Origin of the sequence: Sphingomonas sp. 22R3R2A-7 (genome assembly GCF_036856055.1) — a bacterium.
GTDB lineage: Bacteria > Pseudomonadota > Alphaproteobacteria > Sphingomonadales > Sphingomonadaceae > Sphingomonas.
In genome coordinates, this window is record NZ_JASPFR010000001.1 from 57,703 (window position 1) to 519,075 (window position 461,373).

General features: G+C 66.4%; 369 protein-coding genes, 4 tRNA genes, 42 pseudogenes and 2 riboswitches (2 of these 417 cut by a window edge). Of the genes and pseudogenes, 206 read left to right on the forward strand and 209 right to left on the reverse strand.

Annotation, left to right across the window (positions count from 1 at the left end; all coding sequences use genetic code 11):
• Together QP165_RS00320 and QP165_RS00325 are read left to right on the forward strand one after the other, a co-directional pair.
• A protein-coding gene (locus tag QP165_RS00320; RefSeq protein WP_333993030.1) for a hypothetical protein crosses the window boundary here: on the forward strand, window positions 1–117 show its end. It extends 237 nt beyond the left edge of the window; the window shows 117 of its 354 coding nt (coding positions 238–354); its start codon lies off the left edge, out of view; it ends in the stop codon at window positions 115–117.
• A 44-nt stretch (window positions 118–161) separates the two neighbouring features.
• Window positions 162–392 (forward strand): hypothetical protein, encoded by a 231-nt coding sequence (locus QP165_RS00325; RefSeq protein WP_333993031.1) that lies wholly within the window; start codon window positions 162–164, stop codon window positions 390–392.
• 243 nt (window positions 393–635) lie between these two features.
• Here the strand turns inward: QP165_RS00325 and QP165_RS00330 are convergent, their stop codons facing one another.
• A complete protein-coding gene (locus QP165_RS00330; protein ID WP_333993033.1) occupies window positions 636–1,280 on the reverse strand; it encodes a peroxiredoxin-like family protein in 645 nt (214 codons plus the stop codon).
• 111 nt (window positions 1,281–1,391) lie between these two features.
• On the opposite strand from QP165_RS00330, the gene QP165_RS00335 reads away from it, so the two are divergent.
• Window positions 1,392–2,348 carry a YeeE/YedE thiosulfate transporter family protein gene (locus QP165_RS00335; RefSeq protein WP_333993035.1) on the forward strand — a complete coding sequence of 319 codons (957 nt, stop codon included), beginning with the start codon at window positions 1,392–1,394 and terminating at the stop codon, window positions 2,346–2,348.
• A gap of 59 nt (window positions 2,349–2,407) precedes the next feature.
• On the opposite strand, the gene QP165_RS00340 is transcribed toward QP165_RS00335, so the two are convergent.
• On the reverse strand, window positions 2,408–3,109 hold the full coding sequence (locus QP165_RS00340; RefSeq protein WP_333993036.1) for an FMN-binding negative transcriptional regulator: 702 nt from the start codon (window positions 3,107–3,109) through the stop codon (window positions 2,408–2,410).
• A 318-nt stretch (window positions 3,110–3,427) separates the two neighbouring features.
• Window positions 3,428–4,312, reverse strand: a complete 885-nt coding sequence (locus QP165_RS00345; RefSeq protein ID WP_333993038.1) for a LysR family transcriptional regulator — start codon at window positions 4,310–4,312, stop codon at window positions 3,428–3,430.
• Window positions 4,313–4,645: 333 nt separating this feature from the next.
• Here QP165_RS00345 and QP165_RS00350 point away from each other — a divergent pair, with 333 nt between their 5' ends.
• From QP165_RS00350 to QP165_RS00365, 4 genes are all read left to right on the forward strand, one after another.
• Entirely contained in the window at window positions 4,646–5,239 is a 594-nt protein-coding gene (locus QP165_RS00350; protein WP_333993040.1) for a sigma-70 family RNA polymerase sigma factor, read from the forward strand.
• Window positions 5,240–5,326: 87 nt separating this feature from the next.
• On the forward strand, window positions 5,327–5,998 hold the full coding sequence (locus tag QP165_RS00355) for a DUF1109 domain-containing protein (protein WP_333993041.1): 672 nt from the start codon (window positions 5,327–5,329) through the stop codon (window positions 5,996–5,998).
• A 387-nt stretch (window positions 5,999–6,385) separates the two neighbouring features.
• Entirely contained in the window at window positions 6,386–7,078 is a 693-nt protein-coding gene (locus QP165_RS00360) for a cytochrome P460 family protein (RefSeq protein ID WP_333993043.1), read from the forward strand.
• A gap of 220 nt (window positions 7,079–7,298) precedes the next feature.
• Window positions 7,299–7,745 (forward strand): hypothetical protein, encoded by a 447-nt coding sequence (locus QP165_RS00365; RefSeq protein ID WP_333993045.1) that lies wholly within the window; start codon window positions 7,299–7,301, stop codon window positions 7,743–7,745.
• A 585-nt stretch (window positions 7,746–8,330) separates the two neighbouring features.
• On the opposite strand, the gene QP165_RS00370 is transcribed toward QP165_RS00365, so the two are convergent.
• Both QP165_RS00370 and QP165_RS00375 read right to left on the reverse strand, forming a co-directional pair.
• Window positions 8,331–9,788, reverse strand: a complete 1,458-nt coding sequence (locus QP165_RS00370) for a TonB-dependent receptor domain-containing protein (RefSeq protein WP_333993047.1) — start codon at window positions 9,786–9,788, stop codon at window positions 8,331–8,333.
• A 730-nt stretch (window positions 9,789–10,518) separates the two neighbouring features.
• Window positions 10,519–11,415: pseudogene (locus QP165_RS00375) on the reverse strand (TonB-dependent receptor plug domain-containing protein); the annotation flags it as partial.
• 142 nt (window positions 11,416–11,557) lie between these two features.
• Between QP165_RS00375 and QP165_RS00380 the strand changes: the two are divergent.
• The 3 genes from QP165_RS00380 (at window position 11,558) to QP165_RS00390 (ending at window position 14,813) form a co-directional block, all read left to right on the forward strand.
• The gene (locus tag QP165_RS00380) at window positions 11,558–12,094 is read left to right on the forward strand and encodes an RNA polymerase sigma factor (protein ID WP_333993049.1); all 537 of its coding nucleotides are present in this window, start codon (window positions 11,558–11,560) and stop codon (window positions 12,092–12,094) included.
• Complete coding sequence (locus tag QP165_RS00385; protein WP_333993051.1) at window positions 12,091–13,065, forward strand: FecR family protein; 975 nt, start codon at window positions 12,091–12,093, stop codon at window positions 13,063–13,065. The genes QP165_RS00380 and QP165_RS00385 overlap by 4 nt, the downstream gene beginning before the upstream one ends.
• Window positions 13,066–13,259: 194 nt before the next feature.
• Window positions 13,260–14,813, forward strand: coding sequence for an alkaline phosphatase D family protein (locus QP165_RS00390; protein ID WP_333993053.1), 1,554 nt, complete (start codon window positions 13,260–13,262; stop codon window positions 14,811–14,813).
• Between the two features lie 149 nt (window positions 14,814–14,962).
• Here QP165_RS00390 and QP165_RS00395 read toward each other — a convergent pair whose 3' ends face one another.
• Window positions 14,963–16,678, reverse strand: coding sequence for an alpha/beta fold hydrolase (locus QP165_RS00395; RefSeq protein WP_333993054.1), 1,716 nt, complete (start codon window positions 16,676–16,678; stop codon window positions 14,963–14,965).
• A gap of 93 nt (window positions 16,679–16,771) precedes the next feature.
• Here QP165_RS00395 and QP165_RS00400 point away from each other — a divergent pair, with 93 nt between their 5' ends.
• Complete coding sequence (locus tag QP165_RS00400) at window positions 16,772–17,620, forward strand: helix-turn-helix transcriptional regulator (RefSeq protein WP_333993055.1); 849 nt, start codon at window positions 16,772–16,774, stop codon at window positions 17,618–17,620.
• Window positions 17,621–17,652: 32 nt separating this feature from the next.
• On the opposite strand, the gene QP165_RS00405 is transcribed toward QP165_RS00400, so the two are convergent.
• Both QP165_RS00405 and QP165_RS00410 read right to left on the reverse strand, forming a co-directional pair.
• Complete coding sequence (locus QP165_RS00405; protein ID WP_333993056.1) at window positions 17,653–18,957, reverse strand: cytochrome P450; 1,305 nt, start codon at window positions 18,955–18,957, stop codon at window positions 17,653–17,655.
• Between the two features lie 102 nt (window positions 18,958–19,059).
• A complete protein-coding gene (locus QP165_RS00410) occupies window positions 19,060–19,548 on the reverse strand; it encodes a cupin domain-containing protein (RefSeq protein WP_333993057.1) in 489 nt (162 codons plus the stop codon).
• A gap of 303 nt (window positions 19,549–19,851) precedes the next feature.
• On the opposite strand from QP165_RS00410, the gene QP165_RS00415 reads away from it, so the two are divergent.
• Window positions 19,852–21,546 carry a GMC family oxidoreductase gene (locus QP165_RS00415; RefSeq protein ID WP_333993058.1) on the forward strand — a complete coding sequence of 565 codons (1,695 nt, stop codon included), beginning with the start codon at window positions 19,852–19,854 and terminating at the stop codon, window positions 21,544–21,546.
• 63 nt (window positions 21,547–21,609) lie between these two features.
• On the opposite strand, the gene glsA is transcribed toward QP165_RS00415, so the two are convergent.
• The 3 genes from glsA to QP165_RS00430 form a co-directional block, all read right to left on the reverse strand.
• Complete coding sequence (gene glsA, locus QP165_RS00420; protein ID WP_333996887.1) at window positions 21,610–23,214, reverse strand: glutaminase A; 1,605 nt, start codon at window positions 23,212–23,214, stop codon at window positions 21,610–21,612.
• Between the two features lie 210 nt (window positions 23,215–23,424).
• Window positions 23,425–23,634, reverse strand: a complete 210-nt coding sequence (locus tag QP165_RS00425) for a hypothetical protein (protein WP_333993060.1) — start codon at window positions 23,632–23,634, stop codon at window positions 23,425–23,427.
• Window positions 23,635–23,830: 196 nt separating this feature from the next.
• Window positions 23,831–25,252 carry an 8'-apo-carotenoid 13,14-cleaving dioxygenase gene (locus QP165_RS00430; protein ID WP_443019245.1) on the reverse strand — a complete coding sequence of 474 codons (1,422 nt, stop codon included), beginning with the start codon at window positions 25,250–25,252 and terminating at the stop codon, window positions 23,831–23,833.
• A 29-nt stretch (window positions 25,253–25,281) separates the two neighbouring features.
• On the opposite strand from QP165_RS00430, the gene QP165_RS00435 reads away from it, so the two are divergent.
• Together QP165_RS00435 and QP165_RS00440 are read left to right on the forward strand one after the other, a co-directional pair.
• A complete protein-coding gene (locus QP165_RS00435; protein ID WP_333993064.1) occupies window positions 25,282–25,863 on the forward strand; it encodes a TetR/AcrR family transcriptional regulator in 582 nt (193 codons plus the stop codon).
• 3 nt (window positions 25,864–25,866) lie between these two features.
• A complete protein-coding gene (locus QP165_RS00440) occupies window positions 25,867–26,412 on the forward strand; it encodes a cupin domain-containing protein (protein WP_333993065.1) in 546 nt (181 codons plus the stop codon).
• 569 nt (window positions 26,413–26,981) lie between these two features.
• Here the strand turns inward: QP165_RS00440 and QP165_RS00445 are convergent.
• Window positions 26,982–27,617 carry a TetR/AcrR family transcriptional regulator gene (locus QP165_RS00445; RefSeq protein WP_333996888.1) on the reverse strand — a complete coding sequence of 212 codons (636 nt, stop codon included), beginning with the start codon at window positions 27,615–27,617 and terminating at the stop codon, window positions 26,982–26,984.
• Between the two features lie 70 nt (window positions 27,618–27,687).
• On the opposite strand from QP165_RS00445, the gene QP165_RS00450 reads away from it, so the two are divergent.
• The 6 genes from QP165_RS00450 (at window position 27,688) to QP165_RS00475 (ending at window position 36,795) form a co-directional block, all read left to right on the forward strand.
• Complete coding sequence (locus QP165_RS00450; protein ID WP_333993067.1) at window positions 27,688–30,174, forward strand: alpha/beta fold hydrolase; 2,487 nt, start codon at window positions 27,688–27,690, stop codon at window positions 30,172–30,174.
• A 22-nt stretch (window positions 30,175–30,196) separates the two neighbouring features.
• Entirely contained in the window at window positions 30,197–31,783 is a 1,587-nt protein-coding gene (locus QP165_RS00455; protein WP_333993069.1) for a GMC family oxidoreductase, read from the forward strand.
• A gap of 38 nt (window positions 31,784–31,821) precedes the next feature.
• Window positions 31,822–32,457, forward strand: a complete 636-nt coding sequence (locus tag QP165_RS00460) for a TetR/AcrR family transcriptional regulator (protein ID WP_056022419.1) — start codon at window positions 31,822–31,824, stop codon at window positions 32,455–32,457.
• A gap of 124 nt (window positions 32,458–32,581) precedes the next feature.
• A complete protein-coding gene (locus tag QP165_RS00465; RefSeq protein WP_333993072.1) occupies window positions 32,582–34,231 on the forward strand; it encodes a TonB-dependent receptor in 1,650 nt (549 codons plus the stop codon).
• Window position 34,232: 1 nt separating this feature from the next.
• The gene (locus QP165_RS00470) at window positions 34,233–35,390 is read left to right on the forward strand and encodes a TonB-dependent receptor domain-containing protein (RefSeq protein ID WP_333993073.1); all 1,158 of its coding nucleotides are present in this window, start codon (window positions 34,233–34,235) and stop codon (window positions 35,388–35,390) included.
• Entirely contained in the window at window positions 35,362–36,795 is a 1,434-nt protein-coding gene (locus tag QP165_RS00475) for a coniferyl aldehyde dehydrogenase (protein ID WP_333993075.1), read from the forward strand. Before QP165_RS00470 ends, QP165_RS00475 begins: the two co-directional genes overlap by 29 nt.
• Before the next feature lie 293 nt (window positions 36,796–37,088).
• Here the strand turns inward: QP165_RS00475 and QP165_RS00480 are convergent, their stop codons facing one another.
• The 5 genes from QP165_RS00480 to katG form a co-directional block, all read right to left on the reverse strand.
• Window positions 37,089–38,555, reverse strand: a complete 1,467-nt coding sequence (locus tag QP165_RS00480) for an 8'-apo-carotenoid 13,14-cleaving dioxygenase (protein ID WP_333993077.1) — start codon at window positions 38,553–38,555, stop codon at window positions 37,089–37,091.
• Window positions 38,552–38,869, reverse strand: a complete 318-nt coding sequence (locus QP165_RS00485; protein WP_333993079.1) for an antibiotic biosynthesis monooxygenase family protein — start codon at window positions 38,867–38,869, stop codon at window positions 38,552–38,554. The genes QP165_RS00480 and QP165_RS00485 overlap by 4 nt, the downstream gene beginning before the upstream one ends.
• A gap of 177 nt (window positions 38,870–39,046) precedes the next feature.
• Window positions 39,047–39,175, reverse strand: coding sequence for a hypothetical protein (locus tag QP165_RS00490; RefSeq protein WP_333993081.1), 129 nt, complete (start codon window positions 39,173–39,175; stop codon window positions 39,047–39,049).
• Window positions 39,176–39,417: 242 nt separating this feature from the next.
• Window positions 39,418–40,014: a hypothetical protein gene (locus QP165_RS00495; protein ID WP_333993083.1), complete on the reverse strand. Its 597-nt coding sequence runs from the start codon at window positions 40,012–40,014 to the stop codon at window positions 39,418–39,420.
• 950 nt (window positions 40,015–40,964) lie between these two features.
• Entirely contained in the window at window positions 40,965–43,190 is a 2,226-nt protein-coding gene (katG, locus tag QP165_RS00500) for a catalase/peroxidase HPI (RefSeq protein ID WP_443019247.1), read from the reverse strand.
• Window positions 43,191–43,468: 278 nt separating this feature from the next.
• Here katG and QP165_RS00505 point away from each other — a divergent pair, with 278 nt between their 5' ends.
• Both QP165_RS00505 and QP165_RS00510 read left to right on the forward strand, forming a co-directional pair.
• The gene (locus QP165_RS00505) at window positions 43,469–44,524 is read left to right on the forward strand and encodes a serine hydrolase domain-containing protein (RefSeq protein ID WP_333993085.1); all 1,056 of its coding nucleotides are present in this window, start codon (window positions 43,469–43,471) and stop codon (window positions 44,522–44,524) included.
• 385 nt (window positions 44,525–44,909) lie between these two features.
• Window positions 44,910–45,251, forward strand: a complete 342-nt coding sequence (locus tag QP165_RS00510; protein WP_333993087.1) for a hypothetical protein — start codon at window positions 44,910–44,912, stop codon at window positions 45,249–45,251.
• A 171-nt stretch (window positions 45,252–45,422) separates the two neighbouring features.
• On the opposite strand, the gene QP165_RS00515 is transcribed toward QP165_RS00510, so the two are convergent.
• Entirely contained in the window at window positions 45,423–45,992 is a 570-nt protein-coding gene (locus tag QP165_RS00515) for a TetR/AcrR family transcriptional regulator (RefSeq protein ID WP_333993088.1), read from the reverse strand.
• Between the two features lie 182 nt (window positions 45,993–46,174).
• Here QP165_RS00515 and QP165_RS00520 point away from each other — a divergent pair, with 182 nt between their 5' ends.
• Together QP165_RS00520 and QP165_RS00525 are read left to right on the forward strand one after the other, a co-directional pair.
• Window positions 46,175–46,573: a RidA family protein gene (locus QP165_RS00520; RefSeq protein WP_333993090.1), complete on the forward strand. Its 399-nt coding sequence runs from the start codon at window positions 46,175–46,177 to the stop codon at window positions 46,571–46,573.
• Between the two features lie 128 nt (window positions 46,574–46,701).
• Complete coding sequence (locus tag QP165_RS00525; RefSeq protein ID WP_333993091.1) at window positions 46,702–47,436, forward strand: metallophosphoesterase family protein; 735 nt, start codon at window positions 46,702–46,704, stop codon at window positions 47,434–47,436.
• A gap of 270 nt (window positions 47,437–47,706) precedes the next feature.
• Here QP165_RS00525 and QP165_RS00530 read toward each other — a convergent pair whose 3' ends face one another.
• Entirely contained in the window at window positions 47,707–51,294 is a 3,588-nt protein-coding gene (locus tag QP165_RS00530) for an ABC transporter permease/M1 family aminopeptidase (RefSeq protein ID WP_333993093.1), read from the reverse strand.
• Between the two features lie 5 nt (window positions 51,295–51,299).
• Entirely contained in the window at window positions 51,300–52,211 is a 912-nt protein-coding gene (locus QP165_RS00535) for an ABC transporter ATP-binding protein (protein ID WP_333993095.1), read from the reverse strand.
• Between the two features lie 552 nt (window positions 52,212–52,763).
• On the opposite strand from QP165_RS00535, the gene QP165_RS00540 reads away from it, so the two are divergent.
• Window positions 52,764–52,949, forward strand: a complete 186-nt coding sequence (locus tag QP165_RS00540) for a hypothetical protein (RefSeq protein ID WP_333993097.1) — start codon at window positions 52,764–52,766, stop codon at window positions 52,947–52,949.
• Between the two features lie 94 nt (window positions 52,950–53,043).
• On the opposite strand, the gene QP165_RS00545 is transcribed toward QP165_RS00540, so the two are convergent.
• The 6 genes and pseudogenes from QP165_RS00545 to QP165_RS00570 all read right to left on the reverse strand — a co-directional run bounded on the left by QP165_RS00545 (window position 53,044) and on the right by QP165_RS00570 (window position 59,466).
• On the reverse strand, window positions 53,044–53,346 hold the full coding sequence (locus QP165_RS00545; RefSeq protein ID WP_333993099.1) for a hypothetical protein: 303 nt from the start codon (window positions 53,344–53,346) through the stop codon (window positions 53,044–53,046).
• A 602-nt stretch (window positions 53,347–53,948) separates the two neighbouring features.
• Window positions 53,949–54,210: pseudogene (locus QP165_RS00550) on the reverse strand (DksA/TraR family C4-type zinc finger protein).
• 87 nt (window positions 54,211–54,297) lie between these two features.
• Complete coding sequence (locus QP165_RS00555) at window positions 54,298–55,617, reverse strand: TolC family protein (protein ID WP_333993101.1); 1,320 nt, start codon at window positions 55,615–55,617, stop codon at window positions 54,298–54,300.
• A gap of 94 nt (window positions 55,618–55,711) precedes the next feature.
• Complete coding sequence (locus QP165_RS00560) at window positions 55,712–56,803, reverse strand: efflux RND transporter periplasmic adaptor subunit (RefSeq protein WP_333993103.1); 1,092 nt, start codon at window positions 56,801–56,803, stop codon at window positions 55,712–55,714.
• Window positions 56,793–58,478, reverse strand: coding sequence for an ABC transporter ATP-binding protein (locus QP165_RS00565; protein ID WP_333993104.1), 1,686 nt, complete (start codon window positions 58,476–58,478; stop codon window positions 56,793–56,795). Before QP165_RS00565 ends, QP165_RS00560 begins: the two co-directional genes overlap by 11 nt.
• Window positions 58,479–58,566: 88 nt before the next feature.
• On the reverse strand, window positions 58,567–59,466 hold the full coding sequence (locus QP165_RS00570) for a hydrogen peroxide-inducible genes activator (RefSeq protein WP_333993105.1): 900 nt from the start codon (window positions 59,464–59,466) through the stop codon (window positions 58,567–58,569).
• Between the two features lie 303 nt (window positions 59,467–59,769).
• On the opposite strand from QP165_RS00570, the gene QP165_RS00575 reads away from it, so the two are divergent.
• The 3 genes from QP165_RS00575 to QP165_RS00585 all read left to right on the forward strand — a co-directional run bounded on the left by QP165_RS00575 (window position 59,770) and on the right by QP165_RS00585 (window position 63,044).
• Window positions 59,770–60,018 carry a hypothetical protein gene (locus QP165_RS00575; RefSeq protein ID WP_333993106.1) on the forward strand — a complete coding sequence of 83 codons (249 nt, stop codon included), beginning with the start codon at window positions 59,770–59,772 and terminating at the stop codon, window positions 60,016–60,018.
• Between the two features lie 192 nt (window positions 60,019–60,210).
• A complete protein-coding gene (locus QP165_RS00580) occupies window positions 60,211–61,545 on the forward strand; it encodes a chloride channel protein (protein ID WP_333993108.1) in 1,335 nt (444 codons plus the stop codon).
• Between the two features lie 47 nt (window positions 61,546–61,592).
• Window positions 61,593–63,044 (forward strand): DUF389 domain-containing protein, encoded by a 1,452-nt coding sequence (locus QP165_RS00585; RefSeq protein ID WP_333993109.1) that lies wholly within the window; start codon window positions 61,593–61,595, stop codon window positions 63,042–63,044.
• Here the strand turns inward: QP165_RS00585 and QP165_RS00590 are convergent.
• From QP165_RS00590 to QP165_RS00610, 5 genes and pseudogenes are all read right to left on the reverse strand, one after another.
• Window positions 63,024–64,277: a DUF2254 domain-containing protein gene (locus QP165_RS00590; RefSeq protein WP_333993111.1), complete on the reverse strand. Its 1,254-nt coding sequence runs from the start codon at window positions 64,275–64,277 to the stop codon at window positions 63,024–63,026. The two genes, QP165_RS00585 and QP165_RS00590, sit on opposite strands and share 21 nt — an antisense overlap.
• A gap of 369 nt (window positions 64,278–64,646) precedes the next feature.
• Entirely contained in the window at window positions 64,647–65,855 is a 1,209-nt protein-coding gene (locus QP165_RS00595; RefSeq protein ID WP_333993112.1) for an energy transducer TonB, read from the reverse strand.
• A 146-nt stretch (window positions 65,856–66,001) separates the two neighbouring features.
• Window positions 66,002–66,339: pseudogene (locus QP165_RS00600) on the reverse strand (HNH endonuclease signature motif containing protein).
• Between the two features lie 94 nt (window positions 66,340–66,433).
• Window positions 66,434–69,232: a cytochrome c oxidase subunit I gene (ctaD, locus tag QP165_RS00605; protein ID WP_333993113.1), complete on the reverse strand. Its 2,799-nt coding sequence runs from the start codon at window positions 69,230–69,232 to the stop codon at window positions 66,434–66,436.
• The gene (locus QP165_RS00610; protein WP_333993114.1) at window positions 69,229–69,831 is read right to left on the reverse strand and encodes a cytochrome c oxidase subunit II; all 603 of its coding nucleotides are present in this window, start codon (window positions 69,829–69,831) and stop codon (window positions 69,229–69,231) included. Before QP165_RS00610 ends, ctaD (QP165_RS00605) begins: the two co-directional genes overlap by 4 nt.
• A 78-nt stretch (window positions 69,832–69,909) precedes the next feature.
• On the opposite strand from QP165_RS00610, the gene QP165_RS00615 reads away from it, so the two are divergent.
• Complete coding sequence (locus tag QP165_RS00615; protein WP_333993115.1) at window positions 69,910–70,440, forward strand: DUF2231 domain-containing protein; 531 nt, start codon at window positions 69,910–69,912, stop codon at window positions 70,438–70,440.
• Here QP165_RS00615 and QP165_RS00620 read toward each other — a convergent pair.
• Together QP165_RS00620 and QP165_RS00625 are read right to left on the reverse strand one after the other, a co-directional pair.
• Window positions 70,410–70,901, reverse strand: coding sequence for a CopD family protein (locus QP165_RS00620; protein WP_333993116.1), 492 nt, complete (start codon window positions 70,899–70,901; stop codon window positions 70,410–70,412). The two genes, QP165_RS00615 and QP165_RS00620, sit on opposite strands and share 31 nt — an antisense overlap.
• The gene (locus QP165_RS00625) at window positions 70,898–71,578 is read right to left on the reverse strand and encodes a cytochrome c oxidase assembly protein (RefSeq protein WP_333993118.1); all 681 of its coding nucleotides are present in this window, start codon (window positions 71,576–71,578) and stop codon (window positions 70,898–70,900) included. The genes QP165_RS00620 and QP165_RS00625 overlap by 4 nt, the downstream gene beginning before the upstream one ends.
• A gap of 228 nt (window positions 71,579–71,806) precedes the next feature.
• Between QP165_RS00625 and QP165_RS00630 the strand changes: the two genes are divergently transcribed.
• Window positions 71,807–72,601, forward strand: coding sequence for a formate/nitrite transporter family protein (locus QP165_RS00630; protein WP_333993119.1), 795 nt, complete (start codon window positions 71,807–71,809; stop codon window positions 72,599–72,601).
• 84 nt (window positions 72,602–72,685) lie between these two features.
• Here QP165_RS00630 and QP165_RS00635 read toward each other — a convergent pair whose 3' ends face one another.
• Window positions 72,686–73,660: a glutathione S-transferase family protein gene (locus QP165_RS00635; protein ID WP_333993120.1), complete on the reverse strand. Its 975-nt coding sequence runs from the start codon at window positions 73,658–73,660 to the stop codon at window positions 72,686–72,688.
• Window positions 73,661–73,954: 294 nt separating this feature from the next.
• On the opposite strand from QP165_RS00635, the gene QP165_RS00640 reads away from it, so the two are divergent.
• On the forward strand, window positions 73,955–74,194 hold the full coding sequence (locus QP165_RS00640; protein WP_333993121.1) for a hypothetical protein: 240 nt from the start codon (window positions 73,955–73,957) through the stop codon (window positions 74,192–74,194).
• Window positions 74,195–74,296: 102 nt separating this feature from the next.
• Here QP165_RS00640 and QP165_RS00645 read toward each other — a convergent pair whose 3' ends face one another.
• Entirely contained in the window at window positions 74,297–75,112 is an 816-nt protein-coding gene (locus tag QP165_RS00645; RefSeq protein WP_333993123.1) for an IclR family transcriptional regulator, read from the reverse strand.
• A 102-nt stretch (window positions 75,113–75,214) separates the two neighbouring features.
• Complete coding sequence (locus QP165_RS00650) at window positions 75,215–76,228, reverse strand: zinc-binding alcohol dehydrogenase family protein (protein ID WP_333993125.1); 1,014 nt, start codon at window positions 76,226–76,228, stop codon at window positions 75,215–75,217.
• 172 nt (window positions 76,229–76,400) lie between these two features.
• Between QP165_RS00650 and QP165_RS00655 the strand changes: the two genes are divergently transcribed.
• From QP165_RS00655 to QP165_RS00695, 9 genes and pseudogenes are all read left to right on the forward strand, one after another.
• Entirely contained in the window at window positions 76,401–76,739 is a 339-nt protein-coding gene (locus tag QP165_RS00655; protein WP_333993126.1) for an L-rhamnose mutarotase, read from the forward strand.
• 222 nt (window positions 76,740–76,961) lie between these two features.
• On the forward strand, window positions 76,962–78,263 hold the full coding sequence (gene fucP, locus QP165_RS00660) for an L-fucose:H+ symporter permease (RefSeq protein WP_333993128.1): 1,302 nt from the start codon (window positions 76,962–76,964) through the stop codon (window positions 78,261–78,263).
• Between the two features lie 15 nt (window positions 78,264–78,278).
• A pseudogene (locus tag QP165_RS00665) lies at window positions 78,279–79,008 on the forward strand (SDR family oxidoreductase).
• A 7-nt stretch (window positions 79,009–79,015) separates the two neighbouring features.
• Window positions 79,016–80,164, forward strand: a complete 1,149-nt coding sequence (gene lldD, locus QP165_RS00670; RefSeq protein ID WP_333993129.1) for an FMN-dependent L-lactate dehydrogenase LldD — start codon at window positions 79,016–79,018, stop codon at window positions 80,162–80,164.
• Window positions 80,161–81,015: a fumarylacetoacetate hydrolase family protein gene (locus QP165_RS00675; RefSeq protein ID WP_333993130.1), complete on the forward strand. Its 855-nt coding sequence runs from the start codon at window positions 80,161–80,163 to the stop codon at window positions 81,013–81,015. The genes lldD and QP165_RS00675 overlap by 4 nt, the downstream gene beginning before the upstream one ends.
• A 1-nt stretch (window position 81,016) precedes the next feature.
• A complete protein-coding gene (locus tag QP165_RS00680; RefSeq protein ID WP_333993131.1) occupies window positions 81,017–81,895 on the forward strand; it encodes an amidohydrolase family protein in 879 nt (292 codons plus the stop codon).
• Window positions 81,892–83,055, forward strand: a complete 1,164-nt coding sequence (locus tag QP165_RS00685; RefSeq protein ID WP_333993133.1) for an aldo/keto reductase — start codon at window positions 81,892–81,894, stop codon at window positions 83,053–83,055. Before QP165_RS00680 ends, QP165_RS00685 begins: the two co-directional genes overlap by 4 nt.
• Window positions 83,015–83,221 (forward strand): hypothetical protein, encoded by a 207-nt coding sequence (locus QP165_RS00690; protein WP_333996890.1) that lies wholly within the window; start codon window positions 83,015–83,017, stop codon window positions 83,219–83,221. The genes QP165_RS00685 and QP165_RS00690 overlap by 41 nt, the downstream gene beginning before the upstream one ends.
• Window positions 83,218–84,435: a UxaA family hydrolase gene (locus QP165_RS00695; RefSeq protein ID WP_333993136.1), complete on the forward strand. Its 1,218-nt coding sequence runs from the start codon at window positions 83,218–83,220 to the stop codon at window positions 84,433–84,435. The genes QP165_RS00690 and QP165_RS00695 overlap by 4 nt, the downstream gene beginning before the upstream one ends.
• A 142-nt stretch (window positions 84,436–84,577) precedes the next feature.
• Here the strand turns inward: QP165_RS00695 and QP165_RS00700 are convergent, their stop codons facing one another.
• The 4 genes from QP165_RS00700 to QP165_RS00715 form a co-directional block, all read right to left on the reverse strand.
• A complete protein-coding gene (locus tag QP165_RS00700) occupies window positions 84,578–85,765 on the reverse strand; it encodes a DUF2252 family protein (protein ID WP_333993138.1) in 1,188 nt (395 codons plus the stop codon).
• 180 nt (window positions 85,766–85,945) lie between these two features.
• Complete coding sequence (locus tag QP165_RS00705) at window positions 85,946–86,221, reverse strand: hypothetical protein (RefSeq protein WP_333993140.1); 276 nt, start codon at window positions 86,219–86,221, stop codon at window positions 85,946–85,948.
• A gap of 66 nt (window positions 86,222–86,287) precedes the next feature.
• On the reverse strand, window positions 86,288–86,791 hold the full coding sequence (locus QP165_RS00710) for a YciE/YciF ferroxidase family protein (RefSeq protein WP_333993141.1): 504 nt from the start codon (window positions 86,789–86,791) through the stop codon (window positions 86,288–86,290).
• Between the two features lie 76 nt (window positions 86,792–86,867).
• Window positions 86,868–88,040, reverse strand: coding sequence for a zinc-dependent alcohol dehydrogenase (locus QP165_RS00715; protein WP_333993143.1), 1,173 nt, complete (start codon window positions 88,038–88,040; stop codon window positions 86,868–86,870).
• Window positions 88,041–88,597: 557 nt separating this feature from the next.
• Here QP165_RS00715 and QP165_RS00720 point away from each other — a divergent pair.
• Window positions 88,598–89,263: an HAD family hydrolase gene (locus QP165_RS00720; RefSeq protein WP_333993144.1), complete on the forward strand. Its 666-nt coding sequence runs from the start codon at window positions 88,598–88,600 to the stop codon at window positions 89,261–89,263.
• Here QP165_RS00720 and nhaA read toward each other — a convergent pair.
• From nhaA to QP165_RS00735, 3 genes are all read right to left on the reverse strand, one after another.
• Window positions 89,236–90,444: a Na+/H+ antiporter NhaA gene (gene nhaA, locus QP165_RS00725; RefSeq protein ID WP_333993145.1), complete on the reverse strand. Its 1,209-nt coding sequence runs from the start codon at window positions 90,442–90,444 to the stop codon at window positions 89,236–89,238. The genes QP165_RS00720 and nhaA overlap by 28 nt on opposite strands.
• A gap of 171 nt (window positions 90,445–90,615) precedes the next feature.
• Window positions 90,616–91,179, reverse strand: a complete 564-nt coding sequence (locus QP165_RS00730) for a peptide-methionine (S)-S-oxide reductase (RefSeq protein ID WP_443019249.1) — start codon at window positions 91,177–91,179, stop codon at window positions 90,616–90,618.
• Window positions 91,180–91,361: 182 nt separating this feature from the next.
• Entirely contained in the window at window positions 91,362–92,201 is an 840-nt protein-coding gene (locus tag QP165_RS00735) for a hydroxypyruvate isomerase family protein (protein ID WP_333993149.1), read from the reverse strand.
• Window positions 92,202–92,586: 385 nt separating this feature from the next.
• On the opposite strand from QP165_RS00735, the gene rsgA reads away from it, so the two are divergent.
• Window positions 92,587–93,624 carry a ribosome small subunit-dependent GTPase A gene (rsgA, locus tag QP165_RS00740; protein ID WP_333993150.1) on the forward strand — a complete coding sequence of 346 codons (1,038 nt, stop codon included), beginning with the start codon at window positions 92,587–92,589 and terminating at the stop codon, window positions 93,622–93,624.
• Between the two features lie 104 nt (window positions 93,625–93,728).
• Here rsgA and QP165_RS00745 read toward each other — a convergent pair whose 3' ends face one another.
• The 9 genes from QP165_RS00745 to QP165_RS00785 all read right to left on the reverse strand — a co-directional run bounded on the left by QP165_RS00745 (window position 93,729) and on the right by QP165_RS00785 (window position 103,054).
• Window positions 93,729–94,094, reverse strand: a complete 366-nt coding sequence (locus tag QP165_RS00745; RefSeq protein ID WP_443019250.1) for a hypothetical protein — start codon at window positions 94,092–94,094, stop codon at window positions 93,729–93,731.
• Window positions 94,095–94,205: 111 nt separating this feature from the next.
• The gene (locus tag QP165_RS00750) at window positions 94,206–95,162 is read right to left on the reverse strand and encodes a bifunctional methionine sulfoxide reductase B/A protein (RefSeq protein WP_333993151.1); all 957 of its coding nucleotides are present in this window, start codon (window positions 95,160–95,162) and stop codon (window positions 94,206–94,208) included.
• Between the two features lie 138 nt (window positions 95,163–95,300).
• Complete coding sequence (locus tag QP165_RS00755; protein WP_333993153.1) at window positions 95,301–95,927, reverse strand: alpha/beta hydrolase; 627 nt, start codon at window positions 95,925–95,927, stop codon at window positions 95,301–95,303.
• Between the two features lie 178 nt (window positions 95,928–96,105).
• Window positions 96,106–96,492 (reverse strand): hypothetical protein, encoded by a 387-nt coding sequence (locus QP165_RS00760; protein ID WP_333993154.1) that lies wholly within the window; start codon window positions 96,490–96,492, stop codon window positions 96,106–96,108.
• A 2-nt stretch (window positions 96,493–96,494) separates the two neighbouring features.
• Window positions 96,495–99,086, reverse strand: a complete 2,592-nt coding sequence (locus tag QP165_RS00765) for an ATP-binding protein (protein ID WP_333993155.1) — start codon at window positions 99,084–99,086, stop codon at window positions 96,495–96,497.
• Window positions 99,087–99,266: 180 nt separating this feature from the next.
• Window positions 99,267–99,704 carry a hypothetical protein gene (locus tag QP165_RS00770; RefSeq protein WP_333993157.1) on the reverse strand — a complete coding sequence of 146 codons (438 nt, stop codon included), beginning with the start codon at window positions 99,702–99,704 and terminating at the stop codon, window positions 99,267–99,269.
• A 78-nt stretch (window positions 99,705–99,782) separates the two neighbouring features.
• Window positions 99,783–100,415, reverse strand: coding sequence for a response regulator transcription factor (locus tag QP165_RS00775; protein ID WP_333993158.1), 633 nt, complete (start codon window positions 100,413–100,415; stop codon window positions 99,783–99,785).
• Window positions 100,408–101,973 carry a PAS domain-containing sensor histidine kinase gene (locus QP165_RS00780; protein WP_333993159.1) on the reverse strand — a complete coding sequence of 522 codons (1,566 nt, stop codon included), beginning with the start codon at window positions 101,971–101,973 and terminating at the stop codon, window positions 100,408–100,410. The genes QP165_RS00775 and QP165_RS00780 overlap by 8 nt, the downstream gene beginning before the upstream one ends.
• 262 nt (window positions 101,974–102,235) lie before the next feature.
• A complete protein-coding gene (locus QP165_RS00785; RefSeq protein ID WP_333993160.1) occupies window positions 102,236–103,054 on the reverse strand; it encodes a universal stress protein in 819 nt (272 codons plus the stop codon).
• Window positions 103,055–103,227: 173 nt separating this feature from the next.
• On the opposite strand from QP165_RS00785, the gene QP165_RS00790 reads away from it, so the two are divergent.
• Both QP165_RS00790 and QP165_RS00795 read left to right on the forward strand, forming a co-directional pair.
• Entirely contained in the window at window positions 103,228–103,878 is a 651-nt protein-coding gene (locus tag QP165_RS00790) for a BON domain-containing protein (RefSeq protein WP_333993162.1), read from the forward strand.
• A gap of 1 nt (window position 103,879) precedes the next feature.
• On the forward strand, window positions 103,880–104,593 hold the full coding sequence (locus tag QP165_RS00795; RefSeq protein ID WP_333993163.1) for a VIT1/CCC1 transporter family protein: 714 nt from the start codon (window positions 103,880–103,882) through the stop codon (window positions 104,591–104,593).
• Between the two features lie 21 nt (window positions 104,594–104,614).
• Here QP165_RS00795 and QP165_RS00800 read toward each other — a convergent pair whose 3' ends face one another.
• Entirely contained in the window at window positions 104,615–105,073 is a 459-nt protein-coding gene (locus QP165_RS00800) for a GNAT family N-acetyltransferase (protein ID WP_333993165.1), read from the reverse strand.
• A 229-nt stretch (window positions 105,074–105,302) separates the two neighbouring features.
• On the reverse strand, window positions 105,303–106,568 hold the full coding sequence (locus tag QP165_RS00805; RefSeq protein ID WP_333993166.1) for a PQQ-dependent sugar dehydrogenase: 1,266 nt from the start codon (window positions 106,566–106,568) through the stop codon (window positions 105,303–105,305).
• A 211-nt stretch (window positions 106,569–106,779) separates the two neighbouring features.
• Here QP165_RS00805 and QP165_RS00810 point away from each other — a divergent pair.
• Window positions 106,780–108,043, forward strand: a pseudogene (locus QP165_RS00810) (NAD(P)/FAD-dependent oxidoreductase).
• A 23-nt stretch (window positions 108,044–108,066) separates the two neighbouring features.
• Here QP165_RS00810 and QP165_RS00815 read toward each other — a convergent pair.
• The 4 genes and pseudogenes from QP165_RS00815 to QP165_RS00835 form a co-directional block, all read right to left on the reverse strand.
• Entirely contained in the window at window positions 108,067–109,719 is a 1,653-nt protein-coding gene (locus tag QP165_RS00815; protein ID WP_333993167.1) for a S10 family peptidase, read from the reverse strand.
• A gap of 91 nt (window positions 109,720–109,810) precedes the next feature.
• Window positions 109,811–111,230 (reverse strand): annotated as a pseudogene (locus tag QP165_RS19905) (glucoamylase family protein).
• 63 nt (window positions 111,231–111,293) lie between these two features.
• Window positions 111,294–114,293, reverse strand: a complete 3,000-nt coding sequence (locus tag QP165_RS00830) for a TonB-dependent receptor (protein WP_333993170.1) — start codon at window positions 114,291–114,293, stop codon at window positions 111,294–111,296.
• The gene (locus QP165_RS00835) at window positions 114,290–115,372 is read right to left on the reverse strand and encodes a LacI family DNA-binding transcriptional regulator (protein WP_333993171.1); all 1,083 of its coding nucleotides are present in this window, start codon (window positions 115,370–115,372) and stop codon (window positions 114,290–114,292) included. The genes QP165_RS00830 and QP165_RS00835 overlap by 4 nt, the downstream gene beginning before the upstream one ends.
• 140 nt (window positions 115,373–115,512) lie before the next feature.
• On the opposite strand from QP165_RS00835, the gene QP165_RS00840 reads away from it, so the two are divergent.
• Window positions 115,513–117,801 carry a glycoside hydrolase family 3 N-terminal domain-containing protein gene (locus QP165_RS00840; RefSeq protein WP_333993173.1) on the forward strand — a complete coding sequence of 763 codons (2,289 nt, stop codon included), beginning with the start codon at window positions 115,513–115,515 and terminating at the stop codon, window positions 117,799–117,801.
• Here the strand turns inward: QP165_RS00840 and QP165_RS00845 are convergent.
• Entirely contained in the window at window positions 117,788–119,113 is a 1,326-nt protein-coding gene (locus tag QP165_RS00845) for an MFS transporter (protein ID WP_333993175.1), read from the reverse strand. The genes QP165_RS00840 and QP165_RS00845 overlap by 14 nt on opposite strands.
• 236 nt (window positions 119,114–119,349) lie before the next feature.
• Here QP165_RS00845 and QP165_RS00850 point away from each other — a divergent pair, with 236 nt between their 5' ends.
• Window positions 119,350–121,083 (forward strand): DUF885 domain-containing protein, encoded by a 1,734-nt coding sequence (locus tag QP165_RS00850; protein WP_333996893.1) that lies wholly within the window; start codon window positions 119,350–119,352, stop codon window positions 121,081–121,083.
• Between the two features lie 36 nt (window positions 121,084–121,119).
• Here the strand turns inward: QP165_RS00850 and QP165_RS00855 are convergent, their stop codons facing one another.
• Together QP165_RS00855 and QP165_RS00860 are read right to left on the reverse strand one after the other, a co-directional pair.
• Window positions 121,120–121,881: a FadR/GntR family transcriptional regulator gene (locus QP165_RS00855; RefSeq protein ID WP_056022610.1), complete on the reverse strand. Its 762-nt coding sequence runs from the start codon at window positions 121,879–121,881 to the stop codon at window positions 121,120–121,122.
• Window positions 121,882–122,058: 177 nt separating this feature from the next.
• The gene (locus QP165_RS00860) at window positions 122,059–122,721 is read right to left on the reverse strand and encodes a Fe2+-dependent dioxygenase (RefSeq protein WP_333993178.1); all 663 of its coding nucleotides are present in this window, start codon (window positions 122,719–122,721) and stop codon (window positions 122,059–122,061) included.
• An 85-nt stretch (window positions 122,722–122,806) separates the two neighbouring features.
• On the opposite strand from QP165_RS00860, the gene QP165_RS00865 reads away from it, so the two are divergent.
• Window positions 122,807–123,133, forward strand: coding sequence for a hypothetical protein (locus QP165_RS00865; protein WP_333993179.1), 327 nt, complete (start codon window positions 122,807–122,809; stop codon window positions 123,131–123,133).
• A gap of 147 nt (window positions 123,134–123,280) precedes the next feature.
• On the opposite strand, the gene QP165_RS00870 is transcribed toward QP165_RS00865, so the two are convergent.
• Genes QP165_RS00870 through madL form a run of 3 tightly spaced genes read right to left on the reverse strand, consistent with a single transcriptional unit; the run spans window position 123,281 to window position 125,195 of the window.
• Complete coding sequence (locus QP165_RS00870; RefSeq protein ID WP_333993180.1) at window positions 123,281–123,970, reverse strand: GntR family transcriptional regulator; 690 nt, start codon at window positions 123,968–123,970, stop codon at window positions 123,281–123,283.
• Window positions 123,910–124,740, reverse strand: a complete 831-nt coding sequence (gene madM / locus QP165_RS00875) for a malonate transporter subunit MadM (RefSeq protein WP_333993181.1) — start codon at window positions 124,738–124,740, stop codon at window positions 123,910–123,912. Before madM ends, QP165_RS00870 begins: the two co-directional genes overlap by 61 nt.
• Before the next feature lie 11 nt (window positions 124,741–124,751).
• Window positions 124,752–125,195: a malonate transporter subunit MadL gene (gene madL / locus QP165_RS00880; protein WP_333993182.1), complete on the reverse strand. Its 444-nt coding sequence runs from the start codon at window positions 125,193–125,195 to the stop codon at window positions 124,752–124,754.
• A 165-nt stretch (window positions 125,196–125,360) separates the two neighbouring features.
• Between madL and mdcA the strand changes: the two genes are divergently transcribed.
• Genes mdcA through QP165_RS00915 form a run of 7 tightly spaced genes read left to right on the forward strand, consistent with a single transcriptional unit; the run spans window position 125,361 to window position 131,313 of the window.
• Window positions 125,361–127,007 (forward strand): malonate decarboxylase subunit alpha, encoded by a 1,647-nt coding sequence (mdcA, locus tag QP165_RS00885; RefSeq protein WP_333993184.1) that lies wholly within the window; start codon window positions 125,361–125,363, stop codon window positions 127,005–127,007.
• Window positions 127,008–127,017: 10 nt separating this feature from the next.
• Window positions 127,018–127,335, forward strand: coding sequence for a malonate decarboxylase acyl carrier protein (gene mdcC / locus QP165_RS00890; RefSeq protein WP_333993186.1), 318 nt, complete (start codon window positions 127,018–127,020; stop codon window positions 127,333–127,335).
• Window positions 127,332–128,234, forward strand: a complete 903-nt coding sequence (locus QP165_RS00895) for a biotin-independent malonate decarboxylase subunit beta (protein WP_333993187.1) — start codon at window positions 127,332–127,334, stop codon at window positions 128,232–128,234. The genes mdcC and QP165_RS00895 overlap by 4 nt, the downstream gene beginning before the upstream one ends.
• Window positions 128,221–128,937: a biotin-independent malonate decarboxylase subunit gamma gene (locus QP165_RS00900; protein WP_333993188.1), complete on the forward strand. Its 717-nt coding sequence runs from the start codon at window positions 128,221–128,223 to the stop codon at window positions 128,935–128,937. Before QP165_RS00895 ends, QP165_RS00900 begins: the two co-directional genes overlap by 14 nt.
• A complete protein-coding gene (mdcG, locus tag QP165_RS00905) occupies window positions 128,937–129,566 on the forward strand; it encodes a malonate decarboxylase holo-[acyl-carrier-protein] synthase (RefSeq protein WP_333993190.1) in 630 nt (209 codons plus the stop codon). Before QP165_RS00900 ends, mdcG begins: the two co-directional genes overlap by 1 nt.
• A complete protein-coding gene (gene mdcB, locus QP165_RS00910; RefSeq protein WP_333993192.1) occupies window positions 129,563–130,408 on the forward strand; it encodes a triphosphoribosyl-dephospho-CoA synthase MdcB in 846 nt (281 codons plus the stop codon). Before mdcG ends, mdcB begins: the two co-directional genes overlap by 4 nt.
• Window positions 130,405–131,313, forward strand: a complete 909-nt coding sequence (locus QP165_RS00915) for an ACP S-malonyltransferase (RefSeq protein WP_333993193.1) — start codon at window positions 130,405–130,407, stop codon at window positions 131,311–131,313. Before mdcB ends, QP165_RS00915 begins: the two co-directional genes overlap by 4 nt.
• 20 nt (window positions 131,314–131,333) lie before the next feature.
• Here QP165_RS00915 and QP165_RS00920 read toward each other — a convergent pair.
• Window positions 131,334–132,250: pseudogene (locus QP165_RS00920) on the reverse strand (alpha/beta hydrolase).
• A 261-nt stretch (window positions 132,251–132,511) separates the two neighbouring features.
• Between QP165_RS00920 and QP165_RS00925 the strand changes: the two are divergent.
• From QP165_RS00925 to QP165_RS00945, 5 genes and pseudogenes are all read left to right on the forward strand, one after another.
• A complete protein-coding gene (locus QP165_RS00925) occupies window positions 132,512–133,504 on the forward strand; it encodes an SDR family oxidoreductase (RefSeq protein WP_333993194.1) in 993 nt (330 codons plus the stop codon).
• A gap of 46 nt (window positions 133,505–133,550) precedes the next feature.
• Window positions 133,551–134,900, forward strand: a complete 1,350-nt coding sequence (locus tag QP165_RS00930; RefSeq protein ID WP_333993195.1) for an ABC1 kinase family protein — start codon at window positions 133,551–133,553, stop codon at window positions 134,898–134,900.
• 132 nt (window positions 134,901–135,032) lie between these two features.
• A pseudogene (locus QP165_RS00935) lies at window positions 135,033–137,392 on the forward strand (FdhF/YdeP family oxidoreductase).
• A complete protein-coding gene (locus QP165_RS00940) occupies window positions 137,389–138,183 on the forward strand; it encodes a formate/nitrite transporter family protein (protein ID WP_333993196.1) in 795 nt (264 codons plus the stop codon). Before QP165_RS00935 ends, QP165_RS00940 begins: the two are co-directional and overlap by 4 nt.
• A gap of 14 nt (window positions 138,184–138,197) precedes the next feature.
• Window positions 138,198–138,449: a hypothetical protein gene (locus QP165_RS00945; protein WP_056022661.1), complete on the forward strand. Its 252-nt coding sequence runs from the start codon at window positions 138,198–138,200 to the stop codon at window positions 138,447–138,449.
• 177 nt (window positions 138,450–138,626) lie between these two features.
• Here the strand turns inward: QP165_RS00945 and QP165_RS00950 are convergent, their stop codons facing one another.
• The 10 genes and pseudogenes from QP165_RS00950 to QP165_RS01000 all read right to left on the reverse strand — a co-directional run bounded on the left by QP165_RS00950 (window position 138,627) and on the right by QP165_RS01000 (window position 154,277).
• Complete coding sequence (locus QP165_RS00950; protein ID WP_333993198.1) at window positions 138,627–140,693, reverse strand: catalase; 2,067 nt, start codon at window positions 140,691–140,693, stop codon at window positions 138,627–138,629.
• Window positions 140,694–140,788: 95 nt separating this feature from the next.
• Window positions 140,789–141,028, reverse strand: coding sequence for a hypothetical protein (locus tag QP165_RS00955; RefSeq protein WP_333993199.1), 240 nt, complete (start codon window positions 141,026–141,028; stop codon window positions 140,789–140,791).
• A 101-nt stretch (window positions 141,029–141,129) separates the two neighbouring features.
• Window positions 141,130–143,067, reverse strand: a complete 1,938-nt coding sequence (locus QP165_RS00960) for an alpha-L-fucosidase (protein ID WP_333993201.1) — start codon at window positions 143,065–143,067, stop codon at window positions 141,130–141,132.
• A gap of 136 nt (window positions 143,068–143,203) precedes the next feature.
• A pseudogene (locus QP165_RS00965) lies at window positions 143,204–144,573 on the reverse strand (GH92 family glycosyl hydrolase); the annotation flags it as partial.
• A complete protein-coding gene (locus tag QP165_RS00975) occupies window positions 144,471–145,379 on the reverse strand; it encodes a hypothetical protein (protein WP_333993205.1) in 909 nt (302 codons plus the stop codon). The gene QP165_RS00975 and the pseudogene QP165_RS00965, both read right to left, overlap by 103 nt.
• Complete coding sequence (locus QP165_RS00980; RefSeq protein WP_333996894.1) at window positions 145,376–146,797, reverse strand: glycoside hydrolase family 125 protein; 1,422 nt, start codon at window positions 146,795–146,797, stop codon at window positions 145,376–145,378. Before QP165_RS00980 ends, QP165_RS00975 begins: the two co-directional genes overlap by 4 nt.
• A complete protein-coding gene (locus tag QP165_RS00985; protein ID WP_333996895.1) occupies window positions 146,794–147,585 on the reverse strand; it encodes a glycoside hydrolase family 3 C-terminal domain-containing protein in 792 nt (263 codons plus the stop codon). Before QP165_RS00985 ends, QP165_RS00980 begins: the two co-directional genes overlap by 4 nt.
• A gap of 40 nt (window positions 147,586–147,625) precedes the next feature.
• Window positions 147,626–149,332 (reverse strand): annotated as a pseudogene (locus QP165_RS00990) (glycoside hydrolase family 3 N-terminal domain-containing protein); the annotation flags it as partial.
• Window positions 149,329–151,914 (reverse strand): beta-mannosidase, encoded by a 2,586-nt coding sequence (locus QP165_RS00995; protein WP_333993206.1) that lies wholly within the window; start codon window positions 151,912–151,914, stop codon window positions 149,329–149,331. The gene QP165_RS00995 and the pseudogene QP165_RS00990, both read right to left, overlap by 4 nt.
• The gene (locus tag QP165_RS01000) at window positions 151,914–154,277 is read right to left on the reverse strand and encodes a beta-N-acetylhexosaminidase (RefSeq protein ID WP_333993207.1); all 2,364 of its coding nucleotides are present in this window, start codon (window positions 154,275–154,277) and stop codon (window positions 151,914–151,916) included. Before QP165_RS01000 ends, QP165_RS00995 begins: the two co-directional genes overlap by 1 nt.
• A gap of 264 nt (window positions 154,278–154,541) precedes the next feature.
• On the opposite strand from QP165_RS01000, the gene QP165_RS01005 reads away from it, so the two are divergent.
• Entirely contained in the window at window positions 154,542–155,279 is a 738-nt protein-coding gene (locus QP165_RS01005) for a GntR family transcriptional regulator (RefSeq protein WP_333993208.1), read from the forward strand.
• Window positions 155,280–155,301: 22 nt separating this feature from the next.
• Complete coding sequence (gene galA, locus QP165_RS01010) at window positions 155,302–158,223, forward strand: beta-galactosidase GalA (protein WP_333993210.1); 2,922 nt, start codon at window positions 155,302–155,304, stop codon at window positions 158,221–158,223.
• A gap of 60 nt (window positions 158,224–158,283) precedes the next feature.
• Here galA and nagE read toward each other — a convergent pair whose 3' ends face one another.
• From nagE to QP165_RS01050, 7 genes and pseudogenes are all read right to left on the reverse strand, one after another.
• Window positions 158,284–160,002 (reverse strand): N-acetylglucosamine-specific PTS transporter subunit IIBC, encoded by a 1,719-nt coding sequence (gene nagE / locus QP165_RS01015; RefSeq protein WP_333993212.1) that lies wholly within the window; start codon window positions 160,000–160,002, stop codon window positions 158,284–158,286.
• A complete protein-coding gene (gene ptsP / locus QP165_RS01020; RefSeq protein ID WP_333993214.1) occupies window positions 159,999–161,906 on the reverse strand; it encodes a phosphoenolpyruvate--protein phosphotransferase in 1,908 nt (635 codons plus the stop codon). Before ptsP ends, nagE begins: the two co-directional genes overlap by 4 nt.
• Window positions 161,875–162,492, reverse strand: coding sequence for a glucose PTS transporter subunit IIA (locus QP165_RS01025; protein ID WP_333993216.1), 618 nt, complete (start codon window positions 162,490–162,492; stop codon window positions 161,875–161,877). Before QP165_RS01025 ends, ptsP begins: the two co-directional genes overlap by 32 nt.
• 46 nt (window positions 162,493–162,538) lie before the next feature.
• Window positions 162,539–163,686: pseudogene (gene nagA, locus QP165_RS01030) on the reverse strand (N-acetylglucosamine-6-phosphate deacetylase).
• Window positions 163,683–164,698 (reverse strand): annotated as a pseudogene (locus tag QP165_RS01035) (SIS domain-containing protein). The pseudogenes nagA and QP165_RS01035 overlap by 4 nt, the downstream one beginning before the upstream one ends.
• 183 nt (window positions 164,699–164,881) lie before the next feature.
• Complete coding sequence (locus QP165_RS01040) at window positions 164,882–165,640, reverse strand: copper homeostasis protein CutC (protein ID WP_333993220.1); 759 nt, start codon at window positions 165,638–165,640, stop codon at window positions 164,882–164,884.
• Window positions 165,641–165,648: 8 nt separating this feature from the next.
• Window positions 165,649–166,664 (reverse strand): annotated as a pseudogene (locus tag QP165_RS01050) (N(4)-(beta-N-acetylglucosaminyl)-L-asparaginase).
• Window positions 166,665–166,867: 203 nt separating this feature from the next.
• Here QP165_RS01050 and QP165_RS01055 point away from each other — a divergent pair.
• Both QP165_RS01055 and QP165_RS01060 read left to right on the forward strand, forming a co-directional pair.
• Window positions 166,868–169,951 carry a TonB-dependent receptor domain-containing protein gene (locus tag QP165_RS01055; protein ID WP_333993225.1) on the forward strand — a complete coding sequence of 1,028 codons (3,084 nt, stop codon included), beginning with the start codon at window positions 166,868–166,870 and terminating at the stop codon, window positions 169,949–169,951.
• 144 nt (window positions 169,952–170,095) lie between these two features.
• Window positions 170,096–170,180: transfer RNA gene (locus tag QP165_RS01060), tRNA-Leu, on the forward strand.
• Window positions 170,181–170,221: 41 nt separating this feature from the next.
• Here the strand turns inward: QP165_RS01060 and QP165_RS01065 are convergent.
• The 12 genes and pseudogenes from QP165_RS01065 to QP165_RS01120 form a co-directional block, all read right to left on the reverse strand.
• Window positions 170,222–171,253 carry a sulfate/molybdate ABC transporter ATP-binding protein gene (locus tag QP165_RS01065; protein WP_333993226.1) on the reverse strand — a complete coding sequence of 344 codons (1,032 nt, stop codon included), beginning with the start codon at window positions 171,251–171,253 and terminating at the stop codon, window positions 170,222–170,224.
• Window positions 171,250–172,089, reverse strand: a complete 840-nt coding sequence (gene cysW, locus QP165_RS01070; protein ID WP_333993228.1) for a sulfate ABC transporter permease subunit CysW — start codon at window positions 172,087–172,089, stop codon at window positions 171,250–171,252. The genes QP165_RS01065 and cysW overlap by 4 nt, the downstream gene beginning before the upstream one ends.
• Window positions 172,086–172,940, reverse strand: coding sequence for a sulfate ABC transporter permease subunit CysT (cysT, locus tag QP165_RS01075; RefSeq protein WP_333993230.1), 855 nt, complete (start codon window positions 172,938–172,940; stop codon window positions 172,086–172,088). Before cysT ends, cysW begins: the two co-directional genes overlap by 4 nt.
• A gap of 30 nt (window positions 172,941–172,970) precedes the next feature.
• Window positions 172,971–173,993 (reverse strand): sulfate ABC transporter substrate-binding protein, encoded by a 1,023-nt coding sequence (locus tag QP165_RS01080; protein WP_333993232.1) that lies wholly within the window; start codon window positions 173,991–173,993, stop codon window positions 172,971–172,973.
• A 95-nt stretch (window positions 173,994–174,088) separates the two neighbouring features.
• Complete coding sequence (locus QP165_RS01085) at window positions 174,089–175,150, reverse strand: lipocalin-like domain-containing protein (protein WP_333993234.1); 1,062 nt, start codon at window positions 175,148–175,150, stop codon at window positions 174,089–174,091.
• Window positions 175,150–177,657 carry an FtsX-like permease family protein gene (locus QP165_RS01090; protein WP_333993235.1) on the reverse strand — a complete coding sequence of 836 codons (2,508 nt, stop codon included), beginning with the start codon at window positions 177,655–177,657 and terminating at the stop codon, window positions 175,150–175,152. The genes QP165_RS01085 and QP165_RS01090 overlap by 1 nt, the downstream gene beginning before the upstream one ends.
• Complete coding sequence (locus QP165_RS01095; protein WP_333993236.1) at window positions 177,654–178,331, reverse strand: ABC transporter ATP-binding protein; 678 nt, start codon at window positions 178,329–178,331, stop codon at window positions 177,654–177,656. Before QP165_RS01095 ends, QP165_RS01090 begins: the two co-directional genes overlap by 4 nt.
• 151 nt (window positions 178,332–178,482) lie before the next feature.
• Window positions 178,483–180,079 (reverse strand): annotated as a pseudogene (locus QP165_RS01100) (isocitrate lyase).
• Window positions 180,080–180,222: 143 nt separating this feature from the next.
• Window positions 180,223–181,530 (reverse strand): dicarboxylate/amino acid:cation symporter, encoded by a 1,308-nt coding sequence (locus QP165_RS01105; RefSeq protein ID WP_333993238.1) that lies wholly within the window; start codon window positions 181,528–181,530, stop codon window positions 180,223–180,225.
• A gap of 97 nt (window positions 181,531–181,627) precedes the next feature.
• Window positions 181,628–181,912 (reverse strand): hypothetical protein, encoded by a 285-nt coding sequence (locus QP165_RS01110; protein WP_333993240.1) that lies wholly within the window; start codon window positions 181,910–181,912, stop codon window positions 181,628–181,630.
• A gap of 45 nt (window positions 181,913–181,957) precedes the next feature.
• Window positions 181,958–182,923: a cell wall hydrolase gene (locus tag QP165_RS01115; RefSeq protein ID WP_333993241.1), complete on the reverse strand. Its 966-nt coding sequence runs from the start codon at window positions 182,921–182,923 to the stop codon at window positions 181,958–181,960.
• Window positions 182,924–182,983: 60 nt separating this feature from the next.
• Entirely contained in the window at window positions 182,984–184,618 is a 1,635-nt protein-coding gene (locus QP165_RS01120) for an NAD(P)/FAD-dependent oxidoreductase (protein WP_333993244.1), read from the reverse strand.
• Window positions 184,619–184,813: 195 nt separating this feature from the next.
• Here QP165_RS01120 and QP165_RS01125 point away from each other — a divergent pair, with 195 nt between their 5' ends.
• A complete protein-coding gene (locus tag QP165_RS01125; RefSeq protein ID WP_333993246.1) occupies window positions 184,814–188,137 on the forward strand; it encodes a PAS domain-containing hybrid sensor histidine kinase/response regulator in 3,324 nt (1,107 codons plus the stop codon).
• 4 nt (window positions 188,138–188,141) lie between these two features.
• Here the strand turns inward: QP165_RS01125 and QP165_RS01130 are convergent, their stop codons facing one another.
• The 3 genes and pseudogenes from QP165_RS01130 to acs form a co-directional block, all read right to left on the reverse strand.
• A complete protein-coding gene (locus QP165_RS01130) occupies window positions 188,142–188,930 on the reverse strand; it encodes a hypothetical protein (protein ID WP_333993247.1) in 789 nt (262 codons plus the stop codon).
• Window positions 188,931–189,031: 101 nt separating this feature from the next.
• A pseudogene (locus tag QP165_RS01135) lies at window positions 189,032–189,678 on the reverse strand (response regulator).
• Window positions 189,675–191,629: pseudogene (gene acs, locus QP165_RS01140) on the reverse strand (acetate--CoA ligase). The pseudogenes QP165_RS01135 and acs overlap by 4 nt, the downstream one beginning before the upstream one ends.
• A gap of 192 nt (window positions 191,630–191,821) precedes the next feature.
• Between acs and QP165_RS01145 the strand changes: the two are divergent.
• Both QP165_RS01145 and QP165_RS01150 read left to right on the forward strand, forming a co-directional pair.
• Window positions 191,822–193,219 (forward strand): DcaP family trimeric outer membrane transporter, encoded by a 1,398-nt coding sequence (locus QP165_RS01145; RefSeq protein WP_156350503.1) that lies wholly within the window; start codon window positions 191,822–191,824, stop codon window positions 193,217–193,219.
• A 103-nt stretch (window positions 193,220–193,322) separates the two neighbouring features.
• Window positions 193,323–194,990: an MFS transporter gene (locus tag QP165_RS01150; RefSeq protein WP_056022747.1), complete on the forward strand. Its 1,668-nt coding sequence runs from the start codon at window positions 193,323–193,325 to the stop codon at window positions 194,988–194,990.
• Between the two features lie 59 nt (window positions 194,991–195,049).
• Here QP165_RS01150 and poxB read toward each other — a convergent pair whose 3' ends face one another.
• Complete coding sequence (gene poxB, locus QP165_RS01155) at window positions 195,050–196,798, reverse strand: ubiquinone-dependent pyruvate dehydrogenase (RefSeq protein WP_333993249.1); 1,749 nt, start codon at window positions 196,796–196,798, stop codon at window positions 195,050–195,052.
• Between the two features lie 575 nt (window positions 196,799–197,373).
• Here poxB and QP165_RS01160 point away from each other — a divergent pair.
• Window positions 197,374–199,764 (forward strand): TonB-dependent receptor plug domain-containing protein, encoded by a 2,391-nt coding sequence (locus QP165_RS01160; RefSeq protein ID WP_333993251.1) that lies wholly within the window; start codon window positions 197,374–197,376, stop codon window positions 199,762–199,764.
• 60 nt (window positions 199,765–199,824) lie between these two features.
• Here the strand turns inward: QP165_RS01160 and QP165_RS01165 are convergent, their stop codons facing one another.
• Complete coding sequence (locus QP165_RS01165; RefSeq protein WP_333993252.1) at window positions 199,825–201,111, reverse strand: glycoside hydrolase family 130 protein; 1,287 nt, start codon at window positions 201,109–201,111, stop codon at window positions 199,825–199,827.
• Window positions 201,112–201,392: 281 nt separating this feature from the next.
• Here QP165_RS01165 and QP165_RS01170 point away from each other — a divergent pair, with 281 nt between their 5' ends.
• From QP165_RS01170 to QP165_RS01185, 4 genes are all read left to right on the forward strand, one after another.
• Entirely contained in the window at window positions 201,393–201,632 is a 240-nt protein-coding gene (locus QP165_RS01170; RefSeq protein ID WP_333993254.1) for an iron transporter, read from the forward strand.
• On the forward strand, window positions 201,629–203,185 hold the full coding sequence (locus tag QP165_RS01175) for a PepSY-associated TM helix domain-containing protein (RefSeq protein WP_333993256.1): 1,557 nt from the start codon (window positions 201,629–201,631) through the stop codon (window positions 203,183–203,185). The genes QP165_RS01170 and QP165_RS01175 overlap by 4 nt, the downstream gene beginning before the upstream one ends.
• On the forward strand, window positions 203,178–203,534 hold the full coding sequence (locus QP165_RS01180; RefSeq protein WP_333993258.1) for a hypothetical protein: 357 nt from the start codon (window positions 203,178–203,180) through the stop codon (window positions 203,532–203,534). Before QP165_RS01175 ends, QP165_RS01180 begins: the two co-directional genes overlap by 8 nt.
• A 104-nt stretch (window positions 203,535–203,638) precedes the next feature.
• Window positions 203,639–204,202: a transcriptional regulator gene (locus tag QP165_RS01185; RefSeq protein ID WP_333993260.1), complete on the forward strand. Its 564-nt coding sequence runs from the start codon at window positions 203,639–203,641 to the stop codon at window positions 204,200–204,202.
• Window positions 204,203–204,208: 6 nt separating this feature from the next.
• On the opposite strand, the gene QP165_RS01190 is transcribed toward QP165_RS01185, so the two are convergent.
• Both QP165_RS01190 and QP165_RS01195 read right to left on the reverse strand, forming a co-directional pair.
• Window positions 204,209–206,083, reverse strand: a complete 1,875-nt coding sequence (locus QP165_RS01190; RefSeq protein ID WP_333993261.1) for a CocE/NonD family hydrolase — start codon at window positions 206,081–206,083, stop codon at window positions 204,209–204,211.
• A 79-nt stretch (window positions 206,084–206,162) separates the two neighbouring features.
• Window positions 206,163–206,897 carry a hypothetical protein gene (locus QP165_RS01195; protein ID WP_333993262.1) on the reverse strand — a complete coding sequence of 245 codons (735 nt, stop codon included), beginning with the start codon at window positions 206,895–206,897 and terminating at the stop codon, window positions 206,163–206,165.
• A gap of 108 nt (window positions 206,898–207,005) precedes the next feature.
• Here QP165_RS01195 and QP165_RS01200 point away from each other — a divergent pair, with 108 nt between their 5' ends.
• From QP165_RS01200 to QP165_RS01215, 4 genes are read left to right on the forward strand one after another with little or no spacing between them, the layout of a single operon-like run.
• Complete coding sequence (locus tag QP165_RS01200; RefSeq protein WP_333993263.1) at window positions 207,006–207,680, forward strand: response regulator transcription factor; 675 nt, start codon at window positions 207,006–207,008, stop codon at window positions 207,678–207,680.
• Window positions 207,677–208,108 (forward strand): hypothetical protein, encoded by a 432-nt coding sequence (locus QP165_RS01205; RefSeq protein WP_333993264.1) that lies wholly within the window; start codon window positions 207,677–207,679, stop codon window positions 208,106–208,108. Before QP165_RS01200 ends, QP165_RS01205 begins: the two co-directional genes overlap by 4 nt.
• Before the next feature lie 17 nt (window positions 208,109–208,125).
• Window positions 208,126–208,896 (forward strand): hypothetical protein, encoded by a 771-nt coding sequence (locus tag QP165_RS01210; RefSeq protein ID WP_333997075.1) that lies wholly within the window; start codon window positions 208,126–208,128, stop codon window positions 208,894–208,896.
• The gene (locus QP165_RS01215) at window positions 208,784–209,026 is read left to right on the forward strand and encodes a sensor histidine kinase (protein ID WP_333996896.1); all 243 of its coding nucleotides are present in this window, start codon (window positions 208,784–208,786) and stop codon (window positions 209,024–209,026) included. Before QP165_RS01210 ends, QP165_RS01215 begins: the two co-directional genes overlap by 113 nt.
• On the opposite strand, the gene QP165_RS01220 is transcribed toward QP165_RS01215, so the two are convergent.
• The 8 genes from QP165_RS01220 to QP165_RS01255 all read right to left on the reverse strand — a co-directional run bounded on the left by QP165_RS01220 (window position 209,007) and on the right by QP165_RS01255 (window position 217,266).
• On the reverse strand, window positions 209,007–209,852 hold the full coding sequence (locus QP165_RS01220; protein WP_333993266.1) for a glycosyltransferase family 2 protein: 846 nt from the start codon (window positions 209,850–209,852) through the stop codon (window positions 209,007–209,009). The two genes, QP165_RS01215 and QP165_RS01220, sit on opposite strands and share 20 nt — an antisense overlap.
• Window positions 209,849–210,427: an SAM-dependent methyltransferase gene (locus QP165_RS01225; protein ID WP_333993267.1), complete on the reverse strand. Its 579-nt coding sequence runs from the start codon at window positions 210,425–210,427 to the stop codon at window positions 209,849–209,851. Before QP165_RS01225 ends, QP165_RS01220 begins: the two co-directional genes overlap by 4 nt.
• The gene (locus tag QP165_RS01230; RefSeq protein WP_333993268.1) at window positions 210,411–211,106 is read right to left on the reverse strand and encodes a PIG-L deacetylase family protein; all 696 of its coding nucleotides are present in this window, start codon (window positions 211,104–211,106) and stop codon (window positions 210,411–210,413) included. Before QP165_RS01230 ends, QP165_RS01225 begins: the two co-directional genes overlap by 17 nt.
• Window positions 211,100–212,089, reverse strand: a complete 990-nt coding sequence (locus QP165_RS01235) for an acyl-CoA dehydrogenase family protein (RefSeq protein ID WP_333993270.1) — start codon at window positions 212,087–212,089, stop codon at window positions 211,100–211,102. The genes QP165_RS01230 and QP165_RS01235 overlap by 7 nt, the downstream gene beginning before the upstream one ends.
• A gap of 101 nt (window positions 212,090–212,190) precedes the next feature.
• Entirely contained in the window at window positions 212,191–213,108 is a 918-nt protein-coding gene (locus tag QP165_RS01240; protein ID WP_333993272.1) for a glycosyltransferase, read from the reverse strand.
• Complete coding sequence (locus QP165_RS01245) at window positions 213,105–214,217, reverse strand: glycosyltransferase family 4 protein (protein WP_333993274.1); 1,113 nt, start codon at window positions 214,215–214,217, stop codon at window positions 213,105–213,107. Before QP165_RS01245 ends, QP165_RS01240 begins: the two co-directional genes overlap by 4 nt.
• A gap of 162 nt (window positions 214,218–214,379) precedes the next feature.
• On the reverse strand, window positions 214,380–215,036 hold the full coding sequence (gene maiA / locus QP165_RS01250) for a maleylacetoacetate isomerase (protein WP_333993276.1): 657 nt from the start codon (window positions 215,034–215,036) through the stop codon (window positions 214,380–214,382).
• Window positions 215,037–215,166: 130 nt separating this feature from the next.
• A complete protein-coding gene (locus tag QP165_RS01255) occupies window positions 215,167–217,266 on the reverse strand; it encodes a malate synthase G (protein ID WP_443019344.1) in 2,100 nt (699 codons plus the stop codon).
• Between the two features lie 116 nt (window positions 217,267–217,382).
• Between QP165_RS01255 and QP165_RS01260 the strand changes: the two are divergent.
• A pseudogene (locus tag QP165_RS01260) lies at window positions 217,383–218,240 on the forward strand (LysR family transcriptional regulator); the annotation flags it as partial.
• A gap of 15 nt (window positions 218,241–218,255) precedes the next feature.
• Here the strand turns inward: QP165_RS01260 and QP165_RS01265 are convergent.
• The gene (locus tag QP165_RS01265; RefSeq protein ID WP_333996897.1) at window positions 218,256–218,762 is read right to left on the reverse strand and encodes a MarR family winged helix-turn-helix transcriptional regulator; all 507 of its coding nucleotides are present in this window, start codon (window positions 218,760–218,762) and stop codon (window positions 218,256–218,258) included.
• A 120-nt stretch (window positions 218,763–218,882) separates the two neighbouring features.
• Between QP165_RS01265 and QP165_RS01270 the strand changes: the two genes are divergently transcribed.
• From QP165_RS01270 to cobO, 9 genes and pseudogenes are all read left to right on the forward strand, one after another.
• The gene (locus QP165_RS01270; RefSeq protein WP_333996898.1) at window positions 218,883–219,320 is read left to right on the forward strand and encodes a Rieske (2Fe-2S) protein; all 438 of its coding nucleotides are present in this window, start codon (window positions 218,883–218,885) and stop codon (window positions 219,318–219,320) included.
• Between the two features lie 99 nt (window positions 219,321–219,419).
• Window positions 219,420–220,544, forward strand: coding sequence for an isovaleryl-CoA dehydrogenase (locus QP165_RS01275; protein WP_443019345.1), 1,125 nt, complete (start codon window positions 219,420–219,422; stop codon window positions 220,542–220,544).
• A 31-nt stretch (window positions 220,545–220,575) separates the two neighbouring features.
• A complete protein-coding gene (locus tag QP165_RS01280; protein ID WP_333993280.1) occupies window positions 220,576–222,177 on the forward strand; it encodes a carboxyl transferase domain-containing protein in 1,602 nt (533 codons plus the stop codon).
• A 4-nt stretch (window positions 222,178–222,181) separates the two neighbouring features.
• Entirely contained in the window at window positions 222,182–222,667 is a 486-nt protein-coding gene (locus QP165_RS01285) for a nuclear transport factor 2 family protein (protein WP_333993281.1), read from the forward strand.
• Window positions 222,664–224,502 (forward strand): acetyl/propionyl/methylcrotonyl-CoA carboxylase subunit alpha, encoded by a 1,839-nt coding sequence (locus QP165_RS01290; RefSeq protein ID WP_333996899.1) that lies wholly within the window; start codon window positions 222,664–222,666, stop codon window positions 224,500–224,502. Before QP165_RS01285 ends, QP165_RS01290 begins: the two co-directional genes overlap by 4 nt.
• Window positions 224,502–224,954 (forward strand): MaoC family dehydratase, encoded by a 453-nt coding sequence (locus QP165_RS01295; RefSeq protein ID WP_333993283.1) that lies wholly within the window; start codon window positions 224,502–224,504, stop codon window positions 224,952–224,954. Before QP165_RS01290 ends, QP165_RS01295 begins: the two co-directional genes overlap by 1 nt.
• Window positions 224,951–225,774, forward strand: a pseudogene (locus tag QP165_RS01300) (HpcH/HpaI aldolase/citrate lyase family protein). The gene QP165_RS01295 and the pseudogene QP165_RS01300 overlap by 4 nt, the downstream one beginning before the upstream one ends.
• 61 nt (window positions 225,775–225,835) lie before the next feature.
• A riboswitch (cobalamin riboswitch) is annotated at window positions 225,836–226,068 on the forward strand.
• A gap of 183 nt (window positions 226,069–226,251) precedes the next feature.
• A complete protein-coding gene (locus QP165_RS01305; protein WP_333993285.1) occupies window positions 226,252–228,210 on the forward strand; it encodes a TonB-dependent receptor plug domain-containing protein in 1,959 nt (652 codons plus the stop codon).
• A complete protein-coding gene (gene cobO / locus QP165_RS01310) occupies window positions 228,210–228,809 on the forward strand; it encodes a cob(I)yrinic acid a,c-diamide adenosyltransferase (RefSeq protein ID WP_333993287.1) in 600 nt (199 codons plus the stop codon). Before QP165_RS01305 ends, cobO begins: the two co-directional genes overlap by 1 nt.
• 48 nt (window positions 228,810–228,857) lie before the next feature.
• Here cobO and QP165_RS01315 read toward each other — a convergent pair whose 3' ends face one another.
• Window positions 228,858–229,673 (reverse strand): ABC transporter substrate-binding protein, encoded by an 816-nt coding sequence (locus QP165_RS01315; RefSeq protein WP_333993288.1) that lies wholly within the window; start codon window positions 229,671–229,673, stop codon window positions 228,858–228,860.
• A 120-nt stretch (window positions 229,674–229,793) separates the two neighbouring features.
• Between QP165_RS01315 and QP165_RS01320 the strand changes: the two genes are divergently transcribed.
• From QP165_RS01320 to cobS, 6 genes and pseudogenes are all read left to right on the forward strand, one after another.
• Window positions 229,794–230,735: a FecCD family ABC transporter permease gene (locus tag QP165_RS01320; RefSeq protein WP_443019346.1), complete on the forward strand. Its 942-nt coding sequence runs from the start codon at window positions 229,794–229,796 to the stop codon at window positions 230,733–230,735.
• 37 nt (window positions 230,736–230,772) lie between these two features.
• The gene (locus QP165_RS01325; RefSeq protein WP_333993289.1) at window positions 230,773–231,513 is read left to right on the forward strand and encodes an ABC transporter ATP-binding protein; all 741 of its coding nucleotides are present in this window, start codon (window positions 230,773–230,775) and stop codon (window positions 231,511–231,513) included.
• 21 nt (window positions 231,514–231,534) lie between these two features.
• A riboswitch (cobalamin riboswitch) is annotated at window positions 231,535–231,721 on the forward strand.
• A 107-nt stretch (window positions 231,722–231,828) separates the two neighbouring features.
• Window positions 231,829–232,236, forward strand: coding sequence for a DUF1636 domain-containing protein (locus QP165_RS01330; RefSeq protein WP_333996901.1), 408 nt, complete (start codon window positions 231,829–231,831; stop codon window positions 232,234–232,236).
• Window positions 232,233–233,245: pseudogene (cobT, locus tag QP165_RS01335) on the forward strand (nicotinate-nucleotide--dimethylbenzimidazole phosphoribosyltransferase). The gene QP165_RS01330 and the pseudogene cobT overlap by 4 nt, the downstream one beginning before the upstream one ends.
• Window positions 233,242–233,820, forward strand: coding sequence for a histidine phosphatase family protein (locus tag QP165_RS01340; protein WP_333993291.1), 579 nt, complete (start codon window positions 233,242–233,244; stop codon window positions 233,818–233,820). The pseudogene cobT and the gene QP165_RS01340 overlap by 4 nt, the downstream one beginning before the upstream one ends.
• Window positions 233,817–234,533 (forward strand): adenosylcobinamide-GDP ribazoletransferase, encoded by a 717-nt coding sequence (cobS, locus tag QP165_RS01345; protein ID WP_333993293.1) that lies wholly within the window; start codon window positions 233,817–233,819, stop codon window positions 234,531–234,533. Before QP165_RS01340 ends, cobS begins: the two co-directional genes overlap by 4 nt.
• On the opposite strand, the gene QP165_RS01350 is transcribed toward cobS, so the two are convergent.
• From QP165_RS01350 to QP165_RS01360, 3 genes are read right to left on the reverse strand one after another with little or no spacing between them, the layout of a single operon-like run.
• Window positions 234,501–235,991 carry a cobyric acid synthase gene (locus tag QP165_RS01350; protein ID WP_333993294.1) on the reverse strand — a complete coding sequence of 497 codons (1,491 nt, stop codon included), beginning with the start codon at window positions 235,989–235,991 and terminating at the stop codon, window positions 234,501–234,503. The genes cobS and QP165_RS01350 overlap by 33 nt on opposite strands.
• Complete coding sequence (gene cbiB, locus QP165_RS01355; protein WP_333993296.1) at window positions 235,979–236,917, reverse strand: adenosylcobinamide-phosphate synthase CbiB; 939 nt, start codon at window positions 236,915–236,917, stop codon at window positions 235,979–235,981. The genes QP165_RS01350 and cbiB overlap by 13 nt, the downstream gene beginning before the upstream one ends.
• Window positions 236,910–237,884, reverse strand: a complete 975-nt coding sequence (locus tag QP165_RS01360; RefSeq protein WP_333996902.1) for an aminotransferase class I/II-fold pyridoxal phosphate-dependent enzyme — start codon at window positions 237,882–237,884, stop codon at window positions 236,910–236,912. Before QP165_RS01360 ends, cbiB begins: the two co-directional genes overlap by 8 nt.
• A gap of 87 nt (window positions 237,885–237,971) precedes the next feature.
• Here QP165_RS01360 and cobU point away from each other — a divergent pair, with 87 nt between their 5' ends.
• Window positions 237,972–238,523 (forward strand): bifunctional adenosylcobinamide kinase/adenosylcobinamide-phosphate guanylyltransferase, encoded by a 552-nt coding sequence (cobU, locus tag QP165_RS01365; RefSeq protein ID WP_333993297.1) that lies wholly within the window; start codon window positions 237,972–237,974, stop codon window positions 238,521–238,523.
• Between the two features lie 35 nt (window positions 238,524–238,558).
• Here the strand turns inward: cobU and QP165_RS01370 are convergent, their stop codons facing one another.
• From QP165_RS01370 to QP165_RS01385, 4 genes are all read right to left on the reverse strand, one after another.
• Window positions 238,559–239,851: an OmpP1/FadL family transporter gene (locus QP165_RS01370; protein ID WP_333993299.1), complete on the reverse strand. Its 1,293-nt coding sequence runs from the start codon at window positions 239,849–239,851 to the stop codon at window positions 238,559–238,561.
• Between the two features lie 53 nt (window positions 239,852–239,904).
• Window positions 239,905–240,315 carry a DUF2147 domain-containing protein gene (locus tag QP165_RS01375; protein WP_333993301.1) on the reverse strand — a complete coding sequence of 137 codons (411 nt, stop codon included), beginning with the start codon at window positions 240,313–240,315 and terminating at the stop codon, window positions 239,905–239,907.
• A 210-nt stretch (window positions 240,316–240,525) separates the two neighbouring features.
• Window positions 240,526–242,844: a 3-hydroxyacyl-CoA dehydrogenase/enoyl-CoA hydratase family protein gene (locus tag QP165_RS01380; protein ID WP_333996903.1), complete on the reverse strand. Its 2,319-nt coding sequence runs from the start codon at window positions 242,842–242,844 to the stop codon at window positions 240,526–240,528.
• Entirely contained in the window at window positions 242,844–243,980 is a 1,137-nt protein-coding gene (locus QP165_RS01385) for a thiolase family protein (RefSeq protein ID WP_192139056.1), read from the reverse strand. Before QP165_RS01385 ends, QP165_RS01380 begins: the two co-directional genes overlap by 1 nt.
• A gap of 133 nt (window positions 243,981–244,113) precedes the next feature.
• Between QP165_RS01385 and QP165_RS01390 the strand changes: the two genes are divergently transcribed.
• The 3 genes from QP165_RS01390 to QP165_RS01400 are packed head-to-tail and all read left to right on the forward strand — an operon-like array spanning window position 244,114 to window position 246,453.
• The gene (locus QP165_RS01390) at window positions 244,114–245,898 is read left to right on the forward strand and encodes a long-chain-fatty-acid--CoA ligase (protein ID WP_333993303.1); all 1,785 of its coding nucleotides are present in this window, start codon (window positions 244,114–244,116) and stop codon (window positions 245,896–245,898) included.
• Window positions 245,852–246,196: a MerR family transcriptional regulator gene (locus QP165_RS01395; protein WP_443019251.1), complete on the forward strand. Its 345-nt coding sequence runs from the start codon at window positions 245,852–245,854 to the stop codon at window positions 246,194–246,196. The genes QP165_RS01390 and QP165_RS01395 overlap by 47 nt, the downstream gene beginning before the upstream one ends.
• 56 nt (window positions 246,197–246,252) lie before the next feature.
• A complete protein-coding gene (locus QP165_RS01400) occupies window positions 246,253–246,453 on the forward strand; it encodes a hypothetical protein (protein WP_333993306.1) in 201 nt (66 codons plus the stop codon).
• Between the two features lie 3 nt (window positions 246,454–246,456).
• Here QP165_RS01400 and QP165_RS01405 read toward each other — a convergent pair whose 3' ends face one another.
• Window positions 246,457–247,884, reverse strand: a complete 1,428-nt coding sequence (locus QP165_RS01405; protein ID WP_333993307.1) for a dihydrolipoyl dehydrogenase — start codon at window positions 247,882–247,884, stop codon at window positions 246,457–246,459.
• Between the two features lie 106 nt (window positions 247,885–247,990).
• On the opposite strand from QP165_RS01405, the gene QP165_RS01410 reads away from it, so the two are divergent.
• On the forward strand, window positions 247,991–248,617 hold the full coding sequence (locus tag QP165_RS01410) for a glutathione S-transferase family protein (RefSeq protein ID WP_333993308.1): 627 nt from the start codon (window positions 247,991–247,993) through the stop codon (window positions 248,615–248,617).
• 48 nt (window positions 248,618–248,665) lie between these two features.
• Here QP165_RS01410 and QP165_RS01415 read toward each other — a convergent pair.
• From QP165_RS01415 to QP165_RS01430, 4 genes and pseudogenes are all read right to left on the reverse strand, one after another.
• Window positions 248,666–250,754, reverse strand: a pseudogene (locus QP165_RS01415) (glycoside hydrolase family 97 protein).
• Window positions 250,751–252,367, reverse strand: a complete 1,617-nt coding sequence (locus QP165_RS01420; protein WP_333993309.1) for an alpha-glucosidase — start codon at window positions 252,365–252,367, stop codon at window positions 250,751–250,753. The pseudogene QP165_RS01415 and the gene QP165_RS01420 overlap by 4 nt, the downstream one beginning before the upstream one ends.
• The gene (locus QP165_RS01425) at window positions 252,367–254,217 is read right to left on the reverse strand and encodes an alpha-amylase family glycosyl hydrolase (RefSeq protein WP_333993310.1); all 1,851 of its coding nucleotides are present in this window, start codon (window positions 254,215–254,217) and stop codon (window positions 252,367–252,369) included. Before QP165_RS01425 ends, QP165_RS01420 begins: the two co-directional genes overlap by 1 nt.
• Before the next feature lie 98 nt (window positions 254,218–254,315).
• Window positions 254,316–257,129 (reverse strand): TonB-dependent receptor, encoded by a 2,814-nt coding sequence (locus QP165_RS01430; RefSeq protein ID WP_056022868.1) that lies wholly within the window; start codon window positions 257,127–257,129, stop codon window positions 254,316–254,318.
• Window positions 257,130–257,362: 233 nt separating this feature from the next.
• Between QP165_RS01430 and QP165_RS01435 the strand changes: the two genes are divergently transcribed.
• Entirely contained in the window at window positions 257,363–258,442 is a 1,080-nt protein-coding gene (locus tag QP165_RS01435; RefSeq protein ID WP_333993313.1) for a LacI family DNA-binding transcriptional regulator, read from the forward strand.
• Window positions 258,439–259,916, forward strand: a pseudogene (locus tag QP165_RS01440) (MFS transporter). The gene QP165_RS01435 and the pseudogene QP165_RS01440 overlap by 4 nt, the downstream one beginning before the upstream one ends.
• 31 nt (window positions 259,917–259,947) lie before the next feature.
• On the opposite strand, the gene QP165_RS01445 reads toward QP165_RS01440, so the two are convergent.
• Genes QP165_RS01445 through QP165_RS01455 form a run of 3 tightly spaced genes read right to left on the reverse strand, consistent with a single transcriptional unit; the run spans window position 259,948 to window position 261,616 of the window.
• Window positions 259,948–260,520, reverse strand: a complete 573-nt coding sequence (locus QP165_RS01445; RefSeq protein ID WP_333993314.1) for a DUF1190 domain-containing protein — start codon at window positions 260,518–260,520, stop codon at window positions 259,948–259,950.
• 11 nt (window positions 260,521–260,531) lie between these two features.
• Window positions 260,532–260,945: a DUF350 domain-containing protein gene (locus tag QP165_RS01450; RefSeq protein WP_333993316.1), complete on the reverse strand. Its 414-nt coding sequence runs from the start codon at window positions 260,943–260,945 to the stop codon at window positions 260,532–260,534.
• A gap of 29 nt (window positions 260,946–260,974) precedes the next feature.
• Window positions 260,975–261,616 (reverse strand): DUF2491 family protein, encoded by a 642-nt coding sequence (locus QP165_RS01455; RefSeq protein WP_333993318.1) that lies wholly within the window; start codon window positions 261,614–261,616, stop codon window positions 260,975–260,977.
• Between the two features lie 338 nt (window positions 261,617–261,954).
• On the opposite strand from QP165_RS01455, the gene QP165_RS01460 reads away from it, so the two are divergent.
• The 4 genes from QP165_RS01460 to QP165_RS01475 are packed head-to-tail and all read left to right on the forward strand — an operon-like array spanning window position 261,955 to window position 264,885.
• Complete coding sequence (locus tag QP165_RS01460; RefSeq protein WP_056022889.1) at window positions 261,955–262,389, forward strand: YjfI family protein; 435 nt, start codon at window positions 261,955–261,957, stop codon at window positions 262,387–262,389.
• Between the two features lie 27 nt (window positions 262,390–262,416).
• A complete protein-coding gene (locus QP165_RS01465) occupies window positions 262,417–263,166 on the forward strand; it encodes a PspA/IM30 family protein (protein ID WP_333993321.1) in 750 nt (249 codons plus the stop codon).
• Window positions 263,166–264,353 (forward strand): glutathionylspermidine synthase family protein, encoded by a 1,188-nt coding sequence (locus QP165_RS01470; RefSeq protein ID WP_333993323.1) that lies wholly within the window; start codon window positions 263,166–263,168, stop codon window positions 264,351–264,353. The genes QP165_RS01465 and QP165_RS01470 overlap by 1 nt, the downstream gene beginning before the upstream one ends.
• A complete protein-coding gene (locus QP165_RS01475; RefSeq protein WP_333993325.1) occupies window positions 264,346–264,885 on the forward strand; it encodes an ankyrin repeat domain-containing protein in 540 nt (179 codons plus the stop codon). Before QP165_RS01470 ends, QP165_RS01475 begins: the two co-directional genes overlap by 8 nt.
• A 146-nt stretch (window positions 264,886–265,031) precedes the next feature.
• Here the strand turns inward: QP165_RS01475 and trhO are convergent, their stop codons facing one another.
• From trhO to QP165_RS01490, 3 genes are read right to left on the reverse strand one after another with little or no spacing between them, the layout of a single operon-like run.
• Complete coding sequence (gene trhO / locus QP165_RS01480) at window positions 265,032–266,048, reverse strand: oxygen-dependent tRNA uridine(34) hydroxylase TrhO (RefSeq protein ID WP_333993327.1); 1,017 nt, start codon at window positions 266,046–266,048, stop codon at window positions 265,032–265,034.
• Window positions 266,049–266,106: 58 nt separating this feature from the next.
• Complete coding sequence (locus QP165_RS01485) at window positions 266,107–266,853, reverse strand: PAS domain-containing protein (protein ID WP_333993328.1); 747 nt, start codon at window positions 266,851–266,853, stop codon at window positions 266,107–266,109.
• 4 nt (window positions 266,854–266,857) lie between these two features.
• The gene (locus QP165_RS01490) at window positions 266,858–268,015 is read right to left on the reverse strand and encodes a saccharopine dehydrogenase family protein (protein ID WP_333993330.1); all 1,158 of its coding nucleotides are present in this window, start codon (window positions 268,013–268,015) and stop codon (window positions 266,858–266,860) included.
• Between the two features lie 128 nt (window positions 268,016–268,143).
• Between QP165_RS01490 and QP165_RS01495 the strand changes: the two genes are divergently transcribed.
• The gene (locus QP165_RS01495) at window positions 268,144–268,527 is read left to right on the forward strand and encodes a TfoX/Sxy family protein (protein ID WP_333993332.1); all 384 of its coding nucleotides are present in this window, start codon (window positions 268,144–268,146) and stop codon (window positions 268,525–268,527) included.
• Here QP165_RS01495 and QP165_RS01500 read toward each other — a convergent pair.
• Complete coding sequence (locus tag QP165_RS01500; RefSeq protein ID WP_333993335.1) at window positions 268,511–270,286, reverse strand: ABC transporter transmembrane domain-containing protein; 1,776 nt, start codon at window positions 270,284–270,286, stop codon at window positions 268,511–268,513. The genes QP165_RS01495 and QP165_RS01500 overlap by 17 nt on opposite strands.
• Window positions 270,287–270,473: 187 nt before the next feature.
• Between QP165_RS01500 and QP165_RS01505 the strand changes: the two genes are divergently transcribed.
• Window positions 270,474–271,718 carry a polyhydroxyalkanoate depolymerase gene (locus tag QP165_RS01505; RefSeq protein WP_333993336.1) on the forward strand — a complete coding sequence of 415 codons (1,245 nt, stop codon included), beginning with the start codon at window positions 270,474–270,476 and terminating at the stop codon, window positions 271,716–271,718.
• 207 nt (window positions 271,719–271,925) lie between these two features.
• Here the strand turns inward: QP165_RS01505 and QP165_RS01510 are convergent, their stop codons facing one another.
• The 3 genes from QP165_RS01510 to QP165_RS01520 form a co-directional block, all read right to left on the reverse strand.
• Window positions 271,926–272,408 carry a pyridoxamine 5'-phosphate oxidase family protein gene (locus QP165_RS01510; protein WP_056024186.1) on the reverse strand — a complete coding sequence of 161 codons (483 nt, stop codon included), beginning with the start codon at window positions 272,406–272,408 and terminating at the stop codon, window positions 271,926–271,928.
• A 78-nt stretch (window positions 272,409–272,486) separates the two neighbouring features.
• Complete coding sequence (locus QP165_RS01515; protein WP_333993339.1) at window positions 272,487–273,665, reverse strand: acetyl-CoA C-acyltransferase; 1,179 nt, start codon at window positions 273,663–273,665, stop codon at window positions 272,487–272,489.
• A gap of 52 nt (window positions 273,666–273,717) precedes the next feature.
• A complete protein-coding gene (locus tag QP165_RS01520; protein ID WP_443019347.1) occupies window positions 273,718–274,152 on the reverse strand; it encodes a MaoC family dehydratase in 435 nt (144 codons plus the stop codon).
• A 156-nt stretch (window positions 274,153–274,308) separates the two neighbouring features.
• On the opposite strand from QP165_RS01520, the pseudogene putA reads away from it, so the two are divergent.
• A pseudogene (putA, locus tag QP165_RS19910) lies at window positions 274,309–277,326 on the forward strand (bifunctional proline dehydrogenase/L-glutamate gamma-semialdehyde dehydrogenase PutA).
• A 147-nt stretch (window positions 277,327–277,473) separates the two neighbouring features.
• Here the strand turns inward: putA and QP165_RS01535 are convergent.
• Both QP165_RS01535 and QP165_RS19915 read right to left on the reverse strand, forming a co-directional pair.
• The gene (locus QP165_RS01535) at window positions 277,474–277,926 is read right to left on the reverse strand and encodes a mechanosensitive ion channel family protein (protein ID WP_333996905.1); all 453 of its coding nucleotides are present in this window, start codon (window positions 277,924–277,926) and stop codon (window positions 277,474–277,476) included.
• Between the two features lie 184 nt (window positions 277,927–278,110).
• Window positions 278,111–278,194: pseudogene (locus tag QP165_RS19915) on the reverse strand (hypothetical protein); the annotation flags it as partial.
• 27 nt (window positions 278,195–278,221) lie between these two features.
• Here QP165_RS19915 and QP165_RS01545 point away from each other — a divergent pair.
• Entirely contained in the window at window positions 278,222–278,743 is a 522-nt protein-coding gene (locus QP165_RS01545; RefSeq protein WP_333993344.1) for a hypothetical protein, read from the forward strand.
• Here the strand turns inward: QP165_RS01545 and QP165_RS01550 are convergent.
• A complete protein-coding gene (locus QP165_RS01550; protein WP_333996906.1) occupies window positions 278,665–279,615 on the reverse strand; it encodes a DNA topoisomerase IB in 951 nt (316 codons plus the stop codon). The genes QP165_RS01545 and QP165_RS01550 overlap by 79 nt on opposite strands.
• Before the next feature lie 192 nt (window positions 279,616–279,807).
• Between QP165_RS01550 and QP165_RS01555 the strand changes: the two genes are divergently transcribed.
• Window positions 279,808–280,371 (forward strand): type 1 glutamine amidotransferase domain-containing protein, encoded by a 564-nt coding sequence (locus QP165_RS01555; protein ID WP_056022920.1) that lies wholly within the window; start codon window positions 279,808–279,810, stop codon window positions 280,369–280,371.
• Between the two features lie 40 nt (window positions 280,372–280,411).
• On the opposite strand, the gene QP165_RS01560 is transcribed toward QP165_RS01555, so the two are convergent.
• The 3 genes and pseudogenes from QP165_RS01560 to QP165_RS01570 form a co-directional block, all read right to left on the reverse strand.
• Entirely contained in the window at window positions 280,412–281,509 is a 1,098-nt protein-coding gene (locus QP165_RS01560) for an acyltransferase family protein (RefSeq protein ID WP_333993346.1), read from the reverse strand.
• Window positions 281,506–282,862 (reverse strand): annotated as a pseudogene (locus QP165_RS01565) (putative O-glycosylation ligase, exosortase A system-associated). The gene QP165_RS01560 and the pseudogene QP165_RS01565 overlap by 4 nt, the downstream one beginning before the upstream one ends.
• A complete protein-coding gene (locus QP165_RS01570; protein ID WP_200916308.1) occupies window positions 282,855–282,992 on the reverse strand; it encodes a hypothetical protein in 138 nt (45 codons plus the stop codon). The pseudogene QP165_RS01565 and the gene QP165_RS01570 overlap by 8 nt, the downstream one beginning before the upstream one ends.
• A 138-nt stretch (window positions 282,993–283,130) precedes the next feature.
• Between QP165_RS01570 and QP165_RS01575 the strand changes: the two genes are divergently transcribed.
• The 3 genes from QP165_RS01575 to QP165_RS01585 all read left to right on the forward strand — a co-directional run bounded on the left by QP165_RS01575 (window position 283,131) and on the right by QP165_RS01585 (window position 286,933).
• Window positions 283,131–284,351 carry a TIGR04063 family PEP-CTERM/XrtA system glycosyltransferase gene (locus QP165_RS01575; protein ID WP_333993349.1) on the forward strand — a complete coding sequence of 407 codons (1,221 nt, stop codon included), beginning with the start codon at window positions 283,131–283,133 and terminating at the stop codon, window positions 284,349–284,351.
• Window positions 284,338–285,222: a hypothetical protein gene (locus tag QP165_RS01580; protein ID WP_333993350.1), complete on the forward strand. Its 885-nt coding sequence runs from the start codon at window positions 284,338–284,340 to the stop codon at window positions 285,220–285,222. Before QP165_RS01575 ends, QP165_RS01580 begins: the two co-directional genes overlap by 14 nt.
• A gap of 166 nt (window positions 285,223–285,388) precedes the next feature.
• Complete coding sequence (locus tag QP165_RS01585; protein ID WP_333996907.1) at window positions 285,389–286,933, forward strand: spinster family MFS transporter; 1,545 nt, start codon at window positions 285,389–285,391, stop codon at window positions 286,931–286,933.
• Between the two features lie 50 nt (window positions 286,934–286,983).
• Here QP165_RS01585 and QP165_RS01590 read toward each other — a convergent pair whose 3' ends face one another.
• Window positions 286,984–287,520: a superoxide dismutase family protein gene (locus QP165_RS01590; protein ID WP_333993352.1), complete on the reverse strand. Its 537-nt coding sequence runs from the start codon at window positions 287,518–287,520 to the stop codon at window positions 286,984–286,986.
• A gap of 41 nt (window positions 287,521–287,561) precedes the next feature.
• Window positions 287,562–288,128, reverse strand: a complete 567-nt coding sequence (gene thpR / locus QP165_RS01595; protein WP_333993354.1) for an RNA 2',3'-cyclic phosphodiesterase — start codon at window positions 288,126–288,128, stop codon at window positions 287,562–287,564.
• Window positions 288,129–288,248: 120 nt separating this feature from the next.
• Here thpR and QP165_RS01600 point away from each other — a divergent pair, with 120 nt between their 5' ends.
• From QP165_RS01600 to QP165_RS01615, 4 genes are all read left to right on the forward strand, one after another.
• Entirely contained in the window at window positions 288,249–288,998 is a 750-nt protein-coding gene (locus tag QP165_RS01600) for a Bax inhibitor-1/YccA family protein (protein ID WP_333993356.1), read from the forward strand.
• An 83-nt stretch (window positions 288,999–289,081) separates the two neighbouring features.
• Window positions 289,082–289,888 (forward strand): transglutaminase-like domain-containing protein, encoded by an 807-nt coding sequence (locus tag QP165_RS01605; RefSeq protein WP_056022942.1) that lies wholly within the window; start codon window positions 289,082–289,084, stop codon window positions 289,886–289,888.
• Window positions 289,889–289,917: 29 nt separating this feature from the next.
• Window positions 289,918–290,214 carry a hypothetical protein gene (locus QP165_RS01610; protein ID WP_333993359.1) on the forward strand — a complete coding sequence of 99 codons (297 nt, stop codon included), beginning with the start codon at window positions 289,918–289,920 and terminating at the stop codon, window positions 290,212–290,214.
• Window positions 290,215–290,468: 254 nt separating this feature from the next.
• Window positions 290,469–291,011, forward strand: a complete 543-nt coding sequence (locus tag QP165_RS01615) for a hypothetical protein (RefSeq protein ID WP_333993360.1) — start codon at window positions 290,469–290,471, stop codon at window positions 291,009–291,011.
• A 12-nt stretch (window positions 291,012–291,023) separates the two neighbouring features.
• Here QP165_RS01615 and QP165_RS01620 read toward each other — a convergent pair whose 3' ends face one another.
• The 3 genes from QP165_RS01620 to QP165_RS01630 form a co-directional block, all read right to left on the reverse strand.
• Entirely contained in the window at window positions 291,024–291,755 is a 732-nt protein-coding gene (locus tag QP165_RS01620; RefSeq protein ID WP_333993361.1) for an extensin-like domain-containing protein, read from the reverse strand.
• Window positions 291,755–292,483, reverse strand: a complete 729-nt coding sequence (locus QP165_RS01625; RefSeq protein ID WP_333993362.1) for an NUDIX hydrolase — start codon at window positions 292,481–292,483, stop codon at window positions 291,755–291,757. The genes QP165_RS01620 and QP165_RS01625 overlap by 1 nt, the downstream gene beginning before the upstream one ends.
• A gap of 143 nt (window positions 292,484–292,626) precedes the next feature.
• On the reverse strand, window positions 292,627–293,142 hold the full coding sequence (locus QP165_RS01630; protein WP_333993364.1) for a MucR family transcriptional regulator: 516 nt from the start codon (window positions 293,140–293,142) through the stop codon (window positions 292,627–292,629).
• A gap of 398 nt (window positions 293,143–293,540) precedes the next feature.
• Between QP165_RS01630 and QP165_RS01635 the strand changes: the two genes are divergently transcribed.
• From QP165_RS01635 to QP165_RS01650, 4 genes and pseudogenes are all read left to right on the forward strand, one after another.
• A tRNA-Ser gene (locus QP165_RS01635) sits at window positions 293,541–293,627 on the forward strand.
• A 40-nt stretch (window positions 293,628–293,667) separates the two neighbouring features.
• Entirely contained in the window at window positions 293,668–293,976 is a 309-nt protein-coding gene (locus QP165_RS01640) for a hypothetical protein (RefSeq protein ID WP_333993366.1), read from the forward strand.
• Between the two features lie 100 nt (window positions 293,977–294,076).
• Window positions 294,077–294,868, forward strand: coding sequence for an SDR family oxidoreductase (locus QP165_RS01645; protein ID WP_333993367.1), 792 nt, complete (start codon window positions 294,077–294,079; stop codon window positions 294,866–294,868).
• A pseudogene (locus tag QP165_RS01650) lies at window positions 294,861–296,716 on the forward strand (glycoside hydrolase family 15 protein). The gene QP165_RS01645 and the pseudogene QP165_RS01650 overlap by 8 nt, the downstream one beginning before the upstream one ends.
• A 44-nt stretch (window positions 296,717–296,760) precedes the next feature.
• Here QP165_RS01650 and QP165_RS01655 read toward each other — a convergent pair.
• The gene (locus QP165_RS01655; protein ID WP_333993369.1) at window positions 296,761–297,864 is read right to left on the reverse strand and encodes an NADH:flavin oxidoreductase/NADH oxidase; all 1,104 of its coding nucleotides are present in this window, start codon (window positions 297,862–297,864) and stop codon (window positions 296,761–296,763) included.
• A gap of 264 nt (window positions 297,865–298,128) precedes the next feature.
• Between QP165_RS01655 and glgX the strand changes: the two genes are divergently transcribed.
• From glgX to QP165_RS01700, 9 genes and pseudogenes are all read left to right on the forward strand, one after another.
• A complete protein-coding gene (gene glgX, locus QP165_RS01660) occupies window positions 298,129–300,228 on the forward strand; it encodes a glycogen debranching protein GlgX (protein WP_333993371.1) in 2,100 nt (699 codons plus the stop codon).
• Window positions 300,225–301,937 (forward strand): malto-oligosyltrehalose trehalohydrolase, encoded by a 1,713-nt coding sequence (gene treZ, locus QP165_RS01665; protein WP_333993373.1) that lies wholly within the window; start codon window positions 300,225–300,227, stop codon window positions 301,935–301,937. Before glgX ends, treZ begins: the two co-directional genes overlap by 4 nt.
• A complete protein-coding gene (gene malQ / locus QP165_RS01670; RefSeq protein WP_333993375.1) occupies window positions 301,934–303,907 on the forward strand; it encodes a 4-alpha-glucanotransferase in 1,974 nt (657 codons plus the stop codon). Before treZ ends, malQ begins: the two co-directional genes overlap by 4 nt.
• Window positions 303,904–305,457, forward strand: coding sequence for a malto-oligosyltrehalose synthase (treY, locus tag QP165_RS01675; RefSeq protein ID WP_333993377.1), 1,554 nt, complete (start codon window positions 303,904–303,906; stop codon window positions 305,455–305,457). The genes malQ and treY overlap by 4 nt, the downstream gene beginning before the upstream one ends.
• Window positions 305,402–306,034, forward strand: coding sequence for a hypothetical protein (locus tag QP165_RS01680; protein WP_333993379.1), 633 nt, complete (start codon window positions 305,402–305,404; stop codon window positions 306,032–306,034). Before treY ends, QP165_RS01680 begins: the two co-directional genes overlap by 56 nt.
• 17 nt (window positions 306,035–306,051) lie before the next feature.
• The gene (locus QP165_RS01685) at window positions 306,052–306,318 is read left to right on the forward strand and encodes a hypothetical protein (RefSeq protein ID WP_333993381.1); all 267 of its coding nucleotides are present in this window, start codon (window positions 306,052–306,054) and stop codon (window positions 306,316–306,318) included.
• A 7-nt stretch (window positions 306,319–306,325) separates the two neighbouring features.
• Window positions 306,326–307,263 (forward strand): annotated as a pseudogene (locus tag QP165_RS01690) (histone deacetylase family protein).
• A complete protein-coding gene (locus tag QP165_RS01695; RefSeq protein WP_333993383.1) occupies window positions 307,260–308,621 on the forward strand; it encodes a cryptochrome/photolyase family protein in 1,362 nt (453 codons plus the stop codon). Before QP165_RS01690 ends, QP165_RS01695 begins: the two are co-directional and overlap by 4 nt.
• 41 nt (window positions 308,622–308,662) lie before the next feature.
• Entirely contained in the window at window positions 308,663–309,910 is a 1,248-nt protein-coding gene (locus QP165_RS01700) for a cyclopropane-fatty-acyl-phospholipid synthase family protein (RefSeq protein WP_333993385.1), read from the forward strand.
• A 26-nt stretch (window positions 309,911–309,936) separates the two neighbouring features.
• On the opposite strand, the gene QP165_RS01705 is transcribed toward QP165_RS01700, so the two are convergent.
• Both QP165_RS01705 and purF read right to left on the reverse strand, forming a co-directional pair.
• Window positions 309,937–310,647, reverse strand: coding sequence for an SDR family NAD(P)-dependent oxidoreductase (locus QP165_RS01705; RefSeq protein WP_333993387.1), 711 nt, complete (start codon window positions 310,645–310,647; stop codon window positions 309,937–309,939).
• Window positions 310,648–310,663: 16 nt separating this feature from the next.
• A pseudogene (purF, locus tag QP165_RS01710) lies at window positions 310,664–312,122 on the reverse strand (amidophosphoribosyltransferase).
• Window positions 312,123–312,254: 132 nt separating this feature from the next.
• Here purF and hisI point away from each other — a divergent pair.
• From hisI to QP165_RS01730, 4 genes are all read left to right on the forward strand, one after another.
• Entirely contained in the window at window positions 312,255–312,617 is a 363-nt protein-coding gene (gene hisI, locus QP165_RS01715; RefSeq protein WP_333996908.1) for a phosphoribosyl-AMP cyclohydrolase, read from the forward strand.
• 169 nt (window positions 312,618–312,786) lie between these two features.
• Window positions 312,787–313,098 (forward strand): hypothetical protein, encoded by a 312-nt coding sequence (locus tag QP165_RS01720; protein ID WP_333993390.1) that lies wholly within the window; start codon window positions 312,787–312,789, stop codon window positions 313,096–313,098.
• Window positions 313,099–313,130: 32 nt separating this feature from the next.
• Window positions 313,131–313,562 (forward strand): MerR family transcriptional regulator, encoded by a 432-nt coding sequence (locus QP165_RS01725; protein ID WP_056022988.1) that lies wholly within the window; start codon window positions 313,131–313,133, stop codon window positions 313,560–313,562.
• Window positions 313,563–313,565: 3 nt separating this feature from the next.
• A complete protein-coding gene (locus tag QP165_RS01730) occupies window positions 313,566–315,368 on the forward strand; it encodes an acyl-CoA dehydrogenase C-terminal domain-containing protein (protein ID WP_333993392.1) in 1,803 nt (600 codons plus the stop codon).
• Window positions 315,369–315,506: 138 nt separating this feature from the next.
• Here the strand turns inward: QP165_RS01730 and QP165_RS01735 are convergent, their stop codons facing one another.
• The gene (locus QP165_RS01735) at window positions 315,507–318,743 is read right to left on the reverse strand and encodes a TonB-dependent receptor domain-containing protein (RefSeq protein ID WP_333993394.1); all 3,237 of its coding nucleotides are present in this window, start codon (window positions 318,741–318,743) and stop codon (window positions 315,507–315,509) included.
• Between the two features lie 172 nt (window positions 318,744–318,915).
• On the opposite strand from QP165_RS01735, the pseudogene QP165_RS01740 reads away from it, so the two are divergent.
• The 7 genes and pseudogenes from QP165_RS01740 (at window position 318,916) to trxA (ending at window position 330,187) form a co-directional block, all read left to right on the forward strand.
• Window positions 318,916–321,272 (forward strand): annotated as a pseudogene (locus QP165_RS01740) (PAS-domain containing protein).
• The gene (tsaE, locus tag QP165_RS01745) at window positions 321,269–321,712 is read left to right on the forward strand and encodes a tRNA (adenosine(37)-N6)-threonylcarbamoyltransferase complex ATPase subunit type 1 TsaE (protein WP_333993396.1); all 444 of its coding nucleotides are present in this window, start codon (window positions 321,269–321,271) and stop codon (window positions 321,710–321,712) included. Before QP165_RS01740 ends, tsaE begins: the two are co-directional and overlap by 4 nt.
• Complete coding sequence (locus tag QP165_RS01750) at window positions 321,709–322,677, forward strand: aminoglycoside phosphotransferase family protein (RefSeq protein ID WP_333996909.1); 969 nt, start codon at window positions 321,709–321,711, stop codon at window positions 322,675–322,677. Before tsaE ends, QP165_RS01750 begins: the two co-directional genes overlap by 4 nt.
• Window positions 322,674–323,429 carry a nucleotidyltransferase family protein gene (locus QP165_RS01755; protein WP_333993398.1) on the forward strand — a complete coding sequence of 252 codons (756 nt, stop codon included), beginning with the start codon at window positions 322,674–322,676 and terminating at the stop codon, window positions 323,427–323,429. Before QP165_RS01750 ends, QP165_RS01755 begins: the two co-directional genes overlap by 4 nt.
• A 19-nt stretch (window positions 323,430–323,448) precedes the next feature.
• Window positions 323,449–326,384 (forward strand): annotated as a pseudogene (addB, locus tag QP165_RS01760) (double-strand break repair protein AddB).
• Window positions 326,371–329,799, forward strand: coding sequence for a double-strand break repair helicase AddA (addA, locus tag QP165_RS01765; RefSeq protein WP_443019252.1), 3,429 nt, complete (start codon window positions 326,371–326,373; stop codon window positions 329,797–329,799). Before addB ends, addA begins: the two are co-directional and overlap by 14 nt.
• Before the next feature lie 64 nt (window positions 329,800–329,863).
• A complete protein-coding gene (gene trxA, locus QP165_RS01770; RefSeq protein ID WP_056023011.1) occupies window positions 329,864–330,187 on the forward strand; it encodes a thioredoxin TrxA in 324 nt (107 codons plus the stop codon).
• A gap of 44 nt (window positions 330,188–330,231) precedes the next feature.
• On the opposite strand, the gene argJ is transcribed toward trxA, so the two are convergent.
• Window positions 330,232–331,452 (reverse strand): bifunctional glutamate N-acetyltransferase/amino-acid acetyltransferase ArgJ, encoded by a 1,221-nt coding sequence (gene argJ / locus QP165_RS01775; protein ID WP_333993402.1) that lies wholly within the window; start codon window positions 331,450–331,452, stop codon window positions 330,232–330,234.
• Window positions 331,453–331,579: 127 nt separating this feature from the next.
• On the opposite strand from argJ, the gene QP165_RS01780 reads away from it, so the two are divergent.
• Together QP165_RS01780 and secA are read left to right on the forward strand one after the other, a co-directional pair.
• Window positions 331,580–331,831 (forward strand): hypothetical protein, encoded by a 252-nt coding sequence (locus QP165_RS01780; protein WP_333993404.1) that lies wholly within the window; start codon window positions 331,580–331,582, stop codon window positions 331,829–331,831.
• Between the two features lie 97 nt (window positions 331,832–331,928).
• Window positions 331,929–334,667 carry a preprotein translocase subunit SecA gene (secA, locus tag QP165_RS01785; protein WP_333993405.1) on the forward strand — a complete coding sequence of 913 codons (2,739 nt, stop codon included), beginning with the start codon at window positions 331,929–331,931 and terminating at the stop codon, window positions 334,665–334,667.
• A gap of 111 nt (window positions 334,668–334,778) precedes the next feature.
• Here the strand turns inward: secA and QP165_RS01790 are convergent, their stop codons facing one another.
• From QP165_RS01790 to QP165_RS01800, 3 genes are all read right to left on the reverse strand, one after another.
• Window positions 334,779–335,393 (reverse strand): CC0125/CC1285 family lipoprotein, encoded by a 615-nt coding sequence (locus QP165_RS01790; RefSeq protein WP_333993408.1) that lies wholly within the window; start codon window positions 335,391–335,393, stop codon window positions 334,779–334,781.
• Between the two features lie 146 nt (window positions 335,394–335,539).
• Complete coding sequence (locus QP165_RS01795) at window positions 335,540–335,956, reverse strand: secondary thiamine-phosphate synthase enzyme YjbQ (protein WP_333993409.1); 417 nt, start codon at window positions 335,954–335,956, stop codon at window positions 335,540–335,542.
• Window positions 335,957–336,016: 60 nt separating this feature from the next.
• Window positions 336,017–336,406 carry a hypothetical protein gene (locus tag QP165_RS01800; protein ID WP_333993410.1) on the reverse strand — a complete coding sequence of 130 codons (390 nt, stop codon included), beginning with the start codon at window positions 336,404–336,406 and terminating at the stop codon, window positions 336,017–336,019.
• Between the two features lie 148 nt (window positions 336,407–336,554).
• Between QP165_RS01800 and QP165_RS01805 the strand changes: the two genes are divergently transcribed.
• Window positions 336,555–336,752: a hypothetical protein gene (locus QP165_RS01805; protein WP_056023026.1), complete on the forward strand. Its 198-nt coding sequence runs from the start codon at window positions 336,555–336,557 to the stop codon at window positions 336,750–336,752.
• A gap of 18 nt (window positions 336,753–336,770) precedes the next feature.
• Here QP165_RS01805 and QP165_RS01810 read toward each other — a convergent pair whose 3' ends face one another.
• Both QP165_RS01810 and QP165_RS01815 read right to left on the reverse strand, forming a co-directional pair.
• Window positions 336,771–337,058: a hypothetical protein gene (locus tag QP165_RS01810; RefSeq protein WP_333993412.1), complete on the reverse strand. Its 288-nt coding sequence runs from the start codon at window positions 337,056–337,058 to the stop codon at window positions 336,771–336,773.
• A gap of 143 nt (window positions 337,059–337,201) precedes the next feature.
• Window positions 337,202–339,577: a TonB-dependent siderophore receptor gene (locus QP165_RS01815; protein ID WP_333993413.1), complete on the reverse strand. Its 2,376-nt coding sequence runs from the start codon at window positions 339,575–339,577 to the stop codon at window positions 337,202–337,204.
• A 326-nt stretch (window positions 339,578–339,903) separates the two neighbouring features.
• Here QP165_RS01815 and QP165_RS01820 point away from each other — a divergent pair, with 326 nt between their 5' ends.
• Window positions 339,904–340,734, forward strand: coding sequence for a 23S rRNA (adenine(2030)-N(6))-methyltransferase RlmJ (locus QP165_RS01820; protein ID WP_333993414.1), 831 nt, complete (start codon window positions 339,904–339,906; stop codon window positions 340,732–340,734).
• 197 nt (window positions 340,735–340,931) lie between these two features.
• Here the strand turns inward: QP165_RS01820 and QP165_RS01825 are convergent, their stop codons facing one another.
• Together QP165_RS01825 and QP165_RS01830 are read right to left on the reverse strand one after the other, a co-directional pair.
• Window positions 340,932–341,825 carry an energy transducer TonB gene (locus QP165_RS01825; protein WP_333993416.1) on the reverse strand — a complete coding sequence of 298 codons (894 nt, stop codon included), beginning with the start codon at window positions 341,823–341,825 and terminating at the stop codon, window positions 340,932–340,934.
• Between the two features lie 134 nt (window positions 341,826–341,959).
• Window positions 341,960–342,745: a ThuA domain-containing protein gene (locus QP165_RS01830; protein WP_333993417.1), complete on the reverse strand. Its 786-nt coding sequence runs from the start codon at window positions 342,743–342,745 to the stop codon at window positions 341,960–341,962.
• 201 nt (window positions 342,746–342,946) lie between these two features.
• On the opposite strand from QP165_RS01830, the gene QP165_RS01835 reads away from it, so the two are divergent.
• The gene (locus tag QP165_RS01835) at window positions 342,947–343,894 is read left to right on the forward strand and encodes a 3-keto-disaccharide hydrolase (protein ID WP_333993419.1); all 948 of its coding nucleotides are present in this window, start codon (window positions 342,947–342,949) and stop codon (window positions 343,892–343,894) included.
• Window positions 343,895–343,918: 24 nt separating this feature from the next.
• Here the strand turns inward: QP165_RS01835 and QP165_RS01840 are convergent, their stop codons facing one another.
• The 3 genes from QP165_RS01840 to QP165_RS01850 form a co-directional block, all read right to left on the reverse strand.
• Entirely contained in the window at window positions 343,919–345,511 is a 1,593-nt protein-coding gene (locus QP165_RS01840) for an alkaline phosphatase D family protein (protein ID WP_333993420.1), read from the reverse strand.
• 19 nt (window positions 345,512–345,530) lie between these two features.
• Window positions 345,531–348,170: a TonB-dependent receptor gene (locus QP165_RS01845; RefSeq protein WP_333993422.1), complete on the reverse strand. Its 2,640-nt coding sequence runs from the start codon at window positions 348,168–348,170 to the stop codon at window positions 345,531–345,533.
• 240 nt (window positions 348,171–348,410) lie between these two features.
• Window positions 348,411–349,118, reverse strand: coding sequence for a glutaredoxin (locus tag QP165_RS01850; RefSeq protein WP_333996910.1), 708 nt, complete (start codon window positions 349,116–349,118; stop codon window positions 348,411–348,413).
• A 107-nt stretch (window positions 349,119–349,225) separates the two neighbouring features.
• On the opposite strand from QP165_RS01850, the gene QP165_RS01855 reads away from it, so the two are divergent.
• From QP165_RS01855 to QP165_RS01865, 3 genes are all read left to right on the forward strand, one after another.
• The gene (locus QP165_RS01855; protein ID WP_333993423.1) at window positions 349,226–349,618 is read left to right on the forward strand and encodes a MerR family transcriptional regulator; all 393 of its coding nucleotides are present in this window, start codon (window positions 349,226–349,228) and stop codon (window positions 349,616–349,618) included.
• A gap of 306 nt (window positions 349,619–349,924) precedes the next feature.
• Complete coding sequence (locus tag QP165_RS01860) at window positions 349,925–350,863, forward strand: DUF2971 domain-containing protein (protein WP_333993424.1); 939 nt, start codon at window positions 349,925–349,927, stop codon at window positions 350,861–350,863.
• A 339-nt stretch (window positions 350,864–351,202) separates the two neighbouring features.
• Entirely contained in the window at window positions 351,203–351,778 is a 576-nt protein-coding gene (locus QP165_RS01865) for a recombinase family protein (protein WP_333993426.1), read from the forward strand.
• Between the two features lie 22 nt (window positions 351,779–351,800).
• On the opposite strand, the gene QP165_RS19920 is transcribed toward QP165_RS01865, so the two are convergent.
• Window positions 351,801–351,992 (reverse strand): KTSC domain-containing protein, encoded by a 192-nt coding sequence (locus tag QP165_RS19920; RefSeq protein WP_443019253.1) that lies wholly within the window; start codon window positions 351,990–351,992, stop codon window positions 351,801–351,803.
• A gap of 929 nt (window positions 351,993–352,921) precedes the next feature.
• Here QP165_RS19920 and QP165_RS01870 point away from each other — a divergent pair.
• From QP165_RS01870 to QP165_RS01880, 3 genes are all read left to right on the forward strand, one after another.
• Entirely contained in the window at window positions 352,922–353,191 is a 270-nt protein-coding gene (locus tag QP165_RS01870) for a hypothetical protein (RefSeq protein WP_333993428.1), read from the forward strand.
• A 27-nt stretch (window positions 353,192–353,218) separates the two neighbouring features.
• Entirely contained in the window at window positions 353,219–353,722 is a 504-nt protein-coding gene (locus QP165_RS01875; RefSeq protein WP_333993429.1) for a hypothetical protein, read from the forward strand.
• A 726-nt stretch (window positions 353,723–354,448) separates the two neighbouring features.
• Window positions 354,449–355,282: a hypothetical protein gene (locus QP165_RS01880; RefSeq protein WP_333993430.1), complete on the forward strand. Its 834-nt coding sequence runs from the start codon at window positions 354,449–354,451 to the stop codon at window positions 355,280–355,282.
• Window positions 355,283–355,435: 153 nt separating this feature from the next.
• Here QP165_RS01880 and QP165_RS01885 read toward each other — a convergent pair whose 3' ends face one another.
• Entirely contained in the window at window positions 355,436–356,986 is a 1,551-nt protein-coding gene (locus QP165_RS01885; protein WP_333993432.1) for a site-specific integrase, read from the reverse strand.
• 90 nt (window positions 356,987–357,076) lie between these two features.
• A tRNA-Ala gene (locus QP165_RS01890) sits at window positions 357,077–357,152 on the reverse strand.
• Window positions 357,153–357,386: 234 nt separating this feature from the next.
• Here QP165_RS01890 and QP165_RS01895 point away from each other — a divergent pair.
• Together QP165_RS01895 and QP165_RS01900 are read left to right on the forward strand one after the other, a co-directional pair.
• Window positions 357,387–358,685, forward strand: a complete 1,299-nt coding sequence (locus QP165_RS01895) for a DUF2171 domain-containing protein (protein ID WP_333993433.1) — start codon at window positions 357,387–357,389, stop codon at window positions 358,683–358,685.
• A 143-nt stretch (window positions 358,686–358,828) separates the two neighbouring features.
• Window positions 358,829–359,818 (forward strand): NADP-dependent oxidoreductase, encoded by a 990-nt coding sequence (locus QP165_RS01900; protein ID WP_333993435.1) that lies wholly within the window; start codon window positions 358,829–358,831, stop codon window positions 359,816–359,818.
• A 52-nt stretch (window positions 359,819–359,870) separates the two neighbouring features.
• Here QP165_RS01900 and ypfJ read toward each other — a convergent pair whose 3' ends face one another.
• The gene (gene ypfJ, locus QP165_RS01905) at window positions 359,871–360,806 is read right to left on the reverse strand and encodes a KPN_02809 family neutral zinc metallopeptidase (RefSeq protein WP_333993436.1); all 936 of its coding nucleotides are present in this window, start codon (window positions 360,804–360,806) and stop codon (window positions 359,871–359,873) included.
• 150 nt (window positions 360,807–360,956) lie between these two features.
• On the opposite strand from ypfJ, the gene QP165_RS01910 reads away from it, so the two are divergent.
• From QP165_RS01910 to QP165_RS19925, 3 genes and pseudogenes are all read left to right on the forward strand, one after another.
• Window positions 360,957–361,742 (forward strand): 3-hydroxybutyrate dehydrogenase, encoded by a 786-nt coding sequence (locus tag QP165_RS01910; RefSeq protein WP_333993437.1) that lies wholly within the window; start codon window positions 360,957–360,959, stop codon window positions 361,740–361,742.
• On the forward strand, window positions 361,739–361,921 hold the full coding sequence (locus QP165_RS01915) for a hypothetical protein (RefSeq protein WP_333993439.1): 183 nt from the start codon (window positions 361,739–361,741) through the stop codon (window positions 361,919–361,921). The genes QP165_RS01910 and QP165_RS01915 overlap by 4 nt, the downstream gene beginning before the upstream one ends.
• Window positions 361,834–362,373: pseudogene (locus QP165_RS19925) on the forward strand (DUF4893 domain-containing protein); the annotation flags it as partial. The gene QP165_RS01915 and the pseudogene QP165_RS19925, both read left to right, overlap by 88 nt.
• A 184-nt stretch (window positions 362,374–362,557) precedes the next feature.
• Here QP165_RS19925 and QP165_RS01920 read toward each other — a convergent pair.
• Both QP165_RS01920 and QP165_RS01925 read right to left on the reverse strand, forming a co-directional pair.
• A complete protein-coding gene (locus QP165_RS01920; RefSeq protein WP_333993441.1) occupies window positions 362,558–363,742 on the reverse strand; it encodes a YdcF family protein in 1,185 nt (394 codons plus the stop codon).
• Window positions 363,739–366,258 (reverse strand): TonB-dependent receptor, encoded by a 2,520-nt coding sequence (locus QP165_RS01925; RefSeq protein WP_333993443.1) that lies wholly within the window; start codon window positions 366,256–366,258, stop codon window positions 363,739–363,741. The genes QP165_RS01920 and QP165_RS01925 overlap by 4 nt, the downstream gene beginning before the upstream one ends.
• Window positions 366,259–366,572: 314 nt before the next feature.
• Between QP165_RS01925 and QP165_RS01930 the strand changes: the two genes are divergently transcribed.
• The 3 genes from QP165_RS01930 to QP165_RS01940 are packed head-to-tail and all read left to right on the forward strand — an operon-like array spanning window position 366,573 to window position 369,026.
• Window positions 366,573–367,658, forward strand: coding sequence for a catalase family protein (locus tag QP165_RS01930; protein ID WP_333993445.1), 1,086 nt, complete (start codon window positions 366,573–366,575; stop codon window positions 367,656–367,658).
• A gap of 37 nt (window positions 367,659–367,695) precedes the next feature.
• Complete coding sequence (locus tag QP165_RS01935) at window positions 367,696–368,265, forward strand: type 1 glutamine amidotransferase domain-containing protein (RefSeq protein WP_333993447.1); 570 nt, start codon at window positions 367,696–367,698, stop codon at window positions 368,263–368,265.
• Complete coding sequence (locus tag QP165_RS01940) at window positions 368,265–369,026, forward strand: SDR family NAD(P)-dependent oxidoreductase (protein WP_333993449.1); 762 nt, start codon at window positions 368,265–368,267, stop codon at window positions 369,024–369,026. The genes QP165_RS01935 and QP165_RS01940 overlap by 1 nt, the downstream gene beginning before the upstream one ends.
• A gap of 96 nt (window positions 369,027–369,122) precedes the next feature.
• On the opposite strand, the gene QP165_RS01945 is transcribed toward QP165_RS01940, so the two are convergent.
• Entirely contained in the window at window positions 369,123–369,548 is a 426-nt protein-coding gene (locus tag QP165_RS01945) for an organic hydroperoxide resistance protein (RefSeq protein ID WP_333993451.1), read from the reverse strand.
• A gap of 116 nt (window positions 369,549–369,664) precedes the next feature.
• On the opposite strand from QP165_RS01945, the gene QP165_RS01950 reads away from it, so the two are divergent.
• Complete coding sequence (locus QP165_RS01950; protein ID WP_333993453.1) at window positions 369,665–370,120, forward strand: MarR family winged helix-turn-helix transcriptional regulator; 456 nt, start codon at window positions 369,665–369,667, stop codon at window positions 370,118–370,120.
• 219 nt (window positions 370,121–370,339) lie between these two features.
• Here QP165_RS01950 and QP165_RS01955 read toward each other — a convergent pair whose 3' ends face one another.
• From QP165_RS01955 to QP165_RS01975, 5 genes are all read right to left on the reverse strand, one after another.
• Window positions 370,340–371,272, reverse strand: a complete 933-nt coding sequence (locus tag QP165_RS01955; protein ID WP_333993455.1) for an AEC family transporter — start codon at window positions 371,270–371,272, stop codon at window positions 370,340–370,342.
• Window positions 371,269–372,198, reverse strand: coding sequence for an FAD/NAD(P)-binding protein (locus QP165_RS01960; RefSeq protein ID WP_333993456.1), 930 nt, complete (start codon window positions 372,196–372,198; stop codon window positions 371,269–371,271). The genes QP165_RS01955 and QP165_RS01960 overlap by 4 nt, the downstream gene beginning before the upstream one ends.
• A complete protein-coding gene (locus QP165_RS01965) occupies window positions 372,195–372,761 on the reverse strand; it encodes an FAD/NAD(P)-binding protein (RefSeq protein ID WP_333993457.1) in 567 nt (188 codons plus the stop codon). Before QP165_RS01965 ends, QP165_RS01960 begins: the two co-directional genes overlap by 4 nt.
• A 300-nt stretch (window positions 372,762–373,061) precedes the next feature.
• Window positions 373,062–373,138 (reverse strand) — tRNA-Pro (locus QP165_RS01970).
• A gap of 158 nt (window positions 373,139–373,296) precedes the next feature.
• The gene (locus QP165_RS01975; protein ID WP_333993458.1) at window positions 373,297–373,680 is read right to left on the reverse strand and encodes a hypothetical protein; all 384 of its coding nucleotides are present in this window, start codon (window positions 373,678–373,680) and stop codon (window positions 373,297–373,299) included.
• A 536-nt stretch (window positions 373,681–374,216) separates the two neighbouring features.
• Here QP165_RS01975 and QP165_RS01980 point away from each other — a divergent pair.
• The 7 genes from QP165_RS01980 to mazG all read left to right on the forward strand — a co-directional run bounded on the left by QP165_RS01980 (window position 374,217) and on the right by mazG (window position 381,735).
• Entirely contained in the window at window positions 374,217–375,275 is a 1,059-nt protein-coding gene (locus QP165_RS01980; RefSeq protein ID WP_333993461.1) for a lytic murein transglycosylase, read from the forward strand.
• 201 nt (window positions 375,276–375,476) lie between these two features.
• The gene (locus QP165_RS01985) at window positions 375,477–376,643 is read left to right on the forward strand and encodes a D-alanyl-D-alanine carboxypeptidase family protein (RefSeq protein WP_333996911.1); all 1,167 of its coding nucleotides are present in this window, start codon (window positions 375,477–375,479) and stop codon (window positions 376,641–376,643) included.
• 79 nt (window positions 376,644–376,722) lie between these two features.
• The gene (locus QP165_RS01990) at window positions 376,723–377,703 is read left to right on the forward strand and encodes an AAA family ATPase (RefSeq protein WP_333993462.1); all 981 of its coding nucleotides are present in this window, start codon (window positions 376,723–376,725) and stop codon (window positions 377,701–377,703) included.
• Window positions 377,704–377,776: 73 nt separating this feature from the next.
• Window positions 377,777–379,351, forward strand: coding sequence for a methionine--tRNA ligase (gene metG, locus QP165_RS01995; RefSeq protein WP_333993463.1), 1,575 nt, complete (start codon window positions 377,777–377,779; stop codon window positions 379,349–379,351).
• A complete protein-coding gene (locus tag QP165_RS02000) occupies window positions 379,351–380,139 on the forward strand; it encodes a TatD family hydrolase (protein ID WP_333993464.1) in 789 nt (262 codons plus the stop codon). The genes metG and QP165_RS02000 overlap by 1 nt, the downstream gene beginning before the upstream one ends.
• Entirely contained in the window at window positions 380,136–380,900 is a 765-nt protein-coding gene (locus QP165_RS02005; protein WP_333993466.1) for an MBL fold metallo-hydrolase, read from the forward strand. Before QP165_RS02000 ends, QP165_RS02005 begins: the two co-directional genes overlap by 4 nt.
• A gap of 88 nt (window positions 380,901–380,988) precedes the next feature.
• Window positions 380,989–381,735, forward strand: coding sequence for a nucleoside triphosphate pyrophosphohydrolase (gene mazG / locus QP165_RS02010; protein WP_333993468.1), 747 nt, complete (start codon window positions 380,989–380,991; stop codon window positions 381,733–381,735).
• Here the strand turns inward: mazG and hflX are convergent.
• The 7 genes and pseudogenes from hflX to dusB all read right to left on the reverse strand — a co-directional run bounded on the left by hflX (window position 381,716) and on the right by dusB (window position 390,895).
• Complete coding sequence (gene hflX / locus QP165_RS02015; protein WP_333993470.1) at window positions 381,716–383,008, reverse strand: GTPase HflX; 1,293 nt, start codon at window positions 383,006–383,008, stop codon at window positions 381,716–381,718. The genes mazG and hflX overlap by 20 nt on opposite strands.
• Before the next feature lie 25 nt (window positions 383,009–383,033).
• Window positions 383,034–383,627 carry an RNA chaperone Hfq gene (hfq, locus tag QP165_RS02020; RefSeq protein WP_333996912.1) on the reverse strand — a complete coding sequence of 198 codons (594 nt, stop codon included), beginning with the start codon at window positions 383,625–383,627 and terminating at the stop codon, window positions 383,034–383,036.
• A gap of 49 nt (window positions 383,628–383,676) precedes the next feature.
• Window positions 383,677–385,053, reverse strand: coding sequence for a nitrogen assimilation response regulator NtrX (gene ntrX, locus QP165_RS02025; protein ID WP_056023181.1), 1,377 nt, complete (start codon window positions 385,051–385,053; stop codon window positions 383,677–383,679).
• A 4-nt stretch (window positions 385,054–385,057) separates the two neighbouring features.
• Window positions 385,058–387,307, reverse strand: a complete 2,250-nt coding sequence (locus QP165_RS02030) for a sensor histidine kinase (RefSeq protein WP_333993474.1) — start codon at window positions 387,305–387,307, stop codon at window positions 385,058–385,060.
• A gap of 85 nt (window positions 387,308–387,392) precedes the next feature.
• Window positions 387,393–388,839, reverse strand: a pseudogene (ntrC, locus tag QP165_RS02035) (nitrogen regulation protein NR(I)).
• Window positions 388,840–388,849: 10 nt separating this feature from the next.
• Window positions 388,850–389,910: pseudogene (locus tag QP165_RS02040) on the reverse strand (two-component system sensor histidine kinase NtrB).
• Complete coding sequence (dusB, locus tag QP165_RS02045) at window positions 389,897–390,895, reverse strand: tRNA dihydrouridine synthase DusB (RefSeq protein WP_056023189.1); 999 nt, start codon at window positions 390,893–390,895, stop codon at window positions 389,897–389,899. Before dusB ends, QP165_RS02040 begins: the two are co-directional and overlap by 14 nt.
• Before the next feature lie 115 nt (window positions 390,896–391,010).
• Here dusB and QP165_RS02050 point away from each other — a divergent pair, with 115 nt between their 5' ends.
• Window positions 391,011–392,222: a bifunctional 2-C-methyl-D-erythritol 4-phosphate cytidylyltransferase/2-C-methyl-D-erythritol 2,4-cyclodiphosphate synthase gene (locus QP165_RS02050; protein ID WP_333993476.1), complete on the forward strand. Its 1,212-nt coding sequence runs from the start codon at window positions 391,011–391,013 to the stop codon at window positions 392,220–392,222.
• Window positions 392,223–392,743: 521 nt separating this feature from the next.
• Window positions 392,744–393,262 (forward strand): CinA family protein, encoded by a 519-nt coding sequence (locus QP165_RS02055; protein ID WP_333996913.1) that lies wholly within the window; start codon window positions 392,744–392,746, stop codon window positions 393,260–393,262.
• On the opposite strand, the gene QP165_RS02060 is transcribed toward QP165_RS02055, so the two are convergent.
• From QP165_RS02060 to aspS, 5 genes are all read right to left on the reverse strand, one after another.
• Window positions 393,205–393,681 carry a type II toxin-antitoxin system RatA family toxin gene (locus tag QP165_RS02060; protein ID WP_333993477.1) on the reverse strand — a complete coding sequence of 159 codons (477 nt, stop codon included), beginning with the start codon at window positions 393,679–393,681 and terminating at the stop codon, window positions 393,205–393,207. The two genes, QP165_RS02055 and QP165_RS02060, sit on opposite strands and share 58 nt — an antisense overlap.
• Entirely contained in the window at window positions 393,681–394,595 is a 915-nt protein-coding gene (lipA, locus tag QP165_RS02065) for a lipoyl synthase (protein WP_443019348.1), read from the reverse strand. Before lipA ends, QP165_RS02060 begins: the two co-directional genes overlap by 1 nt.
• A gap of 68 nt (window positions 394,596–394,663) precedes the next feature.
• Window positions 394,664–395,371, reverse strand: a complete 708-nt coding sequence (locus tag QP165_RS02070) for a PAS domain-containing protein (RefSeq protein ID WP_333993479.1) — start codon at window positions 395,369–395,371, stop codon at window positions 394,664–394,666.
• A gap of 156 nt (window positions 395,372–395,527) precedes the next feature.
• Window positions 395,528–396,301, reverse strand: a complete 774-nt coding sequence (locus tag QP165_RS02075; protein WP_333993481.1) for a polyphosphate kinase 2 family protein — start codon at window positions 396,299–396,301, stop codon at window positions 395,528–395,530.
• A 105-nt stretch (window positions 396,302–396,406) separates the two neighbouring features.
• The gene (gene aspS, locus QP165_RS02080) at window positions 396,407–398,230 is read right to left on the reverse strand and encodes an aspartate--tRNA ligase (RefSeq protein ID WP_333993483.1); all 1,824 of its coding nucleotides are present in this window, start codon (window positions 398,228–398,230) and stop codon (window positions 396,407–396,409) included.
• Window positions 398,231–398,321: 91 nt separating this feature from the next.
• On the opposite strand from aspS, the gene rnd reads away from it, so the two are divergent.
• The 7 genes and pseudogenes from rnd to QP165_RS02115 all read left to right on the forward strand — a co-directional run bounded on the left by rnd (window position 398,322) and on the right by QP165_RS02115 (window position 404,809).
• The gene (gene rnd / locus QP165_RS02085; RefSeq protein WP_056023209.1) at window positions 398,322–399,497 is read left to right on the forward strand and encodes a ribonuclease D; all 1,176 of its coding nucleotides are present in this window, start codon (window positions 398,322–398,324) and stop codon (window positions 399,495–399,497) included.
• Complete coding sequence (locus QP165_RS02090) at window positions 399,494–399,793, forward strand: I78 family peptidase inhibitor (protein WP_333993486.1); 300 nt, start codon at window positions 399,494–399,496, stop codon at window positions 399,791–399,793. Before rnd ends, QP165_RS02090 begins: the two co-directional genes overlap by 4 nt.
• On the forward strand, window positions 399,790–400,278 hold the full coding sequence (locus QP165_RS02095) for an RNA pyrophosphohydrolase (RefSeq protein WP_333993488.1): 489 nt from the start codon (window positions 399,790–399,792) through the stop codon (window positions 400,276–400,278). Before QP165_RS02090 ends, QP165_RS02095 begins: the two co-directional genes overlap by 4 nt.
• Before the next feature lie 50 nt (window positions 400,279–400,328).
• Window positions 400,329–401,246 carry a DUF481 domain-containing protein gene (locus tag QP165_RS02100; protein ID WP_333993489.1) on the forward strand — a complete coding sequence of 306 codons (918 nt, stop codon included), beginning with the start codon at window positions 400,329–400,331 and terminating at the stop codon, window positions 401,244–401,246.
• A 38-nt stretch (window positions 401,247–401,284) separates the two neighbouring features.
• A pseudogene (locus QP165_RS02105) lies at window positions 401,285–402,489 on the forward strand (hydrolase).
• On the forward strand, window positions 402,486–403,547 hold the full coding sequence (locus tag QP165_RS02110) for an arginine N-succinyltransferase (protein ID WP_333993490.1): 1,062 nt from the start codon (window positions 402,486–402,488) through the stop codon (window positions 403,545–403,547). Before QP165_RS02105 ends, QP165_RS02110 begins: the two are co-directional and overlap by 4 nt.
• Window positions 403,547–404,809 carry an N-succinylarginine dihydrolase gene (locus QP165_RS02115; RefSeq protein ID WP_333993491.1) on the forward strand — a complete coding sequence of 421 codons (1,263 nt, stop codon included), beginning with the start codon at window positions 403,547–403,549 and terminating at the stop codon, window positions 404,807–404,809. Before QP165_RS02110 ends, QP165_RS02115 begins: the two co-directional genes overlap by 1 nt.
• A 50-nt stretch (window positions 404,810–404,859) precedes the next feature.
• Here the strand turns inward: QP165_RS02115 and QP165_RS02120 are convergent, their stop codons facing one another.
• Window positions 404,860–405,054, reverse strand: a complete 195-nt coding sequence (locus QP165_RS02120) for a hypothetical protein (RefSeq protein ID WP_333993493.1) — start codon at window positions 405,052–405,054, stop codon at window positions 404,860–404,862.
• A 102-nt stretch (window positions 405,055–405,156) separates the two neighbouring features.
• Window positions 405,157–405,660 (reverse strand): hypothetical protein, encoded by a 504-nt coding sequence (locus QP165_RS02125; protein ID WP_333993495.1) that lies wholly within the window; start codon window positions 405,658–405,660, stop codon window positions 405,157–405,159.
• A gap of 351 nt (window positions 405,661–406,011) precedes the next feature.
• Between QP165_RS02125 and QP165_RS02130 the strand changes: the two genes are divergently transcribed.
• From QP165_RS02130 to QP165_RS02145, 4 genes and pseudogenes are all read left to right on the forward strand, one after another.
• Window positions 406,012–406,230, forward strand: a complete 219-nt coding sequence (locus QP165_RS02130; protein ID WP_333993497.1) for a hypothetical protein — start codon at window positions 406,012–406,014, stop codon at window positions 406,228–406,230.
• An 87-nt stretch (window positions 406,231–406,317) separates the two neighbouring features.
• A pseudogene (gene cysD, locus QP165_RS02135) lies at window positions 406,318–407,215 on the forward strand (sulfate adenylyltransferase subunit CysD).
• Window positions 407,215–409,129: pseudogene (gene cysN / locus QP165_RS02140) on the forward strand (sulfate adenylyltransferase subunit CysN). The pseudogenes cysD and cysN overlap by 1 nt, the downstream one beginning before the upstream one ends.
• A 5-nt stretch (window positions 409,130–409,134) precedes the next feature.
• The gene (locus tag QP165_RS02145; protein ID WP_333993499.1) at window positions 409,135–409,899 is read left to right on the forward strand and encodes a 3'(2'),5'-bisphosphate nucleotidase CysQ; all 765 of its coding nucleotides are present in this window, start codon (window positions 409,135–409,137) and stop codon (window positions 409,897–409,899) included.
• Here the strand turns inward: QP165_RS02145 and QP165_RS02150 are convergent.
• The 6 genes from QP165_RS02150 to QP165_RS02175 all read right to left on the reverse strand — a co-directional run bounded on the left by QP165_RS02150 (window position 409,896) and on the right by QP165_RS02175 (window position 415,679).
• On the reverse strand, window positions 409,896–410,630 hold the full coding sequence (locus tag QP165_RS02150) for a Crp/Fnr family transcriptional regulator (protein WP_333993501.1): 735 nt from the start codon (window positions 410,628–410,630) through the stop codon (window positions 409,896–409,898). The two genes, QP165_RS02145 and QP165_RS02150, sit on opposite strands and share 4 nt — an antisense overlap.
• A gap of 132 nt (window positions 410,631–410,762) precedes the next feature.
• Window positions 410,763–411,149, reverse strand: coding sequence for a ribonuclease HI family protein (locus QP165_RS02155; protein WP_333993503.1), 387 nt, complete (start codon window positions 411,147–411,149; stop codon window positions 410,763–410,765).
• A gap of 1 nt (window position 411,150) precedes the next feature.
• Entirely contained in the window at window positions 411,151–412,374 is a 1,224-nt protein-coding gene (locus tag QP165_RS02160) for a YihY/virulence factor BrkB family protein (protein WP_333993505.1), read from the reverse strand.
• A 112-nt stretch (window positions 412,375–412,486) separates the two neighbouring features.
• Window positions 412,487–413,779 (reverse strand): ABC transporter permease, encoded by a 1,293-nt coding sequence (locus tag QP165_RS02165; protein WP_333993507.1) that lies wholly within the window; start codon window positions 413,777–413,779, stop codon window positions 412,487–412,489.
• An 11-nt stretch (window positions 413,780–413,790) separates the two neighbouring features.
• A complete protein-coding gene (locus QP165_RS02170) occupies window positions 413,791–414,984 on the reverse strand; it encodes an ABC transporter permease (RefSeq protein WP_333993508.1) in 1,194 nt (397 codons plus the stop codon).
• A complete protein-coding gene (locus tag QP165_RS02175; protein ID WP_333993510.1) occupies window positions 414,981–415,679 on the reverse strand; it encodes an ABC transporter ATP-binding protein in 699 nt (232 codons plus the stop codon). Before QP165_RS02175 ends, QP165_RS02170 begins: the two co-directional genes overlap by 4 nt.
• Before the next feature lie 157 nt (window positions 415,680–415,836).
• Here QP165_RS02175 and QP165_RS02180 point away from each other — a divergent pair, with 157 nt between their 5' ends.
• On the forward strand, window positions 415,837–416,442 hold the full coding sequence (locus QP165_RS02180; protein WP_333993511.1) for an arylesterase: 606 nt from the start codon (window positions 415,837–415,839) through the stop codon (window positions 416,440–416,442).
• A gap of 90 nt (window positions 416,443–416,532) precedes the next feature.
• Complete coding sequence (locus tag QP165_RS02185; protein ID WP_333993513.1) at window positions 416,533–417,252, forward strand: Crp/Fnr family transcriptional regulator; 720 nt, start codon at window positions 416,533–416,535, stop codon at window positions 417,250–417,252.
• 16 nt (window positions 417,253–417,268) lie between these two features.
• On the opposite strand, the gene QP165_RS02190 is transcribed toward QP165_RS02185, so the two are convergent.
• From QP165_RS02190 to QP165_RS02200, 3 genes are all read right to left on the reverse strand, one after another.
• Entirely contained in the window at window positions 417,269–417,604 is a 336-nt protein-coding gene (locus tag QP165_RS02190) for a hypothetical protein (protein WP_333993515.1), read from the reverse strand.
• Window positions 417,605–417,691: 87 nt separating this feature from the next.
• The gene (locus QP165_RS02195; RefSeq protein WP_333993517.1) at window positions 417,692–418,507 is read right to left on the reverse strand and encodes a transglutaminase-like domain-containing protein; all 816 of its coding nucleotides are present in this window, start codon (window positions 418,505–418,507) and stop codon (window positions 417,692–417,694) included.
• 13 nt (window positions 418,508–418,520) lie between these two features.
• The gene (locus tag QP165_RS02200; protein ID WP_333993519.1) at window positions 418,521–419,483 is read right to left on the reverse strand and encodes a transglutaminase family protein; all 963 of its coding nucleotides are present in this window, start codon (window positions 419,481–419,483) and stop codon (window positions 418,521–418,523) included.
• On the opposite strand from QP165_RS02200, the gene QP165_RS02205 reads away from it, so the two are divergent.
• From QP165_RS02205 to QP165_RS02240, 8 genes are all read left to right on the forward strand, one after another.
• Window positions 419,482–420,285, forward strand: a complete 804-nt coding sequence (locus tag QP165_RS02205) for an N-formylglutamate amidohydrolase (protein ID WP_333993521.1) — start codon at window positions 419,482–419,484, stop codon at window positions 420,283–420,285. The genes QP165_RS02200 and QP165_RS02205 overlap by 2 nt on opposite strands.
• Window positions 420,286–420,479: 194 nt before the next feature.
• The gene (locus QP165_RS02210; protein ID WP_333993523.1) at window positions 420,480–423,386 is read left to right on the forward strand and encodes a PAS domain-containing protein; all 2,907 of its coding nucleotides are present in this window, start codon (window positions 420,480–420,482) and stop codon (window positions 423,384–423,386) included.
• Between the two features lie 112 nt (window positions 423,387–423,498).
• On the forward strand, window positions 423,499–423,726 hold the full coding sequence (locus QP165_RS02215; RefSeq protein WP_333993525.1) for a hypothetical protein: 228 nt from the start codon (window positions 423,499–423,501) through the stop codon (window positions 423,724–423,726).
• On the forward strand, window positions 423,723–424,469 hold the full coding sequence (locus tag QP165_RS02220; protein WP_333993527.1) for a cytochrome c oxidase subunit II: 747 nt from the start codon (window positions 423,723–423,725) through the stop codon (window positions 424,467–424,469). Before QP165_RS02215 ends, QP165_RS02220 begins: the two co-directional genes overlap by 4 nt.
• Window positions 424,466–427,012, forward strand: a complete 2,547-nt coding sequence (ctaD, locus tag QP165_RS02225) for a cytochrome c oxidase subunit I (RefSeq protein WP_333993529.1) — start codon at window positions 424,466–424,468, stop codon at window positions 427,010–427,012. Before QP165_RS02220 ends, ctaD (QP165_RS02225) begins: the two co-directional genes overlap by 4 nt.
• Complete coding sequence (locus QP165_RS02230; RefSeq protein WP_333993531.1) at window positions 427,009–427,410, forward strand: hypothetical protein; 402 nt, start codon at window positions 427,009–427,011, stop codon at window positions 427,408–427,410. Before ctaD (QP165_RS02225) ends, QP165_RS02230 begins: the two co-directional genes overlap by 4 nt.
• Window positions 427,407–428,027 (forward strand): cytochrome c oxidase assembly protein, encoded by a 621-nt coding sequence (locus QP165_RS02235; RefSeq protein WP_333993532.1) that lies wholly within the window; start codon window positions 427,407–427,409, stop codon window positions 428,025–428,027. The genes QP165_RS02230 and QP165_RS02235 overlap by 4 nt, the downstream gene beginning before the upstream one ends.
• Before the next feature lie 250 nt (window positions 428,028–428,277).
• Window positions 428,278–429,069, forward strand: coding sequence for a c-type cytochrome (locus QP165_RS02240; protein ID WP_333993534.1), 792 nt, complete (start codon window positions 428,278–428,280; stop codon window positions 429,067–429,069).
• A gap of 7 nt (window positions 429,070–429,076) precedes the next feature.
• Here the strand turns inward: QP165_RS02240 and QP165_RS02245 are convergent, their stop codons facing one another.
• The 4 genes and pseudogenes from QP165_RS02245 to QP165_RS02260 form a co-directional block, all read right to left on the reverse strand.
• Window positions 429,077–430,588 (reverse strand): Ppx/GppA family phosphatase, encoded by a 1,512-nt coding sequence (locus tag QP165_RS02245; protein ID WP_333993536.1) that lies wholly within the window; start codon window positions 430,586–430,588, stop codon window positions 429,077–429,079.
• Window positions 430,585–432,749: pseudogene (locus QP165_RS02250) on the reverse strand (RNA degradosome polyphosphate kinase). Before QP165_RS02250 ends, QP165_RS02245 begins: the two are co-directional and overlap by 4 nt.
• A gap of 28 nt (window positions 432,750–432,777) precedes the next feature.
• Window positions 432,778–433,422, reverse strand: coding sequence for an HdaA/DnaA family protein (locus tag QP165_RS02255; protein ID WP_333993538.1), 645 nt, complete (start codon window positions 433,420–433,422; stop codon window positions 432,778–432,780).
• An 11-nt stretch (window positions 433,423–433,433) separates the two neighbouring features.
• A pseudogene (locus QP165_RS02260) lies at window positions 433,434–434,677 on the reverse strand (heavy-metal-associated domain-containing protein).
• A gap of 64 nt (window positions 434,678–434,741) precedes the next feature.
• On the opposite strand from QP165_RS02260, the gene purM reads away from it, so the two are divergent.
• Genes purM through QP165_RS02275 form a run of 3 tightly spaced genes read left to right on the forward strand, consistent with a single transcriptional unit; the run spans window position 434,742 to window position 437,039 of the window.
• Window positions 434,742–435,869: a phosphoribosylformylglycinamidine cyclo-ligase gene (gene purM, locus QP165_RS02265; RefSeq protein ID WP_333993540.1), complete on the forward strand. Its 1,128-nt coding sequence runs from the start codon at window positions 434,742–434,744 to the stop codon at window positions 435,867–435,869.
• A complete protein-coding gene (gene purN, locus QP165_RS02270) occupies window positions 435,862–436,434 on the forward strand; it encodes a phosphoribosylglycinamide formyltransferase (protein WP_333993542.1) in 573 nt (190 codons plus the stop codon). Before purM ends, purN begins: the two co-directional genes overlap by 8 nt.
• Window positions 436,431–437,039: a hypothetical protein gene (locus QP165_RS02275; protein ID WP_333993544.1), complete on the forward strand. Its 609-nt coding sequence runs from the start codon at window positions 436,431–436,433 to the stop codon at window positions 437,037–437,039. The genes purN and QP165_RS02275 overlap by 4 nt, the downstream gene beginning before the upstream one ends.
• Before the next feature lie 41 nt (window positions 437,040–437,080).
• Here the strand turns inward: QP165_RS02275 and QP165_RS02280 are convergent, their stop codons facing one another.
• The 4 genes from QP165_RS02280 to QP165_RS02295 all read right to left on the reverse strand — a co-directional run bounded on the left by QP165_RS02280 (window position 437,081) and on the right by QP165_RS02295 (window position 440,115).
• Window positions 437,081–437,554, reverse strand: coding sequence for a GNAT family N-acetyltransferase (locus QP165_RS02280; protein ID WP_333993545.1), 474 nt, complete (start codon window positions 437,552–437,554; stop codon window positions 437,081–437,083).
• Window positions 437,555–437,598: 44 nt separating this feature from the next.
• The gene (gene ndk / locus QP165_RS02285) at window positions 437,599–438,021 is read right to left on the reverse strand and encodes a nucleoside-diphosphate kinase (RefSeq protein ID WP_056023302.1); all 423 of its coding nucleotides are present in this window, start codon (window positions 438,019–438,021) and stop codon (window positions 437,599–437,601) included.
• 104 nt (window positions 438,022–438,125) lie between these two features.
• On the reverse strand, window positions 438,126–438,563 hold the full coding sequence (locus QP165_RS02290) for a DNA polymerase III subunit chi (protein ID WP_333993548.1): 438 nt from the start codon (window positions 438,561–438,563) through the stop codon (window positions 438,126–438,128).
• 73 nt (window positions 438,564–438,636) lie between these two features.
• Window positions 438,637–440,115: a leucyl aminopeptidase gene (locus tag QP165_RS02295; protein ID WP_056023308.1), complete on the reverse strand. Its 1,479-nt coding sequence runs from the start codon at window positions 440,113–440,115 to the stop codon at window positions 438,637–438,639.
• Window positions 440,116–440,270: 155 nt separating this feature from the next.
• Between QP165_RS02295 and QP165_RS02300 the strand changes: the two are divergent.
• From QP165_RS02300 to rsmA, 4 genes and pseudogenes are all read left to right on the forward strand, one after another.
• Window positions 440,271–442,534 (forward strand): annotated as a pseudogene (locus QP165_RS02300) (LPS-assembly protein LptD).
• Between the two features lie 154 nt (window positions 442,535–442,688).
• Window positions 442,689–444,002 carry a peptidylprolyl isomerase gene (locus tag QP165_RS02305; RefSeq protein ID WP_443019254.1) on the forward strand — a complete coding sequence of 438 codons (1,314 nt, stop codon included), beginning with the start codon at window positions 442,689–442,691 and terminating at the stop codon, window positions 444,000–444,002.
• 13 nt (window positions 444,003–444,015) lie between these two features.
• Complete coding sequence (gene pdxA, locus QP165_RS02310; protein WP_333993553.1) at window positions 444,016–445,017, forward strand: 4-hydroxythreonine-4-phosphate dehydrogenase PdxA; 1,002 nt, start codon at window positions 444,016–444,018, stop codon at window positions 445,015–445,017.
• The gene (rsmA, locus tag QP165_RS02315) at window positions 445,014–445,862 is read left to right on the forward strand and encodes a 16S rRNA (adenine(1518)-N(6)/adenine(1519)-N(6))-dimethyltransferase RsmA (protein WP_333993555.1); all 849 of its coding nucleotides are present in this window, start codon (window positions 445,014–445,016) and stop codon (window positions 445,860–445,862) included. The genes pdxA and rsmA overlap by 4 nt, the downstream gene beginning before the upstream one ends.
• A 4-nt stretch (window positions 445,863–445,866) precedes the next feature.
• Here the strand turns inward: rsmA and QP165_RS02320 are convergent, their stop codons facing one another.
• From QP165_RS02320 to guaB, 3 genes and pseudogenes are all read right to left on the reverse strand, one after another.
• Complete coding sequence (locus QP165_RS02320; protein ID WP_156350535.1) at window positions 445,867–446,367, reverse strand: tetratricopeptide repeat protein; 501 nt, start codon at window positions 446,365–446,367, stop codon at window positions 445,867–445,869.
• A gap of 49 nt (window positions 446,368–446,416) precedes the next feature.
• Window positions 446,417–447,390: pseudogene (locus tag QP165_RS02325) on the reverse strand (RsmB/NOP family class I SAM-dependent RNA methyltransferase).
• A 327-nt stretch (window positions 447,391–447,717) separates the two neighbouring features.
• Window positions 447,718–449,175: an IMP dehydrogenase gene (gene guaB / locus QP165_RS02330; RefSeq protein WP_056023327.1), complete on the reverse strand. Its 1,458-nt coding sequence runs from the start codon at window positions 449,173–449,175 to the stop codon at window positions 447,718–447,720.
• A gap of 119 nt (window positions 449,176–449,294) precedes the next feature.
• Here guaB and QP165_RS02335 point away from each other — a divergent pair, with 119 nt between their 5' ends.
• Together QP165_RS02335 and QP165_RS02340 are read left to right on the forward strand one after the other, a co-directional pair.
• The gene (locus QP165_RS02335; protein ID WP_333993558.1) at window positions 449,295–450,281 is read left to right on the forward strand and encodes an SPFH domain-containing protein; all 987 of its coding nucleotides are present in this window, start codon (window positions 449,295–449,297) and stop codon (window positions 450,279–450,281) included.
• A 5-nt stretch (window positions 450,282–450,286) separates the two neighbouring features.
• Complete coding sequence (locus QP165_RS02340) at window positions 450,287–450,718, forward strand: NfeD family protein (protein ID WP_333993560.1); 432 nt, start codon at window positions 450,287–450,289, stop codon at window positions 450,716–450,718.
• Between the two features lie 94 nt (window positions 450,719–450,812).
• Here QP165_RS02340 and QP165_RS02345 read toward each other — a convergent pair whose 3' ends face one another.
• Entirely contained in the window at window positions 450,813–452,414 is a 1,602-nt protein-coding gene (locus tag QP165_RS02345; RefSeq protein WP_443019349.1) for a phosphoenolpyruvate carboxykinase, read from the reverse strand.
• 245 nt (window positions 452,415–452,659) lie between these two features.
• Here QP165_RS02345 and QP165_RS02350 point away from each other — a divergent pair, with 245 nt between their 5' ends.
• The 7 genes and pseudogenes from QP165_RS02350 to QP165_RS02380 all read left to right on the forward strand — a co-directional run bounded on the left by QP165_RS02350 (window position 452,660) and on the right by QP165_RS02380 (window position 457,912).
• On the forward strand, window positions 452,660–453,367 hold the full coding sequence (locus QP165_RS02350; RefSeq protein ID WP_056023338.1) for a response regulator transcription factor: 708 nt from the start codon (window positions 452,660–452,662) through the stop codon (window positions 453,365–453,367).
• 1 nt (window position 453,368) lies between these two features.
• Window positions 453,369–454,952 (forward strand): sensor histidine kinase, encoded by a 1,584-nt coding sequence (locus QP165_RS02355; protein ID WP_333993565.1) that lies wholly within the window; start codon window positions 453,369–453,371, stop codon window positions 454,950–454,952.
• A 12-nt stretch (window positions 454,953–454,964) separates the two neighbouring features.
• Window positions 454,965–455,396: an HPr kinase/phosphorylase gene (locus tag QP165_RS02360; RefSeq protein ID WP_333993567.1), complete on the forward strand. Its 432-nt coding sequence runs from the start codon at window positions 454,965–454,967 to the stop codon at window positions 455,394–455,396.
• A gap of 35 nt (window positions 455,397–455,431) precedes the next feature.
• Window positions 455,432–456,314: pseudogene (rapZ, locus tag QP165_RS02365) on the forward strand (RNase adapter RapZ).
• Window positions 456,315–456,330: 16 nt separating this feature from the next.
• Complete coding sequence (locus QP165_RS02370) at window positions 456,331–456,738, forward strand: PTS sugar transporter subunit IIA (RefSeq protein WP_056023348.1); 408 nt, start codon at window positions 456,331–456,333, stop codon at window positions 456,736–456,738.
• Window positions 456,735–457,007, forward strand: a complete 273-nt coding sequence (locus QP165_RS02375) for an HPr family phosphocarrier protein (RefSeq protein ID WP_333993570.1) — start codon at window positions 456,735–456,737, stop codon at window positions 457,005–457,007. Before QP165_RS02370 ends, QP165_RS02375 begins: the two co-directional genes overlap by 4 nt.
• A gap of 107 nt (window positions 457,008–457,114) precedes the next feature.
• Window positions 457,115–457,912 (forward strand): TrmH family RNA methyltransferase, encoded by a 798-nt coding sequence (locus QP165_RS02380; RefSeq protein ID WP_333993572.1) that lies wholly within the window; start codon window positions 457,115–457,117, stop codon window positions 457,910–457,912.
• A gap of 9 nt (window positions 457,913–457,921) precedes the next feature.
• Here the strand turns inward: QP165_RS02380 and rmuC are convergent, their stop codons facing one another.
• The 3 genes and pseudogenes from rmuC to recR all read right to left on the reverse strand — a co-directional run bounded on the left by rmuC (window position 457,922) and on the right by recR (window position 460,873).
• Entirely contained in the window at window positions 457,922–459,364 is a 1,443-nt protein-coding gene (gene rmuC, locus QP165_RS02385; protein WP_333993574.1) for a DNA recombination protein RmuC, read from the reverse strand.
• A 355-nt stretch (window positions 459,365–459,719) separates the two neighbouring features.
• A pseudogene (def, locus tag QP165_RS02390) lies at window positions 459,720–460,245 on the reverse strand (peptide deformylase).
• Window positions 460,246–460,276: 31 nt separating this feature from the next.
• Complete coding sequence (recR, locus tag QP165_RS02395; RefSeq protein ID WP_056023361.1) at window positions 460,277–460,873, reverse strand: recombination mediator RecR; 597 nt, start codon at window positions 460,871–460,873, stop codon at window positions 460,277–460,279.
• Between the two features lie 53 nt (window positions 460,874–460,926).
• On the opposite strand from recR, the pseudogene fmt reads away from it, so the two are divergent.
• Window positions 460,927–461,373: pseudogene (fmt, locus tag QP165_RS02400) on the forward strand (methionyl-tRNA formyltransferase); it runs 467 nt beyond the window's last position.

Consider the following 461,373-nt stretch of genomic DNA (forward strand, 5'->3'; position numbering starts at 1 on the left):
GCGTTGCATCACTGCGGCCGCGCTCGCCTGGAGGCAACCGCCACGGCGCTTCGCTCGGCCGGCTTCGACCCGCTTCAGGAATCCTGGATCAGATCGACTTTCGCCCGCTGCGTCTGAAGCAACACGTTGGCGGTCCGCCACCCCACTTTTCGGAGACGATCATGCCCCCTCTATTCTCGGCATCCTCCAATGCCCACTGTATCGATTGCACACCCAACGGCTCCTACCAGCGCATCGTCGTGGCATTGGTCGTTCTCGGCCTCACTGCCGCAGCGGTCCTGCTATGGCGATCTCTCCTCGACCATACCGGGGACGGGCTGATCGCCGCCATGCTGGTCGCACTCGCCGTCGTGATCCCCCTCGCTTCCGCAGCGAAGCTGTTCAGATTCTAAGCCATTCCAGGACGGAATGACGAATAAGCACTCTACTTTCAGACGCCGAACTCCGCCTTCGGCTGATAGGGGGCAGCATCGAGCGCTCGAAGAAACCTGGTGACGCCATTGTTCCGCAAGCTGGTTATGGATCATGACAACGACCACCCGACCCTTCATCAAGGTGATGGTCACGGGAGGAAGTCGGCTGAGAACCATGATCGTCGTGCAGGGCCTCGGAGCCTGACGAGGGAAATCTGGTGGCTACGGGAGCGCGACCGCGATAGCCGCTACGTCATGTGGATCGGCGCGTACCCGAAAATCGGCATCGGCGTGCGCGTATCGTACGATGCCGCCGGCATCGATCACGTAGGTCGCGGGCACGGGCAGGAACCACCCATCCGAGCCGTATATGACACCCAGGTCCAAGCCGGCGGCGCGGTAACGCCTCTTCATCTCGTCTGCGACGTGAAATGCCAACCCGGTTGCTAGCGCGGCACCATGATCGACGTCACAGAGCATGATCGCGTTGTCGCCGACAAGCTGCTGGAGGGTGATCGCGCGATCCGCCACTTCCCCCGCCACGATCACCAGCTTGATGCCAGCCTCGTGCAATGAGGGAAGCGCCTCCGCCCAAGTCGCTAGTTCGTGAGAGCAGTACGGGCACCAAAGCCCTCGCTGAAAACTGACGACGACCGTTCCATCCGCGCAGATGGAACGTAGCGACCGATAGCGGCCGGTCATATCCGGGAGCGAAAAATCCGGGAAGGGCTCCCCGACTTGAGGCGAGCCATCGGCTACGCCATGACGCTTCAGTGCCGGAACGACACGGTCGTAAAGCTCGGTCCACCCGTCCGCATCGTCGTTGGCGTTTGCGCCGGGGTTGGGCAGGGTGCGAACATGGGTCATGCAGCTTCGAGTACCGTCGAAACCGGACGAGATCATAGTGAACCGGCGCGCTTTGCCGCTCGGCGGTCGTGTCGGTCCATCGGCCGCGTCACAGAGCGATGGTTCCGATACATGACGACGCTCGTCGTCTGCGTGCTCGCATTCTGGATGGGCTACTCCGTCAATCAAGGCGGCACATGCGCCGTCGCGACTGCGTACGAGATCCTCCATCATCGTCGTCCCCGCCTGTTCATCGGCCTTCTGGCCGCGTCGGCGACCGCAGGTCTGGTCGCCGTGCCGTTGGTGTGGTCCGCTGCCGGATCGGCGATGCTTGCCGGCACCGTGGGTGTGAGCGGGACCTTGTTGATGGGAGCCGTGGTCTTCGGGATCGGCGCGACGATAAACGACGCCTGTCTGCTGGGATCGCTCGGCCGTCTTGGCGAAGGGGAGGTTCGGCTCGTCGTCCTTCCAGTCGGTCTCGCCGCCGGTTTCTTCGTCGCCGATGGCATCGGCATCGGCCGGACCCGACACATCCAGGAAAGCATACTGTCCGCGCCGGGCACGACGGGGTTCGTGGCTCTGGCAGCGTTTGCAGTGATACTCGTCTTGGCGATCGCAGTCGTTTCACGCGATCGCACCGCTCGCCAAGCGGGACAGTGGCCGCTCGCTCTATCTATGCTGGTTCTCGGCGCTACCGGAGGCACGCTTTATGCGACCGCGCCCGCCTGGACGTACGCGGATCTCGTTCACCGCAGTCTGCCCCTCGCGATGAGCCTGCAAAACGATGTGGCTGCGCTGACGGTGACGGCCACGATCGCGGGCGCGGTAGCTGCCGCTCACCGCCGCAAGCGGTGGCGGCCGCGGAGGTTGACGATCCGTGACGCCGCGAAGACGATCACCGGCGGTTGTCTCATGGGCCTGGGAGCGGCCGTGATCCCGGGCGGGAACGACGGGCTCATCCTCGCCGCCTTGCCCGCGCTCTCGGTCGGCGGCGCAGTCGCCTATGTCGCGATGCTCGCGACGATCATGTCTGTCCTGGCGGTGAAGCGTCCGTTGCGAAGCCGCCGACCGTCTGCGGACCAATCCTGAGAGGAGCAGGTTCGCATGCCATCCCGGAAGCGGATGCGCTCGGCCCTTAGCAGTGCGTGCTAGGCGCCGTTGGTCTTCAACGGCGAACGCAACGCGCGAAGTCCCGCTGCCAGGGAAGCGGAGCCTTCGGCGAAGCCATCGACGAGCATCGCCATCGCATGGTCGTCCTGGATCCCGCGCCTCGTGAGCCCGTCGACGACTCCGGGGCGATCCTCCGGCACATCGCCAAGGCTGAGCTTGGCCGTGAGGTCGAAGCGCCTGATCTCGATCCGGTAGAGTCGGATCACACCGCGCCAGGCCTTCCAGAGGTCGGGTGCCAGTTCATCGAGGCGCCAACCGTCCGCCCCCTCGTTGGCAAGCACAAGATCCCCTATCCGAACCTGCAGCGCATGGTCATCCATATGCTCGACCCGCCCGCTCATCACCAGGCTGACATAATTGTAGGTCGGTGCCGTCCGTGCCCGTTCTGAAGATGGGAGCGGAAAGGTGGCGGTGAACCATACCGGCGAGATATGCGCCCCCGGACCGTGGACCATGACGGTGATAGGTTCGTCGGATGCCAGAAGAGGCGTGATCGGGTTTGCCCCGGCCAGGTGGAATTCGACGGCTCCTGCTGGGCACCATCCGTCGCGGAACGTAATGGGGGCCTGTGCGGTCACGGGCCCTTCCAACCCGTTCACGATGATCGTGGCGAACGGGAACGATTCCACCATTTCCCGAACGAGCGCCGGATCGGAATGCTTGTACTCCGCATAATGCATCAGATTCGCTCCATTCTCTTGTCTGCGCCCTTGAGAGGCTGGCGCGGTGCGCGCGAACGGCTTTGTGCCTCAGGGGCGAACCAAACGCCTCAAGGCGTTATTCGAATGCTCGAGGCAGACGGTTACACGCTGCGGTGTTCCCGCCTAGCGCAGTGATCGCACGCGTTTCCGAGGGGGGCTCTCCTCTTCTCGGAGATGCGGCGTCCGGCGTCGTGCGGCCGTTGCGAGACGTCAGGTCGGGGCAGTTCACCTCACTCGGCTCCTCGATCGACATCGGACCAGGCATCGAATTGGGCGACGCCGACCCCGACGCGACTGCTATTCGGCGGACGCAGCGGACCAACTGCGCGCTCGCGACGCTCGCACGAAGGCGTCGGCCGCAATGCTTCGCTTCCGCCCGGCCACAGCTCCTAGAACGACTTCTCCGGTTACATCGGCGTCCGGAAACCGGATCACGCGCAGTCGTTCATCATGGCTAGGCCGAGGCATGAATGCGCTGCCGAGGCCGGCTACTACCAGCCGTTTGACATGCGCCATGTCGCTTGCCCGATGCCGGACAGAGGGTTCAAAGCCGAGCGCTGCTGCCGCAGTCCGCAGACGTGCGCAATTCCCGCCGTCATGGTCGATCCAGACTTCATCGCGCGCTGCGCCAAGCGATGTCGGCGGCTTCGCCGCGAGCGGGTGATCGGCCCGGACGACCATATGGTAGACGTGGTTGAACAACGACCAACGTTCCAGACGATCGGGGGCCGCATCCGGCAACTCCACGATCAGCAGATCAACGTGGCCATTCATCGCCGAATCCAGCAGCGCTTCGGACGTCCCGGTTATCAACGTGAGCTCGAACCCGGGCAGACCCTTGCCGAGCTCGCTCAATATTGCATCCAGCGTCTCGGTTTCGAGGCTCGCATCGACGCCTAGTACCAGGGGGGCGACGACCGCCTTGCCCACGTTCTTGGCAAGCTGCTTGGCGGCTTCCGCAGCCTCGAATGTCCGCTCGAGATGCGGCTGCATGAGGCGACCAAGATCCGTCAGGTGTGTGCGACTGCGCTCTCGGCGGAAGAGCTCACCACCGAGCTCATCCTCCAGCTTCTGTATGGCGCGCGTGAGCGATGGCTGAGTGACGTTGCACTCGTCCGCCGCCCGCGTGAAATTCAGTAGCCTGGCCATCGATAGAAAATATCGAACCTGATGCATCTCCATCGTCGAGGCTTAGCAAATATTCGGCATTATGGCGACTTCGCTTTCATGTCCCGGGATCCAAAGTGCGAAAGCACCCTAGACCCGTCGTGCACGAGCAGCCCGAACAATTCGGTAATCCGGCACAATCGACGTTCGTGGTGACGCAAGGGCCGATGCCCCAGCCGCCGACGAACCTTTTGCTAAGCGACAAGTCGCTACTTTGGCTCGACTTTATCGATGTACATAGCCGACGCGTATCAACTTCATACGTACTCGGTACGTTCCTCTACGCGGGGGATGGGGGGACAAGAGCCTCGCGGATCAAGAGTCCGCGGACGTTCGAGGAGATCCGCCATGACGCAGGCATTCGCACTGCCGGTCAGCCTTATGGATGCGCACGGAAAGGGACGGAGTGTCCCCGATGATCGCTGGGGTAACCTCATGACTGCTGCACAGGCAGGCAACGGGGGCGCATACAATCGCCTCCTCACCGAAGTTGCGGCGTGGCTTCAACGCTATTACGCGCGTCGCCTTCCGCCGTCGTATGTCGACGACGTGGTGCAAGAGGCGCTGGTCGCCATCCACCTGAAGCGCCATACTTATGAGCCCGAACGCCCCTTTCGAGCTTGGATGGCGGGGATTGCGCGGTACAAATGGATCGACAGGCTACGTAGCATTAACCGCGATCGCTTCGAACCAATCGGCGGGTTCGAGGCGCCCGTCGAAGACCATGGTCCGGCGGTGACCGGTAGGCTGGACGTTCAAAAGCTGCTCGCTCGGCTGAAGCCGGCACAGGCCAATGTGATCCGGTTGGTAAAGTTGGAAGGCTACAGCATTCAGGAAGCGTCTGCGGCCACCGGCCAGTCGATGGCGCTGGTGAAAGTCAACATACATCGCGGAATCGCACGGCTCGCGTCGGTGATCGATAGCGATGACGACGTTGCCTGACTGACGTCGGGGCTTTGTAACCGTGCGAGCATCCATAGCGAAATAATCGCTGTCGTCGCAGATCGCTGCAGCTCAGGAATTCCGCATATGTCCACCAAGGATCTAATTGAGCGTCTTTCGGCCGACGCAAGGCCTGTCCAACGTCACTCCCTTCGAACTATCATCTGGCCATCTCTCTCTGTCGGTACGTTCTGCGCCCTAGCGATTATGGTGATGTCGTTCGGCTTGAGACAAGATTTACAAAACGCCGACGTGATCACCCAACTCATAGCCAAGGCTGTATTAGGGTTGATCGCCATGATTGCCGGTCTGGCAGCATTGGTACCGTCGCTGCGCCCAGACATGGGCTCAGTTTTGCCAAAGCAGATCTTGGGAGCCACTTTGTTAGCGCTCGGCGCAATCGCGGTTGTTCATCTCGCTGCCCGTTGTCCGATGTGCTCGGTCCTGTACCTTAGCGCGAACGTCGCTCGCCCACCTTGCGTGATCACTTTATTGGCAATTGCGCCATTTGCTTGCCTCGCCTTCACTGTTCGATCAGAGGCGCCGACACATCTGAACGTGACAGGCGCAGCACTCGGATTGACATCCGGAGGTATTGGCGCAGTTCTCTACGCGTTCGCCCGCAACGAACCTTCGACATCCCTCGATCTTGCATGGTTCTCGGTCGGCATTGTTATGACGACCGTCCTAGGAATGATCGCAGCCCCCGAGTCCTTCGCTGGTGATCCGACCGCGCCGGTATCCAAGCAGGTACAATAGCAGAGAGTCCGCGATTCCGAAGTCTAAGCGGGCAATAAACTACGCAGAACGGATTAAAAGCAGTTGCCATAATCATACGGCTAAGACGCGGCTTGAACACCATCCGTAGCCCCCGCTTGCAGTGAGCACTCGGTCCCCGGCATCTGTCGGGCGGCCCTCGGAATACAATACCTCGCTGCCCCTTGCTGTTTAGGTGCAGAGCGGGGATTTCGTTCACACTCTGCCCAAGGGTTCAGCTGTGGCGACCTCGGCGATGCCTGCAGTTATGCGTTACCAAACCGAGGCCAGCGAAGCCTTCGAAATGCGCGTCGGCGTTGTAACCTTCCGTGACCGCCCAACGAAGAACAGAGCGAACGTTTGTCCGTCGGCACGATTCTAGGAGAATCTATGGCCCGTTTGATGTCCTGTGCTATCATGATGGCTGCGGCCGCATTGGTCGTGAGTTGCGCCTCGGAAGGCAGCGATGAAAAGCGGTCGGCTAGACCCGGGCTGCCTGCGCCGGCAGTCAAGCTCGTCTTCAACGAGCAGGGCGAAGCCGCGCTTCCAAAGGGGTACCGCAAATGGGTTCACACTTATACCGCGTGGGAGACCATCTCGAAGAGCTTCCTCAACGAAAAATTGACGAAGACGCCTGAGATGCACGCCGTCTACGTCGAGCCGAACACTTATCGGATATTCATGAAGACGGGAAAGTGGCCGGAAGGGGCGTTGATGGTCAAGGAATTCAGCACGACCAATACCGACCCGAAGGATTGCAGCGGCCCTCCGGCGTTCACGTGCAAGCTGGGGGACAGCACGGTCATCTTTCCCCAGGAGCGCACCGGCATCGCGGTGATGCTCAAAGACAACAAGCGCTACCCCAAGGAGCCGGGTGGCTGGGCCTTTTTCAGCTTCGGGCATCAGGCGCCCCCATATCAGAAGCTCTCGCCAGCGCGTGCCCGAGCCCAGTGCCACCAGTGCCACATCGACAACGTCGGCCCCAAGGATGACTATGTCTGGTCCGTCAAGCTGAACCAACCCGGTTTCCGCCGGAACGGCGACAACGTGAGGCTCAATCTCGAAGCTGCCTTGGCAGAGTAGTCGGGGCAGCGGCTATGCACACGCATGTGGATCGGCACCGGAAGTGTGACTCCAGCAAAGTCACGTTAAACTGTTGTATCGGCCTTGAACCTTTGCAAGCTGGGGTTCAGTGTATGGTAAATAAATTAAGTTTGTGCGCTGCAGCAGGATTTTCCGTCCTGCTGCAGTGTTATGTCAACGCGGCGGTATCGTAATCACTAATGTAGTTAGTCGCTCAGACGTGCGCTTTGAAATCTCTCGGCCAGATCGTGAAAAAGTTTGCGCCCAATTCGCAAGCATATCAAAAGTAGGAGGGGGTTCCGTCTGGGACGTTGTCCAAAGAGCTGAAGCAGTAAATATCTGCAATAATACTTTCCGCTTTCCTGAATATTCGTGTGATTTCCATGTAAAAACGAAGACTACCCAAGCCGGACATAACAAGGGCGAGGCACGCAATGCGCTCGGTTGGCGTTCAGAGTGCCCTTTAAATTACCACAGGAACCGAAACGCTGAGCTGCCAGCCACCCTCTATCAAAGCAAGCTCGACCAACTCAGCATTTCCGATCGCGGGAGGTTCGTCCTTGCGCTAAAACCGAAGCATCTTGCCCTCGTCGCTCAACTCGATATCCGTCACCACAACACGCAATGCTTGAATGAATTGTCCGTGGCTGAAAATAAAGCTTCATGATGGTGCGGGAGAACTACCCGAAGTGGGCTATGGCTGTCGCGCATCTCCATGCCCATTGAACGAAACAATCGATCACGCGCCAGCCTATCCGAAACCACATGTTTTTCTACGCGGCCTCGCTGCAAAGGCAGCAGAGATGAGGCGTACGTGGTGTCGCTAGTGCTCCATTTCTCCGGAGATTGTACGAAATACCCTGTCGGAATGAGAAAGTGTGCGACAACCACAGAGAGGGTTTTTCGTCAGGTGAGCGGCGACGCCTTTTCGGCATGAGTTCCAAACCGGCAACGTTGCTTGCTGGCAGGCTTGCTGAGCGATTTCTGAAGCTTTGCGAATGGCGTTCATAAGAAGCCAACAGTCACGACCGTCTATTTTAACGACGGCTTCGTCCCAATTTTCGTCATCCATGCGGCGCCGTCGGCGACGATATGCCTACATGAACAAACGGCCGAAGTTGGGAAGGCCGAAGGAGCCCGCGAGTGTCTGCTTGTGGGTCGAGCTGGCCGTCGATCATCGCCAACGGCACTCGTGCTTGAAGGGGCGAGCCTGCGCAAACCACGCCCGCCCCTCATGCCCTATCGTCTTCGACTAGAACCTCATGGTTCCGCCGAACGCGACGGTGCGGCCGCTCACCGTGTTGGTCATCACTCGCTTGGCGGCGCCGTCGGCATATTGGACGATCGGCTGGTCCGTGATGTTGATCGCGTCCAGAGTCAGCTTGAACTGGCGCGTCAGGTTGACATAGGCGGACGCGTCGAGGTTCGTCGTACCCTTGATATATTCGCCGATATTGCCGTTGCCACCGTCGCCCCAGCGATAGCGCGACCGCGTCGCCACCGAGCCGCGCACGCCCCAGCGATCGGTATCGTAATAGAGCGTCGCGTTGGACGAGAATTTCGACAGCGACGGCAAGGGCAGGCGGACCGCGACCCCCGAATAGAACACGTCGCTGGATCCCCTGGCGAGGGTTACGTTTCCGAGCACGCCAAGCTTGTCGAACGGCGCGGGCAGGAAGTCGAAGTCGCGCTTTCCGGCGATCTCGATGCCCTTGATCGACGCGCCGGGCCCGTTGATCGGGCGGGTGTAGTTCACCAGCACCGAGGGACTGACGCCGGGGGGCAGCAGCGCGGCCGGATACCCCGTGGTGTCGTACGCGACCAGCCGCGTCTCCGAGGTGATGTACGAGTCCATCTTCTTGTAGAAGGCGCCGATCGCCAGCGAGCCGCGCTGCCCGTCATAATATTCGAGCGAGGTCTCGACCGAGTCCGCCTTGAAGGGCGCGAGGTTGGGGTTGCCCGCGGCGACCGTGCCGCCGAACGTGGCGAGGTTGAGCGTGCCCGCCGCGCGCATGTCGTTCAGCGCGGGGCGGCTCAGATTGCGGTTGCCGCTCAGGCGGAACACGACCGACCGGCTGAGATCGAACGCCAGGTTCGCCGCGGGCAGGAAGCCGTCATAGCTGTTGGTCACGTCGACGGGCACGAGCACCCCGCCGACCAGCGCCGTCCCCGACGACCCGAGGGTGGTGTGGTAATAGCGCACGCCGACATTCGCGCGCAGACCGATACCGCCGAGCCGGGTATTGAGGTCATATTGTAGATAGGCGCCCGAGGTCTTCTCGAGCAGGTCGTAGGCGGTGCCCGTGACGGTGCTGCCCGCGCCGACGGTCGTGCTCTGGCCGAGCAGCGCATAGGTGCCCGCGACATCGCCGATGACGTACGGCGCGAGTGTGCTGTTCGCCAGCACGCTGGTCGGCACGGCAGGGCTGCCCGGCTTGTCCTCGTAGCTCAGGTTGACCTTGCGCTGCCAGCCGCTGTTCGTGAAGCGCTTGAACCCGGCGCCGGCCTTGATCGTCGAGCCTGCGCCGACGGTCCAGGCGAGCTCGGCCTTGCTGTTGTAAAACTCGCTGGTGATGCGGTCGGCGCGGGTTTCGAGGCCCTGCAGGTCCCATTGCGACGCGTCGGTCGTGTCGAAGCCGTAGGTGGTGCGCGGCGACCCCGTGTTCAGGCCTGAGAAGGCGTAGCTCTGGTCGACCGACTCCAGCAACACTTGGGCATAGGACGAGATCGAAGGTCGATTTCGACCAGCCGCCGAGAAAATTGACCGTCAGGTTGCTGCCGAGGTCGGTGTGGCCGTTGAGCGCGGCCTGCCAGAAGGTCGTCTGGTCATGCGTGACCTTCGATTCCGTGCGCATGTCGACATGATCGAACGACGCGCCGACGATGTCGTTGAAATCGTCGAAGGTCACGCCGGTCAGGACCTGCGTGCCGGTGACGTTGTTGGCGGCAATGCCGTTGGTGCCCGCCGCGCCGATCACGCCCGAGGTGCGATCGTTGTTGAGCTTGCCGTAGAGCAGGTCGAGCGACACGCCGGTGCGGTCGTCGGGGTGATATTGGAGCGCTGTGGTGAGCCCGAGCCGCTCCCGCCTGTTGAAGAAGGTCGCGTAGGTCTGCGCGCGGCTGTTCCAGACCCGGCCGGCGCCGGTCGCGCCGACCAGCAATGCCCGGTCCGCCGCCGAGACGCCCGGGCCGACATTGCGCGCGCCGAAATTGATCTGCGACCAGTTCCAGTTGCGATAGCCGAACTCGACCGTGTCCGCGGCGCTGTACGCGACCGACGCCAGGATGCCGAAATCACCCCAGCGATCCGATATCAGTCCGACCAGCCGCGGCGTGATATCCTTCGTATATTGGTTGGTCTGGCCCTTGGCCGATGCCACGACGGTGAGCCCGGCATAGTCGAACGGCTTGGCGGTATGCAGCCCGACGGTGCCGCCGATGCCGCCCTCGTCCTGCTCGGCCGCATAGGATTTCTCGACGACGACCTTGTTGAACAGTTCGGACGCGAAGATGCTGTAGTCGAACGACCGCGAGCGGCTGACCGACGACCGGCTGTCGAGGCCGGACGAGGTGTTGGTGAGCACTTCCATGCCGTTCAGCTGGGTGCGCGTGAAATCCGCGCCGAGCCCGCGCAGCGAGATCTGCCGGCCTTCGCCGCTGTCGCGGGTGATCGCGACGCCGGGGATGCGCTGCAGCGCTTCCGCCAGATTCTGGTCGGGAAATGCGGAGATGTCCTGCGCCAGGATCACGTCCTGCGATCCGGTCGCCGCCTTCTTGATCTGCTGCGCCTTGGCGATGCTCTCGCGATAGCCGGTGACGACGATGTCGGTCGCGCCGTCGGCAAGCTGAGCCGGCTGCACGTCCGACGCGTTCGTTACCTGTGCGGCCGCGCCGCCGAGTGCCACGGTAGGGGCGGACGCCTCCGCCGTGGCCAGGCGCATGTGGCGGACGACCGTCACGGTGCCGTCGACGATCCTGCCGTCGAGTTCGCTACCCGCGGTGAGCCGGGCGAGCGCTTCCGCGGCGGTCATCCGACCGCGCAGCCGCTGGCCGCGCGCACCCTTCAACAGCGACGGCGACGAGGCGAGCTGCAACCCGGTCCGCCGCGAGAAGGCGAGCAGTGCTTTGCTCAGGTCCTGCGCGGGCACGTCGAACATGAACTCGCGCGACGCCGGGGGCGTCGCCTGCGCCAGAACTGGCGTGCCGACGATGCCGGACAGGGTGACGGTGCCTAGCAGAAGATGCGACAGACGAAGTTTGCGGAACATGTTTTCCCCCGATGGTTCGAGACCAAGACGAGCCAGGCTCGCGAAACCCGACAAAGTATTTGGTTTCATTTATATGACGACAGCGTTGCAGTAATGTTGCTTGCCTGTGGGCCATCATCGGGATTGGTATACTTTCCGGATCCTGTGCCGATCTCACCGAGATTGTCACAAACGCAGCCTAGGTCGACAGGGCCAACAACCCGGATGCTCGATGCCCGCCACGCTGCACCAGATCGATACCCGTGCGGGCGCGCCTGAAGAGGATTGGCGCGCGATCGCTGCGACGCTGAGCCGGTACGTGCGGGCGCGGACGAACCGTACCGACGTGGTCGAGGACGTCGTACAGGAGACGCTGTCACGGCTGGTGCACCAGAGCCGCGTGCAGCAACTCGTCAGCGTCTATGCGCTGGGCTTCCGGATCGCGGCGAACCTGCTGGTCGACCATCATCGCCGCGACAGCCGTTATGCGGCCGAACCCGCGGAGGAGCCGGCCAGCCAGGTGCCCTTGCCCGATCGCGTGCTGGTCGGTCGGCAGGAGGTCGCCATCCTCGAGGACGCGTTGGCGGCGATGCCCCCGCTGCGCCGCGACGTCCTTGTCCGCCGGCGATTGCAGGGCCACAGTTGCGCGTCGATAGCGAGGGATCTGGGGTTGAGCCCGAAGGCAGTCGAAAAGCATATCACGCGGGGCCTCGCCGATCTTCACAAGGCGATGCCGGGAAAAGTGCGCGAGCCCGGGGATGTGCGATGACCCGCGAAAGCCAGATCGCCGAGGAGGCGGCGGCCTGGATCGACCGGCTCAACCAGCCGGCGTTCGACGCCGCGGCGGGGCCGGACTTCGACGCCTGGATGGCGGCATCCCCGCGTCACCGCGAGGTCTTCACCGATCTCCAGGCGCTCTGGCACTCCGAAGCACTGGTCGCCGCGCTCGGCGAGATCGAACGCGGACCGATCGTAGCGGCTGCGCCGCCCGTACCGATCGCGCGACCGCGCCGGATCTGGCGCACCCCGCCAAGGCTTGCGGCGGCCGCCTGCGCGATGCTGCTTGCGATCGTGCTGATCCTCCCGATCCTGTCGACGACCACCTATCGCACCGGTGCCGGCAAGAGTCGGTCCGTCGTCCTGGCGGACGGCTCGCGCGTCGACATGAGCGGCGATACCGAGTTGAGGGTCCAGATCCTGCCGTGGAAACGCAACGCCGAGTTGATGCGCGGCGAGGCGTATTTCGACGTCCGCCATGAGCGCGCGCGGATCTTCCGGGTCGCGAGCGGCACCACGACGGTGCGCGTCCTGGGCACGGCGTTCAACGTCGATCGCCAGGGTCCGACCCGCACCGCCGTCGCGGTGTATCGCGGCGCGGTCGAGGTCGGCGTCGCCGGTGAAGCCGACCTCGTGCTGCGCAAAGGCGACGGGGCGCGCATCGTCGACGGCCACGTCTCGGCGCAACCGCGTGTCGCGGACACCGCGCCCGAATGGAAGTCCGGCTGGTTTGAGGCGTCCGACGTTCCGCTCGGCGTGCTGATCGGCAAGGTGCAACGCTATTCGGCACGGCCGATCCTGTTGCGCGACGCCGCCTTGCAGACGCTGCCGATCAGCGGACGCTTCCATGTTTCGGATACCGATCGCGTCCTGCAGGCGGTGCAGGCGGCCTATCACGTCGACGTCGCGTACGGACCGAACGCGATCGCCATCCGCCCTGAGATACAACCCCGTTTGCCCTGAGCGACGTCGAAGGGCACCTTTCTAACCGTGCAACGCTCGTAAATGGAGCGCGGTGCTTAGACTTCGGTCCAGCCCGAACGGAATGGCTGCCGTTTCCACCTTGCCAGGTATTTTCCCTGTCGGGTTTCGCCCGTCTGATCCGTCTTCCCGGCATAGGTGGTCGCGACCCGCGCCTGTCGTAAGGGAGTGTCCTCGTGACCCAGTTCGATCGCCGCAATCTGGTCAAGGCCGGTCTCTCGCTCGCGCTGCTGGGAAGTGCGCCCCGGCTCCTCGCGCAAACGACGTTCACGCGTGACCCGTTCACGCTCGGTGTCGCCTCAGGGGACCCTTGGCCCGACGGGTTCGTGATCTGGACGCGCCTCGCGCCCGAGCCGCAGACGCCCGACGGCGGCATGCCGCCGCACGACGTGCCCGTCCGCTGGGAGGTCGCCGAGGACCCCGGTTTCCGCAAGATCGTCCGCTCGGGGCCCGCGGTGGCCGAAGCCGCGCTGGCGCACTCGGTCCATGTCGAGATCGACGGCCTCCGGCCGCATCGCCCCTATTGGTATCGCTTCCTGGTCGCGGGCACGGACGCGAGCCCGGTCGGCACCGCCCGCACCGCGCTCGCTGCGGGTGCATCGCTCGACCGGCTGCGGCTGGCGATGCTGGGCTGTCAGGATTTCGAGACGGGCTTCTTCACCGCCTATGCGCATGTCGCGCGCGAGCCCGATCTCGACGCCGTGTTCCATTATGGCGACTATATCTACGAGATGGCGCCCCGGGCCGAGCCTAGCCCTCGGAAACATCTCGGCGCCGAGACCTACACGCTCGACCAGTATCGCCGCCGTTATGCGCAGTACAAGGCGGACCCGGATCTTCAGGCGGCGCATGCCGCGGTGGCGTTCATCATGTCGTTCGACGATCACGAGATCGACGACAATTGGGCCGGCGAATTCGACAAGGACGGCAACCGGCCCGACATATTTGCGCTGCGCAAGGCGGCGGCGATGCAGGCCTGGTACGAGCATGTCCCTGTCCGCCGTGCGCAGCGGCCCGGGGCAGGAGTAGCCTATCGACGGCTCGACTACGGCAACTTGGCACGGATGCACGTCCTCGACACGCGCTCTTATCGCAGCGACCAGCTCTGCGAGCGTCCCGGGATCGGTCGCGCGGACCTCGACGCCTGCATCCCCGTCGACCGGCCGGAGCGCACGATGATGGGGGCAGCCCAGGAAACCTGGCTGGACCGCGGCCTCGCCAACGACGCCCGCTGGAACTTCATCGCGCAGCAAGTCCTGTTCATGCCGTACGACGCCCGCAAGGACGGCTCTACCGCGCCCATTATCGGCAAGGACAATTGGAACGGCTACCCGCAGTCGCGCCAGCGGCTGGTCGACGGCATCGCGCGCCGGGGCCTGACCAACGTCGTGATCGGCAGCGGGGACCTGCACCAGAATGTCGTCGGATCCGTGCCGCGGAACGCGGACGACGTCGGAGGGCCTGCGATCGCGACGGAGTTCCTCGCGACCTCAATTTCATCGGGCGGCACGGGCGGCGCGCATTATTCAGGGGAAAGCCGCACGTTGGACAACAACCCGAACGTTAAGCTGCTCAACAACCAGCGCGGCTACCAGCTCTTCACCGTGACGCCGGATCGCTGGCTCGCCGAGGTGAAGGTCATGGATCAGGTTGATCGGCCTGGCGGCAAGATCGCAACGATCGCCAAATTCGTCGTGGATCCCAAGCAGTCTGGGCCCCAGAGGACCTGACAATCTAAGGGGCTTAGCCGTCCTATCACGAGCGCCGCATTTCCGCGGCGTTCCGCCTTAATGCCTATGAACGAATGTCCGAAGCTGGGTTGGGCATATCTAGGTCGGAGCGGCGGCTTATGGGTCGTCGGCGCCGGCACTTACGAACCTTACTTTGTCAGAAATTCCCGCACATGGGCAACGAAGGCGTCTGAAGCAGGCTCGCGACCCAACAAAAGATGATTGTCGCTGTCGAGCGTCACGAACTCGGCACCCGGAATTCGCGCGGCGAGTTCGCCGCCTTGGCATAGCGGGATCCGTCTGTCCCCACGGGCATGCATGACGAGCGTCGGGGCCCGCACGTCGCCGAGAATGTCGCGAACATCGATATCGGCGAAGACCTCGAGATAGCGCGCGGCATTCTCGGGGGTGACCGTCTGACACTGGAACGCGTTGAACCAATCGAGTTCCTCCGGCGTGGCACTTGGCATGAAGGTCGTGGTGACCATCTGGCGATAGCTGGCGTCGGTGCGCCCCCAGCCTTGTCGGACCAGCGTTATGATCGCTTCGCGCTCCGCCGTCTCGTCTGGCGTGGCATTGATCCGCCAGCCGGCGGCATAGCCGCCCCACAGGATAAGGTGGCTCACACGCTCGGGATGGCGAACGGCATAAGCTATCGCGACCGCACAGCCCTGAGACAATCCGAGCAACGGGAAGCGGTCGATACCGGCCGCGTCGACGACTGTTTCCAGATCCTGGACGAAGGCCTCGAAGCTGATGTCGGATGCTGCCCCGTCCGACATGCCGTTGCCACGCTCGTCATAGCGCACGAACGTGTGATCGCGCGCCAGCTCGCGGAAGATCGGTGCCCAGATCGGCGCGTCCCAGTCGAGCTCGAGATGGTTGAGCCAGTTGGCCGCCTTGACGAGGGGCGGTCCCTGTCCGACGCAGCCATAAGCGAGGCGAACCCCGTCGGCCGCCTCGCAGAACCGGATCTTCTGCCGTTGCAGCAATGTCGGCGTCGCATCGTAGGCCAATGCGGCATCACCCGGTGGCGGGCTCGCAACCGTCGGCGCAGGGAGGCCGGCTGCGTGCATCGTCGCCGCAAAGCGTTGCTCCACGATCGTCGCGTCGGCGCTGCGGCCCAGTTGCGACAGGGTGGCATGAAGCGCATCGGCGGCGTCGCTGTTGAAGCGATCGACGTCGAGCCATTCGCGCGCCCATGGCAGCCGGTCTTCCGGGACCAGTGGCGCAGTCTTCACATACCGCGCGAGAAGCAAGCGGCGCAGACGCTCGGCCGCTTCGCGCTGCGCTGCAAGCCAGATGGTGAAGCGGTCTAGTCTCGGGAGATCGAGCCCGGCCAGAAACGGTTCGCGCAGCGCGACGAGCGCGTCGACCATGTCATCGGCGACAGCGATGTCCGCATGTAGCGCGCGCGATGCCCGCTGCAGGTCGGTTTCGAGTTCATCCTGTCGCAGGGCGACCGTTTCGCGGTCCGCGATGAGGCAGCGCCGATCGACGTCGATTACCGCGCGCAATTTGCTCAGCGACCAGCGCAACGCCCCCCGGGGATCGTCCGGACCATCATCCCATAGCAGATCGCACAGGTGCTCGCGAAGGTGCGGCCGATCCTCGACAATCAGATACGCGAGCAGCGCCCTGGTCTTGCGCGAGGGCGGCAGTTTCGCCGCCGTTGCAGCGGACACGACGGCAAGCGGGCCGAGGAGCGTGATTGCCAAGCCGGAGCCGGTCGGAAAGGTGGCTGGCGTGCTGGTGACGCGCGGTTTGGATGGCGCGGCGGTACGAAAGGTTGCGGAGCCAAGACCTTGCATCTGCCGGATGGCAAACGGTGGGGTCGCCTCTCGATCTGCGACACGGCTTGTCATGATGCGATCCTCGCCTTATGTTTACAATGTTCACATTGAAGAAGGTCAAAACGGTGCCGACATGAGCATTTTTGCCGAGGGATTGATGTGCCGATGCGCGAGCCTCGCAATTGGGCCGGCATTCGGCGCCAGCACAGCATGACCCGGTCCCTTGCCTTGCGCGAGGATGCCGGCGTACGTGGCATGGTTTCGCAGCGGCAATTCGCCAAGCAGACGCTCGTCTATTTTCCCGACGCGAGCCGGGTGGTTCATGGCAGCGACGATCGCCCGAACCAGCGTTATGAAGTGCCGCAGGGCACCGTCGTCATCGCGTTGCGGCACGAACCGGAAACGATCGAGTTGGTCGAGAACACCACGATGGTGACGCTCGAGCTCCAGGACGATCTGCTGTGTGACATGGCGCAAACGGTGCTGGGTCGGGTCGACACCGCATTGGTGGCGTCCAGTGGTATCGTCGACACCCGCCTGACCGCTCTGTTCGAGACGCTTCGGACCGAGCATCTTGCCGGGTATCCCACGGGCCAGGTTTTTGCCGAAGCCATCGAACGGTCGATCGTCGCGTTCTTGCTGACGCATCATGCGACCGAGGTGGGGCTCCCCGCCGACGCCAAGGGTGGGCTTGCCCCGTTCCAGGCCCGGCGGGTGTCGGAGTATATCGAGGACAGGCTGTCGGACACCATCACGATCCGCGATCTTGCGGCAACCTGCCAGCTCAGCATTTCCCATTTTTCCCGTAACTTCGCCGTTACCTTCCAGGAAACGCCGCGTCGCTATCTCATGCGTCGGCGTCTGCTCCGCGCGAAGGATCTGCTGCGCGGGGCCGACACGTCGCTGCTCGACGTCGCGCAGCTGACCGGGTTCCAGACCCAACAGCATTTCAGCCGTGTGTTCGCCCATGCCACCGGAACGACGCCGGGCACGTTCCGGCGGGCGAACGGCTGATCCGGCACGGTCGCTGGTTTCCGCGGCGCGGGTCATGACCGTGTCGGTATGCGAACCGGCAGGCTCTGATAGCCACGGATGAAGCTCGACGGGACCCGCGTCGGCGCGCCCACCACCTCGATCAGCGGCCAACGGGCGAGAATCTCTTCCCACAGGATGCGCAACTGCATCTCGGCCAAGCGGCTTCCCATGCAGACATGGATTCCCGAGCCATAGGCCAGATGCTGGTTCGGTTTGACCCGATCGATAAGGAACGAATCCGGTTGTTCGATCGCGCGTTCGTCGCGGTTGCCCGAGACGTACCACAGGATGACGCGGTCCCCCTTGCGGATCTGCTCGCCGCCAAACACGATATCGCTCCGCGCGGTGCGGCGCATGTGCGCGAGCGGAGTCTGATAGCGGATGATTTCGGGCACCATCGTGCCGATCAGGCCCGGATCGTGCCGAAGTTTTCGATATTGTGCGGGATTGTCGTTCAGGAACAGCAGACCGCCGGTGATCGAGTTGCGGGTCGTGTCGTTGCCACCAACAATCAGCAGCATCAGGTTGCCGAGATAGGTCATCGGCGACATGCCCTGTGTCGCCGGATTATGCGCCAGCATCGAAATCAGATCGTGTCGCGGCGGCAGCGCGATCCGGGCTTTCCAGAGGTCGGTGAAATAGCCGAGGCACTGCAGCAATACCGCCTGCCGTTCCGCCGGCGAAGGACCGCCAGCCTGCTCGTCGACCGCAACCGCCATGTCGGACCACGCCGACAGCTTCGCTCGATCGGCGAACGGAATGTCGAGCATGATCGCGAGCATCTGGATCGCGACCTCGCGCGACACCCGGTCGACCCAGTCGAAGGTCTCGCCGACTGGCAGATCGTCGAGGATGCGCGTGACACAATCTCGCAGGCGGCCTTCGAGAAGGTCGAGATTCTTGCGCGCGAACATTGGCGCGACGGCCGCGCGCTGGACGGCGTGTCCCGGCGGGTCCATCGCGATGAACATCGGCGTGGTGAACCCCGGTGGCTGGTCCCTGATCGTGATCCCGCCGAACAGCGCGTCCGACGAGAAGACGGTGGGGTTGGCTTCCACCGCCCTGATATCGGCATAGCGCGTGATCGACCAGAACGCCCCGAACCGGCCATTCGGACAATAATGGACCGGCGCCTCGTCTCTCAGGCGTGTGAAATAGGGCGCCTGGGTGTCGTTCAGATACAGATCCGTGTTCGACATATCGATCGCGGAGAGCGGCATTGCATAGGCGGCGGATCTGGCGTCCGCGCCAGCATTGCCGAACGCTTCCAGATCGGGGAGCGACGACGATGCCGTCTTGTGGGGGTGCTGGGTCAAGGGCTTTCCTTATTCGGATCGCGTCACGCGTGCGTCGGCATGCACATGACGATCGAGCGTCCATTCTATTGGCGCTGGGTGAGGGGCGTATGTGGGACCGCGTCAGCTGCCTGGCGGTGACAACATATCGATGCCGTATTCTTGTGTCAGCCGAACGATTCGCTCCATATCGTCGATGGACGGACGTATTTCCGCATCGGGCGACGGCGTGCCGTTGAGCGACACCGCCGCTTCGGCGATGAAGGAGGCGAATTCGCCCGGGGTCGCGATCAGCAGCGATCGCATCGCGCCCGGACCGGGATTGTGGAGCCGATGCGGCACGCCGCGTGGCGCAAAGTAGCTGTCGCCTTCGCCCAGTAGGCGCGTCTCCCCGCCGATCGTCACCTCGAGCGTCCCCTCGAGGATGGTCATGGATTCGTCATCGCGGTGATGGACATGCAGCCCACCATCGCCGTACGCGGGCATGATGCCCTCGACCAAGGCAAATTGACCGCCAGTCTGTGCCGGCGACAGCAGGATGCGCATGCCGACGCCAAAGAAGAGATAGTGCGGCGCCGCTGCCGTCGTGGTGAAAAATCCGTGATCAGCCATCGTCTGTTCCTTTTCGATGACCGTCTTCTTAGACGTCGCAAGGAACCGGGTTTGCCTATTGCCACCATGCTTTGTCTATTCCGGCTTATTTGTACCGAATGGCGTCCACGCGCCGCACTCAGTGCTCGTTTCGACTCAATCAGCCAAAAAACCACGGTTTCGACCACGGTCGTTTCGCCGCGTCGGGCGGACACAGGCAGCCAGAGCCGTCCATCCGGGCGAGCCGATCAAAGGATGCCGATGTGACAATCTTTCTCTTGGGTCACGCCGCCGCCGCGGCGACGTCATTGCAGGGTCGCCGCCATGACGCATGACGAAATACTGACTCCAGCCTTCGCCGCCGGCGTCGCCGCGAACCAGGCGGAGCGGCGCGCGGCCGGCCTTCGCGAATTCGATTACATCGTGTGCGGCGCAGGAACGTCGGGCTCGGTCGTCGCGCGGCGGCTGGCCGAGAACCCGGCCGTGACGGTGCTTTTGCTCGAAGCGGGCGGCAACGACGTCGCGGCAAGCGTTTCCGATCCGCTGCTCTGGCAGGCCAATCTTGGCGGTGCCCGCGATTGGGGATTTGTCGCGGAACCGTCCCCACACCTCAACGGGCGCGCCATGCCATTGTCGATGGGCAAGGGGCTCGGCGGCGGGTCGTCGATCAATGCGATGATGTGGTCGCGGGGGCACCAGACCGATTGGGACCATTTCGCGCAGGAAACGGGGGATCCCGGTTGGGGCTATGAATCGGTTCTCGGCATGTATCGCCGGATCGAGGATTGGCAGGGCGCGCCCGACCCGCTTCGTCGTGGACGTGGCGGATTGTTTCCGGTCGAGACCGCCCAGGATCCGCATCCGCTTGCTACCGCGATGCTGCACGGTGCGGCCGACGCCGGTGTTCCCACCTTTGCCGATCCCAACGGGGCGATGATGGAGGGCGCGGGAGGTGCCGCGCTGTGCAATGTCACGATCCGCGACGCGACGCGGTCATCGATCTTCCGGCGATACGTGTATCCCGTCATGGCGCAGCCGAACCTGACCGTGCTGACCCACGCACTGGTGACGCGAATCCTCATCGAGCGGCGCCAGGCAGTCGGGGTGGAGGTGCTGCTCGACAACCAGCGAATCCAGGTCCGCGCCCGCTGCGAGACGATCCTTTCGCTTGGGGCGATCAATACGCCCAAACTCCTGCTGCAGTCGGGGATCGGCGATGCGGCGCAGTTGCGGCCGCACGGCATCGCGCTGGCGGAGCATCTGCCCGGCGTGGGGCAGAACTTTCAGGACCACGTCATGGCAGCGGGATGCGGCTGGGCAAGTCCCGAACCTCTGGTGCCGCGCAACAACCAATGCGAGGCGACCTTCTTCTGGAAGAGCGATCCTCAGCTGGACACCCCCGACATCCAGGCGATCCTAGTCGAACTGCCGGGCGGCGTGCAGGACCCCGGCGCTCCCTTGGCCGAATCCTGGAAACTGCTCCCCGGGCTCGTCCGCCCGAAGAGCCGCGGCGCGATTACGCTGACCAGTCCCGATCCGTTGCAGCCCGTCCGCATCGAGGCGCAAGCGCTTGCCGACCCGGACGATGTTGCGGCGCTTGTGCGAGGCGTGACGCTGTGCCGGGAGATCGCGAACGGTGCCGCGATGGCGCCCTTCAACCGGGGCGAGGTGGCACCGGGCAATCTCACCGGGGCGGCGCTCGAGGCCTTTGTGCGGGAGTCGGCGGCGACCGTCTGGCACCAGGCAGGCACCGCGAAGATGGGGCGCGATGCGATGTCGGTCGTCGATGCCGAGTTGCGGGTCTATGGAATTGCGAACCTTAGGATCGCCGACGCCTCGATCATGCCGCGGGTCACCACGGGCAACACGATGGCACCGTGCGTCGTGATCGGCGAACGTCTCGCGACGTTCCTGACGGCGACACAGGGCGGGGCGCGACCTGGGGTGCATGCGTACGATGAACTGCCCGCCGACGAGGACCGTTCGCGACAGATCGAGGACGCTTTGGGCCGCTGTTAGGAACAGGCTTTTGCCGGTGCCGCAGTCAAAGCGCGGCACCGGCATGATCGTGGGATGAATGGCTCAGCCTTCCAAACTCAACACCTTGGTGCCCCTTCGAGCCTTGCTCGCGCTAACCGCCGATATCGCGCACGTCTGCAGCAGCGCAATGCTCTCCGCATCCTCGTTACGCTGCGCATCGACGAGCGCCGTGTTTCCCCAGCGATCACTCAGATCCCGGTCGGCACCGCGTGACAGGAGATAGCGCAAGACGTCGGCCCGGCCTTCGCCGGCGGCAAGATGGAGTGCCGTCCGGCCATCATAGTCAGCCAGATTGACGTCGATCGATCGTGCCATCAGCCGCCGCAATTCGGTGAGATCCCCTTTCGCCGCGGCGGCGCAAAAATAGGTCGCCTGATCGACGATCGTTTCGGCGGATCGCCGCCGCGGGTTTGTCTGTGCGCCGGCGTCGGGGCCATCGGCGAAGCTGTCGAAGTTGAAGGCCTTGGTCAGCCGCCGCGCGAATTCCACGCCGCGGACCGAATTGCCCAAGGCGTCGAGACGTGGGCTCCATAAGGCGATCCCGCAGACGCCCGGTATCGTGAGAAACAGCGCACCCGAAACCCCGGATTTTGCCGGTAGCCCGACCGTGAAGGCGAATTCGCCCGAAAAGTCATACAGGCCGCAGGACGCCATCAACGACAGGCAGTTCTTGGTCGTGTCGCCGCTAAAGACCCGCTCACTGGTCAGCGGGCACACCCCGCCACTCGCAAAGGTCGCGGCGACGGTCGCCAGGCCGGGCGCGTCGATCGTGATCGAGCAGCACTGGAAATACAGCTCCAGCGTCGCCTTCAGATCGGTGCCATCGGGGAACGCGCCGTTCTCGCGCATGAAATAGGCGAGCGCAAAATTGCGATCGGCAGTGTCGCGCTCGGACAGGAATACGGCGTTGTCGAAGCCGACGGCACCGGCTCCCGCCAGCGCTTTCCAGGTCTGAAAGACGCTGTCGAAGCGATCGGCCGCCGACAGGTCGGGCGCGATCAGCGAGGCGCACATGATCGCGCCTGCATTGATCATCGGATTGTGCGGCAGCCGCGCGGCGTTGAGCGTGATCTCGTTGAACGAATGTCCCGACGGTTCGCGACCGACATGGCGGTGGACCGCGTCGATGCCGAGACGATCGAGCGCCAGCGCGTAGTTGATCGGCTTGCAGGTCGACTGCACGCCGAAGCGCGCGTCTGTATCACCGATCGCGAAGCGTTGCCCGTCGACCGTGCAGACCGCCATAGCGAAGCCATCGGCATCCGCGCTGGCAAGTTGCGGGATATAGCTGGCGACGTCTCCTTCCCGACACTCGCGCACCGCGGCGAACAGGTGTTCGAGTTCGGCGCAGAACGCGGCAAAGTCCGGGATCACCAGATTGCCCGTGAGGGCGCGGCTGAGCAGCGTCTGATTGGTGCCCGACAACGCCGGGGCAATCGCCTCGAACGGAATCTCGATCGTCTGGGCATATCCCTGCATCAGCGTGCTTAGATACTGCAGACGCGGATCGTCGATCGCCAGGCCGTTCGTGCGCAGCATCTGCTCGATTGCATCACGCGCGCGGTCGGTACCGCCATCGGTCAGGTCCTCGTAGAGTTTGTGCGCAGTGGTGTCTTCTTTGAGGTTGCGGGCGACCGGGGCCATCATAGCCACAGCGGCATGCCGACTGACGATGGGCGGGTGTTTTCGGGTGTTCCAAAAGCGGTGGTTGAAGAGCTCGTCGCGATAAAGGAGATCGGTGCATGGGCCATGATGTGGTTCCAGCTAGATTGATGAATTTGCGGGGCGGGCCAGCAGCGAATTGGTTGCTGGCCGGCGGAACGTTCTACGTCTGATGATAGGACTGGTCGGCGAGCCCTAGAAGCCATTGCTCGCCGAGCTTTCGGCAAGCGTTGTCACGGTGGCAATGACGCAGATCGTGGTGCAGAATGCTGCGGCGGCAGTTGCCAGCATCTTTTCGGCAATAGTTGCACTGGGTGGTAAGATCATGAAGTATCCTGTCTGTGTTCGCAGTCCCGGCACCTGATGGCGAGGACGCGCGATACGGTCGGTATTGATGGGATCCATTGGCGTAGCGTCGTTGAAGCCTGCGGTGGATCACGCGTGGAAATCGCGTCGCAAGCCATGGTATCTGCCGTGGAATCGATCGGCGGGCCTTTCTCGCAGCGTGTCGGACGTATCGACGCCGACCCGGAGCACCCCGCCGCCGGCCGCGGACTCGCGTCGTACGATCCGGCTGGCGGCATGCCCCGACCCGCTTTCGTCAGGCGGGGAACCAGTTTCCGTGGAACCCCGGCGGTATGCGGTGCGGGATGCGGATGCTGGCAACCGGCGCTCCGGCAAAGTCGCGCGCGTCGAGCAGCACGAGGTCGGTCGTCTCCTCGGTCATGTCGACGACCAGGCCGATCAGCCACCCTTCGTCCTCGGCCGCGGTCGGGCTGGCCGGAACGAACACGAACTCGCCGGGATAGCGGTTCCGGCCGAAATCGTGGACGCTCCGCTTGCCCGTATCGAGATCGTGCTTGAGCAGGTAGGTTTCGCCGACCCATCCCGGCACCGTGTCGGGCAGGCCGATCGTATAGGCGTAGCGATAGGGTTGTCCTGCGCGCCGGTCATCCATCCGGGGAAACTCCTGCGGCGTCGCGTCGAGGGTCCGCCGCTCGACCGTCCGGGCCTCGGGATCGATCGTCCAGCGTTCGAGGCCGCGCCCGGAGCCGTCGGGGCCCTTGATGTCTCGTGCGAACATCGTGTCGTAGACGATCGCGTCCATCACGATGCGTCCGTCGGGAAGGTCATAGGCGTTGGCCAGGTGGAAGATGAAGCATGGAGCGATGGGGATCCAGATCGTTTCGTCGCCGCGGCCCAGGCGGGGAAGCAATCCGATCCGCGCCTGGTGCTCGGTGTTCCAGCGATAGGGGAAGCGATGCCCCGTCATCATCATATCCTGCGAAAAGGTGACCGGCAGGTCGAGGATCACGGCATAGCGTGCGGTGATGGCGCAATCGTGGATCGAGGGCCCGTGCTGCACCGCAACGGGCTCCTGACGAACGACACTGCCATCGTCGGAGACCACCACATGCCGGACGGTCGTCGGATCGGTCGCGTCATAGGTGATGGCGTGATGCTCGCGCAGCAGCGGATCGAAATGGGGATGGCCGCTGAACCCGTTTTCCAGCGTGCCGCCGAACGCGCTATACTGCTGTCCGTCAAGCGTATCGGAGAGTTCCACCGGGTAGCTGCCCGCCTCCACCACCGCGAACGTGCGCCCTGCAATCGAGACCATGTTGGTATTGACGGTGGCGAGCGCGCCGTCGCGGCCGCCGGACGCCGCGGGCTGATCGATGACCGCTGCCACCGCGTCGGAGCGCACCCAGCGATTGCGATACCAAAGCGCTTCGCCGCCCTGCAGCGCGATGCCGTGCACCATCCCGTCGCCGATAAACCAGTGATAGCCGGCCGGATCGGGCTTGGCCGGGTTCGGCCCGATCCGCAGATAGCGCCCGTCGAGGGCGACGGGAATCCGGCCCGCGACCGTCAGTCGATCGATCGTGATCTCATGCGACATCGGGGTGTGAATGCCCGTCAGGAACGGGTGGACGTCCATGCTCTTCGTGCTGGAGCGCGGGCTACCCGCCCCGGACGGGGGAGTACCGGATATCGTCGCAATGGCGCTTGTCATTATCATATCCTCGGGTAAGTGTTGACGATGTAAACATGGGCATCGAAGGTAACACTGTCAACATGCAAGAACGAAGCGGGAGCTATCATCACGGGGATCTGCGCGCGGCACTGGTCGAGGCGGGGCTGCGTCTTCTCGCCGAACGGTCCGGCGATGGTCTTGGGTTGCGCGAAGTCGCTCGGGCGGTGGGGGTCAGTGCCACGTCGGTGTATCGCCATTTCCCGGACAAGACGGCGCTCCTGGAGGCGCTCGCCGCCGAGGGGCTGGCGCGGCTCGCCGCGGCCCAACGCTCGGCATCCGAAGCAGCAGGCGGCGGGACCGCCGGGTTCAGTGCCAGCGGTACGGCCTATGTCAGGTTCGCCCTGGCAAACCCCGCCTTGTTTCGCATGATCTTTGCCAATCGGGGAGCCCGAACCGCCGCCGAGCGCGACGACGACGCGATCGCCATGCTGCGCGACAATGCGGCGACGCTTGCAGCTGGAAATGGTGGAAACGCCGAAGTCGTCATGCTAAAGGCCTGGGCTCTGGCGCACGGTCTTGCGATGCTGATGCTTGATCAACAGGTTCCGGCCGACGACAAGATTATCGATGACGTCGTCACCGCCGCTGGGCTTTAGCAGGTGGTCGATCCGATTGCGGTCGAGCGACCCGTCGTCCCCCTTGATCGAGCGACCAACACCCGTCCGGCGGGCCTCCGCGCGACATCGTCCGCCGGTAGCGAGCCTATTGCCGAGGTCTGCTATACCGGTCGAATGTCCTCAACCGAAGCCGCCGAAATCATCGAGACCCTGGCGCTCTTGCCCCATCCGGAAGGTGGCTGGTATCGCGAAACCTTTCGACAGCCCTCCACAGACGGTGGGCGGGATGCCTCGTCGGCGATCCTGTTCCTGCTGGATAAGGGTGAACGGTCGCATTGGCATCGCGTCGATGCGGTCGAAACATGGTTCTGGCATGCGGGATCGCCGCTGCGACTGACCGTCGATCATGATGAAATGCTGCTGGGTGGGAACGTGCTTCTCGATCAGATGCCGCAAGCGATCGTGCCGGCCTTTGCGTGGCAATGCGCTCGCGCCGACCAGGGTTGGGCGTTGGTCAGTTGTGTCGTTACGCCGGCCTTCGAGTTCGCTGGTTTCGAGTTGGCGGCGCCCGACTGGACATTTTCATGACGCCGCAGGAACCGGGCCCGTGCCGATCATAACGGCGCCCTGCTGAGAATTCGGAAGATTGCCGGGTGCCTGCGACCGGCATTTCGGCAACCGCCCGATCCGCTGCCTGACCTTGTTGAAACGGCTTGCCTGGGCACCCGGCAATCCCGTTGCCATGCCCGGTGTGTCTACGGTGATCGAGCAGCACTGGAAATACTGGTCGAGCGTCGCCTTCAGATCGGTGCCGTCAAGGAAGGCCCGTTCTCACGCATGAATTAGCCGAGTGCGAAATTGCGATCCGCGGTGTCGCCTTCGGACAGAAAGATGGCGAAAGCGGTCGGTTCAGTTTCATGCCGCGACCGGCATAACCGGACGTTCGTTCAGGAGATGCGGTAGAGGGCAGGTGGATCGGTTCGAAGCGGTTAGTGGCTGAGCCGCGATCGGTCCCCGCACCGTAGGCTCGGCGATCTGTCGAGCCGTATCGCGAAGGCCGTCACGCTTTCAAACATATGTTTTTAGCACGATTTTCGTTGATGGTTAGAGCCGTGATTCTGCCGATCGAATAGCTCGCGCTGCTGTGGATGTCGCTGCTAGACAACGCTGTTGCTGTCACTTTTTACGAGCATGCGACAAAGCGGCTCCGCGATGCGCACGACCTCCACGATCGGCTCTTTGCAGCCCCGTGCCACCCAGTCGCGCGCCACCGCCAAAAGGCCGTGCATCGCGCCCGCCTGACAAAGCGGCTCGGTTGCATCGCTGCCCCGCCCTGGCGCCAGCGTATCGGCGATCAGGTCGGCAAAGGCGGCCATCGATCCGGCGAACAGGGCGTCGACCCGCGGATCAATACCGGACAGCTCCAGCAAAAACACGCGGGCGCTTGCCGGATCGTCGCGCAGCAGGTCGTAATAGGCGGTGAGAAGTGCTGCCAGCCGGTCCTCTGGCGTGCCCCCTGCCGCGTCGGCGGCCGCCGCGACGCGCTGGGTCACGAAGTGCGTCACCTCGCCGAACGTCGCCAACAGCAGCGCCTCGCTGTTGTCGAACGCCTCGTAGAAATAGCGCGGCGTCAGCCCGGCTGCGCGGCAGACCGCGTTCACCGTCGTGCGGCGGTAGCCCTGTTCGCCATAGAGCATGATTGCCGCGCGGATCAAACGCTCGCGTCGATCGGCGTGGCGCTCGACCGCCGATGCGCCGCCATATCGCCGACCGTCGCGGCTTGCTGTCTCCACCTTCAAGTGATAACTTCCGTTTCCAGATCAGCGCGATCATCGTCGCGTCATTCTATCGGAGCATCCCCGCATGGCAACCAGTGCAGCGTCAACCCAGAGCGCGGTCGCAGCCGAGGCGTTCGACGTGCTCATTGTCGGCGCCGGCCTGTCGGGCGTCGACGCCGCCTACCGGATCCAGACCGACTGTCCGGGCAAGAGCTACGCAGTCCTTGAGGCACGCGACGCGATCGGTGGCACCTGGGACCTGTTCCGTTATCCCGGGATCCGCTCCGATTCCGACATGTACACGCTCGGCTTCCCCTTCCGCCCCTGGCCGGGCGACCAGGCGATCGCGGGGGGCGAGGCGATCCGCGACTATATCGTCGATACCGCAGCCGAGTTCGGCATCGACCGCCATATCCGCTTCCAGACCCGAGTCATCCGGGCCGCCTGGTCCTCCGCCGAGGCGCGCTGGACGGTTGAGGTCGAGCGCGCGGGGCGGGCCGAGCGGATGACCTGCCGCTTCCTGTACATGGGCAGCGGCTATTACGATTATGCAGCCGGCTTCACGCCCGCTTTTGCAGGGCTGGCGGATTTTACCGGCCGGGTCGTGCACCCGCAGCACTGGCCTGACGACCTCGACTGGACGGGCAAGCGCGTGGTGGTGATCGGCAGCGGCGCGACCGCGGTGACGCTCGTCCCGTCGCTGGCGGAGAAGGCGGCCCAGGTGACGATGCTGCAGCGCTCGCCCACGTACATCGTGTCGCGCCCGTCGCAGGACGGCTTCGCGCGGGCCGCGCATCGTGTGCTGCCCAAATCGCTCGCCGACGCCGCTACAAAGTGGAAGAGCGTCGGCTTGGGCATCGCCACCTACGCCTATGCCCGCAAGAAACCCGATCGGATGAAGGCGCTGATCCTGAAGGGCGTGCGGGCGCAGCTGCCCGACAATTACGAGATTGAACGCGACTTCGAGCCCCGCTACGCGCCGTGGGACCAGCGCATCTGCCTCGTCCCCGACGCCGACCTGTTCGAGGCGATGCGCGGCGGCAAGGCGGCGATCGTCACCGACCATATCGCGCGCTTCACCGAAGGCGGCATCGCGCTGGAATCGGGGCGGGAGCTGCCTGCGGACATCGTCGTCACTGCGACCGGCCTCGTCATGCGCCTGTTGGGCGGGGTCGAGCTGGTCGTCGACGGCAAGGTCGTCGATCCCGCCGACCGGCTGATCTACAAAGGCATGAGCCTCAGCGGCGTGCCAAATCTGGCGCTCGCCTTTGGCTATACCAACGCGTCGTGGACGCTGAAATGCGACCTGTCGGCGCGCTATTTCTGCCGGCTGATCCGCCACATGGACACGCACGGCTACACGGCCTGCACGCCGACGCTCGATGATCCGTCGGTCACTGCCGAGCCGATGCTCGGCTTCACCTCCGGCTACGTCCAGCGCGCCAATGCCATCCTGCCGAACCAAGGATCGAAGGCGCCGTGGAAGGTCCACCAGAACTACGCGCTGGACCTCGCCGCGCTGAAATTCGGCAAGCTCGAGGACGGCACGATGCACTTCGGCAGAGCGGGGCAGGGCGCTAGCGTGGACACCGTGGCCTTGCCGCTGCCAGCCTCCCCGGCGCCGCGTTCCGCCGTACGGGCGGGAACGGTGGCCGCGGCGGCGGCGGTCGCCACCGTCGGCGGCCTGGCGCTCTTCGCCAAGCTGACCGAACGGCGGATCGAGCGGATGGTGCCGGCCGACGGAAGCTTCGTCGACGTGGACGGGCGCCGGATGCACTATCTGGACCAGGGGCAGGGGCCGACGCTGCTGATGATCCACGGGCTGGCCGGACAGATGCGCAACTTCAGCTACGCGCTGCTCGAGCGGCTCGCGACCGATCACCGCGTGATCCTGCTCGACCGACCGGGCTCCGGCTATTCAGCCCCAGGCGCTACAGCAAACGTCCGCGCGCAGGCGGCGCAGGTCGCACGCTTCATCGAGGCGTTGGGGCTGGAGCGGCCACTGGTGGTCGGCCACTCGCTCGGTGGCGCCGTCGCGCTGGCGCTGGCGCTCGACCATCCGGAAGCCGTGAGCGGCCTGGCCTTGATCGCGCCGCTGACCCAGCCGATGGACACTGTGCCGTCCGCGTTCGATCCGCTCGCCATTATGTCCCCCGTCGCGCGCAGGGCCGTCGCCTGGACGCTCGCGACACCCGCTGCGCTCCTCGCTGGCGAGAAGGGGGCCAAGGCCGCCTTCTCGCCCGAGCCCGTCCCCGGCGACTTCGCGGTTCGCGGCGGTGGCGCGCTGGTCGCGCGGCCGGGCAACTTCGAGGCTGCCTCTGCCGACCTCGTCGCTGCCAATGACGACCTGCCCGCCATGGTTGCGCGCTATCCAAACCTGACCGTGCCGGTCGGCATCCTCTACGGCCGGGACGACCGGATCCTCGACCCGCAGGTCCATGGCCGGCGCTTCGCCGACGCGGTGCCGGCAGCGACGCTGACGCTGATCGACGGCGGCCATATGATCCCGGTGACGAGGCCCGACGAGACCGCCGCCTGGATCAGGACACAGGGCGCGACCGTCCGGCGCTGACCGGCTCACTGGAGAAAAGCGCATGGACGAGTTCGACGTGATCGTGGTCGGTGGCGGATCGGGGGGCAGCGCGGTCGCCGGCCGGTTGAGCGAGGACCCGGGTCTGACGGTCTGCCTGATCGAGGCGGGCGGCACCAATGCCGACTGGCGGATCACCACGCCCGGCATGATGGCGGCGGCGCCGAAAGCCTCGAACTGGGCGTTCGAGACCGTCGCGCAAGCCGGGCTCGGCGGGCGCCGCGGGTTCCAGCCGCGCGGCCGGGGCCTTGGCGGGTCGAGCGCGATCAACGCGATGCTCTACGTCCGCGGCAACCGCTGGGATTATGACAATTGGGCGGCGCTGGGCTGTACGGACTGGTCCTATGCGGACGTGCTGCCGTTCTTCCGCGCAACGGAGGACAATGAGGAGGGCACCGACGAGTATCACGGCGTGGGCGGGCCGCTGTCGGTATCGAACCAGCGCCACGTCAATCCGGCGAGCCGCGCCTTCGTCGCCGCGGCGGAAAGCCTGCAGATCGCCGCCAATGCCGACTTCAACGGCCCGCGGCAGGACGGCGTTGGCCTCTATCAGGTCACCCAGCGCGGCGGCGAACGGTGGAGCGCGGCGCGCGCCTTTCTCGATCCCGCCCGCAGCCGGCCGAACCTCGACATCCGCACCGGGGCAATGGTCGAGCGCCTCGTCGTCGAGCACGGCCGTGCCACCGGCGTCGTCGTGCGCGAACGTCGTGGTTCCCGCACCTTGCGCGCGCGGGGCGCGGTGGTGATGGCGGGCGGCGCGTTCGGTACGCCGCAGACACTGATGCTGTCGGGCATCGGCCCCGGCGCCCACCTGCGCGACCATGGTATCGACGTGGCGATCGATCGGCCCGCGGTCGGCAGCGACCTGCAGGACCATCCCGACTATGTCTCGACCTTCGCGTCCCCGCGGGGCGACCTGTTCGGCCGTTCGCTCGGCGGCTATTGGCGGACGCTGAAGGCGATTGTCGAGCATCGGCGCCGCCGGACCGGCGCCATGACGACGCCCTATGCCGAGGCCGGCGGCTTCTGGCGGATCGACCCGGACGCGCCGGCCGCTGACATCCAGTGGCATTTCGTCCCCGCCATCCTGGAGGATCACGGTCGCGTCGCGGTAAAGGGTCACGGCTTTTCGGCGCATGTCTGCGTGCTGCGGCCGGAGAGCCGCGGCACGGTGCGGCTGGCGAGCGCAAATGCCGGGGTCGCCCCGCTGATCGACCCCGCCTTCCTCCAAGATCCGCGCGACATCGCGACCCTGCGCGAAGGCGTACGCCTGACCCACCGCATCTGCACGGCGGCCGCGTTGTCGCCGTGGACGCCGGTGGATCGCACCCCCGTCGACCTGCGCGACGACGCGGCGCTCGACGCGCTGATCCGATCGCGGGCCGACACCGTCTACCATCCTGTCGGCACGTGCCGGATGGGTTCGGACACGGCCGCGGTGTGCGATCCCCGGCTTCGCGTGAACGGTGTCGCCGGCCTCTACGTCGCCGACGCTTCGGTGATGCCGCGGCTGGTATCGGGCAACACCAACGCGCCCACCATCATGATCGCCGAACGCTGCGCCCGCTTCATCGCCGAGGATCTGCGCTGAGGGCTGACATCGCCGAGGCATCGCGATAGTCTGCGGCGATGGATAGGAGCGAGCTGGTCCGACGCGGTAGTCATGCCGAACGCCGCGAGGCGACCCGCGCGCGCGTTTTCGCGGCCGCGACGGACGTCATCTACCGCCACGGCTACGCTGCGCTGACGACGACGCGCGCCGCCGAAGAGGCGGGGGTCAGCCGCGGCGCGCTGCAGCAGCAGTTTCCGACCAAGGAGGCCCTCGTCGTAGGCCTCATCGAACATCTCGCCGACGTCATCGACGCGCCGCGCACAGCGCGTCTGCTCGACATTCCCGCCGGCGTCGAGCGCTGGCTCGCGCTGCCCGACGTGGTGTGGGGCGACTCGCAGAGCCCTGCCGCGATCACCTTCCTGGAGATCCAGCTGGCGACGCGCAGCCATCCGTCGCTGGCCGAGCGCATCCAGCCGGTGGCGATGGCGTTGAAGCGCCGCCGCCACGACCTGATCTTCGCGATCGCGCAGGAGGCCGGGATCGACGATCGCGCGGCGGTGGAGGAGATCGTCGAGCACGATACTGCGGCTTTGAACGGTTTCGTCATCGAGTTGATGTTCACCGGCGATCGGCACAGCGTCCTGCGCGGCTTCGAACGCATGAAGCGGCTCTGCTCGGCTTCGGCGGCATCGCTGATCGCGCAGGATCGATGATCGGCAATCATGCTTGACCGCCGATTGTAAACAATGTCTGATCCCTCCCTCGGACAAGGAACCGCCCCACGGAGGCGATCCGCCGAGCGACCGGCCATGAAGGCCGCGACAGGAGAGGATCGACATGACACGCCAGAGCCACGCTTTCGTCAGCACCGCCAGCATCGTGGCGCTCGCCGCCGCTATGGCCTCGCCGGCGGCGGCCCAGACCACCGGCGCGGCGCAGGACGGAGCCCCGACCACCGCGCCCGCGTCGCCTGCGACAGCGCCTGACTCCACCGCGCCGGCACCCGCCGGCGTGCCCTCTGCCGATCCGACCGGTTATCCGGCGAGCAACGACATCATCGTCACCGCGCAGCGCCGCTCGGAGTCGCTCCAGCGTGTCCCGATCGCCGTCTCCGCCTTTTCAAACGAGGCACTGGAGCAGCAGCGCATCGACGGCGGCTACGACCTGCAGCGCGTGGTTCCCAACCTCTCGGTGTCTCGCGCAGGCTTCGGCGCCAACAATTTCCAGATCCGCGGCATCGGCTATCAGATCGTCTCGACCACGGGCGAGGCGGGAGTCAGCTTCCACGTCAACAACGCGCCAATCGCGGTGAACCGCCTGTCCGACGCCGAATTCTACGACATCGAGCGCGTCGAGGTGCTGCGCGGGCCACAGGGTACGCTGTACGGGCGCAACGCGACCGGCGGCGTCATCAACGTGCTGACGGCGCAACCCAAGTTCGACAACGTCGCCGGCTCGCTCAATGCCGAATATGGTAGCTACGATACTCGAAAGCTGAAGGGCTTCATCAACGTGCCGCTCGGTGACGTGGTCGCTGTGCGCGTTGCGGGCAGCTACCTGAAGCGCGACGGGTTCCAGCGCAACACGGTGTCCGGCGAGCGGACCGACGGTCGCGATCTCTATTCCCTGCGCGGCACGGTCGCGATCCGCCCCTCTGACGACTTCCGCATGACGGTGATGTACGAGCGGTTCCGCGAAGACAGCGACCGCACCGGCGGGCTGAAGCAATTGTGCATCAAGGACCGGAGCCCGACGTCGGTCGGCGGGGTGCCGACCACCGCGCTCCAGCAGCAACTGCTGTCACGTGGCTGCGGGCTCGGTTCGGTCTTCGACGCCAATGCCAACGGCGCGGTCAACAGCAGTGCGACCTTGCCAGGTACGTTGCTCCTGCTCTCCGGCGTGCTGCCCGGCGACGTCTATCCGCAGGGGACGACGGGTGGCCTGCGCGACGTCCAGTTTCGCCGCCGGCCACAGTACGAGGCGACCAACGACCTCGTGCAGTTGAACGTCGAGGGCGATCTGACGCCGACGCTCCAGCTGTCGTCGCTGTTTAGTTATGCGAACGACCGCGTGTTCAGCCGCATCGGCGATAGCGTCGCTTCGGTCGTGCCGTTCAATACCACGCCCTTCACCCCCGGTGGGGTCTTCACCGATCCGCAGCTGGGCGCGTCGCGCTTTTTCCAGGGCGAGCGGATCGATGACCTGTCGACCAAGCAGCTGAGTGAGGAGATTCGCCTCCAGTCGAGCTTCGCCGGCCCGGTCAACTTCAGCCTTGGTGGGATCTATCTCAACTCGAAACGCCTCAACGACGTCTACTTCCCGAGCAATGGCAACACGCTGTACGCGGTGATCCAGAACACGATCAACGCCGCCAATCCGGCCGCGCAGATCGGCATCGACCCCAATGCGGTGCCGACCGGCATCGGGCACAATTACTTCCTCAGCCGCAACCCCTACGTGCTCGACCTCGCTCGCCGCATTCGGTGAGGTGTACGTCCAGATCACACCCGACATTCGACTGACCGGCGGCGCGCGCTACACCAGCGACAACAAGAAGTTCGACGTGCTCTCGACGCAGCTGCTCTCGCCGGGGTCGGGCTTCCCTGCCCGCCTGCGCCAGCAGGCCACGTTCAACAAGCTGACGTGGCGCGCCACGGCCGACTGGCAGGTGACCCAGAGCTCATTACTCTACGCGTCCTATTCGCGCGGCTACAAGAGCGGCGGGTTCAATCCGCCCGATATCATCGCCACCACACCCACCTACGCGCCCGAAGTCGTGGACGCGTTCGAGATCGGCACCAAGAACCGGTTCTTCGGCAACGCATTGACGCTGAACGCGTCGGCCTTCCACTACGATTATAAGGGATATCAGATCAGCCAGATCAATGCGCTGACCTCGTCCACGACCAATACCGACGCCAAGATCTGGGGCGCCGAGCTGGAGACGGTGGTCGAGCCCGTCCGCAACCTGCGCTTCAACGGCACGGTCGGCTATCTCCACACCAAGATCACCGGTGGCAGCACGGTCGATCCGTTCGACCGGACGCAGGGCAATGCCGCCCTGACGCTGCTGAAGACGCCGCAAACCGCATGCGTTGGGGCCACCGCTGGCGTCGCCGCGCTGGTCCGGGCGACCCAGCTCGGCATCCCGGGTCTGGGGCCGCAGGCGTTGATCGGCGCCTGTCCGACAGCGACCGACGGCGACGGGCTGTTCGCGGGTGCAGGCAATCCGCTGGCGGCGCTTGGTATATCGGTGCCGACTTCGGCGGGCGTACCCGTCGATCTCGACGGCAAGGAACTGCCCAACTCGCCACACTGGACGTTCGGCGGCGGTGCAGAATACGGGATCGAGTTCTCGGCCGGTAATCGGTTGACGCTGCGAGGCGACTATTATCGCACCACGCGGTCGTTCGCGCGCTTCTTCAATTCGCCCTCCGACCGGCTGCGCGGATATGAGAACGTCAACGTCACGCTCACCTTCGACAGCGAGCCGCTCGGCCTCCAGGTGCAGGGATTCGCCAAGAACCTGACCAATCGCGACGTCATCACCGGCTTCTCCGTCCAGTCGGACGCGGTCGGCCTGACGCGAGAAGCGTTCATCAACGATCCGCGCGTCTATGGCGTATCCGTCACCAAGCGGTTCTGAGATGGAGGGCAAGGATCACGCCGCGCGCCTGCTCGATGTCCAGCGCGCGAGCTTCCGCCGGGACGGCGCGCCCGATCTTGCCAAGCGGCTGGATCGGCTGGCGCGGCTGGACAGCCTCGTCCTCGCGCACCACCGCGCGTTCGCCGCGGCGATCGACGAGGATTTCGGCGGCCGCTCGCGCATCGAGACGGGGCTGATGGAGGCAGCGCCCGTGCGCGGCGCGATCCGCCACGCGCGGCGCCACCTGAAGGGCTGGATGAAACCCGAAAAACGCCGGATCGCGCTGACTTTCCAGCCCGGCAGCGCCTGGGTTCGCTACCAGCCACTCGGCGTCGTCGGCATTGTCAGTCCCTGGAACTACCCGCTCCAGCTCGCGCTCTCGCCGCTCGTCGACATTCTCGCTGCGGGCAATCGCGCGATCCTGAAGCCGTCGGAGCTGACGCCGCACTTCTCCGAACTCCTAGCACGTGCGATCGCCGACGCATTCGCCGAAGAGGAGGTGGCGGTCGTCACCGGTGGCCCTGACGTTGCGGCCGCGTTCACACGGCTACGCTTCGACCATCTGCTGTTCACCGGCTCGACGCGCGTCGGCCGCGAGGTCGCGAAGGCGGCGGCGGCGTCGATGACGCCGGTAACGCTGGAGCTCGGCGGCAAGTCGCCGGCAATCCTGTGCCCCGTCGTTGACGTCGCGCGCGCTGCGCGCAGCATCGCCTACGGCAAGTTCGTCAATGCCGGCCAGACCTGCATCGCGCCCGACTACGTCCTCGCGCCCGAGCATCTCGCCCGCCCGCTTGCCGAGGCGGTGCTGGCGGAGGCGGTGCGCGCCTATCCGCGCATTGGCGACAATCCGGACTATACCGCGCTTCTGCCGCTCTCCGCCCGCAGCCGGCTGGACGACGCGGTGAAGCAGGCAGAGGCGGCCGGCGCGATCGTGCTCCGCCACCCCGACAGCGGTGCAGGAGGGCGCTACCCGCCGACGATCGTGCTGGCCACGCCCACCGCGGGCCTGCTCGCTGCCGACGAGATCTTCGGGCCCGTTTTGCCGATAATTCCTTATCGCACGCTTGATCAGGCGATCGCGCTGGTCGGCGACGGAGAGCACCCGCTGGCCCTGTACTGCTTCGGCGACGTCCGCGCGGAGATCGACGCGGTTCTGTCGCGGACCCAGTCGGGAGGCGTCACGATCAACGGCACGCTTCTCCATATCGCCCAGGAACAGCTGCCCTTCGGCGGCGTCGGGGAAAGCGGCGTCGGCGCCTATCACGGTCACGCCGGCTTCCAGCGGTTCAGTCACGCCCGCGCCTTCTTCCGCGCCGGTCGCTTCAACCTGCTGGAACGGCTCGGCCCGCCATATGGCCGCGGCGTCGCGCGCGTGCTGGCATCGCTGCTGCCACGGGGAAAATGACGTTGGCGTCCACGATCCGGGGTTGCACCGCGCTAATCACCGGCGCCGCGAGTGCCATCGGTCCCGCGCTGACGATCGGGCTGTGAGAACGCGAGCTCGGCGAGACGGCGGCGTTCTGCCGCGCTGGCCCGACGATCAGCGGACGCCCGCTCGACGTCGCCAATGCTCTCGGCGAGCAACAGCGCGCTGATAGCTAACGTCTCTAGCCTATTCGGCTTTGTAGCCCCACCCTGACAGCCGACTATGGGTCGAGTGTCAGGCGGGAAGAATGTGCGGCTGCTGCGTGAATCACGTTACCTCAGCCATGCGCCATGGATGCCGGGCGGCACGCGGTGTGGGATGCGGACAGATGCCACGGGCGGTGCCTCAAAGTTCCGGGCATCCAGTATCTCCAGCGCGGTGGTGTGCCCCCCGGCGTCGATCACGAGCCCGATGAGCCAGCCATCACCCTCGCCAGCATCCGGCGAACGCGGCACGAACACGAACTCACCCGCGATGCGTCCCAGTCCGAATTCGTGCAGCCGTCGCGTGTCATCTTTCAAATCGTGCCTGATGAGCGGCGCCTCTCCAACCAGCGTTTCCGTCATCTGTTCGGGCAGGCCGAGCGCATAGATATGGCGGTAGGGGCGGCCGGTGCGCCGCTCGTCTATCGTCGGCAGTTCCTGTGGCGAGGGGTCGATCGCGCGCTGATCCACCGACCCGGTCAAAGGGTCGATCGTCCATCGCTCGAGGCCGCGCGGCTGCTCGTCCGGTGCCAGATTGTCGCCGGCGAACATGCGATCGTACGCGACCACGTCGAGCGCCACGCTTCCGTCTGGCAGATCATGAGCGTTGGCGGTGTGGAACACGAAACAGGGATCGAGCGGGAACCACCGTATATCCTCCGCCTCGCCGTCGCGCGGCAGCAGCCCGATCCGGGCCGGATGCTTGTCGTTCCACCGATAGGGAAAGCCGTGCCCCGCCAGCACGGTGCGCATCGACAGGGTAAGGGGCAGGTCCATGACGACGACGTAGCGCTGCGTGATCGCGCAGTCGTGGATCAGCGGCCCGTGCGACACCGGGATCGTCACTGATCGTCGTACCCGGCCGGCGACATCGACGACGTTGTAGCGAATGCGCTTGGGATCGGTCGCCTCGTAACACAGTGCGTGCAACTCGCCGGTCGCCGGGTCGCGGCGCGGATGGGCGGTGAACGAGCCGGGCAGGGTGCCGCCGAAATCATCGTAGCGCTGCGTCTCCAGATGCTCGTCGAAGCGGACCGGCGTGCTGCCGGCTTCGACCAGCGCCCAGCCACTGCCGGCATGGTCCAGTACGCTAGTGTTGACGGTATCGAAGATGTGCCGTGGCCCTGGTGCCGCCGGCACATGCCTGGCTGCCGCGAGATCGGTCGATCGGATCCAGCGATTCCGATACCACCGGGCTCGCCCGTCCTGGAGGCGGATGCCGTGCAGCATCCCGTCACCGGTGAAGAAGTGGTAGGAGCGTGGGTCGGCGTCGGCGGGGTTTGGTCCGATGCGAACGTAGCGGCCGTCGAGCTCGGGCGGGATGATACCCTCGACATCGAGGTCTGTGAGGGTCAGCTCCTCAGTCATCGGCTCGTGGATGCCCGTAAGCAGCGGATGCGGCGCATCGCGGGGCGGCAGGCGGCTCTTGTTGAACGCGGCGATGCCGGTGACGATCGGCGAGGCGATTGCGCCGACGACCTTGTCGATCGACTGCTCGACCCGGCTGGCGAACGTCGGACGCCGAGTGACCGTCACGATGGCGTCACGGTCTGGATGACGTCGAAGCCTTCGAAGCGAGGCGGCGCCAGGTATAGCGGCTTGTGGTCGCCCGCGCCTCGATGAGCCGCGCGAAACGCCTCGGACTTGGTCCAATTCTCGAAGTCCCTGCGCGACAGCCACACGGTATGCGACGAATAGAGGACGTGATCGTCGGCCGCCGGCCCGCGCAGCATGTGGAACTCGACGAACCCCGGGACGCCGGCAAGGTACGAGTCGCGCGACAGCCAGACCTGCTCGAACGCCTCCTCGTTACCGGGAATTACCTGAAATCGGTTCATGGCGATGAACATGGGGGCAAGCTCCTGCGTCGACTGGGCAGCCCTAAGGTGGGGTAGAGTGGGAAGGGATGCGAGGGCGATGACTCCCTATAAAAAATGAACGCGTCATCTGAACGAATGTTCGAAAGCGGAAGGCGATGAAGGTGAGCTGAGCTTAAGGTTCCGGGTCCAGTTCGCGGAAGTGGTAATTCAGCGGGCGACGAGGAGGGGCGCGCCGCCGCCAAGCGAGACATGGGCGTCGATGTCGGTGTGCACCAGCACCAGCCCGGGCACCGCAAAGCTGATATGCACGCCATCGATCCGCTCGAACGTTGGCATCTTCTGAAACTTGATCGGGCGACCGGCGGTTATTGCGTAAAGGCCGTCTCCGCCCGCTCGCCATAAACCATTGGCAGTCGCTGTCAGAGTGTAGAAGGGCACTGTCTCAAAAGGCAGCGTCGGTGGATCGGCAGGCCAGCTCGTCTGCATAGCGTGCGGTTTGTAGTAGAGACGTCGGACCTTGTTGCCGCATGCCTCAACCACCTGTCCGCTGGGGAAGAAGTGAACTAGACCTACGATGGCTACGACGCCGCGGGACGGCCAGGGACGGGGCCCACGCCGTTGATTGGCCCGCCGAGCCCGGGCACTTCGTTTGCTATGCCCGTGATGGTATCGATGCGCTTGAGGCCGCCGCGCCACTCGCCGTTTGCGAGCCCCACGAATAGCGTCGTGCCGGTATCGAAGGGTGCCGTTCGCACGATGGGACCGGTGAGCGGCGTCGAGAGAGTGATGACGCGCTGTCGCCCGCCCGCGCTGACCATGAGGCGGTTCCGGCTGAGCGCGATCATCCGCTGTTCGGTGCAGCTCAGAGCCTGAACCGCTTCCCCGTTGAGATCCAGGCGTTCCATCGCGTACCAAAACCGTTGCTTGAGGCGGGACAGCTGGCCATCCGCGCCGAGAGTGTTTGGTGCGGTGCCCGCGACACAGATGTCGGCCACCGGTCCGGACGTTGCCTCGGTACGGCGGTTAATCTCCCCCGGTGCGACGCTCGAAAGCGTGCCGCTCTCCGTGAGCAGCCATAAGCGATCGGCGGCCCAGGCCGCGCGCTTAATGAAGCGGTCCTGTCCGAGCTGCCCTCCCTCTGAAGTTGGAGCTACAGAACTCGTCGCCGCACGCACTGCCGTCTGATCCTCGCGCAAGGGCGCCGGAGCCTCAAGCTCGGCTGGAACACGGAAGCGCGTCGATGGGATGGCGGTGGTGCTGATCGAGACCAGCTGTGAGCAAAAAGGTCGATTAGAGCGCCTTGCACGATCACTTCGCGGAAACTCACCCGTTTCGGACTGTCTGCGCCGGGAAAGCTGCTCTCTTGCATGGCCGCGAGGCGCTGGTGGCCGATGGCGAGCACCGGCGATGAACTAGCGAATGCCGTTCCGGCCGTTGATCGAGACTGTGTCGACCGGGAACCAGGGTTGCATGATCTCCGACGCGGGACGCATGCCGGCGCGAGCGGCAGCGGTGTCCGCCGTCCGGGCGACCGTCGGGCCACCCGGCCCGGGTCTGACCTTAGAACCCTAGCCGGTTGTCCAAAGATAGTAGCCGCGATCGTCGCTTTCAGCTCGAACGTCGCCGTTAGACGCAAGCTCTATTGTAAGCGCGCCCGCCGCGCCAGGCCTCTGGTAGATCGCCGTTGCGTCCGCGCCCGCTTGGGTGGGCGCGAGCGCGAGCAGCGCGACGCCTAAATTCGGTGAATATCGTACCATCTGACGGCCGCCTCTGTGTGAACCACCATAGTACGCGCTTGCCTTGCAGAAGGAGAGGGCAACAACGACCGAGCGTCTGGAACTGAGACTTATATACCCAGCTGTCGGATCCAGTGCACAGGTAGTAAATTTCGACCGGGATCGCCCTAGAATGCCATGCTGTGCAAGGGTCGAGGCATGAGAGCGGCGGTTACGCCTGGAACGACTCTATGACCGCATCAATAGCGGCCGCATACGCTGTTGAAGGCGATGGCCACCAGTAATGGACGGACCAGGGTCTGTCTCACAGCCAGGGTCAGTGGCAGATAAGCCGCGCAACGCTGGAAACCCATCCAGATCATCACGGCCTATCTGCCCACCAACGTAGCTTACGTCGCCTGGTTGGACGATACAGGCTTGGCCGTGACGTCAAAGCGGTCAGCGTTCATGACCTTGACCCAGGCACGGATGAAGTCGCGCACAAACTTCTTCTCGTGACCATTCTCCGCATAGACCTCGGCCGTCGCGCGCAACTGCGAGTTCGAGCCGAAGATCAGGTCGGTGCGGGTCGCCTGCCACTTCTTTTCGCGACCGCCACGATCATAGCCGATGAACTTTTCGTCGCTCGACGTATCGACCAGATCCCAGAACGTGTCGTTGTCGAGCAGGTTGACGAAGAAGTCGTTCGTCAGCTGCCCCGGACGGTTGGTCAATACGCCGTCGGGCGCATCGCCGAAGTTCGCGCCGAGCACGCGCAGGCCACCGACCAGCACCGTCATTTCCGGCGCGGACAAGCCGAGCAGCGAGGCCTTGTCGAGCAGCAGCTCCTCGGTCTTCACCGGGTGACGCGTCTTCAGGTAGTTGCGGAACCCGTCGGCCTGCGGCTCCATCCACACGAAGCTCTCGACATCGGTCCAGTCCTGCGTCGCATCGCCGCGGCCGCCGAGGAACGGGACCGTCACGTCGTGACCTGCGTCACGCGCCGCCTTCTCGACCGCTGCCGAACCCGCCAGCACGATTGCGTCGGCGAGCGACATTCTGCCCCGCAACGCGTTCAGCTTGGCCAATACCTGGCTGAGCTGCTCGGGCTCGTTGACCGGCCAGTCCTTCTGCGGCGCGAGCGCGATCCGTGCGCCGTTCGCACCACCGCGATGGTCCGACCGGCGATAGCTCGATGCCGACGCCCAGGCCGTCTTGACCAGCTGGCCGATCGTCAGCCCGCTCGACAGCACGGCGTCCTTGAACGCCGCGACGTCGGCGTCCGACGGTGCGGTGCCCTCGGGAACGGGATCCTGCCAGATCAGCGTCTCTTCGGGAACCTCGGGTCCCAGATAGCGGACCTTGGGCCCCATGTCGCGGTGCGTCAGCTTGAACCAAGCGCGCGCGAACGCGTCGTCGAGCGCGGACTGGTCGTCGCGGAACCGGAGCGCGATCTCGCGGAACTCGGGGTCGACCTTCAGCGCCATGTCCGCGGTGGTCATCATCGTCGGCACGCGCTTGTTGGGGTCGCGTGCGTCGGGTGCCATGTCCTCCGGCTCGGGGTTGACCGGCTGCCACTGCTTCGCACCGGCCGGGCTCTCGGTCAGCTCATACTCGTACTTGAACAGCAGACGGAGATAGTCGCCGGTCCACTTGGTCGGGTTGTTCGACCATGCGCCCTCGATCCCCGAGGTCGTGATATGGCCCTGGCCAATCTCCTCGCTGTCGGTCAGCCAGCCGAGGCCCTGCATATGAACCGACTCCGAGGACGGGCTCTTGAAATGCGGCGCGGGCTTGGCGCCGTGCGCCTTGCCGAAGGCGTGGCCGCCCGCGGTCAGCGCAACGGTCTCCTCGGAGTTCATCGCCATCCGCTGGAACGTCGCCTTCATGTCGCGTGCGGACTTGAGCGCGTCGGGCTCACCGCCCGGACCCTCGGGGTTGACGTAGATGAGGCCCATCTGGATCGCCGCCAGCGGCCCTTCGAGCTCGGGCATGTCCTCGCTGATGCGCGTCTGCGCACCCTCGTTGACCCAGAGTTCCTCTGCGCCCCAGAACGTATCGCCCTCGGACGCAAAGACGTCCTTGCGGCCACCGGCGAAGCCGAACACCGGGCCACCCATGCTCTCGATCGCGACGTTGCCGGCTAGGATGAAGAGGTCGGCCCAGCTGATGTTCTTGCCGTATTTCTGCTTGAGCGGCCACAAGAGGCGACGCGCCTTGTCGAGGTTGCCGTTGTCCGGCCATGAGTTGAGCGGCTCGAAGCGCTGCTGACCCGACGACGACCCGCCACGGCCGTCGGTCACCCGGTAGGTGCCGGCGGCGTGCCATGCCATGCGGATCATGAACGGGCCGTAATGGCCGTAATCGGCAGGCCACCAAGCCTTGCTGTCGGTCATCAGCGCCGTCAGGTCCGCCTTGAGCGCGGCATAGTCGAGCTGCTTGAACGACTCGGCATAGTCGAATTCCTCACCCATCGGGTCGGGAGAGACGCCGTGCTGATGCAGCATGTCGATCGGCAGCGCATCGGGCCACCAATCCTTGTTCGTGCGACCGAGAAGCGAGCGGGCCTTAACCTCGCCGCCACCCTGGGGGCCCATCGGGCAACCGCTTCCCTTAGGCTGTTCGTAATCGGCCATCTTGGCGTCCTCTCTCAATGAGTTTTACCATCGTGCTAAGAAGATGCCGGATCCGCCGTATATTTGTCCAATCGATTATTCGGGAGAGAGCCATCATCTGAGTCGATCACAGCCCGGAAGTTTGACCCCTGTGAGTCAGTCACAACGAACGTTGCGTTCGCGCAACGCGTTGCATCCCAATCGATCGTTCAAGTTCACCAGCGCTATGCATCGTTAATCCCGGCAGCGTGAGACCAGAGGAGCCTGGGGGTTGTAAGGTCAGCCTGACGTGCAACATGATGCCGATGCGCCTCATTCTTCCTCTGCTCATCGTCCTTGCGGCCTGCGACGGACCGGCATCGTCGGCGGGTTCAACTACCTCGAACCCTGTTGCGAGGTCGCGCACGGAAGGGCTCGATGCTGCGTTGATGCGCGACATGCAGGTCAAGGCGTCCGCGCTCCCGCGACTTCGTTCGCTCCTTGTCCTTCGTGACGGACAGACGTTGACGGCGCGTGTATTCAACGACGGTCCTTCGCTGGACCGGCCGGTCAACATAAAGTCCGCGTCGAAGTCTGTGATGTCCGCACTGATCGGGATCGCCATGCAACGCGGCGTTTTCGACGGCGTCGACCAGCCGGTTCTGCCGTTACTCAAACGTGACGCGCCGGCGGACCCCGACCCACGACTGGCCAGGGTGACCATCGGCAACCTCCTGTCGATGCAAGCCGGGCTCGAGCGAACTTCGGGCGAGAATTACGGCCGCTGGGTATCCAGCCCCAATTGGGTACGCTTCGCACTCGCCCGTCCGTTCGTCGCCGATCCGGGTACGGCGATGCTCTACTCCACCGGATCTACCCACCTGCTCTCGGCGATGCTGACGCGGGCGACCGGGAAGAGCACGCTGGCCAACGCGCGCGCGTGGCTTGGTGAGCCGCTTGGGATCGCGATCCCGGCCTGGCCGGGTGACCCGCAGGGCATCTACTTTGGTGGCAACGAAATGAAACTTTCGCCGCGCGCGCTTGCATGGTTCGGCGAGCTCTATCGGCTAGGTGGGATTGTCGATGGTCGGCGCATCCTCCCCGCTCAATGGATCGAGCAAAGCTGGACACCGCGCGCCGTCTCACCGTGGAGCGGGAAGGAATATGGCTATGGCTGGTTCCTCACCGAGATGAGGGGGCATCCCGTGCGGTTCGCCTGGGGCTATGGGGGCCAGATGGTCTATGTCATCCCCGATCTGAGACTGACGGTCGTCATGACGTCGGACGCGAATGGTGCAAGAGACACAGGCCATATCGATACGCTGCACAGCATCGTCGAGAACGCGGTCGTGCCCGCTGCCGAGCGGGGCGCATAGTGCGACAAAAGCCAGTTGGTTTACAGTGGTGTTCCGCAGCCAGTCCAGGTTTGATGATGGTCGGTCTATGCATAATGACGGGACAGCCCCTCCAGCGCGACCGCGACCTTGTCCGCCAGATCTAGAGGCCAGCGCCTCGAGCAAAGTCTGCTGAGCACGGGTCATGCTCTCGCCGGGAAGCAGCGGGTGATCGCCGGTCGACGTTCGGATCCAGCCGCGGTCACGGTATTTGCCGCCGAGGCACGGGAGTTGCTCGGTGGCATCGACCTGTGGTTCGCCTGCGAAGGCGCTGGCGGGCCCGGACCGCAACTGAAAAAGCCTTCATCACAGTCGTGGAGATTTATACCGCTTGTGCGTTGGTCACCGACAGCACTGAGAGGTTGCCATGACTGACGACAGCACGCCGAAGCCTAACGAAAATGTCCGGGTGAAATCTAGGGATGCAAACCCCGTCGACGACGGTTTCGGCAAAGGGGACGGGTATTCGGGCGACGAGTATGATAGCGTGAACCACGCCGCCGAGCGGCATCTGCAGAACAGGGACCGCGCGTCTGGCGCCGACCCGGCCGATACGGCTGACGGCAGGGACATTCCGCCCGAGGCTGGCAAGCGCGCATATATCGACAACAAGACCGGTGAAGTCCACGGCAGTGGAGCGGGCGCGGGTGGTGGCAATCCGGGGGAGGATATCGACCTCGACACGTCGCGGAGCGGACCTGAAGAATAGGTCGCAAAGGCGGATTATTGCGAGGACGCAGTGCCAAGATCTCGACTCGCAGAAACGGGTCGAGATCCTGGTTTAGGGGGCTCTGGGCGTGATCGCCCTGGCGACTTACCCGCCAAGTTTCCCAATCGGGGAGTTCTTGGAGACGATGCACAGGGCCGGATCATCGTCACGCTAGCCCCGCTTTGCCAGCAAGCCCTCCGCCATCAACCGGAACGCGGCGATCGCCTGCGGTAGGGCATTTTGCGGCGTCTCGCTGGAGGAGACCCAAAGCGCGGCATTGAACGCCGCGCCGCTCAGGAGGCGTGACGCGGCTTCGACATTGACCGTCTGCATGACCCCCTCGGCGATCAGTTTGGCGACCGCCTGCTCGGTGACGGCAAGGCACGCATTCTGGCTCGGCCATGTCGCGGGGTCGCCCAGGAAGGCCGGGCCGTCCAGCAGCACAATCCGTCGGACCTCCGGATCGAGCGCCATTTCGATATAGGCCTCGCCTTCGGCGATCAGCCGCTCCCAACCGGTCGCCGAGTCGGACCCCGCGCGTTGCGCGCGTGCCGCCATCTCGCCGTCGACTTGCGCAACGACGGCAGCCAGCAGCCCCTTCTTGTCGCCGAAGCCGTGATAGAGCGCACCCCGGGTCAACCCAACCTCTGCAGTCAGGTCGTCCATCGACGCACTTGCGAAACCCGAGGCGGCAAACGCCCTGCGTGCCGCACCGATGAGCTTGGCGCGGTTTTCTTCCATCGTTTGAGCGCGACGCTTTGCTGCCAATCGAATATCCTCTCACATACGCGGCGTATATGGATTGACGCAGCGTCTGATTGCTGCTTTCATATACGCGGCGTATCCGGATTATCCAGCTACGTTGAAAGGTCGAGCGGCCAGAGGCTGCCTTTGTTGCCCCCAATACCCGAAGGAATGATAGCATGGTCCAGCGCGAAGCAGTGTTTCCTGCCAGCCGGCACGCGCTCTACGAAGCCCACGGCTATTCGGCCGCGATACGGTCGGACGCTCTCCTGTTCGTCTCGGGTCAGGTCGGCAGTCGCGAGGATGGTTCGCCCGAACCCGACTTCGAGGCGCAGGTTCGCCGTGCGTTTGCCAATCTGGAAGCCACCCTGCTGGCCGCGGGATGCGGGTTTGACGACATTGTGGACGTCACGACGTTCCACACCGATCCCGAGCGGCAGTTCGACACGATCATGGCGGTCAAGGGCGAGTTGTTCGAACGCAAACCTTATCCGGCCTGGACGGCTCTCGGGGTCAATTGGCTTGCGGGGTTCGATTTCGAAATCAAGGTGATCGCTCGCATTCCGACGCACGATTGATCGACGGGGATCAGGGACCCCAGGGAAATGGCCGTTCGACAATTGCCTGAGCGGGAAGCCGGGCTGAGGTCTGTAGATGCCGGACCGCGGGGGTTACGATCGCACGGCTGGATCGTTATAGGTCCGTAATGAAGATCGCTGTGATTTCGGACATCCACGGGAATGTCGCGGCGCTTGATGCAGTTCTCGCCGACATCGCCTCTCGGGAAGTCGACGAGATCGTGAACCTCGGGGACATCTGCTCGGGGGGCCTATTCCCGCGTGAAACAGCCGACCGACTGATGCCTCTGGGATTGCCGACGATACGCGGGAATCACGAACGTCAGCTTTCGGATCAGCCTCGTGAGCGTATGAGATTGTCCGATCGCCACGCCTACGACCAGCTAAGCGCTGAACAGCTTGCGTGGCTAGCAGCGTTGCCCACGACCATGCGCCTGTCCAGGGATGTGCTGCTTGTTCATGGCACGCCGGACAGCGACCTGACCTACTTTCTCGAGACGGTGACAGAGGAGGGGCTTCGTGAGGCCACGCGCGAGGAAGTCCAACACCGTGCGGGAGCTACAGACGCGGCTGTGATCCTCTGCGGCCATACGCATATCCAACGAGTGATGACGCTCGACGACGGGCGCATGATCATGAATCCAGGAAGCGTCGGTCTTCCCGCATATGCCGATGATCGACCCCACGTTCACCGCGCAGAAAGCGGATCGCCGCACGCACGCTACGCCGTCCTGTCCAACGAGGGTGCTGGCTGGATGGTCGAGCTTCTATCCGTCGATTATGACTGGGAACAGGCTGCCCGTGACGCCGAGGCTAATGCCCGTGCCGACTGGTCCAGAGCTTTGCGGACGGGTCGGGTCTAGCCCGGGATATCCTATTTCTCGATGCGAAACGGGTTTCGGGAAGCCGTGTGGATCCTGGGAATTCGATCGTGTTCGGAAAAGGCGGTGCCGCGCTATGTCTTCTATAGCAATCGGCGTCTCGCGCAGCGGTGCTGTCGTCGGCGCATTCAGCATCTGCGGGCGGTAGCGGGGCGCTACTGTCAGCCTGTCAGGAGAGCGAGCCGCTGCGTCGCGCAGGTTGCTCTTTAGCAACGCCCGGGGGCAGGTTGGGACGACAACGGGCAGGCCGCGTCAGGAGGTGATGGCGACGACATTGTCGTCGCCGTTCCGGTCCACATACATGTTGTACGGATCGATCCCGGCAAAGGCCGGCTTCTTCCGTGTCACGATGCGGATGGTCTGTACGCCCGAGACGATCGGTCGACGGACCTTCGCGATCACGTCCGTCGCGGCGAAGCTGCCGAAGCCGGGGCGCTGGTCGAAGACGCCGACGTCGATCGTGTCGGAAAGCGGCGATGCCTTTTCGACGCCGGTGCCGTTGGCGTAGAACTTTGCGGCGTCGATCGTCAGTACGGTTTCGAAACGACCGTCGGGCAGCTTGCGCGTGACCGCATTGGTCGTTTTCAGATCGTACACCGTGATGCGATCCAGCAGGTCGAGCACGAACTGACGTTCGGCGGGCGTGCGGGCCAGCGACAGGAAGCCCGCTACCAGATCGAGCGAACGCGGATAGGGCTTTCCCTTGAAGCGATAGCGGGCGAGCAGACCGCGCAGCATGGCGTTGACGCGCGCTTCTCCGAGACGGTCCTGCAACAGGTACATGACCAGCGAACCCTTGCGGTAATGGATATATCCCTGGTTCTCGACCCGATCGAGCGGCACTTCCTCCACCACGTCGCCGCCGCGCGACCGCAGGTAGCTGTCGAGTTCGTATTTCAGGAAACGACGGATCTTGTCCTCGCCATATTGGTGCTTCATCACCATCAGCGCGGAATATTGCGCCATGGTTTCGACCAGCATCGACCCGCCCTGCATGTCGGCGCCGACCAGCTGATGGCCCCAATATTGATGCCCCAGTTCGTGCGCGGTGACATAGCTGACATAGTCGATCTTGTCGGGATCGCGCGTGTCGGCGACGAAGCCGATGCGTTCCGAATAGGGGATCGTGCCCGCGAACGCCTGCGCGTAGCTTGCATAGCCAGGGAATTCGAGGATGCGTGCATAGTCGAATTGATAAGGTCCGAGATTCGCGCGGTAATAGGCGAGCGAGCGCTGCATCGCGTCGAGCATGCGGTCGACGTTGAACGCATGGTGCGGGTCGTAGAACACCGTCAGATGCGTGCCGTCGACGGTCCGCGATCGTTCGGCATAGGCGGCGGACTGGACGGAGAAGAAGGCGAGGATCGGCGCGGTCGATACGAACCTCGCGGTTCTGCGTCCCCCCGTGGTCGTGTCGGCAACCTTGCGGCCCGGCGCCACCGGGACTTGGCCGGCGATCGTCGAGACGGTGATGTCGGAGCGGACCCACGGCGCATTGTTGATCAGGTTGCGCGCCTGCGCCGAACGATCCTCTAGCTTCGCAGGGCGCAGCTCCGGCGTCAGGCCGTATTTGCGCCTCTTGGCGCGGTCCTGCAGCAGGCCGTTCTGCCGCATGCCGATCTGCGGCGCGAATTCGTCGTTCTGCAGGAACGTCCCGTTGCCGACGACGCGCGTGTCGTCATTGTTGGCGACCAGCCCTCGCTGCCACCGCGTCGCCTGGAACGCCATGGTGCCGCGTGCGCCGGGTGCGAGCGGCGTCGCGAACCGGTAGATGCGGTAGTGAAGATCGCGGTCGTCCATCACCAGTCGCGCGCCGGGAATGACGATTTTGCCCAGCTTCGTCTGGTCGTCCATCAGCCGGACGTGCAGGTCGGACAGGGGTGCGCCGCTATCGTTGACGAAGGCATAGGTGCCGCTCGACTCCATCCGACGCTGATCGGGGTATAGCGCGACGTTGAGACGCATGTCGGTGACCGACGGCTGTTTAAGCGTGGCGTATCGGAGATATTTCTTCTCATATTCAGCCAGCCGGGCCTCGCCATCCTGCGTGGTGCGGTAACGGTTGATGACGTTCATGTCGTGATACAGATACGCACCGCTCGCCGCCGTCGCGAACAGCGCTCCGGCCAGCACGACACCGGGCGTTCCGAGCAACCGCCGGGGTAGCTGGGCGAGACGCACGCGGAGCCGGGTCTCCGTGCCGCGCCGCCAGAGCAGGTGCGCGACGACGCACAATGCCAGCGCGACCGAGCCCCAATACAGCCGGAGCCACCATGCGCGCGGTCCGCCGATTTGCGCCCCGTTCATGTCCGACAGCTGCACCGTGCCGGTGCTGCCATATTGATAGAGCGGGTGTTCGAATCCCATGTTGGTCAGCGTGATCGTGCCGACGAGATAGACGACCATGATCGCCCATCCGACATATTTGTTGGGGCTGAGCGCCTGTACCACGACCGCCAGGATCGCGAGGATGACCGCGTCCGCTGTCATCGGCAGCACCCACCAGGCGAGATACTGACCAAGCGCGAGGTCGGTCTGCCCGCGTGCGAGCTGGACGACGCACGCGGTCAGCGCCGCCATCACCGCGGTCGCGAACAGGACGCCGGTGATCGCGAGCACCTTCGGCACCAGATAGGCCCAGTTGGGCAGCGAGGTTGCATCGACGATCTCGTGCATCCCGCGTTCGCGGTCGCGCCACACCAGTTCGCCCGAATAATAGATCGCGATGATCAGCGGGATGATGCTGAACGTCCCCTCCAGCGTGGCGATCACGGCGAACGTCAGCTGGCGGATCGGCGCACCGAACATCTCGTTGGCGAACAGCATCCCCCCCAGCGTGTTGAACAACCCGATCAGCATCAACACGACGAACGCCGGGCTGCGGAACACCAACGCCATCTCGAACCGGCACCGCGCGGACATCCGCGTCCAGTTCGCTTCGGACGGTCTGGCAGCGGGCAAGCGATCGACCGTGAGCGGCGGCGTTGCGGCAAGCTTCGTCGTCGCGCGCTGCTGCTTGCGCAGTCTGCGCTTGGACACGCCGCGTTCGGCAAACGAGAAGCGTGCATAGGCGATGGCCATCGCCACCAGCCCGACGCCGATCGTGATCACGCGGTTCCACAGCAGCACCCCGGCAAAGGCAGGCAGCCCGTTATTGGCCTCGCTCGCGGTCCAATAGCGCGTCGTGGTGCTGAGCGCGCCGATGCCGAAGAGCTCGAAATAGCTTCCCGTCGCACGCCATTCCGGCTTGAAGCGCAGGATCGAGTTCAGCGCCAGATACAGCATCAGGAACACGACGACGCCGAGATAGGAATACATCATCGACCGCGTCATCGTCGCCACCGCGAAGAAGATCGCCGCGGTCAGGAAGACGTTGGGGAGTGCCAGCAGAAAATACGCATAGGCGAAGTCGTGCAGCCGGTTCGGCCCAAGCGTCTCCTGATCGACCCACGGCATCAGCGACCCAAGCCAGATTGCCAGCGGGATCGCGGCGAACGCCAGCGCCGCCGCGGCGAACGCGCCAAGGAAGCGCGCCATCAGATAGTCGAACTTGGCGACGCGGGTCGATCGCACCATCGGTCCGAACCCGCTCTCGTCGTCGCGAACGATCACGTTCGCGACGAACGCGGTCGTCACGAACATGAAGAAGATCGACATGATCTGGTGGACCTGCGCCACCGCCATCGGCGCATTCTTGTGGATGTTGGCGCCGCTGCCGATCTTGATCTGGTCGATCGTCATCGACCCGAAGGTCAGCAGGAAGAACAGGATCGCGACCGTCCAGAAGACCGGGTTGCGCAGCTGATAGCGAAGCTCGAAGCGGGCGATCTGGCCGAACATGGCGCTCAGGCCGCGATGGCGGAGGAGGGGGTGTCTGCCGCCGGTACGCGCCGCGACCGCGCGAGGGTCGAGAAATACACGTCTTCCAGACCACCCCGCGCGGCGGTGAAGCCGTCGCCCGGATCCTCGGGGGATAGGATGTGGATGATCGTCCGACCGGCAAACAACCGCGTCGAGATCACCTCGTACCGCAGGCGGCTTTCGTCGAGTTCGTCGCGTCCGATCGTCTTTGCCCACACGTTGCCGCGGGTGCGTTCGATCAGGTCGAGGGGCGCACCCTCGAGCTGGATCCGTCCCGCCGCCAGGACAGCCATGCGCGGGCACAGGTCGGCGACGTCCTCGACGATATGCGTCGACAGGATCACGACGACGTTCTCGCCGATCTCGGCCAGCAGGTTGAGAAAACGGTTCCGCTCTTCGGGATCGAGGCCTGCGGTCGGTTCGTCGACGATGATCAGCGCAGGGTTGCCGATCAGCGCCTGCGCGATGCCGAAGCGTTGGCGCATGCCGCCCGAAAACCCCGCGATCGCCTTCTTGCGGACGCTCCAGAGGTTGGTCTGGTTGAGCAGCGTCTCGACCGTTTCCTTGCGCTCGCGAGCCGAGGCGATGCCTTTCAGCACGGCCATGTGATCGAGCATGTCATAGGCGGATACCCGCGGGTACACGCCGAAATCCTGCGGCAGGTAACCCAGCGTTTCGCGCAAAGCCTCGGGATTGGCGATCACGTCGATCGTCCCGAACCGGATCGTGCCGGCGGTCGGCGTCTGCAACGTGGCGATCGTCCGCATCAGCGTCGACTTCCCCGCGCCGTTGGGCCCGAGCAGCCCGAACATCCCGTTGGGCACGCTAAGCGACATATCGTCGAGCGCCCGCGTGCCATTGGCATACACATGCGTGACATTGGTAAGTTCGAGCATCGTTCATCCCCCGTCGGGGACAAGCTATCAGGTGTGTTGCCGATGTAAAGCAGGCTGATCTTGTTTAATGTTGCGCACACTCGAGCGCCGACGTCGCAGTCGTGTGAGGCATTATCGGAACGGTCGACGGAAGGCCGCTCGGGATGAAGTGCAGGCTGGTTTGCGAGACGGCTGTTCGCCGCCCGGTCTGATCACGTTCAAGGAGCCCTAACATTTTGGATACTGGGGCTTCTTATTGGCATACGCCCTCGTGTACTGAACGCCAGAACTGGCAGCGTCGGGTAGAGCGGGCGTAAACTGGTAGGCCCGCATCTCGGCGCCATTTCTGATGCGAAATTCACGGACACTGCGTCAGCCAGCGAACGGCAAGTAGCCCGGGTATCCGCACGCACGAAGGGCAGATGTTGTTTGCGGGCGCATTCGATCGCAGTTTTCCCGGGGTGCCGCTTTGAAAGACGCCCGCCCGCATTCCTTTCCAAAGCCGCCCTTTCGCTTTCGCCCAATTGCAGACATTCGCTCGAGTTGGCAGGGTGAGCTACGAAGGGAAAATGGATGCCAATTTCGCTGGCTGACTTGGCCGTGGCCATCGTTGTCCTGTTTGGTGTGCCGCTGCTGCTGGTGCTGGTTTACAGGCGAAACAAGCGGTTGGCGGCGTGGTGCGGAGCCGGGATCGGTGTGTTCATCGTGGTCGGAGCCGCCGTGGAGAAGCTTGCGACCGGACAGTCAGGCCTGTTCTAACGAACGTCCGCTTCCCACCAATCTCGGTCATTCCGCTTCCGCCCAAAGTCGGACGTAACATGCCGGTATGCGTGCATCAGTAAGCTGCCGTTCCTTAATGCCCGAAGCGTTGCCGCAACTTCGTCGCGAGTGCGACGATCAGCGCAGCAGGAATGCCGCCAACGACGCATCCGGCCGCAACCCAAAGCGCGAGCATTACCAGCATAATCGCGAACATACCGAGTTCTTGCCATGCCGCGATCTTCCATGGCTCCATGAAGATCACGCCAAAGCCGTAGGATAGGAGAAATGGTGCTCGAAAGCCTGGACCATTCTTTGACAGGACTGCCGCGCCAACGATCCAGCAGGCAGTGATTAGCGCAGCGAGCGGAAGCACGATGAGGCCGGAAAGGTCCATCGGTTAGATTTAGCGGCAGGTTTGACTATGATCCAGCCGCAAACACGCTCGTCCGCCATCCACCAATTCCAGACGTTCCGGAGCTGATCGCATCGAACGGCCGCTTCCGCTCACTTCCAGACAAGCGAAGTGCCCGGGATATGGGCCACCCCAGAGAACCACGTGCCTGGACTGCGGACCCTCCGACGAGATCACCGGGTGCGCGCCGAAGCGGACGGACATCTGGCTGGTCGATGTAACCGGATCTGCCGGCAAGTCCGTACAGGCGGGATGCAAGGGGCCGCTGAATGCCGAGACGGCGATCCACGTCATCCAGGAATAAAACCTGGTCGCTACGACACCGGCTGCAGCCGTGACATTCAAATGGCGTCTTTGCGCGTCCGGCCGCTGGTGATCCCTATGTTCGACCATTGTCCAAGTCACACCGTAGCGTATCGTGCGCTGGCCGTTCAGCAGCATCACGCCATCGCACCGATCATGGTCGCCTCACATCGGTGAGGCGCTCACCCTCGGCAAATGGCTGAAGCTGGAAGGCGGCAATTGACGTGGGATTGTCCAGGTGTGGGTCTGGTCAGCCGACCTCCGCACCCATGCGGCGGTGATCACCGCAGCTGGCTGTCCTTGCTGCCGCGTCGATTGAATGCCGCGCCCAGTGGGCGGTCGCGGCCGCTCTGGCACGTGACGCACGTCCGCACGCCAGGCAGCGCCTCGCGTCGACCTTCGGGGATCTCATCGCCGCAGATTGCACAGAAGGGTTCACTCGTTCCGCTTGGCATGCTTGCCCGGGCGGCCAGCACTGCGTCTGCAACCGAGATCGTCGATCTGATCCTGAACCGCGCCATCGCGCGTCCAACCGCCGGCCATATGCCTCTCCTTACATGCGGCATATGGGGACCAGAAGAGCGTCAGCGCCAATGTCAGCGCGACCTTTCCTAGTCAGTGCAATTGCCGTCAGCGGACAAGCCGCAATGCGTCCCGATCTGCGGTAGCGGCGGCCAGTTCGGCACGCGCCGACGCGATCCGCGCCTGCGCGTCGACGAGGCGGACGCGTGCGTCGGTGTCGGTTTCCTCGCGTTGATTGACCAGGAAGAAATCGGCCGATCCGAGTTCGAAGCGCCGGCGCTCGGCGGCCGCGAGACGGTCGGCGAGTTGACGCTCTTCGTCGGCAATGGCGGCGAGCCGTTCGGCTGCGCCGACTGCGATGACGATGCCCTGGACCTCGACGCTGATCTGGTCGCGCAGGAAGCGGCTGCGCTGGCCGAGCGCGTCGATCTCGGCGCGTGCCTCGGCGACGCGGCCCTTGGCGGCGCGGTTCTGCAGCGGCACGCTGAACCGGAAACCGACCGCCGCCTCGAGCGGCGTCCGGTTGGGGCCGCCCAGGCCGACCGGCCCGACATCCTTGCCGACCTCGCCGCGAAGATCGAGCCGCGGCGACAGGTCGTTCTCCGCCAGGATCAGCCGCGACGTCGCCTGGTCGATCCGCGCGAGCACCGCACGATAGTCGGGACGCTCGACCGGCCCCGCCCGGATCGCGGCGACGGGAAGCGCGGCCAGCGCGCCGGCGTCCGCGGGCATGCGATCGTCCGACACCGTTACCGGTGCACCCGCCTCGTCGCGCAGATAGAGCGACAGCGCATTGGCGGCACCGGCGACATCCTGCTCGGCCCGTACCGCCAGCGCGCGACGCCGGACGAGGTTCTGGTCGTTCTCGACGAGCAGGATCTCGGGGCGTGCGCCGAGCGTCACCAGCCGGCCGATCGCGCTGCGGCGCCGCTCCGCGAGATTCAGCAGGTCGCGATAGGCGCGCAGGCGGAGGCCCGCCGCGACCCAGGCCTGATAGGCGTCGACCGCGCGCCGCTGCACGCCGACCGCGACCATCTCCGCCTCGAACCGCGCGACGTCGATCTCGGTACCGGCGATCGTCCGCCGCGTGCGGCGTTCGTCGATCACCCGGTCGCGCAGCAGCGCGAACAGCGCGCCGACCTTCGTCTCGCCAAGCTTGTTGGTATAGGCCTGGTCCTCATAGACCGGGAACGTCCCGCGCGATGCGCGATAGCCGCCATAGACATAGCCGCCATTGCCGGTGAGCGGGCGCGTCGCCCTCCCCTCGACGACGGTGCCGTCATAATAGCCCGCGACGCGGGACTTCGACTCGACGTCGAACACCGTGTCGAACGCCCCCTCCGCGGACAGCGCGCGGCCGTCCGCCTGCCGCACCTTGGCGAGCGCCTCGACGATCTGCGGCGCGGAGCGCGCGGACGAACGCAGCACCTCGTCGAGCGTCAGCGGCGTGCTTTGCGCGGACGCGGCGGCGGGTGCCAGCAGGACGAGCAGGAAAGCGACGCCAAGAAGAGGGGGACCCGCGTCATTTCTTGGCGTCCCCGTCCTTGCCGGATTCGTCCGCGCTGGCCTTTGCCGGCGGTTTGGGCTGCGCCTTGGCCGATGCCGCGCCGCGCTGGCCGAATTCGAGCGGGAAGTCGTTGAGCTGGCGCCATAGCTCGTAGCCGACCAGGACGGTTTCGCCCTGCACCCAGCCGCGCACCTTGCCGCCCGGGCGGACGAAGGTGGCGGTCGGCCAGCCCGGCTTGCCCGGCCGCGGTTCGACCAGTATGCGGAACGTGCCGTCGGGGGCGGCATTGGGGTCGATCATGCGAACGCGCCCGTCGAACATGCCCTGCGCAATCGAGGGCCAGCCGCTGAACTGGATCGCGGGCCAGCCCTCGAACTCGAGCCGCACCGGGCGACCGGGACGGATCAGCGGCATGTCGCGGCCATCGACGTACAGCTCGACCGCGCGCTCGACGCGCTCGGGCGCGATCACCGCGAGCACCGTGCCGGGCGAGACCAGCGCGCTGCCGCTCGCGGCATTCAGCTGCTGGACGCGGCCGTCGCGCGGCGCACGCACCAGCTGTGCCGACTGGCGGTTGAGCTGGATGTCGATCCGGTTGAGTTTCGCGCGCGCCTCGGCGAGCTTGGCGCCCGCGTCGGCAACCTTGATCTGCGTCTGCTCGTAATCGCGACGGGCGGCGAGCCCTTCGGCGAGCAACTGCCCGGTGCGCGCGACGTCGATTCCCGCGACCGCGCGGCTCTGCTGGATCGCGGCGATCTCCGCCTGCACCTGCGCGCGCTCGGCCCCCAGGCGCGAGAGCAGGTCGGGATCGAGATCGACGACGCGCGCGATTGGATCGCCGCGCGCGACGTGCTGGCCGTCCTGGACGTACCAGCGCTCGACTTTGCCCGGCACCAGCGCGGTGACCTGCTGCTGGCGGTCGCCGGGATCGAGCGCGACCACTTGCCCCGTGCCGTTGGCGGTCTGCACCCAGGGGACCAGGGCCATGATCGCTGCGGCGATCGCGATGCCCAGCACGAGCATCCACGCCACCGCCGATGCCACCCGTGGTGCCCGCATCGCGGCGAGCGTGCGGAAATGCGCGAGGCGATCGGGCTTATACGGCATTGCCGGCTCCCTGCTGGGTCGCGGCGACCAGCGCCGCACAACTGTCGAAGCGGCGTTGCCGATCGGGTTCGAGATGGAACCAGCCGTCGAGCACGATATCCTCGGGGCGACCGGTGCACAGCAGGACCGTCGTACCCGCCGCCTTGAGCTGGCGCAGCACCTCGGCGAGGCGGCTGGTTGGGATCAGATCGTAGAGCTGCGACAACATCAGCACGTGCGGGCGCACCAGCAGCGCATTGGCGAGCTTCAGCGCCATCACCTCGCCGATCGACAGCGGATAGCCCGACGCCGCCAGCGGCGTATCGAGCCCGTGCGGCAACCCGGCGATGCGGTCGCGCAGGCCGACCGTCTCGAGCGCGTCGAGCATCACCGCGGATGCCGACGCGGCGGCGGCGAGCGTCAGATATTCGCGGATCGTGACCTCGACGATGCTCGGCCGGTCGAGCACCATCACCTCGGACCGCAGCAGATACATGTCGAACGTCGCCATGTCGGCGCCGCCGACCAGGACCAGCCCGCGCTCGGGCACGACATGGCGCTTGAGCACCATCGCCAGCAGCCGCTCGGCCCCGCCGTCCGCGCGCGTGACGAGCTGTTCGCCCGCGGCGAGCGCGAAATCGAAACGCGCGCCCTCCGTCACCACCCGGTCGAGCCGCACAGCCCCATCGCCGGGCGACTGCCCTGCCGCGGTGACCGTGCTCTCCTGCGGGATCGCGTAGAGCAGCGACAATTCCTCCGCGCTCGCCACCAGATCGTAGAGCGTATCGAGATACCAGCCGAGCTGCGACACGCCGTAGAAGACGCCGCTGAGGATCAGCTCGGCCGCGACCAGCTGTCCGATCGACAGTTCACCGCTCAGGATTAGGTTTCCACCGAGTGCGAGCAGCGCCGCGCTGGCGAAGGCGTAGAGCAGCAGGAAGGCGACGGTCTGCGTGAAGCTGTAACGGAAATAGCGCTGGTGGCGCTCGACATAGGTGGCGGTGACGGCTTCCGACCGGTCCATCGCGAAATCGAAATGGCGGCTCGATTTGTAGAAGCCGTTCGACCCGCCGACGCTTTCAAGCCAGCGCGCGGCGTCGTGCTTGGCGTGGCTCAGCGCGACCGCCGAGCGGATCGAGCCGCGCGACCAGATCAGCCAGATCGCGAGGATGACGAGCAGCAGGATCGCGTTGAAGGCGAGGAAGAAGGGATGGTAGAAGCTGGTGACGATCAGCCCCACCGCGGATTGCAGGATGATCGTGAACGCACCGATGACGAGGCTCGGCACTGCCTTCTGCACGACGACGAGGTCGAAATAGCGGTTGAACAGGTCGCCGCGATTCTGGTCGGCGAAGAACGGGTTCTGCGCATGCACCGCGCGGACGGTGATCTCGGCGACGATGCGCGCGAACAGCCGGCGTTCGAACAGCGCCATCATCCAGAACCGCATCGCGCTCAGCCCCGCCACGATCAGCAACAGCCCGAGCAAGAGGCCAGCCAGCGTCCATAACGGCGCGGGCATCGCGGTGTTGGCGACGCTGTTGATCAGCAGCTGGACCGAGATGGGGGTGGCGAGCGACAACAGGCTGATCGCCACGCCGTACACCATCGCGAGACGGACATAGGGCGTGTCGGGCCCGACGATCTCGGTCAGCCATCCGGCTGCTGAACGCCATCCGATATGTGCGCCTGCCATGTGTTCCTCGCGTCTGATCCGAGGCAAGTATTCCCCAATCAAAACATTGGAGCAACGCTGTAAGACTTATGATTTCCATAGGAATATCCTATGCGGAAACCGCGCGTAGCAAGTCTGCGATCACGCCATAGGCCGGCGCGCGACCGGCGCCCTGGCGCCATAGCAAGCCGATGTCGCGGTAATAGCGGCTGCCCTTGATCTTGCGGACCACCACGTCGTCACCCTCACGGATTTCCTGCCGAACATAGAGTTCAGGCAGGAGCGCCAACCCCATCCCCATGCCCGCCATCTGTCGGATCGCGTCGAGGCTGGTCCCTTCATAGTCGCGCAGCACGTTCGCCCCGACATCGACCGCGATCGCCGCCACCTGCTCGGCGAGCCGATATTCGGGCAGCAGCGTCAGCAGATTGGTGCCGCGCAGGTCGGAGGGCGCGATGATCGCCTTGGCTTTCAACGGGTGGTCGGATGCCATCGCGACATATAGCGGTTCGCGAAACAGGCGCTCGCTGTGAAACGCGCCGCCGGACACGGGCAATTGTGCTAGGATCAGATCATGGACGCCGGTGCCAAGTCCGGACGCGAGCGCGGTCGGCAGGCCTTCGCGGACATGGACGCGCAGCGTCGGGTGCTCGCGGTGCAATCGTGCGACCAATGCCGGCAAGAGATAGGCGCCGAGCGTCGGCGAGACGCCGAGCCGGATCGTGCCGATCAAGGGATCGGCCGATGTCGCCCGGAAATCCTCGAGATCGGCAACGTCGAGCAGGATGCGCCGTGCCCGGTCGAGCAGATCGCGTCCCAGCGGGGTAAGGATCGCGGGGCCGCCGCGCTCGAACAACGCGGCGCCGATGATGGTTTCCAGCGCACGGATCTGTTGCGAGAGCGACGGCTGGGACACCCCCATCCGCTCGGCCGCCCGCGTGAAGCTGCCGGCTTCGGCCAGCGCGACGAAATAGCTGAGATGACGAATCGTGGTCTTGGGGAAAGGCATGGCGCACGCTATCCGGTAAGCGTCCTTGTACGCATCAACTGAGTGCTGGACGGAGCGAATGCGCCGCTTTGAGCGACATTCCGTAAAGGGACAGGCAAAGAAGCCGCTCCGCGTGTCTGGGATCTCGATGCCAGACCGGATGGATGTCCAAGGCTGATGCGGTAACGCGCCGGAACCCGGGGTAGGTCGGACGTGTCTGAAGTCGGGAAGCGGGGGAGGGCGCGCGCATGACCGTTTGGGTTTCTTCAAAGTTTCGCGCCGGCAAGCAGTTTTGCCCACAAGCGACACTGGAGGCACGATCCGATGCCGTGCTACGATGCAGACGACGGAGGGGGGCTACAGGCGATGAAATCACGAGATGACTTGATCAAATGGGCGAACGAGCAGCGCGAAGAGGCTCTGCGACAGGTCAATCTCTTCAGTAACGGCGGCGTGAAGGCCCAGCTTGTCATGCCGGATGGAAATACGGAGGACATTACTGCGGGGGTGCTTTCGCATCAAAGAGCGAACGTAGAGGCTTTCACGGATCTTGTGTCCGCTTTGGATAAATAAGGCTCGCTTTCTCCTCACTGAAGGCCTCCCCGGCAGCCGATCAGGGTCGTGAATGCGGTACCGGATCAGCTGAACGATTGGCCGAAATTGGGGGGCGGGGCAGGGCGCGCGGATGCCTGGTTATGAGGCTGAGCGCCGAACGCGGGCGTTGCCGGGGGTGGCCTAACTGGCTCTGCGACCTAAAAGAGCCCGATGGCCGGCCTTTTCAATCGTCTGTTACCCTCCAAACGCTGGATGCCGTCGCGGTATAGGGCGCTGCTACGTGCGCGCGGGCCGCGATCGACGCAGTTTCGCACGCGGGGTGCGATCCTAGCGGGGGCGATCCTGATCGGGATCGTCGCGACGCTGTTTGCCGAGGCGGCCGATTGGGCGGGCGAGGTTTTCAGCGACTTTGCAAGGACCTGGCACTGGATGCCGCTGGTCACGACGCCGCTGACGTTCATGGGGCTGGTCTGGCTGACGCGTCGCTATGCGCCATTCGCGCGCGGATCCGGGATCCCTCAGGTGATCGCGGCGCAGGCCAGCCCGAACGACGCCACGGGCACGCTGATTTCGATCCGGACGGTGGCGGCCAAGGCGGTGCTGACGATCGGCGCGGTGCTGGGTGGCGCATCGGTCGGCCGGGAAGGCCCGACCGTCCAGCTGGCGGCGGCCGTCATGGGGTTCACGCACCGTCTCGTCCGCGTGCCGTTGCGGGGCGGGGTCCTTATCGCTGGCGGTGCGGCGGGCGTCGCGGCGGCATTCAATACGCCGCTCGCCGGGCTGCTGTTCGCGATCGAGGAGCTCGCGTCCGCCTATGAGCAGAGGGTGACGCTGCTCGTCCTTGCCGCGATCGTGATCGCGGGGATGGTCGCGCAGTCGGTGCAGGGGGACTATATCTATTTCGGCGCGATCGGCGCGCATATGCCGTTGCTGTCCGCGCTGATCGTCGCGCCGGTCGCCGGCATCGCGGGTGGCATGACCGGCGGGCTGTTCTCGCGCATTCTCCTGGCGATGGCGGTCAGCCGCAACCGCGTGACGGGATGGACCCGCGCGCATCCCGTCACGTTCGCCGGTGTCTGCGGGGGCGTCGTCGCGGTGCTCGGCGTCGTGACCGGGCTGACCTGGGGAACCGGCTATGCCCCTGCGCGCGCGATGATCGTCGGCGTCGATGCGCCGCTCTGGTTCGGGCCCGCCAAGCTGGTCGCCACGGCTGCGACCGCGATCGCGGGCCTGCCCGGCGGGATCTTCGCGCCGTCGCTCGCCGTCGGCGCGGGCGTCGGCAATCTGCTGCGCGAGATCTTTCCCGGCGAGCCCGCCAGCGCGATCGTGATCCTGGGCATGGTCGCCTATTTCGCAGGGGTCGTCCGCGCGCCGCTCACCGCGGTGATCATCCTGTCGGAGACGACCGCGAGCCGCGGCCTGATGCTGCCGATGTTTGCGACCGCGTTCATCGCCGATGCGGCGAGCCAGTGGGTATGCCGCGAGAAGTTGTACCATGGTCTATCGAAGACCTTCGCCATGACGGAGACGACCCGATCCACCTGAACCCTGCACAATTCGTGACGCTCCCCCGGGCGTGGATGGCCAAGGCCATGCAAGGCGTCGACCATGACGGCGTCCTGCGACAGATTGCCGAGGAAGCGGGATGGTCGGGACGCTACGCCTTCCTGATCGTCATTTCGGCCGCGATCTCGTTGCTCGGGCTTTTGATGCCCTCGGTCGCAGTGTTGATCGGCGCGATGCTGCTGTCGCCGCTGATGATGCCGATCATCGGCCTCGGCTTCGGCATCGCGACGCTCGACTTCCACGAGATCCGCCGCGCGGCGACCGCGTTGATTCTGGGGGCGGTCATCGCGGTGGCGCTGTCGGTCGTGCTGATCCTGCTCTCCCCGGTCCAGACGATCACGAGCGAGATCGCCGGGCGGACGCAACCGACGCTGTTCGACCTGCTCGTCGCGTTGCTCTCCGCAATCGCGGGCGGCTATGCGCTGATCCGGGGGCGCGGGGGTACGGTCGTCGGCGTGGCGATCGCCATCGCGCTGATGCCGCCGCTGGTGGTGGTCGGGTTCGGCATCGCGACGTGGAACTGGGTGGTGTTCTCGGGCGCGTTGTTGCTGTTCCTCACCAATGCCATCACCATCGCGCTGACCGCCGCGCTCGTCGCGCGCTGTTACGGGTTCGGCAGCCATCTGTCGCCGCATCACACCGGCTGGCAGCTCGTGCTGTTCGCGGTCGCGATCGGGGTCCTCTCCATTCCGCTTGGTGCCGGTCTGCGTCGGATCGCGTTCGAGGCGGTCGCACAGCGTCAGGTGCGCGATGCGCTGGGCGAGGATTTTCCACCCGGCGCGCGACTGAGCCAGGTTGAGATCGATCATGGCGCGAACCCGGTCCGTGTCCGCGCGGTCATGCTGACGCCGCGGATCGAACCGGGGGCGGATCGCAAGCTCGCGGCGGACCTTCGCCAGCGATTGTCGCGGCCGGTCGATGTCCATGTCGATCAGGTCCGCATCTCGCCCGAAACCGGTGCGGTCGAGGCGGCGCAGATCGCGCGTGCGGGCAACGGCGATGCGCTGCGCGTGGCGCGCGAGCGTGACCGTGCGATTGCCGACGTGGCGCTGATCGCAGGTGTTCCCGTCTCATCGGTGCAGCTGGATTCGGCGGGCCGAACGATCCGCGCGACGGCCGCGCCGCTCATTGGTCTGGGCATCGCCGGCTATCGCGATCTGGAACGTCGCGCGGACGCGGCGGTCGCCGACTGGGATGTCATTCTCGGGCCGCCGAACGATGTCGCCTTGCCGGACGTGGCGATCCGGTCCGGCGTCATCGACGATCAGGCGCTTGGCGACGCAGCTTGGGCCTCGGCTCGACTCAGTCGGACGCTCGACGTGCTGGGCGGAACGCTGCGGCAGCGCACGGCAATCGCACAGGGTATCACCGGGCGAGGGGGCAGCGCGGCCCCCGGCGGTGCGGGCGGTCGCCTGCGGTTGCGATGGTCGGCGGATACGGATCCACCTGCGCCTGAATCAGGCGAGCGCCGGCCATAGCCGCCGGTAGGCCTGCTCGAACACGGCCAGGTCGGCAGGATCCTCCATCGTCTCACCCACACGCTGCGCGTGGCGTGCAGCCCAGCCTTCGATCGGCCTGCGCATCACAGCCAGGTTCGCGTGCATCGCCGCCAGCGTGCTGGTCAGGCGCAGCGAAACCTCGACCTCCTTGCCGCCTTCGCGAAGCACGGGTCCGAAGGCGTCGGTCAGCATATCGTCGATCGAGGGTCGGCCAAGGTACACCCCGTGCTGCTCGTTGTCGTCGTCGCCTGCGTTCGTCGGTTGCGAGCCGAGCGACAGGAACACCCTCAATAATGCATTCAGCACCTCGATCCCAGTCCCGGGATCATTGGTTGCAGGCGCCAGTGCGCGACTGGCGATCTCGGACAGCGCGATCAGGCCCAGGCGCGGATCCTGGTCGAAACTGCGGTGCCGTTCGATCGTGAAGCTCTTGATCAGCGCCGCGCGTGTCGTGTCGTCGAGCGCGCTCTCGACCTGAACAAGATCACGCTTGGGGTGCACCATCGTCCCGGGAAGGACGCCGACGTGAATGCGGAGTCCGTTCCGCTCCGCGATGGCCCGCAGCGCCGCGACGTCGATATGCGTGACATAGCCGGTCTGCGACCCCGCGATCGCGACGGCCTTTGGCGGGACGACGATCGCTGCACGCCCGCCCAAATGCGGCGCGGCCGCGAAGTCCGTCATCGCACGCGTCGCGGCCTCCTCGACGCGATCGATCACGTCGGCCATGCGCCCGAACGCGGTGATATGGCCGATCCAGCGCAACAGCGTGCCGACCACCAGCAGGATGATGACGACGGTGGCGGCGAACAGGATGATGCGGCCGTCATGGCCATAGGCACTCGTGTTCAGCCCGACGATGCCGACCATCGAGAAGACGAACGCGCCGAGGAACGTCGACAAGGCGTTCTGCGACGTCGGATCGCTGACCATCAATTGCGTCGCGCGTGGTGTGGCAAGCTGCGTCGCGGACGAATAGGCGCTGACCATCGCCGTCAACGAAAACGTCGTCACCGCCAGCATGCTTGATGCCATAATCTGGAGAATGGTGCCGACCGAGCGCTGGCCGATATCCACGTTGAACGTGTAGGGGAGGTACGGCGTGACGATGCCGGCGAGGATCGCCAGCGCCACGCTGAGCAGGCTGATGACGCCTGCGCGGAACCAGATTTGCCGGACGATGCGATGGAGGATCCACGTCCATCGTTTCATATCATGTTCCCCTGATCACCGTTCCGCGCGATCGCCACGCTTGAAGCCCTCTGACTACGCGAAAACATCGCGTGCTACCCGCGCGCAATGCGCTTTGCCGGGCGAATTCGTCCGGATGTTGTGCTGGGTATGATCGGTCAACCTCGTTGGAAACGAAAGGTAAAGGGGGCCGAGAATGAGCTACAAAACGGATCGTCGCAGTCAAAACCGCGCCATCGCTGTCTACGGGGCCGTCCTGTGCGCGGGAGCGGCCCTGGGTTTTCTTGTCAGAGCGGGCGTGATCACCGACCATCTCCTCTGGTAGGAAGGCCGATGCGCGCCCCAACCCGCGCCCGCTTTCCTCCCATCATTCGACCCTGTCGGCGACCGCTAGTATAGCGGCAGCGGTCCCTCGTCGGCTGGCGGAGACGTGCCTGGCGCACCCATGACGTATCGCACCCGCTCCATGCACCCGCTTGCACCGGTCTCGGATGGCTTGCGGCTGAGCCCTGTAAACATGCTCCTGGCGGCGTCGCCGAAATCGCTCGTCGGCTCGGCCATAAGCACCTTCACGTTCCCGAGCGCGCCCCACGGCGCGACGTCGTAGGAGACGATTGCCCAGCCCTCGATCCCGCGACGGCGATAGTCGTTCGGGTAGGCGAGCCGCGGCGCACGCGTCCACTCGCCGAGCGCGTTGCACGCCTCGGGTTGCGCCGGCATGGTCTCGCGGGCCGGTGTCTCGGGCGCGGGCATTGGGTCGGCAATTTTCCAATAGGGGTAGACGCAGCCTCGCCGCGCGCCCTTCACGAACCGGGACTGTTCCACCGCACGGCGCGAGGCGGCGTCCAGTGCAGCCGATCGCGAACCCTCCAGCGTACGGACGCGCACCGGTTTGCCGTCAACGTCGATGTCGTAGCCTATCATGGTCCACAGCGGTCGGCCTGGCTGTCCTGCGATCGCCGTGAAATCGGGAAAAGCGCGGTTGAGCAACGCCGGTGTCGGGTCGAAGCACGTCGTGTCGGCGGGACGGATGCGCCGCCACAGCGCCTCCGGAGCGCGGGCCCCGGTCGGGAACACGGTGTAAGCCATCGCAATGTCCGCCGGCACCTGATCGAGCGGTAACTGATCGGGCGTGAAGGTGATCGAGCAGTCGGTCCGCGCTACGCCCGCCGCAAAGCGCGCGGCCGCCATTGCAGGCAGCAGGTCAGCCGTGGCTTGACCGAAGCGCCGTTGCTCGCGCTCGATGCCGAGCGGCCGGCCGGTCGCATCGATACGGAACATGACGCGCAACGGCGCCTCCGTCACCCCGCTCCACCCCAGCGCCGGTAACGGGTTGGGCGCCTGTGTCATGCCGACGGGTTGCCCACCGCACGTCGCCGCTCCCACGCGCCAGATCGTCATGGTGGATTGTGGCGCGCCCGGCGCTGCGCTGTTTGGCCCGGCGTGGTCGTGCGTCTGGATCACAGGTGGTGGTGATGATTGAACCGGCGGCCTGATCCCTTGCGCCCCGGCAACAACCGATCCGGCGATCGCCAGCGGAATCCACGACCAACGCATGACGCTCATCCAAACCCTCCTGTGCCAGACGCCTGTCAGCACAGGTCGCATGCAACAGCGACACTGCCATAGGGTCGCGCGAGCGGCAACTTGCGGTCGATCGCTGATCCGGGGGATACGGGTTTTCCCGCCACACACTGGCAGCGTCCTCATCGAACATCGCCTTCGGCCTCGGCCCGGCGGCGCCGTTACGCGTTACGGCGGCGTGTCGGCGCGCGGAAATCGGGGGCTTGCCTGCGATCCATCGGAGATATTGCCGTATGTCGTCGCGTTCGCGCAGGCGATCCATCGTGGCATAGGACGATGCCAGATCGCGGTTCGCGACAAAGGCGTGGATAGTACGGTGGCAGATCGGATGAACCGGCACGGTCTGCGTGCCGCCCTCACTCTTGGGAACGACGTGATGTCGCTCCACGCGTTGCCCGAGCAGCCGCCCACATAATGCGCAGCCCTCGTCCTTGGGCTCTGTTGCGGCTCTCGCGGCAGCCTCCGCGAGCCCGGCTATCCTTTTAACGCGACCGCCCATGCTCACCATATGAGGGTTCGATGTTCATATGCGAGTGCGCGCTGGCTCAGGGGCGATCCGCTGAGGGGCAGGCTCGCACCTCTGGCAGCGTCGCTCAGTTGCTGCCTCTGACATCTAGAGACATGCGGGCAACGTGACGATCGGCAGGCCGGTTATCGCCGTCGCCGCGACGCCGACCAGTGCGAGGCGCCAGCCGGTCCGCTCGACCAGCGTGCCGCTCCGCGCCGGCCATCGCCACACCGCGACGCCGATCCCTGTTCCGATGCACAGCAGCCATGCGGCGATCAGCGCCGCCCGATGCGCGCTCGTCGCGCCCAGCCCGATCGTCGCCCAACCGCGCGCGCAGCCCAGCCCGTGAAGCGCATAGAGCACGCAGAACGCGACGGCCCAGACGATCAGTCCCGCGCTCATCCGGACCAGGGCGATCATGCGACCCACCCGGGCAAGGCGAGCACCAGCGTGGCGACGACGCCCGCGCCGGCCGCATGGTCGCTCCATAACCGCACGATGCGCAGTTCGCCGAGCCGCGCGCCGCCGATATGGCCGCTGGCAATGCGCGCGCGCGCAAAGGCAAGCATCGTTGCGGCGAGCGTAGCGTGGAAGATCGCATAGGCCGCCACCACCGCTCCGGTCGCGGCATAGGCATGGCTGGCGGGCGAGGGCAGCCGCAGCACGACGAGGAGGACGAGCGCGACGACGAGCGCGATCTGCCCCCCGCTGCGACCGCGAGCGCTGTGCGTCCGCCGGGTCCGGCGCGGCGGATCCCGATGATCGCCAGCACCGCCCCGAGCAGCGCGAGCGCCGGTTCCAGCAAGGTGCGCGCGATCAGTTGCGGCGGCGGCCAGTCGGGCGCGACGGTCCACAGAAACGCATAGCCGAACAGCAGCGAGGCAAAGAGCGTCGCGCTGGCGGCGAGCGCGAACACGCTGCCCCACCAGCCGGTCGTCCCCGGCGCTTCGGTAGACAGCGGCAGGGCCACGCCCGGCCCGGCGGGCAACGGCCCGTGGTCTTCGCGCGTCCCGTTGGTCCACGCCCAGCGCCAGCCCAACAACCCGACGCCGACGAGGAACAGCGGCGCGATCCAGTACAGCCCCGCCAGCATCGTGAGGAAGAAGCCCGCCAGCACGCCCGCGGTGGCGATCGGCAGCCAGCTGTTGCCCGGCAGGATCACGATATGATCGGGCTCGCCGGTGACCATGTCGACCGCCATCGTCTCGCGCCAGCCATGCCGCGCCGCGCCGAGCCACCCCTCGCCGCGCGCCAGCGCCACCCCGAGGTCGGGCTGGTCGTACAGCGGATCGCGCCCCGCCACCTGCGGCAGGCTTGCGAAGTTATAGGCAGGCGCCGGGATCGGCATCGCCCATTCCAGCGTGCCGGCCTGCCACGGATTGCGCCGGTGGTGGCGCCCCAGCCAGATCTGCAGCCCGACGTCGATCGTGAACAGCGCGAAGCCGAACGCCATCACGAAGCTGCCGACCGACGACAGCAGGTTGAGCCAGGTCCAGCCCATCGCATCGGAATAGGTGTCGATCCGGCGCGGCATCCCGAGCAGCCCGGTCAGGTGCATCAGGAAGAAGGTCAGATTGAAGCCGATGAAGATCAGCCAGAACGCGGTCTCGCCCAGTTGCATCACGCGCTCGCGCCCCGTGAAATGCGGCAGCCAGTAATAGGCCGCGGCCAGCATCGGGAAGACGAAACCGCCGACGAGCACGTAATGGAGATGCGCGGTGACGAACGCGGTGTCGTGCGCCTGCTGGTCGAACGGGACCACCGCGAGCATGACGCCGGTGAGGCCGCCGAGCACGAACACCACGAAGAAGCCGATCAGATACAGCATCGGCAGCTTCATCTGCGGGCGTCCCGACCACAAGGTGCCGATCCACGCGAAGACCTGCACCGCGGTCGGGATCGCGACCAGCGTGGAGGCAGCGGAAAAGAACCCCAGCGCCATGTGCGGGATGCCCGTCGTGAACATGTGGTGCACCCACAGCCCGAAGCTGAGAAACGCCAGCGCCATCACCGCGGCGACGAGCGCGCCATAAGCGAGGATGCGGGTACGTGCCATGACCGGCAGGATCGTCGACACCGCACCGGCCGCGGGCAGGAAGATGATATAGACCTCGGGATGGCCGAACAGCCAGAACAGGTGCTGCCACAACAGCGGCGATCCGCCGAGCGCGGGCGTATAGAAGGGCCATCCGAACGCACGCTCGATCTCGAGCAGGATCGATCCGAGGATCAGCGGCGGGAAACCGAACAGCATCATCGCCGCGGTCGCGAGCAGATACCAGGCGAACAGCGGCATCCGGTCGAGCCGCATGCCGGGCGCACGCAGCCGCAGGATCGACACCGCGATCTCGATCGCCGCGCACATCGCCGAGATCTCGACGAAGGTGATGCCGAGCAGCCAGACATCGGAATTGATCCCCGGCGTCCATTGCTTGCCCGACAGCGGCGGATAGAGGAACCACCCCGCATCGGGCGCGACGCCCGCCAGCATCGCGACGATCAGGATGCTGCCGCCGAACAGATAACACCACCAGCCGAGCGCCGAGAGCCGCGGGTACGCCATGTCGCGCGCGCCCAGCATCTTGGGCAGCAGATACAGCGCGAGCCCCTCGAACATCGGGATCGCGAACAGGAACATCATGATGCTGCCGTGCATCGTGAACAGCTGGTTATAGACCTCGGGCCCGACGAACGCGCTGTCGGGCGTGGCAAGCTGCGCGCGGATCAGCATCGCCAGCACGCCGCCGATCGCGAAGAACGCGAACGCGCCGACGATGAACCGCTTGCCCATGTCCGAATGGTTGACCGAGCGCAGCACCCCTCGCCAGCCCGGCTCGGTACGCCAGATCGTGGTCAGGTCGTGGTGGAGTTTCAGGGCCTTCATCGCGCCGCTCCGGTAAACGCGGCCCAGCCGCGCGCGTCGTGCACGACGACCGTGAACCCGTGATCCTTGTGCCCCGGCCCGCAATATTCCGCGCATTCGCCGCGATAGGTGCCGGGGCGGCTCGCGACGAGACGCAGCGTGTTGGTGTGGCCGGGGATGGCGTCCATCTTGCCCGCCAGTCGCGGCACCCAGACGCTGTGGATCACATCGGTCGACGTGATGCGCAGGTCGACCGGGCGGCCCGCGGGCATGTGCAGCACGGTGCGCGTCCCACCGAGGCCCGGATGCCGGAACGCCCAGGCATAACGCCGCGCCTCGACGCCGATCGTCACGCTGTCGGGCGCGGGCGTCGGCAGGATCCGCCCGCCGAGGATCAGCGCATAGCCGAGCAGCACCGCCAGGACGGCGGAGGGCATGATCAGCCCCAGCCAGACGATCCACACGCGCGTGTCCGGCGCGTCGGCTTCGGGCGTGCCGCGGCGTCGCATCGCCACCGCCAGCAGTGCGAATACCAGCGCCGCGAGCAGCGCCGATCCGCCGAGCATCACCCACCATAGCCGCGCGACGGCGGCGGCGTGCGGACCCGCGGGGTCGATCACCGACAACGGGCCGGTGCAACCCGCTGTCGGGATCGCCGTTCCCCCTATATGCAAGAGTCGCTTCGGGAGTGCGATACGATGACGGATAGGGCTGACGGGGCGACGACGACGCCGATCGACGAGACGCTGACCGATCCGATCGAAAACGATCCCGCCTTCCACCGGACGGAATCGAAGATCGCGGTTGCCGGGCATCCGATCCACGCGATGCTCGTCGCCTTTCCGGTCGCACTGGCCGCCAGTACGCTCGGCGCGGACCTGTTCTACTGGTGGACGGGCGACCTGTTCTGGGCGCGTGCAGCGCTGTGGGCCTCGGGCGCGGGTTTCCTGCTCGGCGTGCTCGCCGGGATCGCCGGCACGGTCGAACTGCTGATGGTGCCCGGCATCCGCGCGCGTGCGTCGAGCTGGACGCATTTCGTGATCGCGGTGATGCTGCTCTCCGTGCTCGGCGCGAACTGGGGCTATCGGCTCGGCGGCTATGAGGCGGCGGTGCTGCCCTATGGCATCCTGCTGTCGGCGTTCGCGGCCGCCTCTACCGGGTTCACCGGATGGCATGGCGGAAAGCTGGTGTTCGAATATCACGTCGGTGTCGCCCCGAAAGGCAATTGATGGTGCTGCGGCGTGTCGAGCCAGCGCGGGGTCAGGTCCGGCATCTGCGGCTTGCCCAGCACCAGTAGCAGCACGGCGATCATGATCGCCATCGTCGCGGCCAGCAATGGCGCTGCCGATGGCGGCACATAGTCGCCGCGGCGCTCGCTCATCTGCACGACCGTATGCCCGATCAGCGCGTGCAGCGCGACCAGCAGGCCGACGGCGACCAGCTTGGCGAACATCCACGGCACGAACGCGCCGCGCAGGAAGATCAGCGCGGTACCTGCCGCGATCGCGAGCACCGCGGCGGGCGTCACGATCCGGGTATAACCGTAATGCGTGATCCGTCGCAGCCGCGCATAATCGGCCTGCGCTTCGCCCTCGTCATGCTTGGCAAGCACGAGCGGCAGCGCGATCAGCCCCGCGCACCACAGGATCAGCGCAGCGATATGCAGCGCCTTGACCAAGGTGATGATCATGCCGCCGCGCCGTCAAGCGACATCGCCCGCCAGCGCCGCGTCGCGATCCATGCGGCGGCGGCGGCATAGGGCGCCATCCCCGGCACCCACATCACAAGCCCGGCCAGCTGCTGGTCGGCGAGCGGCCCCATGCCGAACGCGACCGTGGTCGTCAGGTGCGCCGTATAGAGTGGCCGGCCCGCAAAGGTCAGCAGCGCGCCGAGAAACCCCATCTGCACTGCCCCGCCGATGATCCCGGCGGTTGCCTCCGCCGGCCGCCCGCGCAGAACCGCGGTCCAGAACAGCCACCCGCCCGCCAGCAGCGTCGCCTGCATGATCCAGTAGATCCCGACATTGCCGAGCGCCGCATCGTACAGCGCCGGCGCGTGCCACGCCCACAGGATCGCGGTCGACAGCGGCAGGGCGATGGCGGTGGTGATGGCCATGCCGATCGCGCGCCGCGGCGGCAGCGCGACCGCAAGCAACGGCGCTGCGACCGTCACGAGAAGCAGATGATGCGCCGCGCGTGCCGCAAACAACGCCGTCGTCAGCGCACAGAGCGGCGACACGAACGCGACGAACAGCACGCCGACACCGGCAAGCCCTGCACTGCGCCGCGCACCCGCCAATTGCGTCATGGCCAGTGCCGATACTGCCAGCGCGACCAGCAGCACCGGGTCGCCATTCCACCGCGACATCCAGTCGTCCACGCCCGGAGCGGGTCCGCAATAGCTGCGCCACCAACCGATGATCGTTCCCCTTATTCGTCTTGCCCGTCAGTCCTAAACGCTCACCGCACCACATGGCCGCATCGGCTGGGCATTACCGCAGCTTTGGAACCTTTCGCCAGTCGTAATGGGTTTGCCCTTACGGCCGTCAGACGTCCCGGCCACGAAAAGGACCGCTAACACGAGGAAAGAGCCCGGATGACCGACACGACGAAAGACCCGGCAGGTGCCGTTATCGCCGAGCAGGCCGCGGAGGCCCTGGCCGCCAAGGCGCACCATTGCTGGGCCCGCATGGCGGCCCTTTCGATCGCCGCGGGCGGCTTCATCGCATTCGGCGCGATCGCCTATCTGATCGTGCAGGCCGGCGGCGGCGCGGTCTCGGGCCCGACGCAGTTGCTGTCCGGCGCGGCGTTTTCGGTCGGGCTGATCCTGGTGATGGTCACCGGCACCGAACTGTTCACCGGCAACACGATGATGGTCCTGCCGGCCGCGACCGGCGGCGTGACGGCAGCGCGCGTGGCGGGGGCCTGGACGCTGGTCTGGGTCGGCAATCTCGTCGGTAGCGTGGCGGTGGCCGGCCTGTTCGTGGCGGCCGGCGGGCTCGACGGCCTCGACGGGACGATCGGCGACGCAGCAGCCGCGACGATGGAGTCGAAGCTGGACAAATCCGTGCTCGCGACGCTGACGTCGGGTATCTTGGCGAACATGCTGGTCTGCCTCGCCGTGTGGATGGCGATGTTCGCCAGAACGCTGTCGGGCAAGGTCGCCGTGATCGTCGGTCCCGTCGCTGTCTTCGTCGCGGCGGGCTTCGAACATTCGGTCGCCAACATGTCCCTGCTGCCGATCGGCTGGGCTGCTGATCCCAATTCCGCCGTTCCGTGGGGTGCCGGTCTTCGCAATCTGGCATTTAGCACGGTCGGCAACGTGATCGGTGGTGCGAGCATTGCGCTGATCCTCGCGTGCGGACACGGCAAATTGATCCGAGAAGAATGATCCACCGATCAGCGCGGGCGCGAGCATCCGCACCGACAAACCGGTCGCCGAGGCGGACCGGCTTGTCGGTGCCGGAGCGGCTGGTCAGGTAAGGTGCTGATCGCCTCCCGCGGTGAGGTGAGCCCAGGGGAGGGCAGGGCCGACGGGGACGATACCGCAAGGGTTGAGGTCACGGTGGCTGGCGAAGTAATGCGTCTTGATGTGATCGAGATGGACCGTCGCGGCGATGCGCGGATCGGCCAGCATCCGCTCGACATAGGCTTCCAGCGCCGGATAGTCCGAGATGCGCCGCACGTTGCACTTGAAATGGAAGTGATAGACCGCATCGAACCGGACCAGCGTGGTGAAGAGCCGGATATCGGCCTCCGTCATCGCGTCGCCGACCAGCCAGTCGCTGCCTGACAGCGTCTCCTCCAGCCAGTCGAGCGATTCGAACAGCGGGTGCACCGCCGCCTCGTACGCGTCCTGCGTGGTCGCGAACCCGGCCTTGTACACCCCGTTGTTCACCGTGTCGTAAACGCGGTCGTTGACCCGGTCGATCTGCTCGCGCTGCGCTTGGGGATAGAGGTCGGGGCCTGACCCGCCGAACGCGGCGAGCATCCGGATGATCTCCGCCGATTCGTTCGACACGATCGTATCGGTCTCGCGATCCCACAGGACGGGTACGGTGACCTTGCCGGAATAATCCGGTCTGGCGCGGGCGTATAATTGCCACAGGAACTCGGCGTCGTGCAGCGGATCGCGACTGCCGCCGCGGCTCGTGCCGAAGGTCCAGCCATTCTCCAGCATGACAGGATCGACCACCGAGACACCGATCGCGTCGTCCAGTCCGTGCAACGCGCGCACGATCAGCGTCCGGTGCGCCCAGGGGCAGGCATAGCTGACATAGAGGTGATACCGGCCGGGCGTCGCGGGACGGCCGGGCTCCCCGTCTGGGCCGGGGCTGCCGACCGGGGTTAGCCAGTCGCGAAAGCCCGTGTCCTGCCGCTCGAACGCGCCGCCCTTGCTGTCTTCGGTCACCTTGCCCGCGTGCCACGCACCGTCGATCATTCTACCCATGTCATCGCTCCATCGAAGCCGGACCTCACACACGGTCCGCCGTAATTTGTCCTTCGGGAACGACCAGCGACCCTTTTCGTCCCATGCGAGCGATTGGCGACCGACCGTCTGTCGACCTCTTCGATCGCGCCGAGCTGGTCGAGCGGCCTGCCGCGTCGCGTCGCCGATGTGCGCCTGCGCTACCCGTAGATAGGGGTATCCGAACGGACCCTGTATCGCGGCCCTGCGGAGTTCACGGGGCAAGGGGCGTCGATTTTCGGCAAGGCAGGCGTCGGATATGTCCTGCGGGAAGGGATGTTTCGCCCGCCGCTCCTGTCCAGCACCGCAGAAACCGAGGCGGTGGTGCTTGGCCTCAAATATGTGACCCAGTTCGGCGACGATGTGCTGAAGGCGGCGGCGCGCGACGCAGCGGCGAAGATCGCGTCCGTGCTGTCGGTCGCTGCGCGGGAGACGCTGCAAGAGCCCAACTCGCTGCCGGGCCCTCGGGCTGGATCGAGCCTGGAAGGAGGGATCGCCTTCAATCGCGTGGCTTAATAGATGCCGCCCGTCTGGTATCGATCAGCTTTAACTTCCTTCCGAACGTTCACGACCGGCGGATCAGGCGTTCAGCTCTATGCCCCAAGCAGGGCTGCGGTATCACACCGCGTCGACAACGCGTTGGGGTTGCCAGCCCAATGCCGTCGATATCCGCTGCGCGGTCTGCCGGAGTTCGGCGCAGGCATCGTCGATCGAGACGAGCTGCGATCCGTCGATCAGTTCAAGGAACGGCACCGTAAGCGCCGCGAGCAACTCGCCGTCGAAGCCGAAGATCGGACAGCTGATGTCCGTTACCCCGCGCGTGACCGGGCTTTCGCGCAGGCCGAACCCCTGGTCGCGGACCTGTTGCAGACGCGCGGCCAGGACGGACTGGCCGATCGGTTCCTTGCGCAGCGCCGCGGCGCGACTGAACATCCGCTCGGTCGCCTCTTCGGGCGAGAACGCGAGCAGCACATGCCCCGAACAGCTGCGCACGAGGTCGATCGAAGCGCCGACCCGCAGCGCAAAGCCGCGAACGCCCGGATTTTCCTCGCGCGCGATCACCATGCCCTCGCCGGCCTGCACCACGACGAGATGACAGGATTGGCCGATTGCCGCGGCCAGCACCTGCATTTCGGGCTGCGCGGTGACGACGAGCTTGCGCGCGGGCGTCGCGCGATAGGCGACGTCGAGGAATTTGTACGTCACCGTGTAGCGATCGGTGGTCGACGATTTCTGGAGATAGCCCGCGTCTTCCATCACCACGACGATGCGGAACAATTCCCCCAGCGATCGGCCGAGCGCGCTCGCCATCTCGCTTGCCAGCAACCCTTGCGGATTGTCCGCGAGCAGCTCGATGATGAGGAAGGCCTTGTCGAGCGCGGGCGCATTATAGGTGCCCTTGCGCTGCGCCGTCGCGCCGTCTTGTTTAGGCATGGTGTTCCATCGATGTCGTAGGAGCCGAACATATCCCGGTTTGTCGAGGGAGAAAGCCATCGTTCCAGCGTCGCACGCAGCGCCGTGCGGCGGCGTCATCGCTCAGATCGTCACGATGGCCTTCAGGACCTGTTCCTGTCGCGCGATCAGCGCCGGGATCGCGGTGGGCACATCGTCGAGGGCGACGCGATCGGTCAGGAAGCGGTCGGTCGGCACCGCGCCGTTGCGGATCGAGGCGACGACGTGGTGGAAATCGACCGACAGCGCGTTGCGGCTCGCCAGCAGCGTCGTTTCGCGCTTGTGAAATTCGGGATCGGCAAACACGAGGTCGTCGCGACACAGGCCGATCAGGACATAGGTGCCGGCATGGGCGACGTGGCTCAGGCCCGCGTTCATCGCCTGGATGCTGCCGGTCGCGTCGAACACATAGTCGAACATCTCGCCATCGGTGCGCTCTGCCAGCTCCGTCGTGGCATCCGGGCCTGCGACCACCCCGGCCTCGAACCCGAACCGCTCCGCCGCTGTCGCCAGCCGGCGTGCGCTGCGATCGTGCAGCGTGACCGACACGGCACCCGCAATCCGCGCGAACAGCGCGCAGCCGATGCCGATCGGGCCGGCGCCGGTGACCAGGACGCGCGTCCCCGGCTCGATCGCCGCGCGGCGTACCGCGTGCGCACCGATCGCGAGGAATTCGACCATCGCCGCCTGATCGACCGTAAGCCCCTCGGTCGGGACGATCGATCCGGCGGGGACCGTCAGATACTCGGTCATGCCGCCATCGGCATGCACGCCGAGCACGCGGATGTTCGAACAGCAATTGGGGCGGCCACGGCGACACGCGACGCACGTCCCGCAGGCGAGGTAGGGGTTGACCGTGACGATCTGTCCCGTCGCCAGTCCGCTGTCACGCGGCGCTTCGACGATCTCCCCGGCGAGTTCGTGCCCGATCAGCCGCGGATAGGTGAAGAAGGGCTGGCTGCCGTCGAAGATATGATAATCGGTGCCGCAGATCCCGACGCGTCGCATCCGCAGCAGGACCTCGCCATCGGCCGGGCGCGGCATCGGCCGATCCTCGATCCGGGCCTCGTTCGGCGCGGTGCATATCAGAGCCTTCATTGCCGTTCCTTTCGCGTGTTCCAGCCGGATATCGAGCGTGCCGGTCGCGCTCGATGCGTCATACCGCATATCAGTCTCTAGATCATTAGATGATAGTACGATATCATCCATGCAACCTTGAGACGGGGTCGCTGACATGGCGTTCGACCCGCGGAGCAGCAGGAGAGAACCGATGGCGCGTCGCGTCTGCTTTGCCCTCGACCTTGTCGACGATGCGGATCTGATCGCCGCGTATGAGCGCGCGCATGCGCCCGGCGCGGTATGGCCGGAGGTGACTGCGGGCATCCGTGCGAAGGGATTCCTCGACATGGAAATCTGGCGCGCCGCGGATCGTCTCGTCATGATCGCGACGGTCGCCGAGGGCTGGCCACGGTCGCTGACCCCGGAACAAGCCGCGGCCGACGATCGGTGGGAGGCTGCGATGGACGCTTTTCAGCGGCCTCTCCCGCACGCCGCTGCCACCGAGAAATGGGTGCCGATGGCGCGCATCTTCGCACTCGACGAGCAATAGCGACAGCCGGTCCCACGGCAGGCTCGTCCCGGCGGAAAAGCGAGGCGCCTGACGTTTGCACTATCGCTAGCGAGAGAGAAATCTCATAACGGAGATTGGAATGGCGGGTCGATATTCTCATTGGGCGATGGCGTACGGGCGAACACCGTGGTCAGCCGTAGCAACTACGACGGCCCCGTCGCCGGAAGGTCCTGACGACGCGATGGCAGGGAGCGCAGGCTGATGGCCTTATCGCCGATGATCGAGACCGATGGCGCGCCCCGCAAGGCGGATCGCGAGGGCGGCGGGCGCTATGTCGCGGCGCTCGTGATCACCGTGTCGCTGTTCTTCCTGTGGGGGATGGCGAACAACCTCAACGACATCCTGATCGCACAGTTTCGCAAGGCGTTCGCACTGTCGGATTTCGGCACCAGCTTCGTCCAGCAGGTCTTCTATTTCGGCTATTTCGTCGTCGCGATTCCCGCGTCGTCCGTGATGCGGCGGTACGGTTACAAGACCGCGATCGTGACCGGACTGACGCTGTACGGCTGCGGTGCGCTGCTGTTCTATCCCGCCGCGGTCGCGGGGATGTACCAGCTGTTCCTGCTCGCGCTGTTCGTGATCGCGTGCGGCCTCGCGTTTCTCGAAACCTCGGCCAACCCGCTGATGACCGAACTGGGCGATCCGCGTACCGCGACGCGCCGGCTCAACTGGGCGCAGGCGGCCAACCCGCTCGGCGCGATCACCGGGATCCTGGTCGGGCGCAATTTCATCCTGTCGGGGATCGAGCATGACGAGCGCAGCATGGCCGCGATGAGCGATGCGGCACGCGACGCGTTCTACCGTGCGGAAGTGCAGGCGGTGGTGATGCCCTATGTCGCGATCGCGGGCGTCGTGCTGCTGTTCGCGGTCGCCGCGGCGCTGGTGCCGTTCCCGCGCGGCAGCGTCGCGGATGATGACGGTCCGACGGGGCGCTTCACCGACGTATTCCGTCGCCCGCAGCTGATCGCCGCGGTCGTCGCGCAGTTCTTCTATGTCGGCGCGCAGGTCGGCCTGTGGAGCTACACGATCCGCTATGCGCAGGCGAATGCGGGCATGGGCGAGCGGGGAGGGGCCGATGCGCTGTTCGTGTCGCTGGTGCTGTTCGCGGCGGGACGCTTCGTGGGGACGGCGCTGATGGCGCGGCTCGCGCCGGTCGCGCTGCTGGCGATCTTCTCGGCGATCTCGCTGCTCCTGGCTGCGTTTGCGGGCACGGTTGGCGGGACGATCGGGCTCTACGCGCTGGTCGCGACGAGCCTGTTCATGTCGATCCAGTTCCCGACGATCTTCGCGCTGGGCGTCGACGGTCTCGGGCCGCTGCGCAAGGCGGGGTCGTCGCTGATCATCATGGCGATCATCGGCGGCGCGGCGCTGACCGCGCTGATCGGCTGGGTGTCGGATCGCGCCGGGATCACGCATGCGATGCTGGTGCCGGCCGCGTGTTTCGCCGCGGTATTCGCCTTTGCACTTTACGCTCGCGGTTCAACCGCGCGGGCCTCGATCTGAAAAGGAAGACGTGACGTGGATAGACTGAAGGGCAAGCGCGCGATCGTGACTGGCGCCGGCCAGGGCATCGGGCGCGCGGCGGCCGAGCTGTTCGCCGCAGAGGGCGCCGAGGTGCTCGCGCTCGATCGCAACGCGGACGCGCTGGCGGATCTTGCCGGATGCACGCCGTACGTCATCGACCTGACCGATCGCGCCGCGATCCGAGCGTTTGCTGAAAGTGCAGGGGGTGGACGTGCTGTTCAACTGCGCGGGCTATGTCGATGCGGGCGTGCTGCTGGAGACCGCGGACGCGGGGTACGACCTGTCGTTCGACCTCAACGTCCATGCGATCACGCACATGCTGACCGCGCTGTTGCCGGCGATGATCGCGCGCGGTGGCGGGTCGATCGTCAACATGTCGTCGGTTGCGGGCGCGGTGATCGGGGTCGGCAACCGCTACGCGTACTGCGCGTCGAAGGCGGCGGTGGCGGGGATCACGCGGTCGGTGGCGCTCGATTATGTCGGCAAGGGCATTCGCTGCAACGCGATCTGCCCGGGCACGGTCCAGTCGCCGTCGCTCGACGAGCGGCTGGCGGCGACCGGCGACGAGGCCGCGGCGCGCGCCGCGTTCGTCGCGCGGCAGCCGATGGGGCGGCTTGGCAAGGCCGACGAGGTGGCGGCGCTCGCGCTGTATCTCGCGTCCGACGAAAGCGCCTATACCACCGGGCAGTTGCACGTGATCGACGGCGGCTGGTGCATGGCCTGATGCGATGGTGACGATCGCCTCAACGCTCGATTTTCAGCGCGCCGCCAAGGCGCGGCTGCCGCGCTTCCTGTTCGATTATGCGGACGGCGGCGCCTATGCCGAGCAGACCTTGCGTCGCAACACCGCGGATCTCGGCGACATCGCGCTGCGCCAGCGGGTGTTGCAGGACGTGGCGACGATCGATCTGTCGACCACGCTGTTCGGTCGCGAAATGCCGCTGCCGGTGGCACTCGCGCCGATCGGGATCGGCGGCATGTACCGCCGCCGCGGCGAGACGCAGGCGGCGCGGGCGGCCAATGCGCGCGGCCTGCCGTTCACGCTGTCGACCGTCGGGTTGTGCGGGATCGACGAGGTCCGCCGCGCCACCGACGGGCCATTGTGGTTCCAGCTCTACGTCCTGCGCGACCGCGGCTTCATGCGCGACCTGATCGCGAACGCCAGGGCGGCGGGGGCGGAGGCGCTGGTGTTCACGGTCGACATGCCGGTGCCGGGTGCGCGCTATCGTGACGCGCATTCGGGCATGTCGGGGCCGCACGCGCCGCTGCGCCGGCTGTTGCAGGCGATGGGGCGGCCGGGCTGGGCCTGGGATGTGGGCCTGCGCGGGCGGCCGCACCGGCTCGGCAATCTGGAGCCGGTGCTCGGCAAGGCGAGCGGGATGAACGATTACATGGGCTGGCTCGGCGCGAATTTTGATCCGTCGATCCAGTGGCGCGATCTCGACTGGATCCGCGCCGCCTGGGACGGTCCGCTGATCATCAAGGGGATTCTCGACCCCGACGACGCGCGCGCTGCTGCCGATGTCGGGGCCGACGGGATCGTCGTCTCCAACCATGGCGGGCGGCAGCTCGACGGCGTGCTGTCGACCGCGCGCGCGCTACCGCCGATCGCCGACGCGGTCGGCGACCGGCTGACCGTGCTGGCGGATTCGGGCGTGCGCTCGGGGCTCGACGTGGTGCGCATGCTCGCGCTGGGCGCGCACGGCGTCCTGCTCGGCCGTGCCTGGCTCTATGCGCTGGCCGCGCGCGGCGAGGCGGGCGTGGCACAATTGCTCGACCTGATCGAAAAGGAAATGCGCGTCGCGATGACGCTCACCGGCGTCAACACGATCGCCAAGATCGATCGCTCCATTCTGGTTTCTGCAAAGGATAGTCTATGAAACTCTGTCGCTATGGTGCCCCCGGACAGGAACAGCCGGGCCTGATCGATGCCGATGGCCGCCTGCGCGCGCTGACCGGTCATGCCGACATTACCGGCGAGACGCTGGCGCCCGACGTGCTGGCAACGCTCGCCGCGATCGACCCCGCGACGCTGCCGCTGGTCGAGGGGACGCCGCGCTACGGCGTGCCGGTATCGGGGACGCGCAAGTTCGTCGCGATCGGCCTGAACTATGCCGATCACGCCGCCGAATCGAACCTGCCGATCCCGTCGGAGCCGGTCGTGTTCAACAAATGGGTCAGCTGTCTTCAGGGCGCGAACGATCCCGTCGTCATCCCGCGCGATTCGCAGAAGACCGACTGGGAAGTCGAGCTGGGCATCGTCATCGGCACGCGCGCCGACTATGTCGAAACCGCCGACGCGCTGGCGCATGTCGCGGGCTACTGCGTGGTCAACGACGTGTCCGAGCGTCACTGGCAGCTCGAACGCGGCGCGACCTGGGACAAGGGGAAGGGCTTCCCGACCTTCGGCCCGGTCGGCCCGTGGCTCGTCACCGCCGACGAGGTCGGCGATCCGCAGAACCTGTCGATGTGGCTCGACGTCAACGGCAAGCGGATGCAGGACGGCAGCACGAAGACGATGATCTTCTCGGTCGCCGAGATCGTCGCCTATTGCTCGCAGTTCATGACGCTCGAGCCCGGCGACATCATCACCACCGGTACGCCGCCGGGCGTCGGCATGGGCCAGAAGCCGGAGCCCTGGTATCTGAAGGCGGGCGACGTCGTCACGCTCGGCATCGAGAAGCTGGGCGAGCAGCGCCAGGACTTCGTCGCCTGGCAGCCGCGTCGCTGAGATGACCCGGCCGCCGTTCGTCGATGCGCATCTCCACCTCTGGGACAGGGATGGCTTGCGCTATCCCTGGCTCGAGACCGCGGAGACCGCGCCGATCGCGGCGACCTATACGGTTGCGCACCACCGCGCGGCGGCGGCGGCGTGGAACCTCGTCGGCGCGGTGCATATCGACGCCGGCGCACACCGCGACGACGGCGAGCGCGAGACCGACTGGCTTAACGACGTCGCCGATGCGCACGGCCTGCCCGATGCGATCATCGCGCGCGTCGAACTCGACGATCCCGACGTCGAGGCGCTGCTCGCCCGGCAGGCCGCGCGACCCCGCGTCCGCGGCATCCGCCACCTCGTCAACTGGCACCCCGATGCCGTGCGGCAAGCCTATCCGCGCGACCTGACGATCGATCCGGCGTGGCGACGCGGCTTCGGGTTGCTCGCCGAACACGGGCTCAGCTACGATTTCCACGGGTTCCCGGCGCAGCTGCCCGGGCTGGTCGCGATCGCCGCCGCGCACCCGAGCGTGCCCGTCATCGTCAACCATCTGGGCCTGCCGATCCCGGGCGATGGGCTCGACCAGTGGCGCGCCGGGGTGACCGCGCTCGCGGCGATGCCGCAGGTGTCGATCAAGCTGTCGGGCGCGGGTTTCATCCACGCGCCGTTCGACCCCGCCGCCTTTGCCGACATCGTCGCCCAGGTGATCGACCTGTTCGGCACGCGGCGCGTGATGGTCGCGACCAATTTCCCCACCGACCGCCTGTTCGCGACGCTGGACGAGACGCTGGGGGCCTATGAGACCCTGCTGGCGAACCGCAGCGACGACGAGCGTGCCGACCTTTGGGGCCGCAACGCCAACCGTATCTATCGACTGGACCTCGACCTTTGACCCATATTCCCCGCCGGCCGATCGGCCGCACCGCGCTGTCGGTGCCCGAACTCGGCTTCGGTGCCGCCTCGCTCGGCAATCTCTACGCGCCGGTGGCCGACGCCGATGCGCGCACGGCGATCGATGCCGCGCTCGCCGCGGGTCTGCGCTATGTCGACACCGCGCCGCATTATGGCCGCGGGCTGTCCGAACGCCGTGTCGGCGACGCGGTGCGGTTGCAGCCGGACACCGTCGTTTCGACCAAGGTCGGGCGGTTGATGGATCCCGACGCGTCGATCACCGATGATAGCGAACGCGACGGCTTCCGCTCGCCGATGCCGTTCCGCATGCGCTATGACTATACGCACGACGGCATCCTGCGCAGCCACGAGCACAGCCTGCAGCGGATGGGCGTCGCGCAGGTCGACCTGCTCTATGTCCATGACATCGGGCGGTACACGCATGGCGATGCCGCGGACGGCTATTGGCAGCAGCTGACTAGCGGCGGCGGATTGAAGGCGCTCGAACGGTTGCGCGACGAAGGCACGATCACGGGCTTCGGCATCGGTGTGAACGAGATCCAGGTCTGTCTCGAGGTGATGGCCGAGGCGCGGCTCGACGCGGTCCTGCTCGCCGGGCGCTATACATTGCTCGAACAGGAGGCGCTCGATGCGCTGTTTCCGGCCTGCGCGGCAGCGGGGACGTCGATCGTCATCGGCGGCCCGTACAATAGCGGCATCCTCGCGACCGGTACGCGGCGCGGCGGCACGGTCCATTACGACTACGGCCCCGCGCCCGCGCCCGTGCTGACGCGCGTGCGCGGTATCGAGGCGGTCGCCGATCGTCACGGCGTCGCCCTGCCTGCCGCAGCGCTCGCGTTCGTGCTCGCGCATCCGCTGGTCGCCAGCGTCATTCCGGGCATCGGCAGCGCCGCGCGCGTGACGCAGACCGTCGACCTCTATCACGCCGTCATCCCGGCGGCGTTCTGGGACGAGTTGCGCGGCGAGGGGCTGCTGCGCCCCGATGCGCCGGTACCGGGGGCGCGGCATGACCGCCGCCGCAATCCGCCTGTCGCCGAGCGACAACGTCGCGGTCGCCTGCCGCAACCTGACCCCCGGCGAGACGATCGCAGTCGAGGGGATCGCACTGGCCATCACCGAAAAGGTCGATCTCGGTCATAAGATCGCGCTCTCGTGCTTGAAAACAAGCGACAAGATCATCAAATACGGGATGCCGATCGGCTCGGCCACGGCGGACGTGCCGGCGGGCGGCTGGGTGCACATGCACAACATGCAGAGCGACTATATCCCCGCGCACCTGCGTGACGCCGCAGGAGATCACTCATGAACGATCTGACCCCGAACGATCGGACGATGACCGGCTGGCTGCGCGCCGATGGCCGCAAGGGTATCCGCGATGCCATCGTGGTCGTTTATCTGGTCGAATGCGCGCATCACGTCGCGCGCCGGATCGTCGACAAGATCGACGATCCGCGCGTCCAGCTGATCGGCTTTCCGGGCTGCTATCCCAACGACTATGCGCTGGCGATGATGAAGGCGCTGACGACGCACCCCAATGTCGGCGGAGTCGTGCTGCTGTCGCTGGGCTGCGAAAGCTTCAACCGCGAATTGCTCGGTGCGAACGCGAGGGAGCAGGGCCGTCCCGTCGAGACGGTGGTGATCCAGCAGGTCGGCGGCACCGGCCCGGCGATCGCGGCGGGGATGGCCGCGGTCGAACGCGTCCGCGCCGAAGCCGATGCGCGCGCGAGCCGCGTGCCGATGGTGATGTCCGAACTGGTGATCGGCACGATCTGCGGCGGCTCCGACGGGACCAGCGGGATCACCGGCAACCCCGCGGTCGGCCGCGCCTTCGACACGCTGATCGATGCGGGTGCTGCGTGCATCTTCGAAGAAACCGGCGAGATGATCGGCTGCGAAGGTCATATGGCGAGCCGCGCCGCGACGCCCGAAGTCGCGGATGCGCTGATCGCCTCGGTCCACAAGGCCGAGATCTATTACCGCGCGATGGGCTATGGCAGTTTTGCGCCCGGCAATGCGGAGGGCGGGCTCTCGAGCCAGGAGGAGAAGTCCGCCGGCGCCTATGCCAAATCGGGGAGCCGTCCGATCGACGGCGTGATCGATCCGGCCGAGCTCGTGCCCGGGCCGGGCCTTTACCTGCTCGACGTCGTGCCGCCGGGCGATCCCAAGTTCGGCTTCCCCAACATCGTCGACAATGCCGAGATCGGTGAATTGATGGCGAGCGGCGCGCATATCAACCTGTTCGTCACGGGGCGCGGCTCGGTGGTCGGCTCGGCGATCTCGCCGGTGGTGAAGATCTGCGCCAATCCCGACACCTATCGCCGGATGGCCGACGACATGGATGTCGACGCAGGCCGCATCCTCGAAGGGCGTGGCTCGCTCGACGAGGTCGGTGCCGAGATCGTCGATCTCATCACGGCAATCGCGAACGGCGCGCAGACCAAGTCTGAAGCGCTCGGGCATTCCGAGTTCATCCTGACGTACAAGGCGTCGGCACCGGCGCGCCCGTCGGAATGTCGATGATGGCGAGCGGCGGATCGAGGTCGGCATCTGCCGCCCCGATCCGGCGTGATGTCCTTTACAAGGAGCACCATCAGGCTCTGCCGAGCTCCTCGCACGGCCTTTGCCGATCGAGGAGCGCCGGGCGCCGACTTCCGCGACTTTGTTACCCGTTCAGCCCGAAGCGGCGGCAATGTTCGAGATAGCCGACCTCATGGGCACCGGCCATCGCGACGACGGCCTGCCACAGCCATGACGGCGCATCGATGCTGTCATCGCGGGCGGTCAGCGTTTCGCGCCATGACAGTCTGGCGCTGTCGCTAAGTTGCCGGGCGTGCGCCTGGCCCACGACGAACGACAGATAGGATGCGGCGGCGACGGCTTCCTTTCGGCTGAACTGCGCGACTTCGATCTTGAGGTCCTGCGGCGCCAGTTCGCGCAGGAACACGGGCTTCCCCATGAGGTCCGCCGCGATCATTCGCTGCCCGAGATTGGGCGACAATGCCCTCGCGCCAGCGAGCACGCGTTCGCCGGGGTCAGTCGGCATCGTCACCTCGCCCGCCACCGGTACGACAGAGGCGACCGCCTCCTTGATATCGACCAGCGCCAGTCGTTCCTCCTTTGCCTTCCCATTCGAAATGCCGATCAGTACCGCGAACCGGAGGTTCCCGAGCGAGCTGCACCCCTTGCGCCAATAGGCGGCGTCGACGACGCGAAGCCTCCCGTCGCCGGCCACACCGGCGAGCTCCATGCACCGGGCACGAATGGCTTCATCGGCGAACAGCGCGGCAAGTGCCGCCTTTTCCGCGCTTGCGAGCTTCCAGAAGCGCTTGTTGTGCGGGATGACGGGCTTGACGTCCTCGAGGCGATCCTTCGCCAGATGACGCCACCGTCTGCCGATCGCCTCGCGCTTCACCGACCGGACGACGTCGGGTTCGCGCGGATCGTCGTCGATTGTCGGGGTCAGCGCGCGGCTATACCCGTCGATCATCGCCTCGATCATCTGCGCGGTCGTGACGCCGGGCAGGTCCGAACTCCGCGCCGCGGTTTCTAGCGACAGCCCGAGGCGGATCAGGTCGTAGGCCGGATTGGAGATGACCGTCTGATCCAGATCGCGGATCTGAATGTCGACGCGGTGATCGGCATCGGCCACGGGGCCAAGATTGCCGAGATGGCAGTCACCGCAAATCCATACCGGCGGGCCTTGCGGAATGCGCGCAGCGACGGGGGACTCTTCAAGCCATGCGTAGAATTGCGCGGTATTGCCGCGGACATACGCGTGGACCGATCGTGCCATCTTGAGCGAGCGGGTGCGCAAAAGCGCAGCCGCGCGTTCGTCGGGAGCTACCGCCATGGACACGCTTTCAACAGAGGATGGGGAGGGGTGGCGTTCGCCTCCCAATGCGCAGTGCGCGCCTACGAGGACCGCTGCGCCCACGCAATCGCCAGGCTGGCCGCGGCGTCTTTAGACGCCGTCGCGACGGAGGATCGGCGAAGGCGCCGCCTCTCACGATGCCGGCAACTGTGCCGCCCGCTAGAGATCGGCCTTGATCTCCATAATCTGCGTGTCCGAGAGCCCCGGTTTTTCCGCACCGAGATATTGCAGGAGTTCGCCGATCTCGTCCGGCCCGAACTCGAGGTCGAGATCGTCCATCCGTATGGACATCGCGCGCTGTCTGTCGGCCGACTGTGCGGCGACGATCGCGACGCACTCCTCAAGCGTTCCCCGTCCGATGTCCGCGGGGCTGAGGTCACCGGACGCCGTGACCGGGACAATGCTGGCCGGTTCGCTCAAGGGGTAGGTCGTCATCGTCGTCGATCCCGTCGTCTGGGTACATTCGGGTGGCGCCCGCCGCCGGCGGGCGCCACAGGTGGCTCAGGCGTCTTCGGCCTCGATGTTGACGCTCGTCTCGGCGAGCTTCGTCATATATTCGTCGCCGCCATAGATGTCCTTGGTCGCCGCGGTGAGCTTCTTGTGGTCATCCTTCAGGCCCAGCGCCTTGGCATAGGCCGCGGCCGTGCCGAAACCCGCAATCCCGTAATGCGTCATCCGCTGATACTGCGCGATGATCATCACATCGAGCACTGGACCCTTGTCGGGACCTTCCTCGAGCACATGCTTGGTGGCTTCGGCGACGAGGCCCTCCATGCCCTTGCAATGCTCCTTCGAAACCTTCTCGTCGTTCGAGGCGATCAGTGCCTTCAGGAGTTCGGTGTGCGTCTCGATGTCCGCCTGCGACTTGGTAAGCATGTCCTTCAGCGACGCGTCGCTCGCCTTGGTCGTGATCTTCTTCAGGACCTTCTTCATCTGGTCGTTCGCCGACCACAGGTCCTTCAGCTCGTCGGTGTAGATGTCCTTGAGATCTTCGGGTGCAGACATGGGATCGTCCTCTGGAAGCCGCCGGGCGGGATGCCCGGCGGTTGAATGTGACATGCGCGGATCGGGCCGGGCGGGATTAGGGGCGCAGCACGACCTTGATCACGCCGTCCTGCTTGTCGCGGAACTTCTGGTACATCTCGGGCGCATCCTCGAGGCTCGCGGGGTGCGTGACGACGAAGCTTGGGTCGATATCGCCCGCCTCGATCCGCGCGAGCAGCGGCTTGGTATAGGCCTGGACGTGCGTCTGGCCGGTCTTGATCGTCAGACCCTTGTTCATCATCGCGCCGATCGGGATCTTGTCGCCCATCCCGACATAGACGCCGGGGATCGACACGGTGCCGCCCATCCGGCAGCTCATGATCGCCTCGCGCAGGACATGGACACGGTCGGTGGCGAGGAATGTCGCGGCCTTGACCTTATCGATGACCGCATCGATCGCGCCATGACCCGAAGCTTCAGCGCCGACCGCGTCGATGCAGCTGTCGGGACCGCGGCCCTTGGTGCGGAACTGTAGCTCGTCATACACGCTGTCGACCTCGGCGAAGTTGATCGTCTCGGCACCGCCTGCCTCGGCCATCGCGAGGCGCTCGGGCACTTCATCGATCGCGATCACGCGGCCGGCACCCAGCATCAGCGCCGACCGGATCGCGAACTGGCCGACCGGGCCGCAGCCCCAGATCGCCACGGTATCGCCCTCTTCGATGTTCGCATTCTCCGCGGCCATGTAGCCGGTCGGGAAGATGTCGGAGAGGAACAGCGCCTGATCGTCCGTGACGTTGTCGGGCACCTTGATCGGGCCGATATCGGCCATCGGGACGCGCAGATATTCCGCCTGGCCGCCGCAATAGCCGCCCAGCATGTGGCTGAACCCGAACAGACCGGCGGGCGAATGGCCCATCGCCTTGATCGCTAGTTCTGCATTGGGATTGGTCCGCTCGCACGCCGAGAACAAGCCCTTCCGGCAGAAGAAGCAATCGCCGCAGCTGATCGTGAACGGCACGACGACGCGGTCGCCGATCTTCAGGTTGGTAACTTCCGACCCGAGCGCGACGACGACGCCCATATTCTCATGCCCGAGAATATCGCCTGCCTGCATTGTCGGCTGGTAGCCGTCGAGCAGATGAAGATCGGACCCGCAAATCGCGCAGGCCGAAACCTTGATGATCGCATCGCGGGGATGCTTGATCTCGGGATCTGCGACGGTATCGACTCGAACATCGCCTTTTCCATGCCAAACCAGTGCGCGCATCAGAAAGTCTCCGTCTTGAAATCGGGGTAAGTCACTTGCACCCATACAAGTGCCAGCGCGTTCGGTGATCAGTGATCGTCGAATGACAATTCTATCACCTCAGACGACATCGGACGTTACCTGCAAGTACTGCAGGACATCGATGTGCTGTGTTTACCCCGTCTTGTTGTAGCCGGATAAGATAGCGATCTTACCTGCGGTATCGTTCCAGCAAAAATCCTGATAACCGGCGATTATATTTTGCATTGATAGATATCAGTATCGATCGCCTGAAGATAAATTGGACTGCGCGATAAAGGTCCCTATTTTGCAAGGACTTGCGGTGACGCCGATCTGGCTTCCGAAGCGCCGGACAGTTTGACGCGACAATTTGCGCTTCTGGAGGGCGATGGCAAAGCCGGCTCCGCGACATGCGAGATTAGTGAAGACGGGGACCATTCGGCGAACCGGTCGTTAGGACGGTACCGCCCACTGCCGACGGTGTTCGAACGCGACGACCTCCATGGGCCTCGACGTTCTGGCGTGCGGCGGCAGGCCTTCGGACCCGGGATAATGTCATGCAGATCAAAGCCATTCTCTTCGATATCGACGGTACGCTGGTCGATACCAACGACATGCACGTCCTTGCGTGGGAGGAGGCTTTCGCGCGCGTGGGGGCCTCGTTCGATCGCCAGGTGATCCACGACCAGATCGGCAAGGGCACCGACATGCTCGTGCCGACGCTCCTGCCCGACGCCGACGACGACCAGGAGGAAGAACTCGGCGACACGCACGGCGCGATCTTCAAGGCGAAATACCTTCAGACCGCCAAGCCGTTCTCAAAGGCGCACGACCTGTTGGCGCATACGCATAGTCTGGGTCAGCAGGTCGTGCTAGCGTCATCGGCCTCGGGCGGAGAACTCGACCACTATATCGGCCTGCTGAACGCGCGCGACCTCATCACCGCGACGACGAGCAGCGACGACGTCGAGAAGACCAAGCCCGCGCCCGATATCTTCGCGACCGCGCTCGAGAAATTGCCGGGGATCGATCCCTCGGAGGTCATCGTCGTCGGCGACACGCCCTATGATATCGAGGCGGCGGCGAAATGCGGGATCGCCGCGGTCGCCGTCCGGTCGGGCAAGTTCGAGGACGCACAACTTCAGGCAGCAGGCGCGGTCGCGATCTACGACGACGTCGCAGCCTTGCTCGCCGGCTATGCAACCTCCCCGCTGGGACGCTGATCGACCGCGCGTCGTGCCGGCGTGCGTACGCTGCGCAGCAGGGCGTAACCGAGAAGCCCCGAGACGAAGGACCCGGCGAGCACCCCGACCTTTGCCTCTGCCTGCAGGATCGGGCTGGTCGGGAAGGCCAGCAGGGTGATGAAGATGCTCATCGTAAAGCCGATCCCGCACAGCAATGCGACCCCGAGCAGCTGCCGTTTCCCGGCGTGAGCGGGCATGTCCGCGAGGCCCAGCCGAACCGCCAGCATCGAAAAGCCGAAGACGCCCGTCACCTTGCCGAGCAGCAGCCCCAGCGAGACGCCAAGCGTGACAGGCGCAACAAGCGCCTCGGCCGGCAGCGTCAGCACGGGTACCCCGGCATTGGCGAGGCCGAAGATCGGCACGACGATAAAGCCGACGGGGAGGTGCAGGGCGTGCTCGAGCGTATGCAGCGGGCTATCCGCATCACCGTCCGGGCGACCGGGCGTGCATCGCATCGGAATCGTGAGTGCGACGATCACGCCGGCAAGCGTTGCGTGGATGCCCGAGCGAAATACCAGTATCCAGAGGATCGCCCCCACCAGCAGATATGGCGTGAGGCGTCGCACGCCGAGGCGGTTGAGCCCTATGAGGACGCTGATCGCGACGGCCGCCCCGGCAAGGTCGGGTATCGACAGCTTCGCCGTATAGAACAGCGCAATGATCACCACCGCGCCGAGGTCGTCTATGATCGCGAGCGCGGCCAGAAACACGCGCAGCGATGCGGGGACGCGTGTCCCGAGCAGCGCGATCACGCCGAGCGCGAACGCTATGTCGGTGGCGGCGGGAATGGCCCAGCCAGCCGCGGTCGGGCCGCGATTGAGCGCGAGATAGACCAGCGCCGGCACCATCATGCCGCCCGCAGCCGCAATCCCGGGAAGCACGCGACGCGGCCATGTCGAAAGCTGACCGTCGAGCATCTCGCGTTTGATCTCGAGCCCGACGAGCAGGAAGAACACCGCCATCAGCGCGTCGTTGATCCAGTGCCCGATCGACAGCGGTCCGACATAGGCGTGGAGGATCGTGTCGTAGCTGGGCCCGACCGGCGAGTTGGCAAGGATGAGCGCCAGCACGGCCGCGCCCATCAGCACCAGACCGGCCGAGGACTGACTTTCGAGAAAACGGCGAATGGCACTTGGCGTGATGCGCGGCGCGTGGCCCATCGTGACGGTCTCCGGACACAGATTGTCGGCGCTGGCGGCCCGACCAGCGTGGAAAACCTGCCCGCATCAACGCGAACACCCGATAGCCTTATCGCATCCTATCCAGTGCCGGACAACCGCGTCGCAGGACTTTTCGGACGCAGCGGCGGGGCTCGGAATGGCGCGGGGGAATCAGGACCCGCCAGTGCCCTCCGGCGGCACGGGAGGCGCCGCGGTCGAAAAGCCACCTCGTTCGACGTGATGCCCCGTTCCATCGGGCAGCATGATGTCCGCGAAGTTCTTCCGGATATAGTCGAGCTTGGGATCGATGTACCGCTGGCAGAACGGTCTGTTCGGGTCGGTTCGGTAATAGTCTTGATACCGCGCGTCGGACGGCTTGAAGCCGACGAACGGACATACGAGCGTCCGGGCTGGCTCGCCCGTTTCCCGTGCATAGCGAGCGACCGTCCGTGCAGCCTCGTCGCGCTGGCTCGCATCAAAGATGTAGATCGCGCTCCGATACCGTCCGCCGGGCGAATAGGTCCCGTTTGCGGAATGGGTCCTCAGGTGAACCTCTGCCAATGTTGCCAGGCCGATGACGCGGGGATCGAACGTGACGATGACGCCTTCCGCCCAGGCGTCGGACGGCGCTTCCGACTGGACGAAGCCCTGGTCGACGCTGACGACGCCGCGCAATGCCTGGAAGACGCCCTCGGTGCACCAATGGCACCCACCGCCAAAACCGATCTTCTCCACAGGCATTCTCCAGCGCCACCGACTGCGCACATCGTCGAGCTGGTGACATGGCGACGCCGCTCGTCGCTTGCAAAGCCGACGCCGGAATGAGCCGGTCGCACCTGAGGTCAGGCGTTCACGCCGTGCCTCTGCCGACTGCTATTGGACGACGCCCCGACCTAGCGAGCAACGCCCGATGAGGGTCAGACGGTGCAGGTCCGGACCGCCTGCGCGAGTGCCGTCAGCGGATCACCGACCGGCACGAACTCATGCGCGAAAAAGCCCTGGAAGCCGACATCGGCAACGCTGCGCGCCACCGCATTCCAGTTCACCTCCTGCGTGTCGTCGAGGTTATGGCGCCCCGGAACCCCGCCGGTATGGAAATGGCCGATCCACTGAATATTCTTCCGGATCGTGTCGATCACGTCGCCTTCCATGATCTGCATATGGTAGATATCGTAGAGCAGCTTGACGCGCGGCGAGGCGACCGCCTTGGCGACGCGCACGCCCCAGGCGGTATGGTCGGCCATATAGTCGGCGTGGTCGACCTTGCTGTTGAGCAGTTCGATGCAGATCGTCACGCCATGATCCTCGGCGATCCGCTTGACACGGTTCAGCCCCGCAATGGCGTTGTCGGCGCCTTCCTCATCGGACATGCCGCGGCGGTTGCCCGAGAAGGCGATCACATTGGGTACGCCCGCCTTGGCCGCTTGCGGAATGCCGATGCGGAACGCCTGTTCGATCGCCGCGTGGTTTTCACGCCGGTTCAGACCGTTGGGGATCGTCATGATGTCGGCGGCATAGCCCATCGTGCAGCGCAATCCATGCCGGCGCGGCACCTCGTAATCCGCGGGCTCGAGCAGATCGATGCCCTGGAGCCCGATGCGCGCGGCGGCGGCGCACAACGTATCGAGCGGGATATTCTGGTAGCACCAGCGGCTTACGGACTGCTTCAGCCGGCCGCGACGCACAGGCGGCGCGGCCATCCCCGCGGTCGCGCACAGGGCGAGAGAAGAAGCGATGGCGGTGCGACGTGTGATCATGTCTGCACAGTAATCCAGAAGGCCGTGGCGGCAAGGTGTATTGCTATCGAACGCCGCCGCCCGCGTAACGCGGGCGGGCGGCTCGTCTGCCGATGACGACCCTCAGGGACGCGCGACCTTTGTTGCAACCCTAGTCGCGCGCGCTCGATCCGTGTAACCGGGAGGTACGGATCCTCAGGTCGAGCGTGTTGCTCAAGCCGGGACCCCGAGCCCGGAGCTACCGACATAGCACGCAAACCGAATTACGACTTTGAGCGCCGCGAGCGCGAAATGGTAAAGGCTTCGGGCTCCGCCAAAAAGGCGCAGGCCAAGGTCGACAAGCGGGCGGCTGAACAGAAGGCGCCGGACGCGGATGAGCCCGGCGGATCGTAAGTCGGCTGACGCGATGATCAACTTGTCCGATCCCACGCTCGCGCAGCTCGGCTGGAAGCCCTTCTTCAGCGATCAGGTCTCCGCCGAGCAGAGCCTTGCCTGCCAGCCCGTTCGCGTCATGTCGGTCCACCGCGGACGGGTGACCGTAGCCGGGGAAGGCGTCGAGGACTCGATCTCCTCGATCGGGCATGTGCAGGGAGGGCCGGAAGACCGACCGACCGTCGGCGACTGGTTGCTGATCGACCGCACGACGCGGAGCCTCGTGCGCATTCTCGACCGGACGAGCCTGTTCAAAAGGCCCGCACCGGGCGACGATCGCCGGATCCAGCTTATCGCCGCGAACGTCGATACGCTGTTCATCGTCACCGCCTGCGACCAGGACTTCAACGTCGCGCGTATCGAACGCTATCTCGTGCTCGCGCGCGAGGCTGGCGTCCGGCCCGTGGTCGTGCTCACGAAAGCCGACCTGTCGCCGGCCCCCGAGCACCTGGTCGAAGCGGCCCGCGCGCTCCAGTCGGGACTGCGGGTGGAGCTGGTCGACGGGCGCGATCTGGCGAGCGCTGCGCACCTCGCGGAATATTGCGGCCTCGGCGAAACGGTCGGGGTGGTGGGATCGTCGGGCGTCGGCAAGTCCACGCTCGTCAACACGCTCAAGGGGTCCGACAGCATCGCGACGCAGGCGGTCCGCGAGAACGACGGCAAGGGCCGGCACACGACCACCGTCCGCGAGATGCACCGCGTTGCCGGTCCTGCGGGCGAGGGCGGCTGGCTCGTCGACACGCCGGGGATGCGCGAGATCCAGATGTCCGAAGTGGCCTCGGGCGTCGACGAGGTCTTCGACGATGTCACGGCGGTGACGCTCGAGTGCCGGTTCGCGAACTGCGTCCATGCCGACGAGCCCGGATGCGCGATCCGTGCCGCGATCGCGGCGGGAACGCTCGATCCCGCGCGCGTCGAACGGTGGCGCAAGCTCGCCGAGGAGGATGCGGCGAACAGCGGCACCGCGGCGGGGCGTCGCTCGCGCGCTGGAAAGGCTCGAAAACGGCGATGACGATTGCCGCATCCCGGCTCTCGGACACGAGGTAGCGCGCCCGTAGACCCGCCACGTCATACTGCCGCTTCATCGTCACCGATGCATGACGGCGTGGCGAAGCGTCAGCCCTGATACCGCAGCGTGTTGGCGAACCCATCATTCGCCTTGGTCATCTTGGCGATCTTCCGGAGGTTGGCGCGGACGTACCGCTCGAACCGGCGGTCGTCATGGATGCCCGTCGTCCGATATTCCTCCTGCGCGAGCAGTGTCTTGACCCGCTCAGCGAACCCCGCCTGGTCGTCGGTATGTCCGGACATCTTCAGACTTCGGCAGACCCATTCCTCGGCGGCCGCCTTGTCATAATCGTCCTGCGCCGCATAACCGCGCCTGTCCGCTGCGGCCTGCTCCAGCCTTGCGGCATCGACACGGCTCTCCAGCCATTTGCGCACCAGCGCGCCATCCCATGCTTTCGACACTGCGTTCATCATGCTTACAACCCTGACCGCACACCGCCTAGCTGAAAGCCGGGCGTTTGGACACGGCCAGGACGCAAGCGAACCACGCCGCGTGCGAACCATTGCGACGCGGCGGGAGGCGCCTCAGCCCGCCGACGCGCGGCGCGGAAGCGTCCAGCCGGGGCGGACGAAGTGGCAGGTATAGCCGTTCGGCTTGCGCTCGAGATAATCCTGATGCTCGGGTTCGGCCTCCCAGAAGTCGCCGACCGGGGAGAGTTCGGTGATAACCTTGCCCGGCCACAGGCCTGATGCGTCGACGTCAGCGATCGTCTCTTGGGCGACCGCGTTCTGGCGCTCGTCGGTGTAGAAGATCGCCGACCGATAGCTGACGCCGCGGTCGTTGCCCTGCCGGTTGGGGGTGGTCGGATCGTGGATCTGGAAGAAAAATTCGAGCAATGTCCTGAAGTCGGTGCGGGCAGGGTCGAACACGATCTCGATCGCCTCGGCATGCGTGCCGTGATTGCGATATGTCGCGTTGACGACCGTACCGCCCGAATAGCCGACGCGCGTCGACACCACGCCCGGCATCGCGCGGATCAGATCCTGCATGCCCCAGAAACACCCGCCGGCGAGAACCGCGCGCTCGGTATTGGCGGGGACGTCCTCGACCTGGTCGAGATACGCGGCATAGCCTTGCTCCGCCATCGCGGCGCGCGGGACGAACCGCAATGCCGCCGAGTTGATGCAGTAGCGCAGCCCGCCGCGGCTGCGCGGGCCGTCCTTGAAGACATGGCCGAGATGGCTGTCTGCGCCGGTCGAGCGGATCTCGGTGCGCGGGATCAGCATCGACCAGTCCCGCTTCGCGGTCACGCTCGCGGGGTCGATGGGCCTTGTGAAACTCGGCCAGCCGCAACCGGAATCATATTTGTCGGCACTCGCGAACAGCGGTTCGCCGGACACGATGTCGACATAGATCCCCGCGGCCTTGGTGTTGAGCAGTGCGCCAGTTCCGGGACGCTCGGTGGCGTTCTGCTGGGTCACGCGGAACTGCTCGGGGGTCAGCGCGGCGACTGCGGCGTCGGTCTTGCGATAGCTGGTCATGAGAAAACTCCGTTGACCTGCATGTGGTTAGGCGGCGTCGAAATTTCGAGGAGGCCGACCTATCGTCTCGCGAGCAGCGCGGATCGGGTCGGGCATCCGCCGACGTCTGCTCCAGGATGAGCTCGGGTCCAGCGCTGCCTAGCGATCACCGATCGCATGGAGGATGCGATACGCCGCCTCGACGTCGCGCTCGACGACCGCGGCGGTAAAGCGTTCGATGATCGTGCGCAGGCGACCGGTCGGCGCTGTCGCCGTGGTCAGAAGCGGGCCGTCGATCAACCGGCTTCCCCACTCCACGCCGAGCCGCTGCATTTCGTCATCCGCGCCGACGACGATCGACGGGAAGGGGAGGGTCAATTTGGGCGACGCAAAACTCTGACGACCGCGGCCTGCGCCTTCGGGCGCCACCAGCAACGCGCCGGAGACGTTCGCCGTATAGGATCTCGGCGACAGGCGTGCCCACCATGCGGCAGCGGCGCATGCGGTTCCCTGCGCCAGAAGCATGACGGCACGATCTGACATCGACACCGCGGCATCGATGCGCGCCGCCATCGCGTTTCGCTCCGCCACGGTACGGCCGCGAACCGCGATCTGCTGCATCTCGCCAAACCGCGGAAATTCGCGGAACCGGTCGAAGATCGACACGGCGTTCTCGGGGACGAGCGCGATGAGGTTCAGCCGTCGGCTATCCAAAACAGCAACAGACACAATGCGGTCTCCCGTTCCTTGAGCACGCATGCTGCCGCTTCCCGGTCGACGGCGCAATGCGGTTGGCCCGATACGCGGCAGGCCGTTCTCTCGCGGCTTTCGACCGATCCCGGGGGCGCGGTGCGGCCACCGCAGTACCGGACACCAGCGGCGACAGGATGCCGACAATGCCGAAGCCGACGTTGAGTTTGCTCGCCCGACCGGTGCAATGTCGCGCGACGGCGTGACGCCGCGCTCAGTCGCGGCGCATGAAGATCCAGTAGCCGCCCGTGCTCGCGGACTGGATCCGCACGGTCAGCTCTCGGTCGCGATCCTCGAAGTCGCCGACATGGCTGAACTCCAGGTCGAGTTTGCCCGACGCCCGGGCACGCTCGACGCGACCCCGAAAGTCGGCATTGTCCATGCACGGCGCGATCTGGCTGAAGAAGTCGAGTCCGAGCCGGTCATGATCGCCGGAGCCCGACAGATGCCGCTCCGCCGCGCTGTAATATTCGACCTTGCCGTCGTCGCCGAGACGTATCGCGCCAAAGGGTAGCGTATCGACCGCCTCGCTCGGAAGCGCCTCGATCGCCATCGCGAGGCGCGGCGCGTCGAAATCGGGTAGTTCGCACGCGTCGATCACGATCATTCCTCCACAGCCTCACGCTCGATGACGACGGCGCCGACGATATGATCGACCGCAACGCCGTCGGACGAGAAGGGGAGCAGCAGTCGCTCGAACGTCTCGCGATACCCGTCGCCAAGGTCGATGCGGGCATGTTCGTACGACGGCTTCCCCGTGAGCGCGCAGCGGCGATAGGCCGCTTCGCGCGCCGCCAGCGCGTCATTGCCGCTGACCGGCATGTCGGCCACGTCGATGCCGTCCGGTACCGCATCGCGCAGGGTGTTGCCGACCAGCGTGAACGTGAAGTCGATCGGCACCTTCCCGAGGTCGATCCGCGCAACGACGATCCGGTGTGGCTCGCTGCACGCGGTGATCGCGAAGGCGTCGAACAACGGTACGGTCAAGGCCCCGCGGACGGCGCGCCAATGGTCGAGCAACGACCGCGTGCAGTCCGATTTCAGCCGCAGCGCGAGCCGGTCGAGCCGCTCGGCATCCGATGCGCGGCGATCGCGTGCGATGAGGATACGCCGCAATGCATAATGCAGGACCGCGGGGCTGAAGGGCTTCTGCACCACCGTCTCGCCGGTGAGAGCGGCGTCATTGGTGATGCCCGTCATGAACACGCACGGGATGTCGGGTCCCGACGCGCGCACCCGCGCGACCAGATCGATCCCCGTCATGTCGGGCATCGCGACATCGGTGACGAGCGCATCGACGCCACGTGTTCGCAACACGTCGAGGGCTGCGCGCGCGTCGTGGGCCACCACCACGTCGAACCCCTCGTCCGCCAGCCCCTCGGCGATCATCGCGCACAATTCGTCATCGTCGTCGACAAGCAGCACCGTCTCGAACGCGCGTCCGGCCACGTCGCTGCTTGTGTCCTCGCTCGCCAGACTCGCAGCCGAAACGCCGCGATCGACCGCGCGCGGCAGGTAGATCGAAAAGGTCGTTCCCTGACCAAGCCGGCTCTCGATCCGGAGCGCACCGCCGGATTGCTCGACGAAGCGCTGCACCATGGCGAGGCCAAGCCCGGTTCCCTTGCCGCGCTCCTTGGTCGTGAAGAACGGCTCCGTGATCCGTTGCAGCGTATCGCTGGACATGCCGGGGCCGTCATCGGCCACGACGATCCGAATCGCGTCCTGCCCTGAGAGCTCGAGCGGATGATCCGCCGCCGCGGCCGCGCAGTTGCTCACCGCGATCCGCAGATGGCCTACCCCGTTCATCGCGTCGCTGGCATTGTTGGCGAGATTGAGCAATGCGGATTGCAGCTGCGTCGGATCGGCATGGACGGGCCAGAGCCCGGTGTCGCATTCGAGCGTGAGCGCGACGGTCCCGCGCATGCCATGCTTGATGAGGTCGGAGATCTCGCCGATCGCCCCGGCCAGATTGATGTGCTGCGCGACGACGTCTTCCTGCCGCGCGAACGCGAGAAGCTGCCGGACGAGCGCCGCCCCGCGCTCGGCGGCACGTTGCCCCATCGTCGCAATCTGCTGGATGCGCGGGTCGTCGTTGCGGTTCTGGATGATCGTGAACCCGCCGATCACGGCACCGAGGATGTTGTTGAAGTCGTGCGCAACGCCCGAGGTAAGCTGGCCCAGCGCTTCGAGCTTCTGGCTTTGCAACTGCGCCGCCTGTACCGCCTCGCGTCGCTCGATCTCGGTGGCGAGGCGTTCGTTGGCGAGGTTCAGCGCCGCGGTGCGCGCGCGCACACGCCGTTCGAGGTCGGTGGTCAGATCACGGAGCTCGGCCTCGCGTTCTGTCAGGACGTGAGTCCAGTCTTCGCGCTCGGTGAGATCGTAGAAATAGCACACGACGCCGTATCGCTCGTCGGGCAGGCTCACGCGCTCGATCCGCCAGTCATACGCCTCGCGCGCTTCGACGTCGACGCGCTGCTCGGACGTCGGTCCCGCCTGATAGGCGATGCCGGTGTCGAGAGTCCGTCGGAAGTGGCCGATCGCTTCGCTGGCGAATGGCTCGGGCCAGACAGCACGGAGGATGTCGGCGAAATCGCGCCCGATCAGCGGACGGACATTCGCGAACACCATCTGTGCCCCCCGGCTGACCACGCGCAGCGTGAAGTCGGCATCGACCAGATACACCCCGAAAGGATTGTTCGCGATCAACGCCTCGAACGTCTCGACCTGGCGACGAAGCCGGTGTTCCTCGGCTTTCGCCTGCGTGACGTCGCGCATGACGGATACGAACCCCGTGACCGCGCCGCGCTCGTCGCGCGTCGCGAACGTCGAGCGCTGTACGTCGATGATGGCACCGGTCCTGACATTGGCGAGCTGCATGTCGCCCCTCCAAACGCCGTCCCGCCGCGCGGTCGGCACCACGACCTCGTCGACGAGATGGCGCTGGTCCGGAACGACGTAATCGGTCAGCCGCATCGGGAAGATGTCGGCCTCCTCGATCCCGATCAGGCGGCGGCCCGCAGGGTTGAGATAGACCAGCCGGCCGCCGGCATCGCACAGGCCGATCAGGTCGCCGGTATATTCCGCCATCTGGAGCAGCGCGGCATTTCCGCGCGGAACGACGTCGATGGACTCGGCGCGCCGCGCCTTGGCGAGAGGCTCGACCGTGGAACCATGGCCGTCGTTGACATCTTCCATCAGAAGACCCCTGTGGGCTGCATCGATACCGATGCGTAACAATAAGCACATCACTCGGATTAGCGCCATATCGGAGGCGAATTTAAACCGGAATACGATGCGTTTACGTCGCGTATTGGGCACGGCGTATCGCCACCCGATCGCGCGGATCCGGCGGCGTTCGCGGCGTCACGACGGACATTATTCGGTGCCGTCGCGTGCGCACCGGCATGCGGGCCTGCCGGACCGATCGTACCCGAGCGATGCAGCAATCGCACTCAGCAACGCGCCGTCGCCGGTCGCGCGGTTGAGCACCCGGTCGCCGTGGCGTTCGGCGGCGCGGAGCAGCGCTGTCGCAGGGGCGCTGCCGTCGAGCAGGATCGCCGTTCCCCGCCAGCCCGAGGCACGCAATGCCTCGACCACGTCGATGCCGGCCCCCGGCGATCCCTCGGTATCGACGACGATGCACGGAGCGGCACGCGACCGCGGATCCGCTAGCACCGCCGCACCCGTGGCATAGGAGCGGACGTCGTACTGCTCCGACAGCAGCATGATCTGGCGCGCGCGTCGCACATGCGGATCGCCTTCGACGAGCAGGACGCCGATGCCGTCATGCGCTGGGGGTGTTTCCTCGGTCATCGCAGCGTCCTTCATCGAGACCCTGGATGGCAGCGGCGCGACGTGGCGTCTGTACGTAGTAGGCGAGGGCGCGGCGCGTCAGGCGCGATCGGCGGGGTCGCCCAGCCCGGCGGCGAAGGCGATGCGCAGCACGTCCGACAGGCTGCGCGCCGAAAGCTTTTCCATCAGGTTGGCGCGGTGGACCTCGACCGTACGCGTCGCGATCGACAGGTCGTACGCGATCAGCTTGTTGGGCCGGCCGAGCACCATGCCGTCGAGCACGTCGCGTTCGCGCTGCGTGAGCGCGGCAAGCCGGACCACCGCGTCCGCCGCGGTCAGATCGCCGCGGTCCGCGCGCGCCGCCTGCGCCAGTGCGGTCTCGATCGCGGCGATCAACACGGTGCGTTCGAACGGCTTTTCGAGGAACTCGACCGCGCCTGCCTTGATCGCGCGCACCGCGAGCGTGACGTCGCCGTGCCCCGTCAGCATGATCACCGGGAGCGCGATGCCCGTCTCGGCAAGGCGTGCCTGCACCGCGAGGCCGTCGAGATCGGGCATCCGGACGTCGAGCAGCACACAGCCCCGCGTCTCGCGCGTGACCGCCTTCAGGAACTGCGTGCCCGAGGGATAGGTCTCGACCTTATAATCGGCCTTGCGCAACAGGAAGCCGACGGACTGGCGGATCGCCTCGTCGTCGTCGACGATATGTACGGTGCGGCGCTGGTCAGTCATCGGTGTCGGTGTCCTGGCCCTGCGCGAGGGGCACGGTGAAGTGGAAGGTGGTGCCGCCGGTGGCGATGCCCTCGGCCCAGATCCGTCCGCCATGCGCCTCGACGATCGTCCGGCAGATCGACAGGCCGAGCCCCATGCCGTCCTCCTTGGTGGTTGCGAACGCTTCGAACAGGCGCGCACGGACCGCGGCGTCGATCCCGGTGCCGGTGTCCGCGACGGTAATCTGCATATAGCCGTCGCCTTCGCGCGCGGTGGCGATCGTCAGCACCTTGTCGGGCGAGCCCGCCATCGACTGGATCGCGTTGCGGATCAGGTTGACGAGCACCTGCTGGATCTGGATGCGATCGACCAGCACGATCGCGCCGCCCGGTGCGACGCGGGTGCAGACCGCGATACCCGCCTCATGCGCGCCGAGCAGGCCAAGGCTGGTCGCTTCCTCGACGAGCAGGTCGAGCGGTTCGTCGCGGAACCCGGTATCGCGGCCATCGACGAACGCGCGAAGCCGCCGGACGATCGTCCCCGCGCGCAACGACTGCGCCGCCGCCAGGTCCAGCGCCTCGGCAATGTCGGTCAGCAGCGCATTGCCATCGTCGCCGATCATCGCACGCGCCGCCTCCAGATAATTGGCGATCGCGGTCAGCGGCTGGTTGATCTCGTGCGCGAGCGTCGATGCCATCGTTCCCATCGCACTGACGCGCGAGACATGGACGAGTTCGGATTGAAGCTCCTGCACGCGGCGTTCGGTCGCGCGGCGATGCGTCAGATCGCGGATGAAGCCGGTAAAGATCCGTTCGCCGGCAATCGACGCCTCGCCGACCGCGAGCTCGATCGGAAAGATCTCGCCGCCGTTGCGCATCGCGCTCTCGAGCCGGACATTGCCGATCACGTGACGCTCGCCCGTCCGGCGATAGGTGCGCAGATGCCGGTCGTGCGCGCGCGCCTCGGACTGCGGCATCAGCATCGCCACGTTCTGCCCGATCACGTCGCTGGCGGCGTAGCCGAAGACCAGCTCGGCCGCGGCGCTGAACGAGGCGACGATGCCATGCTCGTTCATCACGATCATCGCGTCGGGGACGGTGTTCAGGATCGAGCGCAGGTGATGCTCGCGCCGCACGATCGCGGCCTCGGCCGCCTTTTCGTGCGTGATGTCGCGGATCACCTTGCCGAACCCGCGTAGTGCGCCTGCATCGTCGTGAAGCGCGGTGATCGTGACGGCGGCGAGGAATTCGGAGCCGTCCTTGCGAACCCGCCAGCTTTCTTCCTCGATCCGTCCGCAGGCGTGCGCGCGGGCAAGGTCGGCCTTGGGTTTGCCCGCGGCGATATCGTCGGCGGGGTAGAAGATCGCGAAGTCGCGGCCGATGATCTCTGCCTCGGCCCAGCCCTTGATCCGCTCGGCGCCGCGATTCCAGATCGTCACGCGCCCCTGCGGATCGAGCATGTAGATTGCATAGGTCGTGGCGCCATCGATCAGCAGCCCCAGTTCCTCCGCCAGCGTCGCATCGCCGCGCGCGGCGGTTCCTGCGCTGTCGTGCTCGTGGGGCGACCGGGGCGCGTTCATGCGGGCGGTACGGTTGCTCGTGGCACGGAGCGGCAAGTCATTGCGCGATGGGCCCTGTTCGGCGAACGGTTGCGATCTGTCGGGGATCGGGGTCTCGACCGCCGACATCGCGACAGGACACACGCTAGGCGAATTACGCACTATACGCCAACACTCCCTCGATCGCCGTAATCGCGAACAGGATCGTCCCGCCGATACTTAGTCTTGGATTTAGTATCGCGAGTGTTTTCAGATACTTGCGGCTTGCGAGGCGGGTCATCGCCTAGTGCGACAGCAGCGTGCAGCGCCGGTCGCGCAACAGCAGGTCGCGAGTCACGCCGCCGAACGCCCATTCGCGGATCCGGCTGTGGCCGTACGCTCCGGCGACGACGAGGTCCGCTCCGACCTCGTCGGCGAGCGCCGTGAGCGTGTCGGTGCTCAAGCGCTTCGGCCGCGAGACGATCTTGTCGGCCGCGATACCGTGGCGCGCGAGCCAGCCGGCAACATCGTCGATCGCCGCGCGCGCATCGAGCACGTCGATCGCGACTTCGGCGATCACGACCCGCCCGGCGAGACGCAGCATCGGCAGCGCATCGCTGATCGCGCGGCGGCATTCGCGCGTGTCGGTCCAGGCGACCATGATGGTCGAGAAGGTCGCCGTCGCGCCGCTGTCGGGAACGACGAGCACCGGGCGGCCCGCACGCAGGATCAGGTCGCCGGTATCCGCATGCGTCGCGAGATCGGCGAATCCCGGCCCCGCGCTGGTGATGACGAGATCGGCGGCGCGCGCCTGCCGCGCGACGACGTGCGCGATGTTGGAAAGCGTCGGGATCGAGCGCCATTCGAGGACATGCCGCGCAAGTCCGTGATGCGCCTCGAACTCGGTCTTCGCGCGCGCGAGTTCGTCGGCGACGATCTCGCGCTCGATCACCGCATAGTCGCCGCCGAGATAGTCGTCGCCCATCGCGAACGGGACCGGGCGGCATGCGGCGATGCCGATCACCGCGGCGTCATGCCGGTCGGCGAGCGTCGCGGCGACATCGAGCAGGGCGGCGTTTCGGCGTCCGCCATCGAGATGCACCAGCAGCGTTGGATAGGTCATGCGCGGTCTCCCTCTTGGACGTCCATCGTCGGCGATCGGGCGCGCGTGCGAAACTATCGGGAACTACGCAGTCGGCGGCGTGTGCGTAGTTCCCGACTCTGTCGGCGACGGGGTGCGTCGATAGGCTTGTGACCAACGGTTCGGCACGCGCCGCGCCCCTTCAGGAGAGTGTCATGTCGCACGATGCCAGATTGCAGAAAGCCGTTCTCGCCGAACTCAACTGGGATCCGAGCGTCCCCGCCGGGCATATCGGCGTCACCGCGAACAACGGCGTCGTCACGCTCAGCGGCCACGCCGGCAGCTATGCGGCGAAATATGCCGCCGAACGCGCGGCGGCGCGCGTCGACGGCGTCAAGGCGGTGGCCGAAGAGATCGAGGTCCGGCTCGAGGACCGCTTCAAGCGGGGGGACGAGGCCATCGCCACCGCGATCGTCGAGCGGCTGTCCTGGGACACGATCGTCCCGCACGACTGCATCAAGGCCCAGGTCGAGGATGGCTGGGTGAGCCTGCGCGGGACTGTGCGCTGGCATTTCCAGAAGGATGCAGCGGAGGCCGCGGTGCGGACGCTTGCGGGCGTGGTGGGCGTGACGAACCATATCGTCCTGCAGCCGCGCGTCGACGTCACCGATGTCAGCAACGACATCCGCGCGGCACTGCACCGCTCATGGTTCTTCGACGGCGACACGATCAAGGTTTCGGTCGACGGCGGCACGATACGGCTGACCGGATCGGTCGACTCGCCGCGTGACCGGATGGTGGCCGAGCGCACGGCCTGGGCCGCGCCGGGTGCGGTGAAGGTCGAGAACATGCTCGCGATCGCCTGAGATGCGGGCGCTGTCGTCGCACCGCGAGCGTCATGTCGCCGACCGGATCGGCTGGCTGCGTGCAGCCGTGCTCGGCGCCAATGACGGGATCGTCTCGACCGCGAGCCTGATCATCGGCGTTGCGGCAGCGTCGACTGAGGCCGCGGGCGACACGAGCGCGATCGTCATCGCGGGGACGGCCGGGCTGGTCGCGGGGGCGATGTCGATGGCGGCGGGCGAATATGTCTCGGTCAGCGCGCAGGCGGATACCGAGACCGCCGAACTCGACCGCGAACGCCGCGAACTCGTCGACGACCCCCATGGCGAGCTGGCCGAACTCGCGGCGATCTACGTCGCGCGCGGTGTCGACGCCGCGACCGCCGCGACCGTCGCGGCGCAGCTGATGGCGAAGGACGCGATCGGCGCGCATGCACGCGACGAGCTCGACATCACGCTGGGCGCGCGCGCGCGGCCGGTACAGGCGGCGTTCGCGTCGGCGGCGAGCTTCATGGTCGGCGCGGCGTTGCCGTTGCTGAGCGTGTTCGTCGTGCCGCCGGGTGTGCTGATCTGGGCGGTCGGTGCGGGGTCGCTGCTGTTCCTCGCGATGCTCGGCGCGGTCGGGGCGAAGACCGGGGGCGCGACCGTCTGGCGCGGGACGGTGCGCGTCACCTTCTGGGGTGCGTTCGCGATGATCGCGACCGCGGCGATCGGGGCGTTGATCGGCGGCGCGGTCTGACGCCCGGCCCGAGGCGCCCGCCTAGAGCGTCATCCGCAGGATCGTCGACGTGGGGTCGCCCGGGCAGGCCGACGCGATCCAGCCGCGTTCGCGCTCGAGATCGATCGCGTCGTGATTGTCGCGGCTCTCGATCGATTCGAGCGTCAGGATGCCCTTCCAGCGGGCAAAATCCACGACATGGTCGAGCAGCGTCCAGCTGATCCCCATCCGCTTGAAATCGCGGTGGACCGCGATCGCGACTTCGGCACGGCGGAAGCTCTGGTCGGCTGCGAGCATCGCGGTCGCGATGATCTGGCCGGTCGCGGGATCGAAGGCGAGGAAATGTTCGGTGCGATCGTGATCGATCGTGACCATCGCCCTCAGCTGGTCATGGTCGACCTTGCGGACAGCGCTCAAGAAACGAAAGCGGAGGTCCTCCGCGTCGACATGGCCGAAGAACGCATCGAGCGCGGGTTCGTCTTCCGGCGAGGCTGGGCGCACGTGAAAGACCAGGCCGTTGCGGGTCGTCAGGTCGCGCGCCCAGGACCTGGGGGCGGGGCCCCGGCGGCCGCGTGTTGGCTCACATGTTCGACCATCGTGGCGTCCCTTATCCCGCGCGTCCCATAAGCGGCCGCCCCATGCGCCTAGCCGAAAGTCCCGCGCGCCCCGAGCGTCGGAAAACACGTAGGGTCGCGATCCGCGCGACCGCCCCGCGATCGTGGCGAGGTTCCTACGCGCCGCGGGTCGTGGTGAGCCGCAACAGGCGTCCGCCGCTGCCATCCTCAAGGATCCAGAGCGCGCCGTCCGGCCCCGCCATCACCGCGCGGATGCGCGCGCCCATGTCCCATCGCTCGACTTCCTTCGCGGTCGTGCCGTCGAACGCGATCCGGATCAGCGATGTCGCGGCCAGCCCCCCGACAAACGCAGACCCGCGCCATTGCGGGAACATCGTGCCGTCATAGAATGCGAGCCCCGCCGGTGCGATGACGGGATCCCAGTACAAGGCGGGCTCCTGGAAGTTCGGCCGGGTATCGGGCTTGGCAATCGGCGTATCGTCGTAATTCTTTCCATAGGACACGATCGGCCAGCCATAGTTCCGGCCCGGCTCGATCAGGTTGAGTTCGTCGCCCCCCTGAGGCCCCATCTCGGTTTCCCACAGGCGGCCCTGCGTATCGAAGGCCAGACCATAGGGATTGCGATGCCCGGTCGACCATGTTTCCGCAGGCGTGAGATTTGGCGAGGGGATCGTTGCCTTGCGCACGGGTGCGGTCGCCGCGGACGCGGTGTTTTCGGGCGGATCGATGACGCCGATCGTGGTCGCGCCCGTCTTGCCTTGACCCGGATTACCCGGTGCAGGCTTTCCATCGAGCGTCAGCCGCAGGATCTTGCCGAGCGCCTGATCAGGATCCTGCGCCGGGTTGAAGCGCTGACGCTCGCCCGAGGTCAGGAACAGATACCGGCCGTCGGGCGAAAACGCGATATAGCCGCCAAACTGGCCACCGGCGCCGCGCGGAAGCTGCCGCCAGATCACCTGCAGCCCCTGCAGGACCGGCTTGCCCGCGACCGTCCCGAGCGTCGCCTTCGCCAGCGCGAGTCCGTCGCCGCCCTCTCCGGGTTCGGAATAGGTCAAATAGACCTGTCGATCCCGGCCGAATGCAGGCGACGTCGCGACGAACAACAGGCCGCCTTGTCCTTCGTCATGGACCGTCGGTACGCCGCCCACCTCGGTCTTCGCGCCGTCGGGCGTCACCAGCCAGAGATGGCCGGTCTTCTCGGTCACCAGCATGCGGCGATCCGGCAGAAAGGCGAGCGCCCATGGCGCATCGAATGCGGCAATCTCGGTCGCCTTGAACGGCTTGTTCGCGCTCGGTGCAGACGTACCGTAATTGACCGGCCGCATCTTGGCCTCCGCCGGGGGTGGCGGGGCGTTCTGTGCCTGACCGCACCCCGCCATCAGCGTGATGACGGCCAGGGGAAGCAAAGGGTGGCGCTGCATCGACAAGTTTCCTGGTATTTCCGCTAGTCGGGATCCCGTATCGTCGTTGCGTTCGAATGCTGCAACCAGGATCGGCGTCTGCGCCCCGCGGTTGAATATGGTTCCGTGCGACGCATGCCCATGCGATTTCGGGGGAGGGCAGGCCATGGACATTGATCATTCCGATCGTCCGACGCATCAACCGGCTCAATTTTCGGAAGGACTATCGCTGATGGCTGAACCGGTCTGCCATGACGTGCTCATCGTTGGTGCGGGACATGCGGGTGCGCAGGCCGCGATCGGGCTGCGACAGCGCGGTTTCGCCGGCACGATCGCGATCGGCGGCGACGAAGCTTCGCTGCCCTATGAACGGCCGCCCTTGTCGAAAGAGTATCTGGCGGGCGACAAGCCGTTCGAGCGCATCTTGTTGCGACCGCCCTCCTTCTGGACGGATCGCGCGATCGCGCTGTTGCTGGGCACGACGGTGACGCACGTCGATGCCGAGGCGCATAGCGTGATGACGGCCGACGGCGACGTCCTGCGCTACGGTTCGCTGATCTGGGCGACGGGCGGAGCGCCACGACGCCTGACCTGTTCGGGCCATGACCTGGCGGGGATCCATACCGTGCGGACGCGTGCGGACGCCGATCGGATGCGTGCAGAACTGCCCGGCGTCACCAACGTCGTGGTCATCGGCGGCGGCTATATCGGGCTCGAGGCGGCGGCCGTCCTGACAAAGCTCGGCAAGTCGGTCACGGTGATCGAGGCGCAGGACCGGGTGCTGGCGCGCGTGGCGGGCGAGCCGCTGTCGCGCTTCTTCGAGGCGGAACACCGCGCGCACGGCGTCGACGTGCGCACTGGCGTTGCGGTGTCCTGTATCGAGGAGGCGGATGGCGCGGTATGCGGCGTCCGGCTTGCCGACGGCGAGCTGCTCGCATGCACCATGGTGATCGTCGGCATTGGCATCGTCGCTGCGGTCGCGCCGCTCATCCAGGCTGGTGCGGAGGGGGACAACGGCGTGACGGTCGATGCCTGTTGCCGGACGTCGCTGCCGGACGTGTTCGCGATCGGCGATTGCGCCGCGCACGCCAGCGCGTTTGCGGAGGGGCAGGTGATCCGGCTGGAGTCGGTCCAGAACGCGAACGACCAGGCGATGACCGTCGCCAAGCTGTTGACCGGCGCTCCCGAGCCGTATCACGCGGTGCCGTGGTTCTGGTCGAGATCAATATGACCTCAAGCTCCAGACGGTCGGTCTGTCGACGGGGTATGACGGCATCGTGACGCGCGGCGATCCCGGCACGCGCAGCTTCTCGCTGATCTATCTGAAGGCGGGGCGCGTGATCGCGCTCGACTGCGTCAACCGCGTGAAGGATTACGTGCAGGGCCGCGCGCTGGTTGTGGGGTCAGCGCGGCTCGACCCTGCATCGCTCGCCGACACCGCAGTCGACCTCAAGACGCTGGCGCTTGCGGCGGCGGATGGCGCAGCCGTCGGGTAACGGGCTGGCCATCCGCGCGCCGATCAGTTCGGCATCTGGTTCGGCGGGGTCGCGGACGCTGTCGTTGCCGGGACGGGCGGTGTCGCCGACCGGGCATCGCTGACCGCCTCGTCATACCATTGCGCCAGATCCGCCTTCATCTGGTGCAGAGCCTCGGGGTTGAGATAGGTCATGTGGCCCGCCGGGTAATAGGTGAAGCGCAGGTTCGCCTGCTGCGCACGGTCCAGCATCATATGGCCAAGGTCGTTTTCGGTCCCGAAGAACGGCGTCGCCATGTCGTAATAGCCGTTCATCGACAGCACCTTGAGATACGGGTTCGCGCGCATCGCCGCACCCAGGTCGATCGCCGTATTGGGGTTGTTCTGCGGCTGGCCGGGACCGGGGGCGGCGTGTTTCCAGTTCCAGGTCCAGCCGGCGGCATCGCGCGCGGACTGGCGATACGGCAGTTCGGTCTCGTACTTCAGCGTCGAGCCCAGATAGTCGCTGAACGACGCGATATACGCGCCCGAGATCGCATCCGACGACGCATCGGTCTCCGGCCGCTCGCCGGCCGCATCGGTGTCGATGCCCGTGTAGCGCGAGTCGAACCGGCCGACGGTGCGGGCCGATCCGCGCAGCAGCTCCTTCTGGAACCGCGGCAGGTCGACACGCAGATTGGCCCGCTTGATGAAGTCGACGCCGAGCCCCGTCAGCTGGCTCATCCGCTGCGCGACCTGGTCGCGTTCGGCATCCGAGATCGACTGTCCCTTTGCGAGCGCGGACATGTACGGCCCGGTCGCGAAGGTGCGCGCTTCGGCGACGATCGTCGCGACGTCGGCAGGGCGGTTGGCGATGCGATTGTGATACCAGGCGGTCGCGGCGTAGCTCGGCAGATAGTTCAGATACACCTGATCGAGCCCCGGCTGGCGATAGCCATAGTTCATGATCGAGCTGAGCAGGACGACCCCGTTCAGCGCCATGCCGCGCTCCTGCAACTGATAGGCGAGCGCGCCCGAGCGTAGCGTGCCATAGCTTTCGCCCAGCAGGAACTTGGGGCTCATCCAGCGGCCATATTTGGTGACGTAGCGCAGGATGCCCCTGGCGAAGGCATCCGCGTCTTCGTCGGTGCCGTAGAAGGCCTCGGGCTTGGTATCGCCGAGCGGCCGTGAATAGCCCGTTCCGATCGCATCGAGGAAGACGAGATCGGTCTTGTCGAGCAGCGAGTCCGGATTGGGACCGACGTCATACGGGGCGGGGCGGATGAACTCGGGGTTCGTGGTGCGGATCCTGATCGGTGCGAACGATCCCATCCGCAGCCAGAACGAGGGCGATCCGGGGCCGCCATTATACAGGAACGTCACGGGGCGTTTGGTGCCCGGCTTGGTCCCGTCCAGCGTGTAGGCGGTGTAGAACATCGACGCGGTCGGCTTGCCCTCGACGTTGCGCAGCGTGAGCGTGCCCGCCGACGCGGTATAGGGATAGCGGCGACCTGCGATCGTGACCGAATCCCGGTGTCGTACCTCCTGCTCGTCGACCGGCGCATGCGCCCAGGCCGCTTCGACCTCCTCCTTAGCCCGGTCTGCGGCGCTGGCCGCCTTCGGCCGCGACGGCGTATCCTGTGCGGATAGCGGCGAAGAGGCCAGGGCTGGGACGAGGATGGCGGCGGCGAGTATCGGGGCAAGATGGGTACGGATCACGCAGGGTCCCTTGTGCTGTGCTGCCCGGGGCAGCGGTGCTGCCATTGTTCCCGCTTATACCTCCCGCCGCAAGCCGCGCCGACGGCGACGTTCAGCCGAGCCAGCCGCCGGAAAAGCCCGCGCGCTGCAACCCGCGCCGGATGTGCGGATTGCGACGCATCGTGTTCCAGATGAGCCCCGACTGCGCATTCTCGATCATCGCGACGATCGGGCCCTGGTCGATGCCGAGGTGGTCACCGTCGACCCAGCCGATGCCGGGGACGATGCGACCATGCTTGAGCGGGCCGGGCGGTGCGGTCAGCGTCGGGTTGAACGCATCGGCAAACCCGTATCGGCCATAGATGCCCGCGCCGTAGCGACGATGCATCGCGCCGATCGCCTGCGTGGCGATATCGGGGGCGAACGCGATCGACGCGGCCGCCGCAGTCGGCGCGATCGTGCCGTCGTCACGGTCGCCCGGGCCGCGCGCGGAATAGCTGTAGAAGGTGCGATCGACGCCGGCGATCCGCGTCGTGAAGTCGCCCGGACCGTCGCACGCGGTCAGGCCCCAGACCTCCGCGTCATAGCCGCGCCAGCCGCCCGGGTTCGCCGTCGCATAGGCACGCTGGGCATGCGCCGCGCGCCGGCTGTTCTCGAAGTAATCGATGTCGTGAGTCGCGATGTACGCGTCGCGGATGCCGCGAAAGTCAATCCAGACATGGCTGTACTGATGCCCGAACAGCGGTGGGAAATGGAGATGGGGCTGCCCCCAGCGGTCGCTCCACGACGATCTCGAAGCGGCTCGACCAGGCCTGCCACGTCCCCTCGGGCAGCGGATGTGTCGGCGATCCGAGCGCCAGCACGTACAGCAGCATCCCCTCGTTATAGACATCCCAGTCGCTCTTGATGAACCCCGTCTCGGGATGCCAGCCCATCGACAGCAAGGGTGCGCGCGGCGTGATCCAGGTCCATTCGACGGCGGTGTAGAGCCGCTCGGCCAGCGCGCGGATCCGCACTTCGTCGGGATGATCGCCATCGAACCAGCTTTGCGCGAACAGCGTCCCGCCGAGCAGCAGCGCGGTGTCGACGGTCGAGAGTTCGCAGCGTGCAAAACGCTGCCCCTTGGTGACGCCGAGGAAATGATAGAAGAAGCCGCGATACCCGCTGAAGCCGGTCGCGCCGTCGCCCTGCGGGGCGTCCGCGAGGAATTGCAGCGTCGTCAGCGTCCGCGCCCGCGCCTGTTCGCGCGTGATCCAGCCGTGCACGACACCGATCGGATAGGCGGTCAGCGCAAAGCCGATCGCCGCGACCGACGAGAAGGACGGCGTCGGCCAGCGGTCGGGCGCAAGCCCGGTCGCCGGATCGGTGGTATCCCAGAAGAAGCGGAAGGTCCGCTCCTGCAGATCGGCGACCAGCGCGTTGCCGGTTATCTGCCCTGTCGGCGCGGCAAGCCGCGGGGTCGTCGCGCAGCCCGTCGTCAGGCCGGCGAGTGCGAGCCCGCTGCGGCCAAGGAAATCTCGTCTGCCAAGCATCGGCACGCTCCTGTTACGCGGTACGGGACGAGGGCGGCGCCGGCAGGCGCCGCCCTCGTCGGATCAGAAGCGGTAGCCCAGACGGAACTGGACGCGGCGCGGCAGGGTGAGCGCGCTGCTGCCGGTCCGCGAATTGGCGGCTTCGAGCGGATCAGTGTTGCTGAAGAACCCGTCGAACCCGCTCGGGTTCTTGGTGTTGAACGCGTTCAGCAGGTCGACCGCGGCCTCGACCTGGTCGTTCGATCCGAACAGCTTGAACTTGTTCGCCAGCGTCAGGTTGACCTCGCAGAACGCAAAGACGCCGCCGATGCAGTTCTTCTCCGGATAGGCGGAGGTGAAGCGCAGCTGCCCGGTGTCAAACCCGTTCCGCGCGTCGGTGACCTGATAGGCCTGGCCGCTTCCGAGCGTGGTGAGCGTCGACAGCTGGAAGTTCAGCGGCAGATCGACGATCCCCGAGATGACGACGCGGTGGCGTTCGTCCCCCGCCCGGCGACGCCAGCCATAGGCATCGGGGGTGATCGCATCGAGGCTGAACAGATCGCCGCCATTCTGCTCCGACTCCGACACCGTATAGGCGATGTTCAGACCCCAGCCCGACGACTGGCTATAGTTCTTGTCGAGCGTGAAATAGAGCGCCTTGTAGCGGGTATCGAGCCCGTCGAGCCCGATGATGACGTTCGAATAGCCGTTGGCGAGCGCGGGGGCGGTATCGCAGCAATTGCCGAGCCCCGCATTCTGCCGGGTCGCAAACACATTGGTATAGCCGTTGCGACCACGCTGGTAGGAGGCGGTCACCGCCGCCTGGAACGCGCCGACGCGCTGCCGGACGCCGAAGCTCGCCTGATCGTTGACCGGCGGCCGCGCGTTGTTCTTCACCGCGAACAGCTCGGGGAGCCCCTGCGTCGAGCTTGCGGCAAGCGCCAGCAGGCCGTCGCGCGTCAGATAGGACGGGTCCCACTTCACCGTCGGCAGGTTCGAGCGCGGCGTCCCGTTCTGCGAGAAGCGGAAGACGCCGATCGGGTTGATCGTCCGCGACAGCTCGTCGACCGTGTTGTTGAAGTTGTTGCGGTCGTAATAACGGCCGAAGCCGCCGAAGATCACCGTCGACTGATCGTCCTTCACGTCCCAGGAAAAGCCCAGGCGCGGGGCGATCGCGCCGGTGAAGGGCTTACGGTTGTTGCCCGTCGAGATGTAATCCTCGGCCTTGAAATAGGAGGTCTGCGGCAGCGCGCGCAACGCCGCCACGCCCGCGGCGGGGGTGATATAGTCGTTGTTGACGCCGTTGGTCTCGTAATCCCACCGCACGCCGAGATTGAGCTGCAACCGCCCGGTCACGTCCCAGTCGTCCTGCAGATACAGCCCGACCTGCGTGTTCGACCCGAAGATCCGGCCATTGCCGAGGCCCAGTCGCGCTTCGGCTGGAAACGCGAAGCTCGTGTCGTCGCTCGTGTCGGCCGGCGTGCCCGCCTGGTCGATGCGGAAGGTATAGCGCGGCTCGACGAACGACATGTTGTTGAACTCGATGTCGGTGATCTCGACACGCGCGCCCGCCTTGATCGCGTGACCCTGAAGCCCCGTATAGGTCAGGTCGTCACGGATCGTGTAGCCCTGCTGGATCTCGCGACGCGTCGAATCGCGTCCGCCGAACACCAGCACCGAGTCGTAGTCGAAGGTCGGCAGGCCGGGATTGATCGAGGTCGGCCGGAACTGGTAATCGAGATAATTCAGATTGACCTCGTTGACGAAGCTGTCGCCCGAATAGGTCCATTTGAACAGGTAGGTGTCGACCTTGTTGCGCTTGTTCTCGGCATTCTCGAACGCCACGTTGCCACCAAAGCCCTGGATGTCGGTCTCGGTGCGACGGCTGAACGACAGGTCGAAGACCTGGCGATCATCCGGCGTCAGCGTCAGCTTGCCGAAGTAGAAGTCGCCGCGGAACGGGCTGACGAATGCGCCTTCGAAATCCGACAGGCGGCGCCCCGAAAACTGCTCGAACTGCGCGACCGCGGCATCCGACCCGGTGGTGTTGACGTTGAACGCGCGGTCCTGGTCGTTGCCCTCATAGGCCGCGAAGAAGAACAGCTTGTCCTTGATGATCGGGCCGCCGAGCGATGCGCCATATTGCTTGCGTTCGAACGCGGGCTTGGCGTTGCCGTCGCGGCGGTCGAGGAAGCTTTTCGCGCTCAGGCTGCGGTCGGTATACTGGCCGAAGACCTCGCCGTGCAGCTCGTTCGTGCCCGACTTGGTGACCGCGGTGATGATCGCCGCACCCGCCTGCTCGTACTCGGCCTTGTAGTTCTGCGTCAGGACGCGGAATTCCTGCACCGCGAGCTGGCCGAACGGGTTGCCGCGGCTGTTCTGCTGCCCGGCGACGCCGCCTTCGCGCAGCTTGTTCTTGAGGCTGACGCCGTCGATGAACACGTTGACCTGGCTCGCGGTCGACGCGCCCGAGCTGAAGCTCTTGTCGGTCTCGCTGTCGTTATAGCGCACGCCCGGTGCCAGCGCGGCGAAGGTCAGGAAGTTGCGGTCGGTCTGCGGCAGCGTGCGGATCTGTTCCTGGCTGACGTTGGTAGCGATTTCGCTGGTGCGCGTCTCGACCAGCCGGCCGCCGCGCACGACGATCTCGCCGCCGTCACCCGCGACCGGGGCCGCTGCTGCCACGTCGCCGGTGGCGCCGGGTGCGGCTGCCGTGGCACCACCCTCGGCCGCTGCCGGTGCGGCGGCGACGAGCGTCGCATCGAGGCTGGCGGACTGGCCGATCGCGACGACGATGACGCGCTCGAACCGCGCGCCGTCGGTCCCCGTGATCGTGATCCGATATTCGCCGGGGCGCAGACCGTTCAGGATATAGCGGCCGCTCGCGTCGCTGATCGCGCGATAGGTCTGGTTGGTGCCGGTGCTGACCGCCGCGACCGTCGCGCCGGACAGCGGCGCGCGATCCGCACCGCTGACCTGGCCGCGGATCGACGCGGTCGAGGTCTGCGCCGCTGCCGGAACGAGCGCGACGCCTGCGCTCGCGAGCATCGTGGCACCGGCCAAGGCCATCCTGAAATGTCGTGTCATGTCCTGTATTCCCCTGCGTTATGCCCCTTTTTGAGGCTTGGTTGAGCTGTGCTTTCCCGAATGACGAGCGACGGGACGATCATGTCGGTGCCCCGGTCGACGGCGCTTGATGGCGCGGCGGGGCCGCGGGGCTTCGCCGCGCTGCGCCGCCGTGCCTCTGCGGCGATCGCGGCGTCGAGGGACGCAACTGCGCGCTGCCCCATCGCCGCGATGTCGATCCGGACGGTAGTGAGTGAGGGCGAGACGAGCCTGGCCAGCGGGATGTCGTCGAAACCGGCCACGGCGATCTGGTCGGGGACGGCGATCCCCGCGCGCCGCAGCGTGACGATCGCACCCAGCGCCATCATGTCGTTCGCCGCAAAGATCGCATCGACGCTCGACGGATCCGCGAGCACCGTCGTGGCCGCGGCGATCCCTGCGTCCTGGAGAAAATTGCCCTCGATGATGCGGACCGGAAGCCCCGCACGCGCGGCGGCCTGCTCGACGCCCCGCCGCCGTTCGATCGCATCGATGTTCGTCGCCGGACCCGCGATATGGACGATCCGCCGACGCCCGGTCGCGACGAGGTGGTCGATCATCGCCTCCGCCCCCGACACGTTGTCGACGCGCATCGCGGTGTGGGGACCGGTGCGCAGCGCGCAGTTGAGCAGGACGGCGGGTATGCCTGCGGGCAACCGCGCGACCAGCTCGTCCGCGGCGATGTGCGGCGCCATGATCGCCAGCCCGTCGACGCGACCGCGCATCGCCTGCAGCGCCTCCCTCCCGCGACCCGGGCGGTCGTTCATCACCGTCAGCAGCAGGTGGAGACCGCGTGTCGCGGCTTCCTCGTCCATCCCGCGCAACAGTTCTGAAAAGAACTCGCCGTGGAGGTCGGGCAACACCACGCCGATCGCACCCGACCGCGAAAGGCTGAGATTGCGTGCGCCGGCATGCGGGACATAGCCGAGCTGGCGTGCGGCCTCCTCGACCTTGAGGCGCATCGCGTCGCGAATATTGGCATGCCCGTTGAGCACGCGCGACACCGACGCCACCGACACTTCGGCAACGCGAGCGACATCGCGGATCGTGGCGTGCGGCATTCCCTTCCTTCATCCTCTCGACGGCGATCTGCGTCGCATCGCGGGTCTGGGATCGTCTATAAGACCTTGATGTAACCGGTTACAATAACCTAGGGCTTGCCACGCAAAATATTTCAAAGACGTGGTTTTGGAGAGGCTTCATGGACGATCGGCACATTTCAAGACGCGCGCTGGTACTCGGTGGAACGATGGCCGCGGCCTGGGCCTCTTCGCCGCTTCAGGCGCTTGCGGCCGGCACGGCGGCCACCGCACTGCCGCCGAAGATCGAGGCGCTGATCGCGCGCATGACGGTCGAGGAGAAGGCGGGGCAGCTGACGATCATGGCCGCGGCCTGGGCGGGGGGCAGCGCGACGGCGCTCAATCCGGCCGGCGCCGCTGCAAGCTTTGACGGGCAGCTCGCGGACGTCAGGGCGGGGCGTCTCGCAGGCGTCTTCAACGGCAACGGCGCAGCGATGGCGCAGCGTATGCAGACGACTGCGATGCGCGAGTCGCGACTGAAGATCCCGCTGATCTTCGCCGCCGACATCATCCACGGCTTCCGCACGGTATTCCCCGTGCCACTGGCCGAGGCGGGCAGTTTCGACCCCGACCTCGCGCGGCGAACGGCGCGTGCGGCGGGTGCGGAGGCGGCGGCCGCGGGGATCGACTGGACGTTCGCGCCGATGGTCGACATCGCGCGCGATCAGCGCTGGGGCCGCGGCGTCGAGGGCGCCGGAGAGGACGTGTATCTGGGCCGCATGATGGCGAGGGCGCGTGTCGAGGGATTCCAGGGGACGCGCGGGCTTGCCGCGGCCGATGCGGTGGCTGCCTGCGCCAAGCATTTCGCAGCCTATGGCGCGGGCGAGGCCGGGCTCGATTACAACAGCGTCGACATATCCGAGCGGACGTTGCGCGACGTGTATTTTCCGCCATTCCAGGCGGCGCTGGCGGCGGGGGTGCCGACCGTGATGGCGGCGTTCAACGAGATCTCCGGGGTCCCCGCGACCGCGAACGACTGGTTGCTCACGCAGGTGCTGCGCCGCGAATGGGGATTCGGCGGGCTCGTCGTCTCGGATTACACGGGCGACGAGGAACTGATCGCGCACGGCTTTGCCGCCGACGCGCGCGAGGCGACGCGGCTGGCGTTCCTCGCCGGCGTCGACATGAGCATGCAGTCGGGCTTCTATATCAAGCATCTTCCCGATCTGGTCGGCACCGGTGAGGTCCCGATGGCGCGGCTCGACCAGGCGGTGCGGCGCGTCCTCGCGCTCAAGGTCTCGCTCGGCCTGTTCGACGACCCGTTCCGGCGTATCGATCCGCGCCGGGAAAAGACCCAGGTGCGGACGCGAAAGACGCTCGCGCTCGCCCGCGAGGCGGGGTCGCGGTCGATCGTGATGCTCAAGAACGCAGGGGATCTCCTCCCGCTACCCCGGTCGGGCAAGCGCGTCGCGCTGATCGGACCGTTCGCGCAAGGACGTCACGACCTGATCGGACCGTGGAACGTCTACGGCACCGACGCCGACGCGGTCGATCTCGCGACCGGCGTGCGCGAGATCGTCGCCGATCCCCGCGCGGTGACCGTCGTCGACGGGTCGGGTATCGAAGCCGCGCTGCCCGGCGGCATTGCCGCGGCGGTCGCGGCGGCAAACGCGGCCGATGTCGCCATCCTCGCGGTCGGTGAAAGCCAGCGCATGTCGGGCGAAGCGCAGAGCCGGTCGGACATCGTCATCCCGGCGGCGCAGTTGCAGCTGGTCGAGGCGGTGGTGGCGACGGGCAAGCCGGTCGTCGTGCTGCTCTCGACGGGCCGCGGGCTGGCATTGTCGGGCGCGGTGCTCGAAGCGTCGAGCCTGCTGGTGACGTGGTTCCTCGGATCGGAGGCCGGACGCTCGATCGCCGATGTCCTGTTCGGGGTCGTCGCGCCCTCCGCACGGCTTCCGGTCAGCTTTCCGCACGCCACCGGACAGCAGCCCTATCACTATGCGCACAAGAGCACGGGCCGCCCCAACGGTCCGGGGCCGCTTGCCGAATACAAGGCGCATTACCGTGAATTTGCCAATGATGCTGCGTTTCCGTTCGGGCACGGCCTGACGTTCGGCAAGATCAGCTATTCGAACCTGGATACGGGGGGCGGGCGGCTGACCGCCGAGGCCGGGCTGACGCTGTCCGCGACGGTCACGAACAGCGGCCGCCGCGCCGCCGACGAGGTCGTCCAGCTCTACATCCAGGACGTCGTCGCAAGCGTCACGCAGCCCGTCCGCGCGCTCAAGGGCTTCCGCCGGATCGCGCTCAAGCCCGGCGAGGCGCGCGTCGTGACGTTCACGCTCACGCGCAGCGACCTGCTGTTCATCGGCCGTGATCTCATCGCGACGGTCGAGCCTGGTCAGTTCCGTGTCTGGATCGCGCCGTCCGCGCAGGCGGAAGGCATCGCGGGAACGATTACGCTGGTCTGACCGCCGGCGCAGTGTCGCGCCGTGACCCGAGCGTCGCGAGCGTATCGCGGCGCAACGGGTGCGCCGCGATCGCCAGCGCCGAGGCGAGGATCAGGATGCCGGGCCCGGCGAGCATCAGCCAGCGGATCGAAGCGATCGTGCCCGCGGTCTGCGTCACGCCCGCGTTGAAGCCGTTCGAGGCGTAGACCGCGCCGATCGCCATGCCCGCGCCTGCGAGCGCGGCTTTCTGAAGGAAGGCGAACGCACCGAAGGCGAGCGCCTCGACTTTGGGCTGCCCCTGGATTTCCCCCCAGTCGAGGCTGTCCGGCAGCAACGACCATGCCGTCAGGTTGATGCCGGCAAACGCGATCGCGGCGAGGATGATCGGCACCACCGTAGACAGCGTCGGGTCCGCCGTCGTGTGTCCGAGCACGAAGGCCGCGGCGAGGCTTGCCAGCGCGAGCGCGGTCGCCGCAAGCCATGCGGCGCGTGCGCCGATGCGCGTGGCCAGCGCGGTCCAGAGCGGCAGTGCCAGCGCGCTCGCGACGCCCATTGCCGCCAGCGCCTGCGCGCCGCGGCCTGGATCGTGCGCGACGTAGCGGAAATAATAGGGGACCGACTGGACCAGCAGCGCCGCCGCTGCACCGCCTGCCGCCGCGGCGATGTTGAGCAGCATGAACGCGCGGTTCCGGAGCAGCGCGGCAAGCTTTGGTCCTTCGGCGCGGCGCGTCTGCTGCGCGGGCCGGCGGGGTTCGGGTACCCGCCACGCCATCAGCAGCAGGATCGGTGTCGCCAGGCCCGCGAGTATCGCGGCGGCGCGCGGATAGCCGAGGACCGGCGACGATGCGGTGAGGCGGGCGAGCGCCGGGAGGCCCATTGCGACCGCGGCGGCGGCGGCGGCGCCAAACGTCATCCGCAGTCCCGTCAGCATCGTCCGCGTCGCACTGTGCGCGCTTAGCCGCCCTGTCCACGCGGCATAAGGGACGTTGGTTGCGGCGTAGAAGGACCGGAACAGGACCTGCGCGGCGATCAGTCCCCCCACGGACGTCATGCCCCCCCAGAACGCCCAGACGAAACCCATGCCCAGCGGCACCGTCAGCCACCCTATCATCCGCGCGTACGACACCCCAGTGCGCTCGGCAAAGATGCCCGTCAGCAGATCCGCAACCCCGTCCCAGAGCGCGCCGACCATGAACACCAGCCCCGCAGTGGCAGGCGGCAGCGCCAGCACGTCGATGTAGAAGAACAGCAGGTAGAGGTTGATGCTCTGCCAATAGAGATTGAACGCGAAATCGCCCGAGGCGAACAGCAGGATCGAACGACGGGCTATCATCGCTCCTCGCAAGGCTCATGTCGACACAGGCGCATCGCGCGTCCTTAGGCACGATCGCATCGCAACGCGAGACAGCGCGCGCTCCGCGCCGCGCCATCCTCCACCGCAAAAACGCCGTCTCCCGTTGCACCGCGCGCTTGGATACGCATACCCTCGGGAAAGCGGGTCGGCGGGGCTTTTGCATTGGGTAATGAACATCGCTCGGTTGAGCTGGAAGGGTTGGGGACATGACGAGGATGCATGCGACGCTGGGGTTTGTCCTCGCATTGACCATCGCGCCGGGGGCGGAGGGGGCAACGACTGCGAGCGCGGCGGACCGACAGCTCAAGGCGCTGTACGATGCCGAATGGCAGTGGCGGCAAAAGGAGTTTGCCGAACTCACGGACGGGCTCGAGACCAAGGCCGACGATCATCTGCCCGCGGTGACCGCGGCGGACTGGGCCCGGCGCAAGGCATATTGGCAGGACGTGCTCGCGAAGATCGCCCGGATTCCTGCGGCTGGTTATTCGGACGAGGAGCGGCTGAATGCGGCTGTGCTGACCGAAACGCTGCGCGCCGATATCGCGAACATCGCGTATCGGACGTACGAAGCGCCGCTCAACAGCGACTCCGCGTTCTGGAGTTCGGTCAAACCCTATTCGCCTTTGCAGACCGCCACCGAATATCGCCGCTATATCGCGCGGCTGCGGGACGTGCCGCGCTGGTTTGCCGAGAACACGCTCAACATGCAGGCCGGGCTGAAGCGCGGGTACACGCCGCCGCGGGTTACGCTCGCTGGCCGCGATACGACGATCGCCGCGTTCGCCGTGACCGGGCCGGAGAACCCGCTCTACGATCCGTTCGAGACGATGCCGGCCTCGATCCCCGTGCCCGAACAGATCGCGCTGCGCGCCGAGGCGGCGCGGGCGATCGACGCGCAGGCGGCACCGGCCTATGCCCGATTGCTCGACTTCTTCCGCAAGGTCTATTTGCCCGGTGCGCGCGAGACGCTCGCCGCATCGGCGCTGCCCGACGGCAAGGCCTTTTATGAAAGCCAGGTTCGCGAATATACCACGCTCGACCTGACGCCTGCGGCAATCCACGCGATCGGCCTGAAAGAGGTCGCCCGGATCGATGCCGATATGAAGGCGACGATCGCGCAGACCGGATACACGGGCAGCTTTGCCGACTTCCTGGCCTTTCTCAGGAGCGATCCGCAATTCTATGCACGGACCCCCGACGAGCTGCTCGGCCTCTCCTCCTATGTCGCCAAGCGGATGGATGGACGGCTGAAGGATGTCTTCACGGTCCTGCCGCGCTATCGGTTCACCATCCAGCCTGTGCCCGATGCGATCGCCCCGCTCTACACGTCGGGCCGGGGCGGGCTGAGCGGCTGTCTGATGAATACCTACGACCTGAAGTCGCGGCCGCTCTACAATATCGTCGCGCTCACGCTGCATGAATGCGTGCCCGGGCACAGTCACCAGGCGGCGATGGCGCTCGAGGCGCCCGATCGCCCCGCCTTCCGTCGCGCGACATATTTCTCGGGCTATGGCGAGGGGTGGGGGCTGTATGCCGAATGGCTGGGCACCAAGCTCGGCATGTACCGGACGCCGTATGAGGAATTCGGACGCGAGACGTTCGAGATGTGGCGTGCGTGCCGGTTGGTGATCGATACGGGCCTCCATAGCCAGGGCTGGACCCGGCAGCAGGCGATCGATTATCTCGCCAGCCATACCGCGCTCGCCAAGCTCGATGTCGAGATCGAGGTGGACCGGTATATCAGCTGGCCTGGACAGGCGTTGGCCTACAAGCTTGGCGAAATGAAGATGCGCGCGCTTCGGACGACCGCGGAGCGCGAGCTTGGCCCGAGGTTCGATCAGCGTCGGTTCCACGACCGGCTGCTCGGGCTGGGGTCCGTGCCGCTTCCGGCGATGGAGCGCGAGATGCTCGCCTGGATCGCTCGGGAGAAAGCGACGCCGCCTCTCTGAAGGGGCCGGCCGACCGGCGAGCGATCCGGTAGTGGATCAGACCGAGCGACGGGCGAGCGCGCGTCGGCGCTGCGTCGTTGCGGCGCGGGCGCGCTCGACAGCCTCGGTCTCGGTCACGTCGAGCAGATGATCGATCACGCGTGCAAGGTGATCGCGCATCGCCAGTCGCGCATCGACCGGTGACCGCGCCTCGAGCGCGGTCAGGATCCGGCCATGTTCCTCCATCCGGTTCTCGATCCCGAGACTGCCCGCCTTGAGCAGGACTTCCCGCGCAAGCGGCGACCGATAGCGCAGATCCCAGAAATCGGTGACGGCGGAGATGATGACTGCGTTGCCGGTCGCTTCGGCGATGGCGATATGAAACCGCCGGTCGGCGTCTTCGGCGGCAGTGACGTCTTCCTGTTCCATCTCGGTCAGCATCTTGCGAAGTTCGGCGAGCTGCGGTTCGGTGATCTCGGTCGCGGCGACGGCGGCGACCTCGCCCTCGAGCAGACGGCGCGCTTCAGTGATCTCGAACGCGCCGATGTCGAGTTCCTGGTCGGCGTTCGCGGTGGACGCGGCGAGGACGAACACGCCGGATCCCTTGCGCGCCTCGACCATGCCCTTCATTTCCAGCGCGATCATCGCCTCGCGGATCGTGGGCCGGCTCACCTGGAACCGTTCGGTCAGATCGCGTTCCGCCGGTAACCGCGATCCGACCGGATAGGCGCCGTCCTCGATGTCGGCGATGATTGCCTTGACGATCCGCCGATACAGCTTTCCTCCGCCGTCGGTCGTCACGGCCGTGCTATCGTTCATGTTGGCCACCCGAAGCTTCGATCATGCCTGTCCTAGTTCGCGCAACGCGCGCCGTCGTCAACCCCGGCATCGCCGCAGCCCGGTTCGACTGTGCCCTTCGCCAGCGTGCAAACGCCGGCGATGTCACGAACGCGTTGTCGATGCGTCGAAATCGCGCGGCCGGAGCGCCTGACGGTATCAGTCCTCGGCCCAGCGCCGCAGCAGGTTCGATTGCGTTTTTGCGAGCAGGTCGAGTTCTGGCGTCTTGCCGAGGCGCTCGAACAGCGCATGCCGCGCGGTTTCGAGGTCGAACAGCATTTCACGCTTGGCGGCATCGCGGACGAGGCTGCGGACCCACGTCACCGCGGCAAGCCGTTCGCCTTTCGTGACCGGTGCGACGCGGTGCAGGAAAGTGGTCGGATACACGACCGCGTCGCCGGCCGCGAGCTTGACGTCCTGCTCGCCGGCTGCGGACTCGATAACGAGTTCACCGCCGTCATAGTCTTCGGGATCGGACAGGAAGACGGTGACGGACAGGTCCGTGCGCATGCCGCCCATGATCGCGTCGTCGACATGGCTGCCATACGCCATCCCGGGTTCGTACCGGCTGAAGAGCGGCGGACGAACGAGATGAGGCCGTGCCGCCATCCGGAACAGCTGGTGATCGAGCAGTCGGTCCGTCACGAGATCCTGCATCCGTGCGAGCAGCGGATCGGCGCGATCGACCTGATCGTTGCGCTTGACGAGACGTGCTTCACGCCCTGCGGTCTGACGCCCATCGACATAGCGAACTTGCGCAAGGTTATCCCGGAGCCACTGAACATTCTCGGCATCCAGAACGTTTGCGATCATGATCAACATCTGGAACCCTTTCGCTGCGGCATGATGCCGGGCACGAGGCTCTAGCCAAGCAGGCGCGGGAATGCGCGCCGGAAATGGTAAGTATATGCGTACGAAATTATGGGTCGGCGTCGGTGCGTTCGTCGTGGCGCAGTCCGGGCAGGCCGTCATCGCCCATGCCGCTTCGCCATCATCGGCCGTCGCCGATCAGGTTGCGGGCCGGTCCGGGGAGGGCGGCGAGAACGAGCGCGGCGAAGGTGAGGGGGAGGGCGAAGGACGACGCCCCGTCGCACGCTCGAGCAAGGCGCGTCAGATCGTTCGCAATCCCCGTCGCACCCAGGCCGCGCGGCAACACGCTGGCCAGCGCGGCGAGGGCGAGTATGAGGGCGGCGAAAACGAACGTGGCGAAGGTGAGGGTGAGGGCGAGCGCTGATCGCGCTAGCCTGAGCGTCAGAGCCGTACTGCTGAAGGAAAACGTCGTGCTCCTGCGCAGCGACGTTTTGCAGTTGCGCCGAGCATGCTGATCCTCTGGGAAACGGCCGCAAAGCCTGCGGCGCGCCCAACTTAAACTGCGCCCGAGCTAGGTCGTGGCGCCGGTGTGCGCGCGATCCTGATGCGCGATGTAGCTGTCGAGCGCGCTGGCGGCGTTGAGCATGTGCGCGCGCATGCGGCGACCGGCCTCCTCGCCATTGCCCTCGGCGATCGCCCGCATCACCGCATCGTGTTCCGCGCGCGAACTGGCGAGGCGGCGATCCTGTCGCAGCTGCATCCGGCGGAACGCATTGAGGCGCGTGCGGACCGCGATCGCCTGGTCGGCGAGGAAGTCGTTATGCGCGGCGCGGTAGATGGCTTCGTGGAAGTCGCGGTTCAGCGCATCATACGCGTCGACGTCGTCCTGCTCGACCGCGGCCTGGCTCGCCTCGTGGATGCGGAGCAGGCGGCTGCGTTCAAGCGGGGTGATGCGGTAGGTCGCGAGGCGGACGCACACCGCCTCCAGCTCCGCCATCGTCTCGAACATATCCATCACCTCGTCGGCGGTGACGTGGCGGACGATCACGCCGCGGCGCGGGCGGACCTCGACCATGCCGCTGGTCGCCAGCTGGCGCAGCGCCTCGCGGACCGGGGTGCGCGACGCGCCGTAGCGATCCGCGAGCTGCTGCTCGTCGAGCGTGGTGCCGGGCGCCAGCTCGCCCGACGAGATCGCGTCGGTCAGCGCATTGCGGATCCGGTCGGACAGCAGCCCTGTGTCTTCGGTGTCGATATCCGCCACGTGCCCTCAGCCCCCACGACCGCGCGGACGATCAGGTACAGGATCGACGGCGCCACCAGACACCCTAGCCCGGTATGGAAGGTCGCGGTCAAGGCACCATAAGGGACGAGCCGGCGGTCGGTCGCGGCAAGTCCGCCCGATACGCCGCTGACCGTGCCCATCAGCCCGCCGAACACCATCGCGCTGCGCGGGTTGTTGAGCCCGATCAGCCCTGCGACCAGCGGCGTGCCGACCATCACCATCACCGCCTTGAACACGCCGGTCGCGATCGACAGCGCGATCACGGGCGAGCTCGCCCCGATTGCCGCGCCCGTGACGGGCCCGACGATGTAGGTCACCGCGCCTGCGCCGATCGTCGTCATCGACACGGCGTCGGTATAGCCGAACGACGCCGCGACCAGCGCGCCGACGATGAACGGCAGGATCGTGCCGAGCAGCAACGCGACGACGCCGATCAGCCCCGCCTTCTTGGCCTGTTCGACATCGACCTCGCACGCGGTCGCGACGATCGCGAAGTCGCGCAGCATCGCGCCGCCCATCAGCCCGATCCCCGCGAGCATCGGCAGGTCGGCGAGCCCCTTGTGGCCGCCGGTCGCGATCCCGCCCCAGAAGGCGAGTGCGAGGCCGATCAGGATCGCGATCGCCGAGCCGTGGACCCGGCCCATCGTCAGCTTGGCGGACAGGATGTTCGACAGCCACATGACGATGCCAACGACCGCGAACGCGGTGAGCAGCGCATTGGCGGTGAGGACCTTGGTGATCATTTCCATGCGTTCGGTCCTTAGCGCGGGGTGATCGGGGCGGGGGATCCGGCGGCGATCGCCATCTCGGCTTCACGCTTCTCGCGCGCCTCGATCTCGTCCATCGTCTCGGGCGTGCCCGACAGCCGGCTGATGATCGCGACCGCGCTGAAACACAGCAGCAGCGCGCCGATGCCCGCGATCAGGACGATCGGACCGCCCTCGACCGCGGCGACGACGTCCTGCTGCGCCGCCATCGCGACGACGATCGGGATATAGAGCGCGCCCCAGAAGCCGATCCCGCGCGACACGCCTTCGTTGTAGCGGCCGCGCGTCTTCAGCCACATCCGTGCGGCGATCAGCAGGATCATCGCGATGCCGACCCCGCCGACATTGGCCTTCACGCCGAGCAGCACGCCAAGGCCTTCGCCGAGCAATTGCCCTATCAATGTACAGATCGCGAGCAGCGCGACTCCGGCAATCATGCGCCGCGTCCCGCATATGGGGCGGCAACTTGTAGGGACTCGCTCATGGCATATCCTCTCAATGTATTCGATCTAGCGTCTTATACCTCTTTAAGTATGCACAGGGTTGCGTTTCGAGCAATAGGGAATACAAGAGCAGTGGAATAAGCGTCAGGAGACGATGCGGTGCGGCAATGGAATACGCGCAAGCAGATGCGCGAGGAGCGGATCGCGGCGGGCCGGGGCTTCGCCACCGGCAAGCTGGTCGATCCCGAAACGCTCGTCGACTTTCTCGAGGCGGTGCTGAGACCGGGCGACCGGGTCTGTCTCGAGGGCGACAACCAGAAACAGGCGGACGTCCTGGCCAAGGGGCTCGCCGCGATGGACCCGGCGCGGGTCCACGATCTGCACATGGTGCAATCGGGCGTCGTGCTGCCCGAGCATCTCGACATATTCGACAGCGGCATCGCGAAGCGGCTCGACTTTTCCTACTCGGGCCCGCAATCGGCGCGGATTGCCAAGATGCTGTTCGGCGGCAAGATCGAGCTTGGCGCGATCCACACCTATCTCGAACTGTTCGCGCGTTATTTCGTCGATCTGACGCCGCAGGTCGCGCTGATCGCCGCGGTCAGCGCGGATCGTCACGGTAATCTCTACACCGGCCCCAATACCGAGGACACGCCGACCGTGGTCGAGGCGACGAGCTTCGGCAGCGGCCTCGTCATCGCGCAGGTCGGCGAAATCGTCGATACGCTGCCGCGCGTCGACATCCCCGGCGACCAGGTGCATTTCGTGCTCGACGCAGGGCGTCCCTTCTATGTCGAGCCGCTGTTCACGCGCGATCCCGCGGCGATGACCGAGACGCAAATCCTGACCGCGATGATGGCGATCAAGGGGCTGTATCAGCCGTACGGCGTGCGCCGGTTGAACCACGGCATCGGCTTCAACACCGCGGCGATCGAGCTGCTGCTGCCGACCTATGGCGAGAAGCTCGGGCTGAAGGGCAAGATCTGCACGCACTGGGCGCTCAACCCGCACCCGACGCTGATCCCCGCGATCGAGGCGGGGTGGGTCGAGCAGGTGCACTGCTTCGGGTCGGAAGTCGGCATGGAGGATTATCTCGCCGCGCGGCCGGACATCTTCTTTACTGGGCCCGACGGCTCGCTGCGCTCGAACCGCGCGTTCAGCCAGACCGCGGGGCTGTATGCCTGCGACATGTTCATCGGCTCGACGTTGCAGATCGACCTTGCCGGGCACAGCTCGACGATCACCGCGAACCGGATCGCGGGCTTTGGCGGCGCGCCCAACATGGGGTCGGACGCGCGTGGTCGGCGGCATCCGAGCGCCCCGTGGTTGCAGGCCGGCGCGGAAGCCGATCCGGACACCGCGGCGCCGCTGCGGCGCGGACGCAAGCTCGTGGTGCAGATCGGCGAGACGTTCGGCGAGGGCAATGCGCCACTGTTCGTCGAAAAGCTCGGCGCGCTCGAACTCGCGGAAAAGCTCGATCTCGATCTCGCGCCGATCATGGTCTATGCCGACGACACGACGCACATCGTGACCGAAGAGGGCATCGCCAACCTACTGCTGTGCCGCGATGCGGACGAGCGCGAACAGGCGATCCGCGGCGTGGCTGGCTTTACCGAGATCGGCCGTGGCCGTGACAGGGCGATGGTCGAGCGGCTGCGCGAGCGGAAGATCATCCAGCGGCCCGAGGATCTCGGCATCGATACACTCGATGCGAACCGGAACATGCTCGCCGCCCGATCGATCAAGGACCTCATGCTCGCCTCGGGTGGGCTCTACCGGCCGCCGAGCCGGTTCCGGAACTGGTAGGAGACGACGCATGGAAATTCTCCATTTCGATATCGCGGCCCCGGTACCGGCGACCGGCACGCGCGCGATGGCGCTGGTCGGCGTGGTCGCGTCGGGCAATCTCGAGGTGCTGGTCGAACGCGGCGACGCCGCCGATCGGTGCACGATCGAGATCAGCACCGCGGCGCACGGCTTCCGTGATCTGTGGGACGCGGTGGTCGCCGATTTCGTCGGCCGGCGCGCGGCGGGGGGCTTGCGGATCGCGATCAACGACGGCGGCGCGCGGCCGGACACCGTGTCGTTTCGGCTGGCGCAGGCCGTTCGGCTGATCGAGGAGTCCGAGGCATGAGCAACCTGCGTCAAAGCTGGTACGAAGCCGGCGCGCGCGAGCGGATCGCCGCTTTGGTCGATCCGCGCAGCTTCGCCGAATTCGTCGGGCCCGAGTGCCGCGAGACCAGCCCGCATCTGGGCATCTTCGATTTGCCCGCGCAGTTCGATGACGGCATCGTCGTCGGCAGCGGGTCGATCGACCGCACGCCCGTGCTCGTCGCCGCGCAGGAGGGCCGCTTCATGGGCGGCGCGTTCGGCGAGGTGCACGGTGCCAAGCTCACCGGGCTGCTCCGCGCCGCCAAGGCACTGGCACGCGACGTGGTCATCGCGTTCGACACCGGCGGCGTGCGCTTGCAGGAGGCCAACGCCGGCGAGATCGCGATCGCGGAGATCATGCGCGCTATCGTCGAGGCGCGGCTGGACGGCGTTCGCGTCGTCGGGCTGATCGGCGGGCGCGCGGGCTGCTATGGCGGCGGCGGGCTGATCGCCGGCTGTTGCTCGACGCTGATCGTGTCCGAGCAGGGCCGGATCAGCGTGACCGGGCCCGAGGTGATCGAGACCAACAAGGGCGTCGAGGAATTCGACTCGCGCGACCGCGCGCTGGTGTGGCGGACGATGGGCGGCAAGCACCGCACGCTGATCGGCGGCGCGGACGTGTTCGTCGACGACGACGCGGCTGCGTTCCGCGCTGCGGCGACGGCGGCGCTCGCGCGACCGGCGAAGCTCGACGCCGCCGCGCTGGCAGCGGAACAGGCGCGGCTCGAACGCCGGATCGAACGGTTCGGCGATCTGGGCGATGCGACCGACATCTGGCACGCGCTCGGCGTCGACGATCCGAACGTGATCCCCGACATGCCCGCAGACACGTTCGCGACCCTAGCCGCCCAATACCGGGAGAGCGCCGATGACGCCCGCTGAGATCCTCGATACGCTCTTTCCCGCAGGGCATGACGTCGCGACCGAAGGCGATCTTCTGTTCGGCCGCGCAAAGTTCGGCGACGGCATCGTCCATGTCGTCGGCGCGACCGGCCGCGCACCGATCGGGATCGACCAGGCGATCCGGCTGTCCGCCGCGGTGCTGGACATCGCGTCGACCGACGACGCCGCGCCGATCCTGTTCCTCGTCGACAGCGCCAGCCAGCGGATGAGCCGGCGCGACGAACTGCTCGGTCTGAGCGAATATCTCGCGCACCTCGCCAAGTCGTTGCTGCTGGCGGAGGCGCAGGGGCATCGCACGATCGGGCTGCTCTATGGCGGCAGTGCGGCGGGCGCGTTCATCGCGACTGCGCTGGCGTGCGGCACGCTGGTCGCGCTGCCCGGCGCGCATCCGGAAGTCATGGACCTCGCCTCGATGGCGCGCGTGACGAAGCTGCCGCTCGATGTGCTCGAGGCAAAGGCCGCGGCGACGCCGGTCTTTGCGCCGGGGCTCGACAATATCGTCAAGGTCGGCGGCATTGCGGAGACCTGGGACCCGGCCAACGGTCTTGCGGACCAGTTGGCGATGATACTTGATCATCCGCCCGCCAAGGAGGACGAACGCGGCGCGCGTGGTGCCGCGCGATGCGGGCGGCCAGTGTCCGCCCGCATCGCGTCTGCTGTCGTCGCGGCGGCGCAGGGGTAATGCGGTTCGACCGGCACCACATCGTCCGGCTCGACCCGGAACGCTGGCCAGAAGTCCTGGCGGGGCACGCCGAGGCGCGTCGGATGCCGATGGTGGTCGAGTGGGTGAGTGCAGGGCGCCCGCTGATCGTCCGGCGGCCGCTGTTCGAGGATGTGCGCGACCATGTGCCGCTTGGCCTCCCGCTGCCGCCGTCACACGGCAAGCAGCGGCTTTCGTTCATTGTCCCGTCGGACGCCTTGCTGTCGATCGAGCCGCCACCTTTGCTCGCCGATGCGCGTATCGCAGCACCCGATGGCTGGCAGGACGCTATCGACGCGGTCGTTGCGCTCGATCCTGCGACGCGGTGTTTCGGCGGCCTCGCTTGGGCATATCTGACCGGGCTGTCCTACCTGACTGCCACTTCGGACCTCGATCTGCTGTGGCGCGTGCACTGTGCAGGCGATGTCGAGCGGCTGTTACCCGCGTTGGCCGCGATCGCCGCTGCGGCGCCGATGCGGATCGACGGCGAAATGGTCGCGCCTGCCGGACTGGCGATCCAGTGGCAGGAATGGCGCGGCGACGCCGCCGACCTGCTGGCCAAGACGGCCGATGGCAATCGGCTGGTACGCCGTGACGCGGTGTTTGCATGACGGCGTTGCGACGTCTCGCGGCGTCAGGCGATGCCGAATTGCTGGCCTCGCTCGCAACCCTAAGTCTCAAGACAGAGGTGGCGACCTATCCGAAGCCCGGCCTTGTCAGTCCCGTCGATACCGGCGCGCATGACGATATGGACGCGCCGTTGATGAACCGGAGCGCGGACGCCCTCGAGCCCTATTTCGCGACCTTGGCGGGTGCGGGCGCAGACGGTGCGGACATGAGCCGCCTTCGCGCGATCGGCATCGAGGCGGAGGCGGCGATGATGGTTGCGACGCGCGGCGTGAATACGCACCGGGGTGCCATCTTCGGGATGGGGTTGCTGTGCGCGGCGGCAGGATTTCGAGCGCGGTATCACGTGGCGGCGTCGCTTGGCGCGATCGTCAGGAACCGGTGGGGTGCCGCGATCGGGCGCGGCCCGACGCAGCCACACAGCCACGGCAGCGAGGTCGCCCGCCGCCATTCGACCGGCGGCGCGCGCGCGGAAGCCGCGGCCGGCTTCCCATCGCTTTATCATCTGGCGATACCCGCGCTCGTCCAGGGACGGAGCCTGGCGCGCCTGCACGCGCAGACCTGGCCGCATGCGGCGCAGGTTCACGCGTTGATGGTGCTCATAGCGGACGTCGCGGACACCAATCTCCTCTATCGCGGCGGCGCCGAGGGGCTGGCGTACGCGCAGGCCGAGGCACGGGCATTTCTCGAGGGCGGGAGCATTGCGACCATAGGGTGGCATGACCGCGCGGTAGCGCTCCACGAGCGCTTCACCGCGCGTCGACTCAGCCCGGGCGGCTGCGCCGATCTTCTCGCGATGGCGATGTTCGTCGAGCGTCTGACGTGACGCTCGCGCTGCTGTGTTCGGGGCAGGGGCGGCAGGATCCGGCGATGTTCGATCTGTTCGCCGATGCGCCCGCCGCGGGGGCGATCCTCGCCGAGGCCAGTCGCTTGCTCGGGGAGGATGTCCGGTCGGTATTGCGCACGAGCGATGATGCGGCGTGGCATGCCAACCGGACGAGCCAGATCCTGTGCGTCGCGCGCGGTCTGGCAGCCGCTGTCTGCCTCGCATCCAGCGCGTCGCTGATCGTGAGTGGGTACAGCGTCGGCGAAATGACGGCCTGGGGCGTCGCGGGGCTCTGGTCGCCCGAACAGACATTGCGGCTGACGGCGCTGCGGGCCGAGATCATGGACGCCGCGGGCGGTCCCGATGACGGACTCGGGTTCGTCCGCGGACTGCCGATCGATGCCGTCACGCGAATAACCGCGCAATTCGGCTGCGCGATCGCGATCGTCAATCCCGGCGAGATGTTCGTCATTGGCGGCATCCGCGACGACGTCGTGCGCTGCTGCGAGGCCGCGCTCGCGTCAGGCGCGACCAGCGCGCGGCCGATTGCGGTTCATGTCGCATCACACACGCGACGCCTGTCGGCGGCGGTCCCGACGTTTCGCGACGCGCTGCTGACCGCGGATATGGCAAGACCGGCCCCGGGACGGACGCTGCTCAGCACGACGGGCCCGACCATCGTGCGGGGACGGCAAGGCATCGAGGGGCTTGCAGCGCAGATCGACACGACGATCGACTGGGCGGCGACGCTCGAAGCGCTGATCGAGCGCGGCGTCGACCGGATGCTCGAACTCGGGCCCGGCACCGCGCTGGCCGACATGGTGCGCGCGACCTATCCGATGGTCGATGTCCGCGCGGTCGACGACTTTCGCACCTGCGCGGGAATCGCTTCCTGGATCGGATGAACCGCGGCGTCGGCCGCGCCCTACGACACGGGCTTCATCCATCCATGCATCGTCATCCAGCGGGTGAACGCGTCGAACCATCCGGTGCTCGTGGTGGATTTCGGATACATGCCAAATCCGTGTCCCCCCTGTTCGTACAAATGAAACTCGACGGGGCGCTTCGCTGCATGCCAGGCATCGATCAACCCAAAGCCGGCGTTGCCGAAAAACGGATCGTCCGCCGCGAGTGCCACGAACATCGGCGGTGCATCGCCGGGCACCGGCATGGCGGAGAGCGGGCCGTAGACGTTGCCGATAAACGCGGGCTTCGCATCCTCGCCGACCAGCGTGGTCGCCATCGTCAGCATCGCGCCCGCCGAGAATCCGACCATGCCGACTCGCGCCGGATCGACGTGCCATTCCCCGGCACGCTTGCGGACCAGGCTGAACGCGGCGCGGGCATCCGCGATCTGCGGTTTCAGACCCGCCATCATGGTGGCAGGGTCGGGTCGCGGGGGGCGTGCGCCGGGGGCGAACATCGCGCGCATCGATTGCTCGAATCCGGGCATATCGACGGGTGTCGGGTTGAGCCGGTATTTGAGGACGAACGCGGCAACGCCGCGCGCCGCCAGTGCTTTCGCGACATCCCAGCCTTCGTTCTCCATCGACAGCGTCCGGAACCCCCGCCGGGTGCCACGATGACGGCGGTACCCGTCGCCTTTGCAGGGTCGGGCAGGAACGGCGTCAGCGTGGCGACGGTGACGTTGCGCGCGAAGACGCTGCCATATTGGCTATGCCAGGCCTCGGGGGCGTTCGTGCCAGCGAGCTTGCCGGTATCCAGGATGATCGCGGTCGGCTGATCGGGGACGGGCAACGGGGTCATCGCGTCGGCTGAGACCGACGTCGCGGACTGCGCCAGCGCCGGTGCTGCAGCAAGCAGGGGGACGAGCGCGGTCATCGTCAGGCGCCAGGCGATCTTCCGACGGATGCCGTGTACAATTCTCATCGCGCTCTCCCATTTTTGTTATGGGGGCGAACGTATCGATAGCGCTATCATCGGACAATCCCCGAATTCGTACCAGTATTGCTCGCGCGCGGGCCGGCCGCGGCGGGATGATGCGCGTTATCCTTTGCGCACATTCTCGAATTAGCGCGCAGAATCGGGAACGTAAGCAGCGACCGGCCTTTGGTGTCCATGACAGACCAGCGGGAGCTCCTCATGACCGATACCAATCGCCGTACATTCGTGACGGGCGCAGCGCTCGTCGCGGGCGCAGCCGCAGCCGGCGCGAACTCCGCGTCCGCACAGGCGGGCGGCGGCGTACAGGCCGCGACCGCGCCAGCTGCTGCCGCCTACCCGAAACCGCCGTTCGCGGTGCAGCGTCAGCCCTGGCCGGGGCTCGCATCGAAGATGTCGCCGCGGCCCGATCATGGCGAGACGAGCTACAAGGGGTCGGGGCGGCTGACTGGCAAGAAGGCGCTGATAACCGGCGGCGATAGCGGTATCGGCCGCGCTGCGGCGATCGCCTATGCGCGCGAGGGCGCCGACGTCGCGATCAACTATCTGCCTGCCGAGGAGCCCGACGCGCGCGAAGTCGTCGCGTTGATCCGCGCGGCGGGGCGCAAGGCGGTCGCGATCCCCGGCGACCTGCGGGACGAGAAATTCTGTCGCCGGCTGGTGCAACAGGCGGCGGATCAACTCGGCGGGCTCGACATCCTCGTGAACAACGCGGCGCGGCAGCAGACGAGGCCCGGCATTGCGGACATCACCAGCCAGGACTTCGACGATACGATGAAGACCAACGTCTATGCGCCATTCTGGCTGACCAAGGCGGCGCTCGAGCGCATGACCGCGGGCGCGGTGATCGTGAACACCTCGTCGGAGCAGGCCGGTTCACCGTCAAAGGACATCATCGATTATGCAATGACGCGGGCCGCCGTGCTGAATTTCACCAAGGGCATGGCCAAGCAGCTCGCCGAGCGGGGCATTCGGGTCAATGCTGTCGCTCCGGGGCCGTTCTGGACCCCGTTGCAGGTCAGCGGCGGCGCGACGCCGGAAAAACAGCGCACCTTTGGCGAAACCTCGCCGCTCGGGCGCCCCGGTCAGCCCGCCGAGATTGCCGGGCTGTATGTAGCGGCGGCCGATCCGTCGTTGAGCTATTCGACCGGCCAGATCTTCGGGTCGACCGGCGGCAACGAACAGCCCGCCTGATCCGATCGTCGACACGTTATTCGGGGCCATCCCGATCAAGGAGACTATGAGCAACGACGATTTCGATGGCGCGCGCGACCCGGCGCGCGCCGGTTCAGGGCGATCCGTCCCCAAGGGGCGCCTGTCGCGGCTCGGTGTATTCGGGCGGATGGCAGGCGGCGTCGCGGGCGGTGTCGTCAGCGAGGGCGCGCGCCGGTTGGCGAGCGGGAAGCGGCCGCGCATGGCGGATCTGCTGATGACCCCCGCCAATGCGGTGCGCGTCGCTGACCAGCTGGCGCATCTGCGTGGCGCGGCGATGAAATTGGGGCAGATGGTGTCGATGGACGCGGGCGACATGCTCCCGCCCGAACTGGCTGCGATCTTGGCGCGGCTGCGCGACAATGCGCACCATATGCCGCCGCCGCAGCTCGACCGCGTCCTCGCCGCCGAATGGGGGCGCGACTGGCGGCGGCGCTTCGCGCACTTCCAGGCACACCCGATCGCCGCGGCGTCGATCGGTCAGGTTCACCGCGCCAAACTGCCCGATGGGCGGGTGCTGGCGATCAAGGTCCAGTATCCGGGGGTAAAGGAGAGCATCGACGCCGATGTCGACAATGTCGCGACATTGTTGCGGGTTTCGGGCCTGCTGCCCAAGGGCCTCGATATCTCCGCACTGCTTGCTGACGCGAAGCGGCAGCTGCACGACGAGGCGGATTACGAGCGCGAAGGCGCCATGCTCGAACGCTATCGCGGGCTGGTGGGCGACGATCCCACGCTGATCGTGCCCAAGCTCGAGCCGGCCCTGTCGACATCGCGCGTTCTCGCGATGGACTATATCGAGTGCGTGCCGATCGAGACGCTTGATAGCGAGCCGCAGGATGTCCGCGACCGGACGGTGGCGCGGCTGATTGCGCTGACCTTGCGCGAACTGCTCGACTGGCGGTTGATGCAGACCGATCCCAATTTCGCGAATTATCGCTGGCAGCCCGAGACGGGACGGATCGTGCTGCTCGATTTCGGCGCGGCGCGCACGGTGCCCGCCGTTGTCGCCGACGGGTATCGGCGCCTCCTGGCCGCCGGGCTGGCCGGTGACCGCGATGCGGTGCGCGACGCGGCTGTCGCGGCCGGGTTCTTGGGCGAGAATGCGGTCACTGCGCATCGACCGGCGATCGACCGGATGATCGACGTGATCCTTCAGGAGATGAACCGGACCGGTGCGTTCGACTTCGGTGATCGCGGGTTTGTATACGTGTTGCGGGACGAAGGCACGACCGTCGCGCGCGACCGGGCAAGCTGGCATATTCCCTCTGCGGACATGCTTCTGGTCCAGCGCAAGATCAGCGGTACCGCGCTGCTCGCCGCGCGGCTGAAGGCGCGTGTGGATGTCCGATCGATGGTGTCGGCCTATCTTCCCTGACCTAGTAAGGCGATCACCGGACGCGATAATCCCGCTTTGGCGACCATAGCCTAGGCAGCTAATAGCATCACCAATGGTTCAATGCGTATGAACGGCGATATTCGCGTCGCGCAAAGAGAGTTGGAGACTGGTATGCGTAACAAACGCCCTGACGGGATCGAGGATTACAAGGGCGCCGCCGGCGGTTGGGGAGCCCTGCGTGCGGTCGCGGCGTCGCTGAAGGCGCAGCAGATCGTCGTCCGTGGCGGCCAGACGCTGCTGAAATCGAACCAGCCCGACGGGTTCGACTGCCCGAGTTGTGCATGGCCCGACCCGAAGCACACGTCGTCGTTCGAGTTTTGCGAAAACGGTGCGAAGGCCGTCGCGTGGGAATCCACGGCGAAACTGATCGGTGCGGATTTCTTTGCCGAGCACAGCGTTTCGGACATCTGGAAACAGAGCGATCACTGGATCGAGTCGCAGGGACGCGTCACCGAACCGTTGCGCTACAATGCGGCGACCGACCATTATGAGGTCGTGACGTGGGATGAGGCGATTGCCGGCATCGGCGCGGGCCTCGCCGCGGTGCCCGATCCGAACCAGGCGGAATTCTACACCTCGGGTCGCTGCTCGAACGAGGCGGCGTTCCTGTACCAGCTGTTCGTGCGGCTGTACGGGACGAACAACTTTCCCGACTGTTCGAACATGTGTCACGAGGCGACGTCGGTCGGTCTTCCGAAGTCGATCGGGATCGGCAAGGGGACCGTCAGCCTCGAGGATTTCGATCATGCCGATCTGATCCTCTCGATCGGTCATAACCCGGGGACGAACCATCCGCGGATGATGGCGACGCTGCGCGAGGTATCGCGCCGCGGCGGCAAGATCATCGTCTTCAATCCGTTGAAGGAACGCTCGCTCGAGCGGTTCGAGTCGCCACAGTCGGTGGTCGAGATGGCGACCGGCACCTCGACCCAGATCGCCAGCAGCTATCTCCAGGTCAAGGTCGGCGGCGATGCCGCGGCGCTGAAGGGCATTGCCAAGGCACTTGTCGCGCTCGACGACGCGGCGCGCAGTTCGGGCGGCGAGCCGGCGCTCGACCATGCGTTCATCGCCGAACATACCGCGGGGCTCGATGCGTACATCGCCGATCTGGCGGCGGCCGACTGGAGGGACATCGAACAGGCGAGCGGTCTGTCACGTGCCGATCTTGAAGACGTTGCGCGGATCTACGCGACCTCGAAGGCGACGATCGCGTGCTACGGCATGGGAATCACGCAGCATCGCACGGGTACCAGCAACGTACAGCAGCTCGCCAACCTGCTGCTGCTGCGCGGCAATATGGGCCGGCCGGGCGCGGGGATCTGCCCGCTGCGGGGCCACAGCAACGTTCAGGGCGACCGTACGGTCGGCATCACCGAGCGGCCGATGCCGCTGTTGCTGGACCGGATGCGCGACGTGTTCGATTTCGAACCACCCCGCGCGCATGGTCATTCGGTGGTCGAAAGCATCGCCGCGATGCGCGACGGCAAGGCCAAGGCGATCGTCTGCCTCGGCGGCAACCTCGCGATCGCCTCGTCCGATCCGCAGGCCTGCGCGGAAGGCTTTCGCAACCTGGATCTCGCCGCGCACATCACGACCAAGCTGAACCGGACGATGCTGTTGATGGCGAAGGACACGTATATCCTGCCATGCCTCGGGCGCACCGAACTCGACACGCAGGCGAGCGGGCCGCAGTCGGTCACCGTCGAGGATTCGATGTCGATGGTGCACGCGTCGCGCGGCTTCCTGATGCCGCCGGGCGAGAATGTGAAGTCGGAGATCTGGATCGTCGCCGAGATCGCCAAGGCGACGCTGAAGGGCAAGGGCGGGATCGACTGGGACGGCTACGCCGCGAATTACGATCTGATCCGCGACAAGATCGAGGCGGTGTTCCCCGATTTTGCCAACTATAACGAGCGCATTCGCCAGCCGGGCGGGTTCCATCTTCCCAACTTCGCTGCGCTGCGGATATGGAAGACGGAGAGCGGAAAGGCGAACTTCATCGTCGCCGAGGAGTCCAGAAGGACGAGACGGCGAACGAGCCGAACGTCCTGCGCCTGACCACGCTCCGTGCGCACGACCAGTACAACACGACGATCTATAGTCTGGACGATCGCTATCGCGGCGTGTTCGGCCGTCGCGACGTGTTGTTCATGAACGAGCGCGACATGGCCCGACTGGGCTATGCCGAGGGCGACGTGGTGGACGTCGCGACTGCGCTGCAATTTGCGGCGCCGGACCGCGTCGTTCAGAAGCTGACGCTGGTCCGCTATGCACTGCCCGACGGGTGTATCGCGTCCTATTACCCCGAGACGCAGCCGCTGATCGCGCTCGAGGATCACGATCCGCAGAGCTTCACGCCGTCCTACAAATCGGTGCCGGTGGTGGTCCGGCCGGCTGAAGCAGACATGGGCGTCGAGCGCGGCATCGTCCGGGAAGGCGTGGTGGGGCAGCAGGAACGCGTACCGGCATGAGTGCGGGCTATACGCCGCTGATTGAAACCTATGCCGAAACCGCTGCCGCCAAGATGGCGGCATTGCGTCGATCGCCAGGCGGGTTCTTCGTCGGGGCGATGCTGGCGGGAACGTATATCGGTATCGCGATGATCCTTGCACTGAGCGCCGCCGCGGGGCTCGATGCAGGGATCAGACCGCTCGTGATGGGTGCGACGTTCGGCGTCGGGCTCGTGCTGACGGTTTTCGCCGGCGCCGAACTCTTCACGGGTTATGTCATGTATCTCGGGTTCGGGCTTGCGCGCCGGACGATCACCGCAGGCGAGGCGATCACGCTCGTGGTCGTGGTGTGGATCGGCAATCTCGTCGGCGGCATCGTGCTCGCGGCGATCTTCGTCGCCTGCGGGGACGGGCCCGTGTTCGATCACGCCGACACGATGTTCAGCGCGTTCGTCGCGCACAAGGTCGACGCCGACGCGGGCGCGCTGTTTGCGCGTGCCGTGCTCTGCAACTGGCTCGTGTGTCTGGCGATCTGGACGTCGGCGCGGATGAAGGGGGATGCCGCGAAGTGCATCGGCATGGCCTGGATCCTGCTGGCGTTCGTCGCGCCCGGTTTCGAGCATTCGGTCGCGAACATGACCGCACTGACGCTGGGGCTGATGATGCCCGACCCGTCGATCGCCCTTGGCGGGGCATTGCGCAACCTGGCCATCGTCAGCGTTGGCAACATCGTCGGTGCGCTGGTGTTTGTCGTTGCGGCGTATATGGCGATCGCACGAACCGAAGAGGCGCCGTCGACGGACCGCGGCTGAGACGAGGAGGGGGCGTGGCCAAGAAGCACTATCTGACGGCCACGCTTCCCGACGGCTATGTGAAGACGATCGGCCCCACGGCCACGCCGTTCACGCACTATTGGCGGATCGTCGCCGTGCTGGCGAACGGCCGAACCGAGGTCTTCTGGGGCCATACCAAGACACTCGCCGAGGCAAAGCGAAAGCGGACCGCGGCGGCCGATGCGGCGAGCCAGCGAGGGTGGGTGTCGCACCAGTTTGAAATCGTCGAGGTCGTGCGGACGTAAGGGGCGGAGCGAACCGCTGTCCTTTGCTGCTACGCCTGAGTGACGCCAGGCCCAAGCTGCCTCACCGGAACGACGCGCTGCGATGGCCGTCAAACGCAGAACGACCGCCCTGCGCTGAATAGCGAGGGCGGTCGAACGTCGCCGGTCGGGCACCAGCCGCGCTGGTGCCTCTCCGGATCAGGCGAGCGTGCGAACGCCGGGCTCGCGATCCCAATAGCGCTTCGTGCCTGCCGTCGCGATGGCATCCAGATCGACGACGCCCGCGTCGGGTTCGACGCCGGCCTTGTCGAGCAGCGGCTTCGCTGCGGCATTGGCACCGATCGCCTTGAGGTGACCAAAGGCATCCATGACCCACTGTACCGCGGCGCCTTCCTTGAGCAGCGTCTTGCAGCCCTCGGCCGAAAGGATGACCGCGACCGCATCGAAGATCTGCGACGGGCTGCCCGCGAGCTGGCCCTGCGCCTTCTTCATGCTGCCGTCGGCAAGCTTGGCACCGCCGACCTTCGGCGCGACGAGGACCGGCTTGCCACCAGCACCCTCGACGGCCGCAACAACCGCGTCGATCTCGCCACCGTCCGAACCGTCGGCGATCAGGATGCCGACCTGACGACCCTCGAGCGTATCCTTCATGTTCTGCTGGATCGACAGCGCCGGGCTTGGCGCCATGTCGACCGGCTCGCGAAAGGCGGGGTTCGCTGCGGGCAGGTCGATACCGAGACCATCCGCCACGCGGCTCGCCAACTCCTCGTTGACGTTGCGCAGGTTGGCGACGGTGCGCTCCTGGACATGCGCGAGGCCGACCTTCGACAGCTCGAAGGTGAAGGCCGACGCGATATGCGCCTTCTCGTTATCCGTCGCGGATACCCAGAACAGCCGCGCCTGGCTGTAATGATCACCGAACAGTTCGGCGCGCATCCGCAGCTTTTCGCCCTGCTCGTCCGCACCGGTCGGGTTCGTCGTGGTCACGAACCCCTTTGGCGACTCGCGCGGGCCACCGTCTTCGCCGACAACCGACAGGCTGTTCGGCTCGTAATTGGCACGACCCTTTGGCACCTTGGTCTGCATCATGCCATCACGCTGGAAATTGCCTGCGGGACTGCGCGGTGCGTTGACCGGAATCTGGTGGAAGTTGGTTGTGCCGAGACGCGACTTCTGTGTGTCGAGATAGCTGAACAGGCGGCCCTGAAGCAGCGGATCGTTCGAGAAATCGATCCCGGGAACGATGTTGGTCGGCAGGAAAGCGACCTGCTCCGTCTCGGCGAAGAAGTTGTCGACGTTGCGGTCGAGCACCATCCGGCCGATGATCCGGACAGGAACGTCCTCCTCGGGGATCAGCTTGGTCGAGTCGAGCACGTCATAGGGCTGCGCCTCGGCGAACGCCTTGTCGAACACCTGGATGCCGAGCTCCCACTCCGGGAAGTCGCCGGTGTCGATCGCTTCCCACAGATCGCGACGGTGATAGTCGTTGTCCGCAGCCTGAAGCTTGAGCGTCTCGTCCCAGATCGTCGACTGGAGACCGAGCTTGGGCTTCCAGTGGAACTTGACGAAGCTCGACTTGCCTTCTTCGGTCACGAGCTGGAACGTGTGGACGCCAAAGCCTTCCATCATCCGCAGCGAACGCGGCAGGGTGCGGTCCGACATCGCCCACATCTGCATGTGCGTCGATTCAGGCGTCAGCGACGCCCAGTCCCAGAAGGTGTCATGCGCCGAACCCGCCTGCGGATAGGCGCGATCGGCCTCCATCTTGACCGAATGGATCAGGTCGGGGAACTTGATCGCGTCCTGAATGAAGAACACCGGAATGTTGTTGCCGACGAGATCCCAGTTGCCCTCGGTCGTGTAGAACTTGACCGCGAAGCCGCGCACGTCGCGCGGGGTGTCGACCGAACCGGCGCCGCCGGCGACCGTCGAGAAACGCGTGAAGAGCTCGGTCTTCGTGCCCTTCTTGAACACTGCCGCCTTGGTCAGGTCAGAGATGTCGTCGGTCGCCTCGAAATAGCCGTGCGCACCCGATCCGCGCGCATGGACGATCCGCTCGGGGATCCGCTCGTGGTCGAAGTGGAAGATCTTCTCGCGCAGCACGAAATCCTCGAGCAGCGTCGGGCCGCGCGCGCCGGACTTCAGGCTGTTCTGGTTGTCGGATACGGGGACGCCGTGATTGGTGGTCAAAACGGGTACGTCGCCGCCCGCCTGCTGGTGCGTTTCACCACCGTTGCCGGGGTTACGCTGTTCGATGTCGCTCATTGCGGATCCTTGCTGTCGAGGACGATAGTCGCGCAGTTAACGAGCGATACGCATGCCCGGGTCCATCGTGTGCGACGGAATTAGCCTGCTTCAGATTAGGCGTGATGCATATTGACGGCGCTAGGCGGCCTCGATCGTCGCGTGCTCCGGGCTTTGGCGCGGCGGATGGTGCTGACCAGACGCCACAGCAGGATGAACCCGATCGCGAGCAGCATCAGCGCGCCGAACAGCAGCGCGAGATAGAAGCCCGGGGCAAGCCACGCGGAGCGTATCGCGGCCACCGCGGGGGCAGCGCGGAGGGATATCGATGATGCACCGGCGTCGATCGCTGTCATGACCTGTCCCCGGCGCGGGGTATGGAGCCATCGAGTCCCCGCGCCTGGTGGATGATATGCCTCCGGATTATTGCAGGCGTGGGACAGGCCTCATCCTGGCGTCAGCGCGCCTGCACGATGCGTGGCCGGAACGCACCGATCCCGGCGATCGCGAGACGGCGCGCAGGGATCGCGGTCTCGGCAAAGCTGAACCGCAGGAAACGCGTCGCGACCGGCGCTTCGAAGGCGATGCGCTGTGTCGCGAGCGCATAGGCGATGTTGGGCAGCTCGCCCTTGCTCGCCTCGCGCCAGCTCTTGCCGTCGGTGCTGATCTCGACCCGGTAGGCCTTGGGGGGCGCGGTATCCGCCATGACTGCGCGTGACGGCGTCAGGCTGAATCCGGCAAGCGTTTCGGTCGCGCCGAGATCGATCGTGACGAGGGCGGGCATGCCGGGCCGCGGTGCGGGCACCGCCCAGCGGGTTGCGGCGTCGGTGTCGAGCAGCGCTTCCGCGCCGGGTGCGGAGGCGGCGGCGATCGACCAGCCGGCGGTCGGAACGATGCTTGCATCGCTTTCGACGACGGGGGCGACGGGTACGGGCGCAACCTGACGAAACAGCGCGACCTCGCGAATGGCGGGGCAGGCGGGCGCCTCGAGGATACGTAGCCGCAGACGGCGCGCGGTGACGGGCTCGGCGAGACGGATGATCCGCTGCGCGCCGATGCCCTGATGCTGCGCAAGTTCGCGCCACTGGCCACCCACCTCTGCGTCGACAGCAAACCGCGTCACGCGCACGCCGAGCGGCAGATATTCGCGCAGGCGGATGAGATCGAATGCGCGTCCGGGCGGCAGGTCGAGGACGAGGCTGGGGGTGGTGACCCCGTCCGGGGTCGACCAATAGCTATCGGCCGCGCCGTCGAGGACCTTGGCCGGCGCGAAACTCGGGCCGCGCGCATGGCTGGCGGAGGCGACGGCGCCCCGGGCAAGGTCGCGCGCGAAGGTGGCTGCCTGCGCGGTGCCGAATGACTTCAAGACGGCGACGTCGATATCGGCGAGTTTGCCGCGACGGTCGGGTGGCAGGTTGAGGTTGAGGTTGGTGCCGCGACCGACCGACTCGTCGTGGAGCTTCACGAGGCGCTCGGGCGACTTGACCTTCGAATCCTCATCCGCGTGGTAGAACCAGCCGGGGCGGATCGAGACGTCGGTCTCGGCCGGCCACCAGAGCGGCGCGCCGCGCACGCCCGAATTGCCCTCGCTCTGAACATAGGGATGGTTCGGCATTGTCGGCCAGCAGGGATCACCCGCGACGCCGTCCTCGTTGCCGACCCATCGGACGTCCGCGCCAAGCGGATCGAAGGTGCAGGCCATCGGCTGATGCTGGTGCACCAGCGCGACGATCGACGGCCAATCGTAATATTTCGGCGCGTCGATCTTCCGCGTGTCGCGCGCGCCGCCATAATAGCCGTCGCCGCCATTCGCGCCATCGAACCAGAATTCGAACAGCGTGCCATAGCGCGTGCAGAGCTCGACGACCTGCTTGCGGAAATAGTCGACATAGGCCGGGCGGCCATATTCGGGGTGGTTGCGATCCCAGGGCGAGAGGTAGAGCCCGAAGTCGAGCCCGGCGCGGCGCGTCGCACGCTCCATCTCGCCGACCACGTCGCCCTTGCCGGCCTTGTACGGGCTGTTGCGGATGCAATGCTCGGTCAGCATCGTCGGCCACAGGCAGAAGCCGTCATGATGCTTGGCGGTCAGGATGATGCCGCGCATCCCGCCAGCCTTTGCCGCCGCGACGATCTGATCGGGGTCGAAATCGGTCGGGTCGAAGAGCTTAGGATCCTCGTCGCCATAGCCCCATTCGCGATCGGTAAAGGTGTTGATCGAGAAATGGACGAATGCATATTGCTCGCGCGCATGCCAGGCGAGCTGCCGCTTCGACGGCGTCGCGCCCCATGGTCGTGGGGCAGGCTGGCGTGTCGCGCCCAGCGCGGGAGCGGTCGCTGCGGTCGCGGTTGCAGCGACGCTCGAGGCGAGCAGGCGGCGGCGGGAAACTTCGGTCATCATCGTCTCCGGGGGGACTCAGGCGGCGGGGCGGCCGAACGAGGGGGCGGTCGGCAGGCTTTGCGCCGAACGCGCGATCGGGGGTGGTGGACATGGTGAAGCGCAGCGTGCCACCTGCGGCGAGGTCGGGATGCGCGATCCAGCTTTTCGTCCAGGGTTTGCCGTTCCAGGTGACCGCGGTGACATAGGGCGTGTCGGCGCGGTTGCCCGGCGCCTCGATCACGACCTTGCGCTTGGGCCCGACCAGCAACTCGGCCCGCGTGAAGAGCGGCGAGCCGAACACATAGATCGCGGCGACCGGATCGACCGGGTAGAGGCCGAGCGCGGACATCACGAACCACGCGCTCATCTGCCCGCAATCGTCGTTGCCGATGATCCCGTCGGGCGCGCGCTTGTACATCGTCGTCAGGATCCTGCGCACCAGCGCCTGTGTCTTCCAGGGCTGGCCGACATAAGCGTAGAGATACGGCACGTGCTGATCGGGTTCGTTGCCGTGCGCATATTGGCCGATCAGCCCGGAGATATCGGGCGGCGCATCCCTGGGTAGCGTCGAGGGCGCGGCGAACAGCGCGTCGAGCCGCGCGGCAAACTTCGTCTCGCCGCCGAAATGCGCGATCTGTCCGTAGAGGTCATGCTGGTTGAGGAAGGTCGTCTGCCAGCCATTGGCTTCGGTGAAGTCGTGGTAGCGCTTGGTGTGGCCGAGCTGGATCGGGTCGTAGGGGGTCAGCCAGCTGCCGTCGGCGAGCTTGGGCCGCGCAAGCCCGATCGTCGGGTCGAGGACGTTGCGATAGCTGCGGCTGCGTTCGCGCAGGCGGGCGGCGTCTTCGGTGGCGCCGGCCTTTGCGGCGAGCGCCGCCATTGCCCAGTCGTCATAGGCATATTCCTGAGTCCGGCTGACCGACTCGTCGACCTGGTCTGCGGGCAGATAGCCACGCGCGATATAGGTGCCGCGCGCGCGGCTGTTGACGAGGTCGGGCGCCTTGGGATCAAAGGCGCGCGTGCGGATCGCAGGCCAGGCGGCGGCATAGTCCGCGTCGATCCCCTTCGCCGCGGCCTCCGCCATGATCGCGACCGAATGCCAGCCGATCATCGTGCCCGTCTCCACCCCTGAAGCGGCCAGCAGGGCGGGCCATAGGGGCTTTGCTGCGTCTGGCGGACGAGGTCGCGGACGAGCGAGCGCGCGCGATCGGGCGCGATCAGCGTGAGCAGTGGATGAAGCGTGCGATACGTGTCCCAGGTCGAATAGGTACTGTACGCCTGTTCGCCCTTGGGGACGCTGTGGATCTGCCGGTCGAGCCCGACATAGCGGTCGTCGGCGTCGGAGAAGAGCGTCGGCGCGAGCATCGCGTGATAGACCGCGCTCGCCATGATGACGCGTTCGTCGTCGCTGCCGCCAGCGACTTTCACGGTCTTAAGCGCATCGGCCCAGTCGCGCACCGCCTGGCGTCGTGCCGCATCGAATTCGCGGCTGATCGACGCCGCGAGATTGGTCCGTGCGCCAGCCATGTCGACCGCGGACACCGCCGTCCGTACGATGATCGGTGCTGCGCCCGCATCGTCGTAATGCAGCACTGCGCGAACGCGGTCGGCCGTGGCGATTGCCCCCCGACGACCTGCTCGCCGGCATGGAGCGTGATCCGGTCGGGTTTGCGCGAGACGTGCATCGCGAAATGGATGCGGCGCCCCTTGGCCCAGCGGAACGTGCGGCGGCTGCCGATCAGGACGCCGTCGGTCTCGATCTCGATCCGGCTGTCGTCGATCAACGGGCCTTCGCCCGGACGGCTGTCGCGGTAATTGCCGAGGTCGATCAGGAGGTGGCCGGGACCCGCGGGAAACCGGTGACGTTGCCAGCCGACGCGTGGCTCGGCAGTCAGCTCCGAGCGGACGCCATTGCCGAGCGTGCAGGCGTAATAGCCGGGCTCGGCAGTCTCCTGGGCATAGGTCTGGCGATAGCCTTCGCCGGGGCGATCGGGCGCGCCGGGGAACAGCTTCACCGGCCCGCGCGCGGGAACGACCAGCACGTCCATCATGTCGGCGATGCCGGTGCCCGACAGGTGCGTGTGCGAGAACCCCATGATCGACGGATCGCCGTGATGATAGCCCGAGCAGTTCGCCCAGTTCTCGGTATCGGTGTCGGGGCTGACCTGGACCATGCCGAACGGCACGGTCGCGCCCGGATAGGTATGGCCGTCGCCACCCGTGCCGATCCACAGATCGGGCACGGCACTCGTTCGCTTCGCAAAGGCTGGCATCGCGCCGGTCAGCGCCAGCGCGCCGGTCGAGCCGAGCAACGCGCGTCGCGTGAGCCTCATAACGGCGCCGCCAGCAGTGCGGGGCGGGTATCGGCGAGATGGACGAGCAGTTCCCCGAACAGACCGTTCGTCCAGGCGAACCAGCTGCGCGTGAACTTGCTCGGATCATCCATGTCGAACGCCTCGTGCATGAAGCCGGTATCCGCATCGGTGTCGCGCAGCATCCTGAGGCAGGCACGGACGGTCGCGTCGTCGGCGCCGGCAAGCGCGCGGATGATCAGCGACATCGGCCAGATCTGGCCGAGCCCGACATGCGGGCCGCCAATCCCCTCCGCCTTGGTGCCCTTGAAGAAATAGGGATTGGCGTCGCTCCATGCCGCGTCGGCGGTGCGGCGCCACAGCGGGTCGGTGGCGGAAACGCAGCCCATATAGGCGAGCGCGGACAGCGAAGGCACGTTGGCGTCGTCCATGAAGACCGCGTTGCCGAACCCGTCGACCTCATAGGCCCACACCTCGCGCCCGTCGCGCAGCCGCATCTTGCCATGCGCGTTGAGCGCGGTCTCGACCTCGGTCGCGAGCGCGGTGGCATCGGCGGCGAGCGCGGTGTCGTTGCGCGCTTCCTTCGCGACGACGGCCAGTTCGCGCAGCGTCGTCACCGCGAAATAATTGGCGGGGATTAAATAGGGATAGACACAGGCATCATCGGACGGACGAAAACCGCACTGGATCAGGCCGTTCGGCTTGGCGGGATTGCCCCAGCCTTCAAGCGCCATCGTCTCGGTATTGCGGTTCGAAGCGCGCAGAAAGCTATAGGGGCCGCGGCCCTGCTTGCGCTGCTGCTCGCGATAGGTGCGCAGGCTGGCGCGCGCGGCCTCGGCCCAGGTCGCGTCGAACGGGATCGCGTCGCGCGTCGCCTGCCAATAGCCATAAGCGAGACGCATCGGGTAGCAGAGTGAATCGATCTCCCATTTGCGCTCGGCGACACCGGGTTTCATCTCGGTCTGGTCGTGCAATGCCCAGCTGAGATAGGTTTTGCCGGCCGGGTCCTCGAGGAACGCGTTGGCGTAGGGATCGATCAGGATCGAGCGTGACTGACGCGCGATCAGGCCGCGGAACAGCGTGCGTAGCGCCGGGTCCTGACGGACGAGATGGAGATAGGGACGGACCTGCGCCGAGCTGTCGCGCAGCCACAGGCAGGGAATGTCCCCAGTGATGACGAACGCATCGGGCGCACCGCCAATGGTGCTCATCCGCACGGTCGTGTCGAGCGTGTTGGGATAGCAGTTGCCGAACATCCAGCGCAGTTTCGGGTCGCCGATCCTGGCCGACACGCGGGCGATCTCGCGTTCCACCGCCCGGCTCTTGAACAGACGGTCGGCGACGGCGGGGCGCTTGGAGGGCAGGTTCGGGCGGGCGGCGAAGGCGGGGGTGCCGACGAGCGCGAGCCCGCCGGCGAGCAACGAACGGCGATCGATCATTTGGGCAACCCCACCGCTGCACCGGTGATCGTCAGGTCGGTCCATTGTCCCTCGCCGTCGCCGGGCTGGCCGCCGCCGACATAGAGGCGGTACGCGCCGGGCTGGATCGTCCGGGTGCCGTCGCGCGCGACGCTGCTCATCGAGCGGGGATCGAGCGCGAACGAGACGGTGCGCGACTGGCCGGGCTTGAGCGCGACGCGGTCGAAGCCGACGAGCTGGCGCTGGAGCACCGCGGTGGTCGGACCGCCCCCGGTGGTCGCGGTCGGGACGAGATAGGCCTGAACCACCTCCTCGCCCGCGCGCGCGCCGGTGTTCGAGACCTTTGCCGCGAGCGTGAGCGGCTGGCCCGCGGCGACGGTGAGGCCGGTCTTTGCCGCGGCATAGCCGAAGCTGGTATAGCTCAGCCCGTGGCCGAAGCCCCAGAGCGGCTTGCCAGTGAAATAGCGATAGGTGCGCTCCTTCATCGTATAGTCGATGAACGCGGGCAGGTCGCTGGCGGACTTGTAGACGGTGACCGGGAGGCGACCCGAGGGGTTGTTGAGCCCCGCGAGCGTTTCGGCGATCGCGGTGCCGCCAGCCTGGCCCGGATACCAGGCGGTCAGGATCGCATCGGCGAGCGACGGATCGACCGCCACCGCGCTGCCGCTGGTCAGCACGAGGACGACGGGCTTGCCGGTCGCGCGCAGGGCTTTCAGCAGCGCCTGTTGCGCGAGCGGAAGCCCGATGTCGGTGCGATCGCCGCCGACGAGATCCCGGAACGCTGACCGACAGCGCCTCGCCCTCGAGATCGGGCGACAGGCCCATTACCGCGACGACGACGTCCGACGCGTTTGCAGCCGCGACGGCGGCGGCGAGCATCGGCGCGGCAGGCGGCGTCCACAGCAGGCGGATACCCTCGTCGTCGCTGCGGTGATCGAGTTCGAGGCGGAAGACGGCGGGCTTCCCGTCGCTTGTCACTGGGATCTCGACGCGGCCCTTCTTGACCTCGCCGTCGGCAAGCTGGCGATCGCCGATCCAGAGGCGTGCGACGTCATGAACCGAGCAATCCTTCCAGCATGCCGGGACGTCGATCACCAGCGTATAGTCGCCCGCGGCGGGCGGGGTGAACATGCCCGACCAGCGGACGCCGAAGCTGCGGCCAAGCCCGGGTGCCGGACTGACACGGTTGAGGTCCGCGTCGATGCGGCGTTCGGTACGCGTCAGGACCGGCGTGCCGCCGGTCGTCCCGGTCCCGGCAAAATACTCCGCCTTCAGACCCTTTAGAAAGACGGTTTCGGGCACCACCACCGGTGCGCCATCGGCGAGCACCGAACCCTGCGCATAGCGGACATTGGCGGCGCCGAACTGCTTGCGGATCCCCTCGAGCGGGGTGACCGGGGCGGCGGCGGTGCCGTGATAATTGCCCTGGAGCACGCCGATATCGTCGGCATTGGTGCCGATCACCGCGATCCGGCTGCCGGCCTTGAGCGGCAGGCGGCCGGCATCGTTCTTGAGCAGCACGATCGACTTGCGCGCGGCTTCGAGCGCGAGCGCGCGGTGCGCGGGGGTATCGACCTGATCGGTGCCGATCTTGCTCCACGGGCTGTCGCCCCCGAACGCGATGCCGAGCGCGCGGCGGGCGCGGAAGGCGCGCGTCAGCGCGGTGTCGACCTCGGCCTCGCTCACCAGCCCCTGGCGGACCGCGGCGGGGAGGCCGGCATAGGCGGTGCCGCAATTGAGATCGGTGCCGCCCCTGATCGCCGCCGCCGCTGCGCCGGGCGCGTCGAGCCGGTAGTGATGATAGGTGCTGATATTGCCGACCGCGTCGCAGTCCGAAACGGTGAAGCCGGTAAAGCCCCAGTCGCGCCGCAGCCGGTCGACCATCAGTGGCGACGATGCGCAGGCGGGCACGCCGTGGATCGAGTTGTACGCGCACATCAGCGAGAGCGCTTTGCCCTCGGTCACCGCCTGGCGGAAGGCGGGCAGGTAGGTCGCCTCGAGATCCTGCGGGCTGGGGTCGACGTCGAAACTGTCGCGCCCGGCCTCGGGGCCGCTGTGCACCGCGAAATGCTTCGGGGTGGCGATGACCTTGGGATAGAGCGGGTTGGGGCTCTGAAGGCCGCCGATGAACGCGACGCCGAGGCGGCCGGTCAGATACGGGTCCTCGCCATAGGTTTCCTGCCCGCGGCCCCAGCGCGGATCGCGGAAGATGTTGATGTTGGGCGACCAGATCGTCAGCCCTTCATAGATGCGACGATCGGCATTGGCGGGCTTCGCGTTGAACCGCGCACGCGCCTCGGTCGCGACGACGTCGCCGATCTTGCGGACGAGCACCGGATCCCAGGTTGCAGCCATGCCGATCGCCTGCGGGAACACGGTCGCATGACCGTTGCGCGCGAGACCGTGCAGTCCCTCGTTCCACCAGTCATAGGCGGGCAGGCCGAGCTTCGCATCCGCAGGCGCGGTGCTCTGCAGCTGCGCGGCCTTTTCCTCGAGCGACATGGTGGCGACCGCGGTGGCGACGGGATCGGCGGAGGCGAGCAGGAGCCAGATCATCGGGCAAGAGTCCTAAGGGTGAGCGCTTTGCGCAGTGTGGCAGGCGACGCGGTCGACGCAACGGCGACGGTCCGCGCCTCGCCCGGCAGAAGGTCGAACCCGTCATCGGCGGGCTGCGCCGCCACGGCGCCGAAATCGAGCATGACCGCGCGGGCGAAGCGCGTGGCGGTGATCGTCACGGTCGAGCCCGACCAGGTGACGCTCAGGCCCGGATCGGGATAGGCCATGTCCTTGGGCAGTGCGCGTTCGATGATTGCCCGGCTGGCGACCGCGTCACCGACGATCAGCTCGGCGACTGCATAGCTGGCCCCCGGCGCGGCGCTGCCGAACAGCGTCGCGTCGGGGAGCGTCGCGGCAAGTGTCGACGAGAGCGGCGGCAGCGTCGCGGGCGTGGTGGTGTCGTTCAGCACGGCACCGCCCATGTCCATCGCACGCACCCGCCAGCGCGCCGTGATCGGCGTCGTCGCATCGGAGATCAGCGAGATCCGCGTCGCGCCGTCCTTGTGCTCCGCGGCGATCGCCTGGGGCGCGAAGAAGCGGCGCGCGGCATAGTTGAGCAGCTTCCACTGGCCGTCATGATCGATGCTCGCCCAGCTGATCGAGGGCCAGACGTCGTTCAGCTGCCAGTAAAGCGACCCCATCGTCACCGGGCGGCATGCGCGGTGATGGAGTGCGGCGATCCGGATCGCCTCCGCCTGGTTGACCTGCGTCAGATAGACGAGATCGGCAAAGTCCTTCGCCGGGCGCAAACGATCGCGCAGGTACATCAGCAGCCGCTCATTGCCCTCGCCCGCGAGGAACTTCTGGTGCGCCTTCATCACCGGGCTGTCGGCCGCCAGCGGGCCATTGCCCGCGAAGTCGCGGATCATCGCGAGATCGGGCATCGCCTGGAAGCCATATTCGGACATGAAGCGCGGACAGCTGTCGAGATAGCGCTCGACCGGCTTCGACCCGGACCAGACATCCCAGAAATGGCGATCGCCATCCTTGTCGGTGTCGGTCGGCCCCTCATAGTCGGTCGAAGGGGAGCCCGGCCAATAGGGGGTGCCGGGCGAATATTGCGTCACCGCCTGGCGCAGCACGCGGTCGAACAACACCGCCATGCCCGCGCCGATCCGCTCCTGCTCGTCCGCGCCGACCGCCTTCTTGAACGCCTTGCGATCGGACCAGTTCTCCCAGCCCGACAGCACCTCGTTGCCACCGGCCCAGATCACGACCGAGGGATGCGAGCCGATCCGGGCGACCTGCTGCTCGGCTTCGATCCGGACATTCTCGCGGAACGCGGCATCGGGCGGCGTCACGCTGCCGCCGAACATGAAATCCTGCCACACCATCAGCCCCATGCGGTCGGCGATGTCATAGAAGGCGTCGTCGAAATAATAGCCGCCGCCCCACACGCGGATCATGTTCATGTTGGCGTCGGCCGCGCCCTTCAGGATCGTCTGCATATAAGCGGGGGTGACGCGCGTCGGGAACATGTCGAACGGGATGATGTTCGCGCCCTTGGCGAATATCGGCGTGCCGTTGACCTTGAAGCCGAAGCTGCCGTCCTTGCGGATCAGTTCGACCGTGCGCAGCCCGATCCGCCGCGTGACGCTGTCCTCGGCAGTCGCTTGCGCGCCGGCGAGCGAGGCGGTGACGGTATAGAGCGGTTGCGCACCATAGCCGATCGGCTGCCAGCGCTGCGGCGCGGCGATCGTCATCGGGAGCGAGACGCTATTGCTGCCGGCGGCAAGCGTGACGCTGCGGTCGACCGTGACGGTCTTGCCGTCGGGGCCCGTGAGCACGGCGTGGACGGTGGTGCGGCCGGGCGTATCCGCGACGATGTCGAGCCTGGCCGCGATCCGTGCCTCCGCGTCGCTCAGATCCTCCTGGTCGACGCGGAAGGTCTCGATCCGCGCCTCATCCCAGATCTCGAGACGGACCGGCCGCCAAATGCCGATATTGATGATCCGGGGACCCCAGTCCCAGCTGTAATGATATTTGGGTTTGCGGATATAGGGCGAGGTCTGCTTGCCCTTGGGCTCGTCGCCGAACGCGCTGTCATATTCGCCGGGCAGCGGGTGCTTCTCCGCGAGCACCATCGGCTGCAGCGTGCGGATCGGCGAGGCGATCGTCACCAGCACCTCGTTGCGGCCCGCCTTCAGCGCCGATTTCGCGTCCACGCGCCAGCGACGGTGCGCATTGTCGGTCTTGAGCAGCGGCGTGCCGTTGACGGTGACGGTCGCAAAGGTGTCGAGACCATCGAACACGAGGTCGAGATGATCGCGCGCGAGCATCGCCGGCGTGACGTCGAGCTCGCGGCGGAACTGCCACCGGGTCAGCCCCGCCCACTGGATCGCGGCCTCGTTCATGCCCTTATAGGGATCGGGGACGCGGCGCGCGGTGATCAGGTCCTGCTGAACAGAGCCCGGCACCGTGGCTGCGAGCCATTTCGCCTCACGCTTGTGCGCGGCGACCGCGGTCGTGTCGGTCGGATCGATCCGGACCTTCCAGTCGCCGTCGAGCGTGACGACCGTCTTCGGGGCCGAGATCGCGGGCGACGCGAGTGCGACGAGAGGGAGAAAAAACCAGCGACGCATTAGCGTGTCTCCGTGAGTTGCATCCGCTCGACCGCATAATAGGGATCGGACGTGGGGGAGGTGAATTGCAGGCAGATGTCGCGGTCGCCGGTCAGCGCGGGCAGGCGGCCCTTGACGCTGAACCGGGTGGCGGCGGTTGCCGGATCGGGGAGCGGGAAGGTGCCGGCGACGACCGGCTTGGAGCCCGCGACGGTGCAGCCGACGAGCACGATCAGCTCGCCGTGCGGCGTGACGTTATAATGCCGGCGCAGCTTGGTCTCTTCATGCGCCAGCGCATAATGACGCGGCAGTCGCGCGATATCGATCGTGAAGCCCTTGGCGACATCCATCGGCGCGGCGGGATAGGCGGTGCACAGGTCGAACAGGTCGATATTGTACACCGGCGCGTTGCCCTGCGCCTCGGGGGTCAGCGGCACACGGAGTGCGAGCGATCCCTTGGGACAGGCGACCATGTCGGATGCGGTCCGCGTCAGCAGCGCCTGGCGGCCGGTATCGAGCAGGCGCGGCTCGGCGATCTGGCGGCCGGCGGCGTCGAACGCGGCGGCGCGGATCTTGACCCCCGGCTTGATCGACAGCGGTGTCGTATAGGCGGGCGACCGCGGGCCGGGCGCCTTGCCGTCGAGCGTGTAGCGGATCGTGCCATAGGGCGCTTGCGTCGCCAGCGCGACCTTGGCGTTTTTGCTGCGCAGCGCATCGCCGCGCGTCCCGGCCAGCGTGTAGCCGACCGCGAACGCGCTGTCCGCGACCTGCATGCCCGATGTGCGCCAGCGGCCGATCTGCGGCTGGACCCGTTCGAGAAAACTGCCAAAGTCGCGCTTGTCCTTGCCCGACCAGGTGATTTCCGCGAGCGCGGCGGCGCGCGGGAAGATCAGATGCTGCATCTGATAGGGCGTGACGATGTACTCGCTCCACAGATTGCCCTGTGCGCCGAGCACGTGATGCGCCTTGTCGGCGGGGATTCCCGCGGGCATCGGCTCATATTTGTAGACGGTCTCGAGCGACTGGATCTCGATCCGCCCCGGCGGTTCGTCGCTGCGATCGCTTTGCAGGCTGTTGAGGTAGAGCGTCGGCGCGGGCGAAAGGACCACGTCGTGGTTCTGGTTCGCGGCCTCGACCGCGCCCTTCTCGCCACGCCACGACATCACCGACGCGGAGGCGGGGAGGCCGCCTTCTAGGATCTCGTCCCAGCCGATCAGGCGGCGGCCCTTGCTCGCGAGATATTCGCCGAACTGGTCGATCATCCAGCTTTGCAGCCCGTTCTCGTCCTTGATCCCGAGCTTGACCATCTGCGCCTGGACTTCGGGGCTGCGTTCCCACTGATCCTTGACCGCCTCGTCGCCGCCGAGATGGACATAGGTGCCGGGGAAGACCGCCATGATCTCGTCGAGCACCGTCTTGACGAAGGCGATGCCCTTCGGGCCGGGATTGAAGAGATAGGGGTTCACGCCCCAGTCGCTGCTGACCTTCGGCGTGTCGCCGAGGACGCCGAGGTCCGGATACGCGGCGACGAGCGCCTGCGCGTGGCCGGGCAGGTCGATCTCGGGGACGATGACGATGCCGCGCTCGGCCGCATAGGCGACCAGCTTGCGCAGCTCGTCCTGCGTGTAGAAGCCGCCGACCTGCGTGCCGGGCGCCTCGCCGGTCGAGGGCGACGTCCGGACGCTGCCGATCGCGGTCAGCCGGGGATAGGCCTTCACCTCGAACCGCCAGCCCTGATCGTCGGTGAGGTGGAGATGCAGCGTGTTGAGCTTCACCGACGCCATCTGGTCGACGATCGCGTAGAGCGAGGGGAGCGACTGGAAATGCCGCGCCGTATCGATCATCAGCCCGCGCCAGCCGAAGCGGGGGGCATCGTCGATCTTGACCGCTGCCAGCCGCGCGGGCTGTCCGAACGCCGCGTCGGGACTGACGAGTTGCGCGAGCGTCATCGCGCCATAGACAAGACCAGCATCGCCCGATGCGGTGATGCGGACGCCCGAAGGGTCTACCGTCAGTCGATAGGCCTCGGCCCCCTTGATGCTGGCGTCGCGGACGAAGCGGATCGCGCCACCGGAGGCGGACCGGATCGTCAGCCCGCGCTCGGTGCTCACATGCGCGGCGAAAAGACGCGCGGCGCCCGTCGCGCCGCGATCCGCCGCGTCGACGGCAATCGTAGTCCCGTTGTCGATCGTGAAGCTGCCGCTCGACGGCGTGATGCTGCTGGGGGCGGGAACGAGTGGCAGGCGGGCCGTCTGGGCGCCCGCGGGCGCAGTCAGCCCGATCGCTGCCGCGCCGATGATCGTCGCGCTGCAGATCGCGCGGAGGCCGACGCGCGGGACGCTTGCGGAAGGCCCAGCGGTTCCGTGGGTCGGAATGGCGCGCATTGATCTGTTCTCCCTGGGCCGGCTTGTCGTTACCGCTCGCATTGAACGTAACCAATATAGGTCCAGGCACAACCCGTATTCTGAATCGCACGACGCGTTTGCGTAGGTAGCGATACCAAGATCTCGATAAGCTGAGATTCAGATTGGCAGATACCAATCTAGGCTTTCCCGACGTGCTTGTTGCCGGGCAGCGCGGCTTTGGTTAGGCAGGTGGACGGACGTGGCAGGGGCTCGATGGGGGGCGGCCGGTCGGAAGGAGAGACCATGGCGTTTGCCGACGAGATCGGGCGCTTTCGCGAGAGCAATCCATCGCCACTGTATCTCCAGCTGCAAGACCTGATCCGGACCGCGATCGGCGATGCGATTCTGGTTCAGGGCAATGCGATACCGGCCGAGCGCGATCTGGCGACCGAGTATGACATATCGCGCATCACCGTGCGCAAGGCGATCGGCGGGCTGGTCGAAGAGGGGCTGTTGACGCGTCGCCGCGGCGCGGGGACGTTCGTCGCGGGGCGTGTCGAGAAGAGCTTCTCCAAATTGTCGTCGTTCAGCGAAGACATGGCGGCCCGGGGGCGTACGTCGAGCAGCAGCTGGATCTCGCGGTCGGCGGGGCAGGTCAATCCGGAAGAGGCCATGGCGCTGGGCCTTTCGCCGGGCGCGCCGGTCTACCGGTTCAATCGTATCCGCTATGCCGATGACGAGGCAATGGCGCTCGAGTTCACGACGATCGCCGGATATTGCCTGCCGTCGATCGAGGTCGTTGACGATCTGCTCTATACCGCGCTCGAAAAGGCGGGCTGCCGGCCTGTTCGTGCGCTTCAGCGGCTTCGCGCCGTGCCGTTCGGTGGCGAACATGCCAGGATGCTCGGCGTCGACGCGGGGCATGCCGGGCTGCTGATCGAGCGGCGCGGATTTCTCCGCGATGGCCGGCCGGCGGAGTTCACGCGGTCCTATTACCGCGGCGATGCCTATGACTTCGTCGCCGAACTGGCCGACAACTGACCTTTCACGAATCGAGTCCGCAATGAACCGACGTCAGATACTCCTCGGCACCGCCGGTGCCGGGGCCACGCTGGCGGTCGGGGGCATTCCGTCCGCCGTCACCGGCAAAACTCGCTCCGCGCCGACCGGGTCGGACGCCGGCGCGCTGCCGATGCCGGTTCCGTCGCGGATCCTGCCCGGGCCTGTGCCCGAGCAGGACCGCTCGCGGACGCGCATGGAGCGGGGATGGCTGTTTCACGAGGGCGATGTCGTCGCCCCGGCGCCCGATGGACACAACGCAACCTATCTGAGCGTCAAGGCAGGCAACGCACTGGGTGCGGCGGCGATGGCGTATGACGATTCGGACTGGGCCCCCGTGCGCCTGCCGCATGACTGGGCGTCCGCGCAGCCATTCGTGAAGACCGCGAACATCTCGCAAGGCTATCGTCCGCGCGGGATCGGCTGGTATCGCCGGACGCTGCGGCTCAAGCCGGTCGACCGCGGCAAGACGATCCTGCTGCATTTCGATGGCATCGCCACCAATGCCACGGTCTGGGTCAACGGCAGCGTCGTCGCGCACAACTGGTCGGCGTACAACAGCGTCGAGATCGACCTGACGCCGTTCGCGCGGTTTGGCGACGACCTCAACGTCATCGCGGTCCGCGTCGATGCGGACGCCATGGAGGGCTGGTGGTACGAGGGGGCAGGGATCTATCGCCACGCCTGGCTGATCCGGCGCGCGCCGGTCGCGATCATCACCGACGGTGTCCACTGCGATCCGCGGCGCGGGCCGGATGGCGTCTGGCACGTGCCGGTCTCGGTCACGCTCGGCAGCAGCGATCGCCGGAACGTCACCGTCACCGTCGAGGCGATGCTGCTCGACCCCGATGGCACGCAGATCGCCTCGGCGCAGACGTCGGCGACGGTCGCGATGCTCGAACGCGCGACCGCGACGATCGCGATGCCGGTGACGGCACCGCGGATCTGGTCGATCGAGACGCCGACGCTCTATACCGTCGTGACGCGCGTGCGGCGCGGCGACGCGATCGTCGACGAACGACGCACGCCGATCGGCTTCAGGACGATCCGGTTCGATGCCGATCGCGGCTTTTTCCTCAACGAGCAGCCCGTGAAGCTGAAGGGCGTTTGCCTGCATCAGGACCATGCCGGTGTCGGCACGGCGATTCCCGACTCGCTGGTCCGCTGGCGGCTCGAGCGGCTGAAGGCAATGGGGTGCAACGCCATCCGCTGCTCGCACAACGCGCCCGCCGCGGAGTTGCTCGATCTTTGCGACGCGATGGGGTTCGTCGTGATGGACGAGAACCGCCAGTTCAACCCTGCGCCCGACTATATGGCGCAGCTTGAATGGATGGTCCGGCGCGATCGCAACCATCCATCCGTGATCCTGTGGTCGGTATTCAACGAGGAGCCGATGCAGGGGACCGAGGCGGGTGTCGAGATGCTGCGACGGATGGCGCACGCCGCGCACGCACTCGACGACAGCCGGCCCGTGACCGCGGCGATGAACGGGGCGTTCTTCGATCCGGTCAACGTCTCGAGCGTGGTGGGCGTGACGGGGTTCAACTATTACCAGGGCGACTACGACCGCTTTCACCAGCTCAACCCGACTAAGCCGATCACGAGTTCGGAGGACACCAGCGCGTACGAGACGCGCGGCGCGTTTGCGAGTGATCCGGCGCGGCATATCCAGTCCTCCTACGACGTCGAAGCCGCCAGCTGGGGCGATACGCACCGCGGCACCTGGAAGAAGATCGCCGAGCGTCCGTTCGTCGCGGGCGGCTTCGTCTGGACCGGGTTCGACTATCACGGCGAGCCGACCCCGCATGAATGGCCCACGATCTCCAGCTTTTTCGGGGTTCTCGACCTGTGCGGATTCCCGAAGACAGCGTTCGATATCCACCGCGCGCACTGGGTCGATGACACGCCCGTCGTTAGCCTGACACCGCACTGGACCTGGCCGGGGCGCGAGGGGGCGCCCGTCACGGTCCTGGTGATGAGCAATGCCGAACGCGTCGTGCTGCGGTTGAACGGCCGGATCGTCGGGCAGGCCACGGTCGACCGGATCATGGGGACCGAGTTCATCGTGCCCTATGCGCCCGGACGGATCGAAGTCACGGCGTTGCGCGGGAATTCGGTGGTCGCCACCGCAGCGCACGCGACCGCCGGGGCCCCCGTCGCGTTGCGGCTGACGCCTGCGCGGACGGTGATGGCGGGCGACGGCGAGGACGCGCAGCCGGTGACGATCGATGCGGTCGATGCCGCGGGCCGGCATGTCCCGACCGCCAACCTGCCGACGCGGTTCGCGGTCGAGGGGGCTGCGATCATCGGTATCGGCAATGGCGATCCGAACAGCCACGAGCCCGAAAAGGGCAATGCCCGGTCGCTGTTCAACGGGCTCGCGCAGGTCATCCTGCAGGCGGACGCCGGGCGCGGGCCGGTCGTGATGACCGCGAGCGCGCCGGGGTTGAAGCCTGCGCGACTGGTGATCGACCGGGTGGGCATCGGCGCGCCAGGCCAGATACCTGTCGCCACCGCGACGATGGCGATCCGCGAATGGCGACGCTCACCCGCGTTTGCCGCGCGGCCGGATCCGGCGCTGGCCCCGGTCGACGGCGACAACAACAGCTGGGCGTTCGTGCGCAGCGGCACGCCCGTCGATCCGAGTGCGGCAGGCCGCTGGCGGATTTACCGCGCTGGCGTCTCGCCCTGGCGGCGGGTTGCGCAAGAGGGCGGGCTGATCCGGTTCGCCGCGATCGCGGGTCGTGCCGAGCTCTGGATCGACGGCACGCGGCTGGCGGTCAAGGACGCGGCGCAGACCGGTCCGCTGGAAGCGACGATGCCCGCCGGCGGCGCGGTGCGGACGATCGTTCTGATGGTCGAGGCCTTGCCGGGCGTTTCGTCGGGGATTGTCGGCGCGGTCACGCTCGAGCCGCACGCGCGGTAACGGCCGCGCGGCATGCCGCCCGTCATCCTCAGCGATATCGGGATGACGGGCGGCAGCCGATCAGGGCGTCGTGCGGATCAGCGTCGACAATGCCGCGTCGTCCCCGAGCAGATGGATCTGGCCCGGCGCGGGACGTGCGGTGGTGCGGATCGACAGATCCTGCAGACGCGTCTCGTTGATCGCGGCGGCATTAGCAACTTCCACGCGCAGACGGCCGGGGTGACGCGTCACGGTCCGGATATTGGCGGATCCGCCCAGCGCCGCGCCAGCGTCTTCGGTGAGCAGGATCGTTGGCTCTGCGGACGCGGTCGGGGGTGGCGCCGTCGACGCCACGGTTCCGCCGACCGCGAGCGCGTCGCGGATCTCGACTGCGACGACGTCGGCAATCGGGCCGAGCACGACCTGCAACGCGGCGTTCGAGGGCCGGAGGATGCCGCGTGCGCCGAGCGACTTCAAGGCTGCGTCGTCGACCGCGGACTGGTCGACGACGATCAACCGCAGGCGCGTCGTGCATGCGCTGACCGTCGTCAGATTGGCCCCACCGCCAAGCGCCTGCGCGAACGCGGCACCGCGTCCGCCAGGCGCGACCGACGCGGCTGCGACCGGCGCTTCGGCTTCGCGACCGGGCGTGGCGAGATCGAACTTGCGGATGAAGAAGCGGAACAACCCGTAATATAGCGCGAAATAGACCGCGCCGACGGGCAGCAGCAGCAGCGGCCGCGTCGCCTTGCCGAAGTTCAGCACATAGTCGAGCAACCCGGCCGAAAAGCCGAAGCCGAGCTTGACGCCGAGCGCGTTCATCAGCGCCATCGACAGTCCGGTCAGCACCGCGTGCACCGCGTAGAGCAGCGGCGCGAGGAACATGAAGCTGAACTCGATCGGCTCGGTCACGCCGGTGAGCGCCGATGTCAGCGCGAGGCTGAACAACATGCCGCCAACGGCCTTGCGGCGGTCGGGCAGCGCGGCGTGGTACATTGCGAGACAGGCGGCGGGCAGGCCGAACATCATCACCGGGAAGAACCCCGCCATGAACGCGCCCGCGTCGGGATCGCCCGCGAAGAAGCGGCGAAGGTCACCGGTCGCGCCGTTGTAATCGCCGGCGACGAACCAGACGATGTTGTTGATCAGATGGTGCAGCCCGGTGACGAGCAACAGGCGGTTGAGCAGCCCGAACAGGAACAGCCCGATCGCGCCGCTGCCGCTGATCGCGAGGCTCAGCTGGTCGATGCCGGCGTTGAGGATCCCGAAGCCCATTCCGAACACCAGGGCGAGACCCAGACCCGCGACGCCGCTGACGATCGGGACGAACCGCCGCCCGCCGAAAAAGGCGAGATATTCGGGAAGCTTGATCGTCGAGAACCGATTGTAGAGCAGCCCGCCCGCAAGCCCCGAGAGGATGCCGATCGGCACGTCGAGGCGTGCGATCGCCTTGGCCTTCCAGGCGGCGGCGACGACGTCCGCCGTCGGTCCGCTCAGCCCGGCCACGACATCGGGGGCGACGACGAGGAATATCATCCCCGCTTCGGTGGCGACGAGGAAGCAGACCACGCCCGCGAGGCACGCGGCGCCATTGCCGTCACGTGCGAAGCCGGTGGCGACGCCGATCGCGAACAGCAGCCCGAGATGCGAGAAGATCGCGTTGCCCGCCGCGCTGACGAACGCGATGTCGAGCAGATCGGGCTGGCCGAGACGGAGCAGCAGTCCTGCGATCGGCAGGACCGCGATCGGGAGCATGAGCGCACGGCCAAGGGGCTGCAGCGCTTCGAGGATCGACTTCATGCGGCAAACTCCCGGGCGAGGCTTCGAACTTCGGCGGCCGAGGCGCATGCAAGCGCCTTGGCGGCATGTGCACGGCAGGTGTCGAGCGCGAGCGTGCCCACCAGCGCCTTCACCTCGGGTATGATCGCCGGCGACGACGAGAGCTCGGTCACGCCAAGCCCGATAAGGATCGGCACCGCGGCAAGGTCCGAGGCAAGACCGCCGCAAACGCCGGTCCAGCGATCATGTCGCGCGCCGCCTTCGCAGGTTTGTGCGATGAGGCGGAGCACGGCAGGGTGAAGGCCGTCGATCCCGGCGGCGACGGCGGGATTTCCGCGGTCCATCGCCAGCGCATATTGGGTCAGGTCGTTGGTCCCGATCGACAGGAAGTCGGCTTCCGCGGCGATCAGATCGGCGGTGACGGCCGCGGCAGGCGTCTCGATCATCACGCCGACCGCGACGCGCTTGAGAAGTCCGAGCTCGCCAGCGATCCGGTCGACCACGTCACGTACCGCGCGCAGTTCGTCGAGGCTGGCGATCATCGGCACCATGATCCGGCACTGGCCGACCGGGCGGACCGACAGGATCGCGCGGACCTGGTCCTCGAGCAATTGCGGATAGGCCAGCCCGACACGGATCCCGCGAAGCCCGAGTGCGGGATTTTCCTCCGCGGCCATGGGCAGATAGGGTGCGGGCTTGTCGCCGCCGATATCGAGCAGCCGGACGATCAGCGGCCGCCCGTCGAGCATGTCGGCAATCGCCTGATAGTCGGCGGTCTGTTCGGCAACGGTCGGCGCGGAGTCGCGCTCGAGGAACAGGAATTCGGTGCGGAGGAGCCCGGATCCTTCGGCGCCATTGTCGACTGCGAGCCGGGCATCGCCGATCGCGCCGAGATTGGCAAAGGCCTCGATCCGCGTGCCGTCCGCCATCCGGCACTCGTCCCCGGCGCGCGCGAGCATGTCGGCGCGGCGCATGTCGGCCTGCACGAGCCGGACGCGTGCGGCGCCCAGCGTGTCGGCATCGGGATCGACCCGGATCAGCGCATCGGTCGCCTCGAGAATGACGGACGTGCCGTCGGCGACGGCGGAGAGTGCGGGGCCGACCGCGACGAGCGCGGGCAGTCCGATCGTCGCGGCAAGGATCGCGACATGCGACGTCGGGCCGCCGCGCGCGACGCAGATCCCGACCACGGTCGACCGATCGAGCGCGAGAACATCCGACGGAAGCAGGTCGTCGGCGAGAAGGATGGTGTCGGCGGGGAAGCGTATCGTCGCGTCCTCCACTCCGGCAATCACGCCGAGCAGCCGCCGTTCGAGGTCGAGCATGTCGTCCGCGCGCTCCGCAAGTCGCTGATCCGCGCTCCCGCGCAGGCCATCGGCGAGCGGGCGGATCGTCGCGCGCCATGCATGGCCGGCACTCTGGCCGCTGGCGATACGTGCATGCGTTCCCTCGAGCAGCATCGGATCATCGAGCAGCGCCGCATGCGCCGCGACGATCGCCTGTTCCGCACCGCGCGCGTGGCGAGCCTGGTCCGCGAGCCGCGCAGCGAGCGTGGCGAGTGCCGCGGTGAAGCGTTCCTGCTCGACGGCAATCCCTTCCCCCTGTTCGGGAACGGTTATCTCGGCGTGCCGGAACCATCGTGCCTGGCCAATTGCAAGTCCCGGGGCCGCGGTCACGCCGAGCAACGCGCCGTCGATCGCGGGGCGTGTTGCGACGGCGGACGGCGGGATACGCGGTGTTTCGATCGGCTCGTCCATCCCGCCGAGGATCAGATCGGCGATCGCGGCGATCGCGGTCGCGGCATCGGGGCCCTCCGCGGTCAGCGTGATCGAATCATCGTGACGGACGCCGAGCGACAACAGGCCGATCGGGCTGCGCAGGTCGGCGGTCTTGTCATGGCATTCGATCTCTGATGCTGCTTGCAAACGTCTTCGCCAGTTCGCCGAGCCGGGCGGCGGGACGCGCATGGATGCCGTGCGGCAGCGGAACGGCAAACGTCCGGGTGCGGACTTCGCCCGCGGTCTGCGCGGCCGGCTGGCGACCGACCGGCGCGATCGGCAGGATCGTCATCAGCGGCGTGCCGATCTCGACGCGCTGATCGGTCGTGCGCGTGGTGATCGTAAATCGTTCGGGGTTGATGACGATGATCGGCGTCACCACCGCCCGCGCCTCGCGCACCAGCAGGTCGAGATCGAACCCGATCAGCAGGTCGCCGCTCGCGACGGTGTCACCCACCGCGACGCGCGGGGTGAAGCCGCGTCCACCCAGCGCAACGGTATCAAGGCCGATATGGATGAGGATCTCGGCACCGTCGCGCGTCCGCAGCGTGATCGCGTGGTTCGTATCGAGCAGCGTCAGGACCGTCGCGTCGCACGGCGCATACAGACCGTCGCCGGTCGGATCGATCGCGACGCCGTCCCCCAGCATCGCTTCCGCAAACACCGCGTCGGGCACCTGCGACACGGGTAATGCCCAACCCTGCATCGGCGCGCTCAGGATGATGGGAGCCATATGGTCGTCCTTGGTTTGCGAGTGCGGGTGCAGTGCAGGCTGCGGATCAGGCGGAGGCGATGCCGCCGATCCAGGTCCCTGCGGGTTGAAGCTCGCGCGTCAGACGAACCCAGTCGGCGCGCAGGCCCGGTGCGAGCGCGCCGCGATCGCGCTCGAGCCCGAGAAAGGCCGCGGGATAGGTCGCAGCCATCGCCGCGGCCTTTTCGGGGGCAGGGCGAGCCGTTCCACGCTGTTGCGGACGGCACCCGCCATATCGAGATCGGACCCCGCAAGCGTACCGTCGGCGCCGACGCAGCGGCCACCCTCGACGCGGATCTCGCGTCCCTGCAGCATGAACGCCTTGTCGACCGCACCCACGCACGGCATCGCATCCGACACCAGCATGAAGCGGTCGTGCGGGCGCGCGCGCAGGGCGATGCGCAGCGCGGCGTCGTCGACGTGGAAGCCGTCGACGATGATCCCGCAATAGACGCCCTGGTCGTCGATCGCCGCACCGACGACGCCCGGCGCGCGGTGGACGAGCGGCGACATCGCGTTGAACAGATGCGTGACGCCGGTGATCCCCGCCGCGATCGCCGTGGCGGCAACGTCGTAACTCGCGTCGCTATGTCCGATGCTGACGAGGACGCCGGCCGCGGTCAGTGCCGCGATCTGCGCCGTCGTGACGCGCTCGGGGGCGAGCGTCAGCATCACCTTGCCGCGGCGCGGGCGCGTCAGCAGCGCGAGCAGCTCGTCGTCGAGATCCTGGAACCGCGTGGGATCGTGAATGCCCTTGCGGGCGGCGCTGATGACCGGGCCCTCGACATGGATTCCGACAAGGCCCGGTACGCCCGCGTCGATCGCTGCATCGACCGCATCGAGCGCGCGGGCGATGACGTCGGGGGTGTCGCTGATCAGCGTGACCATGAACGCGGTGGTGCCGAACGGCGCGTGCGCGGCGCCGATCGCGGCGATGCCCTCGACCGTAGTGGCGTCGTTGAACAGCACGCCGCCGCCGCCATTGACCTGCGTATCGACGAATCCCGGCATGATCCAGCCGCCGTCGAGATCGACGGTTTCGGCGTTGGACGCGGGGTCGGAATCGACGCCCGCCTCGACGCTGGCGATCCGGTCGCCCTCGATGCGCAGTGTCGCGTCGGTCAGGACGGCATCCGGTGTGACGATATGGCCGTTGCGAAACCGGAAAGTCGTCATAGCGTGCAGGTGACCTTGGCAAGATGCGAAGGCGCGTCCGGGTTGAACCCGCGCGCCACGGAAAGGGCGTTGACCAGCTTGTAGAAGCTCTGGACCATGAGGATCGGCTCGATCGTCGGATGCGCGACGAGCGCGGGCAGGACGGAGTCGCCGTGACGACCATCGAGGCGTGCGTCGGCGATCAACACGTGCGCACCGCGTCCCGCGAATTCCGCTGCGGCCTCGCGCACGCCGTCGCCGGCGGCGTCGGACGTGGCGAGCGCCAGCAGCGGGAAGCCGTCCTGGACAAGCTGCATCGGCCCGTGGCGGACCTCGGCGGAGCTGAACGATTCCGCATGCAGCGCGCAGGTCTCCTTCATCTTCAACGCCGCCTCGTTGGCGATGCCGAACCCGGGACCGCGCGCGATCACGAACAGGTTCGTCGCCGACTGCAGCGGCGCGACCGCAGCCGACCAGTCGAGGTCCCACGCCCGCGCGAGATCCGCGGGCAGGGCGGCGACGGCGGTGCGCATCGCATCGTCATCCGACCATTCGGCGGTGATCGCAGCCAGTGCGGCAAGCGCGCAGATATAGGATTTGGTCGCTGCGACCGATCGCTCCGGCCCTGCCTTGAGGGCGATCAGCGTATCGGCGGCTTCGGCGAGCGGCGAGCTCTCGTCGTTGACGAGCGCGACGACATGCGCACCCGCCTGTTTGTAGGCCGCCACGGTCGCCAGCAGATCCGGGCTGCGGCCGCTCTGCGAGATCGCAATGCACAGCGTGTTGGCGGCGCTGAGCTTTGCATCATAGAGCGAGACGACCGAGGGGGCCGTCGCCGCGACGGGGACGCCGGTCTTTGTCCAGATCAGATATTTGCCGTAGACCGCGGCATGGTCGGACGAACCGCGCGCGCAGGTGACGACGACCGCGGGGGCGCCGCGCGCAGTCGCGCACCCAGCGCTGCGATCGTATCCGCATTGGCGGCGAGAAGACGCGCGACCGCCTCGCTCGATTCGGCGGCCTCGCGGAACATCAGCGTCGCCTCGGTCGCGTTCGTCGACAGCGGGGCGCCGCCGTCGGGCGTGCGCGGTGCGGGATCGGGAAGGGTCTCGGTCATGGCGGCTCGCTTCATGGGGTCGCGTGATGCGGTTGCAGGGCGACGCGGGCATGCGTCGCCACGCACTCTCGCGCTGCGTAAGTTATAGATTGGTATTGTTCAAGCGTTGGAATGTCCAAGGCGGGTAGCGAGGTCGCGGATCCGCCCGCGGCTGGTCCGGCTGGTCTGCGTCGAGGCAAACCCGAACCGGACGAGGGCAGGGTCCTGGTCCTGATCACAGGGATGACGGCACGAAGCGTGAACCTCGCCGACGCCGGTCGCAAGGATTGCGGGAAGCGTGTCGATCGACACGCCGCTCCCGACGAGGATGCCGATGCGGCCGGCGGCGCGGCGATGGAGCATCGCAATCGCGGCCACCCCGTCGATCGCCTTCGGCGCCCCGCCCGAGGTGAGGACGCGATCGAACCCCAGCGCGACGGCGGTGTCGAGCGCCGCGGCGAGATCGGGAACGAGATCGAAGGCGCGGTGAAGCGTCAGCGACAGGTCGCGCCCGCGTGCCGTGCCGAGCAGGTGGGCATGCGCGATCAGTTCAGCGAGCACCGCTGCGTCAAGCGTGCCATCGACGTTGGCCGCGCCGATCACGACGCCGGCGAGCCCCGCCTCGGCCGCGGTCGTGATGTCATCGGCGATCATCGCGGATTCGCGCGGTGTGTAGACGAAGCCCCCCTCGCGCGGTCGGGACAGCAGATGAACGGGCAGCGCGGCGGACGCGGCGGCGCGGATGAGCGAGGCTGCGGGAGTCAGCCCGCCAACGGCCAATGCCGTGCAGAGTTCGATCCGATCCGCGCCCCCGGCAACGGCGGCGTCGATGCCATCGAGATCCTCGACGCATATCTCCAGCGTCCTGATGCGTGGCATGACCAGCGTCAGGCCTTGAACAGCGACGGCGCGGTCAGGACCATCGTGCGTCCGTTCGGATCGGTCACCGCATAAGTAAAGCCGGGCAGGAGGCAGAAGGCGCCGACGCGGCCCTTCGGGTCGAGGGCGAGAAAGCCGACCTGGACACCGCGGATCGCGTCGCCGCGCAGCTTGGCGATGTGCCGGACGACCTCTTCGCACGCTTTCTGCGGCGATGCGCCGGACCGCATCGACGCGACCACGCGGGCGGACCCCGCGACGCGCGTCACCTCTTCGCCCAGCCCGGTCGACGTCGCGCCACCGACTCCGCCTCGACATACAGGCCGGAACCCACCTGCGGCGAGTCGCCGACCCGGCCACGCATCTTGAACGCCATGCCCGAGGTGGTGCAGGCGCCCGCGAGCCGTCCGCTGGTCGAGCGCATCAGCAGGCCGATCGTATCGTGATCGAGCGCTCCACCGGGCGTCCGGCCGACGCGGTTCTCGCTATTGGCTTCGGGTTTGTAGTGCGCGGTGGTGAGCCAGTCGCGCCATGCCTTTTCCGATTCCGGAGTCAGCAGGTTCTGTTTCGGAAAGCCCTGGTCCCGCGCGAAGCGAGTGGCGCCCTCGCCGACGAGGAAGGTGTGCGGGGTTCGCTCCATCACGCGGCGCGCGACCGAGATTGCGTGGATCGTGTCCTCGAGTGCCGCGACGGCGCCGACGCCGCCGGCATCGTCCATGATCACGGCATCGAGCGTGACGTGCCCGTCGCGGTCGGGATAACCGGAATAGCCGACGCTATGATTGGCGGGGTCGGCCTCCGGCACCATCGCGCCCGCCTCAACCGAGTCGATCAGCGACCCGCCGGCGCGAAGCCTGGCATAGGCGGCAGCGTTGGCCGCAGCGCCAAAATCCCAGGTCGAGACGATCAGCGCGCCGGCGCCCTCCGCCGATCGGCCAGCGAAGGCGTTCGCGCCGCTGGTCGCGGACGCGGTCAGAGGCAGTGCGATGCCAAGCCCGCCCAATACCGATCGTCTCGTCGTCATGCCTACCCCCAACAACCTGCCCCTGTGTCCATGCCTATCGACTTTCGAAGACAAGGACCAGAGGTATGGTACGTTTGTCACATGATCATACAAATGTAATCGAGTGGTATTATCTAGGTATTGACTGGACAGTGTTTATGACCAAAACCCGTGAGCGGAGATGGATGCAGGCAGAAGCTGCATCCCTGTAAAAGGGGTTGAGTATGTTCCTACGTCATTCCGCATCGCGTATTGCGATTTCGGGCGCCTTGCTGATGGCAAGCGCTCCGGCTTTCGCACAGGATGTCCCGGCGCAGGTCACGCCAGCACAGGCGGAGGCGACGACGCCCGCCGAAGCAAAGGTCGAAGCAGACGCCGAGTCCGCGATCGCCACGCCTGACGCCGCCGCGACGCCGCAGCGTCCCGCGACCGGCGACGGCGACATCGTCGTGACCGGGTCGCGGATCCAGCGTCCCAACATGACGTCGGCGGCGCCGATCGCGTCGGTCACCGCGCAGGACATTCGCGCGCAGGCCGCGGTCAACGTCGAAGACGTGCTCAACCGCCTGCCTCAGGTCGCGCCGGACAACCAGCAGACCTATGCCGATTCCGACGGTCGCCAGCGCATCAAGCTGCGCAGCCTCGGGTTCGAGCGGACGCTGGTCCTGATCGACGGCAAACGCCTCGGCACGCAGAATGGCCAGGACGTCGGCATCATCCCGACGTCGCTGCTCGAGCGCGTCGACGTGCTGACGGGGGGCGCGTCTTCGGTCTATGGGTCGGACGCGGTCGCGGGCGTGGTCAACTTCATCCTGAAGAAGGATTTCGAGGGCCTGCAGCTCGATGCGAACTACAATTTCTACAACCACCTCAACAAGGACACGGTCGTGTCGCCGCTGGCGCGCGCGGCGGGGTTCCGCACCCCGCGCGGCCTGACCAATGACGGCGGCCGAGCCGACGTGACGCTGACCGGGGGCGTCAAGCTGTTCGACGGCGCGCTGCGCGTGTCGGGCTTCGTCAACTATCGCGAGAGCGAGGCCGTATCGCTGTCGGATCGATCCAATTCGGGTTGTTACGTGACGCAACTGACCGCGGACGGGCCGCTCTCGTGCGGTCTGACCCCGAGCAGCTCGACGAGCGGTCTCGTCACGCCGCTCAGCGGCGTCAATGCGAACCAGCAATATGTGAACAATCCGGACGGCACCCGCAGCTTCGTGCCATTCGGCGCCGGCGCGGGCAACGCGTCCAATTATTTCAGCAACTATGCGTATCAGCGACCGTCCGAGCGGATCAACGCAGGCGGCTTTGTCAGTCTCGACATCGCCCCGAATGCCGAGGTCTACGCGTCGGGCATCTGGTTCCGCGACAAGTCGTTCAACAATTATCCTGGCCGGGCGAGCTACAGCGGCGAGGGGCAGCTGCAGGTCAACTGCAACAACCCGTTCCTGTCGGCGTCGCAGGCGACGACGATCTGCGGTGCGGCAGCGGGGACCACGGCGCTCGCACCGATCAGCCTGTCCTATCGCCTTGGCGAATTCAACGACGTGTCCGACACGTATATCAACACCGGCGTTCGCCTGAGCGGCGGCGTACGCGGCAAGGTCGGCGACGCGTGGACCTATGACGTTGGCGGTGTCTATTCGCGGAACCATCAGGATTACACGCCGACGTTCGTTGATCCGACACGGCTGCAGAATGCGATAAACGTGGGCGGAACGCTCGCCAATCCGACCTGCGCGACGACGTCCGACCCGGCCTGCGTGCCGTTCGACGCGTTCAGCGCAGGCAATACCAACCCGGCGCTGCGCAATTACCTGTTCGCGACGGGCACGCAGACGGGCGTCGGCACGCTGTATGACGTCGTGACGTCGCTGACCGGCGATCTCGGCAAATACGGGATCAGGTCGCCGCTGGCGGAGCAGGGCGTGGCGATCGCGCTGGGTACCGAATACCGCAAGGACACGTTCAGCGGGTATGCCGACCCGAGCTTCCGCACGCGGTTCGGCGGCGCGGACCAGAATCTGAAGCAGGATGTCTGGGAAGCGAACATCGAAGTGCAGGCGCCGCTGATCGAGCACAAGCCGTTTGCCGAACTGTTGCAGGCCAATGGCGGCTATCGCGTGTCGAAGTACAGCAGCAACCCGGACTCGTTCAGCACCTGGAAGCTGGAGGGCCTTTATGCCCCGATCAGCGACCTGACCTTCCGCGCGTCGTTCAACAAGGCACAGCGCGCGCCGACGGTGTTCGAGATCCGGCAGGCGACCAATATCGAGTTCGCGACGGTCGGCACGAACGGTATCAACGACTTCTGCGCCCCGACCCCCATCGCGGATCCCGCCACCGGGGCGATCAGCTATGGCGCGCCGGTCGCCTCGCGTGAGGTCTGCCGTGCGACGGGCCTGACCGATGCGCTCTATGGCAGCACCACCTTGTTGTGCCCGGATGACCAGTGCACGGTGCGGTCGGGCGGTTTCACGTCCGCGCCAGAAACCGCGTACACGCAGACCTATGGTTTGATCGTCAAGCCGCGGTTCATTCCGGGCCTGGTGTTCTCGGTCGATCGCTACCGGATCAAGATCAACGATTCACTCGGCTACAACCCGTTCAACTATTATACCGACGGGTGCCAGCGGTCGGGCGGCGACGACTTCTTCTGCCAGGGCATCGTCCGCAATCCCGGCACCGGCACGCTGTATTCGGATCCCGCCGGCAACCCGAGCACGGGCTTCATCCGGCAGGGCACGACCAACTTCTATCAGTCGATCGCGCGCGGCTGGGACTTCCAGGGCCAATATACGCTCGACCTGGAAACTGCTGGCAAGATCGACATGAACTTCAACGGTTCGCTGACGACCTTTGCCGGTGGGCAGGATTCGCCGGTCCAGCCCAAGCGCAACTGCGCGGGCTATTATGCCAATGGGTGCGGTCAGCTGATCCCGAAATGGTCGCACGGCCTGCGCACGACCTACACGACGATGGACAAGGCGTTCAGCGCGTCGTTCAACTGGCGCTATGTCGGGTCGCTGACGCATGCCGACAATTCGGGCGACGAAGCCATTGGCGGCACGCCAGAGCGCGAGCGCACGAGCTATTATCGTGTCGCACCGATCAGCTATTTCGACCTCGCGCTCAACTTCGCGATCGCCAAGCAGTTCTCGCTGCGTCTGATCGCGAACAACCTGCTCGACAAGACGCCGCCGATCGTACCCGACTCCTACAATATCAGCCTCGCGCGCAGCAACACGATCCCGCAGCGCTACGACGCGCTCGGCCGCAACCTGGCGATTGGAACGACGATCAAGTTCTGATCCTCCTCTCCGACCTGAGGGCTCGCCGGAAACGGCGGGCCCCTTTTTGTGCGCGGTATATGCAGTCGAGTGCTTGCGGGGCACTGCGTCATGGGCTAGCGAAACCGCCGCTGCACCGGGCTTCGAGCCTGGCGCGGCGATTGTGCGGGTGTGGTGGAATTGGTAGACGCGCTGGACTCAAAATCCTGTTCCGAAAGGAGTGCCGGTTCGACCCCGGCCACCCGCACCACTCGATGACCGGCCTGCCCAGCGGCGGCCGGTCTTTTCATATCAGCGAACCGGGAAGAGCTGCACGTCGGTCAGGCGCAAGCCGGCGCGCGTCCCGCGATCGGGTACCGGCCCGGAAACGTCGAACTCGATGGGTTGTGCATCGAGCGTGGCATCGACCCGCCACCCGCCGCCGCGTTGCCGGGCCGGGCCGACGAGGATCGGCAACGTGCCGGGAACGTCCGCCCCGAGCTCCGCCTGGTGAGGCCGGAAGTGCAGCTCGGCCGGGCCATCGGATATCCCGGCTGTCGACACGTCGAGCTGTCGTCCTGCGTAGGCCGCGCGTCCGCCCGCGATCGTCACGGGGATCTGGTTGGTCTCGCCGACGAAGGCGGAGACGAACGGCGTGGCGGGCGTGTCGTAGACCTCGCGCGGCGTGCCGATCTGTTCGATGAGCCCACGGTTCATGATGACGACGCGATCGGCAAGCTCAAGGGCCTCTTCCTGATCGTGCGTGACGAAGACCGAGGTGAGACCGAGCCGATCGTGGAGGTCGCGCAGCCAGCGGCGCAGGTCCTTGCGCACCTTGGCATCGAGCGCACCGAACGGCTCGTCGAGCAGGAGCAGTTGCGGCTCGACCGCGAGCGCGCGGGCGAGGGCGACGCGCTGACGCTGGCCGCCGGACAGCTGTGCGGGATAGCGATGGCCGAGATCGGGAAGCTGGATCAGGTCGAGCAGTTCGGCGACGCGCGCGCGAATATCTGCCTTGGCGGGACGATCGCGGCGCGCGCGGACGGTGAGCCCGAACGCGATATTGTCCGCGACCGTCATGTGCCGGAACAGCGCATAATTCTGGAAGACGAAGCCGATACGGCGCTCGGCGGCCGGCGTATCGGTCATGTCGACGCCGTCGAAGAGGACGTGCCCGGCATCGGGGAAGTCGAGCCCCGCGATCATCCGCAGCAACGTCGTCTTGCCCGAGCCCGACGGACCCAGCAGCGCAAGGAATTCGCCCGGGCGTGCCTCCAGCGTGACGCCGTTGAGCGCGGCGAACGCGCCGAACCGTTTCGAAAGGGCGTCGATGACGATGCTCAATGCGCACTCCTTGCCTGATGATAGCCGAAGCGCCACTCGAGCAGACTTTTCAGGACCAAAGTCACCAGCGCCAGCGACGCCAGCAGCGATGCGACCGCGAATGCGCCGACAAAGTCATATTCGTTGTAGAGGATCTCGACATGCAGCGGCATCGTGTTCGTGAGACCGCGGATATGTCCCGAAACTACCGAGACCGCGCCGAATTCCCCCATGGCGCGCGCGTTGCACAGCAGCACGCCGTAGAGCAGCCCCCAGCGGATGTTGGGAAGCGTGACGTGCGAGAACGTTTGCCACCCGGATGCCCCGAGCGACACCGCGGCTTCCTCGTCGTCGCGCCCCTGTTCGGCCATCAGCGGGATGATTTCGCGCGCGACGAAGGGGAAGGTGACGAAGACCGTGGCGAGCACGATCCCCGGGACCGCGAAGATGACCTTCCAGTTATGCGCGATCAGCCATGGGCCGAACCACCCTTGCGCGCCGAACATCAGCACGAAGATCAGACCCGCGACCACCGGTGACACGGAGAAGGGCAGGTCGATCAGCGAGATCAGCAGGCTCTTGCCGCGAAACTCGAACTTCGTGATCGCCCATGACGCGACGACGCCGAACACGCAGTTCAACGGGACCGAGATCGCCGCGACCAGAAGCGTCAGGCGGATCGCGGCACGCGCATCAGGCTCGGCGATGGCGTCGAGAAACATCGGCCAGCCCTTGGCGAACGCCTGAACGAAGACGACGACGAGCGGCAGCGCGAGGAACAGCGCAAGGAAGACCATGCCGACGCCGATCAGGATGCGCCGACCCAGGGGGCTTTCGGTTGCGGCGGCGCGGGTCATTTCGCGCTCCGCTTGGCACGCCATGCCTGGAGCATGTTGACGAGCAGCAGCATCGAGAAGGACGCGACCAGCATCACACAGGCGATCGCGGTCGCGCCGGGATAATCGAACTGCTCGAGCTGCGTGACGATCAGCAACGGCGCGATCTCCGATTTGTAGGGCATGTTGCCGGCGATGAAGATCACCGAGCCATATTCGCCGACGCCGCGCGCGAACGCGAGTGCGAACCCGGTCAGCAGCGCGGGCGCGATTGCAGGAAGGATGACGCGGCTGAAGGTCTGCCAGCGGGTCGCGCCAAGCGTCGCGGCGGCTTCCTCGACATCCGCGCCGAGGTCGGCGAGGACGGGCTGGACCGATCGGACGATGAACGGCAGACCGATGAAGATCAGCGCGACGACGACGCCGAGTGGCGTGTAGGCGACGCGGATGCCGAGTGGCGCGAGCATCGACCCGATCCAGCCATTCTCGGCGTAGAGTGAGACCAGCGCGATACCTGCGACTGCGGTTGGCAACGCGAACGGCAGGTCGACCGCCGCATCGACGAGCTTCTTGCCGGGAAATTCGTACCGCGCGAGGATCCAGGCGATGAGAAGCCCGAACACCGCGTTGACCATGGCCGCCAGGAACGCCGTGCCGAAGCTCAGGCGATAGGCCGAGAGCGCGCGCGGCGACAGGCCGACGGCGACGAACCCATCCCATCCCAGCCCCGCGGCACGCAGGAAGATCGTCGACAGCGGGATCAGCACGATCAGGCACAGCCAGGCGACCGTCAGCCCCATGGTGAGACCAAAGCCCGGTATTACCGAACGTCGCGCGGACCGATGCTTCCCGACAGAGGCGCGCTCAGCCATGAGATGCCCGCCTGGGGTCGATCGTCGGCGTCAGCGCTTTGGTCCCGAATAGATTCGGTCGAAGACGCCACCATCGTTGAAGAAGCGCGCCTGCGCAGTCTTCCATCCGCCGAAATCGCGGATCGTTTGCGTCTCGATCTTCGGGAAGACGTTGGCATAGCGCGCCATGACCGCGGGGTCGCGCGGGCGGTAATAGTTCTTCGCAACGATGTCCTGACCTTCAGGCGTGTAGAGGAACTTCAGATAGGCGTCGGCGACCTTCTCGGTGCCGTGCGCCTTCGCATTGGCATCGACCACGGCCACCGAGGGCTCCGCCAGCACCGAGATCGACGGGACGACGATGTCGAACTTGCCAGCGCCGAGCTCCTTTTCGGACAGGAACGCCTCGTTCTCCCACGCGATCAGCACATCGCCCAGGCCGCGTTCGACAAACGTCGTGGTCGCTCCACGCGCGCCGGAGTCCAGCACGGGGACATGGCCGAACAGCTGCGTCACATAGGCCTGCGCCGCAGCGTCGGACCCGCCTGCCTTTCGGCCATAGGCCCAGGCGGCAAGAAAATTCCACCGTGCCCCGCCGCTTGTCTTGGGATTGGGGGTGATGACCTGCACACCGGGTTTCACGAGGTCCGCCCAATCGCGGATCCGTTTCGGGTTACCCTTGCGAACGAGGAAGACGATCGTCGACGTATAGGGTGCGCTGTTGTCGGGGAGGCGGGCTTCCCAGTTGGCGGGGAGCAGCTTGGCGCGCTCGGCGATCGCGTCGATATCATAGGCAAGCGCCAGCGTGGCGACGTCGGCACCCAGCCCGTCGATCACCGCGCGCGACTGTTTGCCGGAGCCGCCATGGCTCATGTTGAATTTGATGGTCTGGCCGGTGTCCTGCTTCCATTTTGCGGCGAACGCGGTGTTGACCGACCGGTAGAGCTCCCGCGTGGGATCATAGCTGACGTTCAGCAGTTCGACCGTGCCATCCTTGCCAGTGCCGGAGGGAGACGAGCAGCCCGCGACGATCGCCGCGAGTGCAACGCCGATATGCGTTCGGTTCAATGTCATCCAGTCCTCCGCTTCCTCCAATCCCTATCGTGTCGATGGTCGTAAGGAATAGCCGCAAAGCTTGGCCGTGCAAAAGATTGGGTATCCGGTGACGTCTACATCTTGAGCGGAGCCGCATAGCCGGTGAGCTCGAGATAGCCGCTGCCGCCGCGTGTACGCACCGCGCCTTCCCAATAGACCGGCATCCCGCTGCGCCGTGCGTCGAGTTCCTGATCGGCGAACAGCGGCATGAGATCGAGCCGCCGTACGCCCTCTGGCAGGCGGACGCTGAGGCGTTGCGCGACCGGGTAGAGTGCGCCGGTCCGCGGCGAACGCCATTGCCGGATCGGATCGAAGCGGACATCGGCGGGCGTGAAACGGACGACGCGGCCGTCCCTGCGGCGAAGCGATCCGCCCGCCCAGATCTGTCGCCCGCCCGCGCCGCGGATACGGAACGCCATCAGCGCGCCGCCATCGTCGAGATTGAGCCCGGTCCAGTCCCAGCCCACCGCGCCCCCGCCGAGATAGTCGGACGACCATTCGCGGTCGAGCCATGCCTGTCCGGTGACCGGCTGGACCTGGCCGTTGCGGGCCAGCCGGCCGGACACCGACAGATGCGGCACCGAGTAATAATAGCTGGCCTGTTCGGGACGGGGGCCCTTACGGCTATAGCCGTCCTCGCCTTCGAGCAGCGGCGGCTGGCGCGGGGTCAGCGTGAGCGACAGCGCGAAATCAGCGGTCGTGACACGCGTGACGAAACGACCGTCGGGCAGGCGGCGGATGCGCCAATCGCGCAGGCTGACGTCGGTGTCGCCGATCCGGGCCTGCGCCAGCCCGAACCCCGCGCGCGCGGCGCGCTCGCCGTGAAGCAGATGGCCGACACGCGGGTCCGAAAGCGCGGCATGCGCGAACAGGATCTGCTTCGGCGCAAAGGCGCTGGGATTGGCCGGATCGGTGGCGGGCGTGGTCCGGAAGAAGGTGATCTGAAACCCGAGGTCGCGCTTGTCCGGGGTGGCGAGCCGGCCCGTGACGTACCACCATTCGGTGCGAAACTCTGGGTGCGCGCCGTGTTCGCGGGGAAACGTGAAGCGCGCGCCCGGGCGGACCACCGCGGGTCCGGTCGAAGCCGGCGTCGCCGCCGTAAGCACGAGCGCTGCGAATGCGAGCAGGCGGCGCATCACCAATCCTCCCTCACCATGCGGACCGCATCGGCGGCGATCGCGCGGCGCCCCGCGATCGTCGCCGTGCCTGCTGCGGCGACCACCAAGGCTGCCGCGACGCTCGCGACGATCCCCCAGGGAACGCGCGTCGCCATCGTCCAGTTGAACGATTGCGGGTTGATCACGTGGACGAGAACCTGCGCCATGATCCCGCCGAGGAGGATGCCGGCAATGCCGCCGACGAGACCGAGCAGGCCACCCTCGCTTGCCAGCATCGCGACGATCTGGCGCTTCGAGACACCGATATGCCGCAGCATCCCGAATTCGCGCGTGCGCGCGATCGTCTGTGCCGACATCGTCGCGGCGACGCCCGCAAGCCCGACGAGGATCGCTACGCCTTCGAGAAGATAGGTCACGGCGAAACTCCGGTCGAACAGCTCGAGCGCATAGCGGCGCAGCGTCGCGGGGCGGGCGATCGAAATCCGGCTGCGCAGATCGCGTGGCGACCGCCGGACCAGCGCTTGCTGAACCGTCTGCGTGGCGGCGCCCCCCGCCAGCGTTATCGCGGCTTCGGTGCGCGTGCTGTCGCCGGTGGCGCGCGTATAGTCGGTGTCGCGGATGACGATCGCGCCCTGCTGCCGTGCATAGTCGCGCCAGATCCCGGCGACGGCATAGCGACCGGCGATCGGCAACGTCACGGCATCGCCGACGCGGAGGCCGTAGATGCGCGCGGCAGGCTCCGACAGCCAGACCGGCGTCCTGCCGCTGGGGAGCGCGTCGGCGGCCTCGATCAGTACGAGCGTCCGGTCGCCACCCGCCGCGACCGGGCGCGCGATCAGCGTCACCGGCGGGCGATCGGCGGCGAGCGTCAGCGGAATCTGTCTGCTGAACGCGATCGACGCCACGCCGGGCGTCGCCCGCAGGACCGCCTGCGCAGCCGGATCGAAGCCCGCGGCGCCATCGATGCGAAGGTAGAGATCTTCGGCGAGCACCTGTCCGAGCCACTCGTCGACCGCGCCGCGAAAGCTGGTGACCATCACCGCCATGGCGATCATCAGCGCGGTGCTCGCGACAATCCCACACAGCGCGGTCGCGGCCTGGCCGGGGGCGCCGTGGAGGTGGCGAACCGCCAGATCGACGGGAACATGCCGGCCCGAGCGGCGCGCCAAGGGCCGCAAAAGCGTGCGCGCCAGCCAGGGCATTCCCGCAATTCCGCCGGCGAGGATCAGGGCCATGCTGGCGAACCCGAAGATCGGCAAGCCATCGATCGCGGGCAGGAGTGCCATCGCGGCGCCGGTCGCGAGCAGGATCGCGGCAGGGATCCAGGGCACGGACGCGCGCGGGTCCATCACGTCGCCGGCATTGCGCAGTGCCGCTGCGGGCGCGGCACGTGCGGCGATCCGGGCGGGGAGGACGCTGCCCGCGACGGCAGCGAGCAACCCGAGCGCAAAGAAGCCGGCCGCTGCGACCGGTGCAAAAGTCAGACGGACACGACCATCCGCGAAATAGCCCGCACCCAGATCGCCGCCGAACCGCGTGAGCGCGGCATAGGCAAGCGCATAGCCCAGCACCAGGCCGAGGGTGGCGCCGATCATTCCGATCGCGAGCCCTTCGAACGCGACGGTCGCGACGATACCGCTGCGTGGCAGCCCGAGCGTCCGAATCAGCGCAAAGCTGCGCAGCCGTCGCGCGACCGACAGCGACTGCGCGGAAAAGACGAGGAAGCCGCCGGTCAGCAACGCGACGAGGGCCAGCATGTCGAGGTTGACGCGGTAGGCGCGCGACAAGGCATCGCTGCGGACGGCGTCGCTTGCGGCGGTGCCGATCACCGCGTCGCGTGGCAGGATCGCCGGGAGCGGCGCGGTGTCGGCGCCTTCGGCCTGCGCGACGTCGATACGGTCAAGCCGGCCGATCCGCCCGAATTTCCACTGTGCGGTGGCGATGTCGACGACGCCGATCGCCTGATCCTCGGCGACGCCGGGAAGGCGCCCGGCGATACGCAGCGACGTCGTCCGGCCGTTCGCCGCGACCGTCACCGCCTGCCCGGGCTCGACGCGCAGGTTGCGCAGCGCCGCGGCGGACAGGAACAGCGCATCGCCGTCGAACGCCGCGTCTGAGCGGCGGTCGACGCCCGTGGGTATGATCCCGACCAGCGACGGCGTGACCTGAGCGGCGCGCAGAACGTCGAGACCAAGCAGCGTGAAGCCCGTCGTCCCGATCGTCGCACGCAGGACGACGGCCGGGCTCGCGTCGACGACGCCGGGCGCGCGGGCGACGCGGGGGTAGACGGCCTCGTCGAAACCGAGCGGGCTGGTCGCGTTGACCTGCACGTCGGCGCGGCCGTTGACGGTACGCAGCGCACCCTCGAACGACGACAGCGCCGAGCCGTTGACGAGGTGGACCGCAAAGCCGAGCGCGACGCCGATCGCGATGGCTATGGCGGTGAGCGCCAGGCGTGCCGGATGCGCCCGCCACTCGCCGACGACCAGCCAGGCAAGCGCGAGCCGCGCGGACAGAACGCTCACTCCCGGCGTTCCAGCCCGGTCGCGGTCAGCGTGAGGACGATGTCGGCAATTGCCGCCGCGGCTTCGGAATGCGTGACGATGATCGCCGCGACCTTGTCTTCGCGCACCGCCTGCGAAAAGAGATCGAGGACCTTGGCGGCGGTCTCCGGATCGAGATTGCCGGTCGGTTCGTCGGCAAGGATCAGCGCGGGGCGGTGGACCAGCGCGCGGGCGATCGCGACCCGCTGCAACTCGCCGCCGGACAGATCGCGCGCATAGCCGTCGCCGCGCGTCCCGAGACCGACGCGTTCGAGCATCGCCTGCGCGCGGGTGGCGATGGCACGGGTATCGGATGAGACGAGCGCAAGCGGCAGCGCCACGTTCTGGCGAAGCGTCAGATAGGGAAGGACATGGAACGCCTGGAAGACAAAGCCGATGCGGGTGGCGCGCAGATGCGTCAGCGCAGCCTCGTCCAGCGTACCGAGCGTCACGCCCTCGACCGTGACCTGCCCGGCATCCGCGGTATCGAGTCCGGCGAGGATGTTGAGCAGCGTCGATTTGCCGACGCCGCTCTCGCCGACGATCGCGATAAGCTGCCCGGGATTGGCGGTGAGATCGAGCGCGCGGAAGAGTTGGCGGCCACCGGGCACCGACTTTTCCAGCGCGGTGACGTCGAGGAGGGCGGGAGCTTGCATTGTCCGCTCATGCCACGGCGCGTCTCCGGGGGACAGCATGGCGGGGTTGCCCTGCGTTGCTTTGGGGGCGGGTTATCGGTGCGCAGTTGCGGCGGGCATCCCCGCCCGCCGGTCTAATGTCCGTGCCGGAGCTTTCGCTCCGGCGTCGATGTCAGGCCGCAAACTGGTTCATCGTATTGTGCACGCCGCCCGCCTTCAGCGCTGCCTCGCCGGCGAAATACTCCTTGTGGTCGTCGCCAAGGTCGGAGCCCGACATGTTCTGGTGCTTCACGCAGGCGATACCCTCGCGGATTTCCTTGCGCTGGACGCCCTTCACATAGCCGAGCATCCCGGCATCGCCGAAATATTCCCTGGCGAGATTGTCGGTCGACAGCGCCGCGGTGTGATAGGTCGGCAGCGTGATCAGGTGATGGAAGATGCCGGCGCGCTTCGCCGAATCCGCCTGGAAGGTGCGGATGCGTTCGTCTGCCTCGTCGCCGAGCGCGGTGCCGTCATAGTCGACGCTCATCAGCCGTGCGCGGTCATAGCCAGAGACGTCGCGGCCCGCTTCGCTCCACGCATCAAACACCTGCTGGCGGAAGTTCAGCGTCCAGTTGAAGCTCGGCGAGTTGTTGTAGACGAGCTTGGCATTGGGGACGACCTCGCGAATCCGGTCGACCATGCCCGCAATCTGTTCGATGTGCGGCTTCTCGGTCTCGATCCAGAGCAGGTCCGCGCCGTTCTGCAACGAGGCGATGCAATCCATCACGCAGCGATCCTCGCCACTGCCCGCGCGGAACTGGAACAGGTTGGAGGGCAGGCGCTTCGGGCGGAGCAGCTTGCCGTCGCGATTGAGAATGACGTCGCCATTCTGCGCGGTCGTGGGATCGATCTCCTCGCAGTCGAGATAGGAGTTGTACTGATCGCCGAGATCACCGGGCGCCTTGCTGACGGCGATCTGCTTGGTGAGCCCGGCACCGAGCGAGGTCGGTCCGCGTGACGATGATGCCGTCCTCGACGCCGAGTTCGAGGAACGCGTAGCGGCAGGCGCGAACCTTCGCGAGAAAGTCCTCATGCGGCACGGTGACCTTGCCGTCCTGATGTCCGCACTGCTTCTCGTCGCTGACCTGGTTCTCGATCTGGAGCGCGCAGGCGCCTGCCTCGATCATCTTGCGTGCGAGCAGGTATGTCGCCTCGGCGTTGCCGAAGCCCGCGTCGATATCGGCGATGACGGGGACGACGTGCGTCTGGTGATTCTCGACCGCGTTGAGCAGGCGCTTTTCCTCGATGGCGTTACCCGCGGCGCGCGCCGCGTCGATGTCGCGGAACAACATGCCGAGTTCGCGGGCATCGGCCTGGCGAAGGAAGGTGTAGAGCTCCTCGATCAAGGCGGGGACGCTCGTCTTTTCGTGCATCGACTGGTCCGGCAATGGGCCGAATTCGCTTCGCAGCGCGGCCACCATCCAGCCGGACAGATAGAGATAGCGGCGGTCGGTCGTGCCGAAATGCTTCTTGATGCTGATCATCTTCTGCTGCGCGATGAACCCGTGCCAGCACCCTAAGGACTGCGTGTAGTGCGCAGGGTCCGCGTCGTAGGCGGCCATATCGCTGCGCATGATCGCGGCCGTGTACCGCGCGATGTCGAGACCCGTGCGGAACCGGTTCTGCGCGCGCATCCGGGCGACGGATTCGGACGCGATCCCATCCCATGTCCCGTTCTGCGCGGCGATCAGGTGGTCGATATGCGTGATGTCGGTCTGGAAGGTCATGCTGCGTCCTCGTTCCGCGTTTGATGCGGCGGGAGTACACAGCATTACACGCGACCGCCCCGGTCAGCGCACCTCCGACAGCGTCGAGGTGTCACAGGCGTTCATGGCCGTCTGTCCGGTTGTCACGATCTTGACAAAACCGATCAGGCCGGGGCGGTCGTGCTCGCGGCCGGGATCTGCTGGCTCGGATTGTCAGAGGTCTGTTCGAGCAGCCCGTTGCGCTTCGCCACGATCGTGGGCACGAGCGCCTGGCCGGCGACGTTCACCGCGGTGCGGCCCATGTCGAGGATCGGGTCGATCGCGAGGAGGAGCCCCGCGCCTTCCAGCGGCAACCCGAGTGTCGACAGCGTCAGCGTCAGCATCACGACAGCGCCGGTCAGACCCGCGGTTGCGGCGGAGCCGAGGACGGACACGAGTATGATGAGGACATAATCGGCGGCGTGGAGCGGAATGCCGTAATATTGCGCGACGAAGATCGCGGACACGGCGGGATAGATCGCGGCACACCCATCCATCTTCGTCGTCGCCGCGAATGGTACGGCGAACGCGGAATAGCTTCGCGGTACGCCAAGCCCCCGCTCGACGACGTCTTCGGTGACCGGGAGCGTCGCGATCGAGGACCGCGATACGAAACCGAGCTGGATCGCCGGCCAGGCGGCGGCAAAGAAGCGCTTCGGGCTCAGGCCGTTGGCGATCAGCAATATGGGATAGACGACGAACAGGACCAGTGCGAGGCCGGCATAGACCGCGATGCTGAACGCCCCGAGCGCCGACAGCGACTGCCAGCCATAGCGGACGATCGCATTGCCCAGCAGCGCGCCGGTCCCGATCGGCGTAAGGCGGATGACCCAGCGCAGGATGCGGCGGAATAGCGCGAGCGCGGAGGCGTTGAACGCGAGGAACGGTGCGCCGGCGTCGCCGATCCGGACCGCGGCAACACCGATCGTGATCGCGATGACGATGATCTGCAGGACATTGAACGACAGGGCGGTGCGCGCGGCGCCGTCCGCCAGCTTGGTCGACGCCTCCAGCCCGAGAATGTTCGCGGGCACGAGACCACGCAGGAAGTCGAGCCATGATCCAGCCGCCTTCGGCGCGACCGCGCTTGCGGCATTTACCCCGGCGGTGACGCCAGGCTGGATCAGCAGGCCGAGCGCGATGCCGATCGTGACAGCGATCAGCGCGGTGATCGCGAACCAGACAAGCGTGCTGATGACGAGGCGGCGGGCGTTGTCGAGATTGCGGAGGGCGGCGATCGAGGCGACGATCGCGGTGAAGACAAGCGGTACGACAAGCGTCTTCAGGAGCTGGACGAAGATCTCGCCGACGATGCGCAACGTCTCCGCAAGCCCCGAACCCTCGCCCAGATTGCGCGCGACAAACCCGAGCGCGAGCCCGCTGATCATGCCGATCAACACCTGCAATCCGAACGATCGCCGTAACGTATGCATTGCCATCATCCCGTCTAAACCCGACCGGGCTACAGGGGTTTCACGGTGATGTGCAACGAAGACGCTGTCCGTCGCGGGATAGCCGAGCTTGTCGTAATCAACGGACGATGGGGAATTGCTCGCGGAACCGATCGACCAGCGTCTCGATGCGATCAATGTCTTCGGCGCTGCCCGACGGCGTGACCGACCAGTTGCAGTGCGGATGCGTGTCGATCGAATAGACGCGCACGTCGCCCACCGCCATCCGCCACCGGCGGCGGTCGCCGAGATGGTCTCTGGTCAGTACCGTCACGAGGCGGTCGCGCAGTTCGCTTGCGGTCATCGGCGGGATCTGGAGCAGGGCATCGAGGCGTGCGATACCGCGTGGGGCGCGATGTGACACCCCAAAAGCGCGTTCAGGTCGGATCGCTTTCCTCGGAAATCGCGATCACCGGCAACGGGCTGCTCGCTGCCATGACCGCGCCGCCATGAGCGGTGCCGACATGGATGCGGACGCCCGACGCGAGACGGAGGCGGGGGAGGGCATGGTCGAGGCAAGCGCCGACGCAGGGGGCGACGGCACGATTGCCTCGGCGTCCGGCGCCGCTCGACCGCGGTGGACGGTGACGCTCGACTCGATCGCGCCGGTATAGCCGGAGGCTAAGGTCGTGGCGGCGAGCGTGGTCGCGGGTCCGGCGATGGGCTCTGGCTCGAGGCCCGCATAGTGCTGACGGAAGGTGAGCGCGCGTTCCATCGCGCCGCGCCAGCGATAAAAGACGTGCGCGCCGATCGCGCCGACCCGGCTGAGGCTCGGCGCCCACCAGGGCAGGATCGAGGCGGCGTGATACGAGGTCGATGCCCCGATCGGCGCGAAGACGCTCCCGTCGAAGGCAGCGCGCGCGATCGATGCCGCGCGCGCCCAGGCGCTTTCGTCGCGGGGACGGTTCATCGAGCCGTCGCAAGTGAAGCTGAACTGGCAGCCGGTGCGGCGCGTCGAACCCTGATAGACGACGCCGCACACGCTGTGGGGAAAGGCGCGATCACGGACGCGGTTGAGCACGACCTGGGCGACCGCGCGCTGCCCGTCGGTGGATTCGGACCGCGCCTCGTAATAGACCGCGGCGGTCAGGCACGCGATCGCCCGCTGACGGTCGTCCTCGCTGCGGGCGGCGCCGGTGAACGCGGGTGCTGCGGCGGGCGTCAGCGACGCATCGGTCAGCCGAGCCGGGCTGGCGAAGGCGCGTTCGAGCGGCTCGACCGGTGCGTCGAGCGCAAGTCCGGCGAGCAACGTGCGGGCTTCGGCGGCGTCACGGACGGGAACCGCGGCGACGTGGCCCGCCTGGCGCAGCGCGGGCGGGACGCACGACGTGCTGGCGGCGATCGCCGTGAACCCCAGCAATGTTCTCTTGAGCATAAGGCGGATCGCGCGTCCTGACAGGAACCCCGCACGTACCGCCCGTATCTTAGATAGTGGTTAACTCGCCGGCGCGGCGGCGACGAGGCTCAGCCCGACGGCCTCGGCAACCTTGATCCCGTCGACACCCGCCGACAGGATGCCGCCCGCATAGCCGGCACCTTCGCCCGCGGGAAAAAGTCCGATCGTGTTGAGGCTCTGAAAGTCGTCGCCGCGCGTGATGCGCACGGGGGACGAGGTACGGGTCTCCACACCAGTCAGTACCGCGTCGGGGTGGTCATAGCCGGGAATGTCGCGGCCGAAGACGGGAAGCGCTTCGCGCATCGCGCTGACCGCAAAATCGGGCAGGCATTCGGCAAGGTCGGTGAGATGGACACCCGGGCGGTAGGACGGGATCACCGTCCCGAGCGCGGTCGACGGTCGGCCCGCGAGGAAATCGCCCAGCCGCTGTGCAGGAGCCTTGTAGTCGGAACCGCCGGCGACATAGGCTCGCGACTCCCAGTGCCGCTGCAGTTCGATGCCGGCGAGCGGATTGCCGGGATAGTCGCGCGCGGGATCGATGCCGACGACGAGCCCCGAATTGGCGTTGCGTTCGTTGCGCGAATACTGGCTCATGCCGTTGGTCGCGACGCGACCGGGCTCCGAGGTCGCGGCGACGACGGTGCCGCCCGGGCACATGCAGAAGCTGTAGACCGTGCGGCCGTTCGAACAGTGATGCGACAGGCTGTAGGCGGCGGCGCCGAGGTCGGGATGCCCCGCGCAGGGGCCGAACCGCGCCTGGTCGATCCAGGATTGCGGATGTTCGATGCGCACGCCGATCGAGAACGGCTTGGCCTCCAGATACACGCCACGATCGTGCAGCATGTGGAAGGTGTCGCGCGCGCTGTGCCCGACCGCGAGCACGACGTGATCCGCCTCGAGATACTCGCCGGTGTGAAGGTGGAGACCGCGAAGCCGGCGTGTGCCGTCGTCGTCGACCCCGATGTCGAGGTCGTCGACGCGGTGTTCGAAGCGATATTCACCGCCGAGCGACTCGATCGTCTCGCGCATTGCCTCGACCATCGTCACCAGCCGGAACGTGCCGATATGCGGATGCGCCTCGGTCAGGATCTCGGGCGGTGCGCCGGCCTTGACGAACTCGGTGATGACCTTGCGGCCGAGGTGGCGAGGATCCTTGATCTGGCTCCACAGCTTGCCGTCGGAGAAGGTGCCCGCGCCGCCTTCGCCGAACTGGACGTTGGACTCGGGGTTGAGGACGCTGCGACGCCACAGACCCCAGGTGTCCTTGGTGCGTTCGCGAACCAGCTTGCCGCGATCGAGGATGATCGGGCGGAACCCCATCTGCGCGAGGATGAGCCCGGCGAACAGGCCGCACGGGCCGGTGCCGACGACGACCGGACGGCGCGCGCCCGACCCCTGGGGGGCCTTGGCGACGTGACGATAGCCGGTATCGGGGGTCGTGTTGACGTGGCGGTCCTTGCGGAACCGCGCGAGGATCGTCGCCTCGTTCTTCGCGGTGACGTCGATCGAATAGACGAGCTGGATGTCCATCTTGTCGCGCGCGTCGTGCGCGCGGCGGGCGACGGTATAGCGGATGAGTTCGCGCGGGGTGATCCGCAGTCGCTTGCAGACCGCCGCGGGGATCGCTTCGTCGGCGTGGTTGAGCGGAAGCTTGAGTTCGGTGATGCGGAGCATGGGGCCCTGTAACGCGGCGTTGCGGATTTCGCCATGTCGCGCGGTGCGCGTTCGCGACACGACCGCCCCGTACGGTTGGTGGGGGGATGGTGGGGCGCCGGCAGGGCTTGCCGTCGGGGGCCGGGTTCTGCACGGTGCTGTTAAGGGCCACCACAGGGATGTCGATCGATCAACAGCGCCGTCGTCATCGCTGCGATGCTTGCCTATGGGGCGGCGCTGTTCGGGATCGCGTGGGTGGTGGACCGGCGCGGGCTTTCGGTGCGGATGGCGCGGATCGCGTATCCGCTGTCGCTCGCGGTATATTGCAGCAGCTGGACGTTCTTCGGCGGGGTCGGCACGGCGGCGACGCAGGGCTGGGACTATCTGTCGATCTATCTGGGACCCGCGCTGGTCTTCCTGCTCGCCCCCGGTTTCCTCGCAAAACTGGTCCGGCTGGCGCGCGACGAAGGCTCGAGCTCGATCGCGGACTTCATCTCCGCGCGCTACGGGCGCAACCGCGGTACCGCGGCGATCGTCGCGGGCACCGCGCTCGTCGCATCGATCCCGTATATCGCGCTGCAGCTGCGGTCGGTGACGCTGAGTTTCGGTGCGCTGATCGGGATCGGCGGATCGGCGCTGGTCGGGCCGCTCGTCGCGTTGCTGCTCGCGACGTTCGCGATCAGTTTCGGTGCGCGGCGCTACGAGGTCGCAGGCGGTAACGAGGGGGTCGTCGCGGCGATCGCGGCGGAATCGCTGATCAAGCTGCTGTGTTTCGTTGCGCTGGGCGGGTTTGCCTTGTGGCTGCTCACCGGGCTTCCGCCGACCGCGACGGACGCCTCGCTGACGCAGTTCGCGGACGGATTTGCCCCCGGTGCGCTGACCCCCGACTTCTTCATTCGTACCTTGCTGTCGGCGTGCGCGATCATATGCCTGCCCCGCCAATTCTATGTCGGCATCCTCGAGGCGCGGAACCCCGGCGCGATCGCGCGCGCGCGCTGGCCGTTCATCGCGTACCTCGCGGTGATATCGGTGATGGTCCTGCCGCTCGCGCTTGCCGGAATGGCGATGCTGCCCGCAACGATACGCCCCGACCTGTATGTGCTCGCGATACCGCTGTCGCGCGACAGCGACCCGCTCGCGCTGATGGCGTTCATCGGTGGTTTCTCGGCGGCCACGGCGATGGTGGTAACCGAGACGATCGCGCTGTCGACAATGGCGACGAACGACCTGCTCGCGCCGCTGCTGCTGCGCCGGCAGACCGATGGCGGCGAGGGCGATCTCGGCCGTCGGCTGCTGCGCGTGCGGCGGATCATCATCGGCGCGATCGTCGGCGCGGCGTTGCTGTACGGCACGAGCATCGGCGACGAGCTGTCGCTCGCGTCGATCGGGCTGATCGCGTTTGCCGGTGTCGCGCAGTTCGCCCCCGCGCTGGTGGCGACGGTCACGTGGGGGTTCGCCGATGCACGTGCAGCGCGCGGCGGGCTGATCGGCGGGGTGATCGTCTGGGCCTATTGCCTGCTGATGCCGTCGATCCGCTGGGGGTTCGGGGACAGCATCACGCGCGCGACGGGCGGGCTGCTCGATCCCGACGCGTTGCTTCGGCTGTCGCTGGGATCACCGCTGGTCAACGGAACCGCCTGGAGCCTCGGCGTCAACATCGCGCTGATGGCCGGGCTTCATCTCTACAGCGAGCGCCGTCGCGTGTTCGGCGGGCGGCATAGCGTGCTCGACCATGTGACGACGTTCGGCGAGCTGAAGGGCCTCGTCGCACGGTTCGTCGGTGATGCCGAAGCCGCCGAAGGACTCGACCCGCTGTCGCGCGATCCGCAATCGCCGATCGACGGGCGCGCCGCGCGGCTCGCGGAGCGGCTGATCGCGGGCGTGATCGGGGCGCCGTCGGCGCGCCTGATCGTGACGTCGAGCCTGGCGGGGTCCGCGATGGAAGTCGGCGACGTCGTCCGGCTGCTCGACCAGCGCGGGCGCAGTCTCCGATTCTCGCGGTCGCTGCTGTCGGCGACGCTCGAGACGATCGATCCGGGTGTGAGCGTGATCGATGCGAACCTGAGGCTGGTCGCGTGGAATCCGCGCTATGTCGAGATGTTCGACTATCCCGAGGGCTATGTGATCGCGGGCCGGCCGATCGCCGACCTGATCCGCTACAATGCCGAGCGCGGCGAATGCGGGCCGGGCGGGGTCGACGCGCATGTCTCGCGGCGGCTCGCGCACCTGACGCGGGGGTTGCCGCACAGTTTCGAGCGGCTGCGGCCGTCGGGGCGCTGGATCAAGACGGTCGGCCGCGCGATGCCGGGCGGCGGGTATGTCCAGAGCTTTACCGACATCACCGCGGAAAAGGCGGCACAGGCGCAACTCGAGATGCGTGTCGAGGAGCGCACGCGCGACCTGGCGCGATCCAACACGATGCTGGACGAGGCGCGGATGCACGCCGAGACCGCGACGCGCGACAAGACGCGGTTCCTTGCCGCCGCGAGCCACGACCTCCTCCAGCCGTTGCACGCGGCGCGACTCTTCTGCGCCGCGCTCGACGAGGGCAAGGCGCCGCACCAGGCGGATCTGGTGCGTGCGATCGACGGGGCGATCGGATCCGCCGACATCCTGCTGCGTGCGCTGCTCGATGTCTCGCGGCTCGATGCGGGGGGCGTGGTGCCCAAGATCGAACGGTTCGTGATCGGCGACCTGATCGAGGAGCTCGCGGCGGAATTCCGGCCGCTGGCGGGTGAGCGCGGGCTGGCGCTGCACGCGCATCCCGGCGTGCAGGTGGTCGCCACCGACAGGTCGCTGCTGCGGTCGATTCTGCAGAATTTCCTGTCGAACGCCGTGCGCTACACGCCGTCGGGACGGATCTGGATCGGTGCGCGGCGGCGCGGCGCGGACGTGCTGATTGAAGTACGCGACAGCGGCCCGGGGATCGCGGCGGGCGATCGCGACCGGATCTTCGCCGAGTTCGAACGCGTCGAGAGCAAGGGCAGTGCGGGCGGCGGGGTCGGGCTTGGGCTGGCGATCGTCCGGCGGATCGGGCAGTTGCTCAACCTGCCGATCGAATTGCGGTCGCGCCGGGGAAGCGGGTCGACCTTTGCGGTGCGCGTGCCCTCCGCGATGCGTGCGACGCTACCTGCGGCGGTACCGGTCGCGACGGTCGCGCGGACCCTGCCGCCGGGGCTGCGCGTCCTGTGCCTCGACAACGACGCTGCCACGCTCGTCGCACTCGATGCGGCGCTCCGGTCGCGCAGGTGCGTGCCGTTGCTTGCCGCCACGGTCGCCGAGGCGATGACATTGGCGGCGGACGAGGAGCCCGAGGTCGCGCTGATCGATTTCCACCTCGAGGCGGCGGAGGACGGGCTGGATGTCGCGGCACGGCTCGCGGCGATGAGCCCGGCGCCGGCGATCGCGCTGGTGACCGCCGACCGGCATGTCGGGGACGATCCGCGGAGCGCGGGGATCACGATCCTTGCCAAGCCCGTCGTACCGGCCGAGCTCTGGGGCTTTCTCGAACGCGCGTCGGCAGCGGCAGCCGCGGTCTGACCCGTTATTTCAGCGGTCCGCTCGAGAAGTCGATCTTGATGCGGACCCACGCGCCGACCATCGTCTTGCCGCCGACGCGGGGCGGACGCACGCGGAACTGCCACGCCGCCTGACGCATCGCGCGCGCAAGCCCCGATCCCGGCGGGGATTCGCCAAGCGCACGACAATTCTCGACCTTGTAATTCTCGATCGTGCGGCAGGCGATCAGCGCCCAGCTTCCCGGCGGCGCGCCGTTGGGCAGATAGCCGGCGAGTTCGGCATGGCTGGGTTCGACATACCATTCGGCGTTGTAGAGCCGCTGGCCACCGGGGCCTTCGCCGGGGCCGTAGGCGGAACCGCTGTCCTTGCCTGCGCCCGCGCCATCGGTGTCCGAGCCGCCGTCGCTGTGCTCGCTGGGCTGCGACTGGATTTTCGAGATGTCTGCCGACTCGAACAGCTCCATGCCGCCTGCGAGCATCTTGGGAAACGCCGGGGCAGGGGTGGTCGGGCGCGGATCGGACGCGGGGGCGGCAGCGGGTGGCTTGGGCGAGCGGGGCGACGCGCCGCCCGCGACGAGCTTGGCCTTTTCGACGATCGGCCGCTGCGGCGTTTCGGGGCGGTCCTCACGGTCGGGCAGCAAGCGGAACGTGCTGGGTGGCGGCGCGGGCTCGGGTTTGGTCACGTTTGGCGCGAGACGCAGCAACAGCAGGATGACGACGATGTGCGCGACGATCGCGAGCAGAAACGACCCTGCGCGCCGCCAGAGCGGGGGACGCGATCGGCTCGACGCGGACAGATAGGACGTCGAAGCCATCTGCGCTGTGCCTAGACGGCGCGGGACAGCGTCGCAAGACGTCGCGGCAGACGCGGGTCGATCGGTCTACGCAACGACGTCCGCCCGGCCGGGCTCATGCATCAGTCATCGAAATGGATGTCGAGCGCTCGCGCGGCAAGAACCGCCTGCGTCCGGTTCTGCACCTCGAGCTTGCGCAGGATCGCGGTCATGTGCCCCTTCACCGTCGCCTCCGAGATACCGAGATCGAACGCGACCTGTTTGTTGAGGCGACCCGCGCAGACCCCGAGCAGGACCTTCAACTCGGTCGGCGTCAACGTCGCGACACGGCTCGACAGGTCGTCGGCGGGAAGCGCCCGGGGTATCGGATCGATCTCCCCCGCGAGCGCACGCGCGACCGCGTTTTCGAGCATGGCGAGATCGGCGGTCTTCGATACGAAACCGACCGCACCATAGGCGCGCGCGCGGGTGCTGCCTCATTCTCGTCGGCGGACGAGATCACGACGATCGGTGTCGCGGGCCGTTCGGCATGCAGCAGCGCGACCCCCGCGAACCCCTCCGAGCCCGGCATCCGCAGATCGAGCAGGATCAGGTCGAGCCGCCCGGCCGCGCGGGTCGCATCGATCGCCTCGCCGAGCTGCCCCGCCTCGATGACCGTCGCATCGGGCGCGGCGCGGCTGACCGCCAGCTTGAGTGCCTGGCGGAACAGCGGGTGATCGTCGGCGATCAGGATCGTCCGACCACCGGGCGGGACGGCGGGATCGATCATGCGGGTTCGGCCAGCGCCTCCTTGCGCCCTTCGATCAGCGCGTCGACGACCGCGGGATCGGCGAGCGTGGAGGTGTCGCCGAGCTGGTCGAGCTGGTTCTCCGCGATCTTGCGCAGGATGCGGCGCATGATCTTGCCCGAGCGCGTCTTGGGCAAGGCGGGCGCGAACTGGAGGATGTCGGGCGTCGCGATCGGGCCGATCTCGCGGCGGACCCACTGGACGAGCTCCTTGCGCAGCGCCTCGCTCGGCTCGGCGTTGGCGTTCAGCGTGACATAGGCATAGATGCCCTGGCCCTTCACGTCGTGCGGCATGCCGACGACCGCGGCCTCGGCGACCTTGGCGTGCGCGACGAGCGCGCTTTCGACCTCGGCGGTGCCCATCCGGTGGCCGCTGACGTTGATGACGTCGTCGACTCGGCCGGTGATCCAGTAATAGCCGTCCTCGTCGCGGCGGCAGCCGTCACCGGTGAAATACTTGCCCGGATAGGTCGAGAAATAGGTCTGGAAGAAGCGCTCGTGATCATTCCAGACGGTGCGCATCTGCCCGGGCCAGCTGTCGGCGATGACGAGATTGCCCTCGACCGCGCCGTCGAGGACCTTGCCCTCCGCATCGACCAGTTCGGGGAGTACGCCGAACAGCGGCTTGGTCGCGCTGCCGGGCTTGAGCGCGGTCGCGCCGGGGAGGGGCTGATCATGTGACCGCCCGTCTCGGTCTGCCACCAGGTATCGACGATCGGGCAGCGGCCGTCGCCGACGACGTTGTGATACCAGTTCCACGCTTCGGGATTGATCGGCTCGCCGACCGACCCGAGCAGGCGCAGCGACTTGCGGCTGGTGCGCGTTACCCAGTCGTCGCCCTCGCGCATCAGCGAGCGCAGCGCGGTCGGCGCGGTGTAGAGGATGTTGACCTGATACTTGTCGACGATCTGCCAGAAACGGCTGTGATCGGGATAGTTGGGCACGCCCTCGAACATCACCGTCGTCGCGCCGTTCGCGAGCGCACCGTAGAGCGAATAGGTGTGGCCGGTGACCCAGCCGACGTCGGCTGCGCACCAGAAGATCTCGCCGGGGCGGTAGTTGAAGACGTATTCGTGAGTCATCGACGCCCAGACCAGATAGCCGCCGCTGGTGTGGAGCACGCCCTTGGGCTGGCCGGTGGAGCCGCTGGTGTAGAGGATGAACAGCGGGTCCTCGGCGTTCATCGGCTCGGGGGCGCAGTCGGTCGACTGGTCGGCGATGCAATCGTGATACCAGCAATCACGACCCTCGGTCATGACGACCTTGCCGCCCGTGCGGCGGACGACGATGACCGCCTCGACGCCAAGGTCGCCGTGATCGAGCGCGGCGTCGACATTCGCCTTGAGCGGCACCGTCTTGCCACCGCGCAGGCCTTCGTCAGCGGTGATGACGACGCGGCTGTCGCAGTCGTGGATCCGGTTGCACAGGCTCTCGGGCGAGAAGCCGCCGAAGACGACAGAGTGGATCGCGCCGATCCGCGCGCAGGCGAGCATCGCGAACGCCGCCTCGGGGATCATCGGCAGGTAGATCGTGACGCGATCACCCTTCCTGACGCCGCGCGACTTGAGGCAGTTGGCGAGCTTCGACACTTCGTCGCGCAGTTCGCCATAGCTGATCTTGCGCGACTCGTCGGGGTTGTCGCCCTCCCACAGGATCGCGGTCGCGTCGGGGCGGGCGTCGGCGTGGCGGTCGACGCAGTTGGCGGCGACGTTGAGCTGCCCATCCTCGAACCAGCGGATCCGGAAGTCGCTTTCGTCGAACGACGTGTCCTTGATCTTCGTCGGGGCGACGATCCAGTCGAGGCGCTTGGCCTCCTTCGCCCAGAAGGTGTCGGGATCGGTCGCGGCCTCCGCATACATCCGGTCATAGGCGGCGGCATCGATCAGGGCGTCCTTCGCCCATTCCGCGGGGACGGGATAGCTGGCCTCGGTCATCGAACTCTCCTTTTCCCGCCGTCGTAAACGGTTCCCCCGGTTCGATCACCCCCAACCAAAGTCAGGGATGCCCCCATGGCGGCGATCAGGCATTTCATCGAGGCCTGTATTCACGCGCCAGACCGGTGAGGCAGGTTGGAGGTACGGATGAGACGATCGGTATATACAGCGCTATTGGTTGGCACCGCACTTGTGGGTATCGCACCCAGCGCGGCGCATGCGCAGACGGCACGCGAGATCGAGCTCGAGACGCGTCTCAAGGCGCTCGAGGCTGCGGTCCAGGATCTGCGTGGCGAGCTGACCGCGGCGCGCGCATCGGCTGCGGCGCCGCCGCCGGTCACGTCGTCGACACCGCCGACCGCGCTTGCCGCGGCACCGGTGACGGCGCCGACCGCAAGACCCGGCGGTGCGACCGCGCCGACCGCGATTGCCGAGGCAAAACCGGCGTCGCCCGGTCCTGCGCCCACCGACGGGTTCAAGGTTGCGGGAACGACGGTCAAGCTCAACGGCTTCCTCAAGACATGGGCGTCGGTCAGCCGGTATAGCGGCGGCAATATTCCGCCCGAGTCGGTCGGCCGTGACTTCTATTTCCCGTCGATGATCCCGGTCGGTGGCCGCAACGAGGGCAACAGCGTCGAGGGCCATGCCAAGCAGACGCGGATCGTCATGGCGACCGAGACGCCCGTCGCAGGGCATAGCCTCAAGGGGCTGATCGAACTCGATTTCCAGGTCGTTCCAGGATCGCAGGGCAACCAGCGTGTGGTCAGCGGGTATAATCCGGGACTGCGCCGCGCGTTCTTCACGTTCGACAACTGGCTGTTCGGCCAGGAATGGACGACGTTCCAGTATATCGGCGCGCTACCCGAGACGACCGACTTTGTCGGCCCGTCCGAAGGCAGCGTGTTCGTGCGGCAGGCGCAGGTCCGCTACACGCGCAAGCTGAGCGATACGCTCACGCTCGCGGTCGCGGCGGAAAATCCGGAAACCGCCTCGACCGGTCTCGCCTCGGCGGCCATCGTCGAGAATGCCGACGACCGGCTTCCCGACGTCGCTGCACGGCTGAACTACAAGACGGGCTTCGGCGAATTCTCGCTGGCGGGCTTGGCGCGCAAGCTGACGATCGACACCGGCACGCTGAAAGACAGCGCGAACGGGTGGGGCGTGTCGTTTGCGGGCAAGGTTCCGCTCGATACCGCCGGGCGTTCGGACATCCGGTTCATGGTCACGCATGGCGATGGCATCGGGCGCTATGTCGGTCTCAATCTCGCGCCGGACGCGGTGTTCCTGCCCGTGCCGGGGGCTAGGCTGTACACGCCGAGCGTGACCGCGGGTTTTGCCGCGCTCAAGCTCGGCTGGACCGACAAGCTCCGCTCGACCTTTATCGGGAGCGTCCAGGGGATCGATTATCCGACCGGCGGCGAGCCGATCGGCGCGAGCGCCTCCGTGTGGAGCTCGTCCGCCAACCTGTTCTATTCGCCGATCAAGAACATCGATCTGGGGGTCGAATTCCGTCACGCCGAGCGCCGGCTGGTCGACGGGCAGGTCGGCAAGCTCGACCGCGGCGAGCTGGCCGCGCGCTACTCGTTCTAGACGGCGCTTATCACCGTCCCCCGGGCGGGGGAGACACCGCAATTTTCCCGAGCCGGCGACGATCGGCTGTTCCAACCACCATTCCATCTGAGAGGAAACCGCCATGGCGACTACAACAGGGGACGCTTCGCCCCTCGGGCATGTGAAGCAAAGCCAACCGCTGGTCATCATCGCCTCGTCGCTCGGGGCGGTGTTCGAATGGTATGACTTCTATCTCTACGGCCTGCTCGCGACGATCATCACCGCGCAGTTCTTCTCGGGCGTCAACGAGACGACCGGGTTCATCTTCGCGCTCGCCGCGTTTGCGGCCGGGTTCGCGGTACGCCCGTTCGGCGCGCTGGTGTTCGGGCGGATCGGCGATGTCGTCGGGCGCAAGAACACCTTCCTCGTCACGATGGCGATCATGGGCCTGTCGACGTTCCTCGTCGGCCTGCTCCCGAGCTATGCGTCGGTGGGCGTTGCCGCGCCGATCGCGCTGGTCGTGCTGCGGCTGTTGCAGGGCCTCGCGCTTGGCGGCGAATATGGCGGTGCCGCGACCTATGTCGCCGAGCATGCGCCCGACAAGAAGCGCGGCCTGTTCACCAGCTTCATCCAGACCACGGCGTCGCTGGGGCTGTTCGCGGCGCTGTTGATGGTGATCGGTGTCCGGACGCTGGTCGGCGAGGAGGCGTTCGCGTCCTGGGGCTGGCGTATTCCGTTCATCGTCTCGATCGCGCTGCTCGCGGTATCGCTCTGGATCCGCATGCAGCTCGAAGAGAGCCCGGTGTTCCAGAAGATGAAGGACGAGGGCAAGACGTCGAAGGCCCCGCTGACGGAGGCGTTCGGCCAGTGGAGCAACCTCAAGGTCGTGCTGATCGCGCTGTTCGGTGCGGTCGTCGGCCAGGGCGTCGTGTTCTATACCAGCCAGTTCTACGCGTTGTTCTTCCTCGAGAAGAACCTGCGTGTCGACGGGCCGACCACCAACATCCTGATCGCCATCGCGCTGCTGATCGCGACGCCCGCGTTCATCTTCTTCGGCTGGCTGTCGGACAAGATCGGGCGGAAATGGATCATCCTGACCGGCTGCGCGCTCGCGGCGCTGACCTATATGCCGTTGTTCCATGCGCTGTCGAAGGCCGCCAACCCGGCGCTCTACGCGGCACAGTCGGCGGCACCGGTGACCGTGGTCGCCAATCCGGACGAATGCTCGGTCCAGTTCGATCCGGTCGGCAAGAACAAGTTCGACAGCAGCTCGTGCGACATCGCCAAGTCGTATCTGGCGAAGGCGGGCATCTCGTACACCAACGTCGTCGCGCCAGCGGGGACGGTCGCGCAGATCCATATCGGTGATACGACGATCCCTGTCGTCAATCCCGCGGTCGTTACCGGTCCCGATCGTGCCGCCGCGATCAAGACGTTCGGTGGCGAGGTGAAGACCGCGCTGACATCGGTGGGCTATCCCGAAAAGGCGGACCCGGCACAGATCAACAAGCCGATGGTCGTTGCGATCCTCGTGCTGCTCGTTCTGTACGTGACGATGGTCTATGGTCCGATCGCCGCGCTGCTCGTCGAGCTGTTCCCGACGCGGATCCGCTACACGTCGATGTCGCTGCCCTACCATATCGGTAACGGCTGGTTCGGCGGGTTCCTGCCAACCGCGGCGTTCGCGATGGTCGCGGCCACCGGCGATATCTATTACGGGCTCTGGTATCCGATCGTCGCCTGTGCGGTGACCGCCGCCGTCGGCCTGGTATTCCTGCCCGAGACGTTCCGCCGCTCGCTGCACGGCTGATCGTCCCGAAACCACGGCGACGGGGTGCGGTTCTGTGAACCGCACCCCGTTTGCGTTTGTCAGAACAACCGCTTGAGCAGGCCGGCATTCGGCTTGCCCAGTTCGACGATCGAATCGCCCCGGCCGCTCATCACCGCCTTTGCCATGTAGAGCGTGAAGCCCTTCATCTGCTCGAGCGTGATCTTGGGCGGCATCGACAATTCGGTGCGCGCGGTGACCGCGTCGAGCAGGGCAGGGCCGGGATGAGACAGGACCTCGCGGACGCCCGCGTCGACCTCGCCCGGGTCGGTGACCCGGACGCCGTGGATCCCGATCGCGTGCGCCATCGCCGCAAAGTCGGGATTGTCGAGCGCGACGCCGGTTTCGATCAGTCCCGCCGCCTTCATCTCCATCTCGACGAAGCCGAGCGTCCCATTGTTGAAGACGATGATCTTCACAGGCAGCCCGAGCTGGCGGACGGTCAGCAACTCGCCCATCAGCATCGCCAGCCCGCCGTCACCCGACAGGCTGACGACCTGGCGCGCGGGGAAGGCGGCCTGCGCGCCGATCGCCTGCGGCAGCGCATTGGCCATCGATCCATGGTTGAACGACCCGATCAGCCGGCGGCGGCCGTTCATCGCAAGATAGCGCGCTGCCCAGACCGTCGGCGTCCCGACGTCGCAGGTGAACACCGCGTCGTCGCTCGCCTGCTCGCTGACGAGCCGCGCGACATGCTGCGGGTGGATCACGCCGCTGCCCGGCGTGCCGTTCGCCAGGTCGTCGAGACCCTTGCGCGCTTCGGCATAGTTGGCTCGCGATTCCTTCAGGAAGGCGTCGTCGCGGTTCCGCGTGACGAGCGGCAGGAGATGGTCAATCGTCGCGCCGACGTCGCCGACCACCCCGAGATCGATCGCGGTGCGGAGACCGAGCGATTCGGGGCGCAGGTCGACCTGCACGACCTTGGCCTGTTCGGGATAGAATTGGCGATACGGAAAGTCGGTGCCGAGCATCAACAGCGTATCGCAGCCCATCATCGCGTCATAGCCCGAGGAGAAGCCGATCAACCCGGTCATGCCGACGTCGTAGGGGTTGTCGTATTCGATGAACTCCTTGCCGCCGAGCGCATGGACGACGGGCGCCTGCAATGCCGCTGCCAGCGCGACGAGCTGGGCATGCGCGGTACGGCAGCCGCGCCCTGCGAGGATCGTCACGCGGCCCGCGTCGTTGAGCATCGCCGCGAGTTCCGCCAGCGTCGCTGCATCGGGGACGATTTTGGCGGGCTCGGGCAGCAGCGCCGTCGCCGAGCGTGCGATCTGCCCCGTGGTGGTGCGCAAGGCGACGTCGCCCGGCATCGCGACGACCGACACGCCGCGCCGTCCGACCGCCGCACGGATCGCGGTGTCCAGTGTGCGCGGCATCTGGTCCGCATCGGCGATCGTCTCGCAATACACGCTGCATTCGCGGAACAGCGCTTCGGGGCGTGTCTCCTGGAAATAGTTCGAGCCGACTTCGCCGCTCGGCACCTGCGCTGCGATGGCGAGAACCGGGACGCGCGTCCGGTGGCAGTCGTACAGCCCGTTGATCAGGTGCATGTTGCCGGGGCCGCAGGAGCCCGCACAGACTGCGAGCTTTCCAGTGAGTTGCGCTTCCGCGCCGGCCGCGAAGGCGGCGGCCTCCTCGTTGCGAACATGGATCCATTCGATCTTGCCGCGTTTCCGCAGGCTGTCGGTCAGCCCGTTGAGGCTGTCGCCGACGACGCCGTAGATACGCTCGACGCCCGCGAGGTGCAGGGTATCCGCGAACAGGTCCGCGATCGTGGTCTTCGACATCAGGAATCTCCGGGCTCGGTGAGCGGGGCGGCCGGGCGCGTTGGCCGGGCACGATGAACATCGAAAACGCGCCTGGCGCCGCTTTGGTTGACCAAGGTGCGGGGTTTTTATCGATTGGCGGCCGCGGTGGCGCGCGCAGGGCCGGATCGACGCGAACCCGCTGACTTCGAGCCGTCACCGGATTGTTGCAAAAAGGTAACGATTCTTTCGATGGCGCGAACATTCGACGCCATCCGACGATTTGCCGCGTGAATCTGTTGCATCGCACAAAACAAGATACGAGCATGTACCCCTGACATCGAATCTGGTCGATGCAGGGCGAGCGAAAGGTTTCGATCGGCAGTGCAGTAACGCGTGGGCAGACGGCGTAAATCGTCGATGGATTGGGAGAAGTATCCGAAAGGCGCTCATCATGTGGGGGTAGCCTAATGAAGATAGTTCATAGCATTTCACGCAGTGCACTTGTGATAGCCATGGTCGCCGGGGGGCATGCCGCGGCATTCGGGCAAGACGTCGCCCAGACCATCGCCTCAACCGATACGCAACCAACCGGACAGATTCCCGACGACATCATCGTGACGGGCACTCGCGCGAGCGGGATTACGGCCGCCGAAAGCGCGGCGCCGATCAAGGTTCTCGATGCGGATATCATGAGCCATGTCGGCCAACCCAATCTCAACCAGGTCCTGGCGCAACTCGTGCCGTCGTTCACGGCGCAGGCATTTGGCGGCGATACCGCCAATCTGACGCTGTCGGCGCGGTTGCGGGGTCTTAGCCCAAACCACACGCTGGTCCTCATTAACGGCAAGCGGCGGCACGGGACGGCCAATCTCGCCGTGCTGGGCGGGCCGTATCAGGGCGCGGCGACCGCCGATCTGGATCTGATCTCGCCGTCATCGATCAAGCGGATCGAAGTCCTCGAGGACGGTGCGGCCGCGCAATATGGTTCGGACGCGATTGCGGGCGTCATCAACATCATCCTGAAGGACGACGATGCGGGCGGTGACGGGTATGCGACCGCGGGCGAGAACTACCAGACGGGTGGCCGCACCTATGCGGGGACGCTGCATCTGGGGACCAAGATCGGCGAGGACGGGTTCTTCAACATCACCGCGTTCCACCGGTATCACGACTTTACGCAGGTCGGCGGGATCGATCGGCGGGTCACCGATATCAACGGCAATCTGCTGACGGGAACGACGTCGCCCTCGCTCACGCCGCTTCAGCAACGGCTCTATGCCAACATTCCGAACTTCCCGTACGTCAACCGGATCAACGGCGACGCGCAATCGCGGCTGACCAACCTGCAATACAACACCGTGTATGATTTCGGGGACGCCGAGGTCTACAGCTTCGGGACCTATTCCAAGCGTATCGCGAGCGCATACGAGAATCTTCGCGTGCCGACGCGCGTGTCGCGCACGGTGGATGGTGTGACGACCTATTTCGATCCCGAAGGCGACAACCCGGTCAACGGCTTCTCGCCGCGCGAGAAGATCCGTGAGGACGACATGGCGTTCACCGGCGGCGTCCGCGGGCTTGTCAGCGGCTTCCACTACGATCTGTCGACGACGTTCGGCCAGGACAAGAACCTGATCTACACCGTCGATTCGGCGAATGCCTCGCTCTACGCGGATACCGGATTCACCCCGACGAGCTTCTATAACGGATTCTTCAAATCGACCGAATTCACCGCCAATGCCGATTTCACGCGCGAGATCGAGGCGGGGATGGCAGCGCCGCTGAACCTGGCCTTTGGCGGCGAGTATCGCAAGAACGTGTACGAGATCGGATCGGGCGATCCGGGATCGATCTACAAGGAAGGCGGGCAGTCCTATCCGGGGTTCCGGCCTTCGGATGCCGAGGTCAACGGGCGCAACAGCCAGGCCGCGTATGTCGACGTCGCGATGATGCCGGTCGCAGGGCTCAAGCTCGATATCGCCGGACGATACGAGCATTATTCGGATTTCGGCAGCAAGTTCATCTACAAGGGGACGACACGCTACGACTTCTCGGACGCGTTTGCACTGCGCGGGACGTTCTCGACCGGGTTCCGTGCGCCGACGCTGGCGGAGTCGTTCTATTCCGCGACGAACGTCTCGCCGACGTCTGCATTCGTCCAGTTGCCGGCGAACTCCGCAGCGGCGAAGCTGCTCGGGTTCGCCAATCTGAAACCCGAAAAGTCGACCAATTACAGCATCGGCACGGTCATTCGGCCCGCTGAGCGGCTGACGATCACGCTCGACGCGTATCAGGTCAAGATCCGCGATCGCATTCTGGGGACGGGGTCGATCTATGGCAGCGGTGGTGCGAACAACTTTCCGATCGTGACCGAGGCGATCCGCGCGAATGGCAACGTGCTCGACCCCACCGTCAACCAGACGGGGATCAACATCTTCACCAACGGCGCCGACACACGCACGCGCGGCGTCGATCTTGTGGTCAGCTATGTCACCGACTTTGCCGATTACGGGAAGGTCAACTGGACGCTGTCGAGCAATTATAACGAGACCAAGGCGCTCAACCTGAATGCCGCCCCGACGACGCTGGGCAACATCCCGTTGTTCGATCTCGAGGCGCAGAGCTATCTCGAGACCGCATCGCCCAAGACCAAGGTGATCGGCTCGATATTCTATGCGCTGGACAAGTTCGGCGCCACCTTGCGCGGTACGCTGTACGGCAAGACGACCGCGTATCTCAGCCCCGACGGCGGCTCCTATTACAAGCAGACGATCGGCGCCGCGTTCATCGGCGATGTCGAGCTGAATTATGATCTGACCCGCGATCTGAAGCTCTCGGTCGGGGCGAACAACGTGTTCAACAAGCGACCGCCCAATGTCGGGCTCGTGCCGGGGTCGACCAATTCGACCGTGAACGACGGCAACGTCCTCGACGCACCGCTGACGTTCAGCCCGTACGGGATCAACGGCGGCTATTACTACGCACGCTTCAACATCACCTTCTGACGAGATCGGGCGCGGTACCATGCGGTACCGCGCCCGAACCTCCGAACGGCCTGCGCGGGGTCAGGCGGGAACCATTACCGACAGGATGTCGCCGACATCGGCGGTTGCGAATGCGGTATATTCGTCGCCGATCGCATAGGGGAGAAGGATCCGCCGCCCGTTGAGCAGCCCGCCGCAGCTGTAGGTGACGTTCGGCACATAGCCGCCCCGTTGCTCGGCGCTGGGGAAGAGCAGCGGCGACGGCGTCCGTGCGAGGACGCGGGCAGGGTCGTCCTTGTCGAGCAGGCACGCGCCGATGCAATAGCCGCGCACCATGCCGACACCGTGCGTGAAGACGAGCCAGCCCTCGTCGATCTCGATCGGCGATCCGCAATTGCCGAGCTGGACGAATTCCCATGGGTATTTGGGCGCCATGATCCGCGTCCCCGTCTCCCAGGTATAGAGATCGTCCGAGCGGTTGAGCCAGATGTTCTCGCTGTCCTGACGGCCGAGCATGACGAACTGGCCGTTGATCCGCCGGGGGAAGAGCGCCATGCCCTTATAGCCCGTCATCGCCCCCGCAAGCGGACGCATCTCGAAGGTGCGCATGTCGACGCCGCGGATCATCTCCTGCCGCGCGACCTTGCCGTCGAACGCGGTATAGGTGCCGATCAGGCTCTGGACCCCGTCATGATCGGTGAAATTGACCAGCCGGAGATCCTCGACGCCCTGGCGCTGGCTCGGAAGTACCGGGAAGATCACCGTTTCGGAGGGTTCGCGACTATCGTCGCAGACGAGACGCACCCAGCCATCGTGGTTGCGTTCGATCCGCGGCGGGACGCCGTGCGGGCTTGCGGGATGGATCGTCAGTCCGCCGTCCGACGCCCATTCGCCCGTCCGGAACGTCACGGACGAGATATGCCCCTCACCGATGCCGCGAAGCGACAGCGCAAAGCGCACAGCATCGGGCCGCGATGGTGGCTCGTCCTCGATCCGGACGATGCTCGGATTGAAGAGCGCGGCGGATTCGAACGCATATTCCTGGCTGAAATAGGCACCAAGCAGGAATTGTTCGTCCGGGTCGCAGACGAGATCGCCGAGTTCGGGTCGCATCTCCTCGAACCGGCGGCGGAAGACGCTTTCCGCGTCACGGTGGCGCTGGCGCATCGGTGTCGAGACGAGTTCGATCATGCGCGCACGCATGTCCGCGTTCAGGTCGAGCACGCGCCGGGCGACCGCCATCGCCCGGGTCGGTCGGTCGGCCTTGAACGCGTCCGGATAGCCGAAGCTGAACGGGCGAATGACGGTTCGTGACGGATCGGGTTTGAGTTCCACATCGAGCGTGGTGAAGACGTCGGCAGCGAGCATCGGGGACCCTTTTTATTCGTCGGCGGCGCGAAGGGCGCCGCGGTGCCTAGTTCTGAGCGATGCAGTGGCGCTTTATATCCCGCGCACGTCAATCTTCCGCTGGTTAGTTCTGAGACGCCTGCACAAACCCAGTAAAAACTTTGCTATTGATAACCAGTCGCAGCATCGTCTAATGCCGCTCCATGGACGCAGCAGCCCATCGGGACCCGGCGAACGGGCGCAGCGGAACGCCTGCGCGGCGGCGAATCCGGCCTGTCGTGCTGACGACCGCGGCGCGGTCGATGACGGCGCTGTTCGGCGGGTATGCGTTGGCGTCCGCGGTGGCGACACTGATCGCGCGACTGCTGCCGGTCGACAGGGCAGACGCGACCGCCTGGGGCATGAACCTGTCGTTCCTCGCTTTTGCCGGCGTCGCCTTGTGGTGTTTTCACGAGCCGCGCGTCGCGCGTTTGATGCTGCTCGTCTGGGGCGGGACTGCGGCGCTCGTCCTCGCCCTCTACTTGCTCGGAATGCGCCCGTGACGAAGCCCGTCACCGTGCGGCAAAGCATGGCGTGGATCCACGGCTGGCTGGGGCTGCTGGCGGGCTGGCTGTTGTTCGCGATGTTCCTGACGGGCACCGCGAGCTATTTCCGGCCCGAGATCACGCAGTGGATGCAACCCGAGTTCCGCGCGAAGCAGGTGGGTGCGGCGCAGGCTGCGCAGACCGCGATGGACCATATGCAGACCGTCGGTGCCGACGACATCCAGTGGTTCATCTACCTGCCCGACGCGCGTACCGCGGTGACGCGTATCTTCGAACAGCCCAGCGCGACGGCGAAGGGGCCACGACCCGCTGAAATCGTCCTCGATCCCGCGACCGGCACGCCGCTCGCGGGACGCGAGACGCGCGGTGGCGAGCATTTCTACCGGTTCCATTTCCAGCTTCAGCTGCCGCATCCATGGGGGCGCTGGCTCGCGGGGCTGTGCGCGATGTTCATGCTGGCGGCGATCCTGTCGGGGGTCATCACGCACAAGCGGATCTTCGCCGACTTCTTCACGCTGCGCTGGAACAAGGGCCAACGCAGCTGGCTCGACGCGCACAATGTCTCCGCCGTGCTCGCGCTCCCCTATCACGCGATGATCACCTATACCGGGCTGATCACGCTGGTGGCGATGTACATGCCGTGGCCGGTGATGGCGACGTACAAGGCGCCGCTCGACTTCGGCGCGGTCGCGTTCGGGATCCCGGCGGACCGGGCGGCGACAGGCGTGGCTGCGCCCCTGCTGCCGATCGGCCCCATGGTGGCCGGTGCCGAGACGGTGTTTGGCGCACCGGCGACGCGGGTAGTGGTCCGCAATCCGAACGACGGCGCATCGACGGTCACGGTGTATCGGCATCCCAGCGCATCGCTCAACGCGCGCGGGCCTTCGGTGACCTTTTCGGGCAGCACGGGGCGCGAACTCGAACGCTCGAGCGATGTGGGGCCGGCGCTGAACACGGCGGGCGTGATGCTCGGGCTGCACGTCGCGCAATATGCCGGCACCGGCCTGCGCTGGGCGTATTTCCTGCTCGGCCTAACGGGGGCGGTGATGGTCGGGACGGGGTTGCTGCTATGGACGACGAAGCGTCGCAAGCCGGGCGCGGTGCCGTTCTTCGGGCTTCGTCTGGTCGAGCGGCTCAACATCGCCGTCATCGCCGGGTTGCCGATCGGGATGGCGGGGTATCTGCTGGCGAACCGGCTGGTCCCGGCGAGCGCGGTCGGGCGCGCCGACACCGAAGTCGCGACGATGTTCTGGCTATGGGGCGCCGTCGCGATCGCGCAGCTTGCCCGTTCGCCCCAGCGCGCCTGGATCGAGGGCTTCGCGCTGGCGGCGGTGGCGTTCGCCGCGATCCCGCTGGTCAATGCAGCGACGACCGACCGCGGGCTTGCGGCGTCGCTGGCGTCGGGCGACCTGCTGTTCGCCGGGTTCGACGGCGCGATGCTCGCGACCGCGGCGCTGTTCGGGGTCGCAGCATGGATCGTCGCGAAAAAGCCGGAGGCGAAGCACCGCCGCCCGTCGCACGGGCAATCACGAGGAGTATCGCATGCTTGAAACGGTGATCATCACGGCGGTCGGCTGGATGCTGCTCGCGGCGTCTGCATTTCGGTTCCGGCGGGATCTCGCAATTACGAACCCTTCGACGGTTCGCGCGCTCCGCGTCGCGGCGGGTGCCGTGCTGGCGGTCGCGCTGATGCGCTGCGGCGCACCGGTCACCGGGGAGCGGATCGTCCGCTTCCTCGGCGGGAGTTCGCTCTCGGCGGTGGTCATGGTCATGACCTTGTCGATCGCGCCAATGACCGCGCTTCGACCGGTCGCGGGCCTGCTCGTCCTGGCGCGCTCGATGCGGCAGTCGCGGAACAGCGCACACGCGGTGCCAGTCCGGACCGTATCGTTTCGATAGGACTGGGAACGGGCAATCGTTCGACGGACGTGCCGGCGCGCATGTGGTCCGCCTGATCCCGACGGTGCTTGGCGACGATCAGCCGCGCTGATACATGACGGGGAATGTTGGCTTTTCTGGATTTCGAAGCGTCGTCTCTCGGCAAGACGAGCTATCCAATCGAGGTGGCCTGGGTTTTCGAGGACGGGACGTCCGAAACGTATCTCATAGCGCCCGCGCCCGCGTGGACAGACTGGGATCCCGCTGCGGAGGCGATCCACCATATCGATCGTGTGACGCTGGTACGCGAGGGGACGCCGGCGGAGCTAGTCGCTGATCGCATGGTCGCGGTGCTTGCCGGTCACAGCCTCCATGCCAGTGCGCCGTCCTGGGACGGCAAGTGGCTGAACGTCCTGTTCCGCGCGACGGGATATCCCAAACACACGCTTCGGCTCCGCGATACCGACGAGGCGCTCGCGGACGTCGCGCGGAGCATTCTGCGAGAGGTGGTTCCCGCAGCGGCACTGGACGCCGAGGTCGAGACGGTCATGGTCCTCGTCGATGTCCGCGCGGCCGGCGCGGCGGCACACCGGGCGCTGCCCGATGCGCGTGCCGAACGGGCGCTGTGGGCGGCGGTGCGCGACGCGGCGCTCGCTCGGCGGGACGAGATCACCCCGCGCGAGCGCTGAGCCGCCTCATTTGACGACCGGAAGGTCGATATAGGACGCGTTGCCGGCGTCGTGCACGACGACGTTGTGCGCGACGATCCCCTTGCTCTCGCTCTCGTTCGGACCGCCGGTGTTGAGGTTGCGGACGAATTTAGGGAAGTTCGACGAGGTCACCTCGACGCGGATGCGGTGGCCCTTCTCGAAGCGGTTGCTGGTGGTCATCGGCGTGGGCTTGAGCGTGTAGACCGTGCCGGACTGCATCGGCGCCGGGGAGGCATAGCCGTCGCGGTAACGGGCGCGGACGATCGTGTCGCCGAGGATATAGGCGGTGCCGTCGGGGGCGACGTCGACGAGCTTGACCGCGAAATCGGTGTCCTTCGCGTCTGACGATATCTTCAGGACGGAATCGACGAACCCCGACACCTCCATGGGTTCGGTGAGCGTGTCGCTCGTGTAGACGAGCACATCGTCGCGCGCCTCGATGACGCGCTGGTCGAACGCGCCCGCGGTGACGATACCCCCGTTGCAGCAATCGCCGCCGCCGATCGTCTGGACGGGGTTCATCGGATCATAGGTGAAGCGATCCGCGGGCTCGCCGCTTGCCGGGGCGGTCATGAGCAGCCGCCCGTCGCCGTTGAGCCCGTTCGCGCGACCGCCGCTGCGCAGATACATCCGGACCATCCGCGCGGCCTTGGGCGGCCATGCCGCGTCCGATTGCCACGCGTTCAGGCCCATCGTGTAATAGCGGACGTGCGGCGTGGTGTTCGGGAACGCCTTCACATCGCTTTTCAGGAACCGGTCGAAAAACGCGAAGATCTCGGCATCGGTATCGAAGCTGGGGTTGCCGAGCGCGCGATCGCCGGACACGAAGCCCGGTTTGAGCGCGCCGAACGCACAGTGATTGTTCGGGCCGATCACGGCATATTGGTTCGCGCTTGCCTCGCGGTCGGTGTTCGCGGCGCGGGCATGGTTGAACAATTCCATGTTCGGGCCGATCGACACATCGTACCAGCTGTTGAACCACAACGCCGGAACGCCCCAGCCCATCCCCTCGTGATAGAGTCCGCCCTGAGTCCAGCCGGGATCGGCGGGCGTGCGCGTGATGAACTGTTCGAACGTCGCGGGTGGTTCGCCGAGGTCGGAGAGCATCGTGGCGACGGGAAGATGCTTGATCTGCTGCGTCCAGTTGACCTCGGGCTTCTTTGCATCGAGGTCGTTATACTGCGCGATCCGCGACCGCGTCGCCTGATCGAGCCCGCCTGGAAGCTGGGCACGCAGCGGATTGTCGACGCCGTAGAGCCAGACATAGAACAGCGTTCGCGGCACGCCGCCGGTGTACCAGTTGCCCTGCTCCTGGAACCGGCCGACCTTGCCGATCCCCGCGCCCGACGCCATCGGCACCATCGCCGCATGCGCGGGGTGGTTCTGGCCTGCGAGCGCCAGCTGCCATTCCGCGGAGGACGAACAGCCGAGCGTGCCGACCTTTCCGTTCGACCAGGGCTGTTTGGCGACCCATGTCAGCATATCGTAGCCGTCGGTCTGCGGCTTGCCGAGAATCTCGTATTTGCCTTCCGAGAAATACCGGCCGCGTTCGTTCTGGATGATGAAGGCGTAGCCGCGACTGACGGCCTTCAGTGCCGCGCGCTGCGAGGACGGCTTGTTCCCGAGTTCGTTATACGGCGTCTTCGACAGGATGGTCGGAAGCGGACCATTGGCACCGCGCGGACGATAGATGTTGGTCGCAAGGCCGACGCCATCGCGCATCGGCACCATCACGATCGTCTCGAGCGTCGCCTGCTCGGCCAGTGCCTGCGCAGCCGCGGCGTCGCTGTATTTCGAGAAGTCCTGCGCGCTCGCGGGCACCGCGACGATCAGCAATGTTGTGACGATGACGTGTTTCAAGACCGAACCCCCAGCCGACGATATGGCAGGAGCTTAGCCGGGCCGCGGCGCGACGCAAGCGGGCTCGCGAGCCGCCGTTTTACGCCGCCCGCATGACGATCCCGTCACCTCGACCGCGGTCGGGGTGACGGGTGCCGGCAGCACGCGTGCTTATTGCGCGGCAGTGCTGGTCGAACGGACCGCGACCGGCGTTGCGGGAGCGGGTGCACGCGCACCTGCGATCGGCGCGGGGGCAGCGCGCCGGCGACAGGGGCCGGTGCACAGCCGGGCTGCGGTGCGCCGTTGCCCGGTCCGCGAGCGTCCGGACGCTGAGCGCCGGGGCCACCCGGGGAGGCGGCGGCGGGGCACCGTCCGGACCATCACGGCCCGGACCGCCGGGACCGCCCGGGCCGCCGGGACCTTCCGGGTGATGCGGTGGCCGTCCACCGGCCGGACCAACCGCATCGATGCGACCGGCGGGATCGACCAGATAGGACGCGCGGACCTGGCCATCGGCGTAGCGGCCCTGCACGGTCATCGCCGCACCCTTGCTGACCGCCTTGGCATCGCGCCCGGCATCGATCATCGTCCGACCGGTCCCATCCTGGAGGACGAAGCGGTCGCCGAAGACTTCGGCGACGCGACCCTTGACGGTGACCACGCCGTCCGTGGTGGCAAGGCGCGCGATCGCGGTCGGTGTCGTCGGCGCCATCTCGATGCTCGGACGCGTGAGCGATACGGCACCGGCACCCCCTGCAACGCCGATGGCGAGCAACGCGGCGGCGCCCAGCTTGAGCTGCGTGGCGCGGGGCATTCTGTCGGTAAAGCGGGGCATTCAACGTCTCCTTCGTGTCGATGTCCCGCTTCTAGAGGACGCCGCCCCACGCCACGCTGAACTTCCCCGTTCAGATTGGGTTTAGCGATCGTAGCTAGCGAGGTCGTCATGCGTATATTGCTCGTCGAGGACGATCCGGATCTTGGCCCTGCCATCGCCAAGGCGTTGCGCGGGGAGAATTGCGCGGTCGATCTTGCCGCGGACGGCGTCGACGCCGGCCATCTGGGCGATACGGAGACCTATGACGCGGCGGTCCTCGATCTGGGATTGCCCGGTCGGGACGGGATCGCGATTCTGCGCGACTGGCGCGCGGCGGGGCGCGACCTGCCGGTCCTGATCCTGACCGCGCGCGATGGCTGGTCGGACAAGGTCGCGGGGTTCAAGGCGGGCGCCGACGATTTCCTGACCAAGCCGTTCCGTGTCGAGGAACTCGTGATGCGGTTGCGCGCGCTGGTCCGGCGATCCGCAGGCCATGCGGCAACGCGGCTCGAATGCGGGCCGCTGGCGTTCGAAACGCAGACGGGCCAGTTCGAACTCGACGGCCTGCCGCTGAAACTGACCGCGCTCGAATGGCGCGTGCTGTCCGCGCTGATGTTGTCCAGGGACGTGGTGATCGAGCGTCTCGCGCTGGCCGAACGCGTGTATGAGGGGGATGCGGATGTCGACTCGAACAGCCTCGAGGTGATCATCGGGCGGCTTCGCAAGAAGATCGGCGCGAGTTTGATCGATACGGTGCGAGGGCGTGGTTACCGTCTCGCGACGCCGACGCCGAGTGCGGCATGAGGTTGGTCCCGCGATCGATCCATGGCCGGATGCTCGCGCTGTCCGTCCTCGCGACGCTGGTCGCACTGGCGGTCGCGGGGGCGGCGATCGCCGGCGTTCTGCAACGCTTCGTCACGCAGGGGCTCGACCAGCGGCTCGACGCGGAACTGTCGCTGCTGGCGGGCGCGGTCGGCGCGGATGGTCGTATCGATCGCGCGAAACTGACGCGGCTGCGCGGATTGCTGGATGCCGGTCCCGAGTGGCGATGGCAGATCGTCGCGCCGACGGGCGCGATCGGGTCGGACGTCCTTGCCGATCTCGACCGCAGGCCTCCGTTTCGCGGGGGCCGAATGGCGAGCGACCGCCGCTCGATGAGCCCGGTCGCCCGTATCCGCTCGACGCCGTGCAGGCGCGCGGGACCGGACTGCACGCGCGTCAGATCATACTGACGACGAGCGCGGGGCCGGTGACACTTACCGCGGCGGCACCGCGTGATGTGGTGGCGCGGCCGATCCGCGCGGCGATATTGCCGCTACTGGCGACGCTCGCGATCCTCGGCGTGCTGCTGGGGATCGCGACGGCGGTGCAGTTGCGGATCGGGTTGCGCCCGTTGCGGGCGTTGCGCGACGGGGTGGCGGCGATGCGGCGGGGTGCCGGCGGCGTGTCCGAAGACCAGCCGGAGGAGCTGCGGCCTCTCGCGCAGGAGCTCAACGCGCTGGCACGCGACACGTCCACCGCGCTGGCGACGGCTCGCGCGTCGGCAGCCAATCTCGCGCATGCCCTGAAGACGCCGGTGGCAACGCTTGCGCTCGCCGTCCGCGACGATGCCGCGGCCGCGGCGCAGGTTGCGCGGATCGATGCGACGATCCGGCATCACCTCGCGCGGGCACGCAGTGTCGCGGTCGACCGGCGCGCATCGACGGCTCTGGAGCCTGCGCTCGCCGATCTGGCGTCCACGATCACGCGGCTGCATGCAGGTCGAGCGGTCGCGATCACCCGGACAGTGCAGCCGGGCCTGATGGTCGCGGTGGATGCCGCCGATCTCGACGAGCTCGCGGGTAACCTGATCGACAATGCGATGCGGCATGCGGTGTCCGCCGTGCGTATCGATGCCACCGCGGAGGGTGCGATTGACGGGGAGGATCCGGCTGCGCGTCGTCGACGACGGCCCGGGGATCGCGGCAGAGGATCGCGCGCGCGCCACTGCGCCCGGCGTACGGCTCGACGAGCGCGATGACGGACATGGCTTCGGACTTGCGATCGCCCGCGAGTTGGCGGTCCTTCACGGTGGCGCGCTGGTGCTGGAGGAGGCACCGGGCGGGGGTCTTGCCGCGACGGTGACGTTGCCTATCGCGGGGGAGCGGTAGCGGCGATTGCCCTGTCGCTGGCGCTGGGGCGGCGAAGAATGCGGATACCGTCCTCGCTTTGGCTGATGAGGCCCATCGTCGCGAAGGCATCGAGCCACCCCTGCATCGGCCACCACCCCCAGCGCTGGTGGAATAGCGCCGCATTGCGGACGACGTCGTCGAAATGCTGGACGGGGGGCTCGAAGCTCTCGTGATGCTGATGGCAGGCGATCGCACCGCCGACGAACAGCAGCGGCGTGCCCGCGCGGTCGGCGCGGAACCCGAAATCGGTATCCTCCGCGCCATAGCCGGTAAACGCCTCGTCGAAACCGCCCAGCGCGGTGAAGCGGGTGCGGCGGATCGCGAAGGCGAGCGACCAGAACAGGCCCGGATTGGTTTCGCGACGCACGCCTGCAGCGGGGAAATCGCGGACCGGGTGTCGGGTTCCGCGATCGAGCAGTGCGGCGTCGTTCCAGGTCGTGCGTGCGTCGTCAGCACCGAGATACCGGACATCGGCGCACAGCAGCGCGTCTTCGCTGTCGAGCGTCTCGCTCAACCGCCAGATACAGCGCGACAGGGGAATGCAATCGACGTCGAGGAAGACGAGATGTGGTGCCGTTGCATCGCGCGCGGCGAGGTTGCGGGCAGCGGCGAGCGGCAATGCGGTCGTTTCGAGGCGGTGGACGATGACCGGGAAGTCGGCTTCGGGCTGCGGGACCGGCGTATCGCTCATGTCGACGATGAACAGCTCGGCCGGCTGTTTTTCGCTGCGACGTAGGCCTTCGATCAGCTGAGCCAGGTGCGGCTCGCGGTTCTTGACGAGCGTGAGGACCGAGACACCGGTCATGCAAGCCGCCACAGGTCGAGCCGGAATTCAGCGTGGCGGTCAGCGCGTTCGACAATGACCGACCCGAGCGCGGCATCGAGTTTGGTGACGGCCGCGTCCCCGGTCTGCGGATAGTCGGTCTCGCCGGTCCAGTGCACCAGCAGCAGCCGGCAACCCGGGGCGGCGACGTGACGGATCGCCTCGGCGGCGCGCGCGATATCGTCATCGCTCCAGTAATAGACGACCTCGGACAACGCGATGAGGTCGAACCGGCCCGCAGGCACGTCGGCGGGGAACGCCAGCCGCTCGACGAGGACGTTCGAAGACGCCGCGTTCCGCACACGGGCAAGGTCGACTGCGCGCTGGCTGATGTCGACGGCGGTGACGGTGTCGCAGTGCTGCGCCAGCCGCTGCGTGAAGACACCGTGCGCGCAGCCTATTTCGAGGCATGCCGCGTAGCGTCGATCGTTGATCGCCGCGATGCTCGTCTCGAACTTTGCCGCCTCATAGCGGCTCGATGCGAGTGACCAGGGATCATCGGTCGAGGCGAACACGTCGTCGAAATAGCGCGCGTCGAGGCTATGGTCGGGTCGCATCGGGTCTCACCAGATAGAGCAGGTCGGTGGCAGGCATGCGTTGTTGCGCGCGGGGCAGGCGGAAGCCCTCGCCCATCAGCCCCGTCAATTGGCTGCGATGCGCGCGCAGTGCGGCCGTGCGGCTGGCGGGCGGCATCGACCGGGTGCGCAGGACACGCGTCGCTGCGGGCCGCTCACCCCAGACGGCATATTCGAAGATCGACACCGATCGTCGGGCCGCGCGTGCGGCGTGGACCGCGAGCGTGAAACACGCCGCGTGGTCGCAGTGTGGTTCGCCTGCGGCGGTGGTGGCGATCGCATCGATCCGCTCCCGACGGAGCATCGCGGCGATCCGACGCACTGATCGCGAGAAGTCAGCTGTGTGCGGCGGATAGGGATGAGCGTCGCGCCAGTCGAGGAATGCCGGCTGGACATTCGCGTGCGCGATCAGGCGCGACAGCGCGCGCGCCGCTTCGTGTCGTCGGCGACGAACCAGCGCGGTCGTGTCGGCGCGCGTGTCGCAGGCGTGCGAGCCGGATCCGTCGGTCAGGAAGACGACCCCCGCCAGCCGATCGCGTGACGCTGTGTCGGCAATCAGCGCGCCGGTGCCAAGAGTCTCGTCATCGGCATGCGGGGCAAGGACGAGCCATCTCGCATCACGCCAGGGGCTTTGCGCGAGCGGCGTCGCCTGCGTCACCATAATCGGTCGCCATCGCCCCAGACATCGCGGTCGAGCCACCCGAGTGCCGCCTGGTCACGCGCATAGTCCGGCCCTGCCTGACGCAGGTACAAGCTCAGATCGCGAATGATCTTGTCGGCGCGTTCGCCGTCGAACGCGCTGCGCGTGCCGAGCAGGCGCGCGGCCGCTTCCATCACGTCGAGTGCTGCGCGTTCGACGATGCCCCGACACATCTGAACGAAGACGGGCGCATCGGCATCCTCCCGCGCGGCGCGGGCGGCGGCCTCGCGGACCCAGAGATACGCGGTGCGCGTGGCGGCCACGGCGTCGGCAAAGCGCGCGCGCTGGACCGGGTCGCCGCGCGCCTTGTCCGACAGCGCGCGCCGGACCTCGATCAGCAATCCCTCGATGCCACCCAGCTGTACCGCCAGGAACCGCCATGCTCCCGCAGTGAAACGGGGCTCGCGGTCATAGTCGCCGGGTGCGCCGAGAATGTGCGATGGACCGGCCGGGTAGCCCGCACAGTCGTACCGTCCGCTGCTGCTCGCGCGCATCCCGCGCACGCGCCATCCCGACAGGTCCGTCCGGTCGGGGTCGTTGGCCGGGATGACGACGATCGGTCGGTGGCCCGACGCGGGCCGCGCGGTGACGATCGCGTAGTCGATACCGCCGGCGCCGCTCGCGAAATGCTTTGATCCGGTCAGCGCGGGGCCATCGGCACCGTCGACGATCGCCACGCCCGGCACGGGCTCGGTCGCCCAGACGCCGAACCACGCACCGCGGTTGAGTTCGCTCGCAAGCCATTCGAGCTGATCGGGACCGGCGTACCAGTCGAACAGTGCAAGCGCGTTGACATGGCCTTCGAACAACCGCCCTACACTTAAATCGCCGCGACCGACTTCGCGCAGCGCGTCCAGAAGCGCGCGTGGTTGGGCATTGGCCTGTCCGCCAAGGGTGCGCGGTGCGAAACGACGGTGATGGCCATGGACGACCAGCGCCGCCATGCTGTCCCGCGGGAAGCAGGGATCGGCGTCGTATCGTGCACCTGAGGTGGCGAGCGTCTGCGCAAGATCCGGCGCTTGGGCGTCGGTGGGATCACTGCGGCTCAACGGTCGAGCGCCAACGGCATGTCACAGATCATCGGCGGGAGATCGCGTTCATCCGGAACGCGCTCCCCGGCCTGAACTTGCCGGGCCGTACGCCGCCACTCGGCGCGCGTCCGCCACTGGTCGAACGAGGGCAGGAGCGTCGGCTCGTTTCGTATTAGGCGGTCCTCCAGGTCACGCATATACTCGGCCATTCCCCCGGCCGCGCGGCCCGACGTGCGCGCCGACGCGCGTGTCCAGACGCTCATGGGATGACCAAGCCGTCCCCCCGCGGCGATCGCGTTCTCGACAAGCGCGCGGTCCTCGCCCGAGGGGAGTATGGGCACTCCGCCAGCGGCCCGGTACAGCGCGGCGGTGATTGCGAGGCTTGCCCCCGTATGGTCGCCGTGACGAGGGGCGGGGTCCCAGGGGCACGGGTCGATCTCTTCCTCGATCGCACGGACGCAGCTCCAGTACCGATCGAGCTTGGTGCGCATCGCCACGACGTCGGCCGCCACGCGCTCCTCCTCGTCGAGCACGATCCGGCCACCGACCACGTCCAGTCCGCAGTCGATCGCTCGGAGAGCGTTTCCGATCCAGTCCGGCGGTGGCCGCGTATCGGCGTCGGTCGAGATCAGCACGCCGTTAACGAGATCGATGCGCGCCAATCCGGCGTCCATCGCCAGCCTGCGCGCCATGCCGGCATGCGCGTCTGCTGTGGGAAGATCATGCGACGTGATCACCATGTCGAGCCGGCCGGCCCAGCGCGCCTGGCGCTGCGCCGCGACGGAGAGGCTCTCGTCGCTGCTGTTGTTGATGCACAGCGCGACCGGGACGGGGCCGACGATATCCTGCGCCGCGAGCGCGTCGAGCAGGACCGGCAGCCGCTCGGCTTCGTCGCGCGCGGGGATGCAGACGCAGAAGCGTGGTGCGGTCACGCGGCACCCGCGAGCGACACCGGGTCGGACCGGCGCAACCTGCTGCGCGACGCCGGCCGCGACCGGGTCATGTCGGTATAGAGCGCTTCGTATTGGTCGATCATCACGTCGGCATCGCAGATCGCTTCGGCACGGCGACGGCATGCGCCACGGTCGAGCGTGACGGCGCGGGTCACGGCCTTGGCCAGTGCCGCGACGTCGTCGCCCGGGGCCAGTGTCCCGCAACTCTCATCGAGAAGCGCGGGAATCGCGCCACGGGCGAACGCTGCGACCGGCGTACCGCAGGCGAGCGCCTCCGCGACGACGAGTCCGTAAGGCTCCTCCCAGCGCGGCGTGCACAGGAATGCCCGCGCACCGCCGACCAGGTCCGCCAGCGCGGCATGGTCGAGATGCCCGACATGCGTCACTTCAGTCCCGAGGCGGGGCGCAATCTCGGCATCGAAATAGGCGGGATCCGAGATCGGCCCGGCGATCCTCAATGCGTGCCCCGCGAGCCGGGCTGCGTCGATCGCCATGTGAAGCCCCTTCTCGGGGACGATCCGGCCATACCAGATCAGATACGGGTCAGGAGCGGGTGTGGGCTGGAAGGGGAAGCAATCGAGATCGATGCCGTTGGCGATCGTCCGGTCGATCGCGGTGACGTGACCCCACATTGCCCGGATGCTGTCGGATACCGCGACGAACCGCATGTTCGGCGCCTTGCATAACCGGATCCCGCTTTCGAGCCAGCAGAAGGGCGGCGTGTGGAGCGTCGTCACCATCGGCGTCGCAAGCGTCTCCGCCATCGACACGGGCAGATAATGGAGCGAGTTGTTGTGGATCACGTCGAAACGTCGCGAGCGAAGCATGCTCATCAGGCGGAGATACGCGTGATGCTCGCGAAAGAAGGTGACGTCGTTCGCCTCTGCGGTGCCCGTCTCCAGCAGCGACGTCTCGTCGCAGATCGCCTCGAGACCGAGTGCAGGGTCGGACTGCATCGATGCGAAGACCGTGACCGCATGCCCGCGTTTTTTCAGCGACGTCGCAAGCAGGTGCGTATGCATTTCAAGCCCACCGGCAAATGGCTCGCGGATCGCATGTTTGAGATGGGCAATAATCGCAATGCGCATTCAGGCCCCTTATCGACGTTTCTCCGATCTCCGTCGGCTCTGCGAGTGGAAACGCGTTCGGACGAAATAAGTCTCGCGCGATACGACACGTTCTTGATGATCCAAATCAAGCGGTTTCGAAGTGATGTGTATCAAGACTACCGGCGGATAGTCTTTGGGCGATCAGGCGGGGTCGCTATCGGGTTGTCGATCGGGATGCGCCGCGACGAATGCCGGATGTTCGCGCGCCCGTTCGGCCGCGGCAAGCAGGCGCGGGTAAGGCGACAGGTCGACCTTGAACCGTTCGGCGGAATAGACTTGCGGAACGAGGTAGCAATCCGCGAGCGTGAGCGTCGGGCCGAACGCAAAACCCCGGCCATGGCGCGCGATCATCGATTCCAGTGCGGCAAACCCCTCATGGATCCAGCGCCCGATCCAGTGCGTGACGTCATCGGGCGTCGCCTTCAGCGTCGTGCGCAGAGTCTCAAGGATGCGCAGGTTGTTGACCGGATGGATGTCGCACCCGATCGTCGCCGCCATCGCGCGGACGATCGCCGCATCGACCGCCGCGTCGGGCAACAGCGGCGGATCGGGGTAGGTCGCCTCGAGCCATTCGAGGATCGCGGGCGACTGCGTCAGGATCGTGCCGCCGATATCGAGTGTGGGGACGAGGCCCTGCGGGTTGAGCGCGAGGTAGCCCTCGTCATGCTGCGCGCCCGTCCGAAGGTCGTGCGTGTGCTGCTGAAACGCGATGCCCTTCACGTTGAGCGCGATGCGAACGCGGTACGACGTCGTCGACCGCCAATAGCCGTGCAGGATCATGCGATTGCGGGTCGACATAGTTGAGCAGTCGTCAGCACGGTTTCATCGGCCTCGCATGAGATGCAGGGCGACGAGGTGATCGCCGCTGCCCGCGACGCGCCGCTTGCCGGGGCGTCAGCGACATCGCTGCGCCCCGTCCGGGATGGTGTCAATTGCTACCATCCTGCTTTGCCAGCAGACGGAACCGGTGAAGCAGCGGCTCGGTATAGCCGTTCGGCTGGTCGACGCCCTCGAACACGAGCGCGCGTGCGGCTTGGTAGGCGAGGCTGGTGTCCGCGTTACCCCCAAGCGCGCGGTAAAGCGGATCGTGTGCATTCTGCGCATCGACCTTGACCGCCATGCGGGCGAACGCGGCGTCGATCTCGTCGGCCGAAGCGACCCCGTGGAGCAGCCAGTTCGCCATGTGCTGCGCGCTGATCCGCAACGTCGCGCGGTCCTCCATCAAGCCGATATCGTGAATATCGGGGACCTTCGAGCAGCCGACGCCCTGATCGATCCAGCGCACGACGTAACCGAGTATCCCCTGCGCGTTGTTGTCGAGCTCGTCGCGGATTTCGCTTGGCGACCAATTGTGTCCCTCGGCGAGCGGGATCGACAGCAGTGCATCAAGCGGCGCGACGGGCTCGTCCCGTCGCTCGGCCTGGCGCGCGAAGACGTCGACAGCATGGTAATGCGTTGCGTGGAGCGTCGCAGCGGTCGGGGAGGGGACCCAGGCGGTGTTTGCGCCGGTGCGTGGGTGCCCGATCTTCTGGTCGAGCATGTCCGCCATTCGGTCGGGGGCCGCCCACATTCCCTTGCCGATCTGCGCACGGCCGCTCAGGCCACAGGCCAGCCCGATCTGGACATTGCGGTTCTCATAGGCCGTGATCCAGGCGCTGGTCTTCATCTCGCCCTTTCGGATCATCGCGCCGGCGCGCATCGCGGTGTGCATCTCGTCACCCGTGCGATCGAGGAAGCCGGTGTTGATGAACACGATACGGTCCTTCACCGCTTGGATGCAGGCCGCCAGATTCGCCGACGTGCGGCGTTCCTCGTCCATCACGCCGACCTTGATCGTGTGGCGGTCGAGCCCGAGCATGTCCTCGATCGCGTCGAACAGCCGGTTCGTAAACGCCGCTTCGTCGGGGCCATGCATCTTGGGCTTGACGATATAGATCGAGCCCTCGCGGCTGTTCCGTACCGGGCCGGTGGCTTTCAGGTCGTGTATCGCGATCAGCGCGGTGACGATGCCGTCGAGGATGCCCTCCGGCGCCTCGGTGCCGTCGGCGAGCAGGACCGCGGGCGTGGTCATCAGATGGCCGACGTTGCGAACGAACAACAGGCTTCGCCCCGGCAGGACGATCTCCGATCCATCGGTCGCCGTGTATCGCCGGTCCGCCTCGAGCGTGCGCGTCAGCGTTTGCCCGTTCTTGGCAAAGCTGGCGGACAGGTCGCCCTTCATCAGGCCCAGCCAATTGGCATAGGCGGCGATCTTGTCGTCGGCATCGACGGCTGCGACCGAGTCCTCGAGGTCGACGATCGTCGTGAGCGCGGACTCGAGGAGCACGTCGGCAAGACCAGCGGGGTCGCCGCGACCGATCGGATGATCGGGATCGATGACAAGTTCGATGTGCAGGCCATTGTGGCGAAGCAGGAAATTGCGCCCGGCCTGGCCCAGCAACTGTGAGGGATCGGCAAGGGCAGGATGGTCGCCGTCCCAATCGCGCCACGACCCATCGGCGAGCGGGACATGATCGTCGAGGAACGCTTTTGCCCAGTCGATGACCTTTGCGCCGCGCACCGCATCATATCCCGCGCCATCGGGGGTGCCGGGAATCGCATCGGTGCCGTAGAGCGCGTCGTACAGGCTGCCCCAGCGCGCGTTCGCCGCGTTGAGGACGAACCGGGCGTTGAGGATCGGCACGACGAGCTGCGGTCCGGCGAGCGTGGCGACCTCGGCATCGACACGCGTTGACGTGGCTTCGAAGGGTTCGGGCTCGGGGACGAGATAGCCGATCTCGCGCAGGAACATCTGCTGCGCTGCCGGATCCTGCGACTGCCCCCCGCGCGCCGCGTACCATGCGTCGATCTTCGCCTGGAGTTCGTCGCGGCGAGCGAGCAGCGCGCGGTTCTCGGGCGCGAAGCGCGCGTAGATTGCAGCAACCCCATGCCAGAAATCTGCGGGATCGATGCCGGTCCCGGGCAATGCCTGAGTCTCGAGGAACTGCGCGAGGCGTTCGGCCACGCGCAGCCCGGCCTTGTCGATCATCGCGTGCGCCGTGCTGTCCATCGATCTCTCTCCTAACGATGGCGTCCCGTCTATACGATCGGCCGTCTGTTCGGTAGACGATCGATTGTTGAAACTGTCGATCGCCGGGAGAAACAATGGACCCCGATACTGCTCTGTTCGTCGAGGTCGTCGCGGCGGGAAGCCTGAGCGGGGCGGCGCGCGGGCGCGGCGTGTCGCCCGCGATGGTATCGAAGCGGATCGCGCGGCTCGAGACCCGACTGGGCGTGCGTCTGCTCAACCGGACGACGCGTCGGCTTGAACTGACGGCGCGCGGCGCACTCTATCATACCGACATGGTCGCGGTCGTCGCTGCGATCCGCGCGGCAGAGGCGCGCATCATGGAGGACGGTGCCGGGCCGACCGGCCCGTTGCGGGTCAGCGCGCCGACCTCGTTCGGGCGCCTGCACCTGGCGCCGCGGCTAAAACCGTTTCTCGACGCGCATCCGAACGTCACCCTCGACCTTGATCTGTCCGACGGGTTTTCCGATCTGCTCGGCGACGGTGTCGATCTCGCGATCAGGATCGCGCCCTCGGCCGAACCAGGCGTCGCCGCGCCGGGGTTTGTCGCGCATCGTCTCGCCGACAGTCGCCGCGTTCTGTGTGCCGCACCGGCGTATCTGGAGGCGGCGGGAACGCCGGGGACGGTGGCGGCGCTGGAAGGCCACCGGCTGCTGGCTGCGCGGGGACAATTGCCGTGGCGGCTCACCGGACCGCGCGGCGATCTCACGATCGATGGTGAAAGCCATGTCCGGACGAACTCGAGCGAGGTGGTGCGCGAACTGACGCTGGCCGGCGTGGGTATCGCGCTGCGCTCGCTCTGGGACGTCAGCGGCGATCTCGCGTCGGGGCGGCTGGTGCGTGTTCTGCCGGCGTTCGAGGGCAGCGCCGATGTCGGCATCTATGCGGTCCATGCGCGTGTCGCACCGACCGCGGTCCATGCGTTGCTCGGCTATCTTCGCGAATTGTGGCTACCGACGCCGCCCTGGGGGGTGATCGAGCGCGGCGGTGACCGCATCGATCCGTCGCAGCATGGCCGTGAACGCCGCGACCTCTGCCGGGTCGAACTGCGCGAATATGCGCGCTTCGAGATCCTGCGCCTTGGGCGCGATCGCTGCATACAGCGTCCGTCCTGCGTCGCTCAGCATCAGCAGGTGCGATCGCCGGTCCGCCGCATTGGCGCTCCGTTCGAGCAGCCCGCGTTCGACCAGCGCGATCGCGGCGCGGCTGACGGTGACCTTGTCCATCCGCGTGCGGTGCCCGATCTCGGCCTGCGTGATGCCGCCCGTTTCCGCAACGACCGCGATCAGCCGCCATTCGGGGATCGAGAGGCCGAACAGCGCTTCATAGCTTCGCGCAATCGTGTCGCTGACGAGGTTCGATGTGAACGAAAGCCGGAACGGAATGAAATCGTCGAGCAGCAGGGGGCGGACAGACGTCGGGTCCGTGGGACCTGATTGGGGGAGCTGCGTTGGCATGATCGCGGATAGTAGCGGTTGACACGGTTGGCGCAAACGGACAGTTGGTATCCAACGATACTAAATGGAGAGGCTGCCTCATGCCTTGGGCGGCGTTACGATCACCCTTTGTGCATGACCATGTCCGACACTGACATCGAGACACCCGACGACGCGGGCGCTGTCGTCCCCGCCTCGGACCGGCTGTTCGCGACGCCGGCAGGCATCGCGCTCGGACCGGTCGACGCGATCCTGCCCGGTGCGGCGCGCGGTTATGTGGTGCAGATGCGCGCGGGGCGATTCCACGGTTTCGTCGTCAGGCGCCGCGACGCGGTGTTCGGCTATGTCGATCGATGCCCGCACGCCGGCCTTCCGCTTGCGCACGCCCTCGACGATTATCTGACACCGCGGGGCGACCTGATCGTCTGCGGGTGGCATTCGGCGATGTTTGCGATCGAGGACGGCCGGTGTGTCGGCGGGCCGTGCATCGGGCAATCGCTTGCAGCCTGGCCGGTCGAAATCGTACACGGCGTGCTCAAGACCTGCGGACCGCCGGAACCGCACGCACAAGACGTTTGAGATTTTGGCGAACAATCCCCGCTAAGCCACGGGAAACATGACTTTGAGGAGAGTTTCTTGACGCCTGATTTCGATTTCGCCCTGGGCGAAGCCGCGGACATGATCCGCGACACGACGCAGCGTTTCGCAAACGAGAAGATCGCCCCCCTCGCCGCGAAAATCGACGCCGACGACTGGTTCCCGCGCGAGCTGTGGCCGGCCATGGGTGAGCTGGGGCTCCACGGCATCACCGTCGAGGAGGAGTTTGGCGGGCTTGGTCTTGGCTATCTCGAGCACGTCGTTGCGGTCGAGGAAGTCAGTCGTGCATCGGCATCGATCGGGCTGAGCTATGGTGCGCATTCGAACCTGTGCGTCAATCAGATCCGCCGCTGGGGCAATCCCGAACAAAAGGCGAAATACCTGCCCAAGCTCGTTTCGGGCGAGCATGTCGGCAGCCTCGCCATGTCCGAGGCCGGGGCAGGGTCGGATGTCGTCTCGATGAAGCTGAAGGCCGTCAAGACGGATCGCGGCTATGTCCTCAACGGCACGAAGTTCTGGATCACCAACGCGGCGTACGCGGACACGCTCGTCGTCTATGCGAAGACGGGCGAGGGGTCGAAGGGCATCACCGCCTTCCTGATCGAGAAGGACATGCCGGGCTTTGCGATCGGCCAGAAGATCGACAAGATGGGGATGCGCGGTTCGCCGACCGCCGAGCTGGTCTTCACCGATTGCGAGGTGCCTTTCGAGGCGGTGATGGGCCCCGAGAATGGCGGCGTCGGTGTGCTGATGTCCGGGCTCGATTACGAGCGCGCGGTGCTGGCCGGGATCCAGCTCGGCATCATGCAGGCGTGCCTCGACGTGGTCATTCCCTATGTCCGCGAGCGCAAGCAGTTCGGCACGCCGATCGGTCAGTTTCAGCTGATCCAGGCAAAGGTCGCCGACATGTATGTCGCGCTGAGTTCGGCGCGCGCCTATGTCTATGCGGTTGCGCGGTCATGCGACGCGGGCAAGACGACGCGGTTCGATGCGGCGGGCGCGATCCTGCTTGCGAGCGAGAGTGCGGTAAAGGTTTCGCTCGAGTCGATCCAGGCGCTGGGCGGCGCGGGCTATACCAAGGATTGGCCGGTCGAGCGGTTCATGCGTGATGCCAAGCTGCTCGACATCGGCGCGGGCACGAACGAGATCCGGCGGATGCTGATCGGCCGCGAGCTGATCGGTGCCGCGCCGAAGGTGATGCAGTGATCAGAACGGTCATTGCCGGACGGAGCGGGCGATGAGCGGTCCCGTCCTGCCCACGAAGCTGTCTGTCGACAGCGATGGCTTTCGCGCGAATGCCGAGCATAATCGCGCCCTCGCGGAGCGGCTGCGCGACGACGTCGCACGGGCGGCGCTTGGCGGAAATGCGAAGTCGCGCGAGCGGCATGCCGCGCGCGGCAAGCTGCTGCCGCGCGACCGTGTCGAACGGCTGCTGGATGCCGGCTCGCCGTTTCTCGAGATTGGTCAGCTTGCAGCCCATGGTCTGTATGATGACGAGGTTCCGGGCGCTGGTGTCATCGCAGGAATCGGACGCGTCGCGGGTCGCCAGTGCATGATCCTGTGCAACGATGCGACGGTGAAGGGCGGGACCTACTTCCCATTGACCGTGAAGAAGCACCTTCGCGCGCAGGAAATTGCGCAGGAAAACCGGCTTCCTTGCATCTACCTCGTCGACAGCGGCGGCGCGAACCTGCCGCATCAGGCGGAGGTGTTCCCGGACCGCGATCACTTCGGTCGCATCTTCTATAACCAGGCGCAGATGTCGGCGCTGGGCATACCGCAGATCGCCTGCGTCATGGGCAGCTGCACCGCGGGGGGCGCCTATGTCCCGGCGATGTCCGACGAGACGATTATCGTCCGCGGGCAGGGGACGATCTTCCTCGCGGGCCCGCCGCTCGTCAAGGCCGCCACGGGTGAGGTCATCTCAGCGGAGGAACTGGGGGGCGCGGATACGCATGGACGCCGGTCGGGCGTCGTGGATCACGTTGCCGAGGATGACGAGCATGCGCTCACGCTCGTTCGCGACATCGTCTCGACGCTGCAGCCGCAAATCCCCGGCGTCGTGAATGCGCAGGCGCCCAGGGCGCCGAAATACGCGACCGACGACCTGTATGGCATCGTCCCTTCGGACGTCCGCGCGCCCTATGACGTCCACGAAGTCATCGCGCGTCTGGTCGATGGCAGCGAGTTTCACGCGTTCAAGGCGCTGTACGGCACGTCGCTGGTCTGCGGCTTTGCGCATATCCACGGCCTGCCCGTCGCGATCCTCGCAAATAACGGCGTCCTGTTCAGCGAGAGCGCGCAAAAGGGAGCGCATTTCATCGAGCTGGCGTGCCAGCGGCGGATCCCCCTGTTGTTCCTCCAGAACATCTCCGGCTTCATGGTCGGCGGCAAGTACGAGGCGGAAGGCATTGCCAAACATGGTGCAAAGCTCGTCACCGCCGTCGCCACGGCCACCGTTCCCAAGATAACCGTCCTGATCGGCGGCAGCTTCGGCGCGGGGAATTACGGCATGTGCGGACGCGCCTATTCGCCGCGCTTCCTTTTCAGCTGGCCGAACAGCCGGATCAGCGTGATGGGCGGCGAGCAGGCCGCCTCGGTGCTGGCGACGGTGCATCGCGACGCCGACACATGGACGCCGGAAGACCTCGAGACGTTCAAGGCGCCGATCCGTCAGAAATACGAGAACGAGGGTAATCCCTGGTACGCTAGCGCGCGGCTCTGGGACGACGGGATCATCGATCCGGCCCAGACGCGCGACGTGCTCGGCCTGGCGCTTGCCGCTACGCTCAACGCCCCCATTCCCGAACGCCCTGCGTTCGGCGTGTTCAGGATGTAATCGAATGATCCTGCTATCTCTCTTGCTTGCGGCGGGTCAGGTCACGCCCGTTGCCCCGATCGTCAAGGGCACCGGTCTGCCGCCGGCCGTGATGACGGAGGAGGCCGGCGTCATGGCGCCGATCAACGGCCTGTTCGCGGCGCTCGCAGCGCGCGACGGCCAGGCGATCCTCGCGCAGGTGCGTGCGGACGGCAGCGCCACCGTCGCCGAGGAGGGCCCTGACGGGGCGCGCACGGTGCGTCGTACCGGCTGGGCGGAGTTCGCGGCCGGTCTCAGACCGGGGCCCGAGCGCTATGCCGAAAAGCTGACCGACGCCGCGGTCGATATCGACGGCGACATCGCGATGGTCTGGTCGCCGTATATCTTCACGGTCGACGGCAGGGTCGCGCATTGCGGTACCGATCATTTCGACCTCGTGCGCGAGGCCGGCCGGTGGAAAATTTTGAACATCACCTGGTCGAAGCGCACCACCGGATGCCCGGCGCGATGATCGGCTCGTTGCTGATCGCCAACCGGGGCGAGATCGCCTGCCGGATCATCCGCACGGCGCGTGCCATGGGCATTCGCACGATCGCGGTGTATTCGGATGCCGACCGGGACGCGCTACACGTCCGGCAGGCGGACGAGGCCGTGCATATCGGCGCGAGCCCCGCGCGCGAAAGCTATCTGGTCGGCGAGAGGATCATCGCCGCTGCGCGGGAGAGCGGCGCGGATGCGATCCATCCCGGGTACGGTTTCCTGTCGGAGAATGCCGATTTTGCGCAGGCGGTGCGCGATGCGGGGCTGGTCTGGGTCGGTCCCCATCCCGACAGCATTCGCGCCATGGGGCTGAAGGACGCGGCCAAGCAGCGGATGATCGCGGCCGGCGTTCCTGTCACGCCTGGATATATTGGCGAGGATCAGGCGCCAGACCGACTCCAGCGCGAGGCGGATGCGATCGGCTATCCGGTGCTGATCAAGGCGGTCGCGGGCGGCGGCGGCAAGGGCATGCGTCGCGTCGACAGCGCGACCGATTTTGCCGATGCGCTGACCTCGTGCCAGCGCGAGGCGTCGTCGTCGTTCGGCAACAGCGATGTGCTGATCGAAAAATACATTCTCTCGCCACGGCATATCGAAGTGCAGGTGTTCGGGGACACGCACGGCAACGTCGTGCACCTGTTCGAACGCGATTGCTCGCTTCAGCGCCGGCACCAGAAGGTGATCGAGGAGGCGCCGGCACCGGGCATGGACGCCGCGACGCGCGCCGCGATCTGCGCTGCGGCCGTCCGTGCGGCGCAGGCGGTCGACTATGTCGGTGCGGGGACGATCGAGTTCATCGCCGATGCGAGCGAAGGCCTGCGCGCGGACCGGATCTGGTTCATGGAGATGAATACCCGGCTCCAGGTCGAGCATCCGGTAACCGAGGAAATCACGGGGCAGGATCTGGTCGAATGGCAGTTGCGCGTCGCGAGCGGCGAGCCGCTGCCGCGACGGCAGGACGAGCTTGCGATCGACGGCTGGGCGATGGAAGCGCGGCTTTATGCCGAAGACCCGGCAAGGGACTTCCTGCCATCGATCGGCAGGCTCGTCGCATTCGATCTCGGCGATGGCACGCGCGTCGATACCGGGGTCGAGCAGGGGGCGGAGATATCGCCCTTCTATGATCCGATGATCGCAAAGGTCATCGCATGGGGCCCCGATCGCGCGACCGCACGCGAAACGCTTGCGGCTGCGCTCGACGGGGCCGTCGTCTGGCCCGTACGGTCGAATGCGGGGTTCCTGGTTCAGGCGCTCGATCATCCGGATTTCGTCGCGGGCACGGTCGATACCGGGCTGATCGCGCGCGAAAACGAGGCGTTGATGCCGGCGACGCAGCCGCGCGAGGAAGCGTTGATCGAGGCCGCGCGGGCGCTGGTAGCGGCCAATCCGATCGCCGGTTTCCGTCTGAACGCCGCGCCGAGGCGCACGGCGCGCTTCCTGCTCGACGACGAGGCGATCTCGATCGACCTCGACGCATATGGCGCGGAGGGTACGCCCGCCGACGAGGTCCTCGTATCCGACGCCGGGCAGACATGGCTGCTGCAACGCTGGCGCGCATCGGGGGTGGCCGTGGGGGCCGCAGCCGATGGCGCGATCCTGTCGCCGATGCCGGGGCGGATCATCGCGGTCGATGTCGTCGAGGGTGACCGCGTCGTGTCAGGGCAGAAGCTGGTGACGCTGGAGGCGATGAAGATGGAGCATTCGCTGACCGCGCCGTTCGACGGGGTCGTTGCCGAGCTCGTCGCCGTCGAGGGCGGACAGGTCAGCGATGGCACGATGCTCGTGCAGATCGAGAAGGACGCCTGATGGCCGGACGCTATTACGATCAATGGTCGGTCGGCGACGCGATCGTCCACGAAATCCGCCGCACCGTCACCGAGACGGACAATCTGCTGTTCTCGACGATGACGCACAACCCGCAGCCGCTTCATCTCGACGTCGAAGCGGCCAAGGCGAGCGAGTTCGGCCAAATCCTGGTCAACGGGACCTTCACCTTCGCGCTGATGGTGGGACTGTCGGTGGGCGAGACGACGCTCGGCACGCTCGTCGCCAATCTCGGCTACGACAAGCTGGTCCATCCGAAACCGGTCTTCATCGGTGATACGATGCGCGCCGAGACCGTCGTCACAGACCTCAAGGACAGCAAGTCGCGGCCGACTGCGGGGATCGTCACGTTCACGCACCGGCTGATCAACCAGCGCGACGAGATCGTGTGCCAATGCCTGCGTTCTGCGCTGTTGCTCCGGTCGACGGCATGAGGCTGCGGTCGTTGCTGTTCGTGCCGGCGGACCGACCCGAGCGGTTCGGCAAGGCGGCGGCAAGCGGCGCGGATGCGATCATCCTCGATCTCGAGGACTCGGTCGCGCCGTCGCGCAAGGCGTTCGCGCGCGCTGCGGTGCGGGCAGCGCTCGGCGAGCCGGCCGGTGTCATTCGGCTGGTCCGGATCAATCCGCTCGATGCGGACGATCGCCGCGACGATATCGAGGCGGCGCGCGGCGCGGATGCGATCATGCTGCCCAAGGCGGCAGGCAAGGCGACCGTCGCGGCGCTGGTCGAGGCCTATGGGCCGGACTGCCCGCCCATCCTGCCGATCGCCACCGAGATTCCGGCGGCGATATTCACGCTCGGCGAATATGCGGCGGTATCGGACAGGCTCTGCGGATTGACGTGGGGGGCGGAGGATCTGCCGGCCGCGATCGGCGCGGCGACGAGTCGCGAGGCGGACGGTCACTATACCGATCCCTATCGGATGGTCAGGTCGCTGCTGCTGTTCGGCGCGCATGCAGCGGGTGTGGCGGCGATCGAGACGGTCTATCCCGCGATCGCCGATCTCGACGGGCTGGCGGCCTATGCCGCACGAGGAAGCCGGGACGGATTTACGGGAATGATGGCGATCCACCCGACCCAGGTTGCGACGATCAACGCAGCCTTTACGCCCGATGCGGCGACGGTCGCGCGGGCCGAGGCGATCGTCGCGGCGTTCGCGGCGGCGCCGGAGGCGGGGCGCTGCAACTCGACGGGCGGATGATCGATGCGCCGCATCTGCGCCAGGCGCAGGCGATCCTCGCACGCGTGTAGCGCGCGCCCATTGGCGGCGCGGAAAATCTGTTCTACCGGGGCGTCGCGATCCGGTGAAGACCGGGTCGCAGATCGCGTCGGTGCCCCTCGGGGCTTGAAGGGGAATGCGGTGCGGACGTTCAGGCGTCCAATGCCGCGGCTGTCCCTGCAACTGTAAGCGGTGAGCGCGGTGCGCAGGTCTCCTCGTCGCGAGGGGACGACCACTAGGCCGAAGCGCAAGCACATGGCCCGGGAAGGTCGTGCACCGGGTGTCGACCCGCGAGCCAGGAGACCTGCCGGCGCTCGGTCGCTCTTGCCTTGGTCCAGGGGGTGACCGCGGCACGGTACTCCGTCTGAGCGACGAACCATGCGGCGGGGGCCGCATCGGTGCGCGTGGCGGGTGCTGTTCGGTGTCCATCCCAAGCGTCGCGCCGACCGTCCGGATCATCGGACGGCACGCCCCCGCCGGTCGCTCGTGACGCCGGGGGGTATCGTTTCATGACCAGAGTTTTCGTATCGCTGATGGCGCTCGCCACCGCAGCGTCCGCCACATCGCCGGCGTTCGCCGATGCCGATCGGGCGACGCCAGGGGCGGCCGAGCGCGCGGTTGATGGTGCCGAGGTCGTCGTCACCGCCTCGCGTTCGGGCGATGCCGTGCCGGTCGACCAGCTTGGCGCGTCGGTGACGGTGATCGATGCCGCCGCGATCGACCAACGGCAGACCCGGATCGTGTCCGACGTGCTGCGTGACGTGCCTGGCCTGGCGGTCAGTCGGACGGGCGCGATCGGGGGTACGACGCAGGTGCGCATCCGCGGGTCGGAGGGCAACCATGTGCTCGTCCTGATCGACGGGATCGAAGTGTCCGATCCCTATCAGGGCGAATATGATTTCGGGACGCTGATCGCGGACGAGGCGGCGCGGGTCGAGGTGCTGCGCGGCCAGCAATCGGCGCTATACGGATCGGACGCGATCGGCGGCGTCATCCAGTATCTGACACTGAGCGGGGCGGAAGCGCCGGGCACAACGCTGCGCGCTGAGGGCGGGTCGTTCGGCACATTCTCGGGCGGCGCCCGCATCGCAGGCGTTTCCGGGAACCTCGACTATGCGTTGTCGGGTTCGACCTATCTCACCGACGGCACGCCGACCGCGCGCGGCGGGTCGCGCGACATCGGCGCAAGCAGCGTCGGCGCGACCGGCAAGCTCATCTGGTCGCCCGGCGATACGTTCAAGGTAACCGCGGTCGGCCGCTACAGCCATACAGACGCCGACAGCAACGACACGGCGTTGAGTGGCCCGCAGTTCGGCACAGTCGTCGACACGCCAGGCGCCCGCAGTACGGTGGAGGCCTATTACGGGCTCGTACGCGCCGAGGTGGCGCTCGCGGACGGCCGCTGGACGAACGCGCTGAGCGGGCAGTTCGCCGACACGGTGCGACGGGCACTCGTCGACGACGCGCTCAATTTCGGCAACAAGGGACGGCGGTACAAGGGCTCGTTCGAAAGCGCGTTCCGGTTCGGGACCGACCGGATTCAGCACCGCCTGACGGGTGCCGTCGATGTAGAGCGAGAGGAATTCCAGACGCTTAGCCCAGTTCCCTCGGAGTTCGTATTCACCGGACGACGCCATACCGACAATGTCGGGATCGTCGGCCAGTATGACGTCGTGATCGATGACGCGCTGGCGATCGGCGCTTCCGTCCGCCGCGACGAGAATACGCGCTTCGACGACACCACCACCTACCGTGCGCAGGCAAGCTATCGCTTCGCCACGGGAACGCGCGTTCGCGGCGCCTATGGGACGGGGGTGAAGAACCCGGGCTATTTCGATCTCTTCGGCTATTCGGATGGTCGCTATATCGGCAATCCGAACCTCAAGCCGGAGAAGTCGAAGGGTTGGGAAGCCGGTCTCGAACAGAGTTTCGGAGGCGAGCGCGCGACGATCGGCGCGACCTATTTCAACAGTCGCCTGACGAACGAGATCTTCACCACTTATCCAGAGCCCGATTTCGTCGCGACGCCCGGCAACCGCGATACGCGGTCGAAGCAGCGCGGCGTCGAGGTGTTCGCCAGCGCGCGGCCGATAACGCAACTGCGGTTTGATCTTGCCTACACCTATCTGCATGCGCGCGAGGACGGCAGCGTCGAGATTCGCCGGCCGAGCCATATCGGCAGCGTCAACATGACCGCGTTCAGCCGTGACGAGCGTTTATCGGGAACGTTGACGGTGCGATACAATGGTCGTCAGCAGGACGATGCGTATACCGATCCGAGCTATGTGCCGGTACGGCTGTCGCTCCAGGAATATGTCCTCGTCAATCTCAACGCCGCCTATCAACTGAGCCCGACGCTATCGGTCTTCGGGCGCGTCGAGAACCTGTTCGACGAGCGGTACGAAGAAGTGTTCAGCTATGTCGGGCAGGGCCGCGGTGCCTATGCCGGCATCAAGGCGGCGTTCTGATGCGCAGCGAGGCGGATCACAAGGCGCGGATGGCCAAGAAGAAGGTCGCCCAGGACAGGATCGTCGCAGCCAAGACGATCGAGAAGGGCCTGCTCATGGTCCATACCGGGCCCGGCAAGGGGAAGACCACGGCGGCGCTCGGCATGGCGGTCCGGATGATGGGGCATGGGCGAAAGGTCGGGATCGTCCAGTTCGTCAAGGGCGCGATGACGACGGGGGAGAAGGTGATCTTCGATGCATTCCCTGACCTGGTCGCGTTCAAACCGATGGGCGAGGGCTTTACCTGGGATACGCAGGACCGGACGCGCGACATTGCCGTCGCGCGCGAGGCCTGGGACGAGGTTCGGCGAATGATCGCCGATCCGTCCTATGCGATGGTCATCGCCGACGAGATCAACATCGTCCTGCGGTACGATTATCTGCCGCTCGACGAGGTGCTCAGCGGTTTTGCGGCGCGTCCGGAGATGACGCATGTCGTTGCGACCGGGCGGAATGCCCCCGACGCGCTGATCGCCGCGGCGGATCTCGTGACCGAGATGGGGCAGGTCAAACATCCGTTCCGAGGCGGCGTCAAGGCGCAGGCGGGGGTCGAGTTCTAGCCTGCCCGCGCGGGCGACCCGATGGTCGTCCCAGCGCCGGCCGCGCCGCTATTCCTGCAGTTGTGCTGCGAGGCTCTGGGCGGCGCGGACATAGGCGGGGCCACCGCACACCGTCCAGGCCTCAGGGATGCGCAGGCGCTTGATCCGTGCGAGTACGGGGTGGTGGAGCATCTCGGTACCCTGGTCGGTGACGCGGTCCGTGGCGCTCTCGACAACCAGATAGTCTGGACGCGCGAGCGCCATCTGCTCGAGCGACAGCTGCGAGAGCGCCGGCTTGGCGAGCCTCGTGGCCAGGTTGGTCAAGCCCAGCCGCTGCATGAGATCGTCGATCAACGTTCCCTTGCCCGTCAGAAACCCGCGACGCTGATAATAGGCGGCGACGCGGCCGCGGCCGACAGCGGGTGGTATCCGTGCCAAGGCGGTGTCCATCCGGCGTATCAGCCTCTCGCCCCGGTCGGGATGTCCCACTGCCGCCGCAACCTGGCGGACTTGCGCGACGATCGCGGCGTAACTGTCCGCCGGGGGAAGATCGAGCGTCGCGATATGCTGGTGACCCAGCACATCGGCGATCGTCTTGCGGCGGAACGGCGAGGCTATGACGAGATCCGGGCGGAGCATCAGCACATCCTCGGCACTGCCGCGGCTCGACGGCATGTGCTTCGCCTGAGCCGCGACGGCGGACATGTCGGGGTCGCGCGCGAACCTCGTGAGCGCCGCGATCTGCGACGGATCGGCAAGCGCGATCAGATACTGGTCGGCGCACAGATTGAGCGACACGATCCTGCGCGGCAAGGTCGGCGCCGCGGCGGTCGACGTCGGTGATACCAGCGTCGTCAGGGCGATCAGCGGGAAAACGTGGCGCATGCGCAAAGTCCTGCCGCAGCGATGACATATGCGCTAGGCGGAAACGATGAGACAGACGCGGTCAGGATCAGGCGCGTGACGCGCGGACGGTTGCTCGGCGGACTGATGCTGCTTGCCGCTATGGCGGGGGTGGCGTCGGTTGCGATCGGTAGCGCCGCGATCCCGCCGGGTCGCGTTTTCGAAGCGCTGATCGGACATGGCGACCCGATCGAGCGCGCGATCCTGCTCGAGCTGCGGCTTCCGCGCGCCATTCTCGGGCTGGCGGTCGGCGCGATGCTTGGGCTGTCGGGTGCCGCCCTGCAGGGGTTTCTGCGCAATCCGCTTGCCGAGCCATCGGTCCTCGGCGCCTCGAACGGCGCGTCGCTCGGGGCGGTGATCGCGCTGTACTTCGGGGTCGCGGAGATACACCCGGCGATGTTGCCCGCGCTGGCGATCATCGGGGCGTTCGCCGCGCTTGGACTGTTGTTCGTGTTGTCGGCGGGATCGGAAAGTGCGTTGTCGCTGATCCTTGCGGGCATCGCGGTGGGAACGCTCGCCGTTGCCGGGGTCAGCCTTGCCCTGAACCTCTCGCCCAATCCGTTCGCGGCGATGGAGATCATGACCTGGCTGCTCGGATCGCTTGAAGATCGTTCGTTCACGCACGTGATGCTCGCGCTGCCGTGTATCGCGGTCGGGATCGTGCTGGTGGCATGGGACGGGCGCGCGCTCGATGCGCTGACGCTCGGAGAAGATGGCGCGCGCGCGCTGGGTGTCGATCTCCGCTACACGCGTGCCCGGATACTTGTCGGGATCGCGGTCGGTGTCGGCGGTGCCGTCGCGGTTTCGGGCGCGATCGGGTTCATCGGGCTGATCGTCCCGCACCTGATCCGTCCGCTGACCGACCGGTCGCCATCGGCGATCCTGCTGCCATCCGCGATCGGCGGCGCCGCGCTGCTGACCTTCGCCGATGTCCTGGTGCGCGTGATCCCCACCTCGAGCGAACTCAAGCTCGGCGTGGTCACCGCGTTTCTGGGCGTGCCGGTGTTCGTTGTCCAACTGATGCGCGAGCGGCGGTCATGGTGAGCCTCGCCACAAAAATCTGGTCGTTCGTCGCGCTGGCGTGGACGTCGTCGAACAGGTCAGCTTTTCCGCCGCTGGCGGGGCGTTGATCGGTATCGTCGGTCCCAACGGCGCAGGAAAGTCGACGCTGGTGCAGGCGCTGTTGGGGCTCGTCGCCTCGACGGGGGATATCCTGCTCGATGGACAGCCGCTTGGCCGACGCTCGCGCGCGCAGATCGCGCGAACGATTGCGTATCTGCCTCAGGGCCAGAGCCTGCACTGGCCATTGAGTGTCGACCGGCTCGTCGCGCTGGGACGGTTGCCGCATCTGGCGCCGCTGTCGCGCATGACGACGGAAGACCGGGGCGCGGTCGACCGGGCCATGGCGACGGCGGACGTAACGGCGTTCGCGACACGGACGGCGACCGAATTGTCGGGCGGCGAGCGCGCCCGGGTCCTCCTTGCCCGCGCGCTCGCGGTCGAGGCGCCCGCGCTGATCGTCGACGAGCCGCTCGCGTCGCTCGATCCCGCGCACCAGATGCGCGTGATGGAAATCCTGCGGGATCAGGCTACGCGCGGGGTCTTGGTAGTCGCGGTGCTTCATGATCTGAGCCTTGCCGCACGCTATTGCGACCGGTTGATGATGATCGACCGCGGGCGGCTGGTCGCGGATGGCTCGCCGGACGCCGTGCTGACGCCGGAACGCCTGCGCGAGACCTATGGTATCCGCGCCTGGTTCGGATCGGCGGCGAACGTGCCGCTCATCGTTCCCATCGCGCGCGCGACGTCACGGCACGATTGACCCGCGCCCGGCGACACGCCTATTCGGGGTGCTGCGACAGGTTCCCCGGCGACGGGGATGAAAAGGGAACGGGAGAACCCCGGCTGCCCCTGCAACTGTAAGCGGCGAGCCATCGTGCCATCATGCCATTGGGATCCCGGTCCCGAGAAGGCGGTGCGGAGGGCTGTGACCCGTGAGCCAGGAGACCTGCCCGTCGCAGTCGTCTTTCGTCCGGCCAGGGTGCGCCGAGCGGACGGGGGTGAACCCGAGCGACGACATAACCAGTCTGCGGTCCGAGGCCGCGGGCGCGTATGTCATGGGGTTTCAATGCCAAATATTCTGGTTCCCGCCGAAGACGGTGCGGCCGTCGTCGCCTGCAGCACCTGCCGCGCGTCCACCGACGCGAAGGACGATGCCGAGGGCATGCGGGGCGGTGCGAGACTCGTCGCTGCACTGGAGGCGGTTCAGGCAAGCGATTCGCGCTATGCCGGAATTGCGGTTCAGGCGATGCCGTGCCTGTTCGCCTGTCAGGACTTCTGCACCATCCATGTCCGCGGACCCGCGAAGATCGGTTATGTGCTGGGGCGCTTCACGCCTGACAAGGACGCGGCGCGGGCGATCCTCGATTATGCCGTGCTGCATGCGGAGAGTGCGGAGGGGCAGGTGCCGTTCCGGCAATGGCCTGCGGGGATCAAGGGGCATTTCATCACCCGGACGCCGCCCGCCGGCTATGTCGCGCAGTGACGCTGTTCCCCACGGTTGCGGCGTTTGAGGCGGCACTGAAGGCCCTTCCTGCGGCAGACGACGCCGCGCGAGAGGCCGCATCGCTGCGGCAGGGGCAGTTGACCAAGCCGCCCGGGTCGCTTGGCCGATTGGAAGACCTCGCGGTCTTCATGGCGGGTTGGCAAGGGCGCGAGCGGCCGCGGTTCGAGCGCGCACGAGCGGCGATTTTCGCGGGAAATCACGGCGTTGCGGTGCACGGGGTCAGCGCCTTTCCGGTCTCCGTCACCGCACAGATGGTTGACAATTTCCGCCGTGGGGGCGCGGCGATCAATGCGCTGGCGGATGCCGTCGGGCTCGAGCTCGTCATCGCCGACATTGATCTGGAAACCCCTACCGCGGATTTCACGACGGCACCGGCGATGGACGAAACGGAATGTCTCACCGCACTCAACATCGGCGCCGACGTCGTCGTGCCGGGGCTCGACATGCTTGTCGTGGGAGAGATGGGGATCGGGAATTCTACGTCGGCCGCAGCGCTGTGTCTGCGCAGTTACGGCGGAACCGCCGCGGACTGGGTTGGCCCGGGGACGGGGGTTGATGTGGCGGGACTCGCGCGGAAAATCGCGGTGGTTGAGGCTGGGATTGGGCGGCATGATGAATTCCCTCGTACGCCGTTCGAGACGTTGCGGCGGGTGGGGGGCGTGAGATCGTGGCGATCGCTGGCGCGGTTGTGGCGGCGCGGGTGGCGGGGGTGCCGGTAGTGCTCGACGGGTTCATTTCGTCGGCGGCGATCGCGCCGATTGCGGCGGCGTATCCTAGCATTGTGGAGCACTGCATTGCCGGCCATTGTTCGGCCGAACCGGGGCATGAGCGATTGCTCGCCGCGCTGAAACTCGAGCCTTTACTGCGGCTTGGGATGCGGTTGGGGGAGGGAAGCGGGGCGGCGGTTGCGGTCGGGGTGATCCGGTCGGCGCTCGCGGCGCATGACGGGATGGCGACGTTTGCCGAGGCGGGGGTGTCGGTGGCGTGAGTGGGGCGTTCCTGCTCCACCTGTTGCGGCATGGGGCGCCTGAACTGACCGGGCGGATGCTGGGGCGGACCGATAGTCCGGTCACGGCGGAGGGACTGGCGGCCTGTGTGGCGCGGGTAAAGTCACTGGATTTCAAAGGGCTGGTCTGTTCTGATCTCATGCGATCGCAGGCCATTGCGGATGCGATCGGGCGGGAGCGGGGGCTGGCTCCAACGACGGACGCGCGGTGGCGGGAGCTGGATTTCGGGGACTGGGACGGGCTGGCTGCGGCGGAGATCGACGCTGCGGCGTTGCAGCAATTCTGGGACGATCCGGATGGGGCACCGCCACCGGGTGGGGAACGATGGAGCGATCTGGTCGCGCGAATTACCGCCGCGATAGAAGATCTTACACCTGAAACCTCATTGATCGTGACACATGGCGGGGCGATCCGTGCGGCGCTGAAAGCGCTGTGCGGGTTCGGGTTGCGCGAGCTCTGGGCGTTCGATTTGCCCTATGCGGCGCTCGTTACGCTACGGATCTGGCCGGACCGGACGGCGCAGATCGTGGCGCTGCACACGGATCCAGTTTCGTGAAGCGGCTGATCGTCGCCTTCGGGTTCCTGACGCGCGTGCCGATGCCGCAAGTTGCTGCGGACGCTGCGGATTTTGCCGCCGCGATCCGGTGGTACCCGGTCGTCGGGGCGTGCATCGGGGTGGTCGTCGCGGTAGCGGGGTGGGTCGGCGCGCTGATCGATCCGTGGACCGGTGCGCTCGCCGCGCTGACGATTTGGGTAGCGATTACAGGGGCTTTGCACCTGGACGGGCTGGCAGATCTGGCAGACGGGCTGGGTGCCGCGCATGGCGACCGCGACAGGCTGATCGCGGTGATGGCGGATCCGCATATCGGCAGCTTCGGCGTTGTGATGATCGCCCTGCAAATCCTTGCAAAGCTTGTCTTATTGCATGCCGTTTCGACACAGGGATGGGCGGTCGTGATCGTCGTCCCGATGCTCGCGCGGATCGGGCCGTTGTGCTGGGCGCGGTGGGTGCCGCTGCTGCGGGAGGGCGGGCTGGGAGGGATGGTGGCAGGGAAGATCAGGGTGCACGATCTGGTCTTTTGGGGGTGCGTAACAGGGTGTTTAGGGGTGCCTGTGCATGCCGTTGCAGGGGCCCCTGCACTGATCGCTGTATTCGGCTGGTGGCTCATCCGGCGGGTTGGGGGCGTATCCGGGGATTGCCACGGCGCGGGGATCGAATTCGTCGAGACCGGGATGCTAGTCGCGCTCGCCATTGCCGGCCGCGTTTGAGCCCGCGAGCTTCGACACTGCGATCAGCGCGTCGATATCGAGATGGCGTTCGAGCGTTTCCGCAATCGCATCGAGCGCGGCGTCGATCGACGCCGCATGGTCGGGCCCGACCGCATCGACCCCGAGCCGGGTGAGCCAGGCGCGGCGCTGATCCGCGAGGCCGAGCAGGCCGTGGACATAGCTGCCCGCAACGAGCCCGTCGGGACTGACCGCGCCGTCGCGGCGGCCATCGTCGCGGGTCGTGAGTGCGCGCGCGGTGTCGGGGCCGGTGGTTTCGCCGATATGGATCTCATAGCCGTCGAACCGTGCGCCGATCGCGGTGCCGGCGACGCGTTCGAGCGTCTTGGCGGGGGACAGGATCGTCGCGACGTCGAGCAGGCCGAGCCCTGGGGCGATACCGGCGGGACCCTCCAGCCCGTCCGGATCGGCGATGCTGCGGCCGAGCATCTGATAGCCGCCGCACAGCCCGAGCACCGGGCGGCCGCGGCGGCGGTGCGCGTGGATGTCGATGTCCCAGCCCTGCGCGCGGAGAAAGGCGAGGTCGGGGATCGTCGCCTTGGAGCCGGCGAGGATGATCATGTCGGCGTCGGGGATCGGTTCGCTGGGCGGGACCATGACGAGCGTGACGCCGGGGTCGAGCCGCAGCGGATCGAGATCGTCGAAATTGGCGATGCGCGGGGTGATCGGACAGGCGATGACGACCTGGCCGTCCTGCCGGCCGTGACCGGTCCGGCGTTCGAGCACGACCGCGTCCTCGCTCGGCAGGCGGGCGGCCTCGGGCAGCCAGGGGATGACGCCATAGCCGCGCCAGCCCGACCGCGCCTCGATTGCGCGATAGCCGTCGTCGAACAGCGCGGGGTCGCCGCGAAACTTGTTGACGAGGAAGCCGTGGATCATCGCGGCATCGGCGGGGTCGATCACCGCGCGCGTGCCGACGAGCGAGGCGATGACGCCGCCCCGGTCGATGTCGCCGATCAGGATGACGGGGACGCCCGCGGCGCGCGCAAAGCCCATGTTTGCGATGTCGGCGGCGCGCAGGTTGATCTCGGCGGGGCTGCCCGCGCCCTCAACAACGACGATGTCCGCCTGCGCACGGAGCCGGTGATAGCTGGCGAGCACCTCGTCCATCAGCCCCGCGCGCCCCTCGCGCCAGCGGCTTGCGCGCAGGATGCCGCGGACCTTGCCGTGGACGACGAGCTGCGAGCTGCGATCGCCCTGCGGCTTGAGCAGGACGGGGTTCATGTCGGTGGTCGGCGCGGTGCGCGCGGCGATCGCCTGGGTCGCCTGCGCGCGGCCGATCTCGCCGCCATCGGCGGTGACGGCGGCGTTGTTCGACATGTTCTGCGGCTTGAAGGGCCGGACGGAGAGGCCGCGATTGGCGAGCGCGCGACAGAGGCCGGCGACGAGCACGGACTTGCCGACGTCGGAGCCGGTGCCCTGGAGCATCACCGCACCCACAGCAGCGCCCCCGTGACGATCCAGAGCAGCAGGCAGGCGCGGCGATAGACCTGGAGCGCGCGGGCGATGTCGGCGGCGGTGGCGGCGGGGCGACCGCTGCCGATCCAGGGCTTCAGCTGGGTGACGCCGTCATAGCTGACCGGGCCGGCGAGGCGGAGGTCGAGCACGCCCGCCATCGCTGCCTCGGGCCAGCCGGCATTGGGCGAGGCGTGCTTGCGCGCGTCGCGGCGCATTACGTGCCAGCCGCCGGGACCGGCGAGGCACAGCAGGGCGCCGCTGATCCGCGCGGGGATACAGTTGGCGAGATCGTCGATCCGTGCCGAGGCCCAGCCGAACGCGCGCCATCGTGGCTCGCGGTGGCCGATCAGGCTGTCGGCGGTGTTGATCGCCTTGTAGATCCAGAGACCGGGAAGTCCGCCGACGAGCAGCCAGAAGAGCGGCGCGACGATGCCGTCGCAGAAGCTTTCGGCGAGGCTTTCGATCCCGGCGCGGGCGATGCCGGCGGAGTCGAGCCGGTCGGTGTCGCGACCGACGATCTTGCCGACCGCGATCCGCGCGCCCTGCACGTCACCCTTGCCGAGCGCGGCGGCGATCGGGGCGACGTGATCGTTGAGGCTGCGCTGCGCGAGACCGGGGGCGGCGAGGAGGCCGATGCCGATCCAGGCATAGGCGCCGAGATAGGTCGTCAGAAGCCAGGTCGCGCCCCAGGCGATCCCGCCCGTTACCGCGAGCGTGATCGCGAGCGTCGCGACCCCGGCGATGCGGCGCGTCGCGTCTGGCCATGACGGACGGTTGAGCGCCTTTTCGAGGCTGCCGATGATCGCGGCGATCGCGCCGACGGGGTGGCCGACCCGACGGTAGAGCCGTTCCGGCCAGCCGAAGGCGGCGTCGAGTGCGAGGGCGATGAGCGCGACGGGATCAGCCATGCGCGAGCGCCACGTCGAGACGCGCCAGTGCGGCCGCGTCGGCGGGGACGCCGAGACGGAGCCAGCGGGGGTCATAGGTGAAGGGACGCGTCAGGATGCCCGCCATATTCAGACGCTCGAACAGGGACTTGGCGTCGTCTGTTACGATGAGGCGGAAGAGCGGGCAGGCGCCCGTCGCGGTGAGCCCGTGGCGGAGAAGCACCGCGTCGAGCGCGGCTGCACGGGTGACGAGCTGCGCGCGCGTCGTGTCGATCCAGTCGCGGTCGGCATAGGCGGCGGTGCCGATCGCGAGCGCGGTCGCGGAGATCGGCCAGCTGCCCAGGCGGTCGCGGACCCGCGCGACGATGCCGGGCGGTGCGATCATGAAGCCGAGCCTCACGCCGGCGAGGCCGAAGAATTTTCCAAATGATCGGAACAGGATGACGGGGTCTTCTGCGGACAGTTTCGAAGCCAGGCCGGCGTTGGGGAGCGTGTCGGCGAAGGCCTCGTCGACAACCAGCCAGCCTGCATGCTCGCGGAGCCGCTCGATCACTGGCCTGAGCGCGTCCGGACTGACCAGCCGGCCGTCGGGGTTGTTCGGGTTGGCAAGCAGGATGGTGCCGCCGCGGGCCGCTTCGTCGGCGAGGCTGTCGATCGAGATACGCCCGGGGAAGACCGCGTCGTGCGTCGCGTAGCTGGGGCCGACATGGCGGGCGGGGGCGGGCAGGCCGAGCTTGCCGAGCAGGCGGAGGCCGATCTCGGTGCCGGGCAGCGCGACGACGCGTGCGGGGTCGGCGCCGAAGTGGCGCGCGGCGACGGCCTCGAGCGTGGCGAGCGCGGCGGGCGAGGGGAGGCTGCGCAGGTCGACCGCGAGATCGGCGGGCGGCTCCCACGCGCAGGGGTTGATTCCGGTCGACAGGTCGAGCCAGGGACGCGGCGCGTGCGGGTACAGCGCCTGCGCGCTGTCGATCCGGCCGCCATGTTCCATCAGCGCGTGCACGTGCGTCCCCTGCGCCGGCGATGCCGCGGCGTTGCTGCTGGCCTTCGCCATTCGTCGGGGATAGCGCAAGAGGCGATGGAGGAGACGGTCGTGCAGGGGTTTGGAAAGACGGTGCTGGTGACCGGCGGTGCGCGCTCGGGCAAGAGCCGCCATGCGCAGGCTTTGGCAGAGGCGGGGGCAGAGGCGGCAGGTGGCCACACGCTGGTCTATATCGCGACTGCGCAGGCGTTCGATGGCGAGATGACCGAGCGGATCGCGCGACATCGCGCCGAGCGGGACGAACGGTGGCGGACGGTCGAGGCGCCGATCGCGCTGGCGGCGGCGATCGTCGAGGCGGATGCGCCGGACGGGGTGATACTGGTCGACTGCCTGACCTTGTGGGCGTCGAACCTGATGCTCGCGGATGCGGATGCGGAGACGGCGATCGCCGCGCTGCTGGATGCGATCGGTCGTGTCGAGGGGCGGCTGGTGCTGGTCACCAACGAGGTCGGGATGGGGATCGTGCCCGACAATGCGATGGCGCGGCGGTTTCGCGATCTGGCCGGGATGCTCAACCAGCGGGTCGCGGCTGCGGTCGAGACGGTGGATCTCGTGGTGTCGGGGCTGACGATCCGGATGAAGGGATAGGGTGCCCCTCCCCGTGCGGGGAGGGGCTGGTGGCGTCAGAACGAGACGCGAGCGCCGAGCGAGGTGACGATCGCGCTGGCGTCGCGGAGCGCGCCGTTGGTGCGGATGATGCTGCCCGCGACCAGAGTGGCGCGGTCGATCGTCGTGTTCTCGAAGTCGACATATTGCGCGGCGGCGTCGACCGCGATGCGCGGCGTCAGCTGGTAGGAGGCGCCGGCGGCATAGGTCCAGCGATCGGCGTCGGGGACGCGCGCGTCGCGCTGGCCGTCCTGCGTCGGCGTCTTGGTGCGCTGGACACCGCCGCGCACCGTCAGCTTGGGCGTGACGTCATAGTCGAGACCGCCCGCGAGGCTCCAGCTGTCGCGGTAGTTTTCGGGGATCGACGTGTTCAACGGTGCGCCGAGATCGATCGTGTCGAACTTGCTCCAGTTGAACGCGATGACCTGGGCGTTGAGCGTCAGCTGGTCGGTGGCGCGGACGCGGCCCGCGACGATGACCTGGCCCGGCGTGTTGAACTCCGCGGTCGCGCCCGAGATGTCGGTGTTGCCGCCGGCGAGCGGGCCGAGCAGGCCGGTGACGACGAGGTCGCCCTTCAGCTTGTGGCGGATGCTCGACTTGTAGGTGACGCCGACGGTGGCGAAATCGTTGTGGAGCTGGACGCCTGCGGTCCAGCCGAGATCCCAGCCGTCGCCGCTGAGTTCCTGGCGGCCGTCGGGCTGTGCCGCGGACACGTTGGGGAGCGCGTTGCTGAGGATCGCGTCGGTATATTCGACGTTGAGCGCACCGCCGACACGGAGCCAATCGGTCAGCTCGACGCCGATCGAGGGCTGGATGTCGATCGTGCGCAGGCGGGTTTTGTCCGCGCTGTAGCGGGCCCAGCTGTCGGCGTCATAGTTGGTCGTGAAGCTGAACGGCGAGGTGACGACGAGGCCGACCGCGATCCGATCGGTCAGCGGATAGGCGACCGCGCCCGACGGGACGACGCCCTTGTTGACCGGGTCGCTCGAGTTCGACTGGCCGCTGATCGCGGTGCAGGGCTGGCCGCCCGGACGGCAGATCTGCGAGCCGGTGTCGATCACGTCGCCGCGCGGGATGATTGCGCTGGCGCTGAGCGTCGCGCTGCCGTCGCGGATGCCCGCGATCGCGGCGGGGTTCCACCAGAGCGATGCGGCGCCGGTATCGGCGGCCTCACCCGAGAACGCACGACCCGCGCCGCGTGCCGACTGCGCCTGGAGATAGAAGGCGTCGGCATAGGCGGTGCTGGCGAACCCGAAAGCGGAGACGAGCGCGGTCACGGCCAGCAACGGGGCCTTGGTACGAAACGACATTTACAAAATTCCTGAACGCTAACTTTTTAGGGAACGTGAGGGGAGACCTGGGATCAGCGGACGCGCGTCCAGGTCTGCGTCTTGCAGAGTGGGAAGAAGACGCAGCCGCGCAGCTTGAGCTGGTTCGCGCCGACCGGGGTGATCTTGCCGCTATAGGTCTTGCCGTCCTCGGCATTGTAGACCTGGCCGCTGCTCCAGACGCCGTCCTTGTCGGACTTGAAGCCGCTGAGCATTTGCATGCCCTGGATCGGGCGGTTGCGCAGCGCGGCGTTGCTGTTGTTGGCGTCCTTCATCGACGGGTTGGCGCGCAGCGCGTCGGAGGTCAGGATCTTGCCGCAGATCGAGGTGCCGCAGCGCGCGATCTCGACGATGGCGTTGTGCGTCTCGGTCCGCCAGCGGCCGATCGCGGTGTCGGCGGTCGCGGGGGCGCCGGCGAGCAGCGCGGCGATCATCATCAGGGACATCGTCTATCCTCTCCTGGTGTCGGGACGCCGCATGTGTACGGTCATCCGCTGTCTTGACGAGACCCGCGACCTAATCGCGAGCCTGCTGCCGTATACGGCAGCTCTTCGCCCCGCCTAGATTTGTACGAACAATAGTCAAGTGTTCTTACTGATCCGGGCGGGTGAAAAAGCGTTCATGCGGGTGTTCCCCGCTTGCGCGGGGGAACTGCCTCAGTTGCGCAGTGGCTTGCCCGTCTGCAGCATGTGAACGACGCGCGCCTGGGTGCGCTGGTCCTTGACGCTTGCCATGAAGGCGGCGCGTTCGAGGTCGAGGAGCTGCGCCTCGGTGACGGTGTCGACGAGGTCGGCCTCGCCGCCGGTCAGCACCTCGGCGAGACGGTCGGCGACCACCACGTCATAGTCGGTCGCCATGCCCTTCTTGTGGAAGTCGGACACCGCCATCGACAGACCGGTACGACCGCTCGCGCCCGCCAGACGGAAGGTCGGCGGCTCGGGGGCGACATAGCCCTCGACGAGCGACAAGGCCTTCGCCTTGGCGTCGGCGAGCAGGCGGTCGCGGTTCATCGTGATGCCGTCGTCCTTGCGCAGGATCATCATCTCCTTCGCCTCAGCCGCCGACTTGGCGACCTGCGCGGTGGAGACCGCCTGGAACACCTTGGTCAGCGCGGGCATCGGGCCGTTGGGGAGCGTACGCGACCTGGTCCAGCGATCGAGCATTTCGCCATTGCCGCCCCAGCCGGGGACCAGCCCGACGCCGCATTCGACGAGGCCGGCATAGGTCTCGGCATGCGCCTGGACCGCGTCCGAGTGGAGCAGCATCTCGCAGCCGCCGCCGAGCGCGAGCCCGGCGGGCGCGCTGACGACGGGGAAGGGCGCGTATTTGAGCGCCTTGTACGCCTGCTGGCCGCGCGAGACGCTGGCCTCGACCATGTCCCACAGGCCCGCACCGACCGCGAACATCGCCGCGCCGAGATTGGCGCCCGCCGAGAAGTTGCTGCCCTCGTTATAGACGACCAGCGCCTTGAAGCGCTCGCGCACGACCGGGACCGCCTCCTCGATGAGCGCGATGACCTGATCGTCGAGCGCGTTCATCTTGGTGTGGAATTCGAGCGCGGCGACACCGTCGCCGACGTCCCAGAGCGACGCCGAGGCGTTGGTCAGAACGGGCTGCGTCCGGAGCTTGATGTCCTCGAGCAGTTCGACACCGTCGGCACGCGGCACGTCGACATAGTCGCCCGCGGTGGTCAGATACTGGCGGTTGCCGTTCTCGACGCGGTAGAAGGGGCGGTCGCCGGCAGTCTTCAGGATCGCGGGCACGTCGCGGCCTTCGGCGGCGAGGCGCTGCGCGAGCAGGCCGGGGCCCATACGGTCGATCAGCTCGAACGGACCGTATTTCCAGTTGTAGCCGAGCTTCATCGCGTCATCGATGCCGATGATGTCGTCGGTCGCCTCGCCGACGAGCATCGCGGCGTAAGAGAGCACGCTGCCGAGGATCGTCCAGGCATAGGTGCCGATCTTGCCGGGTTCGGCGATCAGCGCGGCGAGATCCTTGCCGGTCTTGCCGGGCAGGTCCGCGGGCTTCGCCTCGGGGCGATAGTCGCCGGTCGCGAGGTCGAGCGACAGCTTGGTGCGCGTCGCCTTGTCGAAGCGGTAGAAGCCGCCCTTGCCCTTGCGGCCGGTAAAGCCCTCCGCGATCATCTTGTCGACGAGCGGCATGTCGCGGACGGTGTCGAAATAGGGATCGCCCGTAGGGAGCGTCGACGAGAGACTCTTCGACAGCAGCGGCATCAGGTCGACGCCGACGAGGTCGACGAGGCCGAAGATCCCGGTCTTGGGCACGCCCATCGGCCGGCCACCGATCTGATCGGCTTCCTCGACGGTCAGCCCCTGGTCCATCGCCGCGTTGATCGCGATCGCCAGCCAGTAGGTGCCGATGCGGTTGGCGATGAAGCCGGGGGTGTCCTTCGCGCGGACGATGCGCTTGCCCATGAAGCGATCGACGAAATCCTCGACCTTCTCCGCGACCGCGACGTCGGTATGCTCACCGCGAACGATCTCGACCAGCCGCATGTAGCGCGGCGGGTTGAAGAAATGGGTGACGAGGAAATCGGCCTTGAACTGGTCCGAGCGGCCGTCGACGAGATGGCCGAGCGGGATCGTCGACGTGTTCGAAGACACCGCGGTGCCGGGACGCTTCAGCGCCTCGAGCTTGGCATAGAGCGCCTGCTTGATATCGAGCCGCTCGACGATCGCCTCGACGATCCAGTCGCACTCGGCGACGCGGTCGAGATGGTCGTCGATGTTGCCCGTCTCGACCAGCTTGGCCGCACGCTTCGACATGAAGGGGGCGGGGTCGGTTTTGAGCATCTTCGCGACTGCGCCCTTGGCGACCGCGTCGCGATCGTCACCCTCGCGGGGGACGATGTCGAGCAGCAGCACCGGGATGCCGGCATTGGCGATCTGCGCGGCAATCCCTGCGCCCATGACGCCTGCGCCGATGACGCAGACCTTTTTAATCCGATCGACCATCATGCGCGCTCCAGCACCGTTGCGATGCCCTGACCGCCGCCGATGCACTGGGTGGCGAGCGCGTAGCGGCCACCTTCGCGGGCGAGGAGCGACGCCGCCTTGCCGACGATGCGCGCGCCGGTCGCGCCGAGCGGATGGCCGATCGCGATCGCGCCGCCATCGAGGTTGATCGTCTCGTCCTTGAGCCCGAGGTCGCGGATGCAGGCGATCGCCTGGCTCGCGAACGCCTCGTTGATCTCGACCACGTCGAGGTCGGCGACGGTGATGCCGGCGCGCTCCATCGCCTTTTGCGAGGCGTAGATCGGACCAAGGCCCATCGTCGACGGCTCGTTGCCCGAGACCGCGACCGACTTGATGCGCGCGAGGATGGTCAGGCCGTGCTTGGTCGCGAACTCTTCCGAGGTGACGAGGACGGCGGAGGCGCCGTCGGTCAGCGGCGACGAGGTGCCGGCGGTGACCGAGCCGTCCGCGCTGAACGCAGGCTTCAGGCCCGCGAGCGCTTCGGTCGTCGTGCCGGCGCGGATCGTGCCGTCCTGGCTGACCGGGCCGGCCTTGGTCTGGATCGTCACGATCTCGTCGGAGAGGCGGCCATCGGCGCGAGCGGCGGCGGCCTTGTCCTGGCTCTTCACCGCGAACGCATCCTGCTCGGCGCGCGTGATCTGGTAATCGCGCGCGACGTTCTCGGCGGTCTCACCCATGCCCATATAGGCGCCGGCGTTCTTCTTGAAGAGATCGGGGTTGGGGAGCGGGTTGTAGCCGCCCATCGGCACGCGGCTCATCGATTCGAGGCCGGCGCAGATGAATGCGTCGCCAGCGCCGATGTTGATCTGGCCGACCGCGATGTGGATCGCGCTCATCGACGAGCCGCAGAAGCGGTTGACCGTCATGCCGCCGACCGACAGCGGCAGGTCGGCGAGCAGGCCGATCATCCGCGCGACGTTCAGGCCCTGCTCGCCTTCGGGGAAGGCGCAGCCGAGGATGATGTCCTCGATCGCGGCAGGATCGACGCCGGTCTTGTCGAGCAGGCCGCGGATCGTCTGCGCGGCGAGATCGTCGGGGCGGACGCGGGCGAGATCGCCCTTGCCGGCAAGATGGAACGGCGAGCGGGCGTACCCGGCGATGACGACGTTGGTCACGATGATCCTCTCCAATTGCAATCGGTCCGCTTAAGACTTGCGGGCTACCCTTAAGGTGCGATACCTCTCCTATACGTCAAGGTGATGCGGCCTACAATATCAGTCGAGAGCGCACGCCGAAAAGGAGAGAGAGATGCTGGACACCGACGGCCGTGCGATCGGCGTACCGCTAGAAGGCGAAGCGCGTTTGCTGGGCGACATGCTCGACACGGCGGTCCGCCGATTCGGGTCGCGGACGGTGCTCGATTTCCTCGGGTCGACGATGACCTATGCCGAGCTTGGCGACGCGGTCACGCATGCGGCGCGGGGGTTGCAGGATCTGGGCGTGGTGAAGGGGACGCGGGTCGCGCTGTGCCTGCCGAACACGCCTTATTATCCGGTGCTGTTCTTCGCGGTGCTGAAGGCGGGCGGGATCGTCGTCAACGTCAACCCGCTCTATGTCGAACGCGAGCTGTGCCACCTGCTGAAGGATTCGGGCGCGGAGATCATCGCGACCTGCGACATTACAGAGATCCATGCGCGCGTGCTGAAGGTCGCGGGCGAGACGGGGCTGCGGCATGTCATCACCTGCCCGATCGCGGGCGCGCTGCCGACGCTGAAGTCGATCGCCTACCGCATCTTCAAGCGCGCCGAGATCGCGCGCGCGCCGAACGACGCGCGGCATCGCAGCTTCGACTCGCTGGTGCATGCGAAGGGCGCGCCCACGCCGGTCGCGGTGACGCCGAACGAGGTCGCGGTGCTGCAATATACCGGGGGGACGACGGGCGAGCCCAAGGCGGCGATGCTGAGCCACGCCAATCTGGTGTCGAACGCGGATGCGATGATGACGTTCGTCGGCGGCGAGACGCCCGAACAGGACCGGGTGATGGGCGCGCTGCCGCTGTTCCACGTCTTCGCGCTGACGACGGTGCTGACCTATTCGATCCGTGCGGGCGCGCAGATGATCCTGTTGCCGCGGTTCGAACTGCAGCAGCTGCTCAAGACGATCGTGCGGACCAAGCCGACCTATTTCCCCGCGGTGCCGACCATCTATGCCGCGATCACCAAGGCGGCGGAGACGCAGCCGATCGACCTGTCGTCGATCCATGCGTGCATCTCGGGCGGTGCGCCGTTGCCCGCCGAAGTGCGTACCGCGTTCGAGGCGGCGACAGGGTCGAAGCTGGTCGAGGGTTATGGCCTGTCGGAGGCGTCGCCGATCATCACCTGCAATCCGATCGAGGGGCTGAACAAGCCGGGATCGGCGGGGCTGCCCTTTCCCGGCACGATCATCGAGATCCGCGACCGCGAGGACCCGACCCGGCTGCTGCCGGTCGGTGAGAATGGCGAGATTTGCGCGCGTGGCCCGCAGGTTACGCAAGGGTATTGGCACAAGCCGGAAGCGAGCGCTGCGCTGTTCGCGGACGGGGCGCTGCGCACCGGCGACGTCGGGCATCTCGACGCGGACGGCTATCTGTTCATCGTCGACCGGATCAAGGACCTGATCCTGTGCGGCGGCTACAATGTCTATCCGCGGGTGATCGAGGAGGCGCTGTACGAGCATCCCGCGGTCGCCGAGGTGGTGGTGATCGGGGTCGCCGACGCCTATCGAGGACAGGCGCCCAAGGCGTTCGTCACGCTGGTCGAAGGCGCGGTCGCAACCCCTGTGGAATTGCGTGATTTTCTGCGCGACAAGATCAGCAAGATCGAGCTTCCCCGCGAGGTCGAAATCCGCGACACTCTGCCCAAGACGTTGATCGGCAAGCTATCCAAAAAGGAACTTGTCGCGGAGGAAGAGGCCAGGCTGGCAGGCGCAATGCCGGCCGGGGCAGCGTCGGGGAGAGGGGAGCGACACCGTGAACGAGCGGCAGGACGATCTTACCGGGATTCAGGACGTGTCGCAGGCGCTGGGGGTCAGCGCGCGGACGCTGCGCTTCTATGAGGACAAGGGGCTGATCGAGCCGTGCCGGATCGGCACGACGCGCGTCTATACGCGGCGCGACGTCGCGCGGATGCAGCTGATCCTGCGTGGCAAGCGGCTGGGATTCTCGCTGCGCGACATCGAGGAGTTTCTCGACCTGTACGACGCGGATCCGCAGCATGTCGAACAGATGCGCGCGCTCGCCGAACGCTGTCGCCAGCGGATCGACGACCTCCAGCAGCAGCAGGATGCGATCGCGCAGACGCTGGCGGAGCTCGAGAAGATCGAGGCGCAGGCGCTCGAGCGGATCGCGTCCTGACCGGCGTGTAACGCGCGGCGGTTGCACCGCGCGGCGCAGCGCGGCAGGGACGCGGGATGCGTACCATCTCCTCCGCCGTCGGCGTTCGGCTCTATCATCTCGACGATGCGCTCGAGGGCGGGGCGGCGACGACCTTGTTCTACGGCCCGCTCGGCGAGGCGCTGGCGATCGCCGCGCAGCAGGACGAGGAGGTCCAGGCGGGGCTGTACATCGCGACCGAGAACGACGTCGTCGCCTATCTCGACCTCGACGAATGAGGCTCAGGCGCCCGCGGTGAAGCCGTCGTCGCGGTCGGCGGGGACGGGCGCGCTGACCGCCTTGCAGATCGCGCGGAGTGCGGGCTTCAGCCCCTCCTCGAGCGTCGGGTGATAGAAGGGCATGTCGAGCAGGTCGGTCGCGGTGCGGCCCTGCTGGATCGCCCAGGCAATCAGGTGCGCGCTGTGCTCGACCCCGGGGGCGGCCATCGTCGCGCCGGTCAGCCGGCCGTTGCCCGCCTCCGCATAGAAGCGGACGAGGCCGGCGGTGCGCGCCATGACCTTGGCGCGACCCTGATCCTCGTAGGAGGCTTCGCCGATGACGATGCCGTCCTGGTCGTCGGGGGTGATGTCGCCGATGACCGCGACGGTCGGGTCGGTGAACATGATCGCGAGCGGGACCATCCGCGGGCCGGGGGTGACGTCGGGGAACTGCGCGGCGTTGCGGCCGGCGATCATCCCCTCGGCAGACGCTTCGCCGAGCACGGTGCGGTCGTGATCCGCGTCGCCCGCGATGAAGATCGGCGCGTCGCCGCACTGCATCGTCGTCCTGTCGAAGAGCGGCGTGCCGTGATCGTCGAGCGTGATCCCGGTGGTCTCTAGCCCGAGGCCCTTGAGCCGCGGCGGGCGGCCGGTCGCGACGAGCAGATAGTCGAAGCGGCGGGATCCCGACTGCGCGCCCGACCAGGACAGGCGGACGCCACCGCTGTCGGGTTCGGCCTTCAGTTCCATTTCGAGATGGATCGGCAGTTCCTCCTCGAGGATCGCGTGGAGCACCGCCGAGACCTTCTCGTCCTTCAGCGCGGCGAGGCCGGGGGACTGGTCGAACACCATCGTCTCGACGCCGAGCCGGACGAGCGCCTGCGCGAGTTCGAGGCCGATCGGGCCCGCGCCGATCACGCCGACCGAGCCGGGCAGGGTCGGCAGCTCGAAGATCGTCTCGTTGGTCAGCACGCGGTCGCGCACCGCGTCGAAACTGTCGGGGATGTTCGGGTAGGAGCCGGTCGCGATCACGATGGCCTTTGCCGTGACGGTGCGGCCGTCGTCGAGCCGGAGCGTGGTCGCGTCGACGAAGCGTGCGCGGGCCTCCACCTTCACGCCGTCGGGGAGCTTGTCGAGCGAGTCGCAGACGCCTGCGACGAACGCGTCGCGTTCACGCTGGACGCGCGCCATCACCGCAGCGCCGTCGATCTTCGGCTCTGCGGCGATGCCGAAGACCGATGCCTGGCGGACCGCATGCGCGGCGTGGGCAGCGGCGATCAGCAGCTTGGAGGGCATGCAGCCGACGCTGGCGCAGGTGGTGCCCGAAAAGGTCTCGTCGATCAGCAGCGTGCGTGCGCCGTTGCGCCGCGCGTTGCGTTCGGCCGCGAGCCCGGCGGTGCCCGCACCGATGATCGCGACGTCGCAGGTTAAATCGGGGCTGGTGTTCGGCATGATCGACTCCGTCTCCGGAGCATTCCGGTCATGGCAGCGAAACCTTCCAACCGCCTGACCCGTTCCGCATGCCGATCCGATAATCACCACGATCCGAGGACCCGCCATGCTGACCGTCCATCACCTGAATTTCTCCCGGTCTTTCCGTATCTTGTGGCTGCTGGAGGAACTGCAGCTGCCTTATGAGCTGGTCCGGTACGAGCGCGATGCGAGCTTCCGCGCGCCCGCGTCGTTGAAGGCGGTGCATCCGCTGGGCAAGGCACCGATCGTGCAGGACGACGAGCTGACACTCGCCGAGAGCGCGTCGATCCTCTCCTATCTCGATCGCAAGTACGGCGGTGCGCGGCTCAGCCCGCCCGAGGGCACGCCCGAGGCGGCGATCCATGACGAATGGCTGCACTATGTCGAGAGTTCGGCAGCGTTCCCGATCATGATGACGGTGATCGGCAAGATGATGGGCGGACTGCCCGAGGGGCTCGGCAAATTCTCCGAGCCCGAGGTCGCCAAGACCTTCGCCTATATCGCCGACGGGGTCGGCGAGGGGCCGTATCTGATGGGGGCCAAGCTGACGCTGGCGGATATCCAGATGTCGTATCTTCTTGCGACCGCGGAGAGCGCGGGGCTGCTCAGGGGACAGCCGGAGGTGAGCGGCTATTTCGAGCGGCTGAAGGCGGTGCCGGGCTATCAGAAGGCGATCGAGATCGGCGGGCCGCTGTCGCCACCGCGGCGCTAACAGGTGAGGGAACCGGCGCTGCGATACGGCAGCGCCGGTCCCGCCGGATCAGCGCGCCTTGAAGCGGATCGCCTGCCCGCCGCCGGGGGCGAGCGCGAGCGTCAGCGTGTCGCCCTTGCGGACGCGCTTGGTCTCGATCGTGATCGCGTGGCGTGCGGTCGTCTTGTAGTCCGCGCCGGGGCCGTCGCGGTAGATCTGCGCGGTGTAGGTCCGGCCGGCGTCGAGGAAGTCGAGCGCGACGGTGAGCGTCCGGGCATTCTCGTCGGTGACGCTGCCGACATACCAGTCGTTCGACTTGCGGTCCTTGCGCGCGAAGGTAACGAAGTCGCCGACCTCGCCGTTGAGCACGCGGGTGTCGGACCAGTCGGTCGGCACGTCCTTGATGAACTGGAACGCGGCGGGGTATTTCGCGTAATTCTCGGGCGTGTCCGCCGCCATCACGACGGGCGAATAGAGCACGACGTAGAGCGCGAGCTGCTTTGCGATCGTCGACAGGAGGTCGCTGTCGTCGGTGCCCTTGAGGCTGAGCACGCCGGGGGTGAAGTCCATCGGCCCCTCGAGCATCCGCGTGAAGGCGAGGTTGGCCTCATGCTCGGGCGGGTTCTTGCCGGCCCAGCTGTTATATTCCATCCCGCGCGACCCCTCGCGCGCGATCCAGTTGGGATAGGTGCGGCGCAGGCCGGTGTCCTTGACGGGCTCGTGGCTGTCGATCGACACCTTGTACTTGGCGGCGGTGGTGACGACGCGGGTATAGTGGTTCACCATCCACTGGCCCTCATGCCATTCACGGTGCTGAGACCCGTCGGGATCGACGCGTTCGATCTGGCCCGCGTCGGTGACATAGCCTGTCTTGATCGCGGGGATGCCGTGATCGCGTGCAAAGGCGAAGGCGCGGTCGAGCTGGCCGTCATAATGGCTGGCCGAGCCGCCGGTCTCGTTATGCCCGATCAGGTAGACGCCCTTCGACTTCGCGTATTTCGCGAGATAGCCGGCATCGAAATCGGCGGTCGGCGTGTCGAACTGCATCGCGGTGCCGTCGCCGAACCAGTCGCCGTCCCAGCCGACATTCCAGCCCTCGACGAGGACGCCGGGGATTTTGTTCGCGCTGGCAAAGTCGATATAGGTCTTCACATGCGCGGTGGTGGCGCCGTGATTGGGGCCGGTCGCCCAGCTCCACTTGCCGGTGATCATGTTCCACCAGACGCCGACGAACTTGCCGGGCTTGACCCAGCTGACGTCGCCCAGCTTGTTCGGCTCGTTCAGATTGAGCTCGATATGGCTCATGTAGAGACCGGGCGCGTCGTCCGAGAGGATCAGCGTGCGCCACGGCGTCGCGAACGCGCCGGTCCGCGTGACCTTGGGCGCGCCGGCACCGGGGGTCAGCACCGCCTTCAGCGTGTTGCCCTCGACCTTGGCGACGTTCATGCCGGCATAGTCGACGAGCGCCGCCTCGTGCAGCGCGACATGCGTGCCGCCCGCGAGCTTCAACGTGATCGGCGTCGCGGCGGTGCCGACATCGGCGAGCGGCGTGCGGTTGTAGAGATATTCCTCGCGATTCCATTCGAAGCCGGGCTTCCACCAGGCGGTCGCGTCCTCGGCAAAGGCGAACTGCGTCAGCTCCTCGGCGATGTTCACCGTCTTGAAATTGGGCTGGCCGGGGAAGACGTAGCGAAAGCCGATGCCGTCGTCCTGCAGCCGGAAGACGACGTCGATCGCGCGCTGCAGCCGGTCGGTCTCGCGCAGGCGGACGCGCATCTCGGTGTGGTTGTCGCGGATCGTCTTCCACTCGCCCCAGGGCTGCGTCCATGTCGAGATCCGCCTTGTCGCGGGTGACGGTCTCGATCTTCAGATGCCGGTCGAACTTGGGCGCGTCGGTGAAGAGGAAGCCGAGCCGCGACGGCTTGACGATCAGCGTGCCCTTGCGCGTGACGCTGTAGGTCGCATGGCCTTCGCCGTCGGTCGCGACGGTGACCGCGATGCTGCCGTCGGGCGAGGTCGCGATCGCCGAGGGGATCGTCGGGACGGGCTGCGGCTTGATCGTCTCGTTTGTGGTGACGGCGGGGGCTGCCTGATCCTGCGCGATTACGGGCGCGGTCGTCGCGAGCAAAGTCGCGAGGGTCAGCGAGAGGGTCTTCATGATCCGGTCCTTTCGGCGATCAGCGCGGCATAGCCACCCAGTCGCCCTGTCGTGGCGTCGTTGATGCTTTCGAGGACGCGCCAGTCGCCGGCATCGGCGGGGCTCCAGTCGATCGACGCAGCACCCATGTTGAAGACGCAGAGCAACGTCCGGTCGCCGTCGTGGCGCTCGAAGGCGAGCAGTGTGTCGGTGACCTCGGTCAGCACCAGATCGCCGGTCGCGAGCGCGGGAATCGCGCGACGCAGCGCGAGCAGGCGGCGGGTGAGCGCGAGGAGCGAGTCGGGATCGCCCTCCTGCCGGTCGACCGCGAGCGCGGGATGGTCCGCACCGACGGGCAGCCACGGCGTCGCGTTAGTGAAGCCTGCATGCGGCGCATCGGCCTGCCACGGCATCGGCGTGCGTGCGCCGTCGCGTGACAGTGTCAGCGGCCAGTTGGCGATCGCCTCGGGATCCTGGAGCTGGTCGAACGGCACCTCGACCTGCGTCAGGCCCAGTTCCTCGCCATAATAGAGAAAGATGTTGCCGCGCAGGCAGACGAGCAGCGCGATCTTCATCCGCGCGAACGCGTCGCGCTGGTCGGGCGCGATCCAGCGCGAGACGGCGCGCGGCGCGTCGTGGTTCTCGAACGCCCAGCTCGGCCAGCCCATCTCCGCGTCCGATGGCCAGAGCGTGATCGCGTCGGCGACGGTCTTCGGGCTGAGCTCGTTGGCGTAGAGGAAGTCGAAGCCGTACGCGCTGTTGAGCCGCGTCTGGCCGCGCGTGAACAGCTTCATCTCGCGGTCGCTGTCGGCGCCGCCGACCTCGGCCACGGTGAAGCGGTCGCCATAGCCGTCGATCAGCCGCCGCAGCCGTTCGAGGAACGCGGGGATGTCGGGATGGCTCTGGTTGTGGACATGCGCCTGAAAGTCGAAGGGGCGCGTCTTCAGGCTGTTGTCGGTGACCGGCGGATTGTCGGTCAGCGCGGGGTCGTGCATCGCGAAGTTGATCGCGTCGAGCCGGAAGCCGTCGACGCCGCGGTCGAGCCAGAATTTTGCGGTGTCGACGATCTCGTCCTGAACGTCCGCATCGTGAAGGTGGAGCTGTGGCTGCTCCTTCAGGAAATTGTGCAGATAATATTGGCGACGGCGCGCGTCCCAGGTCCAGGCGGGGCCGCCAAAGACCGACTGCCAGTTGGACGGCGGGCTGCCATCGGGCTTGGCGTCGGCCCAGACATACCAGTTCGCCTTGGGGTTGGTGCGCGACGAACGGCTCTCGACGAACCAGGGATGCTCGTCCGAGCTATGGCTGTAGACCTGGTCGATGATGATCTTGAGCCCGAGCGCGTGCGCGCGCGCGATCAGCGTGTCGAAATCGGCGAGCGTGCCGAAGATCGGGTCGACATCGCGGTAGTTCGCAACGTCATAGCCGAAGTCCTTCATTGGCGACGTGAAGAAGGGCGAGAGCCAGACCGCGTCGACGCCGAGGCTCGCGACATAGTCGAGATGGCGGGTGATGCCGGGCAGGTCGCCGATGCCGTCGCCGTTCGAGTCCGCGAAGCTGCGCGGATAGATCTGGTAGATGACCGCGCCCTTCCACCAGGGTCGGTGCACGGGCAGGCTCGTATCGTCGGGCATCAGCGGGTCTCCGCGGCGCAGACCGCATAGCCAAAGGCGGGGATCGTCAGCGTGACGCTGCCGGGGGCGGTCGCGCGCGCGGCGCAGGCGCCGGCGAGCGTATCGAAGCGCGTCGAGCGAGTCTCGACCTGGATCGCGCTGGTCAGCGGCTTGGCGCTGGTGTTGTACGCAAGGAGCATCTCGGCGCCGGTCACGGGATCGAAACGCGAGACCGCGAACAGGCCGGGCGTATCGCCGCGCGCGCGGACGAGCGTGCGGCCGCGGGTGAGCGCCGGGTGCGCGACGCGGAGGCGGGCGAGCTCGGCGATCTGGCGGAACAGCGGGTGGGTCGTACCGAAACTGGTGGTCGCGGTGGTCGCGTCGGTGCCGACGAGGCGGTTGTCGTTATAGACCGCGACCTTCGAGGCGAACATGTCCTCGCGTGCATCCTGGTCGTCGCCGTCGCCGGCAAAGCCCTGTTCGTCGCCCGAATAGATGGTCGGCACGCCGCGCAGCGTCAGCAGCATCGCATGGCCGAGCTTGACGCGGGCGAGCACCTCGGCCTCGCTCGCATTCGGGTTGAGGCGGCGGACGTCGCGCGCGAAGCGGCCCTGGTCGTGATTGCCGAGGAAGGTCGGCAGGATCATCGCGGTGTCGGCGCCGTGCTCGTAGAGCGCATCGCCGTCGAACAGCGCGGCGAGTTCGTTCGTGCCCTTGTTGCCCGCGACGACGTCGGTCACGCCCCAGCGGAAGCCGAAGTCGAGCACCGCGGGCAGCTTGTCGACGCGGGTGAAGCGCGCGAGATAGCCCGGATCCATCGTCCCATAGGCGACCTCGCCGAAGATGTGGAAATTGGGGATGCCGTTCGCTTTGGCGCGGTCGAGCATCGCGGGCGTGAAGGCCTGCCAGAATTCGGGGTTCACGTGGCGCGCGGTGTCGATGCGGAAGCCGTCGACCTTGAACCGGTCGATCCAGCTGCCGAAGATGTCGATCATCCCCGACACGACGCGGGGGTTCTCGGTCGCGAGATCGTCGAGGCCGGAGAAGTCGCCCATCGTCGAGCTCTCGTCGGTGAAGGTCGAGTCGCCGCGGTTGTGGTAGTAGATCGGGTCGTTGAGCCAGGCGGGGACCTTCACGGTCCGTTCCTTCGCAGGGACATAGGGCGTGTAGGCGAAGCCGGGGTCGGTCAGCCGCGCGAAGTTTTCGGGCGTGTGGACGGCGTCGCCCGCGAAGCCGGGATTGATCGGCTTGCCGCGCAGCCCGAGCTTGCGCTGATAGGGATAATTAGCGCGGTCGCGATAGGCGCAGGGGGTGCCCTCGGTGCATTCGCGGTACTGGATCACGTCGGCGGTGTGGTTGATGATGATGTCCATATAGACCTTCATCCCGCGCGCATGCGCCGCGGTGACGAGCGCGGTCATGTCGGCATTGGTGCCGAGATGCGGATCGACCTGCGTGAAGTCGGTGATCCAGTAGCCGTGATAGCCCGCGGACTCCCGGCCGGGCGCGCCCTGGACGGGCTTGTTCTTGAAGATCGGGCCGAGCCAGATCGCGGTCGCGCCGAGATCCTGGAGATAGCCGAGGCGCTTGGTGAGGCCCTTGAGGTCGCCGCCGTGATAGAAGCCCTTGGCGGTCGGGTCGAAGCCGGTGACGCGGCGATCGCCGGTCAGGCCGCCGCGGTCGTTGGCGGGATCGGCATTCTCGAACCGGTCGGGGAGGACGAAATAGATGACCTCGTCCTGCGGCAGCCGCGCGCGATAGTCGGTCGCCGGTGCCGGCTTGCGTGCGGCCCGCGATGCCGGGCCCGGGTCTGCGATGGCGGGCGAGAGCGCTAGCAACCCTGCCAGGATGGTGGCGACGCTCTTGATCATCGGATGTCCTTTTCGCACCGGAACTCGGTGACGGCGCCACCGGCGCCGGGTCGCCGTCCGCCGGGATGACCCCGGGCGGACGGCGGTATTACAGGCACCTAGAAGCGGAAGCTCGCACCCAGATAGAACTGGCGCCCGAAATATTGCAGCGTGCCCGTCTGTGCGGTCTGGCCGAAATAGGAGCGGGTCGGCTGGTCGGTCAGGTTGTTCGCCTGTGCGAGCAGCGTCATCCCGGCGAGCGGGCTGCCCTGCGGGAATTCGTAGCTCATCTGCGCGTCGAACACGGTCTCCGCGGCATTGGTCACGATCTGCTCGCTGAGGCCGAACTGCGGCGCGACGAACTTCGAGCGGTAGCGCATCGAGACGCGCGTCTGGAAGCCGTTCTTCTCGTAGAAGAGCGTCGGGTTGGAGACGATCTTCGACAGGCCGGGCAGCGACAGCGAGAGCGTGTTGCCGCTGATCGCGTTGGTGATGCTGACGTCGGACTGGTTGTACGAGATGTTGAGCACCGCGCCGAGGCCGTCGAACGGCGCCGGGAGGAAGTCGAACGTCTTGGTGATCGCGCCTTCGAAACCATAGACATAGCCGCCATTGCCGTTGATCGGTGCGAACAGGTTGCCGGTCGTGACGACGCTGGTGAAGCCGGTCCCGGCAAGCGGCGGGGTGCTGATGCCGTTGGCGGCGAAGTCGTAGTTCGGGATGACGCCGCCGATCACGAAGCTGCGGACGTCCTTGTAGAAGGCGCCGAGCACGAGCGAGCCGCTGTTGCCGAAATAATGCTCGTAGGTGGCGTCGAACTGGTTGGCGCGGAACGGCTGGAGCGCGGGGTTGCCGCCCGACCCGTCGAGCCGCGCCGCGGTGCCGCCGATGCTGACCAGGTTGGTGCTGATCGAGTTGCGGAAGTCGAAGAAGCGCGGACGCGAGATCTGGCGCGAGAGCGACAGGCGGGCCTGGTCGTTCTCGGTCAGGCCGAGAATGAAGTTCGCCTGGGGCAGCCAGTCGGTGAACTTGCGGCCGCGGGTGTTGAGGTAGCGACCGGTGCCGCCGTCCGAGATCGTCGAGGACGAGCTCTGGTCCGTATGGACGACGCGCAGGCCGATATTGCCCTTGAACGGCAGCGAGCCGGCGATCGTGTCGAAGTTGAGCTGGCCGTAGCCGGCATAGGTCTTCTCGTCGATCGTGAAGCTCTGGTCCTGCGTGAACGCCTGCGCCTGGTCGACGACGCGGTCGGGGCCGAGCTGCGAGTCGAAGATGCTGCCGATATCGGCGACGATGAAGTCGGGGAAGGACGAGAACTTGCCCTTGAAGCCCGCGGTCGTCGAATTGGCGCTCGTCAGCGTGACGGGTGCAGCGAAGCTGAACGCGTTGAAGCTGGTGATCACCCGCTCCGCCTTGCGGTTGCCGTAGCGGCCGCCGACCTCGAACGACTTGAGGAACGGACCGTCGATCTTGAGCAGCGCGCTGCCCGCGAACGCATAGAGGCGGTCGGTGTCCTTCTGCGGGACGATGTAGAAGCCCTCGAACGTGTTCGCGGCGGGATCGGTGTAGTTGGCGTTGGTCGAGAACGAGCCGACGTTCAGACCGTCGAGCTTGTAGCTGAGCGTCGTCGGCGTCGCGGTCGTGTTGCCGTTGTCGTCGAGACCCGAGTTGTTGAAGAAGCTCGACGCGCGCGAATAGGAGCCGTCGGCGGTCAGCGTGAGCTGGCCGATGTCCTTCTGGACGTTGCCGCCGAAGGTGTAGAGCTTGTCGAGGCGGTTCTCGTTCTGCTGGATCGTGCGCGTGCGGATGCCCGAGGCGTTGCCGCCGACGATCGTGTTGCCGATGACGGTCGGGTCGGTGATGTTGCTGCTGGTCTGCTGCAGGTTCTCGATCCGGATGCCGCGGCGGAACACGTCCGACTTGAAGCGCGAATAATAGCCGTCGAGCAGGACGCGGAACGTGTCGGTCGGCTCATACTGGATGCTGCCGAGCACGCCGTCGCGCGTCTCGTTGCCGCCCGACTGGACCGCCTCGAAGCCATAGCCGATCGCGTCGGCGCGGCCGTTGCTGTCGAGATCGCGGATCGCCGGGCTGCCGTTCTGGCCGGTGGCGGTATAGTCGTAGCCGACGAAGCGCGTCGCGACGTTCGCCTGCTTCAGCCGGGCATAGCCGACCGCGAGGCCGAGCGTGTCGTCGAGCAGCTTGGTCTGGATCGAGGCGCTGCCGCGATAGCCGAACTCGCTGGCGTCGGGATTTTGGCCGGCGCGGTCGTTATAGACGCCGCGGACGTTGACGCTGACGAGCGTCTTGCCGGGGATGCTGAGCGGGCGCGCGGTGCTGAGCTCGACCTTGCCGGCGACGCCGCCCTCGATCTGCGAGGCCTTGGGGCTCTTGTAGACCGCAGCCTGGTTGATGAGCTCGGACGGATACTGGTCGAATTCGATCACGCGGTTGCCCGAGGTCGCGACCTGTTCGCGGCCGTTGAGCGTGGCGGAGACGAGATCCTGGCTGAGCCCGCGGATGTTGATCGCGGACGCCTGGCCGCCGGTACGCTGCGACGTGACGCCGGGCAGGCGGGCGAGCGACTCGGCGATCGAGACGTCGGGCAAGCGGCCGATATCCTCGGCCGAGACGATCTCGGCGACGACGTCGAGGTTGCGCTTGACCGCGATCGACGAGCGCAGGCTGGCGCGGAAGCCGGTGACGACGATGTCGTCGGACGCGGTCTCGGTCGTCGCGGGCGTCTGGTCGGGCTGTGCGGCGGTCGGCTCGGGTGCCGAAGGCGACGCGGACACGGCCTGGTCGGTTGGGGCGGCAACCTGCGCATCGGCGACCGATGCCGCGAACAGCGCGGCCGCGAGCGCGCCGCCGCTGGCCGAGAGGTTGAGGATATTATGGGCGGCAGATGCCGGGAAACGCTTCGACGTCGTCATGTTCAACTCCCCTGAACGTCCCGCTGCATCTTTCGCGCGCTGGACACTGTGTGGCGCTCCATTGGAATTCCGCCGGGCGAAAGCCAATCGATCGACATACGTATTCAATGCGGCCGTTTCGGCTGTGTCACCCAATTGCAACAGAGGGTGGCCGCCAATGCGTTGACCTCGCGGCATTTCTGGAGTGATGATCGACCGTGCCGCCGCCCGAGCGACCGCGAGAGGATCCCGTCTTGAGTGCCCAGCGAAAAGCCACGTCGTTCGACATCGCGCAGGCCGCGGGCGTGTCGCAGCCGACAGTGTCGCGCGCGCTGCGGGGAAGCCCGACGGTGAGCACCGCGACGCGCCAGCGGATCGAGGCGATCGCCAAGCAGCTCAACTATACCGTCGACCGCAGCGCATCGAACCTGCGCAGCGGCAAGACGCGGACGCTGGCGTTGCTGATCTTTCGCGATCCGACGCCCGACGAGACCGAGGTCAACCCGTTCTTCCTCGGCATGCTGGGGTCGATGATGGGGGCGTGCGCCGAGCACGGCTATGACCTGCTGGTGTCGTTCCAGAATTATTCGTCGGACTGGCATACCGATTACGAGGACAGCCACCGCGCCGACGGGCTGATCCTGCTCGGCTATGGCGACTATGCCGATTACCGCGCGCGGCTCGACCTGCTGGTCGCGCAGGGGACGCATTTCATTCGCTGGGGATCGGTCCAGCCCGACGAGCCCGGGCTGACCGTCGGGTGCGATAATGTCGCAGGTGGTGCCGTCGCGACACGCCACCTGATCGAGCGCGGATGTCGCCGGATCGCGTTCCTCGGCGATGCGACCGATCACTATCCCGAATTTCGCGACCGGCACCGCGGCTATGTCGAGGCGATCGCCGCGGAGGGGCTCGCGGTCGATCCGCGGCTGCAGGTCGACGCGATCACCACCGAGGACGACGGCACGCGCGCGGCGCAGGCGCTGATCGCGCGCGGCGTGCCGTTCGACGGGATCGTGGCGGCGAGCGACCTGATCGCGCTGGCGGCGATGCGCGTGCTGGCGGGTGCCGGTCTGATCGTCCCGCGCGACGTCGCGGTGATCGGGTTCGACGACATACCCGCGGCGAGCCTTGCGAACCCGCCGCTGACGACGGTGGCGCAGGACACGGTGCAGGGCGGGCGCAGGCTCGTCGAGATGCTGCTCGCGCGGATCGACCACCGGCCGGTGTCGAGCACGGTCCTGCCGACGACGCTGGTCGTGCGTCGGTCGTCCGGCGTGCCGGTGGCGACGGAATCGGACGGGGATACGAATGCGAATACGGGGACGGCATGACGCGTGAGAAACCCGTGCAGGGCTTTTGGGGCCTGTGGAACATCTCGTTCGGCTTTTTCGGTATCCAGATCGGCTTTGCGTTGCAGAACGCGAACGTCAGCCGGATCTTCCAGTCGCTCGGCACGTCGGTCGACGATCTCGCCTTTCTGTGGATCGCGGCGCCGCTGACGGGGCTGCTCGTCCAGCCGGTGATCGGGCATTACAGCGACCGGACCTGGGGCGTGCTGGGCCGGCGGCGACCTTATTTCCTCGCAGGGGCGATGCTCGCGACGGTCGCGCTGCTGGCGATGCCCAATGCGCCGGTGCTGTGGGTCGCGGCGGCGTTGCTGTGGATGCTCGACGGGTCGCTCAACGTCGCGATGGAGCCGTTCCGCGCGTTCGTGGGCGACATGCTGGGCAGTCGGCAGCGGACCGCGGGCTATGCGTTCCAGACGGGGTTCATCGGCGCGGGCGCGGTGATCGGCAGCCTCGCGCCGATGATCCTCACCGACATATTCCAGGTCGCGAACACCGCGCCTGCGGGGGTATCCCGCCCTCGGTGCAATATGGCTTCTATATCGGCGCGCTCGCGCTGTTCTTCGCGGTGCTGTGGACCGTCCTCACGACGCGCGAATATTCGCCCGCGCAGATGGCGGCGTTCACCGACGATAGCCCGGTGCGCGACGAGGCGGTCGTCCCGTCGCGGGCGCGGCTGGCGCCGGTGTGGATCGCGCTCGGGGCGATCGTGATCGCCGCGGTCTCGCGCTTCGGGCTCGACAAGCCGGTCTATCTGCTCGGTGGCGGGCTGATCGCGTTCGGGACCGCATTGCTGGTCAGTGCCGCGCTGGTGCGATCGGGACGCGCGTCGAACGTGCTCAGCCAGATCGTCGGCGATCTCGGCAGCATGCCGGGCACGATGAAGCGGCTCGCGCTGGTCCAGTTCTTCACCTGGTCGGCGCTGTTCATCATGTGGATCTACACCACGCCGATCGTCACGCAGCACGTGTTCGGGACGACCGACACGACGAGCGCCGCGTATAACGAGGGGGCGAACTGGGTCGGCGTGCTGTTCGCGGTCTATAACGGCGTGGCGACGCTGTGGGCGTTCGTGATGCCGTGGCTGGCGGCGCGGATCGGGCGGCGCGATGCGCATATCGTCGGGCTGCTGAGCGGCGCGGCGGGGTTTGCCTCGTTCCTCGTCATCCGCGATCCGCTGATGCTGATCGGGTCGATGGTGCTGATCGGGATCGCCTGGTCGTCGATCCTGACGATGCCCTATGCGATGCTGTCGAACGCGCTGCCGCAGGGCAAGCTCGGCGTCTATATGGGGCTGTTCAACATCTTCATCGTGCTGCCGCAGCTGATCGTGTCGTCGGTGATGGGGCAGGTGGTGCGGACGTTCTTTCCGGGCGATCCGGTCTGGGCGATGCTGATCGCGGCGGGGGTGATGGCGGTGGCCGCGCTGGCGATGCTGCGCGTGGGGCGCGACGCGTGACCCTCCCCTCGGGCGGGGGAGGATCAGCGGGTCAGCCGCCGAACCCGCCGCGGCCGCCGAAGCCGCCGCCGAACCCGCCGCGCGAGATGACCGAGCTGCGGGTCTGGACCCGTGCGGGCGCGCGCGCTGTAGTGGGGGTGAAGGCGTCCGAGCCGACGCGCGTGCGGCCGGTGACATAGTCGCGGCTGATACGCCCGCCGGCGCCGCCGTAATAATTGCCCGCGCGATCGCGGTACATCGGCGCGCCGCGATAGCCGTAACCGCCGTTGAGCGCCTGGCCGATGATGAAGCCGGTGAGCAACGGCGTGAAGAAGCTGCCGCCGCTGCCGTTGTTGCGCGGCTCGCACTGCGCGGCGCCGAACTGCTCCTCGCAGGTCTGCTTGTCCTCGAACCGCGGTGCGGTCTTGGCGGCGTCGGTCTTGGCCTGTTCGAACGCGGCGTCGCACTGGACCGCGGGGATCGCGCCCGCCGAGCGGCATTCGGCGACCGAGGTGTAGCTCTGCGCATCGACGGGCTTGCCGCCGACATCGCCGTCGCACGCGGTCAGCGAGATCCCCGATCCCGCGATCAGGCCGGTGAGGACGATCGAACTGGAACGCTTCATGTCTTTGCCTCTCAGTTCGTCATGCACGCGGCGTTGAGGATGCCGACGCACAGCGAGATGCTCGCCATATAGGTCGCGGCGGCGATGTCGCCGCGGACGATCCGGTCGTGGATGTCGCGCATCACGAGCCGGCGCACGACGAGCGCGGCGATGATCTGGATCACGCCCGCGAGCACCGCCCACACCGCGAATTCGACGAGGCTGACGGTATGCGTCAGCGCGGACGCGAGTGGCAGGACATAGCCCAGCAACGCCGCGCCGAGCGTGATCGCCGCAGCGGTATTGCCGTCGCGGATCAGCGCCTTTTCATTGTACGGCGTGGTCGCCTGGAAGATGATCTTGAACGCGATCGTGAAGAGGCCCGCCGCGACGAACGCGATCAGAAAGGCTCCCACGCTGGCGCCGAAGCCGTAATAATCGAACATCTGCTATCCCCGAAGCCGTTGGTGCGATGCTAGGCGCGGAATTCGCCGAGTTCCAGTGCCATGCCCAGCATGATCTCGAACGAGACGTCACCCGCCTCGTTCTCCTGGTCGATCGCCAGCAGCAGCTCGCGCCCGTCCTCGCCCGGCAGGTCGCGGCCGAACAGCATGCAGGTCTGGAAGATGCGGCGGTCGACGATGCCGTCGCGGTCGTCGTGAATGTCCTCCCAGAAGGTCACCGGTTCCTGCTCGCTCGCCTCGGGGCCGAACCAGACGCGGTGATAATCGGGCAGGCCCTCGGCGGTGAAGCTGCGCGCCTTGAGCCGGTTCTTCCACGCCGGACGCTGGGCGGCGGACGAGGGATAGGCACTGTCCCAGGGCGCGAAGATCGTGACGTCGGTAACGTCCTGCCCCGCGCGGTCGTTCGAGACCGCCTGGAACATGATGTCGTCATCGGTGTAGAAGCGGTGGACGAACCCGCCCTCGTTGAGGTCGACCAGACCCTGCGCGACGATCACGAGCGTGTCGCGGTCGAACGGGAACAGCAGTTCGTCCCCGAACCGGCGCCACGCGAGCGGGTCGACCGTCACCGTGCGGCCAAGCGTGACGTTGCGGATGACGGGGAGCTCGGTTCCCTCAAGCGGTTGCTTGCGGCCGAACAGGCGATCGAACATGCAATCCTCGCTTCTGTGTTGGCAGTCTGCATAGGGCAAAGCGGGGAGGGGCGCAAAGCGGGATCGGGGTGGAGAGGGCTGCGGGGGATCGCTATTTTTGGTCGGCGCGGCTTCGACACACCTCCCGTCATCCTGACGAAAGTCAGGATCCAGGGTTACGATGCACTGCGCCTGGCCGCTCTGGATCCTGACTTTCGTCAGGATGACGGGGTGGGGACGGCGGAGTGGGGAGGATGACGGGGTGGGGAGGATGCCGCCGCTTTCGCGAGCGAACGGCATAGCAAGGGTTCGCGACACGTCCTATGTGGGCGGGAGAGACACGAACGGGAGTTTCTGCTTTGACCGACACCTGGACCGTCCGCAGCCTGAAGGCCGCGCTCGATACGTCCGAGCCCGCCAAGACGGGTGAGTTGACCGCGCGGATCGTCGAGGGGGCCGATCCGATCCTGCTCGTCACGATGCACGAGCATGGCGACCTCGAACTGTTCGTCAACGTCAGCGAGGCGCAGATCTCGGCATCCACGCTGCTCTGGCCGTGCGACGAGCAAGAGGACCAGAATGCGTTCAACGCGTTCCTGCTCAAATCGCAAAAGCTCGTGCCGCTGTCGAACTTCGGGATCGGCAGCGTCGAGGGGCGCGATTATTATGAACTGTTCGGCGAACTCGCGACGTCGAGCCGGCTCGACACGGTAGTGATCGAGCTGCGCACGCTCGCCGAGAACGCGATCGATGCGGCCACCGACCTGCGCAACGCGCAGATCCCCGCCGCCTGACCTGAAGACTCATACGGAGAGACTGGCATGGCCATCTGGAGCAAGATTTTCACCCTCGGTCGGGCGGGCGCGCATGAAGCGGGCGCGGCGGTCGTCGACGCGAACGCATTGCGGATCCTCGACCAGGAGATCCGCGACGCGGACAAGGCGCAAGGGAAAGCGCGCGACGATCTCGCGGGGCTGGTCGCCCGCCGCCGCATCCTCGAAACCGAGGTCGAGAGCTTCCGCGCGCAGGCCGCGAAATACGAGGCCTCGGCGCGGATCGCGGTCGAGAAGGGCAATATGGACCTCGCACGGCAGGTCGCGCAGCGGATCGCCGATCTCGAACAGGACATCGCGCTGAAAAGCCCGCAAGTCGAGGACATGCGCGCCGCCGAGGAACAGATCCACACCGCGGTCGCGCAGACCGACCGCAAGATCGAGCAGCTTCGCCGCGAGGTCGAGGTCGTCAAGGTCAACGAGTCGGTGCAGAAGGCGCAGGCGACGGTCGCATCGGGCAGCATCGGCGCGGGCAACAAGCTGGGTTCCGCGGCGGACAGCCTTGCGCGGATCCGCGAGCGGCAGGCGATCCGCGGCGAGCGGATCAAGGCGGCCGGCGAGCTGGAGGATCGGCGCACCGGCGCGGATCTCGACGAGAAGCTGCGCCAGGCGGGGATCCTGCCGGGTCAGTCGTCCGCGGACGACGTGCTCGCCCGGCTGACCGCGCCCAAGGCCGACCAGCTCGGGCAGACGCTGCGGATCGAGCAGCGCGACGACAGCAAGACGCAGGACAACTGATGCGCCGGATCGCGGTCGACCCGCGCGGCGACTGGCGCGAGCGGGCCGACGCGATCGGGTTCGTCTATCACGGCACGGCGGTCGGCGACGCGATCGAGCCCTATTGGGACGAGAGCGCCGCCTATGCCTTCACGCTGGCGGAGATCGAGGAGGACCTCGAACCCGCGGCCGAACAGATGCACGCGATGTGCCTCGAACTGGTCGATGAAGTGGTGCGCGACCAGCAGTTAATGGAGCGGCTCGCCATCCCGCGCGAGCAGTGGAATTATGTCGCGGAGACGTGGCGGACGCGCCAGCCGTCGCTCTATGGCCGGTTCGACTTTGCCTATGACGGGACGGGGCCGGCCAAGCTCTACGAATATAACGCCGACACGCCGACATCGGTGTTCGAATGCGCGACGTTCCAGTGGATGTGGCTGGAGGACCTGCTCGCGAGCGGGGCGATGCCGGCGGGGACCGACCAGTTCAACAGCCTGTTCGACAAATTGCGCGAGCGGTTCCGCGCGCTGTTCCCGAGCGGCGGCTTCGTCCATTTCGCAGCCGACGCGACCGCGATCGAGGACCGCCAGACGGTGCGGTTTTTCGAGGATCTGGCGAGCCAGGTCGGGATCGAGCCCAAGTTCGTCGAGATGAAGGATATCGGCCTCGCCGCGGATGGCCGGTTCGTCGACCCCGAAGGCTTTGAGGTGCAGGCGGCGTTCAAGCTTTATCCGTGGGAGTTCATGCTGCGCGAACCCTATGCGCCGAACCTGTCGCGCGCGGACGTGCGCTGGATCGAGCCGGCGTGGAAATCGATCCTGTCGAACAAGGGCATCCTGCCGCTGCTGTGGGAGCGGCATTCCGGCCATCCGAACCTGCTGCCGGCGTATTTCGACGGCGATCCGGCGGCGAGCATTCTGGGGCCGCGCCATGTCCGCAAGCCGCTCTTCTCGCGCGAGGGTGCCAATGTCGAGATCGTCGGCGGGGAGGGCGGCACGCCCGCCATTCTCGACCAGGGCTATGGCGCGGAGGGCGCGATCCTCCAGGCCTATGCGCCGCCGCCGGTGTTCGACGGGCGGCATCCGGTGATCGGGGCGTGGATCGTCGGCAACGAAGCCGCGGGGATCGGCGTTCGGGAGGATGAGACGGTGGTGACGCGCAACATGGCGCGCTTCGTCCCGCATATCATCGAGGCGATTGATGACTGACGTACGCGAGCTACCGCCATTGCCGCCGATCGAGCGGCTCGTCGAACTGATGTTCGATGCCGCGCGGATGGGGCGGGACGAGATGATCCCCGCGCTGCTGCAGGCGGGGGTCGATATCGAGGTGACCGATGCGCGGGGGTACACGCCGCTCGTGCTGGCGAGCTACAATGCGCAGGAGTCGACGACGCGGCTGCTGCTCGACGCGGGCGCGCGGGTCGATGGCGATCCGGCGAGCACCGCCAATACCGCGCTGATGGGGGTGTGCTTCAAGGGCTATACGCCGATCGCGCGGATGCTGATTGCGGCGGGGGCGGACGTGAACCGGCGCAACGGCGTCGGGCAGACTGCGCTGATGATGGCGGCTTTGTTCAACCAGGGGGCGATCATCGACTTGTTGATCGAGCAGGGTGCGGATTCGGCGGTGGTCGATGCGGCGGGGAACAGCGTGGCGTCGCTGGCGATGTCGCAGGGGAATGCGGTGCTCGCGGCGCGGTTTGCTGAGGGTTCGCACGGGTTGGGATTTGCCGCTTAAACGTCGTCATCCTGACAAACATGAAGTCGCTCCAGACTCCGTCATCCTGACGAAAGTCAGGATCCAGAGCCACAAGGGTGCCGCCCGTTACTCTGGATCCTGACTTTCGTCAGGATGACGGGAAGAGGTGTGGGTCCTGACTTTCGTCAGGATGACGGAGAAGGGGTGTCGCCGTCGTCGTCCGCGTGCGTCTGCGGGAGGACCGCGCCGACATGCGTCTGACCGCGGGCTTCGGCGAGGCGCATCTGGCGCTCGCGTTCGGCGTAGCCGGCGCGCTGCGTCGCGTCGCGGGCGTCGTGGCAGGCGGGGCAGCTGATGCCCTCGACATAGAGCGGCGAGGCGCGGTCGGTGGCGCTGACGGGCATGCGGCAGGCGTGGCACAGGCCGTGCGTGCCGGGCGCGAGGCCGTGGCCGACCGCGACGCGCTGATCGAAGACGAAGCATTCGCCTTCCCACAGGCTCTCCGCCTCGGGCACGGTTTCGAGATATTTGAGGATGCCGCCCTTGAGGTGGTAGACCTCGTCTAACCCTTCCGCTTTCAGGAACGCGGTCGATTTCTCGCAGCGGATCCCGCCGGTGCAGAACATCGCGATCCTTGGCGGCGGGCCGTCGCCGACCAGCGCGTCGCGGTGCTCGCGGAACCAGGCGGGAAAGTCGCGGAAGCTCCGCGTCTTCGGGTCGAGCGCGCCCGAAAAGCTGCCGACCGCGACCTCGTAATCGTTGCGCGTGTCGATCACGATCGTGCCCGGATCGGCAATCAGCGCGTTCCAGTCGGCGGGGTCGACATAATGGCCGACGTCTTCGAGCGGGTCGATATCGGGCTCGCCCATCGTCACGATCTCGCGCTTGAGCCGGACCTTCATCCGGTGGAACGGCATCGTCGCCGCGCGCAGATCCTTGACCTCGAGATCGGCACAGCCGGGCAGCGTGCGGATATGCGCGAGCACCGCGTCGATCCCGTCGTCGGTCCCCGCGATCGTCCCGTTGATCCCCTCGTTCGCCAGCAACAGCGTCCCCCTGACGCCGTTGGTGCAGCAGAGCTGCGCGAGCGGGGGCTTGATCGCCGCGAGATCCGAAAGGCGCGTGAAGCGATAGAGCGCGGCGACACGGATCGGGGCGTCGTCGGGGGAAGCCTGGCGGGGGGCGTCGGATGGGGGCGTCATTACGCAGGAACGTCCAGAACGAGGGGCGGCGGGCCTGACGCGAGCCGGCGTTGCCGCCTCAGAAATTCGCGTAGTTGCCGAGCAGCGTCTCGATGCTGGAAAGACCCTGCGCGGTCAACTGGATCGTTCGCCCGGTTTCCTCGGGATGATCGAGCAGCTGCTTGCCCGTCAGCGCCGCGATCCAGCGGGCGACGCGCGGCGTGTCCATCCGCGTGCGGTCGGCGATCTCCTCGGCATCGATGAGGCGGCCTTCCGCTTCCGCGAGATAGACCTGGACGAGGATCAGCCACGCATGGTCGCCGAACAGGTCGTCCCCGAGATGCGCGCGGCGCTTCTGCAGCATCACGTCGACCTTGGCCGCGACCGTCCAGAGCCGGTCGGGCATGATGCCGTCGCCCGTGGTCAGGATCGATGCGGTATCGGGGACGTACAAGGTGCCGACGAGACGGCCTGCGTCGATGCCGCGGCCGAGACGCGAGACCTGGAGATCGACGCAGATCGGCGCGGCGTCGGGGATCAGATAGCGTTTGCGGATCCGTATCGGGCCATCGTCGGGGCCGAGCCGGCGGATCATCTCGACGTTTCGGGTCCGGTCGTCGGGATGCGTGATCTCCGCGAACGATCGACCGATGAGTTCGCTTTCGCACCGCTGAAGCAGTGCTTCGACCGCGGAGTCCATGGACAGCAGAACACCGTTCTGGTCCGACATCGAATGGCCGACGAGCTGCAGCTTGGTTCCTCCGGTTACGTGCGCATGCCGGATACCATACGTTTCAGACGCGGTTCCGGATGCATCGCCGAGCATGGTTTCAGCTCGTCACGAAGCCGAGGCCGGCCTTGGCGATCAGCCGGTCGCGCAGCGTCGCGCCGAGCAGCGCGCCGGGCGTCCAGATCCCGCCACGCGTCGTGCCGTCCTCGACGAGGCACAAGGCGGTTTCGGCGATCATCTTGCTGGTCGATCCATAACCGGGATCGCGGTCGCCGGTGACGACGGTGTCGAGCCGCGACCCATCGGGCATGATGCCGACGAAGAGGATGTCGTAATGGCCTGCGTCGCGTTCGGCCTTTGACGGGCCCTCGCCGGGTTTGGGGCCCTTGTCGCCCGCGAACGGGTTGAACCTGGCGATCGCCTCGGCGGCCGCCTTGCCGATGTCGCCGAGCCCGGCGACCATCATCTCGTCATAGACGAAGTCCGCGCCATAGGCCTCGCCGAGCAGCACGTTCGTGCGGTGGACGTTCTTGGTGTTGATCGGCGCCATCACGAACGGTGCGACCCAAGCCTGCAGCGTCGCGTCATATTCGGGGATGAGCCCGGTCGGCTGGTGCGCGCCGGTAAATCCGGGCGTGAGCGCGAACGGGCTGGTGAGGAGCCGGACGATCGCGGGATCGCGCGCGGCGGCGGCGAGCGTCGCCTTGAGGCTCGCGGCGGTGCCGCCCGAGAAGGTGCCCTGCATGCTGCGGACGCGCCCCTTCACGCGCGGCGCCGGCTTGCCGTAGCGCGCCTTCGCCGCCTCCTGGAGCGTCAGCACGCCGAGATCGAAGGGGATGCTGTCGAACCCGCAGGAGAAGACGATCCGCGCGCCGGTGCGCCTGGCTTCGGCCTCGTGCGCGTCGATCATGTGGCGCATCCATGCGGGCTCGCCGCACAGATCGACATAGCCGGTGCCGGTCGCAGCGCAGGCGGCGACGAGTTCGGACCCGTAGAGCTGATAGGGGCCGACCGTCGTGATCACCACGGTCGCACGCTCGACCATCGCGCGCAGGCTTGCCGGATCGTCCGAGTCAGCAGTGATCAGCGGCGTGTCGGCCGGGGCGCCGATCAGCGCGCGGACCTCTTCCAGCTTGGTGAGCGAGCGTCCGGCCATCGCCCAGCGCACCCCGGTCGGATAGGTCTGCGCGAGATGTTCGGCGACGAGCCGGCCGGTGAACCCCGTTGCGCCATAGATGACGACGTCGAACTCGCGCATATCCGTCTCCTGTTGTGCGGGGTTTCCCGTTTCGCCGCGATTTTGCCCGTGCCCGCGTCGCACCGCAAGCGAAACGCGACCGCGGCGCGCGGCTCGCCAAGGGCGCGCGGATCTGCAATCATCCGAAAATGGCATCGGATCATGGCATCGTCGCGTTCATCCTCGAACAGATCGCGAGCGCGGGCGATGTCCGGGCGCGGCCGATGTTCGGCGAATACGGGGTCTATTGCGACGACAGGATGGTCGCGATGGTCTGCGACGACCAGCTGTTCGTCAAGCCGACGCCGGGTGGTCGTGCCTATGTGAGCGCGGGCGCCGATGCGGGCGCGATCGACGAGGCACCGCCCTATCCGGGGGCAAAGCCGTGCCTGCTGATCGACGCCGATCGCTGGGACGATGCCGACTGGCTCGCCGGACTTGTCCGCATCTCCGCGGCGGAAATCCCGCTCCCCAAGCCCAAGACGCCCAAACCTAAGGCGCCCAAGACGCCGAAGCCTAGGCCGCCTCGTTGAACTGGAGGCTCGCGAGCCGGGCATAGAGGCCGCTGTTGGTTATCAGCGACCCGTGCGAGCCCTCCTCGACGATCTGCCCGTCGTTCATGACGATGATCCGCTCGGCGGCGCGGACGGTCGCGAGGCGGTGCGCGATCACGAGCGTCGTGCGGTTCGCCATCAGCCGTTCGAGCGCCTCCTGAACGAGCCGTTCGCTCTCCGCGTCGAGCGCACTGGTCGCCTCGTCGAGCAGGAGGATCGGCGCGTCGCGAAGCAGCGCGCGTGCGATCGTGACGCGCTGGCGCTGCCCGCCGGAGAGGCGCGCACCGCCTTCGCCGAGGAAGGTGTCGAGCTTGTCGGGAAGCTTGTGCAGGAATTCGGCGGCATTGGCGGCCTCGGCCGCGGCCCAGAGCCGGTCGTCGGTCGCCGACCAGTCGCCATAGCGCAGATTGTCGCGCGCCGAGGCGCCGAAGATCACCGTGTCCTGCGGCACCATCGCGATCCGCGACCGCACCTCCGCCGGATCGGCATCGCGCAGGTCGACGCCGTCGAGCATGACGCGGCCGGCGTCGGGATCGTAGAAGCGCTGGACGAGCTGGAACAACGTGGTCTTGCCCGCGCCCGACGGACCGACGACCGCGACCGTCTCGCCGGGCTTCACGTCGAGCGAGAAGCCGTTGAGCGCGGCGACGTCGCGTCGCGTGGGGTAATGGAAGCGGACATCGTCGAACACGAGCGCACCGACCGCGGGCTGCGGGAGCGCACGCGGTTGTGCGGGCGTCGCGATCTCGGGTCGTTCGCGGAGCAGCTCGGACAGCCGCCCGGCGGCGCCCGCACCGCGGAGCAGGTCGCCATAGACTTCGGTCAGCGCGCCGAACGCGCCTGCGACGATCCCGCCGGTGAGGACGAACGCGGCGATCGCGCCGCCGCTGATCCGTCCCGCGGCGACGTCGATCGCGCCCTCCCAGAGCACCAGCGTGATCGAGCCGAAGACGAGCCCGATGACGATCGCGGTCATGACGGCGCGAAGCAGGATGCGCGCGCGCGCCGCGGCGAAGGTGTCGCTGACGGCCTTGGCAAAGCGTGCCGCCTCGCGGTCTTCCTGGCCGAACGCCTGCACGACCTTCATCGCGCCGAGCGTCTCGGTGGCGATCGCGCCGACATCGGCGATCCGGTCCTGCGAGGTGCGCGAATGGTTGCGGACGCGTTTGCCGAGCAGCGCGATCGGCAGGATGATCAGCGGGATGCCGACCATCAGCAGCCCCGCGAGCTTTGGCGAGATCGCGAACAGATAGATCAGGCCGCCGATCCCGGTGAAGGTGTTGCGCAGCGCGATCGACGCGGTGCTGCCGACGACCTGTTCGATGAGCGCGGTGTCGGAGGTCAGCCGCGACGCGATCTCGGACGGGCGGTTCTCCTCGAAGAAGCGCGGGGTGAGCCGGAGCAGGTGCCGCTGCACGTCGGTGCGGATGTCCGCGACGACGCGTTCGCCGAGCCACGACACGTAGTAGAAGCGGACCGCGGTCGCGAGCGCGAGCACGACCACGATCATCAGCAGGTAATGGAACGAGGTCCCGACCGACCCGCTCGCGCCGGGTCCGAAGCCACGGTCGATGACGCGCTTGAACCCGTAGGGAATCCCGATCGTCGCCGCCGAGGTCGTCATCAACGCGAGCCCCGCGATCGTGATCTGGCGCGGATAGGCGACGGCGTGGCGCCATACCATTGCGAGGTCGCCGATCCGGCGGGGCGTTTTGTCTTCGGGTGTCGGCTTGGCCATGCCGACCGCGTAGCAGCGGCACGATTACCACTCAATGACGGCCGTCGCCCCCGCCGATCGGCTATAAGACATGAAACCTGCCGCGTGGATGGCGGATGTGACCCGATCCGGGAGCCGGCGCCGATAGTGCATCGCAGGGCATTTGCATTACGCGGGCAAGCGCCCATAATGGAGCAAAGGATACCGCATGCTCTATGATGCTTATGAATTCCAGCGCTCGATGCTGTCGAGTGCCAGTAAAATGGCGAGTTTCGGCGCAGATATGCTCAACAATTCGGCAAACCCGTTCGCCTATTTAGGCGGCGGGGCGGTCGTTGCGTCGGCGCTCGAGGTGTTCGCACATGCGAATGCGACTCGCGGGAAGCCCGAGTTCGGGCTCGATCGGACCGAGATCGACGGACGCGAGATCGCGGTTCGCGAGGAGATCGTGTTGCGCAAGGATTTCGGGCAGCTCAAGCGGTTCGTGCGGACCGACGCGGAGGGCGTCGTCCAGGCGGGGCCGAAGCTGCTGATCGTCGCGCCGATGTCGGGGCATTATGCGACGCTGTTGCGCGGTACGGTCGAGCGGATGCTGCCGTCGGCGGATGTCTACATCACCGACTGGCGCGACGCGCGGCAGGTGCCGGCATCGGCGGGGCGGTTCGATCTCGACGATTATATCGATTATTTGATCGCGTTCCTCGAGACGATCGGCGCGAACGAGGATGACGGCGGGCTGCACATGCTCGCGGTCTGCCAGCCCTCGGTTCCGTGTCTCGCCGCGGCCGCGGTCATGAGCGCGGACAAGCACCCCTCCCGGCCGAAGACGCTGACGATGATGGGCGGGCCGATCGATACGCGCGAGGCGCCGACCGCGGTCAATACGCTGGCCACCGAGCGGCCGCATGCGTGGTTCGAGCAGAACGTCATCGCCACCGTCCCGGGCAATTACCCGGGTGCGGGGCGCAAGGTCTATCCGGGGTTCCTGCAGCTGGCGGGGTTCATGTCGATGAACCTTGGCAACCACATGGTCTCGCACTGGGAGATGTATAAGCATCTCGTCCAGGGCGACGGCGAGAGTGCGGCGGCGAGCCAGGCGTTTTACGAGGAATATCGCTCGGTCTGCGACATGACCGCCGAATTCTATCTCCAGACGATCGACGTGGTGTTCCAGAGCCATGCGCTGCCGCGCGGCACGATGATGCACCGCGGCAAGCCGATCGACGTGGGCGCGATCACCGACGTCGCGTTGCTGGCGATCGAGGGGGAGCGGGATGACATTTCGGGGCTTGGGCAGACCAAGGCGGCGCTGAAGCTCGCGACCGCGCTGCCGGAGGACAAAAAGCGGTATTTGATGGCCGATGGCGCGGGCCATTACGGCATCTTCAACGGGTCACGCTGGCGTACGATCATCGCGCCGGTCGTCGAGGAGTTTATTACCGCGCACGGATGATCGGTGTGATTTGCCGGTGGGCCTCTCCGGTCCGCCCGCCCCCGCTGTTACCTCGGCGAAGGCTGGGTATCCCTGTTGTCAGGCCGGTCGGCCCGAACCGGGAGATCCCAGCTTTCGCTGGGATGACGGGGTAGGGGGTTAGAGGGAAGGGGTATGCGGGCGCGGGCGGGTGTGTGACCCCGCCCGCGCCCTGTTCATGCCATCGGTTTAGCCGATCGAGTCGACGACTGCGTGGCTGCTCGACTCGCTCGACGTGATCGTGCCGCCGAACAGCATCTTGACGCGGCCGGTCAGCGAGATGTCGGTTTCCCACAGCTCTGCGCTGTCGATGTCGAAGCGGAGCAGCGTCAGGTTGGGATCTTCCTTGCCGCCGGGAAACCATGCCTCGACCTGGTTGTTCCAAAGCTTGTCGATCTGCGTGCGGTCGTTCATCTGCGACACGGTGCCGGCCATGCACGCGAAGAAATCATGCCCCTTGCCGACGAACTGCGCCATCGCGTCGCCGCCCTTGGCGATCCGGTTGTCGCGACCCGCGAAGAAGAACAGCACGTTGGGCTGATCGTCGTCGATCTGCGCGGTCATCGGCTCGGAATGCGCGCCATCGGTCAGGCCGATCATCACGAACGGGCTCGACTTGAGCTTTTCGATAAACTTGTGTGCGACTTCCTGGGGGGTGTCCTTGTCGGCCATCATCGATCTCCTGTGGATTTGGATTGCGACAATGAACGGGTGGAGCGGGGGATGGTTGCGGCCCCCGCTCGCCGAAGATTACAGGACTTCGAACAGGCCGGCAGCACCCATGCCGCCGCCGACGCACATCGTCACGACGACATGCTTCGCACCGCGGCGCTTGCCCTCGATCAGCGCATGCCCGGTCGCGCGCGCGCCCGTCATGCCATAGGGGTGGCCGATCGAGATCGCGCCGCCGCTGACGTTGAGCCGTTCGTCAGGGATGCCGAGCGTGTCGCGGCAATAGAGGACCTGGACCGCGAACGCCTCGTTCAGCTCCCACAGGCCGATATCGTCCATCTTGAGGCCGAAGCGCTTGAGCAGTTTGGGGATCGCGACCACCGGGCCGATCCCCATCTCGTCGGGTTCGGTGCCGCCGACCGCCATGCCGATATAACGGCCGAGCGGCTGCAGCCCGCGCTGCGACGCGATCTTCTCCTCCATCAGCACCGAGGCGGACGACCCGTCGGACAGCTGGCTGGCATTGCCCGCGGTGATCGTCATGTCGGGGCCCATCACGGGTTTGAGCGACTGGAGCCCCTCGAGCGTGGTGTCCGCGCGGTTGCCCTCGTCGCGCGCGATCGTCACCTCCTTGTAGGTGACGTCCTTGGTCTCCTTGTTGACGATCGCCATGTTCGCGGTGACCGGCACGATCTCGGCGTCGTAATAGCCCGCGGCCTGCGCGGCGGCGGTGCGTTGCTGCGACTGGAGCGCATAGGCATCCATCGCGTCGCGCGAGATGCCGTAGCGCTTGGCAACGACCTCGGCGGTCTGGAGCATCGGCATGTAGACGTCGCGGTGCATCGCGATCAGCTCGGGATCGGGTGCGACGCGCATCTGCGGCGTCTGGACGAGGCTGATGCTCTCGACCCCGCCGCCGATCGTGATGTCCATCTGGTCGGTGATGATCTGCTTGGCGGCGGTGGCGATCGCCATCAGCCCGCTCGCGCACTGGCGGTCGAGCGACATGCCGCTGACCGTCGTCGGCAGCCCCGCGCGGAGTAGCGAGGTGCGCGCGATATTGCCCGCCTGGTGACCCTGCTGGAGCGCGCAGCCGAACACGACGTCGTCGACTTCGGCGCCGTCGATCCCGGCGCGCTCGACCGCGGCCCTGATCGCGTGGCTGGCGAGCGTCGGCGCGGGGGTGTTGTTGAAGGCACCGCGATAGGCGCGGCCGATCGGGGTACGCGCGGTGGAGACGATGACGGCTGAACGCATGATGCTATCCTTTTTCTGAAGTCCCCTCCCGCGAGCGGGCGGGAAGAAATGGTCAAACGAAAACCTGGCTGATCCATTCGGCGATCAGGGCGGGCTTGTCCTGGCCCTCGATCTCGACCGCGAAGCTGTTGGTCTGCTGCCACTGGCCGGGGCGTTTCTCGTCGAACGAGAGCAGCTTGAAGCGGCCGCGGACCTTCGATCCCGAGCGGACGGGCGTGAGGAACCGCACCGAATTGCCGCCGTAATTGACGCCCATCTTCGCGCCCTCGATCTTCGGCGCGTCGGGGATCTTCGACGACAACAGCGGCATCAGCGAGAGCGTGAGGAAGCCGTGCGCGATCGTGCCGCCGAACGGCGTCTGCGCGGCGCGGGCGGAATCGACATGGATGAATTGGTGGTCGCCGGTCGCGTCGGCGAACTTGTCGATCATGGCTTGCGTGACCTCGACCCAGTCGGACAGCGTCTCGGTACCGATCCGCTTCTGCATCTCGGCGGTGCTGATCGTCGACACGGCATTCCCTCCAAGCCTGTTTGGCGCTAAGCGCTGCGACGTCTCTAGGCGTACAGGCTGGCCGACCGCAAGCCTCACCCAACCGGAAGCTGGAAAATGTCGACTGCCGTAACGTCCAATGCCCGTAACACCATGGCAAAGCTGTATCGGGCGAGCGAACCCGATGTTCTAAAACCACTGCTGGAGCGTGCCGCGCTCGATCTCGGATTCGCGCGAGCGGGTGATGGGGCATGCGCTCGGGCTGCTCGCCGATCTGCGCGCGGCGCAGAGCAAGGGGTGGGTGAACCAGTTCCTCCAGGAATATCGGCTGAATTCCTCCGAAGGCGTCGCGTTGCTGAGCCTTGCCGAGGCGTTCCTGCGCGTGCCCGATCCCGAGACGGCGGACCTGCTGATCGCCGACAAGCTGGGCGATGCCGACTGGCGTGCGCATGCGGGCAAGTCGAATTCGAAGCTCGTCAATTCGGCGACCTGGGGGCTGGTGGTCGGCCGCGTGCTGGTCGGCGAGGGCGCGACCGGGCCGCTGCGCCGGCTGATCAGCCGCGCGGGCGAGCCGTTCGTGCGCCAGGCGGTGGGTGCCGCGATGAAGATGATGGGCGAGATTTTCGTGATGGGCCGGACCATCGACGAGGCGATGAAGCGGATGCGGCGGCCCGAGAACAAGGGCTTCACCGCGAGCTTCGACATGCTCGGCGAGGCGGCGCGGACGCATGCCGATGCGCAGCGCTATTTCCAGGCCTATGTCGGCGCGGTCGACGCGGTCGGGCGCGATCCCGCGGCGGGGCATTCGATCTCGGTCAAGCTGTCCGCGCTGCACCCGCGCTACGAGGTCGCGCGGTGGAGCGAATGCGTGCCCGCGCTGACCGAGATGCTCGAGGCGCTGGCGGTGCAGGCGGCGTCGAAGGGCATCGCGCTGACCGTCGATGCGGAGGAATCCGAGCGGCTCGAGATGAGCCTCGACATCATCGGTGCGGTCGCCGGGCTGCCGTCGCTCAAGGGCTGGGACGGGTTCGGCATGGCGGTGCAGGCGTACGGCAAGCGCGCGCGGCCGGTGATCGCATGGGCGAACGGGCTCGACCGCGTGATGAACGTGCGGCTGGTCAAGGGCGCGTACTGGGACAGCGAGATCAAGCGGACGCAGGTCGAGGGGCTGGCGGACTATCCGCTGTTCACGCGCAAGGCGGCGACCGACGTGTCGTATCTGGCGGTCGCCAAGGACATGCTGGCGGCGGAGAATATCCGGCCGGCGTTCGCGAGCCACAACGCGCTGACCGTCGCGACGATCATGGAATGGGCGGGCAACAGCCGCGAGTTCGAGTTCCAGCGGCTGCACGGCATGGGCGACGGGCTGTACGAGCGGCTGGTGCAGGAGAATGGCTATCACTGCCGCGTCTATGCGCCGGTCGGTGGTCACCGCGACCTGCTGGCATATCTCGTCCGGCGTCTGCTCGAGAATGGGGCGAATTCGAGCTTCGTGCACCAGCTGGCGGACGAGCGGCTGACCGAGGGCGAGATCCTCGCGGATCCGGTCGCGAAGATCGCGGCGGTCGGGGGAAGCGGCATCCGAGCATTCCGCTGCCGGTCGATCTGTTCGGGGCGGGCGGGCACCGGAATTCGGCGGGGCTCGATTTGAGTGACGTGGATACGCTGGCGGCGACCGTGAAGGTCGTGAATGCGCCATTGCCACAGGGCGCGTTCCCCCGCGAAGGCGGGGGCCCAGACTCGGCGCAGGGCGCCGACCGCGCTGCCGCGCGTGAGAGCGAGGGGCTGGACCCCCGCCTTCGCGGGGGAACGGTGAGTGATGCGATCACGCGCGCGCATGCGGCGTTTCCGGGCTGGTCGCGGTCGCCGGTCGAAGAACGGGCGGCGTGCCTCGACCGGCTGGCCGATCTGCTCGAGACGCATCGCGACGAGCTGATGGCGATCTGTGTGCAGGAGGCGTTCAAGACGATCCCCGACGCGATCGGCGAGGTGCGCGAGGCGGTCGATTTCTGTCGCTATTATGCGCAGCAGGCGCGCGCGAAGCTGCAACCGATCGAGCTGCCGGGGCCGACGGGCGAGCGCAACATGCTGCATATCGAGGGGCGCGGCGTCTGGGCGACGATCGCGCCGTGGAACTTTCCGCTCGCGATCTTCCTCGGGCAGACGGTGGCGGCGCTCGTCACGGGCAATGCGGTGGTGGCCAAGCCCGCGCCGCAGACGCCGCGGATCGCCGCGCGGGCGGTCGAGCTCGCGCATGAGGCGGGCGTGCCGACCGACGTGCTGATCCTCGTCACCGGCGGGCCCGAGGTCGGCGCGGCGCTGACCGCGGACGCGCGCATCCAGGGCGTCGCGTTCACCGGATCGACCGCGACGTCGCGCAAGATCGCACGCGCGCTGCTCGAGGACGACAGCCGGCCGATCGTGCCGCTGATCGCGGAGACGGGCGGGATCAACGCGATGATCGTCGATTCGACCGCGCTGCCGGAGCAGGTGGTGGCGGACGTGATCGCCTCGTCCTTCCGTTCGGCGGGGCAGCGTTGCTCGGCGCTGCGGCTGCTGCTGGTGCAGGAGGATATCGCGGACGGCGTGATCGAGATGCTGTCAGGCGCGATGGACACGCTGAGGATCGGCCGTGCGGGCGATCCGGCGACCGATGTCGGGCCGGTGATCGACCAGGCCGCCTATGACCGGCTGATGGCGTATCGCGCGGGAGTGGCCTCGAAGGTCGTCAAGACGCTCGACGTGCCCGCGGACGGCCTGTTCGTGCCGCCAACTTTGGTGCGGATCGGCGCGATCGAGGATCTGAACGAGGAGTGGTTCGGGCCGATCCTCCATGTCGCGACCTGGGAAGCGGGCAAGCTGAGCGAGACGATCGCGCGGGTCAACGCCAAGGGCTACGGCCTGACGATGGGGCTGCACAGCCGGATCGCGCGCGCGGCCGAGGTGATCGAGGCCGAGGCGGCGGTCGGCAACCTGTACATCAACCGGTCGATGATCGGTGCGGTGGTCGGCTCGCAGCCGTTCGGCGGCGAGGGGCTGTCGGGGACCGGGCCCAAGGCGGGCGGGCCGCGCTACCTGTACAGGTTCTGTGCGGAGCGGGCGGTGTCGGTGGATACGACGTCGGCTGGGGGGAATGCGACGTTGCTGTCGTTGGACGAGGGCGGGATCTGACGGGCTTTTGAAACCCTGTCCTGCTGTTCTCGTCATCCCCGCGCAGGCGGGGATCCATATTGGCTGGCCGTGAGGGGTATCGCGACCCGTCGAGTCTATGGATCCCCGCCTTCGCGGGGATGACGGAGGGGGCTGTGAGAGGCTGTATCAGCCCCTTGTCGCCTCGGCTTCGCGCGGTGTCGGCATCTCGGGGTACGGCATCACCATCGACCCGTCGGGCGCGGCCATCATGTTGACCTGCGTCGGGAACGCGATCTCGATCTTCTCGTCGTTGAAGCGTTTCAGGATGGCGATGCCGACCGCGGTGCGGCCGTCGTAGAAGCTCGCATAATCGGGGCCCTTGCTGTCGAACTGGACCTCGAAATCGAGGCTCGACGCGCCGAAACCGGTAAAGCCTGCGCGCGTGAAGATCTTGTCGTTGGCCTCGACGATCTCCTTCAGCATCGCGGGGATGCGCGAGCAGACCTCGGGCGGGGTCGAATAGGTGACGCCGATCAGGAACTTCGCGCGGCGGTGGTTGCGCTGCGTGTTGTTGAGGATCTCCTTGTTGAGGAGGTTCTTGTTCGAGATCACGCGCTCCTCGCCGTCGATGCCGCGGATGCGCGTCGATTTCAGCCCGATCGCCTCGACGCTGCCCGAGGCGGTGTCGTAGCTGATCGAGATCGCCGCGGCGGAACGGGCGGTCGAAGATGATCGCGAGCGCGGCGAACAGGTCGGCGAAGATGCCCTGCGCCGCCAGACCGATCGCGATGCCGCCCACGCCGAGCCCCGCGACGAGGCCGGTGACGTTGACGCCGAGATTGTCGAGCACCACCACGAGCGCGACCGCGAACACGACGAACGTGACGAGCAGCCGGATCAGCCCCATCGCCGACAGCAGCGCCTCGCCCGAATAATGTTCGGACTGCGTGCGGTGCTCGATCGCGCCGAGGATGATCTCGCGCACCCAGACCGCCGCCTGAAAGACCGCGGCGACGGTGAAGAGGAAGTTGACCGTGGTCGCGACCTGGCCGGGAGCGGCGGAATAGCCGTCGACCAGCTTTGCGGCGAGCATGACGATGAAGAAGTTGCTGGTCCGCGCGATCGCCTTGCCGACGACGATCCCCCAGCCGTTGAGTGCGCGGGGCCGTTCGCACAACCGGCTGCCGAAACGCCGGGCGGTGTGGAGCGCGAGGACGATCAGCGCCCCCGCGCCGAACGCGATCAGGATCTGCAGCCAATAGGCCTGGATCCAGGCAATGCTGGCGGCAACGAATTCCTGCGCCTGGTTGCCGACATCGCCGGCGTTGAAGATCGGGGCTTTGGCAACGCTGTTGGTGGTGGACATCGGGATACTCGTCAGGCCGCAATGGCGATGGTTGCGGGCGTTCCGGCTTCGAGGAACGCGATCAGGCCGCATTCCTCCCGGCTGAGATAGCGCTTGGCGCGTGGAAGGCGGAGCGCCTTGCGAAACGCCGACTGCCCCTGTTTGACCAGGGCAATCAGCGAGGGGTGGACATAGCTCTTGCGTGCGATCGCGTGCGTGTTGCCGAGCCGCGCGACGACGGGCTCGAGCATCGCCTTCAGGCTGAGGTCGCGCTCGGCGGATGCGAGCGCCTCGAACGCGGCGACGCTTGCGGCCCAGGTCCGGAAGTGCTTGGCGCTGAAATCGGTGCCGGTGGCGTCGCGGATATAGCAGTTTACGTCGGTCGAGGTGACGGGGTGCGCCACGCCCGCATCGTCGAGCCACGCGAACAGATGCTGCTCGTCGAGATCCTGGCATTTCTTGACGAAGCTGGAGAGCGACCGATCGGTGATCCGGAGCGTCCGCAGCTTGCCCGACTTGCCCTTGTACTGGAGTTTGAGCGTCGCGCCCTTCACCTCGCCGTGGCGCTTGCGCAAAGTCGTCGCGCCGAAACTTTCGTTCGCTTCGGCATAGGCTTCGTTGCCGACGCGGATATGCCCACCGTCGAGCAGGCGGATGACCGCGGCGACCGCGCGCTCGCGGGTCAGCGAACGTTTCCGCAGATCGGCCTCGACGGTCTTTCTGAGCTTGGGAAGCGCATGGCCGAAATCGGCGCAGCGCTCGTATTTCGCCGCGTCCTGCGCCTCGCGGAAGCCGGGGTGATAGCGATATTGCTTCCGGCCCTTCTCGTCCCAGCCGACCGCCTGGATATGGCCGTTCGGCTTGGGGCAGAACCAGGCGTCGCCATAAGCGGGGGGTAGGCCGACCGCGTTCAGCCGGTCGATCTCGTCGCGATCGGTGATGCGCTCGCCCTTCGCAGTCCAATAGCCCCAGCCATGCCGCATCTTCCTGCGCGTGATGCCGGGCTTCGAGTCATCGGAATACACGATTCGGGTCGGCACGCATTTCTCCCGGGGGCGGAGGAATATCCGACCGCCTTTCGAAATGTTCGGGAGGGCGCATCGTTCCGGAACGACGCGGGCGGCGCGGTGTTGAGGGGACACCGAATTCATCCTGCATTTCATTGGAGACGTCAGATGGCCGACCTGTCCCAGGCACGCGTATTGATCCTCGCAACCGATGGTTTCGAGACGGTCGAATTGTTCGAACCCAGAAAGGCGCTCGAGGCGGTGGGCGCGAAGGTGACGCTCGCGTCGATCAAGACCGATCCGATCCAGGGCATGAAGGGCGATATCAACAAGGCGGAGACCGCCACGCCCGACCTGACGCTCGATGAGGTCGATACCGACGACTACGATGCGCTGATCCTGCCGGGCGGCGTCGCCAATCCCGACGTGATGCGGCTCGAGGAACGCGCGATCGAGATCGTCACCGAGTTCATGGAAGACGGCAAGATCGTCGCAGCGATCTGCCACGCACCGTGGCTGCTCGCCGAGGCCGACGTGATCGATGGCCGCCGCCTGACGAGCTATCCGTCGATCCGCACCGATCTCGAGAATGCCGGTGCCGAGGTCGTCGACGAGGAGGTCGTGGTCGACGACAATCTGATCACGAGCCGCAAGCCCGACGACATTCCCGCGTTCAACAAGGCGATCATCGCAGCGCTGGAGGAAGAACTCGCGGACGAGCCGGTCGACTGATCTGGCCGGGGTCGGGGAGGGCCGCGCCGTCGCTGCGGCGTTAGGCGACGCTCTCCCCGAGCCGTTCCCGTCGGCGGGACGGGAGCCGGTTGATCCAGCGCTGCGCGGGGCGCTCGACGCCGTGATAGAGCATGATCGACGCGGCGAGGACCAGTGCGAGGAACACCGCCATGATCGGCGGCGCGACATGGGCGGGGTCGCCGACAAACGCCATCCTGTAGGCCTTCCATAACAGCGAATGGCTGAGATAGGTGGCGAAGCTGATCTCGCCGAGATAGTGGACCACGCGCCAGCCGAGCGGGTTCGCCGGGTGATTGGCCGTCAACGCGATTGCGAACAGCAGTCCTGCGAGCGCGGTCGGGATGATCGCGATCTCGCCCAGCAGCCCTGTCCCGAACGATACGAATGCGATCGCGCTGACGACAAGGGCGACGCCCAGCGCGGGCGTGGACTCGGCGCGAAACCGCAACCACAGCGCACCGAGCGCCGCGCCGGCCGCGAATTGCGTCAGGCAGCGGACCATGCCGAAATACGGGATGCCGTCGCCGAGCGCATGGGCTTGCCGCGACAGCATGACATAGGCGAGGATCGCGAAGCTGCCCGCGATCGCCATCAGCAGGACGATCGTCGGTGTCCGCTTCAGGTCGATCGCGAGCGGCAGCAGCGGGAAGGCGAGATAGGCCGCCATCTCGCACGAGATCGACCAGGCCGGATCGTTCCACTGCAGCGCCGCGACGCCAAACGCCTCGCGCGCGACCGGCCAGCATTGCAGCAGCAGCGCGTGGAGCGGCAGCATGTCCAGCGGATATTGCGGATCGGCGGGGCGACCGGTGACCGACAGTCCCAGCACGATCACCAGCGCGAAGCCGAGCAGGAAGAGATGCAGCGGCCAGATCCGCGCGACGCGGCGGAGCAGGAACGACGGGATGCTCGCCCATCGCTGTGTCCCGATCCGGTCGGCATAGCTGAGCCAGATGACGAAGCCCGAAAGCAGGAAGAAGAAGTCGACTGAGAAATAGCCCTTGGCGAGCACGCGCAGCACCGCGTCGGGGACCCCCAGCGAAAAGCGCAGATGGTAGAGCACCACGAACCACGCGGCCAACCCGCGCGCGCCGGTCAACGCCCGCAGCTCGGTCATGCGGGGAGGGCGCCGTGCGCGGGGTCGCGGGTCGGGCGCATCGACCGGAAGCTCGCTTCGCGGCGTTTGCGCGTGAGGTAGGTATCGAGGCCGATCTGCGCGCCGAGCAGCATGTAGATGAACGGCTGGAACGCGATCGCGATGAACGCGGCGCCGAGCAGATACACGAGATGGCCGCTCTGCAACGCGGCGGCGAGCGGGCCCGCCCATGCGAACGCGCCGTCGGGATCGGCATAGCGGCGGCGCAGCACCTCCATCCTCACCAGTCCGGCAACGTTGAGCAGCAGCCAGAGCGCGAGCCCGAAATAGCCCTGTTCGCCGAGCATTTCGAAATAGGCGCTGTGATAGGCGCGCGCCTTGTCCTCCTCGACCTTGCCCGGCGCCCCGCCGCCCTCCGCGCTGGCGAGATCGTAGCGGATCCGGTTGCCGCGATACGCCTCGAACCCGCCGCCGAACGGGTGCGACCGGGCATAGTCGATCGTCCATTGCCACACCGCGATCCGCGTCGACGCGGATCTCGTCGGCCTGGTAGGTCTTGATCGTGTTCATCCGGTTGGTGAAGGTCGAGGGCAGGAACGGGATCGCGATCAGTCCGAGCGTCGCGAGGCCGCCGAGATAGAGGACCTTTCGCTTCACCACGCGCAGCGACAGGATCGCGAGCAGGCCGATGCAGAGAAGCCCGGTGCGCGTCGAGGTGCCGACCGGGATCAGCAGGCATGCGAACACGAGCGCGATGCAGAACGCCTGGACGCGACGGTCGGGTTTGAAGATCGTGCCGTGGCGCATGAACCAGAGGATGATCGGGATGATCGCGACCGCGACCGCGCTGATCGTGCTGCCTTCGTAGAGCCCCGAATTATTGTCGACCATCAGGTTGAGCTGGCCATAGCCGCCGCCGCCGCTGGCGATCGTCTTGATCCCGCCGACGATGATGATCGAGGCCGCCGACAGGATCATGAACAGCAGCAGCGCCTCGATCCTGAGCCGGGTCCGCAGCGTCAGCGGCAGGAACGCGGCGAAGGCGAGCGCCTTCCAGACCCAGTCCCATTTCTCCTTTGCCTCGACGGGGAAATCGGCGGCAAGCGTCGTCGCCCAGCAATAGAGCAGCAGCACGACGATCAGCACCTGGCGCGGCGCGACGCGCGTGTCGCGCTTGTCGTCGGCGATCACCCATCCGCCGACCGCGAGCGCAACCGCGATCAGCGAGATCGGCACGGTGTTGAGCAGGAGGTAGGTCAGCCGCTGGGGCGAGACGATGTCGATATAGACATAGGCGAGGACGAGCAGGAACGGCCGCTTGAACCCGAGCGCGAAGAACGCGGCCAGAAACGCGATGAACGCGAGATCACGCACGCGGCGGCGACTCCCGTTTCGCATCGGGCGTTTCGCGGGGCTCGCGATCGAGATCGGGGCGGCGCAACAGCAGGAACGCGGCGAGCATCATCAGGCCATGCGTCAGGCCAAGCGCGAAATTGTCGATCATCTGCCGGCCTCCCTCCTGCCGCGCGTCCAAGGGCTGCGCAGCTGTCATCGCCGGGCGGCGTGCCCGGTGTCGCAGCGCGGGTCTAGCGCGCGGCGGTTGACGCGCCGTTAAGCGCTGTCATGGCAAGACGCCATCACGATGCGCATTCTTCATATCCTCGACCACGGCCTGCCATTGCAGAGCGGCTACACGTTCCGGACCCGCGCGATCCTGAAAGCGCAGGAGGCGCAGGGCTGGAGCGTCGCCGCCGTCACCGGCCAGCGGCACGGCGCCGCGCCCGCCGCGGTCGAACGCGTCGACGGGCTGACCTTCTACCGCACGCAGGCCGAACGGCGCGGCGGACCGATCGGCGAGCTGGCGGGCATCCGCGCGTTCGCCAGCCGTATCGAGGCGGCGGTGGATGCGTTCCGGCCCGACATTCTCCACGCGCATTCGCCGGTGCTCGACGCGCTGGCGGGGCTGATCGTGGCGCGGCGCCGCAAGCTGCCGCTGGTGTACGAGATCCGCGCATTCTGGGAGGATGCGGCGGTCGGCAATGGCACCGGGCGCGAAGGGTCGCTGGCGTACCGGACGACGCGCGCGCTCGAGACATGGGCCGTCAGGCGCGCCGACGCGGTTGCGGTGATCTGCGACGGGTTGCGCGGCGACCTGATCGAGCGGGGAATCGCGGGCGACAAGATCATGGTGTCGCCGAACGGCGTCGATCTCTCGCTGTTCGGAACGGTGCCGCCGCGCGACGATGCGCTCGCGACGCAGCTCGGGCTGGACGGCGCGGACGTCGTCGGGTTCATCGGCAGCTTCTATGACTATGAAGGCCTCGACGACCTGATCGCGGCGATGCCCGCGCTGATCGCGCGCCGCCCCGAGGCGCGGCTGCTGATGGTCGGTGGCGGGCCGATGGCGGATGCGCTCGCGGCGCAGGCGCGCGAATCGCCGGTCGCCCGTGCGATCCATTTCGTCGGACGCGTGCCGCATGCGGAGGTCGAGCGCTATTACGGGCTGGTGGACATCCTCGCCTATCCGCGCAAACGGATGCGGCTGACCGATCTCGTCACGCCGCTCAAGCCGCTCGAGGCGATGGCGCAGGCGCGGATGGTGGCGGCATCGGACGTCGGCGGCCACCGCGAACTGATCCGCGACGGCGAGACCGGGACGCTGTTCCCGCCGGACGACCCCGACGCGATCGCCGCGGCACTGTCGGCGTTGTTTGCGGACCGGTCCGGCTGGGACGCACGCCGCGCGCGGGCGCGGGATTTTGTCGACAAAGAGCGTAACTGGTCGTCAAACATTTTGCGTTACGAACCCATTTACCATCGGCTGTCCCGGCCGATCAACGGAAAGTCGCATGGCAGCGCTTAGTCCCAATCCCCTGATCCGCCACCTTCCCGTCGGCGCCGCGGTCGCGGTCGCGGTCATCGCGGCCGGCGTCTTCGCGCTCATGCCGGCGGACGCGCTCGAACAGACGGTCTGGCGCAGCGGGATCGCCGCGCTGATCCCCGCAGCGCAGCCGCCGCTGGGATCGACCGCGCGCGCGGTGCTCGCGCTCGCATTTGCGGCGGTCGGTGCGGCGGTGACGTGGTCCGCGCTGTTTCTGCTGGTCGGACCCGGCGGGCTGCTCGCACCCAAGCGGCACCGCGCGACCGACATACCCAGCGAACCGCCGAGCGTGCGGCGTGCGGACGCGCATCCCGACGCGCCGCCGCGCCGGCCGATGACCGCGGCCGATCTCGGCACGCCGATGATGGACGTCCACGCGGCGAAAACCGACGAGCCCGAGCGGCCGATCCCGACCGATCTCGACCAGCCGCTTGCCGCGTTCGATCCGCTCGCGATCCTGCCGGTGCCGATGGAGCCGGTGCGTCCCGTCGCGCCGCTGCTCACGATCGCGGACCCACGCCCCGCAGTGGTCGCGTCGGGTGCGATCGTCGAGGATCCCGCAGTCGATCTGCGGATCGATCAGGACGGCGAGTCTGAAACCGTCGCGGTCGCGCGCGAACCCGTCGAAGTGTCGCACGTCGCGACGTCGAACGCTGCGCCGACTTTGTACTGGCCGGCCGAGCGCGGGGTGACGGCGATCGGGTCGGGGCCGACTTTGGTCGTCGATACGCCGGCCCCGGTCCGAGCCGATCCGCCGGTCTCCGCCAGAGGCGACGCGGAGCCCTCGATCGAGTCGCTGTTGCGCCGGCTCGAGCAGGGCAGCATGCGGCGGCAGCGGCGCAGCGCCGGCTGACTCTCCGGGCATACCCGTCCCCTGCGAAACCGCTTCGGATCGCAGGCGGCCTCTGATACCCATTGCTCGAAAAGCGCAAGGGAGGGGTCATGACGGATAGCGTACGACGGACGGACGCGGCAGTCGGGGAGGGGGTATCCGGAGCGGACCCGACCGGCATGAGGCGATCGATACGCAGCCGGGTGCGACGCCCTATGCCTGGTACGTCCTGTCGATCCTGTTCCTCGTGTACATCCTCAATTTCGTCGACCGGCAGATCATCTCGATCCTGGCCGAGGACATCAAGCGCGACCTGGGGCTGAAGGATCAGGATCTCGGGTTCCTGTACGGCACCGCGTTCGGCGTCTTCTATTCGCTGTTCGGGATCCCGCTCGGCCGGCTCGCGGACAATTGGCACCGCGTCCGGCTGATGACGATCGGCCTGTCGCTCTGGTCGGTGATGACGGCACTGTCGGGGCTTTCGAAGAGCGGGGGGCATCTCGCCGCGGCGCGGATCGGGGTGGGGATCGGCGAGGCGACCGCGAGCCCCTCGGCCTATTCGCTCATCTCGGACTATTTTCCCAAGCGGCTGCGCGCGACCGCGCTGTCGATCTATTCGGCGGGGCTGTACGTCGGCGGGGGGTTCAGCCTCTTCATCGGCGGCCTGATCGTCCAGAACTGGAACCGGGTGTATCCGGGCGGCGGTCCGCTGGGGCTGGTCGGGTGGCAGGCGGCGTTCATGGCGGTCGGGATCCCGGGTCTGCTGCTCGCCTGCTGGATCGCGACGCTCAAGGAGCCGATCCGCGGACTCGTCGAGGGCCTGCCCGAGCCCGAAAAGCACCCGGCGCCGTTCAGGGCGTTTGCCGGCGAACTGCTGACGATCGTCCCGCCCTTCACGCTGATCGGCGCGGCGATGGGTGGCTCGCGGGCGTTCGCGCTCAACATCGCAGGACTCGTGGTCGTCGTCGCGGGGGTGCTGGGGCTGATCGCGCTCGGCGAGCCATGGCCGCAATGGACCGCGATCGGGATCGGCGTCTACGCGGTCTTTTCCTGGGCGTGCGCGCTCAAGCGTCGCGACGCGCCGACCTTCGCGCTGATCGTCGGCACGCCCGCTTTCCTGTTCACGGTTGTCGCGTACGGACTGAACGCATTCCTGAGCTATGCGGCGAGCTTCTGGGCAGCGCCCTATGCATTGCGCGTCCTGAACGTCGCGCCGTCGAGCGCGGGGTTCATGATCGGCGGGCTCGGCGCGCTTGCCGGGTTCCTCGGCCTGACGATCGGCGGGGTGGTGTCCGACCGGCTGCGCAGGCGGCATCCCGGCGGGCGGCTGTGGGTCGTGATCTTCGGGGCGGTCGTGCCGACGCCGTTCCTGATCCTGGCGTTCACCGCGACGTCGCCGGTGCCCTTCTATATCGGCCTGTTCATCGCGCAGATCACCGCGAGCGGGGCGCTCGGCGCCGCGGCCGCGACGACGCAGGATCTCGTCCTGCCGCGGATGCGGGGTACGGCGACGGCGACGTTCTTCATCGGTACGACGCTGATCGGGCTCGCACTGGGGCCCTATCTGGCGGGGCGCGTGTCGACGCTGACGGGAAGCCTGTCGATCGGGATGCTGTCACTGCTGGCGAGCGTGCCGATCACGCTGGTGGCCGCGATCGCGGCGTGCCGGATGGCGCCCGCGGCGGAGGCATCGCGCGAGGCGCGCGCGCGCGAGGCCGGCGAGGTGCTCTGAGGGCAGGTGAAAGCCACCCCTGCCGGTTGGCGGCAGGGGTGGTTGACCGGTCAGGCGGGCTGGAACACGCCGCAGGCGATACGACCGCCGCTGTTGCCCGCGGGATCGGTCATGAGATCGTCGGGACCGGCATGGACGACGAACGCGGCGCCGTCGGCATCGAGCAGCCCCGCCATCGTCGCGCCGGGGATGGTCACGCCGACCGTGCCGCGGCCATCGGTGCCGATGATGAGGTTGGGCAGGTCGCCCTCATGCGGGCCCTGCGGGTTCATCGACCCGTGCTTCATCGAGGTCGGGTTCCAATGCCCGCCCGCGGTGGTGAAGTCGGGCGCGTCGCAGCGGCCGGTGGTGTGGACATGGACACCGTGCGTGCCCGACGGCATCGCCTTGGCATCGACCGTGAAACGCAGCCCGCCCGCGACCTCGGTCGCGGTCGCGCGGCCGACATCGACCCCCGCCGCGGTCATCAGCATCGCACCCGCGCGCTGGCCACCGGCCACCGGCGTGCCCGTGTCGAGACCCTTCTGCTCGCACGCGGCAAGCCCCAGAGCCGCGGCTCCGATCGTCATCATGGTCACTACGCGCATGGTCGTCTCCCTGTTGTTAGCCTTGATAGCATGCGAACCCGTCAGCGAACCCCCGGTTCCGATCGCGTGACGAGTGGCCATCGTGCAACGGGCTCATAGGTCGCGCCGGCATGGTCGAGATGGCTGCGATACAGGATCAGATGCGGCAGCACGAAGGGGTCGCTCGCGAGCGCGGCGTTGCGCGCGATCCAGGCCTCGATCTGTGCGCGATCGCCGAGCGTGCGCGCGAGCCGGGCGATCGTCAGATGCGGCAGATACGCACGCCGTTCCGGAGCAATACCGACGCGGACGAGCGCGTGATCGATCTTGCGGTGGAGCGCCGCGAGCGGCGCGGCGGGCTTGATGCCGGCCCAGAGCGTGTCGATCCGCCCGCGTTTCTCGAACGTGCCGACGCCCGCGATCGCGACCGTCGGCGCATCGGCATGGACCTGCGCCAGCACGTCCGCGACGTCTTCGGCGACCGCGCGCTCGACCTCGCCGATGAAGCGCAGCGTGACGTGGAGCTGTTCATCGTCCTGCCAACGCGCGCCCGCGACGCCGTCCATGACGTCGAGGAGGCCGTCGCGGACGGAACGGGGCGGACGCAGGGCGACGAACAGGCGTATCATGACCCGGCCGATGCTACGCCTCGCCGCGGCGCGAAGGAACCACGGCGCTTGAAAAACGTCGAGCAAGGGACGATATTTGCGGTAACCGGCGTTATGCCGGACAGAGGAGTTATATTCACCATGGCTAATTGGTCTGACCCCCGGCCCGGCGCCGCGTCGTTCGGAGCGACGGCCAGCACCGATCGATCGTCGTCCTATGACGCCGGACTGCGGTCGTACATGTTGTCGGTCTACAACTATATGGGATCCGGCGTCCTGCTGACGGGCATCGTCGCCCTGTTGTTCTCCTGGGGTGGTGCGACCTCGCCCGCCGCACAGGTCTTCATGGGTGGCGGTCCGCTCAAGTACGTGATCATGTTCGCGCCGCTCGCGATCGTGTTCGGGATGAGCTTCGGTCAGAACCGGATGAGCACCGCGACGCTGCAGATGCTGTTCTGGGGCTTTGCGGTCCTAATGGGCCTGTCGCTCTCGACGATCTTCCTCGTGTATAGCGGCACGTCGATCGCCGGTGCGTTCTTTGCGACCGCGGCTGGCTTTGCGGGGCTGAGCCTCTACGGCTACACCACGAAGCGCGATCTGTCGGCGTTCGGCACGTTCCTGATCATCGGTGTCGTCGGTCTGATCGTTGCGAGCCTGATCAACCTGTTCCTGCAGTCGGGCATCATGCAGCTGGTCATCAGCGGCGTCGGCGTGCTGCTGTTCGCCGGTCTGACGGCTTATGATACGCAGCGTACCAAGAGCCTGTACATGCAGGTCGCGGGCACGGACATGGTCGGCAAGGTCGTGATCATGTCGGCGCTCAGCCTGTACCTCGACTTCATCAACATGTTCATGTTCGTCCTCCGCCTGTTCGGCAGCAGCCGCAACTAGTCGATGCGACCATGACGGTCCTGGACCCGGCGGGAAACCGCCGGGTTTTTTTGTAAGCTCAACTGAAGGGATGACGATCCGCGATGCGGCTGTCGATCGAAGTGCGTCTGGACTACGGGATCCTGGGCGACGCGGACGTATTGCTCCAGATCGAGGCGGCGGCGATGGCCGATCAGCGCATCGAGCATCAGTCGCTGACGCTGTGGTCGGACAGCCCGATCCGCGCGGTGCCGGGCGAGGACGGTATCGGGCAGCGATGCTGGGCGCGGGGACATGGCAGGCTGACCGCGGAGTATAACGCGATCGTCCGGGTCGAGCGCCCCGTCGTCGCGCTGGGTGCCTATGGGGTAACGCCGCCGCGGCTGCTGCCGGGCGACGTCACCGCCTATCTGCTGCCCAGCCGCTATTGCCAGTCGGACCGGTTCGAGGGGTTCGTCGGGCGGCAGTTTTCCGGGCTCGAGGGCGGCGCGCTCGCCGCGGCGCTCAGCGCATGGGTCGGCAACGCGCTCGATTACCGGATGGGATCGAGCTCGGGCGAGACGTCCGCGCTCGATACCTTCGCATCGCGATCGGGGGTGTGCCGCGATTACGCGCATCTGCTCGTCGCGCTCGCGCGCGCGGGCGGGATCCCGGCGCGGTGCGTGTCCGCGTATGCGCCCGGGGTCGATCCGCCCGACTTCCACGCGGTGGCCGAATTGTGGCTCGACGACGCATGGCGGCTGGTCGACCCGACCGGGATGGCATCGTGCGGCGACATCGCGCGCGTGTGCGTCGGCCGCGACGCGACGGACATCGCGTTCATGACCGTCTTCGGGCAGGCGACGCTGTGGACGCAGACGGTCAAGGTCCGCGCGCTCGAGCAGGAACACCCGCCACGCTGGACCGTTTGACACCCGGAACAATATACGAGGAAGACCCCATGACCGACATCGACAAGAGCGCGCTCGACAGTCTCTCCGTCGCGCCTGCGGCGGATCCGGATGCCAAGACCGGTGGCCGCGATCCCCGTCAGGAAGCCGGGCAGGACAAGTCGATCGGCAAGCGCCTGCAGAAGAACCCGTCGAGCAACGACGCCCGCCTCGACAACGCGCTCGACGAGTCGATGGACGCGAGCGATCCGCCCGCATCGACGCAGCCCGTCCACAACCAGGGGCCGGCGAAGTCGTCGGGCTATGACGAAGCGGCGGAACGCAAGCTCGCCGAGAAGTCGAACTGACGCCCGGCGGTGCCGTCGTCGCTGACCCGCCAGCGCGACGGCACCATCTCTTGAGACGTTTCCCCCGCCGGTTTGCCGGAATTTAGCACTAATCTGTCACAATCGCCTCGGTTGGTCGCTATCATGTTGCGGCGCAATGCGTTTCATGATGCCTTGACCGCGTGGCAGGATGACGCGGCTGGTTTGCTGATCTCGAACACAAGCGCCGTCTTTCCCGTGATGTTTCAAGGCGGGGTGATGATATGGCTTCCAGAATGAAACCGGCCCGGGGGATCACGACCCTCGCCGAGATGAAGGAATTCGCGGGCTTCTCGAGTGCGACGCAGCGGTTCATCCGCCGGTCGCTCGACGTCGGGCTCGAGCGCGAGGATGCCATGATCCGCTGGTCGCGCGACGTCGTCGAGGCGGCGAGTATCCGGGCGCAGGCCCGTTTATACGAGCGACTGCCCGAGCTGCGGCAGATCATCCCGGACGACACGGGGCTCAACGCGGTCGAGCCGTTTCTGGGGCGGCTGGTGACCTTTGCCGCATTCGATCTCGGGCAGGGGCGGCTGACGAGTTTCTCCGCGTTCCGGTTCCTTTACGAGCGGCTGGTCGGCGCCGAGATCCGGCCGTGGCTGCCGTCCGCCTTCTGCGCGGCGGCGGCGTTGCCGCATCTCCACCCCGAATTGCGGCGGGCCCTGCTCCAGTCGATCAGCGAGTCGGCGGCGACCGCGTCGGGATGGTCGAACTTGCAGCCGGCGTTCTTTCCACACTGGGTCGAGAAGGTCGACGGCGGAACCTCGCTCGCGCAGTAGGTCGCGCGGGCGCTAGCGGCACGCACGCCAGCCCATCGCGCCGCGCTCGGCCTGGTCGAGGTGCAGGTGATCGGCGTGCGCCGCGTTATAGTCGGGCGAGAGCGTCGTCGCGAAGACGGTGCAGGCGCCGTCGCGGACGTCGTGCAGGAAGCCGGCCTTCGGATCGTCGCCCTTCCAGTCGCGCGCGACGGTGATGCGCGTGCCGTCGGTGAGGCGGAAGCCCGCGACGTCGACGGCATTCGCGGTCGAATGCTCGCTCCACGTCCCCGCGTCGCGGCCATAGATACGCCTGCAGCTATAGCTGCCGAAGTGATCGATGCTGGCGACCGCCTTGCCGAAATGGCGCTGCGCGGCGGGCTGGACGACGGTCCATTCCCACATCGTCAACGCCGCGGCGATGGGGCATGCGATTCCGAGCCCGGCGGGCGCGAAGGCGATGCGCCGCGCGCCGCCGGGGGCAAAGCGGACGCCGTCGCTATAGCCGCACTGGCCCTCTCCCGATCGCGACGGCAGCGCGGTGTAGGCGACGCCCGCAGCATCGAGGAGGGCGCGGCAGGCGGGAAAATCCTGCCGCAGCGCGACGAGCTTGCGCCCCGTCATCATTCCGACGGGTTGGCCGAGATCGAGCGGGGTCCATGGCAGATCCTGCGGTCGGCCGCGCAGCATCGCCCAGAGCAGCAGGCCGAGCGCGCCAACGGCGACGAGCCCCGTCAGCCACCCGAGCGTTCTGCGCAGCGCCCGCATCACCCGCGCACGGCGCTCGACAGGCGCTCGCGCGTCACGGGATAGCCGAGGTCGTCGGGGATGCACAGATAGGCCTCGCCCTCATGCGTTTCCGACCAGGGCGTCACGGTCCGGACCGGGTGACGCCGCGCATCCGCGACCGCCGCGTCGAAATCGGCAAACCTCGCGAGGCGTTCGAGATTGCGGCGCGTCGGAAAGATGATCTGCGCGCGTCCCGCGTCGGCGTCGTCGAGGATCTGTTGCGCGGTCGCCCAGAGCAGGCGGCTGTTCTCGGTGCCGTCGACGACGGGGTCGGGCATCTCGGCCGGCAGCCGCACCAGATAGAAGCGCGTGTCGAAGATCCGGGCATGCGCGTGCGCCGGGCGCCAGCGTGCGAAATATTCGAGCGCCATCGGGTCGATCGCGGTGCCTGCCATGTCGATCGCGTCGGCGAGCGAACGGCCGCTGCACAGTCCGTCGCGCAGGATGCGGAGTTCGGGTGCTGTGGGTAGCGGGGTCAGGCCGATCGCCAGTCCGACTTCCTCGATCGTCTCGCGGATTGCGGCGATCCGCGCGGCGACGTCACGATCGACGGCGGGATCGTGAAGCAGTCGTGCCGCCAGATCATGGTCGCCGGGATCGATCCGACCACCCGGAAAGACGAGAGCGCCACCGGCAAATGCCATCGACGCCGCCCGCTCGACGAACAGCAGTTCAGGCGGACCCGGGCGCTGCTCGCGAAAGATCACGAGCGTCGCAGCGGGGATTGCGGGGGCATGTCGGGCGGCGGGTTTGCGGTCATCTGATCGACGTAACGCACGACGGGCGATTGCAGCCAGCCCGGCCGGATTTAATCATGAAACGGGGAGGGGCGTGCCCTCCCCATCGGGCCTCAGCCCTCGCTGCCGAGCGTCTTCTTGGCGGCCTCGATCGCGGTCTTGCCGGTCTTGCGGACCGACTTGACGGCGTCGCCAGCCGCAGCCTCGACCTTCGAGCCGGCCTTGCGACCCAGACCGATCGACTTGGCCATCGCACGACGGGCTTCCGAATAGGTCGCAGCGACCATCGGATAGTCTGCCTTGAGGTTGAACCGCTCGCGGTACTGCTCCGGCGTCATGCCGTGCGTCGACAGATGACGGCGCAGCGTCTTGTACTTCTTGCCGTCGATCATCGAGACAATATGGTCGGGCGACGAAAGCGACTTGCGCACCGTCACGGCAGGCTCATAGGTCTGGCCGTCGGTCGCTTCGGTCTCCATCGACGTGCCGGTCGACAGCTTGGTGACGGCAGCGTGCATCGACATCAGAAATGCCGGTACGTCTTCAGCCGTCGTACGCGTATTGGGGTTCGCAAGCCAGGCGGCGGTCAGCTCGGCAGCAAGTTCGACAACATTGATTGTATCAGTCACACGGTATCCTCGAAGATGAAAATGATCCCCTCCGCCGCAGCGGTTAGACCTGAACGAATGAAAATAACACCCGTGAAAATGATTAAAGTGCTCAATCGATAGCAAATTATGGGACATTGACCTTTCCGGGCGATTAAACTTGGCGCGTCAGACGTGGCCAGGCGGGGGGATTGATCTGCGGCGCGGGCGAGCCATGCCGGCATGATAAGCGGTCGTTTCGGAAGCTATTGCGCGTCGACGAGCAAGGTCGGGGCTAGATTTTCCGGTATCCTATATTGCCATCACGGGGGCCGGTGCCGGTCGCCGGGCGGGAACCGACCACCCGGGAACGCGGCGACGCCCGGGCGCGCGAGGGACTGGCAATCGCGACCGGCTTGCGGTAGGGGCGCCGACAGCCGGGACGGGTGGCCGAGTGGTTTAAGGCAGCGGTCTTGAAAACCGCCGTAGGGGCAACTCTACCGTGGGTTCGAATCCCACCCCGTCCGGGCTGTTCTCCGATATCTCCATCATCATGATCGGCACGGCGTGCCGGTTGCGCTTTCGGGCCGCGTCGGGCAGCGGGGCGCGATGGATCTCGACGCTCTGCTCTATCATTATTTCGGTGCCGACGACGTCGATGCGCTGACACCGGCCGCGATCGACGAGGGCAGGGCGCGCGTGCTGATCGACTTTGCGACCGAGCGCGACGCCGGGCGACGGTTCGCGCTCTGGTCGATGCTCGCGGCGTTCGGCGATGCGCCCGATCCCGAGAAGGCGTTCAAGTCGCCCGCCGAGCGCGCCGCTGCGCTGCGCTATGTCCGTGCGCTGCGATCGGTCGACGACGGCGACGACTGAACGCGGTTCGCCCGCCCGCGCGATCGGCGGTCGCGATGCGTGGGATAATTTAGCCGGAGCACGCGTTGGACAGGCTTAGTCTTCAACGAAAGCCAGCTTCATGAACATCGACCTGACAGGACAGGCCGCGATCGTCACCGGCGCGAGCTCGGGCCTCGGCAGAGCGTCCGCGCTGCTGTTCGCGCAGGCGGGTGCCAAGGTCGCGGTCAACTACAACAGCAACAAGGATGCCGCCGACGACGTCGTCGACCGGATCGTCGCGGGCGGCGGTACGGCCTTCGCAATCGGGGCGGATACATCCGACGAGGATGCGGTGATCGGCATGTTCGACGAGACGGTCGCGCGGTTCGGCGGGGTCGACGTGGTGTTCGCCAATGCCGGGATGCAGAAGGACGCAGCGTACGCCGACCTGTCGTTCGACGACTGGAAGCGCGTGATCGACGTCAATCTGACGGGGCAGTTCCTGGTGTCGCGGGAGGCGGTGCGGCGGTTTCGCGCGCAGGGCGATCGCGGATTCGGCCGGGCGATCGGCAAGATCCTGTTCATGAGTTCGGTCCACGAGACGATCCCCTGGGCGGGGCATGCGAATTACGCCGCGTCGAAGGGCGGCAGCGGGATGCTGATGCGGACGCTCGCACAGGAGGTCGCCGAAGACCGGATCCGCGTGAATGCGCTGGCGCCTGGCGCGATCCGCACCGACATCAATGCCGATGCGACCGAGGATGCCGACAAGCTTCTCGAGCTCATCCCCTATGGCCGGATCGGCGATGTCGACGACGTCGCGCGCGCGGCGCTGTTCCTCGTGTCGGACGCGGCGGACTATATCGTCGGATCGACGCTGACGATCGATGGCGGGATGAGCCTCTATCCCGGGTTCCGCAACAATGGATGACCGGCCCGGCGAGCGGTCCGCCGACACGCGCCAGCCATCGGCGATCCGCGATCATGGTGCGATCGGCAATCTCGAGACGGTGGCGCTCGTCGATCGCGACGGGGCGATCGATTATCTGTGCTGGCCGAACCTCGACAGCCCGAGCGTCTTCACCGCGCTGCTCGACGATGCCGGGCAGGGCGGCCTTTTCTGGGTGCGCCCCGAGCTTCCCGACGCGCGCGTCATTCAGATGTACGTGCCCGAGACCAACGTGCTGATGACGCGGTGGATGAACGACGAGGCGAGCGTCGACCTGATCGATCTGATGCCCGTCAATGTCGAAGACGACGACACGCCGCCGCGACTGTTGCGTCAGGTGATCTGCACGCGGGGAACGGTGACGATCGACATGCGCTGTGCGCCACGGTTCGACTATGGTCGCGAAGGGCGCAAGGCCACGATCCTGCCGAGCGACGCGGGCTATTCGCGCGGTCAGTTCGACCATGATAGCGGGCTCGCGCTGACGCTGCATGCCAATGCCGCGCTGATCGCGGAGGACTGCGACCTGACGGCGCGGTTCACCATGTCCGCGGGCGAGCGGGCGGCGATCATGCTGAGCAATCCCGACGACGTGCGGATCGATGCCGAGGCCGCGCACGCGATCATCGATGCCGATATCGAGTATTGGCGCGGCTGGAGCCGGCAGTCGACCTATCGCGGGCGGTGGCGCGAGACCGTCGAGCGATCCGCGATGGTGCTGAAACTGCTGACGTCGCGGCGGCACGGCTCGATCGCGGCGGCGGCGACGTTCGGGTTGCCCGAGGCGAAGGGCGGTGTCCGCAACTGGGATTATCGCGCGACGTGGATCCGCGACTCGTCGTTCACCGTCTACGCGCTGCTCCGCATGGGGTTCGGTGCGGAGGCGCAGGCGTTCACCCGATGGGTGATGGGGCGGGTGCGCGAGGACGATGGCCGGCTCGGCGTGATGTACGCGCTCGACGGCGGCGCGATCGCCGAGGAACAGTCGCTCGACCATCTCGGCGGTTTCGGGGAGCGACGCCGATCGTCGTCGGCAACGACGCGCACGACCAGATCCAGCACGACATCTACGGGGCACTGCTCGACGCGACCTATCTCAGCAGCAAATATGGTGGGACGGTCTCGCACGACGGATGGATGGCGATCGTCGATGTCGTCGACAAGGTCTGCGCCACGTGGGAACAGCCCGATTCGGGGATCTGGGAGGTACGCGGGCCGCCGCGCCATTACCTCCACTCGCGTCTGATGAACTGGGTTGCGGTCGATCGCGCGCTTCGGCTTGCCGAAAAGCGCTCGCTGCCGGCGCCGTTCGTTCGCTGGGCCGAAACGCGGACGCAGATCCACCAGGACATCTGGAACAGCTTCTGGAACGAGAACCTTGGCCGCTTCGTCCGCAGCAAGGGCGATACCCCCGAGGATCTTGCCGTCGATGGCGCGATGCTGATGATGCCGCTGGTGCGGTTCGTCTCGCCGGTCGATCCGAAATGGCTCGCGACGCTCGAGGCGATCGGCAAGAACCTGTCGGACGATGGCCATGTCTATCGGTACAAGATCGATGACGGCCTGCCGGGGCGCGAGGGATCGTTCGTCGCGTGCTCGTTCTGGTACGTCGAGTGCCTTGCACGCGCGGGACGGCTCGACGAGGCGCGGTGGAATTTCGAAAAGCTGATGGCGTATGGCAACCATCTCGGCCTGTTCGCCGAGGAGATCGCGGAGGACGGCAGCTTCCTGGGGAACTTCCCGCAGGCGTTCAGCCATCTCGCGCTGATCAGTGCGGCCTATTATCTCGATCGTGCGCTCGACGATGGCGGCCCCAAGGCGTGGGCATGAGGTGAAATGAAGGGCCGGCGGGAGCGACCGCCGGCCCTTCCGCATCAGGCCGAGAACAGGTCCTTGAACTGCCGCGGCTGCGAGCGGAGATACTGGTTGGGCGCCTTAACATGCCCGCCGAGATGCGCGGCGGCGTGCCACGGCCAGCGCGGATCGTAGAGGATCGTGCGGGCGAGCGCGACGAAGTCCGCATCCCCCGTACCGATGATCGCCTCGGCCTGCTCATAGTCGGTGATCAGCCCGACCGCGACGACCGGGATCGATACCGCCTGCTTGACCTGCCGCGCGAGCGGGACCTGGTAGCTGGGGCCGACCGGGATGTCCTGATCCGCACTCAGACCGCCGCTCGAGACGTGGATCGCATCGCAGCCACGCGCCTCGAGCGCCTTGGCGAAGGCGACCGTCTGTTCGCCGTCCCAGCCACCCTCGACCCAGTCGGTGCCCGATACGCGCATCGTCACGGGGCGATCGGCGGGGAAGGCGGCACGGACGGCGTCATAGACCTCCAGCGGGAAGCGCATCCGGTTCTCGAGGCTGCCGCCATAATCGTCGTCGCGGCGGTTCGAGAGCGGCGAGAGGAATTCGTGGAGCAGATAGCCGTGCGCGCCGTGAAGCTGGATCGCGTCGATCCCGAGCCGCGCCGCGCGCACCGCGGCCGCGGCGAACGCATCGCGCAGCCGGGCGAGGCCGTCGCGGTCGAGCGCCACCGGCGGGTTCTCGTCGGGGAGGAACGCGGTCGCCGAAGGGGCTTCGGTCTGCCACCCGTTGGGCGCGTCGGGCGCGATCTGCTTGCCGCCGTTCCACGGCACCTCGCACGACGCCTTGCGACCGGCATGCGCGAGCTGGATACCGATCGGCATGTCCGACCAGCGCCGCACGCTTTCGAGCGTCCGCGCGATCGCGGCCTCGCTGGCATCGTCGTAGAGCCCGACATCGCCGTAGGTGATCCGCCCCTCGGGCGTGACCGCGGCGGCCTCGATCATCAGCAGCGCCGCGCCGGACAAGGCGAGATTGCCGAGATGGATCAGGTGCCAGTCGGTCATGCACCCGTCGACCGCGGAATATTGGCACATCGGCGCGATGACGATGCGGTTGGCGAGATCGAGCTGGCCGACCCTGGCGGGCGTGAAAAGCTTCGGGCCGCTCATGCTGACATGGCCTCGACGGAGTGACGGATATGCATGGTGGAGCCTTTCGACATGGACACGCCGGGACAACGCGCTGCGCTGCAATAGGAGCCGGTGCGCGACCCGCCAATTCGCTCCACCATGACCGTGCTGCGATGCGCAGTTACGGTGGGCGCGAAAAGCAGCCGAAGCGGGAACATTGGCGCGAGCAGGCGGGTTCTCGCCCTGACATGCCGATCTACGGCTAAAATACCGTATGTCGGTGAAAATTCCTGGGGGTCCGCATTGCATATTCTGCCTGATACGCTCGAGGCCGGTTCGGCCTATCCGCTCGGCGCCACGTTCGACGGGCTGGGGGTCAATTTCGCGGTGTATTCGGCCAACGCCGAGAAGATCGAGCTGTGCGTCTATGACGAGAATGGCCGGCGCGAACTGAAGCGCTATCCGCTGACCGAATGGACCGACGAGGTCTGGCACGGCTATCTTCCCGATGCGCAGCCGGGGCTCGCTTATGGCTACCGCGCCTATGGGCGCTATGCGCCCGAGGAAGGCCACCGGTTCAACCCCAACAAGCTGCTGCTCGATCCTTACGCCAAGGCGATGACGGGCGAGCTGCGCTGGACCGATGCGATGTACGGCTATCAGGTGAAGTCGTCGCGCGAGGATCTGAGCTTCGATCGCCGCGACAATGCGCTGACGATGCCCAAGGGCGTCGTCACCGACAGCCATTTCGACTGGTCGCGCGACGTCCGGCCGAACACGCCCTGGTCCGAGACGGTGATCTACGAAGCGCACGTCAAGGGCCTGACGCAGCTGTTCGAGGAGGTCCAGCCGTCGGAGCGGGGGACGTTCGCGGCGCTCGGCAACCCCAAGGTGATCGATCACCTGAAGCGGCTCGGCGTCACCGCGCTCGAGCTGTTGCCGATCCATACCTATACGCAGGACCGGTTCCTGCAGGAGAAGGGGCTGCGGAACTATTGGGGCTACAACACCCTCAACTTCTTCACCCCCGAGCGGTCGTTCTTCGCGACCGACAGCCACAACGAGCTGCGGCGGTCGATCCGGCGGCTGCATGCGGCGGGGATCGAGGTCATCCTCGACGTCGTCTACAACCATACCTGCGAAGGGTCCGAGCAGGGGCCGACGCTGTCGTGGCGCGGGCTCGACAATGCGAGCTATTACCGGCTGGTCAAGGATCAGCCGCGCTTCTCGATCAACGACACGGGAACGGGGAACACGCTCAACCTGACCAAGGCGCGCGTGATCCAGATGGTCGCGGATTCGCTGCGCTACTGGGCGACGAGTTTCGGGATCGACGGGTTCCGGTTCGATCTCGGGCTGACGCTGGGGCGGACGGATGACGGGTTCGATCCGGGTGCCGGGTTCTTCGACGTGCTGCGGCAGGATCCGGTGCTCGGCCGGCTGAAGCTGATCACCGAGCCGTGGGACATCGGGCCGGGCGGGTATCAGCTCGGCAATTTCCCGCCGGGCTTTGCCGAGTGGAACGACAAGTACCGCGATACGGTGCGCAAGTTCTGGCGTGGCGACCATGCGCAGCGTGCGGATCTGGCGGCGCGTCTGACGGGGTCGGGCGACCTGTTCGACCGGCGCGCGCGGCGGCCCTGGGCGAGCGTCAACCTGCTCGGCGCGCATGACGGGTACACGCTCGCCGACACGACGACCTACGAGGAGCGGCACAACGCGGCCAATGGCGAGGACAATCGCGACGGCCATTCGAACAATTGTTCGCGCAACTGGGGTGTCGAGGGGCCGACCGACGATCCCGAGATCGCCGAGACGCGCAAGCGCGTCGCGCGGTCGATGCTGACAACGTTGTTCGCGTCGCTCGGCACGCCGATGCTGGTGGCGGGCGACGAGTTCGGGCGGACGCAGGGTGGCAACAACAACGCCTATTGCCAGGACAACGAGATCAGCTGGCTCGACTGGACACAGGCAAAGTCGGCAGAGGGCGATGCGCTGATCGACTTCACCGCGCGGCTGACCGCGTTGCGCCGCGACTATCCGATGCTCCGCGCGAACAACTTCCTCTACGGCGACGACACGCCAGCGGAAGGCCTGAAGGATATCGAATGGTGGGACGAGCGCGGCGTGCAGCTCTCCCCCGAGGACTGGGAAAACACCAACGGGCGCGCGCTGGTGATGCGTCGTGCGGCGCAATGCCCGGACGGGAGCGTGCAGGTGATCTCGCTCCTCCTCAACGCCTCGGAAGGGCCGTTGACGTTCACCATGCCGCCACCCGCGGACGTCGAGCGCACCGTGCTGATCGACAGCGCCAAGCCCGATCAGGCGCCGATGGCGATTGCGGACAGCTATGACCTGCCGGCGCAGGGCGCGGCGTTGCTCACCTGGACGATGCAGCCGTGACGCAGCGTTCGTGGGGGCCGCGGCGCGACGCGAACGGGACATTGTTCCGCCTCTGGGCGCCGGATCGCGACGCGGTGACGCTCGAGATCGACGGCGCGCCCGCCACGCCGATGTGGCGGGACGCGGAGGGCTGGTTCACCGTCGAGGCGGAAGTCATGGCGGGGGCACGCTATCGCTTCCGGCTCGACGATGACAATGTCGTCCCCGATCCGGCATCGCGACAGCAGGATGGCGGCGTCCACGGCTGGAGCGTCGTCGTCGACCCCGACGCGTATCGCTGGCGGACCGACTGGCAGGGGCGCGCCTGGGAGGAGATGGTGATCCAGGAGGTCCATGTCGGCGCGCTCGGTGGCTTTGCCGGCGTGGCGACGCCCATCCCCCAGATGGCTGCGATGGGCGTCACCGCGATCGAGCTGATGCCCGTCAACGCGTTCGGCGGCACGCGCAACTGGGGCTATGACGGCGTGCTGCCATATGCGGTCGCCGAAAGCTATGGCACGCCGGACGCGCTCAAGGCCCTCGTCGATACCGCGCACGAGCACGGCGTCGCGGTGTTCCTCGACGTGGTCTACAATCATTTCGGCCCCGACGGGAATTACCTCGGCGGCTATGCAAGCCCGTTCTTCCATGCCGATGTCGACACGCCGTGGGGCGGCGCGGTCGCGGTCGACCGCGAGCCGGTGCGGCGGTTCTTCATCGACAACGCGCTGATTTGGGTGAACGAATACCGGATCGACGGCCTGCGGTTCGATGCCGTGCACGCGATCGACGACGATGCGTTCCTCGACGCGATGGCACGCGAGATCCGTGCGTCGACCGGCGACCGGCCCGTCCATCTCGTGCTGGAGAACGAGCGCAACGATGCCGAGCGGCTGCGCGCCGATGCGTACGACGCGCAGTGGAACGACGACTTTCACAACGTCCTGCACGTCCTGCTGACGGGCGAGACGAGCGCCTATTACGCCGACTTTGCCGATCGACCCGCGGAACGGCTCGCGCGGTGTCTTGGCGAGGGCTTCATCTACCAGGGCGAGGGGTCGCCGAACCATGACGGGCGCCCGCGCGGTAAGCCGAGCGGGCATCTGCCACCGACCGCGTTCGTGTCGTTCCTGCAGAACCACGACCAGATCGGCAATCGTGCGCTCGGCGAGCGGCTGACAATGCTCACCGATCCGGCGCGGCTGCGTGCGGCGACCGCGCTGCTGCTGCTGTCGCCGCAGATTCCCCTGTTCTTCATGGGCGACGAGGCGGGGAGCGATACCCCGTTCCTGTTCTTCACCGACTTCCATGACGAGCTGGCGGATGCGGTCCGGGAGGGACGGCGGAAGGAATTCGCGAAGTTCGCGGCGTTCGCCGACGAGGACGCGCGCGCGGCGATCCCCGATCCCAATGCGCTGGCGACGTTTTCCGCGTCGGTCCCGCGCGACGGACCCGACGCGGGGCGGTGGCGCACGCTCTATTCGGACCTGCTGGCGCTTCGGCACCGCGTGATCGTGCCGCGGCTGCGCGGTGCAATGGCGATGGGTGCCGAAGCGATCGGCGAGCGCGCCGTCGTGGCGCGGTGGCGGATGGGCGATGGAGGGGTGCTGACGATCGCGCTCAACCTGGGCGACGAGGCGGGGGTGTTTCCCGCGGTCGAGGGCGACGTGGTGTTCGCCGATGGGACGACGGACGCGGGGCCGTGCGTCAGGGTGTGGCTGTCACAATGAGCAGGCTCCACGCGCTCGCGCGCCTCGCGGGGCTGCAGCCCGAGTGGCAGGATGCTGGCGGTCGCGCGCAAACCGTATCGGACGATGCGCTCCGCACGATCCTCGCGGCGCTGGGGCTGCCGGCCGCAGACGATGCCGCGATCGCCGAGAGCATCGCCGCGGCTGAGGCGGAGCGGGCCGCGCCGCGGACCTTCGTCTCCGCCGATGTCGGAACGCCGTTCACGATCGCCGGGGTGGATGGGCCCGCTGTCCTGCGGTTCGAGGACGGGGCGACGCGCGACATTCTCGTCGACGCCGGGCGGATGCCGGCGATCGATCGGACCGGCTATCATGCGCTCGAGATCGGCGACCGTCGTATCGGCGTGGCGATCGCACCCGAGCGCTGTTTCTCGGTCGAGGACCGCGTCGCCGGCAAGCGGCTCTGGGGCCCGGCGGTGCAGATCCCGAGCTTGCGCGATGCGGGACCGAACGACTTCGGGGATTTCGTATCGCTCGCAGCCGCCGCGAGCCACTTCGCCGCAGCCGGCGCCGACCTGATCGCGATCAGCCCGACGCACGCGCTGTTCCCGAGCGATCCGCACCGCTTCAGCCCTTATGCACCGTCGAGCCGGCAGTTCGTCAACGTCATGCTCGCGCACGCGGACATGGTCGATCGGCCGGAGGGGGCTGCAGACGATGACCTGATCGACTGGGTGTCGGCTTCGCCGGTCAAGCTGCGCGCCTTGCGGCATGCGTTCGATACGCTGTCCGAGCAATCGCGCGCCGATCTGGCGGCGTTTCGCGCCGCGGGGGGCGAGGCGCTCGGCTGGCATGCCGCCTATGATGCGATTCACGCGCATTTCTTCGCGGCGACGGGGGCACGAGGCTGGCAGGACTGGCCCGAGGCGTTTCGCGATTGCGGGAGCGATGCGGTCGCGCGGTTCATCGACGAGCACCGTACCGACTGCGACTTCCATATCTTCCTGCAGTGGCGCGCTGTGACCGCGCTGGCCGCCGCGCAGAAGGCGGCGATCGATGGCGGCATGGCGCTGGGCCTGATCGCCGATCTCGCGGTCGGCATGGACGCGGGCGGCAGCCATGGCTGGAGCCGCGGCGGCGACCTGCTGACGGGGTTGTCGATCGGCGCACCGCCCGACCCGCTCGGCCCCGATGGGCAGGCCTGGGGGATCACCGGGTTCGACCCGCGTGCGCTGGTACGGTCGGGGTTTGCGCCGTTCATCGCGACGATCCGCGCTGCGCTCACGCATGCGGGCGGGTTGCGGATCGATCATGCGTTCGGACTGCGGCGGCTCTGGGTCGTGCCCGACGGAGGTTCGGCCGCCGAGGGTGCGTATCTCGACATGCCGTTTGCCGACCTGATGCGGATCATCGCGATCGAGTCGCACCGCGCGCAGGCGGTGGTGATCGGCGAGGATCTGGGCACGATGCCCGACGGCTTTCGCGCGGTCATGGACGCGCGTGCGATGCTCGGCATGCGCGTCCTCTGGTTCGAACGCGACGCCGATGGCGCGTTCGTCCGGCCGGATCGCTGGTCGCGCGATGCGGTCGCGATGACCGGGACTCACGACCTCCCGACGATCGCCGGATGGTGGCGCGGCCGCGACATCGACTGGACGTGGCGATTGGGCCGCAGCGCCGAGGCGGCGGACGAAGCCGCGGATCGGGCGAACCGGGCGCTGGATCGGTCACGGCTGTGGACGGCGCTCGGTGCGGATGGTCCCGAGCCGGCGCCCGAGGACCCGGCCGCGGTGATCGATGCCGCGATCGCGCACGTCGCGCGGACACCCTGCGCGCTTGCGATCGTCCCGTTCGAGGACCTGCTCGGCCTTGTCGAGCAGCCCAACCTGCCGGGGACGACCGACGAACATCCGAACTGGCGGCGGCGGATGCCGGACACCGTCGACGTGCTGCTGCGTCATCCCGACACCGCACGCCGTGTCGCCCTTCTCAATACCGCGAGACCCTCATGACGCCACGCGCGACCTATCGCATGCAGTTCCACAAGGACTTCACCTTCGCCGATGCGGAGGCGCAGGTCCCGTATCTGGCCGCGCTCGGGATCAGCCATCTCTACGCATCGCCGATCACGACCGCGCGAACGGGATCGACGCATGGCTATGACGTGGTCGATCCGACGCGGATCAACCCCGAGCTGGGTGGCGAGGACGGCTTTCGGCGGCTCGTCGACCGGTTCGCGGCGCACGGCATGGGGGTGATCGTCGATATCGTCCCCAACCACATGGGTGTTGCGGGCGGCGAGAACCGCTGGTGGCACGACGTGCTCGCGCGCGGCGAGCAAAGCGACTTCGCGGCCTTTTTCGACATCGACTGGCGCGAGAAGATCGTGCTGCCGATCCTTGGCGACCCGCTGCGGCAGGTGATCGACGAGGGCGGGCTTGCAGTCGAGACGATCGACGGGACACCCATGCTCGTCGCCTATGGCGAACACCGGCTGCCGTTGCGACCCGAGGACCGTGCGACTGCGGCGACCGACGATCTCGCGACGCTCGTCGGGCGCCAGCATTACCGGCTGGCATCGTGGCGGACCGCGAACGACGATCTGAACTGGCGCCGCTTCTTCACGATCAACGATCTCGCCGGGTTGCGCGCGGAGGATGCCGCGGTGTTCGAGGCGACGCATGCGCTGTTCTTCCGGCTGTATGCGGAAGGGTTGATCGACGGGGTGCGCGTCGATCATGTCGACGGGCTGACCGATCCGGCGGGCTATTGCCGGATTCTGCGCACGAGGTTCGACGCGATCGAGCCGAAGGCGGGGCGCGGCCCGGCCTATATCGTGATCGAGAAGATCCTGGCGGAGGGCGAACCGCTGGCGACCGACTGGGGCGTCGACGGCACAAGCGGCTACGACTTCATGGCGCAGGTCACGGCGCTGCTCCATGACCCGGCCGGAGCGGAGCCGCTCGCCGCGCTGTGGGCGGAGGTCAGCGGGCGATCCGCGAAGTTCGAGCCCGAGGAACTGCGCGCGCGACAGGAAATGCTGTCTTGGCAGTTCGAGGGGCAGTTGCAGCGGTGCGTCGAGGCGTTCGTCGCGCTCGCCCGGTCGACGCCCGCGTGCGACGGGCTGACCGCGGGCATGATACGCCGTGCGATCGAGCGGCTGCTCTGGGTGTTTCCGGTCTATCGGACCTACGGGACGGGCGACGCCGCACCGGTCGCGGATGCCGCGATCTCGCGCGACCGCACGCGACCGCGTCACGCCCCATCTCGCGCCGGGCGAAGGCGTGGTCGTCGACCGGATCCTCGACTGGCTGGCGGGCGAAGGACCTGGCGATGCCGGCTTCGCCGCGGATGCGGTCCGCCGGTTCCAGCAATTGTCCGCACCGATCGCGGCGAAGGCGGTCGAGGACACCGCATTCTATCGCTATGGCCGGCTGCTCTCGCGCAACGACGTCGGGTTCGATCCCGCCGCGTTCGCGGTGGGCAACGACGAATTCCATGCCCTGATGCGCGGTCGTGCTGCAGACTGGCCGCGGGCGATGCTCGCGTCGGGGACGCATGACCACAAGCGCGGCGAGGATGTCCGCGCGCGGCTCGCGGTGTTGTCCGAGGTGCCCGCACTGTGGCGCGAGCGCGTCACCCCTTGGCTGGCACAGGTGTCCGCGATCGACGCGACGATCGCACCCGACGATGCCTATATGCTGTTGCAGACGCTGTTCGGCGCATGGCACGAAGCGCTGCTGCCCGACGATGCGACGGGGCTGGCGCGCTTTGCCGAACGGATCATCGGCTGGCAGGAAAAGGCGCTGCGCGAAGCCAAGCTGCGTTCGTCCTGGGAGGACCCTGACGAGGCCTACGAAAAACGGTGCCACGATCTCGTCGGCGTGCTGCTCGATCCCCAACGGTCGGCGGCGTTCCTCACGGATATGGCGGGCCTCGTCGACGCGACGCAGCGTGCGAGCGAGGCCAACGCGCTCAGCCAGACCGCGCTGCGCTATACCGTTCCGGGCGTGCCGGACCTGTATCAGGGCGCCGAGCTTGCCGATCTCAGCCTTGTCGATCCCGATAACCGCCGGCCGGTCGATTACGCCGAACGGCAGGCGCTTCTGACGGACGGGGGAGTGCCAAGCTCGGCCTGATCGCCGAACTTCTGGCGTTGCGCAAACGCCAGCCGCTGGTCTTTGCGGAAGGGTCCTATGCGCCGATCGGGGTGACGGGCGACCGCGCGGACCATGTGCTCGCCTTTGAGCGGACCGCGGGCGGGACGACGCTGCGCGTGGCGATCGTCCTGCGCGGGGCAGCGCTTGCCATGGACGCAGCGGGAGCGGCGGGCGACTGGTGGGGCGACACCCGGCTGGCGACGGGAGAACGGGCAGCCGACCTGTTCGTCGCGCGGCCGGTGTGGTTCGACCTCCACGAATAGGCGCCGCATGATCCATGTCGTGCATCATCCCGACTATGTCGCAGCCGCACCGGCGCGCTCGACTTATCGCTGGAACAAGAACGGGCTGATCCGCGATCTGCTGCTCGCACACGGCGACAGGCTGTCGTGGCATCAACCCGTGGCAACGCCGCGGCAGTGGCTCGAGGCGGTGCACGACCCCGATTATGTCGCCGAGGTTATCGAGGCACGCGTGCCTCCGCTGAAGGAGCGGCGCATCGGGTTTCCGGTGACCGAGGCGGTGGCGAAGCGTGCGGTCGTGGTGCCCGACGGGACATGGCTGGCCGCGAAACTCGCGCTGCTCCACGGCTTTGCCGCGAATACCGCAGGGGGCAGCCATCATGCGTTGGCGGAGACGGGCGCCGGCTATTGCGTGTTCAATGACCTCGCGGTCGCGGCCGTCCGGCTCGTCGAGCAGGGCGATGCGCAGCGTATCCTGGTGGTCGACTGCGACGTGCATCAGGGCGACGGAACCGCGGCACTGCTCGCCGGACGGCCCGAGATCGCGACCTATTCGATCCATGCGGAGAAGAACTTCCCCGTCCGCAAGGCACGGTCGTCGCTCGACGTCGCGCTGCCCGACGGGGTCGACGATGCCGGCTATCTCGACATCCTGCAGCAGACGCTCGTGCCGCTGCTCGACGAGGTCCGGCCCGACCTGATCCTCTACCAGGCGGGTGTCGATCCGTTTGCGGGCGACCGGCTCGGCCGGCTGTCGCTCACGCTCGACGGACTGGTCCGCCGCGAGCGGCTGATCGCGGGGCTCGCGATCGCCCGCGGCGTGCCGCTCGCGAGTACCGTGGGGGCGGCTACGGCGACGACGCGCTCGAGATCGCGCAGCGTCACGTCACCGCGATCATGACGCTGGGTGAAACTTTTGCCGGGCGTGGCGCCGGATCATCGGATGCGACGTTGAACGGTCGATGACGACACCCACGCTTCTCTGGCTGCGCCAGGACCTTCGCCTTCACGACCACCCCGCACTGATCGCAGCCGCCGCGGCGGGCCCGGTCATCCCGGTCTATGTGCTCGACGACGACGCGCCCGGCGACTGGGCGATCGGCGGCGCGCAGCGCTGGTGGTTGCACCACAGCCTGGCGGCGCACGGCGAGGCGCTCAAGGACAAGGAGTCGCGTCTGATCCTGCGTCGCGGCGATGCGGTCGAGGTTCTGACGGCGCTGCTGGAGGAGACAGGCGCGACGCAGATCCATGCGATCCGGCACTACGAACCCTGGTGGCGCAAGGCCGAGGACGCGCTGGGCGATCGGCTGTGCCTGCACGACGGCAATCACCTCATGCGCGTCGAGGACGTGAAGACGGGGTCGGGTGGCCAGTTCCGGGTCTATTCGTCGTTCTGGAAGGCGCTCAACCAGATGATGCCACCGCCCGAGCCCGAGCCGGTCCCCCATGTGATCCACGCGCCCGGTTCGTGGCCGAAGAGCGATACGCTCGCGTCTTGGGACCTGCTGCCGACCAAGCCCGACTGGTCGGGCGGGTTCGACGACTGGACGCCCGGCGAAGCGCAGGCGTTGAAGAATGCCAAGGCGATGGCATCGATCGTGGAGGCGTATGACGTCGACCGCAACATGCCCTCGATCGAGGGGACGTCGCGCCTGTCGCCGCACCTGCATCACGGCGAGATCTCGCCGCGGACGGTGTGGCATGCGGTCGACGGTCACGGCGATGCGACGACCTTCCTGAAGGAGCTGGCGTGGCGGGACTTCACCGACGGCGTGGTGCTGGCGATGCCCGATTACGGCAAGGCAAACGGGCGGCCGAAGTTCGACGCGCTGCCGTGGCGCGCGGGCAAGGCGGCCGCGGCGGATCTGAAAGCGTGGCAGACGGGGCGGACGGGCTATCCGATCGTCGATGCCGGGATGCGGCAGCTCTGGACGACGGGGTGGATGCACAACCGCGTCCGCATGATCACCGCGAGCTTCCTCGTAAAGCATCTGCTGATCGACTGGCGCGAGGGGGAGCGGTGGTTCTGGGATTGCCTGGTCGACGCCGATTACGGGAACAATTCGGTGAACTGGCAATGGGTCGCGGGGACGGGCGTCGATTCGAACATGTTCGGGCGGATCATGGCGCCGCTGTCCCAGTCGGAAAAATTCGACGCAGGCGACTATATCCGCGCGTGGGTACCCGAGCTCGCCGGACTGAAGGGCGATGCGATCCATGACCCCGACGAGTCCGGATGCCGGCCGGACGACTATCCGGCGAAGATCATCGGCCACCGCGAAGGCCGTGAGCGCGCGCTCGATGCGGGTCGCCACGCACGCTAGTCCCTTTTCACCGTCGCGGCGCTGTTGCATGGAGCGCCGCGATGACCGCCGTTCCCGCTTTCGATGACCCCCAGTCCCCCGCGGCGGCGACGCTGGCGCGTCTGGCCGCGCCGATCTTTCACCGCATGCTCGACCGGATCGACGACGGGCTGGAGAGCGGGGCGATCGAGGCGATCCTTCCCGATGGAACGCGCCGGCTGATCGGCGGGCGCACGCCCGGACCGGTGCCCGTCGTCACGCTCCACCGCTGGCGTGCGCTGATCCGGCTCGCGACCGCGGGGTCCGTCGGATGGTACGAGGGCTGGACCGCGGGCGACTGGTCGAGCCCCGATCCCGTGCCGCTGTTCGACCTTTTCATGCGCAACCGTGGTTCGCTGGGGCGGACCGCGCGGTCGGGTGGGGTCGCGCGGCTGTCGGCGCGGCTCTGGCACTGGATGCGCCGCAACCACCGCGAGGGATCGCGGCGCAACATCGCGGCGCATTACGACCTGGGCAACGACTTCTACGAGCTCTGGCTCGATCCCGGCCTGACCTATTCGAGCGCGCTGTTCGCCGAGCCCGTATCGGAGGCGGAGACGCTCGAACGGGCGCAGACGACCAAGTTGCAGGCGATCCTCGATCGCACCGCGGCGCGGCCTGGCGACCGGATCCTCGAGATCGGGTGCGGCTGGGGGTCGTTTGCCGAACTGGCGGCGCGTGCCGGCGTGTCGGTCCACGGCCTGACCTTGTCGACCGAGCAGAAGCGGCAGGTCGACACCCGCATGGCGGACGCCGGGCTGACGAACGTCACGGTTGCGCTAACCGATTACCGCGACGTCACGGGCACCTATGACGCGGTGGCGAGCATCGAGATGGTCGAGGCGGTGGGCGAGGCCTATTGGCCGGCCTATCTCGATGCGATCGCGCGGGCGTTGAAGCCGGGCGGGCGTGCGGCGATCCAGTATATCACGATCGACGATGCGATCTTCGACGCATATTCGACAAGCGTCGATTTCATCCAGCGGTACGTGTTCCCGGGCGGGATGCTGTTGTCCGAGCCTCGGTTCCGCGCGCTTGCCGAGGCGCGCGGGCTTGTCTGGGAAGACCGGCGCGGGTTCGGGCTGCATTATGCGGAGACGTGCCGGCGGTGGCGCGTCGCGTTCGATGCGGTCGTCGCGCAGGGCCGTCTGCCGGCGCGGCTCGACGCGAAGTTCGTCGCTTTGTGGCGCTATTACCTGATGTATTGCGAAGGCGGGTTCCGCGGCGGCGGGATCGACGTCGCGCAGGTCACGCTGGTGAAACAACGCTGATAGGCTGCCCCGTAAGGGGCAGACCTTCAGGCTACGCGTTCGAAATGGCCGGGTTCGAACCCGTCGATGGCCAGCGCGACGACGCGGTCGGCGACGACCTGCGGGTCCTTCACCGACTTCGGATCCTCGCCTGGATAGGCGCGCGCGCGCATCTTGGTGCGGGTCGCGCCAGGGTCGACGATCGCGGTACGGATGCCGCTGATCTCGGCCATCTCGTCGCCATAGGCGCCGAGCAGCGTCTCGAACGCGGCCTTCGACGCGCCGTAGAGCCCCCAATAGGCGCGCGGTTTGCGGCCGACGCTCGAGGTGACGCCGATCACCCGGGCCGACTTCGCTTTCTTCAGCATCGGGTCGAACGCGGCGATCAGGGCGGCCTGCGCGCTGACGTTGAGCGTCAGGACCTGCGCCATCTCCTTGGGGTCGATCGCAGGGACCGATGACAGCGAACCGAGCATCCCCGCGTTGAGCACGAGGATGTCGAGCGCGTCCCAGCGGTCGCCGATCGCCGTCGCCAGCCGCGCGATCGCGTCGCTTTCGGCGAGGTCGAGCGGGGCGATCGTCGCTGACCCGCCGGCGTCATGGATCGCCGTCTCGACCTCTTCGAGGCCGCCCGCGGTCCGCGCGGTCAGGACGACGTGCGCGCCCTGTGCCGCGAGCGCGACGGCGGTGGCGGCGCCGATGCCGCGGCTGGCACCGGTGACCAGCGCGAGCCGGCCCGCGAGAGGCTTGTCCGTCATGTTCACTCCGGGATCTTTAGATAACGCGCTCGGCGAGCATCGCGAACTGGTCGACCTCGGCGCCTTCGTCATGGTCGGTCAGCGTCGTCGGATAATCGCCGGTGAAGCACGCATCGCAATATTTCGGGCGGATATCCGCGCGCTTGGCCTCGCCCAGCGCCTTGTACAGCCCGTCGATCGAGATGAAGTTGAGGCTGTCGGCGTGGATGAAGCCCGTCATCCCGCCGAGATCGAGCTGGGCTGCGAGCAGCTTGGTGCGCTCGGGCGTGTCGACGCCGTAGAAGCACGAATGCCGCGTCGGCGGGCTGGCGATCCGCATGTGAACTTCGGCAGCGCCCGCCTCACGCATCATCTGGACGATCTTGAGCGAGGTCGTGCCCCGGACGATCGAGATCGTCGACGAGGATGACTCGCTTGCCCTTGATGAGCGCACGGTTGGCGTTGTGCTTCAGCTTGACGCCGAGATGGCGGACCTTGTCGCCGGGCGAGATGAAGGTGCGGCCGACATAATGCGAGCGGATGATGCCGAGTTCGAACGGGATGCCCGATTGCTGCGCATAGCCGATCGCCGCGGGCGTGCCCGAGTCGGGGACGGGAATGACGAGGTCGGCATCGACAGGGGACTCGATCGCGAGCTGTGCGCCGATCGCCTTGCGGACCGAATAGACCGAATGATCCTCGACGATCAGATCGGGCCGCGAGAAATACACCCATTCGAAGATGCAGGGGCGCGCCGCCATCGGGGTGAACGGACGGATCGAGCGGATCTCGGTGCCCTGGACGATGACCAGTTCACCCGGCTCGACCGCGCGGACGAACGTCGCGCCGACGACGTCGAGCGCAACCGTCTCGGACGCGAAGATCACCGCGTCGCCGAGCTTGCCCATCACCAGCGGCCGGATGCCGAGCGGGTCGCGGCAGGCGATCATGCCCTCGGGGGTCATCACGATCAGCGAATAGGCGCCCTCGACCTGCTTGAGCGCGTCGATGAAGCGATCGAGCAGCGTCCGGTAGTTCGAGGTCGCGACGAGGTGGATGATCGTCTCGGTATCGCTTGTCGACTGGAAGATCGATCCGCGCCGGACCAGTTCGCGGCGCAACCGCATGGCGTTCGAGATATTGCCGTTGTGCGCGATCGCGAACCCGCCCGTCGACAGCTCGGCATAGAGCGGCTGGACGTTGCGCAGCGCGGTCTCGCCCGTCGTCGAATAGCGGACATGACCGCAGGCGACGGTGCCGGGAAGCGCGCGGATGACGTCGTCGCGATCGAAGTTGCCAGCGACATGCCCCATTGCGCGATGCGTATGGAAATGCGCGCCGTCGAAGGTGGTGATGCCGGCGGCTTCCTGCCCGCGATGCTGCAACGCGTGCAGTCCGAGCGCTACGAGCGCGGCCGCGCCATCGGTCGCAGATACGCCGAACACCCCGCACTCTTCGCGGAGTTTGTCGTCATCATAGGGGTTTGTGGTCAGCATGCCGGGTCTCACGTCGTGCGGAGCCCGCCCTATAGTCGGGGTTCATGCGTTTGTCGCCTCTTTGTAATAACATTGCGCACCTGATCGCATGTCACTGGTCGCATCGCGGTGGCTTTGGGCTATATCCGCGCGATGACACATAGCCGCGACACGGGCCTGACGCTCGACCCGAAATTCGATTCCGCCGGTCTGCTGACCGCGGTCGTTTCCGACCGCGTATCGGGGGACGTGCTGATGGTCGCGCATATGAATGCGGAGGCGCTCGCGCTGACGCAGACAACGGGTGCGGCGCATTTCTGGTCGCGCAGCCGACAGGCGCTCTGGAAGAAGGGGGAAACGTCGGGAAACGTGCTGCGCGTCGCCGAGGTGCAGATCGACTGCGATCAGGACGCGGTGTGGCTGATCGTCGATGCGGCAGGACCGGCCTGCCATACGGGCGCGCGCAGTTGTTTCTTCCGTCGTCTGGAAGGTGACGTGCTGGTCCCCGCCGAGTGAGGGCGATCCTCCTGCTCGCGCTCGTCGTCGCAGGGTGCGATCGCGCGCCGTCCGCGACGACGGGCGACAGCGCTGGCGCCCGACTCGAGGCGGCGGCCGAACGGGCAGGAATCGTGTCCGATCCAGAGGCCCCGCTCGAGGGGGCCTGGGCGCGCGATACCGACCGGCTGTGCGTGGTCGGAACGGGGAAGACCAGCCGGATCGGCGTCAGCGTCGATTATGGCGAGGACCAGGGCTGTGCCGCGAGGGTGTCGCCGAGCGCGAGGGGGCCGCGCTCAGGCTGACGTTCGGCGACTGCCGGATCGTCGCGCAATATGACGGCGACCGGATCGTGTTTCCCGCAACCGTCGCGGACGCGTGCCAGGCGCTGTGCACGGGGCGCGCGACACTGGCGGCGGTCACCGTCGACCGCCAGAGCATGGCGCGGTCCGAGGCGCTGACGCTGCGATCGTCCAAGGGTACGCGTCTTTGCAGTAGTTGACGTTGACGTAAACGAGAGTTACATCACCGGGGATGGCAACACGCGCGTCCCCCGAGTCCTATGCGATGATCGAACCGCGACACGATCGCGATCATTTCACGATCTCCGACCTGTCGACCGAATTTGACGTGACCGCACGCGCGCTGCGTTTCTACGAGGACGAGGGGCTCATCGCGCCCGAGCGTCGCGGCACGCAGCGCATCTATTCGCACCGGGACCGCGCGCGGCTTGCCTGGATCCTGCGCGGCAAGCGCGTCGGGTTCAGCCTCGGCGAAATCCGCGAGATGATCGACCTGTACGACGTCGGCGATGGCCGGCGCGTGCAGCGACAGGTCGTCATCGAACGGAGCGAGGCGCGCATCGCGCTTCTCACCGAACAGAAGCGCGACATCGACGCCGCCATCGACGAACTCACCAACTTCGTAGCCATCCTCGAGGCCAGTCGGGCCCAGGACAAAGGATAAACCATGCCACAGTACACGCCCCCCGTGCGCGACACGCGCTTCGTCCTCGAGCAGGTGGTCGGTCTCGATCGCTACAGCAACCTTCCGGGTTTCGACACGGCCTCGCCCGACGTCGTCGATGCGGTGCTCGAGGAAGGCGGCAAGTTCGTCGCCGAGGTTCTGTTCCCGCTCAACCTGTCGGGCGACCAGCAGGGTTGCACGCGGCATGAGGACGGTTCGGTCACGACGCCCGACGGCTTCAAGCAAGCCTATAAGCAGTATGTCGAAAGCGGCTGGGCGACGCTCGGCAACCAGCCCGAATATGGCGGGCAGGGCATGCCGCACGTCGTGTCGACCGCGTTCCAGGAATATATGATCTCGTCGAACATGGCGTTCGCGATGTATCCGGGCCTCACGCACGGCGCGATCGCGGCGCTCGTCGCCAAGGGGTCGGACGCGCAGAAGGCGATGTACGTGCCCAAGATGGTGTCGGGCGAATGGGGCGGCACGATGAACCTCACCGAGCCGCAGTGCGGCACCGATCTCGGCCTGATCCGCACCAAGGCCGAGCCGCAGGCAGACGGCTCTTACACGATCACCGGTACGAAGATCTTCATCTCGAGCGGTGAGCATGACCTGACCGAGAACATCATCCATCTCGTGCTGGCCAAGACCCCCGGCGCGCCGGACAGCTCGAAGGGCATTTCGCTGTTCGTGGTGCCGAAGATGCTGGTCAACGAGGACGGCTCGCTCGGCGCGCGCAACGGCGTCACCTGCGGGTCGATCGAGCACAAGATGGGGATCCACGCGAACTCGACCTGCGTGATGAACTACGACTCGGCGACCGGCTGGCTGGTCGGCGAGGAGATGAAGGGCCTCGCCGCGATGTTCATCATGATGAACGCCGCGCGCCTGGGCGTCGGCCTGCAGGGGCTCGGCGTGGCCGAGGTCGCGTATCAGAATGCGGTGCAGTACGCGCAGGATCGTCGCCAGGGCCGCGCGCTGACGGGGCCGAAGGAGCCGCAGGAGAAGGCGGACACGCTGTTCGTCCACCCCGACGTGCGGCGGATGCTGATGGAGGGCAAGGCGCTGACCGAGGGTCTGCGCGCGCTGATCCTGTGGACCGCGCTGCAGGGCGATCTCGAGCATAACGCCGCGGACGAGGCGGAGCGCCAGCTCGCGGGTGACATGATCAGCCTGCTGACCCCGGTCATCAAGGGCTATGGCACCGACATGGGCTATGCGATCGCGACCAACGCGCAGCAGGTCTATGGCGGCCATGGCTATATCGCCGAATGGGGCATGGAGCAGTATGTCCGCGATGCGCGGATCGCGATGATCTACGAGGGCACCAACGGCGTGCAGGCGATGGACCTGGTCGGCCGCAAGCTCGCGCAGAATGGCGGTCGCGGGATCCAGGCGTTCTTCAAGCTCGTCGCGGACGACGTTGCGGCGGCGAAGGGCGATCCGGTCACCGCGTCGCTTGCCGAAGCGCTGGAGAAGGCGAACGGCCAGCTCCAAGCAGCGACGATGTGGTTCATGGCGAACGGCATGAAGAACCCCGAGAATGTCGGCGCGGGCGCGGTCAGCTACATGCACCTGATGGGCATCGTCGCGGTCGGCGCGATGTGGTTGCGGATGGCGGTCGCCGCGGCAAAGCTGAAGGCAGCAGGCGAGGGCGAGGCTGCGTTCCTCGACGCCAAGCTGGTCACCGCGCGCTTCTATGCGGAGCGGATCCTGCCCGACGCGGGCGCGCTGCGTCGCAAGATCGAGGGCGGCGCGGAATCGCTGATGGCGCTGCCGCCGGAGATGTTCATGGCGGCCTGATTGCCACCATCACGTGCGCGAAGGGCGCGGGCGTCGGGGTTTCCCCGGTGCCCGCGCCCTTTTTGTTTGTCCGCGCCACGCCCACAAAAAGGGGAGCCGTTTCCGGCTCCCCTTTCAAAGGCTAGCGAAGCGTGAGGATCAGAAGTTGATCCGGACACCTGCATAATAGCGACGGCCGAGCGGATCATAGGTGCCCGCATCGGTATCCTGGCCAGCCGACGCGCCGATGTCGGCGAGGTAAGGCGGCTTGTTGTTGAGCAGGTTCGACCCGCCGATGTAGAATTCGAACCCGTCGTTGGTCTGGAAGCGGATCTGCGAATCCAGGTAGAATTGCGGACGGACTCGGTACAGCGGATTGGTGCCCGGACGCGCGCCGGTCAGCTGGTCGTCGAGGCTGGCCTGGCTGATCCACGTGCCCGTCGTGGTGAAGCCGACACCGTCGACGTCATAGGACAGGTTCGTCGTGAACCGGTCGCGCGACGCACCGATCTCACCCGCGAAATAGTCGCGATCCGCCTCGGGCAGTGGCACGGTGTAGCCCGAGATCAGATGCGTATACGAGCCGCGCAGGCCCAGCATGCCCGCAAGACCGATATCGGCCAGATCCTGGCGATAGGTGATGACCGTATCGATGCCCGAAGTCTTCGTGCCGCCGCTATTTAGGTACGTCGTCGTTAAACGATCAATTGAGCCTGCACTGTTTGCACCTGACGCTGCAGCGCGACGTATGACTTGGCTGCAATATGCTTGGTTACTCTGTTCGTAGCATTGATTAAGAATATATTGAAGCGGCGTTTGAACAATCGCATCCTTGATACGAATATTAAAGTAATCAACGGTAATTACGAAATTACGAAGTGCATCAATGGATCGTGGATTGATGACGACGCCCGCGGTGAAAGAATCACCTTTCTCCTCCTGCAGATTAGGGTTCCCCGGTTCAAAGCTCGTGATGCCCTGCAGATCCGCCTGATCCAGCGTGAACTGGCCTCCATTCGCCGCAATGTTGGCTGCGACACCGGGGGCCGCACGGCAGTTCGATGCCAAAGAACCCGCCTGCGTTGCGGTAACCTTATTACATGGATCTTGAAGCCCATTTGGAAAGTTTTGCAGATTGGGTGAAAACAATTCGCTGATGTTAGGCGCGCGTACGGAGCGCGCCTGCATTACACGGAAGCGCACATCTTCGACAGGCGCCCACTCGCCGCCAAAATTATAGCTGAATGTTGTTCCAACTGTCGAGTAGTTCGACACTCGAACTGCGCCACGTACACTCAGGGAGTGGAAAAATGGCTTTTCTTGGATAAGAGGGACGATCGCCTCCCCAAACCCTTCGATCAGATCAAAATTCCCACGCGTAATAGGCAGGGCGTTGTTACCATTCTGCCCGATCTGCGTGAGAAGATCGAATACATTGCTGCTCGTTTCACGACGATATTCTGTACCGACGCTTATGCCAATCGGATCTGCGCCAAACAAGGAAAACAGTTTGCCCGACAAGTTCGCACCGGCGACGGTCTGCGTCACCTTTGTTGCAAGGGTGGTCGGGACGGCAAGGTAACCTGCCGCGGGTGCAAGCGTCCCAGTCCCAAAGATGTTGGCAGGTATACATCCCGCCGCCCGCGCGGCGGCATCTGCGCAAACAATTTGGCCAGACACAGGGTCGCGATAGGAGTTCAATGCCTGAATAAAGTTTGCCGTATTGAATTGGCCGGTACCCGACTGCTTCTCAACGGTCTGTCCATAAACTCCATAAACTTCGTAGTTGAAACGATCCTCCAATAACTTGCCGTTCGCCCCGCCCGCAATACGGAACATATCACGGCTCGCTTGGCTCGTACGTGTGCCAAAATCACTCAAGCGACGGTCAAAGAAAATGTCCTTTAGGCCATCGCCCGGCTGCGTTGAGCTAACCGGTGTATCAACCGCAGTGTTAAAAATGGCATCCGGGACAAACGGATTGCGATAACGCACGCCACCGACAATCGTCTCTATAGGAATATTGCCGGAATAAAGTACTGGGTTGCCGAACTTCGAGTCAAGAGGGAACGGCTCTATGACCGTGTTTACTTTAGTTTTTGCATAATTACCTTCAACAAACAGGTTGAAGGCGTTTGAAACTTCATAGTTGGCACGCCCGGCAGCCACATAACGCTCAACCGGCACGGCAAGATAACGAAAATCCGAGCGGTTGAAACCATCGGGCCCTGCTTGGCTGCCATCAGCATTTACACAGCCACCCGTGCCGTTCGCGGAGGCGCAGTTACGCAACGCACCGTCCTGACCATAGGTAAAGACTTGGCGCCCAGCACCTTCACCCGCTATGCCAGTGTAATAGCGACCCTGCGGGGCAAACCCAGAAAGGAATGGACTTGCTGGCGTAAAGAGATCGGAATCTTCGCCAGTTACGCTACCGCCAAGACTCGTCGAATCGATCGCACTCGAACCGGCTTCGGTGAACCGGTCGCGCTTCAGCACGGTGCCCTGCTTCGAATAGCCACCGAACAGCATGATGTTGCCGCGGCCATCTGCGAAATTCTTGCCGACGAGCGCGTTGACCTGACGATCGAAGCCATCGCCATATTGCGAGATGCCGACCTGACCATCGAGCTGGATGCCGTCGAACTTGGTCTTGTAGATCATGTTGACGACGCCGGCGACGGCATCCGAGCCGTACACTGCCGATGCACCGCCGGTCAGCGTGTCGACGCGCTCGAGGAATTGCGTCGGGATGACGTTGAGGTCGACCGCGCTGCTGCCGGGCACGCCCGATACGAAACGGCGGCCATTGACGAGAACGAGCGTCCGGTCTTCGCCCAGATTGCGAAGGTTCACCGTCGCGACACCGGCCGACTGCGTCGCGAAGCTGGAATTGGTACGGCTGATGCCGGGAGTGCCGAACGCCGGGTTCTGCAGCAGGACGTCCTGCACGTTGATTGCGCCGGCCTGCTGGATTTGGGCGATGCCCACGCTCTGGAGCGGCGAGGCGGCGGTGGCCGAGGGCGAGGCGATGCGCGAGCCGGTCACGACGATCTCGCCCGCGGGCTGCTCGGGCTGCGCCGATGCGGTGCTGCCGGCCTGGGACTCGACGACGGGGTCCTGCGTGGCGGGAGCGGCCGCGGTCGGCGCGGGGGCGTCGGTCGCGGGCTGAGTTTCGGCCGCGGCGGGGGCCGGCGCCGTCTGCGCCATGGCGGGCAGCGCGACCGCGGACACTGCGACGAGCAGCGTCGAGGCTAGCAGATTGCGGCGATAGGTTGGGGTCATGATCGTTCTCGACTCAGCACTGGATGCGATGGGCCAATATCGCTGACCTTCGCGGAAGCGGGCGCTGTAAGCCTCTGAGGTCGCAGGAATCCATCCGTTCTCGACCGACATTGCGTGAATATTTCCAAGTGTTTCTTCCTTGCAACACTTCAGATCAGTCGGGCTGCCCGCAAGCGCCCGATACGGTCGCAGCGGCAATTTGCAGATCGCCGTCTTCCCCCGGGGGCGCTGTTGGCCTACACGGGCGCATGACGTTCGTCGCGCTTCGACCGGTTCGGCGGTAATGGTCCTCGGGACATGGGAAACCGTGCTCGCGGGCGTGGCGGTTCTGCTGCTCGTCGGCGTGGGTGCCGTGCTGGTGTATCTGGGACTGCGTGCGCGCGCGGATGCGGCCGCGACGATCGCCGACAACGAGAATATGCGCGGCCTGCTCGACGGATCGCCCGCGGTGGCGACGATCGTGCGCTCGGATGGCCGGGTGGAAATGCCGCGGCGGATGGCGGACTGGCTCGGGATCCCGGCACCGCGGTATCTGGCGGACCTGTCGGGCGACGGCTCGGGCCTGTCGACGGAGGATGCCGCGGCACTCACCGCCGACGTGACGGCGGCGCAGCGGGCGGGGCGGCCGTTCGTCCGCGCGGTGCGCCCTGTCGGATCGACACGCGCGATCACGCTGCGCGGCGGTCGTGCGCCGGGCGGGATGGGCGCGACGGGCAGCGTGCTGATCTGGGCGTTCGACGCGACCGACAGCGAATCGGAGATCAACCGTCTCGGCGCGGAGACCGCGCGGCTCGGGGCGGCATTCGACGCGCTGACCGGGCTGATCGAGGCCGCCCCGATGCCGATGTGGTACCGCGCGCGCGACTTGAAACTGTCGATGGTCAACACCGCCTATGTCGCCGCGGTCGAGGGGCAGGATGCCAAGGACGTGATCGCGCGCGGGGTCGAGCTGGTCGAAGGGTCCGGACGCGGCGGACCGCTCGCGGGTGCGGCGGCGGCACGCGAACAGGGGCGGCCGCACGAACAGATCCTGCCCGCGACGATCGACGGCGCGCGTCGCTCGCTCCAGATCTACGACGTGCCGCTGCCGACCGGCGGCGTCGCGGGGTTCGCGATCGACATCGAGGATCTCGAACAGGCGCGTTCGGGCGCGAAGCGCTTTGCCGAGGCGCAGCGCGCGATGCTCGATCGCGTGTCGGCGGGCGTCGCGCAGTTCGGCGGCGATCGCGGACTGGTGTTCTGCAACCAGCCGTTCCGGCGGATGTTCGCGATGCGCGCCGAATGGCTCGCTGACCGCCCCGAATTCGATCGCGTGCTCGAGCGGATGCGCGAGGCCAACCGCCTGCCCGAGGTGCGCGACTTTCCCGCATGGAAGGCCGAGCGTCGCGAATGGTTCATGCAGACCGGGACGATGCCCAACGGCGGCGCGAGCGAGGAGATCTGGCATCTTCGCGGCGGGACGCATCTGAGGGTGGTCGCGCAGCCGTTGCCCGATGGCGGGCTGTTGCTGATCTTCGAGGATCGTACCGAGCACGTCCAGCTGGCCAGCGCGCGCGACACGCTGTTGCGCGTGCGGACGGCGACGTTCGACAATCTGTTCGAGGCGCTCGGCGTGTTCGCCGCCGACGGACGGCTGCAATTGTGGAACAACCGGTTCCGCGTGCTGTGGGGACTGGAGGAGGAGTTCCTCGCGGGTCATCCGCGCGTCGACGTGTTCGCCGAGGCGGCGGCATCGAAGCTCGCCACCCCCAACCGATCGGTGCTCATCCCCGATCTCGTCCGGTCCGCAACCGTCGAGCGCCAGCAGCGCGCAGGCCGGGTCGCGTTCGCCGACGGGCGGCATTTCGAGTTCGCCGGCGTGCCGTTGCCCGATGGCAACGCGCTGTTCACGATGCTCGACATCACCGACAGCAAGCGCGCGGAGCAGGCGTTGCGCGACCGCGCCAATGCGCTCGAGGCGGCGGACAAGGTCAAGACCGCGTTCGTCGCGAACATGAGCTATGAACTCAAGACGCCGCTGACGTCGATCAGCGGGTTCGCCGAGATGTTGCATGGCGGCTATGCGGGCAAGCTCGGCAGCCAGGCCGAAGGCTATCTCGAGGCGATCCTCGAATCGGTCGAGCGGCTCGGCCTGCTCGTCGACGACGTGCTCGACCTGACGCGGACCGACGCCGACGGGATGGAGATCATGCGCGCGGACGTCGATCTGGCGGCCGTGACGCGCGCGGCCGGCGAGGCGATCCACGCGGTCGCCAAACGCCGCAACCTGGACTTCGCGGTCGAGATCGGGCGGTCGACGGGGCGCGTGTGCGGCGATGCCAAACGGCTGCGCGAGATCGTCGAGCATCTGTTGCGGCACGCGGTCGCGGGGACCGGCGAGGGCGGACGGATCCTGCTGCACACCGATGGCAACGCGACGCATGCGCGGATCATCGTGTCCGACGACGGCATGGGGATGTCGACCGAGGCGGTCGCGCACGCGTTCGACCGGTTTGCCGAATCGAAGACGATCGGCGACCGCGCGCTGGGGCTGGGCCTCCCCTCGCCAAGCAGTTCGTCGAGGCGCACAACGGCACGATCGAACTCGTCTCGGAGCCCGGCAGCGGCACGCTCGTCACCGTCGAGCTGCCGCGCCGATGAGGACGCTCGCCGATGCGCAGGCCACCGAGGCGTTTGGCGCGTGGCTGGCCACGCTGGTGCGGCCGGGCGACGTCGTCACGCTCGAGGGCACGCTGGGCGCGGGCAAGACGAGCATCGCGCGTGGGCTGCTCGCGGCGCTCGGCCTGCCGGGGGAAGCGCCGTCGCCGAGCTTCGCGATCGTCCAGCCCTATGAGCCGCCCGAGGTCCGGTTTCCCGTGCTCCACGTCGACCTCTACCGGATCGATGATCCCGCGGAGATCGAAGAGCTCGCGCTAAACGATCTGCGGTACGATCTGCTGCTGCTGGTCGAGTGGCCCGAGCGGGCGGGGCCGGGCTATTGGCCCGATGCGCTTCGGCTCGGCCTGACGATCGAGCCGGATGGCACGCGCGGCTTGACAGTCGGTGTGCCGGAGGCTTGGGAAACCCGATGGCCGACATGACCCCGCCGGCGGGCGCCGCCGCATTTCTCGACGCGCATGGATGGGGCGGGGCGACGACGCTGCCGGTCGCCGGCGACGCGTCCTTCCGTCGCTATTTCCGGATCGTCGAGGGCGCCCGCCGGGCGATCCTCATGGACGCACCGCCACCGCACGAGGACCCACGCCCCTTCATCGCGGTCGCCGAATGGCTGATCGAGCGTGACTTCGCCGCGCCTGCGATCCTCGCGTGCGATCTCGACCAGGGGCTCGTGCTGATCGAGGATTTCGGGGACGACCGGCTTCGCGAGGCGATCGATGCCTCCTCGGATGGCGGGCTCGCGCTGTATGCGCCGGCGGTCGATCTTCTCGTCGCGTTGCGCGGCCACGCCGCAGGACCGCTGCCGCTCTACGATCGCGCGGTGCTGAAGCGCGAGGCGGCGCTGTTCGTCGACTGGTATTGCCCCGCGGTTGGCATCACGCCCGACATCGCGAGCTGGGATGCGGCATGGGACGCGGTGTTCGATCACGCGGTTCCAGACGTGCCGGTCACCGTCCTGCGCGACTATCATGCCGAGAACCTGATGCTGGTCGGCCCGGACAAGTCGCTCGGCCTGCTCGATTTCCAGGACGCGCTCGCGGGCCACGCGGCCTATGATCTCGTTTCGCTGCTCCAGGATGCGCGACGTGACGTCGATCCCGCCGTCGAGGCGGCGATGCTCGCGCGCTACGCGGCGGCGACCGGGGTCGGCGACAGTTTCTTCGACGCCTATCATGTCCTCGGCGCGCAGCGGAACGCGAAGATCCTCGGGATCTTCACGCGGTTGTGGAAGCGCGACGGCAAGACGCGATATCCGACGCTGTGTCCCCGGGTCTGGACCTATCTCGCGCGCGATCTCGCGCAGCCGGTGATGGCACCGGTGGCCGCATGGTTCGAGGCGCACGTGCCGCGCGACCGACGCGGCGATCCGCTGGTGATCGCGGCATGACACGCCAGCGCGAGATCCGCCCGGTCCCGCACGGCACGGTGCCCCGGACCGCGATGGTCATGGCGGCAGGCCTCGGCAAGCGGATGCGCCCGCTGACCGCGACGCGGCCCAAACCGCTCGTCGAAGTCGCGGGCAAGGCGCTGATCGATCACGTCTTCGACCGTCTGCAGCGCGCCGGGATCGAACGGGCCGTCGTCAACGTCCACTATCTTGCGGACACGTTGCAGGCGCATGTGACGGACCGGTATCCCGGTATCGACGTCGTCATCTCGGACGAGCGCGCGCGCCTGATGGAGACGGGGGGCGGCCTCGTGCAGGCGCGTGATCTGCTCGGCACGGCGCCGGTCCTCGTCGTCAACAGCGACAATCTGTGGATCGACGGCCCCGTCGACGCGATCCGCCTGCTGGCGTCGCGGTGGGACGACGATGCGATGGACGCCTTGCTGCTGATGGTACCGCTGGCCCGCGCGCACAATCATGGTGGTACAGGCGATTTCTATCTCGCCGCGGACGGTCGGATCTTGAGCCGCCGCAAGCCCGGCTGCGTCGCGCCGTTCGCCTATACGGGCATCCAGATCATCCATCCGCGACTCATCGCCGACTGGCCCGAGGGACCGTTCTCGACCAACCTGTTCTGGGACCGCGCGATCGCCGAGGGGCGTGCTTACGGCCAGGTCCACCAAGGGCTCTGGTTCGACGTCGGCACGCCGGGCGCGATCCCGAAGACCGAGGCGTTTCTCGCCGGTGGATGACGCAGCACCCGGCGCTGCCGTGCAGGCGGGGCCCCGGCTCTACACGATCCCGGCGCACCGGGCGTTCGCGGATGCGCTCGTCGCGGGTCTGCTGCGACGCGCGGGCAGCGACCCGCTGGCGCTCGCGCGGGCGCTGATCCTCCTGCCGAACAACCGCGCGATCCGGGCAGTGACGGATGCGTTCGTCCGCGCCAGCGGTGGCGGGCTCGTGCTGCCACGGATGGTCGCGCTCGGCGATACGGGGATGGGCGAGGCGGTCGGCGCCGCGCTGGACCCGGCGGATACCATCGACCCGCCGCTCCCGGCGGTCCCTCCCTACCAGCGGCGAATGATCCTCGCCCGCCTCGTGTCGGAGGAACGCCAGCGCGGCGGGCATCCGATCGACGCCGCGGAGGCGGTCCGGCTCGCGGGCGAGCTTGCCAAGACGCTCGACCAGCTGCTCGTCGAGGAAGTGCCGCCGGCACGGCTGCGCGCGATCGAGCTCGGGCCCGAACTGACCGAGCATTGGCAGCGCGCGCTCTCGACGTTCGGGGTGGTCCTGGAACGCTGGCCGGGCGAGCTCGAAAGGCTCGGGCGCATCGATGCGGCGACGCGGCGCGCGCAACTGCTCGACCAGCTTACGGCGCGGTGGCGGGCGGCGCCCCGGGCGGCATCGTCTGCGCGGCGGGCGTGACCGATTCGGCACCGGCGATCGCGCGCCTGTTGCGCTGTGTCGCGGACATGCCGGGCGGGATGGTGGTCTTCGCCGATCTCGACCTGCACATGCCCGACGCGGAATGGCAGTCGCTCGGCCCGCATCCCCGCGATCCGGCGACGGGCCTGACGCGGCGCGCGATCGAGACGCACCCGCAGTTCCACCTCAAGCTGCTGCTCGAGCGGATGGGGGTCGCGCGCACCGAGTTCGCGACATGGCGCGAAGGCGGCGGGCACGACGCGGAGGCGACGCGCAGCCGCGCGATCGCAAATGCGCTCGCCCCCGCCGACTTTACCGGCAAATGGACGCATCTCGACGCCGAGGACCGCCGCCTCAAGGGCGTAACGGTCGCCGAACTCGCGACGCCCGCCGAAGAGGCGCAGGCGATCGCGCTCGCGCTCCGCGGGACGCTCGAGCAGCCGGGTCGCACCGCCGCGCTCGTCACGCCGGATCGCGCGCTGGCACGGCGCGTCGCCGCGCATCTGAAACGCTGGGACATCGGCATCGACGATACCGCGGGGCGGCCGCTGTCGATCCTGCCGCCGGGGACGCTGATCCTCGCGCTGGTCGAAGCTGCGGCGCAGCGTTTCGCACCACTCGCGCTGCTGGCGTTGCTGAAGCATCCATTGGTCCGCAGCGGCGAGGGGCGGCTCGAATGGCTTGACGGCGTCCGCGCGCTCGATCGGGCGATGCGCGGTCCGCGTCCCGCCGCCGGGCTCGACGCGATCGATCCCCATCTGCGCGACGGGAGCGCGAAGCGGTGGTGGCCGGAAGCGCAGGCGCTGCTGACGCCGATCGCGACGGTGTTCGAGCGTGGCGCGCAGACGTTGGGACCATTGCTCGCCGCGGTCCGCGAGACCGCCGCGGCATTGTGCGGCGACGAGCTCTGGGCGGGACCGTCGGGACGCGCGGCGGCGCAATTCCTCGCGGATCTCGAGCTCGAGGCCGATGCCGGACCGGCCCGCGTCGATCCGGGCGAACTCGGGCAGCTGCTGCGGACGCTGCTCGACGAGGTTGCGGTCCGGCCGCTGCAGGGCGCGCATCCGCGGCTTGCCATTTACGGACTCCTCGAAGCGCGGCTGCAGACCGCGGACCTGATGATCCTGGGCGGATTGAACGAAGGCATGTGGCCGGGGCGGCCTGCGCCCGATCCGTGGCTTGCGCCGCGGATCCGTGCGGAATTGGGGCTTCCCGGGCTGGAGCGGCAGGTCGGAACCTCGGCGCACGACTTCGCGCAGGCACTGGGCGCGCCGCGCGCGATCGTCACGCGTGCGCGGCGCGATGCCAAATCGCCCGCGCTCGCCTCGCGGCTCTGGCTGCGGCTGCAGGCGCTGGCGGGCGACAGGTTCGAGCGTGCCGAGGCGCTCGAGGCGTGGACGCGCGCGCTCGACGACCCGCAGACTCATGTGCCGGCCGAGCGGCCTGCGCCGTCGCCCGCCGCCGCGTTGCGACCGAGGCTGATCTCGGTGACCGAGGTCGACCGGCTGAAGGCGGACCCCTATGCGTTCTACGCGCGCCGCGTGCTCGGGCTGATGCCACTCGATCCGGTCGATGCCGATCCGAGCGCGGCCTGGCGGGGTACCGCCGTTCACGACATTCTCGAGCAATGGTGGAAGCATGACGGCTGCGCGATAGACGCGCTCAAGCCGCGTGCGCAGGCGATGCTGCGCGACGAGCGCACGCATCCGATGATGCGCGCGCTGTGGCAGCCGCGGCTGCTCGAGGCGATCGACTGGATCGCCGGGGCGATCGCCGCGCAGGCGGACGAGGGGCGGTTCGTCGCGAGCGCGGAGGGGAAGGGCGAGATCGCGATCGCCGGGGTGACGCTGCGCGGACGATATGACCGCGTCGACCGGCTTGCCGATGGCGGGCTGGCGATCATCGACTACAAGACGGGCAAGCCGCCCTCGGCGACCGCGGTGCGGGCGGGCTATAGCCTGCAACTGGGGCTGCTCGGGCTGATTGCGGAGCGCGGTGGCTTCGCCGATGTCGCGGGCAAGGCGCAGGCGTTCGAATATTGGTCGCTCGGCAAGAAACGCGACGCGTTCGGCTATGTCGAGAGCCCCGTCGATCCCGACGGCAAGCGCGACAAGATCCCGACCGCGGAGTTCACCGCGACCGCCGCGCATAATTTCACCGAGGTTGCGGGTACGTGGCTGACCGGCGGCGCGGCGTTCACCGCCAAGCTCGTCCCCGAATACGCACCCTATGCGGAATATGACCAGTTGATGCGACGCGACGAATGGTATGGGCGTGAGTAGTGGCGAACCGCGGACGCTGCCCCGGCTCAAGGGCGCGCAGGCGGCGGCGAGCGATCCGGCGTCGCATGTCTGGCTGTCCGCGTCGGCCGGCACCGGCAAGACGCAGGTGCTCGCGGCGCGCGTGTTCCGGCTGTTGCTGCGCGGGGTCGATCCGGGTGCGATCCTGTGCCTGACCTTCACCAAGGCGGGTGCGGCCGAAATGGCGCAGCGGATCAACGGCCGGCTCGCCGCCTGGGTGCGGATGCCGGGGCCCGCGCTGTTCCAGGATCTGCAGGCGCTGGGCGAAGAGGGCGGGCCCGCGCAACAGGATTATGCGCGAACGCTGTTTGCCAAGGTGCTCGACGCGCCGGGGGGCGGTCTTCGCATCCAGACGATCCATGGCTTCTGCCAGGGGCTGCTCGCGGCGTTTCCCGTCGAGGCGGGCCTGACGCCGGGGTTCAGGCCGCTCGAAGCGCGCGAGGAGGCGGGGCTAGCCCGCGAGGCGCTGGCGGGGATGCTCGCGGATGCCGAGCGCAATGGGCGCGAGCGGCCGGTCGAGATCGTCGGACGCCTGTCGCTTCGTCTCGGCGAGGGGGGTGCCGAGGCGTTCCTGATGGCGTGCGCGCGCGCGCTGCCTGCGCTCGAGATGATGCCGTCGGGGGTCCAGCCCTGGCTGCGGCGGACGCTGGAACTGCCGTCGGGCGATATCGGCGAAGCGGTCGCGGAGTGGTGCGACGCGCTGGATATCGACGCGATCACGCGCATCGCGGCGGCGAACGCGGCCTGGGGCACCGCGACCGGCCTCAAGCAGGCGGCGACCATCGAGGCGTGGCTTGCCTCGCCGGACCGCGCGGGCACGCTGGGCGATCTTGCGGGCGTGGTGCTGACGGGCAAGGGCGAGCTGCGCAAGGTGCAGAAGAAGCTGCTCGACATCGAACCCGATTACGAGGTGCTCGCGCAGGATATCGGCACCGCGTGCACCGATATCGTGTCGATGACGCAGCGTGTCGGGTACGCCGATCTGCTGGCCGACGGGCTCGAGATCGGGCGCGACTATGCACGCGCCTATGCGCTGGCGAAGCGGCGTGTCGGCGGTGTCGATTTCGACGACCTGATCGCGACGACGGTCGCGCTGCTCGATCAGCCCGGGATCGGCGAGTGGGTCCGCTACAAGCTCGACCAGGCGACCGAACACGTCCTGATCGACGAGGCGCAGGACACCAATGCCGACCAGTGGCGGATCGTCCGCGCGCTGGCCGACGAGTTCTTCGTCGGGCGCGGCATCTATGCGCCGTCGACGCGCACGCTGTTTACGGTCGGCGACTGGAAACAGGCGATCTTCGGGTTCCAGGGGACCGACCCGTTCAATTTCGCCGCGGCCGAGATGCATTTCGGACGGCGCGCGAAGGAAGTCGAGGGCGACGATGACTGGCCCGAGGACGAGCGGGGGCTGCCGCTCGAACGCCTGTCGCTGACGCATTCGTTCCGGTCGACGCGACCCGTGCTGGAATTCGTCGATGCCGCGGTCGCGGCGACGGGTGAGCCCGGGCTCGGGGCGATCGGCGATCTCGACGTGCATGCAAGCGAGGTCCGTGGCCCGGGGAGCGTCACGCTCTGGCCGCCGGTCGTCGCGGGCGGCAACGAGGATGACGAGGAAGGGTGGATCGACGATGCGGTCCGCAAGCTGGCGGGCGATATCGCCCGGGCGGTCAAAGGCTGGCTCGCGCCCGATGGGCTCATGCTCGACAGCAAGGGCCGGCGGCTGCGCCCAGAGGACGTGATGATCCTCGTCAAGCGACGAGGCGACCTCGCGTCGCTGATCGTCGCGCGGCTTTATGCGGAGGGTGTGCCCGTCGCGGGTGTCGACCGGCTGCGGCTGAACGCACCGCTGGCGGTCCAGGATCTGCTCGCGACGATCCGCTTCGTGCTCCAGCCCGAGGACGATCTGAGCCTTGCCGCGTTGCTCGTGTCGCCGCTGATCGGCTGGACGCAGGACGAGCTGATGCAGGCCGCGCCGCGCGAGGCGGGGCCGTTGTGGCGGCATCTGCAACGCACGCAGCCCGCCGCGCGTCTCGCGCCTCTGCTTGAGATGCTGGCACGCGCGGACATCGCGACGCCGTATCAGTTTCTCGAGGAGCTGTTGTCGGGGCCGCTCGACGGGCGCCGCAAGCTGATCCGCCGGCTTGGCACCGAGGCGCGCGATCCGATCGAGGAACTGCTCAACGCCGCGCTGAACTTCGAGAGCACGACGACGCCGTCGCTGCAGCGCTTTCTCGACTGGTTCGATCGCGGCGACGTCGATATCGTCCGTGATCCGTCGGCGCCGCTCGACGCGGTGCGGGTGATGACGGCGCATGGCGCGAAGGGTCTGCAGGCGCCGCTGGTGATCCTTGCCGATGCGACCGCGGATCCCGCCGCCGCGCCGAGATCGATCCTGAAATGGACGCCCGAGGATCTGCCCGCGCCGTTGCCCGTCTTCCGGCCGCGCAGCAGTGAGCGCGGCGGACCACTCGACGCGGTGGTGAGCGCCGCCGAGCGTCGCGAGCTCGAGGAGCATTGGCGGCTGTTCTACGTCGCCGCGACCCGCGCGGAGGAACGGCTGGTCATCGCCGGCGCGCTGGGAACGCGGGCGAAGGGCGTGGCGCCCGCGACGAGCTGGTATGCGGCGGCAGAGCGCGCACTGACGGCGCTCGACATTCCGGAGGCGGAGGGCGAGCGGTGCTTCACGGGAACGTCGGTCGATGCGCCGGTGATCGCGAAGGACGACAGGCACGCGCGCCCCGCGACGCCGGTCCCGCTGCCCGAATGGGCACGCGTCGCGGCGCCGAGGGAGGCGCGTCCGTCGCGCCCCTTGTCGCCGTCGGCGCTCGGCGAGGACGCGGTATCCGATCCGCCGCCGACGCCGGCGATGCGAGCGGCCGCCGAACGCGGATCGCTGATCCACAAGCTGCTCGAACGTCTGCCCGCGGTCGCCGCGGATGCGCGCGCAGGTGCCGCCGACCGCTGGCTGGCGCAAGCCGGTGGCGTCGCGGACGCGGACGCGCGTGCCGAGATCGCCGCCAGTGCGATCGGTGTGATCGTGGATCCGCGCTTTGCCGCGCTGTTCGGCCCTGAGTCGCTGGCGGAGGCACCGATCGCGGCGACGCTGGCAGACGGCGTGGTCGTGTCGGGGACCGTCGACCGACTGCTGATCGGTGCGGACGTGGTCCGGGTGATCGACTTCAAGACCGGCCGCCGCGCGCCGCGCGACGTCGCCGAGGTGCCCGACTATCATCTTCGTCAGATGGCGGCCTATGCCGCCGCGTTGCGCGTCATCTTCCCCGGACGACGAATCGAGGCGGCACTTCTGTACACCGCCGGGCCGCGGCTGATCGCGGTGCCCGAAGACGTGCTCGTCCGTCACAAGCCGGGCTATGCAGCGACGGAGCAAAGCTAGCGGCTCGACGGTTGAGACGCGTGAACAGCGACACTAGATGATGGTGTAACGAAGGAGAATTTCAGTGGCGACCAAGCAGATCACCGATGCCAGCTTCAATGCCGACGTACTGAGTGCGGAAGGCCCCGTGCTCGTCGATTTCTGGGCCGAATGGTGCGGTCCGTGCAAGATGATCGGGCCGAGCCTTGAGGAACTATCGGAGGAGCTAGGTGAGAAGGTGACGATCGCCAAGCTCAACATCGACGAGAATCCCGACGCACCGGGCCAGTACGGCGTGCGTGGCATTCCGACGATGATCCTGTTCAAGGGCGGCGCGCCCGCGGCGACCAAGGTCGGCGCTGCGCCTAAGGGCCAGCTCAAGGCATGGCTCGAGAGCGAACTCGCCTGACCGACCTCCCGCCATCCCGGTCCGTACCGGGATGGCGGGTCTGATCAGCTCCGATAGTCGGCGTTGATCGAGATATATCCGTGCGTGAGGTCGCACGTCCACACGGTGGCCTTGCCCTCGCCGAGCGCGAGGTCGACGCCGACCTCGATGTCCTGACCCTTGAGATGCGCGGCGACCGGCGCCTCGTCATAGCCGTGCAGCGCCAGCCCGCCCTCCGCGACCTGCGTGTTGCCGAAGCGGATCGAGAGCATGTCGCGGTCCGCGGGCTCGCCAGCCTTGCCCACCGCCATCACGACGCGTCCCCAGTTGGCGTCCTCGCCTGCGATCGCGGTCTTCACCAGCGGCGAATTGGCGATGCTCATCGCGATGCGGTGAGCGCTGCGATCGCTGTCGGCGCCGGTGACCTGGATCTCGATCAGTTTCTGCGCACCTTCGCCGTCGCGCACGACAAGCATCGCGAGCTGATGGCAGAGATCCGCGAGCGCGGCCCGGAATGCGTCGGCACCCACGCTGTCATCGTCCGCAAGCGTCGCGTTCCCGGCCTTGCCTGTGGCGAAGGCGAGCACGGTGTCGCTGGTCGACGTGTCGCTGTCGACCGTGATGCATGAGAAGCTGGGTGCGTTCGCCTTCGACAGCGAGGCCTGCAGGAAACCGGGCTCGACCGCTGCGTCGGTGAAGATGAAGCCCAGCATCGTCGCCATGTCCGGCGCGATCATCCCCGATCCCTTGATGATCCCGACCAGGCTGACGGTGCGGTCGCCGATCACCGCGGTGGTCGTTGCCCCCTTGGTGAATGTGTCGGTCGTCATGATCGTCGCCGCCGCATCCTCCCAGCCGCACGGATCAGCGGCGAACGCGGCGTCGAGCCCCGCCTCGGCCTTGTCGATCGGGAGCGGCACGCCGATCACGCCGGTCGAGGCGACGAACACGTCGGACGGCTGGCATCCGAGCTGGGCTGCGGTCCGCGCGGCGATCGCCTCGACCGCAGCGCGGCCGCGCGATCCCGTGAAGGCGTTCGAATTGCCCGCGTTGACGACGAGCGCCCGCGCATGGCCGAGCGTCAGCGCCGCGCGGCACCATTCGACTTCGGGCGAGGGGCATTTGCTCTGCGTCAGCACCCCCGCGACGACGGTACCCGGATCCAGCGTGACGAATGTCAGATCGCACCGGTCCCACGTCTTGTAGGCGGCACGGGCGACATGAAGCGTGACGCCGGGAATCGCCGGCATGACGGGGAAGGGGCGTGCGAGCGGAGAGGTGGTCATGACAGACCTGTGCCTCCGGATCGGCCCCTGCGCAACCGCTTGTCCACGTGGCGAACCGCCCCCGACCGCGCTGCAATGCGGTGAAAGGATGGACCTTGGCGGCAGGCTGTCATAAGGACGAGGTCTCATGAACCTGCTTCTCCTTCTGTCTGCCCTGCTGTCCGCGCTTACCGGCGTGGTACCCGGCGTGCGTGGGCAGGCGGCGCAGGCGGTGGCGCAGGGTGCGGTTTCGCCGCAGGCCGTTGCTGTTGCAGTGGTCAGGCGTGCGACACGACCGGTGGCCGGCCCGCCGTCGTTGCAGGCGGTCGCGGCGTCGCCCGCATTGCCCGCCATCGCGGTCGACATGTCATCGCTTTGGGCAGACCGTCGGCGCGAATAGCGTCGGGCGCCTCGTGCTGGCCTGCGGGCCGTCCCCTTCTTTCTTGCGTGCGTCCCGGTAGCGGGCTTGCCGTGTCAAAACTTCAGGAAATCAGCCCATGTTCGGTGGCCTCGCCAAATCCTTGTTCGGTTCGTCCAACGACCGTTACGTCAAGTCGCTCAACCCGATCCTTGCCAGGATCGCATCGTTCGAGCCCTCGCTTCTCGCGATGTCGGACGAGGAGCTGTCCGCCCAGACCGTACGCTTCCGCGAGCGGCTCGCGAACGGCGAGAAGCTCGATGACCTGCTCCCCGAGGCGTTCGCGACCGTCCGGGAAGCCGCCAAGCGCGTGCTCGGTCAGCGGCATTATGACGTGCAGATGGTCGGCGGCATCGTCCTCCACCGCGGCGAGATCGCCGAGATGCGCACGGGTGAGGGCAAGACGCTCGTCGCGACGCTTGCGACCTATCTCAACGCGCTGCCCGGCGACGGCGTCCATGTCGTCACCGTCAACGACTATCTCGCCGCGCGCGATGCCGAGTGGATGGGGCAGGTCTATACCTATCTCGGCATGACGATCGGCGTCATCGTCCCCAACCTGACCGACGAAGAGCGGCGTGCCGCCTATGCCGCCGACATCACCTACGGGACGAACAACGAGTTCGGGTTCGACTATCTGCGCGACAACATGAAGTATGAGCGCAGCTCGATGGTGCAGCGCCGCTTCAACTTCGCGGTGGTCGACGAGGTCGATTCGGTGCTGATCGACGAGGCGCGTACGCCGCTGATCATCTCGGGCCCGACCGACGACAAGTCCGAGCTGTATATCCAGGTCGACGCGGTCGTGAAGCAGCTCGTCCCGGGCGATTACGACAAGGACGAGAAGCAGAAGACCATCATTCTCACCGAGGACGGCACCGAGAAGGTCGAGCGGATGCTCGAGGCGGCGGGGCTGCTCGAGGGGCAGAACCTGTACGACTTCGAGAACACGCAGGTCGTGCATCACCTCAACCAGGCACTGCGCGCGATCGTGATGTTCAAGTCGGACATCGACTACATCGTCAAGGACGGCAAGGTCATCATCATCGACGAGTTCACGGGTCGCATGATGGACGGCCGGCGCTGGTCGGACGGCCTGCACCAGGCGGTCGAGGCCAAGGAGGGCGTCCAGATCGAGCCCGAGAACCAGACGATGGCCTCGATCACGTTCCAGAACTATTTCCGCATGTACCCCAAGATTGGCGGCATGACCGGTACGGCTGCGACCGAGGCGGCCGAATTCTACGACATCTACAAGATCAACGTCGTCAGCATCCCGACCAACGTGCCCGTCCAGCGCGTCGACGAGGAGGACGAGTTCTACAAGGACACCAAGGACAAGTTCGCCGCGATTGCCAAGAAGATCAAGCATCACGCCGATCTCGGCCAGCCGGTGCTCGTCGGCACGGTATCGATCGAGAAGTCCGAGCTGCTGAGCGAGTTCCTCGTCGGCGAGGCGGTCGAGCACAAGGTGCTCAACGCGCGCTTCCACGAGATGGAGGCGCACATCGTCGCGCAGGCCGGGCGCAAGTCCGCGGTGACGATCGCGACCAACATGGCGGGCCGCGGCACCGACATCAAACTCGGCGGCAACCTCGAATTCCGCATGCTCGACGAGCATCCCGAGCTGGTCGAGGGCACGCCCGAATATGCCACCGAGGCGGCGCGTATCGAGATCGAGATCGAGGCCGAGAAGAAGGCGGTGCTCGCCGCGGGCGGTCTGTTCGTGCTCGGTACCGAGCGGCACGAGAGCCGGCGCATCGACAACCAGCTGCGCGGGCGCTCGGGGCGTCAGGGCGATCCGGGGCTGTCGCGCTTCTATCTCAGCCTCGACGACGATCTGCTGCGGATCTTCGGGCCGGACACGCTGTTCGCCAAGATGATGCGCAACAATATCGAGGACGGCGAGGCGATCGGCAGCAAATGGCTGAGCAAGGCGATCGAGACCGCGCAGAAGAAGGTCGAGGCGCGCAACTACGACATCCGCAAGCAGGTCGTCGAATATGATGACGTGATGAACGAGCAGCGCAAGGTCATCTACGAGCAGCGTGCCGACATCATGGATGCCGATACGGTCGGCGACGTCGTCGTCGACATGCGCGCGGAGACGGTCAACGTCATCGTCGGCGACGCATGCCCGCCCAACTCCTATCCCGAACAGTGGGACATCGAGGGGATGAAGGCGCGGCTGTCCGAGGTCCTCAATCTCGAGCCGCAGATCGAAGCGTGGCTGCTTGAGGAGGCGATCGACCCCGAGATCGTCGAGGAGCGCATCCGCGCGATGGCGGACGAGGCGATCGCGGTGAAGTCCGCCGATCTCGACGCGGAGACGTGGACGTCGGTCGAGAAGTCGATCCTGCTGCAGAATCTCGACCATCACTGGAAGGAGCATCTCGCGACGCTCGACGCGCTGCGCCAGGTCGTCCACCTGCGTGCGTACGCACAGAAGACGCCGATCAACGAGTATAAGCAGGAGGCGTTCTCGCTGTTCCAGCGGATGCTGGAGACGATCCGCGAGGACGTGACCAAGACGATCGCGCATGCGCAGTTCCAGATGCAGGCACCCGTCGGACTGCCCGAGCTGCCCGACTTCATCACGACGCATTTCGACCCGTTCACCGGCGAGGACAATTCGAACGACATCGATGCCGGGACGACCGGACACATCACGTCGCAGCTGCCGCCGATGCAGATCCCGCAGCCGCAGCAGGCGGATATCGGCGAGGATCCCGCCAACTGGGAAGGCGTCGTCAGCCGTAACGCGCCATGCCCCTGCGGGTCGGGTCGCAAGTACAAGCAGTGCCACGGCGCGGTCTGACGTCGGTCTGCCGGTTCGCCTGCGGCTGACGCGGGCGGACGTCACGCAAAGAAAGGCCGGGCTGTCCAGAGGGACGGCCCGGCCTTTTTGCGTCGACGGTATTTCCGAGGCTTACTTCGGGAGAACCAGCGTCGGTCCGATATTGTCGACCACCTGTTTTGCGTTGAACGCGCGGATGTTGTCGCGCGGGATCGGACCCTTGCGCATCACGATTTCGGCAGTCGCCTCGTAACGGTCGATCGTCCGGACGTCGAAATTGTTGCCCCACGGACCGCCGAACCCGCCGCCGAAACCGCCGCCGCCGAAGCCGCCGCCGAAATACGGATCCCAGCTGCGCCAGCCGAACCCGCGGCCGCGATAGCGCCACGACGGACCCCAATATCCGCCGAACCCGCCATAGCCAAAGCCACCGCCGATGCCCGGGGTCGAGAAGGTCCGCGACTGAAGGTTCGTATCGCGGTCGGCCATCAGGAAATAATCATAGCCCTGCTGCAGCGTCAGCTCGGCCGCGCGGAAAAACAGGTAGCGCTCGACCGTGTCACGCGACGTGACGCTGTTTCCGGCAAAGCTGACGAGAAAGCGGTTATCCTCGATCCGACGGTCGCTATACCCCGTCCGGCTGAAGCCCTGTCCCGTGGCAGGACGATAGGTCGTTTCGGTCGCGCACCCGGCAACCAGAAGCGTGCTCGACGCCAGGGCTGCCAAAAGGACTTTGCGACCAGGCATGATAAACATGATTGTCGTCTCCGTTCGCGGCGGATGCGGCGAAACGCCTCACACTAGCCATCAGTGGTGGAACGGTTGATGAACGGGATTGCTCCGGAAACCAAGCGCACCGCCCGAATAAAGCCCCCGATGTCCCGATCGCGCGGTCAGACGCCGGCGATATGCAGGGCGAGCGACCGGCGATGCGCGCGACGGCGATGCTCGAACAGATAGAGGCCCTGCCACGTGCCGAGCGCCATCTCGCCGTCGATGACCGGGATCGACAGCTGGACCTGCGTCAGCGCCGTGCGCAGATGGGCGGGCATGTCGTCGGGCCCCTCGTCGTCGTGGAGATAGTCGGCGGACTCGGGCGCCAGACGCGCGAAATAGGCCTCGAGATCGGTCCGCACCTCGGGCGCGGCGTTCTCCTGGATGAGCAGCGATGCCGAAGTGTGGCGGCAGAAGATCGTCAGCAGACCATCACGCATTTCCTGATCGGCGACCCAGCGCCGCACCGCGTCACTGATGTCGAGCAGGCCCTGGCGCCGCGTATCGATCGTCAGGAATCCGGTAGCCTGCCGCATGATCATAGGTCCCTGGACGGTTCGGTGATGGCAACGCGCATGGATTTCATCCGGGCGCAATCAGCGCGGTGGTTCGTCCGCGACCGGGATGTCCTTGCCCAGATTGATGCGGTCGTACAGTTTGAGCAGTTCGGTGACCTCGTCGATGACGGTCTGCTGTTCCTGCCGGTAGCGCGCGGTCGCGTCCTGCGTCGGCACGCCGTTCTTGCCGTCGTGCATCGTAAAACCCTGGTCGATCAACCAGATGGTGTCCGCCGCGCGTGAGCGCTGGCGTCGAAGATGGAATACCCATTGCTCGATGATACCCGAAGGTACCAGTCTGTCGATCTCACCCATGGGCGCCGCGTAGCCGACCGGACGCGTGGTTGTACAGGCGCGCGATGCAGGTGGCGGATGTAGCGGTTGCGCAAACGGCGGCACCGGCCCGGCGATGTTGATCTGGCGCAACACTACCGACGAGATTGCGTAAGGTTCCCGGTTTTTGGCAAAAACTCCATTCAATTCGTCGCGAAATATGGAACCGGACCGGGTGAAACGTGTTGGAATACAGACGAAAAGCTAACATGCTGTCAACGATTTACCACGCAGAGAGCCGCCGATGTCCACGCTGTCAGACCCGCCGATCTTCAATCGCACCGATATCTCGCCGCCACGCCTCTCGGATCGTTATGGCGCTGAACGACTCGACGCGCTGTATCGCCGTGCGGCCGCGGACCGTGACCGGTTCCGTGAACAGCAGGCGATGGCGCAGCAGTCGAGCCTCGTCGAGCGCGTGCTCAGCCGGCTGTTTCGCTGAGCCGTTTGCGCGCGCCGGTCACCTGCCGTCCGGGAACGTGGTGGCTGCGCGCAGTCCCTTGATCTCCGGCCAGCGGATCGGCCGGTCGCGACCGACGCACTCGATGATCACGTTCTGACCCTCGTCCTCCGATAGGTCGTCGGCCGCCTTGACCATGTCCTCGAGCGACCCGGTTGCGATCACGGCCTTGCGATCGGCGCTTCCGCCCTCGGCTTCATCGTCACCCGCCTGCGCGTCCGTCGCGCCATCGACATCCTCGCCGTCGTTAGCACGCGGCGCCGGCAACCGGGCGAGCGTCGCCGGCATCTTCCACATCGTCTTGAACACGCTTGATACTCCAGCCCCCGCTGTACATCGACCGATGCCTCGTCGGTGCGCAGCGGTCCAGTGCGGGGCGGGGACGATGCGGTCACCATGCGATTGCGTGCGACGAACCGCGGGGTCGCGGCCTACCAGTTGAACCGCAGCGTGCCGACGACGGTGCGCGACGCCCCGAAATAGCAGCTGTTGACGAAGAAGCAGCTTGCGATGTGCTGCTTGTCGAAGAGGTTCGCGACATTTGCTGTCAGGCTCATCCCGGCAAGCGACGGATCGAACTTGCCGAGATCATAGCCCAGCACCGCGTCGACCAGGACATAGCCCGGCGACTGGAACCGCGTCGTGACGGTCTGGCCCGACCGGATCTGTGTCGCGGTGCCGTCGGATTCGCCGACGTACCGGACCCCGCCGCCGATCGTGAAGCCTGATGCGGCGCCAACGACGCTGCGTTCCAGATCATAGCTGGCGAAGCTCGATGCGCTCCATGTCGATATGCCCAGCGGCTTGGTCCCCGTGACGCCGCTCAACTGGTCGCCGGTGCCGATCGCAGGGGTGCCGCGCCGGACGTCGGGGTCGGTGTAGGTCCCCGCCACGGTCACGGTCAGCCCCGGCGCGATTTCGCCACGGCCGTCGATCTCGATTCCGCGTATTTCGACCTCGCCGACCTGGATCTGCGCATTGGCGGGAATGGTGCTGCCGTCCTGTCCTGCGCGCGGGTCTGCCACGGGCACGTTGCGGCGGCGCAGGTCATAGGCGGACAGCGTGAACACGGCGTTGGTCCCGCGCGGCTGGTATTTGACGCCCGCCTCATATTGCCGCCCGGTCACCGGCACGAAGGTCGGCCCCGCGATCGGCGTCCTGCCGTCCGGCGCGAAGATCGTCTGCGTGCCCGTCTGCGGCTCGAAGCTTTCCGAGTAGCTGACGAAAGGGGCAAGCCCGCTCCGCGTCTCGTAAAGCGCGCCCAATCGCCCGGTGAACGCGGCCTGCTTCAGCTGGGTCACACCGCCGGCGACGCCTTCCGTCGTATTCCTGTTGACGCTCGTCTGTTCGTACCAGTCGTACCGGCCGCTGGCGATCAGTTGCAGCGCACCGATCGCGATCTGGTCCTGGAGATAGGCGCCGACCTGATCGATCTTGCGGAAGCCCCGCGCCGCCGTCAGCGCGAAGCTCGGTTGTACGCCGCCGTAATTGGGGTTGAACAGGTCAAAATCGGGGATGCTCGTCACCGGATCGGTCGTGGTGCCGGTATTGAATTGCTGTGCGTTCGAGCCGCGATTGCTCTGCCAGTCGACGCCGGCCAGCACGACATGCTGCAGCGGCCCGGTCGCGAACTTGCCGGTGACGTGGTTGTCGAGCGTGATGGTCCGGAAGGACTCGTCCGAGCCGCCACCGCCGCGGACGATGCGCGAGAAATCGGTGTTGCGGTTCACACCGGTGCCCGTCGTCGCGAAGTTCGAGAGGTAGATCTGGCGATAGTGCAGGTCGACATCGAGATAGCGCGCGCTCGTCGCCCAGCTGAGCGCCGGGCTGAAGTCGTGACGGAAGAGCGCGGTCACCGATTTCTGCGTGCGATCGAACGCCTCATAGGCTGGCTCGCTGACGTTCAGGTCGATGGGGAAGCTGCCCAAGGGGTTGGCGAGCGCCGAACCATAGACGGGAACGCCGCTATAGGAGGCCGATTCCGGATCGCGCTGATAGTTGAGGATGACCGTCAGGCTGGTCGCGTCGTCGGGCGCGAAGGTCAGCATCGGCCGGATATAGTGCCGGCGATTTCGTGTCCGTGCGACAAAGCCATCGGATTGCTCCGCCCCGCCGATCACGCGGAACAGCCATTTGTGATCGGCGTCGAGCGGCTGGTTCACGTCGATCGCGCTGCGGACGAGATCGAAATTCCCTGCCGCCAGTTCGATCCGGCCGCCGGCGACGTCATAGGGCAGCTTGCTCGTGAGGTTGACGAGGCCGCCGGGCGTCGAATTGCCGTACAGCACGGAGGCGGGTCCCTTGACGACATCGACCCGCTCGACAAGGTGGAAGTCGATCTGCGGGGTCGAATAGATGCCGCCGAGCAGCCGCATGCCGTCCATATACTGACCGGGTGCGAACCCGCGAACGTAGAGCTGGTCATAACGCGTCGCGACATTGCCGCGCTGGCTCGGCGACACGCCCGCGACATAGCCGAGCGCCTGGTTGATCGACAGCGCGTTGCGCAGCGTGAGCTCCTTTTCGTCGATGCTCGTGATCGTCTGCGGCGTGCGGATCAGCGGCGTCTCGGTCTTGGTGCCGGTGCTCCCGGTCTTTCGAATGCGTTCGCCATTGACGATGATTTCGTCGCGTCGCGCCTGATCGTCCGCGGCCGCGGTCGTATCGCCGTCCATGCCGTCGCTAGCTGCACGGGGACCAGCGTGTGCGGGCGCGAGATCGGCGGCGCTCGCAAGGGACGGCGCCCACACGCTCGCCGCCGCCATAGCCGTGCCGACCAGAATGTCGCGCTTGACCTTGTGCCGCATACCCACCTCAATGCTATTGATAACCATTCGCAGCAGGGCGCTAGGCTTGGTTGATCTGTGTTGCAAGCAAAATGACGAAATGTTCATGGAGGACGCCAAGCGCGGGACGGCGATCGCGTGACGGGGGTTGCCAGCAAGGCGTGGGGGCCGCGGTGGTTCGGGAACGCGAGGGGGTTTCCGCTAGGACTGGGCGCGGCACGCAAAAGTGCGTTGAAGTTTCCGCCCGACTTTATACGAGCACCGGATTGGTCGTTTCAATCGCCTCGCACTCGGCAATCGCGCCCAGCAACAGGTCCACAGGCAGATCGTCGGGGTTCTGAGCCACAATGAATTATCGCCATTCCTTCCATGCTGGCAACAGCGCCGATGTCGTCAAGCACAGCCTGCTGATCGCACTGGTGCGCGCCCTGCAGCAAAAGCCGGGGGCACTGACCCTGATCGACACGCATGCCGGTTGCGGGCTGTATGACCTCGACGGCGAGGATGCCCAGCGCACCGGCGAGTCGATACGGGGCGTGCTGCAGGCGGTTGCCGATCCGAACCCCTTGCTGGACGACTACCGCGCGGTCGTGCAGGCGGTGAATGTCGGGGCCGAGCCTCACTATTACCCCGGCTCGCCGCGGATCCTGGCGCAGTTGCTGCGCCCGCAGGACTTCCTGGTCCTCAACGAAAAGCATCCCGAGGACGCGTATACCCTGCGCGGCGTGATGCGCGGCACGGCCGCTGCCGTGCATGAGCGCGACGCCTACGAGCTCTGGCTGGCGACGGTGCCGCCGCGGACCGCGCGCGGCGTGGTGCTGGTCGACCCGCCGTTCGAGCAGACGGACGAACGCGCGCGTATCACCGCGACCCTCGCCGCCGCTCACCGCAAATGGGCGCACGGCGTGACGGTGATCTGGTATCCGCTTAAAGACCGCGCGACGCAGTGGCGGTGGAAGGAGCAGCTGCGCAAGCTCGGCATCCCGAAAATGCTGGGGGTGGAGCACTGGCTGTACGATGACGATCAGCCCGGCATCTATAACGGTGCCGGCCTGTATATCGTCAATCCGCCCTATGCCTTCACGCAGGCGTTGCCACCGCTGCTGGAAGCGCTCCGCGCCGTGCTGTCACCCGAGGGGCATCGGGGCGAGATCACAACCGAGTGGTTGGTCGATTAGAGCAAACCGGCATCGCAGCCTTCTCCTCGGAGGATGTATCGCGGGGTTGCATATGTCAGCGATGCGTCGCGCGACATTCGGCCGCTGTCGGAGGCTGTCTCGATGCGGGCGGATGGACGCTCAATAGCTTGGCAGCCCGGGATATTCCCAGCGGTACGGGACGCCGGTCTCGCCCAGAGTGATGCAAGGATCGACAATCAGCCGGCGGTTACGAATGGTTTTCCCGGCTGCCAGTTGATGCGGCGTATCCATGCGGAATCGATCGCCCGCCCGCTGGCGTCGATCGCCGGGCGGAATTGCGCACGCGTGGTCATCAACCGGCACGTCAGATCCTCAAAGGCCTTTTCGCCGCCTGCCTTCGCTACCGCACAGGTCTTTATCGATCCGTCAGCCGCCACCACCAGTCGCAGCACCACGATCCCTCCGGACCCGCCCCGGTTGAGGGCGACGGGATAATCAGCCGGACGGAACCAGCCGGCGGGATCGTTGACCGGCTCGGGCGCGCTTTTCCGCTGTCGCTGCTCGGCCGGGTCGAGCCCCCAGCTCGTCACCAGATCGTCCACGCACGCATCGAGCGCTGCGAGTGCGCCCTTCATCGGCCCCATGTCGAGTTGCACCGCATAGCGTCTTGCAAAGCTGACGCCGAGCATCGTCGGTCGGTCGGCCGTTACATCGCTACGCAACGCGCCGGGAAGATCCCTGTCAGGCCGGAAGCGTATGCTGCCGGGCGCGCCGCCCGCCGTGGCAAAGCCGCGTGCGTGCATGCCGGGGACGTGTGTCACGGTGGATGTGCTTACCGAAACCGGAACGTCGCCGTCCGTTGCCGGCATATGCGATCCGGCCAGCGCCATTTCGAGAACGTCGCTGACATCGAGGCGGCTGAGCTGGAGCGTGGTCCGGTCCCGGTCCTCGCCGAAGCTGCGGAGGAGGCGGCATTCGGAAGGCGCATAATCCATCTGCCACTTGGAGGACGGACTCAACGGAATGGCGCGGTCTGCAGCGATGGCCGCGGTACCGGCGATGCCGCTCATGACGACAAAAGCGACTACCTTCTGGACGCGCATAAACCCTCTCGCTTGCTGCGTCGGCATATCACAGTCGTTTTCGCGGCGATGATCAGGCGCAGTTTCTACCGTCGATCTGCTGCAGCGATCAGAGTTTTGCAACAGGCCTGACCGGATTGGGGGTCGGCCATCCGGTGACGTCCAACTCACTGACGCCCATTTTATGATTTGCCCGCCCAGCGAACCGCGTTGACCAGAATGCGGCGGTAGTTCGGATCGTCATAGGCCTCAGGCAAGTGGCCCAGCGCGGAGTAGACGACACGGCCCTTCGTCGAGGGGTTGGTCCAGATGACGGGATGTCTGCCCATCGCCAGCTTGGCGCCGGGTCGGTAACTGGCCTCGTCGATCCGCGCGAGCACGGTCATGCCGCGGGCCGCGGGATCGGCGTCGAAGGCATACCATTCGTCGACCGGCGACCAGGGCAGTGTCACACCGGCCATGACGGGGTGGTCCGGTCGATCGACGAGGAGCCGTGCGCGCTGAAACTGGTCGTTCCCGCCCGGATGTCCGGTGAACCTGGTGCGGATGATCGTGTCGGTATACCAGGCATCGGTGTGACTATCGTCGCCCGCCGCGTGCAACGCCACGACACCGCCGCCTCGGCCCACGAAACGGGCGAATGCGGCGCGTTGATCGGGCGTGAGAAAGTCGCCGCTGGCGCTGTTGAGGACGACCACGGAAAAGTGCTTCAACTGCTCGTCGTTGAAGACCGCCGCGTTCTCGGTGGCGTAGCTCGCACGACCCAGGCCTTTCGCGATATCGGCAAGCACGGTGTTCGAGTGTGGAATATGCTCGATGTGGCGCCAGCCATTGGTCTTGGAAACGATCAGCACCGCGTTCCGCAGCCCCTTGGGCAGCACGGGGGCGACGCTGTCGTAGGTCGCGGCCGGCAGGTGCGGATTGGGCGCGGCCTGCGCCATCGTCAACAGTGCGACCAGCGCCCACATCTTGTGCATCGTACAATCTCCTGCCGCATCGATAGCGCAAATGGCGGAACCGCGCGACCAGACACCGGCGATGGTGCGATACAGGCTGCGATAGTGGCGAGCGTCACAATGATCCCGGTGTGCAAAGGCCGATATTCCACGAGTGTCGATACAGCGCCGGGCGAATAGAGTACTATCTCATCGAACGATGGCCGGGGGCGAATGTTGATGTGGTTTGATCGAACATTGGTGGCACTGCTGGTGCTGTCAGCCCCCGCGACCGCGCAGACGTCGAAGGACGCGGCACGCGCCATTGCCGGCGAACCGGCAAAATCGGCGCAGCGGCTGACGCTGACGGACATACCCGTGCCGACCGGCAAGCCGACCGCGTTGTTCGACGGGCGGAGCCTGAAGGGCTGGACGCCCTGGCTCGGCTATGCCGACCCCTCGATCACGTACAGATCGGACCCGGGTGCGCCGCCGATCGGCACCAGCCGCGACACCAGCGGTGACTTCGCCGTGCGCTCCGTCGACGGTGCTCCCGCAATCTGGGTGAAGGGCGAGACCTGGGGCAGCCTCGTCAACGCGGCCGACCTCGGCGATTATCACCTGCGGCTGCAGTTCAAATGGGGGGCGAAGACCTGGGCGCCGCGCGTGACGCTGCCGCGCAACAACGGGCTGCTCTATCATACCCACGGCACCGCCGGCGACGTCTTCGGCACATGGCGTCCGTCGGTCGAGTTCGAAATCATGACCGGATCGACCGGCATGATCGTCGCGGTGGGCGGCAAGGTGCGCGGGCGCACGAGCGTGACGTTCGATCCATCGCTGGCCGAACCGCATCTTCGCTATCGCGCCGGGGGCCGCGAGATCGACATCGTCAACGGCACCCCGACCTGGAACGTCGAGGCCGCGACCGATGCCGAGCGTCCCGTCGGCGCGTGGAACACGCTCGACCTGTACGTCGTCGGCGACCGCGCGGTGCATGTCGTCAACGGCGTACCCGTCGCGGAGGTGCACGACCTGGCAACGATCGCGAGCGACGGCAGCCGGCGGCCGCTGACGCATGGCCAGATCCAACTGCAATCCGAAGGCGCAGAGACGTGGTTCCGCGCGATCACGGTCGAACCGATCACGTCGCTTCCGAAGATCGTCGTCGCGGCACCGTAAACGCCCGAGGCTGCCGCGACGTCCTCACGCGCGCTGCAGGCCGGGCTTGCCGCGCTCTGTGACGAAGCTGGCGTGGGTCGACAGCGTCCCGTTCCGCGTCGCGATCGTGTCCAGCACCTTCAGGTCACCGCGCCACAGGTCGCGCCCGACGTCGCACAGAACATAGCCACGGCGGTCCGTCAGCGCCTTGAGGTGCGCATTCTCGGCGCGCGACGAGCGTGTGTAGGCATCGTCCTCGCCGACGCCGTCCGCGCCCGAACTGATCGAGGTCGCGAGATATTCGCTGCTGATGATCTTGCCGTTGCCGTGATCCTGGATCAGGTCGCCGGCGTAATGGCGGTGCGCGTCGCCGCTGACGGTCATGACGTTACCCGGGCAGTGCGTGTCGATATGCGCAAGCAGGCGGCGGCGGCTGTTCATATAGCCCGACCATTGATCCATCGACACCAGTTGCTCGGGCTGTCCCGCCTTGTGATAGCCGAGGTTCATGAGGCAGACCTGCTGCGCGATCAGGTTCCAGCGCGCCTTCGAGCGGTCGAGCCCCTTGAACAGCCACGCCTCCTGCGGCGCGCCGGTGATCGACCGGTCCGCGGCGAAAGCGTCCGGCCCTTGCGGCGCGTCATGATCGCCGTACACCTGATCCGAGCGATATTGCCGCGTATCGAGGAAGAACGCATCCATCAGATCGCCGAAGCGCGCGCCGCGATACATCTGCATGTGCGCGCCTTCGGGCATCGACGAGCGGCGCAGCGGCATATGCTCGTAATAGGCCTGCATCGCCATTGCGCGCCGCGTCCGGAACACCTCGGGCGCGGTGCCGTCCTGGTCGATGTCGCCGGCCCAGTTATTGTCGATCTCGTGATCGTCGAAGCTGACGAACCACGGCGCGGCGGCGTGCGCGGCCTGGAGATCGGGATCGCTTTTGTACTGGGCGTAACGCTGGCGGTAATCGCCGATCGAATAGATTTCGTGGCCGAGATGGCGGCGGACCAGCGGCTTCTTCGCGCCGCGCGCCTGCTCGCCGCGATCGGGCCCCTCGTAGATATAGTCGCCGTAATGGAACACGAAGTCGATCGGCTCGGCGGCGATGTGGCGCCACGCGGTGTAATAGCCTTCCGCGTACTGCTGGCAGCCGGCGACGGCGAAGCGCACGCGGTCGAGCGGCGCGCCGGGCAAGGGCAGGGTGGCACCGCGCCCGACGGCGCTGCGCTCGCCGCCGCAGGTGAAGCGGTACCAATAGGGACGTGCGGGCGCCAACCCGGCGACCTCGACATGAACCGAATGCGCGAGTTCGGGATGCGCGATCGCCTCGCCGTGCTGGAGCAGCTGGCGGAAGTCGGGATCGGCGGCGATCTCCCATCCGACCAGCACCGGCGCCATCGTCATGCCGCCATCGGGCTGGAGCGGTAGCGGCGCGAGCCGCGTCCAGATGACGAACCCCGAGGCATCCGGATCGCCCGCCGCGACGCCAAGCGTGAACGGCGGGGTGGGAAAGCGCGGGGCGTCGATCAGGTTGCGGGGGCGCACCTCGGCCGCGTAAGCCCGCCACGGCAGGATGCCAGAAGCGGTCAGGCTTCCCAGCGCGGACAGGAGATAGCGGCGGTCGACTTCGTACATGGTCAGTACTCCCCTCGGATCAGCGCAGCATGATGTGGAAAAAGGCGCCCTGGCCGTAATCGTCGACTTCGCTGACGTAGCGCAGGCCGTTGCCGACCAGGAATTTCGGCTGGTCGTTGAGCAGGTTGGTGATCTCGTATTTGAACGTCACGTGTTTCGTCACGCGGTGCCACAGCCCGAGGTTCACCGTGGTCAGCTCGGCGCGGCCATTGTCGTCCTGCGCGGTTTCGCCGATGCCCTCCATATAGCTGCCGCGGTGGGTAACAGTTGTCCGGAACGCGCCGTCGATCGCGGGCAGGCGAAGCGTCGCGCCGCCGTTGATGATCCATTTCGGCTGGTAGATCAGCCGGTCGAGCGAGCGCGCGCCTGCGTCGCTGGTGATCGACATCCGCCCCTTCAGCCAGGTCGCGTTGAAGAACGGATCGATCCGCTGGCCGAACAGGTTGACGTCGTGATCGGCGGCCTGGAACTCGATGCCGTAGAGCCGCGAATTGTCGGCGTTGAGCGGCTGGCGCACGCGGTAGTTGACGTCGTCGATCAACTGCGTCGTGGTCAGCGTGAAGATGTCGTCCCTGATCCGCTTGGCGAACGCGCCGAGCGAGATGACGCCGTCCTTGTGGAAATACTGCTCGAACTGGACATCGAGATTGTCCGACCGACGCGGGCGCAGATCGGGATTGCCGCGACTGATCGAGCAATCCGCGCCGCCCGAGTCCTCGTCGCCGCAATTGAGCGATTCCGGTTGCGCGATGTTGCCGGGCGTCGGGCGGCCAAGCGTGCGGCTGTACGAAAAGCGGAGCTTCTTGCCGCCCGCAAAGTCCTGGATGCCGGTGAACGACGGCAGCAGATACTCGTAGCCGCCGGTACTCCGCGTCATCACCGCCGACGCGGTGCCGCCGGTGATCGTCGGCTGGAACGCTGAAAAGCGCGTGTGGTCGTAGCGGACGCCCGCGACCAATGTGGTGTCGTCGGTGGCATAGTGCAGCGACAGATACGGCGTCACCAGCCGCTCGGTATAGCGATAGTCACCCGTGATGCTGTCATAGGTCGAATTGGGCACGTCCTTGACGAACTTGGGCCACAGCTCGGTCTTTACCCGCGCCCAGTCGACCCATGGAAACGACTGCGGCGCGCCGACCGGGATATAGCCGGGATCGTAGAGATAGCCGTTCATCGCCTGGCCGAGCTTGTATTCGGTCATGTCGACGTCGCGCGCGAGTTCGAGGTTGCGGAACTCGACACCCGTGACAAACCCGAAGCCCCGATCCTCGGGCTCGGCGTTCCAGCCATAGTCGACACGTGCGTCCGCCAGCCCTTCGTTGGCCATGCGGTAGGTCGTCTGCGCGGTGCTCAGCTTGTACGCCGATCCGAGCACGAGGCCGGGCTTGTTGATCGCGGTGACGTAGGGGAGCCCGCCGGTGGCGTCATTGCCTGCCGCCCAATCGAGAGACAGCCCGGTCGGATAGGTGCGGACGCCGATATAGGGCTGCGTATTGTCGTACCGGGCGCGGGTATAGCCGCCGCGGACGCGTAACGACGATTGGTCGTCGTGCCATTCGACATTGCCGATCGCGCCGACGGTCGCCTTGTTCCAGGTGTCGTAGCGATAGCGCGAATAGAGGCTGTTGATGTCCGACCCACCGCCCTCCGCGGTCAGGTCGCTGACGCTGTTTTTGGTGTAGTAATCATTCTTGTTCATCGTCGAGGATTCCCACTGACGATAATTGAACCCGAGCAGCGACGCATAGATGGCAGTGCCGAGCGGGCGCCATTCGAACTTCGCCGAACTGCCCGCAGTCTGGAGGCGGTTGGTATAGCTGCCGTAACTATGGTTGTACGGCACCGCGATGCCGTTCCACGCGGGATCATCGGGACCGGCCAGCTTCTTGCCCGCGTCGCTGAAGTAATATTTGGTGTCCTGCCACCATTTGCGCGAATTGCGGATGCGGTTCTCGTAGCGCGCCGACAGGACCACGCCGAACTGGTCGCCCGCGCCGAACTTGTCCGCGAACACCATCTTGCCGCCGCCGCCGAAATGCGGCGTGCTGCCATTGCCGGCGTTGCTGCCGCCATCGCCCTTGAACGACGAATAGATGCCATAGCCGTCGAGCATGACATAGCGGCGCTTGAGCGCGAAGGCGCTGCGCGTGACGATATCGACGATCCCGCCGATCGCCGCACCGTCCTGTTCGGCGGTGAAGGTCTTGTAGACGTCGTTGTGGAACGACAGCTCCGACGGGATCTGCTGCAGATTGACCTTGCGCGAACCCTCGCCGTCATTGCCGATCGTCGCGAGCGTGATCCCGTCGATCGTGGTCTGGTTGAGATCGGGCGAAATGCCGCGGATGCTGACGAAGCGCGGCGCATCGCCGTCCTCGATCGCGCTGATCCCGGGCAGCAGGATGAGCTGCCCCGCGACGCTGCCGTCGGCGGACAGCGTCTCGAGATCGTCGTACACGATCGAATCCCGCACCGACGTCGCCTGCTCCTTGCCCGAGCGGACCGCGCGATCGCCCATGACGATGATATCGGACCTGGTCTGATCAGGGTCGGCGGCGGGATCTTCGGCATTTGCGGCGCTGGCGATGAAGAACAGCGGCAGCGTACAGGCCGCGGACGCGACCAGCCGGACGCGTCCGGCGGGCGAAAGACACAACATTGGGCCAGCATCTCCGAATGGGACAAGCAGAGAGGCTTCCCCGGAACGGGATGGCTGGCCCTGCCTATTGCGCGACCCCGGTCGGGGTCTCGAAGGCATCGCCTATGATGCCGGCGCGACATAACCGCGTCAGTTATGCTGACCTTTTATGACATTCAGCATCATTCCAAAGCTGCCGCTGCGCCGCGTATCGAAGATGTCGTTCGAGACTATAGGGTGGTGGCAGGGATTTCGTCCGGCTCACATCCTGGTCAGCATCCAGATCGCCATGGCGATCATGCCCAGATTCTCGGTCAGCGAGACGAAGCCGAGCGGCACGTTGGACGAGCCGCCTACGCAGGCGCATTTGAGCTCACGCCCATCGATATAGACGGCCTTGAACACGGACACCGCGCCCACGGTGCCGATGAACAGCGCTATCGGGATGGAGAGCCACTCCAGCGCGTCCGCGACCATGAGCACGCCCGCGAGCCCCTCGGCGAACGGATAGAGGACACCATATGGTACCCAGCGCTTCGCCAGCAGGTCGTAGTTGAGGAACATGGTCGAGAACTTCCCGATGTCCTGCAACTTGAGCAGCGCGAGGATGGCCATGCTGAAGCCGCCGAACCATTGGAGCGCGAGCGCGGAGAAGGGCGAACCGAAGGCCGCATGGCTGGCCGCGATCGCGAGCAGCGCTGCGATCGCAAACAGTGCGGCGACGGGGCGATAACTGGTCGATCCCGGCTCCGCGACGGACATGCCGAAGTGGCGGCGCAGGTCGTCGTAGCCGCCGATGCACACGCCGTCGATGAACACCTGGGGCGTCGTCCGCACGGCTTGGGCGGCCTTGAACGCGTCCGTCTCTTCGCGCGTGGTGAGGTGGCGGTCGTCCACCGCGAAGCCCTTGCGCCGGAGAAGGTCGAGCGCCTTCAAGCCGTAAGGGCAGGTGTGCGCCGGCATCACCATGCGGTGGAGGACGGCTTCGGGACGGTCTGACACGGGTGCGTTCCTCACTGGTGATCACTGCACCCGCCCCATATAGCGTCCGTACCATGGTCCGGAGTCAAGCCCCGATGTCGATGACGATCGCCAAGCTCGCCGAGGCAGGCGGTGTGGGTGTGGAGACCGTCCGCTATTATCAGCGGCGCGGTCTGCTCCTCGAACCAGCGCGACCCGGCGGGACCGGTTTCCGCAGCTATGGCGAAGGCGACGTGCGCCGCCTCCGCTTCATCCGTCAGGCGCAGGCGGCGGGCTTCACGCTGGACGAGATCGGCGAGCTGCTGGCGCTGGACGCGACGGAGGATCGCAGCCGCGCGCGCGAGCTTGCCCGGTCGCGCATCGCGGCGCTGGATGCCAGCATTGCAGAGCTGATCGCAGCGCGTCAGGCGCTCGCGCGGTTGGCGGACGAGTGCGGATCGGGCTCGGCGGGGCCTTGCCCCATCCTGGCCGAGTTCGAGGAGTCCTAGCGCGTCGAACATCTGTCCGGCTCAGCCACGTACGTGCTTGATCACACCGTTCGGTGGGCGCGAAAGCGATGCGCTGACCGGGGGACGTCTTCCGTACCGTTTTCGTATTGATGCGCGCGGTACCAGCTGAGCTTTTGAAACGCTGGTGGAGCCGAGGGGAAGCCCCGGCAAACCCACTAAATACTGATAAACAAAGGACTTTTATTTCGGCGTCGGGACCGTTGTGTTAGCCCTTTGTACTAGTGGGATCAAGGGTCTCAGGTGTGATAGGAGGAGGCAGCGAACAACCGATGCGGCGGGGATGAGATGGACCAAGGCTATACGCAGGAAGACCTAAGACGGTTTCTGGCGCAAATTAAACCCAGTGTTAAGGCTATGGTGGAAGCAGGTACTGCCATCACCAGTCATTCAAGGCCGATGCCGAGAGAGATTTACCACTATACCAATACCGAAGCTCTTATGGGCATTGTGGAGAACGAGGAGCTATGGGCTACTGATTCTAGATTCCTTAATGACACCGCCGAGACGCAGTGGGCAAGTCGTCTCTTTATTAGCGCTATAGATGATATTAAGCCGAGCAACGCCGCTGAAGTCGAGATGCTATCAAGACTAAAGAGTTCGGTTGTCGATGGAATATCTGGATATGCGGTCTATATTGCCTCCTTCAGTGAGGAGAAAGATGATCTTCCACAGTGGAGAGGCTATGGCTCAAGTAACTCGGCAGTAAGTATTGGCTTTAGATCAAATAGACTATCTGCCAGATTCGGCGGTTACGAATTACTTTCGGTTATATATGACGAACATGAACAGAAGCGTATAGCCAAAGACCTAGTGAACATTGTTTATAACTTTTATAAATCTAATGCTGCTATAGACAATCCCGCGACCTCGCACTTTCTGATACCAGAATGTCTTCAGTCATTTCGTCTTATGGCAATCTATTCCGTTCTCAGATTCAAGCAGCCACGTTGGCATAGCGAGAAGGAATGGAGGCTTGTTGCATTTGAAAGGGAGTGGGATGCAGTGAAAAGCCTTAGCTTTCGGTCAGGTGTAGCTGGACTTACGCCATTTATTAAAATGAAAGGTGAAGAGAAGAGCGTTCCGTTTGAGCTAATGATCGAGGAGGTAATGATAGGCCCATCTCCGCATCAGGAGCGATCCAAAATGGCGTTAGAATTATATTTAAACTCAAAAATGAGATGGACGCGACAATTGGTCACCATGTCGGATCTAACACTGCGGTAACTATCCAACGCCCTCAGGTCAAAAAATTGATAGAGATATGCGAGAGGGCAATTCTGATAAGAGTGAGCGAATTTTACCCCGTATACCCGGCTAGCCCCCTCACACGATTATGACACGCCTAGCGCGACCTGCATTATCGCGCGTGGTTCTCCATCCCTGCATGACGTGTCACAGTTGCCAAGCTCTAGCCCAGCGGATCGCTAGCCGTGCCGATGCCCTGCCTCTCATGTTGTAGCTTGTGAGTCATGCCTCCGTGGTATCCTCACTATGCCTCACAACATACTTGACAGAGTTGAGAGGATGCCTCACATATCGATCATACCTTGTGAGGATGAAGCCATGAGCCGCGTTGCCTACTTCCGCGTATCGACTGAAGCCCAGAGCATTGAAGCCCAGCGCCAAGCGTTAGGTGACGGCTTCGACCGTGAGTTTACCGATGAAGGCGTAAGCGGGGCTATCCTTGCTGCTGACCGTCCCGGCTTTGCCAAGCTGCTAGAGTACATACGGGAGGGTGATACGCTCTACGTCTATGCCTTGGACCGGCTGGGCCGCGATGCCTTGGACGTACAGGCTACGGTACGGAAGCTGCTAGACCGTGGCGTTACCTTGGACGTGAAGGGGCTTGGACCTATCGGCCGTGGCGTAGGCGAGTTGATCGTAGCGGTCCTAGCCCAGATGGCAGACATGGAGCGGCATCGGATCAAGGAACGGTGTGACAGTGGCCGGGTAGCTGCAAGGGCTTCGATAGAGGCAACAGGCCTAACGCATCGGGGCAAGGCTAGCTTGGGCCGTCCGTTCGCTGCTGATGCCAAGGCAGTAGCGGATTGGCGCAAGTCGAACGGGGCCACGATCAGTCAGACGATGGCGCATTTCGGTATCTCGAAGGCGACGGTATCCCGGTACTGCTCGACGTAATGCGCTGCCACTCTGCAGCTTGCTAACAATGATACCGGTCACGGATATGATCATTGTAATACGTACCCTTAGACGAAGCACTTAAAAGCCCGTCCCATATGTATTGCGGTACGCCGCAGAAGTCGTAAGGCCCATTAGGAAACCAGATTTTCAGCCTCATGGTTTGGCTGTCGTACTCGGCTCGCTTTACTGCATCTGAGTTAAAGTACGGCATAACCACTCCTCAACGGTTGCGGGGGAGAATTGACCCGTCGCTTACGGTTGTCAAATACCTACATCGCCGCCGCCAGAAGCCCGTCAGGCTTGATTAAGAAGGGTCTGGGTACTTGCCCAGCCTGTTTGCCGGAATGACTCTGAGAGGGGCTTATTCGGGATCGCCAAGGGCGGACAGCGTACCGGGACGCATTTCGGGACCGTATAGCAATGAACCAGCCTGCCCCGAATTGCTCGCGGACAGAACACTAATGATTTACCGCCATAGCCCGGAAGCCCGGGGAAGAATGACAGCCTCAAGCTGTATGATACCACAGCCAGCAATGGTTAGCCGGAAGGCGACGAGCGTGACGACTTTAGGGTCAATGTCGCGGGTATCGGGACACCGGCAATACAAGCGACGTATGATCTAGCTCACGATGATGCTGCTGTAGTTGCTCCCCTAAAGTGCCTCAATACGGATATCTATCTGTAGAAGGAAGGACGAGGGGACGACCGGATACAGCTCCATATTCCTAATCTACGATGATACCTATAGTAGTATATCACTGTATGTATCATTGGTACTCTACAGTTATAATCCTTGCTCTTCATAAGCATCCTTCAAGTTAGCTCAGTAACCTCATGAAATTATACCTGCTGATCTAATCTGAGGAATGTAGAAGCGTTGCACCTTAACAGGTCCGCTTCATGGCAAGCAATATGTACGGCGCATAGGCTAGCCGCTCCTCACCCTACGCAATGCTTATTAAAACATAGCCGCCCATCGGCCTAAGCATTGCTAGCCTGCTAACTGTAGCATTGCCCTTGTTGGCAGTTAGCAGGCGTCCCATTCCATACCGCTAATATACCCGCTCCCGTTTGCTTAAATGCAAGAGGGGTATCTGTGTCTTTTTCCGGGACAGTACTTAACCAACCAAAGGATCAACCATGACCACGCTGACTATTGATATGGCCCGCCTCGATAATGACCGGGTTGCCATCTACCTCGCTTCTACTGACCGCCGTGTGACTATCGGCGTTCGCTTTGCCCTTGAAGCCCTTGGCGTTGAATTGCCCGACTTCCTCCGCCGTGGCCGTCCCGGTCCCCGTCGCAATAGGATCAATGCCCTGATGGCCGCGGCCGATGCAGATAGCGGCACAATCTACAACTATCGCCATGAAAAGCTCAAGATCGGCGCATTCGCTCCTCGCTCGTAATCCTCCAAATAAGACACGGAAAACCACATGACACAGAATACCACGCTTGCAGATATCGCAAATGAGATTGAAACACTCACTGCTAATCTGACTAAGATCAATGCACTTGTCGAGCTTATCGGCCAACCTGCCATCCTTAAGGCTGACGAGGTTGTTAAGTCTCTCGCAGTTGCAAAGGAACGGTTCGCTGATGCCCTTGCCAATCAGGCTACGGTAGAGCGGGCTGAACGGATCAAGGACTTCTCCGGCATCCGAGTGACGACCAAGCCGGGCAACAACCTGTTAGATACGACATTCATCATTCACTATACCCGTAATACTTGGGATATGAAGTTGAATGAGTCTGTCCCTATGGAGCATGAATGCTCAGGCTTTGCCCAGCTTGATGATGCCGCCTACGAATATCTTGTTACGGTCAAACCTCAGGCCATTCCTAACGCTATTATGGAATTGGCGCCGGGTAATCCACAGGATGCATTCGGGCTGTACTTCATGGCCCAGAAGCGCGGCTACGTTAAGAGCGCGGCATAATGTTAGACAGCAAACTCCCGTTCCCTGACATTGGCTCTAAGGGCAACGAGCTACGGCGGATGGCTGCCAGGAATATCTCCGCATTGGAGATTGCCGGTATGTCTTACAAAGACGGTTCGCATCCGGGCGCTGCTAAGCTCGCTGCATTCTTTGCTGCTTGCTCTACTGCCGCTGCCAACATCGGCAAGCCTCGGGTATAATGTCTAACCCTGATGATCGGGGAACGGGATCGGCACCCAAGCCCTCCCGCCCTGATTATGAACCCAAGTGGCACACCGAGCCACAAACCCTAGACGATCTGATGAAGCGGGCAGGCCCATACGCCGATGCCACCAAGTCGTTTGTGGAATGGGGCGCGGTATCGTTATGGCTAGTCAAGGTTTGGCCCAACGCGGCCCTTGCTGCCGCCATGATACCCGATGAAGCTGCTGGCCTGTCCGTCCTGCTCACACGGCAAGCCGTAGAGCGGGAGACCGGATGGCCCAAGCTATCAGACCGGGCCGTAACTCCCGCACTCTACAACCTCCCCGACGATGCCCAAGCAATCGCCCGCCGTATGGCCGCTGAGGTTCATGCGCTTTGGGAGGCCTCTGGCTGCCCGTATCTGGATAGCTCGCGCTGCAAAGACGCCTTCCGCTTCCTAGTCGCCTGCATCCGCTCAGGCTCGATCCCGCCAGTCCCCACGATTGGCGACGTACCCCCACGCAATACCTAAAGGTAAAACCAATGACCGCACTAACTTCCCGCCAAGCCATTAAGGTGAAGGCCGCTCTTTCGTTGATTGCAGTACATGGGCACAATCCGCGCGCTGTACAGAAGCAGGCTCAGGATGAATTGGCTAAAGGCCTTCCTGCCAATATCGCCTACAAGAATGCGCTAGATGCTTTCACGGCTCGCGTTCCTGCATTGAAGAATACGCTAGAGATTGCTGTCGATCTTATCCACAACAGCGACGATGCTACGGTTTCGATGTATGACAAGGCGCTGACTGCATACAACAATAGCGGCGACGAAAGCCATCTGGATAACCTAGCCCCTATGATCCTTGAGGATGCAAAGGCATTGGCTATCATCAAGGGCGAAGTTACCGAAGCCGATGCAGCTAGTTGGACCGTTGACGATGCCCTAGGTAGCACTGTCGAAGCCTATGCAGAAACGCCTGATGTTCCCGAGGCGTCTTCGATCCCGCCCGGTGAAGTGGTCAAAAGCTCATTTGGATTTAATATCCCGAAACCGAATACGCCACAGGCCGCCCAGCAGCCCGCTCAGGCCCCGGCGACGGGTCCGCAGTGGATCATGGGTCCGACCGGCTACATCCTCGTAGCGCAGGCTCCCAGCGGCCCACAGACGGGGCAGAGCATGACCGGCTATGATCCCTACAAGGGTGGGCAGAATGAAACCGGCTATCGTGTTCCGCAGACCGGGGACGCTGCACGGCGTTCGCATGGCACGCCAGTGGGGGACACCACCTATATGGCGAGTGAGACAGGATACCGCATTGCCCAGACCGGGGAGCAGGCCCGCCGAGAGGCTGGCGTCCCGCTTGGCTATGAAGCCTGACAGACCGGCTAGGAGAGTCGCTGAGAGGCGATAGCTGACCCGGCCATACAGATACCCGACCGCATCCTTTCGACCCCATACGGGGCTGGCAGGGGAGGGATCGGGTATCTGTGTCTTTGGCTCGTCACCAAGGCGGCACCACGCTACTGTTAACTATGTAGTCCTGCTGCCTATCACAAGGCCGGGGACCCGGTACGTTGCCATTGCCTCGACCAAGCTATGTAGATCGTATCCGCTACCGTAATCATCCGCTACGTCTTTCCCTGCATGGCCCATGATCTGCCGCTGCACACCCTCAGGCATCCTTGCCCTACGGGTATAATCCTTGAAGGTATGGCGGAAGGAATGGAAAACCTTGCGCTTGTCGGTAACGCCACAAACCTTGCGGAGATAAGGGCCAAACCATTCGCCCCACTTCGCGGTTAGCCTGCCATAGACGTTAGGCTTTAGCTCAGGGAATACGCGGCCGGTTTGATCCTTTAGCTTTTGGACGTAGGCAATGAACCCAAGCCGTTCTACCTCAGGATGCAACGGGACAAGCCTTTCGCTTGCCGCATTCTTGAGCCGGTTCTCTTGGCCCTTCTCGTCTATCGTCTCAGTGATGTTCAGGAACCATCCCGATAGCATCTTGCCATCTTGATCGGGGTAGGTGTGGCGCTGCACGTCCGACACGCGAAGCTGGCCTATTTCCTCTAGTCGCGCCCCTGTGAATAGCCCGAGCAACGGTAGCCAATATGCAGCTTCCGCACGGCCTTGAGTGGGGCGCTCGCCATTCGCATAGACCGGGCTGGTAAAGATGGCCTGTAACTCGGGCAGGGAGAACGGTAGACGCTTGTTCTTGCCACCGTCAGCTACCTTGACGCTAATCCGTTCGGCTACGTTCGATGCAGTTAGATCGTTCTGATAGGCCCAGCCTAGCAAGGTCCGCAGGCGAGACAGCTTCGTATTCGTATTGGAAACCGATTGCCCCTCTGCAAGCAGCTTGTCTTTGAAGGCCAGCACGTCCTGCCGGGTCACTTGCTCAACCGGCTTGCGCTCAGTGCGGGCATAGAACCATTCGGCGACGGCCTTATGGGTATCCTTGCCTTTCAATACGACGCCACGCTCAGCGGCCCAGCGATCTAGAATGTCCTTGTCGAGATACAGACCAGACCCGATAGCAGGCTTGCATTCGACGGCTTGATTTTGGCTTTCCGATGCGCGGGCATTTTGTCCGAAGCGAGCATGCAGAGCGGCGACCAAGCTATCGGCCTTCTCCCTTTCATGGAGCACAAGGAGCCGACCGGCCCTAGCTATGTCAGCCGGGGAACCCTCAATCTCGATACCGACAGCGAGGGCGTCCATGATCGGCTCTAAGCGCTCAATCTCCATATCAGCGGCAAAGCTGGCATCCGAAGCTAAGTCGATTTGCTCTTGCTCAGCCTCCCACCGTTGCCGGTCCCGCTCTATTTGAGCAGCGGGCCTCGGCTTAGCAGGGGAGGGGGCGCGCTTTTTTGCCCTATCCCTATCCCGCTTGGCTTGGTCGAGCAGGGCATGAGCAGCCTTTGTCATGTCTGGTATGACCGCCTTAGCGGCCTCCCGGTCCTTTAGCCCTAGGGAATGCTTTATCTCTCGCTTGCCAGCCATGAAGGGGCGCAAGTCAGCAGGGATGCCCATGCGGAAGTAATAGACCCCGTTGGGGGCGCGATGCAGGTAGGAACACATAGGCTTTCGTCCTCGCACGTTTGTACTAGACGCTCGTAAAAAGTCTATGTTTCCCAGTGGTTTGCTGTCTTATCAACAACTTACGCGCGCTGGTGGAGCCGAGGGGAATCGAACCCCTGACCTCTGCAGTGCGATTGCAGCGCTCTCCCATCTGAGCTACGGCCCCGCGCGGTTGGCCATAGGCCATGCTATTCGCATAGCCATTGCGATCGGGCGATGCAACACGGCCGATGCCGGATTTCATCGATCATGGGCGCGTCGTCGCGGCAGGGCTTCGGGTCGCCGATGGTGCACGCGTCGCGTCGGAACAAAGCGACTCCTGCGCCTTTGTAGATTTCGGAGTGCACGGCGTCGCACACGACGATGCCGGCAGCCGCAGGACAGCAATTAGGAGGTTCCTATGGTCTACGAACGCTATACCCGAGATCGTCAGTCGAGTGACTATTATGGGCGGCCCAACTCGCAGGATTACGGGCGCGATTTCCGGTCGGATGGCGGTGACTATCCGCGGTCGAGCGCGCGCGATTATGCGGCGGCCGGCGAGTATGACCGGGATGACGACCGCGGGCGTCGCAATGACCAGTCCTGGCAATCCCAGGGCGATCGCCCCCGCTCCGATCGGGACCAAGGCGGTCGGGACTATTATGGTGGCCACAACGATCGCGGCGCGCCGTCGCAGGGTGGAAGCTATGGGCGTTCGGGATATGCCGGGGCGGACCGGGATGGGTCGCGCTATGAAGAGCCGCGCTTCGATCGCGACCGGTCGCAGCGCGGGGACTCCTACCGCAGCGAGGGCCGCGACACCGAATATCATGGCAGCTATGCATCGGATGGCCGCCCGTTCAACGATGTCGGCCGCAATCGCCACGCCGATGACGACACGCGACGTGGGTCTGACGGTCGCGGTGGACAGTCCGGCGGCTATGGCCGGCAACCCCAGGGCTATGATTATGACGATCGCGGTTTCATCGCGCGTGCGGGCGACGAGGTCCGCTCGTGGTTCGGCGACGACGAGGCCGAGCGCCGTCGCGAGGCCGATGCGCGCTACGACGAACGCACCTATTCGCCGGGCTCTACGGGCGGCACGGCATTCGGTCGGTCCTCGAACGACCGGGACGACCATTATCATAGCTGGCGCTCTTCGCAGGTCGCCGAGTTCGACCGCGACTACGCCGAATATCGCGACGAGAACCGCTCGAAATTCCACAACGAGTTCTCCTCGTGGCGGACGCAGCGTCAGGGGCAGCGCAGCTCGCTGTCTCAGGTCACCGAGCATATGGAGGTCGTCGGGTCCGATGGCAGCCATGTGGGGACCGTCGACAAGGTGAAGGGCGACCGGATCCTGCTGACCAAGTCCGACAAGGACGCGGGCGGCGTGCATCATTCGATCCCGTCGCGCTGGATCAATACCGTTGACGACAAGGTCACATTGTCGAAGTCTGCGGATGAGGCAAAGGCCGCGTGGAAGGAAGAGGAGCGCACGTCCGCCGCGTCCAATTATGGCGATCGGACAGGCGCCGATCGTTCAAGTGGCGATCGCGACTCGCAGACGAACCGCTATGGCTCGGACGCAACGGATCGCGACACGACCAATCGCAATCGGTCGGTGCCGGGCACAGGGTCCGATACCAGCGCTGGTGTGACGTCTGATACGACTTCGGGGACGACGCTCGGCAAGAGCTTTTCAGGCACCTACTGATCGATCACCGCAGTAAGGCCGACGACGTCTGACGTCGGTCTGCAGAAAGGCCCGGGTGGAAACACCCGGGCTTTTTTTGCTGTTGCGCGGGTGGGGCATTTCGCCATACCCGGATTACGAAACACAATGACAGGAGCATAAAGATGGCCCGTGCATGGAGCTTGAAGGCGCGCCCGCAAGGCATGCCGAAGCATACCGATTTCGCCATGATCGATCTCGACCAGGCCGCGTTGGCGCCTGGCGAGGTGCGGGTCGCGAACCGGTGGCTGTCGGTCGATCCGTATATGCGCGGGCGCATGAACGACGTGAAAAGCTATGTCCCGCCGTTCGAACTCGGCAAGGCGATGCAGGGCGGCGCCGTGGGCGAGGTGATCGAGAGCGCGGACGACGCGTTCAAACCGGGCGACATGGTTCTGCACATGGCCGGTTGGCGCGACGAGGCGGTGGTGCCCGCAGCGCAGGTCCAGAAACTGCCCGCGCTCGACGTTCCCCCGCAGGCGTTTCTTGGACAGCTCGGCATGCCCGGCATGACGGGCTATTTCGGGCTGCTCGCGGTGGCGGAGGCGAAGCCCGGTGACACGGTGTTCGTGTCGGCGGCTGCGGGTGCGGTCGGATCTACCGTCGTCCAGGTTGCGAAGGCCAAGGGCATGACGGTGATCGGGTCGGCAGGCGGCGCCGAGAAGTGCGCCTGGGTCAAGTCGCTCGGCGCGGATGCCGTGATCGACTATAAGGGCGACGTGCCTGTCGTGAAGGCGCTGGGCGAGGCCGCGCCCAAGGGCATCGACGTGTATTTCGACAATGTCGGCGGCGATCACCTCGATGCGGCACTGGCGCATGCCCGGCTGCACGCGCGGTTCGCGATCTGTGGCATGATCGACGTCTATAACAGCGGGGCGGCGACGCAGCTTCGCTATCTTGCGCGGCTGATCGGCAATCGCGTCCAGATCCGCGGGTTCATCGTCAGCGACTTCATGGATCGCGCGCCCGAGTTCTACAAGGACATGGGGGCGATGCTGTCGCAGGGCACGCTGCAGCGGCAGGAGACCGTCCATGAGGGGCTCGACGCGATGCCCGACGCGTTCCTCGGCCTGTTCTCGGGCGGCAATACGGGCAAGATGCTCGTCAAGGTCTGACGCCAATTCCCTCCTCCCGGGCGACCGGGAGGAGGGGACGTGGTTTGGGGCGTCAGATCGTCCCGGAGAAGGTGTCGCAGACGGCGGGGTCGCCGCTCTCGAGACCACGGCGCAGCCAGGTCTGGCGCTGTGCCGAGGATCCGTGCGTGAAGCTGTCGGGGACGACGCGGCCCTGCGCCTGCTTCTGCAGCGTGTCGTCGCCGATCGCCTGCGCCGCGGTCATACCTTCCTCGATGTCGCCGGGTTCGAGGCGATCGCGATTGGCGGCGGCCCAGACGCCTGCGAAGCAATCGGCCTGAAGCTCGAGTCGCACCGACAGGGCATTCCCCTCGGTCTCGCCGGCGGACCGCTGTGCGCGCGAGACCTGGCCCGATGTGCCGACGAGGTTCTGGATGTGATGGCCGAACTCATGCGCGATGACATAGTCCTGGGCGAAATCGCCGCGCGCACCGAAGCGCGTTGCGAGCTCGTCGAAGAAGCTCGTGTCGAGGAAGATACCGTTGTCGGTCGGGCAGTAGAACGGCCCCATCGCGGACTGGGCGGCGCCACAACCGGACCGGCCGCTGCCGTCGAAGAAGCTCAGCTTGGGCGCGGTGAACTGCTCGCCGTTCTTCGCGAAGATTGCGGCCCAGGTCTTCTGCGCCGAACTGAACGCGTTGCACGCGGCGCGGCGTTCGGCGTTTACCGAGCAGACCGTCTGCGCGTCGGTCTGGCCGTCCGCCTGGCCGGGCGCCCGCTGCGCTATCTGGCCCGAGGGGGCCGATGGTGCAGATCCGCCACCCAGCATCCCGCCGATGTTGCCAAGCCCGCCGAACACCGCCATCAGAATCAGCACGACGACGATCCCGCCGCACCCGAAACGGCTGCCGATCAGCGGCAAGAGCCCGAACAGCAAACCCCCGCCGCCACCGCCGCCGCCAAAACCGCTGCCACCGCCGCGGCCCTGGTCTTCGACATTGATATTGGGATCGAAATCGTCGAGCCGCATGGTCTTCAGGCTTTCATTATGGATCGGTAACGAAATGCACGGCAGCGCGCGGAGTTGCATATCGCGTCGCTGCTGGCTCTATTGGCGATCGTCGCGTTTGACATGTCACACACGATATCCTGGCGTACCCGCTGGCAAAAGGGAAAGACGATGTTTCTGAAGGGCAAGACGGCGGTCATCACGGGATCGACCTCGGGTATCGGGCTGGCCTACGCGAAGGCCTTCGCAGCCGAGGGCGCGAATATCGTGCTCAACGGTTTTGGCGAACCCGACGCGATCGAGGCGGCGCGCGCCGGCATCGCGCAGACGAGCGGTGCGGCCGCACTGTATGACGCGGCCGACATGACACGACCCGACGAGATTGCGGGTCTCGTCGAGCGCGCGGTCGCGGAGACGGGGAGCTGCGACATCGTCGTCAACAATGCCGGCATCCAGCATGTTGCCGGGATCGCAGACTTCCCCGTCGACAAGTTCGACGCGATCATCGCGATCAACATGGCATCGGCGTGGCACATGATGCGCGCCGCGATCCCGCATATGCGCAAACGGGGCTGGGGCCGGGTGATCTCGACCGCCTCGGCACATTCGCTCGTGGCAAGCCCCAACAAATCGGCCTATGTCATGGCCAAGCACGCGATTGCGGGGCTGACCAAGACGATCGCGCTCGAAACCGCGACCGACGGCATCACGGTCAACTGCATCTCGCCGGGCTATGTCTGGACGCCGCTGGTCGAGAACCAGATCCCCGACACGATGACCGCGCGTGGCCTGACCCGCGAGCAGGTCGTGAACGACATCCTGCTCGCCGCGCAGCCGACCAAGGCGTTCGTGACGCCCGAGCAGGTCGCAGCCTTCGCGCTGTTCCTGTGTCGTGACGAGGCGCAGTCGATCACCGGCGCGAACCTGTCGATGGATGGCGGGTGGACCGCCGCATGATCCGGTCGGCAGCGCGCGCCGCGGCGGTGCCGATCCGCCCGGGCGGTCGCGCGTGGATCGCGGGCGTCGCCACCTGTACGCTGTTGGCGGGATGCGGCGGCGCATCGTCGACGGACAGCGCGCTGCGCGTCGAAACCCCGCGCGGCGCAAGCGCGGAGCGTGCGGGAGGGGCGCGGTAGATACCCGGTCCGCTCCACGTCGTTCGGCGTGGCGATCGCTCGTGACGACGGCGGACCGGACGCGGCTGCGCGAATGGCGTACCGCATGGGTGAGTGCGCTCGCGCAGCTCAAGCCTGGCGAGATCGCCGCACAGGGGGATCTGTTCGCACCCGACCGCGTGCTGGAGGACCCCATACCGCCGGCGGGGGGCTATCGCTGCCGTACGTTCAAGCTCGGCGCGCCATCGGGGTCGGGCCTGCGGTTCGTCGTCTATGGCTGGTTCCCGTGCCGGATCTCGGCCGGGGCGGGGGACGGCGTCTCCGGCTTCGTCAAGGACGCCGGATCGCAGCGGCCGGTCGGATCGATCTACGCCGCGAGCAATTCCCGCGGTATTTTCCTTGGCAGCATGCAGCTCGCGGACGAACGCCATCCGATGCGCTATGGCACCGACCACAACCGCGACATGGCGGGCCTCGTCGAACGGATCGGCGCGCGCCGCTGGCGACTGGTTTTGCCCTATCCCCGGTTCGAGATCGACGTTGGACGTGATCGAGATCGTACCCGCCGACTGACGGGTCCCGCACGAGCAGCCTGCCCCGACATAGGACGGCGGTCTACGCTGGCAGGCCAGGGCGGACGACGCGCTCCCTACGCTTTCAGGGGTCGAGCGGATCGCGGGGGTCGACGCGCAGGGACATGGGCGATGGCCGGAAGCTCAGTTCGGTCGGCGACAGGCGCTGCCCGACTTCGCCCGGCACATAGCCCAGCTCCGTCAGGTTGCGTTGCGTGAAGGCCGCGCTGGCAATCGTCTCGCTCTGGCCCGGATTGCAGACGAGCAGCGCATCCCGGTCGAGCGGCGCGCCCAGCGCCACAAGCAGGCGACTGGCATTGCGCAGGTTGGTCGTGGTGTGGCGCGCATAGGGCTCGACGACGATCGCATCCGCGGGCACGCCATAGCGGTCGATCAGCGCGCTGCGCATCTGTTCGGCCTCGGTGAACCGCGTGCCGCGGGGGTGCGCGCGCCCGCCGCTGACGATCACGAACGCGATATCGCCACGCGCGAAGCGGTCCGCGGCGAGCCGCACATGGTATTTGCCGAACGGGCTGAGCGCGGTGTCGGGGGTCTCCGGACCGACACCGGTGACGATCATCGCGCTGTACCGCCACGCCTTCCAGTCGATCGATCGCGCGCGCTTGACGGCTGGCGCGTTCAGTCCGCCGGTCAGCGGATCGAACCCGATCGCGTCGGTCCGGTCGCTGACGTCGAGCAGCGCCAGCGCGTAATCGATGCTGGTGTCGAGGCGCTGTGCCGACCGTGCGCGCGGCGTCCGCGACAGCCAGTCCGCGGCCTGGAGTCGCGCCTTGGCCTCCTGCGGATCGATCGCACCGGCACCGTCGATCTGCGGATAGCGGGGCACCTGGCCGAGACCATAGGTGCGCAGGATGACATTGACGCCCTCGACCTCCCGCCCGGCCTGCGCAGCGGCGCCGTCGTCCGCATGCGCGGTGTCGTGCGGGATCGCCCGGACGAGAAGCGCGGTTTCGGACGGCGTCCAGATCAGCGCCTGCGCGATGCAGACGACATCCTGTCCGCAGCCGGCACGCCGCGCCGTACGCGCCGCCAGCATCGCCGTGACGCCGGGCTTCGCGATGATCCGGTCAACCGCGCCGGGATCTGCGCCGATCGAGTCGAACAGCGGGAAAAGCCGCTGCGACAAAGCCGCCATGACCCGGTCGCCGGCAGGCGGTACGCCGATGACGCTTGCCGCAGGCGGGCCTGCGCCCGCCGGGGCGCTCGCGATCAACAGCGCGGCCAGCGCGATGCCCGCGCGGAACCTCACCAGGACTTGCCCACGACGAGACGCACGTTCCGGCCGAAGATCGGGCGGCCATAGATTGCCTCGGCGCTGCCCTGGCCGCTCAGCTGGTCGGTTCGCGTGTTGCCCTCGGTGAGGCCGTGCGCGTTGAACAGATTGTCGCCGACGACCTGCACCTGCCACGTGCCGTGGCGCAACGTGACGCCTGCGCCGGTGGTGCCATAGGCCGGGAGCGCGGTGTTGTTATAGAGGTCGACGAAGCGCTTGCCCATATAGGTATAGCGGCCATAGACCGAGACGGCGTTGCCGTTGAGATCGAAGTCGAAGCTCGGGCGGATATTGCCGTAGATCTTGGGCTGGCGAACGATCTGCTTGCCCTCTGCCAGGACGGGATCGGCGCCGGTCGAGCTCTGGAAGTTCTTGTACTTGGGATCGCTGATCGTCAGCGCGCCGTTGAGCAAGAACCACGAGGTCAGCGCGAGCGATCCGTCGAACTCGATCCCCTTGACCTGGGCCTCGCCAATAAACGGGATGTTGACGTCGTTGCGCCCCGTCGTCGGGTCGAACGCGAGGAACGACGCGTTGAGCGGGTCGAAATTGGTGTAGAAGCCCGTGACGTAGAGATAGGACCGGCCGGCGGCGAGCTTCAGCCCGGCCTCATACTGGTCAGCGATCGTGGTCAGGATCGTCGGGTTGATGCTCATGACCGTCTGGACGCTCGGCGGCGTCTCAAGATGCGACGCGCGGCCATAGACGCCGATGTGCCGGTTAAAGTCGTAATTGGCACCCGCAGTCCAGTTGGTGACACGCGGCTTGCCCGTCTGGTTCAGGATACTGCCGGTGAAGGCGCGCGTGGTGTCGTCTGCAAGCGTCGTCGCGTCGCCGAGATTGGCCTGTCCCGTCAGCGCCGCATAGCCTTCGTAGCTATAGCGTTCGTGGCGGATGCCCGCGTCGAAGCGCAGCCCCGGGACGATCTCCCACGTGTCGTTTGCAAAGAGTGCGATCATCTTTGCGTCCGAGTTGCCGCGCGTCAGCGTCGCGGCGTAGTTCAGGACGCCGTTGTCGGTAACGCGGCCGATCTGCGTGCCGGCGGCGTTGTACGCGACGAGATCGAGCGTCCTCGGCTTGCCCGCCACCTCGATCAGGTAGTTCTGGTAGATCGTCCGGCTATCCTCACCGTACAGGCTGCCATAGACGCCGAGCTTGAGGTCGTGGCTCCCGAAGCCGGTCTCGAACTTCTTGGCGACCGACAGATTGACCTGGTTCGAATAGAATTTGGAATGGATGTCGCGGTACTGGCCCTGCACGACGAGGCCCGACGCGGCGTAGGGATCATAGGGCGTAGCGGTTCCGGCAACGACATAGCCGAACGATGCGACCGGCCCGAACGCGGTCGTCGCGCGCGCGCGGTAGCCATTGGCGAAACTGTTCGCATCGACCGGGTTCGTCGTCGAATAGAAGGCGTTGAAATCGAGCTTGCCCATGGTGAAGCCGGCCTTTGCCGCGACCAGCCAGCCGTCGAACTCCGCATCATATTGCGTGCCGATGTTGATCATCCGCATATGGCGGCCGTCGGCGAGGTCGCTCGCCTCGTTCTGGACGACGCCGGCGCCGTCGCGGTAGCGCAGATTGACGTTGCGCAGCGCGGGCGAGTTCATCGTGCCGGAGAAATAGTCGATATAGCGGTCGAGCGAGACGGCCGGATTGCGCGGGTCGGCGGTCGGGATCGGCAGGTAGAACACGTTGTGATCGTTGACGTAGTTCACGCTCAGCCGCAGCGAGCCATTGTCGAGATCATGCTTGACGTTCGCGCGGAACTGCCCGCCCTTGTCGTTCGGGAAGCCGTTGTCGCGGTAGCCGTCGTGATAGCGCACGAACCCGCCGACCGCGTAATAGGTGTTGCCGCCGAGCGGTCCCGATTGCACCACGTCGGCGCGGTAGAGGCCGGTATCGCCGAGCGTCAGCTGCGCCTTGCCGCGCACCTCGTCCCGCCCCGTCACCTCGATCGCGTTGATGATCGCGCCCGAATAGCTTGCATAGACGGGGGCGGGGCCGCCGCGGACGACCTCGACTCGCTCGGTCATCAGATCGGGTTTCAGGATCGCGTCGCCGCGGAAGAAGACGCCGTCATTCTCATGGAACAGCGGCAGGCCGTCCTGCTGGAAGCTGACAAAGCCGCCGTCATTGGGCAGGCCGCGGATGCGATAAATGTTCTGGACCTCGCCGCCGGTGATCTCGGTCTGGAAGCCCGGCAGCTGCCCGATCAGGTCGGCGAAGTTGACCGGTGCGATCTTCTCGATGTCGGTCTGCGAGATCGTGTTGATCGCATAGGAGGCATCGAAGCGGCGCTGCGCGCGCGTCGAGCCGGTGACGATGATGTCGCTGTTCGGCTGTTCGGGGGCAGCGGTCCGATCGTCGTCGCGACCCGGTTCGGCTGTCGTGACGGTGGCTGCGTCGACGACCTGCGCATGAGCAGGGGCGGCAGACGCCGCGTACAGCGCGACAAACGCGGTACCGGTTGCGAGAACGGACTTGAGCATGGACCCCCAGAAGCTGTGCGCCGCCGAAGCGGCAATCAGGCTCCCGATGGTGCCGGATTGTTACATCTTGAATTCTAAAACCAAAGAAATACCAATCTTTGGCGCGTTCCGGTCGCGATCTCGTACGATTGGTTCGCGTGAAGCGACGTGCTGCCGCCGCTGAAAGGCCGCGAGACAAATTGAATGATCGCTAGTCCGGCAGCACACGGACATCACGCCGCGCCGTCTCGCAGATGTCGATTTCTGCCCGGAACCGTACCGAAACGTCTCGGTACGCTGCGGTGTTTAACTCCTGATTCAACGGGAGTTTCTCCATGGCCTATCTACCCTATCGCGACGACATAGAGACGCCCGAAGCCGATGAGCAGGCAAGTATCGACGGCATCATCGCGGGCATGACGCAGGAGAGCCAGACCGTCGAGCAGCGGGACGGTCATGCGGTTCGTGCGAGCCACGCGAAGAGCACCGCCTGCGTGACCGGCGAGATGGTGGTCGCCGCCGATCTGCCGCCCGAACTGGCGCAGGGGTTGTTCGCGAGCTTCGGCACGTTTGCGGTCGCGGTGCGCTTCGCGCAGGGCCCGGGCGAAAAGCTCGGCGACCGCGTGTCGACGCATCGCGGCATGGCGATCAAGGTCTTCGGCGTCGAGGGCGCCAGGCTTCCCGGACACGACGCGCCGACGCAGGATTTCGTGCTGGCGAGCGGTACGACGTTTCCTGCCGGTACCGCCGCAGGGTTCCTGCGACAGGCCAAGACAATCGGCCTGACCGTGCCGATGCCCGAAGGTGCCAAGAGCGCGGCGGCGTCAATCGCGCGCACCATCAACACGGTGCTGAACGCGGTCGCCGGAAGCCCCAGTCCCACGCTCGATTTCTATGGTCACCCGTTCAGCCATCCGCTCGACGAATGCTATTTCAGCCAGTGTCCGGTTCGCTTCGGTGACCATGTCGCCAAGATCGGCGCGTTCCCGGTGGCGGCGGAACAACGCGCGCTAGACGACTGGCGGCTCGATCCGGATCAGGACGAGGACGGTTTTCGTCACGCGGCCATCGACTATTTCGCCGAGAACGACGCGTTATTCGAACTGCGTGCGCAGGTGTGGACCAATGCGGACACGCAGCCGATCGAGGACAGCTCGGTCGACTGGCCGACGCAGGACAGCGAGTATCGGACGATCGCCACGATCCGCCTGCCGCGGCAGGCCGCCTATGGCGCCGAGCGCGTACGCTATTTCGATGAAGTGATGACGTTCCGTCCCGCACACAGCCTGGCGGCGCATCGTCCGCTGGGTGGCGTGATGCGCGCCCGGATGCAGGTGTATCGCGCGCTGAGCGATTTCCGCCACCGCCAAACCGGGATCGCCGCGGCCAATACGGCCCGCATCACCGACATTCCGGCCTGACGCCGTTTCCAGAAACGCTGAACTCGAAAGGACAGTCATGAAGCTCGAAGGCAAGACCATTGCGATCCTGATCGCACCCCGCGGCACCGAACAGCCCGAGTTCGCGCAACCGAAGGCCGCCGTCGAGGCGGCGGGTGGCAAGGTGACCGTCATCGGGCTTCAGGCTGGCGAGGCGGAGACGTTCAACAACGACCTCGATCCCGGCGCCAGGTTCACGGTCGACAAGGTGATCGACGACGTCGCCGCATCCGAGTTCGATGGTCTCGTGATCCCCGGCGGATGCGTCGGCGCCGACACCTTGCGGGGATCGCACAAGGTCGTCGCGTTCGTACGAGACTTCTTCGCCGCGTCGAAGCCCGTCGCCGCGATCTGCCACGCGCCGTGGACGCTGATCGAAGCCGATCAGTTGCGCGGACGCACGCTGACCTCGTTCCCGACGCTGAAGACCGATATCGAGAACGCAGGCGGCAGCTGGGTCGACCGGGAGGTCGTCGTCGATCAAGGCCTCGTCACCAGCCGCGATCCCAACGACCTTCCCGCATTCTGCGCGAAGCTTGTCGAGGCGTTCGGCGAAGGCAAGCACGCCGTGCAGGCGGAAAACGCGTAATGGCGCGCTTCTCGGACACGATCGTGCTCATAACCGGTGCCGCATCGGGGATCGGGGAGGGCGCCGCACGCCGCTTTGCCGAGGAGGGCGCGACGCTCATGCTGGGCGACATCGACAAGCCCGCGCTTGATCGTCTCGCGAGCGATCTTGCCGGAACCGTCGAAACCCGCGAAACCGATGTCTCCGACCGCGAGGCCTGCGAAGCGCTGGTACAGGCAGCGATCGACCGTTTCGGGCGGATCGACGTGCTGATCAACGATGCCGGCGTCGATCACCTCGGCAAGCTCGACGAGGGCGATTTCGCGGACTTCACCAAGGTGATCGAGACCGATCTGTACGGCGTCGTCCATATGAGCCGCGCCGCGATCGCGCATCTGCGCAAGTCCCGCGGCTGCATCATCAACGTGTCGTCCGTGTCCGGCCTCGGCGGCGACTGGAACCACAGCTTCTACTGCGCGGCGAAGGGTGCTGTCAGCAATTTCACTCGCGCATTGGCGATGGACGAGGCGAGCAACGGGGTACGCGTCAACGCGGTGAACCCGTCGCTGACCTATACCGCGCTGACCGCGGGCATGAAGAAGCAGCCCGAGCTGATCGCGAAGTTCGAGGAGCGCATTCCGATGGGTCGCGGCGCAGAGCCCGCCGACATCGCCGGCGCGATCGCGTTCCTTGCCAGCGCCGATGCGCGCTTCATAACCGGCGTCAACCTGCCGGTCGATGGCGGCCTGACCGCCTCCAATGGACAGCCGCCGCTATCCTAGGCGCCGCTGTGGTGGTCTTCGCGCGCTGCGTGCGGTTGACATCGCTTGGCGCTCACGGGGAACGGGCCGGAGACATGGGTCTCCGGCCCGGCCCCGTCAGGCTAGCGTCAGCCCGACGTCGACGTTGCCACGCGTCGCGTTCGAGTAAGGGCAGATCTGGTGCGCGGTATCGACCAGCCGCTGGGCCTCGTCCCGATCGATCCCGGGCAGCGACACCGTCAGGTCCGCGGTGATGCCGAACCCGCCTGCGCTGCGCGGCCCGATACCGACCTTGGCGGTGACCGCGACATCGTCGGGAAGCTTTACCTTCAGCTGCTGTCCCGCCACCTTCAGTGCGCCGATGAAGCAGGCCGAGTACCCCGCCGCGAACAGCTGTTCAGGGTTGCTGCCGTCGCCACCCGCGCCGCCGAGTTCCTTGGGGGTGGACAGCTTGACGTCGAAACGGCCGTCCTCGGTGCGGGCATGGCCGTCGCGGCCACCGGTCGCGGTGGCGGTCGTGCTGTACTTGACGTCGATCGACATGGCTGATCTCCTTTTGGTTGTCGCGATAAACAATTTAGGTAGCGCCTCGCATTCTGTCCAGATCTATTTTGCGCGATAATCATCACCGTGCTACATAAGGCATGAGGAGAAATTCCATGCCGACCCCAGCGCCGCTGCCACTCGACGAGCAGCTCTGCTTCTCGCTCTATGCCGCGAGCATCGCGATCAACCGCGTCTACAAGCCGGTGCTCGATCGGCTCGGCATTACCTATCCGCAGTTTCTCGTGCTTCAAATCCTGAACGGCGCCGATGACGGTGTACCGATCGGGGCGATCGCGGAGCGTCTGGCGCTCGAGCCGAGCACCATCACGCCGCTCGCCAAACGGATGGAGACGGCCGGGCTCGTCACGCGCGTTCGCAATCCCGCGGATGAACGGCAGGTTCGCGTCCGGCTGACCGAGCGGGGGAGGGCGTGTTGGCGCGAGACAGGGTGCCTGGCCCCCATGATCGTCGAGCGGACGGGCATGGCCCGCGACCGGCTTGCGGCGCTGAACGTCGAGGTGACGGCGATGCGGCACGCGCTGACCGCGGATCCAGTCCCCATCGGGTGACGGCCGAAGCGGCTGATCGTTGACCATCGATCCATGGACGCGACCCGCAAGAGCCCCCGCGCACGTGGTAACGGATACGCAGGCACGCTCGCATCTGTGCGGTGTCGATGAGCACAGCGGGTGCGAGGCTCGTTTCGTTAGACCGGCGAGCGGCAGTCCTGACTTTCGAACCGGCTCCGCGCCCGGCGAGATCGGGCTCGCCGAGCGGGGAGGGCGCGGTCACCCTGTCGGCATTGCCGAATGGAACAGGCCAACGACCAGCAGGACAAGCACCAGCGATACGGCGCTCGACAGTGCGACGAGTACTGCTGCGGCCTTGCGGTTCGTGTCGAGCAGCGTCGCGAACAGCGTCACGTTGCTGGCGATGGGGAACAGCGCGACGAGCCCGACGATCACACGGTCGCGCGGGGTCAATATCCCGACAAGTGCGGCTTCGAGGGCGAGTGCGGTGCCGAGCAGGATCAGACCGCTGGCCTGCCTGACAGCGAGGATGCGCGTCATGAGTTTCGGTCGCCAGTCGTCACGGCCGGTTTCCGCGAGGTTCAGACCGATCACTGCCATGCCGAGGACCGAGACGAGCGTGCCGGCAATCGACAGGACGGGCTTTACCGCCTCGGGCATCGTGACGCCCGCCAGTTTGGCGATGATGGCGCCGATCACGACATAGACGATCGGGACGCGCAACGCCTTGGTCGCCGCCTTGCGCGCGCCCTCCTTGGTACGCGCGATCAGGAAATAGCCGATCGTGTCGCCATACAGCGCGCTGCCGATATACGCGCAGATGACCGTCGATGCGCCGACCTCGCCGAACAGCGCCTGGCTGACCGGAACGCCGAAGAACGCCACGTTGAAGAACGAGAAGGACGCGGACAGGAGCTTGGGGTCGAAATCGTTGCCGAGCCGTTGCGCCAGACGGTGTGCCGGGATGCTCATCAGCGCGGCGACGGCGAACATCAATGGCGGGATCACCATAAGTTGCCGCGTTTCCGCAGCCAGCACCTTGTCGATCACCAGGAGCGGGATGAGGCCGAAGACGAGGATCGTCGAGAAGAGCTTCGCCGCCCACGGGAGACGCCCCCCGACGGCCCAGCCTATCAGGATGACGCCGTAGAGCGGCAGCAATGCCGCGGCGATGTTGCCGATCGCGCTCATCGCTGGCGCAGGATGTCATCGACGGCGCGGCCCGCGCATTCGACGTTGAACCACACCGCATTGGTGTCGCGAAGCTCGCCGTTGAGCAACTGGCCGAGCGCGTAGAGACGCGGCGCGTCGCGTGTCGCGGATATGATCCGGCACGTCGCCCGGTGCGCGATCGCGCCTCCGACGGGATGCGGCTGCAGCCACTGCTTGGCGAGCAGGTCCTTGATCAGCGGCTCCTTCATCTCGTCCAGCGTCGTCGCCTGTCCGGTGGCGTTGACGACGATCGGCGTCTCGAGCGTGTCGCCATTGTCGAACGTGACCGTAAAGCCCGCGCCATCCTCGTCCGCGACGGTCTCGTCGATCCTGCCCCGAACGGTGAGCAGGCCGCGGGCCATCGCATCGGCGAGACGACGCGCGTTGACCATCGGTGTAACGAACCGTGCCGCGGCGAAATGCGGTGCGAGCCATTTGCCGAACCGCTTCTGGTCGACCGGGCGCAACAGGTTCCAGATCGCCGTGGAGTCATGTCTTGCGGCAGTGAGGATGCGCTGGAACGGCTCTTCTTCCGCCTCGGCGACGGCAATGTCGTGCAGCAGCGCGGCCTCCGCGTCCCCGCCATAGCGGTCCTCAGCCTGCCAATCGATCGGGCGATCGGCCGCGGTCTCGGCTTCCATCCGGAACAGCCGGAACAGATCGACGATCGAGAAGGCGGCGCCGCGCTCGCGGATCAGGCGGTGGACGTTTTCGAGCGTCAGGTACCGCCGCTCATAGCCTGTCTCGGGCGCGGGGATTTCGACGCGTGGCAGCATCCCCTCCTTGGAAATCAGGTGGATGTGCCCCCGGTGATCATTGTCGAGCAGCGTCATGACCGCGTCGATCGCGCTGAGCCCGCTGCCCAGAATGACGACCGGTTGGTCACGCGCGATATGCTCCGTCATCCGATGCGCAGGGTAGGGGAGTCGAAATAGCCGGGCGCGCCATTGAGCGTGCCGAACCGGTCCGGATCGGGCGTGCCGATCGTCAGGAGTACGATGTCCGTCGCGATCGTCGCGCCGTCGGACAGGGCTATGCTCGCTGCGACATGGTTGCCCTCGATGCTCACGGCCTCCTGGTGATGGATCTGGACGTCGATCCCCGCGGTACGCGCGCGATCGAGCGCGCGATCGAGGACGTCGCGCATATATAGGCGATATTCGCGGCGCTGGGGATATTCGACACCATCGGGATCGAGCGGCGTACCCGCTTGCGCGCGCCGCGCCTCGAGCCAGGTCCGGAAGTGACCCGGCTCCTGATCGTACAGCCCCATCAGTCGGGACTCGGTGTTGAGGAGATGCCCGGGCTGCTCGGTGCCGAACGCCAGCCCACGCGCAAGCGCGTCATCCCGTTCGATGAGATGGATCAGCCAGCCATCGCCGGGATCATAGCTGAGCCGGGTCACCGCTTCGGCGAACGCAGCGACGCCGCAGGCGCCCATTCCGATAATAGTCAGTGTTTTCGGCATCATATCCCGTTCCGGTAGGAAGCTGGGACAACGCGCCGCCGCTGCTCTGTGCCGCCTGGACAGCAAAATAACGCGCTGGGGATACGTTTCGCGGTCTTTGACGGCGGGAGGTCGATGCTCTGCCCGCGTAGGGTGCGCGGATCCTCGTCGATCCATGACGGTAGCAGAGTGCGCGGTCGTGACGCTGACAATCGTCGGACCTCAGGAGTTCTGGAGCCCATGAGGGTGTCACGTGTATCTGTGTGAAAGAGGCCGTTTGCGTGAGCGCTAAACAGCCAGGATTGTACGACAGACGTACAATGGTCGGGGAGACAGGATTCGAACCTGCGACCCCCTGGTCCCAAACCAGGTGCGCTACCAGCCTGCGCCACTCCCCGACGCCGTTGCCCTTAGCGGTTGCGCTTCGGCAAAGGCAAGCGGCTTCGTCACCCGTCCCGTCGAAATCGGGCATCTGCTCATCTGCCGCGTCGTCATTGAAAGGACCGGGGCCTGACATCGCACCATGGACGAGGCGCGATGCCGGGCGACCCGACCGTCAGGCGGCGCGCTTGATCTGGAACAGCATCTCGCCGACGCGCAGATAGCGTTGGCGCACGATCTCGAACCCGGCGGCGCGCAGCAGTGCCTTGAACTGCCGCGCCGAATAGGCGTTGCGCCAATACCGCGTCCGCTTGGTGCCCGAGCGCCAGAAGGCATGCGTGCAATAGGACAGCGTGATCCGTTCGAATTGCTGCAATTGTGCGAGCAGCGCCGGGACGTCGTCGATATATTCAAGGACGCCGAGCATCACCGCGTCGGCGACATCGAACAGGGGCAGGCCGGCCTCGTTCAGGTCGATGACGATGGTATCGAGATCGCGTGCAACGTGATCGCAGCCGATATACAGCGTGTGCGCGGGGAGAAACGCGCTGATCGACATTTGTCCGCAACCGATGTCGACGACCGCAGGCAGATTACCGGATGTCGCGTCAAGTATCCAGCCGGCAGCTATCCGCGATCGCCGGACCCAAAGCGCATCAACTTTCACAAATCCCTTAGGCGGCGGCGATTCCAGATAAATATCGATTTCCGATGTTGCCGATGAACCGTATTCGGACCGCGCCACTGTGTGCATCTGATAGCCCCGCTCTCTGTGTTTCCTTTGTACCTGCTGGAACTAAAGCCAATACGTGATGAGTCAATATACGCCAATCATCTCAATACTGCGGATTAGAGGGCTGCAAAGACTTCGCCGATGGTTATGTCATTGTTATTGATATATGCCGGGCAATTGCATCGTAAACGGATGGGAAACTTGTGCGCCGTATGTGTATATAAGTGACAGCAGTCGGTCGCGTCGTCAGTGACGCCCGACACGCCTCTTGTGCATCCCCGGGGACCTTGCCGCGTCGGTCTGTGCGATCCCTGCGGTGGGCGGGGTTCCGATCCGGGTGCCCCTATGGCAGAGCGGCCGCCATGTGGGGATCATCAAAGACAGCGCGTCGGTTTGGCCGGCTCTGTGTGACCGCTGTTGCGGCGCTTATCATCGCGGGGGCAGGGTCTCGGCCCGCCTACGCGCAGGACGAGGCCGGATTCCAGGCGTATCTGGGCCAGCTTCGACAGCAGGCGCTGGCCGACGGCGTCACCGCGCGAACCGCGGATGCCGTGTTTCCGACGCTGACGTTGAACGACCGGGTGATCGCGCTCGATCGTGCGCAACCGGGCAGCGGTTCGAGCAGCGCGATCCCGGCGTTTGCCCCCTATCGTGCCCAGCATGTCGATGCCGCGCGCATCGGGCGCGGGCGACAGACCTATCTGGCGCAGCGTGGCCGGCTGCAGCGGATCGAGCGCGAGACGGGCGTGCCGGAGTCGATCATGGTCGCGATCTGGGGCCATGAGACGAACTATGGCAGCTACACGGGCAATTTCGACTTGCTGCGCTCGCTGGCGAGCCTCGCTTATGAAGGGCGTCGGCGGACGTTGTTCGCCGGCGAATTCATCGCAGGGCTGAAGATGCTCGATCGCGGCGTCACGCGCGAACAACTGAAGGGCAGTTGGGCAGGGGCGACGGGGAACCCGCAATTCCTGCCCTCGATCTATCTCAGGCTTGCGCGGGACGGCGATGGCGATGGCCGTGCCGACATCTGGAACAGCCCGGCGGACACGCTGGCGTCGATCGCGAATTACTTTGCCAATGCCGGCTGGCGCGCGGGCCAGCCCTGGGGTGTCGCGGTCACGGTGCCTTCGGGTTTCGACCGGACGCAGATCCGGAACCGCCTGATTTCGCCGCGCTGCCCCCGGGTCTTCGAGCGGCACAGCGGGTGGCGGACGATGGCGGAATGGCGGGCGCTGGGGATTGCCCCGCAGGGTGCGAGCCTGCCCGCGGACCCGGTCATGGCGACGCTGCTCGAGCCCGATGGCCCGGGAGCGACGGCCTATCTGCTGACGGGCAATTACCGCGTGATCCTCGATTATAACTGCTCGAATTTCTATGCGTTGTCGGTCGGGCTTCTCGCCGATGCGGTCGAGCGGTGAGCGCCGCATAAAAATCCTGGAACACGCGCGTGACGCGGTTGTGCCGCCGGGCTAAGGTGCGGCGGCAAGCCCAAGGCGGCGCGGGACCTTGCCCCGATACCGCGTTCCTCTTTTGACGTACGGATACCCATGACGAAGCTGTCCAAGACCCTGTCGGCCGCACCTCTCGCGGCGATTGCCCATCACGCTTTCAGTGCGGCGATCCGTCCCCGCCTGATCGCCGCGCCGCTGGCGCTGGTCGCGCTGGCGACGCCGTCGATCGCCGCCGCACCGCAGTTCCAGACTGCGGCACCGATCGCGTACATGCAGGATCTGTCGTCGGGCGCGGTGCTGTTCGCGCGGGACGCCGACCGCCGTATGCCGCCGGCATCGCTTGCCAAGATGATGACCGTCTATGTCGCGTTCGACATGGTCAAGAAGGGCGAGCTCAAGCTCGACCAGATGGTCCAGGTTCGCCCCGAGACCTGGGCAAAATGGCATGGCCCGTCCGCGGGTTCGACGATGTTCCTGTCGGCTGGCGAGAATGTCAGCGTCGCCAATCTCCTGTACGGGATCGTGACACTGTCGGGGAACGACGCGTGCGTCGTGCTCGCGGAATCGATTTCGGGGTCGGAGCAGGCGTTCACCGAGCGGATGAATCGCGCGGCAGCCCAGCTCGGCCTCAAGGACAGCCATTTCGGGACGTCCAATGGCTGGCCCGACAACGGCGTGACCTATGTCACCGCGCATGACCTCGCGACGCTCGCCGCGGCGACGATCACCAACCATCCCAAGCTCTACAAGCAATTCTACTCGAAGCGCGACTTCACGTGGGGCAAGACCATGGGGGGCAGCGCGATCACGCAGGCCAACCGCGATCCGCTGCTCGGCCGCGTCGCGGGTGCCGACGGGCTGAAGACCGGGCATACCGAGGAAGCCGGGTTCGGCTTCGTGGGTTCCGCCGAACAGAATGGTCGCCGCCTTGTGATGGTCGTCGCAGGCCTGACGGGCTTCAACCAGCGCGCGGACGAGTCGGTGCGGTTCATGGAGTGGGGCTTCCGTGCGTGGCAGTCGAAGCCGATCGTCGCGAAGGGCCGCAAGGTCGAAGACGCGTCGGTCCAGCTGGGCGATCTGTCGACCGTCGGGCTCGTCGCGCCCAAGGCGCTGACCGTCACGGTACCCGCGGGCACGTCGCCCGGAATGAATGCCAAGGTCGTCTATCAGGGGCCGATCAAGGCGCCGATCAAGGCCGGCCAGCATATCGCGGATCTCGTCGTTTCGATGCCCGACGGCGTCGAGCAGCGGATGCCGCTGGTCGCCGAGAAGGATGTCGCCGAGGCAGGGTTCTTCGGTCGCGCGTGGGCGGGGCTGACGGGCTTCTTCGGATGATGCGCACCGCGCCGGATCGTATGCGCGATCCGGCGGCACGCGCGATCCCCGATCCGCGGACGCATCACGGGGCGATGTTGTGACCAGGGTGTTCGGCAATGACGCTGCACAGGCGGCGTTCGTAACAGCGATGCACGGTGGTGCGCTGCATCATGCGTGGTTGCTGACCGGGCCACCCGGCGTCGGCAAGGCGACGTTCGCGCGTATCGCGGCGATGCGGATGCTGGCCGAAGCGCGAGACGAGCGATCGTCGCTGCCGCCCGGCCTTGATGTGCCCGCCGACGATCCGACGCGGTCGCTGATCGAGGCCGGATCGCATCCCGACTTTCGCGTCCTCGCGCGCCTGCCCAAGGATCCCGACAAGCCCGATCAGGACATCGCGCGGAGCATCTCGATCGCGCAGGTCCGGACGCTGCAGCCGCTGTTCGCGACGACCCCGTCGATGGGGCCGCGCCGGGTCGTGATGATCGATGCGATCGACGATCTCGAGCGCGGGGGCAGCAACGCGCTGCTGAAGAACCTCGAGGAGCCGCCCGCGGGGACGATATTCCTGCTGGTCAGCCACGCGCCGGGGCGATTGCTGCCGACCATCCGGTCGCGGTGCCGCCTGTTGCGGTTCGGGGCGCTCGAACCCGCCGAGGTCGCGGCCGCGATCCGTGCGGCGCGTCCCGATCTCGACGACGGCGAAGTCGAGGCGCTGGTCCCCGCCAGCGAAGGCGCACCGGGCAAGGCGCTGCGTTATGCAGGGCTGGATCTCGCCGGGATCGACACCGCGATCGCCCGCATCGCGCGCGATGGCGACCGCGACAACGCGCAGCGACTGCGGCTGGCAAAGGCGCTCGCGGGAAAGCCCGCACAGCCGCGGTACGAGGCGTTTCTCGACCGCGTGCCCGCGTTTATCGCGCTGGCGGCACGCGAACGCTCGGGTCTGCGGCTCAAGGCCGCGCTCGACGCGCACGCGGCGGCACGCGATCTCGCGGGGGCGGCTATCGGGCTGTCGCTCGATGCGCAGGCCACCGTGTTCGAGATGGCGGGCCTCGTCGCGACGCTCCACGACTGAACCGGGGGAGGGCGTGCACCGCGTCGCCACGCGGTGGCTTCACCTGCTCCGGGGGATGTTCTAGGAGCGCGACATGGCCGATCCTTTTTACATCACCACCGCAATCCACTACCCCAATGGGCGACCGCATATCGGCCACGCCTATGAGATGATCGCCGCCGACGCGATCGCGCGCTTCCAGCGCCAGGCGGGGCGCGACGTGCTCTTCCAGACCGGTACCGACGAGCACGGGCTCAAGATGGTCCAGGCCGCGCGCGACCGGGGCGTGCCGGTACGCGAATTCGCCGACGAGATGTCGTCCTATTTCAGCGCGATGGCCGATCGTCTTGAGATTTCGTATGATCGGTTCATCCGCACCGTCGACACCGATCACTATGCCGCGAGCCAGGCGATCTGGCAGGCGATGGCGGACGCGGGCGATCTGTATCTCGATCGGTACGAGGGCTGGTATTCGGTCCGCGACGAAGCATTTTACGACGAGGCCGAATTGACCGGCGAGGGCGACGATCGTCGCTCGCCGCAGGGGACCCCGGTCGAATGGACCGCGGAGGAGACTTGGTTCTTCCGCCTGTCGAAATATCAGCAGCCGCTGCTCGATCTCTATGCGGCAAACCCCGATTTCATCCGGCCCGAAAGCCGCCGGAACGAGGTCATGCGGTTCGTTGAAGGCGGGCTGTCCGACCTGTCCGTCTCGCGGACCAGCTTCGACTGGGGTGTGCCCGTGCCCGGCAGCCCTGGACACGTCATGTATGTCTGGGTCGACGCGCTGACCAATTACCTGACCGGAACGGGCTATCCGCATACCGGCCCGCATACCGACACAACGGATTCCGATCTGGCCCGGTTCTGGCCGGCGGACCTGCATCTGATCGGCAAGGACATCGTGCGTTTCCACGCGGTGTTCTGGCCCGCGTTCCTGATGTCGGCGAACATTCCGCTGCCCAAAAGCGTGTTCGGCCACGGCTTCTTGCTGACGCGCGGCGAGAAGATGTCGAAGTCGGTCGGCAACGTCGTCGATCCGATGGCGCTGGCGGATGCGTTCGGTGTCGACGCGCTGCGCTATTTCTTCCTCCGCGACGTGAGTTTCGGCCAGGATGGCAGCTATTCGCCCGAGGCGATCGTCACACGCGTCAACGCCGAGTTGGCGAACAGCTTCGGCAATCTGGCGCAGCGGACGCTGTCGTTCATCGCCAAGAACCTCGACGGCGCGCTTCCCGCGGAGGGGACCGTCGATCCTGCCGACGGGCAGTTGATCGAGGAGGTGATCGTCGCCTGCGCGGCATTCAAGGCAGGGTTCACCGATCTCGCTCTGTCGCACGCGATCGAGGCGTGGATGCGCGGCGTCTTCGCCTGCAACCAGTATATCGACGCGCAGGCACCCTGGGCGCTTCGCAAGACGGATCCCGAGCGCATGAACGCGGTGCTCGGCACGCTCGTCCGCGCGATCCGCATGCTGGCGATCGCGATCATCCCCGTCGTACCGAGCGCCGCCGGCAAGGTGCTCGACCAGATCGGTGCCGATGCGCGCGATCATGCCGCGATCGATGACGATGGCTGGTATGCACGGACCGCGGCAAGCGCGTTCAGGATCGTCGCGCCGACCGGCGCGTTTCCTCGGCTGGACCTGCCGCAGGATGCCGAAGCCTGATGCTTGCCGATAGCCATTGCCACCTGAACTACCCGGGTCTCGTCGAGGATCAGCCGGCAGTGCTCGAGCGGGCGCGTTCACGCGGTGTCACCGCGATGCTCAATATCTCGACGCGCGAGAGCGAATGGGATGCCGTGGTTGCAACTGCCGAGCGCGAGCCGGATGTCTGGGCGACGATCGGTATCCACCCGAACGAGGCCGATAGTCACGGCCTGCTCGATGCCGCGACGCTCGTCGACCGCGCTAAACATCCGCGGATCGTCGGCCTAGGCGAGACGGGGCTCGACTATTACCGCGAGACGTCGGATCGCGAACGCCAGCAGGCGAGCTTCAGGGCGCATATCGACGCTGCCCGACAGACCGGGCTGCCGATCGTCGTCCACACGCGCGATGCCGAAGACGACACCGCGGCGATCCTGATGGAGGAGATGGGGAAGGGGGCCTATTCGGGGGTCATCCACTGTTTCACGGCGAGCGGAGAATTCGCCGACAAGATGCTGGATCTTGGGCTTTTCATATCGTTGTCGGGGATCGTGACGTTCAAGAATGCCCGTGATCTCCAGGCGGTCGCGGCACGGTTGCCGATCGAGCGGCTGTTGATCGAGACCGACGCGCCATTCCTGGCGCCGGTGCCGAACCGGGGCAAGACGGGCGAACCGGGATTCGTTGCGGACACGGCGAAGTTCCTTGCCGAACTGCGCGGTGAGACATTCGAAAGCCTGACACGCCGCACCGCAGAGAATTTCCACGCGCTCTTCAGCAAGACGAAGGATGAGGCCTCGGCGTGAAAGTAACGATACTTGGCTCTGGCACGTCGTCGGGCGTGCCGCGGATCGGCAACGACTGGGGTGCCTGCGATCCGACCGAGCCTCGCAACCGCCGTACCCGCGTTTCGGCGCTGATCGAGCATGAGGATACGCGGATCCTCATCGACACCGGGCCTGACATGCGCGAGCAACTGCTCGCGGCGGATGTCGCGACGTTCGACGCGGTCATCTGGACGCATGATCATGCCGATCATTGCCACGGGATCGACGATCTCCGGCAGGTCTTTCACGCCATGGGGAAGCCGGTCGTCGGCTATGCGCGGGCATCGACGCTGACCGCGCTCGAGTCCCGCTTTACCTATGCGTTCAAGGGACGCAGCGGTTATCCGTCGACGATTGCAGCAAACGTCCTCCCGGACAGGCTGACGATCGGCGGGATCGACATAACCGTCACGGATCAGCCGCACGGTTCGATCACCGCCGCGGGCTTGCGGTTCGAGGCCGCGGGAAAGTCGATCGGCTACGCGACCGATTTTCACGAGATGACCGATGCGATGACCGCGCTGTACCAGGGGCTCGACGTCTGGATCGTCGATGCGCTGCGCAAGCGACCGCATCCGACGCATCCGCAGCTATCGTCGGTGCTCGATTGGGTCGAGCGGTTCCAGCCGCGCCGTACCGCGCTGATCCACATGGATCACAGCATGGACTATGCGTCGCTGCGTGCGGAACTACCCGAGGGGGTCGAGCCCGGATATGACGGGATGGTCCTCACCGCGTAAAGTGTTCTCACACGATATTTAACATAATGTATATTATCAATCTTGCAAATGGGCGGATTGGTAGCGTCAGCCAACAGGATGTCCCCCGATGATCGAGCGCCTGACCGAAATCATGAAACGTCTGCGCGATCCGGTCGCTGGCTGCGAATGGGACCGCGTCCAGACATGGTCGACGATCGCACCGTACACGATCGAGGAAGCCTATGAAGTGGCCGACGCGATCGAGCGCGACGACCCTGCCGATCTCAAGGACGAGCTCGGCGATCTGCTGCTCCAGATCGTCTTCCACGCGCAGATCGCCGAGGATGCCGGCGCGTTCACGCTGGCGGACGTGGTCGATGGGATAGCCGACAAGATGGAGCGCCGGCATCCCCATATCTTCGGCGATGCGTCGGCGTCGCCCGGCTGGGAGACGATCAAGGCTGCCGAGCGGATGGCGAAGTCGGACGATGCCGCCGACACCAGCGCGATCACCGGCGTGGCGCTCGGCCTGCCGGCACTGGCACGCGCCGAGAAGCTGCAGAAGCGTGCTGCCCGTGTCGGCTTTGACTGGCCCGATGCGGCAGGTCCGCTCGCCAAGGTGCACGAGGAGATCGACGAGATCGCGACTGCGGGGCCCGATACGGTGGCCGAGGAAATGGGCGACCTGCTGTTCGCGGTGACCAACTGGGCGCGTCACCTCGGCATCGATCCGGAGGCAGCCCTGCGGCGTGGAAACGCAAAGTTCGAAGCCCGCTTCCGTGCGATGGAGCACGAAGCGGGCTCCGGATTTGCCGCCCTCACGCTCGCCGGAAAGGAAGAGCTATGGCAGGCCGTCAAGCGTCGCGGCGGCTGAACCGATCATAGTCCGCTTCCGAGAGACGCACGTCGTAGGTCGTCTCGAGACCGTCATCGTGGCTGTCGACCACCTGTCCGTGCGCGTGAAGCCATGCGGCCCCCGCCCCGTCGGTGGCGTCCAGCGTGATGTGATAGCGCCGATGCGCATTGGTCAGTCTTGCCGCGACCTGCGCGATGAGGTCGTCGACCCCTTCCCCACCCAGCGCTGAGATCGCCACGACGTCATCGCGGTGTGCGGCCTCGCCCACCACTTCCTCGTGATCGGCGGGATCGAGCAGATCGAGCTTGTTCCAGACCTCGAACCGGGGCGTCGTATCGTTGACGCCGATCTCCGCGAGCACGGTCTCGACGTCCGCACGCTGCGCCTCGGTGTCGGGATGCGCGATATCGCGCACATGGATCAGCAGATCGGCCGAGACGACCTCTTCGAGCGTCGCCTTGAACGCGGCGACGAGCTGTGTCGGCAGGTCGGACACGAACCCGACGGTGTCCGACAGGATCGCCTTGTCGATCCCCGGCAGGCGGATCTGACGCAGCGTCGGATCCAGCGTTGCGAACAACAGATCCTCCGCCATGACGTCCGCGCCGGTCAACCGGTTGAACAGCGTCGACTTTCCGGCATTGGTGTAGCCGACCAGCGCGATCACCGGCCACGGCGCGCGCTGACGCCGGTCGCGGTGAAGCCCGCGCGTCCGGCTGACCTGTTCGAGTTCGCGGCGCAGTCGCGCCATGCGATCACGGATCAGGCGGCGATCCGCCTCGATCTGGGTCTCACCCGGACCGCCGAGAAAACCGAACCCACCGCGCTGACGCTCGAGATGCGTCCAGCTTCTGACGAGCCGCCCGGCCTGATAGTCGAGATGCGCCAGTTCGACCTGCAACCGGCCTTCGGCGGTCGCCGCGCGCTCGCCGAAGATCTCGAGGATCAGACCCGTCCGGTCGATGACCTTGGTCTCGAGCGCCTTTTCGAGATTGCGCTGCTGGATCGGGCTGAGGCTGGCGTCGAACACGACCAGCCCGGCCTCTTCGAGACGGACCTGCGTCGCGAGCAATTCGACCTGCCCGCTCCCGATCAGCGTCGCCGGCTTTGCCTGCCGGACGCGATAGGCGATGCGTTCGGTGACGACCACGCCGATCGCGGCGGCAAGACCGGTGGTCTCCTCCAGCCGCGCATCGACGTCGCGCGTCGCATCGCCCTGATCGGGCAGCACGACGATCGCACGCATGCCGCGCGCGAAATCGTCGCGATCGCGTTCGAAGCCAGTGCTCAAACCGATGGTCCCGTCATCGTACCGATCATCCCTCGTCCGCTCCGTCGTCCGTCTCGTCGGTCTCTTCGGCGAGATTGAGCGGCCGCGCAGGCTGGATCGTCGACACCGCATGCTTGTAGACGAGCTGTGCCATGCCCTCGCGCTGCAGCAGCATGCAGAACAGGTCGAACCCTGCAATCTGCCCTTGCAGCATCACGCCGTTGATGAGGAACATCGTCACGCTGTCTTCGGACTTGCGGACCGCGTTGAGGAAGATCTCCTGGAGCAGCGGCTGCTTCTTCTGGTTTTCGCCGACCGAGGCGACGATCGAGTCGATGTCCATCGGACCCGCGGGCATGATCGTCGAGATCGCGTGCTTGTAGATCAGCTGGGACTGCCCATCGCGGCGCAGCAGGACGGAGAAATTATCGAACCAGGTCACGATCCCCTGGAGCTTGACGCCCTTGACGAGGAACATCGTGACGGGCGTCTTCGTGCGACGCAGCGCGTTGAGAAAGAGGTCCTGAAGCGAGCCAGTTTTTTCGGCCAATGGGATAACCCTTTTATTGGCGGGACTTTGCCCGCATGGCGCCGTTTCCCGGCGTCGGAGACTCGCCCGGTTGCCGGGCGCGGTGCTGATCTAGGAACGCGGTGTCGCTACGTCCATAGCCTGATACCGCGCCGCACGATCATTCTTCGCGCGTTTCGGTGATCCCCAGCAGCTTCAGTTTGCGATGCAGCGCCGATCGCTCCATCCCGATGAAGCTGGCGGTGCGCGAGATATTGCCCGAGAAACGCCGGATCTGAACGCGCAGATATTCGCGCTCGAACGTCTCGCGCGCCTCGCGGAGCGGCGACCCCATGATCGCGGTCCCCCCCGCCCCGCTCATGTCCCCCTGATCGCCGAGCACCTCGGCGGGCAGCAGGTCGAGGTCGATCCGCCCGATCCGGTCGCCCGGCGCGAGGATGATGGTACGCTCGACGACATTGCGAAGCTGGCGGACATTGCCCGGCCAGTCATAGGATTGCAGCGCAACCATCGCGTCGGGCGCGATTTCCGGCGTCCGCACGCGGCGCTCGGCGGCATAATGCGCGATGAAATGCTGGACCAGCGCGGGAATGTCCTCACGGCGGTCCGCGAGCGGCGGGATCACCACGGGTACGACGTTCAACCGGTAATAGAGGTCCTCGCGGAAGCGTCCCTCGGCGATCTCGTGGACGAGATCGCGCGCAGTCGCCGACACGACGCGGACATCGACCTTGACCACGCGCGTGCCACCGACGCGCGTGAAGCTCTGGTCGGTCAGCACGCGCAGGATCCGTGCCTGCGTCGCGATCGGCATGTCCGCGATCTCGTCGAGGAACAGCGTGCCGCCATGCGCCTGTTCGAGCAGCCCGGGCCGGACCACGTCGCCGGTATCCTCGGCACCAAACAGCTCCTCGTCGACGCGCTCGGGGGTCATTCGCGCGGCGCTGACGATGATGAACGGCGCGTCGGTGCGCAGGCTCCAGCCGTGCAGCAGCCGCGCGGCCACTTCCTTGCCGACCCCTGCACCGCCCATGATCAGTACGCGGCTGCCCGTCGCGGCGACGCGCTTCAAGGTGGCCCGGACGCCGTTGATCGCGCCCGAGCTTCCGGTCAGGTCGGTTTCACGACCGACCGTCGCGCGTAGCGACGCGACCTCGCGACGCAGCCGCTCGGTCTCGGTCGCACGCGCGACCATCAGCAGCAGCCGCTCGGCCTCGAAGGGCTTCTCGATGAAATCGGACGCGCCCCGGCGGATCGCCGCGACTGCGGTATCGAGGTTCCCGTGCCCCGAAATCACGAGCACCGGGATCGACGGGTCGCGCCGCTTGATCTCGTCGAGCAGTTCGAGCCCATCGAGCCGCGACCCCTGAAGCCAGACATCCAGCAACACCAGCGACGGCCGCCGTGCGGCGATCGCCTCCAGCGCGGCATCGCTGTCGCCGGCATCACGCGTCTGGTAGCCTTCGTCCTCCAGGACGCCGGCGACCAGTTCGCGAATGTCACGTTCGTCGTCCACGACGAGAATATCGAGCGCCATCAAATCATGTCCGGTTGCGGTTCATTGCGACGAGCTGGCCTTCCCCTGCCGGCTCGAGTGCGGATGCCCCCTGGTCGAGTGCTGCCAGCGCTCTGGCATCGAAATTCATGGTGACGACGGTCCCACCACCGGGACGATCCGAAAATCCGATCGTCCCGCAATGTTCCTCGATGATCTTCTTGACGATGGCAAGTCCCAGCCCCGTGCCGCGAGCGCGTGTCGTCATATAGGGCTCGATGATCCGATCGCGATCGGCGGGAAGTCCGATGCCGGTATCCGCCACCTCGATCGCCACGGACAGCACGCGCCCCTCGTGGAGCGTCTCGGTCAGCGTCATCGTCACCGCGCCGCCCTCGTCGTCCTTGCGCGTCTCGATCGCCTCGACCGCGTTCTTGACGATGTTGGTCAGCGCCTGGCCGATCTGGCGACGATCGCAGACGAGCATCGGGCCCGGATCGTCGTGCACGAGCAGGAACCGGATGCCGGGATGCGCGACCTCGTGGAGGAACATTGCCTGGCGCGCGGCGTCGAGCAGCGATTCCTCGCGGAAGACGGGCTTGGGCATCCGGGCGAACGACGAGAATTCGTCGACCATCCGGCGCAGGTCGGCGACCTGTCGGATGATCGTGTCGGTCAGTCGTGCGAACGTGCCGTCCTCGACGTCGATCTTGCTGCCATAGCGGCGCTGCAGCCGCTCGGCCGCGAGCTGGATCGGGGTCAGCGGGTTCTTGATCTCGTGCGCGATCCGCCGCGCGACGTCGGACCATGCCGCACGGCGCTGGTCGAGCAGCTGCTGCGTGATGTCGTCGAACGTCAGGATCGGGCCGGTCGGGGCATGCGCGATCCGGACGGCGAGCGTGCGTGCCTCGCCCGCCTGCCCGACCTGGACGATCGCCTCGCGACCGCCCTCCTGGACCAGCGCGTCGAGTTCCGGCGCCACGTCGTGCAGCGTCCGCCCGACGAGCCCGTCGACGCCGAGCAACTGCGTCGCGGATCGATTGGCGATGCGAATGACCCGGTCGTTGGCAGCCGCGACGACGCCCGCCGAGACATCCGCCATCACCGCCTCGATCAGCGCACGTCGCGTCTCAAGCTGGTCGTTCGCGGTCATCAGATCGGCATTCTGCTCGTGCAGCCGCCCCGTCATCTGGTTGAACGCGCGCGCCAGCGTTCCGACTTCGTCGCGGCTTCGGGGATCGGGCACGCGCGCCGTGAGATCCCCGGCGGCGACCCGGCGCGCCGCATCGACGAGTTCGCCCACCGGCCGGACGAGGCGATCCGCGACCGCCAGCGCGATCCAGACCGCGATCCCGACGATCAGCAGCGAGATCCCGAGCAACGCGGCATTGAACAGCAGTTGCAGGCTTCGCGATCGGGCAAGCAGCTGCCGGTAGCCGGCGAGCACCGCATTCGCACGCTGCGTCTGCCCCGAGAGCAGCTTGGTGTCCTCGACGCGGCCCGCATAGAGGAACAGCTCGTCCGCGCCCGGCAGCATCGTGATCGTCCGGATCCGTTCGCCCGTGACCGATACGACGGCGGGCTTGCCGCTGCGGAGTTCCTTGATCGCGTCCGGCGTGACCTGACGCGTGAAATCGATCTCGTACGGATTGACGACGGCGAACGTCTGGATCTCGTTCTGCGGGGTGACCTTGAACAGCGCCGCCTCGGACAGGCTGCGATAATAGACCTGCTGATAGAAATAGCCGGAAAAGTCCGGGCTCTGCAGCGACCGCTCGCGGAGATAGTTGGACATGTCGGCGGCCATCGTCACGCTCGCCTCTTCCCAGCGGCTGAGCTGGCGCGCGTAGGAGGACTGGGCAAGCTCGGTCGCGTTTTCCAGCATGCCGCGCGCCTGGTCCGAATACCAGAACTGCACGCCATATTGGAACAGCAGCGACGCGAAGATCGTGACGAGCAGCATCGGCACCGCCGCGACGATCGAGAAGAGCGTCACCAGCCGGACGTGGAGCCGCCCGCCCCCGCCGATCGGCGACCGCGCCGCCCTGCGCATCGCCACGCGGCGTCCGAGCAGCATCAGCAGCGCGATACCCGGGACGAGGTTTGCGATCAGCAGCAAGGCGATGAGCGGCGGGGCGATCAGCCGTTGCGGCGAATCGGCCGTACTGATGACGAGATAGCTCGCGACCGCGACGATGACGGCAAGCGCGACGACCATGGCTTCGATGGCCGGGGTGACGGCGAACCGGTGCGGCGGGACGTCCTCGTCGATTGGTAGCGTCGCTGTGGCGATCATCGTTGCCTTGATACAACGACAATTGTTGCCGGGAAACCACATAATCGCCGGATCGCCCCGGCGGACCGATCAGCCCGCCGCCCGTTCAGCCCGGGGGTACGCCGTCCAGCCTCCCAGGCTCGACGCCGACGTCGATGCCGAGCGTGTCCAGTCGCTTGCGCAGCGTGTTGCGATTGATCCCCATCGCGCGGGCGGCGCGAAGCTGGTCTCTGGCCATGCCGCGCGAGCATCAGCTCGATCAGCGGCCGCTCGACCTCGCCGATGACGCGGTCGTACAGGCTGCCGTCGTCGAGCGCGGCGGGATCGTCGCGCTCGATCTGCGCGATCAGGGCGCGGACCGCCCCCTCCATGTCGAGATTGACGGGATCGGCACCCCGCGTGCGTGCGCCGAGCATCGCCTGGATCGCGTCCGCACCGATGACCTCGTCACGCGACAGGACCGCGAGGCGGCGCATGAGGTTTTCAAGCTCGCGGACGTTGCCCGGCCAGTCATACGCCCCCAGCGCGACGATCGCATCGCTGGCGAGCTGTCGCCGTGGCAGGCCCTGGTTGGCGGCGTGATCGAGAAAATGCCGTGCAAGCAGCGCGACATCCTGCCGCCGCTCGCGCAGCGGTGGCAACGTGACGGGGACGACGTTCAATCGATAGAACAAATCCTCGCGGAACTGGCCGCTCGCGACCTGTGCGGCAAGATTGCGGTTGGTCGCTGCGAGAATGCGCACGTCGACGCGGATCTGCCGCGCACCGCCGACCGTCGTGAACTCGCCCGACTGGAGCACGCGCAAGAGACGCGTCTGGGCATCCATCGGCATGTCGCCGATCTCGTCGAGGAACAGCGTCCCCCCTGCCGCCTGCTCGAACCGTCCGGCATTGCGCGCGCCGGCCCCCGTGAAGGCACCGCGCTCATGCCCGAAGAGCTCGGCCTCGATCAGCTCGCGCGGGATCGCGGCCATGTTGAGCGCGACGAACGGGGCCGCGCTGCGATGCCCGAGATCGTGGATCGCGCGCGCGACGAGCTCCTTGCCCGTCCCCGACTCGCCCGAGATCAGGACGGTCAGGTCGTTCGAGATGACGCGCGCGATGACCCTGTAGACGTCCTGCATCGCCGCAGACCGCCCGATCAGCGGCAGTTCGCGGTCCTCGGCGCCGATCCCGTCATCCGTCAGGATCCCGCCGCGCGCAGCCGCGCCCGTCACCGCCCGCGCCAGGACGTCGAGATCGAACGGCTTGGGGAGATATTCATACGCCCCCGCCTCGGCCGCGCGGACCGCGGTCGTCAGCGTGTTCTGCGCGGACAATATGATCACCGGCAGCGTCGGAAACCGCGTCGTTATCGAGCGGACATGCTCGAGCCCGTCACCGTCCGGCAGGATGACATCGGTGATCAGGACGTCGGGCACCGCGATCGCCAGCGCGCGCTCGAGCTGAGCAAGGCTGTCCGCGACGACGACGTCATGACCTGCACGACGCAATGCCTGCGCGACGACGGTGCGGATGGCGGCATCGTCGTCGACGACGAGGACCTGGCTCATGCGCAGATCCTCACGACGCGGCTCGTGGCAGCAGCAAACGTAGAACCGTCATTTCCGGAGTCCCCTCTCGCGCATATTGCACGATCCCGCCCATGTCGCGCGTCAGCTTGTCGACCAGCGCGAGGCCGAGCCCCTGCCCCTCGCGACGCCCCGAGACAAACGGATCGAACAGGTGTTCGGCGATGTCGGGGGGCGCCGGGCCCGTTGTCGAACACGCAGATCTCGATCGGCAGCGGCTGCCTCGGCTTGCCCGGCGCCCCGCTGACGGTGATGCCGTGACGATAGGCCGTCGTCATGATGATCCGCGCATCGTCTGCATTTCCAACAGCTTCGCGCGCGTTCTTCAGCAAGTTGATCAGGATCTGGAGGAGCGCATCGCGGTTGATCTGCGCGGGGGGCAGCGAGGGATCGAACCGCTCCTCGATCGTGATCCCGCGCGCGAACCCGGCCAGCGCCAACCGCCGCGCGTGCGTCAGGAGCGGATAGATATTCTCCGCGGCGAGCGGCAAGGGTCGCGTATCGCTGAAGTCCTGCATCCGATCGATCAGCGCGGCGATACGGTCGACCTCGGTCGTGATCAGCGTCGTCAGTTCGCCGGCACCGAGCAACTGCGCGGCTCCGCGGATACCCGACAGGGGGTTCTTGATTTCGTGCGCCAGCATCGCTGCCGCCCCGACCGCAGCGCGCGCCCCCCGTCCGGTCGGCGAGATATCCGAGGCGACGCGAAATCGCGGCTGAATGCAGCGTGATCGCCCGCCAGCCGGGATGGTCCGGGATCAGCGTCTCGGCGAAGTCGACGCGGATCTTCACGCCGCGTGCGGTGACGATCTCGGCATCATAAACTGCGAGCCCGCGGTGCTCCGAGTTTCGCATCGGATCGGGCGTCGGCAGGATCGTCGCGATCGGCTGTCCCAGCATCACGCGTTCGGACTGGTTGAGCAATGTTTCGGCAAGTGCGTTGGCGTGCGCGACACACTCGTCCGGGCCGACGACGATCGCGGCGACGGGCAATGCGGCGAAGAGTGCGTCGAACCCCGGGCGACCGGTGATCGACGGCTCAGGCTGCGGCAAGGTGACGCCAGGGGGCGTAGAACTCGGCGAGCATCGCCTTGACCTGATTGGGATCCGCAATCTGGTTCACGCGGTTCCGGAACTCCGCCGAGCCGTGCAGCCCCTTGGTGTACCAGCCGATATGCTTGCGCGCCATGTTGACGCCGGTCTCGATCCCGTAATGTTCGAGCATCGCCTCGTAATGGCCTGCGATCGCGGTATATTGCTCGTCGATCGACGGATCGGCAATGCGCCGTCCGGTCGCGAACCACGTCATGACCTGGTTGAGCAGCCACGGCCGGCCATAGGCGCCGCGACCAATCATCAGGCCGTCCGCGCCCGAGTGGTCGAGCGCCGTCTCCGCGTCCTCGATCGAGCAGATGTCGCCATTGACAATGACCGGGATCGTGACGGCATCCTTGACCTGCCGGACGAACCGCCAGTCTGCGCTGCCCTTGTACATCTGGTTTCGCGTCCGGCCGTGGACCGTGATCAGCTTGACGCCGAGGTCCTCCGCGATCCGGGACAGTTCGGGCGCGTTGAGGCTGTCATGGCACCAGCCCATTCGCATCTTGAGCGTGACCGGCACCTGGACCGCCTTGACGGTGGCCTCGATGATCTGCGTCGCAAGCTTCACGTCGCGCATGAGCGCCGACCCGGCATCGCCGTTGACGATCTTCCGGACCGGACATCCCATGTTGATGTCGACGATCGCCGCACCGCGATCCTGGCTGAGCCGCGCGGCTTCCCCCATCTCGTATGGGGTACAGCCGACGAGCTGCATCGATACGGGTTCCTCGAGCCGATCCCACGCCGCCTTCTGGATCGACTGCCGCGTCTCGCGGATCGCCGCCTGGCTCGCGACCATCTCCGTCACGTTCAACCCGCTGCCATAGCGACGGACAAGCGTGCGGAACGGCATGTCCGTCACACCCGTCATCGGCGCAAGCACGACAGGACTTTCGATACGGACCGGGCCGATCTGGATTGGAGATAGCTGACGCATGATGTGCCCAAAAAAGAGGCAGTTATACAGGCCGAGGCGGTGACTGACAAGCCGGGGCGACCCCGCGCCTGGCGGACTGGTCTGGCTTTGATCGACGCGCTAATTGCCGGGGATGATGAATGCCTCCGATCCCAAGCCTGCCCGGCCTGCCGCGCGTACCGTCGCGATGATCGTCGCGGCCGGTGCCGGCGTACGCGCGGGCGGCACTGTGCCCAAGCAATTCGCCGTCGTCGCAGGGCGGCCGATGCTCGTGCATGCTGTCACCGCAATGCAGGCCCACCCCGCCATAACCGACATGATCGTCATCGTTGCCAGGGACCAGGTCGCGCTGGCCCGTGAGGCACTGGCGGACCTTCATGACGAGGTGACGATCGTCATCGGCGGCACGACGCGGCGCGACTCGGTCGCAAACGGGCTCGTGCACCTCGATGACGTGGACCGCGTGCTGATCCACGACGCGGCGCGCCCGTTTGTGCCCGCCGCGGTGATCGGTGCCGTCGTCGACGCGCTGTCGACGTGCGACGCCGCCATCCCGGTCATGGCGGTCGTCGATACGCTGGCACGGGGCGCGCGCGAGGACGGCGCCACCTGGCTGGGCGACGTCGTCCCCCGCGACGCGCTCTACCGCGTCCAGACGCCGCAGGGATTCCGGGTCGGCCCGCTCCGCGCCGCGCATGCCGCATGGCCCGGCGACGAGGAGGCGACCGACGACGGCCAGATGGTCCGCCGACTTGGCGGACGCGTCGCATTCGTGCAGGGCGATCCGATGCTCGACAAAGTAACGCATCCCGATGATTTCGCTGCGGCAGAAGCCCGCGCCCCCCGTGAAACCCGCACCGCGATGGGGTTCGACGTCCACCGTCTCGAGACCGGCGAGGAATTGTGGCTCGGCGGGGTGAGGATTCCCCATGACAAGGGGTTGTCGGGCCACAGCGATGCCGATGTCGCGCTGCACGCGCTGACCGATGCGCTGCTCGGCACGATCGCGGCGGGCGATATCGGCACGCATTTCCCGCCCAGCGATCCGCAGTGGAAAGGCGCTGATTCGGTGCAGTTCCTTCAGCATGCCGCGCGGTTGATCGCGGACAAGGGCGGCAGGATCGGCTTTGTCGACCTGACGATCATGTGCGAGGCGCCGAAGATCGGCCCGCACCGCGGCGCGATGACCGCGCGGATCGCCGAGCTTCTGCACCTGACACCCGACCGGGTCAGCATCAAGGCGACGACGACCGAACGCCTCGGCTTCACCGGGCGCGGCGAGGGGATCGCGGCGCAGGCCGTCGCGACGATCACGCTCCCCACCAGCAGTTCAGGAGCACTGGGTTGAAGCTTTCGGCAATCCTCATGGCAGCGGCGGCGATCGCGAGCCCGGTCAGTGCGCAGGCGCAGTGCATCACCGCGCCCGAGGCCGAGGCGATGACCCTGGTCGCGCTGCCCGACATCATCCGCGAGACAGGGCGCGTCTGCGCGGCGCAGCTTCCCGCGACCAGCCTCGTACGCAACCAGTCGAGCGCGCTGATCGGCCGCTATCAGGGCGAAGCCGATCGTGCCTGGCCGTCCGCGCGTGCGGCGATCGTCAAGCTGAGCGACCCGGCGGTCGATGCGCTGCTCGATTCCGAGTTTGCGCGACCGCTGCTGACCAGCCTTCTCGTTCCGCAGATCGTCGGCCGGATCGCGCCACGCGACTGCGGGACGATCGACCGGCTGATCACGCTGCTACAGCCCCTCCCCGCGCAACACGGCGGGCATCGTGGTCGAGACGCTGCGCTATCTGAAGGCCGACAAGGCGCGTCAGGGCGTCCGGATGGTCCCCGACCTGCCCTTGTGCACGCTCCAGGGAAATCGCTGATGGATACCGTCCTGCCCCCCGAACTGATCGATGCCGCCCGGAAGGTGGTCGAGGCGAACAAGGCGCTTGGACGACGCGTCGCCGTCGCCGAGAGCTGCACCGGCGGGCTGGTCGCGGCGGCACTGACCGAGATCCCCGGCTCTTCGGACGTGTTCGAGATCGGTTTCGTCACCTATTCCAACGACGCGAAGCTTCGCCTGCTGAAGGTCAGCGCCGACGTGCTCGAAACGTTCGGCGCGGTGTCTATCGCAGTGGCGTGGAGCATGGCGCAGGGGGCGCTGGAGAAATCGGGCGCCGACGTCGCGGTCGCGATCACGGGCATCGCCGGCCCGGGTGGCGGCAGCGCCAAGAAGCCCGTTGGCACCGTGGTGTTCGCCCGTGCCGAAAAAGGCGGCGATCGCAACGACGTCCATGCCGACCGCCGCGACTTCGGCGATCTGGGCCGCGGTGGCATCCGCCTTCAGGCGGCGCTGTGTGCGCTCGAACTGCTGATGCCGGTCGACGATCCCGCGCCGTAAAGCTCGGCGGCGCGTGTCTCGAACGCGCCGATCATCTTGCGCAGCGCCGAGCCGAAGACCTGGCCGGCAATCAGCTCGAACATCCGGTTCTTGAACGCGAAGTCGACCGTGAAGTCGACCGCGCATCCGGTATCGGTCGGCCGGAAATGCCAGTCGTTGCGCAAATATTTGAGCGGACCATCGACATAATCGACCGAAAGGTCCGTCGGTCGCGTCTTTTCGACGCGTGAGGTGAAGGTCTCGCGCAGCCCCTTGAACCCGACGATCATGTCGGCGAGCGTCTCGCTCTCGCTATCGCTCCGGACGCGCATCGCGCTGACCCACGGCAGGAATTCCGGGTAGCGACGGACGTCGGCCACCAGGTCGAACATCTGTTCGGGTGTATAGGGCAGATGGCGCGTTTCGGTATGCTTGGGCATCAGTCGCGAACGACCCCCAGCTTGGCATCGCGGTTGGCGCGCAACTTGGCGAAATCGTCGCCGGCATGATAGCTCGAACGCGTCAGCGGCGACGAGGCGACCAGCATGAAGCCCTTCGCGCGCGCGATCGAGGCATAGGCGTCGAACGCCTTGGGCGTGACGAACTCGGCGACCTTCGCATGCCGCGGGGTCGGCTGAAGATACTGACCCATCGTGAGGAAATCGATGTCGGCGCAGCGCATGTCGTCCATCACCTGATGGATCTCAAGCCGCTCCTCGCCAAGACCCAGCATCACGCCCGACTTGGTGAAGATCGACGGATCATGCCGCTTGACGCTCTCGAGCAGCCGCAGCGACGCGTAATAGCGCGCGCCCGGCCGGATCGTCGGATAGAGGCGCGGCACCGTTTCGAGGTTGTGGTTGTAGACATCGGGGCGCGCCTCGACGATCGACTCGATCGCCGCCTGCGCCTTGTTGCGGAAATCGGGTGTCAGGATCTCGATCGTCGTCGTGGGGTTCGACCGGCGGATCGCCTGGATGACCTTCACGAACTGCGATGCACCACCATCGGGCAAGTCGTCGCGATCGACCGACGTGATGACGATGTGGTTGAGCCCCATCTGCGCCGCGGCGTCGGCGACGTTCTGCGGTTCCATCGCATCGACCTTGCGCGGCATGCCCGTCTTGACGTTGCAGAACGCGCAGGCGCGTGTGCAGGTGTCGCCGAGGATCATCACGGTCGCGTGCTTCTTCGACCAGCACTCGCCGATATTGGGGCAGGCCGCCTCCTCGCACACCGTCGTCAGGCTTTTCGACCGCATCAGTTCGCGGGTCTTGGCAAAGCCCGCCGAGGTGGGCGCCTTGACGCGGATCCAGTCGGGCTTGCGCGCGCGAGGGATGGCAACCGTGGTCATGTCGTTCATGGTGGCGAGATAGCGATCCCGGCTATCCGAGACAACATGCATGCGGATTTCTGCAGGTTTTACATGAAGGGATCGGGTTTCGGCACCGCGGCCACCGCGGTGATGTAGCGTTCGGACAGATAGCGTTCGAACCGCTGGTGCGCGTCGCACGACAAGCGGAATGCCACATTGGCCAGTTGCGTATCGTCGCCGATTTCATAGTCGACGAGCCCCTCCGCACTCAGCGCGCGCATCCAGCGCGTGACGTTGACGACACTCATCCCGAGCATCTTCGCGACGTCCGCCATGCCGAGCACGCGCCCTTCCGCCTCGCTGATATAGGCGGCGAGGAGGATGTCCCATGCGCTGTCGGCAAAGAGCGATGCCGAGAAGATTTCGGTCCGCGCACGCCGCGCCTCGAACGTCAGCCGCGCCGTCTTGAGCAGCGCTTCGGGCCGCATCGTCGAACTCGGCTGTCTGCCGTCCTGAACCACGATGTGAATACGGACGCCCTCCGACGTCCGCGACGCGATCGACACATGGCTCTGAATCCAGAGGTGCGATGAATCGCTTCGGATCAGCCGTTTGACCGTACTGACGGGGATGCCATTCGACTGCACCTGCGAGAACAGGTGCATGCACCGCTCGCGATCGGCGGGCGCGGTGAAGTCGAACAGGTTGCTCCCGATGAGTATCTCGGCGGGCGCACGCAACGTCGCACAGATCGCCGGGTCGGCCTCGACGATTACACCCGCCATGTCGATCATCATGCATCCGAGATTGGTCATCGCCAGAGCCTTGTCAGGCAGCCGCGACGCGGATGCACCCCTTGAATAAGCGGGACTAACAGTCGACGCGACACCCGTGCGCTAACATGGATTGCATATGTGACACGAAATTCATGTTGATCCCGCGAACGTCAACATCACGAGGCTGCGGCCGGATCAGAGCTTCAGTGCCTTCTTGGCAACCTTGAGTACCGCAGGATCGAGCGGCGGCGGGACCATCCGGACGCCAGCCTCCAGCCGATCGGCGATCACCGTCAGCGCGGCGATCCGCGCAGCCTTCTTGTCATTGCCATCGATCACGACCCAGGGCGCCTCGGCGGTATCGGTGCGCTCGAACATTTCGTGCATCGCCTCCAGATACTCGGCGCGCCGCGACCGGTTGTGATAATCGTCGAGCCCCGTCTTCCAGTGCTTCCACGGATCGCGAAGCCGCGCCTTGAGCCGGCGGTCCTGCTCCTCCTGCGTGATATGGACGAAGATCTTGATCAGCGTGGTATCGTTGCCGATCAATCCCGCCTCGAACGCGTTGATCGCGTCATAGGCGCGGCGCCATTCGGCCTCGCTCGCGAATTGCTCGACGCGTTCGACCAGGACGCGGCCGTACCAGCTCCGGTCGAAGACCGCGATCGACCCGTCGGCGGGAAGCCGTTGCCAAAAGCGCCACAGGAAATGATGCGCCTTTTCGTCGCTGCTGGGCGCGGCGATCGGCCAGACCCGATAGGTGCGAGGATCCCACTCCGCCGACAGCCGCTGAATGATCCCGCCCTTGCCCGCGGCATCCCAGCCCTCCAACATGACGACGGCCGGACGCTTGTTGACGATGTGCGCGACCTGGATGTGCTCCAGCCGCTTCTGCAGCGCGGCGAGATCACGCCGATACCGGCCATCATAGTCGGCGCCGGCTTCATACTGCGTGAGATCGATCGACATGGGACGCTCCGTAGTGGAATGGCTACGGAAACGCCCCCGTCCGCCATTCGGCTCCAGACGACGGGGGCGGTCCAGGTTTTTCCGGCTGATCGTCGCCGGGCAGGGTCAGCCGCCAGTCGGTGCGACGACCTTGGCCGGATCCTTCGGACCATCGACGGTCAGGCGGATGTTGAGTTCCTTGAGCTGCCTGGCGCTGACCGGGCTCGGCGCGCCCATCATCAGATCCTCGGCCTTCTGGTTCATCGGGAACAGCACGACCTCGCGGATGTTGGGCTCGCCCGCGAGCAGCATCACCATCCGGTCGATCCCGGGTGCAGAGCCGCCATGCGGCGGTGCGCCGACCTTGAACGCGTTGATCATGCCCGCGAAGTTCGTGTCGACATCGGCCTGCGTGTAGCCCGCGATCTCGAACGCCTTGTACATGATCTCGGGCCGATGGTTCCGGATCGCGCCCGACGACAGTTCGACGCCGTTGCAGACGATGTCGTACTGGTACGCGAGAATATCGAGCGGATCCTTGGTCTCCAGCGCGTCCATCTCGCCCTGCGGCATCGAGAACGGGTTGTGGCTGAAGTCGACCTTCTTGGCGTCCTCGTCATATTCGAACATCGGGAAGTCGACGATCCAGCAGAATTCGAAGCGGTTCTCGTCGATCAGGCCGAGATCCGCACCGATCCGCGCACGCGCAGCGCCGGCGAGCTTGGCAGCGGCGAGCTCCTTGCCGGCGGCGAAGAAGATGCCGTCGTTGGGACCGAGGCCCATCTCGGCGATGAGTTTCCGCGTCGCCTCCTCGCCGTGGTTCTTGGCGATCGGGCCGCCCAGCTCGCCGTTCTTCTGCGTGATGTAGCCGAGCCCCGCATGACCTTCGGCGCGCGCCCAGTCGTTCATGTCGGTGAAGAACTTGCGGCTCTTCTCCGCGGTGTTCGGCGCGGGGATCGCGCGCACCACGTCACCGCCGGCGACGATACCCGCGAACAGGCCGAAGCCCGAATCGACGAAGTGATGGCCGACGTCGTGGATCAGGATCGGGTTGCGCAGATCGGGCTTGTCGCTGCCGTATTTCAGCATCGATTCGCGGTAGGGGATGCGCTTGAACGGGAGCGCAGACACTTGGCGTCCCTTGCCTTGCCAGTCGGCGAACTCCTCGAACACGCCGTGCAGGACGGGCTCGATCGCGTTGAACACGTCGTCCTGCGTGACGAAGCTCATCTCGAAATCGAGCTGGTAGAACTCGCCCGGCGAACGATCGGCGCGCGCGTCCTCGTCGCGGAAGCAGGGGGCGATCTGGAAATAGCGGTCGAAGCCCGCGACCATCAGCAGCTGCTTGAACATCTGTGGCGCCTGCGGCAGCGCGTAGAACTTGCCCGGATGCACGCGGCTCGGCACCAGATAGTCGCGCGCGCCCTCGGGCGACGACGCGGTCAGGATCGGCGTCTGGAATTCGGTGAAGCCCTGGTCGTTCATGCGGTTGCGCAGCGAGGTGATGACCTTCGAGCGGAGCATGATGTTCGCGTGAAGCCGTTCGCGACGCAGGTCGAGATAGCGATAGCGCAGGCGGATATCCTCGGGATATTCTGCTTCGCCCGCGACCGGCATCGGCAGCTCGCCGGCCATCGACTGGACCGTCGCGGCGGTCGCGCGGATCTCGATCCCGCCGGTCGGCAGGTTCGGGTTCACCGCCTCGGGTGCGCGTGCGGTGACCTTGCCGGTGATCGTGACGACGCTCTCGCTCTTCAGGCCCTCGATGACCTTGAAGACGGGGCCGGACACGTCGGTGACGATCTGCGTGATGCCGTAGTGATCGCGCAGATCGATGAAGACCAGGTCGCCATGATCGCGCTTCTTGTGAACCCAGCCCGACACGCGGACCTCCTCGCCGACCTGTTCGGGACGGAGGGCTGCGCAGTTATGGGTGCGATAGGCGTGCATGATGGGTCTTCTCGGACGATAAACAGGTGTCTCGCGCTTCCCTTCCTCACCCGCCTTTGTCAACCCGGACTACCCTCGCTATGGAAACGTCATGCATATCCACCCGCTTATCTCCGACAGTGCCACGCTCGCCAATCTGTGCGCGCGCATGGCCGACGCCGACTATGTGTGCGTCGACACCGAATTCATGCGCGAGAGCACCTATTACCCGGAGCTGTGCCTGATCCAGATCGCCGACGACAAGGAAGCCGCGGCGATCGACCCGATGGCGCCGGGGATCGACCTGAAGCCGCTGCTCGACCTGCTCGTCGAGAATCACGACGTGCTGAAGGTCGTCCATGCGGGCGGGCAGGATATCGAGATCGTCTACAACCTCACGGGCAAGACGCCCTTCCCGCTGTTCGACACGCAGGTCGCGGCGATGGCGCTCGGCCAGGGCGAGCAGATCGGCTATTCGAACCTCGTCGACAGCTGGCTCGGCATCGCGGTCGACAAGGGCGCGCGCTTCACCGACTGGGCACGCCGCCCGCTCGATGCGCGGCAGATCGAGTATGCGATCGGCGACGTGACGCATCTGTCGAAGATCTTCCCCAAGATGCTCGAGCGCCTGCGCAAGACGGGGCGCGGCCAGTGGCTCGATCAGGAGATGGAGCGGCTCGGCGATATCGCCAATTATGCCAACGATCCCGACCTCGCCTGGAAGCGCGTCCGCATTTCGGGCCGCAAGCCGGACGTGCTGGGCCGGCTCAAGGCGCTCGCTCGCTGGCGCGAGCTCGAGGCGCAGGCAAAGGACCTGCCGCGCGGCCGGATCGTCAAGGACGAGACGCTCGGCGACATGGCGGGGCATCCGCCCAAGAAACAGTCCGATCTCGCACGCGTGCGCGGCCTGTCGGCGACCTGGGCGGGGAACGACATCGGCAGCCGCCTGATGGCCGCGATCGAAGGCGCGATGCCGCTCGGCGATGACGAGTTGCCGCCGCGCGACGATCGCAAGCCGGGGCTTGGCAAGGAAGGCTCGCTGGTCGCGGATCTGCTCAAGCTGCTGCTCAAAATCCGCTCGCGCGATATCGACGTCGCATCCAAGCTGCTGGCCCGCACGGACGAACTCGAAGCGCTCGCCGCGGGCGTCCGGCATGGATTGCCGATGCTCGAAGGATGGCGCTTCGATCAGTTCGGTCGCGATGCGCTTGACCTTGTCGAGGGACGGCTGGCGTTCGCGGTCATCAACGGCAAGCTCAAGATGACCCGCACCGAGGATGCCGCATGAAGTACGCGCTTGCCGCCGCCGCACTGGCCGCCGCCGCCTGCACCCCGGTCCAGCTCCGCGACCCGGCCCCCGCCCCGTCACCGGCTCCGTCCGCAAGCTGCAAGCCCGACGCGCTCGGCGATCTCGTCGGCAAGCGGGCAAGCGACGCGCGCGCCGACGTGATGCAGGCGCGCTCGGGCGCCCGGACGCTCCGCTGGATCGCACCCGATACGGCAGTGACGATGGACTTTCGACAGGATCGCCTGAACGTCTATGTCGACTCGAAGGGTCGGATCGAGCGTTTCACCTGCGCATGACCAACACCACCACGCTCCCCTACCGCCCTTGCGCGGGTATCATGATGATCGACCGGCGGGGGATGGTCTTTGTCGGCCAGCGTCTCGATACGGCGATCGAGGCATGGCAGATGCCGCAGGGCGGGATCGACCCCGGCGAAGACGCGCAGGCCGCGGCGCTGCGCGAATTGTGTGAGGAAACCGGGGTGACGCCCGACAAGGTCGAACTGATCGCCGAGGCGCCCGGCGAGTTCACCTATGATCTCCCCGCCGAACTCATCGGCAAGGCGTGGAAAGGCAAGTGGCGCGGGCAGCGTCAGCGCTGGTTCCTGTACCGGTTTCTGGGGGTCGACGCGGACATCGCGATCGATACCCCGCACCCCGAATTCGGCGCGTGGCGATGGATCGAACCCGGCGAACTGCCGGCCGTCATCATACCATTCAAGAAATTGCTTTATGAAAAGGTGCTGGCCGCTCTCGCGCCACATCTTGGCGCACCGAGGTAGCGCTATACCGTTCCCATTCCGCGAGATCGACGTTACGGAACGCTGTGCGCGTGACCCGTTTCTCCTTTCTTGCCATATCGGCGTCGGCTGCGGCCATGTGCTCGGCCGCCGCGCCCGCGGCAGCGCAGATGGTGATGATTCCGGAAACGATCCGCGCGATGCTCGACGCGGCGCTCGAGGCGGGCAACGAGAACGACGTCTCGACGATCGTCAAATACGCGCGCGCGGCGGACCCGCTGAGCGGCGATGCGGTGCTCGCGATCGCCGAGAAATGGAAGGCAGACCGCGCGGCACAGCGCACGCAGGTCATCCGCCAGGCGAGCTTCCTCGATCTCTGGAGCGGCAAGGCGGAGGTCGGCGGCTACCTCACGACGGGCAATTCGGATACCGCCGGCGGGAGTGCCGTCCTCGATCTCAACCGCGAAGGCCTTCGCTGGCGTCACAAGTTTCACGGTCAGGCGGACTATCAGTCGAACCTCAACATCACGACGCGCGAGCATTATCTCGCGTCGTACGAGCCCAACTACAAGTTCGACGATCGCGCCTACCTCTATGGCGCGCTTCAGTATGAAGGCGACCGGTTTCTCGGCTACAACAACCGCTACTCGGCATCGGTCGGTGCGGGCTACAGCGTGCTGAAGACGGCACGGACAAGGCTCGATCTCGAACTCGGCCCGGCCTATCGGAATACCGACTTCACCGACGATACGGTCCAGAGCGCGATCGCCGCACGCGGGACGATGAACTTCAGCTGGCGGATCACCAACGGTCTGTCGGTCAGCCAGATCGCGTCCGCCTATGTCCAGCGATACAACAGCACGCTCGGCGGCACGACCGCGCTCAACGCCAAGCTGATCGGCCCCTTGTCGGCGTCGCTGTCCTATACGGTCCAATATGAAAGCGAACCGCCGGTCGGGTCGATGACCACGGACACGACGAGCCGCGCGTCGCTGGTTTACAGTTTCTGACGGTTCCCCCGCGCGCGCGTCCTCGCTAGGGTTCGCGCATGAGAGGACTTTCGCCCAACGAGGCACGGATCATCGGGGGCATCGATCCTGCCCCCATGCTGCAGCAGGTACAGACCTGGTCTGCGGTCAATAGCGGTACGCGGAACCTGCCCGGCCTCGCCGCCATGGCGGGGTTGCTGGGCGACGCGTTCGCGACGCTGCCCGGCGAATTGACGCTGGTGGAGCCCGACGCCGCCGAGACCGTGGCGCCCGACGGCCACGTCTCCGCGACCGAGCATGGCCGACACATTCATCTGCGAGTCCGGCCCGACGCGCCGGTCCAGATGCTGTTCACCGGCCATATGGACACGGTCTATCCGGTCGATCACCCGTTCCAGTCGCTCCGCACGATGGGCGACGGCACGATCAACGGGCCCGGCGTCGCGGACATGAAGGGCGGGCTCGCGGTGATGCTGGCCGCGCTTCGTGCGGTCGAGACGAGCGCGGGATCGGGTCGCCTGGGCTATGAGGTCGTGATCAATTCCGACGAGGAGACCGGCTCCTTCTCGTCGGCCGGGCTGCTCGCGCGTGCCGCCCGGGGCAAGGCCGCCGCGCTCACCTACGAACCCGCGCTCGCCGACGGTACGCTTGCCGGCGCGCGTGGCGGGACGGGCAACTTCTCGATCGTCGTTCGCGGCCGCAGCGCGCATGCCGGCCGCAACCCGGAGGAGGGCCGCAACGCGGTCGTCGCGGCGGCGGATATCGCGGTGCGCCTCGCGCGGATCGCCGGCCCCCGGCTGGCGGTCAATCCGGCCCGGATCGAAGGCGGCGGCCCCAACAACGTCGTCCCCGATCTTGCGATCCTGCGCATCAATTTCCGCCCCGCGACGCTCGACGACATCACCCGCGCGCAGTCGCATATCGACTCGGTCGTCGCGATGGCCGCGGCCGAACACGATGTCGCCATCACCGTCCATGGCAGTTTCAACCGCCCACCGAAACCGATCGACGACGGCGCGACACGCCTGTTTGCGCTCGTGAAGACCAGCGGCGCGGATCTGGGGCTCGACATCGCGTGGAAGGCCACGGGGGTGTCTGCGACGGCAACAACATCGCCGCGGCGGGCGTACCCGTCGTCGATACGATGGGTGTGCGTGGCGGCGCGATCCACTCGACCGACGAATACATGATCCCCGACAGCCTGGGCGAACGCGCCGCGCTGTCGGCACTCACCATCCTGCGACTCTGCGAGAACGGCCTATGACCTTCCGGATCCGCCCTGCGGTCGACGACGATCTGCAGCCGCTCTACGAAATGGCCAAGCTGACCGGGGGCGGGTTCACCAACCTCCCGCCGGACCGCCGTGCGTTGCGGGCGAAACTCGATCGCAGCCATTCTGCGTTCGCACGTGCCGATGCCGATGTCAGTTACGATGGGAGCGTTCGCGACGAGCTGTTCGTGCTTGTTCTCGAAAACACCGTGACCGGGGACGTTCGCGGCACCTGCCAGCTGTTCACGCATGTCGGACAGAGCTGGCCGTTCTACAGCTACCGGATCGGCCAGCTGACGCAGCACAGCAAGGAATTGTCGCGGACGTTCCGCGCCGACATGTTGAGCCTCGCGACCGATCTCGAGGGATCGAGCGAGGTCGGCGGGCTCTTTCTCCACCCCGGCGAGCGTGCTGGCGGCCTGGGGCTGTTGCTGGCGCGCAGCCGCTATCTGTTCATCAAGGCACACCGCGCGCGGTTCGCCGACCGGATCCTCGCGGAGCTGCGCGGAATCATCGACGAAGCCGGCGGGTCGCCCTTCTGGGACGGGCTTGCCGGCCGGTTCTTCGGGATGAATTTCCAGGATGCGGACCAGTTCAACGCGATCAACGGGCACCAGTTCATCGCCGACCTGATGCCCAAGCACCCGATCTACACCGCAATGCTGTCCGAAAGCGCGCGTGCGGCGATCGGCCTGCCCCACCCGTCGGGCCGTGCCGCGATGCGGATGCTCGAGAATGAGGGGTTCGCGTTCGAGAACTATGTCGACATCTTCGATGGTGGTCCGACGATGACCGCGCGTACTGATCGCGTCCGGTCGATCGCCGAAGCGCGTGACGCGACCGTCGCCGCGATCAGCCCGCGTGGATCGATCGACGGTGGCACGCAGTCCCTCGTCGCGACGGGCAGCCTCGTCGCGTTCCGCTGCGGCTTTGGCGATGTCTCCGTCGGCGATCCCGGCGCCGGGGCGGATACCGTGATCGTCTCGGCCGAGTGCGCGGAGACGCTTGGAATCGCGGCGGGTGACCGCGTGACGCACGTGGCGAGGCTCTGATGGCGTTCGGGACGATGATAGAGATCAATTTCGACGGGCTGATCGGGCCTAGCCATAATTATGCGGGGCTGAGCCCGGGCAATCTTGCTGCGACGCGCAACGCGGGGGGCATCGCTCACCCTCGGGCCGCCGCGTTGCAGGGGATCGCGAAGATGCGCGCCAATCTCGATCTCGGCCTCGCTCAGGGCATCCTGCTCCCGCATCCCCGCCCCGACCATGGCTGGCTGGCACGTCTGGCGACCAGCTATGCAGACGCGGCGGGGCACCTGCAGGCGCAGGCGGTATCCGCATCGGCGATGTGGGCGGCGAATGCCGCGACGGTGTCGCCTGCGCCCGATACGCGCGACGGACGCTGCCACCTGACCGTCGCCAACCTTGGAACGATGCCGCATCGCAGCCACGAATGGCCCGCGACGCTCGCGCAGCTTCGGGTCGCGTTCGCGCACGACGCGTTCGCCGTTCATCCGCCGATCCCGCTGCCGTTCGGCGACGAGGGCGCGGCGAACCATATGCGGCTCTGCGCGACACATGACGCGGCGGGGGTCGAGATCTTCGTCTTTGGCGAGGCGGGCGGGCCCTTCCCCGCGCGCCAGCACCGCGAGGCGAGCGAAGCGGTCGCGCGCGCGCACCAGCTCGATCCTGCCCGCACGCTGTTCGTCCGTCAGTCCGATGCCGCGATCGCTGCCGGCGCGTTCCACAACGACGTCGTCGCCGTCGCCAATGGCACCGTGCTGTTCACGCACGAACACGCCTTTGCCGACAGCGAACGCGTCTATGCCGATCTCCGGCGGTTGATGCCGGGCGTCGAGATCGTCGAGGTTCCGGCAGCGCGCGTCAGCCTTGCCGATGCGGTGTCATCCTATCTCTTCAACGCACAGCTTGTCTCGCTCGACACCGGGATGGCGCTGATCCTGCCCGAGGAGGCGCGCGCCAATGCCGCGGTCTGGGGGTGGCTTCAGGAGCATGTCGCCGGCAACGGCCCAATCCGCCGTCTCGAGGTTGTCGATGTGCGCGAATCGATGGCCAATGGCGGCGGCCCGGCCTGTCTGCGCCTTCGCGTCGTCGCCGCCCCCGCGACGATTGACCCCCGATTCCTCGTGGATCACGCATCGCTCGACCGCATCGCCGCGATCGTCACGCAACACTGGCCGGACCATATCGCGCCATCGGACATCGGCGATCCGGCATTCGTACGACGGATCGAGACGGCGCGCGCCGCGCTGCTGAAGTCGCTCGGTCTCGGCGATCTGATCGACAGCTGAGCAGAGGCGGCGGAACCCGCGGGCGCGGGATCGCCACGCGGTAACGGCCGCTACCAGTCGTTTGCGACGTGGCGCGGATGTTTGCGCCGGTCGGTTTCGCCGAACAGGAACACCTGCATCTGCGGGACACAGGTGCCCGCCAGCGCGACGATCACAGCCGCGAGCGCGGAGATGCCCCAGACCAGTTCGACTATCAGCAGTATCGTTTCCAGCATACTCGACCACCACATGTTGCGGCGCAACATTGTACGTTTCGCAGCGCCACCTGAAGCGCGAAGCGTCGAACCGATACTAATTTCAGTTAGTGCGTGTCGGATGCGCGGGGTGAATGCCGACGTGCCCGGAGGCTATTGCGCGGGCGGGTCGAGCGTCGATGACAGCGCTGCCGCGTTCGCGCGCTGCGTGATCTTTGCGTCTTCGATCAGCGCAAGTCGCAGTGCCTCGCCTTCCAGATGGACCGCAGGCATCCCGTTTCGATAGGGCTCGATGGCAGCCTGTTGACGGTGCGGGTCGGCGTGCCGCCGTTGATACCCGACTGCGCGATCGCTGGAACGGGCGGGGCGTTTCGGAGCGATCACACGCGGGTCGCTGGGCGGCTCGACCGGGTTTTCTGCCAGCTCGGCGATGGCGGTCGGATTGTCAGCCGGTTCGGGCACGGCAAGCTCGGGCGCGCGTCTTGCGGGCAGGTCGCGAGGCATAGTCCTCGCCGCAATGACCGAGCCTTGGCGGGGCATCGCGGCGCGTGGTGATGGCCGCATATCGACGTCGGAAGGCCGCAAGGCGATCAGCATCGCGATGCCGACCACGATCCCGAACATGACCACGCCGACGCCCGCGACGGCGAGCAGCATGCGATTGCTCCTCGCCCGCCCCGGCAAGGTGCGCGCGTCATCAAGTGGCGATGCCGAAAGAAACCCGTCCAGGCGGTCATCATCTGCAGGCATGTTCGTTCCTCGGAATAGCAGTCACCCTTGGTCATGAACCGCATCGGCTTGAGGCTGGGCGTTTGCGGGTGCGGAGGCAACCCCAGGCCGCTGGTAGCAAGGCGTTCGTCATCGCGGCGTCGGCTCGGATTGTTCCCCCGTGCGGGTCGGGCTTCCAGGCGAATGCTGCCCTGTCGGGTTAATTTACATTTAACCATGTTCTTCAAGTAAAAAACCGCAGAAATCCGCCGGTGGCGCGACCCTTGCATCGATAGCTTCATGTGGAACCGCTTTGCCCGCCTGTTCATTATCAAGACCAAGTTCGAGGCGTTTCTCGTCATCTATGGCCTTGGGCTCGGCGCCGTCGAGCGCGGTCGGCATTATATGGAGCAATATCCCGGCTATGGCGGGTGGCTGCTGTTTGCGGCCTGCTCGACTGCCGTGTTCATGGCCGGCGGGCGATTGATCGATTCGGTCGCAAACCGCCCGCCCGACTGATCGTACAGGGGGTAGCCGCCGTCGCGCTTTGCCGGTCAACACTTTAAGTTGGTCGCACGCCCCGCGGACATGCTTATCTGCAGCGGCATGACAGCGCTTACTCACCTGCAGCGGCTCGAGGCCGAAAGCATCCACATCCTGCGCGAAGTCGTCGCCGAGGCGGAACGGCCGGTGATGCTGTATTCGGTCGGCAAGGATTCGGCCGTGATGCTGCATCTCGCGAAGAAGGCGTTCTTCCCGGCGCGCCCCCTTCCCGCTGCTCCATGTCGATACGACGTGGAAATTCCGCGCGATGTACGAGCTTCGCGATCGCGCCGCCGCGGATGCCGGGATGGAACTGATCGTCCATACCAACCCCGACGCGCAGGCGCAGGGGATCAATCCGTTCGACCACGGCAGTCGCCACACGGATATGTGGAAGACCGAGGGGCTGAAACAGGCGCTGACCGCGGGCGGCTATGATGCGGCGTTCGGCGGTGCGCGGCGCGACGAGGAGAAGAGCCGCGCGAAGGAGCGCATCTTCAGCTTCCGCTCCGCGAGCCATGGCTGGGATCCCAAGGCGCAGCGTCCCGAACTCTGGCGGCTCTACAACACGCGCATCGCGCGGGGCGAGAGCATCCGCGTCTTTCCGCTGTCGAACTGGACCGAGCTCGACATCTGGCAATATATCCTCGCCGAGGGGATCGAGATCGTCCCGCTCTATTTCGCGGCCCCCCGCCCCACCATAGAACGCGACGGCATTGTGTTGATGGTCGACGACGAGCGCTTCCGGCTCCGCGACGGCGAGGTTCCGGTCGAGCGATCGATCCGCTTCCGCACGCTCGGCTGCTACCCGCTGACGGGCGCGGTGGAGAGCGAGGCGGCGACGCTGCCCGCCGTGATCCAGGAGATGCTGCTGACGACGACCAGCGAGCGCCAGGGCCGTGCGATCGATCACGATCAGGCGGCCAGCATGGAAAAGAAGAAGCGCGAGGGGTATTTCTGATGACCGCCTATACGCCCGAAGCGCTGATCGCGTCCGACATCGACGCCTATCTTGATACGCATGCCAACAAGTCGATGCTGCGGTTCATCACCTGCGGTTCGGTCGACGACGGCAAGTCGACGCTGATCGGCCGGCTGCTCTACGATCTCGAAGACGATCTTCGCCGATCAGCTCGCGACGCTCAAGGCGGACAGCCGTCGGGTCGGAACCCAGGGGCAGAATATCGACTTCGCGCTGCTCGTCGACGGTCTGGCCGCCGAACGCGAGCAGGGTATCACGATCGACGTCGCCTATCGCTTCTTCTCGACCGAGAAGCGCAAGTTCATCGTCGCGGATACGCCGGGCCACGAACAATATACGCGCAACATGGTCACCGGTGCCTCGACCGCGGATCTTGCGGTGATCCTGATCGATGCGCGCAAGGGCGTGCTCACCCAGACGCGGCGCCACAGCTATCTTGCGCATCTCGTCGGCATCCGCGAGATCGTCCTGGCGGTGAACAAGATGGATCTCGTCGGGCATGACGAAGCGCGCTTCGACGCGATCGTCGAGGAGTATCGCATCTTCGCCGCCTCGATCGGCATCAGCCGGTTCGCCGCGATCCCGTTGTCCGGGCTGACGGGTGAGAACGTCGCGACGCCCGCGCCGGCAATGCCGTGGTATACCGGCCAGCCGCTGCTCGCGCATCTCGAGTCCGTCGCGATCGAAGCCGATGCGCGCCAGGCCCTCGACTTTCGCCTGCCGGTCCAATGGGTCAACCGGCCCGACCTCGACTTTCGCGGCTTTGCGGGGACGATCGCGAGCGGGGTGGTGTCGCCCGGCGACCGTGTCCGCATCGTGCCCTCGGGAAAGACGACGACGATCGCGCGTATCGCGACGCTTGACGGCGACCTTGCGCAGGCGGTCGCGGGCCAGTCGGTGACGCTCGTGCTGGCCGACGAGGTCGACTGCTCGCGCGGCGACGTCATCGCGGCCGCCGATGCACCGCCCGAGGCGGCGGATCAGTTCCTCGCGACGCTCGTCTGGATGGCGGACGCGCCGCTGGTGCCGGGCCGCAGCTATCAGCTGAAGATCGGTACGCAGCTCGTCGGCGCGACCGTCCAGCCGCCCCGCCACGTCGTCGACGTCAATACGCAGGCGGAACTGTCCGCGCCGACGCTTTCGCTCAACGATATCGGCGTCGCGGAGGTGTATACCGACCGGGCGATCGTGTTCGAGCCCTATGACGCGGGTGCCGAGCTCGGCGGTTTCATCCTGATCGATCGCGCGACCAATGCGACCGTCGCCGCGGGCATGATACAGTCGGCGCTGCGGCGTGCGCAGAACGTGCACTGGCAGTCGATCGACGTGACGCGCGAGGCGCACGCCGCGCAAAAGGGCCAGACGCCGCGAATCCTGTGGTTCACGGGTCTTTCGGGGTCGGGCAAGTCGACGATCGCCAATCTCGTCGAGAAGCGGCTGTTCGCGCTCGGGCGGCACAGCTTCCTGCTCGACGGGGACAATATCCGTCACGGGCTGAACCGCGATCTCGATTTTACCGAGGCGGGACGGATCGAGAATATCCGGCGGGTCGGCGAGGTGGCGCGGCTGATGGCCGATGCGGGCCTGATCGTCCTGACCGCGTTCATCTCGCCCTTCCGCGCCGAACGTGACATGGTGCGGGCCATGGTGGACCCGGGCGCTTTCGTGGAAATCTTCGTCGACACGCCGCTGGCGGCCGCAGAGGCGCGCGACGTCAAGGGCCTCTACGCAAAGGCGCGGGCGGGCGAGATCGCCGACTTCACCGGCATATCGAGCCCCTACGAGGCGCCCCAGCGTCCCGACATCCGCATCGATACGACGCGCGAAACCCCCGAGGCCGCGGCGGAACGCATCGTCGAGCATGTCCTTGGCGTCTGGAGCTACGAGCTTTGACGGCAATGTCCGAGCGTGACGACGATGGTGCGCGCGCCGACGCGCAGCTCGCGCGGTCGCTTGCACTGGCCGCGGGCGCGCTGCTGCTCGAGATCCGCGCGCGTGGGACACTGTCGGGCAAGGCGCTGGGTGACGCGGGGGACCGTGAAGCCAACACGCTGATCATCGATCGGCTTCGCGCCGAACGGCCCGACGACTTCATCCTGTCGGAGGAGTCGCTCGACGACGGGCGGCGATGCGCGGCGCGGCGCGTGTGGATCATCGATCCGCTCGACGGCACGCGCGAATATGCCGCGGGCCTCGACGACTGGGCCGTCCATATCGGGCTGTCCGTCGATGGCGTGCCCCATGTCGGGTCCGTCGCCGTCCCGGCGCGCGATGCGGTGCACACCACCGACGATCCCGTCCATGTCCGCCGCGAGAGCCGATCGCCGCCGCGTATCGTGGTCAGCCGGTCGCGCGCACCCGACATCGCGCGGCTGGTTGGCGAGACGATGCACGCGACGATGATCCCGATGGGCTCGGCGGGCGCAAAGGCGATGGCGGTCGTCGACGGACGCGCCGAGATATACCTCCATGACGGGGGACAGTATGAATGGGACAATTGCGCACCCGCGGCGGTCGCGATGGCGGCGGGGCTGCACGCATCGCGGATCGACGGCAGCCCGCTCGTCTACAATTGCGTGGATCCGCTTCTTCCGGATCTGTTGATCTGCCGCCCCGAGCTCGCCGGTCCGGTGCTGGCCGCCATCGCCGCCGCGCGCCGCTAAGCCGACTGCATACCGAGATGGAGATAGCGGACCGAGAAGTCCGCGACCTGGCGCAGCGCGGTCCAGCTCGGGAAGCTGACCTGCCGGCCGTTGCGAACGATCAGTCCCTCGACTTCGAGCGCGCGCAGCGTCCGGTTGATATGGACCGCGGTCAGCCCAAGCGCGTCGCCGATCTGCTCCTGCGTCATCGGAAAGTCGTAATCCCGACCGGGCGTCAGCCCTTGCGCATCGAGCCGTGCCGCGAATTCGCAGAGCAGGTGTGCGAGCCGCGATCGCGCATCCCGTCTGCCGATGTTGAGCACCCATTCGCGGAAGATCGATGCCTCGACCAGCGCGGCAACGAACAGCGCGTGTTCGACCCCCGGCCGCGTCCGGGCGAGCGCCTGCACCGCAGCGCGCGGGATCGTCGCCACGTCGGCGGAGGTCAGCGTCTGGACATTATGGTCGGCGACCTTGAGGTGAAGATGCTGCAGGTCGAGCATGTCGCCCGGAATGTGCAGGGATATAATCTGGCGTAGCCCGTCGCTGGTCAGTTTCTGGCGGAAGGCATAGCCGCTGATCAGGACCGCGTATTTGTCCGGCCGGTCGCCTTCGCGGACGAGATACGCCGACGCGTCGAAGGTGCGCACCGTATGGGGCAGCGCAAGTAACGCCGCCCGGTCCTCCGCGTCGAGCGGCGCATGCGTTTCCAGCTTGCGGATCATCGGCGTGAGCGGTGGGTCGGTGGTCATGGCATAGCTTCCGCGGTTGGGCGGGAGCACACGCATCTCTCGGTCGTCGACGGCCATCATAGAAGCGACGATGACGCACTATATCATGGATCAACATCGATCACATGGTCTATGTTTCGTCTGTCCTGTCCCTCACCGCGGATGACGTCGCGCCAGTGCGATCCCGGCAAGGTTTTGCGCCCTGCCGATGTGGCGCAGCCGGACCGTCTCGAAACTGGCGGCCGCGGTCTGAAATTGCTTCAGGTGTGCACGCAGGCTGTCGGAACGACACGGCACGGTTCCGCGCGCCTGGCTGATGACGAGCATCGAATCGCCGCGAAGGTCGACCCTTGCTGCCCCGAGGTCCCGCGCGACATGCAGCGCGTGGATCGCAGCCATCCATTCTGCATCGCTGTTGTCGCCAGGACCCAGGTCGGTGACGATATGCTCGACGCCCCGTACCACCACGGCGATTTCGATCGCGCCGGGATTGGGACGGCTGCCTCCGTCGAAGTAAAGACGCAAGGCGCTTATCGCCACCTCACGCCTCCCGCGCGGCGTCGGTATCGCTTTCGCTATCCCGACGTGTCCAGGCGAGCCCCGCACCGATCACCATCATCGCGATCCCTGCCTTCGCCGACCCACGCCGCAGCGCCCCAAGGCCGCCGACCGTCATCAGGAACGCGGGCATTCCGGCGCCTGCGACCTGCGATGCCACGCCCGCCTGCGCGGTTCGCACCCCGATTCCCGGCGCGGCCCGGACGTCTTGCCCGACCTTCTGACCCGCGTCCGACGGCACCGCGTCGGGCTGGCGCACGCCATCCGCCACGGCCGCCCCACGCTGACCGATCGGCCGGTCGGGTCCGACCGTCGTGTCCGCCACGGTCTGGTGCTCGAGCTCGGCGTTGAGTTCGGCCCCCAGCAGGAAGACATAGGCGGACAGCCAGAGCCATGTCAGCAGCACGATCACTGCACTCAGCGATCCGTAGGTCGCGCCGTAATTACCGAAGTTCGAGGCGTAGAAGCCGAAGCCGACCGTCGCGGCGAGCCAGATCAGCGTCGCGGCGAGCGAACCGGGGGTCAGCCACACCCATTTCGCGTGCTTGCGGTTGGGCCCGAACCGATAGAGGCACGCCGCCGCCGTCACCGCCAACGCCGCGAGCACGGCATAGCTGACCATGCGCAGCAGCGTGAGGACGATCGTTGGCGCTGCGGGTATGAGGCTGTCGAGCAGCGCGAATGCCGCCGTCGAAAGCGCGGCCGTCAGCGCAAGGATGACGGCCCCCGCGGTGATCGCGAACGACAGCGCATAGGAAGCGATGAACCCGCGCGTCTCGCTTTCCTCGTACGCGATGTTGAGCGCCGTCACGATCGACGACGCGCCTTTCGAGGCGCCGTAGAGCGCGAGGACGAGCGCGAGGATGAGGCCGAACCCCTTCTTGCCCTCGGACGTGCTGACGACGGTCGCAAGCTGGTCACCGATCACCCGCGCGGCATCTGCAGGCAGCACCCTGAACAGCCCCCGGATGTTGGAGACGACGGTCGCGGTATCGGCGACGAGCCCATAGATCAGGACGATCGATGCGAGCAGCGGGACGATCGCGGCAAACGCGTAGAACGCGGTTCCTGCCGCGATCAGGCCGATATTGTCGCGACCGGCCTCGGCCCAGCTCCGCTTGAGGACGGCCCACCACGCGCCGCCCGACATCGACCACGGGTTCGCAACATCGACGGCATCGCTACCGTCAGCCAATGTCCTCGTCACCTTCGCTTCCCCTTTTTCGGGCATCATCCGACGCGCCGAATGCCCATTTCTCCTCCATCTAACGCGGGGGCCCGCAATTGGTGCCCCCTGTCACCGGACCCACGATGCGCGATCACAGCTGGCGGAGCGCGCGTGCGGGTCGCGCACCGAGGATCGGCCAGCTGCTGATCAGCCCGATCGCCATCGTCATCCCGCCGCCCGCCATTACGGTCAGCAGGACCGCCGGATAGCTCGGCAACCAGGTGAAGCTGAAGACCTGCGTCACGACATACCAGGCGCCCCCAAGGCCGAGCAGCAGCGCGAACCCGACCAGGATCAGCGTCAGGACCGCATATTCGAGCGCCTGCACGCCGAGCACCTGCCAGCGCGTGGCGCCAAGCGTGCGCAGGATCACGCCGTCATAGGTTCGCGCCTCGCGTGCGGCCGCGATCGCCCCGATCAGCACCGCGATCCCGGCGAGGATCGCCACCGACGCCGCTGCGGTGATCGCGGTGCCCATCTGCGACACGATCGTGCGGACCTGGCCGATGACGTCGCGGACCTCGATCACCGAGATCGACGGGAACGCGGCGGCGAGCGCGCGCATCACCCTGCCCTCCTCGCCCTTGTCGAGATCGATCGTCGCGGCGAGCATGTGCGGTGCATCCGCGATCGCGTTGGGCGAGAACACCATCACGAAATTGAACCCCAGCGTGTCCCAGCTGATCCGCCGGAACGACGCGATCCGCGCCTGTCGTTCGACGCCCAGCAGCGAATAGCTGATCGGGTCGCCGATCCTGAGCGACAGTGCCTTGCCGAGACGCTCGTCGATCGAGACCAGCGGCGGCCCCGCATAGCCGCGCGGCCACCACCGCCCGGCGACGATCGTGCTGCCGCTCGGGACGTCTTGCGAATAGGTGAGCCCGCGCTCGCCGCGCAGCGCCCAGGCGCCTTCGGGCAAGGTCTTGAGATCCGCCACGCGGGTCGAGCCATAGCCGGTGATCGTGCCGCGCATCGCGGGGACGGTCTCGATCACGGGATGCCGCGCGACCCCCGTCACGATCCGTGCGAAGGCCTTGGCCTGCTCGGGGGGAACGTCGAGCGCGAACAGCGCCGGCGCGCGTTGCGGGATCGTCCGCTGGATGTTCGCATCGATGCTCGTGCGGATCGCCGCGAGCAGGACGAACAGCGTCAGGCCCAGCCCGAGCGCGACGACCAGCGTCGTGGTGCGTGCCCCCGGCCGGTGCAGCGCCGCGAGCGCGAGCCGCAGCAGCGGCCGGCGAGGCCGCGGGATCATCGCCGCACCGCGCTGCACGAGCCACCCGAATCCTGCGAGCAGCCCGAGCACGCCAGCGACCGCGGCGAGGAAACCCGCGCTGAGCCGTGGCTGCTCGGCCGTCGCCAGCGCCAGGCCGACGATCGCCATAACCGCACCCCCTACCCATAGAAGCGTTGCGCGACCCCCGTCGTCCCCCCGCTCAGGCTCCCCCTCAGCAACCCCGCTGCCGGCACCCTCCCCGCGGCGATCAGGGGCGGCGCAGTGAACGCCAGCGCGATCAATAGCCCGTAGGCCGCGGCCAATGCGAGCGGTGCCGGATGCACGGCAAATCGCGGGGCGACCGGCAGGACGTCGCCCGCCACCGCGACGATCAACGGTATTGCCGCCACCCCCGCGAGGAGGCCGGCAGAAATGCCGACCGCCGCGACCGCGCCGATCTGCAGGCTGTAGATCCGTGCGATCATACCCGACGTGGCACCGAGCACCTTCAGCGCCGCGATGCTCCGACGGCGCGCGATGAGATAGGACGATACGCCGTTCCCCACCCCAATCCCCGCGATGACGAGCGCCGCCAGCCCCACCAGAAGCAGAAACTGCCCCATCCGCTCGACAAATCGCGCCGCCCCCGGCGCCGCGCGTCCGCGCGTCTTGGTTTCCCACCCTGCATTGGGGAACCGGGCCTTGATCCGGTCGATCGCGGCTTGCGGCGCGACCCCATCGGGGAGCCTCACGCGATACTTGCTCTCGTACAGGCTGCCGGGCTGCACCAGTCCGGTTCGCGCGATCCCGTCCAGCGACACGATCGCGACCGGCCCCAAGGTGAAGCCCTCGCCGAGACGGTCGGGTTCTTCCGTTAGAACCCCCGTCACGACGAACCCGGCACGGCCCAGATTGAGCGCCGCTCCTTTACCGATCCCCATCCGCTCGGCCAGCGCCGACGAGATCCAGACCCCGTCGGCAGGCAACGTTGCACGGCCGGCGCGCGGTGCGAATGCGAGCGCGCCGTACAGCGGATAGGCGCTGTCGATGCCCTTCAGCTCGATCGGGACACTCGTGCCGCGGCGTACCGCCATCGCCTGCATCCGAACGGTCTGCGAGACGCGGCCCAGCTGGCCCATTGCCGCGCGTTCGTCCGCCGAGGCAGCACGCTGTGAGGCGGCAAATTCGACGTCGCCGCCGAGGATCGTGCTGCCGCGAGCGGAAAGCTCGTCGTCGATAGCCTGGGTGAGGCTGCCGATCGCGGCGAGCGCGCCCACGCCGAGGAACAGACAGGCGAGCAGGAGTCGGAGCCCGCGGAACTGGAGGTTGAGCTCCCGCCGGGCGATGCGCCATGCCACGCGAAAGTCGTTCACGCGCGATGGTCTCCGACGATCCGGCCGTCACCGAGCTCCACCGTGCGGTCGCACCGGGCGGCGAGAACCGGGTCATGCGTGATGATGACCAACGTCGCGCGCGTCGCGGCGCGGCGTTCGAACAGCAGATCCATCACCGCCGCGCCCGTCGCGGCGTCGAGATTGCCGGTCGGCTCATCCGCAAAGACAAGGTCGGGGCGCGGCCCCAGCGCGCGGGCGATCGCGGTGCGCTGCTGCTCGCCGCCCGACAGCTGCGTCGGATAATGACCAAGCCGGTGAGCCAGGCCGACCGCCTCGAGCTCGGCGCGCGCGCGATCGAACGCATCGTCGATGCCCGCGAGCTCCATCGGTACGGCAACGTTCTCGAGCGCCGTCATCGTCGGCAGCAGATGGAATGCCTGCAGGACAATCCCGATCCGCCCCCGTCGCGCGCGCGCCAGATCGTCTTCGCTCAGCGCGGTGAAGTCGAGCCCGGCAACCCGAACATGACCCGACGTCGCCTGCTCAAGCCCCGACAGCACCGCCATGAGAGACGACTTGCCCGATCCCGACGGACCCAGCAATGCGACGCTCGATCCGCGCGCGATATCCAGATCGATGTTGTTCAGGATCGGCGTGGCCGCGGTCGATGTGCCTAGCGTCAACGTGACATCGCGGGCCGATATCACCATATCGTCGGAAGCTGCTTGTGACATGGAGATCTTTACGTTGGAGCGATATCGGTCCTCATATGCGGTCGCGGCCGTCCTTCTCCAAGCCTTGGCCGTCGCCGGCTGCAATCGGCCCGACGAGTCGACGACGTCGTCGTCCGATCGCGAACCATCCGCCGTCGCCGCGACGAGCCAGAACGCCGTGACGGACAATGTCGTGGCGATGCCCGCGCCGCCGGCTGGTGCTCAGCGGCTGATCCTCGCCTTCGGTGACAGCCTCTATGCAGGCTATGGCGTGGCACGTGGTCAGAGCCTGCCGGACGTCGTACAGGCGAACCTGCGTCGGGCGGGCACTAATGCGACGATCGTCAACGCGGGCGTATCGGGGGACACCAGCGCCGCTGGACGGCGGCGCTTTGCCTTCGCGCTCGACAGCATGGCCCGCAAGCCTGACCTGATCCTGCTCGGTCTGGGCGGCAACGACGTCTTGCGGCAGATCTCGCCCGCGGAGACGCGGGCGAACCTGACGGCGATGATGGACGAGGCGAAGCGCCGCGACATTCCCGTCGTCCTCACCGGCATGCGCGCGCCCCCCAATCTGGGTGCCGACTATCAGCGCGCATTCGATATGATATGGCCCGATCTTGCCAAAGCCTATGATGCGCGCCTCTACCCCTTCATCCTCGACGGGGTGATCGGGCAGCCTGCGCTCATGCAGCGCGATTATGTCCACCCGAATGCCAGCGGGATCGATCATATCGCGGATCGTCTTACGCCGATCGTTATGGGACAGCTTGGTAAAGGCTGATACGGCCCTAACCGGTTGACGATCGCGAGGCGTAGTCTCAACTGGCCGAATAATCTGTGTTACGGGGGCGGAACGATGCATCGAAGTGGGTTGATTGCACGGCTTGAGAGGCATCTCGTGCTGACCGCGGGCGAACGCGAGGCGATCACCAGTGCGGAACATCGTGAAGTTCGCCTGAAGCCCGGCGAGATCCTGATGGCGGAGGGCGGGCTCAGCGACACGCTGTTCGTGGTGCATTATGGCTGGCTGCACTCGTCTGCGAAGCTCTCGACGGGCGGGCGTCAAATTCTGCGCTTCCATTATGCAGGCGACCTGATCGGAACGTCGAGCATCGCGTGGTCGGTGGCCTCGGCGACGTTGACGGCGGTATCGGACAGTACGGTGATGGAGCTTCCGAAGGTCGAGCTCGGCCGGATATTTCGCCAACAGCCCCGGCTTGCCGGTCTGCTCTATGCCATCGCCGCCGCGGAAAACGTCGCGATGAGCGACCGGCTGACGTCGATCGGCCGCAAGGGTGCGACCGAACGACTGACGACGCTGCTGCTCGATATCCTCGCCCGGCTGCGCGTGACGGCAGGCGGCGTGATCGATTCCTATGATCTGCCGCTGACACAGAGCGACATCGGCGACGCGCTCGGCCTCACGAAGGTGCACGTCAACCGGACGATCCGTGCGCTCGAACGCGATGGCGTCATCGAACGCAACGGGCGCCGGCTTCGTCTGATCGACCCGGACTCGCTCATGCGGCAGACGGGGTTCGTCGATCGCTACGGCGAGATCGAAACCGCGTGGCTTCCCGCAGCCCCCTGAAGTGGGAGGCGGCCGGTTAGTTCGGCTCGACGACGAACAGCGTCACGCCTTCATATTTGATGTCGTGCGGGTTGAAGATGGCATCGGTCTTGAACCCATCCTCGTCGACCGCGATATCCTTCAAACCGGCAAGCTTGAACGTCCCCAGCTTGATCTCGCGCGGGGGCTGGCCATCGCGCAGCAGCGTTACCGCGTCGACGAACACGTCATCGTGCTTGGTGAACAGGATGTGCGGCGCGAGCTTCACGTGCATGCGGTTATAGACGGCAGTCACACACCGTCGCTGCGCGATCGCCTGCAGCAATAGCGCGTTGGCGTTCGAAGGGACGGTACCGGTCGTGTCAGCAGGCATATTGTGCATCGCAGCATAGTTGGGAATCAGGCGCCGTTCGCACGAACGTTCGGCGTCTGACAAGGATAAACGGACAGCGCGAAACGCTCAAGCCGTCGCTTCGACCTCGTCCGTATGGACATCGAACCCTACCAGTTGCGCCCGACCAAACGTCGTGGTGAGCGCCGCATCGGTCGCATCCCTTCCCCGTGCCATCAGGATCCGGCCGATCCGCGGGGTGTTGTGGCGCGCGTCGAACGTATGCCAGCGGCCACCGAGATAGACGTCGAACCATGCGGAGAAATCCATCGGCGCATCGACCGGCGCTATGCCGATATCGCCGAGATACCCGGTGCAATAGCGCGCCGGGATGTTCATGCAGCGACACAACGTGATCGCCAGATGCGCGAAATCACGACATACGCCCTGCTGTTCCTGATGCGCATCCCATGCGGTCTTGGTCGAGCGGGCGTGATGATAGCCAAATTCGATATGATCATGCGTGAACGCCACGATCGCCTGGACGCGCGCCCATCCGGACGGGACGTGGCCGAACAATGACCATGCGGTTTCCGACAGCCGGTCTGTCTCGCAATAGCGGCTGCCGAGCAGGAAGATCAGGATCTCGTCGGGCAGATCCTCCACGGCATGCTGTTGCGCGTCGAGGTCGACAGGATCGGGCTTGCCGTCGTCAGTCACCGTGAAATCGCACGACAACGTTAATCCACCCGCAGGGATCGTCATCCGCGTACATACGTTTCCGAACGCGTCGAGATAATCGTACATCGGGATATCGGGACCCGCGACGATCCGGTGCGGCGAGACCAGATCCTTGTTCCGCGATGGATGGATCGACAGCATCGCCATGAGCGGCGTCGGCGCCTCTGCCTCGAAACGGATCTTGTAACCGGCGCGTATCAGCATGCAATCGGCCCTTTCATGCCTTCGCCCTGCGGGGCGGCGGCGCAACTGACGGTTGAGTATTGGAAATCTGGGCGTTGGTCTCAGCCGGATCGTCGACGGCGACGTCGACGGACACGGTCATGTCTTCGAAGCTTCCGGGAAAGCCGGCCCAGGTGCCGGACACGGGCACGGCCTGATAAATGTCACGGGCGATCGCGACGCGGATCAAGCCACGGCTGCCGACGATACCGTTGGTCGGGTCGAACTCGACCCAACCCGATCCCGGCAGATAGACGCGGACCCAGGCATGCGTGTTCCCGCCGCCCGTGCGCTGATCCCGCTTCGTCGGGCTATAGACATAGCCGGACACGAACCGCGCCGCGAAGCCGAGCGCGCGCACCGCCTCGATCATCAGCATGGCATAGTCGCGACACGTCCCGTTGCGTCTGGCGAGCGTCTCGATCGGCGACTGCGTCCCCTTTTCCGGGCGCGGGACATAGGTGAATTCTCGCCGGATCGCTGCCGTCATCGAGGACAGCATCGCCAGCGTATCCGTCTGACCCGAGACATCGACGAACCGGCGCGCCCAGCGATCGATCTCGCGCAGCGGATCGTGATGCTGGCGCTCGATCGATCGTAGCAGGTCGGGCATGTCTTCCGAGGAATAGGTAAACGGATAGAGCCGGGCATAATCCTCGATATGCACGCTTTCGAGGTCGGCGGGGCTATGCTCGAGCCGCACGCGGCTATCGAACACGAGGTGCTTCGCACGCCTGTCGAACGTTGCCACCGCGACCGAATTGCCCAGCACATCATGCAGCCAGCGGACTTGGGCCGGTTCGGGCGTGATCGTCAACTCGGCCGAGATCAGGCGCTGGTCGTGGCTTTCCCGCGGCCGAACCATGATCCGATGCTCGCCAAACGAGACCGGGTTGCGGTAAGAATATGTCGTCACGTGGGAGAGTGTGAGAAATGGCATCAAGGATCCGTGTCGCATGACCAGCGAGCCTCACCGCCCGCTGATCACGGCAGAAGACATTCCACCGGTCGCGACAGTCAACCCGGGAGGGACCTCATCGTTCCTCCTGATCGGCGATCATGCGGGAAATGCGGTCCCAAACGCGCTGGCATCGCTCGGCGTCGCGCCGGACGAACTGTCGCGGCATATCGGCTGGGACATCGGCATCGCCGAGACCGGCGCGATGCTGGCCGAACAGCTCGACGCGGTGTTCATCCATCAGGCCTATTCCCGGCTGGTCGTCGACTGCAATCGTTCTCCAGCGCAACCCGACGCCGTCGCGGAAGTCAGCGACACCACGGTCATACCCGGCAATCTTGCACTGTCCGATGATGCGAAGGCGGAGCGCTTCGCGGCGATACACGAGCCGTATCATGCGGCAATCGCGCGTGAGGTCGCACACCGCAAAGCCGCCGGTCGGACGACAATCCTGATCGCGCTGCATAGTTTCACGCCGCTCATGCGGGCACTGGCCACGTCCGGCGATCGTGCCACAGCGACGCTGCGCCCCTGGCACATCGGCATTCTTCACGACGGTGGCGACACGACATTTGCCGCGGCGCTTCTGAATGTTCTGAACGCGGACCCGGATCTCGTCGTCGGCGACAACGAGCCCTATCGCATGGATCTGATCGACTATACGATCCCCCGGCATGCCTATCCGGATCGCCTGCCCTATGCCGAGATCGAGATGCGTCAGGACCTGATCTCCAACCATGAGGGATGCCGGCACTGGGCCGACAGGATTGCGCACGCGCTCGTTTCGGCCTGCGCATCGTAAGCCTTCTGTCCTTCGACCCACGGGCAAGACGCGCGCGCCCGACTGGCGATAGCCGCTAGCGACCGATCATCGGGATCGTCGCGAAAGCTCGGGATCATCCGGCGCGCCGGACGCGTTCAGACGGGGCGAATTTCTTACAAACGCGTCCCCGTCATACTCACGACCAGAAGTAGCCTGCACAAATGCCTTCGAACTTGACGAACACACCGGCGGAGGCTCGTGCTTCGACACCGCCGCAAATCCCGACCGAGGCGCGATACCGTGCGCTGTTCGAAGCGATCGATGCCGGCTTCTGTATCATCGAAATGCTGTTCGAGAACGATCGCCCGGTCGACTACCGCTTCCTGGAGGTGAACCCGCAGTTCGAGTTGCAGACCGGGCTCGTCGATCCGGTCGGTCAAACCGCGCGGACGCTGGCGCCGGGGCTCGAACAGCACTGGATCGACACCTATGGGCGCATCGCCCTGACCGGGGAGCCGATGCGTTTCGAAGACGGGTCGGCTGCGATGGGGCGCTGGTTCGAAGTACAGGCGGCGCGGATCGGCGATCCGGCGGCGCACACCGTCGCGATCATCTTCACCGACATCACCAAGCGGCGGCAGACCGAGATCGCGGTGCACGAATCCGAGGAGCGGCTGCAACTCGCCCTCTCGGCAGGTAGCGGGATCGGAACGTGGAACTGGGATGTCGCCGAGGACCGCGTGACGGCCGACGCGCGGTTCGCGGCGCTGTATGGCGTCGACCCCGACGCTGCCCGTACGGGTGCGCCGCTGGCCCGGTTTTTCGCGCGGATCCATCCCGACGATATCGCTGCGACCCGTCAGCATATTGATGCCGCGCTCGCCTCCGGCGGGGCTTTCGTGGCGGAATACCGGCTTCTCGACAGTGACGGCTCGATCCGTTGGGTGACCGCACAGGGACGGTGCGAGCTGTCGCCTGACGGCGCCCCGCTCCGCTTTCCCGGAATCAGCTTCGAAATCACCGCGCGCAAGCTTGCGGAGGTTCGGCAGACAGCGTTGCTGGCGCTCGGCGACGTCGTCAGGGAAATGACCGATCCCGGCGATATCGCGTATGCCGCATCGGAAATCCTTGGCCGCGCCCTGCAGGTAAGCCGCGTCGGCTACGGCGTGATCGATCCGGTCGCGGAGACGATCACCGTAGCGAGAGACTGGAACGCGGATGGCATAGCGACGCTCGCGGGCACGCTCCATTTCCGTCAGCACGGGAGTTACATCGAGGATCTGAAGCGTGGCGAGGTCGTCGCGATCGCCGATGTCGAGCACGACCCGCGCACTGCTGGTTCGGCGGAGGTCCTGAAGCGGATCAGTGCATCGTCGTTCATCAACATGCCATTGCTCGAACAACAGGGTTTCGTGGCGATCATCTATGCCAACCACGAACACCCGCGTGTCTGGGCGAGCGAAGAGATACGCCTGATGCGCGACGTTGCCGAGCGCGTGCGCGCGGCGACCGAACGCCTTCGCGCCGAGGCGGCATTGCGAGAAAGCGAGGAACAGTTCAGGGTTTTCGCACAGGCCGTCCCCAACCAGATCTGGGCTGCAGCGCCTGACGGGAAACTCGGCTGGTTCAATAACCAGGTCTACGACTATACGGGTTTCGAACGCGACAACCTCGAAGGTCTCGAAGACTGGGGATCGCTCGTCCATCCCGATGACCGCGACCAATCCATGGACGCATGGCGCGACGCGCTTTCGTCGGGCACGAACTATTCGACGGAGTTTCGCATCCGCCGGGCCGATGGCGCCTATCGGTGGTTTCTCGTCCGGGCCGAGGCCGTGCGCAATCCGGCGGGGGCGATCACACGCTGGGTTGGCACCAACACCGATATCGACGATCGCCGACGCCAGGCCGCCGAGATGGCGCAGTGGAACCAGACGCTGGAAGATCAGGTCGCGACGCGCACGCACGAGCTGATGGAGGCCGAAGCGGCACTCCGGCAAAGCCAGAAGATGGAGGCGGTGGGTCAGCTTACCGGCGGCATCGCGCATGATTTCAACAATCTGCTGACCGGGATCATCGGCAGCCTCGAGCTCCTCGGCGTTCGGATCGCGCAAGGGAGGCTCAGCGATGTCGAACGCTATTCGATCGCGGCACAGGGCGCGGCGAAGCGTGCAGCGGCGCTGACTCACCGGCTCCTGGCGTTCTCGAGGCGTCAGACGCTCGACCCCCGGCCGACCGACGTCAACCGGCTGGTCGGCGGGCTTCAGGAGCTTGTCACGCGCACCGTCGGCCCCGACGTCACGGTCGAGGTCGTCACCGCGGCAGGCCTTTGGCCAACGCTCGTCGATCCCAATCAGCTCGAGAATGCGATCCTCAACCTGTGCATCAACGCGCGCGACGCGATGCCGAGCGGGGGGCGGCTCACGATCGAGACGGGAAACCGCTGGATCGATCTTAGAACCGGACGCGAACGCGACCTCGATCCGGGACAATATGTCTCGTTATGCGTATCCGACTCGGGCACCGGGATGACCCCCGAGGTGATTGCAAAGGCCTTCGACCCGTTCTTCACGACCAAACCGCTCGGCCTCGGTACTGGGCTGGGACTCTCGATGATCTACGGTTTCGCGCGACAATCGGGTGGGCAGGTCCGGATCTATTCCGAGGTTGGCGAGGGTACGAACGTCTGCATCTATCTGCCGCGCCATTTCGGTGATGCCGAAATCGCCGAGCCCGATTCGGAGCTGACCGCAGCGCCGAGAGCCGGTGCTGGCGAGACCGTCCTTGTCGTCGACGACGAGCCGACGGTGCGGATGCTCGTCGTCGAGGTTCTCGAGGAACTGGGATATTGTGCGATCGAAGCGGGCGACGGGCCTGCCGGGTTGAAGATCCTGCAGTCGGACGTCCGGATCGATCTGCTGGTGACCGATGTCGGTCTGCCTGGCGGCATGAACGGTCGGCAGATGGCCGACGCCGCGCGGATCGGTCGCCCGGACCTCCGGATTCTGTTCATCACGGGCTATGCGGAGAATGCCGTCGTGGGCAACGGGCATCTCGACCCGGGCATGCACGTGATGACCAAGCCGTTTGCGATGGAGGCGCTGGCAGGACGCATCAAGGATCTCATTACCTTACGATAATCAGGATATACCGCGTACACGTGGTATTTCTTCCATGACAAGCCTGTCACTTTCCGGCTTACCTTGCGTCCGACGCGCCGTTAGTGGGCGCATGACACTCTGACGCAAGGGCATGATGCGAAAGGCGATATTTCTGGCCGCGGGGGCAGCCACGCTATCGCTGGCCGCCTGCAATCAGCACCAGTCCACGTTGTCGCCGTTTGGTGAACAGGCGGATCAGGTCCGCTCGATTGCGATCGTGCTCGTCGTCGGATCGGTCATCCTCGCCGCTGGCCTGGCGCTCCTCATGCGGCACGCGATGCGCGCGCCCGAGGGGCAGCTCACGCACAAGGGGGGATGAAGCTGGTGCTGTGGCTCGGCGGGATCGGCCCGTCGATCCTGCTGCTCGGGCTGCTGGTCTATGCGCTGCCGGCGATGCGGCCGATCCCGGTGGCGAACGCCGATCTGCGCATCGGTGTCGATGGCGAGCAGTTCTGGTGGCGTGTGCGCTATGCCCCGCCCGGTGGGTCGGTCGTCGAGGCCGCAAACGAGCTGCGTCTGCCCGTTGGCCGCACGGTCGAGCTGTCGCTGCGCAGTCCCGACGTGATCCACAGTTTCTGGGTGCCCGGCCTCGCGGGCAAGATGGACATGATCCCCGGCCGCACCAACCGCCTCGTCGTCCGCGCGACCAAGGCGGGGACGTACCGCGGCGTCTGTGCCGAGTTCTGCGGGCTGGGCCACGCGCTGATGGCGTTCGACGTCGTCGCGATGGAGCCCGCCGCGTTCGAGCGCTGGCTCGCCGCGCAGGCACGCCCCGCGACGCCGACCCCATCGCCCGGCGCACGGCTGTTCGCCAGCTATGGGTGCAGCGGCTGCCACAGTGTCCGCGGGATCGGCCCGGTCGCCAGGATCGGCCCTGACCTGACGCATTTCGGTTCGCGCCCGACGCTTGCCGCCGGCATCCTGCCGATGACGCACACCAACATCGCGGGCTTCGTCCGTGACCCCGGCAAGACCAAGCCCGGCGTGCGCATGCCCGCCTTCCCGCAGATGTCGGCCGCCGAAGCCGACCAGATCGCCAGCTATCTCCAGGGGCTCAAATGACCACCGAGAGCGCCCAGTACGTCGCCCCCGACCAGAACGATCCCGCGGTCCGCAAGGGTCAGGAGGATCGCCTGCGCGAGGTCTGGAAGCCGCCCTCGGGCTGGTTCTTCCGCTGGACCGACGTCAACAACAACCGGATCGGCGTGTGGTACACGCTGACCGCGTTCGGCTTCATGCTGGTCGCGGGCGTGCTCGCGCTGATCATGCGCACGCAGCTGGCGGTGCCGAACAACGATCTCGTGACCGCGAACACGTTCAACCAGCTGTTCACGCTGCACGGCTCGATGATGATGTTCCTGTTCGCGGTGCCGATGTTCGAGGCGGTCTCGATTATCCTGCTGCCACAGCTGCTCGGCGCACGCGACCTGCCCTTCCCGCGACTGTCGGGCTTTGGCTATTGGAGCTTCCTGATCGGCGGCGTGTTCGTGTCGGGATCGATCTTCTTCGATGCCGCCCCCGATGGCGGCTGGTTCATGTATCCGCCGCTGACGACGCGGACCGATCTCAGCGGGCTCGGTGCCGACATCTGGATGCTCGGCCTCAGCTTCATCGAGGTGTCGTCGGTCGCGGCCGCGGTCGAGCTGATCGTCGGCGTGCTCAAATGCCGCCCGCCCGGCATGCGCCTCAACCTCATGCCGCTCTACGCCTGGTATATCCTGGTCGTCGCGGTGATGATCCTCTTCGCGTTTCCGCCGCTGATCGCCGGCGACGTGCTGTTTGAGATGGAGCGGCTGCTCAACTGGCCGTTCTTCAACGCGGAAAAGGGCGGCGATCCGCTGCTGTGGCAGCACCTGTTCTGGATCTTCGGCCACCCCGAGGTCTATATCGTCTTCCTGCCGTCGATCGCGCTGTTCGCGATGCTGATCCCGACCTTCGCGCAGCGGCATCTGCTCGGCTATCCGTGGATCGTGCTCGCCGCGGTCGGCACCGCGTTCCTGAGCTTCGGGCTGTGGGTCCACCACATGTTCACGACCGGGCTGCCCAAGATCAGCCTCGCCTTCTTCGCGGCGGCGTCGGAGGCGGTCGCCATCCCGACCGGCGTGCAGATCTTCGTGTTCATCGCGACCCTCTGGGCGGGCAACGTCAAGAAATCGACGCCTTTGCTTTATGCGACCGGAAGCCTGGCCGTGTTCGTGATCGGCGGGCTGACCGGCGTGATGGTCGCGGTCGCGCCGTTCGACTGGCAGGCGCACGACACCTATTTCATCGTCGCGCATCTCCATTACGTGCTGATCGGCGGCACGCTGCTCCCGCTGTTCGCCGGGCTCTATTATTACTGGCCGCTCGTCACCGGCAAGAAGCTCAGCGACAGGCTCGGGCGGATCGCGTTCTGGATCATGTTCGTCGGCATGAACCTGACCTTCTTCCCGATGCATCTCTCGGGCCTGCTCGGCATGCCGCGCCGCGTGTTTACCTACCCCGAGGAGCTCGGGATCGGCGGGCTCAACCTCGCCTCGACTGCGGGGTCGTACCTGTTCGCGCTCGGCGTGCTGATCGTCTGCATCGATCTCGCGCTGTCGCCGCGCCGTCCCAAGTCCCCGCGCAATCCGTGGAACGCGGGCACGCTCGAATGGCTCGCGCTGCCCGACGACGAGGACTGGGGCATCCGATCGGTCCCGCTGATCGAGAGCCGCTATCCGATCTGGGACCAGAAGAACTTCGTCCAGAAGGTCGACGAGGGCCGCTTCTTCCTGCCCGACGCGGAGGAGATGCGACGCGAGTCGATCATCACCACCGTGCTCGATGCACGGCCGTTGCAGGTGATCCGCCTCGGCACGCCGAGCGTGAAGCCGATGATGACGGCGGTCGCGCTGGCGGGCGTGTTCATCCTGACGACCTATCATCTGTATCTCCTGTCCGCGCTCAGCGGCGTCGCGACGCTCGCCTGCGTGCTGTGGTGGCTGTGGACCGGAACCGCCGAGATCCCCGAGAAACCGACCAAGCATATCGGCCACGGGATAGAGGTGCCGCTCTACACTTCGGGGCCGTCGGCGCCGGGCTGGTGGGCGATGTTCATCACGATGATGGCGGATGCGACCGCGTTTTCGGGGCTGGTGTTCGGCTATTTCTTCTTCTGGACGATCCACACCAATTTCCCGCCCACCGGTGTCGGGCTGGACGGACCCGGCGTGTTCTGGCCGATGGTCGCACTGGCCGCGACGCTGGTCGGCTGGGCGGCCACCGTCGGCGCGCGCGAGGTGCATCGCCGTGGCAACGTCGGCGCGGGCCGCGCGCTTCTGGTCGTCGGGATCATCGCGACGCTGTCGAGCCTGTTCGCCGGGCTAGCTGGGCCGTGGTATTCGGGGCTGGATCCCGAACTGCACGTCTATCCGGCGATCGTGTGGACGCTGGCGATCTGGACCGCGGTACACGCCGCGATCGGCGTGATCATGCAGGCCTATACGCTGGCGCGCAGCCTCGCGGGCAAGATGACGCCGGTCTATGACGCAGACCTGCGCAACATCACCGTCTACCACCATTTCCTCGCACTGACGGGCATCGTGACGTTCTGCACGATCGGCCTCTTCCCGGGTGTCGCATGACAACGCCGAAGGACAACCGGAAACACTGGGCGCGCGACCTCAAGGTCACGCTGTGGACGCTGATTATCCCGCCGACGATCTGGGCCGTCCATTTCCTGTTCTGCTATCTGTGGGTCGCGGTCACCTGCGCGAAATCGCCGACGCCGGGAACGGCGCTGGACGGATTTCCACTGGCGACGCTGATCGCGACGATCGTCGCGCTGCTCGGCATCCTCGCCGCGGGCTATATCGCGCGCGTCCAGTCGCAAACGCCGGGCGACCCGGCACCGCATGACGAGGGGACCGCGATCGACCGGCTGCGCTTCCTCGCGCTCTCGACCCGGCTGCTCGCCGCACTGAGCTTCGTGGCAGTGATCTTTACCGCGCTGCCCGTCATCGTCTTCGGCGATTGCCGATGAGACGCGCGAGCCTCGTGCTCGGCGCGGTGCTGGTCCCGCTCGGCTGGGCGTCTGCCGCGGCGCCGCTCGGAATGGTCGGGCATATGACCGGCCACATGATCGCCGTCGCCGTTGCCGCGCCGGTCCTTGCATATGGCCTAGCGGGCAGCCGCTTCGATCCGGCCGAGCGATGGCCGGCGGTGGTGACGCCGCTCGCGATGTCGCTCGTCGAACTGGTGGTGGTGTGGCTCTGGCATCTGCCCGCGCTGCGGATGCGCGTCGACATGCAGCCGCTGGCGTTGTTGATCGAGCAGGCGAGCTTCCTCGGCGCGGGCCTGCTGCTGTGGAGCGCGGTGCTCGGCACGCGGAGCGGCGGTGCGACCGACCGGCGCGCATCGGGCGTCGCGGCGATGCTGCTGACCTCGATGCACATGACTCTGCTCGGCGCGCTGATCGGCCTCGCCCCCAGGCCGCTCTACGCGATGATGGCGATGCACCCTGCTGCACATGGTCTCGATCCGCTCGAGGACCAGCAGCTCGGCGGCGTCGTCATGCTGATGGTCGGCGCGGCGAGCTATTTCCTCGGCGGGCTCGCGATGCTCGGCGGTTTGTTGAAGACACGGAGCGCGACGGCATGACGATCCGCATCACCTGGGCGCGCGCGATCGCCGCCATCGTCGCGCTGGCGCTCGCCGGGCTGTTGTTCGCCTGGTCGGGCGTGTTCAACATTGCCGCGTCGTCGGGGCATTGGAAGATCACCGACTGGTTCCTCCACTGGACGATGCGCAACTCGGTGCGCACGCACGCCGCGTTCACCGCGCCCGACGATCCCAAGGCGCGCGAGGGCCTCGTGAGCGCCGCGGGCCTGTTCCGGGCAAGCTGCGCCTCGTGCCACGGCGCGCCCGGCGTGCGCCCACTCCCGGTGATGCAGGCGGCGACGCCCCCGCCCCCGACCTCGCGGTCAACGCGCGCGAATGGACCGACAAGCAGATCTTCTGGATCCTCAAGCACGGCGTCAAATATACCGGGATGCCCGGCTGGGCGGCGAAGGACCGCGACGACGAGGTCCGCCGCATGGTCGCCTTTGTCCGCCTCTTGCCCGAGATGTCGCCTGCGACCTATCGCGCCCTGACCGAAGTTCCCGGCAGCGGTACCGCCGGTCCCGACGCGGCGCGCATCGCCGCCTGTGCCGGCTGTCACGGCGCGGACGGTCGTGGTCGCGGACAGCCCGACATGCCCGTGCTCGGTGGCCAGAGCCCCGCCTATCTGCGCGCGACGCTCGAGGCCTATGCGACCGGCAAGCGACAGAGCGCGGTGATGGCGAACGCCGCCGCGACGCTGACGCCGGCCGAGATGACGCGGCTTGCGGATCACTTCGCGGCAATGCCTGGTATCGGCGCGACAACGCCCAACGGCAACGTCAAAGCCGCACGGATCGACCGCGAAGGCCTGCCAAAGGTCCAGCTCCCGGCCTGCGCAAGCTGCCACGCGCCCGGCAAGCCCTATCCGGTGCTCGCGGGTCAGCGCGCCAGCTATATCGCGCAACGCCTGCGTAACTGGCGCGGCGACGAGACGGTGGTCGATGCGCGCAAGTCGCAGTCGACGATGCCCGTCATCGCGCGGCGGATCCCCGAAGACATGATCGACCCGCTCGCACGGTATCTGTCGGGCCAGCGCTAAGCCCGGCTCAGGCAATCGCGAGCGACGGCTTTCGCCCCAGTGCCGCGGCAAGTGCGGCATGCCGTCGCTCGACCGCCTCGCCATAGAGGCCGCGATCGTCGGCAAGCAGCGTCAGCGTCAGAGCGGTACCGTCATCGGTCAGTCTCGATCGTTTGAGAGGTCCGGCCAGGCCGCCGCTCATCCGCTGCCCCAGACGCATCGCAAGCCCCCACGCCGTTGCGCTCTTGATCGCAGCGGGACTCGCCAGTCGACCGATGGGATCGGCTGCGGTGAGGTCGCCGCCGAGGCTGGCAGAGAGCGCCTGCGCGAGCATCCCGCGTCCTGGCGCGTCGATCGCGACCCAGTTGCCGTGAAGGGCGATTTCGACGCCACGCTCCGCGCGAAACTCGGGATTGGCGCGCCAGCCGACATCGGCGAGCAGGCAGGCGGCGTGACGCAATCTTGCCGTCGCCGGTGGCTCGTTCACGAACAATGGCGCGATCCATCGGTCGAGCAGATCGCCGTGCTCGGGGAAGCGGCCGAGCAGACGCCCCTCTTCACGCGCCGCGACGATCAGCGGGTCGAGCGCGCGCGTTACCGTGTTGAGCTGCTCATAGAGCAGACCCTCGCGCAGGCCGTATGACGACACCACCGTCGTCCGGCTGCCCAGCTGGCGCATGAGCACACCAAGCAGCGCGGCGGCATCGGCAAGCGTCGCGGTGCGCCCGCTGGACAGGCCGGGTATCGCCTTCAGCCGCGGCTTGGAGAGTTGCGGAATCGTCCGGCTCAGTCGCGTGATCGTGGCGGCCGTCATCGAATATTGATGGATGATCGGCAGCGGATAATCCGACAGCTCCATGTCGAGCCGGGCGAGTGCCCGCCAGGAGCCACCGACGAGGAACAGCGGAAGCCCCTGCCCCCGCTGATCCCAGCCTGCTTCCCGCACGAGTCGCGCAACATGGCGTTCGAGCACCTTGCCCCGCTTTGCGCGCATATCCCCGATACGCAGAACGCCGAGCGGAAAGGAGACGCGGTCCTCGATCTTGCCGCTGCGGATCCGGACGAGTTCGAGGCTGCCGCCGCCGAGATCGCCGACGATCCCATCTGCCTCGGGGATCGCCGAAAGCACCCCGTAACCGGCTGCGCTGGCCTCCTGTTCGCCGGACAGCGTTTCGACCGTAAGGCCAAGATGCTCGGCTGCGGCGATGAGGTCCGAACCGTTCCGGGCATCACGCACCGCCGCCGTCGCCACGGTGCGCACGACGGTGCATTCCATTTCGCGCGCGATCGCGGCAAACCGCGCCAGCGCGATCCGGGCAGTCTTCAACGCCGACTTTTCAATCGCGCCCGTCGCCGCGAGTCCACGCCCGAGGCCCGCCAGCACCTTCTCGTTGAACCGGATCGCGGGAAGCCGCGCCGGACCTTGGTAGACGACGAGCCGGATCGAGTTCGACCCGATATCGATGATCCCGGTCCGCGGGTGATCGTCGGTCTCGACCCGGGGCTTACCTGTGCCGAAGAGAATGTTGGTGACGCTCATCGTTTTCGTCGCAGCGACAAGGTGGGCACGGCATTGCTGGTCGCGAGCGAGGCGCCGCGACCCGAGAGCGATGGGTTCGTCATGAAATACCGATGCAGGTTAAATGGCCGGTCACCCGGATCGACGCGCGTATAGTCGCCATCCGGCCCGAGCTCCCAGCTCTGTTCGTTGTCGATCAGGTTGGCGACCATCACCTGATCGAGAATCTGGTCATGTACCGTGGGGTTCAGAATGGGCAACATGTACTCGACGCGACGGTCGAAGTTGCGTGGCATCCAGTCCGCCGAGGATATGAACAGCTTGGCGCCGTCGTTCGGAAGCGCCTTGCCGTTGCCGAACGCCCAGATCCGGCTGTGCTCGAGGAAGCGGCCGATGACGGACTTGACGCGGATCGTCTCGGACAGGCCAGGCACGCCCGGACGCAGGCAGCAGATACCTCGGATGATCAGGTCGATTTCCACGCCCGCCCCGCTTGCCTCGTACAGCTTTTCGATGACGGCGGGGTCGACGAGCGAGTTCATCTTGGCCCAGACCCCGGCGGCCCTGCCCGCGCGCGCGTTGGCGATCTCGACGTCGATCAGGTTCACGAGATTCTGCCGCAGGTCGCGCGGCGACAGGCTGACACGCTGCATGTCGATCGGTTCGACATAGCCCGTGATGTAATTGAACATCTGCGCGGCATCGCGACCCACCGCGGCATCGGCGGTGAAGAAGCTCAGATCGGTGTAGATCTTGGCGGTGACGGGGTGATAATTCCCCGTGCCGAAGTGGCAATAGGTGCGAAATGCCTGTCCCTCGCGGCGGACGACCAGCGAGACCTTGGCATGCGTCTTCCAGTCGATGAAGCCATACACCACCTGAACCCCCGCGCGCTCGAGCGCCGACGCCCAGACCATGTTCTGTTCCTCATCGAACCGGGCCTTAAGCTCCACGACCGCGGTCACCGACTTCCCGGCCTCGGCCGCCGTGATCAGCGCGTTGATAACCGCGGGCTGCTTTCCCGCGCGGTAGAGCGTCTGCTTGATCGCGACGACGTCGGGGTCGTTGGCAGCCTGCTTGAGGAAAGCGAGCACCACCTCGAACGTCTCGTACGGGTGATGGACGACGATGTCCTTCGACTTGATCGCCGCGAAGCAATCGCCGCCGAACTCGCGGATCCGCTCGGGAAAGCGGGGCGTGAACGGGGGAATTTGAGATCCGGGCGGTCCTCGTCGACGAGTCCATCGAGGTCGACGATACCGAGAAGATTGCCGCTTTCGGTGATGATCGCATCGGCGCCGCCAAGCTCGTCCTTGAGCACCGCGGCAAGCACGTCGGGGATCCCCGTTTCGAGCTCGAGCCGGATCACGCGGCCGCGCCTGCGCCGCTTGATCGCGTTGGCAAAGTAGCGGACCAGATCCTCGGCCTCTTCCTCGATCTCGATATCGCTGTCGCGCAGCACGCGAAAGCTTGCCGCCGCGAGCACGTCGTACCCCGGAAACAGCACGGGCGCGAACCGCTTCAGCAGCGTCTCGATCGCGACGTACCGCGCCGGCTCGCCCGGGAGTCGCACGAACCGCGTCATCGTGTGCGGAAGCATCACCAGCTCGCGAACCGGTTCGTTGTCCGAACGCCGGACCAGATCGAAGATGACCGAAAGGCCACGGTTCGGGATGAAGGGAAACGGGTGCGCGGGATCGAGCGCCTGCGGGGTCAGGATCGGGAAGATCTGTTCGCGAAAATGCGTTTCGAGCCAGTCATCGGCTTCACCCTCGACCGCCTCGCGGCGAAGGACGAACAGACCGGCATCGTCGAGCAGGACCCGAAGGTCGCCCCAGACCGCCTGCTGGCTTTCCATCAGCGCATCGGCCTCACGGACGATCCCGCTGAGTTGCTGGCCAGCCGTCAGGCCATCGGCGGACCGCCGATCGACGTCCTGCGTCTGCTGCCCCTTCAGTCCGGCGACGCGAACCATGAAGAACTCGTCGAGATTGGATCCCGAGATCGACAGGAAGCGAAGCCGCTCGAGCAGCGGATGCGCGGGGTTGCACGCCTCTTCCAGAACACGCCGGTTGAACGCGAGCCATGACAGCTCGCGATTGAAATAGCGGTCGTTCGGCTCTGCGCCGATGGGATCGTCGTCGTCTTCCGATTGGCGGACGATATGCGCTGGACGGTTCATCGGTCCTCTTTGGCTCGAGTGCTGAGGGTCAGGGCGGCGTGAAGATCGGGAGATCCAACGCCAATTGTGGCCGGACGATCAGACCCGCCTCGGTTAGAGTGGTTCTTGCAAGGGGAATGGACAAACGCCGACGACGTTCCATGGCCTCCTGGTCCAGCGCATCTACGGTTCGCGTTACGGCAATATGACTACGCTCAATTCGCGTGGCGAGCCAGTCGACCAGATCGGGACGGGCATCGAGGCTGCGTCGCTCGAACAGATGGGCAAGCAGCAGCCGCATCAATTCGTCGTCCGGCGCGCCGATCGCAGCGATCGGGCTGGCCGAAAGACGCGAACGCAGGTCGGGCAGCTTGACCTTCCACTCGGGCGGCGCGGCATCGGCGACGATCAGCAGGGGCCGGTGCTCTTCCTGCGCGCGATTCCACGCGTGAAAAAGCTGCGCCTCGGGCAGCCGTTCGGCGTCGTCGATGATCGCGCCGCCGGTCTTTGCGGCAAAGATGCGTGCCAGCAGACTGCGGCCCGACTTGCGCGGCCCCGTCAGGATCGCGGTCATCACGGGCCACGTCGCGGTGTGTTCGAGCGTCTGGACGGCACGGGCGTTCGAAGGCGTTACGAGGAAGGCGTCGTCACGGGGGTCCGCCGGCCATCCCAATGGCAGCGCAATCTGGGTCATTCCGGCTATGCTCACCCTGTCGTCGCATTGTCCGCCGGAAGGTCCGGCGGGAGAAGTTGGGTCACCCGGCGTATGCGGATCGTCTGTCCCGAGCCGAACACCTGATATCCGCGCGCCTCGAGCGCGGCCTTCAGCGCTGCGGGATCTCCGTCGAAGGTCACGCGCATCAACGAGACGCCGCCAAGCGCCAGGCTGGTCGTCGCCGCCGACCGAACGCCGGGCACTGCCCGCATCGCGCTCTCGGTCGCGGTGATGGCGGCGGCCGAAGGCGTATCGAACTGGATCGTCACGGGCAGCCCGGCGCCCGTCGCCAGCTGGCTGAGATTGGCCTCGGCGACGCTGTCGATGCCCACTGCTTCATCGAGCGCCACCTCGGGCGGCGGCGGCGGCGACAGCGTCGCGTCAGGACGCAGCGTCCCGTTGCGCCGTGCCTGCTGATACAGATCGTCGAGTCGCTTTACCCCGGCGTCGAGCAATTGCGGCAAGCCATCCGGGCTGCCGACGCGCAGGGTGAAGCGGCCAATCATCTGATTGTCGGGACCGTGACGCGCCTCGAACGCGCCAATGACGGGTCCACCTGGCCATTGGCGGTACAGCCTGACGACCGGGATCAGGACGTCATTTGCGCCATATTGATCGAGAATTGTCCGCCACCAGCCGCGTCCGGGACGTTGCGACTGGCCCAGATTGAGCAACAGCGCATCCGGACCAGTGCCCGAAGGCCGGACATAGTCGATGCTGCTGTTACCGGTGCGATAGCGCGCCCAGGCCTGTTGCCATTCGGTCCGCTGCTCGAAGCCTTGCGCGACCCCGCCCGACCATTGGAGCGGTAGGACGAGCATCGGTGGCGAGCGATCCGCATAGGCCGAGATCCCGAGGATCGACCCCGCGCGCGTGCGATCGAACAAGACACCGAGCTTGGCGACATAACGCTGCGGACCGATCTGCTCGTTTTCGACGACGATCCCCGATACCAGCGAATCGAGCGTACCGTCGGACACCAGCCCCCGCCCCCGCCAAGCCGGTCGGACAACTGGACCCAAGCCTTGCGTTGCGCGAGGCGCCAACCGCCATAGCGCGCGGCGTCGGCGGATTTGCCAGACACGTCGACGACGACTCCGCTGACCTCGTAGGCGCTACCGCTGTCGACTGGCGGCGCGCCCCGGCCGCCACCCTCGATCTGGGCGAGCACGGCGCCGCCGCCAAGCAACAAGGCGGCGCCGGCGAGGGCGGTGGGCAGGGCACGGATACGCATCACATCGGCCTTTTGGCGAAGCAGGCGTGGAAATCCAAGCGCGATATGGCTAGGCGCATCGAACATGACCGACACGCCAGAGCCAACCGCCGCCCCGAACCAGCCCCAGACCGGTTCGTACACCTATGCCCAAGCCGGTGTTTCGATCGCTGCGGGCAATGCCCTGGTGCGGGCGATCGCTCCCCTGGCCCGCGCGACGCGGCGGCCCGGCGCCGACGCCGACCTTGGCGGGTTCGGCGGTATGTTCGATCTGAAGGCGGCAGGGTTCACCGATCCCTTGCTGGTGGCTGCGAACGACGGCGTGGGTACCAAGCTCAAGCTTGCGATTGACTGGAACCGGCATGAAGGCGTCGGGATCGATCTTGTCGCGATGTGCGTCAACGACCTCATCGTCCAGGGCGCCGAACCGCTGTTCTTCCTGGATTACTACGCCAGCGGCGCGCTCGATGCGGCCGTGGCGGAACGCGTCGTCGCCTCGATCGCCGAGGGCTGCAAGATGGCGGGCTGTGCGCTGATCGGTGGCGAGACGGCGGAGATGCCGGGCATGTACGCCGATGGCGATTACGATCTCGCCGGCTTCTGCGTCGGCGCAGTCGAGCGCAGCAATGTCCTCACCGGCCGCGAGATCGCGCCGGGCGACGTCATGCTCGGCCTGGCTTCGTCCGGGGTCCATTCGAACGGGTTCTCGCTCGTTCGCCGCCTTGCAGCCGATCGCGGCTGGAAGCTCGATCGGCCTGCGCTGTTCGATCAGGACCGGCTGCTGATCGATCACCTGATGGCGCCGACCCGCATCTATGTGGCAAGCCTGCTGCCGTTGCTGCGGGACCGTCGCATCAAGGGCCTCGCGCACATTACGGGCGGTGGGCTTCTCGAGAATATCCCGCGTGTCCTGCCGGGCGGCGTTCACGCGGTGGTCGATGCCGACGCCTGGGAACAGTCACGGTTGATGGCGTTCCTCCAGGCGCAGGGCGCGATCGAACCCGAGGAGATGGCGCGGACCTTCAACTGCGGGATCGGCATGGTCGTCATCGTGAGCAGCGACGAGGCCGAGGCCGTTACCGCCGCGCTCACCGCGTCGGACGAAACGGTCCACACGATCGGGCGGATCGAGTCGGGAACGCACGGCTGTACCGTCCGGGGATCGGCGGGTACGTGGAGCGCGCGCGCCGACTGGACGGCGACGCATGGCTGACAGGACGCGCGTTGGCGTCCTGATCTCGGGGCGCGGCTCGAACATGATGGCGCTGGCGACCGCCGCGCTCGAGCCGGATTGTCCCTACGAGGTCGTGATGGTGGCATCGGACAAGCCCGACGCGGCGGGGCTCGACTGGGCGCGGTCACACGATTTGCCGACGTTTGCGCTGTCTCCCCGCGGGCTGGGCAAGCCGGCCTATGAAGCGGCGATCGACTCGGCCCTGCGCGACGCTGGCGTCGAGGTGGTCGCGCTCGCAGGATATATGCGGCTGCTGTCCGACACGTTCGTCGCCGCATGGCGGGACCGGATCGTCAACATCCATCCCTCGCTCCTGCCGAAGTACAAGGGTCTCGATACGCACGCACGGGCGATCGCGGCCAAGGACACGGTTGGCGGGTGCTCCGTTCATCTGGTCACAGAGGAACTCGACGGGGGCGCGGTGTTGGGCCAGGCCGAGGTCCCTATCCGTCCCGGTGACGACGCCGATAGCCTCGCGAACCGGGTACTGGCGGCCGAGCTTGCGCTGTATCCAAAGACGCTGGCCGCGTTCGTGACACGATGAGCGGCCCCACGCCCACCGAACGCGCCGAAGCGTCAGCGGTCCGGCGGCGCTGGATCACATTGGCCGAGCTGCTTGCGATCGCCGGCGTTCTGATCGCAGCGTTGACGCTCTGGAGCAACTGGTCGGATCGTTCGGCGGAGAAGGCCGAAAGGGCGAACGCCATCGCGAGCGAACGACAGGCCGCGCGGCGGTTCGAAATCCGTGCGGTAGCAGCGGAAAATGGCGACTCGCTGCTGTTGTTGCGCGACGACAAACACGAGATCCAGAATGCGACCGTCGCCTTTCCATCCGCGCTTCAGGTCGCGCGCAAGGAGGCACTCACCGACCAGATCCAGCGCAGCTGGTTCGAAAAGCCCTTGCTCAAGGCGACCGACGGTGGCGCGGACGAGCAAGCGGGGCGCTTGCCGGTGTTGATCACGGTCTCGTACACCGATGGTGATGCCGTACGCACCGCGCGTGGCATCCATGACATCATCTGGCAGACGAAGGCCGGCGGGTTCCTGGCGGGCCGTTCACTCAAGCTGCAAGGCTTGCGTTCGCGGCAACGGGGCGGCGACCAGACGAAGCTGGATGCGATCTGGGCGCGGGAAAAACCGAAAACATAGTGGTCAGATTGGCCAGCGATGGCAGGATGCAATCGCGCCGTTCAGAGCCGGAGCGCGTATACGGGGTCTTCGTAGAGCGTATCGCCTACCGCAAAGGACCGTGACCCGACGACCTCGAAGCCGGCACGCTCGTAAAAGCGCCTGGCGCGCACGTTCTTCGCCCACACACCCAGCAACATCCGCGTGTGGCCACGTGCCCTCGCGTCGTCGCACGCCTGTCGCAAAAGGCCTTGTCCGACCCCGCCGCCGTGAAACTGTTTGAGCGTGTATATCCGGCGCAGCTCGATATCCGCTGCGTCCGTGTCGATCGGAAAGTCCGGGCTGGTGAGCACCGTGTAGCCGATCGGGGCGTGGCCTGGTTCATACTCGGCCAGGGTCACAACCGTCTGCGGATCCGATAGCCAGGTTTCGAAAACGGCGTGGCTGTTGTTGCGCGCGCAGTGACCGATGATGTCGGCCCCGTTCAGCACGCTTGCATAGGCGTCGAGAAATGCGGCGGATGCGACGAGCGACAAGGCGGGTGAATCACCCAGTGTCGCGCGTCGCAGCCGCCAGGTCATCAGCCGACGATTTCTTCTGGCTTGAAGAAATAGGCGATCTCGATCTCGGCGTTCTCGTCCGAGTCCGAACCGTGAACCGAGTTTGCCTCGATTGATTCGGCGAGCTCCTTGCGGATCGTGCCGGCATCGGCGTTCGCAGGATTGGTCGCACCCATGATGTCGCGGTTCCGCTGCATCGCGTTCTCACCCTCGAGAACCTGAACCACGACCGGGCCGGAAATCATGAAGTCGACGAGCTCACCAAAGAACGGGCGCTCCTTGTGCACGGCGTAGAAGCCTTCGGCCTGCTCGCGCGTCATCTGGATGCGCTTCGAAGCGACGACGCGGAGGCCGGCTTCCTCAAGCATCTTCGTGACGGCGCCCGTCAGATTGCGGCGGGTTGCATCGGGCTTGATGATCGAAAAGGTACGGTTCGCGGCCATGCTGGTCACGGGCTCCTGTGTTGACGGAAATGGGATGCGCGGCGCTTAGTCGCAGAGCGGCCCTAAAGCAACGTCTATGCCGCGCGCATCCCCGGCCGATCCGATCAGGCGGCCTGCTCCCAACGCCCCGAATCATTCTGTTTCCAATAGCGTCGTTCGACGCCATCGCGGCCCGCAAGCGCTTTCCACGCCAGCCGTGCCTCACGGATCGCGTCTTCGTCGAAGATGTGAAACGCGCGGTCGAAGTCGAGTGCGGTATCACGCCATTTGCCATCGACGATCGCGACGTTGCCGGCGGCGTTTGCGGCGGTCACGTCGGGCGCGATCAATATGGGCTGTGCCGCGTCGTTACCGCCGCCCTGTTGCGCATGCGGCAGGAAGCTCTCGGGCGCGTAGGACCACAGCAGCCGGTCGAGCGCGAGGCGCTGCGCCTCCGACTCCGCGACGACGACCAGCCTTCCCCCGGTAGCGACGACGCGCTCCGCGATCCGGGGAAGGACGCGGTCGAGGGGGATGCTGAGGTGGTAAAAGTCGACCTGCACGTTGCTTCCCCCTGCCCGACCCTTCCGTCATCCCGACCTGTTCAGGATGACGATGGGCACATGCGCTTTAGCCTCAGCCCTCGAAATTGTCCGCGACGAACCGGTCGAGCAGCCGCACGCCATAGCCCGTCGCGCCCTTGTCGTGGTTCGTCCCCGGCTTGTCGGACCAGACCATGCCGGCGATGTCGAGATGCGCCCACTTGACGCCCTCGTCGACGAAACGCTGGATGAACTGTGCCGCGGTGATCGACCCTGCGCCGCGGGGACCGACATTCTTCATGTCAGCGATCGGCGAATCGATCAGCTTGTCATAGGCCGGCGACAGCGGAAAACGCCACAATGTCTCGCCGGTCGCCTTGCCCGCCGCGAGGAGCTTGTCCGCGAGCGCATCGTCATTGGCGAAGATGCCGCCATTCTCCGTCCCGAGCGCGACGATCATCGCACCCGTCAGCGTCGCGAGGTCGACGATCATCGTCGGCTTGAACGTCTTCTGTACCCACGTGACGCAATCGCACAGCACGAGCCGGCCTTCGGCATCGGTGTTGAGCACTTCGATCGTCTGACCCGACATCGAGGTTATGACGTCGCTGGGCCGCAAGGCCGCGCCGTCGGGCATGTTCTCGACCAGCCCCATGACGCCGACGACGTTCACCTTGGCCTTGCGCGCGGCGAGCGCCTTCATCGCGCCGGCGACCGCACCGGCACCGCCCATATCCCACTTCATGTCTTCCATGCCCGCGCCGGGCTTGATCGAGATGCCGCCCGAGTCGAACGTCACGCCCTTGCCGACGAATGCCAGCGTCGGCGCATCCGCGCCGGCACCATTCCACTTCAGCGCGAGGATACGGGCTTCCCGACGCGAGCCCTGGCTCACGCCCAGCAAGGCCCCCATGCCAAGATCCGCCATCTGCGCTTCGTCGAGCACGGTGATCTCGACGCCCAGACCTTCGACCTCCTTCGTGACCTTCGCGACGAAGCTCTCCGGGTACAGGATGTTCGGGGGCGAGGTGACGAGCCAGCGGGTCAGATCGAGCCCGTCGGTGACGGCGTCGTGGCGCGCCCATGCGGCTTCGCCTCCGTCACCAGACCCGACGATCGTCAGCGTCGTCAGCGTCGGCTTCGCCGTCTCGGCAAGCTTGGTACGATAGGTATCATAGCGCCACGCGCGCTGTTCGGCAGCCGCGGCAAACCGCGCGACGAGATCGGCCGATGGCGCCGATGGCAGAGCCTGCATCATCACGGTGACCGCCGTCGCGCCCGACGTCAGCAGGCGCGCGACGACGGCGCCGCCGGCCTTCTCCCAGTCGTTCTCGCTTCCCGCACCCGTCCCGACCAGCAAGACCTGCCGAACGACATCGTCGACAGGGACGAAGAGTTCGACGATCGAACCCGCGTCGCCCGAGAAGCGCGCCGCGGTGGTGGCCTGGTCCGCGACAGCCTGCGCATGCTCGCTGATCGCACCCCAGACGATATGGGGCACGCCGTCCTTGCCGACGGGAAGTGCGAGAATGGCGGCATCAGCGGCAGCGGCGGGAGCGAAATGGATCTGCATCAGGGGACCTCGAACCACGGGATAAATAGGCGATGACAGCCTCCTAGGCTCATGACGCGGGTCTGGCAAAGCACGACGATTGCAGCAAAGGCCCGGTGGTGCGATAGGCGGCCTTCGACGGGCACGAACGGTGGCCCGAATGCCAAAAGGGGCTGATGTTCATCGTGCTGCGTATCGACCTTTTGGCGGGTTGCGCCCTGACGCTCGCATTGCTGGCGGCGTCGCCCACCCATGCGCAGGATCTGCAGGACCGCCCGGTCACGCCCCCTCCGCCCGAAGCACCGGCGGCGGGCGCGCCGACGGCGCCGGACGCGGACCAGGTCCAGTTCAGCTCGGAGACGCTCGAATATGACACGAACACCGATGTCGTGACCGCCAAGGGCGCGGTTCGCATGTTTCGCGAGGAAGCCGCCTGCGCGCGGACACGGTCGTCTGGAACCGCAAGACGGGCAAAGTGCTCGCGACCGGCGATATCGCGGTGACCAACCCGCAGGGCGACATCGCCTATGGCGACCAGATCGAGCTCACCGATCTGCTCAAGGACGGCGTCGTCGACAATATGCTCGTGGTGCTCGAGCAGGGCGGCCGGATGGCGGCAGCGCAGGGCACGCGCGAAGCGGACGGAACGCTCAACCTTCGCAGCGCCGCCTATACGCCGTGCTCAGTCACCAATTCGGAAGGATGCCCGAAGGACCCGACGTGGAAGATCACGGCGGTACGCGTGACCTATCGTCCGCAGCGAGAGCGTATCTATTTCGACGGCGGACGACTCCACCTCTTCGGGCTTCCCTCGCTCCCGCTGCCCAAATTCTCCACGCCCGTGGGCGGCGGCAGCGACAGCGGTCTTTTATCGCCGACCGCGAGCTACAGCCGGGTCAACGGGCTCGAGCTCGGCGTTCCCTATTATTTCAAGCTGGGGCCAAACAAGGGCCTCGTGATCACGCCTCGCGTCTATTCGAGCGTCCTGCCGATGGTGCAGGCCGATTATTCGCAGCTGGGGACGAAGGGGGCGTTCAGGGTCAACGCCTATGCCACGGCCAGCCGGCGCAGCGACGATTTGCTGAACAGCAACCCCGCCGACACGGAGATGGCTTTTCGCGGCTATCTCGACGGCATCGCGCGGTACCAGTTCTCGCCGCAATGGAGTGCCAGCGCGTCGCTGCGTGTGACGACCGATCGCACGTTCCTGCGACGCTACGACATTTCCCGCGATGATCGGCTCCGTTCGACCGCCAGCATTCAGCGGGTCGACGATTCGAGCTACCTGTCGCTGACCGCCTGGGCAGCGCAGACGCTGCGGGTCAACGATCCGCAAGGCCAGCAACCGATCGCGCTGCCGGAAATCGACTATCGCAAGCGGTTCGACGACGGCGTGCTCGGAGGCCGGTTCCAGCTGCAGCTCAACACGCTCGCGCTGACGCGAACGGATGGGCAGGACACGCAGCGCGCGTTCGCCAGCCTCCAGTGGGACCTCCGTCGTCTGACGCGGTGGGGGCAGGAAGTCACCTTCACCGCCTTCGCACGCGGCGATGCCTACAATACCGACGATACGCTGCTGACGTCGGTCGCGAGCTATCGCGGGAACGAAGGCTTTACCGGCCGCGCGATCGGCGCGGTCGCCGTCGACGTGAAATGGCCGTTCATCGGGTCCTTCCTGGGCGGCACGCAGCGTCTCACGCCGCGCGTACAGGTCGTCGCCGCGCCGAAGCTGGCCAATCTCTCGGTCCCCAATGAAGACAGTCGCGCGCTCGATCTGGACACATCCAACCTGTTTTCGCTCAACCGGTTCGCCGGATATGACCGGTTCGAGGATTCGACCCGTGTCACCTATGGCGCCGACTGGGCGATCGACCTGCCGGGGATCGCGATCGAGACGAACATCGGCCAGAGCTATCGCCTCGACACGCGACCGACCATCCTCCCCGACGGCACGGGCCTCAGCGACCGGTTCTCGGATGTTGTCGGTCGCACGGAGGTCCGCTTCCGCGACTTCGTCTCGGTGACTCACAGGTTCCGCCTCGACAAGGACGGCTTCGCGGTCCGCCGTAACGAGATCGACGCCACGCTCGGCTCGCGCGCAACCTACATTCTCGTCGGGTATCTCCGGCTCAACCGGGACATCACGCCGGCCATCGAGGATCTCCAGGATCGCGAAGAGGCGCGCGTCGCAGGGCGTGTCCAGTTCGCCAAATTCTGGTCGGCGTTCGGTTCGGCTGTCGTCGATCTCACGAACCGCGCGGAGGACCCCTTGTCGCAGTCGAGCGGCTTCGATCCGATCCGCCACCGGCTGGGTGTCCAATATGAGGACGATTGCCTGCGGCTCGGTGCAACGTGGCGACGCTATTACAACAACACCGGGGATGCGCGCAGGGGCAACAGTTTCCTGCTGACGCTGGCCTTCACTAATCTGGGCCGCTAAGCCCCTATTCAGCTACTGCACGGCAAGACGCGCGTTGCGTGCGACGATTACGCGATGATGGGATACCGATATCTTGAAGCATGATGTTCGACTGGCAACGCGTGGAAGCCGGGTAATCGGGGCAGTGGTCTTGGCGGCCCTCGCGGCTGGCGCCGTGGCGCAAACCGCGCCACCGGCGGCCAATTCGGGCCGCACCGTGTCCGATCAGAGCATACCGGACAATACCGGGCTCGACATTCCGGCTAACCTCCAGATCTTCGGCAAGGTCGATCCAAACGTTCGAAAGCCGACGGCGATCGTCAACGATTCGGTCATCACCGGCACCGACGTCGACCAGCGCGTCGCGCTGATCGCGATGGCAAATGAAGGTGCGAAGCTGTCGCCGGAAGACCGCGACCGGCTGAAGCTCCAGGTCCTGCGCCAGTTGATCGACGAGACGCTGCAGCTTCAGGAAGCGAAGACGGCCGACATCACGATCTCGCCCGCCGAACTTACCCAGAGCTATGACGCGGTCTCGAAGCGGTTCAATCGCACCCCCGTGGCGATGACCGCCTATCTGCGCGAAACGGGGTCGTCGGATCGTTCGCTCAAGCGGCAGATCGAGGGTGAGTTGGCCTGGCAGCGCTATCTGCGCAAGCGCGTGGAGCCGTTCGTCAATGTCGGCGACGAGGAGGTCAAGGGCATCATCGATCGCCTCGAGGCAGCCAAGGGCACCGACGAGTTCAACCTCAAGGAGATCTACCTTGCGGGCAATGCGACCAACGGCCAGCAGGTCTACGCCAACGCCCGTCAGCTGATCCAGGATATCCAGAAGGGCGGCAAGCCGTTCGATTATTATGCGACGCAGTTCTCGGAAGCGTCGACGCGTGCGGTCGGCGGTGACCTTGGATGGGTGCGCGCCGCAACGCTGCCGCCGCAGCTCGCCGAGGCGGCACAGTCGATGCAGGTCGGTCAGGTCGCCGGGCCGATCGAGGTTTCGGGTGGCTATTCGATCCTCTATCTGACCGACAAGCGGCAGGTGCTGACGGCGGATCCGCGCGACGCACGGCTCAGCCTCAAGCAGCTCACGCTGCGCTTCCCGGCGAACACGACGCAGGCCCAGGCCGCGGTGCGCGCCGAGGCGTTCGCGCAGGCTACGAGGAATCTGCGGGGCTGCGGGACCGTCGAGAAGGTCGCTGCCGGGATCGGCGCCGACGTGGTCGACAACGACACCGTGCGTATCCGTGATCTCCCGCCGCAGCTGCAGGAAGTCATGCTGAAGCTTCAGGTCGGCGAGTCGAGCCCGCCATTCGGCTCCGCCGAACAGGGTGTCCGCGCACTCGTGCTGTGTGGCCGCGACGATCCGCAATCGGGCGCGCTGCCAAGCTCGGCCCAGATCCAGGGTCAGCTCGAGCAGCAGCGCGTCAACCTACGCGCGCAGCAGAAGCTGCGCGATCTCCGTCGCGACGCGGTGGTCGAATATCGCTGATCGAACGATGAACATGCGCAACCCCTTGGCGGTATCGATGGGCGACCCGGCCGGAATCGGACCCGAAATCATCGCCAAGGCGTGGGCAAAGCGTGAGGCCCATGATCTGCCGCCGTTCGTGGCGATCGGCGACGCGCGGGCGATCGAGCGGGTGTGGAACGGTCCGCTCGTCCGCGTTACCAGCCTCGACGAAGGCAGCGCTGCCTTCGCGACGGGCGTTCCCGTGCTCAGCGTCGAGGACGCGGGCGATGTCGTGCCGGGCGCGCCGGACACCGATGGGGCCCGATGCGCGCTCCATTCGCTCGAACTCGCGGTAGGACTCGTCCGGACCGGGGCAGCCCGCGCGCTCGTGACCGGGCCCGTGTCGAAGGCGCGTCTCTATGCGATCGGTTTCAGCCATCCGGGTCAGACCGAATTTGTCGCCGAACGGTTTGGCATTGCCGGTGAGAATGCCGTGATGATGCTCGCCGGTCCGTCGCTTCGGGTCGTACCCATCACCACGCACGTCCCCCTCAACGCGGTCTCGTCCATGTTGACCATCGATCTCATCCTCGCGCGCGCGCGTGCAACCGCGCGGGGGCTGACGCGCAATTTCGGCATCGAAGCCCCTCGGCTTGCGTTTGCAGGGTTCAATCCGCACGCCGGCGAACAGGGCGCGCTGGGTCGCGAGGAGATCGACGTCATCGAACCGGCCATCGCGATCCTCCAGGCCGAGGGCATCGATGCGACGGGTCCGTTTGCGGCAGATACGTTGTTCCATCCGCGTGCCCGTGCGACCTATGACGCGGCGCTCTGCTGTTATCATGACCAGGCGCTGGTGCCGCTCAAGACGATCCATTTCGATGAGGGTGTGAACATCACGCTTGGCCTCCCGATCGTCCGGACCTCGCCCGACCACGGCACCGCTTTTTCCATCGCGGGCAAGGATATGGCGGAGCCCGGTGCGATGATCGCTGCGATTGCGATGGCCGGCCAGGCGGCGGACCGTCGTGCACGGTCCGCGCTCGCGCAATGATTCAACCGACAATGCCGTTGCCGCCGCTCCGCGAAGTCATCGCGCGGCACGGCCTGAACGCAAGCAAGGCGCTTGGTCAGAACTTCCTGTTCGACGGACAACTGCTCGCGCGGATCGCGGCGGTTCCGGGGGATCTCCACGACAAGGACGTGCTCGAGATCGGACCGGGTCCGGGCGGCCTTACGCGTGCGCTGCTTACCGCAGGGGCGCGGGTTACCGCAATCGAACGCGACCATCGCTGCATCCCGGCGCTCGGCGAACTCGGCGATGCGTTCCCGGGACGCCTGCGCGTGATCGAAGGCGACGCGCTGGCGATCGACGCCCCGTCGCTCTTCGAAGGCGCTCCGCATATCGTCTCGAACCTGCCGTACAATATCGGCACGGCGTTGCTCGTCGGGTGGCTATCGACGGATTGGATGCCGTGGTGGCAATCGCTGACGCTGATGTTCCAGAAGGAAGTCGCCGAGCGTATCGTCGCAACGACCGACAGCGATCATTACGGCAGGCTCGCCGTACTCGCGCAGTGGCGAAGCACCGCGCGTATTGCGATGCCGGTCCATCGCTCCGCCTTCACGCCGCCGCCGAAGGTCATGTCGGCGGTCGTTCACATCACCCCAACGGCAGCGCCGGAGGATGTCGACTTCAGCCTGCTGGAGCGGCTTACCGGCGCGGCGTTCGGGCAGCGGCGCAAGATGCTCCGGCAAAGCCTGAAGTTGGTACCGGGCGCGCTCGATGCGCTTGAACGGATCGGTATCGAAGGAACGCGCCGCGCCGAGACACTCGCGGTGGTCGACTTCGTCGCGCTGGCCCGTCAGGCAGGATCAGCGGTCAGCGTCTCCCGCTGATCGATCAGTCCTTGGCCGGCGCCGGCTTGGGAGCGACCTGCGCCGTCGTGATCGGCGGCCCCTTGGCGATCGTCGCCGCGAGCTGGCTCGCCTCGGGGCATGCGCCCTTGCAGATCGTCCGGATCTTGGCGAGGTTGTCGCGCGCACGAACGACTGCGCCCTTCATGACCAAGGCCGTGCCCTGTCCGTTGAGCGCGACGACGTCGTTCGGCTCGAGCAGCAACGCCTCGCGGTAGAGACGGATCGCCTTTCCGGGCAAGTCGCGTGCCTCTGCGACCTTCGCCAGCTCGATGAACGCCGCGCGATTGCGCGGATCGACCGCGACCGCTGTTTCCAGCATGTCGGTCGCACCGTCCAGATTGCCGGCCGCCTTCAGGCTGCGGCCCTGAGCCAGCAGCTGCATCGACCGGGGGTCGATCTGATTGTCCGGGCGCTGGCCGCTGAGCGAGGTCGACACCGACACCACCGTTAGCGCGGCAGCAAAGGCAACGGTCGAAAAACGCATCAGGGTCTCCAGGCGGCGCACAGCGACATTGGCTAGCATTGCTAGGCGGCTAGCATGCGCGGATAAGCCGCGCGACAAAAAAGCCATCGGTCCCGTCTCGGCCTGGCTCGAGGCGGATACCGTGACCATGCTCCGCACCGGCGGGCAAGGTGAAGCGATCGACCTGCCAGCCGGGATGCGCGTTCAGGAACCAGCTGACCTGATCCGTTCCCTCCGCGTCCAGCAACGAGCAGACGATGTAGACCAGCGCACCGCCCGGCTTGACCAGCGAGGATGCCGCCGAGAGAACCTGCTGCTGCGTCGATTGCAACCGCGACAGGCGGTCGGGGTGAGCCGCCACCGGGCCTCCGGGTTGCGCCGCCACGTCCCGGTCCCCGAGCAGGGGGCATCGACAAGCACGCCATCGGCCTGCCCGCTCCATTCGACCAGCGCGTCCCGCTCGCGACCGGGATTGAGCAGCATCGTGTCGATGATCGTCGCGCCCGCGCGGGTTGCTCGCGGGGCGAGCCTCGCCAACCGGTTGCGGTCGGTATCGCACGCCAGGATAGCACCCTGATCGGCCATCGCCGCCGCCAGCGCGAGCGTCTTGCCGCCTGCCCCGGCGCAGAAGTCGACGATCCGCTGGCCGGGTTTTGCCTGCATCGCGAGACCGACGATCTGGCTGCCCTCGTCCTGAACCTCGAGAGCGCCTCCGTTGAAAAGCGGGAGCAACTCGACATTGGTACCCAGCGGAAGCCGGATGCCATCCGGCGCCTTCTCGGTCGCCTCCGCCTCGGGCAACGCCGCCAGAACGGCTGCGCGATCGGTTACGAGCCGGTTCACGCGAAGATCGAGCGTCGCGCGACCGGCCAGGTCGGTCAGCGCGGCGCCATCAAGCCCTGACGCGCGCAACGCCTTGGTCAGCCATTGCGGAGCGACACCCGCTCGCGCCCGCGGCTCATCCTTTGCGATCGACGCCGGCGCATGCGTCGAGCCATCGAAGCTTTCCGCAACGGCGGGATCGGCATCGGCGACGAGCAGCATGGCGGACCGCCCGTCCTCGGGGCGATCACCTGCCTTGCGGATGGCGGAATAGACGAGCTCGCGAACGGCCCGACGATCCTTCGACCCGGCATAGCGCCTGGTCGCGAAATACCGCGCGATCAGCGTGTCGGCGGCAGCGCCGCCTTCGCGCGCAGCGACGATGATCTGATCGAGCAGTTCGATCGCAGCCTGCGTTCGCGCCGGGGGGTCATGCTGCTGCGCCCCCAACAAGGAGGGATATCTGCGGCGAACGGTACAACAAGCTCATCATCATGCCCCCCTAGCCCCTCCCGGCGCCGGGAGGGGAATATTTTCGGGGGGCAGCGCTCAGCGGGTCGGGTAGTTTGGCGCCTCACGCGTGATCGTCACGTCATGGACATGGCTCTCCATCAGGCCCGCGCCGGTGATCTGGACGAATTCGGCGCGCGACTGAAGGTCGGGGATCGTTGCCGAGCCTGTGTAGCCCATTGCCGCCTTGATGCCGCCGACGAGCTGATGAATGACGTCCTTTGCCGGCCCCTTATAGGCGACCTGGCCCTCGATCCCCTCGGGAACGAGCTTCAGCTGATCCTTGATATCGCCCTGGAAATAGCGGTCCGCCGAGCCGCGGCCCATCGCGCCGACCGAGCCCATCCCGCGATAGGACTTATAGGCGCGCCCCTGATACAGGAACGTTTCGCCCGGTGCCTCGTCGGTCCCGGCCAGCAGCGAGCCGATCATGACGGTCGACGCGCCCGCGGCGAGCGCCTTGGCCATATCGCCCGAGGTCCGGATCCCGCCATCGGCAATGACGGGGACGCCTGCCTTGTGACCCGCTTCGGCACAATCCATGACCGCGGTCAGCTGCGGTACGCCGACGCCTGCGACGACACGCGTCGTACAGATCGAACCGGGCCCGATCCCGACCTTGATCCCATCGGCACCGGCGTCGATGAGCGCGCGCGTTGCCGCAGCGGTCGCGACATTGCCAGCGACGACCTGGACGGAATTGGAGAGCTTCTTGACGCGCTCGACCGCGCGGCCAACGTCACGGTTATGCCCATGCGCGGTATCGATCACGATCAGATCGCAACCGGCATCGACCAGCTGCTCGGTCCGGTCGTACCCCTTGTCGCCGACCGTCGTGGCGGCCGCGACGCGCAGCCGGCCTGCCTCGTCCTTCGTGGCGTCGGGGAACATGACCGCCTTCTCGATATCCTTGACGGTGATCAGCCCGACACAGCGATACTGCGCATCGACGACGAGCAGCTTCTCGATCCGGCGCTGGTGCAGCAGGCGGCGGGCTTCTTCCTTGCCGACCTCGGTCGAAACCGTGGCGAGGTTCTCATGCGTCATCAACTCGCTGACGGGCTGCTGTGGGTTGCCGGCAAAGCGCACGTCGCGGTTGGTAAGGATGCCGACGAGCTTGCCGTCCGCCTCGACGACGGGGATACCGCTGATGCGGTGCCCTGCCATCAATGCCTGGGCCTCGCCCAGCGTTGCGGTCGGCTTGATCGTGATCGGATTGACGACCATCCCCGACTCGAACCGCTTGACCTGCCGCACTGCCGCCACCTGCTGCTCGACGGTGAGGTTGCGGTGGAGCACGCCAATGCCGCCAAGCTGCGCCATGACGATCGCCATGTCCGCCTCGGTGACGGTGTCCATCGCCGAGGACAGGATCGGGATGTTCAGCGCGATCCCGCGCGTCAGCTGGGTACGCGTGTCCGCCTGGCTAGGCAGGACGTCCGACTCGCCCGGATACAGGAGGACGTCGTCGAAAGTGAGGCCGAGGCGGATATCCATGTAAGCTGCCGATCCTGGGTGTGAGGTGGCGCGCCATGTAACCAAAGCCGACGCGTACGGCTAGGCCTCTCGTCGGTCGACGTGCTATAGCGGAGCGATACACGGATGGGGGAGTTACCATGGGCCTTGTGATAGCCGCGCTCGCAGTGGCGCTCGTGCTTTTCTACCTGATGACCAGCATCAAGATCGTCCGTCAGGGATATCAGTACACGATCGAGCATTTCGGACGCTTCACCGCGGTCGCCCGGCCCGGCTTCAACTTCTACCCTGCGTTCTTTTACCGCGTTGGCCGCAAGGTCAACATGATGGAACAGGTCATCGACATCCCCGGTCAGGAGATCATCACGAAGGACAATGCGATGATCTCGACGGATGGCGTCGTGTTCTTCCAGGTGCTCGACTCCGCAAAGGCGGCGTACGAGGTGTCGGACCTGTACCAGGCGCTTCTTCAGCTCACGACGACCAATCTCCGGACGGTGATGGGGTCGATGGACCTCGACGAGACCCTGTCGAAGCGCGACGAGATCAACGCGCGCCTGCTCAGCGTCGTCGACCACGCGACGACCCCCTGGGGCGTCAAGATCACGCGCGTCGAGATCAAGGACATCCGACCGCCGGCCGACATCGTCAACGCCATGGGCCGGCAGATGAAAGCCGAACGAGAGAAGCGCGCCAACATCCTCGACGCCGAGGGCTCACGCGCTTCCGAAATCCTTCGCGCCGAGGGACAGAAACAGGCGCGGATCCTCGAATCCGAGGGGCGCAAGGAGTCGGCGTTTCGCGATGCGGAAGCACGCGAGCGTGCCGCCGAAGCCGAAGCCGCTGCCACCCGCGCCGTCTCGCACGCGATCGAGGAAGGCGGGGCGCAGGCGATCAACTATTTCATCGCGCAGAAATATGTCGAGGCCATCGGCAAGTTCGCCACATCGCCGAACGCCAAGACCATATTGTTCCCCGTCGAAGCGACGCAGCTGATGGGCACGCTGGGTGGGATCGGCGAACTCGCCAAGGACGCGCTGCGCGACACGGCCAGTCCACCCCCAGCCAAACCGGCGCCGCGTGGTCCGTTTGAACTGTCGTCCTCAACCGAACCGCCCACGACCTGATGGGAATGATCGGTGCGGCTGGCGCGTGGCTGATTGCCGCGCTTGTGCTCGGGATCGCGGAGCTTGCCGCGCCCGGGATATTCTTCGTGTTCCTGGCAATCGCCGCAGCCGTGACCGGGGTTGCCCTTCTCGCGCTTCCGGAGTTGCCGATCGCCGTCCAGTTGGCGTCGTTCGCGGTCTGGAGCACCGTGACGGTCCTGATCGGCCGGCGGTGGTACCGCGATTATCCCGTCCCCGGTGCCGACCCGATGCTGAACGACCGGTCCGCCCGGATGGTGGGGCAGATCGTGATCGTCGAAACGGCGATCGTGGATGGACGCGGGCGGGTGTTGGTCGGCGATGGAAGCTGGCCGGCACGCGGGGACGACGCCGCGGCTGGGACACGTGTTCGGATTACGCGCGTCGCCGACGGCGTGGCGGACGTGACGCCAGTCTGACCCGACGTCACGTCCGGCGCATGCCCGGGGCGGGCGTGCAATTTGCAGCACCCCCGCCCCGAAGCAGACGACCGGTCAGGACAGATCCTACGCGTTATGCCGCTTCGCGAGTCTTGGGTGCAGCCTGCCGGACGCCCTCATCGACATGATCGGCGAACTGGGCGAAGTTCTCGACGAACAGGTCGACGAGCTTTGCCGCCGTCGCGTCGTAGGCATCCTTGTCAGTCCAGGTGGCGCGCGGGTCGAGGATCGCGTCGTCGACGCCCGGAACGCTGACCGGCACCTTGAACCCGAAGTTCGGATCGGTCCGGAATGTCGCGTCGTTCAGGCTGCCGTCGAGCGCCGCGTTGAGCAATGCCCGCGTGGCCTTGATCGGCATCCGGTTGCCGACGCCATATTTGCCACCCGTCCAGCCGGTGTTGACCAGCCAGCAGTCGACGCCACCCTTTGCGATCCGCTCCTTGAGCAGATTGCCGTACACCGAGGGATGGCGGGGCATGAACGGCGCGCCAAAGCACGTCGAGAATGTCGCATCGGGCTCGGTCACGCCGATCTCGGTTCCCGCCACGCGAGCCGTGTAGCCCGACAGGAAATGGTACATCGCCTGATCGGGCGTCAGCTTCGCGATTGGGGGCAGAACACCGTAGGCGTCCGCGGTCAGCATCACGATGTTGCGGGGGACCGGGCCCATATTCTCATCCGACGCATTCGGGATGAAGTCGATCGGATAGGCACCGCGACTGTTCTCGGCGAGCGTGTGGTCGTCGAGATCGAGCAGGCGCGTCGACGGGTCCATCACGACGTTCTCGAGCACCGTGCCGAACCGCTTCGTGGTCGCGAAAATCTCGGGCTCGGCGTCCGCGGAGAGGCGGATCATCTTCGCATAGCAGCCACCCTCGAAATTGAAGACGGCGGTATCCGACCAGCCATGCTCGTCATCGCCGATGAGGGTACGGCTCGCGTCGGCGGACAACGTCGTCTTGCCGGTACCCGACAGGCCGAAGAATACGGCGGTATCACCGTTCGGTCCCATGTTGGCCGAACAGTGCATCGGCATGACGCCGGTCGGCGGCAGCAGATAGTTGAGCAGTCCGAACACCGACTTCTTCATCTCGCCGGCATATTTGGTGCCCCCGATCAGGATGAGCTTGTCGGTGAAATTCACCGCGATCACGGTCTCGCTGCGGCAACCATGACGGGCCGGATCGGCGCGGAAGCTCGGCAGATCGACGATCGTATAATCGGCGACGAAGCCCTTGAGCGCGGCCTCTTCGGGGCGGACCAGCATCGTCCTGATGAAGAGGTTATGCCAAGCAAGCTCGGTGATCACGCGGACCTGGACGCGATGATCCGTCTGCGACCCACCGTACAGATCCTGGACGAACAGCTCCATGCGATCGGCGAGCGCTTTGAAGAAGTCGGCCTTGAGCGCCTCGAAATGCGCCGGCTCCATCGCCTTGTTGCTCTTGCCCCACCACACGGTGCTTTCCGTCTCGGCATCGCGGACGATGAACTTGTCCTGCGCCGAGCGTCCGGTATGGGCACCCGTCGTCACCACGAGCGGTCCATCGGCGGACAATGTGCCCTCGCCACGCTCGAGCGCGGCCTCGACGAGCTGGGCGGTAACGAGGTTCCAGTGCAGCTTCGCCGGGGTCTCGATCCCCTGTACTGCCAGCCCGCCATCGGGAATGCGCAAATCCGCCACGTCAACTCTCCATAAACTCTGCCGCATACGTATGTATGTGATTGAAAGTCGATGTATCCGGCGCCCCGGCACGGGTCAAACGGGGTAACCTACAATCTTACCATCGTCAGACATTTCATGACCCATATTGGCTCAAACGCGCGATGTTGTTGAGTGGCGCCCGACTTTGGCTTAGTCCGGTCCGCACGTGATGGATGCATGACGGATGCGAACGGCGATCGAATGACAGTTTTCCCATGACCGCGACGATCGCGTTGGTCGATGACGACCGGAACATCCTGACCTCGGTGTCGATCGCGCTGCAGACCGAGGGGTTCACGACGCGTATCTATTCCGACGGGGAAACGGCGCTGAAGGCGCTGACCGACAACCCGCCGGATCTCGCGATCTTCGATATCAAGATGCCGCGAATGGATGGGCTCGAACTGCTCCGTCGGCTCCGCGAGAAGAGCCAGATTCCCGTCATCTTCCTGACGAGCAAGGACGACGAGCTCGACGAGGCGCTGGGCCTCGCGATGGGTGCCGACGACTATATCGCCAAGCCCTTCTCGCAACGCCTGCTGATCGCGCGTATCCGTGCGATCCTGCGGCGCACCGAACTGACGCAGTCCCCGGGATCGGAAACCGAAGCGGAGACGGCGGGTCCGCTCGATCGTGGTCGTCTCAACATGGATCCGGCGCGACACCGGACGATGTGGAACGGGCTTCCCGTTACACTCACCGTGACCGAGTTCATGATCCTCGAAACGCTCGCGCAGCGGCCGGGGATCGTGAAGACCCGCAACCAGCTGATGGATGCGGCCTATCAGGACGACATCTACGTCGATGACCGGACGATCGACAGCCATATCAAACGCCTCCGCCGCAAGTTCCGACAGGTGGATCCGGAATTCGATGCGATCGAGACGCTCTATGGCGCCGGATACAGATTTTCAGACGATTAGCATGCCCGCCCCCGATCTGCACGACATCGACGATCTGCGCGAAAGTGAAGATGGCCGGGATCTGACGCTGCGCTGGTCGGGCCAGATCTCGCTCACCCGGCGGATATTGGCGGTCAACATCTTCGCGCTGCTGCTGTTGGCCGGCGGGTTCTTCTACCTTGATTCCTATCGCAGCCGGATCCTCGACAGCCGCGTGGCGCAAGCCGGTCGCGAGGCACGGCTGATCGGCGAGGCGCTCGCCGCGGTCGCGCCCGCCTTGCGTGACCCGCTGATCGTCCGGCTAGGCAATGATACCGGCTCGCGCATCCGACTCTACGACGCTGCCGGAAAGCCGATCGTGGACAGCCGCTTGCTCGGACTGCGCAATTTCGTGCTCCAGGATCCCGACAAGGAGGATTGGGGTCAGGACGTCGCGCGCTTCCTCGACGCGGTGATCGATATCGTCGTGATGGCGCCGCGAGCACCGCTCTACCGCGAGCGCGGCGCCGGCCAATCCTGGCCCGACGTCGACCGAGCACGCCGGCACCAGCGTATCTCGGCGACCGTGTGGCGTGCGCCGGACCGTACCCCCGTGATCACGGCATCCGCACCGCTGCCCCGCGGCGGCGTCGTCATGACGACGGTGAACGCCCGGGACATCACGCGGACCGTCCGGATCGAGCGTTTCCGCCTGAGCATGGTTCTGCTGCTCGTCTCGATCGTCTCCGTGCTGCTGTCGTTGTTCCTGGCACGGACGATCGTCCGGCCCTTGCGGCGGCTCGCGCGCGCCGCGGTGCGGGTCAGGCTGGGGCGAGCGCGCGAAGTCGTCGTGCCGCGACTCCCTTCTCGGCGCGACGAACTCGGCATGCTGGCGCGCGCGCTGTCCGACATGAGCCTGGCGCTCCGGGCACGGATCGATGCGACCGAGGCGTTTGCCGCTGACGTCACGCACGAGATGAAGAACCCGCTCGCTTCGCTGCGGTCTGCCGTCGAGGGTCTTTCGCGCGTGCGCGACCCGGCGTTGCAGGAACAGTTGATGGCGATCGTCCGCGATGACGTCCACCGGCTCGACCGGTTGATCTCGGACATCTCGGACGCCTCGCGTCTCGACGCGCAACTCAGCCGGGCAAAGTTCGAGCCAGTCGACATGGCGACGCTGATCGATGGCCTGCTCGCACAGCGCACCGCGCGGGGCGTCGAGCGGGATATCCGCATCCGGTTCGACCGCGGTACGGATGGCCCGTTTGTCATCCTCGGCGAGGGCGCGCGGCTCGAGCGCGTCATCGAGAATGTGATCGATAATGCCGTATCGTTCTCACCCGATGGCGGGCTGATCACCGTGTCGACGGTACGCGGGGCGCAACATCTCGTGATCCGGATCGAGGACGAGGGACCGGGCGTACCGGAGGACGCGCGTGACGCGATCTTCCGTCGCTTTCATTCCGTCCGACCGGAATCGGAGACCTTCGGCCGACATTCGGGACTGGGGCTAGCCATCGCCCGGACGATCGTCGAAGGCCATCAGGGCTCGATTACCGTCGAATCGCGGGAAGATCGCCTTGGTGGCGCACGCTTCGTCATCCGCATTCCCCTGAATGATAGTTGAGGAGCCTGCGCGATGGTCGAACTGTCATCGGACCGGCTGCATGCGACGGCGGTCGCGATCGGCGGCGTTGCCGTGCTGATCGAGGGGCCGTCGGGGTCGGGCAAGTCCGATCTCGCGCTGCGGCTGATCGACCGTGGCGCGGTGCTCATCAGCGACGACCAGACGCTGCTCATCCGCGCCGGTTCGCGGTTGCTGGCACGCCCGCCGCAGACGATCGCTGGCAAGCTGGAGATCCGCGGCGTCGGCATCCTGTCTTTGCCGAATGTCGCCGACATACCCGTTGCGATGCTCGTCAGGCTGCAGGACCAGGTTCAGCGCATGCCCGATCGGAGAATCCGACGGATCGCCGGGATCGACGTACCCGAAGTTGCGATCGAGCCGTTCCATAGCTCTGCACCGATCAAGATCGAATTCGCCCTGCGCAACGGAGTTGCACTCGCTTGACGACACACCACAAACCTATCCTGCTTCTGACCGGCATGTCCGGCGCAGGAAAGTCCACCGTGCTGAAGACGCTGGAGGACCTTGGCTGGGAAATCGTCGACAATCTGCCGTTGCTGTTGCTCGATCGATTGCTCGATACCCCGCCCCCGCACAACGCGCTCGACGATGGCAAGCAGCCTCTCGCGATCGGTATCGGCGCCCGCACGCGCGACTTCGACTCGCAGCGGATCATCAGCCGCATCCGCGATCTGCGTGACGAACATGGGCTGGAGATCAGCACGCTGTTTCTCGATTGCGCGAGCACGGAACTCGAGCGACGCTATTCCGAGACGCGACGTCGCCATCCGCTTGCGCTCGATCGCCCCGCCGGTGACGGCATCGCGCGCGAACGCGAACTGCTGCGACCATTGCGCGACTGGGCAAACCGGCTGATCGACACGACGACACTGTCCGCCAACGAACTTGCACAACAGATCTCGCGCGGAATTTGCGCGCGGTGAACGCGGTACGCCGACGCTGTCGATCCAGTCGTTCGGGTTCTCGCGGGGCCTGCCTCGCAACGCGGACATGGTGTTCGACATGCGTTTTCTGCGCAATCCGCATTGGGTCCACAGCCTGCGTCCTGGCACCGGACTGGACGGTAACGTCGCCGCCTATATCGCAACTGACCCCGCCTATGAGGCCGCCCTCTCGCGGATCGAGGATCTGCTGCTCCTGCTGCTCCCGCGCTACAAGGCGGAGGGCAAATCCTATGTCAGCGTCGCGATCGGATGTACCGGAGGGAGACATCGCTCGGTTCATGTCGCCGAACGGATCGCCGGACGGTTGCGCGTCGAGGGTTTTTCGCCCACGGTCATCCATCGCGACCTGGGGGCCGCGCCGCAGGACTCGCTCGAAGGACTACCGGTCGGCACATGAGTATGAAGCGTCTGATATGATCGGCCTAGTTTTGGTGACCCATGGGCGGCTCGCCGAAGAATTCGTCACCGCGATGATTCACGTCGTCGGACCACAGGAACGCGTCGCGACAATCGCGATCGGGCCTGACGATGATATGGAGGAACGCCGCGCGGATATCGCCGCGGCGATCGCCGACGTCGATACGGGCCGCGGCGTCATCGTGCTGACCGACCTGTTCGGCGGCACGCCGTCCAACCTGGCAATCTCGCTGATGGAACGCGGCCGCGTCGAGGTGATCGCCGGGATGAACCTGCCGATGCTGATCCGGCTCGGGTCGGCGCGCAAGGCGATGACCGTGGTCGCCGCCGTCGCGGCCGCGCGCGAGGCGGGTCGCAAATATATCTCGGTTGCGTCCGAGGTTCTCGGCGAGGCCGCGGCGTGAGCGTCGCACGGACCGTCCTGATCACCAACCGCCGTGGCCTCCACGCCCGCGCCAGCGCGAAGTTCGTCACGCTCGCCTCGTCGCAGAGTTGCGACGTCCAGGTCGAGAAGGACGGATCGGGCAGCGTCACGGGCACCTCGATCATGGGCCTGATGATGCTCGGTGCCGCGATGGGCGATCTGATCACGATATCGGCGAACGGAGACGGCGCCGACGAAGCCGTCACCCGGCTGGCCGAACTGGTCGAGGCAAAGTTCGGCGAGGACTGATCCGCGGCGAGCCAGCCCGCTGCACGGCTTGCCGGAGCGCGTACGGACGGGCATGAGCGGCGCGTGCCCATAGACTTCTCTCCTCCCGCGCGCTGGACGCCTGACAGATGCCCCGCGAAATCACCGCGTTCTCCAACCCGCTGATCAAATATGTCCGCGATCTGCGCGACAAACGGCATCGGCGGGCGGCGAAACAGTTCCTGGCGGAGGGATTGCGCATCCTGACCGAGGCGCGCGAGACGGGGCGGCTGCCCCGGACGCTGTTCTACGCCGCGGCGAGCGCGAACCATCCACTGGTCCATGCGCTGTCGATGGACGTCGAGGAGGCGGGTGGCAAGTCGATCCAGACGACGCCGGATATCCTCTCCAAACTGTCGGGCAAGGATAACCCGCAAGCGGTCGTCGGGGTATTCGACGAGTTCGATACGACGCTGGAGCAACTCGACCGGGAGTCCGCCGGGATCTGGCTGGTTGCCGAGCGGTTGCGCGATCCGGGTAATCTCGGGACGATCCTGCGGACCGGCGATGCGGTCGGCGCGGGTGGGCTGATCCTGATCGGCGAGTCGGTCGATCCGTTTTCGGTCGAGGCGGTTCGCGCGAGCATGGGCGCGCTGTTCACGATTCCCGTGGTCAAGACCGAATGGGCCCCCTTCCAGTCCTGGCTCCGCAGCGGACCCGGGCAGCTGGTCGGCCTAAGCCTCGATACCGACACCGACTACCGCGCCGCGCGGTACGCCGCGCCGACGTTCCTGCTGACCGGGAACGAGGCGCAGGGCATGCCCCCCGAGATGGCGGAAGGGTGCGACACGCTGGTCAAGATTCCGATGCTGGGCAAGGCCGACAGCCTGAACGCTGCGGTTGCGACCGCCGTCATGGCGTATGAGGTCCTTGCCCAACAGCGTTAATATAGCGCCTTAACTTTCCGGCTTTTCGATCAGCGCCGGCCCCTCCCCCAACGCCAGCGCATCGACCGACGACACGTCCTCGAGATCGCGGGCACCGGTCTCGATATTGAGGTCGCGGAACTTGCGGCCCGTGACCATCAGGCGTCCGTTGAACGAGTTGGTGAAGCCGTTGAAGTTCTTCACCGCGCTATTCAATCCGACCCCGACCTTGCGGAGATCGTCGGCGACCTTGGCGAGACGGTCGTGCATCTCCTTGCCGAGTTCGCCGATCTTGCGCGCCTCGTTGGCGAGCTTTTCCTGACGCCAGACCGCTGCGACCGTCCGAGCGATCGCGATCAGGTTGGTAGGAGTTGCCAGCAACACCCTCTTTTCAAACGCGAAGTCCCACAGGGTCGGGTCATGCTCGAGCGCCGCCGACAGGAAATGCTCGCCGGGCACGAACATGATCACATAGTCCGGCGTGTCCGCGAACTGGCTCCAATACGCCTTGTTGCCGAGACCGTTGACGTGTGCGCGCATCGACGCGGCGTGTGCCGCCAGACCGATCAGCCGCTCGGCATCGTCGACCGCGCCGAACGCATCCTGATAGGCGTTAAGCGAGACCTTGGCGTCGATCACCAGGGCCCGCCCGCCGGGGACGCGGATGATCGCGTCGGGGCGGAGCCGCGCACCGTCGTCGCCGACCGCGACCGAGACCTCGGTCTGGAAATCGGTGTGCTCGCTGAGCCCGCAGGTCTCGAGCACGTTCTTGAGTTGTTGCTCACCCCAGCGGCCGCGCGACTTGGGCGCGTTGCGGAGCGAGTTGACGAGCTTGGCGGCCTCGGTCGAGACCTTTTCCTGGCCGAGCCGCATCTGCTCGATCTGCCCCTTGAGATCGCCGAACGCATCACGACGGTCCGCCTCGACCTTGGCGACGCCTTCCTCATAGCGCTGAAGGCGATCACTGACCGGCTGGAGCATCGACTTGAGGTTCTGGCCCGCGCTTTCCTCCGACTGGCGGAAGCGCGCGTCGGCGCGGTCGAGAAACGTCTTCTGCGCGTCGTTGAGCAGCTTGTTGGCGACATCGCCGAACTGCGCGGCCATGACGTCCTTGGCCTCGCGCAGTTCGACCAGACGCGCCTCGAACGCCTCGCTGCGCGCATGTTCGGTCGCCAGTTCGGTCCGCGCCGCATCGCGGTCCGCGCGGATCGTCAGCAGATCGCTGCGAAGGCGATCCGCCTCGCCTGCGCGTTCGGCGCTCTGCGCGCGGAGCGTGGCGAGATCCTGCAGCGCGGCGTTGCGTTCACGCTCGACCGCATCGCGCGCGGTGCGAATAAGGTCGGCATCGGCCGCCTTGGTCTGCGCGACGGCAAGGTCGCTGGCGAGCGTGGCGGCGCGGCGTGCCGCGAGCAGCCAGCCGAGCAGCAGCCCGGCAGCCGCCGCAAGCACGGCGACGATCACGAGTTCGGTCATGAATCGATCCACAAGTTGAAGAGGCATACGCGCCGGCACCGGTGCCCGCCCTGGTCGTCATGATCGATACACGACGACGCGGCAGTGACGGTCTGGCCTGGCATACCGGGAACATAGGTCGAACACGCCGTGTAGGACAGCAGTATTTTTCCACTGCCTGCCCCGCGCTCTAGCAGCGCTTCTCCGCATTCGAGGCAAAAAACGTAGCGTGGCCACGCCCCGCAGGGCCAACGCTGGCGGTGCTGCGATGGACCGCGCCCGGTCTTGGCCGGGGCGGCGAGCAGTCATTCAGAATCACGCCTAAGTGCGACGCGGGGCGCGTCGGGCGCCCAACAACCGCATCACCGCAAGCAGGTCAGCCGAGCTTGCGCGCCTTTGCCAGCTTCTTGAGGACCATGTCGCGCTTGAGACGGCTGATATGGTCGATGAAAAGGACGCCGTCGAGATGATCGATCTCGTGTTGCATGCAGGTCGAGAGCAGGCCGTCGAGATCCTCCTCATGCGCTGCACCGGTCTCGTCGAGCCACTTGACGCGGCACCGCGCAGGCCGCGCGACCTCGGCATATTGATCCGGGATCGAGAGGCAGCCTTCGTTGTACGTCGATACCTCGTCGCTGACCGACAGGATCTCGGCGTTGATATACGCCTTGGGATTCTTGATCGGCTTTTCGTCCTCGCCCTGCTCATCCTGCAGGTCGATGACGAGGACACGCTTCTGGACGCCGACCTGCGTCGCGGCGAGCCCGATGCCGTTAAAGTCGTACATCGTCTCGATCATGTCGGCGACGAGCGTGCGGATCGAGATCGTCGACCGTCTCCACTGGCTCGGCGACGAGACGCAGGCGGGGATCGGGGACTTCGAGAACGGTCATGACGGTCATACCGCGCAGCTAGGTTTTGCGCCGGGTGCCGTCAAGCCATCGGACGTCGCGCACGAAGCGCCTGCGCCAGCGTGCCCTCGTCGAGATAGTCGAGTTCGCCCCCCACTGGGAGCCCGTGGGCAAGCTGCGTGACGCGGATCGGAAAGCGTTCGATCCGCTCGGCGATGTAGTGTGCGGTTGTCTGCCCCTCGAGCGTCGCGTTCATCGCGAGCACGACCTCGTCGACGCCCCCCGCCTCGATCCGGCGGACGAGGCTGTCGATGCTGAGATCCTCCGGGCGGATGCCCTCCAGCGCGGACAGGCGCCCGCCCAGGACATGGAAGCGTCCGGGGAAAAGCCGCGAGCGATCGAGCGCCCAGAGGTCGGCGACCTCCTCGACGACGCAGAGCGCGCGCTGGTCGCGGCGCGGGTCGGCGCATATCCCGCACGGGTTGGTCGTATCGACATTCCCGCAGACAGTGCAGTTCTGGAGCCGTTCGTCGACCGCGGTCAGCGCCTCGCGCAAGGGGCCGAGCGCGGCGTCGCGCTTCTTGAGCAGGTGCAGCACGGCGCGACGCGCGGATCGCGGGCCTAGGCCGGGAAGCCGGGCCAGCGCCTGCGTCAACGCCTCGATCTCTGGGGATGCCATCGGGAACAGATAGGGGGTTGCAAGCCTCCCCGCCAGCGTGTTCGAGGGGGAGCATGCGGATCATCTTCATGGGAACGCCCGAGTTCGCGCGCGACATCCTCGACGCGCTGCTGGTGGCATCGGAACACGACGTCGTCGCGGTCTACAGCCAGCCCCCCGCGCGGGCGGGCGGCGCGGGCGCGAGCTGGTCCCCTCCGCGGTGCAGGTCCGCGCCGAGGCGGCGGGCATTCCCGTCTTCACGCCGACCAGCCTGCGGACGGCGGAGGCGCAGGCCGTGTTCGCCGCGCACGATGCCGACGTCGCGGTGGTCGCAGCCTATGGCCTGATCCTGCCGCAAGTCATTCTGGACGCACCAAAACATGGATGCCTGAACGTCCATGGGTCGCTGTTGCCGCAGTGGCGCGGCGCGGCGCCGGTGCAGCGCGCTATCCTGGCCGGCGACAGCGAGACGGGCGTCGGGATCATGCAGATGGAAGCCGGTCTCGACACCGGGCCGGTCC

Bases quoted from the DNA above. Each gene is read 5' to 3' on its own strand.
- QP165_RS00530 (WP_333993093.1), bottom strand. From the start codon at position 51,294: ATGTTCGGCCAGATCGCCCGCTTCGAGCTTCGCTATCAGCTGCGCAAC.
- QP165_RS00590 (WP_333993111.1), bottom strand. From the start codon at position 64,277: ATGAAACGATGGACGTGGATCCTCCATCGCATCGTCCGGCAAATCTGG.
- QP165_RS01085 (WP_333993234.1), bottom strand. From the start codon at position 175,150: ATGCGCCGCCTGCTCGCATTCGCAGCGCTCGTGCTTACGGCGGCGACG.
- QP165_RS01580 (WP_333993350.1), top strand. From the start codon at position 284,338: ATGGCAGCGCTTAGTCCCAATCCCCTGATCCGCCACCTTCCCGTCGGC.
- QP165_RS01315 (WP_333993288.1), bottom strand. From the start codon at position 229,673: ATGCGCCACGTTTTCCCGCTGATCGCCCTGACGACGCTGGTATCACCG.
- argJ (WP_333993402.1), bottom strand. From the start codon at position 331,452: ATGACCACCTCTCCGCTCGCACGCCCCTTCCCCGTCATGCCGGCGATT.
- QP165_RS01755 (WP_333993398.1), top strand. From the start codon at position 322,674: ATGACACGCCAGCGCGAGATCCGCCCGGTCCCGCACGGCACGGTGCCC.
- QP165_RS01945 (WP_333993451.1), bottom strand. From the start codon at position 369,548: ATGTCGATCGACGTCAAGTACAGCACGACCGCCACCGCGACCGGTGGC.
- QP165_RS01305 (WP_333993285.1), top strand. From the start codon at position 226,252: ATGACCAGAGTTTTCGTATCGCTGATGGCGCTCGCCACCGCAGCGTCC.
- metG (WP_333993463.1), top strand. From the start codon at position 377,777: ATGGCCGATCCTTTTTACATCACCACCGCAATCCACTACCCCAATGGG.
- mazG (WP_333993468.1), top strand. From the start codon at position 380,989: ATGATCGAGCGCCTGACCGAAATCATGAAACGTCTGCGCGATCCGGTC.
- QP165_RS00465 (WP_333993072.1), top strand. From the start codon at position 32,582: ATGACACGCCAGAGCCACGCTTTCGTCAGCACCGCCAGCATCGTGGCG.
- QP165_RS01230 (WP_333993268.1), bottom strand. From the start codon at position 211,106: ATGGTGACGCAGGCGACGCCGCTCGCGCAAAGCCCCTGGCGTGATGCG.
- QP165_RS01795 (WP_333993409.1), bottom strand. From the start codon at position 335,956: ATGCGGCAGGCTACCGGATTCCTGACGATCGATACGCGGCGCCAGGGC.
- secA (WP_333993405.1), top strand. From the start codon at position 331,929: ATGTTCGGTGGCCTCGCCAAATCCTTGTTCGGTTCGTCCAACGACCGT.
- lipA (WP_443019348.1), bottom strand. From the start codon at position 394,595: ATGACCACGGTTGCCATCCCTCGCGCGCGCAAGCCCGACTGGATCCGC.
- QP165_RS00395 (WP_333993054.1), bottom strand. From the start codon at position 16,678: ATGACAAGCCGTGTCGCAGATCGAGAGGCGACCCCACCGTTTGCCATC.
- QP165_RS02175 (WP_333993510.1), bottom strand. From the start codon at position 415,679: ATGTCACAAGCAGCTTCCGACGATATGGTGATATCGGCCCGCGATGTC.
- QP165_RS00715 (WP_333993143.1), bottom strand. From the start codon at position 88,040: ATGCGCGCACTGGTTTGGCATGGAAAAGGCGATGTTCGAGTCGATACC.
- QP165_RS02150 (WP_333993501.1), bottom strand. From the start codon at position 410,630: ATGACCACCGACCCACCGCTCACGCCGATGATCCGCAAGCTGGAAACG.
- QP165_RS01705 (WP_333993387.1), bottom strand. From the start codon at position 310,647: ATGACGGACAAGCCTCTCGCGGGCCGGCTCGCGCTGGTCACCGGTGCC.
- QP165_RS02195 (WP_333993517.1), bottom strand. From the start codon at position 418,507: ATGCTGATACGCGCCGGTTACAAGATCCGTTTCGAGGCAGAGGCGCCG.
- QP165_RS00790 (WP_333993162.1), top strand. From the start codon at position 103,228: ATGTCGCACGATGCCAGATTGCAGAAAGCCGTTCTCGCCGAACTCAAC.
- QP165_RS00720 (WP_333993144.1), top strand. From the start codon at position 88,598: ATGCAGATCAAAGCCATTCTCTTCGATATCGACGGTACGCTGGTCGAT.
- QP165_RS00625 (WP_333993118.1), bottom strand. From the start codon at position 71,578: ATGTCGCGGTGGAATGGCGACCCGGTGCTGCTGGTCGCGCTGGCAGTA.
- QP165_RS01735 (WP_333993394.1), bottom strand. From the start codon at position 318,743: ATGTCGGTCGAGAACGGATGGATTCCTGCGACCTCAGAGGCTTACAGC.
- nhaA (WP_333993145.1), bottom strand. From the start codon at position 90,444: ATGGGCCACGCGCCGCGCATCACGCCAAGTGCCATTCGCCGTTTTCTC.
- QP165_RS00585 (WP_333993109.1), top strand. From the start codon at position 61,593: ATGCAAGGCGTCGACCATGACGGCGTCCTGCGACAGATTGCCGAGGAA.
- rsmA (WP_333993555.1), top strand. From the start codon at position 445,014: ATGATTCAACCGACAATGCCGTTGCCGCCGCTCCGCGAAGTCATCGCG.
- QP165_RS02060 (WP_333993477.1), bottom strand. From the start codon at position 393,681: ATGCCCAAGCATACCGAAACGCGCCATCTGCCCTATACACCCGAACAG.
- QP165_RS01830 (WP_333993417.1), bottom strand. From the start codon at position 342,745: ATGTGGGCGCTGGTCGCACTGTTGACGATGGCGCAGGCCGCGCCCAAT.
- QP165_RS01445 (WP_333993314.1), bottom strand. From the start codon at position 260,520: ATGAAGCGTTCCAGTTCGATCGTCCTCACCGGCCTGATCGCGGGATCG.
- QP165_RS00765 (WP_333993155.1), bottom strand. From the start codon at position 99,086: ATGGAAGATGTCAACGACGGCCATGGTTCCACGGTCGAGCCTCTCGCC.
- QP165_RS00535 (WP_333993095.1), bottom strand. From the start codon at position 52,211: ATGCTCGAACTTACCAATGTCACGCATGTGTATGCCAATGGCACGCGG.
- QP165_RS00860 (WP_333993178.1), bottom strand. From the start codon at position 122,721: ATGTTGATCATGATCGCAAACGTTCTGGATGCCGAGAATGTTCAGTGG.
- cbiB (WP_333993296.1), bottom strand. From the start codon at position 236,917: ATGGCTGATCCCGTCGCGCTCATCGCCCTCGCACTCGACGCCGCCTTC.
- QP165_RS01510 (WP_056024186.1), bottom strand. From the start codon at position 272,408: ATGGCCGACAAGGACACCCCCCAGGAAGTCGCACACAAGTTTATCGAA.
- madL (WP_333993182.1), bottom strand. From the start codon at position 125,195: ATGATTGCCGGAGTCGCGCTGCTCGCGATCTGTACATTGATAGGGCAA.
- QP165_RS02320 (WP_156350535.1), bottom strand. From the start codon at position 446,367: ATGCGTTTTTCGACCGTTGCCTTTGCTGCCGCGCTAACGGTGGTGTCG.
- QP165_RS02090 (WP_333993486.1), top strand. From the start codon at position 399,494: ATGAAGTACGCGCTTGCCGCCGCCGCACTGGCCGCCGCCGCCTGCACC.
- QP165_RS01600 (WP_333993356.1), top strand. From the start codon at position 288,249: ATGGCTAATTGGTCTGACCCCCGGCCCGGCGCCGCGTCGTTCGGAGCG.
- QP165_RS01180 (WP_333993258.1), top strand. From the start codon at position 203,178: ATGCTTGAAACGGTGATCATCACGGCGGTCGGCTGGATGCTGCTCGCG.
- QP165_RS01810 (WP_333993412.1), bottom strand. From the start codon at position 337,058: ATGCCGGCGACGCTCGCCCGGTTGCCGGCGCCGCGTGCTAACGACGGC.
- QP165_RS00515 (WP_333993088.1), bottom strand. From the start codon at position 45,992: ATGGAAGAAAACCGCGCCAAGCTCATCGGTGCGGCACGCAGGGCGTTT.
- QP165_RS01875 (WP_333993429.1), top strand. From the start codon at position 353,219: ATGACACAGAATACCACGCTTGCAGATATCGCAAATGAGATTGAAACA.
- QP165_RS01855 (WP_333993423.1), top strand. From the start codon at position 349,226: ATGTCGATGACGATCGCCAAGCTCGCCGAGGCAGGCGGTGTGGGTGTG.
- QP165_RS00865 (WP_333993179.1), top strand. From the start codon at position 122,807: ATGCGTACGAAATTATGGGTCGGCGTCGGTGCGTTCGTCGTGGCGCAG.
- QP165_RS01570 (WP_200916308.1), bottom strand. From the start codon at position 282,992: ATGATCGACAATTTCGCGCTTGGCCTGACGCATGGCCTGATGATGCTC.
- QP165_RS01850 (WP_333996910.1), bottom strand. From the start codon at position 349,118: ATGGTGATGCCGGCGCACACCTGCCCTTACGGCTTGAAGGCGCTCGAC.
- QP165_RS02350 (WP_056023338.1), top strand. From the start codon at position 452,660: ATGACCGCGACGATCGCGTTGGTCGATGACGACCGGAACATCCTGACC.
- QP165_RS01975 (WP_333993458.1), bottom strand. From the start codon at position 373,680: ATGTCGATCAGCGCGTTTCTCCCCGCGCACACGCTGTATATCGGCTGC.
- QP165_RS00845 (WP_333993175.1), bottom strand. From the start codon at position 119,113: ATGATAGCCCGTCGTTCGATCCTGCTGTTCGCCTCGGGCGATTTCGCG.
- QP165_RS00650 (WP_333993125.1), bottom strand. From the start codon at position 76,228: ATGAAGGCTCTGATATGCACCGCGCCGAACGAGGCCCGGATCGAGGAT.
- QP165_RS00900 (WP_333993188.1), top strand. From the start codon at position 128,221: ATGACGCCCGCTGAGATCCTCGATACGCTCTTTCCCGCAGGGCATGAC.
- QP165_RS00540 (WP_333993097.1), top strand. From the start codon at position 52,764: ATGCCAATTTCGCTGGCTGACTTGGCCGTGGCCATCGTTGTCCTGTTT.
- QP165_RS01000 (WP_333993207.1), bottom strand. From the start codon at position 154,277: ATGCGCGCCATTCCGACCCACGGAACCGCTGGGCCTTCCGCAAGCGTC.
- galA (WP_333993210.1), top strand. From the start codon at position 155,302: ATGAACCGACGTCAGATACTCCTCGGCACCGCCGGTGCCGGGGCCACG.
- ypfJ (WP_333993436.1), bottom strand. From the start codon at position 360,806: ATGCGGCTCGACGATTTCGATCCCAATATCAATGTCGAAGACCAGGGC.
- QP165_RS01545 (WP_333993344.1), top strand. From the start codon at position 278,222: ATGTTCGGACTGCGTGCGGTGCTCGATCGCGCCGAGGATGATCTCGCG.
- QP165_RS00630 (WP_333993119.1), top strand. From the start codon at position 71,807: ATGACCGACACGACGAAAGACCCGGCAGGTGCCGTTATCGCCGAGCAG.
- QP165_RS00615 (WP_333993115.1), top strand. From the start codon at position 69,910: ATGACGGATAGGGCTGACGGGGCGACGACGACGCCGATCGACGAGACG.
- QP165_RS01270 (WP_333996898.1), top strand. From the start codon at position 218,883: ATGTCCGACACTGACATCGAGACACCCGACGACGCGGGCGCTGTCGTC.
- QP165_RS01255 (WP_443019344.1), bottom strand. From the start codon at position 217,266: ATGATCGACAAGGCCGGGCTGCGCGTGGCCGAACGCCTCGCGCAGTTC.
- QP165_RS02215 (WP_333993525.1), top strand. From the start codon at position 423,499: ATGATGCGAAAGGCGATATTTCTGGCCGCGGGGGCAGCCACGCTATCG.
- QP165_RS00330 (WP_333993033.1), bottom strand. From the start codon at position 1,280: ATGACCCATGTTCGCACCCTGCCCAACCCCGGCGCAAACGCCAACGAC.
- QP165_RS01840 (WP_333993420.1), bottom strand. From the start codon at position 345,511: ATGTACGAAGTCGACCGCCGCTATCTCCTGTCCGCGCTGGGAAGCCTG.
- mdcB (WP_333993192.1), top strand. From the start codon at position 129,563: ATGACGGCGTTGCGACGTCTCGCGGCGTCAGGCGATGCCGAATTGCTG.
- QP165_RS00805 (WP_333993166.1), bottom strand. From the start codon at position 106,568: ATGCAGCGCCACCCTTTGCTTCCCCTGGCCGTCATCACGCTGATGGCG.
- QP165_RS00950 (WP_333993198.1), bottom strand. From the start codon at position 140,693: ATGAGCGACATCGAACAGCGTAACCCCGGCAACGGTGGTGAAACGCAC.
- QP165_RS01645 (WP_333993367.1), top strand. From the start codon at position 294,077: ATGAACATCGACCTGACAGGACAGGCCGCGATCGTCACCGGCGCGAGC.
- QP165_RS01870 (WP_333993428.1), top strand. From the start codon at position 352,922: ATGACCACGCTGACTATTGATATGGCCCGCCTCGATAATGACCGGGTT.
- QP165_RS01225 (WP_333993267.1), bottom strand. From the start codon at position 210,427: ATGCGACCCGACCATAGCCTCGACGCGCGCTATTTCGACGACGTGTTC.
- QP165_RS01205 (WP_333993264.1), top strand. From the start codon at position 207,677: ATGAGGTTGGTCCCGCGATCGATCCATGGCCGGATGCTCGCGCTGTCC.
- QP165_RS01615 (WP_333993360.1), top strand. From the start codon at position 290,469: ATGAAACCGGCCCGGGGGATCACGACCCTCGCCGAGATGAAGGAATTC.
- malQ (WP_333993375.1), top strand. From the start codon at position 301,934: ATGAGCAGGCTCCACGCGCTCGCGCGCCTCGCGGGGCTGCAGCCCGAG.
- QP165_RS00645 (WP_333993123.1), bottom strand. From the start codon at position 75,112: ATGCCTAAACAAGACGGCGCGACGGCGCAGCGCAAGGGCACCTATAAT.
- QP165_RS01865 (WP_333993426.1), top strand. From the start codon at position 351,203: ATGAGCCGCGTTGCCTACTTCCGCGTATCGACTGAAGCCCAGAGCATT.
- QP165_RS00930 (WP_333993195.1), top strand. From the start codon at position 133,551: ATGAGCAACGACGATTTCGATGGCGCGCGCGACCCGGCGCGCGCCGGT.
- QP165_RS00680 (WP_333993131.1), top strand. From the start codon at position 81,017: ATGACCCGGCCGCCGTTCGTCGATGCGCATCTCCACCTCTGGGACAGG.
- QP165_RS01430 (WP_056022868.1), bottom strand. From the start codon at position 257,129: ATGACGACGTCGAAGCGTTTCCCGGCATCTGCCGCCCATAATATCCTC.
- QP165_RS01780 (WP_333993404.1), top strand. From the start codon at position 331,580: ATGAACCTGCTTCTCCTTCTGTCTGCCCTGCTGTCCGCGCTTACCGGC.
- QP165_RS01375 (WP_333993301.1), bottom strand. From the start codon at position 240,315: ATGTCCCTGATGATGATCGCCGCGCTGCTCGCCGGCGCCCCCGCGACC.
- QP165_RS00460 (WP_056022419.1), top strand. From the start codon at position 31,822: ATGGATAGGAGCGAGCTGGTCCGACGCGGTAGTCATGCCGAACGCCGC.
- QP165_RS02120 (WP_333993493.1), bottom strand. From the start codon at position 405,054: ATGTTGCGCCGCAACATGTGGTGGTCGAGTATGCTGGAAACGATACTG.
- QP165_RS01820 (WP_333993414.1), top strand. From the start codon at position 339,904: ATGAATTATCGCCATTCCTTCCATGCTGGCAACAGCGCCGATGTCGTC.
- QP165_RS01220 (WP_333993266.1), bottom strand. From the start codon at position 209,852: ATGACCGGTGTCTCGGTCCTCACGCTCGTCAAGAACCGCGAGCCGCAC.
- QP165_RS00980 (WP_333996894.1), bottom strand. From the start codon at position 146,797: ATGATCGATCGCCGTTCGTTGCTCGCCGGCGGGCTCGCGCTCGTCGGC.
- QP165_RS00850 (WP_333996893.1), top strand. From the start codon at position 119,350: ATGCATGCGACGCTGGGGTTTGTCCTCGCATTGACCATCGCGCCGGGG.
- QP165_RS01055 (WP_333993225.1), top strand. From the start codon at position 166,868: ATGTTCCTACGTCATTCCGCATCGCGTATTGCGATTTCGGGCGCCTTG.
- tsaE (WP_333993396.1), top strand. From the start codon at position 321,269: ATGAGGACGCTCGCCGATGCGCAGGCCACCGAGGCGTTTGGCGCGTGG.
- QP165_RS01280 (WP_333993280.1), top strand. From the start codon at position 220,576: ATGAGCGGTCCCGTCCTGCCCACGAAGCTGTCTGTCGACAGCGATGGC.
- QP165_RS00575 (WP_333993106.1), top strand. From the start codon at position 59,770: ATGCCGTGCTACGATGCAGACGACGGAGGGGGGCTACAGGCGATGAAA.
- QP165_RS00855 (WP_056022610.1), bottom strand. From the start codon at position 121,881: ATGAACGATAGCACGGCCGTGACGACCGACGGCGGAGGAAAGCTGTAT.
- fucP (WP_333993128.1), top strand. From the start codon at position 76,962: ATGGCCTTATCGCCGATGATCGAGACCGATGGCGCGCCCCGCAAGGCG.
- QP165_RS02200 (WP_333993519.1), bottom strand. From the start codon at position 419,483: ATGCGACACGGATCCTTGATGCCATTTCTCACACTCTCCCACGTGACG.
- QP165_RS01930 (WP_333993445.1), top strand. From the start codon at position 366,573: ATGGCCTATCTACCCTATCGCGACGACATAGAGACGCCCGAAGCCGAT.
- QP165_RS02255 (WP_333993538.1), bottom strand. From the start codon at position 433,422: ATGACCCAGATTGCGCTGCCATTGGGATGGCCGGCGGACCCCCGTGAC.
- QP165_RS01360 (WP_333996902.1), bottom strand. From the start codon at position 237,884: ATGGAACATGGCGGCCGGATCGACAGCGCGCAGGCGCTGTACCCGCAC.
- QP165_RS01005 (WP_333993208.1), top strand. From the start codon at position 154,542: ATGGCGTTTGCCGACGAGATCGGGCGCTTTCGCGAGAGCAATCCATCG.
- QP165_RS00785 (WP_333993160.1), bottom strand. From the start codon at position 103,054: ATGACCTATCCAACGCTGCTGGTGCATCTCGATGGCGGACGCCGAAAC.
- QP165_RS00475 (WP_333993075.1), top strand. From the start codon at position 35,362: ATGGCGTATCCGTCACCAAGCGGTTCTGAGATGGAGGGCAAGGATCAC.
- QP165_RS00835 (WP_333993171.1), bottom strand. From the start codon at position 115,372: ATGCCGCACGCCACGATCCGCGATGTCGCTCGCGTTGCCGAAGTGTCG.
- QP165_RS02125 (WP_333993495.1), bottom strand. From the start codon at position 405,660: ATGCTGCTCGCCGTCGCGGGCGTCGGCGTGGTCATGTTCGGGATCGTG.
- QP165_RS00350 (WP_333993040.1), top strand. From the start codon at position 4,646: ATGACGCAGGCATTCGCACTGCCGGTCAGCCTTATGGATGCGCACGGA.
- QP165_RS00710 (WP_333993141.1), bottom strand. From the start codon at position 86,791: ATGTCTGCACCCGAAGATCTCAAGGACATCTACACCGACGAGCTGAAG.
- QP165_RS01550 (WP_333996906.1), bottom strand. From the start codon at position 279,615: ATGCGGCATGGCTGGGGCTATTGGACTGCGAAGGGCGAGCGCATCACC.
- QP165_RS00430 (WP_443019245.1), bottom strand. From the start codon at position 25,252: ATGATAATGACAAGCGCCATTGCGACGATATCCGGTACTCCCCCGTCC.
- QP165_RS01935 (WP_333993447.1), top strand. From the start codon at position 367,696: ATGAAGCTCGAAGGCAAGACCATTGCGATCCTGATCGCACCCCGCGGC.
- QP165_RS01835 (WP_333993419.1), top strand. From the start codon at position 342,947: ATGTTGATGTGGTTTGATCGAACATTGGTGGCACTGCTGGTGCTGTCA.
- QP165_RS01130 (WP_333993247.1), bottom strand. From the start codon at position 188,930: ATGGCTTCGACGTCCTATCTGTCCGCGTCGAGCCGATCGCGTCCCCCG.
- mdcG (WP_333993190.1), top strand. From the start codon at position 128,937: ATGCGGTTCGACCGGCACCACATCGTCCGGCTCGACCCGGAACGCTGG.
- QP165_RS02190 (WP_333993515.1), bottom strand. From the start codon at position 417,604: ATGCCTGCTGACACGACCGGTACCGTCCCTTCGAACGCCAACGCGCTA.
- QP165_RS01150 (WP_056022747.1), top strand. From the start codon at position 193,323: ATGGCGACTACAACAGGGGACGCTTCGCCCCTCGGGCATGTGAAGCAA.
- QP165_RS01390 (WP_333993303.1), top strand. From the start codon at position 244,114: ATGCTGGACACCGACGGCCGTGCGATCGGCGTACCGCTAGAAGGCGAA.
- QP165_RS01520 (WP_443019347.1), bottom strand. From the start codon at position 274,152: ATGCAGAAGCGGATCGGTACCGAGACGCTGTCCGACTGGGTCGAGGTC.
- ctaD (WP_333993113.1), bottom strand. From the start codon at position 69,232: ATGAAGGCCCTGAAACTCCACCACGACCTGACCACGATCTGGCGTACC.
- guaB (WP_056023327.1), bottom strand. From the start codon at position 449,175: ATGGATATCCGCCTCGGCCTCACTTTCGACGACGTCCTCCTGTATCCG.
- QP165_RS02295 (WP_056023308.1), bottom strand. From the start codon at position 440,115: ATGCAGATCCATTTCGCTCCCGCCGCTGCCGCTGATGCCGCCATTCTC.
- QP165_RS01380 (WP_333996903.1), bottom strand. From the start codon at position 242,844: ATGGTCGATCGGATTAAAAAGGTCTGCGTCATCGGCGCAGGCGTCATG.
- QP165_RS02050 (WP_333993476.1), top strand. From the start codon at position 391,011: ATGAATGCCTCCGATCCCAAGCCTGCCCGGCCTGCCGCGCGTACCGTC.
- QP165_RS02130 (WP_333993497.1), top strand. From the start codon at position 406,012: ATGTGGAACCGCTTTGCCCGCCTGTTCATTATCAAGACCAAGTTCGAG.
- cobU (WP_333993297.1), top strand. From the start codon at position 237,972: ATGGAGGAGACGGTCGTGCAGGGGTTTGGAAAGACGGTGCTGGTGACC.
- QP165_RS00415 (WP_333993058.1), top strand. From the start codon at position 19,852: ATGACGCATGACGAAATACTGACTCCAGCCTTCGCCGCCGGCGTCGCC.
- QP165_RS02220 (WP_333993527.1), top strand. From the start codon at position 423,723: ATGAAGCTGGTGCTGTGGCTCGGCGGGATCGGCCCGTCGATCCTGCTG.
- QP165_RS01515 (WP_333993339.1), bottom strand. From the start codon at position 273,665: ATGCGTTCAGCCGTCATCGTCTCCACCGCGCGTACCCCGATCGGCCGC.
- QP165_RS02095 (WP_333993488.1), top strand. From the start codon at position 399,790: ATGACCAACACCACCACGCTCCCCTACCGCCCTTGCGCGGGTATCATG.
- QP165_RS00705 (WP_333993140.1), bottom strand. From the start codon at position 86,221: ATGACGACCTACCCCTTGAGCGAACCGGCCAGCATTGTCCCGGTCACG.
- QP165_RS01115 (WP_333993241.1), bottom strand. From the start codon at position 182,923: ATGCTCAAGAGAACATTGCTGGGGTTCACGGCGATCGCCGCCAGCACG.
- ndk (WP_056023302.1), bottom strand. From the start codon at position 438,021: ATGGCCGCGAACCGTACCTTTTCGATCATCAAGCCCGATGCAACCCGC.
- QP165_RS02075 (WP_333993481.1), bottom strand. From the start codon at position 396,301: ATGTCGATCGATCTCACGCAGTATGAAGCCGGCGCCGACTATGATGGC.
- QP165_RS01730 (WP_333993392.1), top strand. From the start codon at position 313,566: ATGCCACAGTACACGCCCCCCGTGCGCGACACGCGCTTCGTCCTCGAG.
- QP165_RS01265 (WP_333996897.1), bottom strand. From the start codon at position 218,762: ATGCCAACGCAGCTCCCCCAATCAGGTCCCACGGACCCGACGTCTGTC.
- QP165_RS00780 (WP_333993159.1), bottom strand. From the start codon at position 101,973: ATGAACGCGCCCCGGTCGCCCCACGAGCACGACAGCGCAGGAACCGCC.
- nagE (WP_333993212.1), bottom strand. From the start codon at position 160,002: ATGAAGTCGATCCTCGAAGCGCTGCAGCCCCTTGGCCGTGCGCTCATG.
- QP165_RS01965 (WP_333993457.1), bottom strand. From the start codon at position 372,761: ATGCCGAAAACACTGACTATTATCGGAATGGGCGCCTGCGGCGTCGCT.
- QP165_RS01400 (WP_333993306.1), top strand. From the start codon at position 246,253: ATGCGTACCATCTCCTCCGCCGTCGGCGTTCGGCTCTATCATCTCGAC.
- QP165_RS01590 (WP_333993352.1), bottom strand. From the start codon at position 287,520: ATGCGCGTAGTGACCATGATGACGATCGGAGCCGCGGCTCTGGGGCTT.
- QP165_RS01170 (WP_333993254.1), top strand. From the start codon at position 201,393: ATGACGGCGCTGTTCGGCGGGTATGCGTTGGCGTCCGCGGTGGCGACA.
- QP165_RS00675 (WP_333993130.1), top strand. From the start codon at position 80,161: ATGAAACTCTGTCGCTATGGTGCCCCCGGACAGGAACAGCCGGGCCTG.
- QP165_RS01095 (WP_333993236.1), bottom strand. From the start codon at position 178,331: ATGCAAGCTCCCGCCCTCCTCGACGTCACCGCGCTGGAAAAGTCGGTG.
- QP165_RS02030 (WP_333993474.1), bottom strand. From the start codon at position 387,307: ATGATCGCCACAGCGACGCTACCAATCGACGAGGACGTCCCGCCGCAC.
- QP165_RS01505 (WP_333993336.1), top strand. From the start codon at position 270,474: ATGCTCTATGATGCTTATGAATTCCAGCGCTCGATGCTGTCGAGTGCC.
- QP165_RS00655 (WP_333993126.1), top strand. From the start codon at position 76,401: ATGGCGCGTCGCGTCTGCTTTGCCCTCGACCTTGTCGACGATGCGGAT.
- QP165_RS00840 (WP_333993173.1), top strand. From the start codon at position 115,513: ATGGACGATCGGCACATTTCAAGACGCGCGCTGGTACTCGGTGGAACG.
- katG (WP_443019247.1), bottom strand. From the start codon at position 43,190: ATGGCCGATTACGAACAGCCTAAGGGAAGCGGTTGCCCGATGGGCCCC.
- QP165_RS00795 (WP_333993163.1), top strand. From the start codon at position 103,880: ATGCGGGCGCTGTCGTCGCACCGCGAGCGTCATGTCGCCGACCGGATC.
- QP165_RS00955 (WP_333993199.1), bottom strand. From the start codon at position 141,028: ATGACAGCGATCGACGCCGGTGCATCATCGATATCCCTCCGCGCTGCC.
- mdcC (WP_333993186.1), top strand. From the start codon at position 127,018: ATGGAAATTCTCCATTTCGATATCGCGGCCCCGGTACCGGCGACCGGC.
- QP165_RS01165 (WP_333993252.1), bottom strand. From the start codon at position 201,111: ATGCTCGCTGCCGACGTCTTCACCACGCTCGATGTGGAACTCAAACCC.
- QP165_RS02235 (WP_333993532.1), top strand. From the start codon at position 427,407: ATGAGACGCGCGAGCCTCGTGCTCGGCGCGGTGCTGGTCCCGCTCGGC.
- poxB (WP_333993249.1), bottom strand. From the start codon at position 196,798: ATGTCGAAGACCACGATCGCGGACCTGTTCGCGGATACCCTGCACCTC.
- QP165_RS01880 (WP_333993430.1), top strand. From the start codon at position 354,449: ATGACCGCACTAACTTCCCGCCAAGCCATTAAGGTGAAGGCCGCTCTT.
- trhO (WP_333993327.1), bottom strand. From the start codon at position 266,048: ATGACGCCCCCATCCGACGCCCCCCGCCAGGCTTCCCCCGACGACGCC.
- QP165_RS00355 (WP_333993041.1), top strand. From the start codon at position 5,327: ATGTCCACCAAGGATCTAATTGAGCGTCTTTCGGCCGACGCAAGGCCT.
- QP165_RS01895 (WP_333993433.1), top strand. From the start codon at position 357,387: ATGGTCTACGAACGCTATACCCGAGATCGTCAGTCGAGTGACTATTAT.
- QP165_RS02165 (WP_333993507.1), bottom strand. From the start codon at position 413,779: ATGGCGATCGTCGGCCTGGCGCTGGCGACGGCCGAGCAGCCACGGCTC.
- QP165_RS01295 (WP_333993283.1), top strand. From the start codon at position 224,502: ATGGCCGGACGCTATTACGATCAATGGTCGGTCGGCGACGCGATCGTC.
- QP165_RS01900 (WP_333993435.1), top strand. From the start codon at position 358,829: ATGGCCCGTGCATGGAGCTTGAAGGCGCGCCCGCAAGGCATGCCGAAG.
- QP165_RS01285 (WP_333993281.1), top strand. From the start codon at position 222,182: ATGATCCTGCTATCTCTCTTGCTTGCGGCGGGTCAGGTCACGCCCGTT.
- madM (WP_333993181.1), bottom strand. From the start codon at position 124,740: ATGGAAATGATCACCAAGGTCCTCACCGCCAATGCGCTGCTCACCGCG.
- QP165_RS01470 (WP_333993323.1), top strand. From the start codon at position 263,166: ATGCGCCGGATCGCGGTCGACCCGCGCGGCGACTGGCGCGAGCGGGCC.
- QP165_RS01420 (WP_333993309.1), bottom strand. From the start codon at position 252,367: ATGCCCGACGATACGAGCCTGCCCGTGCACCGACCCTGGTGGAAGGGC.
- QP165_RS01750 (WP_333996909.1), top strand. From the start codon at position 321,709: ATGACCCCGCCGGCGGGCGCCGCCGCATTTCTCGACGCGCATGGATGG.
- QP165_RS01960 (WP_333993456.1), bottom strand. From the start codon at position 372,198: ATGACGGAGCATATCGCGCGTGACCAACCGGTCGTCATTCTGGGCAGC.
- QP165_RS02340 (WP_333993560.1), top strand. From the start codon at position 450,287: ATGATCGGTGCGGCTGGCGCGTGGCTGATTGCCGCGCTTGTGCTCGGG.
- QP165_RS00525 (WP_333993091.1), top strand. From the start codon at position 46,702: ATGAAGATCGCTGTGATTTCGGACATCCACGGGAATGTCGCGGCGCTT.
- QP165_RS01410 (WP_333993308.1), top strand. From the start codon at position 247,991: ATGCTGACCGTCCATCACCTGAATTTCTCCCGGTCTTTCCGTATCTTG.
- treY (WP_333993377.1), top strand. From the start codon at position 303,904: ATGACGCCACGCGCGACCTATCGCATGCAGTTCCACAAGGACTTCACC.
- QP165_RS01790 (WP_333993408.1), bottom strand. From the start codon at position 335,393: ATGCCTGGTCGCAAAGTCCTTTTGGCAGCCCTGGCGTCGAGCACGCTT.
- QP165_RS00425 (WP_333993060.1), bottom strand. From the start codon at position 23,634: ATGGATCCCATCAATACCGACCGTATCGCGCGTCCTCGCCATCAGGTG.
- QP165_RS01915 (WP_333993439.1), top strand. From the start codon at position 361,739: ATGATCCGGTCGGCAGCGCGCGCCGCGGCGGTGCCGATCCGCCCGGGC.
- QP165_RS00925 (WP_333993194.1), top strand. From the start codon at position 132,512: ATGACCGATACCAATCGCCGTACATTCGTGACGGGCGCAGCGCTCGTC.
- purN (WP_333993542.1), top strand. From the start codon at position 435,862: ATGGCTGACAGGACGCGCGTTGGCGTCCTGATCTCGGGGCGCGGCTCG.
- QP165_RS01845 (WP_333993422.1), bottom strand. From the start codon at position 348,170: ATGTTGTGTCTTTCGCCCGCCGGACGCGTCCGGCTGGTCGCGTCCGCG.
- QP165_RS02380 (WP_333993572.1), top strand. From the start codon at position 457,115: ATGCCCCGCGAAATCACCGCGTTCTCCAACCCGCTGATCAAATATGTC.
- QP165_RS00735 (WP_333993149.1), bottom strand. From the start codon at position 92,201: ATGATCACACGTCGCACCGCCATCGCTTCTTCTCTCGCCCTGTGCGCG.
- QP165_RS01655 (WP_333993369.1), bottom strand. From the start codon at position 297,864: ATGAGCGGCCCGAAGCTTTTCACGCCCGCCAGGGTCGGCCAGCTCGAT.
- cysW (WP_333993228.1), bottom strand. From the start codon at position 172,089: ATGACCCGCGCCGCCGCAACCGAAAGCCCCCTGGGTCGGCGCATCCTG.
- QP165_RS19920 (WP_443019253.1), bottom strand. From the start codon at position 351,992: ATGCCGTACTTTAACTCAGATGCAGTAAAGCGAGCCGAGTACGACAGC.
- QP165_RS02055 (WP_333996913.1), top strand. From the start codon at position 392,744: ATGGATACCGTCCTGCCCCCCGAACTGATCGATGCCGCCCGGAAGGTG.
- QP165_RS00505 (WP_333993085.1), top strand. From the start codon at position 43,469: ATGCCGATGCGCCTCATTCTTCCTCTGCTCATCGTCCTTGCGGCCTGC.
- QP165_RS01290 (WP_333996899.1), top strand. From the start codon at position 222,664: ATGATCGGCTCGTTGCTGATCGCCAACCGGGGCGAGATCGCCTGCCGG.
- QP165_RS00895 (WP_333993187.1), top strand. From the start codon at position 127,332: ATGAGCAACCTGCGTCAAAGCTGGTACGAAGCCGGCGCGCGCGAGCGG.
- QP165_RS02355 (WP_333993565.1), top strand. From the start codon at position 453,369: ATGCCCGCCCCCGATCTGCACGACATCGACGATCTGCGCGAAAGTGAA.
- QP165_RS02145 (WP_333993499.1), top strand. From the start codon at position 409,135: ATGTCCGAGCGTGACGACGATGGTGCGCGCGCCGACGCGCAGCTCGCG.
- ntrX (WP_056023181.1), bottom strand. From the start codon at position 385,053: ATGGCGCTCGATATTCTCGTCGTGGACGACGAACGTGACATTCGCGAA.
- QP165_RS01910 (WP_333993437.1), top strand. From the start codon at position 360,957: ATGTTTCTGAAGGGCAAGACGGCGGTCATCACGGGATCGACCTCGGGT.
- QP165_RS01825 (WP_333993416.1), bottom strand. From the start codon at position 341,825: ATGCCGACGCAGCAAGCGAGAGGGTTTATGCGCGTCCAGAAGGTAGTC.
- QP165_RS01475 (WP_333993325.1), top strand. From the start codon at position 264,346: ATGACTGACGTACGCGAGCTACCGCCATTGCCGCCGATCGAGCGGCTC.
- QP165_RS01455 (WP_333993318.1), bottom strand. From the start codon at position 261,616: ATGTTCGATCGCCTGTTCGGCCGCAAGCAACCGCTTGAGGGAACCGAG.
- QP165_RS00960 (WP_333993201.1), bottom strand. From the start codon at position 143,067: ATGACCGAAGTTTCCCGCCGCCGCCTGCTCGCCTCGAGCGTCGCTGCA.
- QP165_RS02275 (WP_333993544.1), top strand. From the start codon at position 436,431: ATGAGCGGCCCCACGCCCACCGAACGCGCCGAAGCGTCAGCGGTCCGG.
- QP165_RS02360 (WP_333993567.1), top strand. From the start codon at position 454,965: ATGGTCGAACTGTCATCGGACCGGCTGCATGCGACGGCGGTCGCGATC.
- QP165_RS00620 (WP_333993116.1), bottom strand. From the start codon at position 70,901: ATGATCATCACCTTGGTCAAGGCGCTGCATATCGCTGCGCTGATCCTG.
- rsgA (WP_333993150.1), top strand. From the start codon at position 92,587: ATGATCAACTTGTCCGATCCCACGCTCGCGCAGCTCGGCTGGAAGCCC.
- QP165_RS00345 (WP_333993038.1), bottom strand. From the start codon at position 4,312: ATGGAGATGCATCAGGTTCGATATTTTCTATCGATGGCCAGGCTACTG.
- QP165_RS01695 (WP_333993383.1), top strand. From the start codon at position 307,260: ATGACGACACCCACGCTTCTCTGGCTGCGCCAGGACCTTCGCCTTCAC.
- QP165_RS00745 (WP_443019250.1), bottom strand. From the start codon at position 94,094: ATGATGAACGCAGTGTCGAAAGCATGGGATGGCGCGCTGGTGCGCAAA.
- QP165_RS00485 (WP_333993079.1), bottom strand. From the start codon at position 38,869: ATGTTCATCGCCATGAACCGATTTCAGGTAATTCCCGGTAACGAGGAG.
- QP165_RS00335 (WP_333993035.1), top strand. From the start codon at position 1,392: ATGACGACGCTCGTCGTCTGCGTGCTCGCATTCTGGATGGGCTACTCC.
- QP165_RS01940 (WP_333993449.1), top strand. From the start codon at position 368,265: ATGGCGCGCTTCTCGGACACGATCGTGCTCATAACCGGTGCCGCATCG.
- QP165_RS01860 (WP_333993424.1), top strand. From the start codon at position 349,925: ATGGACCAAGGCTATACGCAGGAAGACCTAAGACGGTTTCTGGCGCAA.
- QP165_RS02230 (WP_333993531.1), top strand. From the start codon at position 427,009: ATGACAACGCCGAAGGACAACCGGAAACACTGGGCGCGCGACCTCAAG.
- QP165_RS01235 (WP_333993270.1), bottom strand. From the start codon at position 212,089: ATGGCGGCGCTGGTCGTCCATGGCCATCACCGTCGTTTCGCACCGCGC.
- cysT (WP_333993230.1), bottom strand. From the start codon at position 172,940: ATGGCTGAGCGCGCCTCTGTCGGGAAGCATCGGTCCGCGCGACGTTCG.
- QP165_RS00435 (WP_333993064.1), top strand. From the start codon at position 25,282: ATGGGCATCGAAGGTAACACTGTCAACATGCAAGAACGAAGCGGGAGC.
- QP165_RS00325 (WP_333993031.1), top strand. From the start codon at position 162: ATGCCCCCTCTATTCTCGGCATCCTCCAATGCCCACTGTATCGATTGC.
- QP165_RS01245 (WP_333993274.1), bottom strand. From the start codon at position 214,217: ATGCGCATTGCGATTATTGCCCATCTCAAACATGCGATCCGCGAGCCA.
- QP165_RS00490 (WP_333993081.1), bottom strand. From the start codon at position 39,175: ATGCCAACGTTCGAGCGGATCGATGGCGTGCATATCAGCTTTGCGGTG.
- hisI (WP_333996908.1), top strand. From the start codon at position 312,255: ATGACACATAGCCGCGACACGGGCCTGACGCTCGACCCGAAATTCGAT.
- QP165_RS00360 (WP_333993043.1), top strand. From the start codon at position 6,386: ATGGCCCGTTTGATGTCCTGTGCTATCATGATGGCTGCGGCCGCATTG.
- QP165_RS00545 (WP_333993099.1), bottom strand. From the start codon at position 53,346: ATGGACCTTTCCGGCCTCATCGTGCTTCCGCTCGCTGCGCTAATCACT.
- QP165_RS02370 (WP_056023348.1), top strand. From the start codon at position 456,331: ATGATCGGCCTAGTTTTGGTGACCCATGGGCGGCTCGCCGAAGAATTC.
- glsA (WP_333996887.1), bottom strand. From the start codon at position 23,214: ATGATGGCCCCGGTCGCCCGCAACCTCAAAGAAGACACCACTGCGCAC.
- QP165_RS01680 (WP_333993379.1), top strand. From the start codon at position 305,402: ATGCGCGGTCGTGCTGCAGACTGGCCGCGGGCGATGCTCGCGTCGGGG.
- QP165_RS00340 (WP_333993036.1), bottom strand. From the start codon at position 3,109: ATGCATTATGCGGAGTACAAGCATTCCGATCCGGCGCTCGTTCGGGAA.
- QP165_RS00380 (WP_333993049.1), top strand. From the start codon at position 11,558: ATGCCCGCCACGCTGCACCAGATCGATACCCGTGCGGGCGCGCCTGAA.
- QP165_RS00975 (WP_333993205.1), bottom strand. From the start codon at position 145,379: ATGAGGCTCACGCGACGCGCGTTGCTCGGCTCGACCGGCGCGCTGGCG.
- QP165_RS00400 (WP_333993055.1), top strand. From the start codon at position 16,772: ATGCGCGAGCCTCGCAATTGGGCCGGCATTCGGCGCCAGCACAGCATG.
- QP165_RS01815 (WP_333993413.1), bottom strand. From the start codon at position 339,577: ATGCGGCACAAGGTCAAGCGCGACATTCTGGTCGGCACGGCTATGGCG.
- QP165_RS01425 (WP_333993310.1), bottom strand. From the start codon at position 254,217: ATGATCAAGAGCGTCGCCACCATCCTGGCAGGGTTGCTAGCGCTCTCG.
- QP165_RS01450 (WP_333993316.1), bottom strand. From the start codon at position 260,945: ATGTTCGATTATTACGGCTTCGGCGCCAGCGTGGGAGCCTTTCTGATC.
- QP165_RS01405 (WP_333993307.1), bottom strand. From the start codon at position 247,884: ATGCCGAACACCAGCCCCGATTTAACCTGCGACGTCGCGATCATCGGT.
- aspS (WP_333993483.1), bottom strand. From the start codon at position 398,230: ATGCACGCCTATCGCACCCATAACTGCGCAGCCCTCCGTCCCGAACAG.
- purM (WP_333993540.1), top strand. From the start codon at position 434,742: ATGACCGACACGCCAGAGCCAACCGCCGCCCCGAACCAGCCCCAGACC.
- QP165_RS00770 (WP_333993157.1), bottom strand. From the start codon at position 99,704: ATGACCGAGGAAACACCCCCAGCGCATGACGGCATCGGCGTCCTGCTC.
- dusB (WP_056023189.1), bottom strand. From the start codon at position 390,895: ATGCGTCAGCTATCTCCAATCCAGATCGGCCCGGTCCGTATCGAAAGT.
- QP165_RS00455 (WP_333993069.1), top strand. From the start codon at position 30,197: ATGGACGAGTTCGACGTGATCGTGGTCGGTGGCGGATCGGGGGGCAGC.
- recR (WP_056023361.1), bottom strand. From the start codon at position 460,873: ATGGCATCCCCAGAGATCGAGGCGTTGACGCAGGCGCTGGCCCGGCTT.
- QP165_RS02205 (WP_333993521.1), top strand. From the start codon at position 419,482: ATGACCAGCGAGCCTCACCGCCCGCTGATCACGGCAGAAGACATTCCA.
- QP165_RS01605 (WP_056022942.1), top strand. From the start codon at position 289,082: ATGCGGCTGTCGATCGAAGTGCGTCTGGACTACGGGATCCTGGGCGAC.
- ctaD (WP_333993529.1), top strand. From the start codon at position 424,466: ATGACCACCGAGAGCGCCCAGTACGTCGCCCCCGACCAGAACGATCCC.
- QP165_RS01980 (WP_333993461.1), top strand. From the start codon at position 374,217: ATGTGGGGATCATCAAAGACAGCGCGTCGGTTTGGCCGGCTCTGTGTG.
- QP165_RS01485 (WP_333993328.1), bottom strand. From the start codon at position 266,853: ATGCTCGGCGATGCATCCGGAACCGCGTCTGAAACGTATGGTATCCGG.
- QP165_RS00560 (WP_333993103.1), bottom strand. From the start codon at position 56,803: ATGCCGTATAAGCCCGATCGCCTCGCGCATTTCCGCACGCTCGCCGCG.
- QP165_RS01195 (WP_333993262.1), bottom strand. From the start codon at position 206,897: ATGCCCCGCTTTACCGACAGAATGCCCCGCGCCACGCAGCTCAAGCTG.
- QP165_RS00940 (WP_333993196.1), top strand. From the start codon at position 137,389: ATGAGTGCGGGCTATACGCCGCTGATTGAAACCTATGCCGAAACCGCT.
- QP165_RS01500 (WP_333993335.1), bottom strand. From the start codon at position 270,286: ATGGCCAAGCCGACACCCGAAGACAAAACGCCCCGCCGGATCGGCGAC.
- QP165_RS01495 (WP_333993332.1), top strand. From the start codon at position 268,144: ATGGCATCGGATCATGGCATCGTCGCGTTCATCCTCGAACAGATCGCG.
- addA (WP_443019252.1), top strand. From the start codon at position 326,371: ATGGGCGTGAGTAGTGGCGAACCGCGGACGCTGCCCCGGCTCAAGGGC.
- QP165_RS02070 (WP_333993479.1), bottom strand. From the start codon at position 395,371: ATGACCAATCTCGGATGCATGATGATCGACATGGCGGGTGTAATCGTC.
- QP165_RS01490 (WP_333993330.1), bottom strand. From the start codon at position 268,015: ATGCGCGAGTTCGACGTCGTCATCTATGGCGCAACGGGGTTCACCGGC.
- QP165_RS00635 (WP_333993120.1), bottom strand. From the start codon at position 73,660: ATGGGTAGAATGATCGACGGTGCGTGGCACGCGGGCAAGGTGACCGAA.
- QP165_RS01700 (WP_333993385.1), top strand. From the start codon at position 308,663: ATGACCGCCGTTCCCGCTTTCGATGACCCCCAGTCCCCCGCGGCGGCG.
- rmuC (WP_333993574.1), bottom strand. From the start codon at position 459,364: ATGACCGAACTCGTGATCGTCGCCGTGCTTGCGGCGGCTGCCGGGCTG.
- QP165_RS01185 (WP_333993260.1), top strand. From the start codon at position 203,639: ATGTTGGCTTTTCTGGATTTCGAAGCGTCGTCTCTCGGCAAGACGAGC.
- QP165_RS01370 (WP_333993299.1), bottom strand. From the start codon at position 239,851: ATGTCGTTTCGTACCAAGGCCCCGTTGCTGGCCGTGACCGCGCTCGTC.
- QP165_RS01610 (WP_333993359.1), top strand. From the start codon at position 289,918: ATGACCGACATCGACAAGAGCGCGCTCGACAGTCTCTCCGTCGCGCCT.
- QP165_RS00520 (WP_333993090.1), top strand. From the start codon at position 46,175: ATGGTCCAGCGCGAAGCAGTGTTTCCTGCCAGCCGGCACGCGCTCTAC.
- QP165_RS00410 (WP_333993057.1), bottom strand. From the start codon at position 19,548: ATGGCTGATCACGGATTTTTCACCACGACGGCAGCGGCGCCGCACTAT.
- QP165_RS01725 (WP_056022988.1), top strand. From the start codon at position 313,131: ATGGCAACACGCGCGTCCCCCGAGTCCTATGCGATGATCGAACCGCGA.
- QP165_RS00580 (WP_333993108.1), top strand. From the start codon at position 60,211: ATGGCCGGCCTTTTCAATCGTCTGTTACCCTCCAAACGCTGGATGCCG.
- QP165_RS01465 (WP_333993321.1), top strand. From the start codon at position 262,417: ATGGCCATCTGGAGCAAGATTTTCACCCTCGGTCGGGCGGGCGCGCAT.
- cobO (WP_333993287.1), top strand. From the start codon at position 228,210: ATGCGCAGCGAGGCGGATCACAAGGCGCGGATGGCCAAGAAGAAGGTC.
- QP165_RS01560 (WP_333993346.1), bottom strand. From the start codon at position 281,509: ATGACCGAGCTGCGGGCGTTGACCGGCGCGCGCGGGTTGGCCGCGTGG.
- QP165_RS01125 (WP_333993246.1), top strand. From the start codon at position 184,814: ATGCTTGCCTATGGGGCGGCGCTGTTCGGGATCGCGTGGGTGGTGGAC.
- QP165_RS00385 (WP_333993051.1), top strand. From the start codon at position 12,091: ATGACCCGCGAAAGCCAGATCGCCGAGGAGGCGGCGGCCTGGATCGAC.
- QP165_RS00830 (WP_333993170.1), bottom strand. From the start codon at position 114,293: ATGACACGACATTTCAGGATGGCCTTGGCCGGTGCCACGATGCTCGCG.
- QP165_RS02245 (WP_333993536.1), bottom strand. From the start codon at position 430,588: ATGAGCGTCACCAACATTCTCTTCGGCACAGGTAAGCCCCGGGTCGAG.
- QP165_RS01275 (WP_443019345.1), top strand. From the start codon at position 219,420: ATGATCCGCGACACGACGCAGCGTTTCGCAAACGAGAAGATCGCCCCC.
- thpR (WP_333993354.1), bottom strand. From the start codon at position 288,128: ATGATACGCCTGTTCGTCGCCCTGCGTCCGCCCCGTTCCGTCCGCGAC.
- QP165_RS01620 (WP_333993361.1), bottom strand. From the start codon at position 291,755: ATGCGGGCGCTGCGCAGAACGCTCGGGTGGCTGACGGGGCTCGTCGCC.
- rnd (WP_056023209.1), top strand. From the start codon at position 398,322: ATGCATATCCACCCGCTTATCTCCGACAGTGCCACGCTCGCCAATCTG.
- QP165_RS00565 (WP_333993104.1), bottom strand. From the start codon at position 58,478: ATGGCAGGCGCACATATCGGATGGCGTTCAGCAGCCGGATGGCTGACC.
- QP165_RS01320 (WP_443019346.1), top strand. From the start codon at position 229,794: ATGGCGGGGGTGGCGTCGGTTGCGATCGGTAGCGCCGCGATCCCGCCG.
- QP165_RS00995 (WP_333993206.1), bottom strand. From the start codon at position 151,914: ATGCGTCGCTGGTTTTTTCTCCCTCTCGTCGCACTCGCGTCGCCCGCG.
- QP165_RS02115 (WP_333993491.1), top strand. From the start codon at position 403,547: ATGGCGTTCGGGACGATGATAGAGATCAATTTCGACGGGCTGATCGGG.
- QP165_RS02335 (WP_333993558.1), top strand. From the start codon at position 449,295: ATGGGCCTTGTGATAGCCGCGCTCGCAGTGGCGCTCGTGCTTTTCTAC.
- QP165_RS00695 (WP_333993136.1), top strand. From the start codon at position 83,218: ATGAACGATCTGACCCCGAACGATCGGACGATGACCGGCTGGCTGCGC.
- QP165_RS00775 (WP_333993158.1), bottom strand. From the start codon at position 100,415: ATGACTGACCAGCGCCGCACCGTACATATCGTCGACGACGACGAGGCG.
- QP165_RS01555 (WP_056022920.1), top strand. From the start codon at position 279,808: ATGGCCGACCTGTCCCAGGCACGCGTATTGATCCTCGCAACCGATGGT.
- maiA (WP_333993276.1), bottom strand. From the start codon at position 215,036: ATGTCGACCCGCAATCGCATGATCCTGCACGGCTATTGGCGGTCGACG.
- QP165_RS01200 (WP_333993263.1), top strand. From the start codon at position 207,006: ATGCGTATATTGCTCGTCGAGGACGATCCGGATCTTGGCCCTGCCATC.
- QP165_RS01925 (WP_333993443.1), bottom strand. From the start codon at position 366,258: ATGCTCAAGTCCGTTCTCGCAACCGGTACCGCGTTTGTCGCGCTGTAC.
- QP165_RS02110 (WP_333993490.1), top strand. From the start codon at position 402,486: ATGACCTTCCGGATCCGCCCTGCGGTCGACGACGATCTGCAGCCGCTC.
- pdxA (WP_333993553.1), top strand. From the start codon at position 444,016: ATGCGCAACCCCTTGGCGGTATCGATGGGCGACCCGGCCGGAATCGGA.
- QP165_RS01040 (WP_333993220.1), bottom strand. From the start codon at position 165,640: ATGCCACGCATCAGGACGCTGGAGATATGCGTCGAGGATCTCGATGGC.
- QP165_RS01575 (WP_333993349.1), top strand. From the start codon at position 283,131: ATGCGCATTCTTCATATCCTCGACCACGGCCTGCCATTGCAGAGCGGC.
- QP165_RS01120 (WP_333993244.1), bottom strand. From the start codon at position 184,618: ATGCTCCGCATCACCGAACTCAAGCTTCCGCTCAACCACGCCGACGAA.
- QP165_RS01080 (WP_333993232.1), bottom strand. From the start codon at position 173,993: ATGACATTGAACCGAACGCATATCGGCGTTGCACTCGCGGCGATCGTC.
- QP165_RS01105 (WP_333993238.1), bottom strand. From the start codon at position 181,530: ATGCATACGTTACGGCGATCGTTCGGATTGCAGGTGTTGATCGGCATG.
- QP165_RS01805 (WP_056023026.1), top strand. From the start codon at position 336,555: ATGTCCACGCTGTCAGACCCGCCGATCTTCAATCGCACCGATATCTCG.
- QP165_RS00700 (WP_333993138.1), bottom strand. From the start codon at position 85,765: ATGGCGGTAGCTCCCGACGAACGCGCGGCTGCGCTTTTGCGCACCCGC.
- QP165_RS00750 (WP_333993151.1), bottom strand. From the start codon at position 95,162: ATGACCAGCTATCGCAAGACCGACGCCGCAGTCGCCGCGCTGACCCCC.
- QP165_RS01885 (WP_333993432.1), bottom strand. From the start codon at position 356,986: ATGTGTTCCTACCTGCATCGCGCCCCCAACGGGGTCTATTACTTCCGC.
- QP165_RS00450 (WP_333993067.1), top strand. From the start codon at position 27,688: ATGGCAACCAGTGCAGCGTCAACCCAGAGCGCGGTCGCAGCCGAGGCG.
- QP165_RS01025 (WP_333993216.1), bottom strand. From the start codon at position 162,492: ATGGCTCCCATCATCCTGAGCGCGCCGATGCAGGGTTGGGCATTACCC.
- QP165_RS01955 (WP_333993455.1), bottom strand. From the start codon at position 371,272: ATGAGCGCGATCGGCAACATCGCCGCGGCATTGCTGCCGCTCTACGGC.
- QP165_RS02000 (WP_333993464.1), top strand. From the start codon at position 379,351: ATGCTTGCCGATAGCCATTGCCACCTGAACTACCCGGGTCTCGTCGAG.
- QP165_RS00570 (WP_333993105.1), bottom strand. From the start codon at position 59,466: ATGCCTTTCCCCAAGACCACGATTCGTCATCTCAGCTATTTCGTCGCG.
- QP165_RS00510 (WP_333993087.1), top strand. From the start codon at position 44,910: ATGACTGACGACAGCACGCCGAAGCCTAACGAAAATGTCCGGGTGAAA.
- QP165_RS00640 (WP_333993121.1), top strand. From the start codon at position 73,955: ATGTTTCGCCCGCCGCTCCTGTCCAGCACCGCAGAAACCGAGGCGGTG.
- QP165_RS01950 (WP_333993453.1), top strand. From the start codon at position 369,665: ATGCCGACCCCAGCGCCGCTGCCACTCGACGAGCAGCTCTGCTTCTCG.